Here is a 448,272-nt window from a genome sequence, read left to right on the forward strand (position 1 = left end):
CAGCGACGACGCCCAGCCGGTCCTCCGCCTCGTTGGCGAAGACCCAGGCGACCTCAACTAGTCCTTGGCCGGGCTGAGTTCGCTCCGGCTTTTCAGCACTTTGTCGCCATCGTCCTGCTCGATGAGATAGGCCGGCTCCTTGCGGCTGGCCTCACGCGTCACCTCCGTGCCCTTGATCGTCCGGCTCACTTTCTTGGTGAAGCGCTCGACGACCTTGCCTGACGCTGTGTCGGCTCCCCAGTTCCAGCGCACCCGCGACCCCTTGCGAAAAGCCATGTCCTGTCCTCGATCACAATCTATTCGGGGGCGAAACGCATCGGCCAGGCGGACGTTCATTTGTCATGCAAACTGCATTTCTGGAGACCGCAAATGGCTCAGCATCACGATAATTCAGACGCCCTCATGCCCTTCGACGGCACCTTCGACGCCACCGAACAGGTCAGCTTCGGCCTGCCGTTCAGCCAGGACGAGATCGAAGATCTGCTCTATGGCGGCGACCGGCCGGTCGACGAACGCATCGAGCGCTTGAAGGAAATGCGCGCCGAACTCGTCACCCGCGAACAGGGCGATTTTGGCGACGAAGACCCCAAGGCCATGATCGACGAGATCGATCGCGCCCTTGATGAACTGCAGGGCGATATGGCCAATGCCGACGAGAATGGTGACCTCGATGCCGCCGTCGACGTCGATCCGGCCGATCACCTCGACGCCCTTTCGCCCGACGATGTCGACGCCCGCGCCGCGCTGATCGGCGAGGAGGAATTCTACGAGGACGACGAAGAAGGCCCGGCCGACGACGACAATGCCTGGCACGGCAGCGAAGAATTCAAGAACGACCTGCATTAGGGCCGCAACTCACCCCACCCTCGTTCCCTCCCCCCGAGGGGGAGGGTAGCGACGCTAGGCCGCCAGGCCGTAGCAAAGCTGGGTGGGGTGATAGGGGACCCTTAAATCTCTGTCCGCGCCCTCAGGGCCTGGCTCAATGTGCCCTCGTCGAGATAGTCGAGTTCGCCGCCGACCGGCACGCCATGGGCGAGGCGGGTCACCCTTATGCCTGTCCCAGCCAGCCGGTCGGTAATGTAATGTGCCGTGGTCTGGCCCTCGACCGTGGCATTCATCGCCAGCACGATTTCCGCATAGTCCTGCGCCCGGCCGATCAGCCCGTCGAGGTTGAGATCGTCTGGGCCCACGCCATCGAGCGGCGACAGCACGCCGCCGAGCACATGGTAGCGCACCTGTCCGACCCCGGCGCGCTCCAGCGCCCAAAGGTCGGCGACATCTTCGACCACGATCAGGATACCCGTCTCGCCCCGCCGCGGATCGGCGCAGATCGAACACGGCGACATGGTATCGACATTACCGCAGACTTCACAGGTGCGCACCGCAGCGACGGCCCGATCCAGCGCCGCCGACAGGGGCAGCATGAGCTGCTCCTTCTTCTTGATGAGATGCAGCACCGCCCGCCGCGCCGAGCGTGGTCCAAGCCCTGGCAATCGCGCCAGGAGCTGGATCAACTGTTCGATTTCAGGTCCGCCTGAGGGCATTTTTTCCCACCACACGCTCGATGCCCCCTGGCCCCTTGCGGGAGAGGGACAGATTTTCTGCGTTCAGCAGAAAATCAGGATGAGGGGTTCTCTCCACGCGCTCGATACCAGTGGTGAACGACCCCTCATCCGCCCCTTCGGGGCACCTTCTCCCGCAAGGGGAGAAGGGGAATCCCGTTAGAACGGCAGCTTCATGCCCGGCGGGATCGGCAGGCCTGCGGTCACCTCGGCCATCTTGCGCTGCGCTTCGGCCTCGCTCTTGGCCTTGGCATCGCTATAGGCGGCGATGATCAGGTCCTCGACCACTTCGGCGTCCTCGGGCTTGAGCAGCGACGGATCTATCTTGATACCGCGCATGTCACCCTTGCCGGAAAGCGAGACGGAGACCATGCCGCCGCCGGAGCGGCCTTCGACGACCAGTTCGGCGAGCTCCGCCTGCATGGTTTCCATCTTGGCCTTCATCTCGCCGGCGGCCTTCATCATGCCCATGATGTCTTTCATTCGTCGTCCTCTTCAAACGGGGGCGGGGGCAGGTCGGGCACGGCGGCTTCTTCGCGCACCGTCACATTGACAAGTTTCGCGCCCGGAAATGTTTCCATTATGGCTTTGACAAGCGGGTCGTCATGCGCCGCCTCGGTGGCCGCCTGCTTCTTCTGCTCGGCCTCCTGGCGGATGGTGAAACCCTCGGGCGCCTTGGTCGAAACCATGACCAGCCAGCGCTGCCCGGTCCAGGTCTGCAGCCGCGCCGATAGCGTCGCGATGATGCCGGGATCGGCGCCATCGCTCAGCGCCACTTCGATGCGTCCTTGTTCGAACGAGACCGGCCGCATCGAACTTTCCAGTGCCAGCTTGACCAGCACATCGCGCTTGGCCTGCGCCAGGGCGATGAGGTCTTTGTAGCTGGTGACCGTCGCCAGCGCCGGCTGCACCACCGGTTGCGGCTGTGCGACTGCCTGCGGCTGCGCCATGGCCTGTGGCCGGGAGGCGGGTACCTCCACCGGCGCCGGCGCTGTCTGCACCGCTTCGAGCCGCATGGCTGACGCACCACCCGATCCGCCGCCCGAAGGCCCGCGCGGCGGCAGTTGCGGTGCGCCCGAACCCGAGGGCAGCGTGCCCTGCTGGGTAAGCTTGGTGATCACCTCGTCCGGGCTCGGCAGATCGGCCGCATAGGCGAGGCGAATAAGCGTCATCTCGGCGGCTTGCAGCGCGTTGCCGGCACGCGCCGCTTCCTCATTGCCCTTGAAGAGAATCTGCCAGGCCCGCGTCAGCGCCCGCATCGGCAGGCGATTGGCGAGATCCCGGCCGCGTGTTCGTTCGTCCGGCGTCAGCGAGGCATCGTCGGCCGCCGCCGGCACCACTTTTATGCGGGTGACGAGATGGGTGAATTCCGCCAGGTCCGCCAAGAGCGTCTGCGGGTCGGCGCCCAGATCATAGAGCTCCCGCAGGGCCGTCAGGGCCTCGGCGATGCGGCCGCCCATCAGGTCTTCGAAAAGGTCGATAATCCGCGCCCGGTCCCCTAGGCCCAGCATGGCCTTGACGGTCGCCGCCGTCACCGTGCCATTGCCATGCGCGATCGCCTGGTCGAGCAGTGAGAGCGAGTCACGGGCGGAGCCTTCGCCTGCGCGCACGATCATGGCCAGCGCATCGGGCTCGAAGCCGATGCCCTCCTGCCCGAGGATTTTCTCGAGATAATCCGACATCACCTCGGCCGGAATACGCCGCAGGTCAAACCGCTGGCAGCGCGACAGGATGGTGATCGGCACCTTGCGGATTTCGGTGGTCGCGAAGATGAACTTCACATAGGGCGGCGGTTCTTCCAGCGTCTTCAGGAGCCCATTGAAGGCCGCCGTCGAGAGCATATGCACCTCGTCGATCACATAGACCTTGTAGGGCGCCGAGACCGGACCGTATTTGACCGAGTCGATGATCTCGCGGATATCGCCGATGCCGGTATTGCTGGCGGCGTCCATCTCCACCACGTCGACATGCCGCCCCTCGATGATGGCGCGGCAATGCATGCCTTCGGTTTCGAGGTCGAGCGTCGGGTGGCGGCCGGTCTCGTCTTCATAGTTGAAGGCGCGGGCCAGGATGCGGGCCGTGGTCGTCTTGCCCACGCCGCGCACGCCGGTGAGGATAAAGGCGTGGTGGATGCGGTTCTGCGCAAAGGCATTGCCCAGCGTCTGCACCATGGCGTCCTGCCCGACCAGGGTCGAGAAGTCGCGCGGGCGATACTTGCGCGCCAGCACGAGGTAGGGAGAAGTCTGGTTTTCAGCCATCCTGCCGGTCCTTGCCTCGTGTGAAAGGGAATCTGCCTGTGGTCATGCCCTGACCATAGGGCAATGGCGCTCGTCCCGCAAAAGCCTGCGGCCCAAATCGCCAGATACAAACAGAGAATTGAGCAGGAGGCTGGCAGACGACCCGTGAGGATCTCGTTGGGGCTGCTTCCTTCCGGACCTGACCCGGTTGGCGAGGAACACGTCCGCGCCAACCTCCCAGGGCCTATATGCGGATTTTGGAAGGCAGATGCAAGAGGGGGATGCCTATCGCGATCCCTGGAGGGGCGCTGATGGCCGCAGCGCCTGCCTGGGCGTCTCGGTCGTGGTGAGCTGCTCGGATACCCAGCCCTCCAGGGTTGGGTTGAGATCGATCAAGAGCCATCCGTCCTGCCGGCCGATAACCCTCAGTTGGGTGCCGCGCGGCAGCGCCATGATCAGCGGCCCCGACGTGCTCGGCGTATGCCGGACATTGAGCGATGCCACATTGACGAAGCGTGGCGCATCGAGCGGCACGGCGGCAGGTCGAGATGGCGTCGTCGTGGCAGCGGAAGCCGCCGCGCGCGGCGCGCTGTTGCTCGGGCGATCCGGATTGCCCACGATGCCGAACTGATAGATGGCAAACCCGAGGGCACCGAGGATCACGAGGCCGACAAGGTTCGAGCTCTGCTGTTTTTTCCTGGCCATGGAATCGCACTCCTTGCCCACCATTGTGGGGCAGGGGGCGTTAACAGAAGGCGTAGGGCGGCGGTTTTCGACCGGTCCCGCGCCATGCAAAACTCCGCGAGCGGGCCCTGCGCCCATTGACCTCACGCCCGCCCGCGCTATGTCTCCACTCATGCCGCGTGCCGCCAAGAAACCTCCCGAAAACCTGACCCTCATCGCCGAATGGCCGCTGTCCCCGGCCGCCACGCTGGGCTCGTCCGTGCGCGCCAAGGGCATCCTGCTCGAAATCCGCGCACGCCTGCCGTTGAAACTGCGCAAGGCGCTCGATGTCCGTGGCTCGGCGCTGATACTGCGCATGGCTGAAGGCGCGGAAGCCGACTTCGCGGCAATATCGGCCACTGTCGAAAAGGCCCTTGTGGGCATCGAGAGCCTCGAAATCATCCCGCGCGAAATCGAGGATATCCTCACCATCAAGACCAGCGAACGGCATCGCTGGCTCAAGGACGGCCGCCTGCCCAGCGCCGGCACGCGGACGGTCAAGCTCCGCGGCCGCGCCCGCAAGATCACCTTCCACGTCTTCGATCCGCGCATGGTGGAAGATCTCCTCAATGGCGACCGGGTCGAGGCCTGGCGGGAAGAGGATGCGGAAACCGCCGCCGAAAACCGCCGGCGCGCCGCCTGGAAAGCCAAGCTCAAGCGCGAGGCGGCAAAGACGCAGCCTGTGTCCCCCGATAGCGGCCGCGACGCGAAAACCGGACAAAAACTGGCCGGCTGGGACGAGTTCGAACGCGAGTTTCTCCGCTAGCGGAACACGGCTCCCGCTCCGGCGTTGACGGCTCACCCCATATGGCCCGGAGAGCCGGCTTGCCCGACGAGACCTTGCAAACCACGCTTGGCAGTGACGCCTTTGCCAGAGGCTGGGCCCATCTCTGCGTCGACATGCAATCGGTTTTTGCCGAAGAGACCGAGTGGCACGCGTCCTGGCTTGCACGGATCTTGCCTGCGGTGGAGGAGCTTGCCGCCTTGTCGGCCCACCGTACCGTTTTCACACGCTTCATTCCGCCCGAGACAGTGAACGCCGCCCAGGGTGCCTGGCGTCGATATTACCGGCGCTGGCCCGGCATGGTGCGCGAAAAGTTGCCGCCTGGCCTCCTCGGCCTCGTGCCGTCGCTGGCCCGCTTCGTGCCCCCGGCGCGCACGTTCGACAAGCCGGTCTATTCGCCCTGGCATTCAGGGCAATTGCACCAGACCCTGCGTGCCGATGGGGTCGAGACCATTGTGGTCAGTGGCGGCGAAACCGACGTCTGCGTGCTGGCTACCGTGCTCGGCGCCATCGACCTCGGCTATCACGTCGTCCTCGTCACCGACGCGATCTTCGGCTCCGCCGACCCCACCCATGACGCCATGCTCGAAATCTACCACAGCCGGTTCCAGATGCAGCTTTCCACCACCACCGTCAGCGACCTCGCCCTCCTCTTGCGGGAGGCAGGCCTGTGACCCTTCTCGGCTACCACGCTTCCCACGAGCAGTTTTCGCCCAGCGCCTTGCTGCGCTATGTGCAAATGGCCGAGGCCGCGGGCTTTCAATGCGCCAAGTCGTCCGACCATTTCCATCCCTGGAGCGAGCGGCAGGGCGAGTCCGGTTTTGCCTGGTCCTGGCTGGGTGCTGCCATGCAGGTCACCGATTTTGGCTTCGGGATGATCTCCGCGCCCGGCGTCCGCTATCACCCGGCCATCCTCGCTCAGGCCGCCGCCACCATCGGCGAAATGTTTCCCGAGCGGCTCTGGCTGGCCCTCGGGAGCGGCCAGGCCATCAATGAGGCGATCACTGGCCAAGTCTGGCCCGAAAAGGCCGAGCGCAACGCCCGCCTCAGGGAATGTGTCGATGTCATCCGCGCCCTCTTCCGGGGCGAGACGGTCACCCATCGTGGTCGCGTCACGGTCATTGAGGCGCGGCTCTACACCCGCCCCAAAAACCCGGTGCCGCTTTTTGGCGCTGCCGTCACCGGAGAGACCGCCGCCTGGGTCGCTACCTGGGCCGATGGCCTCCTTACCACCGGCGGAACACTCGACACGGTGCGGCCCGTCGTCGAGGCCTTTCGTGCCAATGGCGGCGCGGGCAAACCCGTCCACATCCAGCACGCCCTCTCCTGGGCCGAGACCGAAGATGCCGCTCTCGCCCAGGCTCTCGAGCAATGGGGGCCGGTCTCGGCCGGCGGCAATATCAACTGGAACCTGCCGCAGCCTGCTGACTTCGACACCATAGCCAAGCTCGCGAATGAGGACAGCATCCGCGACTGTGTCTCGGTTTCCGCCGATCCCGGACAGCATCGCGGCTGGATCGAGGACCTCATGACCCTCGATCCCGCGGCCATTCACCTCCATTGCGTTGGCCGCAATCAGGAGAGTTTCATCGAGACCTTCGGCCGGAAGGTCCTCCCCGCCCGGCGTTGAGCCGGTGGGCTCAGGTCCAGGCCAGCGCACTCCAGGGGCCCAGGCGCAGCACCTCGCCGCTCTGCGAGAACGTGCCCGTGGAGACCGGTGTCCCGGTAACGGCACAGGCCACGTCGACCGGCCGGTCCGAGGCATTGAGAGCCATGTTGAGCGTACCCGCCTCGAATACCCAGCTCACCACCACGGCCGTATCCTGCCGGCTGGTGTGCGCGTCGATACACTTGCCTGCTGCCAGCGGCCAGACCAGCTCTCGCCGCCATCGCGCCAGCGTGCGGAACCGTTCGAGCGCGGCCTGCCGCTCAGGATGGGCGAACTCGCCCCAGTTGATCTTGGCACTCTCGAACGTAGCGGGGTCATTAGGATCGGGCAGGCCGCCTTCGCCCACTTCCTCATGGAAATTCTCCCGCATCTGCTTGTAGCGATCGGCCCGCACGATCTCCGCATCCGCTTCGCTCAGGTCGCAGAAGAACGGGAACAGCGTGCGCATATGGGCTTCCTCGCCCATGAAGAACAGCGGCACATGCGGCGCCAGCATGGTCACGAAATGCAGGAAATCCAGCTTGTCGGCGCTGATGCGGTCCGGCAGGCGCTGGGCATCGGCGCGGTTGCCGATCTGGTCGTGGTTCTGCACATAGGACACGAAGGCATCGGGCGGCAGGCGGCTGGCCGGCTCCCCGCGCGAGCGCCCATCACTGTCCTCACCCGCTTCGCCATCATGGACGAAGCCGTCGGCCAGGCCCTTTTCGAGGTCGGCAATGGCATCGGCACTGCCATCCTCGTAGCCGTTCTTGTGCTCCCCGGTGACGAGGTAGTGCAGCACATGGTGGATATCGTCGTTCCACTGCGCCGTGAAATGCACCGGCTCCTCGTCTTCGTCACGGTCGAGCCAGGAGGCGATATTGTCCATGTTCTCGACAATGAGCTTGGCGTGATATTTGGCCGTGCGACACGTCTTCGCCATCTCTTCCAGGAACAGGTCGCGCGCTTCGGTCTTCATTTCGTGGATCGAATCGAAGCGCAGGCCATCGACATCGCATTCGGTCAGCCACATGCGGGCGTTCTCGTAGTAGAACTGCCGCACCATATCCCTGGTGAAGTCGACACCCTTGCCCCATGGGGTCTCGACACTGTCGTCGAACCATTCGGGCGACACTTTCTCGATGAAATTGTCGAACTGCCCGAAGTGGTTGTAGACCACGTCAAGGATCACGCAGAGGCCCAGCTCATGGGCCCGGTCCACCAGCGCGCGGAACTCTTCGCGCGTGCCATAGGCCTCTTCGGGCGCAAAGAGCAGCGTGCCGTCATAGCCCCAGTTGCGGCGGCCCGGAAACGCGTTGATGGGCATGATTTCGAGCGCGGTATAACCGGCGTCGCGAATATGTTCGAGCCGCTGGGCGAGGCCGGCAAACGTTCCCTCGGGCGAAAACGTGCCGACATGCACCTCGCAGATGATGGTTTCGTGCCAGGGGCGCAGCGGCTCGTTCCGGCCGCTCGGTGGAATGGGTGCGGTCACCACGCTCCAGTCAGCCGTGTCGCCGTCCTGAAGGCGCGAGGCAGGATCGGGGCATTCGATGCCCCCCGCGCGGAATTTGTAGCGTTGCCCCGGGCCACAATTGGCGACCAGCGCCGACCAGAAGCCTTCTGCATTCCTGGTCAGCGGCGCCGGTTCTCGGTCGGGAAAGATGACGGAAACATCGGGGGCGCTCGGGGCCCACAGGCGAAACTCTGTAGATGTGTCGTGGAGGCGAGGACCGAAAAGCGTACTCATCTGGAAATCCGTATCGTCGGGCCCGGACAACGGCTACCCATCATGCCGGTTCCCAGCGATTTTTAGCGTGCAGTCTCAACACCTTCATAGGGCCGTGGCCGGTGCACCAGCGTCACCAGCACCACCGAAATCATCATCAACAGATACCACGAGCCCAGCTTGCTCCAGCTCACCAGGGCCCAGCCATCGGCCTGGTCGGGGTAGATCCAGGCGCGCGACCAGGTGGCAATGTTCTCGGCGATCCAGATGAACAGCGCCACCAGCAGGAAAGCCAGCAGCATGGGCATGCGGTGGCGGAAACGGAACACCCGATAATGCATCCAGCTCCGCCCATAGAGCAGCACGATCGCCGCGAACAGGAACCAGCGGAAATCATGGATGTAGTGGTGGGTGAAGAAGTTGACATAGATGGCGACGGCCACCGCCGCGGTCATCCAAACCGGCGGGTAGCGGGTGAAGGTGATGTCGAAGATGCGCTGGATACGGGCCATGTAGCTGCCTACGCAGGCATACATGAAGCCCGAGAACAACGGCACGCCGGCAATGCGGAACAGCGCTTCGTCGGGATAGACCCACGACCCGACCGCCGTCTTGAAGATTTCCATGCCGGTGCCGACGATGTGGAAGATCAGGATGACGCGGGCCTCATCCAACGTTTCGAGGCGGAAGAGGATCATCCCGAGCTGGATGGCCAGCGCTGCGAGAAACCAGAAATCGTAGCGGTGGATGCCGATATCGGGCCACCAGAGTCGCGTCAGCAGGATCATGCCCAGCATCAGCCCGCCAAACAGGCACGCCCAGGCCTGCTTGAGGCCGAAAACCAGGAATTCCACCAGCCCGTCGGCCAGCCGTCCGCGCGGCAGTCGCGCCAGCACGCCATGCGCTGCTTCGTCGATCGCCGCTTCCACACTCGTGAACCGATTGGCCATGCCCCGCCCTTGCCCCGCCCATCCATGCTGGTTATGCCGTTTAGACCGGCGCCGAATTGTGGCGCAACTGTCCCTTACGGAGTTCGACTTGGCCAAACGCCGTCACCCGACATCCTTGCGCACCTCTGGGGAGGACGTCGTTGTTTCGCGCAAGGCGCCCGACACGCCGCAGACGCGCAGCGCCGCCTATCGCCTGGCCTTTGCCGACGACGACTTCATGACCTCGGAAGACACGCGCGGCGTGCGCTTCCAGCTCGAATATCTCAAGCCCGAGTTCCGCCTGCGCGAGCATGGCATCAATTCCACCGTCGTTCTGTTCGGTGGCGCCCGCATCCCCGAACCGGGCAAGCCCGCCTGGGCCGCCAAGAATGAAACCCAGCGGCGCAACCTTGAGGCCGCGTCGCGCTACTACGACGAAGCGCGGACCTTTGCGCATCTGGTCTCGCAGACCTCGGCAACCTTCGATTTCAAGGAATTCGTGGTCACCACAGGCGGCGGGCCGGGCGTCATGGAGGCAGGCAATCGCGGCGCCGCCGACATGGGCGCACCATCCATCGGCCTCAACATCGTGCTCCCGCACGAGCAGGCGCCCAATCTTTATGTGACGCCGGACCTGAGCTTCAATTTTCATTACTTCGCCACGCGCAAGATCCACTTCCTCATGCGCGCCAAGGCAGTCGCGGTCTTTCCCGGCGGCTTCGGCACTCTGGACGAGTTCTTCGAGGCGCTGACGCTGATCCAGACCGGCCGCATGGAAAAGATCCCCATGCTGCTGTTCGGCAAGGAGTTCTGGACGAAGGTCATCAATTTCGAGGCCCTGGCGGAAGCCGGCACCATCTCCCCCACTGATCCCGACCTCTTCACCGTGGTCGACAGCGCCGCCGAGGGCTGGGACGTGGTACGCCGCTATTACGACCTGCCAGACCTGGGCGAGCCCGCGCTGCGCGCTGAGTAGGCATGCAACCGTCGGCCCTGCTGCCCTCTTAACCCCGATGTCACACTGGCTCGCTAGTTTGGCACCGGGTTCAGGGGAATAGTCGTGGAACGTTTTGATCTCGTCGTCATCGGTTCGGGGCCCGCCGGGCGCCGCGCCGCCATACAGGCTGCCAAGCTGGGCAAGTCGGTGCTGGTGGTGGAAGACCGCCTGCGCCTGGGCGGCGTCTCGGTCCATACCGGCACCATTCCCTCCAAGACCCTGCGCGAAACCGTGCTCAACCTGTCGGGCTGGCGCGAACGCGGCTTTTACGGGCTCTCCTACCGGGTCAAGAAGGAGATCGAGGGCAAGGATCTCGGCGCCCGGCTCCGGAAGACGCTCGACTACGAGATCGAGGTGCTCGAACATCAGTTCGCCCGCAATGGCGTGCGCACCTTCGGCGGCATGGCGCGCTTCGTCGACGATCGCCATGTCTGCGTCACCGACCCCACGGGCGACGAGCATGTCTTCGCCTTCGACCACGCCGTTATCGCCGTAGGCACCGCGCCCTATCGTCCGGCCAATATTCCCTTCGACGACCATACCGTGCTCGACAGCGACAGCCTCGTGGGTGACCAGTTGCGTGTCCCGCGCAGCCTCACGGTGGTGGGTGCCGGGGTTATCGGCATCGAATATGCCACCATCTTCTCGGCTCTCGACGTGCCCGTCACCATCATCGAGCCACGCGAGAGCTTTCTCGAATTCATCGATCGCGAGATCATCGAGGAGTTTACCCACGATCTTCGCCAGCGTGGCGTCACCATCCGCCTCGGCTCGAAGGTGGAGCGCGTCGAAAAGGACGCCCAGGGCTGGGCCATCGCCTACCTGACGGACGGGCGGCAGATCCGCTCCGACATGCTGCTCTACGCGGCCGGCCGCGTCGGCGCCACCGAGGGCCTGGGCCTCGAAAAATGCGGGGTCGTTCCCGACGAGCGGGGTCGCCTCAAGGTCGATCCGGCGACCTTCCAGACGCAGATCCCGCATATCTATGCCGCGGGCGACGTGATCGGCTTTCCCTCGCTCGCCTCGACGTCGATGGAGCAGGGCCGCATCGCCGCGCTCCACGCCTTCGATGCGCGCATGCCGCCGGCGCCGGAATTTTTCCCCTATGGCATCTATGCCGTGCCCGAGATTTCCACCGTCGGTCTCACCGAAAGCCAGGTGCGGGCGCAGAACATTCCCTATGAATGCGGCGTCGCCCGCTTCCGCGAGACCTCGCGCGGCCACATCATGGGCCTGCAGTCGGGTATGATGAAGATGATCGTCTCGCTCGAAACGCGCAAACTGCTCGGCGTCCACATCGTGGGCGAGGGCGCGACCGAGCTCATCCATATCGGCCAGGCCGTTCTGAACCTCGGCGCCACGCTCGATTATTTCGTCGAGAACACCTTCAACTATCCGACCCTGGCCGAGGCCTACAAGATCGCCGCGCTCGACGCCTGGAACCGCATGCCCCGCCTCACGCCAATCGCCCCGGTGGTCGACAAGGCATCGGCCACCCCCGATGCCAGCCCGCCAACCCCGGCCCCCGCGCAGATGAAGGGTTAGCCTCCGGCCCTCGGTCCGCGCCCGCTCTGGTTGGCGAGGCCGCTGATCGTGGCGCGCAGCGCCGCGGGCTTGACCGGCTTGGTCACCACGGCAATGCCGCGATCCTCCGCCAGCGCCCGCACGGCTGGGCTGCGATCGGCCGTCACCAGGGCCGCCGGCAGGTGTCCGCCCAGATTGTGCCGAAGCCATTCGATGGCATCGAGGCCCGATGTCTGGTCCAGGTGATAGTCCATCAGCACCAGGTCCGGATACCAGCCCTCGAGCAGGCGCTCGCGATCGATCTGCTTGAGCGAAAGCGCGGTGCGCACGTCGCATCCCCAGTGCCCGAGCAGTCCTTCCATGGCTTCCAGAATGGCGCGCTCGTTGTCGACGCACAGCACCTTGAGATTGAGCGTGCCGAACCCCGGCTCGCTGGCCGGCTTCTGGTCCTCGCTGGGCGGGCGGACATTGCGCACCGCCGGCAGGTAGATCGAAAAGCGCGAGCCGCGCCCTTCCTGGCTATCCAGTTCCAGCGTAAGCCCGAGTGCGGTGACCAGGCGTTGCACGATGGAAAGTCCGAGGCCCAGCCCCTGCGCCATGCGGGCCCCGCGCTCGAGTCGCGAAAATTCGGCGAAGACCAGCCGATGCTGGTCCCTGTTGAAGCCGATGCCACTATCGATCACGTCGAGCCGCCAGCGGTTGCCGCGGCGCCTCAGGCCTACCAGCACCTTGCCGCCCACCGGCGTATACTTGATGGCGTTGGACACCAGATTCTGCACGATGCGTCCCACCAGCGACCGGTCGGCCAGAACATTGGCCCGTGTCGGCACGATGCGCAGCGCGATCGAGCGTTCCCGGGCCATGGGTGCAAACTCAACCTCGGTCTTTTTCAGCAGGTCCTGCGCCTGGATGGGTTTGGGTGCCGGCCGGAGCGCGCCGCTGTCGATCCGGGAGATGTCGAGCAGCGCCGACATGATGTCTTCCACCGCCGTCAGCGAGGCCTCGATGGAATTGGCAAGGTCCGCAAAAGCCGTCGACTTGGCCCGCTCGATCAGTGTGGACGTGTAAAGCCTGGCGGCATTGAGCGGCTGCAGCAGGTCGTGGCTGGCCGCTGCGAGAAAGCGCGTCTTGTCGTGGTTGGACGCGTCCGCCTTGGCGCGCGCGGCTTCAAGCTCGGTATTGACCTGCTTGAGCGCCGACGTGCGCTCCTCGACGCGATGTTCCAGCGTCTGGTTGACCTGTTCGAGCTGCTGCTCCGCCCGCACCCGCGCCGTCACGTCCGAAAAGCTGATGACGAGACCACCATCGGGCAGGCGGCTCGACTGGAATTCCAGTGCCTGGCCGGCATTGCCGAGGCGCTGCGTCACCGTATTGGGCGCGCCCGTCAGCACCTTGATCCGGTCGATCGCCAGTTGTGCGGCATCGCCCGGGCCGAAATCGCCGCGCTCGGCCATGAACAGGGCAATATCGAACAGCGCCGATCCGGGCCGCACGAGGTCGTCGGGCAGGTCCAGCAGCCGGTTGTAGCGCTGGTTGGACACGACCAGCCGCAACCCGGCATCGAACACCGCGACGCCTTGCGGAATATGGTCCATGGCCAGCGTGAAGGCCCGGAAGGGATCGTGGTCGAGCAGGGGCATGTGCGCGGTGCCGGGGCTGCGGGGAAAGACCCTGTTCTTATCTTCTCCCCCATGCGCCCGCGCAAGCTCGCCATTGGGCCCATTGCATTTGGCGCCAAACCCCTGCAATCGTTAAAGCCGGTTAACGCATTCCGCCGCAGAGCGGATTTTGACCCAGGTACGGAAAGCAGGAGCAGGACATGAGCGTATTCAAGGAATTCCGGGACTTCGCGATCAAGGGCAACATGATCGATCTGGCCATCGGCGTGATCATCGGCGCGGCCTTCGGCGCCATCGTCTCGTCCATCGTCGACGACATCTTTATGCCGCTCATCGGCATCATCATCGGCGGCATCGATTTCTCCAGTCTCGTCCTCACCGTCGGCGAAGCGCAGGTGCGGATCGGCCTCTTCGTCAATGCCGTGGTCAAGTTCTCGATCATCGCCTTTGTCCTTTTCCTTGTGGTCAAGGCCATCAATTCCCTGAAGCGCGAAGCGGCCAAGGAGCCGGTCGAGACCACGCCCGCCCCCTCGCGCGAGGAAGTGCTGCTCACCGAGATTCGCGACGCCCTCCGCGCACGCAACGCCGTCTGACAAACACGGGGGCCGGCAGCAATGCCGGCCTTCTTAAACCGGAAACATAGGAATAAAGTCATTGACGCGAGGAAATGATGAAAATATACCTAGAAGTAGGTAGTTCATCCTACGCAATCATCGTGTCGGACAGAGCGACCACTTAGATCAAACTACACTTGCGGGACACCTGGGCAGAGGTGCAGCGGCGGCGGGCAGATTGATCCGCCATGCGATCCGTTGCGTGTCCGAGGCGTCCGGTTCTGGGGAAGAACTTGCCGGAAGGGTTTGGCATGAACACGCACACCTACTACCACGCATTTCTCAATCGCGACCGCATCGTCCATATCGTCGATCCCGATGCCGGGATCTGCGAGGCGCTGAGCGTCCTCTTCCGCCTGGAGGGCTTCCAGACGGTGTTCTCGCTCGAAACGGCGCATTTCTTTGCGGCGCTGGACCGGCGCCCGCCCGATGTGGTCGTCGCCAATCTCGATCAGGGCGAGGAAAGCGGTTTGACCATCCTCAGGCGGGTCAAGGCCCTGCGCACCGGCGCGCCGGTGGTCATGCTGGCCAATAGCCCGCAGGTCGAGGCCGCCGTGACCGCCATGAAGCTGGGCGCCACCGACGTGCTGGCCCGCCCCATAGACAGCGAGCGCCTGCTGACCGTCGTGCGCGATGCGCTGCGCAAGGATGTGCATCTGGGCGCCATGCAGGCTGGCAGCCGTCCCGTGGAGGTGCGCGGCTTCTCCCAGCTCACCCCGCGCGAGCGCGAAGTGCTGCAACTGATCACCAATGGCCAGTCCAACAAGGAGGCCGGGCGCGAACTGGGTATTTCTCCCCGCACCATCGAGGTGCATCGCGCCCGCGTCATGGAAAAGCTCGGTGCGCGCAACACCGCCGACCTGATGCGCATTGTACTGACGAGCTGAGCTGCGCTGAGCTCAGGCAATCGGCTGCCGGCGCCTGGGCGCAGGCTTCTCGGCATGCGGAAAGGCTTAAGGCATGAGCTTCAGCGACATCACCATCGTCCCGGTGCGCACCGACCGGAAGGCGGAATATCTGGCCTTTTCGGCCCGCATCGGGGAAATCTACCGCGAATACGGCGCCCTTCGCGTCATGGATTGCTGGCACACTCCCGAAGCCAGCGACGACGCCGATTTCCATGCGGCCGATGCGATGGAGGGCTATGCGCCCGGCGATCTGCCGGACATGCGCAAGCTGGCTGGCGCCGGTGAGGGGGAGACGGTGGTCATCTCGATCACCGAATGGCCGAGCCAGGAGATCCGTGATCGCGCCGTCAAGCAGGTCGTCACCGACCCGCGCATCCAGGCGACAATGGACGAAGAACCTGTCTTCGATGGGCGGCGGCTGATTGCCGGTGGCTTTGCGGTCGAACTCGATCTCAAATAGCGTCGCACCGCTTCAGTCGAACGCGTAGAGCGCCTGACCGGAAAGCAGCGGCGCCTCGCCCTTGTGCCACAGATGAGCCTTGCAAAGGCGATCGAGGCGGCCGGCAAAGTCGTCGGCGAGGGTCACGGTGTCCAGCGTCGGCGGTGCGTCCTGGAGCATTTCGATCACGAGGTCGCGCCGGCCGGCCGCAAGCAGCAATTCGGCGAGAATGGGCAGGTCGGCCTCTTCCGCCTCGGCTATTGCAGCCTCCGGGTCGGCGCGCAGGGCTTCTGCCAGCGCCAGCCAACGGTCCCATTGATCAAACGCCGATGAAAGATGCGCAGGCTCTTCTGGCAACGCACTTTCGCCGCCGGCATAGGGTGCAAGCGCATCGGTGGCGACGATCCAGTCGAGGATGTCGCCCACGGTTTCCCGATCCACCCGGTTGAGGCCAAAGGAGAGGCTGCCGAATTGGGCGCGCACCGCATCCGCGTCGTAGCCGGCGCTATCCAGCGCGCGCAGCGTCACCAGCCAGCCTGCATCGAGCGGCCCGGCCGCCGACAGCTCGCCGGCGCTGAACTGCTTGAGCAGCGCCTTCGCCACCTGCGCACTGGCGGCATAGTCGCCGGTCTGGTTGAGGAAAGCCATCAGCAGCGAGATTTCCGGTTGCTGCGCGGCGGCCCAGGTCGCGAGGCGAATGGGGTCCGCCGACGCCTCGGCTAGCTCCCCGGTGGGCGCGGTGCTGCGCCGCTGGACCGGATTGCCATGCAGGGCCGGCATCCACCCCCAGAGGCCGATGAGATCGTCCTTTTGGGCGACGCTGAGCCCCTTCATCTGCCCGTCCCAGTCTGCCGGGTCCTCCTGCGCCGCCGCAAAGCCCGCGGCGAGCCAGTCGAGTCCGGCGCTCTCGGCGGCAGCCGCCAGCTCGGCCTTCACCGCGTCAGATTGGTCGTACGTGACCGTCACCGCCTGCTGGCCGAGATCCATCCGGCTGCCGTCGGGCAATGCGGCGATCGCTGCCATCACCGCATCCTCCTGGCCGCCGAGCAGTAGTGCCCGCGCCGCCGAAGGAGTGGCGGTGTCCACCATGGAGGCCAGCACCTCCGGAGCAAGCTCCGCGCCGCCATACACGCGCCAGGCGGCGTCGAGGTCGGTCGCGCCGTGCATGCGGCTCTCCACCGCTTGCGCCAGAAGGTCATTGATCGCCCTGTCGTCGAGGTCGCCATAGCGCATCAGCAGGTAAATCGCGCGGGTTCCGAACCGCCTCGCCTGCAGCGGCGGCAGCGTCTCCCGGCCGGCTAGGACAATTTCGGAAAGCGACTGGATCGCGGGGCCGCAAAGCTCCTGCGCCTGTGCTGCCGGCAGGGCCGCGCTCAGTCCCAGAACTACCACGCCAAGTCGTGCAACCACAGACCGGACCATGCCAACCTCCGCTCGCCGAGGTCGTCACTATATCCCGGCGCGTCGGCGGCTCCAACGCCCCGATCGGTCGATGCTCAGGTCGGCGGAATCGTGCGGCCTAGCCGCCGAGGCTGGGCAGCGTCAGGTCGCCGGAGGTGAGCTTGCTCGCAGTGATCGCGGCGTCGGCACGCTCGCGCGACAGCCCGAGGCTGGTCCAGACGCTGACCAGCGCATGGCGCAACTCGAAGATCATCTCGTCCGTGTGGAGCGGGGTCGGGGTGATGCGCAGACGCTCGGTGCCCTTGGGCACGGTGGGGTAGTTGATCGGCTGGATATAGATGTTGTGCTTGTCGAGCAGCATGTCGCTGGCCGCTTTAACCGCCCGCGCATCGCCCACGATCAGCGGCACGATATGGGTGGAGGTTTCCATGACCGGCAGGCCCGCATCGGCGAGGATCGCCTTGGTCAGGCGCGCCTGGCGCTGGTGCATCAGCCGCTCTTCGCCATTGCCCTTCAGGTGCTCGATCGAGGCGCGAGCCGCGGCGCAGAGCGCCGGGGGCAGGGCGGTGGTGAATATGAACTCGGGCGCATAGGAGCGCACGGCATCGATGATGGCGCGGTTGGCGGTAATATAGCCGCCCATGACGCCAAAGCCCTTGGCCAGCGTACCCTCGATGACGTCGATACGCTCCATCAGCCCTTCGCGCTCGGCAATGCCGCCGCCGCGCGGGCCATACATGCCCACGGCATGGACTTCGTCGATATAGGTCAGCGCGCCGAATTCTTCGGCCAGGTCGCAGATTTCCTTGATGGGGGCGATGTCGCCATCCATCGAATAGACGCTTTCGAAAGCAATCAGCTTGGGCCGCTTGCGGTCCACCTGGCTCAGGAGCTCGCGCAGATGCGCCACGTCATTGTGCCGGAAGATTTTCTTTTCCATGCCGCTCTGGCGCACGCCCTGGATCATCGAGGCGTGGTTGAGCTGGTCCGAGAAGATGATGCAGTCCGGCATCAGCCGCGCGATAGTGGAAATCGCCGCCTCGTTGGAAACGAACCCGGAGGTGAAGACCAGGGCGGCTTCCTTGCGGTGCAGGTCGGCGAGCGAGCGCTCGAGCTCGACCAGTGGGCGGTTGGTGCCCGAAATATTGCGTGTGCCACCGGCGCCCACGCCCATCGTGCCGGCGGTATCCTGCATGGCGCGCACGACCTTTTCGTGCTGGCCCATGCCCAGGTAGTCGTTGGAACACCAGATGGTGATTTCGCGGGCATTGTCGGCATCGTCGCGGTAGACGGCGCGGGGGAAGCGCCCGGCAATGCGTTCGAGGTCCGCAAAGACGCGATAGCGCTTCTCCGACCGCAGCGTGTCCACTGCATCCTCGAAAATTCCGCGATAGTCCATGGAGCCGTTCCTTTGCGAGCGCTGATACGGCGGGGCAGCCGATCGGGGCTCTCTAGCTCTACCTAATCCCCGCGACGCCGCATTGACATAGGTCAATTCGACGCGCCGAACGGCTAACCCCTTATCGGTATTAGGGGTCGGCAGCCAACATCAGAACCATTCTAGACAATGCCGCCTTTCCTGCCAACCTCCCGCGCGGCGGGGCGGGCGCGCAACACACGGTCCGGCAAGCATAACCCGGGTTAACCGGACAGCATGGTCTTTGTTGATACTTTGTTCTAACTGCGCTTAGATCGAACGTCCCGGTGGGGCGTGTGGGGGAGTTTTTGGCGTGAAGAGTTTTTCGTCGTCGAGTTTTGCAGGCCAGCATGGCGATGCGCTGGCTTTGGCCAATGCCGCGGTCCAGCGGAACCCCCAGGCCCTGTTCACCGATTTCCAGTGGTTCCTGTTCAAGGGCCGGGATACCGTCTTCTTCACGGCCTTTTCGACCGAGACCTATGACAAGGATCGCCTTGGCAACATGGTCGCCGAGATGATCGCCCTGGCGCCGCAGCTCACCCATGGCTTTGTCGGCGCGCATCCGGGGCAGCCCTTTCCCAAGCATCTGCTCGATGCCATCACCTCGGTGGAAATGGTCGACGAGTTCGATGGCTATCCCGACAAGTGGCTGGGCAAGTCCGACGACATCTTCGAGCGCGAGGACCTGCCGCTGTTCCGCGTCATGGCAGCCGTCCGGCGCGGCGGTCCCGATGCCCAGGGTCGCACCGCCATCCTCCAGGTCCGCTCCAGCCATGCTTTGCTCGAAGGCTCCGATTCGGCCTTGCTCACCCGTTCGGCCGCCGCCGGCCATGGCGTGCAGTCCGATCAGTCCAACAAGCTGCCCTTCGGCGACCGCCTCAAGAGCGCGCTGCGCGGCGGGCTAACCACGTTCATCTACTTGGTTTTGGCCAATATCCTGGCGCCCAAGGAACAGCCCTGGGGCTTCAAGACCCTGGCCATCCAGCGCCATCGCTTGCGCCAGCTCGCCAACAAGCTCGGCGTCCGCCAGCGCTCACTGATGTTCGCGCTCGTCACTCATGCGCTCAATGGCGACGGCGCCGAAAAGCACATGAGCAAGAAGGTGATCGGCGCCAACTACACCATGCTCGACACCAAGCGGAACAACACCGACGACGACTTCTTCCGCGTCCGTGCGCTCGAAGCCAAGTTCACGGTCATGGATGATTTCGTCGATTATGTCCGCGCCGTCGACGATACCGTGGCCGGCATCGAGCAGAAGGACATTACCTCGTTCCAGGTGGTCATCATGGCCATGTTCAAGGCCATGCGCACCCTCAACCGCGTGATCCCCAGCCTGCCCAACAAGCGCTTCTGGCGTTTCAACGGCGGCAATCACATCGTGCTCACCCTCGTGCCGCCCCACCGCACCTATGGGCCCATGACCCACGGCATGGTGGAACCGCTTTATTGCGGCGCCTGGCACGCCGAGGTGAACATCTGCACCTTCTGCCCCGGCCGCGAATACGTGACCTTCAACTTCTCCATGGAGCAGCGTCACATCGCCAATGTCGACAAGGTCATGGCCTTGCTCGAAGAAGTCGAGCGGCGCGATGTCACCCCGCATACCATGGCCCCGGCCGTCGAACGCCTGCGCTGAAGCTCAGGCCAGCGGCCGCGCGCCTTCCCGGCGCAGCACGAAGAAATAGGGCACGTCGTAACCGCGCATATCCATGGCGCCGACCACCGTATCGGCATCCACTGTGCGGAACACGTCGTTGATCGGCAGCGCGTCATAGATCATGGTCGCCGAGACCACATCCCGAAACCGGGTCATGCGGAGCCGGGCACGGGGCCTTGTCGTCCTGGCGAAGGCCGATGCCAGCCGAACGAGGCCCGGCCGGGCCAGCCGCTGCGCCAGCGCTACCTGCGACGTCAGCAGCGACATCGGCAACCAGGCAGGGTCGATGGCAAAGAGGCTGCCATCGGGTCGTTCGAACACCAAGGGATGGACGGTTTCGCTGTCGTCGAACCGCTTCCCATGCCACCCGGCCTTGGCAAGCAGGCCATCCAGTCGGTGCCCGGTCGGCAACTCGGTGCCGCGCCAGTTCCCGATCAGATCCTCGATCTCGGTGGGCTTCAGGCCGTCGAAAAATTCCAGCGCGGTGTTGGCATCAGTGCCCGGTTCAAGCTCGGCAAGGCCGCTCTGCGCGGAGGTCATCGTATTTGCCATGGCGTTCCCGTTGATCGGGCAGCCCACCAGCCGCCATGAACCGTCTTGAAGCCTGGCGAGGTCGTTGACAAGTCCGACCTCTACAACTGGATGCGGCACTGACGTACGTACGTCATGACCCTTGCAGCGTGTCGACGGTCGGGATATCTGACGACGCAGTTTCCTCCGGATGATCACAATGACCGCCTTTGCCCTTTATCCCAGCCTCAAGGACCGCGCGGTCGTCATCTCAGGCGGCGCCTCCGGCATCGGTGAGGCCATGGTGCGCGCCTTTGCCGAGCAGGGGGCGCGGGTCGGCTTTGTCGATATAGCCGAGGCCGCTGGCATCGCGCTGGCGCAGGAACTGACCCAGAAGGGCCAGACCGCCCACTTCATCCGCTGCGATGTCACCGACATATCAGCCTATCAGGCGGCCATCGCCGAGTTCGCGCGCCTCCATGGCGATGCGCTGACGCTCGTCAACAATGCCGCCCATGACGACCGCCATGACTGGCGGGAGGTCACGTCCGAAAGCTGGGACCAGCGCATGGGCGTCAATCTCAAGCATGCCTTTTTCGCGGCTCAGGCCGTGGCCCCGGGCATGGTCAAGGCGGGTAAGGGCGCCATCATCAATTTCGGTTCGGTGAGCTGGATGATCCTGGTCCCCAGGATCCCGGTCTACGAAACGGCCAAGGCCGCCGCCCATGGCCTTACCCGGGCGCTGGCCCGCGACCTCGGCGCCTCCGGCATCCGCGTCAACACTCTCGTGCCCGGCGCGGTGATGACGCAGCGCCAGCGCGATCTCTGGGTCACCGATGCCGATCTCGAGGGCATCAAGCAGAGCCAGGCCATCCCCGAGGCCCTGGCGCCGGAAGATTGCGCGCGCATGGCGCTGTTCCTCGCCGCGGACGACAGCGCCATGATCACCGGCCAGCAGTTCCTGGTCGATGCCGGCTGGGCCAACGTCTGACAGCCGTTCATGTCAGGTTCATCCCCTTCCCCTCATCACGCTCCTGCCTTATTCAATGGCAACACAAGGCCACCAACCACGAATCCTTTTGGGGGAATCATGAAGTCGAAGGTACTCGTCGCCCTTGCCGCGACGCTGGCACTCAGCGCCTGCACCACCACCAATCCCTATACCGGCCAGAGCCAGCTCTCAAACACCGCGGGCGGCACGCTGCTCGGCGCCGGTGGCGGCGCCATTGCCGGTGCCATCGTCGGCACGGCCGTTGGCGGTGATCCGCGCATTGGCGCGCTGATTGGTGCGGGCGTCGGCGGCCTCACCGGCGCTGCCATCGGCAGCTACATGGATCAGCAGGAAGCCGAGCTCCGTGCCCAGCTTCAGGGCACCGGCGTCTCGGTCACCCGCGTCGGCGACCAGATCATCCTCAACATGCCGTCCAACATCACCTTCGCCACCGACCAGGCGACCGTGCAGCCGCAGTTCAACCAGACCCTGGTTTCGGTCGCGCTCGTGCTCAAGAAGTTCGACAAGACCATCGTCGATGTGTACGGCCACACCGACTCGACCGGCAGCGCCCAGCACAATCTCGAGCTCAGCCAGCGCCGCGCCGTTTCGGTGGCCACTGTCCTCTCCAGCCAGGGCATCGATCAGCGCCGCTTCTATATCGAAGGCAAGGGCGCCTCGAGCCCCATCGCGTCCAACGCCACCGAAGCCGGTCGCGCCCAGAACCGTCGCGTCGAAATCCAGCTCTCGCCCATCCGCGGCTGATCCCGGTCTCGACACAAGCAAAAGGCGCAGCCCGCGGGCTGCGCCTTTTTCATTTTCGGTGCCTTTGTTATTGCGGCGAGACCGGCGTCGGTTCCGCCGGTGTCTCGACCATCGGCGCCGCTGTCGGCGAGCCCGGTTCGGTGTCCGTGCCCGGCGCGCCGGAGAACATCTGCAGCAGGAACAGGATGGCGACGATGATCGCAAATGCGATCATGCCGTAGAACACCCAGTTCGTGGGCCCGGTCGAGGCGACTGACTCTTCGTGTTCGCCCGCCACCTTCAGCCCCGACCCATCGGGCACGTCGAGGCGCGACCCGTTCTCGTCGACCAGATAGTCGACCTTGGCCACTTGCGGTGAATGTAAATCGCGCGGTTCGGCCATCAGAAATCTCCTCGCAGCACGGTCTCTGTGCCCACGCCGCTCTCCACGCCCTCGCGCACTTCGGCAATGGCGCGGTCGATTTCCTCGGGTTCGAAGTCGACGGGTTTTCCCTCGGCCAGGGCGCCATTCGCCTCCGCCTTGAGCTGGTTGAGCAGGTCGATCTTTTCGCGCGCCGTGAACAGCGTGTGATGCGCGATCAGCATGGGGTTGAGGTTGTCGCCTCCGCCCATGGCTTGCTTGAGCGTATCGAAGACCATCGTCGTCTCCTTTGAAAAAACTCGGCCCAGTATGGCCTCTTAGCTCAATGCAGCACCGGGCCTGCGGTTCCTGATCCTGGCCTTCCAGCCGGCCAATCACATTTTTCTGTGCTCTCGAAACCGCATCGGCTTTCGCTGCGTTCACCCCCCACAACCCCAGCCAAGGAGGAAAGACATGGCTTACGATGACAACCGCGTCGCAACCGCCGACGTCAAGGAAACCCATGACCTCATCGCCTCGGACAAGGTCGAAGGTACCAAGGTATATGGAATCGACGGCGAGCATATCGGCTCGATCGAACGTATCCTGGTCGAAAAGCGCAGCGGCAAGGTTTCCTATGCCGTCCTGAGCTTCGGTGGCTTCCTCGGCATCGGCCACGACCACTATCCGCTGCCCTGGTCCAAGCTCGAATATGACGAAAGCCTCGGTGGCTACCGGATCGACATCTCCCGTGAGCAGATCGAAGGCGCCCCGCGCTACGACGACACGGATGACAGCTTCTGGACTGCCGAAAACGGCCGTCGCGTCCACGACTACTACGGCGTGACCCCGTACTGGATCTAACCAGTTCAAGCCATTTCATGACCAGATGATTGCAAGGCCGGTGCCCTCAGGCACCGGCTCTTTCTTGCCGGTTGCCTCAGGCACCGGCTCTTTCGTGTCTCACGGCGTCTGCGCGCCCCGTGCATTGACATAGAGCGCATAAAGCGAAGTGGTGGCGGTGATGAACAGCCGGTTGCGCCTTTTGCCGCCAAAGGTCAGGTTCGACACCCGCTGCGGCACGAGGATTTTGCCGGTAAGCGCGCCGGTATCGTCGAAAACATGCACGCCATCGCCCGCCGAGCACCAGACCCAGCCATCGCTGTCGACGCGGAAACCATCGGGAATGCCATTGTCGATCACCGCGAAGGGTCCGGCATCGCGAACCGCCTTGCCGCCGTCGACCACGTCGAATGCCCGTATGTGCCGCGGCGCCTCAGGGTCGTGGCTTGCCCCTGAATCGGCGACATAGAGCCGACTCTCGTCGGGCGAAAAAGCGAGCCCGTTGGGCTGGATGAAGTCGGAAATGACGAGGGTGACCGCGCCGGTCTCGCCATCGATCCGATAGACCCCGTGGACGCTCTGCTCCTGCGGCGAGAGGTAACCCTCATAATCGGAAATGATGCCGTAGCTAGGGTCGGTGAACCAGATCGATCCGTCCGAGGCGACCACCACGTCATTGGGCGAGTTGAGCTTTTTGCCGCCAAAACCGTCCGCCAACACCGTCACCGACCCGTCCGGCTCGGAGCGTGTGACGCGCCGTGTCCCATGTTCGCACGAGATGAGCCGCCCCTGCCGGTCGCGAGTATGGCCGTTGGCGAAGTTCGATGGCGAGAGATAGGTCGAGACCGAATTGTCCGACGCCAGATAGCGCAGCACGCGCTGGTTCGGGATGTCGGAAAAGTAGAGGCAGTCATGGTCCGAAAACCAAACCGGCCCCTCGGTCCAGCGGCAGCCTGTATGCAATTCCTCGAGCCGCGCACTCCCCAGCACTTTGCGGCTGAACCGCTTGTCCGTCACCTCATAGAGCGCTTCGGCCATCTCATCCTCCCGTCGACCCGCAAGGAATAGAGGCCATGCCCTCAAGGGGCAAGCGACGGAGCGGGCCTGCTGTCAGTGAACGGCAAGGATTGGCGCACACTACTGGCCGCGATGCGGGCGCCAGATCATGCAAGACAGTAAGGTCAGATTTTTCACCGAGGCGTCCCGCGACCTCTGCCGTGCCCTCGCCGTGCTGGCACTGTTCCTCGGCATGCTGGCCGCAACCCCCGTTTCGGCCGGAGTCTATCCGGGCGGCGCGCCTCTACTCGACATCTGTGGCGAACTCTCCGACGCCGACGACACGGAGGCGCATGGCGCCTGCCACGCTTGCCGGCCGACGCCACTGATCCTGCCCACCCCGCCGGTCGTGCCGTCCATGGCATTCGGCGCACCGGCCTTCTGCCTCGTCCTCCAACCGGCGCCCGTTGTCGTCAAGGGTGTCAGGCACTCGCATGCACCGAGGGCGCCACCACCACGTCTCGCTTGAGCCATCGGCGGCACACCGCCGCCATCTCGATCGAACCTCGTGGACCCCAACCAATGAAACACGTTCTCGCGGGCGCGCTCGCGCTCATCGCCGCTGCTTTTCTCCCTGTCGCAAGCTGGGCCGAGGCGCCCGCCACCCCCGTCTCCATATTCTTTGCCGGCGAGGTCAACGGATCGCCATTTGCCTGCGGACAGACCTACGATGATCTGGGCCAGCCGCCCAGTTCCATCACTCCCAGTGACTTCCGCTTCTACATAATGGACGTCGCCCTCATCGATGCAGGGGGAGAGGCCGTGCCGGTCACAATCGCCGAGCGCAGCCCCTGGCAGGCCGACGGCATTACCCTCATTGATTTCGAGGACGGCACCGGTCCCTGCGACGGTGGCAATCCGGGCCTTAATGATCGCATAGAGGGCCATGTGCCTGAGGGCCACTACCAAGGGCTCCGCTTCACCATGGGCCTGCCCTTTCTCGAGGCGCATGGCGACGTGACCATCGCTTCTGCGCCGCTCGATCTCAGCGCCATGTTCTGGAGCTGGCAGTCCGGCTATCGCTATCTCAAGGTCGACATGGTCGGCGACATGACCGGCGGCCACGGCGGCCGTCCCACCGGCTTTTCCGTCCATCTGGGAGATTCAGGCTGCGTCGGCCCCACCTTCAGCCAGCGTCCGGTCGGCTGCGCCCATATCAATGTCGTCAGCGGCGAATTCGCCGATTTCGACCCATCCAACAACCGCATCGTAGCCGATCTCGGGCGTTTGCTGGCTGAAACCGACGTGGCCGCCAATACGCCCGACACGGCGCCCGGCTGCATGTCCGAAATGCATGATCCCGATTGCATCGGCGTGTTCGCCCGGCTTGGTCTCGGCTTTGTCGGTACGGCGCCGGGCCTGCAGACCTTCTTTGAAAGCCGCTGACATGCGCTGGGCCATTGTCCTGATCCTGGGCCTTTTCGGCTTGCCCGCGCTTGTCCCCGCGGCACCCGCCGAAACGCCTTACCGCTATCCCACGCCCGATTGGGTGCCGCTCCCCGTCACGCCACCCGACAACCCCATGTCCGAGGCGAAAGTCGCGCTGGGGCGGCATCTCTTCTACGAGACCGCCCTCTCCGCCGATGGCTCCATGTCCTGCTCATCCTGCCACCACCAGGAACTGGCCTTCACCGATGGTCAGCCGACCCATGCCGGCGTTCATGGCGAGCCCGGCCTGCGCAACGCTCAGAGTCTCGCCAATGTCGCCTACTTCCCGACCCTGACCTGGAGCAATCCCAATCTCACCCGTCTCGAGCAACAGATCCTCGTGCCGCTGTTCGGCGACCGGCCGGTGGAACTGGGCATGGCGGGACGGGAGCGGGACCTGTTCGCGGCCCTTGCCGCCAATCCCGTCTATCCCCCGCTCTTCGACGCGGCCTTCCCGGATACCGGTGGCGCGATCGACCTGTCTTCGGTGACCAGGGGGCTGGCAGCCTTCATGCGCTCGATAATGAGCTTTTCGAGCCCCTATGACCGCTTCGTGCGCGAGGGTGATACGGCGGCCATGTCCGCGGCCGCACTACGAGGCGAGGCGCTGTTTTTCAGCGAAAAGCTCGAATGCGCCCACTGTCATGGCGGGCTGAACTTTACCGACAACACCCACCGGCAGGGCCAGTCCTATCCGGAAACGGGCTTTCACAATACCGGCCTCTACAACCTCGATGGGGCAGGGGCCTATCCGGCTCCAAATGTCGGTCTGCGCGAGTTCACCCTCGAAAAAACCGACGAGGGCCGCTTCCGCACCCCCAGCCTGCGCAATGTCGCGGTCACCGGTCCCTATATGCACGACGGCTCCATTCCGACGCTCGAGGCGGTCATCCGCGACCACTACGCCCTGGGCGGTCGCGCCGCTTCCGGCCCGCATGGACGCAGCCCGCTGCGAGATCCCTTCATCGAGGGCTTTTCCATCACCGATGGGGAAATTGCCGACCTCGTCGCCTTTCTCGAAAGCCTCACCGACGAGGCCTTCCTTGCCGATCCTCGCTTCTCCAATCCCTTTGCCGGACAATAGCCATGCCTTCCCAAATCTCTCTTGCGGCGCTGCTCCTGCTTCTCGCCGGCACCGGCGTGGCCCATGCCCATGCGACGGCCGGCGGCGCCAGCGCCGGGGCAGGGCAGCCATTCACCCTGCTGCTCACCGTGCCCCATGGGTGCCAGGGCCAACCCACGACTGAAGTGGTGGTCGGCATTCCCGAAGGCTTCCTCGTGGCCGAAGGCCTGGCTGTTTCCGGCTGGACGGTATCGAGCGTAACAGCCCCACTGTCCCGCCCCTACCGCCTGAATGATCAGACGATTTCGGAGGGCGTCATCGAGATCACCTGGATCGGCGGCAGTCTGCCGGACGACGAGACGGGTGTCTTTGCCGTCCAGGGCATCTTTGCCGACGACATGGCGCCGGGGCCTGCGCGGTTTCCGCTGCTGCAGCTCTGCCCGGATGGCGAAGAAGCCTGGATCGATGCCGGCGGCGACCGACCGGCTCCCTTTGTCGACGTGCTCCCATGATGGCCGAAAACCGCGAAGCGGCCGGCGGAAGGCGGCTACTGCAGGCCGGGCTCTGGTTGTTGATCGGCGCGGCCGCGATCATCGCAACCGCCGCCTGGTATTGGCCCGGTCAGCAAACGCTCGATATCGCCGACTATGGCGGCGGCAGCTATGCGCTGGTCGACCACAGGGGTAATCCCTTCACCCCGGAAAGCCTCATCGGACAGCCCGCGCTTCTGTTCTTCGGCTACACCAACTGTCCCGATGTGTGTCCCATCACCCTCGGTCAGATTGCCGCTTGGTTCGAAGAGCTGGGCGCGGATGCGAAGGATGTCGGCGCCTACCTCGTCACCGTCGACCCCGCGCGCGACACCGCTCCCGCGCTGGCCGACTATCTGAGCTGGGCCGGAAACAGGGTCACGGGCGTCACCGGTTCGCCCGACCAGGTCTCCAGCCTGATGAAAGCCTGGCATGTCACGGCGGAACAGGTGCCTGGCCTCGACGGGTCCTACACCGTCGATCATACCGCCTCGGTCTTCCTGGTCGATGCCGGGGGCCGCTTTCGCGGCACCATCGCCTATCTTGAAGCCTGGGACACGGCCGTCGCCAAGCTCAGGCGCCTGGCCACCACGCCATGATGGCGCGCCTGCTCCTCACGCTGCTTGCGCTCTGGCTCCACGCGTCTCCCGCAGTGGCGCATAGCGGCCTGGTCTCCTCCGCCCCGCCCGACAATGCCCTGCTCGACAGGCCACCTGCCGAGCTGGTGCTCGATTTTACCGAGGCCGTCACGCCCCTTGTCGTGATGTTGCACCAGACCGACGGCACCATTCTCGACCTGACCGATCGCCTGGAACCGGGGAGCAGTCTGGTGATCGATCCCGCCCCGCCCCTCGCTGAGGGAACACACGTCCTCAGTTGGCGGGTGGTTTCCGCCGACGGTCACCCGATTTCCGGTTCGCAGGTCTTTTCGGTCGGCAGGGCAAGCGCGGCGCTGCCCGAAATCGCATCCGCCGACCATGCTGTGCTGGCCGCCATCTGGCTCGCGCGCGTCCTCGTCCTGACCACCGCCTTTGCAGTGGTGGGCGCGGCGCTGTTCAGGGGTCTCATCGCCTCATTGCCTCCCGCCATGGTGCCGATCCTGGTCGTGGCCGCCCCCATAGGCCTGTCCTCTGTTGCCCTTTCAGTCGGTCTCCAGGGCCTTGATGCCGCCGGTCTGCCCTTGACGGCAATCCTCTCGCCACGTCCATGGACCATCGGCTTCGGCACCGCCTATGGAGCCGCCCTGGTGGTCACCTTCATGGCCATCCTGCTGGGTGCCGTGTCGCTGACGCATGCGGGGCTGTTGAGCCGCGTCCTCTCCGTTGTGGCCACTCTCGCGCTGGCGGTCTCCTTTGCGATCGCCGGTCACGCCGGCACGGCCGAGCCGCAATGGCTGACCAGGCCAGCCATCGTTCTGCACATCGTGGCCCTGGTGTTCTGGCTGGGCGCGCTGCTGCCGCTTCGGGGGCATCTTGCCGCGCGAAGCCGAGAAGCGACGCTGGCTTTGTCGCGGTTTTCTGCCTTTGCGCCCTTCGCCATGGCGCCGTTGCTGCTGTCGGCCATCCTCCTCGCCGTGGCCCAACTGGGCCCGCCCGGCCGCCATTATCTCTCGGCCTATGGGGCCATATTGGGCGGCAAGCTGGTGCTTATCGGCCTGCTCCTGGCGCTCGCGGTGGTCAACCGCTTCCGGCTGACCGGGCCGATTCTCGCGCAGGGGCCCGTCAGCGGCATGGTGCGCTCCATCCGCGCGGAAGTTGTGCTGGCGGTGCTGATCCTCGCTCTGGTGGCGGCGTGGCGATTCACCCCGCCGCCGCGGGTGCTGAGCGTGCTCTATCCGGAGCCGGCGCTTGCCCGCCTCACCGGCGGAGGCTGGCAGGCGGATGTGGCTATCGATCCGGGCGTTCCGGGCCTCGCGCTCGTCGATCTGCTCATCTCGGGCGGCAATGGTGGGCAGGAACCCCGCGACATTACCCTGTCGCTCAGCCAGCCCGAACTGGGCATCGAGCCTTTCTCGCGCCCGGCCCGCCAGGTGGCGCCGGGCCACTGGCGCGTCGAGGGGCTCAACCTGCCCACCCATGGCCAGTGGGACCTCGCGCTCGACATCCGCGCGACACGGCTGCATCGCGTCACGCTTGAGGGGCAGATAGAGCTGCGCAGCCGGTCCGGCGAAACCAGCCGCCAGCCCATCGTCGTGGCAAGCCTGGGCGACCTCCAGATCGCCGATGCCTTCAGCCGCGCCACCCTGCCCGGCGCATCGGTCGCCGGCGCCTATTTCACCATCCTCAACACCGGCACAAAGCCGGATCGGCTGCTTGGCGCCACCACGCCCAAGGCAGCACGGATCACCGCGCATGGCATGCAGGTGGACAACCAGATCATGCGCATGCGCCAGACCGCCGACGGCATCGACATCCCCGCCGGCGCGACCACCCGGCTCGAACCCGGAGGGCTCCACCTGATGATGGAAGATCTCGTCGAACCGGTCGTCGAGGGGGAGACGGTCCCGATCACCCTGACCTTCGAGACCTCCGGCACGGTCACTGTCAATCTCGAAGTGCTGGGCTTTGCCGCCGACGGCTTTGCCAGTCACGAACAACACCCATGAGCACGTCCATGACCCTTCTCCGCATCGCCCGGTTTGCACTCTGGTCCAGCGTCCTCGTCGTTGGCACAGCGACCGCCACGCTCTACCTCGTCCGCCCCGCACCCCAACTGCAAGCCGCGGCTGTGGTCAGCAATGGGCAATCCTCGCTGGGCAAGGCTCCCTACGAACTCGTCGACACGCGCGGCAATGCGTTCAATCCGCAGGTCATGACCGGCGCGCCGACGCTCCTGTTCTTCGGCTTCACCCAATGTCCCGATATCTGTCCCACCAGCGTGGCCGATATCATGCTCTGGTACGAGCAACTCGGCGAGGAGGCGGCGGACTTGCGCAGCTACTTCGTCACCATCGACCCGGAACGCGACACCTATCGTCGGATTGCCGAATACCTGTCCTGGACCAAGCGGATCGTCGGCGTCACCGGCACGCCCGAGGAAATTGCGGCCGTCGCGGCATCATGGGGCGTCCACTACGAAAAGATCTCCGAGCCCGATGGCGGCTACACCATGGATCACACCTCCGCCGTCTACCTGATCGACCGGCAGGGCGAGTTCGTCACCTTCATCAGCTATGGCGAAGAGACATCCGTGGCGGTCGAAAAGCTCCGTTCATTCCTGAGGTCGCAGCCATGATCCTCGATCGATCGGTCCAGCCCGCATCAACGACCTCCCTGCATCACCGCAACCGCCGCACCTTCCGCCTTCTCTTGTGTGGCGCGACTGGCATGCTCGGATTGGCGTTTCTCGCCGTGCCACTCTATGGGCTCTTCTGCTCGGTGACCGGCTATGGCGGCACGCCGGGCCAGTCTGAAGGCAACGTGAAGGGCGTGGTGGATCGCCCGATCACCGTCAGCTTCGACGCCAATATCGATCGGGGCCTACCTTGGGCAATACGGCGCGCCGATCCGGTGACCAGCAGGATCGGCAGCGTCGAAGTGGTCAATTATCGGGCCACCAACCTCTCCGATCAGCCGGTTACGGGCATGGCGGTGTTCAACGTCACGCCGGATCGCGCCGGCTATTACTTCAACAAGGTCGAGTGCTTCTGCTTTACCGAGCAGACCCTCCAGCCCGGGGAGACGCTCGATATGCCCATTCAGTTCTTCGTCGATCCCGATTTCGCCGGAAACCCCGAGCTCGACACTATCGGCGAGATCACGCTGTCCTACACCTTCTATCGCAAGTAATGAGATGCGAAGTGTCAGCTTCCAGTCAGCCGGATAAGGGACCCTGCCGCCTCAACTGAGGACGGTACACATGAAGCGCATGACGTTGATGGCGGTCTTGGCCGCATTGTGGGCCGGCCCCACCCAGGCCTGCGACCAGGCCTTGCAGGCAAAGGCCGACGAGATATTTCAGGCACGGTGCAGCTCCTGCCACAATGACCGGGCGCGGATTTCCGGGCTCTCCCTGGCTGAGGGTGGCGCTGCGCTCATCGGCCAGGCCAGCACGCAGGTATCTGGCATGGAGAGGATCGCGCCCGGCGACCCTGAAAACAGCTACGTGTTCAGGAAAATCATGGGCACGCATGCCGATGTCGGTGGCAGTGGGTCGCGCATGCCGATAGGTCCTGCTCTCGGCGACACGCAACTGGCCGACATCGAGCAATGGATCCGTTCCTGCCAATAACCGGGCCGTCAGGTATCGTCGATGAGATAACCAACGCCGCGCACCGGGTGGATCACCGCCCCGGCGTCGAGCAGGGACAGCCGCTTCCGCAATCGCGAGACATGGGCTTCGAGCGTATTGGAGCTCGGTTCCTCGCCAAAGCCGTAGACGGCTTCGATGAGCAGTTCACGCGTGACCACCCTGCGGCAACGGAGCAGCAGGCTTTCGATGATCAGCAATTCGCGCCGCCGCAGATGCAGCACGTCTTCGCCCACCCGCACTTCGCGGGTGTCCGGATGGTAGGTGATCCGGCCGCAGGTGATCGGTTGCACGCTGCGCCCGGCCAACCGGGTCCGCCGCAATGCCGCGCGGATGCGGGCGCGCAATTCATCCCAGTCGAATGGTTTTGGCAGGTAGTCGTCGGCACCGGCGTCCAGACCTTCGATCCTGGCATCGGCCGACCCCATTGCACTGAGCACAAGCACGCTTGCCTGCGGCTGCAGCGCATGGACCTCGCGCAACAGGCTGATGCCATCGCCATCGGGCAGGCGGCGGTCGAGCAGAATCAGGGCGTAGCGGACCAGCTTGAGGGCCGCCGAGGCTTCGTCCAGCCGCTCTGTCCGGTCCACCACCAGCCCCTGGTCCTGCAACTCCCGCTGCAGGCGGCCCGCCAGGTCGGACTGGTCTTCGACGAGCAGCACTCTCATGGGACGTCATCCTCCATTCCGTCAGGCACCGACATGTCTACCACAAGGCGATCGGGGATCATGACGAAGCTGGCAATGCCTGCCGAAAGAATGGGGCATGTCCGTGCCCTCCGGTAGTCGCCTGCCGACATAACCGCGCATGCAAGTTGCATCTTGCTGACAGCGGCAAGACCTGTTCCCATCGCGCTGCCCGTCGGGCGCGCATTGTTTGCCGAGCGAGGCTTCCCAGTGAGTTCTCCGAAAAGCCTGGCCCAGCGCCTGATCAAGGGCATCGTCATCGCGCAGGCGGTGACGCTGACAGTCTGGGTGCTGATCGTCATGGTGGTCTCGCCCTACATTTCATACGAGGAACTGGCTGCGTTCTCGGCCAAGCAGGTGGTCGCCTCGGCGGTCGAAATGCGCGACGGCGCCCTGGTCGTTGCCCAGACGGGCGACCTGGCCGAATATGTGCAGCGAAGACCGGGCTTTGCCTTTGCCGTGCTGGTCGCGGGATCGCCTATCGAGGGGTCGTCACCCGAGCTTGCCGGGCGCTGGGCAACCTCTGCGGCGCCCCTGCCGATTTCGGGACAGTTCCGCTTCGCCGATGGGCTGATCGGCTACGCGCAGCAACTCCCCTGGAGGCAGTCGACCGTGACCGTTGTCACCGTTGGCAACCAGTTTCGCATCGACGATCTGCCCGTGTTCTTCCAGATCTATCTTCCGCAATTCCTGCTGATGTTCGCCCCGGCATTCCTGGCAGGCGCAATCGCCACGCAGATGGTGGTGGTGCGCGCCCTGCGGCCGCTACGCGCGGCGTCTGCCCAGGCTGCCGCCGTGCAACTGTCCTCGCTCACCTCGCGGCTGGAGCGCGACAGCACGCTGCCCTCCGAGATCGTGCCGCTGATCGACGCCATCAATGAGCTGCTGGAGCGCCTCGACGGCGAGATCGGCAAGCAGCGCCTGTTTGCCGCCAATGCCGCCCACGAGTTGCGCACGCCCGTTGCCGTGCTCGGCGCCCGCGTGGAAAGCCTGCCCGATGGTCCCGAGCGCATTGCTTTGCGGCGCGACGTCATGCAGCTCTCGACCCTTGTCGATCAATTGCTGGCGGCGGCGCGGCTCGAAAACGATCCGGCCCAGGTCAACCTGCCCGTCGATCTCGTCCACACGACGCGCCAGGTGATTGCCGACATGGCGCCCCTCGCACTGCGCGACGGGCGCAATCTGTCCTTCCGCACTAGGCCGAGTGCAGCACTGGTCCTGGGCGATTGCGATGCCATCGCTTCCATGGTGCGGAACGTCCTGGACAATGCGCTGCGGGTCGAACCGGTCGGCGGCACGGTGGCGGTGCAGGTCACCCAGGGCGAGGATCACTTCGCCATCCTCGTTCACGATCATGGCCCCGGTATTTCCTCCGAGGATCAGGCCCATATGTTCGATGCCTTCTGGCGCAAGCGGCAGGATAGCGGAGCAGGGTTGGGCCTGCAGATTTCCCGTCAGATCGCCATGGCCCATGGCGGCACCATCACCTGCGACAGCCGGATGGGCGCCGGATCGACATTCAGGATCAGCTTGCCCTTTCCGCCGGCAGGCATGTCCTAGAGGCGGCCCATTTTGCAAAATTGTCCAGGTTGCCGCTGACGATTTTGCCCAGCAGCGGGCGCAGGAGCCGGGGCGCCGAAAATTCGATCCGCGTCTCCAGAATGGTGCCATGATCGGCCGGCACGATGACATACGACCAGTAGCCGGCCATGACGCCGCGTTCATATTCATAGTCGAGCTGGTACGGACGGTTGTATTGGCGCACCACGCCGTCGATCGGGAAATACCACGAGCCGATCACGGCATCCTGCGTGAACCGCGTCTCCTGACCCAGAGGGCCCGGCGACAGAAGCCGGGCGCTGCGGATCGTGGGGATCCAGTGTGGAATGGCGGCAATATCGGTGAGGGCGTTAAACACCCGCACCGGATCGGCGTCGATAGGGTTGGTCTTGTGAAACATCGCATCGGTCTCCAGACCGCATGCACCTAGCCGGAGCGGATTGCTTCAATCTGACAGGCGCAAACACTGGAAGCTGCCGTCAGCCCGATGCAAGCTTGCATCTATAGGCCGATGAAAGTGTCGAATGGGGAGGCCGTCATGCTCTTGGAGCAAAAAGAACTTGGCGCTGACGACTTCGTCGCTCAGTTGCGCTCACTCGGCGTTGTCGAGGGTGACCGGTTGATGGTCCATGCCTCCATGAAAGCGCTCGGGCCGATGACCGGCGGCGCGATGGGGGTGGCCGAGGGCCTGCTTGCCGCCGTCGGCCCTTCCGGAACTCTCATGGCCTATGTGTCCTGGGATCACTCGCCCTATGAAGAGACCCTGGGCGGCGCCAGCATGACCATTGCAGAACGGGACGCCTGGCCGGTCTTCGACCCGGCGGATGCGCCGCCCTATTCCGGCTGGGGTATCCTCAACACCTATCTGCTGCGCCTGCCGGGTGCCCGGCGCAGCGGCAATCCCGATGCCTCCATGGCCGCCGTGGGCAAGGATGCCGACTACCTTATCGCCGACCACCCCCTCGGCACCGGCTATGGCCCGGGCAGCCCGCTGGAGCGCTTCGTGAAGCTTGGCGGCAAAGTGCTAATGCTTGGCGCGCCGCTCGATTCCGTCACTCTGCTTCACTACACCGAAGCTGTGGCTGATATCCCCGGCAAGCGCTGGGTGACCTATGAAGTCCCGGTGCTCCGGGACGGGCGCAAATCCTGGGAAATGGTGCGCGAGCTGGATTCCAACGGCATCATCGATGTTTATGCGCGCGAGGGTGAACCCGACGCAGTCGAGACCATCGCGACAGCCTATGTTGCCGAGGGTCGCCACCGGGAGGGAAGGGTCGGCCAGGCACACTGCTACCTTTTCGACGCCACCGACCTGCACAAATTCGGCCTCGACTATCTCGAAACTCGGCACGGGAGCGGCCAATGAAATTGTCCATGCGCCTCATTGCGGCGGCCTTTGTGCTGACGGCCGCCACGGCCAGCGCAGCCGACATCGTCATCGTCGGAGACAGCACCGGCAAGGGCGACGGCGCGCAGACAAGCTGGGCCACCCGCCTCCTCGAAAAGCTCGACGGCGAGTATCAGGTAGAAAACCTCTCCCGCAGCCGCAATTCCATGGCAGCCATCCTCAAATCGCTCGAAACGCTGCCGGGCGGCGAGGAGCGCGTGGTGATCCTATATGACCGCCGGAATGCGGGCGAGAGCGTGGACGAATACATGGCGAGCCTCGCCGAGGCCAAGGCGAAGATCGGCGACGATCGCTTGCTGATCCTGCCCCAGGTGCCGGTCTCGGGCGGGCGTGAAGATGGCCTGACATTGCCTGTATTGCTGGGCATCAACGAGCGCCTGTTGACGGAATTCCCGGAGAACAGTTTCGACGCGGAGGTCCAGGCCGCGTTCCTCGAAGCGCTGGCAGGAGACGAGACCCGGTCTGACCGTATCCACCGCAACGATGTCGGCCAGGAAATCGAGGCCGGGTTCATTGCCGACTGGCTGCAACAGGCCGAAGATTGAGATGACGGGCAGGGGAGGCGACGTGGATACCATTGCCGACTATCAGGAATTCATTGCCATGGCGTCGGACGGTGACATTGCCCTCCCTGCCATCGAGGATGCTTTGGCTTCGGCCCGCCAGCGGCTGGAAGACGCCCAGGCCGCCAACCGGGATTTTGGCGACTGGCAGCACCTCGTGGTGCAGATCGAAGCCCTGATCGACGATCTGACCAAGGCCTGATGCACCGCCAATGACTGTCGACATCACCCAGGACCTCGTCGCCGCGCTGCTCCGCGAGCAGCATCCCGACCTGGCGCACCTGCCGCTGGCCCTCGGCGCCGTTGGCTGGGACAACCAGTTGTGGCGTCTGGGCGACGACCTCGCGGTTCGCCTGCCTTGGCAGACCGACGATGCCGATGAATTGCTGCTCAAGGAATATGGTCTAGTGCCGGCCTTGGCATCCAGACTGCCGCTGCCGATTCCGACGCCCATGCGGCTCGGCCGGCCCAGCGAACGGTTTGGGCGCACCTGGATCGTCACCACCTGGGTTGAGGGAGAGCCTGCAGATAGGGCGCCAGTGACTCCGGGTGCAGGCGGGGAGACCGCATTGGCCGCATTCCTGTCGGCGCTCCACCGGCCTGCTCCCCCCGACGCGCCAATTGGCCGTCACGGCCGGGGCGGGTCTCTCGCGGCCACCAGCCAGGGCGTCGCGCATTTTCTCCGCCTTGCCGTCGAGCGTGGGCTGATACACGACGCACGCACCCTTGAGACCATATGGGGAGATGCGGCGAGCGCCCCGGATTGGAGCGGACCACCCATCTGGATCCATGCCGATCTTCATCCCGCCAACGTCCTGACCCGCGACGGCGCCCTTTGTGGCGTCATCGATTTTGGCGACCTCTGCGCGGGCGATCCGGCCTGCGACCTCGCCGCCGCCTGGTTGCTGCTCCCTGATGGTGCCACGGACAGCTTCTATCGCGCCTGTGAGCCGGGTCCAGACGAAGCGACGAGGCGACGCGCTCGCGGCTGGGCCCTGAGCAAGGCGCTCGTTTGCCTCATCATCGGCGATGACGGGACACATGGCCGCCCCGGCGGCAAACCGAGTTGGGGGCAGCCCGCCGCAGCCGCCCTGAAGCGGCTGGCGGCTCTCTGAGGTCGGGGAGCAGCTACCGGCAGATCAGGCGACGCCGCCGGGCTTGAGCACCACCTTGGTCCACTCGTTCTGCTTGTCGTGGAAGTTCTTGTAGCCTTCGGGGGCCTCTTCCAAGGACAGCCGGTGGCTGATCAGGAAAGTCGTGTCGATCTCGCCATCCTGGATACGGCGCAGGAGGTCGGCCGTGTATTTTTGCACATGGGTTTGGCCGCCCTTGATCTGAATGCCCTTTTCCATCATCGCGCCCAGCGGCCATTTGTCGAGCATGCCGCCATAGACGCCGGGCACCGAAACGCGGCCGCCCTTGCGGACGGCCAGCAGCGCCTGGCGCAGCGCATGGCCGCGATCCGCGCCGGGAGCCATCTTCTGCTTGATGACGTCGAGCACATTGTCGGCCACCCAGCCATGGGCCTCCATGCCGACAGCATCGATCACCGCGTCTGGACCAATGCCGCCGGTCATTTCCATCAGTGCTTCGCGGACATGGGTCTCCTCGAAGTTGATGATCTTGGCGCCGAATTTCTGCGCCAGTTCGAGGCGGCGCGGGAAGTGATCGATGGCGATGACCTGGGCGGCGCCCATCAGTACGGCACTTTGCACCGCAAAGAGCCCGACGGGCCCCGCGCCCCAGACGGCGACCGTGTCGCCAGGCTGGATCTGCGCATTCTCCGCCGCCATCCATCCGGTGGGCAGGATGTCAGAAAGAAACAGCACGTCGTCATCCGCCATACCATCGGGAATGACGATGGGCCCGACATCGGAGAACGGCACGCGCACATACTCGGCCTGTCCCCCGGCATAGCCACCTGTCAGGTGCGAATAGCCGAAAGCCGCGCCCATGGGCTGGCCATAGAGCATTTCCGAGGCGTCCTGATTGACGACCGGATTGCCGTTGTCACAGGCCGAATACTGCTGCTGTTCGCAGAAGAAGCACTTGCCACAGGAAATGGTGAAAGGCACGACCACGCGTTGGCCCTTTTGCAGCGTGCTCTTGGGACCCACTTCCACGACTTCGCCCATGAATTCATGGCCCAGAATGTCGCCCGACTTCATGCCGGGGATCACCCCGTCATAAAGGTGCAGGTCCGAGCCGCAAATGGCGGTCGAGGTCACCTTGAGGATGGCGTCGCGGGGATTGATGATTTCTGGGTCGGGATGCGTATCGACGCGGACGTCGTTGGTTCCATGCCAGGTCAGCGCGCGCATCAAACTTCTCCGTCAGTCGAATTGGTGTAGGCTCCGGTGGCGACTTCTCCCGCTTCCATCAATTGCTTGAAGCGCTTGAGTTCGTGCCGGGCCTGAATGTTGGGTTCAGCCTGGAACAGTTTGGCGATCAGCCGGCCGACATCGCCGCCCGGCGGCTCATAGGCAATCTCTGCCGTCACGATGGTGCCGCGTCCGGCCGGCGCATCGGTGAAGGTGACATGGCCGGTGGTCTTGATCTGCGAGTGCTCGGTCGAACGCCAGCCGATAGCCTCGTTCTCGATCACGTCGACCAGTTCGGTCTCCAGCGTCACATGCTGGCCGGCCGGTGCCTTGATTGTCCAGGTCGATCGTTCGCCGTCACCTATCGCCACGCTCTCGACGGCATGCATGAAGGTCGGCAGTTTGGTGAAATCCCGCCAATAGGCGAAGAGTTCACTGCGCGGCCGGTTGATCAGGACGCTGCGGCCGACAATGGCATAGTCCCCGTCCTTGTCGTCGCGCTGCGCCCGCTTAGGAGCGTCGTCATGTGTCTGGTCGTGTGCCATCGACATGCACCTTTTTTGGATTTGTCATGGGTGGAGAGGGAAGGGGAGGCCAAGCCTCCCCCTCGCCATCAATTGCTGCGATAGCCCGAGCCGGACGATCCGGGGGTTCCATACGAGCCCGAGGCGCTGGACGAACCGTACGAGCCTGAACCCGACGACCCGGACGAGTCGGACTGGTCGGCGGCGCCCGTCGCCCCATCCTTGACCTGCTGGTAGAGCTCGCCGGCCTTGTCGGCAGCGCTGGAATAGAGATCGGCTGCCTTTTCCTTGCCCTGGTCGTAGAGTTCGGAGGCTGTCTCACCGACCTTGCCCTTCACCGCATCGGCGGCCTCGCCCATCAGCGCATCTTCCTGTGCTGTATGGGGCAAGGTGGAGCCCAGTGCCGCCCCGAGGGCGAAGGCCAGTGCCCCGCCCACCAGCGGCTGGTCGCGGAACTGGTTGATGATGGTCTGGTTGAGGTTTTCCATCTGTCCGTGCAGCATGTCGCCGGCCTGGCCGGCACGGGCCTTGCCCGAGCTGGCGCCCGTCTGCATGGCGTCCCGCGCATCATGCATTTTCTCGCGCGCCATCTGCCAGGTATGCGAGGCCCAGCCCGTCGCTTCGTCGAGCAGGTTGCCCGCCTCGTCGCGGAAGTGCTCGATGCGCTCGCCGGCACTGTTGGTGAAGCCGCGGAACATGTTGCCGGTTTCGTCCACGAAATGGCCGGCGCGCTTGCCTGCTGCGTCTGTGCGGGCCTTGAACGTCTTGCCGGCGTCGTCCGAGAATTCGCTATAGGTGTCACCGCGTTCATCGGTCGAGCTGCCCCGCCGCTGCAGGCTGGCGCCGCTGATAATGGTGACGGGATAGTCGTCATCCGCGTCGTAATCGTCGCTGGTACGATAGCCGCGGCGGCTGTTGATGCTGTCGTCCCAGTGGCGATCGCTGCGGATGGTGCTTGGCTGGCTCGTCGGTGCGGCGCCGGCAGGCTTGGCCATCAGCCAGGCTAGGCTCACGCCTAAGAGGGCCACCGGCAGCGGGTTGGCGGTGACATTGCGCTGCAGGCTCGCGACGAATTCGCCGCCGCCGCCCTTGGTATAGGCCAATAGTTCATCGACCAATTGGCCCGGCGATAGCTTGTCCTGGATCTGGTCGATGGTGCTTTCCACGCGGCTGCGCTGCATTTCGATTTCGCGCTGCAGTTCGGCCGAGCTCTTGTGTTCGCTGTCGTAAGCCATCACAGCCTCTCCTTGACGATATCAGCATCCCGCCCGAGCGAAGCTGCGGTGCGGTTCATGTTGAGATTGGTTGCCTTGAGGGCGTTGAGGCCCTTTGAGATGAAGCTCCAGCCAACAAGGCCCACGACCACCGTGACGATCACGGCAGCCAGTGCGTTGGCGAAGGTCGGGTCCATGCCCATGTTGATGAGGAATGCCGCGATCAGCGTGACGACCGCGGCGAGGAAGACGCCGAGCGCGCCGAGCGCCAGCACGCCGCCGATGGCAATCGAGCTGATTGCGCCGGTGGCTTCCGAAACCTTTTCCGAAGCTTCCACCTTGGCAAGTTGCACTTCCTTGCGGAAGAGCGTCGAAATATCGCTGACAAGGCCGCCGAGCAGATCGGCAATGGGCCTGTTTTCACCGGTGGCGGCCATCATTCGCCTCCCATGCTGCTGCTGGAGGGCGCGCCGGAGGCGTAGTTCTGGGAGCCCTCGGACTGGTAGGACGACCGGCTGGCCGAGGCGGCCGAGCCGGACTGCGACGCCTTCTGCTCACGACGCTGGTTGGAGGCCATTGCGAAGCGGCTGGCGACAAAACCGGCCAGCGCTGCAGCGCCGAGAAAGGCCACCGGCTGCCTGCGGCCGAAATCCTGCGCCAGGCCCATAAGGTCGTCGACATCACGATCCTGCACCGTCTTGCCCATGCTGGATATTCCCGAGGCGAGGTCGCGCGCATAGCGGGCAATCGTCTGCTGGTCCGAGCCGTCCAGTTCATCGGCGACCTTGCCGATCGCCGCGGCGACGCCGTTGATCTGGTTGGCGGCCAGATCCTTCTGATCGGTGGCGAAGGATTTCACGCTCTCGGTGGCTTCCGACACCTTGGCGCCGGCCTCTTCGCCCAGCGCGCGGGCATCTGCCTTGGCGCGCTGTGCAATGGCGTCCAGGTCGTGCTTGGCATGTTCGGTGGCGGTCTCCAGATCGTGGCCGACCTGGCTTTTCAACGCATCCGTGTTGCGGGTCGAGCCGCCGTTCGGATTGCTGGAATCATCGATGCTCATCTTTGAACTCCTGAAGGAGGGCCAGGGCTGGCCAGTTAGGCATGGTCAATGGCTCGGGTCCGAAACGGTTCCGAAATTATTCAATGACTTCAATTGGTTGTGTAGGCGCATAGAGAGCCCTCCGCGACCGCGTGACGGTGCGGGGAACGAAGTGGTCCGGGTTTACGGCGTTCCGCTTGGCCGCAACGGTCGCTGGCGCAGACCGTTCCCCGCATTCTCCAGTTTGTCGGCAACCTAGCGGGCGACGAACCGTTGGCCGCTCACACAAGGAGAGCCGACATGTCCATCACGCTTGCCCCATTGGATCAGCAGACCATCGTCGTCACCGGCGCGAGTTCGGGCATTGGCCTGGCCACGGCGCGCCTGGCTGCCCAGCGCGGCGCTCGGGTCGTCCTCGCCGCCCGCGACGTCGAGGCCCTGGCCCGGATCAGCGCCGAACTCAATGCCGAAGGCGGCTCGACCATCTATGTCGGCACCGATGTCAGCGACGAGGCGCAGGTGCAGCGTCTGGTCGAGGCGACCATTGAGCGCTTCGGCGGCTTCGACACCTGGGTCAACAATGCCGGGCTCGGTCTCATCAGCACGGCCGATGCCACCAGTACTGCCGACCATCACCGCCTCTTCGAGATCAACTATTTCGGGCTCGTTTACGGCTCGCTGGCAGCGGCGCGGCATTTCCGTGAAACCGGCAAGCCCGGCGCCATCATCAATCTCGGCTCCGCCGTTTCCGACATGCCGCAGATGCTGTCCGTCGCCTATTCGGCCAGCAAGCACGCCATCAAGGGCTTTACCGATGGCCTTCGCGTGGAGCTGGGCCAGGAAGGCCTGCCGGTTTCCGTGACGCTGATCAAGCCCAGCGCCATCGACACGCGCTTCTTCGATCATGCCAAGACCAATATGGGCGGCATGGGCAAGGCGCCCGGCGCCCAATATGCCCCCGAAGTCGTCGCCGAGGCGATCCTCGTCGCCGCCGAACATCCGCGCCGCGACATTGCCGTGGGACAGACCTCGGCCCTGGGTGGCCGCCTGGGGGCGCTCGCGCCGCGCGTCATCGAAGGCGTGCAGAAGACCTGGACCTATGACCAGCTCATCGACTACGAGCACATGCCCGACGCGGAAAGCCTCTACGAAGTGCCGCGCGAGGGCAACGAACGATCCCGCTACGGCCACGGCCGCAACTTCAGCGTGACCACCGGCCTCCAGATGCATCCAGCCCTCAGCATGGGGGCCATGGTCATAGCCGGCGCAGCGCTCATCCTCGCCATCTCCGGCAGCAGGCGGCGCTAATTCAACGGCTCAGCACGGCCGTACCAAACCCGCCCATCCGAGCCGCCAAACGTTAGCTATCGGGAGGAAAACTGGTGCTGCCGGACAGGATTGAACTGTCGGCCTCTCCCTTACCAAGGGAGTGCTCTACCACTGAGCTACGGCAGCATATCGCGGGGGTGCAGTGCGGGACTGCCGCGGCGACGGGGGCTCCTTTGCCATAGTGCCTCCCTCGACGCAAGACCAAAAAAAGCCTATCAACCGCCGCGATGGAATCGACGGGCCAAAGCATGGGCAAATCGGAGCAAAACCAGTTGCGCGAGCAAAGATTGGCCGCAAAGCTGCGTGAGAACCTGAAGCGCCGCAAGGATCAGGCTCGGGCGCGTTCGGCAAGCGACGCCGCCCAACCCGACCCTGTGGTCCCCGAAACGGACGCGGACAAGAAACCGTAAACCATTTTCGGGCGATTCTGTTTCGCATCACTTTCTGAGAACGGCTGGTCTGGCCTACGTGGCAACGAAGACCTCGCCTACCTCCCCCAGGTAGCAGGCCCCAAGGGCCAGTTTTGAGGACTTCTTATGGATCGTATTCGTTTGGTCGGTGGCAACGAGCTGCGGGGCGAAATCCCCATTTCGGGCGCCAAGAACGCTGCCCTGCCGCTGATGATCGCCTCGCTCTTGAGCGCTGAGCCGCTGGTTCTGAACAATGTGCCGCGCCTTGCCGACGTCAAGCAGCTCGAGCGCATTCTCGAGAATCACGGCGTCGATATTGCCGTGCATGGCCGCCGTCGCGGCGAGGACGAAGGCGTTGGCCAGCGCATGACCTTCCATGCCGCCGACATCGTCGACACCACCGCCCCCTATGACCTCGTGTCCAAGATGCGCGCCAGCTTCTGGGTCATCGGGCCCTTGCTGGCCCGTTGCCACGAGGCCCGCGTGTCGCTGCCCGGCGGCTGCGCCATCGGCACCCGTCCGGTCGATCTCTTCCTTTACGGTCTCAAGGCCTTGGGCGCCGAAATCGACATCGATGATGGCTATGTCGTCGCCAAGGCCCCCAAGGGCGGGCTGGTGGGCACCACGATCAGCTTCCCGAAGGTCTCGGTCGGCGCCACCCACACCATCCTGATGGCCGCTACCCTGGCCCGCGGCACCACCGTGCTGGAAAATGCCGCGCAGGAACCGGAAATCACCAATGTCGCCGAATGCCTCGTGGCCATGGGCGCCAAGATTTCCGGCATCGGCACCCGCACCTTGACCATCGAGGGCGTCGAAAAGCTCCATGGCGCCACCGTCGACGTGATCCCCGATCGCATCGAAACCGGCACTTTCGCCATGGCCGCTGCCATGACCGGGGGCGATGTGCTGCTCAAGGGCGCGCGCCCCGAACACCTGCAGTCGGCGCTCGATATTCTCGCCCAGACCGGCGTCGAGCTTACGCCTGAGGCCGGCGGCCTGCGCGTGCGCCGCAATGGCAATGGCATTCGCCCGGTCGATGTGGAAACTGAGCCCTTTCCCGGTTTCCCCACCGATCTCCAGGCCCAGTTCATGGCCCTGATGACCATGAGCAACGGCGTCAGCCAGATCCGCGAGACGATCTTCGAGAACCGTTACATGCACGTCGCCGAACTCGCCCGTTTCGGCGCCGACATCGCCGTCAATGGCCAGGTCGCCACCATCACCGGCAAGCCTCAGCTGCGGGGCGCCCAGGTCATGGCGACCGACCTGCGTGCCTCGGTGTCGCTGGTGATCGCCGGCCTTGCCGCACGGGGCGAAACCGTCGTCAACCGCATCTACCACCTCGATCGCGGTTTTGAGCGGCTGGAAGACAAGCTCTCGCGCTGCGGCGCCGAGATTGAAAGGGTGGCTGGCTAGGCCCCGTGCCGAAGGCAAAATCGCGCCAGTGGCGCGATTTTAGGGGACTAAGCCCGAAGAGCTATGCTCGCAGGGCCGGTAGCCGCCTCTTTCCTCCCCCGTTTACGGGGGAGGGGGACCATGCGTAGCATGGTGGGGGGGGGTGCAACAGGCGGGAACGAGCGGAGCTCGCGCAAGCGGCTTCCCTCTCCACCGCCTGACGGCAGTCCCCCTCTCCCGCAAGCGGAAGAAGACTACCGGAGGCTCCTATGACAACTCCCCACGGCACCTTCGTCTGGAATGACCTGCTGACCACCGACGTCGAGAAGGCAAAAGCCTTCTTCGCCCGCACATTGGGCTGGACCTACGAGGATTTCTCGCTCGAAGGCCAGCCCTATTTCGTCATCAAGTCTGGTGCGGAAATGGTCGGTGGCCTCGGCGCCATCGAGCATGGCGATGTCGAAACCACTTCTTCCTATTGGATCGGCTTCATTGAAGTGGAGGGGATCGACGAGCGTTTTGCGACCGCCCTCGAGGCTGGCGCCGTCGCCATCCGCCCGCCCCACGACGTCGAAGGCATCGGCCGGGTCTGCGTCCTTCGCGATCCCACCGGGGCCGCCGTGGGCTGGATGCAGTCGGCCTGACCGTTTCTCTCACCCAACGCATTGCCCCTCTGCGCGCAAACTTGTAGATCGGAGGCGTCGTGACCAGATAGGGTCATCGCCACCCCATAGGGCCTTTCTCATGACCGATCTCAAGCTGATTGCGCTTGATACCGAAGACCTCGAAATCATCTCCGCCCATGCTCAGGATGCCATCATCCGCACCGCCGACATGGGCTATGCCAAGGGCGACAAGCGCTTTGCGCTGCTCATGAACCGCTTTGACTGGGAAAGCGACAAGCCGCGGGGCAAGGGCCTGCGCAAGCGCTCGGCGCTTTATTTCAACGGCGTCACCCATGCCGCCTTTGCCGGCTTCGATCCAGCTGCTCCCGAAGGCGTGGTCGAGCTCCTCGCCATTGTCTTCGAGCCGACCGACGCGCCCTCGGGCATCATCGAGCTGCGGCTTGCCGGCGGCGGCACGGTGCGCCTCACCGTCGAGTATATCGAAGCTCGCCTCGCCGATCTCGGCGCCGCCTGGGCCGCCGCCGCCAAGCCGTCTCACCGCCTCGACTGAGCCAACCCTTTGCCCGCTGCCGCGTTGCCCTCCTCAGATCAAACAGGAGAGATGCGATGCGGATCGGAGTTTTGGGCAGCGGCGAGGTTGGCGGCCATATTGCCAAAAAGCTGGCGGCGCTCGGCCATGAGGTCATGCTGGGTTCGCCCCATGCGAAGGACAAGGCTGACGAGTTTCCGGGCATAGCCCTCGGCACGGCGCCGGAGGCGGCGCAACACGGGGAGTGGGTGGTCAACGCCATGGAAGGCGCAACCGCCCTTCGAGTGCTGAAGGATTGTGACCTCGACGGGAAGATTCTCGTCGATATCGGCAATATCGAAAGCTCGATCGATGGGCCGCTCGAAACGCCGCTTGGCCAGCAGATCCAGGAAAACCATCCCACGGCGCGTGTGGTCAAGACCCTCAACAGCACCAGTGCCCATCTGATGGTCGATCCCGGCCAGTTGCCAGCGCGGCACACGGTCTTCGTTGCCTCCAACGACGACAAGGCAAAAAGCGAGGTCGTTTCGCTGCTCGAGGATTTCGGCTGGCAGGACATTGTCGACCTTGGCGACCTGTCCGCCTGCCGCGGCATGGAATACCTGGCCGCAGCCTGGATCCCGATCAACAAGGCACTGGGCACGACCGATTTCGCGCTCTCGCTGGTGCGCAAGGAGAGTTGAACTCGGCTGCCTCCCCCTTGCCCCATCCGCCTCCATGGGGATAGATCGCGCCACATGTTTCCACCTGTGGACGATTGATGCCCCTTAGACTCGATAGCGCCCAGCCCGATTTCGAACAGCGTTTCGTCGACCTGCTTGGCGCCAAGCGCGAATCCAGCAAGGACGTCAACGATGTTGTTGCCGGCATCATTGCCGATGTGCGAGCGCGCGGCGATGAGGCGGTGGTCGAACTGACCAACAAATTCGATCGCACCAGTTTCACCACTGCCGACATCGCTTTCACCGCTGAGGAAATCGCCGCCGCCGCGGCCGAAGTTCCCGCCCACGTGCGTGCCGCCCTCCAGACCGCGCATGACCGCATCAAGTCCCATCACGAAAAGCAGAAGCCGCAGGATCACGTTTATACCGACGCGCTTGGGGTTACCCTCGGCTCGCGCTGGACTGCTGTCGATGCTGTAGGCATTTACGTGCCGGGGGGCCTCGCCTCCTATCCGTCCTCGGTGCTGATGAATGCGGTGCCTGCCCGCGTGGCAGGTGTGTCGCGCATTGCCATGGCCGTGCCCACGCCCGATGGCGAGATCAACCCGACTGTGCTGGCCGCCGCGCAGATTGCCGGCATCACCGAGATTTACCGGATCGGCGGCGCGCAGGCCGTTGCGGCTCTGGCCTATGGCACGGCGACCATTCCCCGCGTCGACAAGGTCACGGGCCCCGGCAATGCCTATGTCGCCACGGCCAAGCGTCAGGTTTTCGGTCAGGTCGGGATCGACATGATTGCCGGCCCGTCGGAAGTGCTGGTCATTGCCGACAGTTCGGCCAACCCAGCCTGGGTGGCCGCGGACCTCATTGCCCAGGCCGAGCATGGGGCAGGGGCTCAGTCCATTCTCGTCACCACCGACCCGCGCCTTGCCGATGCGGTCGAAGCCGAAATGGATCGCCAGCTCTCGCTTCTGCCCAAGCAGGCGATAGCCCGCCAGGGCTGGAACGAGCTGGGTGCCATCATCACCGTCACCTCGCTCGACCAGGCGGCCGACCTCGCCAACCGCATTGCCTCGGAACACGTGGAAATCGCCACCGACGACCCCCAGGCGCTGGTTCCCAAAATCCGCCATGCCGGCGCGATCTTTCTCGGCCACCACACGCCCGAGGCGATCGGCGACTATGTCGGCGGGTCCAACCACGTTCTGCCCACGGCCCGGTCGGCGCGCTTCGCTTCGGGCCTCGGCGTGCTCGATTTCATGAAGCGCACCTCGATCCTGGGTTGCACCCCGTTCTCCCTTGCCGCCTTGGCTGAACCCGCCGTGACCATTGCCGGCGTCGAGGACCTCGATGGCCATGGGCGGTCCATTTCCATCCGGCTCAACCGTTGAGCATCACCATGGGCACAGAGCCGACGGCGACCGACCAGGACAGGCTGGTCACCGTCACGCTCGATCCCAATACCATCACCTCGATCAATCCCGACGAGGTGCATGAATGGCGCATCGCCATCTACGACCTGCTCGAGGACAACAGCTTCAAGCCCGCCCGCGTCAGCGCCGAAGGTCCCTATGCCCTGCACATGTCGATCATCGGCAACTACATCCTGCTCGACGTGCGCAATCCCGAGACCTTTCAGCCCATCGCCGCCCACTATCTCTCGCTCACCCCGTTTCGCCGGCTGATCCGCGACTATTTCCGCATTCGCGACGCCTATTACGAAGCCATCCGCTCGGCCCAGCCCTTCCAGATCGAAACCGTCGACATGGCGCGGCGCGGCATGCACAACGAGGCGGCCGAACTCCTGCGCACGCGGCTCGACAACAAGATCATCCTCGATCTCAATACCGCCCGGCGCCTTTTCACCCTCATCTGCGCCGTCCAGCCTTATGCCAGCCGCATCGACGAGGCGACCAGCGAACTGCCCACAGTGCTGTTCGTCTGTTCCATGAATTCGGTGCGCTCGCCCATTGCCGCTGCGCTCGCCCGTCAGGCCTTTCCCGGCCGCGTCATTGCCCGCTCGGTGGGCGTCAATGGCGGCAAGGCCGATCAGTTTGTGCACGAAGTCATGGAAGAGGTCGGCATTGATATGAGCGTGCATACGCCCCATATTCTCGATGAGCTGGTTGCCAATCATTTCGATCTCGTCATTACCCTGTCCGACGACGCCCCCGAGGCGGTGCGCCGCAAGGGGCTCGAAATGGGCGCGCTCGAAGAGTGGCAGGTCGCCGATCCCTCGCTGGTCGAAGGCAACAGGGCCCTGGTGCTCGACGCCTATCGCGACCTGCGCGACAGCCTACGCAAGCGGGTCAAGACGCGGCTCGAAACACTGGTCATTTGACCGGATACATCTGTGCCTCCCGACCATCGTCACTGACCGGCTCGACCGGGCAATCCATCCAACGGCAGGGCAGCTGGCTTGCCCTTGAACGTCACTCGAACCCTCAGGAAGTCGGCGGCTTTTGTCCCGATATCCTTCTTTGTGACACCACTCCGGCCAGGTGGTTCACAAATCCATTGATTTGCAGTAGGTAGAGGCCACTTTCCGACCCGTGGCCGGCAAGCAATGCCCCTATGGGTCCATCAGGAGACAGTATGGCGAAGGAAGAAGTGCTCGAATTTCCGGGCGTCGTCACCGAATTGCTTCCCAACGCGACATTCCGCGTGAAGCTCGAAAACGATCATGAGATCATAGCTCACACCGCTGGGCGCATGCGCAAGAACCGCATCCGCGTTCTCGCCGGCGACAAGGTGCTGTGCGAAATGACCCCCTACGACCTCACCAAGGGTCGCATCACTTACCGCTTCAAGTAGGTTTGGCGCGACCACCGCAGCTGGTCAAAACGATCCGGTGGATCGTTTTGAGCGACGAACGCCCTGAGCCAAGCGAAGGGCCGTCCTTTTTCAACGGAGCTCGATTGCTGCCATGGCCGGACGTCCCGACCTGATTCTGGCTTCCGCCTCGCCGCGCCGGCTGGCGCTGCTCAACCAGATCGGCATCGAGCCCGAGCATCTGGTGCCGGCCCATGTCGATGAGACCCCCGAAAAGGGCGAGCTGCCGCGCAAGCTGGCGCAGCGCCTGGCCGACCTCAAGGCCCTGACCGCCCAGCACAAGGCGCGGGTGGCCGGTTTCGGCACCAATTCGCTGGTGCTGGCCGCCGATACGGTCGTCGCCGTGGGCCGTCGCGTCCTGCCCAAGGCCGAGACCATGGAAGAGGCATCCGATTGCCTCCGCCTGCTCTCGGGCCGTGCACACCGCGTTTATACCGGCATGACGCTGATCACGCCCTCCGGCGCCCGCCGTCATCGGCTGGTCGAAACCCGCATCCGCTTCAAGCGCCTCTCCGCCAAGGAGATGGAAGCCTATCTCGCCAGCGCCGAATGGCGCGACAAGGCGGGCGGCTATGCCATCCAGGGCATTGCCGGCTCCTTCGTGGTCAAGCTCGTCGGCTCCTATTCGGCCGTGGTCGGTCTGCCCCTGCACGAAACCGCCCAGCTCCTCGCGGGCGAAGGCTATCCGGTGCATTTCAACTGGCTCAATCAGTCGAGCCTTTCGGGCGTCTGATGCCTGCAACGACACAAAAGAAATGCCCCATCTGCGGCAAGCCGGCCGTGGAAGAGTTCAAGCCCTTTTGCTCGAAGCGCTGCGCCGACGTGGACCTCAACCGCTGGCTCACGGGCAACTACGTCATCCCCGCCAGGGACGACGAACCCCTCCCGGACATCGACGACGAGAACTAGGCGGTGTACCTCTCTTTTCACCTCTCCCTCCGGGGGAGAGGTCGGCGCATAGCGCCGGGTGAGGGGGCCTTCGGGCCGTTCCGCAGCCCCGTGGTGACGCGGTTTGGGAAGTGAAAGCCACCAGAATTAAGTTCGAATGGCAGGATGCGCCACACCGGGCCTTCGCCTCCTTCGTCGCCTCCCCCTGGACGGGGGAGGTAGCGCCGCTCGGCCCATCAGGGCCGTAGCAGAGCTAGGTGGGGGTGGTGTCGGGCATCGACTCCATCCCGTCGGACCGCCCCACCAAAACCCTTTATCCACACCAGCTTTTTCCCGCTTGCGCGGCAAAAACCGTTCCCCTATAAGGCCCGTGGCTCGCAGCTGATGTTGCAAAAGCCCGATGCCCAGATAGCTCAGTTGGTAGAGCAGCGGATTGAAAATCCGCGTGTCGCTGGTTCGATTCCGGCTCTGGGCACCACTCCTCTTCAGACATCAAGCGATATCCTCGATAAGCCTCATCGGCTTGCCGGGTGTCCTCGTCCGTTCGCGACCCCCGACAGCAAAAAGCGGCCGGGTTGCCCCAGCCGCCGTGCATGTCGTCACCCTGATCCGATGGCTCACCCCGCCGGGTGCCGCGCCTTGCCGGTCTTGTCGAAGATGATCCCGGCATTGGCGTCGAATGCCAGCGCAAAGCTCTGGCCGATCGCAAGGCGGTGGTCGCCGTCGAGCACGGCCAGCCAGGAGCTGCCCGAGGGCAGGGCGATGTTGACGATGGTTTCGTTGCCCAGCCGCTCCACCAGCATCACCTGGCCCACAATGGAGCCCGTGCTGGCATTGCTCAGTTCATGCGGCCGGATGCCCAGCGTCACCGTATCGCCCACGCTGATGCCGCTGGCATCGGCGGGAATGGCCACCGGCGAAATGTCCTTGCCCACGATGGTCACCGTGCCGGCGTCGATCGATTGCACCGTGACATCGATGAAGTTCATTTTCGGCGAACCGATGAAGCCGGCGACAAAGAGATTGGCCGGCTTCTTGTAGAGTTCGATCGGCGAGCCCACCTGCTGCACCACGCCGGCATTGAGCACGACGATCTTGTCGGCCAGGGTCATGGCCTCGACCTGGTCATGCGTCACATAGATCATGGTGGCGCCCAGATCGTTGTGGAGCTTTGAGAGTTCCATGCGCATGTCGACGCGCAGGGCCGCATCGAGATTGCTGAGAGGTTCGTCGAAGAGGAAGACTTCCGGCTGCCGCACGATGGCCCGGCCGATGGCGACACGCTGCCTTTGTCCGCCCGAAAGCTGGCTGGGCTTGCGATCGAGCAGGTGTTCCATCTGCAGGATCCGCGCCGCGTCGCGGATCTTCTTGTCCCGCACATCCTTCGGCGTCTTGGCCAGCTTCAGCCCGAACCCGACATTGTCATAGACCGTCATATGCGGGTAGAGCGCATAGCTCTGGAACACCATGGCAATGCCGCGATCGCGCGGCTCGACATGGTTCACCACCCGGTCGCCGATCCTGAGTTCGCCCCCGGTAATGTCCTCGAGGCCAGCGATCATGCGCAGCAGGGTGGACTTGCCGCAGCCCGAGGGCCCGACAAACACCACGAACTCGCCATGCTCGATTGAGAGGTCGACGCCCTTGATGACTTCCACGCCGCCATAGTTCTTGCGCAGAGATTTCAGTTCCAGTCCGGCCATAGTGGTTACCCCTTGACGGCGCCAGCGGTCATGCCTGCCACGATCTGTCGATTGAAGAACATGAAGACGATCAGCGGCGGAATGGTGATGAGCAGAATATTGGTGAACAGCAGGTTGTAGGCGGTGTTGAACTGGCTCTGGAAATTATAGAGCGTGAGCTGCACCGTCGCGTTCTGGTTGCCCGGCAGGTAGTAGAGCGGGTTGGTGAAGTCGTTGAAGATGCCCACCGACTGGACCACGATATTGGTCACGGTCACCGGCCAGAGCAGCGGCAGGATTACCCGGAAGAACACGTCCAGCGGCCGTGCCCCGTCGATAACAGCCGCCTCGTCCAGCTCGCGCGGAATGGTGGCGATGAAGGCGCGGTAGAGGATGATCGAGAAGGGCAGGTTATAGGCCACCTGGATCAGCACCATGCCGTGCAGCGTGCCGAAGAGTTTCAACCCCTGCAGTAGCCAGATGGTCGGCACCACGGCGGGCGGGATCATGAGGCCGGCAAGGATCAGGAATTCGATGAGCCCATTGTAGCGCGTCTTGCGCCGCGCCAGGACGAAGCCGACCATGGCCGCCAGCACGATCAGCAGCGTCACGCTGGCCACGGTGATCAGGGTGGAATTGATGAAGGCGGTGACCATCATCCAGTTCCGTGTCTGCACCACCTGCACCACATTGTCCCAGAGGTGGAAGCCATTGGGCCAGGAGAAATCGCGCAACGCCGATTGCTGGCGATCCTTGAACGCCATCAGGATGATGAACAGGAACGGGATGACGAAGACCACGAAGGTCGCGGCAATGGCAGCCACGCCGCCGATGACAGAGGCCCGGGACTTCATTCGTGACCCTGCTTGCGATTGAGGAACATGGTCAGCGGCACGACCAGCACGGCGATGAGGATGAAGAGCACCACATTGCCCGCCGTGGAGAGGCCATAAAAGCCCGCCTGATACTGCTTGTAGATCACCGAGGCGACCGTGTCGGAGGCAAAGCCCGGCCCGCCCTTGGTCATTGCCCAGATAAGATCAAAGGTCCTGAGCCCGCCGATGAAGCTCAGCGTGATAACGGTCGCCGTCGCCGGCCGGCAGAGCGGCAGCGTCACGTAGAAGAAGTTCTGCAGCGGAGTTGCCCCATCAATGCGGGCGGCTTCGTAATAGTCGCGCGGGATGGCGACGAGGCCGGCAATATAGATAACCGTGGCAAGGCCCACGCCCTTCCACACATCCACCAGCGCCACCGAATAAAGCGCCAGTTTCGGGTCCACCAGCCAGCCTGGCCCCTTGATGCCGATCAGCGCCAGGCCCTGGTTGATGGCGCCGGCAGTGGGATGCATCAGCACGGTAAAGGTAATGCCGACGCCGACGGTCGAGACCAGCACCGGAAAGAAGATGACCGAGCGCAGGTAGCCCCGCGCCATGATCTGGCTGGTCAGCATGACCGCCAGCAGCATGCCGATCACCACCTTGAGGCTCGATGTCACAACGGCATAGATCACCGTGTTGACGAGGCCCTGCACGAGGAACGGCTCGCGGAAGAACTGCACGAAGTTGTCGAGCCCGATAAAGGTCGAGTCAAACAGCGTCCAGCGCGTCAGGCTGAAATAGAGCGAGGCGAAGGTCGGCGCCAGAAACAGCACCGAATAGATGATGGCCGCAGGCAGGAAGAACCAGCCCGGATAAGGCGAGCGCGAGCGCATGGGCCGGTTGGCGGCGGCTACGTCGGATACGCCGGCAATGCTGGACACAGCCATCGCCTACTCCTCGGAAAAGAGATTGGCCCGGGGTGCCGCTTGAGCATCCCGGGCCGCATCATGACAGGTGGTTACCAGCCGGCAAGGCCGAGCTGCTGGGCCTGCTTCTTGACGTCCTCGTCATAGAGCGCGGCGCCATCGGCGGCCGGACGGATGCCCGAGCCGACTTCGACCGTGATCTGCTCGAGGGCAGGGCCCTTGACCGGCGACAGGAATTCGAGCGCCGGAGCGTTCTGGCCGCCTTCCTGGAAGTAGGGCAGCATGTCGGCGAGTGCCGGCGGCACGTCGTCGGGTAGGGTGCAGCCTTCGATCATGTAGGGACCGGTGGCGCCCACGGCTTCGTTGCGGATGTCGCAGCCTTCGGGCGAGCCGATGAAGCCGACAAATGCCTTGGCGAGGTCCGGATTGGCCGTGGTCTTGGCGATATAGATCGAGTCCGGCATCCAGGTAGTGAGGCCGTTGCTCTCGGCGCTGTCACCCGGCTGGGCGAAGAAGCCTACGTCCTGGAGGTTGTCCGGCAGGGTTTCGGCGATGGCGCCGATGCCGAAGGTCAGCATCGGATAGTGCGCGCCTTCGCCGGTGGCGACCATGCGCAGGCCATCGGGATAGGTGGCAGCGCCGAAGTCGGCATTGAGATAGCCGGCTTCATAGACTTCCTGCAGCTTTTCAAAGCCGCGCAGCGCCGCCGGGGAGGTGGCGAACTTGGCTTCGTTGGCAGTGAACTTCTCGGCAAAGTCCGGCTCGGCGGCCAGGACGTTGAAGAAATCGGCCAGCACGAAGAGCTGGCTGGTCCAGGTTTCGCCATAGGTCTGGATCACGGCCGTCTTGCCGGCAGCCTTGATCTTCTCGTTGTTGGCCATGAACTCGTCCCAGGTCTTGGGAATTTCGAGGCCGAGTTCTTCATAGATCGGGCGGTTGTAGAAGATGCCGCCGCCCATGGCCGGGGCAAATGGGGTGCCATAGACTTCGCCGCCGGCCGAAACGACCGACTTGAAGCTCTCCTGGATACCGGCCTGCCAGGGTTCGTTGGTCACCGGCAAGAGGTTCTGGGTCGGGTTGATGGCCTGGAACAGCGAGCCCGAATTATAGAAGAACACGTCGGCCATGGCGCCGGTGGCGAGGCGGGTCTTGACGATGTTATCGCCTTCACCGCCGCCGGGGCGCACTTCGATGTCGATGGTCACATCGGGGTTCTGCTCGGTATAGGCGGCGACCCAGGCTTCGGCCACGGCTACCGACTGCGGGCCGTTGTCGATCAGGAATGTCAGATTGCCCGACTGCTGCGCGCTGACGGCGCTGGCCGACAGCATAAGCCCCAGCGTGCTGGCGCCCATCAGGGCAATGAGTTTGGTCTTGGTCATGGTTGGTCTTCCTCCCTGTAGAACCCGCCTGTGCGGGCTGTTGGTAGTCTTGGATACGCGCCGTTACGGCGTGTTGGTGCTCGCCGGCGACTTCTGGCGCTCGCTGCGCTTTGGCGCGGTGTAGTTGAAGGTGACGACATGCTTGCCTTCCGCGAGGGCCGCCTCGCTGCCGCTGACCGCGGCGCCGTCGAGCGTGGCGTCGCGATAGGTCGGGGCGAGTTTCAGCACGCCCTTCGAGCCGGCTGGCACCTCGATCTCGTAGCGCACCGCCTCGCCGGTGATCGTCCACGCGGCGCGGATCGTGCCGGCCGGGCTCTCATGCTCGGCTTTGACCGGCGACAGGTCGGGCAGGATCAGTGGCTCGAAGATCACCGTCTTGAACGCCGGGTCCTTCTCGTCCGGACGGAAACCGGCAACCCCTTCCAGCAGCCACTGGCACACCGCGCCATAGGCATAGTGGTTGTAGGAATTCATCTGCGGATTGTAGATCGTGCCATCGGCCTGGATCGCGTCCCAGCGCTCCCAGATGGTCGTGGCGCCCATCTTCACCTGGTAAAGCCAGCCCGGCACTTCTTCCTGGAGGAAGACTTCGCTGGCCAGACCCCACTCGCCGATCTTGATCAGTGCCGGCAACAGGGCAGGGGTGCCGATGAAGCCAGTGCCGATGCGCCCGTCGGCGCGGGCAATGGTATTCTTGAAATAGCCCTTGGCCGCTTCATATTTGTCAGCGGGGATCAGGTCATGGACGATGGCCAAGGCATAAGAGGTCTGGTCGTCATAGGCCAGGCGCCCCGACGCGGTGATGAATTCGCGCTGGAAGGCCGCCTTCACCTCTTCGGCCATATGCGCGAGGCGCTGCGCCGTCTTGGCGTCGCCGGCGATGCCTGCAATGTCGCTGACCTGCTTGGCGGCGATATGGAGATAGATGGTCGCCGCAGCATCGTCGCCGATGGTCGGCAGCGGCTTGGCGCTCGGGCCCTTGGGCTGCAGCCAGTCGCCGAACGAGAAACCGCGGGCGCCCCACGCGCGTGGCGGCGAAACGATCGGGCCGTCACTGATCGACCACACGAAGTCGACCCACTTGACCATGTTGGGCAGCACTTCCTTGAGGAAGGCGGTGTCGCCATAGTGCAGGTAAACCTGCCATGGCACCTGCCAGATGGCGTCGCCCCAGCCGGTCGAGCCATAAAAGCCGGGATAATGCTCGGGCTGCATGCGGGTCGGGTCGGGACAGACATGGGGCACGGCGCCGTCTTCGCGCTGGTCCACCATCAGGTCGCGCACCCACTTGTGGAAGAAGCCGTGCACGTCGCCGAGATAGGCAGCCGTGCCGGCAAACACCTGCGCATCGCCGGTCCAGCCCAGGCGCTCGTCGCGCTGCGGGCAGTCGGTCGGCACTTCGATGAAATTGCCGCGCTGGCTCCAGAGCGTATTGAGGAACAGCCGGTTGACCAGCTTATTGCCCGAGGTGAACGTCGCCTTCTGCTCGGTCACCGAGCTGATCGGGATCGCCTTGATGTCGTCGAACTTGGCGTCGCCTTCAATGGTCACGCGGGCATAGCGGAAGCCCTGGAAGGTGAAGTGTGGACGATAATGCTCGGTGCCATTGCCCGAGAGCGTATAGGTAATGGTCGCTTCGGCGGTGCGGTAATTGACGTTGTAGAAATTGCCGTCCTTGTCGAGCACTTCGGCATGCTCGACCTTAACCGTGGCGCCGGCCTTGCCGGTTACCGCGATGGCGACATAGCCGCCGATATTCTGCGCAAAGTCGAAAACCGTGCGGCCATCGGCATCGGTCCAGGTCTTGGCGGCGACCAGCGCTTCGAGCTCGCGCACCGGCGTCGTTTCATGGGCGACGAGCCGATCGGTGTTGAAATCGACCGCTGCCGTGCCGGCCGAAACTGTCGGCTCGATCCGCGCGTCAAAGGTTTCGCCGAAATAGATGCCAGACTTGCGGATCGGCAATTCGCCGCTTTCCCACGAGGCATCGGTGACGAGCACAGGCTCGGCATCGCCCGCCTGACCGCGCAGTTCTGCCATGGCCGCGATCTCGCTGCCCCAGACATTGTAGATCGGAAACTTGCCCCACATCATCTGCGAGCGCATCCAGCCGTCGCCCAGCCAGATTTCAATGCGGTTCTCGCCTTCTCTCAGCAGCGAGCCGACCGCATAGGTCTGATAGCTGAGGCGCGCGTCATAGGCGGTCCAGCCCGGCGTCAGCACATCCTTGCCCACGCGCTGTCCGTTGATGAAGCAGACATAGAGCCCGAGCGCGGTGATATCGAGCACTTCGCTGCCCGAAACTGTGCTGAGCGTGAAAGTCTTGACGACAAAGCTGGCCGGCGTGCCGACGCCCTGATCGGCAAGTGGGCGGACCATCTTGGCCACCCAGTTGCGCGAAGCGGTTCGCGAGCTCGATGCCAGCTCGGGCGCAGTTTCATTCAGCAAGGCGTAGTCTCCTCGAACCGCTTGAGCGGGTATTGTAAACTGTTCTACGTGTAGCGTTCTACAAAACTGCGACCTTTGCAATAGTGAAAGTGAGCGGCTATGGCGTGCTGTGGAGGAAAACGCGCATGAATGAGCCGAAAAGCAGCAAGCGCCAAGGTCGGGTCACCATTCGGGAAGTGGCCGAGGACGCCGGCGTCTCCGTCGCTGCCGTGTCCAAGGTGCTGCGCGACGCCTATGGCGTCAGCGATACGCTGCGCGACAAGGTACGTGCCTCCATGGGCAAGCTCAACTACCGCCCCCTGGCCTCGGCCCGCGGCTTGCGCGGCCGCACTTATACGCTGGGGCTGATCTTCCCCGATCTGCGCAATCCGTTTTTCGGCGACGTCTTTGCCGGCGTGAACACGGCGCTCGAACGCACCCAGTACCAGGTCATGCAGGGCATCGGCACGACGATCGGCGCCCTGGCTGAAGCCATGATCGATCGCCAGATGGACGGCATTCTGCTCGTCGGCCCCAACGAGGCGCCGGCCTATCTGAGCGAACTCGCTCTGCGCAAGCCCATCGTCGCCATCGGCCATCACGACGACCTGACGCCCATGCCCTTCGACACCGTCAACAACGATGACCAGCTCGGCGCCCGCCTCGTCGTCCGTCACCTCATCGCCAATGGTCACCGCAAGATCGCCATGCTCAGCCTCCTGCAGGAGCCGTCCACGGTCGTGCGCCAGCGCGAGCTCGGGTATCGCCTCGAAATGATGGACCAGGGTCTTGGCGCCAACATCAATGTCGGCCGCGCCACGCAGGTGGCCCGCGACGTGCAACTCAGCGTCAAGCGCATGCTCGAAAGCGCCGACCGCCCCGACGCCATCTTCTGCTGGACAGACCTCATGGCCTTCGAGGCCATCAGTGTCGTCACCGAAATGGGCCTCTCCATCCCCGACGATGTCGCCATCGTCGGCTATGACAACACCATGTATTGCGACTTCGCGCAGAACCGCCTGACCAGCGTCGATCAATCCGGCGAACTCCTCGGCCTCCAGGCCGCCCGCCTCCTAATCGAACGCATCGAAGGCCGCACCGAAGCCGAACACTTCGTCGTCACCCCCCGCATCGTCGCCCGCGCCAGCTCACGGAAGCGGGGATAGGCCCCTTCTTTTCTTCTCGCCCTCGGGGAGAAGGTGGCGCACAGCGCCGGATGAGGGGGATATCTGTGCGAACTCATGCCCATGAAAAATCCCCAGCAGCAAACCCTCCGTTCACCGTCACCACCCGGCTTGACCGGTTGGTCCATGTCCTTGCGCATTGGATTGCCCGGTCAAGCCGGGTAATGACGAAGGGTTGACGATGAATACCAAAGCCTAAGCCTGCGCCTCCCTCCCCTTGAGGGGGAGGGAATGAGGGTGGGGTGATGCAACGCACGAAGAAGCTTTGGAAGCCCCCACTACTTCTTCCGCACCCTAATCGCCAGATACGGCTTTACTGGCAGCTTCACCGCAAAAGCCGCATCCGGTTCCGTCTTGAGCACCACCGCTCCATGTCGCACCGGGTGGTTTTCCGGTGCCGGCACGCGTTCGGCCGGCGTCACTGTCATCGCCCAAGTGTCGATCACGTCCACCTGGTAGCCGCCATCGTCCTTGGGCAATCCATAGGGCCAGATTTCCGGCTGATGCTCGCCGAGATAGATGATGGTCGTATCGCCATCCCGCGCCGCCGACACACGCCCGGCAAAGCGCATGCCCGTTTCGATGGGCTCGAAGCCGTTCCGCGCATCTTCTTCCAGCAGGTCGCGCATGAAGCCGATGCGTTTCCACGCTTCACCGCGCAATTCGCCACCCTTGGCCCACCAGATGAGATCATCGGGGTGCCGGAACGTCTCGCCATGGCCGGCATAGCCACCACGCAGCGTGGTGGTCCAGAAGCGGTTGACCAGTTCCTCGGCCGAGATATTGCCCCAGGCCTCGGTGATATTGCCCTCATATTCGGGCTCGTCATTGACCACCGGCTTGCCATAAGCCGCGCGCCATTCCAGCGTCCGCTTCACGTCCCAATGCTGGATGCAGACATGGCTCACCCAGGCCTTGCGGTGATCGTAATTGGCCTTGGGGTCGCCATTGTGGATCGAGCGCAGATGCCCATAGGGGTCGTTCTCCTCGATGATGTGGAAATATCGATCCCATTGCCGCATCGGCTTGGTGTCGAGCATGAAGTCATATTCATTGGCCAGCGCCCACCACACATTGTGGTACGCCGCCAGCCGCGCCGTTGCGTAAGCGAAATAGCGATAGTCCTGTTCTTCGCTCATCCCCGAATAGCCCCAGCGGTCATAGGGATGGAGCATGATGATATCGGCCTGGATGCCGAGTTCCCCCAGCGCCGCTACCTGGCTTTCGAAATGCCGGAACGCCTCCGGGTTGGGCCGATCGAAATCGAGTTCCCCATCCGCCCCGCGCTGGTAGATATCATGCAGCGGCTCGTTGACGTTGTACGGATAGTCCTTGGGAAAGATGCCCATGCGGATCTTGTTGAATCGCGCCTTCTTGAGCGTCCCCAGCGTCTTCTGCTGCTCGCTCAGTGGCTGATGCGTCCAGGCATAACAGGTGGTTCCGAAGCTCAAGAACGGCGTGCCGTCGGCATGGGCGAAGTGGAAGCGATTGGCCACCTGCACCGGGCCATGATTGCCCGCGCGCGGCGCGGTCACCTCAACCGTGCCGGTCTGCCCGTCCAGCCCGGCAATGTTCGACCGGGTCACGAAACTCCAGGCCCCGGGATTGTCGGGCATGAAGCGGACCTTGTAGACGCCCGCGCCATCATAGAACCCCGGCACGCGCACCACGCGCCCACCCTGCCGGAACTCCGCCGCCAGCGTCACATCGACAAAGGGATTGCCCTCGCTCGGCCCCGTGAGCTCGACTTCGAACATGTCCCACTGGGCGATGGTCTTGGTCATTGATTTCCCCTGTTAGTTTGCCCATCCACGAGGTCATTCCGGCGAAGGCCAGAATCCAGATCCGTGGGCGGCCACGTACATCCAGCTTCAGGACGTGTCACGCGCATGGATTCCGGCCTCCGCCGGAATGACATCGCAATCGTCTCCTCGACGTCCGCAATCTCTGGTTCCGTCGTCACCACCGGGCTTGTCCCGGTGGTCCATCTCGCACCGCACTGGATTGCCCGGTCAAGCCGGGCAATGACGCGAGAGCTGGGTGCTAGGGTGCCCCCATAAAGACAAAAAAGGCCGGGCTTTGTAGCCCGGCCCCTGTCCGTCGGGGAGGACGGTTAGTCAGCCAGGGCGAAGGTCTCGAGGCTGCCCGCATTGCTCGCATCGATGAGCACGCAGTCCATGGAGATCTTTTCGTCTTCGCCGGTCGAACCTTCCTTGAGGTACTTGTCGGCCAGTTCCACGGCCCACTGAGCCTGGCGGTAGGCCGGCTGCAGCACGGTGGCGTGGATCTTGCCGGCATTGATGGCGTCGCGCACGTCGTTCGAACCGTCAAAGCCCACCACGATCACGTCGGTGCGGCCGGCGGCTTCCAGCGCGGCGAGCGCACCCATGGCCATGGTGTCATTGCCGGCGATCACGCCCTTGATGTCCGGATTGGCCTGGAGGATCGATTCCATCTTGGTAAAGGCTTCGGTCTGGCTCCAGTTGGCCGACTGCTGGGCAACCATCACCATGTCGGGATACTGGTCGATCACGTCATGATAGCCCGAGGAGCGGATACCGGCATTGGTGTCGGATTCCTTGCCCGTCAACTCGACATAATTGCCGGCTTCGCCCATAGCTTCCACGAAGGCCTCGGCGCCCAGCGTCGCGCCCTGATAGTTGTTGGACACGATCTGCGCCACGGCCACGCCGGTGGCATTGATCTCGCGGTCGATCAGGAAGCTCGGAATGCCCGCATCCTTGGCCTTCTGCACGGCGGCTACCGAAGCGTCGGCGCCGGCATTGTCGAGGATGATGGCCTTGGCCCCGGCAGCGATGGCCGAGTCGATCAGCTCGTTCTGCTTGTTGGCGTCGTCGTCATGCGAATAGACCTGGGTGGTGTAGCCCAGCTCTTCCGCCTTGGCCTTGGCGCCGTCGGCTTCCGCCTTGAAGAACGGATTGTCGTGGCTGGGCGTGATAATCACGATCAGGTCCTGCGCTGCGGCGGGCATGGCCATGGCAACGCCGGCCATGGCGGCCAGGGCGAGCGACGCGAGTGTATTGGTCAGTTTCATTCTTGGTCCTCCGATGACCCTCTCCCGGGTCGGTTTCGCAAACGTTGCCTTTTCGGCTACTTCGTATTTTTTGCGTTTGTTGATGGTTACAAATCAAACGAGAGAGAGTCAATGTGATCCGCAACGCTCGCGCGCAAAATCGCAAGCACTGTCACCGTGTCAGTCAGACATGCGGTGTCATCCCGGCGAAAGCCGGGATTCATCCTGAGATCTCAAGATGGGCCCCGGCCTGCGCCGGGGCGACAATGGTGGTTGAAGGGAGCGTTTCGAACGCCGCCTACCTGGCGACGATGACCTCGATCCCGCGCCGCTCGAATTCGGCCCGGTCAGAGTCGGAAATGCCCTCGTCGGTGATGAATCCGCCGATGAGGTCGATCGGCCCCAGCGAGGAGAACGAGGTCCGCCCGATCTTGGAGCTGTCGGCCACGAGATAGACCTTCGAGGCCGCCTTGATCATCGCCCGCTTCACATAGAGGTCCGCCATGGCCGGAAAGGTCAGCCCGGCCTCGAACGACACGGCAGCAGTGGCCAGGAACAGTTTTTCGGCAAAGATCCCGGTGAAGAAATCACCCGATTTCTCGCCCGTCACCGACAGGGTCGGCGCCTTGAACAGCCCGCCGGAGAGATGCACCGACATCGAGGGCAGGGCGCCCAGGGTCAGCGCGATATTGATGGCATTGGTGATGACATTGAGGTTCTGGTGCCCGACGAGCGCATTGGCGATCTCGGTCGTGGTCGATCCGGAGTCGAGAATGATCGTGTCGCCATTGCCCACCATGGCAGCGGCGGCCCGGCCGATGCGCTTCTTGGCGTCCATATTGGTCAGGTGCTGCAGCGACATCGACTGCACCTGCTGCGGCACCGATTTCAGATACGCCCCGCCATGCTCACGCACCACATAGCCGTCATTGTCGAGCCGCTCGAGATCCTGCCTGATTGTGGCTTCCGACACTGCAAAGGCCACGCTGAGGTCGCGCACCCTTGCGCTGCCTTCCTCCTGCAGCCATTCGAGGATTTTCATCCGGCGCGGCTCGGCCAGGAGGTTCTGACGCGTCGTCTCCGCCGCTGCCTTGCGACCGCGTTTTGCAGGCATGTCGCTGCTCGCCCTGGAATCGGCCAATGATCGCTCCCCGAAAGCCCTGCCGCTTGGTCTAGCCTTGGCGCGAATTGGCGGCAAGCCTCCGCTGCAACTGGTCCAGCACCACGGCCGCGATGATCACGAGCCCCTTGATCACCATCTGCCAGAATTCCGACACGCCCATCATCACGAGGCCATCGCTGAGCACGCCGATGACGAAGGCGCCGATAATCGTCCCGCCGATGAGCCCGCGCCCGCCGGAAAGCGACGTCCCGCCCAAGACGGCCGCCGCAATGGCGTTGAGCTCAAAGGTCTCGCCGCTCGCCGGGTGGCTGGCCACGAGCTGCGAGGAAACGATCAGCCCCACCACGGCGGCGCAGAACCCCGAAATCATGTAGACGGCGATCTTGATGCGATCGACGCGCACGCCCGAAAGGGCGGCGGCCCGCTCATTGCCGCCCACGGCATAGACCTTGCGGCCAAACGGCGTGCGCTGCGCCACATAGGCGGCGACCAGCGCCAAGACGATCAGGATCAGCACCGAAACCGGAATGCCCAGCACATTGCCCGAGCCGATGATCGGATAGCCCTGGTTGCCCAGCTCCTCCTTGCCCACGAGGTTGGAAAAGGTCGAGCCGCCCGACAGCAGCAAGGCCGCGCCGCGCGCCACATAGAGCGTGCCCAGCGTGGCGATGAAGGGCGCCACCCCTAATTTGGTCACCAATAGTCCGTTTATCGCCCCGATCGCCGTGCCCACCAGAAGGGCAATGCAGATCACCTCGAGCACATTGGGATAAATGATGATCCCGAGCATCGGCAGTTGCAGCCCGTGGGCCAAGAGGCCACCCGCCACCATGCCGGTCAGCCCCACGATCGAGCCCACCGAAAGGTCGATGCCCCCGGTTAGGATCACATAGGTCATGCCGATGGCGAGGATCGCGTTGATCGCCACGTGCTTGGAAATGATGATGGCATTGGCCACCGAAACGAAGTTCGGTGCCATTAGCGCAAAGAACAGCGTCACCGCGATCAGCGCGATGAAGGTGCGGAGTTTGAGGACCAGCAGCAGGGCCGATTGATTGCCATTGGCGCCGGATTTCGCAGATACGGTTGCAGCGGACATGTGTGGCACCTCAGGCGGCTGATTGTTCGAGTTTGTAGGTGGAGGCGCGCACCAGCGCCTCGTCGGTCGCCTCGTCGGCGCGCAGGTCGGCAGTGATCCGGCCATAGGCCATCACCAGGATGCGGTCGGCCACGGCATGGGTCTCCTTGAGGTCCGAGGTCGTATAGACGACGCAGAGCCCCTGGTCGGCCAGGTCGCGCATGGTCGAGAACACCTCGGCCTTGGCGCCGATATCGATGCCGCGGCTGGGTTCGTCGAGCAGCAGCACCCGCGGCTCGGTGAGCAGCGATTTGCCGATCACGACCTTCTGCTGGTTGCCGCCCGAGAGCGAGGTGATCGGCGCATCCGGCCCGGCCGTCTTGATGCGCAACTGGTCGATCACCTGTTTCAGGAGCGGCGCTTCCTCGGCCTTGGAAATCGAGAAGAATTTGGTGAAGCGGCGGAGGCTGGCGATCCCCAGATTGCCGCCCACCGACAGGTTCTGCAGCAAGCCGTCACGCTGCCGGTCCTCGGGCACCAGCAACAGGCCCGCCTTCATGCGACTGGTGATCGAATGCCCGCCCAGCTCGGCCCCGTCGAGCCGCACCGAGCCCTTGGCATTGCGCCTGAGGCCATAAAGGCTCTCGAACAGTTCCGTGCGCCCGGCGCCGAGCAGTCCGTAGATGGCGGTGATTTCCCCGGTCCGGAACGACACCGAGACATCATCCAGTGCCAGCCCATGGCCGCGTCCGGGGAGCGACAGATTGTCGACCGTCAGAATGGCAGCGCCCGCCGCGATGGCCGGCGGCCGCTTGGCCACGACTTCGCCGGCGCCCAGCATCTTCTCGATGATCCAGGGGATGGTGACGTCCGCCCTGGGTGCGGTGGCGGCAAGCTTGCCGTCGCGCAGCACGGTAAAATAGTCGCCGATGCGGATCAGCTCTTCCAGCCGGTGCGAAATGTAGATGATCGCGACGCCCGAGCGCTTGAGCTCCCCGATCACCTTGAACAGCACTTCCACTTCCGAGGCCGAAAGGGCCGAAGTCGGCTCGTCCATGATCAGGATGCGCGCATCCTCGGCCAGCGCCTTGGCGATTTCGACGATCTGCTGTTCGCCGATCATCAGGTCGCCCACCAGCGCATCGGGGTCGATATCATGCTCCAGCCGCCCGATCAGTTCGGCCGCCCGCGCCCGTTGCGCCGCCCGGTCGATATGGAAGCCGGCTCTGGTAATGTCGCGCCCGAGGAAGATGTTCTCGGTGACGCTGAGATTGGGGCAGAGATTGAGCTCTTGGAAGACGATGCCGATGCCGTGTTTGCCGGCATCGCGGATCGAGCCGAAGCTGACTGTCTCGCCAGCCATGGTCATGGTGCCCAGGGTCGGCTGTTCCACCCCGGCCAGGATCTTCATCAGCGTCGATTTGCCCGCGCCATTCTCCCCGATCAGCACATTGACCGCACCGGCATGGACGTCGAAATCCACCTCGTTGAGCGCAAGCGTGCCCGGAAAAGCCTTGGTCATGCCGCGCGCCGAAAGGACCACCTCGCTCATGGCGCGGTCTTTTCCAGCACGACCGGGGTCACCTGCAGCCGGTCCGAGGCATTGGCCATGCTGATTGCGCCGGTGAATACAACGGTATCGCCCACCGCGATGGCTTCGGAGATGGGCGCGGTTGCGGCCAGCGCAATCGCCGTCAGTGCCTTGCCCGCATCGGCGAATTCGAGCTGGTTGGTAAAATCCTGGAACGACACGAAGGGCAGGGCGTCACGCACCGCATTGCCGCGAATGACCGGTCCGATCTGCAGCACCACCGGATCAGGGAGACCCTCGACCGTTACCTCCATCGTCCCCGCCCGCGACTCGGTATTCTTGGCCGCCACCACGCCCGTGCCAGTAACCACAAAGCTCCAGGGCGAGCCCTCGCCGGGGCGATAGCCGAATTCCGCCCCCGCCGACGGCAGGTCCCCGACGATGGCCGGCAACACCTCCGCCACCGGCCGCGCCGTTTCCGTAAAATGCGGAAGCGCTTGCTCGATCCACAGCCCTTCGGCATAGGCCGTGGCGTTGAACCCGGCGGGCGCGGCGGCTTCCTGGTCGGCGATCTGCACGATCTTGCAGCCCGCCAGGGCAGGCAGGAAAAGGGCCAGGGCCACCGGGGCCAGCCACCGTTTTCTCATTCCGGCACTCCTCGTTCGCAACGTGCGACATTGCGATTATTTTCGTTTTGTCCATGACCATCATGTCAAAACCGCCCTGTCAATGCGGGCGGGGGTCACAAAGGATCGCCGAAACTCCGCTAGAACGCTGATTTGAAACGGCAAAATCAGAAACGCAAAAAATCACAAATTTTCTCGTTGCCAGCATGCTTGGCCGGGCGGTACGTTTGCCGCACGTGTCAGACCGGCCATGGTGCCGCGACAGGAAAGTTTCTCGTGACCTCAACTGCCCCCGATCTTCGCAACGACCAGGTTGCCGCCATTGCCGACAAGGCGCTGTGGATTCGCCGCCGCAGCTTCCAGATGGTCTACGAGGCCCAGCAAGGCCATCCGGGCGGCGATTTCAGTGCCACCGACATCCTGGCCACGCTCTATTTCGGCGTCCTGCGCTACGATCCGAAAAAGCCGCGCGATCCCGATCGCGACCGCTTCGTCATGAGCAAGGGCCACTGCACCGGCGCCTTTTATTCGGTGCTCGCCGCAGCCGGCTATTTCCCGGAGGCGGACCTGTCGACCTATATGGAGCCGCTCTCCATGCTCAACGGTCACCCCAACCGCAATTACCTGCCCGGTGTCGAAACCAATACAGGTCCCCTCGGCCATGGCCTGCCGGTTGCCACAGGCATCGCCATTGCCGGCCAGATCGACAACGCCGATTTCCGCACCTTCGTGCTGACCGGCGATGGCGAATTGCAGGAAGGCAGCAATTGGGAGGCGGCGCTCACCTGCGCCCATCGCAAGCTCGAAAACCTGACCCTGATCATCGATCGCAACCGCCTGCAGCAGGGGGCCCGCACCGAGGACACCGCCTCGCTCGATCCGCTCGACGACAAGTGGCGCGCCTTCGGCTGGCATGTCGAAATGGTCGATGGTCACGATCATGCCCAGTTGCTGGACGTGCTCTCTGCCTCCCCCAAGGGTCGCGGCAAGCCGCTCTGCGTCATCGCCAATACCTTCAAGGGCAAGGGCGTCAGCTATATGCATGACAATGTCGCCTGGCATCACGGCGTGCCCAACAAGGAACAATACGAACAAGCCATGCGGGAACTTGTCTGATGAGCGCTGCTGCCCCCTCCAAAAGCGGTTTCTTCGATTGCCGCGACAGCTTTGCCGCCACCATCGAGGCCCTGGCCGAAGCCGATCCGCGCATCGTCACCGTGGTCAGCGACAGCGTCGGTTCGTCCAAGCTCGGTAACTTCCGCAAGAAATTCCCCGATCGCATGGTCAATGTCGGCATTGCCGAGCAGACGCTCGTCGCGGTCGGCGCCGGCCTTGCCAATGGCGGCAAGGTGCCCTTTGTCTCGGCCGCATCGTGCTTCATCACGGGCCGCGCCCTCGAACAGGTCAAGGCCGACATTGCCTATTCCAATGTCAACGTGAAGCTGATCGGCCAATCCTCCGGCGTCGCCTATGGCGAGCTGGGCCCGACCCATCACTCCATCGAAGACCTCGCCTGGCTGCGTCTCTTCAACAATATGAAGCTGATCGTCCCGGCCGACCCGTGGCAGACAGCAGAAGCCATCAAGGCCGCTGCGGCCCATGACGGCCCGGTCTTCGTCCGCGTCAGCCGCATGGCCGTCCCGGCACTCGAACGGCCTGAAGGGGCAAAGTTCGAAATCGGCAAGGCCGAGACGCTGGTCGAAGGCACCGACGCCACCATCATCGCCAATGGCACCATGGTCCACCGCGCCGTCGCCGCTGCGAAAACCCTTGCCGCCGAAGGCATCTCTGCCCGCGTCGTCAACATGGCGACGGTCAATCCGCTGGACGAGGCCGTCATTGCCTCTGCCGCCGAAACCGGGGCCATTGTCACCGTCGAAGAGCATTCCGTGCGCGGTGGCCTCGGCGGAGCCGTCGCCGAAGTCGTCGCCACCACCAATCCCGTGCCCATGCGCATTCTCGGCTTCCCCGGCTTTGTGCCCACCGGCTCGGCCGAGTGGCTGTTCGACCATTTCGGCCTCAATGAAGCTGGCATCGCCGACGCCGTTCGCCAGACCATCGCGCGGAAAAAATGACCTCCGGGCTGATCCTCGCCATCGATCAGGGCACCACCAACACCAAGGCGCTGCTGGTGGATGCCACCGGTAGCGTGCATCATCAGGCTTCGGTGCCCAACGTGGTCACCTATCCCCAGCCCGGCTGGGCCGAGCAATCGGCCTCCGCGCTGGTCGATGGCGTGAAACAGGTTATCTCGGAAGTCGTCGCCAAGGCCGGCACCGCCGAAATCCAGGGCATCGGCATCTCCAATCAGCGCGAATCCATCGTGGTCTGGGATGCCGCGACGGGTCAGCCCATCGGCCCCTGCATCATCTGGCAGTGCCGCCGCTCCGCGCCCAAATGCGACGCCCTCCGCGCCGCCGGCTATGCCGACGCCATCGAAGCCAAGACTGGCCTCGCGCTCGATCCGCTCTTCCCCGCCGCCAAGATCGCCTGGCTGCTCGACAATGTCCCCGGCGCCCGCCAGCGCGCCGAAGCTGGCGAACTCCGCGTCGGCACGGTCGATGCCTGGCTGCTCTGGACCCTTACCGGCGGCGCCGTTCACGCCACCGATCATTCCAACGCCTCCCGCACCCAGCTCTTCAATACCGAAACGCTGAGCTGGGATGCTGACCTCTGCGCTCTCTTCGATGTGCCGCCGAAAATGCTGCCCGAAGTGCGCTCCTCCGATTCCGAGTTTGGCCGTGTCGCCGCCGGGGTCTGTGCCCTGCCTCCTGGTACACCGGTACGTGCCATGATCGGGGATTCCCACGCAGCCCTCTTCGGTCATGGCGTTCGCGCGCCGGGCACGGTCAAAGCCACCTATGGCACCGGCACGTCGCTGATGGCGCTGACGCCGCAGCGCGTGCGTTCGCGCCATGGTATATCGAGCACTATCGCCTGGAGCCAGAACGGGGTCGTGCAGCACGCGCTCGAGGGCAATATCTCTGTGTCCGGACAGACGGCCGCCTTTGCCGCCGAACTCCTGGGCCTTGCCGATGCCGCCGCCCTCTCGGCCCTCGCCCAAACCGTCCCAGACAGCAATGGCGTCGCCTTCGTCCCGGCGCTGGTTGGCCTCGGAGCGCCCTATTGGCGGGCCGATGCGCGCGGCACCATCACCGGCATGACGCTGGGCACCAAGCCCGCGCACCTCGCCCGCGCCGCCCTGGAAGCCATCGCCTTCCAGGTCGCCGATGTCTATGCCGCCATGGAGGCCGACATGGGCTCTCCCTTGGGCGAACTTCGGGCCGATGGCGGCGCCTCGCGCAATCCGCTGGTCATGCAGTTCCAGTCCGACATCCTCGGCCGGCCCGTGGCCGCTGCCGCCGCGCCCGAAGTCAGCGCCCTCGGCGCCGCGGCCCTGGCCTTTGCCTCCCTCGGCATTTCCATGCCCGGCGTCCCCGCTGCCGGTCACTTCGCCCCGCAGATGGACGAGACTTCCCGATCCACACACCGCCAGCGCTGGCTCACTGCCGTGGCGCAGACGCTCGCTACCAATGATAAGCAGACTTCCGGAGGAAACCCATGACCACACCACGCTTCGGCGCCGGCATCTGGCATTTCGCCACCTATCTCGATCGCTACGCCACCGACGGCTACGGCACGCCCCGCACCATCATCGACGCCATCGACCTCGCCGGCCAGGTCAAGGACCTCTCGGTCGTCGATCTCAACTGGCCCTATTTTGGCGGCGAGTTTTCGAACGAGCAGATCAAGACCGCGCTTGATCGCAACAATCTTTCGGTCATTGGCATCACGCCCGAAATCTACACCCGCGATTTCGTCAAGGGCGCCTTCACCAACCCCGACGCCGGCATCCGCCGCAAGGCCCACGAACTCGTCACCGCCGCCTGCGACGTCGTCCGCTTCCATAAGGCGGATTACGTAAAGCTCTGGCCCGGCCAGGACGGCTGGGACTACCCCTTCCAGGTCGATTATTCGACCCAGTGGCAGCGCTCGCTCGACGGCGTCGGCCAGCTCGCTTCCGAAAACCCCGACCTCAAATTCGTCATCGAATACAAGCCGCGCGAACCGCGCGTGCGCATGAGTTTCGGTTCGGTCGCCCGCACCATTCTCGGTATCGAAAAGATCGGCCTCCCGAACGTCGGCATCCTCTTGGATTTCGGCCACGCCATCATGGGCGGTGAATCGGCCGCTGACTCGGCCCAGCTCGCCATCGATCACGGCCGCCTCTTCGGCATGGACGTCAACGACAACTACCGCTCCTGGGACGACGATCTCGTCGCCGGCAGCCTCCACCCAATCGAGCTCTTCGAGTTTTTCTACGTCCTCAAGAAGAACAAGTGGGAAGGCGTCTGGCAGCTCGATCAGTTCCCGTTCCGCGAGGACTCGGTCGCGACGGCCACTCACGCCATCGATTTCCTCAAGGCCGCAGCCAAGGGTCTCGATGCCCTTGACGTCGATGCGCTCGAGGAAGCCCAGAGCCGCCACGATGCCATCGGTGCATTGAAGATCGCCCAGAAGGCCCTGTTCGGCGCCATGTGATCGGAAAATGAAAAGGCCCGGATCTCGTTGGAGGGATCCGGGCCTTTGGCTCTGGCGCCAGCGCTGCGGGTCGCCGGGGGAGGGAGACCGCGCCCCGCATGCGGGTTTCGCCGAGCTTTGGGACGCGCGCCGGGGGGAGGCGCTGCGCCCTTGCAGCTTTAGATAAGTGCAGCGGCGACGGTTTCAAGGGACAGCCCAGCCGCCTACACAAGACATCCCCCAAACGCGGCTGTCACCCCGGCGAAGGCCGGGGCCCATCCTGAGATCTCAAGATGGATCCCGGCCTTCGCCGGGATGACACTGTGAATGTATTGGCCCACGTGCGTCAGCGCCAAAATCGACGCATCAACCGCCCTAGATCAGATTTGTAAGAAGCGTCGCCGCCACTGCCACCATGCCGAAGGCGCTGAGACCAGCCGCCAGCAGCATGACCCGCGCCTGCTGCGCATGGGCGCTGCGGCGCACGGCGCGCCGGACGCTGTCCATATCGGTGAGATGTTCGCTGTCGAGATTGGCCATGCTTCCGCCCCGCTTGCCGGCGTTTCGTCAACGCCGTTCCTCTGCTGGGCAGCCGCCTTGCTGAGCTGTTTCTCACCCTCGGTGCCGACGATACGCCCGCCCCGGGCGCCAGCGAACCGCAGCCTCGAAACGCGGTTAATTTGTTTCAAACACCATGTAATCGCATCTTGTATGGTAGATATTGAAACCGCCGGGCGAACATGGCAAAACCGCTGCCATGACCCAGCCAAGCCATCTCCATCCCGATCGTCTCTTCCCCGCGTCCGAGCCCGCGCAATCCATCGCGCGCGATCTTTATCCGGCGGTGAAGGACCTGCCCATCGTCAGCCCCCACGGCCACACCGATCCGTCCTGGTTCGCCCAGAACGGCCGCTTCGCCAGCCCGACGGCGCTGTTTTTGACGCCCGATCATTACGTGCTGCGCATGCTCAAGAGCCGCGGCATTTCCTATGACGCGCTGGGCATTCCCCGCAAGGATGGCAAGCCCGTCGAGGCCGACGGACGCAAGGCCTGGCGGCTCTTTGCCGACAACTATTATCTCTTTGCCGGCACGCCCTCTAAGACCTGGATCGATCATTCGCTCCACGCCGTCTTCGGCATCACCGAGGAACTGTCCGGCGCCACCGCCGACAGCATCTATGACGCCATCGACGCCAAGCTGTCCTCGCCCGATCTCCTGCCGCGCGCAATTCTCGACAACTTCAAGGTCGAGGTCATCGCCACCACCGAGTTCGCGCTCGATCCCCTGACCCATCACCAGTCCATGCTGGAGCAGGGCCTTATCGGCCAGGTGCGCACCACCTACCGTCCTGATGACGTCTGCGACCCCAGCCGCGCCGCCATCGTCGAAAACCTGCAGAAGTTCGGCGAACTGACCGGCGAGAATGTTTCCACCTGGTCTGGCCTCATCAATGCCCACCGAAATAGGCGCGAATATTTCCGCCGCTTCGGCGCCGTGGCCACCGACCATGGCGTGCCCACCGCCAACACCGCCGATCTTTCGGCGCCCGAAAAGCAGGCGCTGCTCGACAAGGTCCTGGCCGGCAAGCACGACGCCAATGACGCCGAGCTCTTCCGCGCCCAGATGATGACTGAAATGGCGTTGCTCTCCGTCGAGGACGGCATGGTCATGCAACTCCATGCCGGCTCTCGCCGCAATACCGATCCGCTGCTCTTCGGCGAACGTGGTGCCGATCTGGGCGCCGACATTCCCGGCCCCACCGACTATGTCGGCGGTCTCCGTGCGCTGCTCGGCCGCTGCGGCAACGAGCCGAACCTCAAGCTCATCATGTTCGTCCTCGACGAAACCACCTATGCCCGCGAACTGGCGCCCATGGCCGGCTACTGGCCCAGCCTGCTGATCGGGCCGCCCTGGTGGTTCCACGACAGCCCGCAGGGCATCCGTCGCTATCTCGACCAGGTCGTCGAAACCGCCGGCTTTTACAACCTGGCCGGCTTCAACGACGACACCCGCGCGCTGCTCTCGATTCCCGCCCGCCACGACGTCTGGCGCCGCGAAGTCTGCGGCTTCCTCGGGCGCTGGGTCGGCGAAAATCGCATCAGCAAGTCCACCGCCCAGGACATCGCCGTCCACCTGAGCTACCAGGCCGCCAAGGACGCCTACAAGATCGGGTAGTTCGAGGGCTGCGGGTGTTGATGCCAGTGTTCATCGTCACCCTCCCCCTCAAGGGGAGGGAGGCGCAGGCCTGATTGCCGGGGTTCATCGTCACCCTCCCCCTTGAGGGGAGGGTAGCAAAGCTAGGCCGGAAGGCCGTAGCGGCGCTGGGGAGGGGTGTCGGCGTCTCCCGAACTCCACCCCCGCCTCACTTTCATCACCTTCTCGCGCGACCTGCACAGTGCCGTCGAATCGCTCGCCCGCTTCTGCTCTAATGGCGCCATGATGAATCAGTCTCCCGTCGAAACGGCGCTCAGCCGCGCTTTGATCCGCTGGTCGCTGACCAAGTCCACGCCGGTGGCCGAAACGCCGCGTAGCTGGATTTTCCGCGTCGAGCAGAATGGCCGCAACCACGCCGCCCTCAAAATCCTCAAGCCCGTTGTGGCCGAGGAAGAGGGCAGGGGCTCCCGTCTCCTGCAATGGTATGCCGGCGATGGCGCCGCGACTGTCTTCGACATTCACGGCAATACCATCTTCATGGAATGGCTCGATGGCGGCACCCTGGGCGATGCCGCCCGCGCCGGCCGCGACGACGAGGCCACCATCGCCATTGCCACCCTCGTCGGCCAATTGCATCGCCCGCGCGATGGCGACCTGCCGGAACTGCAGCCATTGCGTGAGCGCTTCGAGCCTCTGTTCAAGTCCGACGTGCGGACCTGGCCACATACCGCGCGCGACCTTTATGCGCGGTCCAGCGGCATTGCCCTGCGGCTCTTTGATCGCCCGACCGCGCTGGTGCCGCTTCATGGCGACCTCCATCACGACAATATCCTGTCCTCAGGACGTGGCTGGCTCGCCATTGACCCCAAGGGTGTCCTGGGCGATCCGGCCTACGAACTCGCCAATGTCTTCATCAATCCCATCAATGCCGACAACATGGCGGCCGATCCGCAGCGCATCGCTGCCCGTGCCGACATCCTCTCCCAGCGCCTCGGCTATCCGCGCAAGCGCATCCTGGGTTGGGCCTGCGCCCACGCGGCTCTGTCCGCGTCCTGGGACCTGGCCGAGGGGCAGCCGATCACCGGCATTTTGGCATGCCTCCCAAATCTTCTCAGCGCATACGATCAGGCCTGACACCCATGCCCAACCTTTCCCGCCGCGCCGTCATTATCCTGGGCACGGCTTCGCTGGTCTCGGCCTGTGCCGCCACCATTCCACCGCTGCCGGCAAAGGTGTCCGACCGCCCCGAGGACCTGACGCGCGAGCAGATCGTCGCCACCATCAACCAGGTGCGTCGCGCCAATGGCGCCGGCCCCTGGACCTATAATCCGTCGCTGGAAACCGCCGCCCGCTCGCAGGCCCGGCTGATGGCCAGCCAGGACAAATTGAGCCACGATCTCGGCGTCACCCTGCGCCAGCGCGTTACCGAGGCGGGATATCTGCTCGCCGTGGGCGAAAATGTCGCCAAGGGCTACAAGACCCTCCCGGCCACCATCGAAGGATGGCTGGCGTCGTCAGGCCATCGCAACACACTGCTCTCCACCCGCTTCACCGAATTCGGCCTCGCCTTCGCTCGCACCAATTCCGGCAAGATGTACTGGGCCCTGATTGCTGGCGGACCATACGAAGCTTGGAAGGTCTGAGGATAGCATCCGTTAGCGCACGTCGCCGGTGTTCATCGTCTCCCTCCCCCCTGTGGGGAGGGATCAAGGGTGGGGGAGGGATCAAGGGTGGGGGTGCGATACGAGGGGGACCTTTCATCGAGTTCCAGCAAGATTTTGGTCATGACGCCTTCGAGGTTGCGCATGACATCAGAATTCAGCACGCGGACGACGCGAAAGCCGTCCGCTGCAATCCTGGCATCGCGCGCCGCATCCCTCATTTCAGCCCCGGCGACAAAATGGGTTTCACCATCGACCTCAATGACCAGCTTTGAACGGTGGCAGGCGAAATCGGCATAGTAGGGTCCAATCGGCACCTGCCGACGAACGTGGTGACCCAGCGCACGCAACTGCCTCAACGCAGCCCAAAGCCTCGCTTCCGGCGCGCTCATCGCCTTGCGCAACTGCCGTGCCCGCTGGACGCTCATACCCCCACCCTCGATCCCTCCCCACAAGGGGGAGGGAGGCGTGGTTGATATCCCTCAGCAAACTGACCTATCGAATGCCTGGATGCAATTGTTCATCCCTCCCTCCCCTTTGTGGGGAGGGTATCGTAGCTAGGCCGGAGGCCGTAGCAAAGATGGGTGGGGGTGTTGGCGCTAGGGCGAACGCTAGCGCCCAAACACCAGCACCGTCTCCACATTCCCGTCGCCCCCGGCAATCGGCGACGTCACACGGGTCCGCAGCGCAAAGCCCGCGCTTTCGACAAAAGCCAAGACCTCGCCCAGCGCCCGCTCGCTTGCCGCGGCATCCCGCACGATCCCGCCGCTCCCGACAAAATCGCGCCCCACTTCGAACTGCGGCTTGAACAGGATGACCGCTATCGCCGCCGGCCCGCACAGTCCCAGCGGCGCCGCCAGCACCTTGGTCACCGAGACAAAGCTGACATCGGATACCAGGAGGTCGATCACATCGGGGATGGTCTCGCGAGCCAGTTCCCGCGCGTTGAGACCCTCGAGGCTCACCACCCGCGCATCGCCCCTGAGGCTTTCATGCAGTTGGTCATGCCCCACATCTACGGCAAACACCTTTGCCGCCCCGCGCTCCAGCAGCACCTGAGTAAAGCCGCCGGTGGACGAACCCACATCAAGGCAGGTGCGGCCCGCGACATCGATCCCGCCCGCATCGAGCCCGGCAATCAGCTTCAGCGCCGCGCGCGAAACATAGCCGGCAGCGGGATCGTCCACGGTCAAAACATCGCCGTCATCGACCATCTGGTTGGGCTTTTTCGCCGCCGCGCCATTCACCGACACGGTGCCGCGCAGGATTGCATCGCGCGCCCTGGCCCGGCTGGGCATCAGCCCGCGCTCTTCGAGTGCCAGGTCGAGCCGGGTCCGGCTCACCTCTTGACGAGCCGTTCGATCTTGGCCAGCGCCGTATCGCTCGCCTCTTCATAGGCAATGGTGCCCTCGAACGTGCCGTCGTCGTCGATCAGGAAGGTCAGCGCGGTGTGGTCGACGAGATAAAACTCGCTTTCCACGTCGCCCGACTTTTCCGAGAATACGCCAAAGGCCGCCTTGGCCTTCTCGGTTTCCTCGGTATTGCCGACGAGCCCGATGACACTGGGGTCAAAGCCCTCGACATAGTCCCGAACCATCTCCGCCGTGTCGCGCTCCGGGTCGACGGTTACGAAGATGATCCTGAGGTCCTCCTCGGTCAGCCCCAGTTGCGCGCGCCAGGCGGTGGTTTCGGCCAGCGTCGTCGGGCACACATCCGGGCAGAACGTGTAGCCGAAGAAGATAAGGCTCGGCGTACCGCGCAGGTCATCCTGGGTGAATGTGCCACCCTTGGTCGAGGCCAGGGCGAACTGCTGGCCCGTCACGCCCAGCGGACGCTCGGGCGGCCGAAACATGTAAAGCGCCGTCGCGCCGATGGCCGCCACGGCCACCAGCACCCACAGCACGATGCGGAAGTTGCGCAGGGTATTGTTCGTGGTCATGGATCAGTTCGCGTCGAGCGGCTCGGTACCCACGGCCTTGCCGTCGCGGTTGAGCGTGATCTTTTCGATCCGCGCCTCGGCAGTCTTGAGCAGGGTTTCGCAATGCGCCTTGAGCGCTTCGCCGCGCTCATAGATGGCGATGGATTCGGCCAGCGGCGCGCGGCCGCTTTCGAGCTTCTGGACGATCTGCTCGAGCTGTTCCAGCGCCGCTTCGAAGCTTAGCGATTTCACATCGTCATATGCAGTGTCGACCATTCGTTCCGCCCGTTCAGAATACATTCACTTTAGCGACCCTGGAGGGTGGCCAGGTGTTGGCGCACGCCCCCGGCGAGGCCCTTGAGGTCATAGCCACCTTCGAGCAGCGACACAATCCGGTTGCCGCAGCGTCGTCCGGCGACCTCCATCAACTTTCCCGTGACCCAGCGGAAATCCTCGTCCACCCATTCGAGCTGCGCCAGCGGATCGCGGATATGGGCGTCGAATCCGGCGGAGATCAGGAGGAGGTCCGGCGCGAAATTATCAAGCGCCGGCAGGATGATACGGTCATAGGCCTCGCGCATGGCCTCCCCGCCCGAATGGCTCGGCAGCGCCGCGTTGACGATATTGCCGACCCCGGTGTCGTGCGGGTGACCCGTTCCGGGATAGAGCGGCATCTGGTGGCTCGAGGCATAAAAGACGCTCGGATCGTCCTTGAAGATGTCCTGCGTGCCATTGCCGTGATGCACGTCGAAATCGACGATCGCCACCCGCTCCGCCCCATATTTCCGCTGCGCTTCCCGCGCCGCGATGGCCACCGTATTGATGAGGCAAAACCCCATGGGCGTTGAGATTTCCGCGTGGTGACCCGGCGGCCTGATGGCGCAGAAGGCGTTCTCCACCTCGCCCAGCAGCACCGCATCGAGCCCCATCAGCGCACCACCCAGCCCGGTGGCGATGGCATCCATCGACCCGTCCGAAATATAGGTATCGGCATCGAGCTGGCCGATCCCCTCGGCCGGCCGCGCATCGCGCAGCCGCCCGAGATAGGCGCCGTCATGCACGAGTTCGGCCAGCATCAGATCGGCATAGGGTGCGTTGCGGCGTAGCAATCCGGCAAATTCCGGACCGGCCAGCGCCTCCTCGACCGCGCGGATGCGATCGGCCCGCTCCGGGTGACCCTGCGGGGTGGCGTGATCGGCAAAATTGGGCTGGCTGACCAGAAGCGTCGTCACGAGGGCTCTCCATACGGCACCGCGCCAGGCGTCCTCCCGTCTTGACGCGGGCAGGGCCTCTTGTCAAACACCGCCCCATGACCGAGCCCGACCCCAAAGCCATTGCCGAAGCCGCAGCGCTGCTGCGCGCGGGAAAGCTTTGCGCGTTTCCCACCGAGACCGTCTATGGTCTCGGTGCCGATGCCACCAATGCCGATGCGGTGCTTTCGATTTACGAAACCAAGGGCCGCCCGCGTTTCAATCCGCTGATCGTCCACTGCGCGGACCTGGCGATGGCCGAGCGCTATGCGCTGTTCTCGCCGCTGGCCCGGCAACTGGCCGAGGCATTCTGGCCCGGTCCCCTGAGCCTCGTCCTGCCGCTGCGGGCCGGGCATGGCCTCTCTGACATCGTCACCGCAGGCCTCGACACGGTAGCGCTGCGCGTGCCGGATCACCCCGTGGCTCTCGCGCTGCTGCGCGCCGCCGATCGGCCACTGGCCGCGCCATCGGCCAACCCGTCCGGAAAGCTTTCGCCCACCAGCGCCGAGCAGGTGCGCAAGGGCTTTGCCGGTCGCGTGACGGTCCTTGATGGCGGGCCCAGCCAGCGCGGCGTCGAATCCACAATTCTTGCGGTCGACGGCGAGCGGCTGATCCAGTTGCGCGCCGGTGCCCTGGCATTGGACGAAATCGAGCAGCGCCTCGGCCGCCCGGTCGAGCGCGCGAAAAAGGGCGCGGCAATTTCCGCGCCCGGCATGATGCTGAGCCATTATGCGCCCGACGCTGCCCTGCGCCTCGATGCGATGCCGCAGCCGGGCGAGGCTTTCCTCGCCTTCGGCCCGACCCCGCTTTTCTCTGGCACCATGCGCAATCTCTCGCCTACCGGCGATCTCCACGAAGCCGCGTGCAATCTCTTCGCCATGCTGCACGAACTCGATGCGTCAGGCGCTACCGCCATCGCCGTCGCGCCCATCCCGCAAACGGGTTTGGGCGAAGCCATCAACGACCGCCTGCAACGCGCCGCCGCGCCGCGAAGCTAAAAGGTCTGCGCCAGCATGAAGGCCAGCGCCCAGAGATAGACCCCAATCGCAACCCAGCCTGTCGCTTCCAGCCATCCTGCCTCGGGCCGCAGCCACTGCCGCAGCCATACGGCCAGCGGCAGAGCCGGCGGCACGACCATGGTCATCCAGATCGCCATAGGCCAGGCCCGGTCGCCCTCGATGAGGCTCCCCTGCGGCAGGCCGCGGAGCGCCTCGGCAACCGGCGCGGTGACCAGCGCGTAGATTGCGCCCGGCAGGCCCAGCAGGGCCATGCCGCCGACGATCAGGATCACCGCGACGATCACGGATACCCAGAAGGCGCGACCCATCAGCAGCGCTCCATCTGGCCGTCAGTCCCTGACCGTATAGGGCTTCTGGTCGCGCATGAAGCGGGCCAGCGCCTCGAGGTCGGCATCGCCGCCCGGCGGCAGCACGACGCGGATGTTCACGTAGAGATCGCCCTCGCCATAAAGGCCCTTGCCCTTGAGGCGCAGCGCCTTGGACGTGTCGACGCCCGGCGGCAGGGTCAGCTCCACCGATCCATCCAGCGTCGGCACGCGCACCTTGGCGCCCAGCACCGCTTCATAAAGCGTCACCGGCACGTCTGTGCGGACGTCATTGCCGTCCTTGCGGAAAGTCTTGGACTTCTCGAACTTCACCGTCACCAGCGCGTCGCCCGGCTCGCCATAGGGGCTGGGCGAACCCTGGCCCTTGAGGCGGATCTGCTGACCCTCCTCGACCTTCTCGGGAAGCTTGACCGACAGCACCTTGCCCGAGGGCATGCGCACCGGCACCGAGGCCGCCTTGTGCGCGTCCTCGAGCGAAATGGCGACATTGACGACAATGTCGTCGCCCTTCATGCGGGCTCCGGCGCCGCCACCGGCTGCCGCGCCGGCAAAGGGGTCCCACTGGGCGCCCCCGGTTGGTCCGCGTGCGCCCGCGCCGCCGCGCGGCTGGCCGCCGAAGCCGCTCATGAATTCCTTGAGAATATCCTCTGCCGAAAAGCCGCCCGCGCCGGCGCCAGGCCGTGCACCGGGGCGCGCGCTGCCAAAGCCGCCATTGCCGAAGCCGGCAAAGCGGGGATTGCCCTCGGCGTCGATTTCGCCGCGGTCGAACTGGCCGCGCTTTTCGGCGTCGTTGAGCAGGTCATAGGCATGGGTCGCCTCGGCGAATTTGCCGTGGGCGGAAGGGTCATCAGGGTTCTGGTCGGGATGATACTTCTTGGCCAGCTTGCGATAGGCGGACTTGATGTCCTTCTCGCTTGCGGACCGCGACACCCCAAGGACGGTGTAAGGATCGCGCATTCAGGTCCAATCTTTGACATGGGACATTGTTTGTCCCGCAATTGCAGTCCTATATGGCGACGCCCCCCGCCCTTGTCCAGTTGCGGCGCGGCTCCCGCGCAGGAAATATCACTATGCTGCAGACGCTCACCGAACGCCTCTTCGACGACAGCGACCGCTCCCAGCTCGATCCTTTTGCCCTCTTCGAAGAGTGGTTTGCCCTCGCCCAGGAGAGTGAACCGAACGATCCCCATGCCATGGCCCTGGCGACATCGGATGCGTCGGGTCTGCCCGATGTCCGCATGGTGCTGCTCAATCGGCGCGACGAGCGCGGCTTCTGCTTCTTTACCAATTTCGAAAGCGCCAAGGGCCAGCAGCTCCTTGCCAATCCGCAGGCGGCCATGGTCATGCACTGGAAGAGCCTGCGCCGCCAGGTGCGCATGCGCGGTCCCGTCGAGCAGGTGACGGCCCACGAGGCCGACGCCTATTTCGCCTCCCGCGCCAAGGGCAGCCGCATTGCCTCGGCCACGTCCAAGCAATCCCGGCCGCTCCAGAGCCGCCAGCAGATGATGGACGAGGTGGCCACGCTCACGGCCATGGTGGGCGATAGCGACATGGCCCGCCCCGATCACTGGTCCGGCTTCCGCCTCGTGCCCACGGCCATCGAATTCTGGAAGGATGGCGAGTTCCGCCTCCACGACCGCGTCCGCTTCTCCCGCGAGAGCGAAACCGCCCCGTGGTCGAGCGACCGGCTCTACCCGTGAGCGGCAATCCCTGTTCATCGTCACCACCCGGTTTATCCGGGTGGTCCACCTCCCCGCGCACTGGATTGCGCGGACAAGCCGGGCAATGACGAAGAACAGCCGTAGTCCCTTCGGAAGATTTTATTCAAACTAGCGCAACACCTTGCCGCTATTCTCTGCCCGGTTTGGGGAATTTGTCTTCGTGCGCATACTGATCAGAACCTCGAAATGGGCCACAGTGGCGCGTCGGCTGGGTTGGCTGGCCGTGCCGCTCACCCTGGTGCCCGTCATCATGCATCACGGCGGCTTTCTCGATTCGCGCACCTTCCTTTCGGTTGCCGCCTTTGCCTGCCTGGTGGCTGCGCTGGCCGTGCTGACGGCCCTCATCGCGCTGGCGCGGCTCTGGCAAACCGGTGACCAGGGCTGGGGCCGGGCGCTGGCGGGTCTGTTCCTCGGCCTTGTCTGCCTCGCGCCCTTCGCCTGGTATGGCTCGCTTGCCCTGCGCAATCCTGTCGTGACCGACATTTCCACCGTGCCGCGCGGTGAACTGCCGCTGATTTTCGAGCCCGACACGGCGCTCATGCCGCCCTCGCAAATGCTCACGCCCGAAGAGCAGCAGTTCTACTTCCCCAATGCCACGACGCGCACCTACCCGCTCGACGCCCTCCAGCTCTTCGCCATTGTCGAGCATCTGGCCGAAGAACAGGGCTGGGATATCCGTCAGCGCAACGAGCCGGGCGCCGATGGCGAGCCGGGCCGCATCAATGCCCGTATCGTCACGCTCCCCGGCTGGCGCGAGGAGGCCGTGCTGCGCGTCATGCCCACGCCCGGAGGCGGCGCTGTCGACATGCGCTCCGCCTCTATCGGCGCGCCACATGATCTGGGCTCCAACGGCGAACGCATCAGCAGTTTCCTTGTCGCTCTCGACGACGAGGTCACCGCCTTCCTACGCGACAATCCAAACATCAATCAGCCCGTGGCGCCCGAGCCCGAGGAACCGGCCCCCGAGGTCGAAACCGGCGGTTGAGGCCCTGAACTCCCCAGCGAGCTGCGATGTCATCCGCGGGTGCTTTACTGCATCTGCGAAGTCAGCGTCCGGCGCACTGCGTCGTCCCAACCGGCAATCTTAGCCTTGCGCGTCTCTGCATCCATCTGCGGTTCGAACCGTTCGTCGCGCGCCCAGCTTTCGGCGAATTCCGCCATGCCGGGCCACACGCCTGCCTTCATGCCGGCCAGCCACGCCGCGCCCAGCGCCGTGGTTTCGAGAATGGTCGGCCGATCCACCGGTGCATCGAGAATGTCGGCCAGGAACTGCATGGTCCAGTTCGAGGCGACCATGCCGCCATCGACGCGCAGCACCGTGTCACCATCGCCCTGCCAGTCCTTGCGCATCGCCTCGAGCAGGTCGCGCGTCTGGTAGCTCACCGCCTCTAGCGCCGCTTTGGCGATTTCGGCGGGCCCAGTATTGCGGGTGATGCCGAAAATAGCGCCACGCGCCTCGGCATCCCACCAGGGGGCGCCCAGCCCGACAAAGGCCGGAACCATATAAACGTTCTGGCTCGGGTCCGCCGTCCGCGCCAAGGGGCCGGTTTCGCTCGCATGCTTGACCAGTTTCAACCCGTCGCGAATCCATTGCACCGCCGCCCCGGCAATGAAGATCGAGCCTTCGAGGGCATAGGTGGTCTTGCCGTCCAGCCGATATGCGATCGTCGTCAGCAGCCGGTTCTTGGAAGGCACCCGGTCGGTCCCGGTATTGAGCAGCGCGAAACATCCCGTGCCATAGGTCGATTTCAGCATGCCCGGCTCGAAACAGGCCTGCCCGATCGTCGCCGCATGCTGGTCGCCGGCGACGCCCAGGATGGGAATCGCGGCGCCGAAAAGGCCAGCATCCGCCACGCCGAAATCGTCGGCGCAATCCTTGACCGCCGGCAGCAGCGCCACGGGGACGTCGAGCAGCGCACAGAGCGAGTCATCCCACTGGTTGGTGCCGATATTATAGAGCAGCGTCCGCGACGCATTGGTGGCGTCGGTGGCATGCACCTTGCCGCCGGTCAGCCGCCAGATCAGGAAAGTGTCCACTGTGCCAAAGGCCAGTTCCCCCTTTTCGGCCCGCGCCCTTGCGCCCTCGACATGGTCGAGCAGCCACTTGACCTTGGTGCCCGAAAAATACGGGTCGAGCAGCAGGCCCGTGCGCTCGGTCACATCGGGCTCATGCCCGTCTTTCTTGAGCTCGGCGCAATAGCCCGCGGTCCGTCGGTCCTGCCAGACAATGGCATTGTGGATCGGCTTGCCGGTCGCACGGTCCCAGATCACCACCGTTTCGCGCTGGTTGGTGATGCCGATTGCCGCGATGTCGCCCGCGCCGGCTCTGGCCTTGTCCAGCGCCGTCTTGATCGACCAGGTGACGCTTTCCCAGATCTCTTCCGGGTCATGCTCTACCCAACCATCCTGCGGAAAATGCTGGGTAAATTCCTTCTGGCCCACCCCGGCGATCTTCCGCTCGCCATCGAACACAATGGCCCGGCTCGAGGTGGTGCCCTGGTCAATGGCGAGAATGTACTTTTGCATGTTCCGCTCCCCGGGGAATTCGCTTCCCGCTCGATTTTCTGTTCTCGTCACCACTCGGCTTGACCGGGTGGTCCATGCATTCGCGCACTGGATTGCCCGGTCAAGCCGGGCAATGACGAGGATCGCGCCTACTTCCGCGCCCGCAAGAACGCCTCCAGTCGCGCCGCATCCTCCGCGCCGACCTTCAACCCCAACTTGGTCCGACGCCACAGCACGTCATCGGCCGTTCGCGCCCATTCGTGCTCAGCAAGATACACGACTTCTACGGCGTGGAGGTCGGCACCGAAATTCTGTCCAAGGTCATCCACGCTTTTCGCGTCGCCCAAAAGCATTCGCGCCCGCGTGCCGTAGAGCCGCATCAAGCGCTTGAGCAAGCTCGTTGGCATATCGGGGTAGTCGAGACCCAGCCGGCGCACTTCCGCGTCAAAGCTCTTGGGTCCGAAATCGCCGCCGGGCAGGGTGCTTTCCCGCGTCCAGGCCTGGCCCTTCTTGCCCAGCACGTCCTCGATCTTTTCGAGCACCGACTCCGCCAGCCGCCGCGAGGTGGTGAGCTTGCCGCCGAAGACGTTGACCACCGCACCATTGCTCGCGTCGCCGTCGACCTTGAGCACATAGTCGCGCGTTGCCTCCTGCGCGGCGCTGGCGCCGTCGTCATAGAGCGGGCGCACGCCTGAATAGCTCCAGACGATGTCGTCACGTGTCACCGTGCGGGCAAAATACTCGTTCGCCGCCCTTATGAGGTAATCCGTCTCCTCCGCGGTGATGACAACGTCCTTGGGGTCGCCCTGATAATCGCGGTCGGTGGTGCCGATCAGCGTGAACTCGTCCTCATAGGGGATGGCAAAGAAGATGCGCCCATCGCTGTTCTGGAAGAAATAGCAGCGGTCGTGATCATAGAGCTTCTTGACCACGATATGGCTGCCCTGGACCAGCCGCACATTGTGCGCGCCGGTCTTGCCCAGGGTATCGCTGATCACCTGGTCCACCCAGGGCCCCGAGGCATTGACCAGCATCCTGGCCCGAACCTCGCGCCTGCCGCCTTCGCCATCGAGCGATACCGTCCAGGCGCCATCCTCGCGCCGCGCCGAAACCACCTTGGTGCGCACATGCACCTCGGCGCCGCGGTCCGCCGCGTCGCGGGCATTGAGCACCACGAAACGCGCATCGTTCACCCAGCAGTCCGAATACTCGAAGGCAAGGCCATAGCCGGGCTTCAGCGGCTTGCCTGCTGCGTCGTGCTTGAGGTCCAGCGTCTTGGTCGGCGGCAACAGGCGCCGCCCGCCCATATAGTCATACATGGCGAGCCCGGCGCGCAGCACTACGGCCGGCCGCAATCCCTTGTGATGGGGCAGCACGAAGCGCAGCGGCCAGATGATATGCGGCGCTGCCGCCCACAGCACTTCGCGCTCTGCCAGCGCCTCGTGCACCAGCCGGAATTCGTAGTGTTCGAGATAGCGCAAACCGCCATGGATCAGCTTGGTCGCGGCTGAACTCGTGCCCGAGGCAAGGTCATTCATTTCCGCCAGCGCGACGGTATAGCCGCGGCCTACAGCATCGCGAGCCACGCTCGCTCCGTTGATGCCGCCACCGATCACGAAAATATCCAGCATTGCGCCGCCCTGTTGCCTCGATGGTTCGTTTGTACGACATTTTGTTTCGTTTGTAGAGGTGCAATATTTCGTTTAATCTACCATACAAGTTGGTCATTGACCCGCGGCCCGACGCGGTCTACGGCTGGCATATCGCTCTGACGGGCCCGGATCGCTGGCCGATGCTCTCCATTCTCGCTGTTATCGCGCCCATCTTCGCGCTTATCGCGCTGGGCTACCTGGCCGTGCGCTTTCGCCTTTATCCGGCTGAAGGCGTCAAGGCGCTGATCGCCTTCGTCAATAATTTCGCCACGCCCTGCCTGCTGTTCTATTCCATCGGCACCAGCGATTTCCGCTCCGCCTTCAATATCGGCATCATCGCGCCTTTTTATATCGGCGCGACCCTCTGCTTCGTCCTTGGCATCGCCGTGGCGCGACGTTTCTTCGCCAACCGGCCGGGTGAGAGCGTCGCCGTCGGCTTCGCCGGCACCTTCACCAATACCGTGCTGGTCGGCCTGCCCATCATGAGCCGCGCCTATGGCGACGGCGCCCTGCCGGTCACGCTCTCCATCATCGGCCTGCACGGGGCCATCCTGCTGACCCTCGGCATGGTCACCATGGAACTGACGCGCCGCGACGGCCAGCCTCTGGGGCGAACGCTGGTGGTTGCCACCAAGCGTGTCGGCTCCAATCCGCTCATCTGGGGCATTCTGGGCGGCATCGCCCTGTCCCTCTCTGGCATCACCCTCGCCGAGCCGGTCGCGGCCTTCTTTTCCATGCTGGGCCAGGCCGTGGTCCCCGCCGCGCTGTTCGGCATCGGCGGTGCGCTCAACGAGTTCAAGCTCTCGGACAACTGGAAGCAGGCCCTGGTCGCCTCGCTGATCAAGCTCGTGGTTCACCCGGCGCTTGCCTATGCGATGATGATCTGGGTGTTCCACGTGCCCATGGACATTGCCCGCTACGGCATCCTGCTCGCCTCCATGCCGGCGGGCATCAATATCTACGTCTATGCCACCTTCTATGATCGCGGCGTCAGCGTCGCCGCCAACACCATCCTGATCTCCACCGTCCTCTCGGCCGTGACGATATCGGGCTGGCTGTTCGTGCTGAGCTTATAGAACAATCCCCAACTCCGATGTCACCCCGACCCTGAGCCGGGGCCTATCCTGAGATCTCAAGATGGGTCCCGGCTTTCGCCGGGATGACAGTCAACGGGTGGGTGGGCCTGCAAGCTCAGAAGAAGTTGTAGCTCTCCGAGAGGGCGTCGGTCACCTGGTTGTTGCGGGCGATGAAGTCCTCGAGGAATTCATGCAGGCCGCGCGCGAAGATGGCGTCCATGCTCGTCTCGTTGACCATGGCCATCAGGCTTGCCGCCGCTTCGTGGCATTTTTCCTGCCGGCCATAGATCTTGGCCAGGCTGTCGAGGTTCTGCTGCACGAAGCTCGCGCAATAGACCAGGCTCCTCGGCATTTCCGGCCGAAGGATCAGGAAGTCGGCGATGTTCTGCGCCTTGTAGCGGTCGTGGTAGACGTGCCGGTAGGCCCGGTGCGCCGAGGCGGCGCGCAGGATCAGCGTCCATTGCTGGATGTCGAGATCGCCCCCCACCTGCGTCGCCTGTGGCAGCAGCACGTAGTATTTCATGTCGAGAATGCGCGCCGTGTTGTCGGCCCGCTCGACGAAATTGCCCGCCTGCAGGAAGTTGAACCCGTCATCGCGCAGAATGGTCCCGAGCAGCGCCCCCCGGAATTCGTGGCTGCGCTGCTTGACCCATTGCAGCAGTTCGAGGAGCTTGGCGCCGCGCACGTCCCGCGGCCTGATCTGCGCATATTCGAGCCAGGCGCCGTTCATGCTCTCCCACATGTCGGTGGTGATCGCGGTGCGCACCGAACGCGCATTGGTTCGAGCGGCCCTGAGACAGGAATAGACCGAGGAGGGGTTGTCCGGGTCGAACATCATGTAGTGGGCGACCGTATCGACATCGGCGATCGTATGCTTGGCATCGAAGCCTTCATCGACCTCGGCCGCCTGCATCATCGAGATCAGATGCTCGCTGGCCCCGCCTTCACGATGGCTGGTCAGCGACATGCGATAGCCGACCTCGAGCAGCCGCGCCATGTTCTCCGCCCGCTCCACATAGCGGGAAAGCCAGAACAGGTTCTGCGCTGTGCGTCCGAGCATCCTCATGCGTCTGAACCCCCACCCTCAATCCCTCCCCACAAGGGGGAGGGAGACGATGACCAGTGGCGCTTCGGTCCTTCGCCTCCCTCCCCTTGAGGGGGAGGGAATGAGGGTGGGGTGGGGCCCCGCGCTCGATTGAAATGTGTGTCTGGATCAAAAGGGAGAAAAATCACTCTTCCAGCACCCACGTATCTTTCGTCCCGCCGCCCTGCGACGAGTTCACCACCAGCGAACCTTGCTTCAGCGCCACGCGGGTCAGCCCGCCGGGCGTGATCCGCACTTCGTCTCCGACCAGCACATAGGGTCGCAGATCCACATGGCGCGGCGCGACATTGCCATCGATATGCGTGGGGCAGGTGGAAAGGTCGAGCGTCGGCTGCACAATGTAATTGTCCGGTCGCGCGATGATCTTCTGTCGGAATTCCTCGTGCTGCGCCTCGGTGGCCGTCGGGCCTACCATCATGCCGTAGCCGCCCGATCCGTGCACTTCCTTGACCACGAGGTCGGCGATGTTCTCCAGCACCCAGGCGCGCTGCTTCTCGTCGGTGCAGTTATAGGTCGGCACATTGGCCAGCAGAGCCTTTTCCCCGAGATAGAAGTCGATGATCTCAGGGACATAGGTATAGACCGCCTTGTCGTCGGCAATGCCGGTGCCCGGCGCGTTGACCAGCGTCACATTGCCGGCGCGATAGGCGTCGAAGACGCCGGGGACGCCGAGCATGGAGTCGGGCCGGAAGGTCAGGGGGTCGAGATAATCGTCGTCGATGCGGCGGTAGATCACGTCCACCTGCTCGGGGCCGGTGGTTGTCCGCATATAGACCTTGCCGTCCTCGACAAAGAGATCGGGGCCCTCGCAGAGCTGCGCGCCCATCTGGTCGGCGAGGAACGAATGCTCGAAATAGGCCGAGTTGTAGATGCCGGGCGTCAACACCGCGATATTTGGGTTTCTGCCCCTGAACCCTTCGGGCGCCACGCTTTCGAGTGTCCGCCGCAGGTTTTCCGGATAGGTCTCGACCGGCGCCACCTTGGAGCGGTGGAAGAGGTCCGGCGCCAGCAGCATCATCGCCTCGCGGTCTTCCAGCATGTAGCTGACGCCCGACGGAGTGCGCAGATTGTCTTCGAGCACGAAGAACTCGTCGGGGCCCACGCGAACGATGTCGACGCCGATAATGTGGGCATAGACGCCCTTGGCCGGGTTGATCCCCATCATCTGCGGGCAGAAGGCCGCGTTCTTGAGGATCAGCTTTTCGGGAACAAGCCCCGCCTTGAGAATCTCCTGGTCATGGTAGACGTCATAAAGAAAGGCGTTGAGCGCCTTCACCCGCTGCTCGATCCCCTGGGAGAGCTTGCGCCATTCATTGGCGGCAATGATGCGGGGGATGACGTCGAAGGGGATCACCTTCTCCGTGCCTTCTTCCGATCCATAGACCGCAAAGGTGATGCCCAGCTTGCGGAAGATGGCTTCCGCATCGGCCTGCATCAGCGCCAGAGCCTTGTCCGGTTGTTCGCTGAGCCATCCGGCCAGCGCCCGATAGGGTTCGCGGACGGACCCGTCCGGATTGTACATTTCGTCAAACGGCGTCTTGTCGCCCATACGTCTCCGCTCGGGTGATACGGCATTCCCATCGCCATGCCATTGCTACACATTTGTTTTCTGCCGTCCAGACACTCAAATCCGGCACGTGCCGCATTTTGATGCAGGTCTGGCTTGCCACGCGCGTCTGGTCCGCTAAGCTTCGCGCGCAATCAGCGAACCCGATCCCACCCATCATCGTCATTGCCCGGCTCGACCGGACAATCCATGCGATGCCCACCCAAGGGCGCAGTTCTCCATGACCATCGAAATCCTCCAGACCCATCCGCTCCTGAAATCCTGCGAGGAGGCGCTGGCCGCCCGCTACACCGTGCACAAGCTGCACGAGCAGGCCGACAAGGACGGTTGGCTCAGGGAAAACGGCGCCCGCATCCGCGCCCATGCCGGTTCGGGCATACAGGCCGACCTCATGGACAAGCTGCCGAGCCTCGAGATTATCGCCAGTTTCGGCGTCGGCTACGACAACATCGACACCGCAGCCGCCAAGCAGCGCAATATCCGCGTCACCAATACGCCAGATGTGCTCAACGATGCCGTCGCCGAACTGACCATTGGCCTCATGGTTTCACTGGCCCGCCGCATCCCCCAGTCCGACCAATACGTGCGCCAGGGTAAATGGCCCAATGGCAATTTCGGCCTCTTTTCCGAATTGACCGGCAAGACCGTCGGCATTCTTGGCCTCGGCCGCATCGGCAAGGAAATCGCTACCCGCGCCCAGGCCATGAAGATGCGCGTCGTCTATCATGGCCGCCACCAGCAGACCTCCGTGCCCTACATCTTTTACGACGATCTCGAAGACATGGCCCGCGACAGCGACTGGCTCGTCGTCATCGCCCCCGGCGGCAAGGGCACCGAGGGTATTGTCAGCCGCAAAGTGCTCGATGCCCTCGGCCCTAAGGGGCGTATCGTCAACGTCGCGCGCGGCACGCTGATCGACGAAAAAGCCATGGTGGAGCTGCTGGTCAATGGCGGTCTCGGCGGCGCCGCGCTCGACGTCTTCGAAAAGGAGCCCTCCGTTCCGGCCGAGCTTCTCACCCTCGACAATGTCGTGCTTTCCCCCCACCAGGGCAGCGCCACCCACCAGACCCGCGACGCCATGGGCGCCCTGCTGGTCGCCAATCTCGAAAAACACTTCGCCGGCGAACCGCTGATCTCGGCGGTGGTTTAGCCGCGAAGCGGCACCCTCCCCCTTGCGGGGAGGGAAGCGAGATAGGACTTAGCTCTTGCTAAGTCCGTCATCGAGCAGGGTGGGGGACCGGTTGGGCCTCCCACGCCCGATCATCTCTTCACTCCGCCAGGAACGCCCTGGCAAATTCCGTCACCACATCCGTCTCTTTGAGCATGACGTCGTAATGCGTCGTGCCGGGAATGATCGCCAAGCGGTTCGGCGTCGGCCGCAGTGCCCCGTCCACGCCGGCATCACGCGTACCGCCCCCAAACAGGCCGTAGATCTCCGCGATATGGGCCGGATACATCATCTCTGCATCGGCATAGACCAGCAGGGTCGGCGCCGTGACCGCGGCAACGTCGTCGGACCAGTCATAGGGTCCTTGGTTCATCAGGCCGGTCTTGCGCATCATCGCTTCCCAATTCACGTCCGGATACATCCCTGCCAGCGGCGACTTTTCCAGATATCCGGCAATGGTCGGTGCATGGGCCGGCATCTCGTCGAACTGCTGCTGCACTTCAGGGAAGTTGCCATCCGCCTTGACGTTCATGCCGATCACCACGAGCTTGCCGACGCGCTCGGGGTGCCGGATCGCCATTTGCAGCGCCACCCCGCCACCAAGCGACCAGCCCATCACGTCGATCTGGTCGATCCCGATCTCCCCCAATAGGGCATCGACGTCGTCGGCCATCTGTTCGTAGCTCCAGTTCGCCTCGGCGTCCGAGCTCAGTCCATGGCCGCGCAGATGAATGGCATAGACCTTGTGCGTTTTGGCCATCGCGGCGAGCGGCGCGCCGAACATGTCCGACGGATTGACGCCGCCATGCAGCATCACCAACGGTTCACCCTCGCCGCGAACCTCGTAGTAGAGCTCGACGCCGTTGACGGCGACGCGATCATTGGACGTGGCATTGCTCATCGAAGTGTCTCCTTGGGTCTGGGATGCGGCGGGCAGAGTGCCGGCCAACAGGGCCGCTATGGTCAGGCTTGCGAACAGGCGTCTCAACACCTCAACCTCCTTGCATAACTGAATGGCTATGTAGGTACATAACCAAACGGATATGGTCAAGAGGATATTGCGAGCCGTTACTCCAGATTGACCTGCACCATGGTGCCCGCATCATGGACGCAGAAGATGACCAGCCGGCCGTCACCGATATTGGTGAACTTGTGCGGCGTGTCTGGCGGCGCAGTGCCGATATCGCCCGGACCGGCCTCGTAGACCTCATCACCGATCTGCACCCGCGCGCGCCCTTCCTGCACGAACCAGGTTTCGGCATAGGGATGAGTATGGAGCGGGGGACCCTGGCCGGGATCGTTGTCGACCGCGAAAAACGAAATGCCCGTTCCATGGGTGTGACCCTCGAAGCGGACGGTGCGGCTCTTGCTCGGCGGGCGTTGTGTTGCAGGCAGGAATGGCATTTCGAGCTCCTCGTTTCTGCCTCGACGACGATCCGTCACGGCGGCCTTCGACAGCGTCTCCCGTCAGGTCTGTGCGTAGATGCGGTGCGGCTCTCCCTCGAGGTCGATCGCCTCGACCAGCGCCCAGCCTTCGTTTTGGAACAGGGCGTCCGCATGCGCGGTGAGCGCGTAGACGCGCGCAAACCCGAGGCGCCTGGCCTCGTCCAGGGATCGTGCCAGCAGAGCCGCAGCGACCCCGCGCCGCCGGAATGCCGGATCGACCAGCAGGCCGCCGATCCATGGCGATCGTTCGGTCACGAGCCCGCCCGAGGTCACTGTCAGCGCTGCTGTCCCGGCAGCCACCTCGCCGTCGAAGGCCACGATCCCGAGCGGCAGCCCGTCCCGGACCAGCCGTTCTTCGAGATCGGCCCGCGCCGACGCCCCCTGCGGATGGTACCAATCCGGCCATTCGCGTTCCATCACCGCAGCCAGTTCCGACACCGCATCGGAATGGTCGATCAGCAGTCCTGTGACTATCATTTGCGCAATCCTCGCCTGCATCGCCCCCGGTTAACAGCCGCGGCGGAAATCTGTAGCTTCATATGCGAATCCGGCCCGGAAGTATCGAGGCCGCAAGGAGCATAGCGAATGACCGAATGGTGGCGTGGCGGAGTAATCTATCAGGTTTATCCGCGCTCGTTTCAGGACAGCAATGGTGATGGCGTGGGCGATCTGCCCGGCATCATCGATCGGCTCGACCATATTGCCAGCCTTGGCGTCGACTGTATCTGGCTTTCTCCCCTGACCCGCTCGCCTCAGGCCGATATGGGTTATGACGTCTCGGACTATATGAGCGTCGATCCGCTTTTCGGCTCGCTGCAGGATTTCGATCAGTTGATCGAAAAGGCCCACGCGCTGGGCCTCAAGGTCATCATGGATCAGGTGGTCAGCCATACGTCCGACCAGCATCCCTGGTTCGGCGAATCTGCCTTCTCGCGCGATAATGCCAAGGCCGACTGGTATGTCTGGGCCGATGCCAAGCCCGATGGCTCGCCGCCCAACAACTGGCTCTCGGTCTTCGGCGGTTCGGCCTGGGAATGGCATACCGCCCGCAAGCAGTACTACCTCCATAATTTCCTCACCTCGCAGCCCGATCTCAACTTCCACAATCCGGCGGTGCAGGATGCGGTGCTCGAAGTCATGCGCTTCTGGCTCGATCGCGGGCTCGACGGCTTCCGTCTCGACACGGTCAATTACTATTTCCACGACGCGCAATTGCGCTCAAACCCGCCGCTCAAGTCGCTCAAGGGTGTGCCCGCCACCAACCCCTATGACATGCAGAGCCACAAATATTCCAAGAGCCAGCCGGAAAACGTCGACTGGCTCAAGAAGGTGCGCAAGATGCTCGACCAGTATCCCGGCGCCACCAGCGTCGGCGAGGTCGGCGACGACGAGCGCGGCCTGGAGCTGATGAAGGCCTACACATCGGGCAAGTCCTTGCTGCACATGTGCTATTCCTTCGATTTCCTGGGGCCGAAATTCACTGCCAAGCACTTCCGCTCCAAGGTGGAGGCCTTCTTTTCCGGCGGCGAGACCGGCTGGCCCTGCTGGAGCTTTTCCAACCACGACGTCATCCGCCCGATGACCCGCTGGGCGCCCTACAGCACCACCCCGTCCGATCTGGCGCGCCAGTCGGCCGCCCTGGGGCTTACGCTCAAGGGCTCGGTCGGCCTTTACCAGGGCGAGGAACTTGGCCTGCCCGAGGCCGATATTCTCTACGAGGAACTGACCGATCCGCGCGGCATCCGCTTCTGGCCCGGCGACAAGGGTCGCGACGGCTGCCGCACGCCCATGCCCTGGCAGCACGAACTGGCCTATGCCGGCTTCAGCACGGCAAAGCCCTGGCTGCCGGTCAAGCCGGCCCATGTCGCGCTCAGCGTCGACCAGCAGAATGCCGATCCCAACTCGATCCTCAATTTTTACCGGACCCTGCTCGCCTGGCGCAAAAGCCATCCGCAGCTGGTCACCGGCGACATCACCTTCTTCAATACATCGGAGCCGGTGCTCGCCTATCGCCGCTCCGCCGGCAACAAGGACTTGATCTGCGTCTTCAACCTCTCGGCCGAACCGTTGACGGTCAAGTTGTCCAAGGTCGAGCTGGAGCTCGAGCCGGTGAGCCACAACGCCACGCTCGAAGGGTCGAGCCTGGCCCTCGGCCCCAACGGCTTCGCCATCCTGCCGGCCCCCGCGGGCGAGGGGAAGGTATCTTACAAGCCGGTTTGACGGCCCCTTCTTCACCCTCCCCCTTGAGGGGAGGGTAGCGGCGCTCGGTCCGCAAGGACAGCAGCAGAGCTAGGGAGGGGGTGGCGGCGTTTCGACCGCCGCCCGCTTTTCTGCCCATCGTATCAGCACCACCGCCGCCGGTATGGCAAAGCTCAGCATCAGCAGCCGGATGACATGGTGCGCGGCGATAAAGGCGGTGTCATACCCCAGTGCGATGCCCAGTGCCCCCATGCCTTCGAGCGCCCCTGGGGACAGGCCCAGCCAGATCTGGCCAAACGGCATGTCGACGAGTTGTGCCACGCCCATCGCCATCACCGTGACGATGCTCACGGTCATGGCCGTCGCGATCAGCCCGCCCTTGGCCGCCGCCATGAATTCGGCGCGGGTAATGCCCACGAAGCGAGAGCCGATCAGCGCCCCGGTCAGGATAAAGGTGCCGACCACCAGGGGGACCGGCATGGCCTCGGCATAGAGCCCGCCAAGCTTTGCCGCCGTCGCCGCCGCCATGGCGCCCAGCACCATGCCCGCCGGCACCTTGAGCCAGATGAAGACGAGGCCAGCCACCACGCATCCGACGGCCAGCAGCACCAGTTGGATCGGGCCGAGGAAATCCTCCGTCACCGGCGGCGCGAAATGGTCGATGGGCAGGAATACCGCGCCAACAGGCACGGCAATGGTCAGCATCAGGATGCGGATCACCTGGATGATGACGATCTGTCGCGAATTGCCGACGCCCGTTGCGGCAATGCCCATGACAAAGCTCAGATGCCCCGGAAACGAGCTGAGATAGGCAGTGCCGGCATCGAGCTTGAACACCTTCGTCAGCATCCAGCCGGTGGCGGCGACGATGATCACCAGTTCGATGGCCAGCGCCGCCAGCGAAATGGGCCAACTGGTCAGAAGGCTCAAACTATCCGGTGCCACGCTGGCGCCCATGGACATGCCGATCAGCACGAAGGCCACATTGCGCAGCCCGTCCGGCATGCGCACCGGTGCGCCCATCATCGCCGCGACCGTCACCGCCAGCGCCCCACCCATCAGCCACCCGGCCGGCAGGCCGATCAACGTGGCAAGGCCTCCGCCGGCGGCAGCGATGGCAAGCGTCAGAAGCACGGGAAGAATATCGGAGCGGGAAATCAGGGCAGGCATTATGCCGTGACCCTTAGCCCAAGCTTCGCCCGGACGGAAGGTTGATCGGAAGGATCAATGCTTCGCGCGGCGCCCCAGGAGTGACGGGAAGAGAGGGGCGTCAGGGCCAGCCGAAAAGGTGGGATTCCGAGAACCGGCGCGCAGCGTACATGCGTACGTGAGCACCGGAAGCGCAGGAATCCCAGCTTTGCAGGCGGCCATCACGCGCCTATCGACCCGTCACCGGCAATGCCTTTTCCACCAGGCCCACCCAATAGCTCACTCCCACCGGAATGGCTTCGTCGTTGAAGTCGTAGGTGTCGGTGTGGAGTTCGGTCGAGTCGCCATTGCCGATGAAGATATAGGCGCCCGGCCGCTGGTTGAGCATGAAGGAGAAGTCTTCCCCACCCATGGATGGCGCCGTGTCGTCGTCGACATTGCCGGCGCCCACCACGTCGCGCGCCACCTCGGCGGCAAACCGCGTCTGTGCCTCGGCATTGACCGTCACCGGGTAGCCGCGGGCATAACGTATGCTGGCCTCGGCCCCGAAGCTCACGGCGAATTGCGGGACGAATTCGGCCAGCCGCTCCTCGATGAAATCCTGCACCGCGCCATCCAGCGTACGCACCGTGCCGGTGATCTTGGCCGTGCGCGAAATCACATTGTCCGCCTCGCCGGCCTCTACCATGGTGACGCTCAGCACCGCGCTGTCGAGCGGGTCGAGATTGCGCGAAACGATGGTCTGCAGCGCCGTCACCATCTGCGCTGCGACAATGATCGGGTCCACCGTCTGCTGCGGCCGCGCCGCGTGTCCGCCCTTGCCGGTAATGTCGATATAGAACCGGTCGGTCGCCGCCATGATGCCACCGGCGCGGATGCCGAAATGGCCCACCGGCATGCCCGGCCAGTTGTGCATGCCATAGATTTCGGTAATGTCGAATTTTTCGAACAGCCCGTCTTCCAGCATCACGCGGCCGCCGCCGCCACCCTCTTCGGCCGGCTGGAAGATCAGCGCCACCTGACCATCGAAATTGCGTGTCTCAGCGAGATACTTTGCCGCGCCCAGCAGCATGGCCGTGTGCCCGTCATGGCCGCAGGCATGCATCTTGCCCGGCGTGGTCGATGCATGCGGCAGGCCGGTCTTTTCGGTCATCGGCAGGGCGTCCATGTCGGCCCGGAGGCCAATAGTCCGGGTGCCAGCGCCGCGACCCTTGATAATGCCGACAACGCCGGTGCGTCCAAGCCCGGTCACCACTTCGTCACAGCCGAATTCGCGCAGCTTTTCCGCCACCACGCCGGCCGTCCGGTGCACGTCGAACAGCACCTCCGGATGGGCATGGAGATCGCGCCTCCAGGCGGCGATCTCGGGCTGGAATTCGGCAACGCGGTTAAGAACAGGCATGGGAAACCAAAGCAGGACAGAGAAAGCGGCAATGTCTCCGTGCCGGCCTGCGGCGTCAACTCCGAAGTCGGTCGGCGTAGCCGATGAAAGGCTCCGGCGTCTCTACTATTGCGGCGCCGGCGAGCACGGCGAATAGGCCAGGGGATCGTCGGCCGGTGGAACGGCCGGAGCGGCAACCGAGCAGGGCGACTCCGCCATCGGGTCCACCACCGCAGGCGCCGCAGGAGCCGCCGGTGCTACAGAGGCAGGGGCGGAATTGAGCTGCACCGCGGCCACTGCCGCAACGGCGCCTGCCGCCAGTGCTGCGCCAAAAAGAAGCGTTCTGCGGGTCGTCATGGTCTGGGCTCTCGCTAGTCGTGTCGTCTCTGCCCGGTGCTGCGCCGTGCCCGTCGAACGAAGGGCTTGGATACGCCCGCACCCAGGCGCGCACATCATAGCCCGCCCAACCGTCCGTTTCGAATCTATATAATTCTTATAGACTAGATATACTTTTTAATCCGTCCGCTAAATTGAGGATGCTGAACCTCGCAAGCCCTCGCCGCTTCTGCGAGCCTGAGGGCAGAAAATACTGTTTGAGGTCAACATGTTGAAGCGGCGCTCCGTCCTGGCTCTAGGTCTCTCCTTGGCTGCCGCGATTGGGGCGGCCCAGGCCCAGGAGGCTGCCGAGGCCGTTGCCGTCGCCTATGAATCCCTCGATCAATTGAAGGCCATTGCCGAAAACGGTCCGGCCATTCTCTATTTCCACGCGGAGTGGTGCCCCACCTGTCGGGCCACCATGGTGTCCTTTCGCGGCCGCTGGCCCGAAGTGCAACCGGGCATCACCTTGGTCATCGCCGATTACGACGCCGAGCCCGATCTCAAGGCCCGCTACGGCGTCACCTACCAGAACACCTATGTGCAGGTCGGCCGTGACGGCGAAAAGCTGCAGATCTGGAATGGCGGCGGCATCGACGCTCTGAACACCAGGCCGATTTTCCAATAATGGATATTTCCATCCTCATCGCCTTCGCGGCCGGTGTCGTCACCGTGGCCTCGCCCTGCGTACTGCCGCTGCTGCCGGTTATTCTCGCCTCGTCGGCGCAGTCGGGACGGTTGCGGCCCTGGGGCGTGCTGACGGGTTTCGTCCTCACCTTCTCGGCGGTCACCCTGGCCTTGGCCAGTGTGGTCAACGCGCTGGGCATCAGCCCCGATATCGTGCGCACCATCAGCGCCGTGCTGCTCATCGCCTGCGGCGTCGTCCTGCTCGTGCCAAAGGCGAGCAGCCTTTTCGAGCGCTCCACCGGGGGCCTCGCCAATGCCACGGCGCGCCTGCCTCAGGGCGATGGCTTCGGTGGCGGCTTCGTCATCGGCGCTGGTCTCGGCCTCGCCTGGACCCCATGCGTCGGCCCCGTCATGGCCTCGGTGCTGACCCTCGCGATGAACCAGCAGGTCACGGTGTCGGCCGTCTTCGTGACGCTGGCTTTTTCCCTCGGTACGGCGCTGCCCATGGTCGCCGTCATCTTCGGCGGCCGCGCCGTGCTCCAGCGCTTCTCGTTCCTGCAGGCCAATGGAGACCGCATAAAGAAGGTCTTCGGCGTCCTGCTCATCCTGGTCGGCGCCTTCCTCCTCACCGGCTTCGACCGCACCATCCAGCTCTGGCTCTACGACCTCTTCCCTACCTGGGAAGAGACCCTGACCGGCTGGGAATATTCCTTCGTCAACTGATCCATCTGCAAAGGAGATTTTCCATGACACTCAAGACTTTCGCCGTCCTGGCCGCCCTGGCCTCCGGCCTTGCTCTCTCGACCTCTGCCTATGCACTGCCTGCCGTGCTGCAGCAGGGCCAGGGCCTCGGCGCCTATATCGATCTCGACCAGCTCAAGGCTTTGGGCGACGATGTCGTGCTGGTCGATATCCGCACCGCCGATCGCTATGCTGCCGGCCACATTCCCGGCGCCATCAACATTCCGCGTGAATTCATCGAGACCCCCGATGTCGGCGGCGTCATCGGCGAAACCAAGACCTATGAGGAACTCGAGCCCATCCTCGCCTCCTACGGCCTCTCCTACGACCAAACCATCTTCGTCTATGGCGAATTCGAGGAGAATCCGCTGTCCCCGGATTCCGGCCGCTTCCCGGGCAAGATCTATGTCTCGCTCGATCAGGCCGGCTTCCCCAATGTCCACATCCTCAGCGGCGGCGTGAACATCTGGGATGGCGAACTCTCGACCGAAGCGAGCGTCCTGCCGCCTTCCGATCTCAAGCTCACCAACACCAAGCCCTACATCGTGCAGAAGGACTATGTGGTCGAAGCGCTGACAAAGGACGACACCTATGTACTCGACGCCCGCGGCACCACCGGCTTCGACAAGGCGCATATCCCCGGTTCGATCAATGTGCCGATCGGTCTCTTCTCCAACGCTAATCAGCTCCACGACGATATCGATGGCCTGATCGCCAGGCTCGACGAGCTCGGCATCGACAAGGACGACGAGATCATCACCACCTGCGGCTGGGGCTGGGCTGCTTCCGACCTGCTCGCCGTGCTGAAGGACCTGGGTTACACCAATCTCAAGCTCTACGACGGCTCGTGGACCGAATGGGTCCAGGACCCCGACCTCCCCAAGGCCGGCACCGACTTCGCGACGAGCTGAGGCCTGACCAACATCACCCCACCCTCAATCCCTCCCCATCAAGGGGAGGGAGGCGAAGGGGAAGGCGCCCGTGCTCATCGTCTCCCTCCCCCTTGTGGGGAGGGATCAAGGGTGGGGGTGTCGGCGCCCGCCGAAAGCTCGTTAGTCATGTTCATCCCACCCTCCCCCTTGCGGGCAGGGTAGCGCCGCTAGGCCGACAGGCCGTAGCAGAGCTAGGGAGGGAGACCGGCGACCCCGTCACCCTTGCCTCGCCCCTCACACCGCGCTAGGCCTGCCTCGTCCAACCGAGACCGCACCATGAGCGAAGCCACCGACCGCGCGGATGAGGAAATCCGCTTCTGCGAAGCCATCCTGGCCAAGAGCGGCACCAACGTGCTGCTCGAAACTCTGCGCGATGCGCCCGATGTCGCCGCCTGGTCGCATTATCCCGAGGGCGATGTCTTCGACCCGGCGAGCGGCGCGCAGTGGTACTATCATTGCCATTCGCCCTCCACCGACGAGGCCGAGCACGGCCATTTCCACTGTTTCGTCCGGCCCCAGGGCAAGGACGGCCCTGTCCACCACCTCGCCGCCATCGGCGTCACGCCCTATGGCCAGCTCCACCGCATTTTCACCGTCAATCACTGGGTGGTGGGCGATGACTGGCTGGATGCGGAGGCGACCGTGCCACTGCTCCAGCGCTTCGACATGCAGATGGCCCGCCCGTCCTATCTCGTGAACCGCTGGCTGACTGCGATCTTGGTGCGTTACGAGACCGAGATTGCCGACCTCATCAGCGAACGCGACCGGATCATCGCCGCTCACGCCGCGGGCGATCTGCCGGCCAATCGCGAGGATCGCACCCTGGAAGTCACCTCGGAGTTTCGCCCGGCCCGGGGCTAGGCGCATCGGTCGCAGTCCTTTTATCGGTCCGCACCTACACGTGGGCACCATCCATCCCTATATCGGCCACAGAGTTTTCTTGAGGGGGCCGATCCATGTTTGCCGCGCGCAGTTTTCGCTTCACCAGTCTCATCGCCTGTCTCGTTGTCGCCTTTTCCTTTATCTCGGTCGGCGACGCCGAGGCTCGCAAGGGTGGCAGCTTTGGCAGCCGTGGCATGAACACGTTCAACAGTCCGGCCCCCACGCAGACGGCGCCGGCACCGGTTGCTCCGGTCCAGCGCACCATGACCCCGAACCAGCAGCAGAACACGCCTTCGCCATCGGCGCAGTCGGCCCAGCCGCGCGGCGGCTTCATGAACGGTTTTGGCGGCTCGCTGGTGCGCGGCCTCTTTATCGGCGGCCTCTTCGGCTTGTTCCTCGGCGCCGGCTTTGGCGGCATCGGCGGTGTCTTCGCCATGCTGGTGCAGATCGCCATGATCGGCGGCCTGATCTGGCTGGCCCTGCGCTTCTTCCGTCCGCGCACGGCAACTGCTGGTGGTCCGGACGTGGCGGCCTATGAGCGCCGGCCGGCGGCCAAGCCCGATTTCAGCGGCATGTTTGGCAGCGGTGGCAGCGCTGCTCGTCCTGCGGCACACAAAGCCAATCCCAACCAGCTCAACATCGGCATGGAAGACCTCGAAAAGTTCGAGAGCATGCTGACCCGTGTGCAGGCCGCCTTTGCCGGCGAGAATTACGCGGCTCTCCGCACCCTGACCACGCCCGAAGTCATGGGTTACCTCTCCGAGGAACTGGCGACCAACGCCACTAATGGCGTCAAGAACCAGGTGTCCGACGTCAAGCTGCTGCAGGGCGACTTGTCCGAAAGCTGGCGCGAAGGGCAGGTGGAATATGCCACCGTCGCCATGCGGTATTCGGCCGTGGACTACATGGTCGATCGCCAGACCGGTGCCGTGGTCGAAGGCGATGCCGATACTCCCGGCGAGTCCACCGAAATCTGGACCTTCATCCGCAATCGCGGCGACGGCGACTGGCGCCTCTCCGCTATTCAGGAAGCTTCGAACTGAGCCGAAGGCAAGATCGCTCCTGTGGAGCAATCTTAAGTGAGAAGGCCGCGAGACCTATGGTCGAGTGGCGGCTCGAACGGCGGGGTCGTCCGTCCCCCTTGCGACCTCCGCTCCATCGTCACCACCCGGCTTGACCGGGTGGTCCACGCCTCAGCAAACTGGATTGCCCGGTCAAGCCGGGCAATGACGGAAGAACGTGGTCCGTACCAAACTTTCTACTTTCCCATTTCGAACTAGACCGAATTTCCCCCGTTCCGCCTTGCCCGCTCGATCCCTTTTTGCGATTGAAGCCCCAACTTGACGGAGCTGCTCATGAAAATCCTCGTCGCGGTCAAGCGCGTGGTTGATCACAACGTCCGCATCCGGGTCCGCCCTGATGGCTCGGGCGTCGAGACCAATGGCGTGCGCATGTCGATGAACCCCTTCTGCAAGCACGCCGTCGAAGCTGCCGTGCAATTGGCCGAGGCGGGACAGGCGAGCGAGATTGTCGTCGTCTCCATCGGCCCCAAGGCCAGCAACGACGTCATCCTCACCGCCCTCGCCATGGGCGCCCATCGCGGCATCCTGATCGAGACCGACGCCGCCCTCGAAACATTGGCCATTGCCAAGCTGCTGGCCAAGGTCGTCGATGAGGAAAAGCCCGAGCTGGTGTTGCTGGGCAAGCAGGCCGTCGATGATGACAGCAACCATGTCGGCCAGATGCTCGCCGCCCTCACCGATCGTCCGCAGGCGACCTTTGCCTCAGAGATCAAGCTCAGCGGCGACCAGTTGGAAGTCACCCGCGAAGTCGATTATGGCCGCGAGACCGTGGCTCTCCCGCTTCCGGCCATCGTCACGGCGGACCTGCGTCTCAACACGCCCCGCAACGCCGCCCTGCCCATGGTGATGAAGGCGCGCTCCAAGCCGCTCGCCGTTCGTCCGGCCGCCGAGTTCGGCGTCGACCTCACGCCCCGCCTCAAGGTCGAGAAGGTGTCCCCGCCACCCGAACGTGTCGCCGGCAGGACCGTCGGCTCCGTGCCCGAACTCGTCGCCATTATTGCCGCCGACGTCAACGCGATGGAGGCGATCTGATGAGCGTCCTGGTTCTTGCCGAAGTCGACAACGGAATTCTCTCGCCCGCCACTGCTCGCGTGGTCGCCGCGGCGTCCCAGCTCGGCCCGGTCGATGTGCTGGTCGTCGGCCCACAGTCCGCGGCCGATGCCGCCGCATCCATCGCCGGCGTCGCCAAGGTTCTGGTGAGCGATGGCAGCCTCCTCGCGGATTCTCTCACCAGGTTGCTGCTCGCGCTAACAGTCCGCTATCAAATTGTCGCCTCGGCCGCCTCCACTTTGGGCAAGGACGTCATGCCGCGCCTTGCCGCCAAGCTCGACATCCAGCCGGTCACCGACATCGTCGCCATCGCAGCGCCCAACCGTTTCGTCCGGCCCATCTATGCTGGCAATGCCCTTGAAACTGTTGAGGATTCTCAGGCCAAGCACGTCCTGACCTTCCGCGCCTCAGCCTTTAGCCCGGCTGCTCATGGAAATGCTGCCCCGGTGGAAGTGCTTGAAACGCCAGCACATTCTGCCGCAAAGTTCATCGCCGCTCACCGCACCGAAAGCGACATTCCCGACCTCGCCACGGCCCAGATCGTCGTCGGCGGCGGTGTCTCGGTCGGCTCCGCCGAAGGCTTTCAACTCATTGAGAAGCTTGGCAAAACCCTCGGCGCTGCCGTAGGGGCCACCCGTGCCGCTGTCGATGCCGGCTACGCGCCCAATGACTGGCAGGTCGGCCAGACCGGCAAGATCATCGCCCCCGACCTCTACATCGCCATCGGCATTTCAGGCGCCCTGCAGCACCTGGCCGGCATCCAGGGCGCCAAGAAGATCATCGCCATCAATTCCGATCCCGAAGCGCCCATCGTCAAGATTTCAGATGTCGCGCTGATAGGCGATCTCTTTGAAATTGTTCCACAATTGACGGCTGAACTCGAGAAGCTGGGCCTCAAACGCTGAGGCCGCTTACCTCTCCCTCTGGGGGAGAGGTCGGCGCGTAGCGCCGGGTGAGGGGGCCTTCTCCAATCATCAATCACCGCCTATAACACCACCGCCTTCCCACCGGACCTCCCGCAAATGTTCGAAACCCTGACCAAGGCCCCCGGCGACAAGATTCTTGCGCTCATGGGCGAGTATGCTGCCGACTCCCGTCCCACCAAGATCGACCTCGGTGTTGGTGTCTACAAGGATGAAAAGGGCGTGACCCCGGTCATGACTTCGGTCCGGAAGGCCGAAGAGCGAATTCTTTCGAACGAAAAAACAAAGACTTACCTCGGCATTGCCGGCAACAAGGGCTATGGCAATGCGGTGCTTGACCTGGTGCTGGCCAATTCGGTCGACCGCGCCCGCGTCCGCATCGCCCAGGCCCCCGGCGGCACCGGTTCGCTCTGGGTGCTGATGCAGCTCATCAACCGTGCCCGTCCCGGCGCGACGGTTTATGTGTCCGACCCGACCTGGGCGAACCACAATCCCATCGCCCTCAATTCCGGCCTCCAGGTCGCGACCTATCCCTATTTCGATGCCGAAACCCGCGGCGTGAAGTTCGAGCAAATGCTTGCGGCGCTTGATAAGTTGAGCGCCGGCGATGTCGTGCTGATGCATGGATGCTGCCACAACCCGACCGGCGCCAACCTCAGCAATGAGCAGTGGGATCAGGTCGCAGCCTCGCTCGCCCGATCAGGCGCATTGCCCTTCATCGACCTCGCATACCTCGGCTTCGGCGACGGCATCGAGCCGGACGCCTATGGTACGCGCAAGATCCTCTCTGCGGTCCCCGAAGCGCTGATCGCCTTCTCGGGTTCGAAGAATTTCGGTCTCTATCGCGAACGCGTCGGCGCCGCCATCCTTGTCGCCCGTAACGGCGACGAGGCGGAAGTCACCAATTCCCAGCTCCTCAACATCATCCGCGGTGCCTATTCGCAGCCGCCCGATCACGGTGCCGAGATCATCCGCACCATCCTCGAGGATGCCGCACTGCGTTCCGAATGGGAGACCGAGCTGGCCGCTATGCGCAACCGCATGATTTCGCTGCGCAAGAAGCTTGCCGACGCGATCCGCGAACGCTCCAATTCCACCGATTTCGACTTCGTCGCCGATCACCGTGGCATGTTCTCGCTGTTGGGGCTCAGCAACGACGCTGTGGAACATCTCAAGGCCGCAAACGGGGTCTATATGACTGGGGACAGTCGCATCAATGTCGCCGGCATTCCGGAAGATAAGGTGGGCGATCTGGCGGACGCGTTTTTGGGCGCCATTCGCTGATCCCATCGCTTGCGGCGGGGCGCCGCCATGGCTACATCTGGATCAACGGTCCGGACCAATAAGTTACTAGGAGGGAACGATGAAGTTCTTCGTCGACACTGCAGATACCGCCGCCATCAAGGAGCTCAACGACGCCGGGCTCATCAATGGCGTGACCACCAATCCGTCGCTGATTGCCAAGTCCGGCCGTGACTTCAAGGAAGTCATCAAGGAAATCTGCGGCATCACGCCCGATCCGGTCTCCGCCGAAGTCGCCAGCCTCGAATATGACGGCATGGTTGCCGAAGGCGAACATCTCGCCAAGATCGCGTCCAACGTCGTTATCAAGCTGCCGCTGACGCTAAATGGCCTCAAGGCCACCAAGTACTTCAAGGACAAGGGTATCGCGACCAACGTCACCCTGTGCTTCTCGGCCAATCAGGCTCTTCTGGCTGCCAAGGCCGGCGCGACCTATATCTCGCCTTTCATCGGCCGCCTCGACGACATCAATCTCGATGGCATGGAGCTGATCGAGAACATCCGCACCATCTATGACAACTACCAGTTCGAGACCCAGATCCTGGCCGCCTCGATCCGCTCGCCCAACCACGTCACCGAGGCTGCTCTTGCTGGCGCCGACGTTGCCACCATCCCGCCCGACGTGATCAAGAAGCTGGCCAGCCATCCGCTGACCGACAAGGGCATCGAAGGCTTTCTCAAGGATTGGGCCGGCACCGGCCAGAGCATTCTCTAGCACTCGATATTTCCACAAGCGCGATGTCACCCCGGTGCAGGCCGGGGTCCATCCTGAGATGCGTGCGTGGGAATGGATCTCAGAATGGATGCCGGCCTGCGCCGGCATGACACCGGATTTGTGGCGCTCTCGGCGCTCAACCAAGCCATCATGGCCGATACCGATCTCGCAGCCCAGATAAAGGCCGCCCTTGCCGATGTGGAAATTCCCGGCGGCGGCGATCTTGCGACGTATGGCGGCCTGTCGGAAATCATCGTCACGCCTGGCGCCATCGCCTTCGCGATAGCTGTAGCGCCTGGCATGGAAGCTGCCTTTGGGCCGGCCCGCGACGCGGCGCATAAGGCCGCCCAGGCTCTGGGCGGCAGCCGCAAGACCATGGTCTCGCTGACGGCGGAAAAATCGAATAGTCCAAAATTCGGCCATGGCGGCGTCCAGCCCCAGGGCAAGACGCGCGTCAATGGCGTCAGGAGAATCATTGCCGTGGGCTCGGGCAAGGGCGGCGTCGGCAAGTCCACCACCGCCGTCAATATCGCCCTGTCTCTGGCGGTAGAGGGCCTGAAAGTCGGGATTCTTGACGCCGATCTCTACGGCCCGTCGGTCCCCAAACTGCTCGGCATCGAGGGCAGGCCGGCCATCCGCGACGACGGCATTTTCACGCCCCACGAGGCCTTCGGTTTGAAGGCCATGTCGATCGGCTCCATGCTGGTGCCCGGGCAGGCCGTGGTCTGGCGCGGTCCCATGGCCACGTCGGGCCTCCGCCAACTGCTGCGTGAGACCGATTGGGGCGGGCTCGACGTCCTCATCATCGACCTGCCGCCGGGCACCGGTGACATCCATATCGCGCTCTTCCAGCAGACCGTGGTCGACGGCGTGGTCATCGTCTCGACTCCGCAGGACCTGGCGCTGATCGACGCGCAGAAGGCCATCGACATGCTGCGCCGCATGTCTGTGCCGGTGCTGGGCCTCGTCGAAAACATGAGTTACTTCATCGCCCCCGATACCGGCCACCGCTATGACATCTTTGGCACCGGCGGCGCCGAGAAGGCCGCCGAACGGCTCGACATTCCCTTCCTCGGTCCCATCCCGCTGGTCATGTCCATCCGCGAAGGGTCTGATGCTGGCACACCGCCGGTTTCCTCTCAACCCGATGGCCCGGAAGCTGCCGCCTATCGGATGATCGCCCGCCGGTTGATCTCGGCAATTCCCTGACTTCCCTGCACGCCAAAGCCACTTATCCCCGCCCCATCACCTTGCCCATACTCTCCCTCATCAGCCGGGTGGAGATGGGGTTGCAACGATCAACCGTCCGGCGACAGTCGGGAGCACCCTGAATCGTTACGGGGTGTGGGTCCGGGGTTGGGAAATTCCGGTGAGAGCCGTCCCTAGTGAACCCCCCTGCCAGAAATCCCGACGCCCCGAGACGTCTTGCGTCTCACTAAATTTAAACTCAGAGGTGAAAGGCGTCTCGGGGCTTCCATCACTTGGCTTAAGGGAGTCCGCCAATTTGACGCACGTACGCCATTTAAATCGATTGCTGAAATCGATTGCATAACATTTCCCGCCTTGTTATCCGGCTTGTCCGTTTCGGCGTCAGGCCGGGCTTGGAGGGGAAATGTTCTCGTTTGACCGCCGGGATTTCGGTCCCGACTTTACCTTTGGCGTCGCCACGGCCGCCTACCAGATCGAAGGCGGCCAGGGTGATGGCCGCGGCTCGTGCATCTGGGACACGTTCTCGGCCACGCCGGGCAATGTCCACAATGGCGATACGGGCATCAATGCCTGCAATCACTATGAGCTCTGGCCGCAGGACCTGGATCTCATTCGCGATGGCGGCTTCGACGCCTATCGCTTTTCCTTCGCCTGGCCGCGCCTCATTCCTGATGGTACCGGCCCCGTCAACCAGGCCGGCGTCGACTTCTACGATCGCCTGATCGACGGCATGCTCGAGCGCGGCATCAAGCCATATGCCACGCTTTATCATTGGGATCTGCCATCCACCCTGCAGGATCGCGGCGGCTGGATGAACCGCGACATCGCCAACTGGTTTGCCGACTATGCAGCCCTTGTCGCCAACAAGTTCGGCGACCGGCTGGAAGCCACGGCCACAATCAACGAACCCTGGTGCGTCGCCTTCCTGAGCCACTTCCTCGGCGTCCACGCGCCCGGTTATCGCGACCTTCGCGCCGCCGCCCGCGCCATGCACCATGTGCTGTTCGCCCATGGCACGGCCATCGATGCTCTGCGTGCCAACGGCGCAAAGAATCTCGGCATCGTGCTCAACCTCGAAAAGTCCGAACCGGCGACCGACAGCGAAGCCGACCGGCAAGCCTGCGATTTCGGCGACGCGCTGTTCAACCGCTGGTATCTGGGTGGCGTCTTCAAGGGCGAATACCCCGAAATCCTGACCAAGTGGCTCGAACCCTACCTGCCGGCCAACTACCAGGCCGATATGGAGGTGGTGTCCCGCCCACTCGATTGGCTCGGCATCAACTACTACACCCGCGGCCTCTACAAGGCGTCGAGCGAGCCCGGCCGGCCTGTCGAACAGGTCAAGGGCGACCTTGAGCGCACCGATATCGGTTGGGAAATCTACCCCAAGGGTCTCAGCGACCTCCTGGTGCGTGTGTCCAACGAATATACCAAGAAGCCGATCTACGTGACCGAGAACGGCATGGCCGAGGTCGAAGGCAACGACGATCCGCGCCGCGTGAAATATTACGAAGATCACCTCATGGCCGTGCTCGCCGCCAAGGCCGCGGGCGCCGATGTGCGGGGCTATTTCGCGTGGTCGCTGCTCGACAATTACGAATGGGCCGAAGGTTACAACAAGCGCTTTGGTCTCGTGCATGTCGACTACGAGACGCAGAAGCGCACGCCCAAGGCCAGCTTCCGCGCGTTCCAGGGCATGTTGCACAACAGCCGCTGATCGGGTGTAAGGTCGGGCTTTGCCACACGCGAGCCCGACCGCCATGTCCTCAGATTTCAGCGAACTCCCCGAATCCCTGCTGCGCCTCGACGACGTGTTGGCCGAGGCCGGCGACGAGGCCATGCTGCTGACCGAGCTCGATGGCTTTCTTTGCGCCATCGCCGTCAGCCCGACGCCGGTCGCCAAGGACGAATATTGGCCCTTCGACTGGGCCGCCGACGAGCGCGGCGTCCTCCGGCCAGGCTTCGACGAGCTCGAGGCGCTGGTCGATGCGCGGCTGGCCGATATTGAGCGCGAACTGGCCGCGGGCGAATATGGTCCCCTCTATGAAGTCGACGACGATACCGACGAAATCGTCTGGCAGGCCTGGATATCGGGCTTCCAGGAGGCCATGTTGCTTCGCTTCGATGCCTGGGACGAACTGCTGCGCGACACCGGCGACGATCCGCGGGGCGAGGCGGCAATGGGTCTTGCTACCGGCCTCATGCTGGCGGACCCCGCCAATCACCCCGATGACACTGCCAGCGATGAGGACTGGGCCCAGTATGATGAGGCCATGGAGGCCATGCCGGAGATCCTGGCCCAGGTCGCCGTGCTGCTCTACCGGTTGCACCGGCAAGAGTGACTGTCAGGGCGGTTGTCCCATCTCTCCACCACCTGTAGCGTCTTGCCGGGGCCGGCACGAACCGGCCCTGGCGCCCAAGCGCACCATTTGGAGGAGAACATTGTCATGAAGCTTGCTTTCGCATTGCCTGTCTTCGCCGCCCTGTTGTCTGTGTCGGCACCGGTTGTCGCGCAATCCGATTTTCCCACCAAGCCCATCAATCTCGTCGTGCCCTTCGCCGCTGGTGGGTCCACCGACCTCGTTGGCCGTATCGTGGCCGAGGCCATGTCCAAGGAGCTGGGGCAGAACGTTCTCGTGGTCAACCAGGCCGGCGCTGGTGGCGTCGTCGGCGCCACCGCAGTCGCCGATGCGGCGCCTGATGGCTACACCATCCTCATGGGTACCATCGCGACGCATGCGCTGAGTGCCTCGCTCTATGCCTCCCCTCCTTTTGATCCCTCCGCCGATTTCGAGCCGATCTCCCTCCTCGTCACCGTGCCCAACGTGCTGCTGGTCAATCCCGAATTCCCCGCCAACAGCGTCGAGGAACTGATTGCCAAGCTCAAGGCCGAGCCGGAGCAGCACGCCTATGCCTCTTCGGGCAATGGCACGCCGCTGCATCTGTCCGGTGAACTCTTCAAATCGATGACTGAGACCGACATGGTCCACGTGCCGTATCAGGGCTCCGGGCCGGCGCTGGTCGATGCTCTGTCCGGCGCCGTTCCGATCATCTTCGACAATCTGCCTTCGGCCAGCGAACACATGAAGGCCGGCACTTTGAAGCCCCTGGCGGTCACCACGCTCGAGCGCAGCGCCAGCTTCCCCGACGTGCCCACCATGGATGAGGCCGGCGTCCCCGGCTATGAGACCAATACCTGGAACGCGCTGTTCGCCCCGGCCGGCACGCCGCCGGAGGTCATCGCCAAGCTCAATGAGGCAGCCGTTGCTGCCGTCAGCGATCCGGCGGTGCAGCAGCGCCTGGCCGAAGCCGGTGCGGTTGTCGTCGGCTCAACCCCGGAAGAGCTGGCCGACCATGTGACCACCGAAGTCGAGCGTTGGGCTCCGGTGATCGAAGCCGCCGGCGTGGCGATCCAGTAAGCTCAAGCGACATCCGGCAGGCGCGCCAGCATTAGCGCCTGCGTCAATGAGTGCTGCGGTCGGGCGAACAATTCGTCCGGCCGTCCTTCTTCGACGATCCGTCCTGCCTCCATCACCAGCACCCGGTCGGCCATGGCGGCGACCATGTCGAGGTCGTGACTGATGATGAGGTAGCTGAGCCCATGCTCGGCCCTGAGCCGCGCCAAGAGGTTGAGCACGTCACCGCGCAGCGACACGTCAAGCGCTGAAACCGGCTCATCAAGCACCACGACGCGGGGCCGCGTCACCAGCGCCCGCGCGATGGCGAGCCGCTGCCGTTGTCCGCCGGAAAACTCGTGCGGGTAGCGGGTGAGCATGGAAGCGTCGAGCCCCACCGCCTCGACCGCCTCCCTGAGGCGCGCGTCACGCTCTTCCCTGCTCATCACGCCCAACAGATGAAGGGGTTCGGCGAGCGAGGTGCCAACGCTCATCCGCGGATCGAAGCTGCTGAACGGATCCTGGAACACCAGCGACATGGCAGCGCGCGAGCCGGGCGGCAAGTCGCGCCCCCGATAAGGCACACCATCGAGCAGCATCCGCCCCTCGCTGGCGCTGTCGAGGCCGACGATCATCCGCGCCAGCGTGGTCTTGCCACACCCCGATGGTCCGACCAGCGCCACGCATTCACCCGCGCCGATGGTCAAATCGACCCTGTCCACGGCGCGCAGCGGGGGATCGCGCCATGGCCACAGCCCGCCCTGGGCATAGACGCGGCTGACGCCCATCACGGCCAGCAGGTCCTGCTCCTCCACGCTCGCCACCGGGGCAGGGCGACGGTCCATGCGGCTCGCGGCCAGCAGCTTTTGTGTGTAGGCCGCCTGCGGGCTTTTCAACACGTCGGCAACCGCACCCTGTTCGACCATGCGCCCGGCCTGCATCACGCCCACGCGCGAACAGAGTGTCGCGACGGCCCGGATGTCGTGGCTGATGAACAACAGCGTCATCTGCCGGCGCTTGCAGATCTCGGCAATGAGGTCGAGCACCACGCGCTGGGTGATGACATCGAGTGCCGAAGTCGGTTCGTCGGCGATCATCAGCTCCGGCCGGCTGGCCAGCGCCATCGCGATCATGGCGCGCTGCCGTTGCCCGCCCGAGAGCTGATGCGGGTAGCGCCCGACATGGCTGGGCGACAGGCCGACCTCGTCGAGCAGGTCCGGCACCACCAGGTTCGCCACATCGGGGACCTCCGAAAGCACGATGGCCTCTTCGATCTGCTCGCCGATGGTCATCAGCGGATTGAGCGCCGTCATCGGCTCCTGGAAGACCATGCCGATGCGCTTGCCCCGCAGTCGGGCCAGAACCCGCTCGTCCTCGGGTAGCGGGGCGCCATCGAAACGAACTGCGCCCGCTACGGTGGAGCTGTCCGGCAATAGTCCGGCAATGGCCAACGCCGTCAGCGACTTGCCCGATCCGCTCTCTCCAATAATGCCGTAGCGGTCGCCACGGTCTATGCGCAGTGTCAGCCCGGCCACCGCCGGTCGGCCGGAAAAGGCAATCGTGAGGTCGTCGATCTCAACCAGCGCCATGGGCCAGTCCTTGATGTCTCAATCGCGGGTCCATGGCATCGCGGAGGCCGTCGCCGGCAAGGTTGAGCGCAATGACGATGAAGACGATGGTGAGCCCCGGCACGACGCTGAGCCAGGGATGGATCAGGAACAGGCTCTGCGCGTCGCGCAGCATCAGCCCGAGGCTGGTGGCGGGCGGCTGCGTACCGAGGCCGATGTAGCTGAGGCCGGCTTCCGCCAGGATGCCTAGCGAAAGCTGGATCGTCCCCTGAACGATGAGGAGGCTCATGATATTGGGCAACAGATGCCGCCAGGCGATTGAGACATTGCCGTGTCCGGCCAGGCGCGCGGCCGCGACATAGTCCTGCGTCGCCACCGCCAGCGCGCCCCCGCGCGCCACGCGGGCAAAGACCGGCACATTGAATACGCCTATGGCAATGATGGCATTGGTTTCGCCCGGTCCTGCCAGTGCCGTGATGAGGATCGCCACGATCACTGCGGGGAAGGCGAAGGTGAGATCCGAGATTCTGAGCACCAGCCATTCCACAGCGCCGCCCCAGGCGCCCGCGGCGAGCCCCATGGGCACGCCGACCGCCACGCCGATGAGGACGCCGAGCGCGGCGACGACGAAACTCGTCAGCGTGCCGCTCATGATCAGGGAGAGCATGTCGCGCCCCAGGTGATCGGTGCCCAGCCAGTGCGCGGGCGAGGGACCCTGGAAACGCTGGGCGATCGCCACCTGCTCGATCGGATAGGGCGTCCACCAGATCGATACGACGCCCAGAAGCGCAAAGGCCAGTGTCGCCACAAGGCCAATGAGCAGGCTCGGATTGTGCCGCAGCGCCTGCCAGTTCATGCGCCGCGTCCCCGGAGGCGGGGATCGACCAGGGCGTAGCAGAGGTCGACGATCAGCATGGTCACCGTGGTCGCCAGCACCAGCACAATGGTCGCGCCGCCGACAAGCACGAGGTCGCGCTCTGAAATCGCGGTGAAGATCAACCGCCCGAGCCCCGGCAGGTAGAAGACATTTTCGACGATGATGGTGCCGGCGATGAGATAGGCGAATTGCAGGCCCAGTATGGTGAGGATCGGCAGCATGGCGTTGCGCACGCCGTGGCGCCAAACGGCCTCCGCCTTGGTCAGTCCTTTGGCCCGCGCCGTGCGGATGAAATCCTGTTCGGTGACGTCGACAAGGGCGGTGCGCATCACCCGGGCGAGGATCGAGGCCTGCGGCAAAGCCAAGGCCAGCCCCGGCAGAATAAGGCTTCTCAGAGCCGCGACGGGGTCCTCGTGCCAGGGCACGAAACCACCCGTGGGCAGCCAGTGGAGCGTGACCGAAAACAGCAGCGTCAGCAGCATGCCGAACCAGAAATTGGGAATGGCGACGCCGATTTGTACCAATATCATCAAGGCTGTATCGGTCGCCTTGCCGCGCCGCATGGCGGCCAGAATGCCGACCGGCAGGCCGACGGCGACCGACACGATCATGGCGAAAATCGAGAGCGGCAGCGTCACCGCCATGCGCTCGGCGATGAGCTGCGCGACCGGCAATCCTTGCGTGTGGGAAAGACCGAAATCGCCCCGGACCATGTCCAGGACCCACTGGATGAATCGTTGATGAACGGGCGCGTCGAGACCCATCTGGGCGCGCAACGCCGCCACCGCCTCGGGGGTCGCATTGATGCCCAGGATGAACCGCGCCGGGTCTCCAGGCAGCAGGTCGAGCAGGAAGAAGATGACCAAAGCCGCCACGAACATCGTGACCACGAACCCGGCAAAGCGGCGGAGGAGGTAGAGGGTCATGGGGCAAGGGACCCCCACCCTTGATCCCTCCCCACAAGGGGGAGGGAGACGATGAACACTAGAGCCTCGGTCCTGCGCCTCCCTCCCCTCGATGGGGAGGGATTGAGGGTGGGGTGAGGCAAGAGGCGCTGCACTATTGGGCCGTGGTGAGCAGGAGCCTCACTCCACCCAGTGGATGTCGCGCAGCACCACGCCTTCGACTGGAGCGTTCTGCCACATGCCGTCGAGCTTGCCGTTCCAGACGCCGGTCTGGGCCAGCTCGAAGAGATAGCCGTTGACCGCGTCCTGGGTGATGATGGTCTGGATCTGCTGGGCCAGCGCCAGGCGCTCGGCCTCGTCGGTCGTGGCGTTGAGCTGATCATTGAGCGACTGCACTTCGGCATTGTCATAGCCAAAGTAGTAGTCGGGGTTGGCATAGATGCCAATATCGAACGGCTCGACATGGCTGATGATGGTGAGGTCGAAGTCCTTGTTGGCAAAGACGTCTTCCAGCCACTGCGCCCATTCCATGTTGATGAGTTCGAGCTCGATGCCTGCCTCGGCGAACTGGCTGGCGATGATCTGGCCGGAAAGGCGGGCATAGGCCACCGGCGGCAGCTTCAGCGTGGCCGAGAAGCCATCGGGATAGCCAGCTTCGGCGAGCAGTGCCTTGGCCTTCTCGACGTCGTGCGGGTAAGTCGAGGTGAGGTCGAGGTAATAGGGATGATGCGGCGCGAAATGCGTGCCGATCGGAACGCCATAGCCATAGGTCGCGCCATCGATGACCTCCTGCCGATCGAGCGCATGGGCCATGGCCTGGCGCACCAGAAGATTGTCGAATGGGGCCTTGGCATTGTTGGTCGAAAGAATGGTCTCGCCTTCGGTCGACCCCACCAGCACCTTGAACTGCGGATTGCCCTCGAACACCGCCAGCGCCTCGGGCGCGAAATTGTTGGTGCCGTCGACATCGCCGGCGAGGAGCGCATTGGTCATGGTGGCGGTATCGCCGATGAAGAGGTAAGTCGCCTTGGTGAGCGCCGGCTTGTCGCCCCAATAGGGGCCGAACTGTTCGAGCACGACACGGCTGCCGCGATCCCATTGCACAAAGGCGAAGGGGCCCGTGCCGATGGGTTCGGCGCCATTGTTGTCGGCGCTTTCCGGTGCCACGATCACCGCATCGCCGCGGCCGAGGTTGAAGAGGAACAGCCCATCGGGCCGTGACAGGGTGAATTCCACCGTCGTCGGATCGACAACCGTCACATCGGAGATAGGCTCGTAAAGCGCCTTCTGGGCATTGACGCTGCCTTCGGCGAGAAGTCGGTCGAAGGTGAATTTCACGTCCTCGGCATCAAAGCTGGTGCCGTCATGGAAAGTGACGCCCTCGTGGAGGGTGAACGTATAAGTGAGGCCATCCTGGGAAATGGTCCAGCTTTCGGCAAGGCCGGGCTGCACTGCGCCGGTCTGATCGATGCGCACGAGGCCCTCGAAAATATTCTGGTAGACCACCACGTCGATGGCTTCCGCCGCGCCTGCCGTCGGATCGAGCGCCGGCGGTTCGAGCGCCACGCCGATGCGGATTTCGGTCGGCTGCGCCAACGCCGAGGCCGTGGCCAGCATCAGGCCGGCGAGGGCAAGGGTGAGGGACTTGCGGGGATGCATCATGATTCCTCCAGCGGAGCACCGATATGTCACGATCTTATATAGAGAATTTCGCTGCAAGTGCAGCAGCGATCAGTCGGCTTCCTGCGCGCTCGAGCGCTCATCGACGAGGTCGGCAGGAATGCGCAGCGTGAACAGCAGGCCTTCCGCCCCGGCCGGATCGACTGCCAGCGACACCGCGTTGACGGCCAGCAGCGAGCGGGTCAACGCGAGGCCGACGCTGGATCGAACCGGCGCCAGCATACGCCCGTCGCTGCCGACGCCATCGCGGAACACCACGAAGCGCTCGGCCATATCAACGGCATGAGCCGAACTGTCGCGGACCTGGATGGCGATGGAGCCATCGTCATGGCGCTGTGCCGAAATCACCACAGCTCCGCCCACCGGGGTCTGGTCGATGGCGCTGGCCAAGAGGTTCAGCACCGCCTGTGCCAGCGAGGCCCGGTCGGCCGTGACCCGCGGCAGCCGTTCGGAAATGGCATTGCGGACGATGACCCGGGCGGCATTGGCCTGGAGACGGATGCGCAGCACGCATTGTTCGAGCAGGTCGGTCAGGTCAAGACTCGCGCGCTGCGGCAGGTAGCGGCCATCGCGCAGACGCGCATAATCGTCCAGTTCGTCGACCAGGGCGGCGATTTCTTGACCCGCCTGGGCGATATCGTCGGCATAGGCGGCGTAGCGCTCGTTGTCGAGCGCGCCGAAGGCCTTCGAGCGGATGATGTCGGAAAAGCCGATGACCGTGTTGAGTGGCCGGCGGACGCCACGACTGATCCGTCCGAGGAGAGCTGGGTCAACTTCCGGCCCGCTGATCCGGGCAGGCGCCGTCTGGCGTGCATTGACGAGGCCGAAATAGCCCGAGACCACGCCGGCCTGCCCGAGGGCGAAGAGTTGCAGGTCAGCCTTGCCGTCAGCGGCGCGCAGCGTGAGGCAGGGGCGGGCGGTTTCGGCGAAGCGCGCTGGCCGCTCGAGGAAAGCGCGCAGGGCGACGCCATCATCCTCGCCTACGAGCGAGGCCAGCGACCGTCCGACAATGGACTTGCCGCCGCCGATCAGCGTCAGGGCCGGGGCATTGGCCGCGCTGACCATGCCATTACGGCTGGCTTCGAGGAAACCATCGCCGCGAATGTCGGCAAAGGTCTGGGCAAAGGCCTTGACCGCGTCCTCGTGCCCGGTACGCACCTCGGTGGTGCTGGCCGAAAGCATGAGGGCCGGGCGGCCATGCCAGGAAATGGATTGGAGGCGCGCCGTCACCGGAACCAGGGTGCCATCGCGCTGCACCAGGTGATTGACCGGACCTGCGTCCTGTCCGTCTTCGCCCATGATCGGGAAAATCGCGGCAAGGCCCGCCTGCCGCAGGCTTTCCACCGATTCATAGCCGACCATTTCGGTAATGGCCCGATTGGCGAACAAAACCTGCTGGTCGCGGAACACCATGATGCCGAGCGGCAAGCGGTTGAGCACCAGCGTCTCACCGCCCAGATTGATCAGTGCGCCCGATGGCGCCCCTGATGGCACCGGCACCTGGTCGGTTCCGCCCGCAGTCTGGGCGGATGGTCGCCGGTCGCCGACGCGATCGTTGAGAATGCGCGACAGCTCGTCGAAATTGTAACGTGAGACGCGCTCGACCGCTTCGGCATCTGGAGAGCTGTCGGGTGGGGTCGGCTCGTCAATTGTCGCCGCCGGCTCACTTGGTTCCTCGCGATGCTCGCGGAAGCCGCGCCCGGTGACCTTGTAGAAGGCACCGACCATCGCTTCGGTCTGCTGATCGGGGTCGGTTGCGGGGACATCGGGGGCGGGAGGCGGCAGGTCGTCGGCCTCGTTGAGCGGCGCGAACAGGGCCTCGTCCGCAGCCAGCCGGTCCACCAGCGTGCTGAGGCGGCGCGACGCGGATTCGATTTCCTCGTCCGTGCTCTCGGCCGGTAGCAAGGCATCGGCGGCTTCCGTTGAGGTCGGGCCAGACTCTATGATTGGCTCGTCGGCGGGCGGTTCGGCCGTATCCGGGGCACCCACGGGCGCATCGCCGAGCGCTTCCACCCAGGCGGATGGATGATCGCTATCGGTGGTGGGGACATGCGGCTCGGCCGGCGCATAGGCCGTCTCGGCATCGACGTCGCGCCAAATATTGAGCTCGGCGGCATAGGCGCCATCGTCGGCGATCGCGTCCACCGCGACGCCGTCCAGCTCGCTGTCGCTTTCGTCTGCAGCCTCGGGTGGTGCATCAGCGAGGTGGGTGCCATCCGGCAGGAGGCTGGCGTTCAGAGCATCAGGGGATTGCTCTTCGGGCTGCTCCAAGGCGCGCTGTGCGTCGTCGGGCGGGGCATCGGTGAGCAGGGCATCGTCAGCGCCACGTGCGGCATCGAGCACATCCGGGGCGATTGCATCCACGCCGACGATCAGCAGCACGGCTTCCCCATCCGCACGCAGGAGCGGCGTCGTGGCGCAGGTGGCAGAGACCGGCTTTTCGCCGGCCAGGAACTGGATGCGCGCCAGGCTGGTGCGGCCGGTCGAGCCGAGGCGAATGGTGCGGGAAACCTGGCCCTTGATGGGAACGGCAGGCTCGGCCAGCTTCAGTCCATGCTTCTTGAGCTTGGCGCCAAACAGCGCGGCGGCCGCATTGGACCAGATCAGCGTCTGCCCGTCCTGCGACCACAGCCATGCCGGGCGTGAATCGTCCTCATGCTGCTGCACGCGGCGCGCATCCGGCAAAATGTTCCAGCGGTCATCCATGGACTGCCTTTGTCTCGTCGTGACTGCGTTTGCCTGTGCCATTTCGGCACAAGCGTCCGAAGTTCCTTAAGTGTTCTTCAATATAGTGCGGCGTCGGGCGAATCCAGCCCGGCCACCGCCCGGACCGGCAGCTTTGCGCCTGATGGTTAAACGCGCTTTCCTAAAGATTGGTCACGCGCCCGCCTGAAATTGTCCGGTGGCCGGGACCAAAACCGGCTCTGTCCACAGCCAAAAATCGGTGCTTGTCATATCGAGCATCTCGACCTATGTTCCGCCCGCTTTCGGAAGCCGGCCCAGCGCCGCGCCCGAATGCGGTTCCTGCCGCCTTAGCTCAGTTGGTTAGAGCGCTAGATTGTGGATCTAGAGGTCCTCCGTTCAATCCGGAGAGGCGGTACCACCCACCCATCCCCAGCTTACTGTGTCAGTCGCAGCGATGAGATGTTGCGTGCGATCTGATCGAATGCAGCCGACAGGCTGGCGGCGTTGGATGCGAGATAGGCGTGGCTGGGCGTGCTGGCACAATAGTTCAGCACATTCGCAGCCGCGCTGCCTGCTGTGATGCCGAAACCTACCGTGTAGACCACGATGTCCGCCGCCCTCATGCCGTCGCAATAGTCGCGCGCCTGTTTGTAGGGTTCGCCATTAGGCGCGTTGCAATTGATCCGGTCCCAGCCTCCCGCGGAGTCGGCGGAAACGGCGCCATTGCAGTGGACGGTGTTGAATTCGCCGTCGGTCATGATGATGGCGGCCTTGAGCAGGTTGGCCTTTCCGTAGGGCGCAGGCCGGCTGATCTCGGGCCAGACATAGCCGAAATTGGGGGATAGCATGTACCAGGCCCAGAGAATGCCGAGACTGCCGGCCGTATTGCCCGTGGCCGGCAGGTTGTCGATCGTATCGTGCAGCGTATCGCGGTCATCGGTCAGCGGCACGATCTGGGTATTGGGGCAAATGCCGCTCGGAACATAGTTGCGCCCGACGAATGTCGTGCTCGGCGCCCGGTCGTTGATGGGCGTGACACGGTCGGTTACGCAATCAGTGATCGGGTAGGTGTAAGTGCCCCACAGGCCCTGATAGCGGAAATAGGTGCAGCCCTCGCTGGCATTCTGCCAGGTGCAATGCAGCTTGCCGCTATTGGCCGTGTAGATGGCGGTATGGTTGGTGCTATAGCCGCTCAATTGCAGCGTATTGGTGGTAGCGTTCGTCACGCGGTAATCTGTGTTGTTGATGCCATTTCCCAGTTGCCAGGTGGCGACATCGGTCACGCGCACCCAGTCGTTATTGGAGTAGCCGTGATTGTTGGAAGTGAAGACGGTCGCGCAATTGGCGACGTGGCATTTCACGAACTTGCCCTTGGTGAAGTTGCCGTAATTGCGCCCATCGACGTTTCTGAGCGTGAATCGACTGGCATTGACCTTGTCGATCTGGAAGGCACGATTGTTGATTTGGGTCATGCCTTCGACCTCGAAGACATAAACCCAGTCGTTGGAAGCAAGGCCGTGATTGCTCGACGACCTGATTTCCACCGGGCTGGCCTTGGTGGCGGCTGTTATCGTCATGGTCGAGCCTGATGCCCAACTCATCGAACTGATGGTCTTGGCATCGCGCACCGGGCCCCGCAGGGCTGCAGCATAGCCGCCCGCATTGACAGCCTGAGAATAGGGGACCAGGGCGACCTTGGAGTAGGTCGGTTCCTGCTGGTCCTGGACGATGACGTCCACGAGGTCGCCGACAGCAGCCTTGAGCGCGGCAATGCGCGCGCCGCCCATCGAGCCGGTGACGTCGAGCGCCACGGCCACTTCGATATCCACCGAGCCGCGCACCGCTTCGGCCGAAAAGCTCGAGCCGAGCTGCGTCACGCCTACAAGGCTCACAAACATGGTGGGCATGGTGAAGTCACCGCCCAGGAACAAGCGTCCGGTCTCGAAATCCATGGTGATCCGGTCGACCTGTGCGTTGATGATGCCGGGCTTGCCGATCCGCTCCAGCACCAGATCCTGGGCGCTCCGGAGGATATACTCCCGGATCTCGGCTTCGGTCATGTCTTCAGCATACATGTCCGGCTGCAGCGCCAGAACGGCAGCGTCCAGCGCCACCTGCGCACGCTGACGCGCCTGTTCCAAGCTCACAAAGTCCACGGTGGCGCCGCCCAGCGCGACAAGCACGATGGCCATCAGCCCGAATATCACGGCAAAGACGCCGCTTTCGTCGCTGCCAAACCGCCTGAGGAGCGGCCTCAACTGGAACATGGAGGTCCTCCGTGCTGCGCCGGTCGCGGCCGAACCGCCGGGACTGTCGCGCAAACTCCTTAGGAAAGCACAACCACCTTTGCGTTCATTTGTACGCGTTCGTAGAGGTCGATTACGTCCTCGTTGACCATGCGGATGCAGCCCGAGGAGACGTTCTGGCCGATGGTCCAGGGTTCCACAGTGCCGTGGATGCGATAGAGCGTGGACCCGAGATAAAGCGCGCGGGCGCCCATGGGATTGCCCGGTCCGCCCGGCATGAAAGTGGGCAGGCCCGGCTGGCGGCGGCGCATCTCGGCCGGCGGCGTCCAGCTCGGCCATTCGGCCTTGCGGGTGATCCGGTGCGTGCCGCTCCACTCGAAGCCGTCGCGGGCGACGCCGATGCCGTAGCGCAGCGCCCGGCCATTGCCGAGCACGAGATAAAGGAAATGCTGCCGCGTATCGACCACGATGGTGCCGGTGCGCTCGGAGGTCGTGTAGTCCACCTCCCGGCGCAGGTAGATGGACGACACCTGGGCCGGGGCGGGAACGGCCAGCGCATGACGCGGCGCCGCCTGCTGCACGCTCACGGCGCGCGGCCGGGTTTCGAGCACGTTGACGCCTTCGGGCGGGCCGAAGCGCCAGGCCGGACGGTCGGAGCTCCAGAACGGCGCCGCCTGGGCGGGCAGGGCGGTGGGCAGGAGCGCTGCGATGGTCGTGGCAGCCACCAGCGCGCGGACGGTTCGGATCGTCATGGCCTAAAAGTCCCCAAATTCGGTTCTGCGTATTGTCCCGCAGAAGCGCAAAAGAGAGGTCAAGCCACGTGGTTAAGCTCCGGTGGCGGCGAAGGCTTAACAAAGGTTTTACGCGCAGCGCTCAGAGCAGCACCAGTTCGTCCCGCTTGCCTCCCGCCAGCACCCGCCCCAGGGCCACGCCGAGGTCGGCGCTGGTGAAGGGCTTGGGCAGCACCGCGCTGACCCCCAGCTCCCGCGCCCGGTCGCAGTTCTCGACGGAGGGATAGGCGGTCATGAGGATGACCGGGGTGGCGGATGCCGGACCGAACCGGCGGTCGCGCAGCACCTGCATCACTCCGGCACCGCTGATATCGGGCATGTACCAGTCCAGGATCACGAGGCCGAATGGCGCCGACATCAGCCTCAGGATGGCCTCGGCCCCCGTCGCCGCCTCTTCGGCTTCACCAATGCCCAGCTTGCGCAGGTGCATGAGGCAGATGGCGCGCGCATGAGCGTTGTCGTCGATCACCAGCGCCCGCAACCGCTCCGCACCGACCATGCCGCCCTCCTTACCGTCACGATACTGCAGAGGGCGTGCCGTGCTGGCAATCTGGGGCGACTACGTGCTGCGGCATTTCCAGTGTGGTGACAGTGACATGGATGCAACAGGTCGGGCGAAGTGCGACACGCTGCCACATCTTGGGGTTGCGGCTCACGACTCCGTGAGTTATCCAGCCACCGTTCGCAACTGCCATCCGAGGGAGGCGTCTAATGATAGCAATCACCGTTCGCCACTCGGGGCCAAAACTCCATCATCTCGTCCGAATCTGATTTCGGACCGCTGATGCCTCCGGCCGTCTCTGGCCGCGAACATTAACCCCCAACCTGAAAATCTGAACCGGCCCGTATTGCGTCCGGATTCCGTTTTTCTCCCTTCCTATCGTCATAGAGGCCGGCGGAGCTGTCCGCCGGATATTGCAATGTCTTCGAACGTGCTCGATGAGCGCAGCGTCGTGCTGCGCCTTGAATTCTCGATCGCCGATGCCGTGCATCAGCGGGGCCTGCGCTCCGTTCTGGTGAGCGCCATCAGCGCCTGGTGGGCGCAGCGGCCGGTCCGCTATTCCCCCGTGCCTGACTACCTGCGCAAGGACGTCGGACTGCCCGAAGCAGACGACCCCTTTCGATGGGCTGGTGTTGATCTCCACGCCTATCGGCTGCACGCCCCCGAGCGGAGCGGCCCGTGATTGAGAAAGGCAGCCGGGGACCTCCCCGGCTGCCTGCCATCCGCCATTGTTTCCGCGGCCTTGATCGTCTAACAACGGGCCGACTTTCTTGGGGCCTCAAATGACCGAAAAGACCAAGCTCATCACGCCCCGCCTGCCGCGCGGTTTCGAGGATCGCACGCCCGGCGAGATCGCCGCCGTCGGCGCCATGATCAGCAAGATCAAGGCAGTCTATGAGAAGTACGGCTTCGATCCCGTCGAAACGCCGCTGTTCGAATATACCGAGACGCTCGGAAAATTCCTGCCCGATACCGACCGGCCCAATGCCGGCGTGTTCTCGTTGCAGGACGACGACGAGCAGTGGATGAGCCTGCGCTACGATCTGACCGCGCCGCTCGCCCGCTTCTTCGCCGAGAAATTCGAGACCCTGCCAAAACCCTACCGGTCGTACCGGCAGGGCTACGTGTTCCGCAATGAAAAGCCGGGGCCCGGCCGCTTCCGCCAGTTCATGCAGTTCGACGCCGATACGGTCGGCGCGCCCGGTCCGGAAGCGGACGCCGAAATGTGCATGATGATGGCCGACGTCATGGATGCCTTGGGATTGCAGGGCAAATACGTCGTCCGCGTCAACAACCGCAAGGTGCTGGACGGCGTGCTGGAAGCCGCCGGCGTCACCAGCGACGAACAGAAGCTCACCGTGCTCCGCGCCGTCGACAAACTCGACAAGTTCGGCCCCGAAGGCGTGAAGCTTCTGCTCGGCGCCGGCCGCAAGGACGAGAGCGGCGACTTCACCAAGGGTGCCGGCCTGTCGGACGCCCAGGCGGCCGTGGTGCTGGACTATGTCTCGGGCAAGCCGCCTGCCGACAATGAGGGTGTTGCCGAACTCAACGCCATGCAAGCGCTTTTCGACGCTGCCGGCTATGGCGCGGAAAAGATCAAGATCGACCCATCAGTCGTTCGCGGCCTCGAATATTATACCGGCCCGGTCTTCGAAATCGAACTGACCTTCAAGGTGCAGAACGAAAAGGGCCAGGATGTGGTCTTCGGCTCGGTCGGTGGCGGTGGCCGCTATGACGGTCTCGTTTCCCGCTTCCGCCGCGAACCCGTTCCGGCCACCGGGTTTTCCATCGGCGTCTCGCGCCTCGCCAATGCGCTCAAACTCACCGGTAATCTCGGCGCCACGGAACCGGCCGGCCCCGTCGTGGTCCTCGTCATGGACAAGGACCAGACTGCCCGCTACCAGGCCATGGTTTCGGAGCTTCGCCAGGCCGGCATCCGCGCCGAAATGTTTCTGGGCTCCACCAAGAATTTCGGCAAGCAGGTCGCCTATGCCGACAAGCGCAATTCGCCCGTGGTCATCATCGAGGGATCGCAGGAGCGCGAGCAGGGCATCTTGCAGATCAAGGACCTGATCGCGGGCAAAGAGGCCGCCCAGGCGATTAGCGACAATGCCGAATGGAAAGCCGCCCGCCCCGGCCAGTTCGAAATTAGGCGCGAAGAGCTGGTGAGTGCGGTGAAGAAGCTGCTGAGTGAGCAGGGCTGATGGTGCTGCTCTGCCCCCTCAACAACTACGATGTCACCCCGGCGAAGGCCGGGGCCCATCTTGAGATCTCAGGATGGATCCCGGCCTTCGCCGGGATGACAGTCGGTGTGTTTGAGGTTGAAAGGGGCGGAACACCATGACCAATGCCGCCATGCGCCGCGCCCAGCTCGAGGCGCTTGTGGAAGCCCAGGGTGGGTGCCGCGCCACCCCGCCACTGCTGCTCGATGCCGATCCGTATTTTGATCTCGCGGGCGAGGAATTCGGTCGGCGCCTGTTGCTGACCACTGATCTGACCGGCGCCGAATACTGTCTCCGGCCCGATTTCACCCTGCCCATCGTTGCCGACTATATTGCCCAGGGCGCGGGGGAACCGGCCGCCTTTTCCTATCTCGGGCCGATCTTCCGCCAGCGCAGCAATGGCCCGGCCGAATTCGACCAGGCCGGTATTGAATTGCTGGCCCAGCCCGATGGCGATATCGCCCTCGACCAGGTGCTGACCTTCGCTCGCGCCGCGCTCTCGCTTTATGGCGTCACGCCGCAGGTGAAGCTTGGCGGCGTCGGCATGTTCGAAACCCTGCTGCAGCAGGCCGACATGCCCGATGCCTGGCGCTCGCGCATCCGTCACCGCTTCGGCCATACCGAGGCCATGGACCGGCTCCTGTCGCGCCTCGAACAGGCGCCGGACCTGAAGCGCAGCGAACAGCCCTCGCGCGACGACCTGATCGAGGATGTCACCGCCCGCATGGTCTCGGCCGGTCTCAGCCTCTCGGACAGCCGCACCCCGGACGAGATTGCCGATCGTTACCTCGAACAGCAGGCCCTCGACGACGCCCATGTCCCGGCAGCCACGCTGAAGCTGCTGCGCGACTATCTCTCGATCAAGGGCGATGCGCTCTCGGCTCTGCGGCAGGCGGAGGCCCTGGCCGAAAAGCACCGTCTCTTCCTCGGTCCGCCGATGAAGGCCATTCGCCGTCATCTCGATGGCCTGGGCGAAGCGCGCGTCAGCTTCGACGCCAGCTTCTCGCCGCGCCTCGACTATTATACCGGCATCGTCTTCGAGATGCGCGGTCAGGGCGGCACCGTGCTCGTGTCCGGCGGCCAGTACGATCGCCTCCTCGAACGCCTTGGCGCCAAGGCGCCGATCGCCGCCTCCGGCTGCGCCCTCTGGGTCGATCGCCTCGAAGCGGAGTGGCCGAAATGACCATCACCCTCGCCGTACCCTCCAAGGGCCGCCTGGAAGAGCTGACGCGCGACTGGTTCGCCCAGCGAGGCCTGACCATTACCCGTCCGGGCGGTGCGCGCTCCTATCTCGGGGCCATCGAAGGCCTGCCCGAGATCACGGTGCGGTTCTTCCCGGCTTCGGAAATCGCCCGCGAGCTCATTCGCGGCAGCATCGATCTCGGCGTCACCGGCCGCGACCTGATCCACGAGACCAGCGAATCCGGGCCCGCTTCGGTGAGCTTTGCCCGCGATCTGCAGTTCGGCCATGCCGATGTGGTCATTGCCGTGCCCGAGGCGTGGATCGATGTCACGCATATGCACGACCTGGCCGATGTGGCGTCGGATTTCCGCTCGCGCCACGGCCGCTGGCTGCGCGTTGCCACCAAATACATCACCATTACCCGCCAGCACTTCGCCAATGCCGGGATCGCCGAATACCGCATCGTCGAAAGCCTGGGCGCCACCGAGGCAGCCCCGGCCTCTGGCGTGGCCGATATCGTCGTCGACATCACCTCGACCGGCTCGACCCTGGCCGCCAATGGCCTGCGCGTGCTCGAGGACGGTGTGATGCTGAAAAGCGAGGCCAACCTCATCGTCTCGAAAACCGCTGACTGGTCGCCGGCGCGCCAGGCGCAGCTCGATGATCTCCTGGGCCGGCTAGGGAGCTAGCCATGGAACTGGCTTTTGTCCTGCTGTTCGTCCTCCTCGGTACCGGCGCCATCGTTTATGCCGGCATGGCGAAACGCAGGCGCAAGTCCGACAAGGGTTCGGGCGGCGACGGCGCGGTGATGGCCGGGGACAGCGACCGCCATACCGATACCGACGGCAGCGGTGATGCCGGCGGCAGTGACGGTGGCGGCGGCGGTGGCGACTGACGGGCCGGGCCTATTGCTTCCAGGGGGCAAGCCATTGCCTCCCGAGGCCAAATCACGGCACATGAACCCTGTTATGCGGCGAGGGGCGTCGTGGCCGAAGACCTTGAACTGACCATTCTCATGCCCTGCCTCAACGAGGCGGAGACGCTGGCCCTATGCGTCGAGAAGGCTCGCGGTTTCCTCGCCCGGACGGGCATTGCCGGCGAAGTGCTGATTGCCGACAACGGCTCCACGGATGGGTCCCAGGCCATTGCCGAGGCGCACGGCGCCCGCGTCGTCAACGCCACGCAGCGCGGCTATGGTGCGGCGCTGGCCACCGGCATTGCCGACGCCCGCGGCCATTTTGTCATCATGGGCGATGCTGACGACAGCTATGATTTCGCCAATCTCGACGCCTTTGTCGCGGCCCTGCGCGACGGTGCCGACCTGGTCATGGGCAATCGCTTTGCCGGCGGCATCGCGCCGGGCGCCATGCCCTGGCATCACCGCTATATCGGCAATCCGGTGCTGAGCTTTCTCGGGCGGCTGTTCTTCAAGACGCCAATCCGCGACTTCCATTGTGGGCTGCGCGGCTTCCGGCGCGACGCCATCCGCAATCTCAACCTGCGCACCACCGGCATGGAATTCGCCTCGGAAATGGTGGTCAAGGCAACGCTTGGCCAGCTCGACGTGCGCGAAGTGCCCACCACGCTCAAGCCCGACGGCCGCTCCCGCGCACCGCATCTGCGCTCCTTCCGCGACGGGTGGCGACACCTGCGTTTCCTCTTGCTGTTTTCGCCGCGCTGGCTTTTCCTCTATCCCGGCGTGGCCCTGCTCTGGATCGGCCTTGCCGTGGGCAGCCAGTTGCTGCGCGGTCCGGTGCAGGTCGGAGGCATAACCTTCGGGGTCCATACGCTGCTCGTGGCCGCGCTTTGCGTGATCACCGGCACCCAGGCCATCGCCTTTGCGATTATCGGCCGGCGCTTTGCCTCCCGCTACGGCTTCATTCCCCGCTCCGGCACCTATGACCGGTTGCTGGAGAGCCTGACCCTGGAACGGGTGCTGCTGGTCGCCCTGCTGCTGATGCTGGGCGGTTTCGTGGCCATGTTCTGGGGGCTATGGGAATGGGCGCGGCGCGATTTCGGCCCGCTCGATTCCACCGCGACGCTGCGTGCGGTGATCCTCGCCATGACGGCACTGGTCACCGGCTTCCAGTTGATGATGAGCGCCTTCATGTCCTCCATGATCAACATTCCCATCTACGAGCGGCGGCTGGCCGATCAGCCGGTGCCTGACGACCAGTTCCGCCGCCGGAACACCGATGCCTAGGTCCCCGATATGCTCGACCCCCTGATCCTGCTCGCCCTCATGGCCGTCGGCATGTTTGCCGGCTTCGTCGACGCCATTGCCGGGGGCGGGGGCATGATCACAGTGCCTGCTCTGCTCTCGGCCGGCCTGCCGCCGGTCGCGGCGTTGGGCACCAACAAGATGCAATCCATCGTCGGCACCGGCATGGCGGTGCTCACCTATTGGCGACGTGGCTATGTCGATCTGCCGCGGCTGGTTCCGGCGATTGCGCTGACTTTTGCCGGCAGCTTCCTTGGCGCCCTGACGGTCAGCAAGCTCGACACCAGCCTCCTCACCGTGGCGGTGCCGGTGGCGCTGATCGCCATCGCACTCTACTTCCTGTTCGCGCCGAAACTTTCCGATGCCGACCGCGCGGCGCGGCTGCCTTTTGCGCCTTTCGTGCCGGTCATGGGCTTCGTCATCGGCTTTTACGACGGCATTTTCGGGCCCGGCACCGGCTCCTTCTTCACCATCGGCTTCGTGCTGCTGTTCGGCCTGGGGCTGACGCGGGCCACGGGGTCGACCAAGGCGCTCAACTTCGTGTCCAACCTGGCGGCGCTCGCCATTTTCATCCCCCAGGGTGCCGTCGTCTGGCCCGTGGCCATCGTCATGGCGCTGGGCCAGGTGATCGGCGGCTATGTCGGCGCCCGCACCGGCATCCGCTATGGCGCCAAGGTCATCCGCCCGCTGGTCGTGATGGTCTCGATCGCGCTGGCGATCAAACTGCTGTTCTTCCCCTAGGCCGGGTCCAGCCCGGCCGCGGCTCGCAGGGCGGCGTTGATCCGGTCCTGCCAGCCGGGGCCGTCGTCCTGGAAATGCTCGAGCACAGCGCGGTCGAGCCGCAGGGACACCATCTCCTTGCCCTCGGGCGGCGTCGCCGCCTTCGCCGCCGGGGCGGGAACGGGCTTGCTGGTGGCGGCCTTGAAGGCGGCCTCGGCCTGGTCGATTGCGCTGCCGCGCCGGGGAGTTCGCATCGTGTCCTCGTAAATTGCTGGCGTCATTCTACGCGCCGGCAACGAAAAAGCCCCGGTGTTTCCACCGGGGCTTCCACAAAGATCGTGACTGGGAAGAAACGACCCTTGAAGCTTTTTGCTCTTTCAGGCGGCAAGGCCGCCCGGCAGGCGTCTGCCGCGCCCGCGCAGGGCCAGCAATTGGTCCAGCGCGGATTTAGCGCGTCGGGCCAATTGCGATGCGGCCCGTGAGCGAGAAGGACCTAAGGCGTCAGCCTTAGAAGTCCATGCCACCCATGCCGCCCATGCCGCCGCCGCCCGGCATTGCCGGTGCGTCAGCCTTCGGGGCTTCCACGATGGTGGCCTCGGTGGTGATCAGCAGCGAAGCAACCGAAGCGGCGTCTTCGAGCGCGGTGCGGACGACCTTGACCGGGTCGATGACGCCGGTGGCAACCAGGTCGCCATATTCACCGGTGGCGGCATTGTAGCCGAACGACGAGGCCGAGTTCTCGAGGATCTTGCCCACGACGACGGAGCCTTCGGCTCCGGCATTGTTGGCAATGGTGCGCACCGGCTCCTGGAGGGCGCGGCGCACGATGGCGATGCCGGCTTCCTGGTCGGCATTGGCGCCCTTGGCCTTGATGTTGGCGGAAGCGCGGAGCAGGGCAACGCCACCACCCGGCACGATGCCTTCTTCAACGGCAGCGCGGGTCGCGTTGAGCGCGTCGTCGACGCGGTCCTTGCGTTCCTTGACTTCCACTTCGGTCGAACCGCCGACCTTGATCACGGCAACGCCACCGGCGAGCTTGGCAAGGCGTTCCTGCAGCTTCTCGCGGTCGTAGTCCGAAGAGGTTTCTTCGATCTGGGCCTTGATCTGGCCGACGCGGGCCTGGATCTCGTCCTGGGTGCCGGCGCCATCGACGATGGTGGTGTTTTCCTTGGTGATTTCGACGCGCTTGGCAGTGCCGAGCATGTCGAGGGTCACGTTCTCGAGCTTGATGCCGAGGTCTTCCGAGATCACCTGGCCGCCAGTGAGGACGGCGATGTCTTCCAGCATGGCCTTGCGGCGGTCACCGAAGCCCGGAGCCTTGACGGCAGCGACCTTGAGGCCGGCGCGCAGGCGGTTGACCACCAGGGTCGGCAGTGCTTCGCCATCGACGTCTTCGGCGATGATCAGCAGCGGGCGCTGCGACTGCACGACGGCTTCGAGGATCGGCAGGATGGCCTGCAGGTTCGACAGCTTCTTTTCGTGCAGCAGGATGTACGGATCCTCGAGGGTCGCCGTCATCTTTTCAGCATTGGTGACGAAGTAGGGCGAGAGGTAGCCGCGGTCGAACTGCATGCCTTCGACGACGTCGAGTTCGGTCTCGGCGGTCTTGGCTTCCTCGACGGTGATAACACCCTCGTTGCCTACCTTCTGCATCGCTTCGGCGATCATGTCGCCGATCGAGGTTTCGCCATTGGCCGAAATGGTGCCGACCTGGGCAACTTCGGAGGACGAGGTGATCTTCTTGGACGAGGCCTTGAGGCTCTCGATCACGTCGGCGACGGCCAGGTCGATACCGCGCTTGAGATCCATCGGGTTGAAGCCGGCGGCGACGGCCTTGACGCCTTCGACGACGATTGCCTGACCCAGAACGGTCGCGGTGGTGGTGCCGTCACCGGCAACGTCGTTGGTCTTGGAAGCGACCGAACGGAGGAGCTGCGCGCCCAGGTTTTCGAACTTGTCTTCGAGTTCGATTTCCTTGGCGACCGAAACACCGTCCTTGGTGATGCGCGGGGCGCCGAAGGACTTTTCGATGACGACGTTACGACCCTTGGGGCCGAGGGTGACCTTCACCGCATTGGCGAGGATGTTGACGCCGCGCAGCATCTTTTCGCGGGCGTCGGTCGAGAATTTTACTTCTTTGGCAGCCATGTGAGGCGCTCCTTAAGAGGGGTTGGACGACAGGCAGGGGTTACGAAGCTCAGGCTTCGATCACGCCCATGATGTCGCTTTCCTTCATGATGATCAGGTCTTCGCCGTTGAGCTTGACCTCGGTGCCGCTCCACTTGCCGAAGAGCACGCGATCGCCGGCCTTGACGTCGAGCGCGGCAACCTTGCCGTTCTCGTCGCGGGCGCCGGGGCCAACCGAAACGATCACGCCCTCGGAGGGCTTTTCCTTGGCGGTGTCGGGGATGATGATCCCGCCTTTGGTCTTTTCTTCACTGTCGACGCGACGGACGACCACGCGGTCATGCAGGGGACGGAAGCCCATGATAAGTTCCTCTTGGCATCATCTCTGAATGCAATTTCGGACTTGTTAGCACTCGATGATCGTGAGTGCCAACAAGCTGACGGGGATATAGGGAGCCCCGACGAGGGGAGTCAAGGCGCGTGAACCTAAGTTTTTTCTCATGCGTTAAAGACAGAACGATGATCGCGCCCAAGGAGCCGCTCAATGGCCGAAACCGCCACCGTCATGCCCGTCAACGGCCGGGTCCACATCTATTTCGACGATGCCGAAATCGCCAGCTCGGTCAAGGCATTGTGCCTGGAACGGCCGGGTTCGGAACCCCGGATCTTCCTGCCGCTCGATGATGTGCATCCGCAGATCCTCGAAGCGTCGGATACCAAGCGCAAGGATGATGGCCTGGGCGAGGCGCATTTCTATACGATCAAGACTCTCACCGCCGATGGCGCCGACGAGGCATGGTACTATCCCTATGCCGACGGCCTCTACGAACCTGTCCGCGACCTTCTGACCTTTGGCGGAGATCGGGTGAAGATCAGCGTGACCGAGGTTTAGCCCGCTCCGCGGAATACCTCTTTTCCTTCCAGCCACTCTGAGCCATAAGCACCACCATGAGCGAAAAATCGAACTACGAAATCAAGCTGACCCGCAAGGGTGGCGTTGGAGCCAACACCAACTGGCACTGGGTGATCCAGGATGCCGAAGGCAAGGCGGTCAAGACGGGTAGCGCCGTGGGCGAAGAGCACAAGGCCTTCGCCACGGCGCGTATCGCCCGCGAAAAGCTGGAAGCGTCCGGCAAGTAGAGCTTGAACGACGGGGCCGCCAGCCGGCCCCGGGACAGGACAAGACGTGACCGCGCCTGCCGCTGCGCCTGAAACGAACCCCGCCGCCAGGCTGCCTGGCGGCCCGCTTCGTGGCATCGCCCTCAAGGTCTCCTCGGTCGTCTGCTTCGTCATCATGGCCACGATGCTCAAGGCCACCCAGACCATCCCCTCTGGGGAGATGGTGTTTTTCCGCTCCTTCTTCGCCATGCTGCCGGTGCTGGCTTTCCTTGCCTGGCGCGGCAACCTGCGTTTTGCCTTCGCCACCAAGCGCCCTTTCGGCCATGTCGTGCGCGGCCTTGTCGGCGTCACCTCGATGAGCCTGAGCTTTTTTGCGCTCACGCGGCTACCCCTCCCCGATGCCACGGCCATCGGGTATGCATCGCCGCTGATCATCGTCATCCTTTCGGCAGTGCTGCTGCAGGAGCGGGTCTACATTTTCCGCTGGACCACGGTCCTTGTCGGCCTTGTGGGCGTCATGATCGTGCTCTGGCCGCGTCTCACCGTGTTCTCCGGCGCGGGTGGTCCTGATAATACCGAATTCGTGGGCGCGATCGCCGCGCTGCTCGCCGCCATTCTCTCCGCCTTCGCCATGCTGCAGGTGCGTAAGCTGGTGCAGACCGAGCGCAGCGAGGCCATCGTCACCTATTTCTTCATCAGCGCCTGTGTCCTCAGCCTTCTCACCCTGCCGCTGGGCTGGGTCTGGCCCACGCCCGAACAGGCGGCGTTGCTAGTGGGGGCAGGGTTCTTCGGCGGCATCGGCCAGTTGCTGCTCACCAATTGCTATCGCTACGCCGACATGTCGGTGATCGCGCCGTTCGAATATGTGTCGCTGCTACTCACCATCGGCATCGGCATGGCCATTTTCGGCGACGTGCCGACGCTCTCGATGATCGTAGGCGCCATCATCATCGTTGGCTCGGGCATTGCCGTCATCCTGCGGGAGCGCTGGCTCGGACTCGACCGTGCCAAGGCCCGCGAGGCGAATACGCCCTGAGGGCATTCACGGGTTTGAAAGGGACAGTTTGCTCTTCCCGTTCTGCGTCCCCCACCAGCCGTCACCCTCGGGCTTGACCCGAGGGCTTTGCACTTGTCGAGGACTGTAGGGAAACGTCGCCCTCGGTAATGGCACGGTTAAAGTTAAACGCCCTCGGCTCAAGGCCGAGAGTGACGGTCGGTGGGTGTGGGCGCTTCCGATCTGAAGCATCAGCCCAGGACAGGATTCGATCAACGCTAGCGCTTGACGCGGTAGAGCGATTGCACGAGGCCGGATGGGAAGGCCTTGGTGTCCACGTGCTCCAGCATCAGGTCAGCATCGAGCGGCCCGAACAACGAAATGCCTTCGCCGATCAGCACCGGGATGCGGCTGATGACCAGATCCTCGATCAGGCCGGCCCGCAGGAACGACTGGATGACCGAGCCGCCATCGACATAGGCGGCCTTCCAGCCCCGTTCGCCGAGGGTGCGCATGGCCTCTTCAGGCGTGGCCTTCATCACCTCGACCTTGTCGGCGATTTCCTCGGGTATGTCGGCCTGGGTGAGCGACGTGCTCAGCACCACGACTGGCTTGGAATAATACCAGGGCCGCATGTGCTTGATGACCTCATAGGTCCCCCGGCCCATGACGACCCCGTCGACCCGCGCCATATGCGCATTGAACCCATGGTCCTCGCCCAGCGTCGGATAATCGGCCAGCCAGGCGATATCGTCGTTCTTGCGCGCGATGAAGCCATCGAGGCTGGTGCCGATGAAGACGTGGCCGGTGGTCATGGAAAATACTCCTTGCATGGGAGCGATCTGATCGCCGCGCGGCGCGTCAGCTTCTGGCAGCAGCTTGACGCTCCGCACATTGCACCCGATCTGTGGATGAGCAGGGGGCCCCAATGGCAGCAATAGCCGCAATCGTCTTCACCATTCTCATGGCCGGATTGGCGGTCTTCCAATTGGCTCTGGCGCTGGGCGCGCCGCTGGGCCATTTCGCCTGGGGCGGGCAGCATCGTGTCCTGCCGCGCGGCCTGCGCATGGGCAGCCTCGTGGCCATCCCGCTCTATGGGCTGTTCTCGGCCATCATGCTGATGCGCGCGGGGGTGATGGCGGCCTGGCCGGATGCGGGCTGGATAGGCCCGGCGGCCTGGGCAGTGGTCGCTTATATGGGCCTTGGCGTGCTGGTCAACGGCATCTCGCGCAGCCTGCCCGAGCGGTTCACCATGACGCCGCTGGCCGGCATCCTCTTTGCCCTGGCGCTGACAGTCGTGCTCGGTTAACCGGCCGCGACCATTTCCGACCAGCTCTGGCGCTTGCGGTAGATGGTGGACGGACTGATTTCGAGCGCCGCCGCGGCCATCGAAATATTGCCGCCAAAGGTGGCGATCGCGTCCTCGATGATACGCTGCTCCTGCTGCCACATGGGCAGGATGTTGCGGCGGTCGGCGCGCGGGGCCTCCACCGGCACCGAGACCGGGGCAGGGGTCGCGACCCGCGATTCGATATCGGCCGCGTCGATCATGGCGGAGGTGATTTCGCCGCCGTCGAACATGACGACCAGCCGGCGCATCAGGTTCTGCAACTGCCGCACATTGCCCGGCCAGTCCGAGGCGGTCAGATGCTGTGCTGCTTCCTGGGAAATGCCCGAAAAGCTCTTGTGCTCCTCACGCGCATAGCGGGCGAGGAAATGCCGGGTCAGCACCATGATGTCGCTGGGGCGCTGGCGCAGCGGAGGCAGGTGAATAGGCAGGACATGCAGGCGATAGAACAGGTCTTCGCGGAACTGCCGGTCGGCGATCATCTGCATCGGGTTGCGGTTGGTGGCGCAAATGACGCGGACGTCGATCTTGCGCGGCGCCGTCTCGCCCACCCGCGAAATCGTGCCGGTCTGCAGGAAGCGCAGCAGTTTCGATTGCAGCGAGAGATCCATCTCGCCTACTTCATCGAGAAACAGCGTGCCGCCATCGGCCAGCTCTGCGGCGCCCTTGCGGTCCTCGTGAGCGCCGGTAAAGGCGCCGCGCACCACGCCGAACAGTTCGCTTTCCATCAGGTCGCGCGGAATGGCCGCGCAGTTGATGGCCACGAACCGGTTCGCGGCGCGCGGGCCCTTGGCATGCAGCGCCTCGGCGCAGACATCCTTGCCGGTGCCGCTTTCGCCGGTGATGAAGACCGGAGCCGACGAGGTCGCGACGCGCCCGATCTGTTCATAGAGAAACTGCATCGCGCTCGAGGCGCCGACAAAGCCGGCAAAATCGGCGACGACCTGTTCGGGTTCGGCTTCGGCGCCGAGCGAGCGCGGGCGGCCATGGCGCTGCGCCAGTTCACCCAGGCGACCGGCAAGGGTCGCGCCGTTCACCGGCTTGGCGATGTAATCATGGGCTCCGGCGCGCATGGCGCCCAGCGCCGAGCTGACCGAGCCGCTATCGGCCACGGCGAGGATCAGCGCGCCTTCTGCCAATCGCACCAGCCGGTTCATCGCGTCTTCGATGCCAGCAGCGAGGTCGGCAAGGCTGTCGAGATCGGCGATGATGACGTCGAAACGGGTCTTGCGCAGCAGCTCGACGGCGGCACGGCCGTTCTGCGCATGGGTGATTTCGGGCGCGACAAGCAGGGTTTCGCCCAGAATCTTGCCGGTTTGGCGGGCGCAGGCAACATCGGCATCGATCAGCAAGAGCCGACCGCACAGCGCATTGTCGCTACCGCTCGTCATCGTCATTGCGCAGTTTACCCTGGTTTCGTCCGCAGCCGGACCGTTCTTGTCGTTGAGCTGACTGTTGCGGATTAGGGTAAATATTCCGTTCTTGCGCCCGCCGCCGAAACCACGTTTATCTCTCTCGCCATGCGGAATGACCCAGACGAGGATGTGTTCGAGCCGATTGTGCGCGGCATCACCCAGACGGGTGTGCGGCTGGCGAACGAGCGCGCCGTCCTCAGCCTGATCGCCGGTGTGCCCGGCGTGTCCAACGCCGATATCGCGCGGCGTTCGGGCCTGGGGCCGCAGACGACGGCGCGAATCCTGAGCGATCTCGAAACGCGCGATCTCGTCATCCGCGGCGAAGTGCTGCGCGGGCGCCGCGGCCAGCCGGCAACCCCCTATCGGCTCAATCCCGATGGCGCCTGTTCGATCGGCGTAGAGATCGGCTGGCAACATTTCGAAGTGCTGCTGCAGAACATTGCCGGCGAGCCCATTGCCATCACCCGGCGCAGCTATGCCTATCCCGACCCGCGGACGATCTTTGGCGCCATCGCCGCCGATGTCGAGACGCTGCTGGCCGGTCTCTCCCCGGACCGGCGGCGGCGCCTCGCGGGGATCGGAGTGACCTCGCCGGGCCGTTTCGGCCCGCTGCTGGACCAGCTCGGCGCCCCTGACGGCACAGCGGCCGCCTGGGCGACCATCGACATCGCGGCCCGGGTGTCGCGCGAGACCGGCCTTGACGCCATGTGGGTCAATGATGGCAGCGCGACGGCCTGGCGCGAGATCACCGTGCAGCCCATTCCGCGCCCGAAAGGGGTGGCCGTGTTTTTCGTCGGCACCTTCGTGAGCGGCGGCGTCGTGTCGGTTGGCGACCTGCTCGAGGGTCCATACGGCAATGCCGCCGATGTCGGCTCGATCATGGTGCATCAGCGGCCGGACCGGCTCTCCTATCTGCACCTGGTCGGCTCGCTGCATGCTCTGGCGCGGCGCGTGGCCGCGGCCGGCGGTCCGTTGCTGCAGGGGGCGCCCCGCCGCTGGGACTGGGCCGCGATCGAGGCCGAGGTGGCGCCCTGGCTCGACGATGCCGGGCATGCGCTGGCCCAGGCCGTGCTCACCACGACAGCCATGGTCGAGATCGACATCGCCACCATCAATGGCGACCTGCCCGAATCGATCCTCGGACGCCTGCTCGAGAGCACACGCCGCCACCTCGACGCCACGCCGGTGCTGCTGGCGCAGCGGCCGCGTGTGTCCCAGGGCCTGGCCGGCCCCTCGGCGGCCGTATTCGGCGCGGCACAACTGCTGCTGTTCCGGCGTTACTTCTCGCGCGACTGGGACTTATTTGAAGCGGAGCCCGCCAAATAGGGCGGGAGAGAGCGCCCGCGGCGCTTTTGCCGCTGGTGTGAGGGTGCTAAGTAAAATTTGTCGAATCCCGGCGCCGACGACAGAGGATTCAGGTCCCCCGTGCAGGCCATTGTCTATTCACTGATCGCCCTATCCGCAGCCGGCCTCGGCGCGCTGGCCTATTTCGGCCTGACCTTCACCCCCGCCAACGCGATTCTCGTAGCCGTGGTTTTCGCCTGCGCCTGCGTGGTGCTGATGGAACGCGTGCTGCGCCAGCGCGCCGAAAATAGACTCGAACGCGCCATCGAGGATCTGTCGCGCCTGCTCGCCACCGACGCCCAGGCCGGCGCCGTGCTGGGACAGCGCATCAATGCCCTGGCCGACATCAATGCCGGGCAGCGGCTCGAAACCGTCGAGGCCGATATTTCCGTGCTCGGCACGGTGATCCGCCAGGTCGCCGAGGCGGTGGCCGAAGTCGAGGACAAGGTGGCGCGCAACGCGCCCTCGCGCTCCTCGGCCGAACGCGCCGATTCCCGCATGATCGCCGCGCCGCCGCCCCCGCCGGCGCCGGTCATCATCCCGGAAACCGAACCGGTCATTCCGCTTGAAATGTTGCGTCAGGCGCTCGACGAGCACCGCCTCGTCCACCATGTGCAGCCGGTGGTACGCCTGCCGCAGCGCAGGGCCGTGGGCTACGATCTGGTGCCGCGGCTGACGCTGGAAGATGGCGAGCTGGCGGATGGCCCCGACTTCCTGCCGCGCCGGGGCGGCAAGGATGCATTGCGCCTCATCGAAGGCACGGGCGTGGTGGAAGCCATCGCCATCGCCCGCCGCTCGCGCACCGGCGGCCAGCCGGCCATGCTCCACATTCCGCTGACCCGCGCCTCGCTGGGCGACGAAGTGGCGGCCGAGCAGCTCCTCGTGACGCTAGACGCCAACCGCGCCATCGCCGGGGCGCTGACCTTCCTCGTGCCCGAGGCCGACTGGCTGTCGCTGACCACCCAGGAACGGGCGGTGGTCGAGCAGATGGTGCGCAAGGGCGCCGGCTTCTCGATTGCCGCCATTACCTCGCTGCGCGTCGATGTCGCCGACATGGCGGCCATGGGCGTGCGTTCGCTGCGCGTCGATGCCGGCCGCTTCATCGAGCGGCCCGAAGCCTTCACCGATTTCCACGTCACCGACATCGCCAACTACCTGGCGCGGTTCGAGGTGACGCTGCTGGCGACCGGCATCGCCAATGAACGCCAGATCGTCGAGCTGCTCGACAGCGACATCGTCCATGTGCAGGGCGACTACATCGCCGCCGCCGGCCCGGTGCGGTCCGACCTGACCCTGGATTCGAGCCGCACGGTCACCGCGCAGCTCCGTCGCGCCGAATAGCTCTTACCGTCGACCCAGACCGCCCACGGCCCGCTTGAGGCCGTTGAGCAGGCCGCGGGCGCCGGTCTCCGCCGGCTCCTCGACAACAGTGGCCGGCCCGCCCAGGGTAAAGGTGCCGATCACCCGGTCGAGCTCGGCGGCCTGGGCCTCGGTCTGTTCGATGGCGGCATTGGTTTCTTCCACCAGCGCCGCATTGTGCTGGGTCATTTCGTCCAGCGTGCGCACGGCGACATTGACCTCCTCGATCGAGGCGGCCTGTTCGCGGCTGGCCTTGGCCATGCCGGCCAGGAGGGTGGCGTTGGCGCTGATCCCGGCCTGCACCGCCAGTAGCCGCTCGGCCGCTTCCGCCACGAGCTTGCTGCCGCCGGTCACCTCGGTGGCACTCTGCTCGACCAGTGCCTTGACGTCGGCCGAGGCCTGCGCCGCCGATTGCGCCAGGCGCCGCACTTCCACGGCGACCACGGCAAAACCCTTGCCCGCTTCACCGGCCCGCGCGGCTTCCACCGATGCGTTGAGGGCAAGAAGGTTGGTCTGGAAGGCGATATCGTCGATGAGCCCGATGATGTTGGAAATCTTGGCCGAGGACTGGGTGATCCGCTCCATGGCCTCGGTGGCCCTCGACATCACCGCGCCACTGGCTTCCGCTTCGGCCGAAACAGTACGGGCCTTGCCGCTGGCGGTTTCGGCCTGGCCGGCATTCTCGGTGACGGTATTGCGCAGCATTTCCATGGCCGCCGAGGTTTCCTCGATGGTCGCGGCCTGTCGGGTGGTGCGTTCGCTGAGATCGTTGGCACCGGCCAGGATTTCGCCCGTGGCGGTCCGGAGCGAACCCGAGGTGTGCCGCAACTGCACGATCACCTGGCCGAGCTGTTCGGCCACGCCATTGGTGTCGGCCTTGAGGCGCGCGAAGGCGCCCTTGTAGCTGCCATTGACGCGCTGCGAGAGATCGGACCGGGCGAGGGCCGAAAGGACGTCCCCGGTTTCGCCAATGCCGCGTTCCACCGTCGCCAGCAGTTCGTTGACGTTCTCGGCCAGGCGCTTGAGCTCGGGATTGTCGAGCGTGGTGTCGGCCCGCAGCGAGAAGTCGCCATCGATGGCGGCGCCGACGACGCGGTCGATATCCTGCTGCAGCGCCTCGACCTGCTGCACCTGGGCGGCGCGCTCGGCATTCATGCTGTCTTCGGTGGCGCGCAGCTCGGCGATGCGCAGCCCGTTCTGGCGGAACACTTCCACCGCCTCGGCCATGGCGCCCAGTTCGTCCTTGCGCGCAAGGCCCGGCACTTCGGCGTCGAGCTGGTTGCCGGCAATGCCGGTCATGGCCGTGGTCAGGCGGCCGACGGGCCGGGTGATGGTCCGCGCGATCAGCACGCTGCCCAGCGCCGACAGCGCCATCAGCACCGCGCCGATCAGCAACATGGTGTTCCGCAGCATATGCGAGGGCGCGAGGATTTCCTCGACGCTTTCCAGCGCCACCACGGCCCAGTCCGAACCGCCGAATGAAAGGGGATTGGCCACGGCCACTTCCCGGCGGCCGGCATGCTCGATCAGGCCCATGCTGGCAGTGCCGGCCAAGGCACTGGCAATGGCGTCGCCGGCAAAACTGGCGCTGAGCGCGTCATCGCCTTCGGTCTTTGCCGAGTCATTGCGAGCCAGACCATCCTGGCCGACGAGGAAGACGTCGCCGCTCTCGCCCAGGCCCTTGGTGCGCCCCAGCACTTCGCTGATCCGGCCCAGCGGCATCTGGTAGGCGAGCACGCCCGCCTGCAGGCCCTGGTCATAGACCGGCGCGGCGATGAAGCTGGCCGGCGCGTTGCCGCTCGGCCCATAGGGCGCAAAGTCGGTGAGGAACACCTCGCCCGGCTGGCCCGCCATGGCGGATCGCACCACCTTGCCGAGGTCGCTATCGGCCCACTGGCCGCCGCCTTCGGCAAAGCTGGTGCCGAAATCGGCTTCCTTCTGCACCGAATAGACATTGTTGCCCTGGAGGTCGAACAGGAAGACGTCATAGTAGCCGCGCGTCTGGAGGAGACTGCGGAATTCGTCATGCTGCTGGCGGTGGATCTGGTCGTAGACCGAAAGCTTTTCCGACGTGTCGAGCAATAGGCGCTCGCCGGCCGGATGCGGGTTCTGCGCAACGAATGCATCCTGCAGCAGCGCACCGGGATCGCCCTGTCCCTTGAGCGAGTGGAAGGCGCCCGAGAACGAATAGAGCGCCGCCGCCACGTCGCTGCGATTGGCAAAGAGCGTCAGGTCCTGCCGGACCTCGGTGAGATAGGCGTCGAGTGCCGCCGTCGCATTGTCGGCTGCCGCATTGAGGCGCTGCTCGGCCTGCTCGGTGACAACGCGATCGCTGGTGAAATAGGCGGCCAAGCCAAGGCTGGCGCCTGTGGCAAGCGCGATCCCCACCACCATGATCGGCAGGCGGAGCGACAGTTTCATCTGGCTGAACATGGAAGGAGAGTACCCCGTCAGTGGCATTGCGTCCGATATCTGTCGGGCTGCGGCTCCTCCTTCCGCGTCCCGGCTTTGGCCGAACCATAGGAAGCGAGTGGTTAACGAAGCGAGTCTGCCGCCGTCATGGCGGTGTCACAGCAGCTTTTCTCTTGATCCGCGACGGCAAACTGCCACATAGGGTCCAGGCCCCACTTCACGCCAAGGCATGTCATGACGTCGCCCCTGCCCACCATTTCCGGCCTCTCCGATCTGTCCGGCCGCTACGATGCGGTGCTGAGCGATGTCTGGGGCGTCATCCACAATGGCGTCGCCGCCTTTCCCGAGGCCGTCGAGGCGCTGCGCGAATTCCGCAAGGCCGGGGGCAGGGCGGTGCTGATCACCAATGCTCCGCGTCCCTCCGCGCCGATCGTCGCCATGCTCGACCGGCTCGGCGTACCGCGCGACGCCTATGACGCCATCGTCTCCTCGGGCGATGCGACCCGCGCCATGATCGAGAAATATCGCGGCAAGGCCATCCACCATGTCGGCCCGCCGACCGAGGACGACGCGCTTTACGAGGGTCTGGACCTCCGCCGCACCGGCGCCGAAGAGGCCGAAGTGGTGGTCGTGACCGATCTCGACACCGATGACGACACGCCCGAAATGTACCGCGAGCGCGCAAAACTCTGGCTCAGCCGCAAGCTGCCGATGATCTGCGCCAACCCCGATCGCGTGGTCGAGCATGGCGACAAGATCATCTATTGCGGCGGCGCGCTCGGCGATCTCTATTCCGCCATGGGCGGCATGGTGCACATGGCGGGCAAGCCCTATCCGCCGATCTACGAGATGGCCTACGCCATGGCCGAACAGGCGGCCGGCAAGCCGATCGAAAAGTCGCGGGTGCTGGCCATCGGCGACAGCGTGCGCACCGACGCCACCGGCGCTGCCCAGTTCGGCATCGACATCCTTTTCATCACCGGCTCGATCCATGCGGCCGAGCTCGACGCCTTCGGAAAGCCCGACCCGCAGGCCATTGCCGACCTCATCGCCCCCAGCCGCGCCCATGTCGCCGGCTACCTGCCGCGTCTGAGCTGGTAACACCATGACCGACTTCGTCCGCTTGTCCGGCCTGGCTGACCTGCCTTTCAACCTGCGCGGTGCCTTTGTTGCGATCGGCAATTTCGATGGCCTTCATCGTGGCCACCAGACGGTGGTGGCCGCTTTGCTCGAGCGGGCCCGCGCGGCCGGCGTACCGGCGCTGATGCTGACCTTCGAGCCGCACCCGCGCGACGTCTTTGCGCCCGCCCCCTTCATGTTCCGGCTGACGCATGGCGATGCCAAGGCGCGCTTGGCCGAGGCCATGGGGCTCGACGGCATCATCATCCTGCCCTTCGACAAGGCCTTTTCGCAGAACGAGGCCGAGGTTTTCGTCGAGACCATGCTGGTCGAGCAACTGGGCGTGCGCGGCGTCATCGTCGGCTCCGATTTCCACTTCGGGCGCCAGCGCCGGGGGACCCCCGCCTTTCTCCGCGCCGCCGGCGAGCGCCTCGGCTTCGAGGTGGAAACGCTCGACCTGATGGATGAGGGCGAGGAAGTCATTTCCTCTTCCCGCATCCGGGCGGCGCTGTCGGAAGGCGCCGTCACTGCCGCCAACCGGCTCCTGGGCTATCACTGGTTTTTCGACGGTTGCGTGGTGAAGGGCGACCAGCGCGGCCGCGAGCTGGGCTTTCCCACCGCCAATACGCATACGCCCACCGGCTTCCAGCTCGCCCAGGGCGTCTATGCCGTGCGGGCGCGGCTGGGCAACCGGCTGTTCGATGGTGTGGCTGCCCATGGCAAGCCGATGTTCGACAATCAGTTGCCGCCTTTCGAGACGCATCTCTTCGACTTCGACGAAGACATTTACGGCCAGACGCTGGGCGTTGCGCTGATCGGGCATATCAGGGGGCAAGAAGTGTTTTCCGGCCTCGACGAGCTCATCGCCGCCATGGATCGCGATCGCAACAAGGCCCGCGAGATGATCGCCGCCGCCCGGCCGATCAGCGACCTCGACGCGCGCCTGGGCTTTTTCGCCTAGCTCAGCTCTCGACCATCAAGAGGCGGACCAGCTCGGTCTGCCGGCGCACGCCAGTCTTGTCGAAAATGCTGGTCAGTTGCGAGCGGGCCGTGGTGTCCGACACGCCGCGCGCCAGCGCCGCGGCCTTGCGGCTGCCCTTCTCCACCACGGCGATGGCCAGTTCCGCCTCGGCGCGGGTGAGGCCGTAAAGCCGGGTCAGGGTCGCCAGTCTCTGGCGCAGCCTGTGTCCTGGGTCGGCGATCATGACCATGGCGACCGGCCGCTGCGGCACCGGATAGGTCATGTCGGGAGGGAAGGGGACGCATTGCACTGAAAGCGGGCCATCAGGCCCCGTGATCTGCGTGCGGCCGATGCCGTGATCGAGCTGGGAGAGACACCGCGCGATGATCCGGGCGAGGTTCTGCGTGCTCTGCGTGTCGGCGCTGCCGAGCTGCCCGTCGCGGATCTGGAGGCGCCCGTCGCCCAACATGGCCTGGGCCGTCTGATTGCCGTCGATCACCCTTCCGGCGCGGTCCAGCATCAGCGCCGCCTGCCCGGAGAGGTCGAGCGCATCCAGCGTCATCCGATTGGCGAGGCGCAGTTGCGCCAGCCAGCTCCAGCGCTCCACGGCATTGCTGAGATCGGGCGCCAGGGTCCGCACCAGCTCGATCTGATCGGTCGTCACTTCCTCGGCGGTATTGATGACCAGCGTCCCGGCCCAGCCGGTGCTGGTGGCGAGATTGAGCGCCACGGCGTGGTTGAACCGCTGCGGCACGCACCAGAGATTGTAGAAGTCGCTGCGCCGGAAGCCCTCGTTTTCCGGCAGCGTGTCGGTCACCGTGATCGCACCAGGGCCCTGCCGGGCAACCGCCCGCATGATCACGTTCTGCTGGTGGAAGATGTCGTGATAGACCTGCACCTGCCCGAGGTCGGTCCGCGGCGCGAACATTTCGAGCTGACCGCTGCGCTGCCCGCCGCCGAGTGTGGCTTCGGTCGCGCCGATGAGATCGGCCAGCCGCAGCAGAAGTTCGGGCCATGCAGCGTCCGAAACGGCCGTTGCCTGCAACTCACCCCTCAGCCGCTCGTGCAGATCCATGCGAGATTCATGCCGTTAAGCATGACCCCAGTCCTCGAACATTCGTCCGATGTAGCAGGTTTTCGCGCCCCCTAGGTTGAAATGGTCAACAAAAGGTTAAGACCGAACCGCGTGTAACCACGGCCCTGGCCGCGGAGCGGATCGGGGAGAGCCCTCGCAACCACGCCTGCGTTGACCGGCGCCCGCCGCCGAACCCAGTTGTTCAGAAGGTGTTGTACTATGCTCTTTGACAAGAAGCCGGCGTCGCGGCTGCGCCTCTACGGTGCCGTTGCGGCGGTCACCATGGCGGGCCAGATCAGCCCCGTCATGGCCCTCACGCCCAAACTCGAATCCGAGATCCGGTTCCAGATGGAGTGCTTCGCGCTCATCTTCACCGATCCCGATGCGCATGTCGAAATCTGCAATCCGCAGCCCTATTCCAGCTCGACGGGGGTCCCGGTGACCTCGAGGGGCGGCGTGGTCGCGCCGCCGCCACCGCCGCCACCACCGCCCCCTGCGCCCGCACCGCCGACGCCACCGCCACCTCCGCCTCCGCCACCACCACCTCCACCACCGCCACCTCCGCCGGAACCGGAACCTGAGCCGGAGGAATGCCAGCCGCCACAGACACCCAATCCGTGCGGCGGCTGCTACAACCCGGCCTGACATGGGCAAGCGCATCCTGCTCGCCTGGGAAGGTGGGGCAGGCCGCGGCCACGTCATGACCCTCAAGGTCATGGCGGAGGCACTTGGCCCGTCCCACCTCTACGAAGCCGCTCTCTGCCGCATGGACCATGCGGCGGAGATCGCGCCCCTCTGCGAACTGGTCTATCCCTGCGCGGGCCTCTATCTCCATCCCGGCCCGCGAAAGGCCCTGGGTTGGCCGCGCGCCGCCACTTGGTCGGACTTTCTGGGCGACCTGTGCTTCGCCTTTCCCGAGCGGCTGAAGCTCCAGTTCGACTGGTGGCTTGACGTGCTGCGAACGCGCCGGATCGATCTGGTCATCGGCGATTTCGCCCCCGTCAGCCTGCTGGCCGCCCGGGTGCTCGGCATTCCCTCGGTCTGCGTCGGGACCGGCTATTCCGCGCCGCCACCGGGCATGAAGCAGTTTCCCATCCTGCTGACGCAATACACGACCCTCGTGCATGACGAGGCGGCGCTCCTGGCCAATGTCAACGCCCTGCTGTCCGCTGCCGGTACGGCGCCACTCGAATGCTTTGCCGACATCTACGATGCATCGGTGTCGATGCCGCGCACCATAAGGCAGCTCGATCCCTATCACGGGCGGCGCACCGAAGCGCTGCTGCCGCCGCTCAACGAAGCCCTGCCGCGCGCCAGCACCGCCGGCGATGAAGTGTTCCTCTATTTCTCCACCGCCGAGACCGCCTATGCGCCGCTGGTCGACGCGCTTTGCGCCCTCGACCTGCCGGTGCGGGCCTATCTGCCCGGTGTCGACGCCGCCATTGCAGCCCGGCTCGCCGGTTCGGGCGTGATGATCGAACGGGCAGCGGTGCCGGTCGAGCAGATCGCCGCGCGCAGCCGGATGACCCTCAATGCCGGCCAGCATGGCTCGATCTGCATGGCGCTGGGCCTGGGCCTGCCGCAACTGGCCTTCCCGCAACACCTGGAGCAGGAATACCACGCCCGGCGGGCCGCCGATCTCGGGGCGCTCGACATCGTGCCCTACCAGGCCTGGACCGCAGCGCAGATCGTGGATGCCGTCCATGCGCTCTACCACGACACGGCGCGCGGCGCGCTGGCCCGCGACCTTTCGCAGGCGCTTTACCCCGATCTCTTCGGCGATATTCATCGGCTGGTGCGGGCGCGAGTCGCGCCGCTGCTGGGCTGAGCGCGGCAAATCAGCCTTTGCCCCCGCCGCCCTGCCTTGCTAAAAGGCGCGCGAATTCTTCCAAACCGATTGCCGATCCATGAACGACACCGCCAACAGCGCGACCGAAACCGACTATTCGGCCACGCTTTTCCTGCCGGAAACCGAATTCCCCATGCGCGCCGGTCTCCCCGACCGCGAGCCAGGCTGGCTCAAGCGCTGGGAAGACATGGACATTTACGCCCTGCAGCGCGAGCAGGCCAAGGATCGGCCGCTCTTCACCCTGCATGACGGCCCGCCCTATGCCAATGGCAACATCCATATCGGCCACGCGCTCAACAAGACGCTGAAGGACCTGGTCTCCCGGTCCATGCAGATGCTGGGGCACAACTCGGCCTATATCCCCGGCTGGGACTGCCACGGCCTGCCCATCGAATGGAAGATCGAGGAGCAGTACCGCGCCAAGGGCAAGGACAAGAACGAGGTTCCGGTGGTGGAATTCCGCCAGGAATGCCGCAGCTTTGCCGAGCAGTGGGTGGATGTTCAGCGCCAGGAATTCAAGCGCCTCGGCATCCTGGGTGAATGGGACAATCCCTATCTCACCATGAGCTTCGACGCCGAAGCGCAGATCGCGCGCGAGCTGATGAAGGTCTCCATGTCCGGCCAGCTCTATCGCGGGTCCAAGCCCGTAATGTGGTCGGTGGTCGAGCGCACCGCGCTGGCCGAAGCCGAGATCGAATACCAGGACTACGAGAGCGACGCGATCTGGGTGAAGTTCCCGGTGGCATCAGGCCCGGTCGAGACCATGAATGGACTTGTGAACGCCTCAGTCGTCATCTGGACGACTACGCCCTGGACCATCCCAGCTAACCGCGCCATCTCCTTCTCGTCCAAGATCGAGTACGGTCTTTACGAAGTGACCGAGGCGCCAGCCGAGAACTGGGCCAAGGTAGGCGAAAAGTACATCCTGGCCGACAAGCTGGCAGCCGAGGTGTTCGCCAAGGCCAAGGTGACCGGCTTTGAGAAGCGTGCTCCGGTCTCGGCCGAAGAACTGCGCGCGATCACCACTGCCCATCCGCTGCGCGGCTTCGCGGGTGCCTACACGTTCGACGTGCCGCTGCTCGATGGCGAGCACGTGACCGACGACGCCGGTACGGGTTTCGTCCACACCGCGCCTGGCCATGGCCTCGACGACTTCGGCATCTGGATGGAATCGACGCGCCTGCTGAAGGATCGCGGCATCGATCCCGCCATCCCCTATGTGGTGGGCGACGACGGTTTCTACACGCCCGAGGCCCCTGGCCTCGAAGGCGCCCGCGTCATCGACGACAATGGCAAGAAGGGTGACGCCAACCAGCGCGTCATCACGGCTCTGGCCGAGCATGGCAACATCATCGCCCGCGGCCGCGTCAAGCACCAGTACCCGCATTCCTGGCGCTCCAAGAAGCCGGTGATCTTCCGCAATACGCCGCAATGGTTCGTCTATATGGACCGCGATATCGAGGGCGAGGCCGGCGATACGCTGCGCGCCCGCGCGCTCCGCGCCATCGATGCGACGAAGTTCTACCCGGCCGCCGGGCAGAATCGCCTGCGCGCCATGATCGCCGACCGCCCCGACTGGGTGCTGAGCCGCCAGCGCGCCTGGGGCGTGCCGATCACCGTTTTCGTGCACAAGGAAACGGCCGAAATCCTCCGCGACGAGGCGGTCAATCACCGCATCGCCCAGAGTTTCGAGGAAGAAGGCGCCGACGCCTGGTACAAGGACGGGGCAGCCCAGCGCTATCTCGGATCGGACTACGCAGCCTCCGACTACGAGATGGTCAAGGACGTGCTCGACGTGTGGTTCGACAGTGGCTCGACCCATGCCTTCGTGCTGCGCAACAAGCAGAAGTGGCCGCATCTGAAGTTCCCGGCCTCGATGTATCTCGAAGGCTCGGACCAGCATCGCGGCTGGTTCCATTCGTCCTTGCTCGAATCGTGCGCCACCAATGGCCACGCACCCTATGACAGCGTGCTCACCCATGGTTTCACCATGGATGGTGAAGGCAAGAAGATGAGCAAGTCGCTGGGCAATACCGTTGCCCCGCAGGACATCATCAAGCAGTTCGGCGCCGATATCCTTCGCCTCTGGGTGGCCTCGTCCGACTATTCGGAAGACCTGCGCCTCGGCAAGGAAATCATCCAGACCACGGTCGACGCCTATCGCAAGCTCCGCAACACGCTGCGCTGGCTCCTCGGCAACCTTGCCCACTTCAAGGCCGAGGACGTGGTCGATCCCAAGGACATGCCCGAACTCGAACGGTTGATGCTGCATCGACTGGCCCAGCTCGACCAGGGCGTGCGCGCTGCCTACAAGGAATACGACTACCGCAAGGTCGTGACCCTCTTGTCGAACTTCATGAATATCGAGCTCTCGGCATTCTATTTCGACATCCGCAAGGACACGCTCTATTGCGATCCGATCAGCTCGATCAAGCGCCGCTCGGCCCTGACCGTGCTCGATCACCTGTTCAACGCGATCACCGCCTGGCTCGCGCCCATCCTGGTCTTCACCATGGAGGAATGCTGGCTGGAACGTCATCCCGAAGAAGGGTCGTCGGTCCACCTCCGGCTCTTCCCGGAAATCCCGGCCGACTGGATCAACGATGACCTGGCCGCCAAGTGGCAGTTGATCCGCGCGGTGCGCCGCGTGGTCACCGGCGCACTGGAAATCGAGCGTCGCGAAAAGCGCATCGGTTCGTCGCTGGAAGCGGCGCCGCAGGTTTATGTGGCCGATACCCGCTATGTGGTGGCGCTCGAAGGTCAGGACCTGGCCGAAATCGCCATCACCTCGGCCATCTTGGTCAAGCAGAACGAAGGACCGCTCGAGGCCTTCCGGCTCGACGACGTGCCGGGTGTCTCCGTGGTCCCGGCTCTGGCCGAAGGCAAGCGCTGCGCCCGTTCGTGGAAGGTGCTGCCCGAAGTCGGCTCCGATCCGGACTATCCCGACGTCACCCCCCGTGATGCCCAGGCATTGCGCGAGCGCGCTGCCCTTGGCATCTAGATAGCAGTGGCTCCTTCCCGCCCTCCCCCTTGAGGGGAGGGTAGCGCCGCTAGGCCGTAAGGCCGTAGCAGAGCTGGGGAGGGGGTCGGGTGATTGACCGAGGGACCCCCTCCCCAGCCCTCCCCTCAAGGGGGAGGGGGCGCCAACGGAGTTTCCTGTGACAAGCACATCCCATTCCCTGCGCAATCCCTCCATCCTCGCTTCGCTGATGGCGGCGATCATCGCTTTCGGCCTCGATCGGGCGCAGAAGGGCTTTCACATCGCATCCGAATGCGTCGAGATCGGCAAGGCGCTCTGTGTCAGCGTGCCCTATTTCTTCGAGCCCATTGCCATGACCGGCTGGCGTGGCGGCGAGATGATCACCGTGACGCCGTTCTTCGACTATGTGCTGGTCTGGAATACCGGCATTTCCTACGGCCTCTTCGACAGCCTGCCGGTATGGGCGCTGGGCCTGGTCATGCTGGTCGCCATGGTGGCGCTGTCGATCTGGTGGTGGCGCTCCGACGACTTCCTTGTGCGGCTCGGCCTGGCGCTGTGCCTGGGCGGCGCCCTCTCCAATGCCATCGACCGTCTGATCTATGGGGCAGTGGCCGACTTTTTCCACTTCCACTGGGGAACGTGGTCCTTCTACATCTTCAATCTCGCCGACGTCGCCATTACCTTCGGCGTTATCCTGCTCTTCGTCGACCTGCTCGGCTTCAGCCGCCGCAAGCCGAAGAAGTCGGCCTGAGGGCAAAACAATCACCTTGCTGCCAGAATCTGGCCTTAGCCATGGGAATGCGCTATAAGCGCCGCCGATATCGTAAGGGAACTTGGATGCGCATTGCATTGACCGGGCAGATCGCTGCCTTTCAGACCGTCGCCAGGACCGGCCTCGCCGCCCTCGGCCTGATGGCTACCCTGGCGCTGGCTGCCTGCACCACGGTCGAGGGCACCAATGCCATGACCGACCTCGGCACGTTCGAGCGCGAAGTCATGAGCTCGACCGCCCGCGGCATGGGCCTGATCCCGGGCGAGGCGCCCAAGGAAGACCTGACCGTGGCCCGCGCCCCGCTGGTTCTGCCCAAGAGCGATGCCAGCCTGCCGGCACCGACCACCCAGGTGGCCTCGGCACAGTTGCCCGCCAACAGCGACACCGTGCAGATCGATACCACCAATCTCAGCGAGAACGACATCCGCCTGCTGCGCGACGCGCGCGTGGTGGACATGCGCACCCTCGGCGGCCGTCCACTGACGCCCGAGGAAGCGCGCCAGCTCACCGCCCGCATGCAGCAGGCGAACATGTCCGTTACCGCGAACAATGATCGCCCGCTCTACCTGCCGCCGGCCGAGTACTTCACCCGCGTCGGTGACGCGCAGCTCGTCTGCCGCGCCGCCTCGGGCGAGCTGGTGCCGCTGCAGGATGCGCGCTGCCCCGAGGATGTCCGCAAGGCGCTGCGCAGCCAGGCTGCCAGCAGCTCGAGCAGCACCACGCAGAATGCGCGCCTCACCTCCAGCGAGACGAAGCTGAACAACTAATCGGGGTCCATCCCGTTTACCAGAATAGGGCGGCCGGATCGATCCGGCCGCTTTGCTTGTTTTACCGCGCCGCCCGCCGCTGCACTCCCGCAGAAGGCATAAGGGTCCCGCATGTCAGAAAGTGCTCCAATGAGCGACACCCCAAAACAGCCTGAAGCCGACCGCCTCGCCAAGGTCATTGCCCGCGCCGGCCTCTGCTCCCGCCGCGATGCGGAAGGTTGGATTGCCGATGGCCGCGTATCGGTCAACGGCAAGAAGGTTATCACTCCCGCCTTCAACGTCACCAGCAAGGACAAGATCGAGGTCGACGGCCTGCCGCTGGCAGCCCGCCAGGGCACCCGCGTCTGGCTCTACCACAAGCCCGCAGGCCTCGTGGTCACCGAGAAGGACCCCGAAGGCCGCCCGACCATTTTCGAAGAACTGGGCCGCAAGGGTCTGCCGCGCGTCCTGACCGTAGGTCGCCTCGATATCAACACCGAAGGTCTGCTGTTGCTGACCAATGACGGTGGCCTGAAGCGCGTGCTCGAATTGCCCGCCACCGGCTGGCTGCGCCGCTATCGCGTGCGCGCCTTCGGTTCGGTCACCCAGGCCCAGCTCGACAGCCTCAAGCATGGTATCACCGTCGATGGCGTGCAGTATGGCCCGATCACCGCCACGCTCGAACGCGAGCAGGGCAGCAATGTCTGGATGGTGCTCGGCCTGCGCGAAGGCAAGAACCGCGAGGTCAAGAATGTCCTGGGGTCCCTCGGTCTCGAGGTGAACCGCCTGATCCGCATTTCCTATGGTCCCTTCCAACTCGGCGACCTCGCCGAGGGAGCGGTGGAAATGGTCAAGTCGCGCATGCTGCGCGACCAGCTCGGCAAGAAGCTCGCTGAATCCGCCGGCGTCGATTTCGAAAGCGAAGCCCCCGATATGGCGCAGTCGGCGCCGCGTGACAACCGGCCCGTGCGCTCGCCGCGCGACCGCGCGCCACTGCGACCGCGTCCGGCCGGGCGCGATGCCGGCCCGCGCGGCTTTGGCGAAGATCGGCCCATCCGCGCCCGCCGCGTGCATTTCGATGACGATGGAAGGGCGCCCGAGGCCTATGAGCCCAAGGGTCCCGGCCGCCAGCGCCCCGATCGCGACGACCAGCCCGCCCGCAGCTTCGGCAAGCCCGCGGCGCGCCCCGAGCGCGGTGATCGCCCCGAGGGCCGCAGGGATTTCGGCGACCGCCCCAAGCGCGATTTTTCCGATCGTCCGGAGCGCGAATTCGGCGACAAGCCGGCGCGTCCCTTCAGCGATCGCACCGCCCGTGGTCCGCGCCCCCCTGAGCGCGGCGCGCGCCCTGAAGGCCGCTTCGAGGATCGGCCCAAGCGCAGCTTTGGCGACAAGCCGGCACGCGGTGGCTTCTCGGACCGTCCCAAGCGTGACTTCGGCGACCGTCCGAAGCGAGACTTTGCCGATCGTCCCAAGCGCGATTTTGGTGATCGTCCGGCGCGCGGTCAGCGTCCCGAAGGCGGTTTCGAGGGCCGTCCGCAGCGTCGTGACGGCGGCCCGGCCGGCAAATCCTTTGGCGATCGCAAGCCCTATGCCGGCAAGCGCGACGACCGTCCGCAAAGCGGACGCCCCCAGGGCGACCGCGCCGGTCGTCCCCAGGGCGACCGTTCTGGTCGTCCCGCCGGCCGGCCCTTTGGTGATCGTCCCCAGGGTGACCGTTCTGGCCGTCCCCAGGGCAAACCGTTCGCGGGCAAGCCTGGTGGCCGTCCATCCGGTCCCCGTCCCACCGGTGGCCGTCCCGATGGCGGCCGCCCGACCGGCCCGCGCAAGCCGCGCGGCTAGCCCATGCGCATCGTTGCCGGCAAATTCCGGGGCAAGCAGCTCACCTCGCCGTCGGACGACAGCATTCGCCCGACATCGGATCGCGCCCGCGAGTCCATGTTCAACATCCTGGGCTCGCGGCTGGGCCCGGTGCTGACAGGCAAGCGCGTGCTCGATCTCTTTGCCGGTACCGGCGCGCTGGGCCTTGAAGCGCTTTCACGCGGCGCCGACCACGTCACCTTCGTCGATACCGGCGCGGAGGCGCGGGGCATTATCCGCGACCATATCGAGGCCTTCGGCGCCGGCGGCGTTACCAAGCTTCTTCGCCGCGACGCTACGGCGCTGGGCACCCCCGGCACGTTCGGCCAGTTCGATCTGATCTTCCTCGATCCGCCCTACAACAAGGTGCTGGGTGAGAAGGCGCTGGCCGAACTTGCCGCCAATGGCTGGATCGCGCCGGGCGCCACCATTGTCTGGGAGGAGGCCGTCGAAGCGGAGGTGACCATTCCCTCAGGCTTTGAACTCGAAGATACGAGGGAATACGGCGCCGCCGCGGTGCGCTTCCTCGTCTGGCTCGGCGCGTAGACAAATCAGCGCGCCAACCGATCCGTCACCACCCGGCTTGTCCGGGTGGTCCATGTCGCTGCTGATGAATTGCCCGGACAAGCCGGGCAATGACGTTGGCGTGGGCACTGAACCTTCCCGACGCATCCGTGTTCTCCCCTCAAGGAGAACATCATGGCCGAGACGATCCGAACCGGCGGCTGCCTCTGCGGCAATCTGCGTTATGAAGTGCGCGGCGAACCCTTCAAGGGCGGGCTGTGTCATTGCACCGACTGCCGGAAGGTCACCGGCACGTCCTTCCTGCACTACGCCGACTGGCGCCCGCACCAGTTCACCCAGACCGGTCCGTTCGAGACCTATGATGGGCGCTCGTTCTGCCCGCGCTGCGGCTCGCACTGTTTCAACATTTCAGACGACCAGATCGAGATCCATCTCGGCACGCTCGACGACGCGCCCAATGACATCAAGCCCCTGGTGGAAGGATGGGCCAAGCGCCGCGAGCCCTGGCTGCCCACCATCCCTGGCATTCCGATGTTCCCGGAGGATCCCTAGGCGGCCGCCTTGAGGCACTCGGCGCAACGGCCGCGGATTTCCATGGTGGTGCGCTCGGTCTTGAAGCCGGTGGCCTTGGCCCAGCCGCCGAGGCGTTCCTCGATCACGGCATCGGCGAATTCGTCCACCTTGCCGCAACCCTCGCAGATGGCGAAGGCGATCAACCCCTTACGGTGGCAATGCTCGTCGGCACAGGCGACGAAGGCATTGAGCGATTCCAGCCGGTGCGCGAGGCCGCGCTCCACCAGCTTGTCCAGCGCCCGATAGACCTGCAGCGGTGCCCGCAGGCCTTCGCTGCGCAGCTTGTCGAGAATGTCATAGGCCGAAAGCGGGGCAGGGGCGTGGTTGAGCGTGCCCAACACCAGTTCCTGGTTGCGGGTCAGATCCGCCGGCATCGCATGATCATGCGCCATTGTGTTCTCTCCTGCCAAACAGCCGCGACGTCGGCACCGCCAGCGATACGAGGAAGATGGCCAGTGCCATCACCACGATGCTCGGTCCCGAAGCGGTATCCCAGGTGCGCGACCCGAACAAGCCGCCCACCACGGAAAGCACACCGAGTCCGGCGGCGACCACAGCCATCATTTCCGGCGTGGCGCTGAGCCGTCGCGCCGTCGCGGCCGGAATGATCAACAAGGATGTGATCAGCAGCACGCCCACCAGCTTCATGGCGATGGCGATGACCGACGCCATCAGCAGCATAAGGATGATGCGGCTGACTTCCGGCCGCAGCCCCTCGGCCTCGGCCAGTTCCGGGCTGACCGTCGCCGCCAACAGCGGCCTCCAGTTGAGCACCAGGATGGCGAGGATCGCGACGCCGCCGCCATAGATGATGGCGATGTCCTCCACCGAGACGGCAAGGATGTCGCCGAAGAGGAAACCCATGAGGTCGATGCGCACCTGCGTCAGGAAGCCGACAATGACGAGGCCCACGGCAAGGCTCGAATGGCTGAGGATGCCCAGCAGCGCATCGGTGGAGAGCGTATTCTGCCGTTGCAGCAGCAGCAGGGCGCCGGCCACCAGCGCCGCGACGGCAAACACGCCCAGCGTCACATTGACCGAGAGCAGGATGGAGAGCGCTACGCCCAGAAGCGCCGAATGCGCCATCGTATCCCCGAAATAGGCCATGCGCCGCCACACCACGAAACAGCCCAGCGGCCCGGTGACGGCGGCAAGGCCGACCCCTGCAACCAGAGCGCGTGAGAAGAAATCACCGAACATGGTCGTCACCCGGAGTGTTCGACATCCCCACCCTAGCCCTCCCCTCAAGGGGGAGGGGATCTGCCGGCGTGCCTGGCAAGATCGAGTTGAGTGCACCGGCCCAAAGCCCCTCCCCCTTGAGGGGAGGGGTTGGGGTGGGGGTGTCGGAAGTTGGTTCCCACTCAATGCGCATGCTTGTGCCCCTCATGCCCGTGATGGTGGTCATGTTCATGCTCGCCATGTGTCCCGACAACACAGCCATCGTCATGGTGCTCGTGGTCATGGTGGTGTTCGTAGAGCGCCAGGGCCGAACCGGCCCGGTCACCAAAGAGGCGGAGATATTCCGGGCTGGTCTTGACGGCATTGGGCGTGCCCCGGCAGCAGACATGGCCGTTAAGGCAGATCACCGTGTCGGTCTCGGCCATCACCACGTGGAGGTCATGCGAGATCATCAATATGCCCGCCTCGGTGGTGTCGCGGATTTGCCGGATCAACTGGTAGAGCGCCACTTCGCCCGAAAAGTCGACGCCCTGCACCGGTTCGTCCAGCACCAGCAGGTCCGGCTTGCGGATCATCGCGCGGGCAAACAGCACGCGCTGGAATTCGCCGCCCGAAAGCTCCTGCACTGCGGCCTTGAGCAGGCGCGCGGCGCCCACCGCATCGAGGGCGGCCATGATCGCCTCGGGCGCGTGCCGGCCCGTCAGGGTCATCAACCGCTCGACCGTCAGCGGCAGGGTCCAGTCGATGGACAGCTTCTGCGGCACATAGCCGATGGTGAGCCCCGCCTTGCGGTTGACCGTGCCCATGCTGGGCTTGAGCACGCCCGTCACCATCTTGGCCGTGGTCGACTTGCCCGAGCCATTGGGCCCGATCAGGGTGACGATCTCGCCGCGGCGGATGGCCAGATCGACGCCCTCCACCAGCACGCGTCCACCGCTGCGCACACCGGCGCCGGCAAGCGTGATCAGGGTTTCCTTGGGGGTCAGTGCATTCATGATTCTTCCTGCGGGCCGTCGGCGAGAATTTTCCACAACCCGTCTTGACGCTCTTCAATACGTTATAGCATAACACCGCCGCAAGCGTAATAACATAACATATCACGAGGTCGTGCCATGCCCAGAACCGCTCTCCCGCTCGCCCTGTTGGCGTCACTGCTGGCAACAAGTACGGCCTTTGCCGCGCCATCGGTCGTGGCTTCCACCAAGCCGGTGCACGCGCTGGTTTCCGCCGTCATGGGCGACGTCGGCACGCCCGCCCTGATCGTCAAGGGCGCCGCTTCGCCCCATACCTATTCGCTCCGCCCCTCTGATGCCGCAGCGCTTGAAAGCGCCGACGTGGTGTTCTGGACTGGCCACAGCATGGAGCTGTTCCTGGGCGAGGCGCTCGAAAGCCTCTCCACCGGTGCCGAAGTGGTCGAACTGGCCGAGGCCCCGGGCATTGAACTCCTGCCCCTCCGTGAAGGCGGGGCGTTCGAAGCCCATTCGCATGGGGACGAAGGGCACGATCACGATCACGACCATGGCGAGGACGGTCACGACCACGCCCATGAGCATGGCGAGGGCGACATGCACTTCTGGCTCGATCCGCAAAATGCCAGGCTGATGGTCACCCAGATATCAGCCACGCTCGCGGCCGCCGACCCCGACAATGCCGCGACCTATGCCGCCAATGCCGAGGCGGAGCTGGCTCGCCTCGATGCCTTGACCACCGAGCTGACCGCCACCCTGTCGCCGGTGGCCGACAAGCCGTTCATCGTCTTCCACGACGCCTATCAGTATTTCGAGACCCGCTTCGGCCTCACGGTCGCTGGCACCGTCACCGTGTCGCCCGACGTCATGCCCGGCGCTGCCCGGATCGACGAGCTGCGCGCCAAGGTCGGCGAGCTGGGGGCCACCTGCGTCTTCGCCGAACCCAATTTCGAGCCGGCCATCATCAACACCATTGTCGAGGGCACAGAGGCGCAGGCCGGCACACTCGACCCGGAAGGCTCGGCGCTGACCGAGGGTCCCGACCTCTACCACCAGCTTCTCCGCGACCTGGCTGCCGGGCTGGTAGACTGCCTGGGCTAGTCTGCCCGTCGCTTTCTCTATGCCCGCGTCATCACCCCACCCTCAGTCCCTCCCCATCAAGGGGAGGGAGGCGCTGGGTGCAGCGCCTGTGTTCATCGTCTCCCTCCCGCTTGTGGGGAGGGACCAAGGGTGGGGGTGCGGAGCATCCCTGGCCCCTACAGCCAGCATCCAGCTTCTGCCACCCAACAACGTAATGTGCTAACATACCGGAGGTAATATGCACAAAACTCTCGCTCTTGCCCTGCTCGCCGCTACGGCGCTCAGCGTTCCCGCCTTTGCCGATGAGGCCAGTGCCTGGCGCCTCTTCGTCGGCGATCACACCGCCCCTGAGGTCACCGCCCTCGATCTCGAAACCGGCAATGCCATCACCACCTTCCCGCTGGCCGCCCCTGCCAGCCTCTACACCGTCGATGGCGCAGTCTTCGCGGTGCAGGGTGCCGGCAACCAGGTCTCGGCGATCGATTCCGGTATCGCCATCGACGACCATGGCGATCACGGCGACATCGACATCACCGATCCCACCCTGGTGGACGCCGTGCTGAGCGGTGAAAAGCCCGCGCATTTCGTCGAGCACGATGGCAAGGTTGCCCTGTTCTTCGACGGCTCGGGTCTCGTCAGCCTCTTCAGCGCTGATGCCTGGGCCCATGATGGTGTGCTGGAAATCGAAGAGCTCGACAGCGGCACGCCGCATCACGGTCTTGCCGTGCCGTGGGGCGACTACACCTTGGTCTCCGTGGCCGATGCCGATGACGAAAAGAAGCCACGCCTCGGCCTCAACGTGCTGGACGCGGACGGCAATGTGGTGGGTGAGACCCATGCCTGCCCGGACCTGCATGGTGAAGCCGCATCCGGCAACATGCTGGCCGTCGGCTGCGGCGATGGCCTGCTCATCGTCTCCGGCTCTGGCGAACCCAGTGTCGAGAAGATCGACTATGCCGGATTGCCCGAAGGCAAGGTGACGACGCTGATCGGCGGGCAGGGGCTACAGTATTTCCTAGGCAATTATGGAGCCGACAAGGTGGTCATCGTCGATCCGGCCGAGGCCGAGCCCTATCGCCTCATCGACCTGCCGACCCGCCGCGTGCATTTCGTGACCGATCCGGTCCGGCCGAAATTCGCCTATGTCTTCACCGAGGACGGCCAGTTGCGCCAGCTCGATGTGGTGGCGGGTGAGTTCACCCAGGCGGTGACCGTCACCGAGCCCTATTCCATGGATGGCGAGTGGAGCCTGCCGCGGCCGCGCATCGCGGTGGCTGGCGATGTCATCGCGGTGACCGATCCCAATGAAGGCAAGGTGCATCTGATCGACGCTGAGAGCTTCACGATCACCGGCGACATCGCCGTGGAAGGCCTGCCCTACACCATCGTCGCTGTCGGCGGTTCGGGCACGGTCCACTGATCCTGCACGCTCTACCCATCCTTCGTCACCACCGGGCTTGTCCCGGTGGTCCACGCCTCCGCCGCATGGATGGCCGGGACAAGCCCGGCCATGACGACAGACGATAGATCTACTTCAGCGGCCCTTTGAAGATGAAAAACGCGCCCAGTCCGATGAAGCCGAAGCCAATAGCGTGGTTCCAAGTCAGCTTCTCGCCCAGATAGAGCACCGCGAACAGCGCGAAGACGCTGAGCGAAATGACCTCCTGGATGGTCTTCAGTTCCGCCGCCGAATAGACCTCGTGCCCGATCCGGTTGGCGGGAATGGCCAGCCAGTATTCGAAAAAGGCGATGCCCCAACTGATTAGTACCACGGCCCACAGCGCAAAACTGTGGAATTTGAGGTGCCAGTACCAGGCAAAGGTCATGAAGATATTCGACGCGACCAGAAGCCCGATCGGGGCCAGCGTGGGAAAGTTGAAGCCCAATTTGTCACCAGAAGAGGAGCGAATCGGCCCGCCTTGCGGCCGCCTTCACTTCTCTTCCGTCGCCGCCCCGCGCTTGGCAAGCGCCCTCAGCGCAAGTGCTTGGTCGGTTGCTCGAGGCCGAAGATTTCGTCGCTGACCTCGTCCATCGTCTTGCGCACCAGCGTCTGCGCGTCATAGAGGCCGCGATTATAGAAATAGGCGCCCATTTTCTCAGCGAAGAACTGCATCAGCATTTCCGCCGGAATGGCGCCGATGGTCTGGTCCAGCTCCAGCCGGAAATAGTCCTGGATTTCCCCCACGATGGCCTTGGTCTCTTCGCGGCTGAACGTAATGGGCTTCATCTCGGTCTCCTGTCTTCAGGCCCCGTTCATATCGCGAGTCGCTTCTTGTCGGGCGTCACAAGCTGCGCCAATCTGGCGCGTCCCGAGGAGACCCGATCGATGCCCGCCCGCCTGCTGCTTGCCGCACTCGTCCTGCCTCTCGCCCTTTCCCCTGTTGCCGCCAAGGAAAAGCCGCCGCGCGAGGAGGTCGCCTGCGAGGGTGCCTTCGCCATCGACAGTTCCGAGGCGCGCCTCATCGAGATCTATGGCGCGGAAAATGTCTGGACCGGCACCGTGCCTGGCCCCGAGGGCACCGAAATGCTGGGCACCCGCGTCTTCCCCGACGATCCCGAGCGCATGCTCGAATTCTCCTGGTGGGACGAGGAGAAGCGCGAGGGCCTGGGCAATGTCGACCTGCCGCCCAACCTTGCCGCTCCGGGTGGGGTGCGCCAGGGCATGACCGTCGCCGAAGTAGCCGAAATCAACGGCGAACCCTTTGCGCTCAATGGCTTCGGCTGGGACTACGGCGGTTATGCCGGCTTCAAGAGTGGCGCTCTGTCCGACCTGCCCGGCGGCTGCTACCTGTCGCTGCGTTTCAGCCCGGGCGACGAACCGGTCAAGGTCAATACCGACGCCATCTATGGCGACCGCGAGCTGCAATCCACCGAGCCGCTACTCGAAACGGTCGGCGCCTATGTCTATGGCGTGTCGCTGGGCTATCCGCATCCCGATTTCCGCGATTGACCCGATCCCTCCCGCAGGCGTAATCCTGATCCTCGCAAAGGTTCCCCGCGCGCCAGAGGCGCATGGGGATTAATAGGGAACACGGTGCGGCGTACCCATCAGGGACCAAATCCGTGGCTGCCCCCGCAACTGTTAGCGGTGGGCGCTCTCAATTATGCCACTCGGCACCAGGGGTGTCGGGGAAGGCGAGGGCGCTGTATTCACCGTGAGCCAGGAGACCTGCCCTTGCCCTGAGCGATCAGGAAGAGCCGGGCTATGAGGCCCGTTCCTATTCCGTGCACGGAGGGTGCCATATGAATACGTCTGCCGTTTCCACCGGTGTTTCTTCCATATCCCTGTCCCAGCGTCTCGTCGCTGGTGCTCTGGCGCTGTTGTTGGGCCTGACCCTGCTCGTGGGCACTGGCTTTGCCGGCGATTTCCGCCTGCACAATGGTGCGCATGACACCCGCCACGCCATGGGCTTCCCCTGCCACTGAGGCGGGGCCCGGCGCCGCATGGGCGCCTTTTGGGGAATGAGGAAAAATGTTCCGTAATCTGTTTCTTGCTGCGCTGGTCGCAGCCCTTTGTGCTGGCCTTGTTACGTCCGCCTTCCAGGCCTGGCGCGTCACGCCGCTGATCTTTGCCGCCGAAAGTTTCGAGGGCTCGGGCGAGACCCATGTCCACGCCGAAGGCGAAGCGCCTGCGCATGACGAGGCCACCGCTGCCACCGCGCACGACCATGGCGAAGACGAGTGGATGCCGCAGGATGGCTTCGAGCGCACGGCCTATACCGTGCTGGCCAATGTGCTGATGGCCGCCGGCTATGCGCTGATCATCGGCGCCGTGTCCGTCGTCTTCAATCTGCCGGTCACCTTCGCCAATGGGCTCTACTGGGGCTTTGCCGGCTTTGCCGCTTTCACCCTGGCGCCCGCGCTCGGCCTGCCGCCGGGCATGCCCGGCATGCCGGTGGCCGATACGCTGGCCCGGCAGATCTGGTGGTTCACCGCGGCCATTTCGACCGGCGCTGCCTTCATCATCGTCGCAAAGTTCCGCGCGCCCTGGGCGCTGGCCCTGGCCGTTGCGCTGATCCTCCTGCCGCACCTCATCGCCGCACCGCAGGCGCCCGATGATCCGACGGGCGTGCCGCCGCGCATGACTGCCGAATTCGTGTCGGCCGTGCTCTACAATGGCGCCATCTTCTGGGTGGTGCTCGGCCTCGCCTTTGGCCGAATGGCCGATTATCTGGCCGCTCGCCCGGCCGCTATCCCCTCCGGAGCCCGCGCATGACGGCAAAAATCCCCACCACGGTCATCACCGGCTTCCTCGGCGCCGGCAAGACCACTCTCGTGCGCCACATGCTGGCGCACGCTCCCAAGGGCAAGCGCATTGCCCTCATCATCAACGAGTTCGGCGATCTGGGCGTCGACAAGGATATCCTTGCCGGCTGCGGCGACGAGACCTGCCGCGAAGAGGACATGGTCGAGCTCTCCAATGGCTGCATCTGCTGCACCGTGGCCGACGAGTTCATCCCGACCATGCAGGCGCTGCTGGCCCGCGAGGACAAGTTCGATCACATCGTCATCGAAACCTCGGGCCTGGCCTTGCCGCAGCCACTGATCCGCGCCTTCAACTGGCCCGAGATCAAGGCGCAGGTGACCATCGACGGCGTCGTCACCGTCGCCGACGCGGCTGCGCTCTCCGAGGGCCGCTTTGCCAGCGACGAGGCCGCCGTCGATGCCCAGCGCCGGCAGGACGAAATGCTCGACCACGAGACGCCCCTGGGCGAGCTCTTCGAGGACCAGCTCTCGGCCGCCGACATGGTCATCATCAACAAGACCGATCTCGTCGACGCAGCGACGCTCGAAAAGGTCGAGCAGAACATCCGCGCCGAGCTCCGTCCCGGCGTCGGCATCGTCCGCGCCGCCAATGGCCATGTCGATATCGCGGCGCTGCTCGGTCTCGGCATGTCCTCGGAAGACGACATCGCCAACCGCCCCAGCCATCATGAGCTGGAGCATGGCGGCGAAACCCACGAGCATGACGACTTCGACAGCTTTTCGCTCACCCTCGATAGCATCCGGGGCAAGGATCACCTGCTCGCCACCATCGAAGAGGCAATCCGCTCGCATGACGTGCTGCGGCTGAAGGGCTTTGCCGCCGTGCCCGGCGCTGCCGCCCGCCTCGCCATTCAGGCCGTGGGGCCCAGGGTGACGGCCTATTTCGACCGGCCCTGGAAGCCTGGCGAAGCCAAGGTCACCTCGCTGGTGGTGATCGGCGAAAGCCCGCTCGATCGCGCCGCCATTACCCAGAGCCTCCGGCAGGCCGCCGCATGACCGACACCCCCGCCAGCGTTCCCCGTCCCGGAAAAGGCCGCCTCGCGGCCATCGTCCTGCTCGGCCCGCTGGTGGGGGCCTTTGCGCTCGTCGCCCCGCAATTCATCCTCGATACGCCCTCGGTCTATCCGGAAGAATATGCCGGTGTGGCTGCGTTCCTGGTGACCTTCAGCTACCTGCTCGGTTTCGTTCCGGCCGTGCTTGCCGCCATCGTCTACTGGCTTGCGTACCCCCGTATCCACAGCATGCCCTGGCCGCTCTTCCTCCTCGCCTGCCTCCTGATCGGAGCCCTCTGTGGCGCTCTTGGCGTCACCCTCACCACCTCGGCATTCGAGCGGCAGGTCATCTTCGCCTTCCCCATTGTGGCCATGGGTGCCCTCGTGGGCGCTGTGGCCCTGGCAGTCACCGCCATGCCGTTCCGGCCGAGGCCGGCCTGATGCATCTGCTCTCGGCCCAGGCCGGCGCCATCCAGCAGGAGGGCGAGGCCATCGATCTTGCCCAGAAACCGGGCGACATCGTCTTTGCCTCTTCCGCCGACAGCGAACTGGCGCTGCTCGCCGGTGCTGCCGACCGGGCAGGGGAGGAGGGCCTCCGCCTCGCCAACACGCTGCGGCTGTCCAATAATCTCTCGGTCGACATGTGGCTGGAGAAAACCGTCGTCCATGCGAAACTCGTCGTCCTGCGCCTCATCGGCGGCGCGGCCTATTTCCAGTATGGCGTCGACGAACTGACCGCCCTCTGCGCCAACAAGGGCCTCCCGCTGGTGCTCCTTCCCGGCGACGCCAATCCCGACCCGATCCTGCAGTCGCGCTCGACCATCCACCCCGATGACTGGACCGCGCTCCACCGTCTCTTCGTCGCCGGAGGCCCCGATAATGCCGACGCGATCCTGAGGGCATTCGCAAAACTAACCGCTCCATTCCCTTCTCCCCTTGAGGGAGAAGGTGCCCGAAGGGCGGATGAGGGGTCTCTTTCTTCTTGGGAAATAAAACCCTTCCCCCGCTTCGGCCTCTGGCACCCGAAGTCAGGCATGACCGACGAGACGGGTCTGCGGGGGCTTCATTCAACACTGTCGTTTCTTTCGTCATTGCCCGGCTTGACCGGGCAATCCATGGACCACCCGGTCGTGCCGGGTGATGACGACGAACAGAAACCGTTCGGACGCCCCTACATCCCCATCCTCTTCTACCGCGCCGCCCTCGAAGGCGCCGGCACCGCCACCCTCGAGGCACTGATCGCCGAACTCGAATCCCGAGGCCTCGCCCCGGTGCCGCTTTTGGTCTCCTCGCTCAAGGAGGCGCCCTGCATCCGCTTCGTGCAGAACGCCCTCGCCGCCTTCCCGCCCGCGGCCATATTCAATCTGACCGCCTTCGCGCTCGGCATCGCCGATCTCGACGAAAAATCGAACCCCTTCGCCGCCACCGATGCGCCGGTGATCCAGCTCATCCAGTCCGGTCGCTCCCTGGCACAATGGCAGGCCGATCCGCAGGGGCTTTCGTCGAAAGACATGGCCATGTACCTGGTCATGCCCGAAGTGGATGGCCGCATCGGCGGACTCCTGGTGGGTCACAAGGCCGATGCCGTCTGGCATGACCGCTGCCAGGTGCCGCTTGCCGCCTATGCTCCCGACCGCGATGGCATTCGCCGCGCTGTAGACCTGGCGCAAAACTGGGCCCGCCTGCGCATGACGCCGCGCGCCGACCGCCGCGTCGCCATGGTCCTCGCCAACTATCCCATCCGCGACGGCCGCCTCGCCAACGGCGTCGGCTACGACGCTCCGGAATCGACGGTGCGAATGCTGATGGCGCTGGAGCAAGCAGGGTATGACCTGTCGACTCCATCGCTCCCCTCCTCCTTGAGGGGAGGGGACGGGGGTGTCGAAAGCTCCACATATCCAAGGTCAAGCCCCGACCTTATCGCCCTCCTCCAATCTGGCCCGACCAATGCCGCTCCCGGGCGCGGACGGTCCGATGCCGTGCTCCCGCTCTCCCGCTACGCCGCCCTTTTCGCCGCCCTGCCGGAGGAAATCCGCAGCGCCGTCACTGCCCGCTGGGGTGATCCAGTGACAGATCCTTTCGTCCGCGAAGATGCCTTCCATCTGCCGGCGCATCGTTTCGGCAATGTGGTCATCCTGCTCCAGCCGGCGCGCGGCTGGCAGCTCGACGAGACCGCGAGTTACCACGATCCGTATCTCGTGCCGCCCCATGCCTACCTGGCCGCCTATCTCTGGCTGCGGCACGAATTCGGTGCCCATGCCCTCATCCACAATGGCAAGCATGGCACGCTCGAATGGCTGCCCGGCAAGTCCGCGGCGCTCGATGCCGATTGCTACCCCGACGCCCTTTGGGGGCAACTGCCGCACCTTTATCCCTTCATCGTCAACGATCCGGGCGAAGGCACGCAGGCGAAGCGCCGGACCGGCGCGGTCATCATCGACCACCTCGTGCCGCCGCTCACCCGCGCCGAGACCTATGGGCCGTTGAAAGATCTCGAGGCGCTGCTCGACGAATACTATGCCGCGTCAGGCATGGATCGCCGCCGCCTCGCCGATCTTCGCCGCCGCATCCTCGATTTCACCCGCGACAGCCGCCTCGATCAGGACATCGGCCTGCCCGAAAGCGAGACCGAGGCCCTGATCAAGATCGACAACTTCCTCTGTGACTTGAAGGAAGCGCAGATACGCGACGGGTTGCATGTCTTCGGTTCGTCGCCAGAGGGCGGGATGGCGCGAGACCTTGCCGTCGCATTGGCCAGAGTGCCACGCGGGGAAGGCGCCGGTGATAACTCGCTGATCCGCGCCCTTGCCGATGATCTGAAGCTTGGCTTCGATCCGCTGACGGCCAGGCTCGGCGAGCCGTGGATGGGGCCACAACCCCGATCAAGCTCCTTCCCCCTTGTGGCGGAGGCTGGGTGGGGGAGCGGGCGCCCTGATGCCAGAACAGTGGGCGACATGGTCGAACACCTCGAACACCTCGCCGCCGACTTGGTCTCCGGCACGTTTGCTTGCCCCGAAAGTTGGTCCGCGACCTCTGCCGTTCTCGCCACGGTGGACACGCTGATAAAACCCCGCCTTGCCGCCTCCGGCCCGGCGGAAATGGCCGCTTTCCTCGCTGCGCTCGACGGCAAGTTCATTGCCCCCGGCCCGTCCGGTGCGCCCTCGCGCGGGCGGCTCGACGTCCTGCCGACGGGGCGCAATTTCTATTCCGTCGATGCCCGCGCCGTGCCCACGCCCAGCGCCTGGGAACTGGGTCGGAAATCGGCGGAAAACCTCGTCCTCAGGCACCTCCAGGATCATGGCCACCACCTGCGCAGCGCCGCACTTTCCGTCTGGGGCACGGCCAATATGCGCACCGGCGGCGATGATATCGCCCAGGCGCTGGCGCTGATCGGCGCCAGGCCCACCTGGGACCCCGGTTCGCTCCGCGTCTCCGGCTACGAGATCGTGCCGCTTGCCAAACTCGGCCGCCCGCGCGTCGACGTCACGCTCAGGATTTCCGGCTTTTTCCGCGACGCTTTCCCGGCCCAGATCGCCCTTTTCGATCGCGCCGTGCGTGCCATTGGCGCACTGGACGAACCCGAGGACGACAATCCCATCGCCGCCCGCATGCGGTCCGAAGCCCTGGGTCTGATGGCCCGGGGAAAATCCGAGACGGAGGCGGCGCTCGAAGCCGGCGCCCGCATTTTCGGCTCCAAACCCGGCACCTATGGCGCTGGCCTCGGCCAGTTGATCGATAGCGGCAACTGGTCGGGCAAGTCCGACCTCGCGCAACAGGTCCTCGCCTGGGGCCAATATGGCTATGGCGCAAACACTCATGGCGCGCCGCTGCAGGACCGCTTCCGCGCCCGCCTCGGCGCCATCGAAGCCGTGATCCACAATCAGGACAATCGCGAGCACGACCTGCTCGACAGTGACAATTACTACCAGTTCGAGGGCGGGCTATCGGTCGCCGCCGAAACCCTCTCGGGTCAGAAGCCCGCCGCCTATCACAACGATCATTCCCGCCCCGACAATCCGCGCATTCGCACGCTCGACGAGGAGATCAGCCACGTCATGCGCTCGCGCGTGGTCAATCCAAAATGGATTGAGGGCATGATGCGCCACGGCTATCGCGGCGCCTTCGAGATCGTGGCCACGGTCGATTTCATGTTCGCCTTCGCGGCGACCACGGGGGCGGTGAAGACCCACCACTTCGACCTCGCCTTCGAGACTTTCGTCGAGGACGATGCCGTGCGCCAGTGGCTGCAATCGGTCAATGCCCATGGCTATGACGAACTGATCGCCAAATTCCTTGAGGCGCGACAACGAGGCCTGTGGTCTCCGCGCTCCAATTCCGTCTTTGCCTTTCTGGAGGACACGCCGTGACCGACACGCCCGAAAAAGCGCTCAAGAAAACCGACCTCATGACTGAGGCCGAGCGCGATGCCTACCATGCCGAAAAGATGAAAAAGAAGAAGGCGGCGCGCGACAAGATCCTCTCCACCAAGACCGCGGAAAAGGGCCTGCTCGTCGTACATACCGGCAAGGGCAAGGGCAAGTCGACGGCGGCCTTCGGCATGGTCTTCCGCGCCCTGGGCAATGGCATGCGCGTCGGTGTCGTGCAGTTCGTCAAGGGCGTCTGGAACACCGGGGAGCGCACCGTGCTCGATAAGTTCCCCGAGCAGGTGACCATCAACGCCATGGGCGAGGGCTTTACCTGGGACGTCGCAGACCGCCAGCGCGATCTCGCCGCCGCCGCCAAGGCCTGGGAGCAGGCCAAGGCGCTGATATCAGATCCCAGCTATGACATGGTCTTGCTCGACGAGTTAAATATCTGCCTGCGTTACGACTACCTGCCGATCGCCGAGGTGGTCGAGGTGCTCCGCAACAAACCGGCGGACAAGCATGTCATCGTCACCGGACGCAATGCCAAGGACGAACTCATCGAGATCGCCGATCTCGTGACCGAAATGACCGAGATCAAGCACCATTTCCGCGCCGGCGTGAAGGCGCAGAAAGGCATCGAGTTCTAGGCAGCGCCTGGGACGCACGGCTATTGTTTCCGGCCCGGATTTGCGCGACGCTTCCTCATTGCTGAGGGAGGCTCACATGACCATGTTCATCACGCTTCTTGGCGGCCTGTCGCTGGTCTGCGGCGCCATGGTGCTGCTCTATGGTCTCGGCGCCTTTGGCCTCGTGCCATCGGGCATGGTGCTGGCGCTGACCCTGGTGGGCCTTGCGCTGATGATCGTCGGCTTTGCCGGCGTCTGGCTGTCGCGCCGGGCCAGCAGCTAGCAGTCGCTGGCCGCGAGCGACCGGTTGAGGCCATCGATGACCGCGTCGGTGGCGGCCAGGTCGCGGACATTATATTCCAGCGCATAGCCCGCATAACTCGCCCCGTCGCACAATGCGATCATGCGCTGGTAGAGAACGCGATGGTCCCGCTGACCCGAAAACACGGCCCATTGCGGTGTCGACGCCTGATAGCTGATGCCCCAGTTGTCCTGGCTGGCCCGGTCCTGGCGCTGCGCCGCTTCGGCTTCAAAACCCTCGAGCAGGTGCCCGCCCCACACTGTCAGTTGCTGCTCGGCCTCGAGCCGGTAGAACACCTGCCCATCGCCATTGTCGCTCTCGCCACTCCCCTCGAAGCCGGGCGGCACATCGATCTCATAGCCGAAACGCTCATTGGCATAGTGGCCCCAATACTGCGCAAGGGCAGGGGAGGCGAAGAAGACGGCGATCACGAGGGCGAAAATGCGCATGGCTCGAATCTGCCGTGATCCGCGCTGCGCCGCAAGCGGCCTACAGCACCACGATCCCGGCGTGCTTGGCCTTGTCCTCGGGCTCGACATGGATGTTGATCTGCACATCCTCGACCGCCTCGCGCAGCTTGGCCTCGATCCCGTCGCAGATGGCATGGGCCACCTCGACCGTCATCGTGCCGGGCACGACGAGGTGAAAATCGATGAAGGTCATCTTGCCCGCCTGCCGCGTTCGGATGTCATGGGCCTCCAGCGCCCCGTCGGCATTGGCGGAGATCACTTCGCGAATGGTCCGCTGCGTTTCGGGCGGCACGGCCACGTCCATCAGCCCGCCGACGCTGTCGCGGATCACGCCCCAGCCCGACCAGAGAATGTTGAGTGCCACCAACGCCGCCAGCACGGCATCGAGCTGGGCGATGCCGGTGGCAAAGACCAGCACCAACCCGACCAGCACGCCGCCGGTGGAAACGACGTCGGTCATCAGATGCTTGCCATCGGCTGATATGGCCGGCGAGCGTGCCTTGCGCCCTTCGCGGATCAGCACGGCGGCCCAGACGAGGTTGATGACGGTCGCAATCCCGCTCACCGCCAGACCCTGCACCGGGGCATCGGGCAGTTCAGGCGCGAGGAAGCCGAAAAACGCCTCGCGCAGGATCAGAATGGCCGCAACGATGATCATGACGCCGACCAGCACGGCCGAGAAATATTCGGCCTTGTGATAGCCATAGGGCAGGGTGGCGTCGGCCGGCCGCTGCGCCAGTCGCACCGCAATCAGTGCGCCGATGGCGGTCACCACATTGACGATGGATTCGAGGGCATCCGAATAAAGCGCTATCGAGCCGGTCAGCCACCATGCCAGCCCCTTGAGGCCGAGCACGATCAGCCCGATGAGGATGCTGGTCATGGCGATGGCAAGGGTCTTGTTGGCGGCCATGCTGCCTCCGGGCGTTGCGTCAGGAGGCCATAGCGGAGCCGGGTCGACACGACAAGTGCTTGTATTTGCAAACGATTTTCAGAAGCATTTCCATCTGTCGCAACCGCGGCGCAAGCCCTTGATTGACCACGGGCTTTGCCACGCCTAAAGCTTCTGCAGCGCAGCGTTCCCCCGATGGAACTGAAGAGAGTCCGGTGCGGTCGACCCAATTGCGGGACCAAGTCCGGGGCTGTTCCGGTTTTTGAGCGAACCTGCCTCGCATGACGAGGCGATGATGATTGAACCTTTCGGCGGCCCCGCCGCCCACCGAGCTTTGCACCGTCCCGGGCTAGTCGCCGGCATCGGGCTTCGTGCCGCCGCAACCACTGCTGAACTCCTCGACCTGCTCGATGCCTGCCTCGCCGTCGCGAGCCATCGCCGCCACGATCTCGTCGCGCTCGCAACGCTCAGTGCCCGCGCCGGGCACCCGGCGCTGCTGGCCCTGGCCGAGCAGCTTGCCGTGCCCGTCCTGTCGCTGGCGCGCGACGATCTGGCCTCCGGCGTGCCCAATCCGTCTCCGCGCGTCGCCGCGCTGATCGATGTGCCCGCCGTGGCGGAAGCGGCGGCCCTGGCCTTTGGTCCGCTCATCGTCGAAAAGCGGCGCAGCGCCAATGGCACCTGCGCGCTGTCGGCTTACATGCCGGGCAGGTCCAGTGCCTCGATCGCGGCATCGACGCTGCCCACTTCCAGCGCCGGTCCATAATGGGGCCGCGCCAGCATGATCACCACCACGCCCAGTTGCCGCGCCGCCTCCAGCTTGGCCTCCGTCTGCCCTCCGCCCGAATTCTTCGTGACCAGATGGGTGATGCCATGACGGCGCATCAGCGCCTTTTCGTCCTCCAATCCGTAGGGCGGACGGCTGATGACGAGATCAACGTGGTCGGGCAGGTCCATGTGCGGCGCCTCGATCACCCGCACATGCAGGTGACAGTCGCTGCGCTCGAGAAAGGTTTCGAGCCCGCCATGGCCCGTGGTCAGCAATACGTCAGCGCCGGGCGGCAAGGCGTCCGCCGCCTCCTGCGCCGAGCCCACATGCACCCAATCGGCCTGCGGCTCCCATGCCGGGCGCATGTAGCGCACGAGCCGCACCCCGGTCGCCTCGGCCGCCGCCACGGCGTTGATCGAAATCAGCCCGGCATAGGGATGGGTGGCATCTACCAGCCGCTCGATGCCTGCCGCCCGCATATAGGCGCAGAGGCCGGGAATGCCCCCGAACGGCCCCATGCGCAGCCCGCCTTCGGGCAGGATCGGTTCCTGCGTGCGCCCGGCCAGCGAGGTGATGACATCGTGGCCCATCCCGACCAGTCGGTTAGCCAACTGCCGCGCTTCGGCCGTGCCGCCCAGGATCAGGATTTTCATGAAACCGTAGTCTCCGCGCCCCCGGAGCCGCCCTCGGGTTTGACCCGAGGCCACTCGCAACCGCACTGGAAGCTGGTATTGGCCCTCGGGTCAAGCCCGAGCGCGGCCCGGTGATGGAGGGAAGCCCAGGTGTCTGACGCTCACCTCACCCAGCTCGCCACCGCCGATTTTCCGCCGTTCCGTCCCGGCTCCGTCTGGCTGGTCGGGGCCGGGCCCGGCGGACCGGGCCTGCTGACGCTGCTCGCCTTTCATGCCCTGGGGCAGGCTGACGTCATTGTCCATGATGCGCTGGTGTCATCCGAAATCCTGGCGCTGGCTCCGGCGCATATCGAGCGCATTCCCGCCGGCAAAAGAGGCGGCAAGCCGTCGCCCAAGCAGGCTGATATCAGCATCCGCCTCATCGAGCTCGCACGCCAGGGCAAGCGCGTGCTTCGGCTCAAGGGCGGCGACCCCTTCATGTTCGGCCGTGGCGGCGAGGAAGCGGGGGAACTGGTGCGCGCCGGCATCCCCTTCCGCATTGTCCCCGGCATTTCCTCCGGCCTCGGCGGTCTCGCTTATGCCGGCCTGCCGATCACCCACCGCGATACCAACCAGACCGTGCTGTTTCTCACCGGTCACGACGAGACCGGCGCCGTCCCCAGCGCCATCGACTGGCATTCGGTCGCGCGAGCGGCGCCGGTGATCGTCATGTTCATGGCCGTCAAGCATCTGCCCACCATCGCCGCGCAATTGCTGGCTGCGGGGCGCGAGCAGGCCGAGGAACTCACCGTGGTGTCCAACACGGCCCAGCCCATCCAATCCGTCCACGAAACCACCCTCGGCGCCGCCATCGAGCCCCTGGAGCTGCCGACCCCCGCCATCGTCGTGCTCGGCCCCGTCGCCCGCTATCGCGGCCGGCTCGACTGGTATGTCGAAGAGGCGAGACGACATGTCTTCGGATAGTACATCCACCACGTCTACACCCACGGATGTCACCCCGGCGAAGGCCGGGGCCCATCCTGAGATATCAAGATGGATCCCGGCTCAAGGCCGGGATGACAGTCGAGCGGGGTTTGAGAAATGAGCGATCCTTGCGGCCTCATCATCGCCGCCCCGCGTTCCGGCTCGGGCAAGACCACGATCACCCTTGGCCTCCTTGCGGCCCTGCGCCGCCGTGGCCTCGTGCTGGCGCCCGCCAAGACCGGCCCTGATTATATCGATCCGGCCTTTCTGGGCCGGGCGACCGGGCGCGAGGCCATCAATCTCGACCCCTGGGCCATGCCGCCGGAGCAGATCCGCGCCCTTGCCACTCAGCACGCCACCGGCGCCGATGCCCTCGTCGTCGAAGGCGTCATGGGCCTTTTCGATGCCGCCGCCGACGGGCAGGGCTCCACCGCCGACCTCGCCGAAATGCTCGGCCTGCCGGTGATCTTCGTCGTCGATGCCGATCGGCAGAGCCAGTCGGTGGCGGCGCTGGTTCATGGCTTTGCGCATTGGCGCCCCGGCGTACGCATCGCCGGGCTGGTCCTCAATCGCGTGGCCAGCGCCCGCCATGAGCGTATGCTGGTTGCCGCGCTCAGGCCCACCGGCATTCCGCTTCTCGGTGCCATCCCGCGCCGCGACGAGTTCGTCCTGCCCGAGCGTCATCTCGGCCTCGTCCTGCCCGGCGAGGTCGGCGGCTTCGAGACCTTTCTCGACACGGCCGCCGAAGCGGTGGCCGACTTCATCGACCTCGAAGCGCTGCTGTCCCTCGCTGCTCCGGTCGTCGCCGAACAGGCCCTGCCAAAGACCCTGTCGCCACTGGGCCAGCGCATGTCCATCGCACGCGACGCCGCCTTCGCCTTTCTTTATCCGCATCTCCTGGATGGCTGGCGTGCCCAAGGCGCTGAACTGAGCTTTTTCTCGCCCCTCGCCGACGAGGCGCCAGCGGCCGACGCCGATGCGGTTTTCCTGCCCGGCGGCTATCCCGAACTTCACGGCGCAGCCCTGGCCGCCGCCACCGTCTTCCACGCCGGCCTCCGTGCGGCCCGTGACCGCGACGCGCTGATCTATGGCGAATGCGGGGGCTTCATGGTGCTCGGCGAGGCGCTGGTCGACAAATCAGGCATCAGCCACGCCATGGCGGGCCTGCTGCCGGTGACCACCCGCATCGACCGCCCCAAGCGCGTCCTCGGCTATCGCCGACTGCTGCACGACAGCGCGCTGCCCTGGCCCGCCGCCCTTCACGGCCACGAATTCCACTACTCCTCGGCAAAGCAAACGGGCCTGCCCCCGCTCTTCGAAGCCCTCGACGCCGAAGGCATCCGCCAACAGCCCATGGGCGGACAACTCGGCCGCGTCATGGGCTCTTATGCCCATGTCATTGCTGCGCCATAGCACATCTGCTTGACTGGAAACGGAAAGTCGCCCCCTTCGTAACCACCGGGCTTGTCGCGGTGGTCCATGCGATGGTGCGGGGGCCTGGATTGCCCGGACAAGCCGGGCAATGACGATGAACTGAAGCGCTGGCGTGCCAAGGACCGAATGACCAAAGCCATCATGTTCATGGGCTTCGTGCCGTCCCGCAGGGCCAATCGCGCCAGTGGCGCGATTGGAGGCAAGAAGGCCATGAGCGCTATGCGCGAATGGCGGGGTCTTCCATGAAAGCCATCATGTTCATGGGCATCGGCTCCGATGTCGGCAAGTCGCTGATCGTCGCCGGTCTCTGCCGCGCCCTCAGCAATCGCGGTCTTCGCGTCGCCCCGTTCAAGCCGCAGAATATGAGCAACAATGCTGCCGTGACCGTGGATGGCGGCGAAATCGGCCGCGCCCAGGCGCTGCAGGCGCGCGCGGCGCGGCGTGACCCCGTTACGGCAATGAACCCGGTGCTCCTGAAGCCCGAAGGCGAAACCGGCTCGCAGGTGGTCGTCCGCGGTCAGCGCCGCGCCAGCCTCTCCGCTCGCCAGTATTGGGCCGATCGGGCCCAGCTCCTACCCGAAGTGCTCGGCGCCTTCCATGAACTCGCGGCCACCGCCGATGTCGTCCTCGTCGAAGGTGCCGGCAGCGCTTCCGAGGTCAATTTGCGGCCCGGCGACATCGCCAATTTCGGCTTTGCCCGCGCCGCCAATGTGCCCGTCGTGCTGATCGGCGACATCCATCGTGGCGGCGTCATCGCTTCTCTCGTCGGCACGCTCGATGTCATCGACCCCGCCGATGCGGCCCTGGTCCGCGCGACGCTCGTCAACCGCTTCTTCGGCGATCCGGCTTTGTTCGAAAGCGGCAAGGCCTTCCTCGAGACCCGCATGGGCTTGCCCAGTTTCGGCCCTGTCCCCCATTTTGCCGATGCGGCGAAACTCCCCGCCGAAGACGCACTGGCGCTCGAGCATCTGACTACGGGGCAGGGCGCCTTCCACATCGCGGTCCTGCGCCTCCCGCGCATTGCCAATTTCGATGATCTCGACCCGCTCCGCGCCGAGCCGGGCGTACGCCTGACGCTGGTACAGCCGGGCGAGGCTGTTCCGCGCGACGCCGATCTCGTCCTGCTGCCGGGCTCGAAGGCCACCCGCGCCGACCTCGCGGCTCTCCGCGCCAATGGCTGGGATATCGATCTCCTCGCCCATCACCGCGCCGGTGGCCGCATCCTCGGCATCTGTGGCGGCTATCAAATGCTGGGCCAGACCATTGCCGACCCTGACGGCATCGAAGGCCCGCCCGGCACCAGCGAAGGCCTTGGCCTCCTCGATGTCGAGACCGTGCTCGCGCCCAGCAAGCAGCTTCGCCTCGAAACCGCGACCCATCTCGCGTCCGGCGAACCGCTCTCGGGCTATCACATGCATATGGGCGTCACTTCGGGTCCCGACACGGCCCGCCCCTTTGCCCGGGTCGGCGCCGCGCCCGAGGGCGCCATCAGCGCCGATGGCCGGGTTATGGGCACATATCTCCACGGCCTCTTTTCCGCCGACCCGTTCCGCCGCGCCTTTCTCGGCAATGCCGCCAGCCCCGACCTTGCTTTCGAGGCGGAAATCGAACTTGCGCTCGATGGCTTGGCGAACCATCTCGAAACCCATATCGATATCGACCGCTTGCTCGGCCTCGCTCAAACGCTGGAGACCTGATCCTTGGATCCGCTGATTTCCCCCCTGGCGCTCGCCCTCGAACGCCAGGTCGGTTACCCGCCAAGGCTGGTCGATACGATCGGCCACCCGGTCATGTGGTTCGGCAGGCTGATCAGCTTTTGCGAAACCCGTCTCAACACGCCCGATCGCAGCGCCGACCAGCGCCGGCTCGCCGGCATCGTGGCGCTCGGCCTGCTGCTGCTCTCGGTGCTGATCGTCACCGTGGGCATCCGCACCGTTTTGTCGTGGATTCCGCTCGGCTGGCTGGTGGAAATGCTGGTGGCCACCGCATTTCTCGCGCAGAAGGAACTTGGCCGCGCCGTTGGCGCCGTGGCCGAGGGTCTGCGGGCCTCGCTCGCTGCCGGCCGCGAGGCGGTGAGCCATGTCGTCGGCCGCGATCCCGAAACCCTCGACGAAGCCGGCGTCGCCCGCGCGGCCATCGAGACATTGGCCGAATCGACCTCTGACGGCGTCGTCGCGCCGTGGTTCTTCCTGCTGCTTTTCGGCCTGCCGGGCATCGCCCTCTACAAGGCCGTCAACACCGCCGACAGCATGATCGGCCACCGCAATGACCGCTACCGCGACTATGGCTGGGCGGCGGCCAAGCTGGACGACGTGCTCAACTGGATCCCGGCCCGCCTCAGTGCCGTGCTCATCACCGCTGCGTGCTTTTTCGTACCCGGCGCCAGCCCCGGCAAGGCCTGGGCCATCGCCCGCAGCGATGCCCCCCGGCACGATTCGCCCAATGCCGGCTGGCCCGAAGCCGCCTTTGCCGGCGCGCTCGGCTTCCAGCTCGGCGGCCCACGCGCCTATGCCGGCGAGATGGTCGACCTGCCCGCCTTCGGCGACGGGAAAGCCAGCCTTACGCCAAGCGACATCATGCTGGCGCTGCTGCTTTATCGGCGCACGCTCGACGTGTTGCTCGGTGTGAGTGCCTTCGTCGCGCTGATCATGCTGGTCAGCTAGGCATCTGCGGCGCGTCGCCCTTCATGGTCAGCGGCAGGCCGGCGGCGACGAAGTAAACGTCGTCGCAGATTTCGCCCAGCCGCTGATGCGCCGAGCCGGCCAGGTCGCGGAAGGTGCGGGCCATGGCATTGTCGGGCACGATGCCGAGACCAACCTCGTTGCTCACCAGAATCACCTTGGCCGCCTTGAATTCGGTCAGCGTGGCGCAGAGTTCGCTCACCGCCGTCGCCACATCCTCGCTGGCAATCAGCAGGTTGGTGATCCACAGCGTCAGACAATCGACCAGGATCACGTCATGAGTGGCTCCGGCCTTGATGATCATGTGCGAGAGCTCCACCGGCTCCTCGATGGTGGTGAACCGCTCTCCGCGCCCGGCCTGGTGGCTGCGCACACGGTCGCGCATTTCGTCGTCCAGCATGTTGGCGGTGGCGAGATAGGCCGGCCGCGATCCGGCGCGCAGTGCCAGGCGTTCGGCAAAGCTCGTTTTGCCCGAGCGCGCGCCGCCCAGAACCAGGCAATGTCGTGTCATCATCCGTTCCTTTTTCGGGTGCCGCCGGAGCGGCCGGGTGCGCCGCCAGTGTGGTTTCAACGGGGGCGATCGGCAAGCCGTTCCAGCGTGCCGGCTCCCAGCGGCTGCAATCGATGCAGATGCGATGGGCGAAGCCTGCATTTTCTTGGCTCTACTACTTTCGTCTTAGCGCCTTTCGCATTATGGTCCGCGCCGAAATGACCCCCTAGTGTGATGCGCGCAGCAAGGTCCCTTGCCTGTCCCCATCCATTCCATTGACGGAGTTGCCCTTCGTGCCGCGATATTACCTTGGCGTTGATGGCGGTGGCACCAATTGCCGCGTGCGACTGGCCAACGAACATCTCGAGACGCTGGCGGAGGTCAAGAACGGCCGCTCCAACCTGCAGATCGATGGCGGTGACCCCGCCTACAAGGCGATCACCGATGGCGCCCGCGATGTGTTCGAGGCTGCCGGCATCGACTTTGCCGAGGCCGCCAACACCTATGCCTGTTTCGGCATGGCCGGCGGGCGCATGGATTCGGCCCGCGCCGAGTTCGCCGCGCGGCCCTGGCCCTTTGCCGGGGTGAAAGTCTATGACGACATCGACATCGCCCATGCCGGCGCCCTGGGTGGCGGCGAAGGCGGCGTGGTCATCATCGGCACCGGCTCTGCCGCCATGTCCATCGTCAACGGCACGCGCTACCAGGCCGGCGGCTGGGGCTTTCATATCGGCGACCAGATGAGCGGCGCCATTCTCGGCCGCGCGCTGGTGCGCTACGCGGTCGAGGCAAATGACGGCATGGTCGAGGCCTCGCCGCTGACGAGCGCGGTAACCGCGGCCCTCGGCGGCGACAATCAGGCGATCATGACCTGGTCCTTTGCCACCGAGATGGATCTCAAGCTTTTCAGCGATGACGGCTCGGAAGGGTGCGACGACGCCCTGATCGGCCGCGCGCCCGGCGAATTCGGCAAGCTCATGCCGCTCTGGTTCGACTATCTCGAACAGAACGATCCGGTGGCGCTGAAACTGCTCGATACCCAGCTCGGCTATATCGACGCCTATGTGCGCTGGTTCAAATCCCACGGCGCCGAGGTCATGGCCATTGTCGGCGGCCTCGGGCAGCGGCTCTATCCGCGCCTCCAGCAGCACTATGGCACCTTCGTCGCCCTGCCCAAATTCGAACCCCTGCACGGCGCGGTCATCCTCGCCCGGCAGAACTTCGCGTCCAACTAGGGACTTATCCTCGTGTCCAGCCGTATTATCCCCGTCCAGCCTTTTGACTATGTGGTGTTCGGCGCCACCGGCGACCTGACCAAGCGCAAGCTGATCCCGGCGCTCTATCATCGCTTCAAGGACGGCCAGTTCGACGAGCAGAGCCGCATTATCGGTGCCTCGCGTTCCAAGCTCAGCGAAGCCGATTTCCAGAAGGCGGTGCGCGAGGCGATACAGCAGTTCGTGGAGAAGCCGTACCAGGACGATAGCGTCATCGAGCGTTTCGTCGCCATCTGCACCTATGTGCCGGTCGATGCCAGCAAGCCCGACGAATCGGGCGATCTGGGCAAGGCCCTGCGCGACGATCCCAAGGTGGTGCGCGCCTTCTATCTGGCGGTGGCACCAGACCTCTTCGAGCCCATCGCTGAATATCTCGAAGCCAAGAAGCTCTATCGCCGCGACGCCCGCGTCGTCATCGAAAAGCCGCTGGGCCACGACCTCGGCTCGTCCATCGAGATCAATGACGGCGTCGCCAAGATCTTCAAGGAAGATCAGGTCTACCGCATCGATCACTATCTGGGCAAAGAGACGGTGCAGAACCTCTTGGCCCTGCGCTTCGCCAATACCCTGTTCGAGCCGATCTGGAACTCTGCCCATATCGACCACGTGCAGCTCACCGTGGCCGAAAGCGTCGGCGCCGGCACGCGCGGCTATTACGACGAGAGCGGCGCCCTGCGGGACATGATCCAGAACCACATGCTGCAGTTGCTCTGCCTTGTGGCCATGGAGCCGCCCGCCAGCGACGACGCCAATGCCCTGCGCGACGAAAAGCTCAAGGTGCTCCGCGCCCTGCGCCCCATCGTCAATGGCGAAGTCGCCAAGGAAACCGTCCGCGGCCAGTATCGCGGCGTCAAGTCGGAAACCGCTGCGGTCGCCTCCTACCAGGACGAATTGCCCGACGACAAGAAGGGCAGCCGCACCGAGACCTTCGTGGCCCTCAAGGCCCATATCGACAACTGGCGCTGGGCCGGCGTGCCCTTCTATCTGCGCACCGGCAAGCGCATGGCCGAGCGCGTCTCGGAAATCTGCATCCAGTTCAAGCCCATTCCGCATTCCATTTTCGACCATGCCGAAGGCGCACCCAAGGCCAATAAGCTCATCATCCGCCTGCAGCCCGACGAGGGCGTCAAGCTCATGATGATGATCAAGGATCCGGGTCCCGGTGGCATGCGCCTGCGCGAAGTGCCGCTTAACCTCAGCTTTGCGGAAACCTTCACCGAGCGCACGCCGGAAGCCTATGAACGCCTGCTGATGGACGTGATCCGCGGCAGCCAGACCCTCTTCATGCGCCGCGACGAACTCGAGGCCGCCTGGATGTGGGTCGATCCCATCCGCGAAGCCTGGGACCGCTCCAGCGAACCGCCGCAGGTCTACACTGCCGGCACCTGGGGCCCCAGCGGCGCCGTGGCCCTGATCGAGCGCGACGGCCGCACCTGGTACGAGGGCAACAACGCGTGATGCTTGCTTTAGCCTCGGATGGTTGGGTTTCGCCCACCCTCCCCCTTGAGGGGAGGGCAGCGCAGCTTGGCCGGGGCCTAGCGAAGCTGGGGAGGGGGTGGTCTTGTGGCTTACGGACGGACCCCCACCCTCAGTCCCTCCCCTCAGGGGGAGGGAGGCGAAGGGCCAGCCCGCCTTCGCGTGCCAAAGGAATAAAAATATGACCCTCACCCGCCGCAGCTTTGCCGATAAGTCCACGCTGGCCAAGGAACTGGCCGAAGCCGTGGCGGAGCGCATCAACGCCGCCATCGCCGAGCGCGGCACGGCGTCGATTGCCGTCAGCGGCGGCTCGACACCCGGAAAATTCTTTGCCGCCCTGGGCAAGACCCGGAGCATCGACTGGGACAAGGTGGTCGTGACCCTGGTCGACGAGCGCTGGGTCGACGAGACCAACGATCGATCCAACGCGCTGCTGGTCAACGAGAAGATGCTGCAGGGCCCGGCCGCCGTGGCTCGGTTTTTCCCGCTCTATTCGGGCGGCGACGAGCCGACCGATGCCGCCGTCGCCCAGACCAACGCCCTCATGGCCGAACTGCCCAAGCCCTTTGCCGCGGTGATCCTGGGCATGGGCAATGACGGTCACACGGCCTCGTTCTTCCCCGGTGGCGACACGCTCGACGCCGCGCTTACTGGCGCCGGCCCGACCCTTGCCATCCGCGCCCCCGGCGCCGGTGAGCCGCGCATCACCTTCACCCTGCCGCGCCTGCTCGAAACCGATGGGCTTTATCTGCACATCGAAGGCGAGGAAAAGGCTGCAGTGCTGGAAAAGGCCCTGGCCGATGGTCCGGTCGAGGACATGCCTATCCGTGCCGTGCTGCGCTCGGGCGCGCCGGTCACAGTTTACTGGTCCCCCTGAAGCTCCTGGGGCGGTCCCCAATCGACCGCCCTGGCCGCCACGGGTGCCAGTCATCATAGCGAGGCCTATCCGCGCCAGCGGCCCCCCTTTGGCGCGTCCTCGCGCTACTATTGGAGACTGCCAATGACCGTCCGCCAGGCCATCCAGGACGTGACCGACCGCATTGCCGCGCGCAGCCGCGACAGTCGCCGCGACTATCTCAACCGCCTCGATGCTGCCAAGGAACAGGGCGTCTATCGGGCCGCGCTCTCCTGCGGCAACCTGGCCCACGGCTTCGCCGCCTGTTCCCCGGCCGAAAAGGCCGCCATTGCCGGCAACAAGGCGCTGAACCTCGGGATCGTCACCAGCTACAACGACATGCTGAGCGCCCATCAGCCCTATCAGTTCTACCCTGACATCATCAAGGAAGCGGCCCGCGAGATCGGCGCCACGGCGCAGGTGGCGGGCGGCGTCCCGGCCATGTGCGACGGCGTCACCCAGGGTCAGCCGGGCATGGATCTCTCGCTGTTCAGCCGCGACGTCATCGCCATGTCGACGGCCATCGCCCTGTCGCACAATATGTTCGATGCCGCCGTCTATCTCGGCATCTGCGACAAGATCGTGCCCGGCCTTGTCATCGGCGCGCTGGCCTTTGGCCACCTGCCGGCGGTGTTCATCCCGGCCGGCCCCATGCCCTCGGGCATCCCGAATGACGAAAAGAGCAAGGTCCGCCAGCTCTATGCCGAGGGCAAGGTGGGCCGGGCGGAACTGCTCGAAGCCGAGAGCAAGTCCTACCATTCGCCCGGCACCTGCACCTTCTACGGCACCGCCAACTCCAACCAGATGCTCATGGAAATCATGGGCCTGCACCTGCCCGGCGCCAGCTTCGTCAATCCCGGCACGCCGCTGCGCGATGCGCTGACCCGCGAGGCGACCAAGCGCGCTTTGTCGCTCACGAGCCTTGGAAACAACTATACGCCCATCGGCCACATCCTGGATGAAAAGGCCTTCGTCAACGGCCTCGTCGGCCTCCATGCCACGGGCGGTTCGACCAACCACACCATGCACCTGATCGCCATGGCGGCGGCCGCCGGCATCCAGATCACCTGGGACGACATGAGCGATCTCTCGGACGCGACGCCGCTTCTGGCCCGCGTCTATCCCAACGGCGTGGCCGACGTGAACCACTTCCACGCCGCCGGCGGCATGGGTTTCCTCATCAAGGAACTCCTCGCGGGCGGTTACCTCCATGAGGACGTCAAGACCGTCTGGGGCACGGGCCTCTCCGGCTACACGGTGGAAGCCAAGCTCGGCGAAGCGGGCGGCCTCGCCTTCGAGCCGTCGCCCGAAGAAAGCGCGCTGCCCAAGGTGCTCACCGGCGTCAGGGAACCCTTCCAGCAGACCGGCGGCCTCAAGCTTCTCTCGGGCAATCTCGGCCGATCCGTCATAAAAGTCTCGGCCGTCAAGGACGAGCATCGCGTCATCGAGGCCCGTGCCCGCGTCTTCCACGGCCAGGAAGGGCTGCAGCGCGCCTTCAAGGCCGGCGAGCTCGATGGCGACATGATCGCCGTGGTGCGCTTCTCCGGCCCCAAGGCGCTCGGCATGCCCGAGCTGCACAACCTCACTCCGCCGCTGAGCGTCCTGCAGGGTCGCGGCTTCAAGGTGGCCTTGGTGACCGACGGGCGCATGTCCGGCGCCTCGGGCAAGGTGCCCGCCGCCATCCACATGACCCCGGAAGCGGTCGATGGCGGCCCGATCAGCAAGATCCGCGATGGCGACCTGATCCGCCTTGACGCCAACGAGGGCACGCTGACCTTCCTTGGCGACGAGAAGGAATTCTTCTCCCGCACCCCGGCCACCGAAGACCTCCGCTCCCAGCATTTTGGCATGGGCCGCGAACTCTTTGCCGGCTTCCGCGCCATGGTCGGCCTGGCCGACAAGGGCGCAAGCGTGTTCGGTTAGAAGGCAGTTCGACGCTCTGCTCCGGGCCGGACGCACACCTTAACCGGCCATGCAACCGGTCGGTGCGGGCCGCGGATTGTGCGGATGCGGTTCCGGCACCCAGATATCGATCCTGGGCTCCTTGGATTCGATCCCCGGATGCGGCGGTCGTCCGGTCCCGGCTGTGCGGATATCGAGACAGTCCGGCACCAGGGCCAGGGGGTGGTAGAGGGCGATATCCCCGCTACTGCTCTCCTGATCGGCCGGTCCGATGGCCGTCCGATGCTCGGCCAAGACAGGGGCGGAAGAACAGAAAATGCAGGCAAGCCCGACGAGCCATTGACGCATGGCAAAGTCCCCCTCTGATGAAAATTCTGATCTGGTCATGGGGCCGCGGTCATCGATCCGCAGCCCAGTCCAGTAGTCTAGCTGCCCAGGCAGGTTGCGGGCGCCGGCTGCGGGTCGCGCGGATCGATTTCGACCTGCCATTTGTCGAGATTGTAGGCGAGGGTCTCGACCTCGTCCGTCGAGAGGCGGGCAGCCGCCACATCGGCGGCCGCGACGGCATCCACGCATCCCGCATCGGCAGCCATCTGGTAGTGAAAAGCCGAGAGAACCAGGTGATGCGGGGCCTCCACGAAATCCGCATAGAGCTGGCCCAGCACGGCATGCGCCTCGCGCTGGCCCAATTGCGCCGCGCGTCTCAAGTCAGCCAGGGCAAGGTCGAAGGCAGCGCCGTCCCCGGCCCGTGACAGGCGATCCAGTCCTACGGTGAACAAGGCATCCGGATTGTCCAGCTCGGCGGCCCAGGTGAGCAGCCGCCACCCTTCCTCGGCATCGGCGGGCACGCCGCGTCCGGCCAGCGTCAGCACGGCAAGGTTGTGGATGGCCGGCGCATAACCCTGCTGCGCCGCCAGCGTGAACCAATGCACGGCCTTCTGCGAATCCATCGCAACCCCGCGCCCCTCGAGGTAGTGGTGCGCCATGGCGGCCTGCGCCGTCGGCGCGCCTTGCGCGACGCTCTTTTCGAGCCAGCGGACCGCTGCCGCGTCGTCCACTGCCACGCCATAGCCATTTCTATAGGCGGCATAAAGGATTTCCTGCGCCCCGAGGTCGCCTGCATCGGCCAGCGGCGTCAGCAAGGCAATCGGCTCCTCGTAGCGCCCTGCATCGAACAGCAGCAGCGCCTTGAGCCAGTCATCGGCCAGCGTAGGAAGACAAGAAAACACAAGAAAGGCAAACCCCAACAGCCATTGACGCATGGCAAGTTCCTACTTTGTTCATGAGGAACATTGCATGAACAAATCGAAGAGTCGATAGGGGTTTGTTAACCTTTTTGACTTGCCTCTATTTGGACCAGCGACCGATCCCCCTATCGGGTCGGCTCTGTGCCTACATACCTTGCCCGCGGCCGGATCAGCGTGCCCGTCTCGATCTGCTCCAGCGCATGGGCCAGCCAGCCGACCGATCGCGCCAGCGCAAAAATCTGCAATGGCGCATCGGCTGGTAGGTCGTAAGCCCCCACCAAGGCGGCGAGCGCAAAGTCGATATTGGGTTTTTCGCCGCTGAGACGCTCTCCCGCCTCGGCCAATTCCGCAAATACCGGCGGCAGGGTGAACGCAGCCATCAGCGCCCCGGCGCGCACGTCGCCATCGGGATAGAGCTTGTGCCCGAAGCAGGGCAGGGCGTTGCCCTGTCGCAGATGCGCGCCGATCGCCAGCGTCGCCCCCTGCCGCCGGGCTGCCTCGACCAGGCCCGCCATGCTCTGGCTTGCCGTCCCATGCAGTGGTCCGCTGAGCGCAGCGAGGCCGGCCAGCACCGCCGCCGAGAGAGGCGCGCCGGTCGACGCCGTGACCCGGGCGGCAAAGGTCGAGGCGTTGAGCTCGTGTTCCGCCAGCAGCACCAGCGCGCGGCGGAGCGGATCGGCGGCCTCGGGTCGCCCCCATTGCTGCGCCAGGCGATGATGCGCCGGCATGGTGCCGGGTGCGGCGAGGGCGCCTGCCAGAAACGAAACCGTCCGAGCCGCGTCGGCCAGCAATACCGCGCGATTGCGGCCGGCGGCCGGCATGTCGGTGGCCGCCAGTTCCGCCACGGCCTGGTAAGCGGCCGTCATGCCCGGCGAGCGAGCCCGCGCGCGCCCGGCAAAGTCCACCTCCGTCGCCGAGCCCCAGAGCAGGCGCGCCACCGCGCCCAGGGTCGCCGTTTCCGCCAGCGTCACCGCGTCCTGGCCGCGATAAAGCAGGCGCCCGTCGGCCACCGTGGCAATGCTGGTTTCCAGCACCGGCTCGCCCCAGGCAATGCTTTCTGCCGCCACCGTTCGCGCCGGCCGCCGCCCCTGCGGCCGGTTGGCCAGCCGCTCCACATCGTCCTGCCGATAAAGGCTCTTGCGCGGATCGTCGGGATCGGGACGCGCCGTGATCCGCCCGCGGCTGACATTGGCATAAAGCGTCTGCGGCTTGGTACCCAGTCGCGCCAGCGCCTCTTCTGCCGTCAGCCAGTTCATCGCCGCCTCGCATTGATCTTTGGCGTCAAGATTGACGTCAATCTTGATTGGCTGGAACCTTAGAGCGTTTCCAGCAGAAGTGGCAACGGTTTTGCGGTCTGCGCCGCGACGAAAGCAGTCAAAATACCAAGGAGAAGCAACATGTCCGGCCTCGATGACGTCATAGCCGCCGAAACCCGCCTCAGCGAAGTCGATGGCGCCAATGGGCTTCTGGTGATCTGCGGCCATAGCCTCGACAGCCTTGCGGGGCAGGTGGGCTATGAGGACGTGCTGGCTTTGCTGCTGCCCGAACTGCTTTTCCCCAGCGCCGAGGCCATTCGTGCCGAGCTGGGTCAGGCCCGCATGCTGGCCTTCCAGCAGACGGCCCATATCGACGGCGGCCTCCTGCGCCTTTCGGTCACCGAGGCCCTGCGCGCGCTGATGGCGCGCCTGCCCGATGGCGAGGATCGCTCTGCCGCCCTGCTGCAGATCGCGGCGCCCGCCGTCTTTGTCCCGGCGCTGGTCCGCGCCCGCGCTGGCAAGGCCCCCGTGCCACCCCATGCCGGTCGCGGCCATGCCGAGGACATGCTGGCCATGTTGACCGGCGCCCAGCCCGCGCCCGAGGCGGTCAGGGCGCTCGATACCTATCTCGTCACCGTGTCCGACCATGGCCTCAATGCCTCGACCTTCACCGCCCGCGTCGTCGCGTCCACCCGCGCCGGCTATGCGTCTGCCGTGCTCGCGGCCCTCGGCGCGCTCAAGGGACCGCTGCATGGCGGGGCGCCCGGGCCAGTGCTCGACATGCTCGATGCCATCGGCACGCCCGCCAATGCCGCGCGTTGGATCGAGGCGGCGCTGGGCCGCGGCGAGCGGCTGATGGGCTTCGGTCACCGCATCTATCGCGTGCGCGATCCGCGCGCCGATGCGCTCAAGAGCGCCCTCGGCCGCCTCGGCGCCGCCGGCGGCATGGATGCCGCTCGGCTGGCGCTGGCCGAGGCCATCGAGCGCGATGCGCTCACGGCCCTGCGCGCGGCCAAGCCCGACCGGGTTCTCGAAACCAATGTCGAATACTTCACGGCTCTCTTGCTCGAGGCCCTAGGTTTTCCGCGCGACGCCTTTACCGGCGTCTTTGCTGCCGGCCGCGTCGGCGGCTGGGTCGCCCATGCCCACGAGCAGATCGAAACCGGCCGCCTGATCCGTCCGCAGTCGCGCTATGTCGGGCCGAAGGCGGCTTAGGCGGTCGACAACCCTAGTGGTTGATCCAGCCCCCTATCATTGCCGCATCCGAGTCAGTCAATTCGTGCCCGCCCGTCACCCGCTCGACAGTGACCTCGGCCCCGGCTTCCCGCAAGACGTCCGCCAGCCTTTCGCCCGCTAGGCGGAAGGCGTCCGTCTCTCCCAGTAGGATCAGCACGGCAGTGCCTGAAAGGTCCAGGCCCGGCGCTTCGTCGAGCACCATGGCCGGCCGCAGCAACACTGCCCGCCGCACGATGCCGGGCTGCAGCAGCATGGCGGCACCTAGGAGATTGGCGCCGTTGGAATAACCCAGCCCCGCCAGGTGCGTCGCGTCGATCCCATAGGCGCCGCGCGCCTCCTCGAAAAAGGCGGCCAGCGCCCCGGCCTCGAAGCGGATGTCCTTCTGGTCGAAAATGGCCGGTCCGAAGCTGCGGAACCAGCGGCGCGTGCCGCTTTCCGTGCTGCGGCCCCTGATGCCCAGCAGGGTCGCCCGCGGCGCCGCCTTGTGCGCCAGCGGCATCAGGTCCATTTCGTCGCCGCCCGTGCCGTGCAGCAGCGCCAGCGTGGTCCCGTCAGGCCTGTCCGGCGTGAAGAAGCGGTGGTCGTAGATCAGGTCGCGATAAACGACGCGCTCTTCGCCCGGCAGGCTGAACTGCGGCAGCATCACCTTGAGCGCCTCCGCGTCCGGCGTGTTGGGCGGCATGAACAGGGTCGTGCCCAGTGTGTCCACAGTCTCGTCCAGCGTGAAGCCCGGCCCGTCGCTGGCCATTTCGATCAGCGTGCCGCCCGGCTCGCGCACATAGAGCGACGTGAAATAGTTGCGGTCGTGAAGGTTGGTGAGGCTCGAATTGCGCTGTCGCAGCGCCGCCTCGACGCGCTTCACCTCATCGGCATCCACCGCCCGCAGCGCCACATGATCCGCCGTGCCGGTGCCCGGCGCGCCGGGCCAAAAGCCGCCGGCATCCCTTATGTCCAGCACATCGCCGCTGTCGGACCGGAGCCGCCTTATCGGGCCCTCGCTCCGGGCCTCCACATAGCCGAAATAGCGGGTGACGAAATCCACCGTCTCCTCCGGCACTTCCGAGAGCAGCGTCACGCCGCGAATGCGCCGGATCCGATGCTCGGCCGGGATATCGCTCCCGGGCATGGCAAGGGCGGGCACATCGGCGCTGACCAACTTGACCACAACCCCATCCGGGTCGCGCAGCCGCAAGACCGTCTCGCCGAATTCCTGCCCGGTCCCCTCGACCCTGGCCTGATGCGTCAGCGCCCGTTCCAGCCAATAGCCCACCGAGCCCGGCGCCACGGCCAGCGCCACTTCGCTGACCTGTCCGGCCCCGGCCTGGCCCGACGAGCCGCCTTGCCAGACGAGAAAGGTGATCAGCGAACCCGGTGTCGCGTCATGGTCGCCATAAAACAGATGTAACTGCCGCGCATCTTCATAGCCGCCGGTGCGCTTGACCAGCCGCAGCCCCAGAAAGCCGACATAGAAATCGACATTGGCCTGCACGTCCTTGGTGATCAGGGTGACGTGGTGAATGCCTGAGGTCATAATGTCTTCTCCACAGTGGCGGCGGTCGCTGTGCCTTCCATTCCTTCGTCATTGCCCGGCTTGACCGGGCAATCCACGCTTCCGCGCCCGCGACGGCATGGATCACCCGGTCAAGCCGGGTGATGACGAAGGTGCGACAGGTCGTTCCTGGTCAGCTTCGAATTCACCGGCTCCGTCCGAACAGGCGCTCGATATCGCCCTTCTTGAGCTCCACATAGGTCGGCCGCCCATGGATGCACTGGCCCGAATGGGGCGTTGCCTCCATGTCGCGGAGCAGCGCGTTCATTTCGTCCACCCGGAGCCGCCGCCCCGAGCGCACCGAACCGTGGCAGGCCATGCGGCCGATGATCGCTTCCATCCGGTCGGTCAGCGCCGCAGCGCTGTCCCATTCCGCAAGGCCATCGGCCAGGTCGCGCACCAGGCCCGAAATATCGCTATTGCCCAGAAGGGCAGGGGTTTCGCGCACGGCGATGGCGCGCGGCCCGAAGCGATCGAGATAAAGCCCGAAGCGCTCCAGTTCCGGCGCCGCCTCTTCGAGTCGGGAGCAGTCCTCCTCCGGCAACTCGATGATGACGGGAATGAGCTGCGCCTGGCTGGGGACCGGCCCCGAGGCCAGTTGCGCCTTGAACCGCTCATAGACCAGCCGTTCATGCGCCGCATGCTGGTCCACCAGCAGCAATCCGTCGCCATTCTGGGCGATGATGTAATTGTCGAACATCTGCGCCCGCGCCGTGCCCAGCGGATAGTCGGCGACTTCTGCAGTTGGTTCGAACCGCTCCACTCGGGCGCTGGGTTCGGTAAAGCCGGCGAGGCGTCCTGGAGACCGGTCGAAACTCAGCGGCGCGCGCTCGTTGGCAAAGCTCAGGCGCTGCGGCTGGTATCCGCCCCCCGCCGGCGCCAGGGGGGCAGGGGCTGCCGGTTCGGCCAGTTCCGGCGCGGTGAAGGCGCCCAGAATATCCTCGGCCACGCTGGTCGATGCCTTGAACCCGGCGGCCGCCAGCGCCATGCCGATGGCGCGGATGACGGCTCCGCGCACCGCCCCCTGGTCGCGGAAACGCAGCTCCGCCTTGGCCGGGTGCACGTTGACGTCCACCTCGGCCGGGTCGATGGCGATGTAGAGCGAGACGACCGGAAAGCGGTCGCGGAAAGTATAGTCGGCATAGGCCGCGCGCACCGCCCCCACCAGCACCTTGTCGCGCACCGAGCGGCCGTTGACGAAGTAGAACTGGCTGAGTGAATTGGCCCGCGTATAGGTCGGCAGCCCGGCCATGCCGGCGACCACGATGCCGTGCCGCGCGGTGGCGAGGGTCACGGCATTATCGATGAAATCGCCGCCCATCACCTGGCCCAGCCGCGCCGCCAGTGCGCCTTCGCCGCTCACCGCGGGCCAGTTCGACGCGGTGCGGTCGGTGCCTTCGAGCACAAAGTGGATTTCCGGATTGGCCATGGCCAGGCGCTTCATCACATCGGTGATGGCGGCGGTTTCCGCCCGCGCGCTCTTCAGGAATTTCCGCCGCGCCGGCACCTGCGCAAAGAGGTCCTTCACCTCGATGACGGTGCCGCGGTTCATCGCCTGCGGCACCGGGCCGGTGCGCCTTCCATTGTCGACCACGATGACGAGCCCGCTTTCGGCATCGGCCGGGCGCGATGCCACGGAAAGCCGCGCCACCGAGCCGATCGATGCCAGTGCCTCGCCGCGAAAACCGAGCGTCCGGATATCGTCGAGATCGTCGGCACTGAGCTTGCTGGTCGCGTGCCGCTCCACGCTCAGCAGCAGGTCCTCCCGGTCCATGCCGTGCCCGTCATCGGCGATACGGATCAGGTCCATGCCGCCATTGGCCGTGCTCACGGTAATGCGCCGTGCCCCGGCATCGATGGAATTTTCCACCAGTTCCTTGACCACGCTGGCAGGCCGCTCCACCACCTCGCCGGCGGCAATGCGGTTGATCAGGTCTTCGGGCAGTTGGCGGATGGGCAAGGGCGATTCTCCTGCCTGCAATATAGGGCAGGGGAGACGCGTTGCCGACCCGCCGGGACAATTGTGCCCAGCCAGCTTTCTGCGACACCGGCGAAATGGATTGCCCGGTCAAGCCGGGCAATGACGCTTGGGGGGAGCCTTTGTGCCTCCCCCTTCGTCACCAACCGGCTTGACCGGGTGGTCCATCTTCCTGGGCAATCGACATAGCATCCTCCATCAATCGCATCGCCCAACCCATTGACCATCCACCCTCGCAGCGGCACCCTCTCTGCATGACCAACATCCCCTCGCCAGATCAGCTTCGTTGGAGCCGTTGGGGCAATGCCGTCTGGGATAGCGTGGCCTATCACCTCTCCCCGCCGGGTCTGCTGGTCGGGTCGATCTTCTTTGCCCTGTCGCTGACCCCCTCGCTGCTGCCGCGCACCGAACTGGTGCAGGGCGTGCTCTCGGGCTGCTGCTTTGCGGTCGGTTACGGCCTGGGCAACCTGGTCCACTGGCTATGGACCTATCTCGGCCTCAAGGTGCCGCCGGGACGCGTCACCCGTCTGCTCGGCGTGCTGGCGGCCCTGGTCTGCCTCGGGCTCGTGGTGGTGGCGCTCTGGTATTCCAATTCCTGGCAGAATTCGGTCCGGTCGGTCATGGGCATGGCGCCGGTGGACCAGAGCCAGCCGCTGCTGATAGCCGCCATGGCCTTTCCCGTGGCTGCGGGCCTCATTTTCCTCGGTTATCTGCTGGTGGTGCTGGTCCGGTTGGTCTGGGCCTGGTTGACGCCGCACATGCCGCGCCGCGCCGCCTTCGTGCTGGCCACGACGCTGGTGGTCCTCGTGGTCAGCATTCTCGTCAACAATCTCTTCCTACGCGCCGCCCTGCGCTCGGCCGACAATTTCTACCAGCGGCTCGATGCGCTCGTCTCCACCGAGGCAGCCCCGCCCGCCCGCCCGGACCAGACCGGCAGTGCGCAATCGTTGATCGACTGGGATACGATCGGCCGGGATTCGCGCATCTATGTACAGTCCGGTCCTGACGCTGCCGCCATCACCGCCATGACCGGCCAGCCGGCCATGGATCCGCTGCGGACCTATGTCGGCCTCCGCTCGGCCGCCAGCCCGAAGGAGCGGGCGGAACTGGCTCTGGCCGAAATGGTGCGCATCGGCGCCTTTGATCGGTCGGCCCTGGTTCTCATCTCTCCGGTCGGGACCGGCTGGGTCGACCGGGCTGCCGTCGACACACTCGAATATCTGCACCACGGCGATGTCGCGAGCGTCGCCGTGCAATATTCCTATCTCACCAGCGTGCTTTCGCTCTGGATCGAACCCGAACTCGGCACCGAAACGGCGCGCGCGCTGTTCAACACCGTCTATGCCTATTGGACACAATTGCCCCATGATGCCAGGCCGCGGCTCTACCTCTATGGCCTCAGCCTCGGCGCGCTGGCCTCGCAGAATTCCACCACCGTCTACGATGTCTTGGCCGATCCGTTTCACGGCGCGCTCTGGGCCGGTCCGCCCTTTTCCAGCCAGGTCTGGGCCCGCATGACCGAAGCCCGCCAGCCGGGCACGCCCTATTGGCTGCCGCGCTTTGGCAACTCCTCATCGGTGCGCTTCATGAACCAGTCCGGCGCGGAAGGCTGGGAAGGACTTGCCTGGGGCCCCATGCGCATCGTCTTCCTGCAATATGCCAGCGACCCCATCGTGTTCTTCTCCTTCGAGGCCGATCTCACCCGGCCCGAATGGCTGCGCTCCCCGCGCGGGCCGGACGTATCCCCGGCGCTCTACTGGTATCCCGTCATCACCTTCCTGCAACTGGCGCTCGACGCGGCGCTGGCGCAGACCCCGCCGGTGGGCTACGGACATGTCTATGCCCCGGAAGACTATATCGATGCCTGGGTGGAGGTGACCCAGCCCCCCGGCTGGACCCCGGAGACGCTCGCAGCCCTCAAGGGCGCCATTGATGCCGATGACTATGCCCCATGATCTGAACGCGACGACCGACAAGCCCATGGACCTGGCGCTGGCGCTTGCCGAAGCGGCTGCCGCCATGGGCGAGGCGCCCGTCGGGGCTGTGATCATGGAGGGCAATCGCGTGCTGGCCGCTGAGGGCAATCGCATGCAGTCGCTGCGCGATCCCACCGCCCATGCCGAGCTTCTGGCCATGCGCAAGGCGCTCGACGTGCGCGGCACCGGCCGGCTCGATGGTTGCGATCTCTATGTCACGCTCGAACCGTGCGCCATGTGCGCCGGGGCTATCGCCCATACCCGTCTCCGGCGCGTCTATTTCGCTGCCGAGGATACCAAGGCTGGCGCCGTCGAAAACGGCATCCGCCTCTTCGAGCAGCCCACCTGCCACCACCGCCCCGAAGTCATTTCCGGCCTCTCCGCCGCCCGGGCCGAGGCCATGCTCGTCGACTTCTTCCGCAAGCTCAGGGACTGAGCGTCTCCAGCCACCCACCCACCTACCCACAATGCCGTCCTCGGGCTTGACCCGAGAACCAGTCTCCACGTCCCGCGAGCAGGGCGGACCTCAGCCTGCCCCACGCTCCATTGTCCTCCCAACCAACACTGGCTCCTCGGACCTGACCCCAGCCAGCCCCCCAATGCATACATACCCGCACCCGACAGCTTCCGTCCGCGCCTCCTGCCTGCCCGCCGTTCGATCTATCGAACATCATGTAAAACATTATTGACATAACGTTAGAAATGATCGATATGAAGTCGATCAGATTTTCTACCGAGTGCGCCCATGACCATGCGTGAAAAAGTGGCCTGGATTTCCACCCTGACCTCCCTGGTCATTTTCGGCTGGTATTTCCTCAGCGTCTGGGCCGACTTCGCTGCCAATAGGCTCGATGGCGACGTGCTGTTCTGGCGCTTCATCTGGTGCACCGGCATCGCCTTGGCCATTATGCTGCCGGCATCCCTCCTGGCGGCCCGGCTCGGCCGGCAGGAATTCGATCCGGTCCCCGACGAACTGGAACGCGGCGTCGAGCGCGGCGCCTATCGCATCGGCCTCGTCTGCCTCGAACTGTCGCTGGTCGGCATTGTGCTGGTCAGCCGCTGGGTGACCGATATGGCCCGTGCCGATTATCCCGCCGATCCAGCCGGCGCCACGGCAGTCATGCTGGTCAATCTCGTGCTGTTCGTAATGGCGGCATCGGCCCTTGCCCGGGAAATCGCCGTCATCGTCCAGTTCCGGCGGTATGCCTGATGCCCCCGCCGCCACCCATCACCAACACCATCCGCCGCCTGCGCTTCGACCATGGCGAGATGACCCAGCAGCAATTGGCCGACCGCATCGGCATGACGCGGCAGACAGTTGCTGCCATCGAGCAGAACAAATATTCGCCCTCCCTCGAAGCCGCCTTCCGCATTGCCGAAGTGTTCGGCGTCGAGATCGGCGAAGTCTTCCAGTGGAAGGCCGAGCAAACGCCCGGTTCCTGACCGGCAAGGAGCAAGCGCCATGAAAGCCTGGTTTGCCCGCCACTATGGCGGACCTGAAGTCCTGCGCCTCGAAGAGATCCCGATGCCCGCGCCAAAACCCGGCGAGGTCCTGGTGCGAATCCATGCCACCACGGTCAATTCCGGCGATGTCAGGATTCGCGGCTGCAATTTACCGCCCGGCATGAAGCTGCTCGGTCGCCTGGCCCTGGGTTGGAACGGCCCGCGCCAGCCTGTACTCGGCACCGAGTTTTCGGGTGTGGTCGAGGCGGTGGGGCAGGGGGTCACCCGCTTCGGCAAGGGCGACGCCGTCTATGCCTTTGCCGGCATGCGCCAGGGCGCCCATGCCCAATTTGCCACAAGCCCGGAAAGCGGCGCCATCGCCCACCTGCCCGAGGGGCTCGATTTCCACACAGCCGCCGCACTGTCCTTCGGGGGCACCACGGCGCTCCACTATCTGCGCAAGGCCGCCCTCCAGCGCGGCGAGACCATGCTCGTCCTCGGCGGCTCCGGCGCCGTCGGCGTTGCCATGGTGCAGCTCGCCACCCATCGCGGCGCCACCGTGACCGCGACCACCAGCACCGGCAATGTCCCTCTCGTTGCCGCCCTCGGCGCCGCCGTCATCGATTACACGCAGATCGATGTCGCCACGCTGCCCGATCGCTATGACATCGTTGCCGATACCGTTGGCGCCCTCGACTTCGCCCGCGCCCAGCCACTCCTCAAGTCCAATGGCCGCTACCTCGCCATTTCAGGCGCCATGAAGGAAATGCTGCAGAGCCTGCGGCCCGGCCCAGACGGCAAGCGGATGATTGCCGGTCCGGCCTCGGAGCGGGCCGATGATGTCATGGAACTGGGCCGCCTCGCCGCGGCGGGGCATTTTCGCCCCTATATCGACCGCGTCTTCGCCTTTGTCGATCTGCCTGCCGCCCACGCCCATGTCGACACCGGCCGCAAGCGCGGCAGCGTCGTCATCGCGGTGGCGGAGTGATGAAGTGGTCTGGTGGCTCGGCCGACCCCCACCCTTGATCCCTCCCCACAAGGGGGAGGGAGACGATGAACACCGTCGACTGCAACCTTCGCCTCCCTCCCCCTTGTGGGGAGGGAATGAGGGTGGGGGACTACGGTGGAACTTGATATTCACCCCGGATTGCTCTCGACCACCGGGATGCGGTTCTGGATATAGGCCTCGATCTTGCTCTCCAGCATCCACTTGAAGCGGTCCTTCTCGCTTTCCACATGCGAAAGGATTTCGCGCACCCGCCAATATTCGTGCGCCCCGAAGCGCGCCACATGCGGCCGCACATAGACGTCGGGCGGGTAGGCGGCCAGTTGGTGGGCGATCAGCGAATGCATCATGATCTGGGCCGAGCCGAACCAGATGTCGAGCGGCCGGTGATCGGTCTTGTGCAGGCTTTCGGAGGGATCGCCATTGACGTCGATGCCGATCAGGAAGTCGGTGCCGATATCGGCCTGGTCGAGCGGCAGCGGATTGACCACGCTTCCATCCACCAGCACGTGATTGGCATAGGCCACCGGCCGGAACAGCGTGGGGATGGCGATGGAAGCGGCGATGGCCGGGCGTAGCGGGCCGGAATTGAACACCGTCTGGTGCCAGGACTGGAAATCGGTCGCCACTACATAGAGCGGGATTCTCAGGTCCTTGAACTCATGTGGAAAGCTGTGCGGCGTAAAGGCATCGACGACACTGGCGGGATCGAGCTGCATGTTGATGCCGCCGCGCAGCAGGCCACCCAGCCCGCGCACCTGGTGGGCCCAGAGCTTGCCGGCAATGGTCCTCAGCGTGCCTAGCACCTCGAACGAGTGCTCGCGCAATTCCTTGCCGGTCATGCCGGCGGCCCAGCCGGAGCCGATCAGCGCGCCGATCGAGGTGCCTGAAATCACCGAGGGTTTGAGGCCAAGTTCGTCCATGGCCTCGATATAGGGAATATGCGTCAGCCCCCTCGCCGAGCCGCCGCCCAGTGCCACGCCGATCCGCGGTCCGCTGGTCGTGTTCATCATGCCACGCTCCGCACCCTTCATGCGCAGCTTGTCCGCCAGCGCCAGGCCGCGCTTCTGGAGAGGCGTCGGCTCGCGTTGCGGCGGGGCCGCATCAAAGACGGTTCGAAGGGAGCTTAGCGTAGCAAGATTGAAGAATGGTTCAGGTTTCGCGGGCGACTTCCCGCCACCCGATATCCCGTCGGGCAAAGCCTTCTGGCCAAACAATTGCGTCCACGCCTGCGTAAGCACGCTTCTGTGCCTCTTTTACTGATGCCCCGAGCGCGGTCACGTTGAGCACGCGTCCGCCATTGGCCAGTAAACGGTTGCCATCGCGCTTCGTTCCGGCGTGGAACACGGTCAGGTGATCATCGTCGAGCGCGTCCGCGCCCTCGACTTCGCTGCCCTTGCCATAGTCTCCGGGATAGCCCTTGGTGGCCATGATGACGGTCAGCGCAAAGTCGTCCGTCCAGGTCACCGCGTGCCCCGCCAGTGTGCCCGTCGCAACCGCGTGCAGCAGCGGGACCAGGTCGCTCTCCATTCGCAGCATCATCACCTGGCATTCCGGATCGCCGAAGCGGGCATTGTATTCCACCAGCTTCGGGCCATCCTCGGTCAGCATCAGCCCGGCAAACAGCACGCCCGCATAGGGCGTCCCGCGCGCCGCCATGCCGCGAATGGTTGGCTCGACGATGCGCGCCATGGTCTCGTCGAACAGCGCGCGGGTCAGCACTGGCGCCGGCGAATAGGCGCCCATGCCGCCCGTATTGGGCCCCTGGTCGCCGTCGAAGACGCGCTTGTGGTCCTGCGCCGTGGTCAGCGGCAAAATGGCCTGGCCATCGCTCAAGACGAAGAGGCTGACCTCCTCACCCTCCATGAATTCCTCGATCACCACGGCGGCGCCCGACGCGCCGAAGGCACCCGAGAAACAGTCGATGATCGCCTCCTCTGCTTCCTCGACGCTCATGGCCACCGTCACGCCCTTGCCGGCGGCGAGGCCATCGGCCTTGACCACGATCGGCGCGCCCTGCGTGTAGAGATAAGCGAGTGCCGAGGCTTCGTCCTCGAACCGTCCATAGGCGGCAGTGGGAATGTCGAATTCGTCGCACAGCGCCTTGGTAAAGCTCTTCGATCCCTCGAGCTGTCCAGCCGCCTTACTCGGGCAGAAGCAGGTGATTCCCGCCGCCCGCACATCGTCGCCCAGCCCGGCCACGACCTGCGCGTCGGGGCCGACCACTACGAAGTCGATCTGATGTTCCCTGGCGGCCGCGATCACCGCGTCATGGTCGGTAATATCAACGGCCAGATTGGTCGCGACCTTTTCGCTTCCGCCATTGCCCGGCGCCACGAACAGCGCGCTCACCAGCGGCGACTGCGCGATCTTCCAGGCCAGCGCATGCTCGCGTCCACCCGACCCGATGACCAAAACGCGCATGTCCCGCCTCCGTGCTCCGATGCGCGGGTGATGCAGGAAAGTGATGGGAGAGGCAAGGGATTCTGTGGAACTGCGAAGCCATCCCCTCATCCGGCGCTACCCGCCACCTTCTCCCCAATGGGGAGAAGAACGGCACCGCGTGGGCCTCCTATTGCTCTCCCCATCGGGGAGAGGTGGCTCGGCGCAGCCGAGTCGGTGAGGGGGAGGGCAGTCGTGTGCCAAGACTTCCCCCCAACCACGAAGTCATCCCGGCGAAGGCCGGGATCCATGCTCGGGACGACAGACGGGCCGTTGGCTGGGGAGAGTGACAGACATGGACCCCGGCCTTCGCCGGGGTGACATTTGTCTTTGGGAATGGGCTAACGTTGGAAAAGTAGCCCGCTAAATCTCCGCCTCGGCGAAAATCGGCAGCACGCTCTGGCCCCATTCGCCGTGGAATTTTGCCAGCCAGCGCTGGGCCGGGGTCTTGCCGGATCGGATCGTCTCCTCGAGCGGTGCGAGGTAGATGGTTTCGTCCTGGCCCTTGGCATTGCGGCGATTGCGGCGCACAAGGCCCGCTTCGGCAATGCCCACGGCCTGGGCCGCCACGTCGAAGATGGACGAACGGTCGAAGGGCGTGTCGAGCCCCAGCCGCGGCACTTCCCGGCGCAGGTGCTCGCGCTCCTCGTGGGTCCAGTTCTTCACCAGCTCCCAGGCGGATTCGAGCGAGATCTCGTCATAGAGCAGACCGGTCCAGAAGGCCGAAAGCGCCACGACATGCGCGGCATCGCCCATGTCGGCGCCCCGCATTTCGAGGAACTGCTTCAGGCGCACTTCCGGGAACAGGGTAGACAGGTGGTCTTCCCAATCCTTGATCGTCGGCTTTTCGCCGGGCAGTTGCGGCAGGCGCCCCTCGAGGAAATCGCGGAAGCTGGCGCCGGCGACATTGATGTATTTCTTGTCGCGAATGACGAAATACATCGGCACGTCGAGCGCATGGTCGGCATAGCGCTCGAAGCCGAAACCATCGTCGAAGACGAAGGGCAGCATGCCGGTGCGCGCATCGTCGGTATTGCGCCAGATTTCGCTGCGGAAGCTGAGATAACCGGTGTCGCGGCCATTGGCGAAGGGCGAATTGGCGAACAAAGCCGTGGCCACGGGCTGCAGCGCCAGCGACACGCGCAGCTTCTTGACCATGTCGGCTTCGCTGGAAAAATCGAGATTGGTTTGCACTGTCGCCGAGCGATACATCATCGACGTGCCCAGCGTGCCGACCCGGCCCATATACTCGGTCATGATGCCATAGCGCGACTTGGGCATGGCCTCGATCTCTTCCACCGCCCAGAGCGGGGTGACGCCGAGGCCGAGGAAATGGATGTCGAGCGGTGCCGCGACCTTTTTGGCCACGCGCAGATGCTCGGCCAGTTCGTCGGCCGTGCCATGCAGGTCCGCCATCGGCGCGCCCGACAGCTCGAACTGCCCCCCGGGCTCCAGCGAAATGCCGCCGATCGTGTCATTGCGCAGGCCGATCGGGTTTTCCCCGTCATAGAACGGGTGCCAGCCGGTTTCCTTCTCGATGCCGGCCAGCAGCGCGCGGATACCCTGTTCGCCCTCATAGGCGACCGGGCGCAGCGGATCGGTGTGGAAGACGTGCTTTTCGTGCTCGGTGCCGATGCGCCATTGCTCGGCCGGCTTGCATCCGCGGGCCATGGCCTCGATCAGGTCTGCCCGCGATTCGATCAGGGGCGAAGGGGTGTCGGGGCCGGCCATGAAGTCCTCTTGGCTGAGGTATACAGATTGGGCGGGCAACATAGCGAGCGCAAGACGGAAAGCAATCGCCTTTTATCGCCAATCACCGATGATCGCCTGAATGACCGCCAATCCCGCCACCGCCGCGGTATCGGCGCGCAGGATTCTCGGCCCCAGGCTGATGGGCACAACGAAGGGGAGGGCATGGAGTTTCCTCCGCTCCTCATCGGAAAAGCCGCCTTCGGGGCCGATAAGCAGGCCAAGGCGCTGGCCGCGCAATTGCTCCAGCGCCACAACCGGCGAGGACGACGCGGCGCCCTCGTCGGCAAAAATCAGTTTTCGGTCGCCATGAGCGTCCTGCCACCCATCCAGCAAATGTCCAAGCGCGATCTCCGGGGCGATCAGGGGCACGCTGAGCACTTCGCACTGTTCCGCCGCCTCCACGGCATTGGCGCTGAGCCGCTCGGTCTTGAGCCGATGCACCTGGGTGAACTGGGTCATGACCGGCTGGATCGTCCCCACGCCCATCTCCACCGCCTTCTGGATCACATAATCCAGCCGCTCGCTCTTCAAGGGCGCAAAACCATACCAGAGGTCGCTCGGCTTGGTCTGCTCGGCCACGAGCTCGACCACGGCCAGCGTCACCGACTTCTTCGAATCGCCGGTCAGCCGGCAGAGCCAGGCCCCGTCCCGCCCGTTGAACAGCACCACCTCATCGCCCACCCCCTTGCGCAGCACCGCCGCCAGATAAAGCGACTGGTCCTTCCCCAGCGTCAGAATGCCACCGGCGCCAAGGTCGGCTTCGACAAAGAGACGCGGGAGGTGGGAATGACTGCGGGGCATGGACGACCTTTGTTGATGTCGCCGCCAACATAGTGGCTGGCCAATCGCTCGCAACCCCCACCCTTGGTCCCTCCCCACAGGGGGGAGGGAGACGATGAACTCTGCCGCCGCGCCCCTGCGCCTCCCTCCCCTTGATGGGGAGGGACCGAGGGTGGGGTGGTGCAGCGAGAAGGAGGCCGGTATGACTGGCGCGAAGTCAGTGAAGGCCGATCGAACTTATGAACACCCCCATTCCCACCGGTACCGTCGCCGACGCCACCAGAGGCAACTGGCTCGATCGCTATGCACCGGAAAAAGTAAAACCCTATGGCCGTCTCGCGCGCTGGGATCGGCCTATCGGTTTTTACCTGCTGTTCTGGCCCTGCGCCTGGGGCATTGGCCTCGCCGCCGTGGCGCAGCCCGATTTCGGTTTCGGCTGGTGGGCGGCGATCCTGATGTTTTTCGGCGCCATCCTGATGCGCGGCGCCGGCTGCACCTTCAACGACATTGTCGATCGCGACATCGACATGCAGGTCGCCCGCACCCGCTCGCGCCCCATTCCCTCGGGCCAGGTCACGGCCAAGGAGGCGACGGTCTTCATGGTGGCCCAGGCGCTGCTCGCCTCGGCCATCCTTTTCCAGTTCAACCGCTTCACCGTCTGGGCCTGCGTGGCCTCGCTGGTGCTGGTGGCCATCTACCCGTTCATGAAGCGCATTACCTGGTGGCCGCAGCTTTTCCTCGGCCTCGCCTTTTCCTATGGCGCGCTGGTGGGCTGGTCGAGCCAGACCGGCGGTCTCTCCTGGGCGCCGGTCGTGCTCTATGCCGGCACCATCCTTTGGGTCATCGGCTACGACACCATCTACGCCCTCCAGGATATCGAGGACGATGCCCTGGTCGGCGTCAAATCCACCGCCCGACTGTTTGGCGACAATGTCCGTCCCGCCGTAGCCGTGCTCTATGCCGGCGCCTTCGTCCTCTGGAACATTGCCAACCTGATGGCAGGTGGCGGCGCCATCTTTGCCGCGCTGTCGCTGGTCGCCGCCGGCCTCATGGCCTGGCAGCTCTGGACCCTCGATGCCGAGGTGCCGCGCAACCCCTTCGTGCGCTTTTACAACAATCACTATGTCGGCGTTACCCTCACCCTCGCGCTATTGGCCGAGTGGGTCTGGTAATGCTGACAGTCTGCTAGCAAATTACCCAAAAGCGAAAGGGCCAACCGCACCACCGGTTGACCCTTTTCGCTTGCTTTGGAGGCAGCAGGAATTAGTTGGCCATGTCCTGGCCGGGCTTGCGCCGGTTGAGGAAACGCGGGCGGCGCGAGGCATCGGCGGCCAGTTTCCGGCGCGGGGCAGGGCTGCCGAGCATGACGCCGTCGACCTGCTGGCTATAGGGGAGATAGGCGCCGTCGCCGGCCTTGATGAACAGCGGCAGGCGGAGCTTCTTCCCCCAGTTCTGCCATTCGGCCACCACGTTGTGGTTGCCCTCTTCCTCGAACACCTTGTAGTTCAGCTCGGCGTCGGAATGGACCAGCTCGATCGAGCTCGTCAGGATGCCGTCCTCGGAGATCGACGTCGCCACCGCGACACCGATGAATTCGGTCACCGGGACCTTGATCTTGACCGCCACGCCGCTCTGCTCGAGCTGCTTGCGGACCGTCACGGTCTTCACCGGATCCTTGGGGCCATTGTCGTTGGCCGCCGTGAAGCGGCGCTCGGCTACGGCCGGGCGGCCAAAGGCCAAGACGACCGAAGAGCCTTCCATCGCAACGCCATGAACCATTTTTGATGCCTTCCTGTAACTTCGAGAGCTGTTTTTTGCGCTCCGTTTGTGAGGCCAATCTAGCGCACCCCCTTACCCGCCCCCTTAATCGGTTCGGTTAAGTTTATGTTGTTTTCCCGGAGGGTTAGCAGGGTATTGCACCCAGTCAGACCCGGTTAACTGCGCTGCTTGCCCTCCCGTTTACCCTGCCATATTTGCCAGCCTCCGGCCCGCACTTGTCCAAATCCCGTGCGGAGCCTAAAAGGCCCGCACAATGCCGGCTTTCGCCCCACCCTATAGTGATGATCTCGAACTGCTCCGCTCCACTGCGGTCGCGGCCGGCATCATCGCGTCGAGCTATTTCCGGCGCGACATCAAGAGCTGGACCAAGGAAAATGCCTCTCCGGTCAGCGAGGCCGATATCGTCGTCGACCGCTTTCTCGCCGCCAACCTGCTGCAGGCGCGGCCCGACTATGGCTGGCTCAGCGAGGAAACCGTCGACAATCCCAGCCGCCTAGATTGCGACCGCGTTTTTGTCGTCGATCCCATCGATGGCACGCGCGCTTTCCTGCGCGGCGAGGACTACTGGACCGTGTCGCTGGCGGTGGTCGAAAACGGCGTGCCGGTGGCCGGCGTCGTTTATGCCCCGGTGCGCGACGAGATGTACGACGCCCATAAGGGGGGCGGCGCGCGCTTCAACGGGCAGCCGCTGACTCGCACGAGGCGGGCCGGGGCGCCGCCGCTGATCCCGGCGCCCGGCGCCGTGCACCAGGAGTTGCAGGCCGCCGGCCTCGATTATACGCGCGGCCCTGCCTATCCCTCGCTCGCCTATCGCCTGGTGCAGGTCGCCACCGGCAGGCTCGACGCTGCGGTGGCAAGGCGCGGCGCGCAGGATTGGGACATTGCCGGCGCGGCGGTGATCCTCGCAGAGAGCGGCTTAGACTTCGCCGATGTCTGCACCGGCTTCCCCGTTTTGAACAAACGAGATGTGCGCCACGGGGCGCTTGCGGCGCTGGGCGACATGAGCCTAAAACCCCTCGTGCACGCGGCCCTGCTCAAGGTCTACGGCTGCCCGCCGACCGAAGACGCCGCCGTGCCGGATACGACATTGAATCAAACGCGGGACTGACCGATGGCTGACAAGACCGAAAAACAACTGCTGCACCTGGTGATCGGCGGCGAACTCTCGAGCCTCGACGGGGTCACCTTCGCCGATCTCGACCAGGTCGATATCGTCGGCGTCTATCCCAACTACGCCGCGGCCGAAAAGGTCTGGCGCGCCAAGGCCCAGCAGACCGTCGACAGCGCCCAGACGCGCTATTTCATCGTCCACCTGCATCGCCTGCTCGATCCGGAAGCGGCCGGCCAGTAAATCAGGTCCCTGCCTCGAAAGAGGTCAGGCCCGCGCTTCCAGCCCCAGCGCCGACAGAATGGCGCTGAGGGCCCCCGGGCCACCAATCCGCTCGCGACCGATTGCGCCCAGCCGCGCTCGTTCGGCGCCGTCCTTGAGCAGGTCGTCGAGCGCCACCGCGACATTGCCGATCTCGGCATCCACCACGACCCGCGCCGCCCCGAACAGCTTCTGCTCGTCCTCGAAGCGCGACCGCCGGTCCCGCGGATTGACAAAGGTTATGACGGGTTTGCCCAGGCCGAGCGCCTGGATGCTGGCCGTCCCCGCCTGGCTCAGCACCACGTCCGACTGATCGAGCAAATTGCCCATGGCCCGGCCCCGCGCCAGGTGCACGGCGATGCCCTCGCCGCTCAGCGTACCAAGATCATCCGGTTCGCTGCTGAGCAGCGGCACCCGCGCAAGTCCGCCGGCCCGCGCCAGATCCTCGACATTGACGCTGCCCGCGACCGCCAGAAAGACATCGGGCCGGCGTTCGGCCGGAATGCGCCGCAGTGCCCCAATCTGGAGGGCAAAGCTTTCCCCGGTCAGAGCCCGGCTGCCGGGCAGCAGGGTAACCGCCAGCGGCTGCGTGCGCCGTGATGCGGCGTCGTAGTCGCCGCGCGGGATCGTATCCATCATCAGGTTGCCGGCGGCGCGCGCATCGATGCCCGACTGGCGCAGCAGCGCCGCGAGGTTCTCGGCGCGGCAGAACACCAGCGCGCAGGCATGGCGGATCGCCCGCCGTTCCATGTTAGAATAAAGCCGCGCCGCGCCGGTCTTGTAGACATCGATATAGACGAGATCGCGATTGCCGGTGGCAAGGCAAGCGAGAACGCCGACCATGTCCCCCACCACGATGATGCGGTTATACCGGCCGCGTACTGCGCGCAGGAATTTCAGCGCCGGCGGAATGGTCATGAGGCCGCCATTGACGATATCGCGGCGCAGCGAGCCCTTGACGTTGCGCCAGCCCTCCGAGGCCAAAGTGGCGCGCGGTCCGACGATGCGGCAGATGCCGTCATACGCCTTGCCGCTGCCGATCACGGGATAGGCCTCGGCGGTGATGCTGTCCGGAAGCCGGGCGATGAACTGGGCTGCGATGGCGTCTTCGCCGTGCCCGTTGGAGATGACCAGGAAGCGCTGACGCGGCGCCGCCTCGGCCATTCTCAGGCGCCCCGGCCGAAACGTTCGAAGGCCGTATGGGCGGTTACCGCATCGGCATAGGGTTCCTGCCGGTCGACGCTCCAGTAGAAGAGTTCATCGAGCGGGATCGGCTTGCCCGAAATGGCGCAGCGCACGAATGTCCCGGGCTTGAGCACGACATAGTCGCCGTCGAGATAGCGCAGGGTGGCTTCCGCCGGGGAAAATCCCTTGTCAAAGATGTTCATGCCGTCGTTCCTTGCTGACCCAGCCCATATAGGGGCGGCCGCCGCCCATCAAAAGAGACTTTCCTGTGAACCGTCATCCGGTCCCGATCGTGCCGGCTTGCGCCGTGCAACGGGGGCACCGGCCACAGTGACGCCGACATCGCCATCCGCGAAGGTCAGCTTCAGCGCATCGCCCGGCCGCGCATCGGCCTGGCTCGTGACCACTGCCCCGGCCTCGTCCTGCACCAATGCATAGCCGCGCGCCAAGATACTGCGATAGCTCAAGGTTTCCAGAAGCTTTCGCAACTGCTCCAATTGCTGTCGGCGCCCCGTGGTCATCTGACCCCCGGCCTGGTCGAAACGCCGGGCGAGGGGCAGGAGCCGGCTCTGCGCATGCCGCAGCTCGGCGCGCAGCGGCTTGTCGGAGAGCCGCGGCAGCACCCGTCCCAGAGCGGATTGTTTGCGCTCGAGCGCGGTCGCTACTGCCGAGGGCAATTGTTTGGAGCATGGGTCGAGCCGCAGGCGGGCCCGCTCCACCGTCTTGACGAGCCCGCTCCGGCCGTGGCGCTCGAGATTGGCGAGGCGCTCGGCCAGTTCGGCATGGCGCTGGCGCACCAATCGTGGTTGCAGCGGTGCCGCAAGACGCGAAAAGGCCAGGCGCCGCTGGCTGACCGAGTCGCGCAAGGCGCCGGTCAGCTGGCTGGCCGCCATGTCGAGCCGCTGCCGCTGCGTCGCCACGAGGTTGCCCGGGCGCGGCAGTCCGGCGCTGGCCGCCCGCAACCTGTCCCTGAGGCTGGCGAGGCTTCGCCGCGCCGATTGCCTCTGGCGCGCGCCCTGGTCTTCCACATAGGCGATGAGCTCGGCCCGCACCGGCACGGCCGCCTCGGCCGCGGCTGTCGGGGTCGGCGCCCGCATGTCGGAGGCGTAGTCGACCAGTGTCGTGTCCGTCTCGTGCCCCACGGCCGAGATCAACGGGATGCCGGAAGCCGCGACGGCCCGCACCACGGCTTCTTCATTGAACCCCCAGAGATCCTCGATCGAGCCGCCGCCGCGCGCCACGATCAGCAGGTCCGGCCGCGGAATCGGCCCATCGGGCAGGAAGGCGTTGAACCCCTCGATGGCATTGACCACTTCGGGCGCGCAGGTCTCGCCCTGAACGCGCACCGGCCAGACCAGCACATGGCTGGGGAAACGATCGTCGAGGCGATGGAGGATATCGCGGATCACCGCACCGGTGGGCGAGGTGATGACGCCAATGACCCGTGGCAGATAGGGCAGGGCCCGCTTGCGCTCGCGCGCGAACAGCCCCTCGGCCAGCAGCTTCTTGCGCCGCTCCTCCAGCAGCGCCATCAGCGCCCCGGCGCCGGCCGGCTCGATATTCTCGATGACGATCTGGTATTTTGATGAGCGCGGGAAGGTGGTCAGTCGCCCGGTGGCGATGACTTCGAGCCCTTCCTCGGGCTTGAAGGTCAGCCGCCCATAACTGCCCTTCCAGACCACGGCATCGATCGAGGCCGCGTCGTCCTTGAGGGTAAAATAGGCGTGGCCGGACGAGTGCTGCCCGCGAAAGCCCGAGATTTCGCCACGCACCCGGACATGGCCGAACTCGTCCTCGACCGTCCGTTTGACCGCCTGGGCGATCTCGGACACGGTGAATTCGGCGGCATTGGTCAGAACCTGGGACATGTGTCTCTGGTGCGACAAACCCAGCCGAGGGTCAAGCCGCTACTCGGCGGCCTCGGTCTGGGGAGGCAGAGTCGGAATTTGGCTTACATCGACATTTCGCTCGGCGTGCCAAGTGTCGAATGCCACCTGCATGCCGATCCACAACCGGGGTCCGTTGCCGAAAAGCTTTCCCAGACGCACCGCCATCTCTGGCGATACAGGCTTCCTCTCCGACAAAATGTCGTGCAGGTGCTGGCGAGAAATGCCCAGCAGCCGAGCAATCTCTGCCTTGCTCTTGCCAGTTGCGGGAATGACATCCTCGGCCAACAATTCGCCGGGGTGAGGAGGGCACCAATCACCGCGTTCGGCGCGAATGGACTCAGTGATACTGTTCGAAGTCGACATCGGTCGCGTCCTTATCTTCAAACGAAAAGGTAATGCACCATGGCCCGTTGACGTGAACGGTGTACCGCACCGGCACCGGTCCGCGCAGGGCGTGAAGGTTGAAGCCCGGGACGTTGAGATCGTCAGGAGCAGCTGCGACGTCCAGCGCTTGTAGCCGCCGTTTGATCCGGGTCAGCAGCTTCTGGTCAAGCTTGGCCGAGCGGCCGCTTGTCCAGAGTTCGGCCAGGCCCTTGTGGCGAAAACTGCGGATCATGCAGATGTGTAAGCTAATGACTTACACATGTCAACAACCTGCTGACGCTACTCGGCGGCCTCGGCGCGTGGCTGTTCGAGATTGCCCATCGACTGCACGATATGATTGGCCAGGGCATCATAGATGCCGCCATAGGCATGGCTCGAGCGCATCAGGGCGATCTGGGCATCGGCGAGGCGGGGCAGGCCATACTCTTCGCCGATGACGCGCATGCCGGGCTGCAGTGCGCTCTCGGGCAGGAAGCCGATGGCGAGGTCCGATAGCACCGCCGAGGAAATGGCCGTGGCGTTCGATGACGTATAGGCCACGCGGTAGTCGAGGCCGGTGCGCTCGAGCTGGTCCATGGCATCCTTGCGCCAGATGCAGAGATTGGGGCCGCAGGCGATGGCCAGCGGCTGCGCCGCCAGGGCCCGGCCGCCATGGCTCGACACCCAGAACATCTTCTCGGTGCGGAACAACTCCCCGAAATTGTGGTCGGTCCCCTGGGTGAAGACGATGAGATCGTATCGCCCGGCCTTCATGCCTTCGAGCAATTGCTCGGATGCCATGCAGGACACGTCCACGGCGATCTTGGGATGGGTCCGCTGGAAGCTCGAAAGGATCACCGGCAGCAGGCGCACCGCATAGTCGTCGGGCACCCCGAAGCGGATCGAGCCGGCCAGATCGCCGTCGTTGAAGTGGTCGAGGATCTCGGCATTGGTGCGCAGCATCTTGCGCGCCCGTTCATAAAGAACTTCGCCATGATGGGTGAGAGTGACGCTGCGCCCGTCCCTTGAGAACAGCGCATGGCCCAGGCGCTCTTCCAGCCGTTTGATCTGCATCGAAACGGCGGACTGCGTCTTGTTCACCCGGCGCGCCGCCTCGGTGAAGCTGCCGCAGTCGGCGATGGCGCAAAAACTCTGCAACTGGTCGAGGTCGAGCGGGGCGGTCATTCGCATCACCCAAATTGATCGTCGGGATGAAATCTATTTGTTGGACGAATGGAAGTCCAGCGGCGTATTGCTTGCACCATCGATACAGTGCTGTGTCGACCCCACGCCGCCGGGCTCCCTTCCGGCGGTTTCCTTGTGACCTCGGAGACTTGAAATGGCTCTCTCGCTTCCCGGCGAGCGGTCAGTCGCGGCTGGCTCGCACGTCAATCCTGCTCGTGCCCTCTTTGCCTGGTTCACCCGGGCCAAAGCCAATCGCACCCGTCGCGCCGCGCTCACGAGCCTGCTCGACCTTGACGCCGCGCACCTGCGCGATCTGGGCATTACGCGCCAGGATGTGGCCGAAGCCCTGCTCGCCCGCGATGGCCGCACGCCCGGCATGGTCCTCAACGCCGCCCGTTCGCGGAATGCGCGCTGATTGAATTCGCGGCCGGCTGGTCCGGCTGCACCCTTGTTGGGACGAACACTTTTGCCGGTGCGCGTCCCATCTCCAGGACCGGCCCTTGGCCGGTCTCCCCCGAGCCGGTTTTGCCGCCGGTTCCGTTTCCTGACGACTTACCGGACCGTGCCCTGCACGCGTCCGGTTTTTTTATGCGGGAATGAACTGCACGCCCAGTTCGGTCTCGGTGCGCCAGGTGACTTCACAGGCAAAGTGCCGTCCGTCGTCCATGGCAAGCTCGAATCGGTTCGGGATCGCCAGCGAACTGGTGACGATGAGCTTGGTGCCGGCATCCGACAGGTTGCGGATGGTGCAGTCGAAGGTCGAATGCCCGTTATTGATGACGATCCGGCCGCCCTTGAGGGTGCGACGGCGGGGAACCTTGCGGCGCTCCTCGGTCATGGACGTCTCCCGAGGCGATCAGGGCAGGGCGGCAAAGCCTTCGGCAAAGCCGTCGAGTGACACGGGAATGCCCACGCCTTCCTCGGGTGTCTTGAACACCACGAAAATGGCGCTGGTGCCTTCGGAGAGCACCTTGATGATCTCGTCATCCAGCTCGACCTCGGCAATGCAGCCATTGGGCAGGCAACGCACGAAGGCGACGCGCCCGAGATCGGTGCCGTCGACATTGAGTCCGAGGCCATTGGGCAGCAGCACGCCCAGCGGCGCCAGCACGCGCAAAAGGCGGGCCTCGCGGTCGGCGGTGCGCAGCACGATCACCGACAGGCCGACATTGGGCTGGTCTTCGGCAAGCACGTTCTGGATGATGGCGCATTGCTCGAAGCTGGCGCCGGGCGGCGTGTCGCAGCTCATCTGCCAATCGCCGTGCTCGGAGCGTACCGTGCCCTGCGCCATGGCTGATCCCATGAGAAGGGTCACGCCCATTGCGCCAAGCACACCAATCCGCTTTGCCCAGACCATCACTTCTATCACTGCTCCTGCCGAATCGGCGCCATGCGCGTGGGTTCGGTCTGTTTCCGATACGGACCCGGACCTGTCAACCAAAGCCCGGATTTCCGGCAGGTTTTCGGGGCAAACTGCGGCGCGGATGAGGCAACGTTGCCCCTTATGGGCACCAATTTGCCGCACTCAGCCCCGCCAAGCCTACAATAGACTCGGCCCATGCAATGTGATTTAGGTCAAAGACGAGTTTTGCGCTCCGAAGTTGAGTCGGGGCGGCGTTAGCTATGCCGCTATTTCACCCCGCCCGTCTTCGGTGCAAGCCGCCAGAACATGTCGATAGGGGGTATATGGTGACCGGGCAGTTCTTTAGGAAGATGGGCGCCGTTTCGGCGGCCGCACTGGCGCTGATGCCGGCATTGGCGTCGGCCCAGGAGATCGGCGCGGTCGGTCGTGGCCATCCTGAGCCGGGTCAGTTCCATTTGCAGGAATCGGTGACCCCGATCATGGACTCCATCGTGGCCTTCCACGACGGCATCCTGATGTGGACCATTACCGGCATCGTGCTGCTGGTGCTGGTGCTCCTCGTCATCATCATGGTGCGCTTCAATGCCAAGGCCAACCCGGTCCCGGCGCGCTTCACCCACAATACGCTGATCGAGGTGATCTGGACGGTTGTGCCGATCCTGATCCTGGTGGTAATCGCCATTCCGTCCTTCGGCGTGCTGTCCGACCAGATGACCGTCCCCGATGGTGAGCGCAAATATCTCGGCGCCAACATCTTCTCGCTGGGCGAAGTCGAGGTTCCCGCTGCGACCGTCACCGTCAAGGCCTCGGGTGAGCAGTGGTATTGGAACTACGAATATGTGGATCAGGGCCTGGCCTTCGATTCCAACATTCTCTCCGAAGCCGAAATCGCCGAACTCAAGCCCGGCCAGCCGCGTCTCCTGGCGGTCAACAACGAGCTGGTCGTTCCGGTCAACACCACCGTGCGCATGCAGGTCACGGCTAGCCCGACCGGCGTCATCCACGCCTTTGCCGTGCCCTCCTTCGGCATCAAGGTCGACGCTGTTCCGGGCCGTCTCAACGAGACCTGGTTCAACGCACGCGAGACCGGCATCTACTACGGCCAGTGTTCCGAGCTCTGCGGCAAGGATCATGCCTACATGCCGATCGGTGTTCGCGTCGTGACGGTCGAGGAATACGAGGCCTTCATCGCGGCCTTCGAAGAAAGCCGTGACTACGCGACGGCCGCCGCCACGCTGCCGGCGCTATAAGACAAGGGTCAGAGGAAACCAAAAATGGCAAATACTGCAAACCTCGAAGCCCACGCCACCGGGCACGATCACGCCAGCCACGATCACCACACCCCGACCGGCTGGCGCCGCTGGGTCTATTCGACCAACCACAAGGACATCGGGATCATGTATCTCGTGTTCTCCATCGTGGCCGGCGTCATCGGCGGCCTGCTTTCGGGCGCCATGCGCCTCGAGCTGCAGGAACCCGGCATCCAGATTTTCCACGGCCTCGCTGCCATGGCTTACGGTCTCGAGGGCGATAGCGCCATCGACGCCGGCAAGCACATGTTCAACGTGTTCGTCTCCGCCCACGCCCTGATCATGGTGTTCTTCACCGTGATGCCGGCGACCATGGGTGGCTTTGCCAACTACTTTGCCCCGCTGATGGTGGGTGCGCCCGATACCGCCTTCCCGCGCATCAACAACGTCGCCTTCTGGCTCCTGCCGCCGGCGCTGCTGCTGACCGTGCTCTCGATGTTCTTTGAAGGCCCCGCAGGCGCCCTCGGCTTCGGCGGCGGCTGGACGGCTTATCCGCCGCTCTCGACCACCGGTCATCCGGGTCCGGCCACCGATTTCGTGATCTTCTCGCTCCACGTCGCCGGCGTCAGCTCGATCCTCGGCGCGATCAACCTGATCACCACCATCCTCAACATGCGTGCCCCGGGCATGACGCTGCACAAGATGCCGCTGTTTGCCTGGTCGGTGCTGGTCACAGCCTTCCTGCTGCTGCTGGCTCTCCCGGTCCTCGCCGGCGCCATCACCATGATGCTGACCGATCGCAACTTCGGCACAACCTTCTTCTCTCCTGAAGGCGGCGGCGACCCGGTGCTCTACCAGCACCTGTTCTGGTTCTTCGGCCATCCCGAAGTGTACATCATGATCCTGCCGGGCTTCGGCATCGTCAGCCACATTGTGGCGACCTTCAGCCGCAAGCCGGTGTTCGGCTACATGGCCATGGCTTATGCCATGGTGGCCATTGGCTTCGTCGGCTTCGTCGTGTGGGCTCACCACATGTACACCACCGGCCTCAGCCTCGACGTGCAGCGCTACTTCGTGGCCGCCACCATGGTCATCGCGGTGCCCACGGGCGTGAAGATCTTCTCTTGGATCGCCACCATGTGGGGCGGCTCCATCACCTTCCGCATTCCCATGCTCTGGGCCATCGGCTTCATCTTCCTGTTCACCGTCGGCGGTGTAACCGGTGTGGTGCTGGCCAATGCGGGTGCCGACCGTGCCCTCCATGACACCTATTACGTGGTGGCGCACTTCCACTACGTGCTCTCGCTGGGCGCCGTGTTCTCGATCTTCGCGGGCTGGTACTACTGGTACCCCAAGATGTTCGGCTACATGTACTCCGAGTTCCTCGGCAAGCTGCACTTCTGGGTCATGTTCGTCGGCGTGAACCTGATCTTCTTCCCGCAGCACTTCCTCGGTCTAGCCGGCATGCCGCGTCGCTACATCGACTACCCCGATGCCTTCGCGCTGTGGAACCGTGTCTCGTCTATCGGCTACTACGTGACCTTCGTCGCCATGCTGATCTTCTTCTACGCGACCTGGGAAGCCAGCCGTAAGAAGCGCCCGGCCGGTGACAATCCGTGGGGCGAGGGTGCGACGACGCTGGAATGGACCCTGAGCTCGCCTCCGCCGTTCCACCAGTTCTCGACCCTGCCCAAGATCGACTCCAAGGATGCGCACTAAGCGCACCTGACAAGACCAGCGGATCGCGCAGCGTCAGCGCGGTCCGCACCCTGAAAGGAAAGACCATTGGCCCTTGTTGACGACAGCAGCGAAGTTTCCGCCTTCACCGGCGGTGCGCGGGTAGAAGACTACCTGGCGCTGCTCAAGCCGCGCGTCATGTCGCTGGTCGTTTTCGTGGCGCTGGTGGGCATGCTGGTGGCCCCGGGCGGCATCAACCCTTTCATCGGGCTCATCGCCATTGCCTGCATCGCCATCGGGGCAGGGGCGTCGGGCGCGCTCAACATGTGGTACGATAGCGATATCGACGCCATCATGAGCCGCACCCAGAACCGTCCGATCCCGGCGGGCCGCATGACCCGCGGCGAAGCTCTCGCCTTCGGCCTCATCCTTTCGGTCTTCTCGGTGACGCTGCTGGGCCTCGCCACCAACTGGCTGGCTGGCGGTTTCCTCGCCTTCACCATCTTCTTTTATGTCGTCGTCTATACGATGTGGCTCAAGCGCTCGACGCCGCAGAACATCGTCATCGGTGGCGCGGCCGGCGCCTTTCCGCCCATGGTGGGCTGGGCCGCCGTCACCGGCTCGCTGAGCTGGGAAAGCTTCGCGCTCTTCCTCATCATCTTCCTCTGGACCCCGCCGCATTTCTGGGCGCTGGCGCTTTACAAGCAGGGCGATTATGGCGCTGCCGGCGTGCCGATGATGCCCAATGTGGCTGGCGAACAGTCCACCAAGTGGCAGATTTTCGGCTACTCCATCCTCCTGGCCGTCGCGAGCCTCCTGCCGAACTGGCTGGGCTTCTCCGACTGGATTTACGGCGCCGTCGCCGCCGTGACCGGCATCAGCTTTGTCTGGCTGTGCCTGCGCCTCCTGCGCGCCCCGGACTCCGTGTCCATGCGCCGCACCGCGCGGACGGTGTTCACCTATTCCCTGAGCTATCTGTTCGTGCTGTTCCTGGCGCTGCTTACCGACTTCATCGCCCTGCGCCTGGGAGTAATCTGACCATGGCTGAAATCACTGGTGCCAAGCTGGCCCCCAATGGCATGACCGCCGAACAGGAAGCTGCCTTCCGCAAGCAGCGCCGCCGCCGCTCGATCGCCCTCGCCGCCGCCCTGGCGCTCTTTGCCATCACCTTCTACGTGCTGACCCTCGTCAAGATGGGTCCGGCTCTGTTCGACCGGGCAATGTGATGGCCGACGCGACCGCCCCCTTCCAGCCGGCCGATCCGGGCCACCGCAACAAGCGGGTCGGGGTCATCCTGGCCGGCGTTGCGGCAGGCATGGTGGGCCTCGCTTTTGCCTCCGTGCCGCTCTACCAGCTCTTCTGCCAGGTGACCGGCTATGGCGGCACCACCCAGGTCGCCAGCGACAATCCCAAGGGCGTCATCGCCCGCGAGATGAAGGTGCGCTTCGACGTCAACATCGATCCGGCGCTGGATTGGACCGTTGTTCCGGCCGCGCCGATCACCGACCGCATCGGCAATGTCGATACCGTCAACTACATCGCCACCAATCATTCCGACAAACCGGTAACCGGCCAGGCGATCTTCAACGTCGTGCCCGACAAGGCCGGCGTCTATTTCAACAAGATCGAGTGCTTCTGCTTTACTGAGCAGACGCTGCAGCCCGGCGAGACGGTGGAAATGCCCATCGTTTTCTTCGTCGATCCCGATCTCGACGAGAACCGCGAACTCGACACCATCAAAGAGATCACGCTCTCTTATACCTTCTACGCTTCAGACAATGAGGGAAGCTGAACATGTCCGCCGCCATTGAAAAGAACCACGACTACCACATGGTGGAACCGAGCCCCTGGCCGTTCTGGATGTCGGTTGCCGTGCTGGTCATGATGATCGGCGCTGTGGCCTGGATGCGGGACTGGACTCCGTTCCCGTTCTTCATCGGTCTGGCCGGCGTGCTCTACGTCTTCTACGCCTGGTGGGCGGATGTGGTGAAGGAAGCCGAGGACGGCGTCAGCCACACCCCGGTGGTGCAGATGCACCATCGCTACGGCATGATGCTGTTCATCGCCTCAGAAGTGATGTTCTTTGTGGCCTGGTTCTGGGCCTATTTCGATGGCTTCTTCCGCTATGACGACGTCGAGCAGGTGGCCCGCGTCGCCTTCACCGGAGGTCACTGGCCTCCGGCCGGCATCGAGCTGTTCGATCCCTTCCACCTGCCGCTGTTCAACACCCTGATCCTCTTGACCTCGGGCACGACGGTCACTTGGGCCCACCACGCGCTGCTCGAAGGGGACCGCGAAGGCCTCAAGTATGGCCTTTGGCTGACCATCGCGCTGGGCGTGCTGTTCTCCATCGTTCAGGTCATCGAATACACCCATGCCGGTTTCTCGTTCTCGGGCAACCTCTATGGCGCGACCTTCTTCATGGCGACCGGCTTCCACGGCTTCCACGTGTTCATCGGCACGGTCTTCCTCATTGTCTGCCTGGCGCGTGCCTATGCCGGTCACTTCACCCCCGAGCGTCACCTGGGCTTCGAATTCGCCGCCTGGTACTGGCACTTCGTCGACGTGGTGTGGCTGTTCCTCTTCGCCTCGGTCTATGTCTGGGGTAGCTGGGGCGTGGCGCTGAACCACTAGGTTCGGCAGCATCGTGAATGGGGGGCGCGGCCAGGCTGCGCCCCTTTTCTTTGGAGACCCGCATGACCAAGGACGAAACTGCACCCCGACGCGGTTTGCGCTGGACCGACTGGCTGTTCATCGCCCTGATGCTGGCGCTGGTCGTCACCTGCGTGTTCCTCGGAAACTGGCAGATGGCGCGCCTTGGGGAAAAGGAAGCCCTGATGGCGGCGGTCGATGACCGCCTCAATGCGGAACCGGTTCCGGCCCCCTCTGCCGACCAGTGGCAGGGTCTCGACATTAACCTCTGGAATTTCCAGCCCGTAACCCTGACGGGCACCTATCGCTACACCCAGACGGTGACGGTCTTCACCAGCCTCTCTGACGCGCGCGGCCGCTTCTCGGGCCCCGGCTACTGGGTAGTGACGCCCTTCGAGCTCGACGCCGGCGGCACCGTCTTCGTCAATCGCGGTTTCGTGCCGCAGGAGATGCAGGAGCAGGCGGCCCTGGGCGACCTTCATGGCGACGATCCCGGCAGCGTCACGGTGATCGGCCTGTTCCGGCCGGGCGAAAAGGCCGGCATGATGGTGCCCGAGGCCAATATGTCGGACCGCATCGAATGGGTGCGCGATCCCGCGCGCCTCGCCGCCATGGTCGATCCGGAACTCGCCCCGATTGCCCCCTTCTATGTCGACCTCTTGGCCGGTGGCGAAGGCGACCTGCCCCAGGGCGGGGAAACGGCGCTGACCTTCACCAACAACCACCTGGGCTATGCCATCACCTGGTATGGCTTTGCCATTATCGCCCTAGCCATGCTCGGCGTCTGGGTGGCGCGCCAGTATCGCAAGCCGAACCGGACGGATGGGTGAGCGCAAACCTTGCGGCCAAAGCCCGCTTTGACTAGGTTGCAACAATTCTAAAAGGGCTTCTCCCCTCGATGCAGTTTGTCTCTACGCGCGGCCAGGCGCCGGCGCTTGGCTTCTCCGATGCAGTTCTGGCAGGTCTGGCCACCGATGGCGGCCTCTATGTCCCCGCCTCCTGGCCCGAGGTCGGCGCTTCCGAGATTGCCGGCTTTGCCGGCAAGCCCTATGCCGATGTCGCCTATGCCATCATCTCGCGCTTCACCGATGGCGAAATTCCCGCCGACAAGCTCAAGGCCATCATCGACGAGGCCTATGCCACCTTCCGTCACCCCTCGGTAACGCCGCTGGTGGAGCTGGAGCCGGGCCATTTCGTGCTCGAACTGTTCCACGGGCCCACCCTGGCCTTCAAGGACGTGGCCATGCAGTTCCTGAGCCGCGTCATGGACCATATCCTGGCCGGGCGGGGCCTCAGGGCGACCATAGTCGGCGCCACCTCGGGCGATACCGGCTCGGCTGCTATCGAGGCCTTCCGTGGTCGCGACACCACCGACATCTTCATCCTGCATCCGCGCGGGCGCACCTCTGAAGTGCAGCGCCGGCAGATGACCACCGTGCTCGACGACAATGTGCACAACATCGCGCTCGAAGGCACGTTCGACGATTGCCAGGACGCGGTGAAGGCCATGTTCAACAATCATGCCTTCCGCGATCGGGTGCGCCTCTCGGGCGTCAACTCGATCAACTGGGGCCGCATCGTCGCGCAGATCGTCTACTACTTCACCGCCGCGGTGTCGCTGGGCGCGCCGCATCGCAAGGTGAGCTTCACCGTGCCAACCGGCAATTTCGGCGATATCTTCGCCGGCTACTGCGCCAAGATGATGGGTCTGCCCATCGACAAGCTGGTCATTGCCACCAATGCCAACGACATCCTCAAGCGCACGCTCGATACCGGTCGCTACGAGATGACCGGCGTGGCGCCGACCATCAGCCCCTCCATGGACATCCAGATTTCGTCCAATTTCGAGCGCCTGCTGTTCGAGAGCGCCGGCCGCGATGCCGGTGCGGTCAACCGCATGATGGCCGGCCTCAAGCAGTCGCGCGGCTTCGAGCTGCCCGAAAATTCCATCGCTGCCATCCGCCGCGATTTTGCCGCCGGCACCACCGACGAGGCCGCGACCAGCCGCGTGATCGCCGAGACGCAGAAGGCCTCGTCCTACCTGCTCGATCCACACACCGCCGTGGGCGTCGGGGTAGCCCGCACTATCGAACATGACGGCATTCCCATGGTGACGCTGGCAACGGCCCACCCGGCCAAGTTCCCGGCCGCCGTGGCTGCCGCTTCGGGCATCGAGCCGGCGCTGCCGGCCTGGTTGGCCGACCTTTATCAACGACCCGAACGGGTCACGGTGCTGGACAATGACCAGCGCCAGATTGAAGACTTCATCGCGGCCCGCAGCCGCGCCTGAACGACACGTGAGAACCGCGGTCGATCAGGCCGCAGGTTCAGGAGGACTGTGTGAGCGTAAGATCGACAACCCTGGAAAACGGCATGGTCGTCCTCACCGACGACATGCCGCATCTCGAAAGCGCCTCGCTGGGCGTCTGGGTGAAGGCAGGGGCACGCTCCGAACGCAAGGCCGAGCACGGCATTTCGCACCTGCTCGAGCACATGGCCTTCAAGGGCACAAAGTCGCGCACGGCGCTGCAGATCGCCGAGGCCATCGAGAATGTCGGCGGCGATCTTAATGCCGCGACCTCCATCGAACATACCGGCTATTTCGCCCGCGTGCTCAAGGATGACGTGGTGCTGGCGGCCGATATCCTCGCCGATATCCTCCAGAACTCGACCTTCGACGAGGACGAGCTGGCGCGCGAAAAGCAGGTGATCGTGCAGGAGATCGGCGCAGCCCGCGACAATCCCGACGACCACGTTTTCGACTTGTTCCAGGAAGCCGCTTTCCCCACCCAGCCCATCGGCCGCACCATTTTGGGTACGGTGGATTCGGTGCGCGAATTCACGCCCGAAACGGTGCGCAAATACATGCGCCGCAACTATGTGGGCGACCACATGGTCGTCGCCGCGGCCGGCAATGTCGATCATGACGGCCTCGTCGACGTAGCGCGCGAGCGCTATGCCGATCTGGTGCCCAATGGTGCGCCGGCGCCGCAGCGCGCCGAATACCGGGGCGGCCAGGAGCGATTGATTTCCGACCACGAACAGGCTCACATCGTGCTCGGGTTTGAGGGCCGTGCCTACAATTCCGACGGCTTTTACGCCGCCCAGGTCCTGGCCTCGATCCTTGGTGGCGGCATGAGTTCGCGCCTGTTCCAGGAAGTGCGCGAAAAGCGCGGCCTCTGCTACTCGGTTTATTCCTTCCACTGGGCCTTTGCCGATAGCGGCGTGTTCGGTGTTGCCGCCGCGACGGGCGAAGACGAGGTTGCCGAACTGGTGCCGGTGGTGCTCGACGAGCTGCGCCGCGCCACCGAGACCATTTCCGACGAGGAAGTTGTCCGCGTCCGCAACCAGATCCGGGCCGGCCTCCTGATGTCGCTCGAAAGCCCCTCGGCCCGCGCCGGTCAGTTGGCGCGCCAGCAGATCCTTTGGGGCCGTCCCATCCAGATGGCCGAAACGGTGGAGCGCATCAATCGCATCACTGCCCAGCGGGTGCGCGACGTGGCCGAGCAGATCTTCACCGCCGGCAATCCCACCCTGGCCGGCATCGGCCCCATCAGCCGCCTCGCCGATGTCGAAAGCATCGGTGAAACGCTCAAGCGCTGATCATCATGTTCTGGCCCTGGTCCTCTCCGGCGCCACTGGTCACCCTGCGCGGGTCCCGCGTCACGCTGCGCCTGCCGCAGATGCGCGACTACGAGTCCTGGTATCGCCTGCGCCGCGACAGCCAGGACTTTCTGCGGCCCTTTGAGCCGCGCTGGACCGAGCTCGATCTCAGCCGCCGGGTCTTCTCCATGCGGGTGCGCCGCGCCCGGCAAGAGGCGGAGGAGGGGTCCGACTACACCTTCTTCATCTTCATCGAAAACGGCCGCCAGCAGCAACTGGTGGGCGGCGTCACCCTTTCCAACATTCGCCGGCGCGCCGCTCAGTTCGTCAATCTCGGCTACTGGATGGGCCAGCCCTATGCCGGCAAGGGCCTGATGACCGAGGCCGTGGGCGTGGTGCTGCCCTTCATCTTCGAGGCCCTGGACCTGCACCGCGTCCATGCCGCATTCCTGCCCACCAACATGGCCTCGCGCCGCGTGCTCGAGAAGAACGGCTTTGTCGAGGAGGGCTATGCCGAGCGCTACCTCCAGATCAACGGTCGCTGGGAGGACCATGTGCTCATGGGCCTGACCGAGGAAACCTGGGCGCTGCAGAAACTGGCCCGTCGCTCCCGCGTCGCCTGAGGCCGAAATCCTTGTGTGTTGCGCTGCTGCAACAGCCATGGACGCTTGTCGCAAGCGTCAATCTCCCTTACCAAGTTAGCGCTCCGCTGGAGGATCAAGAAGACAAAGGCTTGTCGGGGCTTCGCGCTTTTTCCCGGACTGCCGCCATAATGAAGCCTAGCGCAGGATTTAACTGCTCCCGATGCGTCATCTCATAGCATTCGCGATCTGCCTCGCGCTCGCGCTGTCCGGCCTTGTGTCGGCCAATGCCTTCGAAGTCATTTCCGTCCCCGAAGACGTCAATGCCGTGAACCTCTCCGAAGTCGTGGAGGTTGTCCCTGGCCAGGGTGGGCGCGTGCAATTGTCCACCGCGCCCGATGCCGATGGCATCATTCGCCGCATCGAGGTGCTGGCGACCGATCCCGAAACCAATCCGGCCTTCGCGCTGATTGCGCTGCGCAATGACAGCGACCAACAGATTCAGCGCCTGCTCGTTGCGCCGTTCTTCCGCCTGCCCGGTTCCGGCGTGTTCCAGCCCGATCTCGGGGAAAACCGCATCAATGCGGTCACCCCCAGCGCCGGCATCCGGCCGGAAAGGCTGAGCGATCCCGAGGCCGACGTGTTCGAGGTCACCCTCGACCCCGGCGCCACCATGACGGTCATCGCCGAACTCTCGAGCAGCGGCCTCCCCGAACTCTACCTTTGGGAGCCGAGCGCCTACCGCGACTACGTCAACTCCTTCACCCTGTTCCGCGGGGTGGTGCTGGGCGTCGCCTCGCTGGCGGCGGTGTTTCTCACCATCATGTTCGTGGTCAAGGGGCGCGGCGTCTTTCCCGCGACCGCCGCCTTCGCCTGGGCGGTGCTGGCCTATCTGCTCATCGATTTCGGCCTCCTGGGGCGCATTCTCGGGCTTCCGGCCAGCGGCATGCAGCCGTGGCGTGCCGCGGCCGAGGCTGGCATCGCCACGACCCTTGCCGGCTTTCTCTTCATCTATCTCAACCTCCATCGCTGGCACCTGCGCTTCATCCACCTGGCGCTTGGCCTCGCCGCGCTGTTTCTGGCGTTGTTCCTCTTTGCCTTCTTCCAGCCCGCGATCGCCGCCACCATTGCCCGCCTCGTGCTGGCGCTGCTCGGCGTTTCCGGCTTCTTCCTGATCCTGCTGCTGGCCCTGCGCGGGTACGACCGCGCCGTGCTGCTGGTGCCGACCTGGATCATCTTCATCGCCTGGCTGTTCTATTCCTGGCTGGTGATTTCGGGGCAGGTAACCAATGACGTGGCCCAGCCGGCCGTCGGCGGTGGCCTCGTGCTCATCGTCATGCTGCTCGGCTTCACCGCGGTGCAGCATGCCTTCTCCGAGGGCCAGGTTTCCATCGGCACTCTCAGCGAAGTCGAGCGCCGTGCTTTGGCGCTGACCGGCTCGGGCGATTTCGTCTTCGACTGGAATATCGAGCGCGACCGCGTCACCGTGAGCGACGAGCTGGCGACACGCTTGGGTGAAAAGCGCGGTGCCCTGCGCGGCGCCATCAAGCGCTGGCTCGATCGCGTCCATCCCGACGATCGCGATCGCTTCCGCACCGCCTTCGATACCTTGGTCGAGCTGCGGCGCGGCAAGGTTTCCGCCGATATCCGCGTGGCCGGGCACGACGGCAATTTCCGCACCTTCCGCATGCGCGTAAAGCCGGTTCTGGGTGGCGATGGCCAGGTCAACCGTATCGTCGGCACCCTGCAGGACGTCACCGATGATCGGGCCTCGCGCGAACGCCTCTTGCACGATGCCGTCCACGACAGCCTCACCGGCCTGCCCAATCGTCAGCTCTTCCTCGACCGTCTCGAACGCGCCCTGGTGCGCGCCCGCACGCCCGGCGGCACCAAGCCGGCCGTGTTCCTGATCGACATCGACCGCTTCATGGAGCTCGAGGAACGCATCGGCCACTCCGCCGCCGACTCCGTGCTGCTGGCGATTTCCCGCCGCATCTCGCGCATCATGCGCCCGCTCGATACCGTTGCCCGCATTGCCGGCGACCAGTTCGCGGTGATCCTCTCGTCCGAACAGGCGGCCGCCAAGATCGCCGAGACCGCCGAGCAGATTCGCAAGGCGCTCAAGGCCCCGTTCAATTTCGGCGACCGCGACCTCATTCTCACCGCCTCGATCGGCGTCACCATCTATGACAGCAATCCCTCGACGGCCGGCGATGTGCTGCGCGATGCCGAGCTGGCCATGTATTACGCCAAGCGCCTGGGCGGCGACCGCATCGAGGCCTATCGCGCCTCGGCCCGCTCGATCGCCTCCTACAACAAGGCCAGCGAGGAAGATCTGGAGCGTGGACTGAAGCAAGGTGAACTGCAGGTGCAGTTCCAACCAATCATGGATATCCAGACCGGGCAGATCGCCGGGGCCGAGGCGCTGATGCGCTGGAACCACCCGACGCGCGGCATGGTCACCCCCGACGAATTCGTGCCACTGGCCGAGCGCTCGGGGCAGATCGAAAAGCTCGGTCGCCTCGCCTTCGAACAGTCCGCCGCCCAGGCGCGCGACTGGATGGCGACCATCGGCCTGCCGGAAGCCTTCTTCATCTCGGTCAATCTATCGCCCAGCCAGCTGGCGTCCGAAACGCTTCTGGCCGACATGCGCAGCCTCGTGGCGCAGGACAACGAGCTGACCTCCCACCTCAAGCTCGAGATCACCGAGAGCCAGGTGATGACCAATCCCGAACACTCCGCCTATATGCTCGAAGCGCTGCGCAATATGGGCCTGGGGCTGGCCCTCGACGATTTCGGCACCGGCCACTCATCGCTGAGCTACCTGCACCGCTTCCCCTTCGACACCATCAAGATCCCGGCGCCCTTCGTGCGCCTCGGCACCGAAACCGGCATCGCCCATACCCAGGCGCCGATCATCCGGGCCATCGTGGCGCTGGCCAACGATCTCGATCTGATGGTGGTCGCCGAAGGGGTGGAGAGCCTCGACGAGATCGAGCGCCTGCGCCAGCTCAACTGCCGCTATGCCCAGGGCTTTGCCTTCGGTGCCGCCATGGTCGGGGCGGAACTGGGCAAGAAACTCGCCGCACAACTGGGGAAGTAGCGGCGTCGTAGTCGGCCATTGCTCAATCACACCGGCTGTCATCCCGGCGAAGGCCGGGATCCATCTCGAGATCCCAGGATGGGCCCCGGCTTTCGCCGGGGTGACACTCGTGTTTAAGGGTACATCCTACCCGTGCCCGGCCTCGCTGCTGAGGCTTGCTCGGGTGATGTGCAGGCTCTCCAGCGCCCGGTCGTATCGCTCTTCCACCGGGACATCGAACAGCAGTTCGCGGCTGAACGGGATGGTGAGCCAGCCATTGGCGCCGATTTCGTTTTCGAGCTGGCCGGGCGACCAGCCGCAGCAGCCCAGGGCAAACAGGGCCGATCGCGGTGCCGGACCGAAGGCCATGGCCTTGAGGATGTCGAGCGTCGCGGTCAGCCCAATGTCCTCGGTAACCGTGTAGGTGTTGCCGCTGTGATAGTCTCCCGAATGCAGCACGAAGCCGCGCCCCTTTTCCACAGGGCCGCCGCGCATCACTGCGCGTTCCCTGATGCTGTCGGGCAGGCGGATAATGGCGTCGGGGTCGCCGAGGTCAAGCTCGTCCAGGATGTCGGCAAAGCGCAGATTGGCCAGTTCGTGGTTGACCACGAGGCCCATGGCGCCTTCCGCCCCATGACCGACCACGAGGATGACGCTCTCGACGAAGCGCTCGTCCGCCATGTCGGGCATGGCGACGAGAAATTGGCCTTCAAGACTGTTCATGGGCCCCGATTGTAGGCCCCACCTGCTGCCCTGCCAAGCGCGCGAGCCGATCCAATCTTCACGAAGGCCTGAAGCGGCGCTATCTGGCTGTTCATCTCTTGCTGCGCTAATGCCTTTCCATGCGTCTCTTTCCTGCTCTCGCCCTTGCCGTTGTCCTGCCAGTCCTGTCCGCCGCGGCGGGTGAAACCCCGTGGCAGGAAGTGGCTCCCGGCGTCTCCGTCCGGCTCATCAGCGCTGGCGCGCCCGACGCCGATGGGCGCGCCTGGGTAGCGCTCGAAATCGACATGCCTGACAACACCAAGACCTATTGGAAAGTGCCCGGCGAGAGCGGCCTGCCGGCGCAGCTCGATTTCTCCGGCATTGCCGGTCATGAAGTGCACTGGCCCTATCCCATCCGCGACGAGCTCGACGGCCTGGTCGACTATGTCTATTTCGGCCACACCGTCCTCCCCATTGCGCTCGATGTCGGCAGCGAGGCTGTCACCATTTCGCTCGAGGCGACGCTCGGCATCTGCTCGGACATCTGCGTGCCCGCCCAGGCAGCGCTGACCCTGCCGGCACGCGGCGAGGCCAGCGACGAGGCCAATGCCCTGCGCATCCGTCAGGCCCTCGCCAATGTGCCCATCGAATGGGAGGAGGGGCCCGAACCGGCCGGCGCCATCCACCTGGCCGATGACGGCTCGGGCATTCTGGTCGAAATCGACAGCGCCGTGATCGATCCTGCCTCTGTTATCGTGGCCGGAGACCTCGACGATCCGGTCTTCGGCGCGCCGCAAAAAAGCCCTCAACCAAACCTAGTGCTGCTTCCCATCGTGGGCAAAACCGACAATAGTGCGCTCGATGGCCTGGAGGTCGAGCTGTCTTTCATGACACCGACGGGCGCCTATGAGGTAAGCCGGACGATTGAATCCGGCACCGATGCGAATGTGGATGCTCTGGCTCAATAAGCCAACTGGCCTTGTGCCTTTGTAAAAAGCCGCATATCGCAGGAGTATAGTTTTGGAGTAGGGCGGCCTGGCCGCCGAGCATGGGGCTGTTCCACCAATGATCGAGCGCGGCAATCCGGTCCCGTCTGTCGGGATCAAGCTGGTGACTGCGGCCGGTGTCGAGGACACGACGAGCGACGCGGCACTGGGCCAGGGTACGGTTGTGTTGTTTTCCGTTCCGGGCGCCTTTACTCCCACCTGTCACGTCAATCACCTTCCGGGCTTCGTCGCCAATGCGGCAAAGCTGCGCGAAGCGGGCGTCGACCGCATCGTCTGCGCCGCCGCCAACGACCACCATGTGATGAAGGCCTGGGCCGAGGCGTCCAACGCGCTGTCGGACGTGGATTTCCTGGCCGACGGCAATGCCGCTCTGGCCAAGGCGCTCGGCCTCGACAAGGATTTCTCCGCCAATGGCATGGGTACGCGCTATGCCCGGGCCGCCGCCATCATCCGCAATGGCGTGTTCGAAGCCGTTTTCGTCGAAGATGCCCCCGGCGTCACCGCCAGTGGCGCTCCCGCCATCCTCATGGCCCTCCAAGCCACCGCCTGATCGCCAGGAGCAAAGCACACCATGACCCTGACCCTGACGTCTTCCCTCCGCCCTGCCGCCACCGGCGCCCTTGCCGTGCTGCTGGCCGGCTGTTCCATGGGCTCTATGTTCGGCGGTGGCGGTTCGGCTGCCAATGCCAACCTGCAGAACGCCACAGCCACGCCGCAGGCGGTTGCCCAGGCCCAGACCAGCGCGCTGCCGGTCATCGCCACCGAATGTCCGCCCATCAAGGTGCGCGCTGGCGGCGAGGCCATGTACTTCTATGGCAATGGCCGCGTCGGCGACGCCAAGGCCCTGCAGTATCAGGGCGTGATCGACGAAACCTCGCGCAATTGCGTCGTGTCCAACGGTCAGATCACCGTCAATATGGGCGTCACCGGCCGCGTGCTTCTGGGCCCTGCCGGCAGCCAGGCCAGCGTCAATGCCCCGATCCGCTTCGCCGTCGAGCGCGATGGCCAGGCCATCTTCTCGGAAAAATACACGCTTCCCGTCGCCCTGACGCCCCCGAGCCAGACCGCCGAATTCGTCAAGGTCGTCGAAAACGTCACCATCCCTTATCTGGGCGGCGAAAACATCACCATCTGGGTCGGCTTCGACACCAGGGGCTGACACATGATTCCGGGAGCCGTCATGGCGATCTTCTACATCCGCATCCGCAACGCCTGAGGCGGTGTCGGTCCATGATTGACCGCCGGTGGCCGTGCGCCGCCGGGCGATGACGCATGCGGGGTTCCTGCCGAAGGGCTGTGGGCCTGATCTCCGAAACGGCGCCGTCTCATCTCGAACAGCTATCGAGATTTTGAGACACATCATGAAAACCAGAAAGAACCTTCTTCGTGCCCGCTCGCAGAGCTGGGACTCCGTTGCCCATTGGTATGCCGGCTGGGCCGGGCACAATGGCAGCCACTATCACCGCAGCCTTGCCGTGCCGCTCGTGCTGGAACTGCTTGGTCTGAGGAGTGGCGAGCGGTTGGCCGATCTCGGCTGCGGCCACGGCATTCTGGCGCCGCCCATTGCTGCGCTAGGCGCCCGCTATGTCGGCATAGACCTGTCGCCGCGGCTCATCGCCCAGGCACGACGGGTTCATTCGCGTCATGGCCGCTTCGTCGTTGGTGATGTCACGGCTTTGCCGGAGGGCAAGCTCATCGCCAATTCTGGCTTCGATGCGACCAGCTTCCTGCTCTCGATCCAGGACATCAACCCGCTCGACGACGCGATTGCGACGGCGGCGCGGCTGTTGCGGCCGGGTGGGCGTCTGGCCATGGTCATGTTGCATCCCTGCTTTCGGGTGCCCCGTCAGAGCGGCTGGGGCTGGGATGAGCAGCGTGGGCTCAAGTACCGGCGGCTCGATTCCTACTCTCGCCCCTGGCCGTTCCCATGCAGGAGCACGGGGAGGGCGTCACCCGCAGCTATCACCGGCCGCTGGAAGACTATGTGACCGCGCTCGCTGAAACCGGGCTCGGGGTGACCGCCATCCGGGAGGTGGCGGACCTGCCCGGCGCCGAAGAGCGGCGCGCGGACCGGCGAGCCGCCCGCGAATTCCCGCTCTTTCTGGGGCTCAGGGCAGTCAAGTTGAGCTAAAACAAGAAGGCCCGGATCGCTCCGGGCCTTTTTTACTCCGCAGCCTTGGGCAGGTCCGCCGGACGCTCCCACCGCAGGATGGGCTGGCGGGCGGCGCGGGTCTCATCGAGGCGACGGCGCGGCGCCTTCATCGGCGCGGCGGTGAACCGTTCCGAATTGCCGGCCTTGGCCTCGGTCGCCAGTTCCGCCATCACGTCGCAGAACCGGTCCAGCGTCTGCTTGCTCTCGCTTTCGGTGGGCTCGATCAGCATGGCGCCATGCACGACCAGCGGGAAATACATGGTCATGGGGTGGAAACCCTCGTCGATCAGCGCCTTGGCGAAATCGAGCGTGGTGACGCCGGTCTCCTTGAGGAAGCTGTCGTCGAACAGTGCCTCATGCATGGTCGGATAATCGGGGAACGGCACCGAGAACAGGTGCTCGAGCCGCGCCTTGATATAGTTGGCGTTGAGCACCGCATCCTGCGCCGCCTGCGCCAGGCCGTCGGCGCCATGGCTCAGCATATAGGTCAGGGCGCGCACATACATGCCCATCTGGCCGTGGAAGGCGGTGACGCGCCCGAGGGCCTCGCCTTCGATATGCTCGACCATCTCCAGCCCAGCGGAACCCTGCCGCACGAAGGGCACGGGCGCGAAGGGCGACAGCGCTTCTGACAGCACGACCGGCCCCGCACCCGGCCCGCCGCCGCCATGTGGCGTCGAAAAAGTCTTGTGCAGGTTGATATGCATGGCGTCGATGCCGAGATCACCCGGCCGCACCACGCCCATGATGGCGTTGAAATTGGCGCCGTCGCAGTAGAAGAAGGCGCCCGCATCGTGAACCGCCTGGGCGATCTCGATGACCTGCGGCTCGAAGAGGCCGCAGGTATTGGGGTTGGTCAGCATGATCGCCGCGACTTCGGGCGACAGGGCCGCCTTGACCGCCTCGACATCCACCGTGCCATCGTCACGGGCTGGCACCGGCTTGACCGTATAGCCGAGGAAGGCGGCCGTGGCCGGATTGGTGCCATGGGCGCTCTCGGGCACCAGCACGATCGTGCGATGCGCCTCGCCCTTGGCCTCCTGCGCGGCCTTGATGGCCATCATGCCCAGGAGCTCGCCATGCGCGCCGGCCTTGGGCGACAGCGCCACGGCGGCGGTGTTGGTCAGCGTCATCAGCCAGTGGCTGAGCTGGTTCATCATTTCCAGCGCGCCTTGCACGGTGGAGACCGGCTGCAGCGGATGGATGTCGGAAAAGCCCGGCAGGCGCGCCATTTTTTCGTTGAGACGCGGATTGTGCTTCATCGTGCACGAGCCGAGCGGATACATGCCACTGTCGATCGAGTGGTTGAGGCGGCTGAGGCGCACATAGTGGCGCATCGCCTCGGGCTCGGTGAGGCCGGCCAGGTCCAGCTTGCTCTTGCGGGCAAAGCCGCCGAGGCGGTTATTGCCCAGGTCCACCTCGGGTAGGTCGACGCCGGAATGCTCGGTATCGCCGATTTCGAACAGCAGCGGTTCATCCGGGATCAGCGCCGAGCCCGATGCCGAGGTACCGACAGTGCCCACGCCGGTGGGGCGGCCTTGCGTATTCATGCTCATGCCAGTTCCTCCGTCAGGGCCGCGCAGAGCGCAGCGATGTCGGCCGTGGTGGTCAATTCGGTTGCGGCGAGGATGATCAGGTTCTCCACTTCGGGATCCTCGGGCAGCAGGCGGCTGGCGGGGACGCCGGCCAGAATACCGCGCTGGGCAAGCCGTTCGATCAGCTCGGCTGCCGGCTGGCCGGTGCGGATGGTCATCTCGTTGAAGAACGTGCTGTTGAGCACGGTCACGCCCGGCACGGCTGCCAGTGCATCGGCCAGATGCACGGCATTGGCGTGGTTGAGCCGCGCCAGCCGCACGAAGCCGGCCTCGCCCAGGAGGGCCATGTGGATCGAGAAGGCGAGGGCGCAGAGGCCCGAATTGGTGCAGATATTCGATGTCGCCTTTTCGCGGCGGATATGCTGCTCGCGCGTGGACAGCGTCAGCACGAAGCCCCGGTTGCCATCGGCATCGACGGTTTCGCCGCAGAGCCGACCCGGCATCTGGCGGATGAATTCCTTCCGCGTGGCCATGAGGCCCAGATACGGCCCGCCGAAATTGAGGGCATTGCCGATTCCCTGGCCCTCGGCCACGACGATGTCCGCGCCCAGCGCACCCGGCGCTTCGAGCAGGCCCAGCGACACCACTTCGGTGATGACGACGATCAGCAGCGCACCCTGGGCATGGGCCGCGTCGGCGGCACCCTTGAGGTCGCGCAAATGGCCGTAGAAGTCCGGGGTCTGGATGACGATAGCGGCGGTGTCGCCGTCAATATGGTCAAGAATGTCGCCCTGCCCCTCGGGTGAGGGCGACAGGCAGACAAGGTTCGGATCGTCCTTGAGATAGGCTTTTACCACGTCGCGATAGTGCGGGTGGAGCCCGCCCGAGAGCACGATCTTGTTGCGGCGCGTCAGGCGGCGGGCCATCAGCACCGCTTCGGCCGTGCCGGTTGAGCCGTCATAGAGCGAGGCATTGGCCACATCCATGCCGGTGATCTTGGCCACCTGGGTCTGGAACTCGAACAGCATCTGCAGCGTGCCCTGCGAGATTTCCGGCTGGTACGGCGTGTAGGCCGTGAGCCATTCAGAGCGCTGGATCAGGTGGTCCACCGTCGCGGGGATGTGGTGGCGATAAGCGCCGGCGCCGACGAAGAACGGGCCGTCGCCGGCCGCATGGTTCTTGCCGGCCAGCGCCCGCATATGGGCTTCGACCAGGAATTCCGGGCTGTGGGCCGGCAGGTCCAGGGTGAAGTTCTTGAGCGCGGCCTTAGGGACGGCGGAGAACAGCGCGTCGATATCGGTCGCGCCGATCACGCCGAGCATATCGGCGCGCTCGTGGTCGGAATGGGGAAGATAACGCATGGATATCAGGGCCTTAGAGGGTCAGCTCGGCATAGCCGTCGGCATCGAGCAGGGTGTCGATTTCGCCCGCATCCTTGATGGCGATCTTGAACATCCAGCCGCCGTTTTCCGGGTCGGAGTTCACGAGCCCCGGTTCATTTGTTAGCAGACTGTTAACCTCAACCACCTCACCTGAGACAGGCGCATAGATCTCCGAGGCGGCCTTGACCGACTCGACCACGGCGGCCTCGTCGCCCTTCTTCAAAACCTTGCCGACGCTGGGCAGTTCGACGAAGACGATGTCCCCGAGCTGCTCCTGCGCATAGTTGGTGATGCCGACAATGCCGGTGGAGCCGTCGACGCGGATATATTCGTGATCGGGGGTGAACTTGGTGGTCATGGCGGGGCCTCAGGCTGATTTGCGGAAATAGCGGTGGGGGACGAAAGGCGTGGGCACGACTTCGGCCGGCTGGGCGCGACCGCGCACAGAGACCTGCAGCTTCGTGCCAATGGCGGTGTGGTCGGGCGGGACGAAGCCCAGTGCAATCGCCTTGCCCAGGGAGGGCGCAAAGCCGCCACTGGTGACCACACCAATGGCTGTGCCGGAGGCGTCGAGGATTTCGGCGCCCTCACGGGCCGGCGCGCCCTCGACCAGGAGGCCGACGCGCTTGCGGCTGAGCTTGCCCTCGCGCTCGGCAAGGATTCTGGCTGCGCCGGGGAAATCACCAGCCTCGCGGCGGCGCTTGGAGACGGCAAAGCCCAGATCCGCCTCGATGGGGGAGACAGTGCTGTCGAGGTCGTGGCCGTAAAGCGGCAGGCCGGCTTCGAGCCGCAGGCTGTCGCGGGCCCCAAGGCCGATCGGCTTGACGCGGGTATCGGCGAGAAGCGCATCCCACAAGGCGACGGCCTCATGGCGGTTGACGAGGATTTCGAAGCCGTCCTCGCCGGTATAGCCGGAGCGGGCCACGAACACCTTGTCCTTGCCCCAGGAAAAGGCGCCATAGTTCATGAAGCCGAGATCGGTGGCCTCGGGGATTTCCGAAGCCATGACATTGACCGCCTCGGGACCCTGGAGGGCGAGAAGGGCATAGTCGCCATCGGCGCGGATAAGCGTCGCCTTGTCGCCCGCTGCGGCCTCGATCAGGGCAAAGTCATTGTCCTTGGTGCCTGCATTGACGACGATATAGAGCCCGCCCGGCGTGATTGGCGAGCGCGCCACCATCAGATCGTCAATGGCGCCGCCATCCTGGTTCAGCAGCAGGCTGTAGCGGATCTGCCCCGGCTTGAGGTTGGCAATGTCACCGCAGATCAGCGGCTCGATAATGGCGGCAATCGCCTTGTGATCGGCCTCGGCTTCGCCGCTGGGATTGTTGAGCATGAGGAAGCTCGGACCCATATGGCTGACATCGAAGAGTCCGGCCTGTTCGCGCGTCCATTTATGCTCGGCCATGATGCCGGTGGGATATTGCACGGGCAGGGCATAGCCGCCGAACGGCACGATGCGGCCGCCGGCCACGACATGGCGTTCATAAAGCGGGGTCTGCTTGAGGTCTTCGGCTGAGGCTTCGGCCATGGGCTCTCTCTGGCTGGACGGCGACACGACAAGGCTCCGCCGCGTGGCGGAAAATGCGTGCCCCCTCTGTCCTTGCCCTGAGAGATTTCCCGGCTGAGCGCCGGTTGCTCCTTCGGAGAGGCCTTGCGGCCTGCTTTCCAGAGTTTCTGACCTGACTGCGGTCCGTTTGCCTGAGAGTTTCCGGGGCGGTTGCTCCTTCGGCGCTGGCTCGGGGCCAGTCTCTCCCGCAGTCCGGGGCACCATGGTGGAGAATCCGCAGGAGGTCAACGAGACTCTCTGCTTGTCCTCACAAACGGGCTCACCGCTGTAACGTCATTGCCCGGCTCGTCCGGGCAATCCATTGCGCGACTGCATGGACCACCGGGACAAGCCCGGTGGTGACGATGATCACGAGATTGCGCTCGGTGATTGGCCCTGGGGTCGAGCTTGGCGCGGCGCAGTGGGTGTGATGAGGAAGTCTAGCCACTGGGCACCCTCAGCTTGACCCGCATGGGGTCTAGCGAAGCTAGGGAGGGGGCGGTCGGCCGTCACGGCACCTAAGCTCAGCTTGCCCCCGCCCCCTCAAGGGGGAGGGTGTGCAGGCGCCGATTGCTTCGCGAGCGACAAAAACAAAAAGGCGGGCATCGCTGCCCGCCTTGATCTTGGTGTGACGCGTTTCGCTTAGTTCAGGCGGCCGGCCACGTCGGCGATGGCGGCGTCGATGACCTTGCCGCCATTCCGGTTCATTTCGTCGGCGAGAACAACGCGGGCGGCCTCGATGGCGATGTCCGCGGAACGGGCACGCACTTCGGCAACGGCCTGGGCTTCGGCCTGGGCGATCTTGTCTTCCACCGCAGCGGTGCGGCGGGTGACGAGGTCGGTCAGCGAGGCCTGGGCCTCGGCGGTCAGGCGCTCTGCCTCTTCCTTGGCGGCGGCGACGATGCCTTCGGCTTCGCGTTCCGCGGCGACGCGCTTCTGCTCATATTCCACGAGCAGGGCGGCAGCCTCGTTGCGCAGACGCTTGGCCTCGGCAATGTCGGTCTCGATCTGCTTGATCTTGGCGTCGAGCATCTTGGCGATGATCTTGGGGACGCCGAAATACAGCATCAGACCCAGGAAGATGACCAGGGCCAGCGTTGCAAAGAAGCTGTTATCCAACCATTCGGGCATCGGACTTACCCCTTAACCTTGGCCACGGCAGCGCGAACGCTGTCGGGCGAGACGTCACCGACGATCTGGCCGACTACGGCCTGGGCCGTTTCAGCAGCGATTTCGTCGACATGGGTGAGGGCCTGCGCCTTGGTCTCGGCGATGCGGGCTTCCGCGGCGCTGACTTTGGCACTGAGATCGGCTTCGGCGGCGGAACGCTTGGCCGAAAGATCGGCCTGGATGGCCTCACGGGTCTGGTTGGCGATGCCCTGAGCCTTGGACCGGGCTTCCGCCAGGGCCTTTTCATAGGCTGCGATGGCAGCGTCGGTCTTCTGGCGGTCCGCGTCGGCAGCCGCCAGATCGGTGTCGATCAGCGTCTTGCGGTTTTCCAGAATGCCGCCGATGCGGGGCAGGGCCAGCTTGCTCATCAGCAGATAGAGCGCTGCAAAGGTGATGGCGAGCCACAGCAACTGGCTGGGGAACGTCGCGGGGTCGAAGGGCGGGAAGACGTCCGAATGGCCGTCGGCATGCGCTTCGGTGGTTGCGTGCGTGTCGTGGGTCGGATTGTCGTGACCCGTCGCGCCGGGAACCGGCTCACCGTGGGTGGCGTCAACGGCCTGATCGAGGTTTTCCTCGGTCGGCGTTTCCGCTTCTTGTGCGTAAACTTGCGTTACCATCTGGTCGAGGTCCCGTTAGATCCGGTCATCCAGCCAGGATTGGCCGGAGAAGGGCGCGCAGCCGAACCTCGGGTCCGGCTGCGGCAATTCTGTGCAGTCGTGCCTTAGGCGACGAACAGCAGGATCAGGGCAACCAGGAACGAGAAGATGCCCAGAGCTTCGGTCACGGCGAAACCGAAAATCAGGTTACCGAACTGGCTCGGGGCAGCCGACGGGTTGCGCAGGGCACCCGAGAGGAAGTTGCCGAAGATGTTGGCCACGCCCAGGGCGGCACCAGCCATACCGAAGGTGGCAATACCGGCACCGATGAACTTTGCGGCTTCAGCTTCCATTTTAATGTCCTTTCAAGCGACAATTTGGTTCCGGCGGGTCATCCACCGGGAAGGGGTGGTTAGTGGGACGGGTGGATCGCGTCGTTGAGATACATGCAGGTCAGGACCGCGAAGACATAGGCCTGAACCGCACCGACGAGAAACTCGAGGCCCGTAAGGGCGATTGCCATCAGCATGGGCAGGATTGCGGCCGCCCAGCCGACAGCGCCAAGGCCCGCAATCATCATGACCGCAAAGCCGGTGAAGACCTTGAGGGTGATGTGACCGGCAAGGATGTTGCCGAACAGACGGACCGAGAGGCTTATGGGACGCGAGAGGAAGGAAATGACCTCGATCGGCGTCACGATGGGAAGGATGTAGCCCGGCACGCCGGCGGGAACGAAGAGCTTGAGGAACTTCGGACCGTTCTTGACGAAGCCGTAGATGATGACGGTGAGGAACACCATCATCGAAAGGGCGAAGGTGACGATGATGTGGCTGGTGACGGTGAAGAAGTACGGCACCATGCCAAACATGTTGGCGAACAGGATAAAAGTGAAGAGGCTGAACACCAGCGGGAAGAACTTCATGCCGGCGGTGCCGGCGGAGCTTCGGACCATTCCCGCCACGAACTCGTAGAGCAATTCCGCCGTCAATTGGGCGCGGGTGGGCACGAGCTTGCGGCCCGAGGTCGAGAGCAGCAGGTAAAGCGTGATGGCCGCCACGGTCAGCACCATGAACAGGGCCGAGTTGGTGAAGGCGAAGGTGGTGCCCGACCCTTCGGTGCCGTCACCGCCAACGGTGAACAGCTCGAAGATGTCATAGATGACAAACTGGTGGATCGGGTCAGTACCGGCCATGGAGCCCTCTAAGCGTCATCAATATTCAGGTTCGCTCTTCGTCTTCCACGTCGGGCCCGAGATCGGACCCCGGCGGGGCAGGCGAGGCGGCATTCATTTCCGCCACCACTCGGATGACGTTCAGGATTCCAGCGGCAAAGCCCATCATCAGCAGGATGAGCAAGCCCCAGGGGCTGGTTCCCAGGCCAAGGTCGATGAGATAGCCGATACCGGCACCCACCAGAACCGCGGCGATGAACTCGGTACCGATGCGCATGCCGCGCGCCAGACCACTCATCTCCGGGGAAGCATCCCGGGCGGATCTGTTGTCCTCCCGCTCGCGCTCCCGCTTGGCGGAGGCGATGCGCGATGCAAGATCGTGCGTCACCCCCCTGGCGCTTTCTGACGGGCCCTGGTCGTCCGGCGAATTGATCATCCGCTGCTCCCCTTGGCCAGCCATTTCCCTCAAGCGAGGGGCGCCTTTTTAAGTCGCGCGCAACATAGTGGTGGCCCCAAAACGTGTCAAGGCGCGCTGCTGTCACGTAAGTGGTTGTTTGGTAACGGATATTTCGGTCCGCTCAGGGGTGCGGCATGCTGTCCACATGTCGATAGTGGCGGATAGGGGGCAGGGCGCGGGGATTCTGCCTGTCCGAGCGTGCGCGGGCCGGGCGCGTCAACAGCGCCAGTTGTGCTGCCGGGCAGTTTCGGGCAAGCCATGGGTAAAGCAGTTTGCGAAGGAGTGTGCAGTCATGACCCTGGCCGAAATCGAGCGTCTTGCCGGAGAATTGCTGGCTACGGGCGAGATGAATGCCGACACTGCGGCCGACCTCGATCGCATCGTCGCCGAAGCCCGGGCAGGAACATCCTACCCCGATGATCTCGATTACCTCGCCGCGCTGCATGCCCGCCTGCTTTCGCCCAACCGGGTGGTCGAGGATGTGACCGCGTCCTCCCCCGATGTCGAGGCGGACCTGCGCGGACAGATCAGCCAGCTCCAGGCCGAGCTCGCCGATGCCCGCCAGACGATTGCCGAGTTGCAGGAGCGCCTGGCCTCGGGGGCGTAAGGGCTTCCCATCTGAGTGTCACCCCGGGCTTGCCCCGGGGCCTGAGATCTCAAGATAGGCCCCGGCTTTCGCCGGGGTGACAATCGAGTACTCAGTCGAGGAGCTGGAGCGACGGTTAAACCGCCTCGCGGAAACTCTCGGCTGTCGTCAGGTCCACAGACACGAGTTGCGAAACCCCGCGTTCGGCCATGGTAACGCCGAACAGGCGATCGACGCGGCTCATGGTGATCGGGTTGTGGGTGATCACCATGAAGCGCGTATTGGTGCGCTGGCGCATCGAGTCGAGCAGGTTGCAGAAGCGCTCGACATTGGCATCGTCGAGCGGCGCATCCACTTCGTCGAGCACGCAGATCGGCGCCGGGTTGGTCAGGAACACCGCAAAGATCAGCGACATGGCGGTCAGCGCCTGTTCGCCGCCCGAGAGCAGCGTCATGGTCTGCGGCTTCTTGCCGGGCGGACGGGCGATGATCTCGAGCCCGGCTTCCAGCGGATCGTCGCTTTCGACAAAGGTGAGCTCGGCCGTGCCGCCCCCGAACAGGGTCGTGAACAGCTCCTGGAAATGCGCATTGACCTTGCCGAAGGCCTCGTTGAGACGGGCGCGGCCCTCGCGGTTGAGCGCGGCAATACCGCCCCGGAGCTTGGCAATGGCTTCGATGATGTCGTCGCGGTCGCGCACCATCGTGTCGAGCTTTTCCTGAACCTCCGCGGCTTCCTTTTCGGCCGAAAGATTGACCCCGCCCAGCCGCTCGCGCTCGGACTTGAGCCGGTCCACCTTCTGTTCGATGGACTGCTCGGAGGGGAGCGCCTCCTCGGGGCGGATGCCGGAGGCTTCGAGCGTCTTCTGCGCCGGAATGCCGAGGGATTCTTCGGTCTGCCGCTCCACCTGCTGGCGCTGGGCAATGGCGCCCTTGAGACGCTCCTCGATGCGGCCGAGATCGATGCGGACGGCGTTGAGCGCGTCACCGGCGGATTTGAGGGCCCGGTCCGCCTCGCGCCAGGCGGTCTGCGCCGCATTGAGCCGGTCGCCCGACGTCTGGTGGTCGGCGCGGGCGACCTCGATCTGGTCGTCGAGCTGCGCCTTGCGACTGGCAAAACCGTCAGGCGCCTCGGCAAGGCTGGTGAGCTGGGCCTCAACTTCCGCCATGCGCTGGTCCAGCGTCGCCAACTGGCTTTCGGCGCCATCCCGGCGGCGCTGCCAGCTGGCGCTGTCGCGGGCAAGCTGGTCGAGCCTTGCGGCACGCATGCGGCCGGCCGATTCCACGGTGCTAAGTTTGAGCCGCGCCTGGTCGGCCCGGTCGCGCAATCCGGTCAGGCGCTGCTGCGCCGCGGCGGCGGCATTGGCGAGAAGGGATTCGTCGCCGGTCTGGGTGAGGCGGGCTGCGGCATCGGCCTGCGCGCTGTCGGCTTCGACAAGGCTGGCGCCGAGGCGGGTCTGCGCATCGTCGAGGGTGGAGCGGCGGGTTGCCAGGTCGCCCATGGCGCGCTGCGCCGTGTCGAGCGCGGCCTGCGCCGCGCCGATGGCATGCTGGGCCCGGCGCCAGTCCTCGCGGCGGGCGCGTTCATCCTGCCGGGCGGCATCGAGCGTTGTCGCGAGCGCATCGACCTCGCGCTTGCGCGCATTGCGCTCGCCCTTGGCGCGCAGGATTTCCTCGTCGAGTTCGCTGAGGCGATTGCGCTGGGCGAGCCGCTGCGCAGCGGCGCTGGGCGCATCGGCGGCGGCGACAAAGCCGTCCCAGCGCCAGAGCGCGCCCTCCAGCGTCACCAGCCGCTGGCCGGGCTTGAGGGCCTTCATCAGTGCGGGGCCATCGACCGCATCGACGAGACCGATCTGGTCGAGCCGGCGCTTCAAGAGCGGCGTGCCCTTGACGTGGCGGCTCAGCGGCTCGGCGGCCTGCGGCAAAGCGGGGTCGTCGCGGCCATCGAGCGCCACCGACCAGTGGATCGGCGCGCCGGCGTCGGAGGAGGCGTCGAGATCGTCGCCGAGAGCAGCGCCCAGCGCCGTTTCGTAGCCCGGTTCCACAGTGAGTTCGTCCACCACGGAGGGCCAGAGGCCGGCACCGGTATTGAGCATCTTCGCCAGCGTCGAGGCTTCCGCCTCCAGCCGGGTGACCAGCGCATCGAGTTCGGCGAGCCGCGGACGGGCGGCATCGAGTTCCGCCTGCGCCTGGCGCGCGGCCTCTTCACTGGCAAGTGCCGCGGTTTCGGCTGCTGTCGTGCTGGCCTGCGCCCTTTCCAGTGCCGCACGCCGGGCCGTCACTGTTTCATCGGCGTCGAGTTTCGCGATCACCCCGGCGCGCTCGCGCTCGATGTCGTCCGCCTGCTGGATGAGGCGGGCCCGCCGGGCTTCCGCCTCGGCGAGATTGCGCTGCGCCTGCACCCGCTGGGCGCGGATGTCGGCCAATGCTTCGGCTGCCTTGCGGGCCGCCTCGTCCGCTGCGGCCACGGCGGCGCGGGCGGCTTCGGCCTCAAGTCGGGCGGCGTCGAAATCGGCCTGCGCGGCCTGCTGCTCGGCCGCCAGATGGGCCTGTTCCTCGCCATAGGCGGCCAGCGTCGCCTCGGCCTCGCTGACCAGCTCGCGCTCGCGCGTGCCATCCGCGGCGATCTGGCGGAGCCGATCCTCGAGTTCGGTGCGGCGCTGGCTGATGCGGCGAGCTTCCTCGGCCAGTTGTTCGGCAAGGATCGTGTAGCGCTGCAGCACGGCGCCGGTGACGGCTTCGCGTTCGCGCAGCGGCGTCAATGCCGCCTCGGCCGCTTCGGATGCCTTCTGCGCGGTCAGCTCGGCATGGGTGGCGTCGGCAAGCTGCCGGATCAAGACGGCCTGCGCCGCCTCGGTTTCCTTTTCGGCCACGCGCGCAGCAACCCAGCGGATATGGTAGAGCGTCGCCTCGGCGCGGCGGATATCGCCGGAAAGGCCGCGATAGCGGATGGCCAGGCGCGCTTGGCGCTTGAGCGTTTCGAGCTGCGTCTCGACCTGGGCGATGACATCGTCGACGCGTTCGAGATTGGCCTCGGCGGCGCGCAGCCGCAGTTCCGCCTCGTGGCGGCGCGAGTGGAGGCCCGAAATGCCGGCGGCCTCCTCGAGCAGGGCACGCCGGGCCGTGGGCTTGGCCGCGATCAGTTCGCCGATCTGCCCCTGCCGCACCATGGCCGGCGAATGGGCGCCGGTCGAGGCATCGGCAAACAGCAATTGCACGTCGCGGGCGCGCACTTCCTTGCCGTTGACCCGATAGACCGACCCGGCCTCGCGCTCTATGCGGCGGGTGACCTCAAGCACATCGGCGGTATTGAGCGCGGCCGGCGCGGTGCGGTCGCTATTGTCAAGAACCAGGGTGACTTCGGCGGTATTGCGCGCGGGCCGGTTGCCGGAACCGGAAAAGATGACGTCGTCCATGCCCGAGGCGCGCATGGCCCTGTACGAGCTTTCGCCCATGACCCAGCGCATGGCCTCGACGAGGTTGGACTTGCCGCAGCCATTGGGGCCGACAATGCCGGTGAGGCCGGGCTCCATGACGAGCACAGTCTCATCGGAGAACGATTTGAAGCCATGCAGCTTGAGGCGGGAGAATTTCATGGTCGCCCTCCACCCCTCTCCCCTATTGGGGAAAGGTGCGCGGAGGGTCGCCGAATTCGCGGATGCGAATTTCGGTTGGGATAGGGGGTGTTTCGCAACAGTGCGCACCCCTCATCCGGCGCTGCGCGCCACCTTCTCCCACATGGGGAGAAGGTAAGGTCGATCTGCTTACTGCGCAGGGGCGACTTCGTTTGCCGGTGCCATGGTATTGGCAGGCGCCATCGTGTCGACCGGGGTCGTGGCATTGTTGGCCGGAGCGGTGGTGGCGTCAGCGGCCGGCGCTGCCGGAGTGGTAGCGGCCGGGGCCTCGGCAGGAGCTTCAGTGGGGACGAAATCGGCAGGCACGAGCGGATCGATGACAGCGCCAAGCTGTTCGATATCGTAACCGGTCGTGACCTTGTTGCCGTTGACAAAGAAGCTCGGCGTCCCGGTGACATCAAATTCGTCCATGGCCTGGGTGCGCAAGGCTTCCATACCCGCGAGCAGCTCCTGATTCGTCAAGGCGGCGTCGAAGGTTTCCTGGGTAAAGCCGAGCTGCTGGGCAATCCGGAAGATTTCCGTAGCCGGCGCGGCCATCCAGGTATTCTGGGTCGCGAAATAGGTGGAAAGGACTTCCTCGTAGCGCTCGGCGCCAGCGGCCTCGGCCAGCATGAACACGGCAGCGTCCACCTCGTTGCGCAGGAACGGGCGCACGATGAACTTGATCTTGCCGGTGTCGATATATTCGCTCTTGAGCTGCGGATAGGTCGTGTTGTGGAACGACGCGCAATGCGGACAGGTGGGCGACGCATATTCGATGACGGTGACCGGAGCATCGACATTGCCTTCGACCTTGTCGACAATGCCGCCGGCGGGCGACATGATCGGCTGGTCTGCCTGCGCCGTGGCTGCCGAAACCTCTCCCGAATTGAGCAGGGTATAGGCGCCACCGCCGGCTGCGACAACGGCAACAGCGGCTCCGGCGATGATGAAATTGCGGCGGTTCGTGGTCAATTTGGTCTCCTGGACGCTTTCGGGGCGACACTACACATGAAGTTGTGGCGGGCAAGTGCCCACTGAGTTCACTTGGGGGTGAACAGTCTATTTCCCGTTGCGGGACGATCTGCGCGAGAGCGCCAGCCCAAGGGCCTGCAACGCTTCCCGCAGATCATCGTCCTCGACCTGTTCGGTCGCTTTGCCGACCTTCGCGATCTCGCTCTGGCTCGGTTGCCGGGGTTCTTGCACCCGCCGGCCTGAACCCGAGCTGAACGGCTCTGCCGACAAACGGACATCATTGACCAGAAGATAGCCGAAATACCGGTTGACCGCAGCCGCAATCGCCGGCGCCTCGTGCTGCGCGAACAGCGCCTGGCCGGGAGCGCAGCGCAGGTACAGCGTTGCCCCCTCGGCGCTGCGTTCGCCGCGCGGCCAGGCCAGCTTGTCGGGCAGGGTGGTCTCGTCGAACGGCTTGGGCGCGATCTGGCGCCAGTGGGTGATGATGTCCCGCCCGGCAAAGCCGCGCTTTTTCAGCACCGGATCGAGCGCGCCACTGAGCGCATCAGCCACGCTGAGCGTCTTGTTGCGGCGTTTCGGTTCGGGCAGTTCATCCTTGGCCATCGCTCAGATATCGCCTGCCGGGCCGCGAGCACAAGGGCCGGATCGACATGTCGAATTGCGGCTTGCTCCTTCGTCGTCCCGATAATCAGCAAGGAGGATCCCATGGCCACGCTCACTTCCAAGGACGGCAGCACCATCGGCTACGACACGACCGGCAGCGGTCCCGTCATCATTCTGGTGGCTGGCGCTACGCAATATCGCGCTGTCGACAACACCACGCCAAGGCTCATCGAGATGCTGTCCGCACGCTTCACGGTCGTCAACTACGACCGCCGCGGGCGTGGCGAATCCACGGAAGTCGCGCCCTATGCAGTGGCGCGCGAAATCGAGGATATCGAAGCGCTGATCGATGCGCATGGTGGCCGGGCCGGGCTCTATGGCATGTCCTCGGGCGCCGTGCTGGCGCTCGAGGCCGGCGTCGCGCTGCCGGGCAAGGTCACGGGCGTGCTGCTTTATGAGCCGCCGGTCAGCGTCGAGCAGTCGTCCGCGGACTATTGGAAACAACATGCCGAAGTGGCGGCCATGGCCGAACGCGGCGATGCCGATGGCATGATGAGCCATTTCATGGGTGCCTTCATGTCGCCCGAGGAACTGGCGGGTTTCAAGCAGTCCCCGGCCTGGCCGCCGTTTGCCGCGGTGGGCCTCACCATCGAGCACGATTATCGCGTCATGGCCGAAGCCAAGGACGGCGACCGCCATCCCGCGCGCTGGCAGGCCATCGCCGTGCCGGTGCTGGTGGTCAATGGCGACAGCAGCTTCCCCTTTATCGACGCCGGTGCGGCTTGGGTGGCTGCCGGAGTGCCCAGGGCCCAGCGGCGCGTGCTGGCCGGCCAGGGGCATGACGTCAGTCCCGAGGCGCTGGCGCCAGTGATGACGGAATTTTTTGGCGCATTCTGACCACGCGACAGGATATGAGGGGCCATGCCCCTCAGCCATCCGCATCCGATAGATTCTCCCGCCGTGCTCGCCTGGTATGATCGCCATGCACGCGACCTGCCATGGCGGGTGTCGCCAGGGGACAGGCGCGCCGGGATTAACCCTGATCCCTATCGGGTGTGGCTGAGCGAAGTCATGCTGCAGCAGACCACCGTTGCGGCCGTGAAAAGCTATTTCCTGCGCTTCACCAGTCTTTGGCCGACTGTGCGGGACCTGGCGGCCGCGCCGCTCGACGCCGTACTGCGCGAATGGGCCGGGCTCGGCTACTACGCAAGGGCTCGCAATCTCCACGCTTGCGCCGAGGCTGTGGTGCGCGATCACGGTGGAGTCTTTCCCGATACGGCGGCAGGGTTGCAGAGCCTGCCGGGCATTGGCGCCTATACCAGCGCGGCCATAGCGGCGATCTGCTTCGATGAGCGCGTGGCCGTGCTCGATGGCAATCTCGATCGGGTGCTGGCGCGCTATTATGCGCTCGAGGTGCCGGTGCGCGAGGCCAAGGATGAATTGCGCGGTGCGCTGCAACTGGCCGTGCCCGAAAGATCAGGCGACTTCGCCCAGGCCATGATGGATCTGGGCGCGACCATCTGCGCGCCGCGCGCAGCCATGTGCCTGGTCTGCCCTCTGCACGACGGCTGCGAGGCGCGCGCCGAGGGCGACCCGCTCCGCTATCCAGTCAAGCCGGTCAAGGCCGAGCGGCCGGTGCGCCGCGGGCACGCCTATGTCATGCGCGACGCGGCCGGCGACGTCTATCTCCAGACCCGCCCAGCAAAAGGCCTACTGGCTAGCATGACCGAAGTTCCGACGTCGGATTGGGCGGCGGACCTCCCCGAGCCGCACTATCCCGCCGAAGGCAACTGGCGGTGGCACGGACAGGTGGTTCACATCTTCACCCATTTCCGGCTGGAACTCGATGTGTGGTCTGCCGTGGTGGCACCGGAAGGCCTCGACGCGGGGTGGTGGGCTGCGCCCGGGACGCTCGCAGGCGAAGCCCTGCCGACACTGTTCCGGAAAGTCCTGGCGGAGGCCGGTCTCAGTTGAACAGCAGGCCCATGGTGAGAATGTCCTGATACTCGCCGCCCCGCAGTATGGCCCGCCGGCGCCGGCCTTCATGGACAAAGCCGACCTTCTCATAAAGCCGGATGGCGGGAAGATTGCTGCTGTACACGTCGAGCTCCACCCGCTCGAAACCCGAAGCCGCGGCAACAAGGGTCTCGGTAATGAGCTGGTGGCCGATGCCACGACCGCGGTGACTGGCCACCAGGCCCATGCCCAGCGAGCCGCAGTGCTCGGAACCGCTTTCGTCGCTGCGGCAGATATCGCACCAGCCCACGATCCGACCCTCATCGACCGCCACCCATTGCGGATTGCCCTTCTCGATATTGGCGGCGATGAACTCGCGCGACGCCTCGACCGGCGGTGCCTCGGTCAACCGCAGGTAGCGGTTTTCGCGCGCGACACTGTCGAGCGCGGCGTGGAAGCCCTCTGCGTCGGCCTCGGTGATGGGGCGAATAGTGATCGTCATGGACCATGCAGGTTGTGAACTGCATCAGCCTACAACGGCGGGGCAACAAACAAAAAGGCCGCCGGGGGACCGGCGGCCAGTGAGTTGGGCCTGAGAGTGATTGGAGGTCAGATCAGGCGGAAAGCAATTCCAGTTTCTGACGGATATCGTTCCGAAGCACGTCGATCGGCTCGATACGTCCAGATTGTTCGTGGTGCCAGAACGTCCACCCGTTGCATGACTCGGCTCCTTGAACCAGCGCACCGACCTTGTGGATCGATCCCTGGTGTGGACCCGAGACGAGCGAGCCGTCTGCACGAACCATGGCAGAGTAACGTTTCGTTAAGTCGAAAAGTTGCGTCCCGACATCGAGCAATCCCTGCTCGACCAGCGAGCCGAAGGGAATGCGCGTCTCCTTGCGCTTCGGGGTCACCGACTGCAGCGCCTCGAACACGCCCGGACGGATGGTGGCGATGCGCTGGCGGGCGCCGGCAATATAGCTTGCCTCGCGTTCGATGCCGATGAAATGCCGCCCCAGCTTGCGGGCCACCGCGCCCGTCGTGCCGGTGCCGAAGAACGGGTCGAGCACGATGTCGCCCGGCTTGGTCGTCGCATTGAGGATGCGGAACAGCAGTGCTTCGGGCTTCTGCGTCGGATGCAGCTTGCCGTCGTCTTCGCCTTTCAGCCGCTCGGCGCCGGTGCAGATCGGGAACAGCCAGTCCGAGCGCATCTGCGTATCGTCATTGGCCAGCTTCATGGCCTCGTAATTGAAGGTGACGCGGCTCTTCTGGCTCTTGGCGGCCCAGATCAGCGTCTCGTGCGCATTGGTGAACCGTGTGCCGCGGAAGTTGGGCATCGGGTTGGCCTTGCGCCAGACCACGTCGTTGAGCATCCAGAAACCCAGGTCCTGGAGCGCCGTGCCGACGCGGAAGATGTTGTGGTAGGAGCCGATGACCCACATGGCGCCATCGGGCTTGAGCAGGCGCCGGGCGGCCGTCATCCACGCCTTGGTGAACGCGTCGTAATGGGCAAAGCTGTCGAACTTGTCCCAGTCGTCGTCCACCGCATCGACCTTGGATTGGTCGGGGCGGGTGAGCCCCTGTTCCAGTTGCAGGTTATAGGGGGGATCAGCGAAAATGAGATCGATAGAGCCGGCCGGCAGACTATTCATGTGCTCGATGCAATCGCCCACAAGGATAGTATCGATCGGAAGGCGTGTGCCCTCCCTTTCCGCATCGGCCATACGGGCCGTACGCGCGGTACGCAACATGCACTTAACCCTAACGCAGTACTAACAAGACCGTTATAGGGCCACGAGGTTAATGGAGCGTTCGCAAGGGGTTAGCGAGGGGTTAACCGGTGATTTCCACCACGGTGGCGCGCACCAGAAGGGCCGCTACCGGCGCAAATTCCGCGCGGTGATGGCGGCAGGGGCCGTGCGTGTCGAGCGCCGCCAGATGCGCCGCGGTGGAATAGCCCTTGTGGCCCGAGAAGCCGAAATGCGGGGCGTCGCAATCCATGATCGCACACATGCGGTCGCGCGTGACCTTGGCGACGATCGAAGCCGCCGCGATGGAGACGCTGCGCCCGTCGCCGCCGATCAGGGCCAGGCCCGGACAGGGGAGACCCGGCGGCACGTCGCGGCCATCCACCAGCACGCGGTCGACGGCACGGGGCAGGGCCCGCACGGCCCGCGCCATGGCCGCCAGCGTCGCGCCGCGGATGTTGAGCGTTAGGATGTCGCTGGGCGGCGCCGAGACGATCGCGACCTCCGCCGTCGCCATGATGATGTCGAAGAGTTCCTCACGCCGCTCGGCGGTCAGTTTCTTGGAATCGTTGAGGCCCTCGGGAATGCGATCCGGATCGAGCCGCACGGCGGCGACCACGACCGGCCCGGCCAGCGGCCCGCGTCCCGCTTCATCGACACCGGCCACCAGCCTGGCGCCACGCGAGAGCAGCATCTGCTCGTGGCTGAAATCGGGATATCCCGTTTCGCCGGCGAAAAGCTCGCTGCTGGTCTCGATGGTGACGGTCCGCTTCGCCATCGTTAGCCCTTCCGTCCCAGCGCCGCGGCCAACGCCACCTCGTCGCCCACGAACAGATGGTGGCCGATACGATTGGTCTCGCCCACGAAGTCGCGCAGCGCCTTACTCGCCTCGGTGTGGCGGGAAATGTCGCCCACAATGGCCAGGCGCATCTGGTAGTTCTGCAGCTTCTGGAAAAAGTGGCCGGCTTCCTTGCTGGAAAGGTCGAAGAAGCTGGGCGCGAAGCGGCTGGCGGGGACGGCGATCATGTCCGTCTCTGTGCCATAGGTTTCACCCAGCAGGTCAAGCGCGTCCTGTTCACTTTTGAGCGCAGGTCCCTCGGCGGCAACAAAAAACACGACCGTGTCATTGAAGGATTTCGTGTTCATGCCAATCTCGGTCTGCCGAAGGTCCGCCCATTGGTGGCCACTTTTCGCGTCCACGCTCCTGCTGATACAAGAGTCTGGCCGGGGGGCAAAGGCGAGAGAGACTTTGATGCGTAAAGCAAGCGGCCTTGTGGCATTCCTGCTGCTATCCGTCCCGGCGGCAGCGGAACCCTTCCACCACCCCTTCGGCGAGTGGCGCGAATATCACCGGGACTGGCTTGCCGCCTGCCCCGATAACATCGTCGAAGGTTCCCCCGACTTCTACGGCTATTCGTGCTTCGCCTCGACCGGCAGCCAGGAGGTCAACGGCGCCAACCTGCCGGCCTATAAGCTGACGCTGATCCGCAACCGCCTTGATGGCACGCTCGACCTCGCCATTACCGTGGCTCCCGACAAGGGCGAATACGATGCGTCCCGCCCCATCACCCTGCAGTTTTCCGGCCAGCAGCCGGTGGCTTTGGCGATGGGGACTGATATCGAAACCCGCTTCAACACGGTCAACCAGTTCTTCATTGTCGATCCCGATCGGCTCGCTGGCCTGATCGACACGATGACCGAGCGCAATGCGGTGACCCTCTCCGTGCCGCTGGTCGGGCAAGAGCAGCCGGTCAGCACCTGGCTCTCGCTGCGCGGCGTTCTGGCCTCGCTCGATTTCATGGATACCTATTCTCGCCGGGTCGCGCAGTACTAGCGGCGGGCCATGGCCCAGGGCACGACCTCTTCGAGCATGGCGGCAACGCTGGCGCCGTCCTCATGCTCGACGGCGATCTCCCAGAGCCGATGGATGTCGGCCAGCAAGAGCACCCGCTCGCGATCGATGCTGCGGCCGCTGTGGCGTTCATAGGATGCGATGATGCGGCCGGTCAGGTCCACATCGATCAGCATCGAATAGACGAATTCCCGGTGCACCGGTCCGAAGCCGGAATCGCCGAAGTCGAACACGCCGGCCAGCCGCCCGCTGCGCATGTCGAAGGCCATGTTCCAGCCATGCGCATCGAAATGGCCATAGGTCTCGCCATGCGGGTCGGGCGGCAGCTCCGCCCAGGCCATGAGAGCGCGATCAGCCCATGACCTGATGGGGTCGGGCAGGTGACGCCAGGCGTTCCGGCGAATGGTGTCGGCATCGAGCCAGGGGTCGCAGTCGCCTATGCCCAAAGCCCGGACATGGCCCAGGTCGATGGCATGCAACTGGGCGAAGAACCGCCCCAATGCCTCGCCCGCGGCGGTGCGTCAGGGTGGCGTAGAGCGCCGGCAGCAGCGACACGCCGGGGATCTTGGCATGCATGGAATGCAGTACCGGCGCCTCGAACAGCGCTATGGCCGCCACCGGCATTTCCACCGCTCCGCGCACCACATCGAGCACCGCGGCTTCGCGGCGCAGGCCTTCCACGCCCAGTTGGTGGCGTGGAAACTTGAGGATCCAGCGGTCATCCACGTCGAGGGCGACGCTGTCCCAGCCATCGGCGAGAATGCTGAAACGGGCGCCCTCCAGTTCGGGATGGGCCTCGATCGCCCACTGCGTCAGCCGGGCCAGGGTCATGTCGGGCGGCAGGTCTGGCATGCTCGTCGGATGGTTGACGCTCGCGCGTGTTTGGTGTGGTTTGCCGCTCCCTTATGGACGGAAACTCCTATGCCCCTCAAGCCTGGCGCCGCACTGCTGTTCGATATCGACGGCACGCTGGTGGAAAGCGATCCCCTGCACCTCGAGGCGTTCAACATTGTCTTCGAGCCCTATGGCCATGTCTTCGACAAGGAGCGCTTCGGGCGCGAATTGCAGGGACTGGCCAATGTGGCCATCGGCGCGCGCTTCCTGCCCGATCTGACGCCGGAGCGGCAATGGGATGTCATGATGGGCAAGGAAGCCAAGTTCCGCGAGCTGGCCGCAGCGGGCATCGAGCCGGTGCCGGGCCTTTTCGATCTGCTCGACTGGGCCGATGCGCATGAGGTGCCCATGGTCGCCGTCACCAACGCGCCGCGGCCCAATGCCGAACTGCTGCTCGACGCGATCGGCGTTCGTGCCCGGTTCCGCCACCTCGTCATCGGCGATGAGCTGGCCCATGGCAAGCCGCATCCGCTGCCCTATCTGGAGGGCCTGCGGTTGCTCGGGGCAGAGCCTGTGCATAGCGTCGCCTTCGAGGATTCGCGTACCGGCATCGCCTCGGCCACGGCCGCCGGTATTGCCACGGTCGGCATGGCGACGGGGCTGGCGCCCGACCAGTTGGTCGAAGCCGGCGCGACCATCGCCGCCCACGACTATCGGGACGCAGCGCTGCTGGACCTCGTCAAGACACGCCTCCTGGCCGATCTCGCACCCGCTTGACTCACCGCGCCGGCGGCGCGGTAATGCGCTGGCTGCGCGGAGGCTGCCATGGCTGTTGCCACACGGATCGTGCGTTTCCTTGTCCTGCTTCTGGGGCTGGCGTCACCAGCCCTGGCCCAGGACGAGCAGGACCTGCTGCACTACCAATATGATCCGCCGCTCGACACGGACATCGTCCATGCCTTCGAGATCGTCAGCACGGTGATCGTGGGGGAGATCGAGCATGTCGAGCGCTGGACGCATGACGTGGTCATTCGTCTCGACGAGAAGGACGGCGAGGAATTCACTGGCACCTTTGAACTGCGCAATGTCGTCAATCTCGAAAATGCCGAGGAAGATTTTCAGTACCTGGTGGCCCGGTCGCTGGAAGGCGAGCCTTTCGCGCTGCGCATGCTCGATCTTGGCCTCGCCTCGGAAGTCGATTGGCCTGCCATCGAGGCGCGGTTGGAGGAGCGCATTCCCGAACTGATCGAGCCCGCCAAGGCCGATATTGTGCTCGCGTCGCTGGATTTGATTCCCGACAAGACCAAGGTGGTCCTCCGGCCCATCGATGCGATCGGCCAGGCCTATGTTTTCCCTTTCAGGAAGGACGGCGAACTGCACCGGCTGGAGAATGCGGGGAAGCTCACCTACCTGGCGCTCGATCCTGCCGTCATCGAAATCGGCGGCGGCTTTGACCAGGAGCCACAGGCCTATATTCTCGATTGGCTGGTCACGCCCCAATCCGACCTGGCGCTGGAGGCGCTGGAAGCGGAACTACAAAGGCTCGCCAATACGCTGGGCAGCCAGCTCGACGGCGACAGCACGTCAATCATCGATCAGGCCGTTGCCGAAGGCATCAACGCGGCCGAGGACGGCTATGCCATATACGACCTCGACCGTGGCCTCGTGCAGGAAGCCACCATCACGGCTTTGATCGGCTCCGACGCCGTCGCCTATGGCACGCGGATCAAGATGACGCTTACGTCGCCCTAGAACAGGCTCATCTGCGGGCTGTCCACCTTGGGGGGCTGGAACAGGTCGATGCGCAGGGGCGGCAGCTTGGCTTCGAGGCCATAACGCTCGCGGGCCTTGTCGAAGCGCTGGCGCAACAGCGTGGCATAGGGGCCTTCGCCGGTCATGCGCGTGCCCCAACGGGCGTCGTAATCCTTGCCCCCGCGCGTGTCGCGGACCAGTGACAGCACATGGCGCACCCGATCCGGGAAATGCCGCAGCAGCCACTCCCGGAAGACGTCGCGCACCTCGCCCGGTAGCCGCAGGAGGATCATCGACGCACTGACCGCGCCCTGCGCCTTGCCGGCATCGAGAATGCGCTCGAGTTCCATGTCGTTGATGGCAGGGATCATCGGTGAGGCGAAGATGGCAGTGGGAATGCCCGCTTCGCTCAGCAGCCTTATGGCCTCCAGCCGCCGTGCCGGAGAGGACGCGCGAGGCTCCATCTTGCGGCTGAGCTTGTGGTCCATCGAGGTCACCGACAGCGCAACCTTGACGAGACCGAGCTTGGCGAGCTCGGTGAGAATGTCGAGGTCCCGGGTGATCAGCGCCGACTTGGTGGTGATCATCACCGGGTGCCTGGTTTCCAGCATGACTTCGAGAATGCCGCGCGTCAGCTTGTGACGGCGCTCGGCGGGCTGGTAGGGATCGGTATTGGTGCCCATGGCGATGGGCTTGGGCCGATAGTTCTTCGCGGAGAGCTCAGCCCGCAGGGCCTCGACGGCATTGGTCTTCACATAGATGTCGCGCTCGAACTCGATCCCGGCAGAATGCCCGAGATAGGCGTGGGTCGGCCGCGCGAAGCAGTACGAGCAGCCATGCTCGCAGCCGCGATAGGCATTGATAGAGCGCTCAAAGCCGATATCCGGACTGTCATTGGTGGTGATGATGGTCTTGGCGCGCTCGGCATGCTCCACCGTCTCGAACAGCGGCAGCGGTTCGACCGTGCCCCAGCCGTCGTCGAAACCATCGCGCTGATGCGTCTCGAACCGGCCCGAGCGATTGCTCTGCGCCCCACGCCCGCGAATGCGGTCGGGCTGCATCAGTTCGCGCCGCGCCAAGTCGGCGTCGCGGCTGCGGCTCAGGCGCTCGAGGGCTTCGAAAGAGGGGGCCTGATAGGGGGCCATGGTCCTGTCTCCTGACTAGGCGAGAAAGGAATCGCCTCCCTTTCAACGCATGAACAGGCTATCAGGTTAATGAGAACGAAACAAGAACACAAGTATGGGCGGAGAGCACCGTTGCGCCACATATCGGCATGGTCGCCATGCATTACAAGACTTTACGCCAAGGGCCTGCGGGCGTAGAGAACCGCTCCCGCCGGCTCTGTCAGCCGTCTGGAGGCGAAGGGCTTCCAGTTCACTATAACGACCTCCGAGGTAGTTGAGGCCTTCGGTGGTTTGCTGTTGCTGACAGGCGCTGTCGCAAATTTTTGCTTGCTTTGTCGAAAGCCATCCGACCGCGCCGTCGTAGGGCTGGAACACGATCTCGAAAGGGTCCCGAGATGACACTCGACGCCACCATGGATGCCGTGCCGCAAAGTGCGCCGCACCACCCTGACAACGCCGCGCGCAATCGGTTGGTCATTGCCATCCTGCTTGTGTCCACCTTCGTGGTGTTTCTCAACGAAACCATCATGAGCGTGGCCATTCCGCACCTGATGGCGGATCTGGGCATTGCCGCCAGCACGGCGCAGTGGTTAACCACGGCCTTTCTGCTGACCATGGCCGTCGTGATCCCGATCACCGGCTTTCTGCTGCAGCGCATCAACACGAGGCCGATCTTTCTCCTCGCCATCTCCATCTTCTCGGTGGGCACGCTGGTCTGCGCGCTCTCGCCCGGCATCGAGCTGCTGATTGCCGGCCGCGTCGTCCAGGCCGTGGGCACGGCCATCATGATGCCTCTCCTCATGACCACGGTCATGACGCTGGTGGCGCCCGAAGCGCGCGGCAAGACCATGGGTAACATCTCCATCGTCATGTCGGTGGCCCCGGCCATCGGCCCGACCATTGGCGGCTTCATCCTGGCGCACTACGACTGGCGCTTCATGTTCTATTTCACCCTGCCCATCGCCCTCGGCGCGCTGGTCCTCGGTGCCTTGCGGATCCGCAATGTGTCGACCCCGCGCTATGCGCCGCTCGACTACCTCTCGGTGGTCTTGTCGGCACTGGCCTTTGGCGGCCTGGTCTATGGCCTCTCGAGCCTGGGCGAAGGCGCCGGCCACCCATCCGCCATCCCGGCCTGGGTGCCCGTCGCCGTCGGCCTTGCGGCCATGGCCGTCTTCGTCTGGCGGCAGACCCGGCTGCAGGACAAGGCCCTGCTCGACCTGCGCACCCTTCAGCACAAGAACTATTCCTTTGCGCTGATCGTCATGGCCATCGCCATGGTGGCGCTGCTGGGCAGCTCCATCCTCCTGCCGATCTATACCCAGAACGTGCTCGGCCTCGACACGCTGCAGACCGGCATGATCCTGCTGCCGGGCGGCCTGCTGATGGGCTTCATGGGCCCGATCGTCGGCCGTCTTTACGACCGCGTCGGTCCGCGTCCGCTGCTGGTGCCGGGTGTGATCCTGGTGTCGCTGGTCATGTGGGCATTGACCATGGTTAGCCAGTACACGCCGATCTGGGCCGTGGTCGCGGGCCACATGACGCTGAGCTTCGGCCTGGCGCTGGCCTTCACGCCGCTGTTCACCGCCTCGATGGGTTCGGTGCCCATGCCGCTCTACTCGCATGCCAGCGCCATCCTGGGTTCGGTGCAGCAGGTGGCAGGCGCTGCCGGCATCGCGCTCTTCGTGGCTGTGATGAGCCTGCGGACCGCATCGGCCGCAGCCGAGGGGCTGACCGGGGTGGACGCTCTGGCCGCCGGCATCCGCTCGGGCTTCCTCTGCGGCGCCATCGTGTCAGTGCTGATGGTGATTGCGGCCTTCTTCGTGAAGAAGCCGGAAGGCGGCGGACCGGGCATGCCTGCGGGTCACTGAAACCCGTTCATCCAAAAGGTCCAGGAGGGGTGCCGGGTAAACCGGCGCCCCTCTTTTTTTACCGTTCGTCGAGCCGCGGCATCAGCTCGACGAAGTTGCAGGGCTTGTGCCGATAGTCGAGCTGGTGGGTCAGAATGCCCTCCCAGCCATCGCGACAGGCGCCGCGCGAGCCCGGCAGGCAGAACACGAATGTAGTGCCGATCAGCCCCGCCGTGGCCCGCGACTGCAGCGATGAAGTGCCGACAGTTGTTGCAGAATATTGGTGAAAGAGCACCGAGAACCCCTCCATCCGCTTGTCGAACAGCGGCTCGATGGCCTCCGGCGTCACGTCGCGACCGGAAAAGCCGGTACCGCCGGTGGTGAGGATCACGTCGACCTCGGGCTCCGCCACATAGGCCTGCACCGCGGCGCGGATGAGCTGGATGTCGTCCCGCACGATCCTACGCTCGAAACACCTGTGACCATCGGCCTCGAGCAGAGATTTCAGCAGCGCCCCACCAGTATCGGTCTCGAGCGTCCGCGTATCGGAAACGGCGATGACGGCAATGGAGAGCGGCTTGAACGCCCGATCCTCAAACCGGCTTGTCTTGAACATTCTGGTCGCGCTCCGCTGTCTCTATCAGTTCATCGGGCACGCTCTGCTCGCGATGCACCGGGAATTCGTCGTCGTCACTATCAGCGCGCGGATCGAGCACAAAGCTCTCCGGCGTCGCCTGCTTGTCGCTCACCGGCTGGAACGGCGTACGGCCCGCGACATCGACGCTCTTGCGCACACGCATGCGCAGATAGGCCGTGCCAGCCAGCGCGCCATGGAAGGTTGCGGTGACGACGAACAGACCCACCGGGTGCCAGGCGCCCATGATCATGGAAGCGACGGCCGGACCGATGGCGAGGCCCAGGCCCATGATGAGCAGCATGCCTCCGGCGATCTTGGCAAAATCGCCATCGCGGGCAAAGTCATTGGCGTGAGCCACGGCCACCGCATAGATCGGGTTGGCGGCAAAGCCATAGGCTGCGAACAACACATACATGCCCCAGCCAGCCTCGGGATTGATGATGGCGGTGAGCGCCCCCACCACGGCTGCAAAGCCGGAAAGGCCGATCATCACCAGCCGGCGATCGATGCGGTCGGAGAGGCGGCCGAAGGGGACCTGAGCGATGGCGCCCAGAATGGCGGCGATCGCAAAAAGCAGCGCGATGCCGCTGGCATCCAAGCCCTGCTCATAGCCATAGACCGGCGCCAGCGTGCCGAAGGCACCATTGGCCATGCCGCAGGAAAAGGCGGCGATCACCGCGACCGGCGAGGTCTTGTAGAGCAGCTTGAGGTCGAGCTTTGCCGATTGTAGCGGCCGCGGCTGCGGGCTCGATGTGAGGGCGGTGGGGAGCACGGCGCAGATGAAGCTGATGGCGCCGATGACGAAGGGGACATAGCCGGCCGTACCGGTGATCGACATGGCGATCTGCCCCAGCGTCGAGGCGGCCATATTGATGGTCACATAGATCGAAAAGATGGTGCCGCGACTCTTGTTGTCGGCAACCTCGTTGAGCCAGCTCTCGACGATCATGGCGGCGCCGGCAAAGCAGAAGCCGCTGAGGGCACGCAGCACGATCCAGCTCACGTCGTTGATCCAGAGGAGGTTGAGCAGGATGGTGATCGTGCCGATGGCCGCCATGACCGAGAACGCCCTTATATGGCCGGCCTTGCGCACGATCAGCGGCACGAACAGCGAGCCGGCGACGAAGCCGACCGACCACCCGGTGCCGATGAGACCGAGGGCGAGCAGGGAGAAGTTCTCCTCGGCGCCGCGCACCGAGAGGAGCAGGCCCTGCAGGCCGCCGCCGAACATCAGCAGCGCAGAACCAAGGAAAAGGGCATAGATTTTGATGACGGAAGCCATGACGCTATCGGCCTTCGTTGCGGGTCGGATGGGTGCAAATCACTCAACACGACCATAGCGCGTGCGGTTGCGCTGGCCAGCCGGAAATTACCCTCAGCCGATGCCCATTTCGTCCATCCTGCGCCGGAAGCTCAGGAGGTCGCGCCAGGCCTGCTGCTTGGCGGGCGGATTGCGCAGGAGATAGGCCGGATGGAGCGTGGGCAGGGCGGCGACCTGGTGCGCGCCGATGGCAATGTCCTGCCACTGGCCGCGCATCTTGATGATGCCGGCAGTGGTCTTGAACACCGTCTGCATGGCCGGGCCACCCAGCGTCAGCACGAGCCTGGGCGCCACCAATTCCACCTGTCGGAGCAGGAAGGGAAGGCAGAGCTCCATTTCCTCGGGCGTCGGCGTGCGATTGCCGGGCGGGCGCCAGGGCACGGTGTTGACGATATAGACGGAGGTGCGGTCCAGCCCGATGGCGCCCAGCATGCGGTCGAGCAACTGGCCCGAGCGTCCGACAAAGGGCTTGCCCTGTCGATCTTCCTCGGCGCCGGGCGCCTCGCCGATCAGCATCACTTTCGCGTCCGGATTGCCATCGGCAAACACCAGTTGGGTGGCGCGGAACTTGAGGCCGCAACCGTCATAGGCGTCCAGAATGCCGCGCAGTTCGTCGAGCGATTGCGCCTTGGCAGCCAGTTGCCGCGCCTCGGCCGGGTCGCCGCCGATGGGGCCTTGCGACGGGATGGCGGCCGCCGGCGCTGAGGCAGGCTGCGCGGCGGCGCGCGGGGGCATGGTCACTGCGGCGGGCGGCTTCTGCGCGAAGCGGTCGACCGGTTCGTCGACCACGGCCAGATCCACTCCGGCCGCCCGATACCAGTCGAGCACCGAGAGCAGTTCGGCATTGTTGAGCGGTCGATCTTGAGACATCGGCCCCGTTATGTCACACCCCGTCCGAGGCGACCAGTCGCCAATCCCTGCGCCTTCGCCCCAAAGGTGATTTGTCCATGGCTGAAGCCGGCAATCGTGAAACGCTGACGACCGATGTGCTGATCGTAGGAGCCGGCCCTTCGGGCCTGGCTGCTGCCATCCGGCTCAAGCAGCGTCATCCCGACATTGCCGTGACTGTGGTGGAAAAGGCTGCCGAAATCGGTGGCCACATCCTCTCCGGCGCCGTCATGGATCCGGTGGGGCTCGATGCCCTCATCCCAGACTGGCGGCTCAAGGGCGCACCGGTCGGCCCCAATGTCACCGAGGACACCTACCATTTCCTGACCCGGACCGGCGATTTCGCCTTTCCCCATGCGCTCGTGCCGCCGCAGATGCGCACCGCCGATGGCATCATCGTCAGCCTCGGCGACCTCGTGCGCTGGCTCGGCGAGCAAGCGGCCGAACTCGGCGTTGATATCTTTCCGATGACCGCGGCCGTCGATGTGCTGCGCAGTGGCGATGGCCCGGTGCGCGGCATCATCACCGGCGATCTTGGTCGCGATGCCCAGGGCAATCCCAAGCCCGGCTTTGCCGAGGGTATTGCGCTCGAGGCCAAATATACGCTGATCGCCGAAGGCGCGCGTGGATCGCTGGCCAAGGGGCTCATCGCCGATTTCGACCTGACCCGGAATGCCAGCCCGCAGAAATATGGTCTCGGCATCAAGGAAGTCTGGGAACTGCCGGCAGATCGCCACGAGGAAGGCCGCGTCGACCATTATCTCGGCTTCCCGCTCGACAACGCGACCGGCGGCGGCGGCTTTGCCTACCATGCGCAGGACCGGAAGCTTTATCTCGGCCTCGTCGTGCACCTCGACTACGCCGATCCGACCCTTTCGCCCTTTGACGAGTTCCAGCGCTTCAAGACCCATAAGTCGATTGCTCGCCTGCTCGAAGGCGCAACCCGTATCAGTTACGGCGCGCGCGCCATCACGGCGGGCGGCTGGCAGGCCATTCCTGACCTGGCCTTTGCAGGGGGCGCACTGATCGGCTGCGCGGCCGGCTTCATGAATGCCCCGCGATTGAAGGCCATCCACAATGCCATCCTCTCGGGCATCGGCGCTGCTGACGCTGTGGGCGAGGCGGTTGCCGCGGGACGCCAGCATGATCGCATCGACGATCTCGCACACCATGTTCTCTCCACCGGCATCGAAAAGGAACTGCGCGGGGTGCGCAACCTGAAGCCGCTCTGGAGCCGCTTCGGCACGCTGGCCGGCGCCTTCCTTGGCGGGTTCGACATGTGGTGTCAGACCGTGCTGCGTTTCTCGCCTTTCGGGACGCAAACCTGGTCGACGCCGGATGCAGGAAAACTCAAGCTGAGGAAAGACGTGGCACCGCGCCAGTACGACCGGCCAGACGGCAAGACCACGTTCGACCGGACATCCTCGGTGTTCCTCGCCAATCTGGCGCATGACGAGGACCAACCGGTGCATTTGCGGCTTGCCGACCCGGCCGTGCCGGTGCGGGACAACCTGCCGCTCTATGGCGAGCCGGCGCCGCTTTATTGCCCGGCCGGGGTCTATGAAATGGCCGAGGAGGGTGGCGCGCCGGTGTTCCGCATTCATGCCGCCAATTGCGTGCACTGCAAGACCTGCGACATCAAGGATCCGGCCGGCAACATCACCTGGGTGCCGCCGGAAGGTGGCAGCGGCCCGAACTACAACGGAATGTGACTGCGCAAGGGGCAGCGGCCTTGCGTGCAGTCGCAAAACGGACAATCTTTGCGCCCATCGCAGCCGTTATCGGCAACGGGAGTATCTGAGCACGTGACCCTGCTTTCCAATCGACCTGTGCAGCGCCTGGCCATCGTGGCGCTGCTGGCCCTGTTTGCCACCCCGCTGGCGGCGCAGACAGGCGCGAGCCTATCGGTACAGCAGGCCGCGCAGGACATCCTCAATCTGTTCCGGCCCAGCGCGACCGGCGCCTATATGGCAGGCCAGCAGGCGCTCAAGGACCTGCGCACCGACGAAGCCGCGCGGTATTTCTCCGATGCGGCGCAGGCGGATTGGGACAATCCCGTTCTGGTGGAGCGCGCCTTCGTAGCGCTGGCGACCGACGGACAGATCGGTCGTTCCGCCTCGACCGCCCGCCACATGCTCGAACTCGATGCCGAAAACGAACTGGCTGAACTCGTGGTGGCGACCGAAGCGCTCAAGGAGCGTCGCTATGCCTCCGCAGCCCGTCAGTTGTCGGAGATTTCACAGGACAGTTTCAGTGGCATCACCGCGGGTATCCTGCGCGCCTGGGCGCTGGTCGGCGACAACAGGGGTGCCGAGGCACAGGCCCTGATGGAAGAACTCGGCGCGACGGCTCTCGAGGACTTCCTGGTCTTCCACCGCGCGCTCATGGCCGAGGCCGCCGGTGACACGGAACTGGCGCTCGAATTGGCCGAGAGGGCCTTCAATGCCGAGCCGTTCGTGGCGCGCATGGCCGAGGTCTATGCCCGCATGCTGGCCAATTCAGGTGATTTCCAAGCTGCCAAGGACGTCATCGACGCGTTCGAAGCCGATGGCCTCACCCATCCCATCATCGACCTCGTGAGCGATGCCGTCGACGAGGGTCGTCGTCCGGGCGTCTTCGCAGCCAATGTCCAGGTGGGGGCGGCCGAGATGTTCCACGGCATCGGCGTGGCCCTGGCACGCGACGGCAGCGCGGACCTGGCACTGGTCTTCCTCCGCCTCGGCGTCTACCTCGATCCCGGCGCCGACGTGATTTCGCTGGCGCTGGGCCAGTTGCTGGACGAATCCGGCCAGCACGACGCGGCCAATGCCATCTACGATGCCATTTCCGCCAATTCCCCGCTCAAGCCCATGGCCGTGGTGCGCGTGGCGCAGAACCTCGATGCCGTCGGCGATCGCGACGAGGCCATTCGCCGCCTCAAGAATATCGTGGCGACCCGTCCGAACGATCTCGATGCGGTATCCGTGCTGGGCGACCTGCTGCGCTATGACGAGGATTATCTTGCGGCGGCCGACGCTTACGGCAAGGCCCTGGAGATTTCGGGTGGCGAAGCGCCCAGCGACTGGCGCTTCTATTATGTGCGCGGCATCGCCTATGAACGGGCCAAGGAGTGGGAAAAGGCCGAGGCCGATTTCCTCCAGGCGCTGGAGCTCAATCCCGACCAGCCGCAGGTGCTGAACTACCTCGGTTATAGCTGGATCGACCAGGACATGCATTTCGAACGGGCGCTCGAGATGATCGAGAAGGCCGTCGAGGCGCAGCCCCAGGACGGGTACATCATCGATTCGCTCGGCTGGGCCTTCTACAAGCTCGACCGCATGGAGGAAGCCGTCGAGACGCTGGAACGCGCCGTCATGCTGTTGCCCAACGACCCCGAGATCAACGACCATCTCGGCGACGCCTATTGGAAGGCCGGGCGAAAGCTGGAAGCCCGCTTCCAGTGGAATATCGCCCGCTCGGTCGACAGCGTCGGCAATGTGGCCGAGCGCGTCGCGCCCAAGCTCGCCGATGGCCTGACGCCCGCGACCGAGACCGAATAAGTCGTTGATGGGCGAAGCCGCGTTCGAGGCAGCGCCAGCCAAGATCAACCTGGCGCTGCACGTGACGCGCCGGCGCGAGGACGGCTATCACGATCTCGAAAGCCTGATCGTCTTTGCCGATATCGGCGATGACCTGACAGCCGAGGCGGCTGATGCGGACAGCCTGGCCATTTCCGGTCCCTTTGCGGAGGGACTGGGGGCAGGGCCGACAAATTTGGTATTGCGCGCCGTGGCCGCCTTTCGCGCCCGCTGGCCCGAACTGTCCCCGCCGGGTCTCAAACTGCATCTGGTCAAGAACCTGCCGGTGGCCTCCGGTATCGGCGGCGGCTCCGCCGATGCGGCCGCCGCCTTGCGCATCATGGTGGCGTTGTCGTCGGGGCCTGTGCCTGTCCCTGAACTGCTCGACCTTGCGGCCGGGCTCGGCGCCGATGTGCCGGCTTGCCTGCTGTCGCGGCCGCTGGTGGCGCGCGGCGTAGGCGAAATCCTCTCGCCGCTGGCGCAGTTTCCGCAGCTCTACATCACCCTCGTCAATCCCAAGGTCCCGGTCTCGACACCCGATGTGTTCCGCCGGCTGCGGGCGCATGACAACTATCCGCTGCCGGCGCTGCCCGAGCCGCTGACCAGGCCGGCACAATTGGGGCTCTGGCTCAACGAAACGCGCAACGACCTCCAGCCGCCCGCTATCAAGCTGGTGCCCGAAATCGGCGTCATCGTCGATGAGCTGGCCGAGGCGCCCGGTGTCATGCTCTCGCGCATGTCCGGCTCCGGCGCGACCGTGTTCGGCCTCTTCGGTTCGGAAGGTCAGGCGCACGACGCCGCCAGCCAGATGCGCAAACTGCATCCGGATTACTGGGTAGGCACAGCACCGGTATTGGGCGTGAGCTAGCGCAGCGTGTGTCGGAAAATCGTGAGTCGCACGGCCGATCAGCTCGCGCGGCTGACCGAATGGAGCACGACGTCGGCCAGGATCGACTTCATCTCGCTCTCCGGCAGGGGCGAAAGAGCGGCGATGGCGGCGCGGGCGTGGGCCTGCGCTTTTTCAAGCGTCTGGCCCAGCGTGTCATAGCGGTTGAAGATCGCCACCACCTGGTGCACTTCGAGGTCAGTCGCCTCCGCCTTGCCCAGCGCCGAGGCGATGATGGCGCGTTCGCTTTCGGTCCCGGCCTTGAGGGCGAGGATGACAGGCAAGGTCATCTTGCCCTCGCGCAGATCGTCGCCGACATTCTTCCCCAGCGTGCCGGACTGGCCGCCATAGTCGAGCGCATCGTCGACGAGCTGGAAGGCATTGCCCAGTTCGAGACCATAGAGTGCCAGGGCCTTGCGGCCGGCCTCGTCGGCGCCGCCCGACATCGCGCCCACTTCGCAGGCCGCCTCGAACAACACCGCCGTCTTGGCGCGGATCACTTCGGCATAATCCTCGGGCGTAGTATCGAGATCGCCGGTCTTGGCGAGCTGGAATACTTCGCCCTCGGCCATCACGGCGGAGGCCGCAGAGAGCACGCCCAGCGCGTCGACATTGCGGGTCTCGACCATCATCATGAAGGCCTGGCCCAGCAGGAAATCGCCCACCAGGATCGACGCCTTGTTGCCCCAGACCATGCGGGCCGCCGGCTTGCCGCGGCGCATGTCGCTCTCATCCACGACATCGTCGTGGAGCAGGGTGGCATTGTGCATGAATTCGACGGCGGCGGCGAAATTGATGGCGCTGCCATTGCCCTTGGCAAACAGGAGGGCGGCGGCGACGGTGAGCATCGGACGCAGGCGCTTGCCGCCACTGTCGATGAGGTAGCGCGCCAGTTCGGGCACCATGTCGACATGGCTTCTGGCGCGATCGAGGATCAGCGCATTGACGCGCGCCATGTCGTCCGCCGTGGCGGCCATCAGCCGCTCGACCGGGTTCATCGCTGGCGCTTCCTTGATCTGGGGCAGAACTGACACCGCCATAAAGTCCTTGTTGCCTTGCCTGGCAAATCGGGTTGAGACCGTCACGCGAGGCCATGTAAGGTCGCACGAAACCAGCCATCCGGGTGCGATGTCCCTAGACCAGCCAACCGAGTTTGTAAAACACCAAACCGTCACGCGCGATGCCTTTTTGGGTGGTCGCCTCACTCTGTCACAGCCCCGCAACGGTTTTCGCGCCGGCATGGACAGCGTGCTGCTTGGCGCGGCGGTGGCGGAAGGCTGTGAAAGCCTGCTCGATCTCGGCGCGGGCGTCGGTACGGCCGCCATGGTGGCGCTGGCTATGGGCCGGGCGGGGCACGCGGACCTCGTGGAGCGCGACCTGGCCACGGCGGAGCTGGCCCGAACCAACCTCGCCGACAATGGATTTGCCGATCGTGGAAATGTCCTCGCTGTGGATATCCAAGCCAGGGCCGCCGCACGCCGGGAGGCCGGGTTGCGGGACAATGCCTATGACGTGGTGATCGCCAACCCGCCGTTTTTCGACGCGGGGAAGGGGACACCAGCGCCGCAGGCAACGCGCGCCGAGGCCCGTCATATGGGCAGCGCGGCGCTGGACACCTGGATTCGGTGCGCCGCCGGCAGCGCCAGGGCGGACGGCTCGGCAATCGTCATCTATCCGGCCCAGGGGCTGACCGCGCTGCTGGCGACCTTCGAACAGCGCTTTGGGTCCATCACTGTGCTGCCGCTGGCACCCCGGCCGGGCGAATCCGCGACCCGCATCCTGGTGCGGGGCATAAAAGGGTCGCGCGCGCCGTTGCGGCTGCTCTCGACCCGCCCCCTGCATGGGCCGGAAGGCCATGGCTTTGCCCCGGAATTCGACGCCATATTTCGCGGACGCGCGGCGCTCGACTGGTAATCGCCGGCGACGGTTCCTAAATGCTGAGCAATCCGAATGGAGGGGACATGTCCGAGACGCCAGCCAAGCGCAACTGGATGAGCCGTATGCTGCACCGCCCGACGACTGTGCCGGTGGTGCGGCTCCATGGCGTCATCGCGGCCGAGCAGCGCCAGGGCCGGCTCAACATTGCCTCGGTCGGGCCGCTGCTCGACAAGGCTTTCGGCATGAAATCGGCGCCGGCCGTGGCCATCGTCATCAATTCCCCGGGCGGATCGCCGGTTCAGAGCCGGCTGATTTCCAAACGCATCCGCGACCTTGCCGACGAGCATGGCAAGCCGGTGCTGGTCTTTGTCGAGGATGCGGCGGCTTCGGGCGGCTATTTCATCGCCGTGGCCGGCGACGAGATCTTCGTCGATCCCTCGTCCATCGTCGGCTCCATCGGCGTCATCATGGCGACTTTCGGCTTTGTCGGCGCGCTCGACAAGCTCGGCATCGAGCGGCGCGTGCATACGGCGGGCCGCAACAAGTCGACACTCGACCCGTTCCTGCCCGAAAAGGCCGAGGACGTTGAACGCATCGAGCGCTTCGAACTCGAAATCCACGAGGTCTTCATCGACCACGTCAAGGCTGGCCGGCGCGGCCGCCTCAAGGCCGACGACGACACCCTGTTCACCGGCGAGTGGTGGACTGGCCTTCGCAGCGTGGACCTTGGCCTCGTCGATGCGGTGGGCGATCTCCATGCCGTCATGCGCGAGCGCTATGGGCCCGACGTGGTGCTCAAGCCCATTGCGCCAAAGCGCCCATTCTTCGGTCTGCCGCGGCTGGGATTTTCCGCACAAGGCGTGGTAGAGGACGTCACCAGTTCACTTGAGGAGCGCGTCTGGTGGGCGCGCCTGGGTCTCTAGGTCTTCGATGCTGCTGCGCATTCTGCTTTTCGTCGGCCTCGCCATCTTTGTCTATTTCGGCGTCCGCCGCATCTGGAAGGATTGGTCGAACAAGTTCAACCATGATGCCGAGGAGGCCAAGCGCCTTGCCCGCGAGCGCGACAAGCTCGAGCGCCAGCGCACCGACGTGATCGATCTCAAGCGCGGCGACGACGGCACCTACCGGCCCAAGGATGGGAGCGATGCCGACAAGCGGCATTGACCGCTTGGGCCTGCCAAACTAGAGGTTTGTCCCGCATATTGCAGGACAAAACCGATGACCGACCGCCCCGCGCACATGGACCCCAAGAATTCCTTCCAGGGTCTGATCCTGACGCTCCAGCAGTTCTGGGCCGAGCAGGGTTGCGTGGTTCTGCAGCCCTATGACATGCAGATGGGTGCCGGCACTTTCCACACCGCGACGACCTTGCGCGCGCTGGGCCCGAAACCCTGGAAGGCCGCCTATGTGCAGCCCTCGCGCCGGCCCAAGGACGGGCGCTATGGCGAGAACCCCAACCGGCTCCAGCACTATTACCAGTTCCAGGTGATCCTGAAGCCGTCGCCGGACAATATCCAGCAGCTCTATCTCGACTCGCTGGCCGCGATCGGCCTCGACCAGTCGGTGCACGACATCCGTTTCGTCGAGGACGATTGGGAAAGCCCGACCCTAGGCGCCTGGGGCCTTGGCTGGGAATGCTGGTGCGATGGCATGGAAGTCAGCCAGTTCACCTATTTCCAGCAGGTCGCGGGTTTTGAGTGCTCCCCCGTGCCGGGCGAAATCACCTACGGTCTCGAGCGCCTCGCCATGTATGTGCAGGGCGTGGAGAACGTCTACGACCTCAATTTCAACGGCCGCGAAGGCGCCGAAAAGGTGACCTATGGCGACGTCTTCCTGCAGAACGAGCAGGAATCCTCGAAGTACAATTTCGAAGCTGCCGATACCGACATGCTGTTCCGCCACTTCGAGGACGCGGAAAAGGAATGCCGCGCCATCCTCGCCAAGGGCGCCGAAGCCAATCGCCAGACCATGGCCATCCCGGCCTATGAGCAGGTCGTGAAAGCCTCGCACAATTTCAACATGCTCGACGCGCGCGGTGTGATCTCGGTCACCGAGCGGCAGAGTTATATCCTGCGTATCCGCGAACTGGCCAAGGCCTGCGGCGAGGCGTGGCTGCAGACGGCGGGCGGCGGCGCGGAGTAACGCGATTATCTGCCGCGGACGCCGCACCCCCACCGAGTCGCCCTCAGGCTTGACCCGAGAGCCGCCATTGACGTTCAAGCCCGAGGGCGGCGTAGTGGTTTTGACACGATCACAGATGGTACCGCCATCATCCTCAAGCGTTACGCCAGAACCGGCGCCTCGACGCTGAGAATAGTCAGCTTGTGCCGCTTGTCGGCCCGGTCGCGCCAGGTGATCGACTGGCCGGCCTTGAGGCCGACCAGCGCCACGCCGATGGGTGTCATCACAGAGATCCGGCCCTGCTCGATATCGGCGTCGACCGGATAGACCAGCGTCACCGTCTGTTCAGTGCCGGAATTGGTTTGATATGCGACGCGCGAGCCCATGCGGACGACGCCCTCGGGGAGCTTGTCGTCGGCGACCACCTTGGCGCGGTCGAGCTCGGTAAGCAGGGTTTCCGCCAGGTCAGGAGTACGGTCGAGGCCGGCTTCGCCCAGCGCGTAAAGCTTGGCATGGTCCGACTTGCCCAGGGTGAGGGCAGGGGTGAGGTCGCGCCTGATTTCAGTCATTTCTTGTTGTCCTTGTAGATAAGCGCAGCGGCGCGACGGATCGCGCTCGCAGAAAAGAATTGTGGGAGTGAACTGCGCCGGAGATCGGGTTGCGACCTGCCTTGAGCCCTAAACAGGCTCCGGCGTGAGCGTGCCTAGGGCATCTATCCTTCGAGGATGATGGTGCAGCGATGGGCAATGCGCGTGTTCATGCTGTAAAAGCTAGGCATTGGCGCCCTGAAGGTCAAGCCCGGCACGTCAGTGCCGTTGCAAAGCCCCGGCCAAACTGCCAGTGTCCGGCCACATTGCTTGACGGAGCGCACAATGTTCGGATGGGTCATTCTTGCCCTGGTCGTCGGCGTCGTCGGCTATGCCATCGTCATCTATAACGGCCTTGTTTCCAACCGGCAGATGGTGCGCGAAGGCTGGTCAGGCATCGACGTGCAATTGAAGCGCCGCACCGACCTCATCCCCAACCTGATGGAAACGGTAAAGGGCTACATGGCCCATGAGCGCGAGACGCTCGACGCCGTAGTCAATGCCCGCGCCAAGGCCACCAGCGCGGCCGCATCAGGCCCGGCCGCTCGCGCCCAGGCCGAAGGGGAACTCTCAGCCGCCCTCGGCCGGCTGATTGCGGTGGCCGAGGCCTATCCGGACCTCAAGGCCAACACCACATTCCTCGAATTCCAGACCGCCCTGCAGGGCGTGGAAGACGAAATCCAGATGGCCCGCCGCTACTACAACGGCGCCGTGCGCAACCTCAACATCCAGGTGGAAAGCTTCCCCTCGAACCTCGTCGCCAATGCTTTCAAGTTCGAGCAGGCCGAGTATTTCGAGCTCGAGAACGAGGCCGAACGCGCCGTGCCCCAGGTGAAGTTCTAGGCCTGCTCCCCACACTCGGGGTCATTCCCGCGAAAGCGGGAACCCCTGTTCGCGGTGTTGCAAAGAAACGGAGGTTCCCGCTTTCGCGGGAATGACGCGGATGAAGGTGCTCGTATCCGTCCTTGCTCGGATTGGGGTGATGTTGATCACTCTTGCCACCCTCGCCGTGCCCACCGTGGCGCGCGAGCAAATCCGGGCATTCGGCAGCGACGTTCAACTGCGCACCGACGGCTCGGTGGATGTGGTCGAAACCGTCGACATCAATGCCGAAGGCGTGGAGATCCGCCGCGGCATCTATCGCGATATCCCGGTGACCATGCTGGGCGCGAGCGGCAACAAGATCCGCATCGATCTCGATGTCACCGCCGTGACCCGCAAGGGCAAGCCGGAAATGTTCCGGGTCGAGCGCATGGGCGATTTCCAGCGCATCTGGATCGGCGATCCCGATGTCATGCTGCCCTATGGCGAGCACCGCTATACCATCTCCTACACGATGGAGCGCATGGTCCGCCCCACCGCCGACAACGCGGGCGACGAGCTCTACTGGAATGCCACGGGCAATTACTGGGCCTTCCCAATCCTTTCCGCCGTGGCGCGGGTGCGGCTGCCCGATGGCGCCGTGATCGAAGACCTCGCTGGCTATACCGGCCGCGCCGGATCCACCGAACAGGCTGTCACCATCACGCGCGAAAGCGATACTAGTGCCATTTTCCGCAGTCAGCGCCCCCTGGGCGCGGGCGAAGGCATGACGGTTGCCGTGTCGTTCCAGAAGGGGATCGTCGCCTATCCCGAAGGCGCCGATGCGTTGCTGCAGAGCATCTCGGACCTGCGCGACGTGTGGCTGCCGATCTTGGCGGTCATCCTGCTGCTGGTCTACTATCTCACCACCTGGTCGCGGGTCGGTCGCGATCCGCCCAAGGGCACGATCATCCCGCTGTTTCACCCGCCCAAGGGCTTCTCCCCGGCGCTGACGCATTTCGTGCACAAATGGGGTTTTGCCAATTCCGGCTGGACGGCGATGACGGCGGCGATCTTCGATCTCGGGGTCAAGGGTCTCATTACCATCAAGAACCCGACCCAGACGCTGACGGTGGAGGTAACCGGCAAGCAGCCGGAAACGAAACTGCCTGTGGGCGAGCAGGTGCTGTTCTCCTATTTCGAGGGTCACCGCTCCGTGACCTTCAACAAGGCCAACGGCAAGGACCTCGGTACCAAGCGCGGCGAATTCACCGCTGCCATCGAAAGCGAGAATCGCAAGCGCTGGTTCAACAACAACTGGGGCTATGCCATAGGCGGCTTCGTCATCGCCGCGGTGATGATCGGGCTGATGGCTGTGTTCGGTGTTATCGACCCGGTCTGGCTGGTGGTTGCGGTCTTCGGTGGCATCATCCTCGGCATTCTCGGTGGTGCCGCCTATTCGATGCTGAGTTCTGGAGGCTGGTTGCAGAAGGCGTTCCTGGCGCTGTGGGCCGGCATATTCGTCTTCAATTTCGGCGGCGGCCTGCTGGATACCTTTACCGGCTTTTCGATCAACACCGCGGTCATCGCCGCCGGCTCGATGGTGATGATCTGCGTGATCTTCACTGTGCTGATGCGCGCGCCGACCATCCAGGGCCGCAAGGTCATGGACGAGATCGAGGGCTTCAAGCTCTATCTCGAAACCGCCGAGCGCAACCGGCTCAATATCGTCAACGAACCGCCGATGACTGTGGAGCGCTTCGAACGCATCCTGCCCTATGCCATCGCCCTCGAGGTGGAAAAGCCCTGGTCCGAGCACTTCGAGGCCGAGCTGGCGCGCAATGCCGTGTCCGACGGCCGCGATCGCTATTCACCCGCCTGGTATTCGGGCAGCCGGAATTTCGACTCCGGCAACCTGTCGCGCGCCATCAGCACTGCCTCGGCCGGGATGGCGGCCGCCATGGTCGCGGCCCAGCCGGTGCAGGCCAGCTCGTCCGGATCGGGCGGCGGCGGCTTTTCGGGCGGTGGTGGCGGCGGTGGCGGCGGCGGCGGGTGGTAACCAGCCGGTCGAATGGGCGATAGCCCATCGACAACCCTGGCCCCCCGCGCTAATCACGCACACGCCTGAAAAGAACCGGTTATCCGCCATGCCCGAACTCCTGCTCGAACTCTTCTCTGAGGAAATTCCCGCCCGCTTCCAGCGCCGCGCGGCCGAGGATCTCAAGAAAGCCGTCACCAATGCATTGGTGGATGCGGGCCTGGTCTATGAAGGCGCCAAGGCCTTCGTGACGCCGCGCCGCCTGGCGCTGTCGGTCTCTGGCCTGCCGGCTCGCTCGCCCGATACTCGCGAGGAAAAGAAGGGCCCCAAGGTCGGGGCGCCGCAGCCGGCCATCGACGGCTTCCTGCGTTCGGCGGGGCTCAATTCTCTCGACCAAGCCAAGGTCGAAAGCGACCCCAAGAAGGGCGATTTCTACGTGGCGCTGATCGAAAAGCCGGGCGCCGACGCCGTCCATCTGCTGTCGACAATCCTCCCCAGGGTAATGACCGATTTCGGTTGGGCCAAGTCCATGCGCTGGGGCTCGGGCAGCTTCAACTGGGTGCGCCCGCTGCGTGCCATCACCGCGACCTTCGGCACCGAAAACGACGAGCCCGTGGTCGTGCCCTTCGCCGCCGCGGGCCTCAGCTCCGGCCAGACCACGTTCGGGCACCGGTTCCTGTCGCCGGACGCCATCCGCGTCAAGCGCTTCGAGGATTACCAGGCGGCGCTTGAACGCGCCAAGGTCGTGCTCGACATCGACCGTCGCAAGGACATCATCCGCACCGACGCCGATAATCTCGCTTTCGCGCAAGGCCTCTCCGTCATCCATGATGAAGGCCTCCTTGAGGAAGTCGCCGGCCTCGTCGAATGGCCCAATGTGATGATGGGATCGTTCGATGCCGAATTCCTCAAGCTCCCCGAGGAAGTCATCATCGCCACCATCCGCGCCAACCAGAAATGCTTCTGCCTGCGCGACGCTCAGGGCAAGCTCGCGCCCAATTTCATCATCACCGCCAATACCATTCCGGCCGATGGCGGCGCGGTGGTTATTGCCGGCAATGAGCGCGTCATCCGCGCCCGTCTCTCGGATGCGGCCTTCTTCTACCAGGGCGACCTGGCCATTCCGCTCGAGCATGGACTGCCCAAGCTCGAGGACATGGTGTTCCACGCCAAGCTGGGCTCGCAATTCGCCATGGTCGAGCGCCTCGTTCACCTCGCAGCTGAGATCGCCCCCAAGGTCGGCGCCGATGTCGAGCAGACCAAGCGCGCCGCCATGCTCGCCAAGGCCGATCTCGTCACCGGCATGGTTGGCGAATTCCCCGAACTGCAGGGCCTGATGGGCCGCTATTACGCGACCGCCCAGAATGAGCCGGCCGCCATCGCGACCGCTCTCGAAATGCACTACAAGCCGCTCGGCCCCTCCGACCGCGTGCCGACCGAGCCGATCTCCATCGCCGTGGCCCTGGCCGACAAGCTCAACGTGCTCTCCGGCTTCTGGTCGATCGACGAGAAGCCGACCGGCTCGCGCGACCCCTTCGCGCTGCGCCGCGCCGCCCTAGGCGTCATCCGCATCGTCACCGAGAACAACCTGAAATTCCCGCTCGATGTGGAGCCGGATCTCCTGGCCTTCTTCCACGATCGCCTGAAAGTCACGCTGCGCGATGCCGGTGCTCGTCACGACCTCGTGGACGCGGTCATTGCCGCCGACAGCAACGATATCCTCCAGATCACCCAGCGCGCTGAGGCCCTTTCCTCGCTGCTCTCGACCGACGATGGCGCCAACCTCCTCGCCGGCTACAAGCGCGCCGCCAATATCCTCGCCGCCGAGGAAAAGAAGGACGGCAAGTCCTATGCCGGCACGGTCGACCAGGCGGCGCTGAAGCTGCCTGAGGAGGAAGCGCTGGCCTTCGCGGTCGACGGCGTCCATGCCGCCGTGTCCGACCATGTGGCCCGGGACGACTACAAGGGCGCCATGACCGAACTCGCGACGCTGCGTGCGCCAGTCGACGCCTTCTTCACCGCCGTGCTGGTCAACGATGCCGATCCGGCCGTCCGCGCCAATCGTCTGAACCTCCTGGCGCGCCTCCGCGACACCATGCATCTGGTGGCCGATTTCGGGAAAGTCGCTGGATAAACAGGGAACCGCGCAGCCCCTGCGCGGTTTCCGATTGCACCACTCCCGGAGCTTGCCATGTCTGTCGGTCTGATCGCGCTGCTCGATGACGTGGTGAGCCTCGCCAAGGTGGCGGCGGCCTCGCTGGACGACGTTGCTGGGCAGGCCGCCAAAGCCAGCGTCAAGGCGGCGGGCGCCGTCATCGACGATGCGGCGGTGACCCCAAGCTACGTGTCTGGCTTCGATGCCAATCGCGAATTGCCCATCATCGGGCGCATCGCCTGGGGTTCGGTCAAGAACAAGATCCTCTTCCTCTTGCCGGCGGCGCTGATCCTGTCGCTATTCGCGCCCTGGCTGATCACCCCGCTCTTGATGATCGGCGGCGCCTATCTCTGCTACGAGGGCGCCGAAAAGGTTTTCCACCTTTTTGCCCCGCATCAAGCCGAGCACCATGAGGCAGCGATCGAGCACACGGCGGTCGATCCCGTTTCGCTGGAGGAGCAGAAAGTCGCGGGCGCCATCAAGACCGATTTCATTCTCTCCGCCGAGATCATGACGATCATCCTCGCGGCCATCGATGTCGATGATTTCTGGACCCGCGCCGCCATCCTGGCGCTGGCCGGCATCGGCATCACGGCCGCAGTCTACGGCGCCGTGGCTGTCATCGTGAAGGCGGACGATATCGGCCTGTGGTTCGCCAAGACCGGCCGCACCGGCGCCGGTCGCGCCTTCGGCCGCGGCGTCGTGCGCTTCATGCCCTGGTTCATGCAGGGGTTGAGCCTCGTCGGCACCGCTGCCATGACCTGGGTGGGCGGCAGCATCATCGCGCACGGCCTCTACGAATTCGGCTTCACCGGCCCTGAACACGTCATCGAAGCCGCTGCCCATTGGGCCGAGCACACCTTCCCCGCCATTGCTGGTGTCGCCGGCTGGATCGCCACGGCGCTGGTGGATTTCGTCATAGGCCTCGTGCTCGGCGCGCTGCTGATCCCCGTGGCAAGCCACGTCATCAGCCCGGCCTGGGCGGCGATCAAGGGAATGTTGCCGAGGCGGGCTTAGGGCCTTCTACACCTCTCCCTCTGGGGGAGAGGTAAAGATCAAACCGGCGGCGTCAGCGCCGCGGCGCGCTTGGGCTTATATGGCGCCATGCCTTCGCGGGCGAGTTCGTCGGCGCGTTCGTTGAGTTCGTCCCCGGCGTGACCCTTGACCCAGTGCCACTTGATCTCGTGGCGCTTGGTGGCTTCGTCTAGCGCCTGCCAGAGTTCGACATTCTTGACCGGCTTCTTGTCCGCGGTGCGCCAGCCATTGCGCTTCCAGCCGTGGATCCAGCTCTGCACGCCATTCTTCACATATTGGCTGTCAGTGTGGAGGTCGACGGTGCAGGAGCGGGTGAGGGCATTCAGCGCCTCGATGGCCGCCGTAAGCTCCATCTTGTTATTGGTGGTCAGCGCTTCGCCGCCCTTCAATTCCTTGCGGTGCGGCCCGAATTGCAGGATTGCCCCCCAGCCGCCCGGGCCGGGATTGCCCGAACAAGCGCCGTCGGTGTGGATGATGACGCTGTCAGCCACGCCCGCCTGCCACTTCCAGGTTGCGCAGCACGCGCGGGATATTGAAGGCGATATTCTCTTCGGCGGTGGTCTTGGTCTCGACCTTGACGTCATAGCGCGCCGCAAAGGCGTCGATCACCTCTTCGACGAGGCTCTCCGGCGCCGAAGCACCAGCGCTGACGCCGAGTGAAGTGAGATCGCCATAGAGCGACCAGTCGATCTCGCTGGCGCGGTCGACCAGCGTCGCGATCTTGCAGCCCGAGCGCAGGGCGACTTCGACGAGCCGCTGCGAATTGGACGAATGGGGCGAGCCCACCACGATCATGGCATCGACCAGCGGCGCCACGGCCTTGATCGATTCCTGCCGGTTGGTCGTGGCGTAGCAGATATCTTCCTTGTGCGGCCCGTTGATCGCCGGGAAGCGCGCCTTGAGCGCGGCCACGATCTCGCGCGTGTCGTCGACGCTGAGCGTAGTCTGCGTCACGAAGGCAAGCGTCTCGGGGTTCTTCGGCGTGAAGGCATTGGCATCAGCGACGGTCTCGATGAGCGTCACGGCGCCATCGGGAAGCTGGCCCATGGTGCCGATCACTTCGGGGTGACCGGCATGGCCGATCAGCACGATTTCGTGCCCTTCCTCGAAATGCCGCGAGGCTTCCACATGCACCTTGCTCACCAGCGGGCAGGTCGCATCGAGAAAGAACATGTTGCGGCTCTTGGCATCCGCCGGCACGCTCTTGGGCACGCCATGGGCCGAAAACACCACGGGGGCCTCGGTCTCGGGGATTTCGTCGAGCTCCTCGACAAACACGGCACCCTTGGCCTTGAGGCCTTCCACCACATATTTGTTATGCACGATGGCATGCCGCACATAGACCGGCGCACCGTATTTCTGGAGCGCCAGCTCCACGATCTGGATCGCGCGGTCCACGCCGGCGCAGAATCCGCGCGGGGCGCAGAGCAGAATATCGAGATGCGGCCTTTTTTCCATGCCAGATCAGATGCTTTCAGTGCCTTCGCAAGTCAAGTGCTGTTGCAGCCGGGGCGGGGCATGGGCAATATGCAACTGGTAGTATGACCCAAGGCGGTTTCAGGTGAGTTTGGCGCAGGAAATGTTTGCGATTGCCCCGGCAACGGGGAAGGCGAACCTGAGCGCTGGCCAGTTGAAGCTCCTTTCGGGCAAGGCGCGCTGGATTTTCCGCGTCGGTGAAGCCGGCTTTCCCACCGTCCCCACCATCGCCATCACCCGCGCCGCCTGGGAAGAACTGCAGGCCGAGCGGGGTCGGCGCGACACGCGCCTGCGCACGCACTGGGTGGCATGTCTCTTCAAGCTGGTGTCGAAGGACGGCACGCCGCCGCTCCTCGTGGTGCGCACGTCTGCGGCCACACACAATAGCGGCCTTGCGCCGGCCAAGCTCGGCATCGCCGCGCCCGCGGCCCCTGAGGACGCAGTCGATCCCGCCCGGCCACTGGCCAAAGCCATCAAGCAGGCCTTTGAGAGCTACGGATTTTTCGGTCGCGGCTGGACAGGCTTGCGCCACGAAGACGATCGGGCCCGCCAGATCGTCCTGGTACAGGCGGTCGGCCACGGCTCCGTCGAGCAGTTCCTGACGCGCAATGCCATGACCGGCCAGTTGGGGCCCGCGCCGCTCGATGGCACGCCGCTGCCGCGCCTGCCGGCGGACGTTCACAAGCTGATCGACCTGCTCGACGCCAAGGCCGGGCGGCACATGGCCTGCCTGGTCTCCATCGACGGCGGCCGCGTGACCTTTCTCTCCGCACGACCGGTTCAGGCCAGCGCCGGCGCCGAGCTCGAGGCGGCGGTGGATCGCGTCGAGCGCAAGGTCTGGACGCCGCAGGGCGCCGTGACCCGGGTCGATCCCAGTCGCCTGGCGCTGATGCTGCATCCCCGCCTCAAATCGCCTGAAGAAGCCACGCCGATCGCCCGTGGGCTCGGCGTATCTCCTGGTGCCGCCAGCGGCATTATCACATTTAATCCCGACGACGCGGCGCGCCTCCGCGCCCGCGGCAAGCACTGCATTCTCGTCGTCAACGAAACCGGCCCGGCCGATATCGAAGGCATGAAGGCGGCAACGGGCATTCTCACCGCGCGCGGTGGCATGTCGAGCCATGCGGGCGTCATTGCCCGCATCACCGGCAAGCCCTGCGTTGCCGGCGTGCGCAGCCTCAGCGTCGATGCCGGGGAAATGGTTTGCCGCATCGGCGACCGCGAATTCCGCCCCGGCGATCGTCTCACCATCGATGGCACCGATGGCTCGGTCTATCTCGGCACACTCCCGCTGGCACAGCCGCAGATTGGCGGCGCCATCGGCAAGCTGCTGGGCTGGTCCGATGCCAGCCGCACGGTGGCCGTGCGCACCAATGTGGAAACGGTCGAGTCTGCGCAGACGGCGCTGACCTTCGGCGCCGAAGGCATCGGCCTCGCGCGCTCGGAACACATGTTCTTCTCGCCCGAACGCATGGTGGCACTGCGCCGCATGATCCTCAGCGAAGACGAGGATCAGCGCGCCAGGGCCCTGGCCGGTCTCGTCGACTATCAGACCGGCGACTATTCCGCGCTGTTCTCGGCGATGAAGGGGCTTCCTGTCACGGTGCGTCTCTTCGACCCGCCGCTGCACGAATTCCTGCCGCGAACCGACGAGGAAATCGAGGAGACGGCGGCCTCGCTCGGCGTTGCAGTGCGCGCCCTGCGCCTGCGGCTCGAGCGCATCTCCGAGATCACGCCGATGCTGGGCCATCGCGGCGTGCGCCTCGCCATCACCTATCCCGAAATCCTGCAGATGCAGATGCAGGCGGTGCTGGCCGGTGCCCGCGCCGCCAGCGAGCGGCAGGCCGAACCCGTCATCGTCGAGGTGATGGTGCCGTTTGTCTCCACCGCAACCGAAGTGGCGTGGATCCGCGAGCGGGCCTTGGGGATGGTGGAAAATTCGGGACTTGCCCGATCGGACCGCGTCAGGTTTTCCTTCGGCACCATGATCGAATTGCCGCGCGCCTGCCTTAGGGCGGGGGACATTGCCGGCATGGTCGATTTCATTTCCTTCGGCACCAATGACCTGACCCAGACCACGTTCGGCATTTCGCGCGACGATGCGCCGGTCTTCCTTGCGGCCTATCAGCGCAAAGGCGTTTATGAACGTGACCCATTCGTCACCATCGACGAGAAGGGTGTGGGCGAGATGATCGCCATCGCCATTGCCCGCGGCAAGGCGGCCAATCCGGACCTCAAGATCGGCATCTGCGGCGAACATGCGGGCGACCCGGCCTCGCTCCAGTTCTTTGCCGGCCTGGGTGTGGATTACGTCAGTTGCTCACCCTATCGTGTACCGGTTGCCCGGCTGACCTTGGCGCAGGCTTCGGCTTAAATAGCGGCCATTGCATTCCTATATGGAGTGGGTGACACGGTCGTCCGGCTCGGACGGCATATTGAAAGGGCAGGGTGTTCTTGAAGAGTCTGGTTCTGGGTCTGATCGTTCCCCTGTTCATCGCTGTTCCCCTGCCGGCTATGGCGCAAACCGGGGCGCAGTGCGCGGCCATTGGCGATGATGGCGAGCGGCTCGCCTGCTACGATGGCGTATTTCGTAGCGGTGCGACCTCGCCGGATGCAGTCAGCGTCACCCTCGAATCCGAGCAGCTCATTCCGGCCCGCCCGACTGGCCGCGCGCCGGCAACCATCACCGTGTCCTGCGAGGCCGATGTGTTGCAAATTGCATTCGGCTTTGCCGGCAACACCATGTCCTCGCTGGGGCGGGACGCGGGTATCACCCTGCAATATGACCTGGCGCGCGCTCGCTCCTCGACCCTGCCGGTCAATGCGGACAATACCGCCATCCTCATCGACAACTCTGCCGATGCGCGGGCTTTCCTTGACGGCCTCAATGGCGCGACCAACCTCACGGTCCGCGTGACGCCGACCAGCACGCGTTCACTGTCGGTGCGTTTCCGCGTCGATGCATTTGCGCAGGAAGTCGCAGCAGTCGAAGCGGCTTGTGGCCAATAGGCCACAAAGCCAATTTGCCGCACCGAAATGATGGAACCGCCCTACGTGTGCCACATCTGCGCCCCGTGAGCGCCCCAACGGACATTTACTCAGCGCTAACCTTAATAACCGATCATCACGATCAGCGGCATTTGAGCGTCACAATTGCCGAGCGTAGTTCGTGTTGCGTAACGTTGAGTAAAATTAATGGCACTTTCCCACCGGCCAGTGGCGCTCGCGCGCCCGGTCAGAGCGGTTAGCGGAGGCGCACGCCTCACCAAGACGTTGGCAATGGCGTTCGTCGCTCCTGTCGCCTACATCTGCCTGGCCGGCTCTGCCGTCGGCCCCGCCTCGTTCGATCTCGGCGATGCCGGCCTGCCCAACCAGGATCAGGCCGTCGCCATAGCCGTCGCCAAGGCAAGCCTTACCTATTCCGGCGTCGATCCGGTCATCACCGGCTCCGTCAATCATCTCTTCGAAAGCAGCAGCTTCACCGGTCCAAACCGCGCCGAGAAGACCGATCGTGTTCGCCCGGCGGCCGATGCCGTGGCGATTGCCCAGAGCTTCCAGCAGGCGCGCATGCAGATTGCTGCCCTGCGCGGCCCGGCCGATCCGGCCGCCCTTTCGCAAACCAGTATCGCCGATGCCGGCGCCGATGAAACGGCTGACGCGGGTCCGCGCATGTCGGTGGCCTCGCTCGCTCCCGCCGGGGCACCCACGGCCCCCGGTCAGTCGGCCGAGACTGACGGCGTGACCGGTCCCCGCATGTCCACTGCCTCGATGTATGCGCCAGCGTCCGCCGCACCGGCCGAGGCCGAAGAAGCCCAAACCCGCGTGGACGTGGCCGCGGTGCATCCCAATGCCGCTTCCGCGCTCGATGCCATTGCCCGCATCGCGCCCAAGGCCGACGGCGAGACCCTGACCGATGTGACCATGCCGGTCAGCGTCCCAGAACAGCTCGCCTATGCCCGCGCCAATACGCCCGCCACCGAGGATCTGATGACGGGCGGCATGGCCACTGGCGAGACCATGAACGTTTCAGACAAGGAACTCTGGTGCCTTGCTACCGCAATCTATTTCGAAGCGCGCGGCGAGACTTATCGCGGCCAGGTGGCCGTTGCCCAGGTCGTGCTCAACCGCGTCAAGGACCACCGCTATCCCGATACGATCTGCGGCGTGGTCTTCCAGAACCAGAACAAGCGCAATGCCTGCCAGTTCTCCTTCGCCTGTGACGGCATTCCGGAAACCGTGACCGAGCGCCGCCCGTGGGAACAGGCCGAGGACATTGCCGCCAAGATCACCAAGGGCGAGATCTATCTCACCGAAGTGGGCGATGCGACGCACTACCACGCCACTTATGTGCGCCCCGCCTGGGCCCCGCGCATGACCAAGGTGACGCAGGTCGGCCTGCACGTTTTCTACAAGTTCAAGCGCGGCTGGCTGTTCGGCTGATCGCCCTGCCATCCGTCATGCAATCAGGCCTCCATGAGATAATCATGGGGGCCTTTTTGCTGCGCTTAATAGGGCGACGCGCCGCTGAGACGGATGATGGAATGGCCGGCCCGGCTGGCAAATGTGTACCAGTTGCCATTGGTCCAGTAGCGGACCCAGTTCGCGCGGTTCGGCGTCACTTCGGTGACGTCGATACCGGGATACTGGACGTGCCTTGAGGTCAGGCCATCGGTGGAATAGGTGCCGGTGGCAGTCGTGGTGATGCTGACGTAAGTGACCTTGCCTGCTTCGATTTTCTTGACCGTCGCGCTGGAAACCGGATCGGTCAAGACCCAGGGGGCATACTCGACCTCGTAGTCGCGGCCATCGAACTTCACCAGCTTGTCAGTGTCGAAGCCGGCGGGCATTTCGTCGGCCATGACATCAAGAACGTAGCCCGGGCCAAGGGCCGCGAGGGCCGTGGCGCAGATGGCGCCCAGGGTCATTCCAAGGAGCATATGACGGGTCGGCAGGTTCATGGCGGGCATCCCGTTCTGTTCCAAATCGGCACACATGCCTTAACGGATCAGTAACCATGAAGTGCCATGCGGGGAACGTTAATCTTCACTTAAGGTTAACGCGAGCGTGGCCGGGTCAGGAACCAGTTCTGGTTGCGCTAATGCCTTCAAATGCTTCGATAAATCGCTCATGCGCCTGCTGCGTAGGCCAGGGTCGGATGAGCCGCTCGAAGTCGTCGACGTCGAAGGCCGACTGGCCGGGCACGCCGAAGAGCTTGCGGGCCTCCGGCGGATCGAACCCGGCCAGGTGCGTGGCCTCGAAGAAGGCGGCTTCCTGGTCGGCTTTCTTGACCAGCTTGCTCACCGCGGAAGGCATGGTCGCGGGTAGTGAGAATCGGAGGTAAATGGCCGCCAGCAAACCTTTTTCCACCTCCTTGTAGCTGCCGCCGATCACCGCCTTGAAAGGCGAGATGATGTCGCCGACCACATATTCGGGCGCATCGTGGAGCAGGCACTGCAACTGCGCCTTGGGCTCCATGTCGGGATTGGCGGAGCGGAAGAGTTCCAGCACCAGCACGGAGTGCTGAGCGACGGAAAAGGGATAGTCGCCAATGGTTTGGCCGTTCCAGCGGGCCACGCGCGCAAGGCCGTGGGCGATGTCGGACAGCTCCACATCGACCGGGGATGGATCGAGAATATCGAGGCGGCGACCCGACAGCATGCGCTGCCAGGCACGGGAACTTGGGCGGGACATGACGCTCGAATTTGCTAACGGACTGTTAGCACCAACACTAGCAGATCGACCCGATTCGAGAATGTCGCGTCATTCTGCGTCTTCGGTGACCGCTTCTCCGAACCGATAGGTCGCCCAGGCGGGCAGATCGAGCTGCACAGGTTTGCCGTCCACGGTTACGGCAGCCGGATCGGAGATACGGTCGAGCCGCAAAATGGCGACGGCATTGCCCTCGGCCACCTGGCCGATGGTGCCGGCCTCGCGACCATTGGCGACCACGGCGCTGCCAGCGGGTGCCTCGATGCCGGAGACGATGACCGGACGGCGGCGGGCGGTGCCGCGATGCTTCATGCGGCTGACCACTTCCTGGCCGACATAACAGCCCTTGGCGAAGTCGATGCCCTCCAACTGATCCATGCCGATATCGTGGGCAAAGGTGTCGTTGGCGGGGAAATCGTTGCCCAGGTGCAGCACGCCTTGGGCGATGCGGGCCAGGTGATAGGGAGTTTCATCGCTCGACCAGTCGGCCGTGGCCTCGACCGGCGCAATGATGCGGTAGCCGAGGTCGACCGGGCCGAGGCGATCCTTGTGCGCAATGCCGGACGCTTCGGTCGAGAAGCCGACGCGGTGCGTGTCGCGCAGGTCGTCGATCTCCACCTTGGCGCGTAGCCGGTACATGCGCATGCGCTTGAAGAAGTCATCCGCGACGCTTTGGTGCACGTCGAGCCAGAGTGCATCATCGGCAAATCCGGAAAGGCCTTCGGCGAGGATCTTTCCTTGCGGAGAAAGCAGGGCCCAAAGGCTTGCCGTCTCGTTCGGACCGCTGGGGATGATGCCGGTAATGACATCATTGAGCAGCCGGTGGGCATCCGGACCGGAGAAACGGAAGACGACGCGGTCGGCACGTAGGACAGTGGCCATCAGGCACTCCAGAAAACTGAGCTTCCCGCTTTCGCGGGATGACCCGGAGGTGGGATGGACAGGCGGACCCGCTCGCTTTTAGAACCGGGTGCGACAAACCCCACCGGAGACCGCAGACATGGCGCAGTACGACACGATTTTCAAGAACGCGACCGTGGTCAACCAGGACGGCGAGGGCCTCTTCGACATTGCGGTCAAGAATGGCCGGATCGTTGCGCTCGGTACCATCGAGGGCAGCGCGGCCGAAGTGGTGGATTGCAAGGGTCTCCATATCCTGCCGGGCGTCATCGACACGCAGGTGCATTTCCGCGAGCCGGGGCTGACGCATAAGGAAGATCTGGAATCGGGTTCGCTCGGCGCGGTCATGGGCGGGGTGACGGGCGTCTTCGAGATGCCCAATACCAATCCGCTGACCACGACCCGCGAGACTTTTGAAGCCAAGATCGCCGCCGGCACCAACCGCATGCACTGCGACTTCGCCTTCTATATCGGCGGCACGCATGAAAATGTCGGCGAGCTGGCCGTGCTGGAAAGGCTGCCCGGTTGCGCCGGCGTAAAAGTGTTCATGGGCTCGTCCACCGGCTCGCTGCTGGTGCAGGACGATGCCGGCGTGGAGGCGATCCTGCGCGCCATCTCCCGCCGCGCCGCCTTCCATTCGGAAGACGAATACATGCTGGAGGAACGCAAGCACCTGCGCGTGCCGGGCGATCCTTCGAGCCACCCGGTCTGGCGCTCGCCCGAAGTGGCGATGAGCTGCACGACCCGGCTCGTCAACCTTGCCCGCAAGACCGGCAAGCGCATCCATGTGCTGCATATCTCGACCAAGGAGGAAATCGTCTACCTGGCCGACCACAAGGATGTGGCCTCGGTGGAAGTAACGCCGCATCACCTGACGCTGGACGAGACGGCCTATACCCGCCTCGGCACCTACGCACAGATGAACCCGCCGGTGCGCGACAAGGCGCATCGCGAGGGCATCTGGAAGGGTGTCGAGAACGGCGTCGCCGATATCCTGGGCTCGGACCACGCGCCGCATACGCGCGAGGAAAAGGACCATGCCTATCCCGCCAGCCATTCGGGCATGACCGGCGTGCAGACGCTGGTTCCGACCATGCTGGACCATGTGAACAATGGAAAGCTCAGCCTGCCGCGCTTCGTCGACATGACCAGCCATGGCCCCAACCGGCTGTTCGGCATTGCCAACAAGGGCCGCATCGCCGTGGGCTACGACGCTGACCTGACCATTGTCGATCTCAAGCGCCGCGAAACTATCACCAATGACTGGATCAAGTCGCGCGTCGGCTGGACGCCTTATGACGGAGTAACCGTCACCGGTTGGCCGGTCGGCACCATCGTGCGTGGCAATACCGTAATGTGGCAGGGCGAACTGGTGACGCCGAGCAAGGGCCAGCCAATGCGGTTCCTGGAGGCGCTATAGGGTTCGGCAGGTTTAACCCTGTCGATCACAAGTTTTAACGAAACCTTACCTGTCATTGCGTGCGGCCCTGCTTTGCCCTAGCAAAGTAAACGTGGGTGGGGGCTTATCGTGTTTGCGTACAAGCTTTTTCTGTCGAGTACTGCGCTTTGCGGATGCCTTCTGGGACTGATGAACAGCGCCTCTGCGCAAAGTCCCATCATCGGCGTCGACACCGCCACCTTCACGGGGCCGGGCCAGACAGTCAGTGATGACTTCGGCTTTGCCGAAATATTCACCGCCGGGTTCGACGGAACCTATTCGGGTACCTTGACGCAGGGGATCTACAAATACGATGCCGGCAGGCTGCTTCTGACCGGTTCACTGGACTTCCCACACAATCGGTTTGATCGTGAGGTCGTCGTCATCGGGGGGACATTGGCGGCGTCGGGCGACGTCTGGGGCAATCACGGCATTCAGCTGGCTAATGACGGGATTCTGGAAATCACCGACGGCCTGTTTACTTCTGAAGTGAACGGCTACGACTTCGGTTTTGGTGACAAGGACCGCGGCGTGCTGGTGACCGGGGTCGTCACGATCGACTCTGTCAGGGGTGCCACGCCGTTTTATGGCGCCATCCGGCTTCGGAACGGCGCCGATCTCATGGTGCTCAGCCCCCGATTTACGTTCGACTCCGAACGCTTCGACATCGATGGCACCTCGACCCTGCGGTTGGCTAGCCAAGGCAGCCTGATCCCCGTCCTGGTGGCGGATGGCGCGACACTGCACGCTGACGTCGATACGGGCGCCAACGAGGTCACCGGTGGCGTATAGAACAAGAATGGCACCGCACGACTGACACTTTGGGGGCCGGGTGACGTGGTGTCCAACGGCGTGAATGTCAACGCGGGTACCCTCGTAGCGTCCTACAGAACCCTGCCCTTATCCGCATACGTTGCGGCCGGCACGACCGTCGACATGGGCAACCCGAATTCAGGCTATGGTCATGCAGACGACGGCAGTTACGCCGGCACCATCAGCGGCGCGGGTGCGCTCATCAAATCAGGGTCGGGCGTTCTGACCTTGACGGGCGATCATGCCTTTACCGGCGGCACCACGATTACCGGTGGCACGTTGCGCCTTGGCGAGGGCGGTTCGAGCGGAATGATCGCCGGCAATGTCGTCAACAACGGCACTTTAATATTCGAGCGCAGCGACGACGTCCGCTTTGCCGGCGCAATCTCCGGCAGTGGCGCGGTCGTCAAGGCCGGGGATGGCGTGTTGACGCTCACCGGCGAGCATACTTTTACCGGTGGCACCAGCATTACCGGCGGTTCGCTGCGTATTGGCGGTGGTGGCACCAGCGGCATGATCCACGGCGACATCAACAACGACGTCTATCTGACTTTCGACCGCTCCGATAACGCCCGCTATTCCGGATCGATTTCGGGCAGCGGCTCCGTGTGGAAAGCGGGCGCAGGACAACTGGAGCTGACCGGCATCAGCACCCATACCGGCCAAACCATCGTCCAGGCGGGGAGCGTGATCATCAATGGTCGGCTCACCGACTCCTACATGTTCGTCGAGGCCGGAGCGCGCCTCGGCGGAGGCGGTTCGGTGAATGGCTTCACCATCGAATCGGGCGGTCGAGTAGCGCCCGGCAATTCGGTCGGTACGCTGACGGTCCTGGGCGATGTCCAGTTCGATCCGGGGTCCTTCTTCGATGTCGAAATCGAGGGCGATCGCAGTGATCTCCTGCGCGTCGCCGGGGCGGCCGGGATTGACGGCGGCACGATCAATGTCCTGGGTGCGGCCGGCGGCGCCAGCAGCGGACGCTACACCGTCCTGACGGCCGGCAGCGGCGTTACCGGCCGGTTCACAGCGGTTGCCGACGACCTTCCCGATATCGATTTTGTCGATGTCTACGATGGCAGCAGCGTGCAACTGGTGGCGCGGGCGACGGCGAACACGTCGACCCTCTCCGCTAAATCCAACGGGGTGGCCGCGACAGCTGGCGTCATCGAGACGGTGTCGATGTTCACCAGCATGTTGGGCGGCAGGATGTCGGGTGGGCCACAGCCATCGGCGACCACAGCGCCGCTCGCCTATGTCAGCGCCGGGCGTGGCGAGGCCGCAGCGGCCATCGATCAGGCTGTGGCGCCCCTTCATGCCGAGCCGTCCGGCCTATCCGTCTTCGTGCAGGGCATGGGCGGGACGGAGTCCGTTGCCGGGCAGGGCGCCGCCAGTGGCCTCGACGCATCGATGGGCGGCGTGCTCGGAGGGATCGAATACGCCAATCTGGTCAGCAACACCGTCTTCGGCGTGGCCGGCGGGTATAGCGCGTCCGGCGTTCGGGTCACCGACGGCAGCGCCAGGCTGGGCACCGCCCATCTCGGTCTTTATGGCAGCCAGGGCCTGGGCGACCTCACGCTCAGCGGGGCGCTTGGCTATCATTGGGGCACGATCGACCTGTCGCGCAATATTGGTTTTGGCGGCGGTGGCGGAACCACGGCGACCGGGTCGGCCTCCATGCATGCCGTGACGGGTTCGCTCGAAGCCTTCTACGATGTGGGCAGCCAGGTCGGCGCGGGCTGGAGCATCGGCCCGGTCGCGAGCCTCCATGCCGTCAATGCCTATCGAGGCGCCTATGGCGAAACCGGCGCCGGCATCCTCAACCTGCAGGTGGGCGCCGATGCGGTGACGCGCATCGACGGCAATATCGGCCTGCGCATCGGCGGCGAGTTCGATTTTGGCGGCTTCATTCTCACGCCACAGACGGAGCTGCGCTACGAACGGCAGTTGATCAACACCGCCGGTAGCGGGCAGGCGACAATCGCCCAGGCCGGCGCGTCGTTTGCGCCGCAGGTGTCGACCGGCGCGCAGGACCAGCTCGGCATCGGGCTGGCGCTCGGCGTCGAGTTTGCGGACAATTTCAGTGTAGCGGCCAGCTATGACGGCTCGTTTGGCCAGGGCACGCAGTCCCATCGCGGGCTGGCGACGATGTCGCTCAAGTTCTAGACGGGACAGATGGCGGCATGAGCGATTGGCATGCCTACCACCAGACTTCGGCACAATTGCCCCCCAGGGAGCTTTTGCTCAAGGCGCTTGAGGTCGCCAACGGACCGGCCCGGGCCACGGACATCGGCTGCGGGTCGGGCCGGGATACGCTGCATCTCGTGGCCGAAGGCTGGGAGGTCGAAGCGCTGGACTCAAGCGCCGAGGCGCTGGCCCTCTTGGCCGCAAAAACGCCCCCAGCCGCGCGCGGAAGACTGACGCTCACCCAAGCCACGATGGAGGACGCCACGTTGCGTCCGGCCCGGCTGGTCTATGCGGCGATGTCGCTGCCTTTCTGCGCACCCTCGGAGGCGCCAGCCCTGTGGAGCCGGATCGCGGCCGCGGTCGAACCGGGCGGTGTGTTTGCCGGTCATTTCTTCGGCCCGCGCGATGCCTGGGCGGCCAACGGGCTGTGGACGCTGTCGCGCCTCGATCTCGACACCATGCTGTCGGGCTGGTCCGTTCTCCACCTGACCGAGTTCGAAGGCATGCGGACCACAGCTACCGGGCACGAGAAGTGGTCGCATATCTTCGAGGTGGTGGCGCGGCGCTAGCCCTCCACCCGCCGCAGCACCAGCGCCAGGTTCGGCTTGGGCTGGATGAACAAGAGGTCGCCGCGGGTGACACGCTCCGCAACCGGCGTTTCGGTCATGTCCCAGGTGTCGAGCACGGCGGCGCTGTAGAACTGGTCGGGCGGGGTGGGCACGACCACTTCGCGCGGCTGCCGCTGGCCGAAATAGGCGAGGTAATATTCGCCCGGGACATGGGCGATGGGATAGGGGAAGCGGATTTTCGGCCAATCCTCCTCGCCCTTGGCGGGCTTGGACATTTCGGGCCCGGTGACGTTGTCGGCACCATATTTCATGATGCGGTGATTGCGATTGTCCAGCATGGGTTCGAGCGCGGCATCCGGCGCTGCCTCGAGGATCTCGCGTAGAAAGGCAATGCGCGCGACGCTGTCGCCAATCAACTTGCCGCCCTTGGCCCACCAGAGGATTTCGGCGTCGTTGTAGTAGGTCTCGCCATGGGTGACATGGCCGCCATTGACCACGCCCAGCCAGAACTTATGCACCAGGTCGCGGCCGCTGATATTGCCCCACTGCTCGGCAATGTCGCCCTCGTAGCAGCATTCGTCGACCGAGACCGGCTTGCCGAAGCGCTCGCGCCAAAGCAGCGAATGCTCGGTCTCAGGGCGCTGGATGCTGACATGGGTGAGCCGCTTGTCGGTCCAGTCATAGAGCGGGAAGGCATTGTGGATGGAGAGCAGGTGGCCGAACGGATCAGCGTCGGCGACGACGCCGATCATCCGGTCCCAGTCGGCCAGCGACTTGTTTTCCATGAAGTCATATTCATTGGCCATCGACCACCAGACATTGGGGAAGGCGGCGAGGCGCGCCACGATGTAGCGCAGGTAGCGGTCGTCCTGCTCCGCCGACATGCGCGAAAAGCCCCAGCGGTCATAGGGGTGCAGGAGGATCAGGTCGGCTTCGACGCCGATGTCGCCGAGCTGGCGGATGCGCTTTTCGAGGTGCTGGAAATAGGCCGGATTGGGCCGGTCGAGATCGAACTCCCAACCGGCGTCCTCGACCTTGCCCGGCCAGGTGCTGGAGCCCTGCTTGATTAGCGCAAAGGGGTAATGCGGCGGCTCGTTCTGGTTGTAGCGATAGTGCTTGGGAAAGACGCACATGCGGATCTTGGTGAAGGGCGCCTCGGCGAGAGTTGCAAGGGTCTCCTCCTCCAGCGCGTCGCCCTGGTGGTTCCAGGCATAGGCCGTGGTGCCGATATTGAGATAGCGGGTGCCGTCAGCGTAGCGGAAGTCGAACGTGTCGGCGACGCGGACCGGGCCATGATCGCCTGGTTTCGCGGGCCCCACGTCAAGCGTGGCGGCAAGGCCATCGAGGCCGGGCGCATTGCTCGTCGTGCGGCACTGCCAGGGGCCCTGCTGGTCGGGCAGGAAGCGGATGCGGTAGATGCCCTCGCCATCGTAGAAGCCGGGAACTTCGATCGAGCGGGTACCCCGGGTGAAGGTCGCGGACAGGGTGACGTCGAGAAAGGGATTGCCACTGGCGGGACCGCGCAGGGTCAGTTCATGAGGGGCCCAGAGTGTGGGCCCGGCTTCGGGGAAGGCGATGTCCTGCATGGTGCGGCCGTTCGGTCAATTGGTCGGAAATGGAGCCGGCACGGGGAGTGTGCCGGCTCCGTCGACGTGGCGGGGAGGTCGCCGCCAGCCGGTGTCAGGCCCGTGCCAGAATGGCGTTGGAATCCTCGACATAGATGCGGCCGGCTTCCGTGGTGTCGATCTGTCCGAACGAGACCTGCTGGCTGAGTTCGCGGAACTTGGTTTCCACCTCCGAGGCGCCACGCGGAGGCGGTGGCGGGATGGGGGTGGCGACCGGGGTCACGGCGGCCACGAAATCAAGCGACTGGCGGGTGATGTCGTCGAGCTCGGGCGCCAGGATCGCCTGCATCGAGGGGGATGAGGGCACGCCGCGCTCCACGCCCAGGATCTTCACCCCGGTGGGGTTCATGACCAGGAAATTGGCGAGGCTGACTGCGTCGGACTTGTGCTGCGAACCAGACCAGATCGACAGGTGCTGCGAGGGGCGGATGAACTGGCCCATCGTATCGCCGGCGCCCTGCGGATACATGGCCATGCCGAGCGGCTTGGGGGTCGCGCTCTGCAGCGCCACGACCTGGTTGGAATGGCCGAAATTGGTGCCGGCACGACCCTGGATGAGCAGGTTCTCGGCAATGGATTCGATGTCGAGGGCGGCCACGTCGGCCGGTGGAATGGCGCCGCGCTCGCGCGCCGCGGCCCACATGTCGAACCATTCGGTGACGACTTCCTGACCAACCCCGACGGCCTGGCCGTCATAGAGCTGGAAGCCCTTCTGGCGGACATAGTTTTCGAAGACCAGCGCATTGCCGCTGCCATCGCTCATGCCGAAGAAGCTGCCGTCGCCGGCCTTGGTCACGGCCTCGGCCATGTCGAACCACTGGTCCCAGGTCGAGTCGATCGCGATGTCTGCGAAGCCGGCGGCCGCGTAGGCATCCTTGTCATAGTACATGGTGGTCGTGTTGTTGCCGAGGTTGATGCCGTAGAGCTTGCCATCGACGCGCAGGGAATCGACCGACGAGGCCGGCCAGTCGCTGATGTCGAGCTCGTTGCCGACATAGTCGTCGAGCGGCTCGAGTACGCCGCGCTGGGCATATTCGGCAATCTGGCTGTAACCCAGCTGCATGATGTCGGGCGCGCCGCCACCGGCGATCTTGGTGGTGAGGCTGACGAAATAGTCGGCCGTCGAGCCCAGCGACTCCGCCTGGACATCGAGGCCCGGCTGCGTGGCCACGAATTCGTCGATGGCCTTGAGCGTGCGCTCCATGCGGTTCTGACCGCCCCACCACATCATGCTGATCTGGCGCTGTTCCTGCGCCCAGGCGGGCAGGGCGGTCATGGCCGCGGCGGCCCCACCCAGTTGCAGCAGTGTTCTGCGATTGATTGACCGACCCATCATTTCCTCCTCAGGGCGATGTCCAAAGGCACGGCGCCCCGCCTCATTCTCCGGAGGCTCTGGTCACCCTGTCTTGTATGGAAGATTGCGCATTATTTTTAGCTTGTCACCAGAAAATGCAGATATAGCGCGAAAAACCGCAGTTAAACGCATAATGCGCGAGCAAATGACATGCGTTTTATGTGATTTGGCCGCTACTTGGCGGTCCGGTCGTCCAGGCGCAGATGGGTTTGCGCAACATGGTCGCGAAACGCCTTATGGCGCTCGTCGCCCATGTTCTCGTACGTGGTGAGCAGCCTGCGGACGTGTTCCGACCCGTCATGGCGACCGCGACGATACTCGGCGTGAAAGGGGCTCACGGAATTGCTCGCCTCGACGAGGCGCATGCGGGCGGCAGAACCGGCCCCCGGCCATGCCCGATCCAGGGCCTCGGCCATGATGTCCACGACGGTGTCCTGGTCCGGCATGCCAGACATGTAGACGACGGCAACCGCGTGAGTGGTTAGCACTTCCAGGAAACCCACGACATAGGGGTCGGTGAAGACCTGCCGGGGCAGGGGACCACCCAGTTTTTCCTCAAAGCCGAAGAACATGGATCCGATATAGAGGCCGGCTTGCTCGACTGCAGCGGGTCGCTTGTCCTCGAAGCCGAACATCGTTTCCTCCGTGGTCCGGGCCGATATCCGTGTAACGCGCCGCCGGGGCGCAGGCCCCGCTCCATCGAAGATCGTCTGCCAGTCTACGGGCCCGCGTTTCAGTCCCCGGCGACGAACGCCGTCCATTCGCCGTCCTCGGCGATGTAGACGCGCCACCAGAACCAGCCGCCAAAGGCGCCCATGTCGTCGAACTCCGCCTCGGTGACGAGACGGTAGGCATCGACGGTCTGTTCCGGCGTCAACGCCGCAAGGTCCACCACGGCCAGATAGGGCCATACATAGCTGTCATTGCCATCTTCAGAGGGCAGGATCGCATAGGGCATTTCGAGGAGGTTGCGCAGCAGGGCCAAGGTCGGCCGACCCGCGGGGTCGTCATTCTGCTCGCGCAGATAGGCCACAGGATCGTCCGGGCCGCCATAGCTGACCGTTGGCGGGAACTCCTGGGCCTCCATGATCGGCCGCAGGCTTTCGATGTCGCCGGTCCGGGTTGCCGCGATCAGCTTGTCGCGCATGGCTTTGACCGGCTTGGGCAGGGCGGAGAAATCATCGCTGATGGCGACATTGGCGTAGGGATCGAATGCTTCGTCCTGCGCTTGGACGGGCGCTGCGAGAACAGTCAGCATCAACAGGAGGGCGGGACGGCGCATGATGGGTCTCCTCGCGGGGATCATCGGATCATGAGGGCAAGAGAGCAAGTCCCGAGGTCGTCCGACCAGAGGAATCGTGATGGAGCATTCTGCCGATGCTGACGTTGGCCGGTCTCTAAAACAGGAGACAGCCATGACGACCGCAAGGGACATTTACATCACTGGCCTCAAGAATGCCCATGCCATGGAGAACCAGGCGCTGGCGATCATGAAGCCGCAATTGCAGCGCATCGAAAGCTACCCTGACGTGGCCGAGCGGCTCAGCCAGCACATTGCCGAGACCGAGGGCCAGATCGAGCGTCTGGACCAGTTGCTGGACCGCGCCGGCACGGACCGCTCGGGGCTCAAGGATACGGCGATGAGCATTGCCGGAACCATGGCCGCGCTGGGCCACACCATCGCGCCGGACGAAATCGTCAAGAACAGCTTTGCCAACTATGCCTTCGAGAACTTCGAAATCGCCGCCTACAAGTCGCTGCTGGCTCTTGCCGACGAAGCCGGCGACGAGGAGGCCATCGCGCTGCTCGAAACCAATCTAGAGGAGGAAATCGCCATGGCAGAGTGGCTCGACGAGAATATCGAGCCGCTGACCCTGCGGTTTGCGTCGCTGGCCAGCATGGGCGCCGACGCCAAGCGGTGACGGCAGCGACAATCACTGGGCCCGCAAGGGCCTGGTGACTTATTGCAGGATGCGCTCGAGATTGTATTCGCCGTTGCGGATGCGCTCGGGCAATTGCTCGATGAGGTCGGCGGCGGCCTCGTCGCCATGCATCTTCACAAAGGTGGCAAGGGCGGCGAACAGCGAGGCATGGGCGAGCGAAGCCGGCTCCAGCCCATCTTCTTCCGCGCTGTTCCAGGCTTCCGCCAGATATTCGAGCGCGAGCTGACGCTCCGATTGGGCAGGGTCGAACGGACCTGTGCCGGAAGCGGGCGAAAAGATAGTTTTGGGCGTGCTCATGGGTCCGGGCATATCACGACCCGATGGGCCTCGCGTGCAGGAAGTAAGCCGAAGGTTAACGGCGGGTAGGCAATTGCACCAAGTGACCGGCCCCGTCTATTCGGCAAATCGCGTATGGATATCGCGGGCCAGCCGCTGTGCTTCGGTAAGGAGGCGCTTCAGCGCTTCCTCGGAAGCTGGTGTGCATTGGCGATGAAAACGCGAAAAGGCCGTGTAGCCCGTGTTGAACGCGCCGGCGAGACGCTGCCGGCGATCCTCGTCCGGCTCGTCCAGTTCGATGAGTTCAGCCGCCTGGGCGCGCCAGTCCTCGTCACCGGCATTGCAGAGCGGCTGCAGGAAATAAAGGCTGCCCATGATTTCCGACAAGCGCTCCATCTGACGTTGGTACGGCGGGTCGATGGCGAAGGCGGGGGTGGCGAGGAGGAGGGTGAGAAATGCAAGAAGGCCCCCACCCTTGATCCCTCCCCACAAGGGGGAGGTAGACGATGAACTCTGGCGCCGCGCCCTTGCGCCTCCCTCCCCTCGATGGGGAGGGACTGAGGGTGGGGTGAGGCCACACACCGGAAGGGATGAGTTCAACGCGTTCATTGCCGCCTTCTACCAGCTTTGTCCCAGGACGCGGAAACATTCTCTGATGACATCGTCGAGACGGGAGGTGGTGCGCAGGGCCAGCAGCATGCCCGGGTCGGCCCATTTGTAGTCGACCACCTCGTCGGATGGCCGGACCTGGCCGACATAGTCGGTGGTGGTAAAGACGGCGAGCCGATAGGTGCCGTCGCGGCCGAGCGACTGCGTCATGGCGTGCCTGGGATTGCGGATGGTGAGGCCCAGTTCCTCCTGCACTTCGCGGATGGCGCATTGCTCGATGGTTTCATTCGCCTCCAGCCGGCCGCCCGGAAAGGTCCAGAGGTTCTGGTAAGGCGCCAGGGCGCGCTTGATCAGCAGGATCTTGCCATGCTTGACGATGCCGACGCTGGCGGCATTGGGGAGGTCGGTCATATCGGGGGCAATCGGGCGGTTTGCGATTCGTATCCCGAGAGACTACCTCTCTTGGGTAAAGGAGACACGCCATGTGTGGTCGCTACGCCTCGACCCTGCCGCCGGAAATGATGGTGGAGCTGTTCAAGCTGCTCAAGAGCATCGACATGGTGCCGCGCTTCAATATTGCGCCCACCCAGCCCATCGTCGCCATCTGGGAAGCGGAAGGCCGTCGCGAGCCGCATTTCGCGCGTTGGGGTTTCGTGCCCGGCTGGGTCAAGGATCCGCGCGAGTTTCCGTTGCTGGTCAATGCCCGGGCCGAGAGCATGGCCGAAAAGCCCGCCTTCCGCGACCGGGTGAAGCACGGCCGCTGCATCGTGCCGGCCAGCGGCTATTACGAATGGCATACCGGCCCGGACAAGAAGAAGCAGCCCTATTACATCACGCGCGCCGATGGCCAGCCCATGGCGCTGGCGGGGCTGTATTCCACCTGGATCGGGCCCAATGGAGAGGAAGTCGACTCCGTCGCCACCATCACCGTTGCCGCCAATCCGCAGCTCTCGGTGATCCACGACCGCATGCCGGCAATCATGCTCGACGCGGACCAGCAGGATACCTGGCTGAATGTCCGTGAGGTGCGCGCGCAGGAAGCGGTGCAGATGGCGCTACCGCTCGAGGACGGTGTGCTGAAATTCCATCCGGTCTCGACGCGGGTCAATTCGGCGCGCGACGACGATCCGGGCCTGATCGAGCCGGTATCGCTGGAAATGGTGGAGGCTGAACGGCCCAGGCCCAGGGCAAAAAAAGCCGCCGGTGGCGGCGGGCAAATGGACCTGTTCTGAGATGGACCTGTTCTGAGAAAGAGGCTGCATCCGCCCCAAAGGAGCGGATGCAAGCGGCAAGTTACTTGGTGGTCGTGGGGGCGTTGACGGTCGCGCCGGCATCGTCACCCTGGGGCGAAGTCTCGGCCGGGCTCGTCGCATCGGTCGCACCGCCTTCAGCGCTGACGACGAAACCACCGGCACGGCAGGCTTCGATGTCGACCGTGGTCAGGTCGAGCGTGGCGAAATCAACCGGCGTTTCGCTCTCGGCACTGTCTTCATCCGAGAAGCCCGGATCAGAATCGTCGGAAGTCGAGTCGTCGCTGGCCGAGTCGTCAACGGGTTCTGCGGCGAACAGCGCGTCGCAATGGGCCTGGATATTGGCGACCTGGTCTTCTGGCACGTCGGTACCGTTGAGCGTGTAGCTCTGGGCGAAGGCCGGAGCGGCGAGGCTGAGGCTCAGGGCCGCCACGGAAGCGGCAAGCTGGAACTTGGTCATCTGTGTCTCCTATGGGTTGATACCCTGGACCACAAACGACCTGCGCCGACACAGGTTCCGACAAGATGACGCTTTCCGACGCGCGGCGCCTACATGATCTCGAAGTAACCCAGTGCGTCGCCGATGGCATCTTCCTCATAATTGAGGTGGCTGAGCAGCACCTTTTCGAGGGCGCGATAGACGGTCACGGCATCGTCGAAATGGCCTGCGCCGGGCTCGTCAGCGAGCTTGATCAAGGCGTCGATGAGCCGTTCGAGCAGGGTGTGCACCACCACATGCTCGGCCTGCAGCCGATCGGCAATGGCCTTGAAGGCCGGCCCCTGCGCGGCGATCGAGGGGAACAGCGCCCGGTCCTCAATGGAATGGTGACCGTGGACGAACTGGCAATATTGCCCGCACAGCGTGCCGAAGCGGCGATAGTTGGTGACCATGACGAGGTCCGCCGTCTCCGCCTTGACCTCCTCGGCACTGGCTTCGCCCTTGGAGGCGCGCTCGATCAGCCGTCCGAGCACCTGCATGTTTTCGCGCAGGTGATCGTGGATCTGCTTGAGGTGTTCACCCGGATGCTTCTGTGCCTCGGTAAGGCCGGGCAGCGCGGGAATGGGCGGACGCGTGGCGTCGTCGAGAAACTGGATGTCTTTGAGCAGCATGGCGCAGAGATGGGACGATGCCAGACGCCGTGCAAGAAGGCACAGGGGAGTGACTGGGGAACATGGGGCGAGTACGCCGGGGTGAGCGCTAACCACCGCCTGTCATCCCGGTCATGAGCCGGGATCCATCTTGAGGTCTCAGGATGGGCCCCTGCCTGCGCCGGGGTGACAGTCAATGTTTGTTGGGGCCCTTGGCCTAGCCGAGCATCTTCCCCGGATTGAGGATTCCGTTCGGATCGAGCGCCAGCTTGATGGCTCGCATCATTTCCAGCGCCACCGGGTCCTTCACCCGCTGCAGGAGCTCGGTTTTGAGCTGGCCGATACCATGTTCGGCCGAGACCGAACCGCCTAGATCAAGCACCACCTCGTAGATGGCCTCATGCAGGACTTCGTCAAATTGGGCCATGAAGGCTTTGGCATCGGCCCCGACCGGCATCGAGAAATTGAAATGGATATTCCCGTCGCCAATATGCCCGAACGGCACGGGGCGAATGCCGGGGACCAGTTTTTCGGCGGCCGCGGTGCCCCTGGTGATCAAAGCCGGCACGGCGGCAATGGGCACCGAGACGTCATGCTTGATCGAGGGGCCCTCGCGCGACTGGCATTCGCTCATCTGCTCGCGAAAGGCCCACATGCGGGTGCGATCGGCGAGGCTCTCGGCGACCACCGCATCGGAAATCAGCGCAGCCTCGAAGGCCGCTTCCAGCGCCGCCTGCAACGCGCCGGCCGCGGTGCCCGCCATGCGGGTCAATTCGATCAGCGCATACCAGGGCGAGGCGCTGGCGGTCGGGTCGGCATCGAGCATACCGTGGCGCATCTGGATGTCGAGGCCGATCCAGGGAATGAGTTCGAAGGCATTGAGCCGGGAGCCGGCACGCTGGCGCATCAACTGGAAAAGATCGAGCGCCGCCTCGGGCGAGGCGATGTTGACGATGGCCGTCTCATAGTCCTCGGGCAGGGGATAGAGCTTGAGGCTGGCCGCCGTGATGATGCCGAGCGTGCCTTCCGCGCCCACCAGCAGGTCCTTGAGATCGTAGCCGGTATTGTCCTTTTTGAGGGCATTGAGGCCCTGGTAGAGCCGTCCATCGGCCAGCACTGCCTCGACGCCCATGGTCAGTTCGCGGGCATTGCCATAGGCCAGCACATTGACGCCCCCGGCATTGGACGAGAGCACGCCGCCGATGCGCGCCGATCCCTGCGAAGCCAGCCAGAGCGGGAACATCATGCCGCCGGCTTCGGCGGCACGATGGGCATTTTCAAGGATGACGCCGGCCTCGGCAGTCATCACCCCGGCGGCCGTGTCCACCGAGCGAATGCGGTCGAGCCTGGCGAGGCTGAGGATGACTTCGGTGCCATGGAGCGGCACCTGCGCCCCGACAAGGCCAGTATTGCCGCCCTGCGGGATGATGCCGACCCCGGCGTCATTGGCCCAGCGCAGCACCGCCTGCACCGCCGCGACATCGGGCGGCGTGACCACGGCGACCGCAGTCTTGTGAAAGCGCTTGCGCGGCTCGTTGAGGAAGGCGCCCATCTTGGCGGTATCGCTCACCACATTGTCACCACCCGCGATTGCAGCAAGCGCGGCGGAAATGTCGGCGGCGGAAAGGGTCATGGCGGGCATCCGAAACAGATGAGCTTTGAAGGCGTTGCGCTTGCTCGGCGCTCCCACCATGTGCCACAAGCAGAGACACGACTCCAGACTTACAAAGGCCGTGCCCTGCCGGCGCGGAAAACACCATGACTGCCCCTGACTGGCCGGATTTCTACTTCGCACGCCACGGCGAGACCGACTGGAACCGCGAACAGCGCTACCAGGGCAGCAAGGATATCCCGCTCAATCGCACCGGGCAGTTGCAGGCCAATTCCAATGGCGTGCTGCTCCGGCAATTGCTTGAGCGCGACGGCGTCGACCCCGCTTCGCTCAACTGGTTCGCCTCGCCCCTGAGCCGGGCCAGCGAGACCATGGACCGTATGCGGGCTGCCTTCGATATCGAACTGCCGCCCGTCATCCACGATCCGCGCCTCATCGAAATCTCCTTCGGCCAGTTCGAAGGGCGGCTCCATGCCGAGATCGCCCGCGAACATGCGGCGCTGGCGCCGGGCGAGCGCGACGAAAGCTACTGGAATTTCCGTCCGCAGGACGGCGAGAATTATGACGACGTGGCCGGGCGCCTGCTCGATTTTGCCCGCGAGCTGACCCACCATGCCGTCGTCGTCGCCCATGGCGGCGTGCTGCGCGTGCTCTGGCACCTGGTAGAAGGCGCCCCGCGCAAGGCCGTCATGAACTGGCATCCGCCACAGGGCGTCATCGCCCACTTCACCGGCGGGCGCATGGTGCTGCATTCGGCCGAGAATATCTGGGGCGATGTCGTCGACTGAGGGCGGCGCAAAGCGGTTGCCAGCCTTGCGCCAAACGCTCTAGAAAGCCCGCATAACCGGGACCGCGCCATGTCATTCAATACGTTCGGGCATCTTTTCCGCTTTACCACCTGGGGCGAAAGCCATGGGCCGGCGCTTGGCGTCGTGGTGGATGGCTGCCCCCCGGGCCTGACCCTGACCCCGGAAATGATCCAGGGCGATCTCGACCGCCGCAAGCCGGGTCAATCGAAGTTCACCACCCAGCGGCGCGAGCCCGACGAGGTGAAAATCCTCTCCGGCGTCTTCGAGGACGAGCGGACCGACGGCCCGCGCACCACCGGCACGCCGATTTCGCTGCTGATCGAGAATACCGACCAGCGCTCCAAGGACTATGGCGACATCCGCGACAAGTATCGTCCGGGCCATGCCGATTTCACCTATGACCAGAAATACGGCATCCGCGACTATCGTGGCGGAGGCCGCACCTCGGCCCGCGAAACGGCGGCGCGCGTTGCGGCCGGTGCGGTGGCGCGGCAGGTGCTTGCGGGCGTCACCATCCGCGCCAGCCTCGTCCAGATGGGCCCGCACAAGATTGACTACGCCAATTTCGACTGGGACCAGGTCGACCAGAACCCGTTCTTCTGCGCCGATCCCAAGGCCGCCGAACTCTGGGCTGATTATCTCGACGGGCTGCGCAAGGATGGCAATTCCGCTGGCGCCGTCATCGAGGTGGTGGCCGAAGGCGTGCCGGCCGGCTGGGGCGCGCCGGTTTATGGCAAGCTGAGCGCCGACCTCGCTTCGGCCATGATGAGCATCAATGCGGTCAAGGCCGTGGAAATCGGCGACGGCTTCGATGCGGCCGCGCTGACCGGCGTCGAGAATGCCGACCAGATGCGGGCGGGCGAAGGCAAACCCTATTTCCTCTCCAACCATGCGGGTGGCATCCTGGGCGGCATTTCCAATGGCGATCCGATCGTTTGCCGCTTCGCCGTCAAGCCGACCTCTTCGATCCTGACGGCGCGCCAGACCGTGACCACAGCCAACGAAGATACCGACATCATCACCAAGGGCCGTCACGACCCCTGCGTCGGCATTCGCGCCGTGCCGGTGGGCGAAGCCATGATGGCGCTGGTGCTGGCCGATCATATGCTGCGCCATCGTGGCCAGACCGGCCGCGAGGGTGCGGTGGGCTTCGAGGCGCGATAAATTGCTCCAGTAGAGCAATTTTAGCTGAGAAGGCCACGAGAGCGACGCTCGAATGGCGGGCGGAACTAGCCGCTGGCTTCCTCGATGCTGGTATCCGCCGCATTGTGGCTGCGGGCCGTTTGCGCGCCGATGAAATAGCCTGCGAACAGCCCGATGAAGGCGACGACCGCGAGGATGGCGGCGATGGCGAGGGAGCGATTGTTCATGTCAGGTCCTTTCGTCTCATCAGCCTAACGTGGCCGGCGGCGCCGGCGATCAGCCGGGCAGGGCCAGCCGCGTGCCGAAAATCCCGTGTTTCACGCGCAACTGCCCCAGCTCCTCCAGATATTCCACATGCGCCATCATGGTCATCCGCGCCGCCATCCGGACCTTGATCGGCTGGCGCGGATAGATGCCGTCGACGACAGCCGTCACCGTCCGGGCGCCGCCGCGCACCGCCTCGAGCACTTGCGCATTGCGCATCTTGCGGTGGTTCTTGAGCGCCCTGGCATGGGCGCGCCCATCGGCGATCTCGCCCCCGTGAGCCGGCAGGTAGCGCCGGTAGGGCAGGGCGATGACCTTGTCGAGCGACCTCAGGTAGTCGGCCATGGACCCGTCCGGCACCGAGACCAGGGTGGAATTCCAGCCCATGACATGGTCGCCCGACAGCAGGTCATCCGTACCCAATACGCCAAAGGCCAGGTGATTGGCGCAATGGCCGGGCGTGGCAAGCACCGAAAGGCGCATGTCACCGGCCTCGATCTCTTCGCCATCCGCGAGGATCCGATCCGGCACGAGGTCCCAGTCGCAGGATTTGCGGATCGGATTGATTTCGAATCGCCGCAGCGGTCGGGACAGCCGGTGCGGTCCGCCGAACCATAGCGGCGCTCCCAGCGTCTCCGAGAACCGCTTTGCCGCTGCGCTGTGGTCGCGATGGGTATGCGTGAGCAGGATGGCGGTTACCGGCCGTCCGGCAATGGCCGACATCAGGGCGGCCTCGTGCGCGGCATCGACGGGACCCGGATCGACCAGCGCAAGCCGATGATGGCCAAGGAGAAATGTATTGGTGCCGGTGAAGGTATAGGCCGATGCATTGGGGGCAGTGACGCGCACAATGCCCTCGTCGACGGGCACGGCCAGCCCGGTTTCGGGATCAAACTCAGTGCTGTAGCGGGGTGCGGAAGAAGAGCTGGCCATTGCGCGCGCGGTAACGAAACCGTAATAGACTGATGTCCGGACCAGACCGCCCCGGGAGGGGGTTGGTCCAAATCACTTACGGAAGGTATGAAATGGCTGTGACTTTGACCACGCCCAACACGCTGCTCGGTGCATTCCAGCCCAAGGGCAGTGTCGCCAAGCTGGCAACCAACGCCGCGATCGTGCTGCTCGGCACCATGCTCATCACCGCTGCCGCCAAGGTCAATGTCCCGGTCTGGCCGGTTCCGGTGACCCTGCAGAGCTTCGCCATTGCCGCCCTTGCGGCCGCCTTCGGCCTGCGCATCGGCGTGGCCACCGTTGCCGCCTACCTCCTCGAAGGCGCCCTTGGCCTGCCGGTCTTCGCCGCCGGCGGTGGCATGGCCTATCTCGTCGGCCCGACCGGCGGTTTCCTCGTGGGCTTCCTGGCCCAGGCCGCGATCATCGGCTACGCCGCCGACCGCGGCGCTTCGAGCCGCCCCTTCACCCTGTTCGGCGCCATGCTGGTGGCAACCGTCGTGCTCTATGCCTTCGGCTTTGCCTGGCTCGTAGCCATGGCCGGCCAGGCTGCCTGGGTCGACCAGACCAATGTCGTCGCCTCGGCCTTTGACAAGGCCGTGCAGCCCTTCCTCGTCTGGGACACGCTCAAGATGGCCTTCGCCGCCCTGACCGTCACCGGCCTCTGGGGCCTTTTCGGCCGCAAGCGCTGATCGCACCCGACGCAATCAAGAAGGGCCGGTGGAAACACCGGCCCTTTGCTTTTGTGCTTCGCGCGCCATTCGCGTTGCTCATGGATTCTCGTCCTCCGCGTGCCTTCGTTCCGCCGTGTGGCGACATGGGGCACGCCTCCCAGCCTCAAATGACGCGATGGACGCCGTTGATGGTCAGTCTGGTGACCTTGTCGAGGTAATCGAGAAGCAGCTCCGCATTTTTCGCCGCAGCGTCAGCGTCGCCGTCGGCAATACCTCTCAGCACCGCGCAATGAAACGTCGCGGCATCGGCGAAATCTTCGGACGCGGTGATGAATGAGTACCAGAAGCGTCGCGACAGCGAGTGGACCTGTCCGACCGACCGCGCCAGCATGGCATTCTTGGTTGCCGCCGCCTCGATCTCATGGGTGGAGCGGTTGATCCCGAAATATCGGTCGCGATCATTCTGCCGCACGGCCGTTTCAAGTTCGTCGGCCAGCTCGCGCATGCGCTGACGCTGCGTCGGATCCGCACGCTGTGCCGCCAGCCGCACCATGGTGATTTCAAGCGGCCGCCGGACTTCGAGCAGTTCGAGTTGCTGGCGAACGTCTATAGTGGTTACCAAGACGCCGCGCCGGGGATGGATTTCCACGAAGCCTTCGAGTTTGAGCCGCTGCAATGCTTCCCGGATGGGGGTTCGCCCACAGGCAAGTTCCTCGCGCAGTTCATTTTCCGAGATCATGGCGCCGCCCCGGAGCTGGCCGGTGACGATCATGTTCTGGATCGCAACGTAAGCCGTTTCGGAAATCAAATCCCCTTGTTGCACGTCCGGCATTGGCGCTCCTCGTCTGCGGATCAGGCGTACATGATAGCGTTTGACAATCTGCGATTCAATTGGTAGGCAACTGATCAATTACTGATATGTCAGTTGCATATGAGTGAGCGGGGAGATGATGGGACAGGGACTGCTGCATGATGTGCGGCCGGTAATCCGCCTCGATGCGGATGTGCTGGTGGTGGGTGGCGGCGCCGCTGGCCTCGCGACCGCCGTTACTGCGGCGCGCAATGGGCTGCAGGTCATCGTGCTGGAGCGCTACGGCTTTTGCGGCGGTGGTGCGGTGGCCGGACTCTCCGGCACCGTCTGCGGTCTCTACTCTGCCACCGAAAACAACAATGGCCCCGAACAGGTGGTGTTTGGCTTCGCCGACGAATTCGTGCGTCGCCTTGAGGGCGCGGGCGGGCTTGCCGGACCCGTGCGTTACGGCAAGACACTCACCCGCGTGCATGATCCCATCATGTGGCGCGAAACGGCCGATGCCATGCTCGTCGAAGCCGGGGTCGAGGTGCTTTATCACACCGTGGCGACGCGCGTTCTCATGGATGGCGATCGCGTCGAAGGCGTGCAGGCCTGGAGCAAGCAGGGGCCGCTCGATATCCGCGCCAGGATAGTCGTGGACGCATCGGGCGATGCCGATGTGGTTGCAATGGCAGGCCTCCCCAGCTTCGTGGGCGATAATGGGAGGGTGCAGAACCCCACCATGATCTTTCGTCTCGGTGGGGTGGATGTTGAAGCGTTCACCGCCGTTTATGGCGAGGACACCATCATGCCGGCACAGGTGAGCGCCATGATTGCCGATGCGAACGCATCGGGCCGATTTACCCTGCCGCGGTCCAAGATCTGGCTTTTCGCCACCACCCATGCCGGCGAGCTGTTGTGCAATTGCACCCGGATTACCGGCGCCGATGGGCGCGAGCTGAATACTCTTTTTTACAAGGACTTCGCGGAAGCGGAGGTCCGAGGCCGCCAGCAAATGCGCGAGTATGCCCGCTTCTTCCGGGAAAACCTCGCCGGCTGCGGACGGGCCTTTGTCATTGATACCGGGGTACAGGTCGGCGTGCGCCAGACGCGACAGGTCGAGGGCGTGAAAAAGCTGGGCAACAACGACGTTGTGCAGGGCACCAAATTCACCGACGGGATTGCCCGCTCGCCCTGGCCGATCGAGCTTCACTCCGGCAGCAAGCCGCGCGTCGAATGGCTGCTCGATGATGTCTATGAAATTCCCTATGGCTGCTTCGTTCCCCGGCAAGGGGAGAACCTGCTGGTGGCAGGCCGCTGCCTGTCGGCCGAGCACGAAGCGGTCGCCTCGGCCCGTGTCACGGCTCAATGCTTTTCCTATGGACATGCCGTGGGGCATGCAGCCTCGATCGCCGTGCGTGACAATATTGCGCCGCGCGACATCAGCGGCCGGGAACTCCGGGATGTCCTTAATCGCGACGGCGCGAGGCTGGACGCATGAGCACCACCGCACATGTCGGCATAGAAGCTTTGGGGCGGGTCCGTCTTTTGACGATCATGCGACCGGAGCGCCGCAACGCGCTCGGTACGCAAACCATGGTCGAACTCGACCGGGCGATACAGTCCGCGGCTGACGATGGCTTCGGCGCTGTCGTCCTGACGGGCGCTGAGCCCGCTTTCTGCGCGGGCAGTGATCTCAAGGAGCTGGCCGGTATGTCGCCCGCAGAAATGCGGGATCATGAGCGTCGGACCGGCGATATCGCCGCCGGTTTCAGTGCGGTGAATGTGCCGGTCATTGCGGCCGTCGAAGGCTATGCGCTGGGCGGCGGCATGATCCTGGCGGCGAGCTGCGATCTCGTCGTCACGGCCGATGATGTGCGCTGGAACATGCCGGAGGTTCGCAATGGCTGGCTGCCTCCCTGGGGGCTGGGGGCCTTGGTAGGGCGGGTCGGCCCGCAGCGGGCCCTGGGGCTGACGCTCGGGGCTTCGCCCTGCGACGGCACGCAGGCACACCATATTGGCCTCGCGGATCATGTCTGCGCACCTGGCGCTGCATTGCGCGAAGCTTTGGCGCTTGCCGAAACCATCGCCGCCCTTCCGGCCCATGCCGTCCAGTCCACCAAGAGGTTCTACCAGCGCTTCCGCCAGCATGTGGCGATGGATGCGGACAGTGCCGCCCAGTTCGAAACCGATGCCTCCCATCCTGCAGCGCAGGCTCTGTTATCCCGATTTGCGAAGAAGCCATGACCAAGATTGTGAGTGCCCGCGAGGCGGTCGAATTCATTCCTGACAACGCGACCGTCGCCAGCGCCGGCGTGATTGGTTGGGTCACGCCCGACGCTGTCCTGCGCGCTCTTGGAGAACGTTTCGCCGAAACGCAGGGGCCGAGCGACCTCACCTTCTACTTCCCATGTGGAACGGGCGACGCCATGGGCATCAAGGGCATGGACCATGTGGCCCGGGAAGGTCTGATGAAGCGGATCGTCTCCGGTTCCTTCATCAACCCCGTCGATCCGGCGACCGGCAAGCGCCCCGAACTCATGCGCCTGGTGCGGGAAAATCGGATCGAAGCTTATTCCTGGCCCATTGGCGCCAGCATGCACTGGCTGCGCGAAGTGGCGCGAAAAAGTCCGGGCTACATTACCAAAGTCGGGTTGGGCACCTATGCCGACCCTCTGAATGGCGGCGGACGGTTTACCGAAAAGGCGGAGCAAGACCTGATTCGCAGGATTTCGCTCGATGGGGAGGACTATCTCTTTTACCCCACCTGGCCGATCGATGTAGCGATCATCCGGGCCTCCAGTGCCGACGAGCAGGGAAATCTGTCCTGGGAAGACGAGCCGCTGACGACGGCAAACCTGGCCCTGGCCATTGCAGCAAAGGCGAGCGGTGGTCGCGTTATCGCTCAGGTTCGCCGCATTGTCGGCAAGCGGGCAGCAAGCCAGGTGCGGCTTCCCGGGATTTTCGTCGACAGGATCGTTGTCGATCCCGAGATGATGATGACGACCGATACGCCTTACGAGTCGGCCTATTTCTCCGGTACACGGCTGGCTCTGCACAATCTGCCCGCGCCGCCCATGTCGCTGGACAAGATCATTGCCCGGCGGGTTGCCGCCGAAGTCCGGCGCGGGGAATTGGCGATCTATGGTTTCGGCGCGGCGACCGATGTGCCGCTGGTCATGGCCGAGCAGGGGCTTTTCGACGGCGAGGAGATGCTCGACTACCCCGCGACGACCGAGCATGGCGCCTATGGCGGCATCGTCATGCCGGGGTGGCAGTTTTCGGCCAATATCAACCCCGATGCGATTGTCGACGGGTTGACCCAATTCGATGTGATCGATGGCGGGCTTTGCCGCTTCGCTGCGCTGTCCTTCGCGCAATTCGACTCCCGGGGCATCGTCAACGTCTCCAAGTTCGGCGCGGCAAATCCGGGCGCTGGCGGTTTCATCGACATCGCGCATAACACACAGCGACTGGTTTTTGCTGGCACCTTCACCACGGCGGGCCTGGATGCGGCCTATGGGCCGGAAGGGCTGACCGTCCGCCGCGAGGGCAAGGTGCGCAAATTCGTGCCAGAGGCGGATTCGATCACCTACAACGTGCTTGAAGGCGTGAGGGACAGAGGGCAAAGCGCCCGGATCATCACCGAGCGCGCGGTTTTCGACGTCGAGGCTGATGGGCTGGCGCTGGTGGAAGTTGCCCCTGGCATCGATGTCCGGCGCGACGTGCTCGAGCAGATGGATTTTGCACCCGCCCGGATCGCGGAGCCGTTGCAGAAAATGAGTATCGAGCTGTTTCAATCGGCGTCCGCGCCCGCCAAAGTTGCCGTCTAGGAGGGCACAGAATGTTCAGACGGATTTCAGATCTTCCCCATCCAACACTGTCAGCCTTGCGGATGGGTTGTGTACTGCCAGCGCACCCGCTGGTGCTGGACCAGAACCGCGCGCTTGATCCCCGGCGCCAGCGCGCCATCACACGCTACTATGCCGATGCAGGCGCTGGAGGCGTTGCCGTCGGCGTGCACACCACGCAGTTCGCGATCCGCGAAAAGGGCCTTTACGAGCCGGTGCTGCGTCTCGCCGCGGAAACTATGCGGGAATGGGGCGGCCCGGAACGGGTCCTTGTGGCCGGTGTCACGGGAAAGACCGAACAGGCATTGCGCGAGGTCGATACGGCCCGAGGTCTCGGCTATCACGCGGCCCTGCTCAATCTGGCGCGCCTCAAAGGCCTGAGCGAGGACGAAATCCTGGAGCATTGCCAGCGTGTGGCTGAGGAGATGCCGGTCATCGGCTTTGCCCTCTTGCCGGAAGTGGGCGGCTTTCACCTGTCCTATGACTTCTGGCTGCGCTTCGCCCGGATCGATAATGTCCTGGCCATCAAGATGGCGCCCTTCGACCGCTATCGGACGCTCGACATCATCAGGGCCGTCTATGATGCGGGTGCGGACGATCGCATCACGCTTTACACCGGCAATGATGATCACATCGGCCTCGACCTGATGGTGCCTTTCGTCGTGCGCTCGGCGGACGGAAAAACGGAAAAGCGCGCCCGCATCCGTGGCGGTCTGCTCGGACACTGGAGCGTCTGGGTCAAGCCGGCGGTGGACATGCTGGCAAGAATCCACGCCATCGCCGACGATCAGCCCATGCCGGTCGATGTGCTGGCCCTCGATTCCATCGTCACCGATTGCAATGGCGCCATTTACGACGCCCATCACGATCTCAAGGGCTGCATTCCCGGTTGCCTCGAAGTGCTGCGCCGGCAGGGGCTGGTCGAGGGCACATGGTGCCTCGATCCGAACGAGGTGCTGAGCCCAGGCCAATCCGAGCAGATCGATCGCGTCTACCGCCAATACCCCGAAATGAACGACGACGCTTTCGTCGCCAACAATCTCGAGCGCTGGCTGTCCGATGATGGACAGCGCCTGCCGCTCGTCGCCTGACAAGAAGAATTTGAGGAGATTCTCATGAGCCGCCCAGCCGTCCCCGAAGTCCTGACCGCTGCTGACCTTCCCGATCATTTCGTCGATGTGGATCACCTCGAAGACTTCATGTCGGTGCCCACCCAGGGCGTGATCGACGATCTCAACGCGCTGGATGGCGACCTCATGATCCTGGGTGTCGGGGGCAAGATCGGCGTCACCATGGCCCGCATGGCCAAGAAGGCCGTTCCGCATAAGCGCGTCATCGGGGTTTCGCGCTTTTCGGAAGAGGGCCTCGAGGCGCGGCTCAATTCCTGGGGCATCGAGACGATCCGCTGCGACCTGTTGGACCGGGACGCCGTCAACGCCCTGCCCAAGGTGGCCAACATCATCTACATGGCCGGGCTGAAGTTCGACTATCGCGGACGCGAGGACTTCCTCTGGGCGATGAACACCATCGCCCCCCAGATCACCGCCGAAGCCTTCCGCGACTCCCGCATCGTTTCGTTCTCGACCATCCATGTCTATCCCTGGTCCAATCCGCTGCATGGCGGCGTGACCGAGCGCGAACTGCCGATGGCGCGCCCAGGCGAATATGCCAATTCGGTGGTCGGCCGCGAACGCACGTTCGAGCACTTCTCCAAGAAGCACGGCACGCCTGGCCGCATCATGCGCTTCGTCTATGCCATCGATCCCCGTTATGGCGTGATGCAGGAGGTCGCTTCCTGGGTGTTTGCCGGCAAGCCTGTGCCGCTGGCGACCAGCCACGCCAATGTCATGTGGCAGGGCGATGCCAATGCGCAATTCCTGCGCATGCTGGGTCAGTGCGAGGCGCCCGCGACGCCAATCAATGTCGGCGGGCCGGAAGCCCTCAGCATCCGCTACCTCGCCAATCGCTTCGGTGAGGCCTTCGGCAAGGAGCCCACATTCGCCAATGAGGAGGCCGAGACCTGCCTTCTGGTCAATTGCGACAAGGCGAACGGCATTTTCGGCAATCCCGTCGTCTCCATCGATCCGATGATCCGCTGGGTCGCCGAATGGGTGAAATCCGGCAAGCCTACCCTTGGCAAGCCCTCGAAATTCGAAGTCCGCTCGGGCGAATTCTAGGAGTTCACAGGCAATGCCCAGATTCCTGCATGGCTATCTCTACGCCATCCTGGCGCATATCGGCTTCGTCGTTCTCTGGCAGGTCGCGGTCAGCGTTGGACGCATTCCGTCCTATATTTTGCCCGGCCCCATCGAGACAATCGCCGCCCTGGCCGAGCCGTCCTACAACTGGTTCCGGCATATCTGGGTGACGACGGCCGAGATCTTCGGGGGCTATGCCATAGCCACCGTCGTGGGCGTCGCGCTGGCCGTCCTGTTCGTCTGGGTGCCGCCGCTCAACGCGGCCCTGATGCCGCTGCTGATCACGCTCAACATGGTGCCAAAGGTCGCCATGGCGCCTCTGTTCATCATCTGGTTCAGCTACGGCATCGTGCCCAATATGCTGATCGCCTTCACGATCTGCTTCTTCCCCATCGTCCTGACCACCTATCGCGGCCTCATCGAGGTCGAGCCCGACCTGCTGAACCTCGTCAAATCCCTCAAGGGCAATCGCTGGCAGATTTTCACCAAGATCCAATTGCCCGGCTCGCTGCCTTTCCTGTTTTCGGGAATGAAGGTCGCGGCTGTATTAGCGGTCGCGGGGGCGGTTGTGGGTGAGTTCATCGCCTCCGATAGCGGGCTCGGTTACTTCCTGCTGGTTCAGCAGAACGCGCTCAATACCTCCGCCATGATGATGGCCCTGATCCTGATCACCGGCATCGGCGTGGTGCTCTATGGGCTGGTGGCGCTGCTGGAATATGTCTTCGTCACGCGGAAGGGGATTTCGGCATGATCGGATCTGCCACAAACCAGCCCTTCATCCGCCTGGAAGGCGTCCGTAAGGTCTACCGTTTTGGCGGCAAGGAATTCCTTGCCGTGTCGGACGTGACCATGGACATCAACGAGGGTGAGCTCGTTTCCCTCGTCGGCCCGTCCGGCTGCGGCAAGTCCACCTTGCTCAAGATCCTTGCCGGGCTGCATGGCCATGACGGCGGCACGGTCGAGATCGGCAATCCGGAAACGCCGTTCACACCCGGGCGGGATATCGGCATGGTGTTCCAGCAGGCTCTGTTGCTCAAGTGGCGGACCATTCTCGACAACGTGCTCTTGCCGGCAGAAATCCTCGGCCTGCCACGCGCCGCCAGCCGGGAGCGCGCCAGGGACTTGCTGGCGATGGTGGGGCTCGAGAATTTCGCCGATGCCTATCCTTCGCAGTTGTCCGGCGGCATGCAGCAACGCGCCTCGATTGCTCGATCGTTGGTGCATGATCCAAAGCTGATCCTGATGGACGAACCCTTTGGCGCTCTCGATGCGCTGACACGGGAGCGTATGAATCTCGAGCTGATGCGCATCTGGAAAGAGAGTGGAAAGACGATCCTCTTCGTCACCCACGGTATCCAGGAGGCCGTTTTCCTGGGCTCGCAGGTCGCGGTGCTGACCGCAGGCCCGGCGCGCATGGCAGCGCATCTCGACATCGATCTTCCCGAACCGCGCAGCCTGTCAGTCAAGACCAGCGAGCAGTTCGGCAATTACACCAAGCAGATCTACGCCTTGCTCGGCATGGAGTGACCCGGCCAAGGCAAACATTCATGGGAGGAGAAATCATGAAGAAACTGACGATAGCCGCGCTGGCCATGAGCATGATGACCGGCACCGCCTTTGCCGAGCCGTTGAGCCTGATGCTCAACTGGAAGGCCGGCGGCGATCACGCCCCGCTTTACTACGCCCAGCAGGAGGGCTGGTTTACCGAGGCAGGGGTCGACCTCGAAATCATCCAGGGCAATGGTTCGGGCGCCGCGGCCACGGCGCTGAGTGTCGGCCAGGTGGACATGGCCATTGTCGATATGCCCACGGCGCTGCAGTTCAAGGGCGAAGGAAGCGACATCGTCGGCGTTTTCGTCGCCTATAACGACTCGGCCAACGGCATTTACTGGAAGAAGAGCTCGGGCATCGAAACCGTTGCCGATCTGGCCGGCCGCAAGCTCGGAGCGCCGGCGTCCGATGCGGCCCGCCAGTTCTGGGGTCCGATTGCCAAGGCAATCAACGTAGATCCCGATTCCGTCGAATGGGTGAATATCCAGCCCACGGCGAAGGTTGCGGCGCTCCAGTCCGGCGCCATCGAAGCGACAACGCACATGTACAGTGTTCATTTCGTCTACGAAGACGTCTTCGGGGACGATCTCGGCTTCGCGCTGCTGCGCGACAATGGCCTGAACCCCTATGGCCTCACCTATTTTGCCAATGCTGGCGCCATCGCGAACAAGCACGACACGATCAAATCCATGGTTCAGGTGACCCAGCGTGCCTTTGCCTTCTGTCTTGAGACGCCCGAGCCTTGCAGCCAGGCGCTCTCGAGCGCCGTCAGCATGAAGGCTGAAGATGCGGCGCGCGAACTGGAATATGCCTCACTGGTCATTCCGGGGCAGGGCAATACTCTGCCGGTAGGGGCCTTCAGCGCCGAACGCGTTGCCGCGGACTATGCTCTGGTCTCCGAGGCCTTCGAAATCACGGCCTTCGATCCGAACTCCGCCTTCACCAACGAGTTCATCGATGAGGGCATCAGCTACCCGACCCCCTGACGAGGCGGCCTGCCCAATATTGCTAGATTAGAACTGCCGCCCGCCACAACACGCGGGCGGCAGCGTTTATGCGCCGGGGACTAGCTCGCCGCCGCCTCGATGGCGGTGACCACCACGCCAGGTCCGCTCCCGGTCACGAAGCCATCCAGGATGAACCCCTTGCGCGCCGCCGGGGTTCGGTCGGTATTGTTGGAGAATTCGATCGATCCTGCGCCGCCGGCGCTGTCGATGAAGGTGGTATTGCCGTTCATGGCGATGAACCGCACCCGCTGGCCATTCTGGATGCCCGGCAGATTGGTCACGTCGGTCGCCGTATCATGCGTCACCCGTACCGAACGGTATCCGGCCACATTGATGCTCGGCGCCGCCGACGTTTCCAGCACGTCATAGCCCGGTGCCCGCATGACGAGGTTCCTGCGGGTTCCGGAGGAGCCGTCCGTCACCAGCCCCGATGTTGGCAGCGCCAGGGTCGTCACGGCATCCACCCGACAGAAGTTAGAGGCTGCCGAGAAGCGGGCGGCAACCGCATAGGTGCCGTCGCACACCACCGAATCTACCGCACCGCCTTCCGTGTTGTTGAAATTGACCGCCTGCTGATAGGTCCCGTCGCAATAGACGAGGGGTACAATAGTGCCGGAGCTGGAAATCATGTCGACTGCCCGCTCGAAGACACCGTTCATCCTGACCGGGCCGCCGCTCGACTTGGGACTGTTGTGCACCACGAGCCCGCGCAATGTCGGGTCATTGAGCTCTTCGGCGCCGAAACCCTCGATGGCGACCAGCTCTGGCAATTGCGCGCGCGGGCTGTCGATATTGTAGATCAGGTAATGGTTGGCGTCCGGCCAGATGCCAGTATGCCCGACCACCTCCATGCGGCCATATTGAGGGGCGGCATATTTGCGGATCTGCACCATCCGGCCCGAGCAACCAATGAATGTCGTGTCGCCGATCAGGCTGGATCGCGTTGAGTCGAGGAATGCGTCGTCCACCGTTCCGAAATTGACGACTGCGCTGTTCCAGCCGCCATCCGCATTGCAGCCGACCAGGATGGCCCGGCCGTAGCCGTTCCGCGTGCCGCCGCCGGCCCGGGCCCGGTTCTGGATGGCAGCGAGCGACCAACCCTCCGCATAGACATATTCGACGAAGTTATTGTTGGCCGGCCCGGTATAGTAGAGCGCGTGACGTCCAACCGTCAGCGTGTTCTTGGCGATCAGTCGCTCAAGGCGCAGTCCGCTGCCCGATGTCGTGATGCCATAGGAGCCCGGCTCCGCCCGGGCGTCCCCGGCCTCGTATACCTCCAATGTTCCGCCCATGACGTTTTCAGCCCAGGAGATCTGCAGGCCAACACAAAGGCCTTGGGTCATGACATCGTCGATCCATGTCCCCTCGGCATTCCAGAGCGTATTGGCGATCGAGGTCAGATCGGGCTCGAGGCCGATAATGAAACATCTGTTGCCGTCGTCACCGTCGAAGATGTGAGGGCCGATGACCTGGAAGCCGACGAAGTGTGTTCCTGTCGTGCCCGTGAGCACGCCGATATGGAATTCCATTGAAGTATCGCACATGAGGAAGGAGCTTCGCGAACCCGCGCCGACGATCCCGCCGCCCTCCAGACTCGTATGCAGCAAGCCGGTATAGCGGAAGGCGCCTGCCGGAACCACGGCCTTGCCGAGCGCCAGCGCGGTGTTGATCGCCAGAGTACTGTCCGTGCCGGTCACCACATGGGTTGTGGGATTGTATGTGGCGTCGGCAACGGCACCGAATGACCGTATGTCGTATCCGCTGGGCCCCGGCAAAACTTCGAACCAGCTACCGTCCGCAGACTGGAACTTGCCGATATGAGAAGGTTCCGCACTCACCTTTTTATAGAGCGTGGCGCAGACATCTCCGCCGGTGTCGAACCGATCGATGACGACAATATCGACAGTCGACAGATCCAGAAGAGCGGCGGCTGCCCGGCTCTCTGCTCTTACGCGAAAGGGGCAATCGAGACTGCATGCCGGGTCTTCGGCGCCAGTGTTTTCCTGTGCGCCGGCCTGGTGGGTCGTGGCAAGTACAGCTGCGGTCGCTGTCCCCACGAGCATGTTTCTGCGTGATATCATCTCCAAAGCATCCTCCTCCTGCTATGTTGATTGAGTGGACCAGACTGTATCAACTAGAGTCAATACTTGATCATTAATCAACATATCCGTGAAGTGGTGTTCAGGCAGGGAGAATGGCTGACAGGGTTGCCAGATCGTCGAGGACTGCTTCTGTGAGGTCGCTGGGAGAAAATTCGATCATCGCATATCGCGGCCAGCCGCGATCCGGGGCCTGTCCCGCCATGGCCAGCAGTGCGGCCCAATAGTCCCGATGCTCGTGGAGCGGCAGGCGGACGCGCTCCTTGGTCCAGCAAAAGACGTGGAGGTGGCTCAAAACTGGCAGCATCGCCTGCAAAGAGGCCTTGGCCTCGTCGAGGGGTTGCCCGTAATCCGGTTGCCAGTGCGACAACAAGGTGTTGCGTCCTACGCGATCCACCAGTTGCAGCGCCGCAGTTGCCGAATGGGCAAAGGTGCCCGGATGAAATTCCAGCGACACGGTGCGGCCGGCGGATTCCGCCTGGTCGCAGAAGACGGCAAGGTCTGAGACTACGCGATCCAGCATTTCGTCAAATCCTGCTTGGTTCTCCAGCCCAATCGTTCGGTGCGTCCAGACGCGCAGGAAGGGTGCGTCGAGAAGCTCTGCGGCCGCGAGGCAGCCGGCGAACTCCTGGCGCGCACCAGCGGCCCCGGCGGTGACGTAGGTGCCGTAACTCGGAATACACAATCCGGCTGCCCGGGACAGCCGCGCTGCTGTTCGGGCGCTGGCAAGATTGCCCGATGGAACGTGCCGCCGTGCCTCCCATTCTATGCCGCTGGCACCGCCGGCGACGGCACAGTCCACCACCGCCTGCAGATCGAGATGTCTCAGGGCTGCGGAACAAAGGCCGAGTGCGAGGGTCATCCGGATTTCCATGCGTTGGGGAGGGGTGTGCCGTCAGGCCAAGCGATCGAGCTGATCGAACGAGACTTGGCCGGGGACTGGTCGGCCTTCGAGGAAGGCTTCGATACTGTCGATGACCGCCACGCCGAAACGGCGTATTTCCAAGGAGGTCGCGCCGGCGATGTGTGGCGTCAGCAACAGGTTCGGTAATGTCCAGAGCGGACTATTTGCCTCGGGGACTTCCGGCCAAGTTGTATCGATAATGGCGTATATTTGCTCGCGTTGCAGCGCGGCGATCAAAGCCTCTTCGTCGACCAATGCGCCTCTGGCTGTGTTTATGAGGGTCGCGCCCGGCTTCATCGCGTCGATCAATGACGCATTGATCATATGGCGCGTATCCGGCAGCAGCGGGGCATGCAGCGAGACCGTGTCGGCGTTCTCGAACAGGTGGGCGAGGGTAACTTTCGTCACGCCCATCTCTGCGGCATCCGCTTCGGACAGATAGGGGTCGGCCACGATCACTTCGAGGTCGAAGGGCCGCAACATGTCTGCCACCAGCCGGCCGATGGTCGAAGCCCCCACAAGCCCCACTGTGCGCCGGTAATTGCCGAGTGCCTGCGAATTGGCGAGCACCGCTTTTCGGCCCTGCCGCATCTCACGGTAGGTCAGGCCCAAAGCGAGGATACGCTTGTTGGCAAGCAGGATCGCGGCCAGTGCATACTCGGCCACCGGGATCGCATTCTGGGCCACGCAATTGGTAACGATCAGCCCGGCCGGAAATCCTTCGGCGGGCATGATCGGCTTGATCGAGCCCGCGGCGTGGGTAACAAGGCCGAGCTGCGGCATGGCGGCCAATATTTCAGGTATCAGCCGGGGCGTAGGCCAGCCCGTCAGCATGATCCGTGCCGCGCCGGGCAGCGGGGCTGCCGAAACGCGGAGATCGATGGAGACGGGTGTCACCAGGCGCGCGAGCCGTGCCTCTTCCTCGGGCCCGAATATCTGGCGGCGGTAGTCATCGCCAAAGGCCAGCAGGGCCACGGGGCGTTTGCTCGGGTCGGGATCAGGCTTCATCGAAGGCCACCGTCGTGCATTTGGTGCGCAGATAAGCATCGAGGCCGCGCAGGCCCTTTTCCCGCCCGAAGCCGCTGTTCTTTACCCCGCCCACCGGCGTTTCCACTCCGCCTGAGAGGTAGCGGTTGACGAAAACCTGCCCCACCTCGGCAGCGCGCGCAAAAGCCAGCGCCCGATCGATGTTTCGGCTGTATATGCCCGCGACAAGGCCATAGCGGGAATCGTTGGCAACGCGCAGGGCATGGGCGGGGTCGTCCACTTCGAGAACCGCCAGGACGGGACCGAAGACCTCCTCCTGAGCAAGCGGGCTGCTGGGTGTCGTGGAAAGGACTGCCGGGTTCACGAAATAGCCGGCCCGGTCGGGCCTCTCGCCTCCCCAGAGGATGTGGTCGCCGTGGGCCACAGCATGTCCGACTGCTCCAAGCACGCGGCGGTGCTGGATCTCCGACGCCAGCGGTCCGATATCGGGGTCCTCAAGGCCATGACCAAGCGACAGGGTTCCGATCCGGGCAACCACGCGGTCGATCAATGCGCTGGCTACCCGACGATCAACGATAAGGCGGGACCCTGCGGCGCAGACCTGTCCCGCATTGGTGGTGATGCCGCGCACCACGCCTTCGGCCGCGGCGTCGAGATCGGCATCGTCCAGTACCACCACAGGCGACTTGCCGCCCAGTTCCAGTGTTACCGACGCGAGGTGCGTGGCGGCTGCCGCCATCACCGCCTTGCCGGTTGCCACTGATCCGGTAAAGGTGATGTGGTTGATCCCGGGATGTGCCGCGAGGGCCGCGCCGGTCGTGCCCGGCCCCAGCACGACGTTCACAACCCCAGGCGGCAGCCCCACTTCGGTGAGAAGATCGGCCAGCATCACTGCCGTCAGCGGCGTCGTTTCGGCAGGCTTGACGACAGCGGTGCACCCGGCGGCGAGCGCAGGCGCCAACCCTCGCGCCAACATGCCGAGCGGGCCATTCCACGGCACGATCTGTGCGGTCACGCCCACCGGCTCGCGCTCGGTCCATGCCATCATGCCCGGGCCGAGCGGGATGGTCTCGCCCTGTAGTTTGTCGGCCATGCCCGCGTAATATTCGAAGAACCGGACCGCGCCGCTGACGTCGCCGCGTGCCTGGCGCAGCGGCTTGCCCATGTTGAGCGTCTCCACCATGGCGAACCGGTCCTGCTCCTCAAGCAGTCGCTTGGCGACGGCCGACAGAAGCCGGCCACGATCAACGGGTTTCATCCGTCTCCATGGGCCGGCAAGGGCCGAACGAGCCGCCGCGACGGCCGCTTCGACGTCCGCCACAGCAGCATCGGGCGCTTCTGCAAAAGGCTCGGCCCGGCGGGGATCGATCAGGACACGTGTGGCCGGAGCGGGTAGGGCCTCGCCACCGATGCGGTGCGTCAGCGCGACAGCACGGGCTGCCACGAGCGCCTGTTCGAGTATCATGTGAACCTCTTGAAAAGGCCGTGCCATGCGGGCAGGACAGCGCAGGTGGGGTAACGTCCTAGCTTCGGAGACGCCCCCCGTTCGGAGCTAGGTAATTTTGCCTCTCGTGATTGATCTAAAATCACGTTGCTTGCAATTCAGTCAATACTTGATTAGAAATCAATGAAGGTCCCGGCCCATGCCTTGGGCGCAATGGAGAGACGATGTCTGGTTCAATGCAAGGTGGTCGTGCTGCTGGCGCTCTGCTCACGGCCACGGAAGTGGCGGCACGACTGGGAGTGAAGAAGGACACCGTTTATGCCTATGTGTCCCGTGGGCTGTTGTCGAAGCATGGCAGTACCGACAGTGCCGAAAGCCTTTACGATCCGTCTGAAGTAGAGGCTCTCGCGCGGCGCGGCCGAAAAGCCCCGGCTGCGCAGGCCGTATCCCCCACGTTCAAATCCTCCATTACCGCCATTGTCGGCGGTGAGCCCTATTATCGGGGCCTGCCAGCTTGCGAATTGGCAGTGCAGCGAAGCTTTGAAGAAGTGGTCTTCTTGCTGTGGCACGGCGATTTTGACGGCGCGGGCAAAGCTGCTTTCCCCGTGGCGGTGGCAGAGCCTGCACTTGGCGCCGTGGCCGCGATGATGAGCCGCAGCGCCTTGCCGCTCGAACGTTTCGGGTGCCTGGTGCCCTTTGCTGCCGCAGAAGATGCCCTCCGTCACGATACCAGTTCCGAGCAGGTGACGCGCAAGGCTGCACGGCTCATGGTGCGACTGCTGTCGGCGATGGACCAGTTGTCTCCGCCGGCCGATGCGAGTCTCGCTGCGTTGCTCTGGAGCCGGACCTCACCGCGACCTGCCACGCCTGGTCTGCTGGCTGCGCTCAATGCGATTCTGGTGCTCGTCGCCGACCATGATCTGGGTGCGCCGTCCACTGCGGCAGTGCGTCTGGCTGCGGCGGGTCGGGCCGATATCTATTCGATCATCACTGTCGGTCTCGCCAGCTTTGGCGGCGCGGTACAAGGCGCCTCGACGCTTTCCATCGAACGCGATCTCTTCGGCCTGAACGCTCGTCCGGATGTCGGGCAACTGGTTGGTGACAAGCTGCGCGACGGACGTGAAATGCAGGGCTTCGGACATCGCGCCTATCCAGATGGCGATCCGCGCGCGCGCCTTATCCTGCAACTGTTGCGCGACAGCCGGGAAGCAGTTGCCGAGGTCCGCCTGCTGGACGAGATCATCGACATACAGAACCAGCGGGGCAGGGAGCCGCCCAATATCGGCTTCTCCATCGCGGCGCTGGCGCATTGCGCGGGAATGCAGCACGGCTCGGGCGAGCTGATTTTCAACTATGCGCGCATGGCGGGCTGGGTGGGCCATGCCATGGAAGAATATGATGCGCCCAAGACCATGCCGCGCCTCAAATCGATCTATGTCGGCCCGCCGCCAATGTCGGAAGGAGCCTAGCTTGAGCACGGCCCATTCCCCAATCCCGGACCGATCGTCACATGTCTGATACCAGTTCCGCTGCTGCGCTGCCGAGCTTCAAGCCTGTTGCCATGCCGCGCCTCTACGTCGCGGTCGCGCGCGAGATAGCCAACTACATCCAGAACACGCCTCTCGAGCCCGGGGCTCGTCTGCCGGCCGAGCGCGACCTGACAAAGCAGTTTCAGGTGAGCCGCACCACTGTGCGTGAGGCGATGATTGCGCTCGAGACCATGGGCATCATCGAGGTGCTGGTTGGCGATGGCACCTATGTCCGCGCACGGATTGCCCCGGGCTCGCTGCCCTGGGAACGGGACGGCGATCCCGGTCCTGGCCCGCATGAGCAGTTCCGAATGCGGATGCTGGTGGAATGCGCCGCCGCCGAGGATGCCGCCCGCTATATCGAGGAGGAGGAACTGGCCAGGTTGCGCGACCTGATCGCCGCGATGGACGCTGATGTTGATGGAAAGGGCGCGGAACTGCACCGACAGGCCTTTCACGACGTCATCGCCGTCGCGTCTCGCAACAGCATTTTCGTCGATACCATCCGCGATCTTTGGCGGCTCCGAAGCGGCGCCATGTGGCGGACAGTCGCCACGCGCGTCGTTCAGCCCCAGCATCACATCCTGGCGCTGGCTGATCGCAAGGAAATTCTCGCCGCTTTGGAAAAACGCGATTCAGCAGCAGCGGCGGCAGCCATGGGTCGGCTGCTGGACCGAATCCGGCAGCGCTACTTCGACAATATCTCGGAATAAGTGACACTTTCGTCGTATGGCGCGTCCATTGACGTCATTCTGCATAGGTGCAATGGTCCAACCATTGTACGTATGGAGGAGGATGGCAAATGGCCCAACGTCTCAATCAGGTGGACTACGATGTCGTCGTCCTTGGCGGCGGCGCCGCCGGCACCGCCGCGGCTGTGGCCGCTGCACGCAATGGCGCTCGAACCCTTCTGGTAGAAGCCGGTCCGATGATCGGGGGCGAGATGCTGAGCGGGCTGCCGATTGATGGCTGCATTTCCACCCGCGGCGAGTGGGTGATCGGCGGCGTTCCGCAGGAGATTTTCGAGGAAGCCCAGCGCCTCGGAGGATATGTGGGTCATTTCTACGACTGGCGGACCATCTGGGTGGTCTGCGTCGATCCGGAAATCATGAAGATCGCCGTGATGAACGTGGTTCGTCGCAACAAGGTGGACCTGCTGCTCTATACATTCGCCGAGGATGTCATCGTTCAGAACGGCACTGTGACCGGCATCGTCGTGCTCAACAAGAACCAGCGCACCCTGGTGCGCGCCAAGGTGTTCATCGATGCTTCCGGCGATGGCGATCTCGCCGTCATGGCGGGCGCCAGCTACGAGAAAGGCGCGAAGGACGGTACCGAATTCCAGCCCGTGAGCCTCGTGTTCCGCATGGCCGGCGTCGACGTCGATCGGCTGCTCAACTTCGTCGCCGAACATCCCGAAAACGTCGCCGCTGCTGAAAACCCCTACTATGCCGATATCCCGCGCGACGAGCAGATCCGTCGCTTGGTGGCGCAGGGCTTTCCCAAGGTGTTCTTCGTCGCCAATGGGCCGCTGATCCAGGGCGGCATCGCCAAGGGATTGCTGCATGAGACAGCCCTGATTGGCATCGGGCCGGTGTCGATGGCGCGGCGGGAAATCTACTGCAACACAACGCGCATCGCCAATGTCGATGCTACCCGCACCGACCAATTGTCCAAGGCGCTGCCTGACCTGATGGACCAGGTGTGGGTGAGTGCGGGGTTCCTGCGTTCCGAAGTGCCCGGCTTCGAGAGTGCCGTCTATTCGGGCATCGCGCCGCGGGTCGGCATCCGCGAAACCCGCCGTATCATTGGCGACGAGGTGCTGACCGCCGAGGATGTCCTGTCGGCCCGTAAGCGGGACGATGGCGTGGCCAAAGGGTGCCATCATATTGATGTGCATGGCGCTGGCCGCGACCAGTTGCGCAAACCGATCCCCAATGGTGGCTCTTACGACATTCCGTTCGGAGCGCTCGTGGCCAGGGATCTGGACAATGTGATGATGGCCGGCCGCTGCTTTTCCGCGACCCGCGAGGCGCATGGGTCGGCACGCGTCATGGGGACCTGCATGGCCATGGGGCAGGCGACCGGCACGGCCGCCGCGCTGGCGAGTTCGGCGCAGGCCGGCAAGGTGCGCGATCTGCCCATCGCCGACCTGCGCGACCGTCTCCGGTCTCAGGGAGCCGTCCTTGACGGCACGTACTAGCCCATCAAAGGGTCAAGTTGATTAGCAATCAAGTATTGACTGACTAGATTACGATATGGTCTGTTCAATCAACCAATAGGGAGGAAACTATGGTATCGATCACTCGCAGGCAGTTGCTTATCGGCACCGCCGCCTCGGCCATCCTGGCCGCTGCCGCCCTTCCGGCGGTCGCACAGGAAACGGTGAAGCGCGGTGGCACCATCGTGCGCGCGGACGTGCTCGCGCTTGATAGCCTCGACCCGCATCTGGCCGGCGCGCGCGCAGGCGGTACCTCGCTGATCTTTGACTCGCTTTTCAGCTATCGCGTGAAAGAGGGCAGTACCAGTGAGTTTGAACTCGGCTATGCCCTGGCCACGGGCTACGAGGAGACCGGGGAAACAACTGCTCGTCTCACCCTGCGTGAGGGCGTCACCTTTCATGACGGCTCCGCGCTGACCGCCGACGTGGTGAAATGGAACCTGGAGCGCGCTCGCGACCACGAAAAGTCCGCGGTAAAGACGGCCGTCTCGCAGCTCACCAATGTCACAGTGGTCGACGAGCACACGCTCGATCTCGAATTCGAGGCGCCCCAGGCGCTCTTTACCCTCACCATGACGCCGGGCAATGCCACCAACGTCTTCATCGTTTCCCAACAGGCCGTCGAGGCGATGGGTGATGATGCCTTCGCGCGCAAGCCCGTCGGCAGCGGCCCCTACATGGTCGAGAACTGGCTTGTCGACGATCGGGTTGAGTTGGTTGCCTTCGCCGATCACTGGGAGCTTGGCGACGACGGGGCGCCATTGCCCTATGCCGACCGCTTCGTTGTGCGCCAACTGCCGGACTCGTCAGTCGCCGGGCTAGAGCTTCGCGCCGGGAACGTGCACATCATCAACCCGCTCGAGCAGGATCTCGACAGTCTGGACGCCGCCGGCATTCAGACGTGGTCCGTGCCGGCCACATTTACCGGCCAGCCCAGCTTCTACATCAGCTCACGCCCGGACTCGACGACGCCATTCGCGACCGATGTCCGACTGCGCCAGGCCTTGCAGCACGCCATCGATCGCGAGGCTATGGCTGCTGCTCTGGGGTTCGGTCGCGGCGAAGCCCAATACTATTGGGGCTGGTATCCCGGCGTTCCCGGCTACGACGAAAGCCTGCCGCGCTATCGCTACGATCCCGAAAAGTCCCGACAGCTCCTCGCCGAAGCAGGCTATGCCGATGGCGTGTCGCTCACCGTCAAGGTCATCAACCGGCCCAAGGATCTGCAGCCGCTCGAGATCATGCAGGCCATGCTCGGCGAGGTCGGCATCAATCTGATCATCGAAACCATGGACCGCACGCCGTGGGTGGACGCGGGCCGCAACGGGAACTTCGAGGCGCTGTCGCATGGCAATACCGCCTTGCCCGACCCGCTGTTCCGGCGAGAGACGATGACCGGCTCGGAATCCAACTGGGCGGGTTATTCCAACCCCAAGGTGGATGCTCTTTGGGAGGAAGCCTCCCGGACCAGCGACGTCAGCGCGCGGGCCGACATCTACAAAACCATCCAGACCACGCTCTACGAAGACGCCTATCACTTTATCGGCTTCCGTGCGCCTCTGATGCTGGCCATGGCGCCCAATGTTCGGGGCGTCGATACCGGGTACAACCTGCGTTACGCTTGGCTTGCTTAGACTTGACGTAGAACTGCCCCTGCCAGCGTGCAGGGGCGGCCCACCTGTTTTCGCTGCAGTGAACTGCAGTTCAGTTTAGGTCTTTCTATGGTCGGTTATTTTACACGCCGCCTGGCCGCCGCCGCTGTCGTTGTCGTGCTGGTCAGTATCATAGCCTTTGCGATCGTCTCCGTTCTTCCCGGTGATACCGCCGCTGCCCTGCTGGGCGAAGAAGGGGCGCGGGACAGCCAGCGCTACGAGGCCCTGCGCGTTGAACTGGGCCTCGATCAGCCATTGGTGGTCCGCTACGCCAATTGGGTCGCCAATGCTGCGACCGGGGATTTTGGCCGCTCCCTGAGGACCGGCGAGGACATTGGCGCGGCCATTCTCTCGCGCGCGGTGCCCACCGTGCAACTCGCCCTCATGGCCCTCGCGATCGCGATCATCATCGCCATCCCGGTCGGGGTCATGTCCGCCGTCTACTACCGGCGCTGGCCCGACAATCTGGGCACGCTGTTCGCGCTAACCGCTTTGGCGACGCCAGGCTTCTGGTTCGGCATCATGCTCATTCTCCTCTTCAGCGTCACGCTGCGCTGGTTGCCACCATCGGGCTACATACCCTTCTTCGTCGACCCCTTGGGCTCGCTGAAGCTGATGATCATGCCGTCTCTTGCATTGGCGACAGGCTTTACCGGCGTGCTGATCCGGCAGGTTCGCTCATCGGTGCTGGAAGTGCTGAACGAGGACTACATCACCACCGCCCGCAGCAAGGGGCTGTCGCGTTCCACCGTTCTGTTCGGCCATGCCCTGCGCAATGCCCTCTTGCCCGTGGTGACGCTGGTCGGCCTGCAACTCGGCGGCCTCTTCGGGGGCGCCGCCACGGTTGAAACGGTGTTCTCCATTCCCGGTCTCGGGCGGCTCGCGGTCGATTCAATCTTCTATCGGGACTTCACCATGATCCAGGCGCTGATGCTGGTCCTGGCGCTCAGCGTGCTGGTCGCGAGCCTGCTTACTGATCTCATCTACTCGCGCATCGACCCGAGGATTCGTCGTGGCTAGTGCAATCACCCAATCGCCTGCGCGTTCCAAAATCTACGTCAACGGCCTGGCCGTGCTGGGGTTCGGACTTCTGGCGCTGCTCGGCATCTGTGCCCTGTTTGCGCCGTGGATCGCGCCTTTCGATCCCAATGCGCAGGATTATCGCGCCATCCTCCAGGGCCCGTCCGCGGCTCACTGGCTGGGCACGGACCATACGGGCCGGGACATGCTGTCCCGCCTCATCTATGGCAGCCGCGTTGCGCTCAGCATCGGGTTCACGGCGGTAGGCGCAGCGGTGTTGATCGGCGGCATCTTTGGTCTCGTCGCCGGCTATGCGCGCGGCATTGTCGACGAAGCCATCATGCGCGTGATGGATGCTCTGCTTGCCTTTCCCTCGGTGCTTCTCGCATTGGGCATCATGGCTGCTCTCGGGCCGGGCATTACCACGATCATCATCGCCATCGCCGTGGCCGAAGTGCCTATGTTCGCCCGCATTACCCGCTCACAGGTGCTCAGCGTGCGTGAGCGGGACTTCGTCGTGGCGACCCAGGCGATTGGCGCGGGACCCCTGCGCATCATCTTCCGCCACATCGTGCCGCATATCACCAGCCCGGTGGTGGTCATGGCCACTATCGCGGTGGGCCACGCGATCCTCACCGAAGCGGCGCTCTCCTTTCTCGGCCTGGGCATACAGCCGCCCACGGCGAGCTGGGGCGCCATGATGCGGAATGGTTTCGCCTACATGGACCGCGCGCCCTGGCTCTCCGCATTCACCGGTCTGTTCATTCTGCTGACCGTGCTGGCGCTCAACCTGGCAGGCGACACCCTGCGTGACCGGCTCGATCCGCGCGGCATCTCCAGCCGCTAAGTTTAGGAATCCATTGCATGAAAATTACCGATATCCGCACGCAGACGTTTGAATATCCGATCAAGCGGCGTCGCGGTGACGCACACGATCCGGCCGGGCGAACCCATCAGAACGGCGCCCTGGTTGAAATACTGACTGACACGGACCATCGCGGCATCGCCATCGGCTCGGTCAACTCGGTCTATGCGATCGGCCGCCTCAAGCGCGTCCTCATCGGCGCCGACCCGCGCCAGAATACCGGTCTCTGGCAGGCCATGGTCGGCGTCATTTTCAAGGGCGGCAATAATGGCCTCATGTCGGAAGGACTGTCGGCTCTCGACATGGCGCTGTGGGACCTCAAGGCCAAGAGTTATGGCGAGCCGTTGTGGCGATTGCTCGGCGCACGGACAAACCGTGTGCTCGGCTATGCCAGTGGCGGCGACATGCCGCTCGACGACGCCCAGCTCGCCGCCTTTTACGGTCATATGGCGAGCCTCGGCTTCCGTGCCGCCAAGCTCAAGGTCGGCCTCGATATCGAGGAGGATGCCCATCGCCTGGCGCTGGTTCGAGACGTCATGACGGTCAACGGCAAGCCGCCCGCGCTGATGATCGATGCCAGCGAATATTGGAGCGCCAAGCAGGCTGTCCGCCGCATTGCCAGGCTCGAGCAGGACTTCGATCTTACCTGGGTCGAAGAGCCGGTGCAGCGCGCCGACTATCGCGGCCTCGCCAAGGTTTCGAGCCATATCAAGGCCCCGGTCTGCGCCGGCGAGAACCTCAAGAATGTCCTCGAATTCCAGTCCTACATCGAGCACGGCTCGGCCGACATCGTCCAGGTCGGCAGGATGATGGGCGGCTTTACCGGTGCCATGCAGGTCGGCAACCTCGCTTACGCAAATGGCTTGCCCTGTGCTGGCTCGGACTCCGAGGGCAAGGTGTTTGCCCACGTCGCGGCGGCACTGCCCAATCACATGATCCTTGAAGTGCATGACGATGAGGTCGAGGAACCAATGCTCAAGGCCGACAACTGGATTGAAGACGGACATGTCGTGCTGGGTGACAGCCCGGGACTCGGCCTCAGCGTGGATTACGACCTGCTCAAGCAATATGCCGTCGAAGCCGTGCGACCAGTCCGGTCCGGCTACGGATGGGCGGGGCGGCGCCCCGGAGCGGGTCTGATGGAAGTCCCGGCCACCGATGAAGAGCGCCGGATTGCCGCTCTCCCAGCGGGCGGGGACGCATGATGACCCATAATTCAAGAGTGTCCGACGAAGTTCTTGCCGAGATCGGCAAGCTTGGGGCTGCGACGGTATTCTATCTCCTGCATATGCGCGGTGTCGGCCGCAAATATGGGTCGGGCCCGATCGTCATGCAGAACGTCGCGCCGCTTGCACCCGGCCGCAAGCTGGTGGGGCGGGCCGTCACCCTGCGCTATCTGCCCACGCGTGAGGATCTGCAGGCAGAAATCGCGACCAGTTCGGGAGCCGACGGCATGAACGCCACGCCGAGATGGCGGGTGATCGAGGCCTGCGGTCCAGGGGACGTCCTCGTTTCTGACGCAATGGGCCAGAGTGGCACTTCAACCGGTGGCGAGATCGTCTATGGCCGTCTGTTTCAGCGCGGTGCCGCCGGCATCGTCACCGACGGCGCCATCCGCGATGCGCAGCCTACTGTCGATCTCGGCTGGCCCGTCTATGCAGGCGGGCGCGCCACGATGATCGGCGAAACCAAGATGCTGCCCTACGAATTCAACGTCCCGATCCAGTGTGGCGGCGTCCTGGTCCGTCCCGGCGACATCATCCTGGGCGACGATGATGGGGTGGTTGTGCTGGCCGCAGGTTTTGCTGAGGAGGTAGCGCGGGCCGGCAAGGAGCATGAGGCCATCGAGCGGTCGATCCTCGCAAATATGGGCGAGGAGAACGTCTCTCCTGCCCATTACTACCCCTTCAACGAGGGCACGCTGGCCATGCATCGCGCGCGGCAGGCATCAGGCAAGGGGGCTCAAGAGTGAGCGCCGCCCTGCTCGAAGTCTCCGAGCTGGAGGTTGCCTTCGATACGCGCCGGGGTCGGGTCAAGGCGGTCGATGGCTTGTCTTTCCGCCTGGGCAAAGGCGAGATCATCGCGCTGGTCGGGGAATCCGGCTGTGGCAAGTCTGTCGCCGTGAAATCGGTCCTGAAGCTGCTGCCGGAACAGACCGCACGCTATGAGGCCGGCTCAATAACGCTGGACGGCCGCGATCTGCTCGGTCTTGACGAGAAAGCCATGGAGGCCGTTCGCGGGCGGGAGATTGCGCTGATCTTTCAGGATCCGATGTCCAGCCTCAATCCTGTGCTGACCATTGGAAAGCAGATCGGCGAGGCCATCAAGCGCCATCAGGGCGGCAGCCGTCAGGAGATTGCGCACCGCACCGTCGACCTGCTGCGACGCGTCGGCATTCCGGCGCCGGAAACGCGCCTCAATGCCTATCCGCACGAATTTTCGGGCGGCATGCGGCAGCGCGTGATGATCGCGATGGCGCTCTCATGCGGCCCGCGCGTGATCCTGGCTGACGAGATCACCACGGCGCTCGACGTGACCATCCAGGCGCAGATCATCGATCTGCTCAAGTCGCTGGTAGCCGATGCCGGCGCCGCAGTGGTGATGATCACGCACGACATGGGTGTCGTCGCCGGTGCGGCCGAACGCGTCTACGTCATGTATGCTGGCGCCGTTGTCGAGACGGCGACCACCGAAGACCTCTTCTCGCGTCCGGCCATGCCCTACACATGGGGCCTGCTGCGCTCCATTCCCTCACTGGACCGACCCGTCCATGAACCTCTGGTTCCCATCGAGGGGCTTCCGCCCAATGTGGCACTGCTCGATGGCGGCTGCCGTTTCCGGCCCCGTTGCCCTTACCGGCGAGACATCTGCGCCGAGGCGGAGCCGCCACTTGCCCCGGCGCCAGACGGCGCCGAGGGGCATCTGGCGCGGTGCTGGGGCCTCGATCCTGTGCGTGGGTGGCTACGCGACACAGACTGGAAGACGGATCTGGGCGATCCCGCTGCCAGGGCGCAGATCAGCGCCGACGCTGCCAAAATCAAGGGTGGCAAGCCATGACCGACGCAATTCTCGATATCCGAAATCTCACGGTCCGGTTCGGCTCGATCGCGGCGGTGAATGATGTCAGCCTGACGCTGCGCCGGGGTGAAACGCTGGGCCTCGTGGGCGAAAGCGGCTCCGGCAAATCCACCGCCAGCCGGGCCATCCTCCAGATAAACCGCGCCAGCTCGGGCGAAGTACATTTCGATGGCGAAGAACTGGTGGGGGCCAAGGGCGCGCGGCTGAAGGCGCTCCGTCGTCGGATGCAGATGGTGTTCCAGGACCCACGATCCTCGCTGGACCCCCGCATGACGGTTGGTGCTCTTTTGGAAGAGCCCCAGGTGATTTTCGGCATCGGCACTCGCGTTTCACGCAAGGCCAGGGTCGCCGAAATGCTGCATCTTGTTGGCCTCGATCCAGCAGTCGCCAATCGCTTTCCGCACGAGTTCTCGGGCGGTCAGGCGCAGCGCATCGCCATTGCGCGGGCTCTGATCCTCGAGCCCGAACTGATCATTGCCGACGAACCGGTATCGGCCCTCGATGTCTCGATCCAGGCTCAGATCATCAATCTCCTGGTCAAGCTGCGCAGCCAACTCAATCTCTCCTTGCTGTTCATCGCGCACGATCTCGCCGTGGTTCGCCACATCTCCGATCGCGTAGCGGTGATGTATCTGGGCCGCGTGGTGGAGCTTGCGGATCGGGACCTGCTCTATGGCGCACCCGCGCATCCTTATACGCGCGCCCTCTTGTCGGCCGTTCCCGTGCCCGATCCTCACATCGAGCGCCAGCGCCAGCGCGAAATCCTGAAAGGCGAATTGCCTAGTCCCGCAAATCTTCCGTCCGGCTGCGCCTTTCGGAGCCGCTGCCCGCTCTATGCGGCACTGGGGAAGCCCGAGATTTGTTCAGAAAAACTGCCTCCCCTGGCGAAGGTGGTGCCGGGTCAATCGGCAGCATGTCACTTTGCCGGCGAGACCGACAAAGTGGCAGGCCCGAGCGCCTAGATGTCCTTTAGCTTTGGTGTTTAGAGTTTAGACACAACCGAATAGGGCTTGGACCAACACCGTGCCCCTTGGTCTATGGCGCCAGGACCCGGACGTCCTGAAAGGGGCGCTGAAACGACACCATTCACAGAGAGATCAAACTTGATCCTTGGACTGCCATCGTTTCATCTTCGCCGCATTGGCGGCGATGATCCAGACGAAGCCGGAAAGGCCGAGCAGGGCTGCATTGACGAGCAGACCGAAGTCTTCCGACTGCAAGAGAACGTCGCTCAACAGTCCGACCACGATCGGGCCTGCCACGAAGCCGAAATCTGCGGCAGTGCGCTGGATGCCCATCGCGGCAGGCAGCAGCCTGGGCTCGGTGAGTTCGATCAGGGCCGTCGAGGTGGCCGGCCCGATAAGGCCGCCAAAAATGCCAGCCAGAGCGATGCCAAACCAGAACAGCCACTCGGCCTGACCAAAGGCGACGAGTGCCAGGGAGGCGGCATAGCCAAAGCTGGCCAAAGCCGGCAATAGACGCCAGCCGAAACGGTCGACCAGCCAGCCCGAGATCGGGAGGATGACCACATTGGCCAAGGATGTCACGGTGACGGCAATACCGATCTTGTCAAAACCCATGGCAAACCGCGTGGTCGCCAGGAGCGGAATCAACTGCCAGAGCGCCGCCGTGCGGACAAAGCCGGAGACGAAGGACACCAGCAGGTTTGCCCGCAGCACGCCATTGGCCAGCGCCGGGGGCAAGCCATCGGCCTCGGGGGGGAGCGCTTGGGTAGGAGGGTCCTTCTGGACCGTAAGGGACACGACCATCGCCAGGGCCGACACGAGGGCATAAGCCCAGAAGGGTGCCGAAAGACCAAAGCCCTGGGCTATGAAGCCGCCGACGGCCGGACCGATACCGGCGCCGATGAAGATGGCAGCCTGGTAGAGCGCCATGAAGCGGCCACGGGAACCGCTTCGCGACTGACGCGCAACCACAACGCCCATCGCCGTCAGGAAAATGCCCGATCCGAATCCCTGAACCAGCCGGCAGAATAGGAGAAAGTAGAGATCCCAGGCCAAGGCAGCGCCCACCGCGCCAAGGAACAGAAGTCCGTTTCCAAAGCCCATCAGCACGCCCGCCCCAACCCGGCCATAAACGAGGCCGGTTGGGTAGTTGGCCAAGAGGCGCGCCACACCAAAAATGGTGATCAGCATGCCCACGAGCGTGGCAGAAGACGAGAAGCTCTCGCCGTAGATCGGCAGGATGGGAACAATCAGGCCATTGCCGGCCATGACGAACGCCACCAGCACGAGCAGGATCCAGATGCGGATAGACATGAGCAAGCCCGGAAGAGCCCCAAGCCCTACGAGACAGCTTGGGGCGGCCGAAGAAATCAGGCGGCGGATGCGGTAGCCAGATCGGCCGTGCTGATCCATTTCACGCCAGCAGCAGCGAGCTTGGCATTGTTGGCTTCAACATCGCGGTCGCCAGCGCTTGCCTCGGTGACGATGAAAGTCTCGAACCCATCCTTGGCGGCCCCTAGCGCCGACTGCATCACGCAGCCATAACGGGCCAAACCGGCGCAGAAGACGCGCTCGAAGCCGCGGGCCTTGAGATAGGCGCCCAGCCCCGTCTCGGTACCGTCATTTTCATAGAACGCCCCAAAGGAATCGACGCCACTTCGATAGCCCTTACGGAAGGTCAATTCGGCCTTTGTGAGCTCGAGGCCGGGGTCAAGCTCAGCGCCTGGCGTGCCCTGTTGGCAATGGGAATTGAACACACCCTGCTCCCCATAGGAGACCGCCACGCGGTCCATGTGCTTGGTGCCGGGATGGTTGGCGGTGAAGGATACGTGGTCTGCCGGGTGCCAATCCGTCACCACCACCACATGCTCGAATTTCTCGGCTGTCTCATTAATAGGCATGATGATTTTTTGAGCATCGGGAATGGCCATGGTGCCACTTACGAAGTCAACCTGGACATCAATGACAATGAAAACGTCCTTGGAATTCACTTGCATGATTTAGCTCCCTTTCCCTGAAAAGCCTTCGAAAATCCGCCCAACTGGCTGCGGTTTTGGATAACGTCCCTTCAATGGCATGGAAGTTGCTTCCATTCAATCAGTTTTGAATGACATTCAAAAAGGAGCTTGGGATGCATCTGATCTTTAATGCGGTTGCGGCGGGCGTGGCGGCCCTCCTGCTATCGGCGCCAGCACAGGCGCAGGGGACACTGCGAGTGGCCATCACGGCCAGCGACGTACCGACCACGACCGGCGTGCCGACCCAGGGTCTCGAGGCCTGGAGCTATGCAGGCTACCCGATCTTCGAACCGCTGGTTATGTGGGATTTGCGCGTAACAGATACGCCTCCACCGGTGATCCCGTGGCTCGCGACCGAATGGGCCGTCGACGCGGAAGACCACACCAAGTGGGTCTTCAAGCTGCGCGACGGTGTCACTTTCCACGATGGCAGCGCATTTGATGCCGATGCTGTGGTCTGGAACCTCGACCGCTTCTACAAGGAAGACGCGCCTCAATTCGAAGCCTCGACCTCGGCTTCGACCAAGGGTCGTGTTCCGGTGCTGAAGTCCTACGAAAAGATCGATGACTCGACCGTCGCGATCTATACGACCGTGCCCGTCACCTACTTCCCCGAGGTCATGACCTCGATCCTCTTTGTCAGCCCGGCAAAGTGGGAAGAAGTGGGCAGCTGGGAAGCCTTCGCCGGCCAGCCGTCGGGCACGGGCGCCTTCACCCTGGCAGCCGTCGACCGCACTTCGCTGACCCTGGCCAAGAACCCCAGTTACTGGAACACGGAACGCGCCGCCAAACTCGACAGTGTCGTCGTCTATCCCATGGCGGAAGCCACCACGCGCCTCGCCGCGCTGCGCTCCGGCCAGGTCGACTGGATCAACGTGCCGCCGCCCGATGGCATTCCCAGCCTGCGTGACGCCGGCTTCACCGTGGCCACCTCGCCCATGCCGCATGTCTGGCCGTACTGGCTGCAGACCGCCGAAGGCAGCGTGTTCCACGATGTTAAGGTACGCCAGGCCTTCAACTACGCCCTCGACCGCGAAGGGCTGGTGACGCTGCTCAACGGCGCCGCCGAGCCGGCAAAGGGCTTCTGGAAACCCGGCGACCCGCGCTTCGGCACGCCGGAAAACGACTATACCTATGATCCGGAGAAGGCCCGGGCGCTTTTGACCGAAGCCGGGTTCGGGCCGGGCGAGATGGTGCCGGTCAAAATCCTCATCTCGACGTCGGGTTCCGGCCAGATGGTGCCGCTGCCGATGAACGAACTGCTCCAGCAAAGCGCCCGCGCTGCTGGCTTCGAACTCGAATTCTCAGTGGTGGACTGGGGCCAGATGGCGGCCATTCGATCCAACCCGGATTCCCCGGAAATGCAGAATGTTGTGGCGGTCAATTCGAGCTTCACCACGGCTGACCTCACCTGGTTCTTCTTCTCGTTCTATCCGACCAATTGGCCCAACTTCGACCATCCCGAAACCACAGCGATGATGGACCAGTATCGTACCGACTTCGATATGTCGGACGAGGACCGCGTGGCGCTTATGGCCAATATCCACGCCAACCTGGTGGACCAGGCGCCGTGGGCCTGGATCGTGCATGACGTGAACCCCAAGGCGTTTGCACCGGCGGTGCAGGGCTATACTCCAGCTCAGGCTTGGTACACCGACCTCACCACCGTCTACATGCAACCCTGACCTTGCGCGCCGCCCGTGCAGGGCGGCGCTTCTCCTTGCCCCACTGGAGAGCAATCGTGCTGCAATTCGTCTTTCGACGCATCACCCAGGTCATACCCATTCTCTTGGGCGTCACCCTCGTCACCTTCGCGCTGGTCCAGATCATGCCCGGCTCCATAGCCGACATGCTGGTGCCGCCAAGCGCCCCGCAAAGCCTCAAGGATGAGATAAACCGCATCTATGGCCTCGATCGGTCCCTGTTCGAGCAATACTTTCTCTGGCTCGGGCAATTGCTGACCGGCAATCTCGGCGTGTCGCTGGTCTCGAGTCGCCCCGTCGCTGGTGAACTCTTCGCAGCCATGCTCAACACGCTGCAGATCACCCTGATTTCCGCCGTGATCGGCTTTGGCCTCGGCATCCTCTTCGGCGCCATCTCGGCGCTCAATGCTGGCAAGTGGCCCGACCGGCTGTTCACCTTCGTGTCGATCGCCGGCGTTTCGGTGCCGCATTACTGGCTGGCCATCCTGATGGTGACCATCTTTTCGGTGCAGTTCAACCTGCTGCCGGCGCAGGGCATGGGCCCGGCGGGTTTCCCCACCACCTGGGAACAATGGCGGCCAATGATCATGCCGATCTTTACCCTGTCGCTCATTCCGATGGGCGTCGTCGGTCGCCTGGTGCGTGCTTCAGTGCTCGAAGTGCTGAGCCAGGAATTCGTCCAGGCCTTGGGCGCAAAGGGCCTGCGTGACCGCCAAGTGCGCATGCATGTGGCCAAGAACGCGGCACCGGCCGTGCTGGCCGTCATGGGCCTGCAATTCGGTTACCTGCTGGGCGGCTCTATCCTTGTCGAAACGGTTTTCAACTGGCCCGGCACCGGCAAACTGCTGAACCAGGCCATTTTTACCAATGACATGCCGATCATCCAGGCCACGGTGCTCGTGCTGTCCATCATGTTTGTGCTCGTCAACCTAGCGGTCGACGTCGCCCAGGCCGCCATTGACCCGAGGATGCGCCGATGAACGAACTCAGCCCCATCCAGGTCGAGGAGGTCGTTCGAACCCCGCGGCCCAGCCAGCGCATGTGGCGTCGCCTCAAGCGCGACAAAGTCAGCCTCGGCGCCATGGTTGTGCTAGGCCTCATCGTGTTCATGGCCATGTTCGCCCCCTGGATCGCGCCCGATCCCTATACGGGCAGCGCGCTGGCCCGCCTCAAGCCGATCGGCACGCCCGACCATTGGCTCGGCACCGACGAAATCGGTCGCGACATGTGGGCGCGCCTGGCCCACGGCGCCCGCCTATCCCTGATTTCGGGCACCTTGCCGGTGGCAGTGGCCCTGCTGATCGGGGGCGGGCTTGGGGTTCTGGCCGGCTATCGCGGCGGCCTGGTCAACACACTGATCATGCGCACCATGGACGTGTTTTACGCTTTCCCGGCGGTGTTGCTGGCGATCGCCGTCTGCGCCGTGATCGGCACCGGGATCACCTCGACCCTGATTGCTCTCACCATCGTCTTCATTCCCTCGCTGGTGCGCGTCACCGAAACGGTCACCACGCGCGTTCGCAACATGGACTATATCGAGGCGGCTCGTGCGAGCGGCGTTTCCGACTTCGAGATCATCATCCATCAAGTCCTGCCCAATATCGTTGGCACCGTGCTCGTCTACGCAGCGGGCCTGGCGTCGCTTTCCATCATCCTGGCGGCAGGCCTGAGCTTTTTGGGTCTGGGCATGCCGCCGCCGAATGCCGAATGGGGCCAGATGCTCAACTCGCTGCGCCAATCCATCTATATCCAGCCCTGGCTGGCCGCCTTGCCCGGCCTGATGATCTTCATCACCTCGGTCTGTTTCAACCTCATCAGCGACGGACTCAGGAGCGCGATCGATGTCAAAGACAATGGCTAATCCCGCTGCCTTGCCCAGGGACCGTGGCGGGCCCTTGCAGCCTCTCCTGATCGTCGATGGCCTGACCAAGCATTTCACCATCCGCTCGGGCATTGCCGGCCGGGCCACGGGCAAGGTGCATGCAGTCGATGGCGTTTCCTTTTCCGTGGGCAAGGGCGAAGTATTGGGTGTCGTGGGTGAATCGGGATGTGGCAAGTCCACGACGGCGCGCCTGTTGATGCATCTCATCGAGCCCGACAGCGGTGAGCTGGTCTTCGACGGCGACGTTGTCGGCGGGCCAGGCATGAGTGTCGGGCAGTTGCGGCGTCACATGCAGATGGTTTTCCAGGACAGCCATGCTTCGCTCAACCCGCGCATGACCATTGCCGACTGCATCGGTTTTGCTCCCCGCATGCATGGCATGAAGGCGAGCGAGGTTACGGCCAAGGTCAACGAGTTGCTCGACCTTGTGGGGCTCGATGCGCGGCTCTTTGCCAATCGCTATCCGCATGAACTCTCGGGCGGCCAGCGCCAGCGCGTCAACATCGCCAGGGCACTGGCGCTGGAGCCGCGCCTGCTGATCCTCGATGAATCCGTTTCGGCGCTGGACAAATCGGTGGAGGCTCAGATCCTCAACCTGCTGCAGTCTCTCAAGCAGAAGCTGAACCTCACCTACATCTTCATCAGTCACGATCTCAACGTCATCGAATATGTCTCGGACCGGATCATGGTGATGTATCTGGGCGAGGTGGTCGAAAGCGGCCCCGTCGAGCAGGTCTATGGCGCGCCGCGTCACCCCTATACGCGGGCCTTGCTCTCCTCCAAGCCGAGCCTTGACCCGCGCAAGCGCACGTTGGAGCCGCCGATTACAGGTGATCCACCCAATCCGATCAACCCGCCATCGGGCTGTCGGTTTCGCACGCGTTGCGCTTTTGCAGAAGGCGTCTGCGCCGAACAGCACCCCGTGCTGGCCGCGGACGACACATCGCCGGATCACCTCGCCGCCTGCCTGATGCATCAACCCTCATCTGGTCATTCGAAAGCGACGCCATGACTGACTTTTCAAACACGCCCGTAGTCGACGTCGAAGACCTCAGCGTCACCTTTCAGCGCGAGGGCAATTCCATTCGCGCCGTCAACGGCATCAGCTTCTCCCTCAGGCGCGGGGAGGTGCTGACCGTCATCGGCGAGAGCGGCTCGGGCAAGTCGGTCATGTTGCGCACCGTGCTGGGGCTGATCCCGAGTTACGCGCGGATCGGTGGCAAGGTCCAGGTCAAGGGTGTCGATATAGCGGGCCTCAATGCCGAGCAGCGATCAGCCATGCGTGGGCGGGACGTGTCGATGATTTTTCAGGAGCCGGCGACGGCCTTCGACCCGGTCTATACGGTGGGCGAGCAGATCGCCGAGACCATCGTGCGGCACGAGGGAACGTCGCAGATCACCGCCATGGCACGGGCCAAGGACCTGCTCGACCTGGTGGCTATCCCCTCGGCAGAGCGTCGTCTCAAGAATTTCCCGCATGAGATGAGCGGCGGCATGCGCCAGCGCGCTATGATCGCCTTGGCCCTGGCCTGCAATCCCAGTGTGCTGCTGGCCGACGAACCGACCACGGCTCTCGATGCGACCGTGCAGATCCAGCTGCTGGTGCTGCTGCGCAAGCTGCAGCGGGAGCTGGATATGGCCCTGATCTTCGTCACCCACGACATGGGCGTTGCCGCCGAAATCTCCGACCGCGTCGCGGTCATGTATGCCGGTCGCTTCGTCGAAACCGGCACCGTCGAAGATGTTTTGCTGGCGCCGACGCACCCCTATACACGTGGACTCTTGAGTTCGACTGTCCATGCCGGTATGCGAGGACAGACTTTGCAGACCATCACCGGAAGCCCACCGGATCTACGCCGACTGCCAAAAGGGTGTTCTTTCGCACCGCGATGCACCCAGGCAATGGACGCCTGCCGACTGGACAGTCCGATGGCGCGACAGGTTGGCGGCAACCATATGGCGGCTTGCCTCCGCGTGGGGGAACTGGCGACGGCCTGACGAACGGGAGGAAGACCATGGATGGGGAATCGCTGTCGATCCCGGAAAGCGCCAAGGCCGCCGTTCAGGAAGAAACGGAAAAGACCTTTGCCCTGATTGGGCAACAGATCCGCAAGACGCGCCAGCGGCGGCGCATAACCATCCAGCAACTGGCGGATGCATCGGGGATCAGCGCCTCGATGCTGAGCCTGGTCGAGCGAGGGATGACATCGCCGTCGCTGCTTTCGCTGACGGCCATCGGCAGAAACCTCGGCTTGACCCTGGCCGAGATGATGTCGGGAGAGCTGCAGGAGCCTCCCGAGGAGGCTGTCACTCGCGTCCAGAACATGCCGCTCATCAAAACACCCGACGGCATTTTGCGCCGCATCCTGCGCCAGGATCGCAAGCGTGGCGTGACCATCACTTATAACGAATATGGCTCAGGTATCGGCAATTCACCTGTCGGCATTACCCATACCGGCTTTGAATATGGTTTGGTTATCGAGGGCGAATTGACCATCGAGATCGATGGCATCCAGACCGTGCTGCACAGTGGCGACGTTGTCAGCCTCCGCTCGACAAGGGTGCATAAGATCTGGAATTACAGTGCGTCCAAGGCAACCACGGTCTGGTTCAACTTGGACGAGGCGGAGAGCTAAGCCATGCCAGGGCGAGCTCCCGAGTGACCGGAGCCCGCCTCCTTGGGGTAACAAGAACTCGCGTCGGAACGACCGAATAGGTCGCAGGATCCGTTGACCGACCCGCCAAACCCTGCGGTATGAAAAACCCCGACGTCCTGAGACGCCGGGGTTGATTGGTCGGAGTAGAGTGATTCGAACACTCGACCCCCTGCTCCCGAAGCAGGTGCGCTACCAGGCTGCGCTATACTCCGTCAGGGCACGCGACATTTCGGGAAATGCGGGGCAGACCGGTGTCGACCCCGTCGCGATGTGGCGGCTTTATAGCTGCGCTCCCGGCAGTGTTCAAGCGGTTCCCACAACCTTTTATCGCCCCCGAGATCAAGTTGCACGGCGCCGTCGAACCGTGTAGGAACCGCCCCAAGTTGGGGTGTCGCCAAGTGGTAAGGCAGCGGTTTTTGGTACCGCCATTCCTAGGTTCGAATCCTAGCACCCCAGCCAAATCCAACATCCCTGCAGTCACGTGCCCCGGATCAGTTCCGGGCGGCGAGCACGGCTAGTTTTGCGGGCACCGAGAGCACGTCGCGGATGGTCTGGATGCGCTCGGGAGTATAGTGCCCGGCGACGTCGAGCAGGTTCATGCAACCCACCAGCTCGTCCTTGATGATGATCGGCACGTTCACCACCGACTGGCAGCCCAGCGAGTTGATCAGTTCGTGGTCGAACAGCACCTTGGCGATGTCCTCGATGGTGTTGGCGATGAAATATTCGCGCTTGCCATGAACGATGTCGAACCAGGGGCCGTAGTTGAGCGGCTTGGTGGCCGAGGTCGGGTAGCTGACCGGATCGCTGGTATAGGCGCGGCGCGACAGCTCGGCCTCCATGTCCACCAACATGATGGTGAAAAGCTTGGCGCCGACCGTGGCGCGGGCAAGGTCCTGCAGCGCGGTGAAGGCCGCCTCGGCCGTCTTGGCCTTGGCAATGTCGGCGTCGAAGGCGAGCAGGGCAGGGGTGTGATCGGTCATGGGTGATCCTTGGGTCTATTTGAGGTGGCGGCCGCAGACGATCAGCCCGCGGTGGCCGCCAGCAATTCCTGGGAATAGGGCTCGCTGAGCCTGCCGGCCTTGAGCTGGGCGACGTCGGCTACCTCCACGATGCGGCCCTGGCGCATGACGGCAAGCCGGTCGCAGAGGAAGCTCACTACCGGCAGGTTGTGGGTCACGAGCAGGAAGGTGAGGTTCTGCTCGCGCCGGAGGCGCTTGAGCAGGTTGAGGATTTCCGCCTGCACCGAGACGTCGAGGGCCGAGGTCGGCTCGTCGAGCAGCAGCACCTTGGGTTCGAGCATCAGGGCGCGGGCAATGGCGACGCGCTGGCGCTGCCCGCCGGAAAGCTGGTGCGGAAAACGGAAGCGGAAGCGCTGGTCGAGGCCGACCTGGCGCAGCACGGCCTCGACTCGCTCGCCGCGATTGCCGATGCCGTGGATGGCCAGCGGTTCGCTCAGCGTCGCGTCGATGGTCTTGCGCGGATGGAGGGACCCATAGGGGTCCTGGAACACCATCTGCACCTGGCGCGACACGGCGCGGTCGACATGATGGCTGCGCTTCTGGCCGAGCACTGAAATCGAGCCGGTCCAGTCGGGTGCCAGCCCCGCAATGGCGCGGAGGATGGTGGATTTGCCCGAGCCGGATTCGCCCACGAGGGCAAAGCTTTCGCCCTCGGCAATGGCGAGGTCGACACCGTGGACGACCTTGGTGTCGCCATAGGAAATATCGAGGTTTTTGAGGTCGATCGCGGTCATGTGCCGGCCCATTGCGTGCGGTCGAGCACGGGAAGTTCGTCACGGGTCTCGTCGATGACGGGCATGGCGGCCAGAAGGCCCCGCGTATAGGGATGCTGCGCCTGCTCGAGTTGGCCGGCGGCACATTCCTCGACCACGCGGCCCGCATTCATGACGAGGATGCGGTCGCAATAGCGGCTGACCAGCGCCAGATCATGGCTGATGAGAATGAGGCCCATGCCCTTGCGGGTGACGAGATCGTCGATGATGTCGAGCACCTGCGCCTGCACCGACACATCGAGCGCCGAGGTCGGTTCGTCGGCGATCAATAGCTCCGGCTCCGGTATAAGCATCATGGCGATCATGATGCGCTGCCCCATGCCGCCCGAAACCTCGTGCGGATAAAGCTTGGCCACGCGCTCCGGATCGTTGATGCGGACGGCATGCAGCATGTCCAGAATGCGCTGCTGCACCTCGCGGCGTCCCAGCTTCTGATGCGTCACCAGCGCCTCGGCGATCTGCTCGCCCACGGTCATCACCGGGTTGAGCGAGAATTTAGGGTCCTGCATGACCATGGAAATGCGGGCGCCGCGGACGGCGCGCATCTGCTTTTCGCTCTGGTCGAGAATGTCGATACCATCGAAGCGCAGCGTATCGGCAGTGACCTCGCCCGGCTTGCGAATGAGCTTGAGGATCGAGCGCCCGGTCATCGACTTGCCCGAGCCCGATTCCCCGACAATGCCGAGGCGTTCGCGGCCGAGGGTAAAGGAAAGGCCTTTCACCACCTCGACCCGGCCGGAATGGGTGGGGAAGGAGACGCGGAGATTTTCGACTTCGAGCAGGGGAGAGGTCATTCCTGGATACCCCCCACAACCGCTGCGCCGCCCTCGGACTTGATCCGAGGGCCACTCGCAATCCAGCACACGCTTGGGGAGGTCCACGGGTCAAGCCCGAGGACGGCATTGCGGGCTAGGAGAGGCTGGTGACTGGTCATGAACATCAGCTCTTGCCCTCGTTCTTGGGGTCGAGCACGTCGCGCAGCCCGTCGCCGAGGAAGCAGAAGCCCAGCGAGACGACGATGATGGCAATGCCCGGCATAGTGGCGACCCACCACTGGTCGAGGATGAAGGTGCGGCCGCGCGAGATCATGGCGCCCCATTCGGGCAGCGGCGGCTGGGCGCCGAGACCGATGAAGCCGAGGCCCGCGGCGGTGAGGATGACGCCGGCCATGTCGAGGGTGACGCGCACGATCATCGACGAAGTGCAGAGCGGTAGGATGTGCTGGACAATGATGCGGATCGGCCCGCCGCCGGCCAGTTGCACGGCGGAGATATATTCGGCATTGCGGATGGTCAGCGTCTCGGCGCGGGCGATGCGCGCATAGGCCGGCCAGGACGTGATGGCGATGGCGATGATGGCATTGTTGATGCCGGGGCCGAGGGCGGCGACGAAGGCCAGGGCCAGGATCAGCTTTGGCAGCGACAGGAAAATGTCGGTAAAGCCCATCAGCACCCGGTCCACCCAGCCACCGAAATAGCCCGAAATGGCGCCGATGAGCAGCCCCAGCGGCGCCGAGATCAGCGCCACCAGCAGGACGATGGTGAGGGTGATCTGCGACCCCCAGATGACGCGCGAGAAGATATCGCGGCCAAGCTCGTCCGTGCCCATCCAGTGCTCGCCCGAGGGCGGCAGGAGACGGGCGCCCAGATTCTGCCCGGTGGGCGAATAGGGCGCGATCCAGGGCGCGAAGGCGGCGGTCAGCAGCAGCGTGAGAATGATGATCCCGCCCACCACCGACAGCGGGTTGCGGAGCAGGGCGGTGAACACCCGATAGGCGCGGCCCGCATTGGCCTGCCAGCGGGAGGTGGGACTATCGGCGAGGAGCCAGTCGCGGGCGGTCATGCGGTGGCTCCTTGCTTGTACACGCCTGAAACGTTGAGGTTCCTACCCTCCCTCCCCCTTGAGGGGAGGGTAGCGCCGCTTGGCCGAAGGCCTAGCAAAGCTGGGGTGGGGGTGGGGTGGTGGTCCAATGACGGACCCCCACCCTCAATCCCTCCCACGGGGGAGGGAAGCGCAGGAGGTGCGATATAGGAGGCGTACAAAAACATGGCCATCACCGCGCCCTCGGGTCCAGCACGCGGTAGAGCACGTCCGAGACCTTGTTGATGACGATGAAGACAGCGCCGATGACGAGGGTGGCGCCGAGCACGGCGTTCATGTCGGCATTGAGCAGGGCGGTGGTGAGATAACTGCCGAGGCCAGGCCAGGAGAATACCGTCTCGATCATCACCGACCCCTCGAGCAGGCCCGCATAGGAGAGGCCGATGACCGTGATCAGCGGCACGCGGATCGGGTTGAAGGCGTGGCGCCAGATGACGATTCGCTCCGGGACGCCCTTGACCCGCGCCGTGGTCACGAATTCCTGGCTGAGCTGGTCGAGCATGAAGCTTCGGGTCATGCGGGCAATGTAGGCGAGGCTGAAAAAGCCCAGCACCGATGCCGGCAGAATGATGTGGCTGACCGCGTTCCAGAAGATGTCGGTTTCGCCGCGGATCAGCGCATCGATGAGGATCATGCCGGTGACGGGTTCGACGAGCCCATCGTAGAAGATGTCGAGCCGCCCCGGCCCGCCCACCCATTGTAACCGCGCGTAGAAGATGGCGAGGCCAACGAGCCCCAGCCAGAAGGCGGGCACGGAATAGCCGAGGAGGCCCACGACGCGGATGGCCTGGTCGAGCCAGCTTCCTTGCCGAGCCGCCGCAGTCACGCCGAGCGGTACGCCCAGGGCGACGCCGATGATGATGCCCAAGGTCGCCATTTCGAACGTGGCCGGAAAGAAGCGGGCGAGGTCCTCGGCCACCGGCCGGCCGGTCGATATCGAGCGCCCGAGATCACCCGTAAGTACATTTCCCACATAGGAGATGAACTGCTGCCACAGGGGCTGGTCGAGCCCCATGGCGATCTTGGCAGCGTCATATTGCGCCTGCGTGGCGCGGTCGCCGACCACCGAGAGGACGGGGTCGATGGGAATGACGCGGCCGATAAAGAAGGTGATGGCCATGAGGCCCAGAAAAGTGAGGCAGAGGGTGACGATGAAGCTGCCGAGATCGACGGCCACGCGCTGCATGCGCCGGCTGGGAAAGCCGGGCGCCAGGGGCGGCGGGGCAGATTGCTGGTCGATCGCCACTCGGAAAACCTCTTTGGAAAACAATATTCTAGCGCCGCCGGCATAGTCCACTGGCGGGTCGCAGAAGCTTCATATTTCGCTTCCACCATACAAGAAACTTTGCTTATATCAAAAAAATTTTGGTAGGAGCAGTCCATGGCGGGAGCGCTGGCGAGCAAGGAGGAGGGGCATCCCAAGGTGGGTGCGCTGATCCGTGCACGCCGCCGCCAGCAGCATATGACGCTGATGGAGCTAGGGGAGGCCGCCGAGGTCTCGGTGGGGTATCTGAGCCAGGTCGAACGCGATCACGCGACCCCCTCGCTGGGCACGCTGGCGCAGATCGCCAGGGCGCTTGGCGTGTCCATCGACTACTTCGTTGCCGCCCCGGCTACCCACAATGCGCTGACCCGCAACGGCGAACGCAACCGCTTTTCCATCGACGGCTCCTCGATCGTCTATGAGCGGCTGGGCGCCGATTTTCCCGGCAACCAGCTCTCGAGCTTCCTGATGACCGTGCCGCCCGGCTACCGCTCGGAGACGGTGGCGCATGAGGGCGAGGAAATTCTCTTCGTGCTCGAAGGGGCCATCACCCAGCGGCTCGATGGCGAGGAAATGCTGATGGAGGCAGGCGACAGCCTGCATTTCCGCGGCAATCGTCCCCATTCCTGGTCCAACCATACCGACAAGCCGGCCCGGCTGCTCTGGACCGGCACGCTCGCCCTCTTTCGCTCGACGGCCCAACCACGGTCGGCCCTGGGCACACCGAAAACCGGCGCCAACAAGCCGGTCCGCAAGAAAGTCACCTCAAAGGAGAAACGCAAATGAAGCTCTTCCGCGCTGCCCTTCTGGCATCCGCGCTCGCCCTGCCGCTGGCAGGCACCGCCGCCTATGCCGCGACCCCCGCAGATGCGCTGGTCATTGCCCAGAACATCGACGACATCGTCGCGCTCGATCCGGCCCAAGCCTATGAATTCTCGGCTGGCGAGATCAACGCCAACCTCTATGACAAGCTGGTCCAGTATGCCGCCGAGGACACCACCGTCCTGGCGCCGGGCCTTGCTTCCGAATGGGTCGCCGACGAAGAAGCCAAGACCCTGACCTTTACCATGCGCGACGGCGCCACCTTCGCCTCGGGCAATCCGGTGCGCGCCGAGGACGTGCTGTTCTCGTTCAAGCGCGTCGTGACGCTGAACCTGACCCCGGCCTTCATCCTGACCCAGCTCGGCTGGACCCCGGAAAACATCGACGAAATGGTGACCGTTGATGGCAACACCGTCACCGTCAAGTGGACCGGCGACTTCGCCTCGGCCTTCGTGCTCAACGTGCTGGCCGCCCGTCCCGGCGCCATTGTCGACGAAGTTCTGGTCATGCAGAACGAAGTCGATGGCGACTGGGGCAATGCCTGGCTCAACACCAATTCGGCCGGCTCCGGCCCGTTCGTCCTGACCGACTACCGCCCGGCCGAGCTCGTGCGCCTCACCGCCAACGAGACCTACTGGAACGGCGCTCCGGCTATGAAGCAGGTGCTGATCCGCCACGTCGCCGAAGCCGCCACCCAGCAGTTGCTGCTGACCTCGGGCGACGTCGACATGGCCAAGAACCTGACCCCGGACCAGATCGCCGGCCTCGGCGACACCATCAAGGTCGAAGCCTTCCCGCAGGCTGCCGTGCACTTCCTCTCGTTCAACCAGAAGACCGAGGAACTGACCCCGCCGGCCGTCTGGGAAGCCGCGCGTTACCTCGTCGATTATGACGGCATGACCGAGACCATCCTCAAGGGGCAGATGGAAAAGCACCAGGCCTTCTGGCCCAAGGGTTTCCCCGGCTCCTATGACGAGACCCCGTTCACCTATGACGTCGAAAAGGCCAAGCAGATCCTGGCCGATGCCGGCGTGACTACTCCGATCAACGTCACCCTCGACGTGATCAATTCCGCGCCGTTCACCGATATCGCCCAGTCGCTGCAGGCCGGCTTTGCCGAGGCCGGCATCAACTTCGAGATCCTGCCCGGCACCGGTGCCCAGGTGATCACCAAGTATCGTGAGCGCACCCACGAAGCCATGCTGCTCTATTGGGGCCCGGACTTCATGGATCCGCACTCCAACGCCAAGGCGTTCGCCTACAATTCCAACAATGCCGACGACAACTACACGGCCACGACCACTTGGCGGAATGCCTGGGCCGTGCCGCAGGAAATGAATGACGCGGTCAATGCCGCCCTGGCGGAGGCCGACCAGAACGTCCGCAACGAGATGTATATCGAGCTGCAGAAGCAGGTTCAGGCCGAAAGCCCGATCGTCATCATGTTCCAGGCCCAACTCCAGATCGCCATGGGCGCCAATGTCGAAGGCTATGTGAACGGGTCCAACTCGGACTTCGTCTACTACAACCTCGTGACCAAGAACTAAGTCGCGGGCAAGTTTGCGGTGGCCCTGTCCCTCGGGCCGCCGCATCGCATGGTCCGGGCCATCAGCACCGATGGTCCGACACCGATCATGCCTTGGCGAGCCGGGTACTTCCTCCCGCCCGGCTCGCCTTTCCTTTACGAGAGCGCCGAGCCGGGTACTTCCTCCCGCCCGGCTCGCCTTCCCATCTTTGAGGATCGAGCCCCCGATGAATTCCCTTCTTGCCGCCCGCATGGAAAACCTGCGCGCCCGCATGGCGCAGACCGCGACCGACCTCCTGGTCATCGGGCCATCAAGCCACATGCGCTATCTCGCCGATCTCTCGCCGCATGGCGACGAGCGGCCGGTCATGCTCGTCGTGAGCCAGAGCTTCGCCGGCTTCCTGATGCCGGCGCTCAACGTGAATTCATCCCGCCAGCATACCGACCTGCCGTTTTTCCCCTGGACCGACGCGGAAGGGCCGGGCGCGGCTCTCGAACAACTGCTCGCCGCCACGGGCATCGACCGCAGCGCACCCTCCATTGTGCTCGACGAAACCATGCGCGCCGATTTCGCGCTGCTGGTGCTCGATGCCCTGCCGGGCGCCAAGCGCCGCTTCACCGGCGATACGGTCGGCTACCTCCGCTCGCGCAAGGACGAGGACGAGTACCGGCGCCTCAAGGCCGCGCACCTGCTCAACGACCGCGCCGTGGAAGCCGCCTTTGCCGCGCTGCAAGTCGGCATCACTGAAACGGAAGTGGCTGAACTGATCGGCGAATTCTACAAGGCCAATGGCGCGACGACTGTGTTCTGCTCGGTCTGTTTCGGGCCCAACGGCGCCTTCCCGCATCATCATACCGGATCGACCCAGCTCAAATCCGGCGATGCCGTGTTGATCGATACCGGCTGCCGGCTCGATGGCTATCCGTCGGACATGACGCGCATGGGCTATTTCGGCTCTAAGCCCGAAGGCTATGACGAGATTCACGCCGTGGTCGATGCTGCTGTCGAGGCGGGCCTTGCCGCTGCCGTTACCGGCGCGAAGGCTTCCGATGTCGACAAGGCAGCCCGGGACGTCATCACCGCCGCCGGTTATGGCCCGAATTTTCTCCATCGCACGGGGCATGGGCTCGGCATCGACATCCACGAGCCGCCCTATATCACCGCCACCAGCGAGACCGTTCTCGATGAAGGCATGGTGTTTTCCATCGAGCCCGGCATTTACCTGCAAGGCCGCTTCGGCCTGCGGCTCGAGGAAATCGTCATCATCCGCAATGGCAAGCCGGAAATTCTCTCCGGCATGCCGCGAGAAGCTGTCGAAGGCGGGGTCTGAGGTTCACCCCCACCCGGTGTCACCCCGGCGAAAGCCGGGGCCCATCCTGATATCTCGAGATGGATCCCGGCTTTCGCCGGGATGACAGTCGGTGGGTGTGGGGGTGTGCGTACGCGCCGCCGCGCCTAGACCTTCAGCACCTGCTTTTGCCGGAAATAGTTCGGCCAGGGCTTGCTCCGGGCCCGCTCGGCCGCTTCGGCCAATGAAAAGCCGTTGGCCTTCTTGAGACTGGGGACCTCGTCCCATTCCACCGGCACGGCCACAGGCGCGCCCTCGCGCGAACGCACTGACCAGGGGCTGATGGCGGTGGAGCCACGCTCATTGCGCAGGTAGTCGATGAACAGCCGCCCCTTGCGCCTGGCCTTGGAAAGGTTGGCGGTGAAGCGATCCGGCTCCTCGTCGGCCATGGCTTGCGCAAAGTCCTTGCAGAAGGCCTTCACTTCCGGCCATTCCGCCTTGGGCTTGAGCGGCACGATGACGTGGATGCCCTTGCCGCCCGAGACCATGGGGAAACTCGTATAGCCCAGGTCCTTGAGCCGATCGCGAATGTCCTGCGCGGCGCTGATGATATGTGAGAAGTCGAGACCCTCGTCGGGGTCGATGTCGAACACCAGCCGGTCTGGCTTTTCGACATCGTCGAAGCGCGATCCCCAGATATGCCATTCGAGCACGTTCATCTGCACGCCGGCCACCAACCCAGGCAGGTCGTCGACGAAGAAATAGTCTTCCTTCTCGCCGTCCTTCTCGATGATGGTGCCGGAGTGGATCTGGTCGGGGAAGCCGCCCGTGTCATGCTTCTGGAAGAAGCAATGGCCCTTGGGTCCCTGTGGACAGCGCACGAGGCTCAATGGCCGGTTCTCGATATGCGGCAGCATGGCCTTGGCGACGTCTTCGTAATAGGCGACGAGCTGCGACTTGGTGATGCCCTGTCCGGCATAGACGACGCGGTCCGGTGAGGTCAGCCTGACGCCGAGCTTTTCGGCAACGGCTTCGCCATCGTCCTCGATGGGCTGGAGCTTCTCCATTTTCACCTCCCTGGCCGGCTTGTCGCCGCGCAACCCGATGAAGCTCGGATGCCGCAGAATGTCGTCGCTGGTCATTTCGGTGTAAGCGATCTCGGCCACGAGGGTCGGTTCCACCCATTTTACCCCGCGGACGCGATCGCGCGGCACGGCCTCGAACGGTGAGGCCTTGGTCGCGAGCTTCGCCAGTTTCGCGTCGAGCTCCAGCAGGGTGTCGTGGTTGAAGCCGGTGCCGACGCGACCGCGATAAAGCAGCTTGCCGTTTTCCCAAGTGCCCAGCAGCAGCGAGGCAAAGCCGCGGCGCTTGGTCGAAGGGGACCAGCCGCCGATGACGAATTCCTGCCGCTTTAGGCACTTGATCTTGAGCCAGGATTTGGTGCGGTCGCCGCGATAGGGTGCGTTGGCGCTCTTGGCGATCACCCCTTCATGGCCCTCGCGGCAAAGCGCGTCGAGCACCTTCTGGCCATGGCCGGCGACATGCGAAGAATACTGGATCGGGCTGTTCTTGATCGACCTCCCAAGAATGGTCTGCAGCCGCTCCTTGCGCTCGATCAGCGGCAGCTTGGTCAGGTCCTTGCCATCGGCTTCCAGGAGATCGAAGGCGAAGAATTCGAGCCGCCCTCCGTTCGAGAGCACGTCCTGCAGGGTCGAAAAATCGGTCCTGCCCTTGCCGTCAAAGGCGCAGACTTCGCCGTCGATCAGCGCCGAGCCGATCTTCAGCTTCTGCAGGGGCTCCACCAGCGCGCCGAACTTGTCGGTCCAGTCGAGGCCCGAGCGAGTGTAGAGCCGCACGCTGTCGCCCTCCACGGCTGCGAGACACCGGTAGCCGTCATATTTCATCTCGAACAGCCAGTCGTCCCCGGCAGGGACGCTGTCCACGAGGGTCGCCAGTTGCACCGGGCGGAAGGCCGGCGCCTTGCCCTTGCTCGCCTTGGCGAGAATGCGGGTGGTCTGGTCGGCCTTTTCAGCCTCGTCCCCGTCCGAGTGCCAGACGGCATCGGGCTTGACCTTGCTCGCCTTGACCGGCTTGGCGCCGCTGGCGATCTGCTTGAGGTCACGGCCGGTATCGACCGAGCGGGTGAACCGCGTGGTCAGCGTATCCTTGTCGCGGGCATAGCTGTCGCGGTGCTTGATGAGGAGCCAGTTCTCGCGCGGCGGGCCGGAGCGGCGCTTGGTGTCGCGGCCCTTCATATGCACCAGCACCCACTCGCCCTTGAGGCGCTCGCCATAAAGCCGGAATTTTAGGTCGCCGCTGTCGAGGCCCTCATGCAGGTCGCCCACCGGCTCCCAGGTGCCGCGATCCCACAGCATGACGGTGCCGCCGCCATATTCGCCCTCAGGAATGGTGCCTTCAAAGCCCCCATATTCGAGCGGGTGATCCTCGACATGCACGGCAAGACGCTTGTCGGCGGGGTTGTTGGATGGCCCCTTGGTCACGGCCCAGCTCTTGAGCACGCCGTCGAGTTCGAGGCGGAAGTCGTAATGGAGACGCGTGGCATCGTGCTTCTGGACCACGAAGGTTCCGCGTCCTTCCTTCGCCTTGGGCGCGGCGCCTGATGGCTCCTGCGTCTTGGCGAAGTTGCGCTTGGCCTTGTATTCCTTCAGCAGATCCTGCGCCTTGCTGGCCATGGCTTAGCTGGCCTTTTTGCGTGTCGAGGTCGAGGAAGATTTCGAGCGCGACGCGGTGGTCTTGGCCGTGCCGGTCTTGGCGGCGGGCTTGCGGGCCGTGCTGGCCTTGGCCGCCGGCTTCTTGGCGCTGCCGCCCTCAAGGCTCTGCTTCAGGGCCGCCATCAGGTCGACCACATTGGAGCCGCTCGGGCGCGCCGGTTCGTCGTCGTCATCGGCGGTGATCTTGCGGCCCTTGTTCTTCATCTTGCGCTTGATGAGATCGTGCAGCGCGTCCTGGTAGTGGTCTGTGAAGGCGCTGGCGTTGAATTCCTTGGTCTTCTTCTCGATCAGCGCCGTCGCCACTTCGAGCAGGTCCGGCTCGGCCTCCTTGTTGGAGATTTCCGAGAAATAGGGGTCGGCCTTGCGCAGCTCGTCCTGGTAGTGGAGCGTCTCGAGCATCAGGCCCTTGCCGCTGGGCTTGACCACGGCAAGATATTCCTTGCCGCGCATTGCGAGCTGGCCGAGCCCGACCTTCTTGGTCTGGCGGAGCGCGTCGCGGATCACCCGGAACGCATCCTCTGCAAGCTCGTCGGTCGGTACCACGAAATAGGATTTGTCGTAGTAGATCGGGTCGATCTCGTCGGCGTCGACGAACTGCGTCAGCTCCATCGTCTTACGCGTTTCGAGCTTCACCGCGTCGATCTCGTCATCGGTGAGCAGGACGAAGTCACCCTTCTCGTATTCGAACCCTTTGACGATCTCGTCCTTGTCCACGGGCCCCACACCCGCCACCACCTTTTCGTAATGGATGGGCTTGCCGGTGGGCTCATGGATCTGCCGGAAGCTCGGCTTGGCATCGGAGCGTGCGGCGGTGAACAATTCCACCGGGATGGACACCAGCGACAGGCGGAGCTGGCCTTTCCAGATCGGGCGGGTTGCGGGCATTTGAGGACTCCTGACTCAACTCGCCGACTCAACGCCGCTTCCCCATCCGCGTTCCGTTCACCTTTGCGGGCGTCGGGAACGCCTCGGCTGGCCCGATCATTAAGGGCCCATCACGAGGCGATACCGATGAAACTGGCAAGGATAGTGCTCGACCGGATGCGCGCCGATGAAATCGGCCCCGCGCCCACGCTCGCCTTTTCCTCCGACGAGGAACCCGGCTGGCGCCGGCGGCGCAGCGGCACCGGCTTTTCCTATCGCGCTGACGACGGTGGCCGGCCTGATGCCAGCGAACTCGCGCGCATCCGGGCCCTCGCCATTCCCCCGGCCTGGACCGATGTGTGGATCTGCCGCGATGCCTGCGGCCATATCCAGGCGACCGGCCGCGACGAGAAGGGTCGCAAGCAATACCGCTACCATGCTGGCTGGACCGAGCATCGCAGCACCACTAAGTTCGAAACGCTGGGGGCCTTCGCCAGGGTCCTTCCCGGCCTGCGCGAGCAGGTGGAGCGCGACCTGCGGCGCCGCAGCCTCTGCTACGAACGCGTCATCGCTTCGGTGGTCTGGCTGCTCGACAACAGCCTTATCCGCATCGGCAATCCGGCCTATGCGCGCGAGAACAAGAGCTTTGGCCTCACCACGCTGCGCCGCAAGCATGTCGAGGTCACCGGCCATCGGCTGCAGTTCCAGTTCAAGGGCAAGTCCGGCAAGGAATGGCGCCTGCAGATGGCGGACCGGCGGATCGCCAATATCCTCAAATCGCTGCAGGACATGCCTGGCCAGCATCTGTTCAAATACGAAAACGAAGGCCAGTATTGCTCGATCTCGTCCCGCGACGTGAACGACTATCTCGCCGCTTTCGCAGGGCCCGAATTCACCGCAAAGCATTTCCGCACCTGGGCGGGCACCGTGCGCTCCTTCGGCCTCTTTGCCGATACCGAAGTGCCGGAAACCAAGACCGCCCAGGCCCGCACCATGAATGCGGTCATCGACCAGGTCGCGGCGCAACTGGGCAATACACGCACCGTTTGCCGCCAGTCCTATGTGCATCCCGCCATCCCCGAACACTGGCAGGAGGGTCGGCTCCGCCGCAGCGGCCGCCTCAAGCCGGTTGCTGGTCTCGACCCGGATGAGGTTGAAACCGCTGCATTTCTGAGGCGCCTGGCATGACAGGTTAAAGTCCGGGCGGCGGCGGAACTGTGTCAGCATTGAGGCGTTCCCTCCAGATCAACTGACTGGAGGCATGGATGACTGGAGAGCTCTCACCGCACGCACGGCGCAGAGGAATTGGCTATTGGTGGACGATGTTCGTCGCGCTGGTTCTGCTGGTCTTCGGCCTCCCGATTGCCGCTGGTGGGCTCTGGCTCATCACCCTGGGCGGCTCGTGGTATTACCTCCCGGCCGGCATCGGTCTCATCCTCACCGCCTGGTTCCTGTTCCGAACCGACATCACGGCGCTCTGGATCTATCTGATCACCTATGCCGCCACAGTGGTCTGGGCGCTCTGGGAAGCCGGTTTCAACGGCTGGGCCCAGGTGCCGCGCCTCGTGGCGCCTACGGTCGTCCTGCTGCTGATCCTCACAACGCTGCCGGTCCTGCGCGGCTCCATCCGCCGCTTCGGCACCGCGGCTGCTGCTGCCATGGTCACCATGGCCGGGGCGGTCGGCACGATCGGCGTGGTCCAGCATGGCGTTGGTCCCTCGATCGCCCAGGAAGCCGGTGACCCGGCGGCCCAGCCCGAAGCACCGGTCGCCCCACCTGCGACTGAAACGCCGGGAGAACCGATAAGCGAACCGGCCGGGCAGACCCCTGCCGCCCCTGCCGCAACTCCCGCTCCGGCTGGAGCCGAAGTCGCCGAGGCGCCGGCCGAAACCGGCCCCACCTATGTCGCGCTGGAAGTCGGCGCCGACTGGCCGGCCTATGGCGGCACCCACGCGGCTTTGCGCTATTCTCCGCTCGACGCGATCAACAAGGACAATGTCGGCGGGCTCGAAAAGCTCTGGGAATTCCGCACCGGCGATCTGCCGGAAAATGACGAGCCTTTCGGCAACCAGAACACGCCGGTCAAGGTGGGCGACCGCCTGTTCATCTGCTCGGCGCTGAACAAGATCTTTGCGCTCGACGCGGCGACCGGGACCCAGTTCTGGACCTTCGACCCCGAGGTCTCGCCCGATGCGGTGGGCTACAACGCCTCCTGCCGCGGTCTCGTCTACTTCGAAAACCCGGCCGCCGTTGAAGGCGAGCTCTGCGCCACCCGCGTCGTCAACCTTACCCATGACGCCCGCATGATCGCGCTCGATACCGAGACCGGCCAGCTCTGCCCGGACTTCGGCAATGGCGGCATGGTCAATCTTATGGAAGGCATTGGCGACGCGGCGCCCGGCTTCTACGCCCCAACTTCGCCGCCCACCCTGGTGCGCGACGTGCTCGTCGTCGGCAGCCAGGTTTCGGACAACCAGGAGCGCAGCGCGCCCTCCGGCGTCATCCGTGGCTTCAATGCCGTCACCGGCGAACTCGACTGGGCCTGGGACATGGGCCGTCCGGGCGAAAATGGCCTGCCCCCCGATGGCGAGATCTACACCGAAGGCACGCCCAACATGTGGACCATCGCCTCGGGCGATGACGAGCTGGGCATGGTCTACCTGCCCATGGGCAATTCGGCCGTCGACTATTGGGGCGGTGACCGCTCCGAGGCCGAGAACACCTATTCAACCGCCATCGTCGCGCTCGACGTGGAAACCGGCGAAGTCGCCTGGCACTACCAGACCGTCCACTACGACATCTGGGACTATGATCTGGGCGGGCAGGGGACCTTGGTGGATTTCCCGACCGATGCCGGTCCCGTCCCGGCCATCATCATGCCGTCCAAGCAGGCACAGTTCTATATCCTCAACCGCGAAACCGGCGAGCCACTGGTGACCATCGAGGAACGTCCCGCCCCCCAGGGCGGCGTCGAGCCCGATCGCCTCTCGCCCACCCAGCCCTATGTGACCGACTTCCCGAACCTGCTGAAGCCCGTGCTGACGGAGCAGCAGATGTGGGGCGCGACGCCGCTCGACCAGCTCTGGTGCCGCATCCAGTTCCGCCAGGCGTCCTATGAAGGCGTTTATACGCCGCCGACCGTGGATACGCCCTGGATCCAGTTCCCCGGCTATAATGGCGGATCGGACTGGGGTGGCATTGCCGTCGATCCGGTCAACGGCCTCCTGATCGCCAACTACAACAACATGCCAAACTTCAACCAGCTCATCCCGCGCGAGGAAGTGGATGAGATGGGTGTCGTGTCGCTCAACAACCCCTCCTACAATCCCGACGCCGGCTCGGGCTCGCATGGCTCGATCAGCCCGCAGGCGGAATCGCCCTATGGCATCCGCGTCAATGCCGGCTGGCGAGTTCCCTTCACCGGGCTGCTCTGCAAGGAACCGCCCTATGGCGGGATCGCGGCAATCGATCTCGAAACGCGCCAGACCCTGTGGGACAAGCCCTTCGGCTCGGCCCGCAAGAACGGCCCCTTCGGCATCCCGTCCATGCTTCCGGTCGATATCGGCACGCCGAACAATGGCGGTGGCGTGATCACCGCGTCCGGCCTGTTCTTCATCGGCGCCGCCACCGACGATCTCTTCCGCGCCATCGATGTCGATACGGGCGAGACCATCTGGCAGGTCGATCTGCCGGCTGGTGGCCAGGCGACACCGATGACCTATCAGGCGGGCGGCAGGCAGATCGTGGTGATCAATGCGGGCGGCCACGATTTCATGGGAACGCCCATCGGCGACTATTTCATCGCCTATGCCCTGCCTGAATAAGGGCAGGGCCGCTCGAGGTCAGGGCAGCTTTGCCCTGACCATGCGCTTGATGACCCGCTTGTTGAGCACCAGCTCCTCGAACAGCGCGCCACCCAGATGCAGCAAGATCGCGGGGATCAGTACCAACCGGCCGAGTTCGTGCATGACGCCCGCCAGCTCGATACCGGTGAACCAGGCCAGTGCGCCGGTTATTGGCATGAAGAACAGAAAACCATAAAGCAGCAGATGCGTGGCATGGCTCAGCATGTTGATGAGCGGGTGATTGTCATGCGGCGCCGGCACGCCGCGCGTCGTGCGGATCGATAGCCGGATCAGCGCCAGCACCAGGATAAGGATGCCGATGGCAGCGTGAAATATGGCGCCGGTATTTTCAGGCAGGGTTCCGCTGCTCAGGCGCTGTGCAAAGGCCCGCTGCATATCGGTATTTATAGTGAGCTGCACCAGCAGCAGCGCCGCGATGATCCAGTGCAAGGCAATCTGGACGCCGGAATAGGCGCGGGGCTGGGGCATGGTTTTCTCCTGAATTTTCTTTTTGTGGAACTCACTTAGCGCCATTGCGTTCCACATCGAGCGAATTTGCGGGGGTGCATGGGCAAGGGGCGATGGTGGCTGGGTATTTTGCGGTGCGGGGCCTTGTTGGCGACCGTGCCGCTTCTGTCTGCCTGCGTTTCCGAACAGAGCATGCTCCATCCTGCCGGCGAGGACGCCGCCGCCGTCGCCAACCTGTTCTGGGTCATGGCCGCGGGCACGGTTGTCATCTGGCTCATCGTGATGGGCATCACGGTCTATGCCGTCCTGGGCAAGGAGCGGCCCAAGACCGAGCGCTTCGCTGACCGCTTCATTCTCATCGGCGGCGTCGCCTTCCCGTCCATCACTTTGGCTGCCCTGCTGATCTTCGGACTGGCGCTCCTGCCCGATTGGGTGCGCACGGAAGGCGCCGATCTGCGCGTGCATGTCACGGCCGAACAATACTGGTGGCGCATCGCCTATGAGCTGCCCGACGGCTCCGTCGTCCAATCGGCAAACGAACTGCATCTGCCGGTCGGGCAGACGGCAGAATTCGTGCTCAATTCCACCGACGTCATCCATTCCTTCTGGATCCCCAATCTGGGCGGCAAGATCGACGTCATTCCCGGCCGCACCAATCTGTGGCGCTTGAAGCCTACTGAGCCGGGCGTCTTCCGCGGCGTCTGCGCCGAATTCTGTGGCCCCTCGCACGCACTGATGGCTTTTCCGGTCGTCGTGCACGAACCGGCGGATTTCGCGGCCTTTCTCGAGGGCGAAGCGACCCCGGTCGATGCACCGCCGAACCACGATCTCTTCATCGCGTCCGGCTGTGGCGCCTGCCATGCCGTGCGCGGCACCAGCGCCGGCGGCGCGGTCGGGCCCGATCTCACCCATTTTGCCAGCCGCCGCACCATGGCAGCCGGCACCTTGCCGATCACGGCCGAAAATCTCGCGAGCTGGCTGCTCGACCCCAAGCATATCAAGCCCGACGTGCGCATGCCCGGCTATGACAGCCTTCCCGACGCCGAACGCGCGGCCCTCGTTTCCTACCTGCTGGATCTGCAATGACCGACAAGAGCGCCGAGACCGAACAACTGGCGAAGGTCTGGGAAAACCCCGGCGGCTGGCGCACCCTGTCCGACGTCAACAATTCGGTGGTCGGGCTCTGGTACTTCGCCGCTGCCTTCGCCTTCATGTTGTTCGGCGGGGCGCTGGCTCTGATCATCCGCATGCAGCTCTTCGTGCCCGAAAGCACGCTGGTCACTTCCGAATTCTACAGCCAGGTCTTCACCTTGCACGGCACGGTGATGATGTTCCTGTTCGCCGTGCCGATCTTCGAGGCGGTGGCCATCCTCATCCTGCCCGGCATGCTGGGCGCGCGAGACCTGCCATTTCCCCGCCTCTCGGCCTTCGGCTTCTGGTGCTATCTCATCGGCGGCGTCTTCGTCTGCGGCTCGATCTTCTTCAATTCCGCCCCCGATGCCGGCTGGTTCATGTATCCGCCGCTGTCGACCGAGCAATCAGGCATCGGCGCCGATATCTGGCTGCTGGGCCTGAGCTTCATCGAAGTCGCCTCCATCGCCGCGGCCGTCGAACTGATCGTCGGCGTGCTCAAGTGCCGCGCGCCGGGCATGCATATCAACCTCACCCCGCTCTATGGCTGGTATGTGCTGGTCGTGGGCGGCATGATCCTCTTTGCCTTCCCACCCTTGATTGCCGGCGACATCCTCTTCGAGCTCGAACGCCTGCTCGACTGGCCGTTCTTCGACGTGACGCGTGGTGGCGACCCGATCCTCTGGCAGCACCTGTTCTGGATTTTCGGCCATCCCGAAGTCTACATCATCTTCCTGCCGGCCATTGCGCTGCTCGCCATGATCGTCCCGACCTTCGCGCAGCGCGAGATCACGGGCTATTCCTGGATCGTGCTCTCGGCGCTGGGAACTGGTTTCCTCAGCTTCGGCCTCTGGGTGCACCACATGTTCACCACCGGCCTGCCGTCGGTGTCGCTGGGCTTTTTCTCGGCCGCCTCGGAAGCCGTGGCCATCCCCACCGGCATCCAGATCTTTGCCTTCATCGCCACGGTGATGCTGGGCACGGTGGTGCGCTCGGTGCCTATGCTGTTCTGCCTCGGCGCGCTGGCCATCTTCATCATCGGCGGGCTGACCGGCGTCATGGTCGCCGTCGCGCCCTTCGATTTCCAGGTTCACGACAGCTATTTCATCGTCGCCCACCTGCATTACACGCTGATCGGCGGCATGCTGTTCCCGGTCATGGCCGGCGTCTACTATTACTACCCGCTGGTCATGGGTAAGCAGCTCTCGCGCAAGCTCGGCATCTGGGCGTTCTGGCTGATGATGATCGGCTTCAACACCGCCTTCCTGCCCATGCACCTCACCGGCATGCTGGGCATGCCGCGCCGTGTCTACACCTATGGCGCCGAGCGCGGCTGGACCGAACTCAACATGATCTCCTCGGTCGGCGCCTTCATCTTCGCCGCCGGTTTCCTGCTGCTCGTGTGGGATTGTGTCCGCCCCAAGAAGGACCAGCCCCAGGTCAAGCGTAACGTCTGGAATGCCGGCACGCTCGAATGGGCCGCCCGCTTCGGCGATAGCTGGGGCATGCGCTCCATTCCGCGCATCAATTCCCGCTACCCCCTGTGGGACGACAAGGACCTCCTGCGCAAGATCGACGAGGGCGAAGGTCTCCTCGCGGACGCAAAGGAAGGCCGCCGCGAGACCCTGGTGACATCAGTGCTCGACGCCCAGCCCATCCAGGTCCTGCGCGTCGGCGGGCCGGGCTGGCTGCCGATGATCGCCGCCATCGGTCTTGGCATGGTCTTTATCTTCATGACCTTCAAGTGGTGGCTGCTCACGGCGCTTGGCGGCGTCGTTTTCCTGGTCGCGGTGCTGCGCTGGCTCTGGACCGGCACGGCCGAAATTCCCGAAAAGCAGACGAAGGATATTGGCGGCGGCGAGCGCCTGCCGCTCTATGTGTCGGGCTACAAGTCCACCGGCTGGTGGGCCATGTTCATCACCATGACGGGCGACCTCACCGCCTTCCTCGCGCTGCTCTTCGGCTACTTCTTCTTCTGGACCATCCATCCCAATTTCCCGCCCGAAGGCGTGGACGGGCCCGGCTGGTTCTGGCCCATGGTAGCCGGCCTCCTGGTGCTGCTCACCTGGGGCTTGACCCTGGGCGCCCGCATCATCAACGGCAAGGGCCAGTCGGGCATGGCTCAGCTCCTGCTAGGCGCCAGCCTCGTCGCCACCATTGCATCAGGCTTCGCGCTGGCCGCAGGCCCCTGGACGACCGGGCTCGACCCGACGACCAATTCTTATCCGGCCATTGTCTGGTGCCTGGTCCTTTGGGTTTTGGGACACCTCATCGCTGGCTTCATCATGCAAGCCTATGGCCTCGCGCGCCTCGTCTACCGCAAGGCGACGCCGACACATGATGCCGATCTGTGGAACATCGCGCTCTACTGGCACTTTACAGCCTTCAGCGGCGTGCTGACCGCGCTGGTCATCGGAGGCTTTCCATACCTGACATGAGCGAGCAGGACCACGTCACCAAGGAAGTGAGGCGCGAGACCGGATCCGGCACGGATCTGTGGAGCGTCATCATCTCGCCCACCATCTGGGCGCTGCATTTCCTTGCCTGCTACGTTGCTGCCGCCATCTATTGCGAAAAGCTGGGCCGCGACGCGCCGCTCGGCGACATCCGCACGCTGGTTATTGTGGTCACAGTGCTCGCGCTGGGCGGCATCTTCTGGTCCAGCATCCGGCTCTGGCGCGTGCACGATCGCAGCCTCACCGACGACGATTTCGAATATGAGCACAACACCCCCGAGGAGCGGCACCGCTTCCTGAGCCACGTGGCGCTAATGCTCTGCGTTCTCTCGGCAGTAGCGGTGATCTACGTTACCATTCCCATGCTCTATCTCGAGACCTGCCGATGAGCCCGCGCGTTCTTATCGGGCTCGGCGTCGTCCTATTGATCGCCGCCTGGGCCGGTCCCTTGCCCCGCCTCGTTCCGGAGAGTTTCGCCGCCCATATGGCGCTGCATATGGGCGTTGTCGGCATTGCCGTGCCCATCCTGGCTGCGGGCCTCGCCCCTCTTGTCGCCGATCATCCTCTCTTCCGCTCGCAACTGGCCCTGCCCATCGCCGTCAGCCTCTTCGATCTCGTCATTGTCTGGGGCTGGCACACGCCGGCCTTGCACCACGCCTCGCGCACCTCCGGCTGGATGCTCACCTACGAGCAGGCCTCATTCGCCATAGCCTCCCTGCTGGTCTGGGTGCTGGCCCTCGCCGCACCCGCCGGCCGCCGGGAAAGCGCCGCCCTTGCCGGGGCGCTGACGCTGTTCTTCACCTCCATGCATATGACCCTGCTCGGCGCGCTGATCGGCCTCGCGCCGCGCCCGATCTATCCCGGCCATGCGCATCATAGTCCCTTCGGGCTGTCCCAAATGGCCGACCAGCAGGTGGGCGGCGTCATCATGCTGGCCATCGGCGGCATCATCTATCTGCTCGGCGGCCTGACGCTGGTGGCACGGGCCCTGAGGCGGCCGGCACTCTCATGAAGCGCATCCCCCTCGTTCTCGCCAGTGCCGCCGCCGGCGCCTTCTTCATCCTGGCCCTGCCGCTCAGCGGGCTCATCGACCACAGCGCTCGGCCGGGCAGCAACGCCATTGTCGACTGGTACAGCCAGACCGCCGCGCGCCAGTCCATCGCCCTGCGCTCGGCCATGACCGGCGTGCCCGATCTCGACGATCCCGCCAGCATCCGGCGCGGGGCAGGGCATTTCCAGCTCGTCTGCGCCGCCTGTCATGGCAGTCCGGAAGCGCCGGCTGCACGCTTTGCCGAGGACATGTCGCCACGCCCGCCGGCACTGACCGCCTGGCGGCCCGAGGCCCGGCTGTTCCAGACCATCAAATACGGCATCCGCCATTCCGCCATGCCCGCCTGGCCAAGCCTCATGCGCGACGACGAGGTCTGGGACATGGTCGCCTTCGTGCGGCGCCTTCCGACCATGAATGCCATCGAATACGCTGCCCTGGCCCATGGCGATGCCGATCCCGGCACCTGCGCCTCCTGCCATGGAGAAACCGGGGAGGGGCGCGACAATGCCTTCCCGCGCCTTGATATCCAGAGCCCGCAATATCTCGCCGACGCCCTCGCCGCCTTCCGCGACGGCAGCCGCCAGAGCGGCACGATGATGGCGGCCGCCCGGCAATTGACCGACGCCCAGATCGCTGAATTGTCCCAGACCTTCGGCCAGCGCCTGCCCGTCGGGCCGGCGGCCGATAACGAACTGGGCGCCCGCATCGCCCGCGAGGGCATCGTCTCGCGCGACGTGCCAGCCTGCGACACCTGCCATGGTCCCACCGGCCGCGTCGACTTCCCACGCCTCGCCGGCCAGCCTGTCGATTACCTGCGCCTGCAGCTCGAACTGTTCCAGAAGCACGGCGCCGAGCGCGGCGGCCGCCATGCCGAGGTGATGGCCAAGGTGGTCGAGGACGCGCTGGAGGAAGGGCCGCACCGGCTCGAGCCGGAGGAAATCGAGGCCGTGGCCGAGCATTACGGCCAGTAGCACGCGCCCGTCAGGTCTCGCCCCACCCATTCTGTGGTGGACACAGGCCCACGATAGCCGTAACCTTCCGGGTACAAGTCTTCTACAACATAAGGCGTGGCTTAACGCGCCGGTCTCCAGGGTTTGAACAGTCGTTCGAGGAGATTACAAGTTGATTAGATTACTGCTGTCTCTTGTCGCCTACCTGATCGCCAATGCCGTGGGCCTGCTTGCTGCAGTTCTGCTGCTGCCGGGCTTCCAGATCGACTTCCAGGGCTTCATCCTGGCGGTGCTGATATTCTCCGCCTTCCAGACGCTCGCCGGTCCCCTTGTCACCAAGATCTCGCTCCGGCAGATACCGCAACTCGTCGGTGGCATCGCCCTGGTCACGATTTTCTTCGGCCTCATCGTCACCGATGCGCTGCTGGTCCGCATGGATGTGGGCGGCGTTGCCAACCTCCTGGCAGCGACGCTGCTGGTCTGGCTCGGTAGCCTGATCGCCGCCATCCTGCTCCCGCTTTACGTGTTCAAGCAGTTGCGCGACCCCAAGGACAGGGAGCGCGACGACGCAGCCACCAGTGCCAGCAAGGCAGCAGCGGCCGCCGAACGGGCCGCCAGAGCGGCCGAGGCGGCGCAAGCGGCCCACGCCAGCCCGGCACCGGCTCCGCAGCCCGCGCCACAACCGGCGCCGCATTCCGCCGCGACGATCGGAAATCCGCCGCCGAACTTCACCCCTCCGGGCTGACGGCCGGGTCGCAGGTCTCGCCGATCCGCCACCGCGCTTCGCGGCGGACGAGCCGACGCGGCCGCGCACTCCGCTGGCCTTCCGCGGCAACTGCCGCCGATCCCGGCACTATCTATCGTGCAAAGGCAGGAGGCCGAACTGATCGACAAGGCGTCATCCGCGGAGCCGGCCGGTATCGACCTGCATCAGACGTCCTGGCTGACCAGGGTCATCAAGGAGATTTCCAAACCCGGCATCGTTGTCGGCCTCCTCTTGTTTTCCATGTCGCTGACCCCGTCGCTCCTGCCGCGTGCCTATCTCGTGCAGGGCGTCGTGTCCGGCGTCAGCTTCGCCGCCGGCTATGCCATCGGCGCTGTCATCCAGTGGATATGGGAATATCTGGGCCTGCGCTGGCCTGCCGGGAAAACGGGACGCTGGCTGGGTTGGGGTATCGGCATCGTCACCGCTGCCATAACCCTGTTCTCGCTCTACCAGACGACGGGCTGGCAGAATGCCGTGCGCGCCGCGATGAACCAGCCGCCGGCCGACAATACCGATCCGTTTCTCGTCGTGCTGGTCGCGCTGGTACCGGCTCTTATGCTCGTTGCGGTGGGCACTGTGCTCGTGCTCAGCGTTCGGTTCGTTTCGCGAAAGCTGTTTGGCCGCCTGCCGCGACGGGTGTCGTTTCTGCTCAGCCTTGTCGCCGTTGGCGTCACGGCGGCCGTCCTCTTCAACGGCGTGCTGCTGCAGGGTGGCCTGCGCGCGGCGGACGCCTTCTTCCAGCAGCTCGACGCCATCGCCACCGACGGTACCGCACCGCCGGCCAATCCCAACAGCTCGGGCAGCGCGCAGTCACTGGTCGCCTGGGAGACGATCGGCCGCGATGGCCGTACCTATGTGGAAACCGGGCCAACCCAAGCCGATATCGAAGCGATGACGGGGCGCCCCGCCATGGAGCCATTGCGCACCTATGTCAGCATGCGCTCGGCCCCCACCGTTGAGGGGCGCGCCCAGATGGCATTGGAGGAAATGCTGCGCATCGGCTCGTTCGATCGTTCCATCCTGGTCATCGCCACGCCCGTCGGCACCGGCTGGGTCGACCCGGCCAGCATGGATTCGGTGGAATATCTGTGGGATGGCGACATTGCGAGCGTGGCCCTGCAATATTCCTACCTCATCAGTCCGCTCTCGCTGGTGGTCGAGCCCGACTACGGCCGCGAAGCCGCGCAGGCGCTGTTCAACGCGGTTTACGGATACTGGCGGACGCTGCCGCCCGACGACCGCCCGGAACTCTGGCTCAGCGGCTTGAGCCTTGGTGCGCACAATTCGCAGGCGTCCACCAACCTTTATTCCATCGTCGGCGACCCGATCAACGGCGCCCTCTGGGCCGGCCCGCCCTTTACCAGCCGTGTCTGGCGTGATGCCACGTCGGCCCGCGAGCCCGGTTCGCCGGAATGGCGCCCCGTGCTGGGCGACAGCACCACGGTGCGGTTCGGCAATAATGGCCAGGAATTGCTGGATGAAGGCGGCGAATGGGGTCCGATCCGCGTCGCCTTCATCCAGTATCCGAGCGATCCCATCGTGTTCTTCAGCTTTGCCTCGCTCGTCCAGACTCCGGCCTGGATGATCGGCGAGCGCGGTCCGGGCGTCACCCCGGAACTGCACTGGTACCCGGTTGCGACCCTGCTGCAGCTCGGCATGGACATGGCCTTGGGCCTCTCTGCCCCGGTGGGCTATGGCCACAAATATTCGGCGTCCCACTACACCGACACCTGGCTGGCGCTGACCGAGCCGCCCGGCTGGGACGAAGCGCGTCTGGCTGCGCTCAAGCAGCGCCTCTCGGACGAGGAAAATGCCCGCTGGGGTGACTAGCTGTTGGCCCAGCCGGCATCGACCAGGAACTGCTGCGCCGTGATCATGGCGCTATCTTGGGCAGCGAGGAACAGCGCCATGCGGGCAATGTCGTCGGGATAGAGCCGGCCGGGCAAGGCCTGGCTCTGGGCGATGAGGGCTGCGGCGCGGTCGTCCACCCATTCGCTGAGCTGGCGTTCCGTCATCACCCAGCCGGGCACCAGCGTGTTGACGCGGATGCCGTGCTGGCCCAGGTCGCTCGCCATGGACCGGGTGAGGCCATGCATGGCCGCCTTGGCCGTCTCGTAGATCGGGAGGCGCGGCACCATTATCATCCAACTGATCGAGCCCATGTTGATGATCGAGCCGCGCCCGGCCCGGATCATGCCCGGCGCCACTGCCTGCATGGCGAAAAAGCCGTGCTTGAGATTGGTGGCCATGCGCTCGTCCCAATAATCGGGCGTGACATCGGCCCAGTCGTGCCGGTCGTCATGGGCGGCATTGTTGACCAGCACCAGCGCATCGCCATGCCGTTCGGCGAGGCCCGCTATGGCCGCCTGGTAGGCAGCGATATCCCTGATGTCGCAGGCGGAAAAGGCGACGGTCTGGCCGCTGGCGGTCAATTCCGCGGCAAGGCGCGCGCCGGCCTCTGCCTGGATGTCGACAAAGCCGACCCGGGCGCCCTGGGCGGCGAAGTTGCGCACCAGCGCTTCACCAATACCGGAGGCGCCGCCGGAAATGACCACCGGCACGTCGGCAAGGCTGGGATATCGGGCGTAATCGGTCATGGGGCTAGACGAACAGGCTGGAATGCTTGGTTTCGAGGGCGGGCAGGTGGTCGAGGATGCTGCCCAGATGGGTCGCCATGGCAGCCTTGGCGGCCTCCACGTCGCGCGCATCGATGGCGGCCATGATGGCGCGGTGCTCGCGCACGCGACGGGCCATGTCGGCCTCGCTTTGCAGCGTCAGGTTGCAGACCCGGTCCATATGCGACTTCATGTCGGCAATGGCTATCCAAGCTATTCCCACGCCGGCGCCCTTGGCGATGGCGATGTGAAACGCCTCGTCATGCTCGCGGAAGCCGGCATGATCGAGCTTTGATGCATCGATCTCCTGCTCGTCCATAAGCGTCTCGATCCGCTTGCGCTGCCAGGGGTCAAAATTCTGCGCGGCGCGCTCCACCACCGAGATTTCCACCGATTGCCGCACGAACAAGGCCTCGGTCATTTCGCGCGCCGAAATCCGCGCCACCACCGTGCCCCGATGCGGGCGGATTTCGATCAGCCGCGAATTGGCGAGCCGGATCATTGCTTCGCGTACGGGCTGCCGCGACACACCGAGTCGGGTCGCGATGTCCTGCTCGGAAAGGCGCGTACCGGGAAGCATGTCGAGTTCGACAATGGCCCGCCGCAGGTCTTTTTCGATCGACGCAGCAGCGCTTTCAGCCGTTTCCGAGACCGCGATATCGAGGGTCATATGACAACACACTCCGCCCATTGACATCCTGCGTCGAGGAGCCATACGGTACCATACAATTCCATACCGGTTACGCAAGGGCGGGCCGGATCGACGAGGAGGGGTGGGTCCGAACCCACCGAAGCAATGACCATAATGCCGCGCTTCCAGGACAATTTCGTTGTGCCGAACCTTAGTGATCCGCGGCTTGCTGATCAACGCACCTATCGCATGCTGATCGACGGAAAGTCCCGCGATGCCCTTTCGGGCGAAACCATTGAGCGCCGCAGCCCCGGCCATCGCCAGAGCGTCATCGCCAATTGGCCCGCCGGCTCCACCGCCGATGCCGACCTCGCCATCGCTGCGGCGCGCAAGGCCTTCGACAATGGTCCCTGGCCGCGCATGAGTGGCGGCGAACGCTCCAATATCATGCACGCCGTGGCGGCGGGCATCCTCGCCAACCTCGAAGAGCTGGCGCTGGCCGAGTGCCTCGAAACCGGCAAGCCGATCGGGCAGGCCCGCGGTGAGATCGATTATTGCGCCGACATGTGGCGCTATGCGGCGGGCCAGGCCCGTGGCCTCGAAGGCGACACTCACAATGCCATCGGCGACAACCGCCTTGGCCTCGTCCTGCGCGAACCGGCGGGTGTCGTCGGCATCATCACGCCGTGGAATTTCCCGTTCATCATCGTCTCCGAGCGCGTGCCATGGGCGCTGGGCGCCGGTTGCACCGTTGTCGTCAAGCCCAGCGAATTCACCTCCGGGACCACTGTGCGCCTGGCTGAAATCGCGCTGGAGGCCGGCGTGCCGCCGGGCGTCTTCAACGTCATCACCGGCACTGGCCCGGCGGTGGGCCAAATCCTTGCAGAAGACCCGCGCGTCGATGTCCTGGCCTTTACCGGTTCGGTCCGCGTCGGCACGCAGCTCGCGGGCATTGCCGCCGCCAATATCAAGCGCGTCGGCCTCGAGCTGGGCGGCAAGGGGCCGCAGATCGTCTTTGCCGATGCCGATATCGAGGCCGCCGCCGACGGCATCGCCTATGGCGTCTATCACAATGCTGGCCAGTGCTGCATTTCGGGCAGCCGCCTCATTGTTCACAATAGCATCCGTCCGGCGCTGCTTGACCGGCTGGTGAGCCTGTCTCAGCGTCTGCCCTTCGGCGACCCACTCGGAGCCACCACGCGCTACGGCGCCATGGTCTCGGACCAGCATATCGACAAGGTCGCATCCTATGTCGACAAGGGCGTCGCCGAAGGCGCCGAGCTGCTGCTCGGCGGCGGCAAGGTCGGTGCGGACGCGGGCAATTTCTTCGCCCCCACCGTTTTCGACAAGGTGCGCCCGGACATGACCATCGCCCAGGAGGAAATCTTCGGGCCGGTACTCGCCACCATCGGTTTCGATACGCCGGAAGAGGCTGTCGCGCTCGCCAACGGCACACTGTTCGGGCTTTCGGCCAGCGTCTGGTCGCGCGATCTCGAAACCGCCATCCAGACCACGCGCCGCATTCGTGCCGGCCGCTGCTGGATCAACTCCGTCATCGACGGAACGCCGGAAATGCCGATCGGCGGCTACAAGAAAAGCGGCGTTGGCCGCGAACTCGGCCGCTACGGTTTCGACGAATACAGCCAGTTCAAGGGTCTGCACATGACCCTCGGGCGGCCACAGCCGTGGTTCCAGAGCTAGAGGAACTCGGGAACCACGCAGAGGGATTGGGCGGTGCGCTTCTTTGGTCGGAAGCACCGTCCGACGCGGGGTCTGAGGAGACCCGCATTCGATCCAAGGGAGGATTAAGCGATGCATTTGACCAAGTCAAAGACGGCACTTCTGGCCGGCTGCGCCCTGTTCCTGAGCGCCGGGGCCGTCATGGCCCAGGATCAGGAGCCGGTTTCGGCCACCATGATCATCTATCTCGACCCGTCCGTGCAGTTCTTCAACCCGGTGGTGAAGGGCGCGCAGGACGCCGCGGCCGCCTTCAACGTTGATCTCGACGTGCAGTACGCCAATAATGATCCGGTCCGCCAGAACGACCTGATCGACAGCGCCGTGGCGACTGGCGTCGATGGCATTGCCGTGGCCATTTCCAGCTCCGACGCCTTCGACGACAGCATCTGCGCTGCGGTCGATGCCGGTATCATCGTCATCGGCTTCAACAATGACGACCTCGAAGGCGCGGACGGCAATTGCCGCCAGGCCTATGTGGGCATGGACGAGGAAGCCTCGGGCTATGAGCTGGGCAAGCGCATGATCGAGGAATTCGGCCTCAAGGAAGGCGACGTGGTGTTCAACCCGCGCGAAATCCCGGAAGCCAGCTTCGCCGTTGCCCGTGGCGGCGGCATCGAGCGCGCCATGAGCGAAGCCGGGATCACGGTGGAAACCGTGCGCGCCGGTCTCGATCCGGCTGAAGCCCAGAACATCATGGCCCAGGCCCTGATCGCCAACCCCGACATCAAGGCCGTGTTCGGCACCGGCTCTGTCACCTCGACCGTGGGCGCCGGCGCCATTCGCGACGCGGGCGTCGATGTGCCGTTCGGCGGTTTCGACCTGGCGGTGGAAATTGCCGACGCCGTGGAATCGGGCGCCATGTTCGCCACCATGGACCAGCAGCCCTACCTCCAGGGTTACTACCCCATCGCCATGATCGCCCTGGCAGCCCGCTACGGCCTCACCCCGACCGACGTCGATACCGGCCAGGGTGCCTTCCTCGACCAGGGCCGCATCGGTGCGGTCAAACCGCTCATCGGAACCTACCGCTGATCTCCCAAAAGGTCCCGCGGTCTGGGGGCTGCCGGCAGCAACATTCCCGTTGCCGGCAGCCACTTCCAACCCGGTCGACACTTTGCATTTCTGGACTTGGATATGACCGTGACCGAACTTCACTCCGTTCGTGCCGGAACACCCCGGCGATCCGCGGCCGCATGGCTGCACCAGATCCTGAGCATGCCGGCCGGCGCCATTCTCCTGGTGTTCCTGGTCGTTCAACTGGCCTGCATCATTGCCGGCCTCGCATTCCCCGATGACTTCCGCTACCTCTCGCCGCAGAACATGGGCATCCTGATGCGCTCCGTGCCCGTGTTGGGCTGCCTCGCTCTGGGTGCCGGCATCCTGATGATCGCGGGCGAGTTCGACCTCTCCATCGGTTCGGTCTACACCCTCACCGCCGTCATCATGGCCATGCTGGTCGGCAATGGCATCGACGCCTTCATCGCGGCTCCCATCGGCCTCATGGTCGGCGCCGTCATCGGCCTCGGCAACGGCTTTCTCACCCTAAGGTTCAACCTGCCCAGCTTCATCGTCACCTTGGGTGGTCTCCTGTTCTGGCGCGGCGCCGTGCTGCTCATCAATGGCGCGGTGCAGGTACGCTTCGATCCCAATCCGGTGTTCAACGCCATGTTCGGCGGCACCGTTCTCGGCATCAACGCCGCCTTCATCTGGTTCATCCTGCTTTGCCTCGCCTTCTGGGCGCTGCTGCACCGCCACAAGTTGGGCAACCACATCTTCGCCACCGGCGGCAATCGCGCGGCGGCCACCGCCATCGGCGTCAATACCAGCCGCATCAAGATGATCGCCTTCGCCATTGCCGGCTTCATGGCGGCCTTTGCCGGCATTCTCGCCACCACCCGCGTTGGCTCGGTGCAGCCGGGGCAGGGTGCCGGCCTCGAGCTTCAGGCGATCGCTGCCTGCGTCATTGGCGGGCTGTCGCTGCGCGGCGGACGCGGCTCGATCCTCGGCGTCTTCCTCGGCGTCATGCTGATCTTCACCATTACCGACGTGCTGCTGCTGATGCGCGCGCCCGGGTTCTATCTCGACATGTTCATCGCCACGCTGATCGTGGTGGCCTCGATCTTCAATCACGGCCTCGACCGAAGGGGAGGGGCGCTATGAGCCTGCTCGCGCTACACAACGTCAACAAGCACTTCGGACCCCTCAAGGCGCTCAGCGATCTCAGTTTCGAGATCAACGAGAACGAAGTGGTGGGCCTCCTCGGTGACAATGGCGCCGGCAAGTCGACCACGGTCAACATGATCTCGGGCATCCACCAGCCGACCTCCGGCCATATCTCGGTAGATGGCAAGAAGCAGGTCTTCACCTGCCGCCGCGACAGCGCCGAGGCCGGCGTGGAAACCATCTACCAGAACACGGCGCTGGTGGATTCGCTCTCCATCTCGCGCAACATCTTCCTCGGGCGGGAGCTGACCAACCGCTTCGGCTTCATGGACCTGAAACGCATGCGCGAAATTTCCATGCAGGTGCTGGAAAGCGCGGTGCACATTTCGGGCATCGACAGTCCCGACAAGCTGGTGGGCGACCTTTCGGGCGGGCAGAAACAGGCCGTGGCCATCGCCAGGGCGGTGTTCTTCAAGCGGCGCGTGCTGCTGCTCGACGAGCCGACCTCGGCGCTCTCCGTCCGCGAAACCGAGGCCCTGCTCAACCAGGTCCTGAAACTCAAGGCCGAGGGCGTTTCGAGCGTGCTGGTGACGCACAATCTCTACCATGCCTACCAGGTCTGCGACCGCTTCGTGATCATGAGCCACGGCACCAAGGTGCTCGACGTCGACAAGGCCAATACGACCATCGAGGAACTGACTCAGCACGTCGTGCTGACCTGAGAGAAGGAATGGCGGCGCCGCGGGGCGCCGCCATCCGCCTTACGGCATCGGCACGAAGTCGCGGCCGGAAATGTGCGAGATGATCATGTAGGTCAGCGCACCCAGCGCATAGAACGAGGCCGAGGAGGCTTCCTCACGCGGGATGACCAGGAGCTGGTTTTCCCGGCAGGCATGGAGATACTCGCAATAGCCGGGCAGGGCCTCTTCGAGCGCGGCCACCGCGTCGGCCGGGGTCTGCAGCGTATCGGTGCGGTAGGTGGCGAAGACGAAATCGGCATCGAATTCGGGCAGTCTCTCGGCGCTGAATTCGGCGCTCTGGCTCTCGGGGATTTCCTCGACCAGAGCCGGGAAGGTGAACCCGGCATCCCGCAGGACTTTACCCAGCGTGCCATAGGTGTGCTCGATATAGAGCTTGCCCTCATTGGCCTGGATGACGCTGACGCTGATCGAATCCGTGTCGATCAGGCGCTTGATCTGGGCGATCTGGCCCTCGTAGCGGGTCTTGAGGACGGCAAGCCGATCTTCCGTGCCGGTGAGTTCGGCCAGAACATCGAACGTGCCGAACGCCCCGCGGACGCTGTCGTCAAGCACCACCGTCGGAGCAATGGCCTGCAACTGTTCGACCGGCGCCGTCTGCCACGGCGTGGTGAGGATCAGGTCCGGCTCCAGCGCCGCCACCGCTTCCACGTCGGCGGGCAGGTTGCCCACGAACTGGATGTCGGAATTGTCGAAATCGACACCGGTGAGCACCTTGCTCGAGCGGATGAAGGGCGTGTTCTCCGCAGTGGTACGGCCATGGCTGCCAATCGGCATGACCCCGAGCTCGATCATCGGCACGGTAATCGAGAGATCGTGCAGCGCCACGATGCGCAGCGGCTCGACCGGGATGTCGACCGTGCGGCCGAGATCGTCGGTAAAGGAACGGGTCTCCTGCGCGAAGGCAGGTGCAGTCAGCAGCACAGCCGCCGCGACGGCAACGGAAAGTAGGCGGATCATGTCAGTCTCCAGGGTAACGAATTCAGGTGGGGCCTGAAGATCGCGTTCATCTCGGCTGTTCCGCGGTGACGTCGTCGAGCAGCCAGCGCAGCATGTCCTGCCCGCCGCCCTCGGCGACGGTCGAGCAATTGCCCTGCACGAAGAAATTCTGCGCATGGAGGCGAATGGAGAGGCGGTTGCCGGCGACATCGGCGCCCAGCGTCAGGCTCATGCCCTCGGTCGCATCCTCCGGAATGTCGCCATGAAGCGGAATGTCGGCGAGCTTGATGCCGCGCTCGTCCGCCCAGCGCAGGGCCGCCAGTTCCGCGACCTGCGCCGGCTCGGGACGGTCAGCCCGGCCTTTGTAGGCCGGCAGGTAGACTTCGCCGCGTTCGAGTGCGGCGAGGAAGGCAGGGGCGAGGCCTGCGGTCATGCGGCCATAGCGCTGGCGCTGCGGCATGACGACCAATGAAGCGGCGAAGCGGCAGCCGCCGATATGGGTGGCCTGCACGATATTGAAGCGGCTGGCATCGGCAATGGCCACCAGCGCCTTGTAGGTCGAAAAGCCGTGGCGCGCGCAACAGGCATCACGGCGGCTGTCGGTGCAACAGATGATCGTGGTGCGCGTGTCCGGCGAGCCCTCGAACATCCGTCCATCCAGATAGTTGCGAATGGCCTCGGTCAGCAGGGCCTCGTCGGAAAAGTCGGCAAAGACATTTTCCGGCAGGGCATGGAGCGTCGGCAGCGTGCCTTCCGCCTCGACCTTGTCGACCAGCGCCACATGCAGGCCCGCATGCGCCGCGTCATGCAGCGTTTGGCTGAGCTCGGGCGACATGTCGACCGATTCCCAGCGCGGCGTGCGCCACTTGCCGCGCGGCCAGGCCAGCATGAGGAAGCGCTCGGGCGCGTCCCCAGTGCCGTCCAGCGGCTCGCCCCGTTCGTGGCAGAGATCGGTGCAGAAGACGTGCTTGCCCATTATTCCGCTTCGTCGAACGGCGTGAACGGGCGCGCAGCGATATGGCTCTCGATCAGCTCGAGGGCGAGATCGAGACCGGCCATGGTCGGCCCGAAAGTCGGCCCGGGCAGCAGCAGGAACTGGCCGTTCTGGCAGGCGGTGAGGGCCTGGCACCAGCCGGGTGCGAAGGTTTCATAGGCGGCGCGGACCGTGGCCGGCGTGGCGTCGGGCTGCTGGCGGTAGAAGCCGAAGACGAAATCGGCGTCTAGATCCTGGATCAGCTCGCGGCTGTAATTGGTCTCGTTGTCCGGCAGGGCGGCCACCGCGGCCGGTTCCTTGAAGCCGAGATCGCGGACGACCTGGGCGATGGCGCCCAGATTGCCGGTATGCTTGTAGACCCACATTTCCTCGCCGGCCGGAAACACGAAGGTCATGGCCACCGAAATGTCTTCCGGGGTTTCGAGCCATTCGCTCGTGCGTTCGACATTGGCCTGGTAGCGAGCAAGGCGCGCTTCGAAATTGCCCGTCTTGCCGGTGATGTCGGCAAAGGCGCGCATCGTCTCGATAATGCCCAGCTCGTTATTGTTGATGATCAACGTCGGGGCCACGCTCTGGAGCTGTTCGGCCACTGCCGCATCGGTATAGGGCCCGCCGATGATGAGGTCGGGGTCGAGCGCGGCAATGGCTTCGACGTCCAGCGCATTGAAGCCGCCGATGAACTTGATGTCGGTATTGGCGTAGTCGATGCCCAGGGTGTCCATGCCACCGCGCATGAAATGGTTGCCATCGGCATCGGTGCGGCCTGCGGCGCCGACCACCGGTGCGCCCAGTTCATAGAGCGGCAGGGCGACGATCTGGTCGTTGAGGGCGACGATGCGCTGCGGCGCGACCGGAATGTCGAACGTGCCGTTGGCGGCAGTGTAGGAGCGGGTTTCCTGCGCCAGGGCCGGAGCCGCGAGGGACAGAGCCAGCGCCAGTGCGCCGATCTTGAAGAGGTTCATGGGAGCGTTCCTGTGTTAAAAGGTCATTCGCCGGCCGGAAAGCGCCCCTGCGTCAGCAGCAGCAGGCCATCGGCAGCGGTTTCGAGTGATTTGAAGGTGTAGCCGACCCAGACGTCGCGCTCGTACCAGTAGTGGTTGCCGGCCTCGACGCCTTCGAGATTGCGCCAGAACGGGGCGAGCTGGTCCCATTGTTCGACAAAGAACGGGATGGTCTGCCCGAAGCGCGGCGCATAGCTCGAGATCAGGATGTCGCCATCGAATTCAGGGAGCATTTCGAAGCTGATGTCACTGCGCGACTCTGCCTCGCTTTGCACCGCTGGCCGGGAGAACCCTATATCCGTGATGACCTGATCGACGGCACCCCAATTGGGATAGTACCAGAGGCCGCCCTCGGCCATATCGAACCGCGACACGGTAATCGCGGATGGGTCGCCCAGCTGCGCCTGGATGCGTTCGATCTTCGCCCGGTAGCCTGCAAGGCGCTGGTCATAGACGCCGCTCAGACCCGTCGCGTCGGCCAGCATGGCCAGGTGATCGAGGAAAGGCAGGTTGTCGTTGAGAACGATGGTCGGGGCGATCATCGCCGTCTTCTCGCTGAGGTCGAGCTGCCAGGCGGGCAGGATGATCAGATCCGGCTCTAGCGCCGCAATGGCTTCCATGTCCGGTCCGTTCTGGTCGCCGATCGGCTGGACACCAGATGCCGCGACGAAATCGGCGCCAAAAATGTCCGATGCGCCGCGGAGGAAGCTTTCACCCTGCTCGGAACTGAAGCCGGCGCCGACCAGCGGCGCGCCGATATCGAGCAGCGGTGTGGCGATGGAGTCGCCGCGCGCTGCGACGATGCGCTGCGGCTGTTCGGGAATGCAGGTTTCCCCGCCCAGATGGGTGAAGGCGCGGAAACCGGCTTCACAGTCGAGCGCCAGGGCAGGGGTGGCGGAAAGGGCGGCAACGGCCGCGACGGCGAGGACAAGGGTTCTGGTCATGTTTGCGGCTCCGGTTATTGCTGCAGATCGCCGTCGACGGCGGTCGCGGCGTCGGCATCGGCAGCGGCTTCGAGCAGCGGCACGAGGTAGTCGACGGTGACGGGAATGGAGAGCAGCTCCTGCCGCGCAAAAGCGGCAATGTGCTCGTCGGTGAGGAAGATTTCCCCGCCATTTTCGGTTGTCGGCAGGAAGGGTCGCGCAGGGTAGTCGAGCGACATCTGCAGCTCTTGCGAGCCGCCATACCAGACGAGGACATCGGCCGTGATAGGCTCGATGATCTCGGCCGAGAGGCGGTTGTAGAAGGAGTCTCCGGTGATGGCGTCGAGCGCCCGTGGCGTCACGAAGCCCAGTTCGGCCATGAATTTGGCGCGGATGTCCTGGTGGTTATAGGCGCTGAATTCGCCTTCCACGACGCGACCGACGACTGCGGTCTTGCCCTGCCATTCCGGATGGCTGTCCCGGATCTCGGCGAAGCGGGCATGGATGGCGTCGATCTGCCGCTGTGCTTCGGCTTCCTCGCCGAGGGCCCGGGCGGCGATCAGGGCGCGCTGGTCCCAGGACAGTTCATAGTCGCCAATGCCATCGGGAATGGCGACGACCGGCGCGATCAGGCTGAGCTTGGCATACATGTCTTCGTCGATGCCGGAGGCGAGCGCGATGATCACATCGGGGTGGGTGGATGCCACCAGTTCCGGATCGATATCGCCGTCAAAGACCACCGGTTCGGTGGTCAGCAGGGACCGGCCATAAGGCGGCGTGGTGAAGGGGAAATTGTCCCGCCACTCGCGGACCAGGTACGGGCTCACGCCGATCGCAAGAAGGTTGCCGATGCCGCCATGGTCGACACTGGCGACTCGCTCGGGCTTGGCCTCGATGACGGTGGTGCCGAATTTGTGCTCGATGGTGACGGGAAATTCCTGCGCCAGGGTCGGCACGGCGAGCAGCAGGCACGCCGCGCTGGCAAACAGCAGGGCACGTGTCGGAATATTGGACATTTGACGCTCCAATCAGTGAGAAACGGTGGCGCGGCTGCGCATCAGAAGCAGCACGAAAACGGGCACGCCGATCAGCGAGGTCAGGATGCCGGCGGGGATCTGGATGGGCGCAAAGGCGGCGCGACCGAGGAGGTCGGCGGCGCCCACGAGGAGGGCCCCGAGGAGCGCGGTCAGCACGAGATGCAGGCCCATGCCCGCCGGGGCGAGGCGCCTGGCGGCATGTGGCGCGATCAGTCCGACAAAGCCGAGCGGCCCGACCACCGAGGTGGCAATGGCGGCGAGGCCGACTGCTATGGCCAATTGCAGGTTTCGCACCGTGGCGACGGGTGCGCCCAGCCCGGTGGCTGCCGCTTCGCCAAAACGCATGGCGCTCATCGAGCGGCTGAGCAGCAGCAGCGCCGGGAACAGAACGGCGCTCCAGCCGAGCAGGGTCCAGACGTCACCCCAGCTCGCGGCATTGATCGAGCCCGCCAGCCAGGCCAAAGCCGCCATGGCGCGATCGATCTCGCCATAGGTGAGCAGGATCGAGGTCAGTGACGAGATGAAGGCGGAAAGGCCGATGCCCATGAGGATGAAGCGGATGGTGCTGGCGCCCTGGCGCGTGTGAGACAGCGCCCGAATGGCCATGGCGACGAGCACCGAGCCGAAAAAGGCGATCCACGGACGGAAGCCGGAATTGAGCTCGGGGAACATCACGGTAAGGGTGACGACGGCCAGCGCGGCACCCTGGCTGATGCCGACCAGCGAGGGATCGGCCAGACTGTTGCGGGTGGCATTCTGCAGCACGCCGCCCGACAGCGCCATCATCGCACCCACCAGGGCAGCGCAGATGGTGCGCGGGAAGCGAAACTCCCAGACGACATTGTCGATGGCGCGGCTGATGGTAACGCCGCGCAGTGTTTCCCAAACTTCGTTGAGCGCCACGCCATAACTGCCGGTGGCGAGGCTGATGCAGCTCACCACGACAATTCCCAGGAGCAGGATGGCGGCGACGGCGACACCGCGCACAGGCAGGCGCAGGGCGATGGCTTCGCGCGGGCTGCGGATGACGAACTGGCGCGGCGGGCTGGCTGTGGTCATCAGCGGGTCCTCCGGCGCACCAGGTGGACAAAGAGCGGCGCGCCGACCAAGGCGGTGATGATGCCGGTGGAGATCTCGCGCGGCGGAATGGCGACACGGGCAACGATGTCGACCGAGACCAGATAGATCGCGCCCACCAGTGCGGCATAGGGCACGATCCAGCGATAGTCCGAGCCGACATAGAGCCGGACGACATGCGGGATGACGAGGCCGATAAAGCCGAGCGGACCGGCCAGCGCCACGGCGCCTGCGGTGAGCACCACGACTACAGCCAGCAACTGGGCCTTCAGCACGCCCGTCTTGACGCCAAGGCCCTGCGCCACCTCGTCGCCCATGGCGAGGACGGTGACGCGTGGCGCGAGGAGAATGCCGCCGATCAGCGCCAGCAGCATGGGCGGCCCGATATACCAGAGCAAGGTGATGTCGCGCCCGGCCAGCGCCCCGGTCAGCCACACGCGCAGGTTCTCGAACGTGTCCTGATTGAGCAGGTGAATGAGCGATATGACGGTGCCGAGAAAGGCGCTGACCGCGGCACCGGCCAGGGTCATGCTGAGCGGCGTCGCGCCGCCCGGCACCATGCGGGAAATGAAGAAGACCAGCACGGCCGCGCCCAGGGCTCCGGCCATGGCGATCCACGGCGTTGCGGCCATCGCCGTGAAGCCAAAGGTCGAATGGGCAAGCACCACGGCAAAGGCCGCGCCGGTGGTGAGGCCGAGCAGGCCCGGATCGGCCAGTGGATTGCGGGTGACGCCCTGCATCAGCGCTCCGGCCAGCGACAGGCTCGCGCCCACCACCACGGCCAGCACCGCGCGCGGCAGGCGCAGGTTCTGCACGATAACATGGTCGAAAACGTCAGGGTTGAAGCTGGTCAGCGCCTCGATCACCGTACCGATGGGCAGCGGCTTGGCACCGACGGCGATATGGAGCAGGAAGACCCCCACCAGCGCGGCGAGCAGCGCCGGCAATCCGCTCCAGGCCCGGATCGGATGCTGGACGGCAACGGGTTCGGTCGCGACGCTCACTGGGCAGCCTCGGTGAGGCGCCGCCGCGCGCCGAAGGGCACGCAGACGAGGCGGCCGCTGGCCGGGTCGCGCAGCACATTGGCGTCGAGGCCGAACACCTGCTTCAGGCGATCGGCGGTGAAGATGTCGTCGGGTGTCCCAGAGGCGACGATCCGCCCTTCCTTCATCATCACCAGGTGATCAGCATAGGCGGCCGCAAGGCTCAGTTCATGCAGAACGATGACCAGGGTGCGTCCGCGCTCATGCGCGAGGCCGGTCAGCAGGTCCATGAGGTCGACCTGCACCTTGAGGTCGAGAAAGGTCGTCGGCTCGTCGAGAAGGATCAGGTCGGTTTCCTGCGCCAGCACCATGGCGACCCAGCAGCGCTGCCGCTGGCCACCCGAAAGCGTATCGACCGCCCGGTCGGCAAACTCGGTGATGCCGGCCGTGGACATGGCGCTGTTGACCGCGTCCTCGTCCTTCTGCGTCCACTGTCGCAACAGCGACTGGTGCGGAAAACGGCCTTGGGCCACGAGTTCGCGCACCGTCAGCCCCTCGGGCGCAATCGGCCCCTGCGGCAGGAGCCCCAGGCTCGCGGCCACGGCCTTGGTGTTGAGCGTGTGGATATCCTTGCCATCGAGCAGCACATTGCCGCGCGTCGGCGCGAGAATGCGGGCCATGGTCTTGAGCAGGGTCGACTTGCCGCAACCATTGGGGCCGATGAGAATGGTCACCTGCCCATCGGGCGGACTGAGATCGACGGCGTTGAGCACCCGGGTACCGGCATAACCGGCCTCGATGGCGACGGCTTCTAGCCGGTGCGACCGATCGTCCGATCCGCGTGCCATTGCGCCCCCAATTCTGACTGGCTCGTTCAGGATTGGGGTCTATTCGGTCAAATTAAGCTGACTGTCAACATCATATTAACACAGGCTAAGCGCCGCGGGCGTCCAGCAGCGCCCGCGCCATCTCCACGAAACCCAGTCCCGCCGGGCTCGCGGTGATCCAGCGCGGCTTCCGTGGCAGGTCATCGAGAATTGGCGCGATATTGGCGACGCCGAAGGATTTGTCGACGAAGCTGAACATCGGCCCGTCATTGCGGGAATCCCCCACAAAGCCGACCGTGCCGGCCACATCGCCGACGCCCAGCGCGTGCAGCACACGCGCGCTCATCGCCTGTTTGTCATAGTCGCCGCGCCAGGTGTTGATATGCACCGAGCTGATGGCGACGGCCGCGCCCAGCGCCCGGATCCGATCCGCCAGCGCATCCACCTCGGTTCGGTCATGCCCGACGATGTCGATCGCGACATCGGCCACCCGCAGCCGCTGGTCATGCGCGAGGTGAAACCGGTCGCCCAGCAGCGGCAGGATGGCGGCCAAATGCTGCTGCTGCCGCTCGCGTTGCCGCGCCTCGTCGTCCCAGAATTGGAAACTGGCGCGATTGCCGCTCGCTTTCATGACGAAAGCACCGCTTTCTCCGATCGCTGCCGCCACCGGCCAGGCCCGCACGATGTGTTCGCACCAACCGGCCGAACCGCCGGTCACCGGCACAATGCGGATCCCCGCTTCGGCCAAGTCCCACAGCGCCTGGTAGGTCTGGGGCAGCAGCCGTCCCTCGGTGGTCAGCGTGTCGTCGATATCGGTGAACAGGTAGTCCACCCCGGCGAGCTCGCCCGGCGCTGGTGCGGTCCCCTGGAACATCAGGCGGTTTCCAGGTCGCACAGCACGATTTCGGTGCCGGCCTCGGCCAGTGCCGCCGCCGCGACGCCATCGCCGGGCAGGCGGTCCGTAAACAGCGTGGAAATGCGCTCGAACGGCACGACGCGCACCGAAGCGTCGCGCGTCCACTTGCTGACATCGGCGGCCAGGAACTGGACGCGCGAATTGGCGATCAGCGTCGAGGTGGTCTGGGCCTCCGAATAGCTGAAGTCGAGCACGCCCTTTTGCGGATCCAGCGCCCCAGCGCCCACCACCGCATAGGAGGCATAGAACTTCTCGAAGAACTGCAGCGAGTCCGAGCCGACGACGTCGCGGTCATTGTGGCGGAGGAGACCGCCTGTCATGTGCACCTCGACATGCGGCGCCTCGCACAGCATCAGCGCCACGTCGATATTGTTGGTGACGACGCGCAGCCCCTGGTGCCCGCGCAAAGCTTCGGCCACGAACTGCACCGTGCTGCCGATGCCCATGAACACGGTCGAGCCCGGCTCGATGGCGGCCGCGATCCTGGTGGCGATGCGGCGCTTGGCGGCGCTGTTGAGGGCGGCGCGGGCATTGATGGAAATGTTGCGGCTTTCCACCGGCGCGTCGACGCCGCCATGGAAGCGCCGTGCATAGCCTTGGTCGCACAGCGCGTTGATGTCGCGCCGAATGGTCTGCGTGGTCACCTGATAGCGGCCGGCGAGCTGCTCGATATATTGAGCGCCCTCGGCCTCGATCAGGGCCAGGATATCGCGTTGCCGGCTCGACAGCATGTCTTGCCCCATGATGCCCCCACTATCCGAGGAAGACCTTCGGATCGTCGGTGATGACGCCGGTCAGGCCCGCGCCCCAGAAGGAGACGAGCTGGACCGGGTCGTTGCAGGTCCAGGCCCGCACCTTGATGCCGCGCCTGGTGGTCTCCTCCAGCATGCCGATGCTGAGGGCCTTGAAATGCATGTGGATCGTGGTCGCCGGAATGGCGGCGAGCTGTTCGGCCCAGTCTTCCGGCGGCCGGCCCCAGAGCATGGCCATCTCCAGCCCCGGCTCGAGCTGGTGCATGGCCTTGAGCGCTTCGGGGTCGAAGCTTGAGATCATGATGTCGGTCTTGGCCGACCGTCTGCCGATATCGGCCTGCACGGTATGGACGAGCTGGTCGAGCGACTTGTGGTGCTTGTGCTGCTTGATTTCGACATTGGCGCTGAGGCCGAGTTCGCCCAGGGCGGCGATGGTCTCGGCCAGTGTGGGAATGCGTTCGCCGGTAAAGCGCGCGTCGAACCAGGCGCCGCCATCGAAACCGCTGATTTGCGCAGCGGTGAGATCGCCCAGCGAGCCGGTGCCCGAGCTCGTGCGGTCGACGCTATCATCGTGGATCACCACCAGCGTACCATCGGCGCTGAGCGCTACGTCGAGCTCCACCCATTTGGCACCGGCTTCGGCCGCGGCGCGGAAGGCGGCAATGGTGTTTTCCGGAGCAATGGCCGAGGCCCCGCGATGGGCCTGGACTTCGTGGCGGGCTGGACCGATGGAGGATTGAACTGTCATGACGCGTCTTTGTGTGAGGGTGGCAGGCCCTTAGGCCGATTGTGCTACAGATTTGCGACAGTTTCGTCCGTGCGGCGGCCAGTCTGCGCATTGTAGGGATGGATGTCCGCGAGACGGGCGTGAAGTGTCACCGCTGACCCCTCCGCAATATCGGGGCGCCCCGGAACACTCAGCACCACGGACTGGCCGGAACTGTCGAGCCGCACGTGCAGATGGCTCTCGCCGCCGATCGGTTCGAGCAGTTCGACCTTGCCAGCCAGAGCTATGGCGTCGCCGCCCTGCGGGTCCAGAAACAGCGCGTCGGGCCGGATGCCGATGATGTCGGTATTCCTGGGCAAGGCAGCGGGCGCGCCGGAAAGGCTCGAAACCGGGATGAGGTTCATCGGTGGCGAGCCGATGAACCCGGCCACGAAGACGGTCGCCGGACGGTCATAAACTTCAGTCGGTGTGCCGATCTGCTCGACAAGGCCGCCATTCATCACCACCAGCCGGTCGGCCAGGGTCATGGCTTCGAGCTGATCATGCGTCACGTAGAGGCTGGTGGTCTTGAGCCGGCGCTGCAGCTTGCGGATTTCCACCCGCATCTGCACGCGCAACTTGGCATCCAGATTGCTCAGCGGTTCGTCGAACAGGAAAGCCGCCGGTTCACGCACGATGGCGCGACCCATGGCAACGCGTTGGCGCTGACCGCCCGAAAGTTGTCGCGGCTTGCGATCGAGAAGGGCGCCGATCTCGAGGATGTCCGCCGCCTCTTGCACGCGCCGGTCGATCTCGGCGCGCGGCGTGCCCCGGTTCTTGAGGCCATATTCGAGGTTTCCGCGCACGGTCATGTGTGGATAGAGCGCGTAGTTCTGGAACACCATGGCGATATCGCGCTCGGCAGGCTCGGCCTTGACCACGTCACGCCCGCCGATCTCGATACGGCCTTCCGACACGGTTTCGAGGCCCGCCACCATGCGCAGCAGCGTGGACTTGCCGCAGCCCGAGGGGCCGACCAGCACGATGAGTTCGCCATCGGCCACCCGGAGGTTGACGCCTTTGACGGCCGGCACATTGCCGTAGTTCTTCTTGAGGTCGATGAGGTCGATCGTGGCCATGGTTTATTTCTCCGTATCCACGAGGCCTTTGACGAACAGGCGCTGCATGAAGATGACAACAAGGACAGGGGGCAGCATGGCCAGGATCACCGAGGCCATGACGAGGTTCCAGAGCGGTTCGGCGTCGGCCGTGGCGGCCAGCCGTTTGATACCCATGACCACGGTGTAATAGCGGCTGTCGGTGGTGACGAGCAGCGGCCAGAGATACTGCACCCAGCCATAGATGAAGAGGATCACGAACAGCGCCGCGATATTGGTGCGGCTCAGCGGCAAGAGGATGTCGCGGAAGAACTTCATCGGTCCGGCCCCGTCGACGCGGGCGGCTTCCATCAGCTCATCCGGCACGGTGAGGAAGAACTGGCGAAAGAGGAAGGTGGCCGTCGCCGAGGCGATCAGCGGCAGGGTTAGGCCGACATAGGAGTTGAGCAGCCCCAGATTGGCCACCACGGCAAAGGTGGGGATGATGCGCACTTCGACGGGCAACATCAGGGTGATGAAGATGATCCAGAAAGCGAGCATCCGGAACGGGAACTTGAAGAACACGATCGCATAGGCCGAGAGCAGCGAGATGGCGATCTTGCCCACGGCGATGATGATGGCGATGGCCAGCGAGTTCATCAGCATTATCCACAGCGGCGGCGCGCCAGCCGTGGAAATGCCCTCGGTGAGCATTCGCCCGTAATTCTCCACCAGGTGCGGACCGGGCAGCAGTGGCACGAGCCCGCGCATGAAGTCGCCGCTGCCATGCGTCGAGGCGACAAAGGCCAGATAGACCGGAAACACCACGACGACGACGCCGGCAATCAGGACCAGGTGGGTGAGAAAGCTGAGCCAAGGGCGATTTTCGACCATTTGTCCGGGCTCCTAGTACTGCACGCGCCGCTCGATATAGCGGAACTGGATGGCGGTGAGGGCGATGACGATCAGCATCAGCACGACCGACTGGGCAGCCGAGGAACCGATGTTCAATCCGAGGAAGCCGTCGGCATAAACCTTGTAGACGAGGATGTTGGTCGCCTGGTTCGGGCCGCCATTGGTGGTGGCGTCGATAAGGCCGAAGGTGTCGAACATCGAGTAGTTGATGTTGACGATCAGCAGGAAGAACGTCGTCGGCGAGAGGAGCGGGAAGACGATGGTCCAGAACCGCTTGAAGGGCCCGGCGCCGTCGATGGCGGCGGCCTCGGTCAGCGATTGCGGCACCGATTGCAGTCCGGCCACGAAGAACAGGAAATTGTACGAAATCTGCTTCCAGCTTGCGGCAATCACCACGAGGATCATGGCCTGGTTGCCGTCAATCCGATGGTTCCAACTGATGCCCAGGCCGCGCAGTATATAGGGAGCGATGCCGATGGTGGGGTTGAACATGAACCACCAGAGGATGCCGACCACGACCGGCGCCACCGCATAGGGCCAGACCAACAGCGTCGTATAGGCGCGGTTGGAGCGGATGACCCGGGTGACTGCCACGGCCAGCAGCAGCGATAGGCTCATGGAGAGCAGGGTGACCGACACGGAAAAGATCGCCGTCTTCTGCAGCGAGTTCACATAGCCCGGATCGGCAAACAGCCGCGCATAGTTCTCGAACCAGATGAACGTGGTGCGGAAGCCGAACGGATCCTCGCGCTCGAACGACGATTTGACGGCCTGGAAGGCCGGCCAGATGAAGAAGACCAGTGTCACCGCGAGCTGTGGCGCCAGTAGCGCATAGGGCAGCAGCTTGTTGGGAAAAATGGTGCGTTTGGTTTGCATGGGCCGGCTACTCCCCCAGCGTCAGGTCCAGTGAGCCGGGGGCCCTAAGGCCACCCGGCAGGATCACCCCGAAAAGGGGTGATCCGGGGAGGTTCAGCTATTGGCGGCTTCGAAGTCGCGCAGTATCTGGTTGCCGCGTTCGACAGCGGCATCCAGCGCTTCCTGGGCGGATTTGCTGCCCGAAAGCATGGCTTCGAACTCCTCATCCACCACCGTGCGGACCTGGGTCAGGTTGCCGAAGCGGACACCCTTGGAATTGGCGGTCGGTTCGCCGCGGGTGATCTGGTTGATGGCGATGTCCGAACCCGGATTGGCTTCGTAATAGCCCTGTTCCTGGCCCAGCTCGTAGGCGGCATTGGTGATCGGCAGATAACCGGTATCCTGGTGCCACTGAGCCTGGACTTCCGGGCTCGAGAGGTAGGTGAAGAACTTGGCGACGCCCGTATAGACTTCCGGAGCCTTGCCGTTCAGCGCCCAGAGCGTGGCGCCGCCGATGATCGAGTTTTTCGGCTCGGTGGTCACGTCGTCATAATAGGGCAGGGGCGCGAAGCCGACTTCGAACTCCTTGGCATTGTTGATGACACCGGCGCGGGACGCCGAGGAGTTCATGTAGATGGCGCATTCCTGGGCATAGAATTTCGGCGGAGCATCGGCGCCGCCGACCGGCCCGCCATATTGGAACAGGCCTTCGTCGGACCACTTCTTGAGATTGTCCCAGTGCTTGACCTGTACCGGGCCGTTGAACTGGAATTCCGTCCCGAGACCGCCGAAGCCGTTCTCGAGCGTGCCATAGGGCTGGTCGTGGATGGCCGACAGATTCTCGGTCTGGATCCAGCTCACCCAGCCGGTGGTGAAGCCGCAGGGCGCCGCGCCAGACTCCACGATCTGCCGGGTCATGGTCTCGAGCTCGGCCCAGGTCTTGGGCGGGGTTTCGGGGTCGAGCCCGGCTTTCTCGAACACGTCCTTGTTGTAGTACATGATCGGCGTGGACGAGTTGAACGGCATGCTGAGGATGTTGCCGTTGGTGTCCGAGTAATAGCCGGTCACCGGGGCGAGGAACCCGCTCGGGTCCCATGGCTCGCCGGCATCGGCCATCAACTGGTAGACGGGGTTCACGGCGCCGGTGGCGGCCATCATCGTGCCGGTACCGACTTCGAACACCTGCACGATGGCCGGCTGTTCATTGGCGCGGAAGGCGGCAATCGCGGCTGTCAGCGTTTCCGGGTAGGTGCCCTTGTAGCTCGGCACGACGACATATTCGTCCTGGCTGTCGTTGAAGCCCTGGGCGATCGCCTCCAGCTTCTGGCCCAGTTCGGCGTCCATGGCGTGCCACCAGGCGATCTCCGTCTGGGCCATGGCCGGGCTTGCCGACAACATGGCGGCCAACCCAACGGACAGACACAAAGTGTTCTTGGACATGCTCACTCCCTTGTTTTTATGCCGGAGCCTCCCCGCCCCGGCCTGGGGCAAACGGTAGCATCGGGCCGCATCAATGCAACAGGAAAATGTTCATATGAACATTGAGGGGAGGCGCTGAGGCTGGGTTGGCTGAGCGTAGACCGCTGGAATTGTGCGAAAGTACGGGTTTATGCGAGGTGTCGTCGGTATTAACCCGTGTGCATTGCACCTTCAGTGCTCATGTGAACATCATAGCGATCTGTTCGACTCTGAAGGCCGGGAGGCCCATGTATTTCATCATCGTCCAGTTGGTGGCCGCCATCGTCCTGCTGCTCTGGGCGGTGCGCATGGTGCGGACTGCCGTGGAGCGCGCCTATGCTGCCGAGCTCAAGCGCACTCTGGCCCGCGCCGAGCGCAGCCGCTTCAGCGCGGCCCTTATCGGCATGGCGCTGGCCGTGGCGCTGCAGAGTTCGACCGCGGTCGCGGCGCTGGCCTCCAGCTTTGCCGGCGGCGGCCTCCTCGCCGTCGCCACCGGCCTGGCCCTGATGCTGGGCGCCTATCTGGGCTCGGCCCTCGTGGCGAGCATCCTTTCCTTCGATCTGTCGCTGCTGACTGCCCCGCTGATCATCATCGGCGGCCTGCTGTTCCTGCGCGGCGCCGAGCGGCGCACCAAGCAGGTGGGCCGCATGGTGTTGGGCATTGCCTTCGTGCTGCTGTCGCTCGAAATGGTTTCGGAAGCCACCGCGCCCTGGCGCGACAGCGACGTCCTTGGCGCCGTCGTCACCTATCTCAGCGGCGATCCGTGGACGAGTTTCGTGGTTGCCGCCCTCGTCACCTGGGCATCCTACTCCTCGGTGGCCAGCGTCCTGGTCATCATCACCTTCGGCTCGGCCGGGCTTATCCCCATCGAGGTCGCCGCCGCCTTCCTGCTCGGCGCCAATCTCGGCGGCACCCTGATTGCCCTCGGCATGACCCGCGGCGCCGACGTGCGGGCGCGGCGGATCGCAGTCGGCGCCGTGCTGCTGCGCGGTGGGGCGGCCATCCTCTGCCTGGTGGCGCTCCAGGTCGTTCATCAAGGGACTCCAGGACCCCTGCCGGGTAACGTCGGCCAGCAGGCGAGCCTCCTGCACATCCTCTTCAACCTCGGCGTCCTCATCCTCGGCCTGCCCCTCGTGGGCCTTGTCGAGCGCCTCGCCAACCGCCTCATCAAGGACGCGCCACCCGTCGGGCCAGCCGATATTTCGCGCCTCCGACGCACCGCTCTGGTCGAGGATCCCAACGGGAATATCGACGCTTCGCTCGCCAGCGCCACCAGAGAATTGTTGCGCATGAGTGAGTTAGTCGAGGTCATGTTGCAGCCGATCATGGACATCGTCCAGGGCGGCGACAAGGCGGCGATCCGGCGCGTCAAGGAACTGGAGCCCGAAGTCGATGCCGCCAACCGGGCGATAAAGCTGTTCCTCACACGGCTCGACTGGGCCTCCATGGACACCGCCCAGGCCCGCCGCGCCTCCGATCTCAGCGTCTTCGCCGTCAGCCTCGAGCAAGCCGGCGACATCGTCGCCCGCGAACTTCTCCGCGTCGCCGACCAGCGGTTGGACCGACGCATTGCCTTTTCGCACCAGGGCTGGCAGGAGCTTTCCGACCTGCATGCGCGCGTCCTGGCCAACATGCAGCTCGCCCTCAATGTCCTCGTCTCCGAAGATGCCGAGTCCGCTCGCCAGTTGGTGACGGAAAAGGACGAAGTCGGCCTCATGGAGCGCCGGAGCATGGAGCGGCATTTCCTGCGCCTGCGCTCCGGCGATCCCAATAGTTTCGAGACCAGCGAACTGCATCTCGAGACCATGCATGCCCTCCGGCGCATCAATTCGTTGTTCACTGGCATCGCCTATTCGATCCTCAGCGAGCAGGGCGAATTGCTGCCCACGCGGCTGGTTGGAGATCGGACCTGAGCCTGCGGCTGCGCCTAAAAACTGCAAAAAATCACAAAATGCACAGCGTAAAACATTGCTGTTGCAAGCTTTCGTTATTTTGCGTCACGCCCGCTTGACACCGCCGTGCAATCGATTTCATGATTTGTGGGATCGGTCCCATAAGAGACCGGCAGGGAGGACGGGAACGGTATGGCTACCATTACCGACGTGTCAAAACGCGCGGGCGTATCACGCTCCACCGTTTCACGGGTGGTGGCCGGCAATGGCTATGTTTCTGAAGCCAACCGCAAGGCGATCGAGGCGGCCATCGCCGAACTGGGCTACCGCCCCAACACCATCGCGCGGGCCCTGCGGTCCAACCGGTCCAACGTCATCGGCGCCGTGGTCGTCGACATCGGCACGCCGTACTTCGCCAATATCGTCTACGGCGTGCAGCGCGCCATTCGCCCGGCCGGAAAATCTCTGATGGTGAGCTCCGGCTATGCCGACCAGGACCAGGAAGCTCGCGCCGTCATGGAAATGGTCGACCGGTCCTGCGACGGGATCGTGCTCTATCTCGAGCGCCCGATGCGATCCGATGTCGTCGAGATCATCCGGAAATCCGGTATTCCGGTCGTCTCCATCGGTCATGATCATTGCCCGCTATCGGGGGGCAGGGTGGCGCTGGACAATTTCGACGGCGCCCGTCACGCGATGCGCTACCTGCTGGAGCAGGGCCACCGCAACATCGTCTATCTCTCCGGCGATCCGAAAATCGGCGACGCAATCGACCGCCTGGCCGGAGTCGAGGCGGCGCTGGCCGAATTCGGCATGGGCCTCGGCGACATCGAAGTCCTGGCCGGGCTTTTCCATGAGAATTTCGGACACGATGCCGGGCGTGCTTTGCTGCACCGTCGTCGCGACTTCACGGCCGTCTTTGCCGGTGCCGACGTGATTGCGGCCGGCTTCTACCTGGCGCTTGGCGAGGCCGGGTTGCGCGTGCCGGAGGACGTTTCCGTCATCGGCTTCGATGACGGCTACCACGCCAAATTCATGTCGCCGCCTCTGACGACGATCCGGCAGGAACCGGACGTTCTGGGCGAGCGCGCGGCAGGACATCTTCTGAGTTTGCTGGCGGATCCCTCTGCGGCACCGCTGCAATCGCTGGTCGGCACCACCATCGTGGTGCGCTCCAGCGTGGCTCTGCATCACTCCGTATCGGAGGTTGCGTAGCCCAGTGGCTGTCGGCCTGTTGGGGGCCGAAACATTTCAACGACTGTTCTCGAGGAGGAGAACCAAGTGGGAGGAAAGACAATGAAATCAGTCAGACATCTGGCCATGATGACGGCCGGACTGGCGACGCTGGCGCTGAGCATGCCGGCCATGGCCCAGGACGAACGCGTGGTGCTGACGCTGCACCCGATCGACAGCGACGCCCTGGTCGAGAACTTCAACCCGAACAATCCGACCGGTCCGCAGCAATATGTGCGCGACTTCGCCTATGAGCCTCTGTGGATCGACAATATCTGGCATCCGGAAAACGACTTTCCAGCCCTCGCTACGGCCTATGAGATCGCTGATGACCTGATGTCGATCACCTATACGCTGCGCGAAGGCGTGAAGTGGACCGATGGCGAGGATTTCAACGCCGACGACGTGGTCTTCACCTTCGAATATGCCAAGGCCCACCAGGACTATCCGATGGGTATCGACGTCTACATGGAAGAGACCGATACGGGCACCGTGGTCAGCGCCGAAAAGATCGACGACTACACGGTCAAGTTCAACCTCAAGGAGCCCGACGCCCTGGCCCGTTTCGCGCTCGGTGGCATCTATCCGCTGCCCGAGCACATCTGGTCCTCGGTCGAAGACCCCAAGAACTTCGCCAATACCGACATCGTTGCCACGGGCCCGTGGACGGAGGTCGAGAATTTCTCGCGCTCCTCATTCGAGCTCTGCCGCAACGAAACCAGCCGCTACAATGCGGATAACGCCATCGACTGCCTGCGTTTCCCGCAGCTCAACGGCAACGAGCAGATCATCGCCGCCATGTCGGCCGGCGAAGTGGACTGGCTCGGAACGGGTCTTACCGACCCGGAAATCACCTTCACCCCGCAGAGCGAGTTCAACAACTACTGGCTGCCGCCTGGCGGCGACGTGAACCTGCAGATCAACACCACCAAGGCCCCGTTCAACGACCTCGAGTTCCGCAAGGCGCTCTCGGTGGCCATTGATCGCGACACCATCGTCGATATCTCGACCTTTGGTCTGACTACCCACACCCGCTTCCCGGTGGGCACGGGCGAGGCCTATGCAACCTGGCTCGATGAAGCGGCGCTCGAACCCTATACCTGGCTGATGCAGTATGATCCCGACCGGGCCATCGAACTGCTCGAGGCCGCCGGCTTCGTCGATGCCAACAATGACGGCTGGCGCGACAATCCCGATGGGTCTCCGATCGAGTTCGAGATCAACATCCCGAACGGCTGGACCGACTGGATCAACACCGGACAGACGATCTCGGAAAACCTGCAGGACGTGGGCATCAACGCCGTCGTGCGGACCATGGATCAGGGTGCCTGGAACGACAAGGCCCGTACCGGCGACTTCGACAGCTACATCATGTGGACCAATGGCGGCGCGACGCCGTACAACACCTACAACCCCATGTTCAATCCGCGGAACATGGAAGAAGGTCGCGTCGACTACCAGGCCATGCACCAGATGCGCCTGCCTGAAGTCGAGGAAGCGCTGCAGGCTTTCCGCAGCACCGCCGATCGCGATGCGCAGCAGGCAGAGATGACCAAGGTCCACATCGCCGTGGCCGAAAACCTGCCGGTCATCGGGCTCTTCGCCAACCCGACCTGGTACGAATACTCGACGCGTAACTTCGAAGGCTGGGTCACTGAGGAAAATCCCTTCGTGCGTCCCGTGCTGTTCGAGGGCACTCGTGAGCGCGTGATCCACGCCCTTGCACTCAAGCCGATCAGTCGGTGAGCCTTGCCGGTCGTCGCCCCAGCGGGGCGGCGGCCGGGCTGCTGAATTGTCCGGTGGCTACGGCCTCCGGACAATGTCGAGCTGTGGCGTGGCCCGTACTCCCAGGGCCCGCCCAGCCAGCCAAGGATTGGATAGATGATTTACATCCTGCGACGCATGGCCTTCTATGTGGCCGCCTTTTTCGTGGCGGTGACGCTCAATTTCTTCATCCCGCGCATCATGCCCGGCGACCCGTCCGCACGCATCATCGCGTCGTTCCAGGGGCGCCTGAGCGACGCCCAGGTCGAAGCCATCCGTGCCTCCTATGGCACGACGGGCTCTCTCTGGGAGCAGTATCTCGGCTATGTCGGCCAGGTGCTGCGGATGGATTTCGGCATATCAACGGTCCAGTTTCCCGAGCCGACCTCGTCGCTGCTGTTCTACGGCGCGACCTGGACGCTGGTGCTGGTTGGCATTTCCATCACCCTCGCCTTTCTGATCGGCACGATGATGGGCATCCACGCCGCCTGGAACCGGGGCGGGTTCTTCGACAGCGTCTTCACGCCGCTCAACGTCATGCTCAATGCCTTCACCCCGGCTGTCGTGGCGCTGCTCCTGTTTTACGCCTTTTCGCTTCAGTTACAGTGGTTTCCGCTGGGGCGGGCCCACGCGATGGGACTGGCGCCGTCGTTCGATCTGCACTTCATCGGCAACGTGCTTTATCACGCCACACTCCCGGTGCTCTCCATCCTGATCGTCAGTTTCGGCGGCTGGCACTTGGGCATGCGCAACGTCATGATCAACCTCCTCAACGAAGATTTCGTGATCCTGGCGCGCGCTAAGGGCCTGAGTGACCGGCGCGTGCGCTACCGATATGTCGCGCGTAACGCCATCATGCCCCAGATCACCTCGCTGGCACTGTCCGTCGGCTTTCTCCTCGGCGGTGCGCTCGTGACCGAGCAGGTCTTCAACTATCCGGGCCTGGGCAAGTTCACCGTCACCGCCATCGAGAGCCGCGACTATTCCTTCATCCAGGCGCAGTTGCTGCTGCTGACCATGTCTGTGCTGGTCGCAAACCTCTTGTCCGACATCGCCAATGTCATCCTTGATCCGCGATTGAGAAAGGGCTGACCATGACTGACGTCACCCAAATCCGCTCCGCTTCCCTGCTCGATCGCCTCGATGAGGCCGCGATTGCCAGCGCTGCCCCGAGCCAGGCCGAGCTCATGACCGAGTTGCGCATCAAGGGTCGCCCCGGCTGGACCAGCCGCCTGCCGCCCTCGCTTGCTGCCTTCGTAACCAATCCCAAAGGCATGGCGGGTGTGACCATCCTGCTTGCGATGATCCTGTTCTCGATCTTCGCGCCCATGTTCAGCGAGTACAATCCGCACCGGCGGGCCGGCAAGCCGCATGTCATGCCGGGCTACGAACATGTTCTGGGCACGACACGCATGGGCAAGGACGTTTTCACCCAGGTGGCCTATGGGGGCCGCATCAGCCTTGCCGTCGGCTTCGGCGCCGGTATCGCGGCTGCGGTGATCGGCCTCGGCATCGGCATCGCCGCCGGCTATTTCGGCGGCAAGATCGATGACATTCTGACCTTCTTCGTCAATGTGGTGCTGGTGCTGCCAGGACTGCCCTTGATCATCGTCATCGCCAGTCTCGTGGATAGTGCAGGGCCGCTGGTCATCGGCATCGTGCTGGCCCTCACCGGCTGGGGGTGGCCGGCCAGGACGATCCGAACGCAGACGCTGTCTCTCCGCACCCGCGAATTCGTTCTCTCTGCCGAGCTCATGGGCGAAAAGAAGTGGCGGATCATCTTCAAAGAAATTTTCCCCAATATGCTGAGCTTCTTCATGGGCGGGCTCGTGCTCGGCACGATTTCGGCGATCCTGGCGGAGGCGGCCCTCAGCTTCATCGGCCTGGGCGACCCCAACGCCGTCACCTGGGGCACCATGCTCTACTGGGCCCAGAACAACATGGCCCTGCAGGTCGGCGCCTGGTGGGAGATCTGGCCGCCGGCCATCGCCATCATGCTGACCGGCGCCGCGCTGGTGCTGGTCAACTTTGCCGTGGACGAAATCACCAATCCGCAGCTCAAGGCCTCTCGCAAGATCGGCCGCATCAAGAGATTCCTCAAACGCCGGGGGAGAAGCGCCGATGTCTTCTGATCGTGCCCTCATCGAGGTCAGAAACCTCACCGTGGACTATGTGGGCGATCATTCCATCGCCCGCGCCGTCAACGGCATCGACTTCGATATCCGCGAGGGCGAAGCCTTCGGCCTTGCAGGAGAAAGTGGCTGCGGCAAATCTACCGTCGCGTTTGCCCTAGCGCGCCTCACGCGGCTCCCGGGGCTGGTTTCCGGTGGCCAGGTTCGGCTCAATGGCGAGGACGTGCTCAAGTTCGACAAGGCCCGTCTCAAGGCCTATCGCTGGAACGAGGTGAGCTTCGTCTTCCAGTCGGCCATGAATGCGCTCAACCCGGTGATCTCGGTTTCCGAGCAGATCATGGATGTGATCGAGACGCATGAGCCGGAGCTGGGTCAGGAAGGCGCCCGCGCCCGCGCGGTCGAACTGTTCGAGCTGGTGGGCATTCCGCCAAAGCGTCTCGACGATTTCCCGCACCAGTTTTCGGGCGGCATGCGGCAGCGCATCTGCATCGCCATTGCGCTGGCGCTGAAACCCAAGCTGATCATCATGGATGAGCCGACAACCGCGCTTGACGTTGTGGTGCAGCGCGACATCATCGAGCAGATCGTCGACCTCAAGAAGCGCCTCGGCTTCTCGGTGCTGTTCATCACCCATGACTTGGGGCTGATGATCGAATTCTGCGACCGCATCGGCGTGATGTATTCGGGCGAACTGGTGGAAGTGGCGCCGGCCGAGGCCATCCTCACCGCGCCGCAGCATCCCTATACCCGCGCCCTGGGCAACAGCTTTCCGCCGCTCACGGGCCCGCGCGTCCGCATGGAGGGCATTGCCGGCACGCCACCGGATCTACGCGCGCTGCCACAGGGCTGCCGCTTCGCGCCACGCTGTCCGCTGGCGATGGACATCTGTCGCGTCGATGCCCCCGAACTACGCTTCTACCCTGAACATCGGAGCCAGGCCGCATGTCACTTGTTGAACTAGATCGCGTCGGCTCCACGACCGTCGCCGAGGCGCCGATCCTCGAAATGGACAATATCGACAAGGAATTCGTCCTTGGCGGCGCCTTTCTCAATCAGACTTTCCTCAAGGCACTGTCCGGCGTCTCCCTGCAACTGACGCGGGGCAGGGCGCTGGCGCTGGTCGGGGAATCCGGATCGGGCAAATCCACCTGCGCCCGCATGCTGGCCGGCGCCTATCAGCCGACCGCGGGAGCCATCCGCTACCGTGGCGAGAACATCACGGGTTTCCATGGCGCGCGGATGCAGCGATATCGCGCCCAGGTGCAGATGGTGTTCCAGGATCCGTTCGGATCGCTCAATCCGACGCAGTCCATCGGCTATCACCTTGAACGGCCCATTCGCCTCCACCGCCCCGACCTCAACGGCAAGGCGGTCGAGGCAGAGATGCTGGCGCTGCTGGAGCGCGTGGGTCTCCGGCCTGCGGCAGACTATCTGAAGCGCCGCCCGCATGAACTTTCGGGCGGACAGCGCCAGCGCGTCGCCATTGCAAGGGCCCTGTCGGTGCAGCCTGACGTCCTGCTGGCCGATGAGCCCACGTCCATGCTCGACGTCTCGGTCCGTCTCGGCATCCTCAACCTGCTGGAAGACCTCAAGCGCGATCGTCACCTGGCCGCGCTCTACATCACGCATGACATCGCCACCGCGCGCTATTTCGCAGAGGAAACGGCCGTGATGTATGCCGGGCATCTGGTGGAGCAGGGGCCGAGCCAGGAAATCACCGACAACCCGCGGCACCCCTATACCCAGTTGCTGATCGAATCCGTGCCCAATCCGGCCCGCAAGATCGAGACCGGTCGGGCACGCCGGGCTGCCGATATACCGCTATGGACCCGCGACAGTCGCGGCTGCCCTTTCGTATCGCGCTGCCCGCGCGCAACTGCGATCTGCAAGGAAACCATGCCGGGTCCGACGGTAGTGGGCCCGGGGCATATGGTGCGGTGTCATAACCTTTACGGATGATCGGAGAGCGAGCAGGCCGACAGATTGTCCTCGATGAGCACGTTATCCGGTGTCGTCAGTAGCCCCACCATGACGCAGATCGCGGCAAAAGTCGTGGTCAGCGTCAGAATGCCGAACATCGCATTGGTCAACCCCATGACGAAGAAGCCGGCGACAAGGGTGACGGTAAGGACAATGGTGAAGGACCTGTGGGCCGATGGTGGCGCACGCAGCGCTTCGACGATCGGCGCCAGCAGCAGAAGTCCATAGGCAACGAGGCCAAAAATCCCGGCGCTTGCGGCCATGTCGACGATATCGTTGTGCAGGTGTGGCGTGCCGGAAAATGCTCCATTAGCGAGCGCACTCGCGACATTCGTGAAATCAATGGGGCCATGGCCGAAGATCGGGGCTGCCAAGAACGCCTGGAAGCCCGCGGCGTACATCTGCATGCGAAGATCGGTGGAAGCACCAGTGGGCAGGCCGTTGAGCATCGCTGCCGCGAAATCCGACGTGATCCGCGAGATGGCTGACAACTGACCGGCGCCCAAGACCACCGCCACTACCCCAACCAAGCCAAGAGCTATGACACTCAGTGCCAGAACACGGCGGGGAACCAGACGGACACATGCCGCTGTCACGAGTGCCACGATGATCATGGCGGCATAGGCGACGACCGCCCCCCTCGTGCCGGACAGGACTACCGCAATGGCCGCCATAAGGGGCGCCACGACGAAGATGAACCGTTGGTGTGAACTGATTGTAGCCGCGCCCACGAGAGCAACCATGCCCACAAGCAGGGCAACGTCGGCGAAATGAATTGGATTGGCGACCATTTCCCCCGCCCTTGTCGTGCCGGTGGCCTGCACCTCGATGATGGCCATGATGGCAGCGCCCGTAGCGCCTCCGAGCGCCGATACGCCGATGAGGGATACATGGGTCGAGGCGCTTCCCGCCCCTAGCCAGCCGAGCAGAGGCAGCACGGCAAGCATGGGTGCGAAATAGAGAACGCCTACCAGGCCATCGAAACCGGCAGCCGCAAGGTATGCAACAGCGAGCAGGCCGAGGGCGAAAAGAGGCATCCAGACGATGGGGCGCCGAACATGCTGCGTGGAGCCTGGCCAGGCCAGCAGAAGGCCAAGCGCTCCGACTATGAGAAAGATCGTGTTGCCCGCCTCCGGTGCGACAGGGGACATGGCAAACACGGCGATCAAGGCGAGCGCCGGAAGGATGGACTTGTAGCTGGTCATGACCCTCTAGTAGTGACCGGTCCGGGTCGCGGCAAGAGCGCGGCATCGAGCGTGCTGAAATCAGCACAGTGTGGTTCATAAGCCGGGAGGGACAGGAAGGTTTGTACATTCTTCATTGCCCACCTCTAGATTGAACGGTAATTTACCGTTGCGGGCGTTCGGCTTCGGACGGCGTTTTGGTTTTCTGAAGTCAACGTGTGTGGTCATGCCGAGCCGATGTTCCGGAGCAAAGAGCGCGAGAGGGACCTGGCGATGAAGGCCAGTATACGCTCGCACCTGCTGCGAGGCGCAGTTCTTGCCGTTATCACCGCCGCCACACTCGCGCCTGTCAGCGCGCAGGGCCTGCTTCCTCAGGATTTCTTCAACGCCCCCATCGATCCGTCTGCACCGACCGCCATCGAGGCGGACGAACTGGTTTTCGATTCTATTCAGAATGTCATCCGCGCGCGCGGGGACGTGGTCCTTCGGGTCAGTGGCTACACCCTTACCGGCCGGGAGCTGATCTACCGCCGGAACGAAGGCGCGATGGAGCTGATCGGCGACGCCACCGTCACCGATCCTTCCGGCAATGTGTCGCGCAGCGAGACGCTGAATCTGACGGGTGGGCTGAAACGGGCCGTGCTGGACAGCATGACGCTGACCGCGCATGACGGCTCCCGCATCACGGCTGACAGCGCCGAGTACGACCAGGTTCTCAACTCGATCCTCACCGATGCGCAGTATGCGCCCTGCGGCGACTGCGTGGGTCCCCAAGGCCAGCGCATTGGTTGGTCGATCAGCGCGGCGCGCATCGTCCAGAATGCCGAGGACAATTCGATCACGCTGGAGCAACCCTCGATTGCCCTGCTCGGTATTCCAGTGGCCTGGCTGCCCTATCTCTGGCTGCCCGATCTGAGCAACGAGGCGCTCGAAAGCATTCCGCGGCCCAGCCTGGGGTATACGGACAAGATCGGTGTCAAGGTCGAGGTGCCGTTTACCGTCTATTCGACCCGCCACACCAGCATCATCCTCAGCCCGACATTGCTGACCGGGCAAGGCTTTCTCATGGGGGCCGAGTGGCTTCAGCGCTTCGATCGCGGCTCCTTCAGCATCAAGGCGTCGGGCCTCTACCAGTACAACAAGATGGCCTTCACCTTCGCCGATGCACAGCGCGACTGGCGCGGCGCCATCCAGGCATCGGGCGAGTTCAAACCAGTCGAGGATTGGACTGTCGGCGCAGCATATTCGGTGTTCACTGACAGCGCCTATTTCGGAGATTACCTCCTCGACCCGAGACGATCCGCCATAAACGAAGTCTATGCAACTCACCTGACGGACGACACTTACATCGACGCCCGTATCCAGGAGTTCAACCTTCTCGGCGACAACACTCGGCAGACGCGCGACCAGCAGGGCATAGCGCTGCCCAATGTCCAAGTGGCGCGCACCTTCACATTGCCGGACAACGGCGGCCGGATCGAGGTTGAGGGGCGTCTCCTGGCCATGTCGCGCAAAGCGGACTCGACCGCGACGATCAATGGCATTCCCTATGACTATGGCTATGCTGGCAATCGCGTGCACGGCATGGCGCTGGCCAGTTGGCAGAACCAGTGGATTGCCGGCGGCGCCGTTTTCACGCCCTTCGTCGGCCTACGCCTCGATGCCGCCGCCTATGACGGCAACAGCGCCTTGGCTTCCGCGCCGCCCGAACAGACCTTGCTTAGTGCCACCCCGATCGTCGCGCTCGACATGCGCTATCCGTTGGTGGCCTACGGCTCCGGCGTCACCCACCTGATCGAGCCGATCGCTCAGATTGTCTTTCGCGGTGCCTCAACCACGGAGCCGGGCATTACCAACGAGGACTCCCAGAGCCTCGTCTTCGACGACACCAATGTGTTCAGTTACAACCGCTTCAGCGGGATCGACAGGCAGGAAACGGGTCTGCGCGCCAATATCGGCGGACGCTACTTGGCCACGCTCGGTGAAGGCAGTTACGTCGAGCTCGTTGCCGGGCAATCGTTCCAACTTGCCGATGTGAACGCCTTTGCCATACCCAACCGGCAACAAGTCGGTGTCGGATCGGGCCTGGAAAATGCTGCATCCTATACCGTCCTCGGCGCCTATGGGATGATCGCGGATACGCTCAAGGCGGGCGCCAAGATCCAGGTGGACACAGGCGCGCTGGCAGTAAGCCGGGCTAGCCTGGGCGTCAGCTATAGCCAGGACGGCTGGTCAGGCGCGCTGAACTACGGATATGCGCGCGCCACCCCCCAGGCCGGCAATGTCCGCGACATGCATGAAATCGGCGCCGAAGTGTCGGTTCCGATCACGGAATACTGGACGATTTCGGGCAATGCCTATTGGGACATCAATGCCGGCAGTTACCTGCAGGTCGGCGGAGGCCTGGGCTATAACGATGGTTACCTGGCCTTCGGCGCTGGGGTGTCGCGCACGGGTCCGACGCATTCCTCCCCCAACGACCTGCGGGCGACTGCCTCGTTCCGGCTGATGGCTCCTGCGGGTTTCGAGGCCGGCTACACGGGCTCGGTGCCGGTTGGCGCCCTGAGATAGGAGAGAAGCCATGATCTCGCGACTTCTCATGACAGGCCTCGCCGCTGGTCTTGTGACGACTGTGCTGACCGGATGCGCCAGTTTCGCGCCGGTCTATGGCGGCCATGCCGGTGGCGGAGCGCATAGTGTCCGTTTCAATTTCGCGTCGCCGGATAGCCGGCTTGAGCAGATTATCTTCGATCGGCTTAAAGTGGCTTTCCCCGGTCCGGCGTTGCCGGGCGATCCGGTGCTTGACCTTGTGGTGACCCGGTCCACACCTGCGGGGTCCAATTCAGACGCTTATGCAGTCGCGCGGCCAGTCAATGTGCGCATTGAAGCAACGGTGACTATCGCCCGGGACGGAGAACCCGTCTTTGAAGCCAAGCGTTTCGCCGATACGGCCTATCAGGGCGGGAAACTGGCGTCTACAAACGCGATTTCAAACCTTGAAGCCGAAAGGACCGCCGCCGAGGGCGTCGCGGAATCCCTGCGCCTGGCACTGCTCGCATTCTCCGCCAACGGAAATCCAATCTGAGTTCGTCATATTGCCAAAGTCCGAAACGTGTCGTTCTGGTGGCGGCCCGTAAGCGTTCGGCCAATCTGGCAACTTTGACAATCGGCCGCGCAAATCCAGCCGTCTTCAGCGATACTGCTCCCGTGGTCAGCTATCTAAACCGTCGTGGACATATGTGGAGAATGTGGATATCGGCGTGTAGGGATGCGCTTATCGTGCTAATGGCCGATAACGCACTTTGCTTGCAGTCGGCCAGTTTTGGACTTCACGTGCGCAATGTAAGGCAGATAGGCCACGTCATCAGCGCTGGTCCCATGGGCGCCAAACAAGAATAATCATCTTATGCTCTCTCAGTTGCTGCGAACTATTAGCGGTCTTCCGCGATCAACCAAGAGGTTGGTGACCGTCCTTTTCGACGTCGTGATCCTGTGTCTGTCGTTATGGGCCAGCTTTTCGCTGCGATACGACACCTGGAACCCTCCTGGAACGGTCGATGATTTGGTGCTGATCGCACTGGCTCCAGCAGTGTCGATCCCAATCTTTGCCAGGCTGGGCCTTTATCGCGCTGTTATTCGCTATCTCCCCGAACGCGCCATGTGGACGATTGTCCAGGCGACCACGTTGGCCGTCCTGTTCTGGGTGGCCGCGGTGTTCTTGCTGGAATTCATCGGTCGCGGTGCCTTGCCCCGCTCTGTGCCTCTTCTCTACTGGGCGATCTCGACGGTTCTGATTGCGGGCAGCAGGTATCTGGCAAAAAGGGTGTTGGTGGCAGGGGCTGGACAAAGTCAGCTTCTTCGACCGGCGCTGGTCTACGGAGCCGGAGAAGCCGGGATACACCTGGTCAACGCCTTTCGCCTCGCGGGTGGGCGCCAGATAGTTGGGTTCATTGACGACAATTCCGCGATCCAGGGTCGGGATGTTGCTGGCGTCAGGGTCTATTCTCCGACGCGGCTCGAGGGATTGATAGAGCGGTTCGGCGTCACCGAGCTTATTATCTCCATTCCATCGCTCAGTGCGCGCCGTCGACAGGAAATACTGGAGCGTGTCGCCGGGCGCGGGGTTGCAATCCGATCTATTCCAGCAATTTCCGATCTCATCGACGGAAAGCTTATTGTCGGGCAGATTCGCGAGGTAGATATCGACGAACTGCTTGGCCGTTCCGCCGTTGCTGCCAACACTGAATTGCTGCAGGACATGATCGAGGGGAAGATCGTCCTGGTGACCGGCGCCGGCGGTTCGATCGGGTCCGAACTATGCCGGCTTGTGTCGCGATGGCGCCCCCAACGATTGGTGCTCCTGGAAGCAAACGAATTCGCGCTGTACAGGATCGACAAAGAACTCGCGCAACTGCCCGATGTTTCCGTTGTTCCCATTCTTGCATCGGTCGCCGACCAAGATGCCGTGGCGCGTGCGCTCAAGCTTCACAGGGTGCAGGTCGTCTTCCATGCCGCAGCGCACAAGCATGTGCCTTTAGTGGAAGCGAACGCCATCGAGGGCATGCGTAACAATATTCTGGGGACCAAGGTCATCTCTGACCTTGCCTTTGAGGCTGGAGTCGAAAGCTTCGTCCTAATCTCGTCTGACAAAGCGGTCCGACCGACCAACGTCATGGGTGCTACCAAACGCTGGGCAGAACTGATCGTACGGGACAAGGCCGAGCTTGCGCGGGAACGCGGCACAGGCCAGCGGTTCTGTGCCGTTCGTTTTGGCAATGTCCTGGGTTCGAACGGGTCTGTTGTGCCGCTCTTCAAGGAGCAGATCGCTCGGGGAGGCCCGGTGACATTAACGGACGTCGGGATGACCCGGTACTTCATGTCCATTCATGAAGCCGCGGAATTGATCGTCCAAGCAAGCGCGCTATCCCAAGGGGGAGACATTTTTCTGCTCGATATGGGAGAGCCCATCCTGATCAGAGACTTGGCGGAAAACATGATCAGGCTGGCCGGTTTTACAGTTCGTGACGAGCACCACGTCAATGGCGACATCGAAATCGTAGTGACGGGGAAGAGGCCCGGCGAGAAGATGTACGAGGAACTCTTCTACGATGATGACAGTGCCCTCCAAACCAGCCACGCCAAGATCATGCGTGCTGAGTCCATGGGTACGGAACCGAACCTCGACGATGCCTTGTCCAAGTTGATCGCTGCCATGGACCAGGGGGACGAACCACTCGCTCGCTCCATCCTCTTCGACTTCATCACGGAACGATAGCGCCTTGGCTATTCCAGGACGTTGCGGCCCAGGCGACACGCCATTTCCGGACGATTAATGCTAGAGACCATATTCGCACGCGTCCGCAAGGACGCTGCTCTACCTTTCAGCGGCCGTTCACATGAAGTAGTCGGATGCATCCTCAGCGAGTTGTGACAGTTGATTTTGCTCGAGGGCTCCTGGCCATCGGCGTTCTTTTTTATCACGTGTTGGCTTATCAAGGACACACGCCGCTCGTCCAAATCGGCCGCTTTGGGGTCTATGCCTTCTTCGTAATCAGCGGCTTTGCGCTGTATCTGAACTACCGCAATCTCGTCTTTTCCGGAGTGGCGCTTCAGACCTATTTCATCGCACGCTTCAGTCGCATCGCGCCGCTTTACTATCTCGCCACTGGACTGTCGCTGGTCGCCTATGGTCTATCGGACTTCTCGTTCCGAAAGCTGTTTCTCAACCTGACATTCATCTTCGGTGTTGCCAACCCAGGCGAGGCGTCGATGGTCACCGGAGGCTGGTCAATTGGGATCGAGATGGCATTCTATGCGATCTTCCCGGTCATCATTGTCCTGTGCGGTGGAAATTTGCGCCGACTGATTGCGCTATGTCTCGTCTCTGTGTTCACGCAGCTTGTGTTCGTGAATGACATACTGACGGGAGTGAGCTTTGGCGATGCCTGGGTCGAGTACACGCAACCGGTCGCTTTCTTCGGGTATTTTGCCAGCGGGTGCCTGCTGGGCGAAATCCTGCTCCGGCGGGCTAGCAGGAAGGGGCGCCCCGGTGCCTACATAATTGTCGCCATTTGTATTCTTCCGTTCTTGTTCGTTCCTCTTCAAGATTCAACGATTCTTACGGGCTGGATCGGCCTATTGCTTTGCATGGCGACGATCTTTGGCATCACGGCCGTCGCCTTTCTGCCGGAGCCGCGCGGTCCTTTCCGGCTTGTTGCCGAGTGGGTCGGAAGGATGAGTTACCCAGTGTATCTTCTCCATCCTGTGGTCTATTTCTATGTCGCGAAGCTTCCGGAAGCGGGATTTCATCTCCCCCTGACCATAGCCGCCACATTCGTCCTATCGGAAGTGGTTCATCGGTTCATCGAACGTCCGTCGATCCGCTTTTTGCGTTCGCGCTTGGGCAGTTCGGCGCGCGGGCAACATGCAGCGGCATAGTGGTCAGCCTGGCTTGCTTTGTTCGCCCTGAGCGCGCCGCAACAGCGATGGATTGCTTATCGCTGCTTGGCCCATTGACGTGGGTCGAGGACACTTTCTTCCGACCTGTTTGATCGCGCAATAGCGGCCAGTTCGTCCACCAGATCCAACGATACGGCACCTGTGTAAGATGCAAGGAGCTCGTCGAGTTCCTCCCTCTTGGAAAGGCCACAGACGAGGCCCCGTGCTCCGGGCATAGACATGACCCAGGCCATACATAATTGCTGGCGTGTGGCGCTATGGCGGGAAGCCAAGTCGTCTAAAGCGGAAAGCAGAGGAGCAAGGCTTTCGAAGGTCGTAGGAAGCTGTCGCCGGTCCGCTAGTAGAAGACCCTGCAGGAACACAGACCGATAGTGGATATCGATCCCTGCGCGGTGGAGCGCGCGTGCAGTACCATCGTTGAGCAGACGCGTATCGGCTATACTTGCGGGAAGCTGTACCACGTCGGGTGTAAAGACGGCCAACGTCCGTTCCACATCACTTGTGTCATATAGCGATGCCCCAATTCGGCTCACGCGGCCAAGCTCCACTTGCTCATGCAGAGCCCCCACGGCCTCCAACGCCCGCTGCCGATCTTCGAAGATCGAGGGAGTATGAAAAAGCACCACGTCAAGCCGATCACGACGCAAGAGCCGAAGACTTTGGGTGATCTCGTCAGCAATGGCTTTTGCGTCGATTCCGTCGATCTTTGTTACGACTGAAAACGGCTGAGCCGAGTCACGGCCGAGGCGGGCCAGAGCATCACCGTACTTGATGGAGCTGTCCAGCCACCGTAGCTGGCCCTGCGCACTTCCTAGGATCGCGTCGAGCACCTCGTCACTGACCCGACCCTCGCGGTTAGTGATACCGTAGTCGAGCCCGAACTGGGCGGTTCCCAAAATCAGATCAACATTGTGTGGCATAGTCGGGCTGAATTTCCTATTGGAACAATGGCCGCAAGCACAATTCAAGTCCCGGGCCAAAGGTCATTGCGGTCGGCATGTCGCTGGGCTACGACCGAAGCGAGCGCGCATCGGCCGGGCCGATCACGCATTGTTTGGGACAAGGCGCATGAGCAATAACCGCATACCCTACGGGCGTCAGGACATCAACGAGGACGATATCGCGGCCGTAGTAGCGGCCCTGAAATCGGACTTCCTTACTCAAGGGCCCGAAGTGCCGCGGTTCGAGCAAGCCGTGTCGCAATATTGCGGCGCCGCACATGCTGTTGCCGTTAACAGCGCAACTTCCGCACTGCACATTGCTTGTCTGGCTTTGGGCCTCAAGGCGGGCGACTTGCTTTGGACGACGCCTATCACCTTCGTGGCGTCGGCAAATTGTGCGCGCTACTGCGGCGCTGATGTCGACTTCGTGGACATCGATCCGGTCACCAGCAATCTCTCTCCGGCGGCATTGTCCAAAAAGCTGGAAACCGCCAAAAAGGCCGGCAGGCTGCCCAAGATTCTGGTTGCCGTACATCTGTCCGGCGAGCCCTGCGACATGCAGAAACTTGCCGCTCTCTGCGCAGAGTATGACGTCAAGATCATCGAGGACGCCTCACACGCCATCGGTGGACGCTACGGAGCGGGCAGCATCGGCAACTGCGCGCACTCCGCGATAACCATTTTCAGCTTCCATCCCGTCAAGATCGTGACCAGTGCCGAGGGAGGCATGGCGGTGACGAATGATCTTGAACTGGCTGAGGCGATGCGACTACTGCGCAGCCATGGGATTACGCGCGATCCTGCCAAGATGCTCAATGTGCCGCATGGCCCGTGGTATTACGAACAGCTCATCCTCGGCTTCAACTACAGGATGACCGACATTCAGGCGGCACTTGGCACCAGCCAGATGACCCGTCTCGATCAGTTCATGCGCCGTCGTCACGAACTCGCCGACCGTTATGATGAACTGCTCGCAGATTTCCCGGTGGTGACACCGCACCGGAACAAGGAAAACTACTCTGGCCTGCACCTTTATGTCATTCGCGTACCGGACCGCGCCGGCAAGCCTGGACGTGACGATGTGTTCGCTCGTCTGCAGGCAGCCGGGATCGGAGTGAACCTGCACTACATGCCGGTGCACCTGCAGCCTTATTACCGCGATCATGGCCAAGGAAATAAAAGCTTCCCCGAGGCCGAAGCATACTATCGCGAGGCTATCACGCTGCCACTGTATCCAGGCTTGAGCGATGCCGACCAAGATCGGGTGGTTGCTGCTTTGGATGCGGCACTCGCATAGGCGAAGTAAATGCAGATTGTATTTCGGGCCGATGCCGGCATTGAAATGGGCACGGGGCACGTCATGCGTTGCCTGACCGTGGCAGATCGCCTCGCACAGAACGGTCATCACTGCCATTTCATCACCCGCGATCGCCCGGGGCACATGGGGGCTCAGATCACCGCGCGCGGCCATGGCGTAAGCCTGCTGCCGACTGCCGACATGAAAATGGGTTGGCTCGGTGTCAGCGAGGAGGCCGATGCCGCTGCGACCCTCGCCACCTTGGGCGACCCACCCGTCGATTGGATCGTCACCGACAATTATGGGATTGGCGCAACATGGGAACGAAGGGCCCGGCAAGGGGCGCGTCGTATTCTTGCCATTGATGACCTGGTCGATCGCAAGCATGATTGCGACCTCTTGCTCGACCAGACCTTGGGAAGGGTGGCCGCAGACTATGCCGGACTCGTGCCCGACGGCGCTACATGCCTGGTAGGTGCTGGCATGGCGCTCTTGCGGCCAAGGTTTGCGCAATTGCGCGAGACATTGCCGCGCCGCCGACCAGGGTTGGTCCGGCGACTGCTGGTCAGCCTGGGTGGCTCTGATGCGACCAACCTTACTTCCGATGTCATTGAGGCTATTGACCGCAGCTCATGGCCCGGGGGCATATCCGCTCAAATCGTACTGGGCGGCTCAAATCCCTGGATAGACGTCGTCAGTGAGCGGGTCGCACAGTCGCCTTGGCCTATGGAGGTGATAGTCGACACGCCTGACATGGCCGACCTGATGGCGGGAGCCGATCTCGCCATAGGAACCGCCGGAACGACGTCATGGGAGAGATGCTGCCTTGGATTGCCGACAATCGTTCTTGTAGCGGCCGAGAACCAACGGCAGATTGCCGCCGCGCTCGTGGCGGCGGGGGCTGCCATTTCCCTTGAAATTTCGGACAATCTGCCCGAAGACCTTGCAACGGGGCTGTCAGCGCTGACTGGCGATGTAGCTGCGCTGTCAGCCATGTCGCAACGTGCCTCCGCACTTGTGGACGGATTGGGATGTGAGCAGGTGGTCCTCGCCATGGAGAACATGTCTTGAAGATCACAGTGCTTTGCTCTTCGTCACAGCACCCGATATTTCCTCGCCTTGCTGCGTGGCAAAATGCGATGGCGGACCAGCATGAGGTAGAGCTTGTCAACAGGCGTGCGGACTTGTCAGGTGGCGACCTGCTTCTCCTGATTTCAGCCAGTGAAATCATTGCTAGCGACGACCGGGCGAAATACCGGAAGAGTCTCGTGATACACGCCAGTGATCTCCCACAGGGCAGGGGGTGGAGTCCTCACATATGGCAAATCCTGGAGGGTCGAACCCGAATCGTGGTGACCCTGCTGGAAGCCCAAGACCGCGTTGACAGCGGCGACATATGGCATCAGGTTCACTGCGATATTCCAGACTATGCGCTTTTCGACGAGATCAACGACTCGATATTCGATGCCGAGCTCGAATTGATGGATTTTGCGGTCGACAATTTTGAGACAGTTGTGCCGCGTGCTCAGGACACCTCGATCGAGCCGAGCTACTATCCTCGCCGCACGCCATCTGACAGCCAGATCGATCCTCATCGCACCATAGCCGAACAGTTCGATCTGTTGCGCGTGACCGACCCGATCAGGTTTCCCGCCTTTTTCGAATACCGAAACCACACCTACAAGATACAGATCGTACGAGACGATGATGAGCACAATTGAAATCGACGGCCGCGCTATTGGCGCTGGCAATTCGCCCTATGTCATCGCCGAGTTGTCGGCCAATCATAACGGCAACATCGACACTGCATTCCGCATCATTGAAACGTCCAAAGCGGCCGGTGCCGACGCCGTCAAGATGCAGACCTATCGTCCAGACACCATCACTTTGAAGTCGGACAAGGAAGACTTCCAGATTCGTGATGGCTTGTGGAAGGGCCGTACGCTCTATGAGCTCTACGAATGGGCGCATACACCGTGGGACTGGCACAAGCCCCTATTCGAAAAAGCCAGGCAAACTGGCATTACGCTGTTCAGTTCGCCTTTTGATACGACTGCCATCGACATGCTCGAGGACCTCGGCGCGCCTGCCTACAAGATCGCTTCGTTCGAGGCAGTCGACCTGAGTCTGATCAAATACGCCGCCAGTACCGGCAAGCCGATGATCATCTCCACCGGGATGGCCGATCGCGATGAAATTGACGAAGCAGTCCAGGCCGCCCGCGACGGAGGCTGCTCCCAGTTTTGCCTCTTGCTCTGCGTGAGCGGATATCCTGCTCCCGCTAGCGACTACAATCTGGCAACGATTTCCGACATGGCTAAGCGATATGGCGTCCCGATCGGACTGTCAGATCATACGTTGGACAATACCACGGCTATTGCCAGCGTCGCTTTAGGCGCCGCCGTCATTGAGAAGCATGTGACACTGGATCGCTCCGGTGGGGGCCCCGACGACAGCTTTTCCCTCGAACCCTCTGAACTCGAACATCTCTGCCGGTCGTCCAAGACGGCTTGGGAAGCCCTCGGGGGCGTCGACTACGGGCGGAAGTCAAGCGAGCAGGGCAACGTCATGTTTCGTCGTTCGCTCTATTTCGTACGCGACCTCAAGGCGGGCGACGTCATAGGGGAAGGGGATGTGCGCAGTGTCAGGCCGGGATTCGGCCTCGCGCCCAAGCACATCGATGCCGTGTTGGGGCGCAAGATCGCGGCCGATGTAAGTGCACCGGCGGCAGTGCGCTGGGAAGATCTGGTCTGATCCTCAATGCCGTAGGTTCGGCCCTGAGAGGGCCGAACCTTGGATGAACTGCCTAGTTGAGCCGTTTGAAGCCCGCATGGGCAACAGGTCCGTCCAGCAATTCCGATACCGGTTTGCCCGCCTCGCAACTAGCGATCAGGTCGAACACGGGCGCCAGGTTCTCGAAGAACCCGTCCAGAATGGCCGGCGTGTGCGCCAGCGAGGCATAGAGGCTGTTACCGGCCAAGTAGCCTTTCTTCAACATCTCCTGGGTGATCAGGGTCTTGTAAGCCAATGCGTTATCGCTGTTGACCGTGAAGCCACACAATGCCGGGAGTCCCCAATGAGTGATGGAAATCCCTGATGTGTCGGCTAGCCCTTGCCACCGCTTTCGGACGCTGTTCCCGATCTCGGTGATTTTCTCCCAACTGCGCTCGCGCTCCATGACTTCCAGGGTCTTGACGCCAGCGGCCGAGCCGATGCGTTCAGTCCAGAAGGTGGACGAGATGAATGTCGTCTGCGCCGCTTCCATGATCTCGCGTCTGCCGATGATGGCCGCGACTGCATAGCCATTGCCGAGCGTCTTTCCGAACGTGGCCATATCCGGTTCCACGCCGTAGAGCTTGTGCAATCCGCCATAGGTCTGGCGGAAGCCGGAAGTGCATTCGTCGAAAACCAGCACGATGTTGCGCTCGCTGGCACGGCGTCGGACTTCCTCCAGGAAGCCGGGATTTGGCCCCGCATTCCGTGAGACTTCCATGAAGATAACGCCCACTTCCGGGTCGCTGATCGCCGTCTCAAATTCCACCAAATCATTGTACTGGAACGGGCGGATCGAGCCATAGAGCTCCTGCGGAACCCCTTTGGGTTCGAGGCCCGGCAGCAGGTGCCCGGCGAGCGTGTTGCCATTGCCAAGATTGGCGGCGAGATACCAGTCGTGCCAGCCGTGATAGCCACAGAACGCTACCTTGTCCCGTCCACTGGCCGCGCGTGCGATGCGGATAGCTACGGCATTTGCCTCCCCACCCGAGCGTGTGAAGCGGGCCATGTCCGCCCAGGGATGAAGCGCGATGAGCCGCTCGGCCAGATAGACCTCTTCAGGCGCGTTGAACGTCGACAGGTTGCCGCTGGCAACCACCTGCATGACTGCCTCGTCGACCTCGGGATGGCTGTAACCCAGAGTGTTTGTTCCTACGCCCATGAGGAACGTGTCGATATAGGCATTGCCGTCCAGATCCCAGACCGTCGCTCCGCTCGTCTTACTGAAATAGGCGGGCCAGTGCTCTGGCAGCATCATCTCCGCACGTTTGGAAAGCAGCATATTGCCGCCGGGGATGACGTTCTTGGCACGCTTCCAGAGTTTTTGACCCGACCCCATAGTTGCCCCCTCGTTTCTCTTTATGTGCAGGTTGCTCGCGAAGACGCTTTCCTGCGTATTGTTGAGCGCCAGAACATCCCGCCAGCTGAAATGAATATCCGGCGCCTTTGCAGCGAATACGGCGCGCACGACTTCGAGGTCAACCGGCTCGTCCACTGTCCAACGCAGGTGGGACAGATCAACGTCGTTGGTAATGCACACGCGCCGATACCCAGGTGCAGTGCGCAAGTAAGGCGTCACATGCTCATGATCATAAGGTTTGTCCGTCTCGCGCGCTGCCCTTTCCAGTGCCTCGAGCGTGAAGACTTCCACGTCCAAGCCGTCCGGAAAGGTGGCAGGTTCGATATTGCTGGCATAATCGTGCGGGCTGGCTTCAAAGGCCTCTACCACCTGATCGACCAACTCCGGATCAACCAGCGGACAGTCGCCAGTAATTCTGACTACGACATCCGCATCGTAGTTACGCGCAGCGCCCAGGAACCGCTCCAGCACGTCGGTTTCACTGCCGCGCCAAGTCGATATTCCCAGCGTAGCGGCATACTCGACCAGCGGGTCGTTCGCCGCGTCCTCCGATGTGGCAATGACGATTTGGTCGATCCGCCGCGCCGGGCTGAGGCGTTCGACAAGGCGACCGATCAGCGGCATACCATGCAGATCGCGCATTACCTTGCCAGGCAGTCGGGTTGAACCCATCCTTGCCTGGATGATTGCTACCGTCTTGCCCATTCCTGCTTACTTCCCCGTTGCATCCGTGTTCGGTGAGCGCACCTGCTCGGATTGCACGTGGTCTCCTTGTCCCTTGCCCAAAACGGTCGAGATCATGATCCGGATATCCCCGATGAAGGACGCATTGTCGACGTATCTCTGATCGACAGTGGCGAGCCGGACCGGATCGGACATGTCTATATCTTGGATCTGGGCCAATCCGGTGATGCCAGGTCTAACAGCGAATACGCCTCGCGCCCTCCGCTGCTCGACGAGCTCAGTTTGCTGTGGCAAGCAGGGGCGGGGGCCAACGAAACTCATTTCGCCACGCAGCACATTGATGAGCTGGGGTAGTTCATCAAGCTTGCTGCGACGAAGGAAAGCGCCGATCGGTGTCACACTGGCCGACGATACTTGATGCGTCGGCAGATTTGCGGTGGAGGATTGCATGGTGCGGAGCTTGTAGCACGTGAATGGCACCTCACCCCGGCCTACACGGGTCTGCCGGAATATTGCAGGCCCGGGCGAGCCTTTGCGGACCAGGAACATGCAGAAGACGATGACAGGCGATAGGATTACCAGCAGGGCTGCGGCGAGCAGGGTGTCGAACGCAAACTTGATCATGAGAAGTTCCGGTTGCTTCCGTAAGTAGGACGGGCCGCCCAGTGGAAGCTGATAGACCAAAGACTTTAGTGATCCAAGCCATTTTGTCAGGCGGTGCGGCCAGAATTGGGTGGTCTGGAAATTGTGAATGTGCGATCAGTGCCGCCACGTCCGGAGCGGGCAAGCCGACTAGCGAGCCATCGATATAATGCGAATTCTGATTATCTTTGGCACGCGCCCTGAAGCCATCAAAATGGCGCCGGTTGTACGGGCGCTCAAGGCTGATCCCGATTTTGAGTGCTTCGTCTGTGTTACCGGCCAGCACCGTGAAATGTTGGATCAGGTTCTGAAGCTCTTTGAGCTAGATGCCGACTACGATCTGGACATTATGCGACCCGGTCAGGACCTTTTTTCAATTACCACCAGAATTCTGGAGGGCGTCGGCGATGTCGTTCGCAAGGTACGACCTGATAGAATACTCGTGCATGGTGATACCACTACGACCTTGGCTGCGAGCCTGGCGGCGTATTACGAGAGAGTGCCCATTGGTCATGTCGAGGCGGGACTACGCACCGGCGACATTTATTCCCCGTGGCCTGAGGAAGTGAATCGAAAGGTCACGACTGCCATTGCAGACCTGCACCTTGCGCCGACTGCCGCCGCTCGCCAAAACTTGCTGGCTGAATCCGTGCCCGAAAACCGGATTGTGGTAACCGGCAATACAGTCATAGATGCGCTGCAGTGGGTGGTGAAAAGGCTAGACGTTGACAAGGACCTGCAGGACCAGGTGAATTCCGAACTGCCGGCGCTCGATCCGACGCGACGGCTCATTCTTGTCACGGGGCATCGTCGCGAAAGCTTCGGCAGCAAGTTTGAGGCAATCTGCTTGGCGCTTGCTGAACTGGCAAAGCGCGATGACGTGGAAATTGTTTATCCCGTCCATCTCAATCCCAATGTTCAGGAGCCGGTGCGTCGTCTGCTCGGGGAAGTGACCAAAATCCACCTTGTTGCCCCGTTGGACTACCTTCCATTCGTCGCATTGATGAAGCGGTCCTATATGATCTTGACCGACTCCGGCGGTATCCAGGAAGAAGGCCCTTCGCTCGGCAAACCCGTGCTAGTGATGCGCGATACCACTGAGCGGCCTGAGGCGGTTGCCGCGGGCACAGTGCGGCTTACCGGCACGGACACAGCGGCGATTGTCGCCAATGTCACCGAACTGCTCGACAGCACGGTGGCCTATGAAAAGATGAGCCTTTCCCAAGGTCCATACGGTGATGGGACGGCGGCATCGCGAATTGTCGAGGCATTGAGGACCCTATGAGTTTTGAGAAGATTAGCGTCATCGGCCTGGGATACATCGGCCTGCCGACGGCCGCGGTGTTGGCCGCACACGGGCACACGGTTATCGGCGTCGACGTCAATGCTCATGCCGTCGCCACCATCAACTCCGGCAAGGCCCACATTACGGAGCCAGATCTCGATGTGACAGTGCAATCAGCTGTCGCTAGCGGCCGTCTGCGTGCTGTCACCGCGGCGGAACCGGCGGATGCTTTCATCATAGCGGTCCCGACGCCGTTCAAGGATGGCTACGAACCGGATGTCTCCTTCGTCCGCGCGGCGGCGCTGTCAATTGCTCCCGCCCTGCGCCCGGGTAACCTTGTTATCCTGGAATCGACCTCTCCTGTCGGTACAACCTCGGCCTTGTCGGAGTGGCTTGCTGAGGCGCGTCCGGATCTGACGATGCCGTCACGAGCCGGCGAACAGAGCGACATCCATATCGCTTATTGTCCCGAACGTGTGCTTCCAGGAAAGGTTATTCGGGAGCTGGTCGAGAACGATCGCATTATCGGTGGCCTCAGTGATCGATCGACTGACAAGGCGGCGGAATTGTATGCGCTTTTCGTGAAGGGCCTGGCCCTGAAGACCAATGCTCGTACCGCCGAGATGTGCAAGCTCGTGGAAAACTCCTTCCGCGACGTCAATATCGCCTTCGCCAATGAACTATCGATCGTCTGTGCGGGCCTGGGTATCAATGTGTGGGAGCTGATCAAGCTCGCCAACCACCATCCTCGCGTCAATATTCTGCAACCAGGCCCAGGCGTAGGGGGGCATTGCATTGCTGTTGACCCGTGGTTCATCGTTCATTCTTCGCCCGAGCACGCTCGCCTGATCCGCACAGCCCGCGAGGTCAATGACAGCAAGCCCGACTTCGTCATGGCGGAGATCAAGTCTCTGGCCAATCGTTTCAAGGCTCCGCGCATCGCCTGCCTGGGCCTGTCCTTCAAGCCCGATATCGACGATCTCAGGGAGAGCCCGGCCGTCGAGATCGTCAAACAACTCGCACTCGATGCTGTTGGCGAACTGCTAGTCGTTGAGCCGCATGTCAACGCGCTGCCTAAAGAGTTGGCGACGTTGCCGGGCATTCGGCTCACCAGCCTTGCCGAGGCCGTCGAACATGCTGACATCGTGGTCATGCTGGTCAATCATCGAGACTTCAAGGCACTCGACATCCGTCTTCTCACAAACAAGCTGCTAGTTGACACGCGAGGGGAGTGGGCCTCTCGCTGAGCGGAATGTCGACCCGTTGCGACACGATGTGTGAACTCGGCGTCGCTGGCTGTATATATGTAGGCAGGCACCGACGACTAATCGGCAGTCTCAAACAAGCGGATACTAAGCGATGACGGCCGTTCTCTTGCGCGTGGCGCTTTTTGCCGCCTTCCTCATTCCTGTGGCGGTCGGCGATTTCAGCGTCAACTATTCCTTTGTGCTGTACGCTTTGTTCCTCGCCCTGCAAGCAAAGCACCTCGAAAGACCAACCAACCTCATACTCTGGGCAATCGCGGCCTACGGCGCAATTTATCTGGTTGGGCTGGGATTTGATGTTTTCGCACCCGACGGCCTGCTGCTCCGTAGAGGGGTGAGTTTCGCAATCTTCATGACGATGTTTGCATTTGCGCTCGTGCGGTTCGGCGAACTCGAGGTGCGCGCTTTCAAAATCGCCATCGTCGCGGTGTCATTCGGTTTTTCACTTTACGCTATCGCGCGCTTCTACAGCGTGGGGGGCAACGAATATGGTTTCGCCCTTAAGGATGTAACCGGTTCGCAGCGGTACGGGTTCGTCTATCTGCTTGCCATATTCTGCCTGATGTCCGCTTCGGAAGCCGGTCGCTCTTTTCAAGTCTTGCGTTCAGTCTCCCTCTTTGTGGTGCTGGCCGGCCTATTGCTCACTTTCTCGCGCTCGTCAGTGGTGGCCTTTGGCTGCGTTTTGCCGCTCTTTCTGTTGTCCCCACTGGCAATGAGAGGCCGCCAGATGAGCGCCAAACTCGCGATCGTGGGCAGGAGGACGGGCATCGCCGCGCTGTACACGGCTGTATTGCTGGTTGTGTTCCCCGTGGTCTTCCAGTTTTACGGCGACCTCATCCTGTCGCGCTACACGCCGCTGATCGGTGAAAGCCTGGTTGAGGTTGAATCCATGATCAGGCCGGAGCAAATGACCGGCGAGCGCCCTGCGTCGGAAGCTGCAGATGGCGCGTTGCTCGCCGAGGGCTCGGAGGGCACCCGCATCCTGATTTGGAAGTCAATTGTCAACAACACGCTCAACCAACCCCTGACCGGCACAAGTTATCTGGGCGCCTGGGTTCTCGAAAGCGTTCATACCGGTTCGTCCCATAGCCAGTATTTCGACGTCCTGTTGCGAACGGGATTTGTCGGTTGGCTGCTCTATCTTGCCATCATTGTCCAGGTTCTGTTTTTTCTCTGGCGGAAGGAGCCGGGGCTATTCTGGGGCACATTGGCAATGTTGGTTTTTGGTATATTTCACGAGACCTTCAAGGAATCCCAGGGCGCATTCATTCTCGCCTGCCTCATCGGCATGTATGTGTCGCACTGGCGTAAAAGTGCGGGACATGTGCGCACAACACCTGCGGTTTTGCGTGCCTGAGGCCCCAAAGACCTGTCGCGTGTTTCATGGCCAAATCGCAGTGGCTCAGTTGAGAAAGGAACTCGTGTGACAGCAAGGGTAGGTGGCGGCAGCCTCGCCGTGCCGGCATTGGTGTTTCTTTTTGCCAACATCACGATCAAGGCAGGCTATGCGTGCAGTCTCCTGCTATTGGCCTCGATATTGTCGGTCGATGAATATGCTGGATACGGCTTGCTCTACGCCTTGCAGACAGCGGCCACCACGTTGTCGATGACGGGATTGATCGAGATTACCGCAGGTCGACTCCGCCACTACACGCACGAAAGCCGACCTGACCTCTTTCAGCGGGTCACGGGCCTGTTTGTGTTCACCGCGTCGGCAACATTCGTAGTCTTCCTGCCGATCATCCTGTTTATATTCTGGCCCAGGGACCTCGGCGTTGCGGCCCTTTCAGCGACCGCGCTCGGTCTGATTATGGGTCTGGGTTCGCTGCAGGCAAGTTTCCATCGCATTGACGAGCGGCACATGGTGTCCCTGGTCTCGAGCGCAGGTTTGCCGCTGGCCAGTCTTCTCGGGGTCCTGATTGCCGCGTTTTGGCTGCCGCAACTGTGGGTCATCTTCTCATTGGCAGCAGTGTTGGGTTTGCTCGTTGTGAGTGGCCTGTTTGTGACTGGCAAGGTGCCGTCACCAAACCTGCCCACGCGCAGCGAGCTGCCGCATTCGCTGCGTGAAATTTCCCCCTTCGGTGTCGTCAGCGTATTCAGCTGGCTTGGGGGATATGGAATGAGCTTCGTAATCGAATGGCGCTTCGCTCCGATCGCAGTGGCCAGTTACACTTTCCTGTATACGGTGGCCGCCTTAGGGCAGGTTGTCGCCAATTCAATGAACATGGTTTGGTCGCCGCGGTTCTACCGCCTGTTCAACGCTGGTGAACGCGTTCAGGCCGAAACCCAAAGTCGCCGGTTCTTTGCTGTCGAGGCCGCTCTTCTGGGGCTTGCAGGCTCTGTGGCTGTCGCAGCTTTGCCAGTAGTTTGTGATCTCATCGGCGGCAATTTGCAGGCATATGGTCAGAACCGTTGGGAGTTGGCGATGCTGCTGGCGTCCTACGTGATCTCGATACCGGCCTGGCACGCTCAAAACTACTATATGGTTTCGGGCGCAGGACGTGAGTTGATGGTAGTGTCCGTCTGGGCCGCTATCATCGGCTTTGCTTTATGGATAGTCAGTATTCTGCTGTTCGGCGAATCCGCTATTTACTTCGGCTTTGCGCTTCAAGCCGCCGTACGCTCAGGGGTTTTGTGGTCCACGGCGCGTTTGCGGTGGACTTTAACTGCGCCGTGGGTGGCCATCGTGCTCGCTAGTGCTGTGCCATTCATCGCGCTGGCACTGCCCGGTTAGTGGCTTGAGCGTTTGTTGGTCGGGCGATGGCATGGGCCAGTTTGATGGCGCAATGGTATGAAGCCTATGGCATTTTAGAGCTTTGAGATGCTCTGGAGGGACGCTTCGTCTCACAGGGGTGAGTTGGCAGGTGGAAGAATTAGATGGAACGGATCGGTATCCTCAGAATGCCCTTGGGCAATCTTCAATCCGTGTGGAATGCTCTCTATACCTCTGGATTCGATCCCGAGTTCGTGGACGAGCACTCCAATTTCGACGACTTTAGCCACCTCATCATACCCGGCGTAGGTCACTTCAAGGCCGTGATGGATCATTTGCACGACAAGGATTTGCCCAAACGAATCCTGGATTTCGCAGCAAGCGGCAGGCCGACCTTAGGCATCTGTGTAGGAATGCAACTACTGGGCTTATCGAGTACCGAAGGCGATGTGGAGACTCAAGGATTGGGGCTCGTCAACGGCATGGTCACGCGCCTTCCGACCGAGGGGCAAGTCTTGCCGCATGTGGGATGGAGCACCGTGGAGTTCAAAAGGAGCCATCCGGTAACGGAGCAGCTGAAGCAGGGGCGAGACTATTATTTCGTGCACTCCTACGCCATGACGGCAGAAATTGAGGATCCGGTGATCGGTGTCAGCTCCTATGGACGCGACTTCGTTTCCATCGTTGGCCAGGACAATGTCGTGGGCTTTCAGTTTCACCCGGAAAAGAGCCAGGCCAATGGACTGCAATTGCTGACAAACTTCGCATACTGGGACGGAAAATGCTGAAAAAGCGGATCATTCCGATCCAACTGCTTAATGGGGGCAGGCTGGTCAAGTCGATAGAGTTCGGTGGCTTCAGGGATGTTGGTGACCCCGTAAAGAGCTCCTCCGTCTACAATTCTCAGTTTGCCGACGAATTGATCCTCTTGAATGTCGCGCGCGAGCCAAGATCGATTGCCAGTCTGCTGGACGTCGTCGTCGAGGTGTCAAAGGTGAGCTTCATGCCACTGGCCATCGGGGGAGGGATTGCATCGAGTCATGACGCTGCAGCCTTGATCCGCAATGGCGCTGACAAAGTAGTCATGAACACGGTGGCTTATCGCAATCTCAATGTGATCACGGAGACCGCTAACCGTTTTGGTTCGCAGGCCGTCATTGTCAGTATCGACGTCCGGTGGGACCCTTCCATGAATGACTACGTGCTCTATAGCAATTGCGGAATGACTACCGAGCACGTCACACTTGAACAGCATATCGGTCGCGTTATCGGTGCCGGCGCTGGCGAGATCATGGTGCAGTCCATTGATCGTGACGGCAGCATGAGTGGCTTTGATACGAAGCTGATAAATCGCGCAATGGCGGTGTCGCCGGCCCCCGTAATCGGCGCCGGGGGATCGGGCAACTACGACCAGTTGAGAGAGGCTTTTCTTGAGACCGGGGTGAGCGCCCTTGCCTGCGGCAGCCTGTTCAATTTCTCCGATTCAAACCCGCTTCGCGCCAAAGCCTTCCTTGCCAATTACGGACTTCCCTTCAAGAAGGTGTAAAAGTGATCATTAGAACAGAGCGCTTGGAACTGCGCCGCTTGCAGGTGGAAGACATCACGCCAGCCTATGTGGGTTGGCTGTCTGATCCCGAGGTTACTCGGTATCTTGAGACGCGGCATTCGGCGCAGACGGAAGAGAGTGTCCGGCAGTTTGTCGCAAGGATGGCACAAGCTGATGACGAGTTTCTTTTTGGCATCTTCCTGCCGGAAGGCCGTCATATCGGGAACATCAAAGTCGGGCCGATACGGCGCTATCACCGGCTAGCAGATGTGAGTTTGCTGATAGGCGAGGCGGACTGCCGCGGACGCGGCTACGCCGCCGAAGCTATCGCCGGTGTCAGCCGGTTCGCTTTCGCGGAACTGCCGGTGGAAAAACTGAGTGCAAGCATGTATGCCCCCAACCAGGCCTCAGCCAAAGCGTTCATCCGCGCAGGCTTCAGGCAGGAGGGGTTACGGATTGGACACTACGATCTAGATGGGAAAAGGTGCGACCTCATCGAACTTGGAGCGCTGCCCGAAGACTTGTCCCGCGCTGAAAAGGGCGCCGCTTAGTGGCAGCGCCCTGGACATCCCTTCTCCGGACGAGTCGACGTTGGTGACATGACCGACGTTTAGAGATTCGGCCTGATTCCGCGACTGTCTTCGTCCTCGCGGAACCAGTTGTCAAAGTCCCAGGTCTTCGGCGCCCACTCGTTTTTATTGAAGTCGGGTTGGTGGGGTGCCACCACCGTTTGGGTCACGACATCATTGAATTCAGCTTCGGTGAGCCCGACGTATTCGAGGAAAAGCTCGAGAGAAGGCGGCTTGCGGCCTTCATACTGATCGACGAGTTCCTGCCCACGCTCTTTCGAAATGCGGCCGTTGCGAAGGTCGAGCGCGACCATCTGGCTGACGCGGCTGTAGCCTCGCTTGAGGTACTTGATATAGTCGCGCGTGCCCTGCATGAAGCACTCGATCTTCTCGTAAGGATACTCTTCCCAGGGCATGCCTTCCACTTGCTCGCCCTTCCAGCCAAGCTCCCGCTGGATCAGCTCGACGTTTTTCTTGACGTCCCACGGAATGTAAGATCCCAGGCAGACAGACTGGTAGCGGATACGGTTGAGATCACGGGCGGCCGGATAGGTATAGGGCTTGAGATCGCGAGGATCTAACGCGAAATCTCCGCTTATCATCCCCTCCATGTCTTCTGCGGTGATCCCAAGATTGACGAATTTGTTGAAGCGCGTCTCATCCACGCGCTCGATCTCGTCGTCCGCATAGTCGTAGTACTGGGTGTATTCCGATGAAGGTTCACCCCAGAAGACCAGCGGGACCTCAAACTTGATGGCTATGTGCATCGGGTAGGAGAAAATGCCGGTATGGCAGTGCCAGCAGAAATCGCCCTTGCGCTTAAGAGATTCCAGCATCAGCCGCTTCACCACGCGCCAGTTGGGGGTGAAGTTGAGCACGTCGACGCCAAGCTTCTTGAATGTGCGCGTGTTATTTTCAATCAGGGTGTCGCGCATGAAACCGTGGTCAAAGCGCACAACCAAGGGCTTAATCTTGTACTCGCGCATGAGGTAAAGCAGCGTGTACGTGGAGTCTTTGCCGCCCGAAAACGGGATAATGCAGTCGTAGTCGTGCTTGCCGCGATGACGCTCGATCAATTCGTCGAGTTGCTTTTTCCGGCTCGTCCAGTCGATCTTCTCGTCGCGGACCTCTTTGTTCCGACAGACATTGCAGACGCCAGCCTTGTCGAACTCAATGGTCTCGTAGGTTTCCGGAAGCAGGCAACTTCCGCACTTCTTAAGCTCCAGCATGGCAGCTCCAATCAAGATTGTCTGGTAGTGTCGAGCGCAACCCGATCAGGGTCGCGCTCCGGGGTGTTCAGGCGTCTGTCGAACTTCCTGCTATGCAGGAGAAGTATCCCACCAATGGCCAGCATGAAAGCCCACGCAATCGACATGGAAGTGGCTTCTCCTGGGCCGCCGACAGGAATCGCCGATACAGTTTCAGTTTGAAGCTTGCGTACCCATTCCTCCGCCTCCGGGGACGCCGTCGTCCCCTGGGCCCCCACACTTGCCTTGGCAATGTCTTCGAGCGTGGTGCGGGCGGCAGTCAATCGGTCGCGAGTCTCTTCGAGGGTTGGCCCAGTCAGCATCAGGAACTGGTTGGCATGAGCGTCGGAAACTCTTTCGATGTCGGCCGGCAATGCATCAACGGCCTCTCTGAATCCCGCAACCTCTTCAGTCGGCATGTAGATGTAGGTCCACCCACGCGCCAGCGGGGGATTGAAGTGTGACGCGATAGGATATGCCACGACACCAGCCAGAGCGGCGGCGACAAGCGGGACAAACCACCAGCGCATGATCGCACCGGACCATTCTCGCTTGAGCGTTTCAGTGTCGATATGCACTACCGTATATTCCCTTGATGAGGGCCGCCATCGTCCGCCGGTTCGTGCGATGGATACCGTCCGTATACAAGGTTGATGAAATCCGTCACAGGGTCTTTCAGTTCGCTGATGTCAGGTTTGCCGGTGCGTCCTGTCTGAACCCGGAGGTCCGCCAAAGCCTTTTCGTCTCGGTCGAGGTCAGCATTGAACTGCACTGCAGGATAGCTGAGCAATGGCTCATAGTAGGGCAGGTCGACAGGGATACGATGGCTGTCCAAGATGAGAATCTTTTTCTGAAGAATGACCGCGATATAGAGCAGCGATGACGACGTGCCGCAGATAAGTTCTGACGTTATGAGCCCGCCTACGCCCCCAGCAGTATCAATCTCGATATTGAGGTCCGCACACATGAATTGCGTGAACTCGTCGGGTTCTCCGGGATGTGGACGATAGATCAGGCTATCATAGCCCGCGGCAAGGACGAGATCGCGCAGCTTCTGGACCATATCCTTGTAGATGCTCGCCAGTGGCTCCTCAAAGTACTCGGTATAGGGGCTGGAGACAAAATAGGCGATCCGCTGCGAAGAAGGAGCTAGGTCAGGATTGCTTTGCAGGTGAGACGTAAGTTTCGCGACATCGAGCGTGCCTGAGGTGACAAAGCGCGAGCCGTCAACAATACGCCCATAGTTCTTGTGATAGTGGTCAGTCAGGCTCGCATCGTAGATGATCAGCGTATCAATCGCCCGGGCGTAGTAATCCTGAGTGGCGGCCGCAGGCTTCCATTGCCAATAGAAGTAGTTGCCGATCAGTGCGCGATATGTGGCAATCGCGGTCCGAAGGTCGGCGGACACCACGCCCTCGCGGCGGAACGCAAAATGAAAGCGCCAGAAAAAATTCGTGTAGTAAGCGACGCGCGGCAGCTTGAAAAATAATCTCCGCAGCTTTGCGACAAAGCCTGTCGGTGTGTCGGTGACCGGGGGCGCGTCGCGAAGGAAGAAGATGCCGTGCGGAATGAAGTAGCTGGGCACCTTTCGATGCTTTGCGTAGATCAGTGCGGTCCGATCTTCGATGTGATGCAGCGAAGTGACTAGCAGGGCGTCGGGCTTGATGCGGTCAAAAAGGGTCTTGAAATCATAGTCGAAATCCGAAAAGTCGCGAACCCAGTCCAGTGCTGGATATTTGACCTTGAAGTCCTGGTATTCTCGCGCCGGTGCGCCTGTTTGCATCGATGACGTATGAACAAAGATCAAATTTATCGAGGGGTCTCGACTCACGATATCTTTGACATAGGTGAAACCCGGCAGCCAACAGTCGAACGCCAAGATCGTCTTCATTTCAGATACATATTCCAAAGTTACGCAGCCACCTGTCTGTCGCCGAGGCGGTGTAGCGATAAATCCAATGCCGAGGTTGGGAACTGGCTTATCCGATGGCCTGATTGCATGCTAGTCAAGCGGTTCGGGCGGCCACTGCCCTTCGATCACGAGGCCAGAATGAGCGTAGTCGCATCCGACACCTATCGAGTAGCTTCTTCCGGGGTGGCTCATCGCAACAACTTCAATCTGATCCGTCTGCTTGCCGCCATCCAGGTCATGGTCGTACATACGCTCAATCATTTTGAGGTCACCGGTTACGCGGTCGACGCCCTCAAGATTGTCCCTGGTGTTCCCGTATTCTTCTTCATCAGCGGCTATCTCATCGGCGGTAGTTACATCCGTACCCATGGACGGGGGCTGAGTGCATACGCCGCCAATCGCGCGCTGCGGATATTCCCCGCACTTTGGGTCTGCGTCGTGTTGTCCACGCTCAGCGTATTCGCGATGGGATACATGGCTTGCATAAGCGTCAATCCCTTTCAACTGCTCGTCTGGGTGGCCGGGCAAGCCTCGTTCCTGCAGTTTTACAATCCTGAATTCATGCGAGGCTATGGTGCCGGCGTGTTGAATGGGGCGCTCTGGACCATCTCCGTCGAATTGCAGTTCTATATCCTGGCGCCCCTGATCTTTCTGGCGTTCATGCGAGTGAAGATATTGGCTGCGGCAGTGTTTGTTGTTTCGATCGTCGCGAATATCTATTTCCGCGAGTTCGCCAACTGGGACAGCTTTGTCAACAAGATCGTCTACGTGACGTTTCTGCCCTGGGTTTACATGTTCATGGTCGGGTTTGCCGTCGCCTATTGGCGACCGATCCAGGCTTGGCTGTTGAAAGTGCCCTATGTCGTTCTGATTCTAGCCTATGTTGCCTCGATGTTCTTGATCGGCAACTACACGATCAATGCCCAGAACTCAATCAATCCCCTGTCATTCCTGCTGATCGCCGCCCTGATCTTCAAGCTAGGCTATGCCCGCATCCCGCTGGCTGACGATGTGAATGATTTTGTGCGTAGGAACGACTTTTCCTACGGTATCTATCTCTTTCATATGCCGGTCATAAATGCGTTTCTGTATGCCGGAGCCGGGCTATGGTCGATTTGGGCTATCATGGCAGTGACCATCCTCCTGGGTGTCGCATCCTGGTATCTGGTCGAGCGGCCTGCTTTGTCATTCAAGCGCTAAGGCCCCCGCCTCGAAATATCCAGTCCCGGCGCATGGAAAATCGGCAGCCAATCCGCTCGTCGGTAGAGGTTGTGCAGACCAAGCGGCCTAATGTATGAACCGGTCTAGAGTGCGGCGCATGCTCCGTGCGGCACGAAGACCCTTTTACTGCTCAAGCGGAATCCATGAACACCAGGCCCTACCAGATCTGCACCAATTGCGTCATGGACACGACGGACTCGGCGATTTCATTCGACGAGCATGGGGTTTGCGATCACTGCCGAACCTTCCGTTCCGAGACATTGCCGAACTGGAAGACTGGCGAGGCCGGGCTCGCCGAAATTCAAGCGGTGGTCGAAAAGATCAAACTGGCCGGCAAGGGTAAGGACTTCGACTGCATCATTGGTATGAGCGGCGGTATCGACAGTTCCTACCTCACTTACATCGCCAAGGAACAATTTGGCTTGCGGCCTCTCGTGTTTCATGTCGATGCCGGCTGGAATTCCCAGATCGCGGTCAACAACATCGAGCGACTGGTCGATGGCCTTGGCCTCGATCTGTACACCGAGGTAATCGACTGGCCGGAGATGCGCGACCTGCAATTGGCATTCTTCAAGTCGGGCGTCCCCCACATCGATACTCCGCAGGATAACGCCTTCTTCGCCACGATGTACAAGTTCGCCGAGCAATACGGGGTCAAGTACATCCTGACGGGAGCAAACCTGTCGACCGAGTGTGTGCGCAATCCTGTCGAGTGGATGTATTACCAGTCCGACGCCATCCAACTACGCGACATTCACGGCCAATTCGGCACGCGGCCGCTGAAGAAGTATCCGGTAACATCCATTCTCTGGCACAAGCTGGTGCTGCCGTATCTCAAAGGCATCAAGGTTGTTCGTCCGCTCAACTTCGTGCCCTATCACAAGCAGGATGCCATCGACCTGCTGACCAGCCGTTTTGGCTGGCAGCCCTATCCGCAAAAGCACTTCGAGTCGCGCTTTACCCGCTTTTATGAGAGCTACTGGCTGCCTGAACGCTTTGGCTACGATGTGCGTCGCGTGCAGTATTCGAGCCTCATTCTCACCGGTCAGATGACGCGAGAGGAGGCAATCGAGAAGCTCAAGTCGTCTCCCTACGACCCTCAGACCATCGGCAATGATAAAGAATTCGTCGCGAGCAAGCTCGGCATCAGCGTGGCTGAACTTGATGGATTCATGGCACTGCCGAAGAAGACGTACAAAGATTACAAGTCTCAGAGCCAAATCTACAATATCGGCGCCAGCGTCATGAAGGCAGTCGGACTGGAGGTCGGCGGCAAGCGATGATCCGAATTGTAAAGTACGGTTTGGGGAATGTCGCGGCCTTCGCCAATATCTATCGGCAGCTCAACATAGAATGTTCTACAGCTGAAACGGCAGAAGAACTGGAGAGCGCCAGCAAGATAATTCTCCCCGGGGTTGGCGCTTTCGATTGGGCCATGCATTTGCTGGACCAATCGGGTATGCGCAATTGCCTGGACGACATGGTGCTCAATCGTAAGGTTCCGGTTCTTGGCGTCTGCGTCGGTATGCAGATGATGGCCAATTCCAGCGAAGAAGGCTCACTGCCGGGACTGCGCTGGATCGATGCCGATGTCCGGCGATTTGACGAAAGCCAGTTCACTGACCGGACGCACCTGCCGCATATGGGGTGGAGTACGGCCCACCCGAGCGATGAAAAGACCCTGTTTCGCGATATGCCTGATCCGCGCTTCTATTTCTTACATTCCTACCTGTTTGCGCCGCATCGTCCGCAGGACACCTTGGCACATACCGACTACGGCACGCGTTTTGCGTCAGCTGTGCAGGTGGACAATATCTTCGGAGTGCAATTCCACCCCGAGAAGAGCCATCAATGGGGCATCAAGCTCCTGCAAAATTTCGCGGAGCTATAAGTGGTCCAGCCTCGCATCATTCCCTGCCTGCTCGTCCATGAAGGCGGGCTGGTGAAGACGACACGTTTCGCCGATCCCAAATACGTGGGTGACCCGATCAATGCGGTGCGCATCTTCAATGAAAAGGAAGTCGACGAACTGATCGTCGTCGATATCGATGCAACTCGCGAGGGCCGCGAACCCAACTACCAGATGATCGCTGATCTGGCTAACGAATGCCGTATGCCACTCTGCTACGGTGGTGGTGTGAAGACTGCGGAGCAGGTGCAGCGCATCATTGGCTTTGGTGTTGAAAAGGTTGCCCTGAGCGCGGCCGCTGTTGCTCGGCCAGAACTGGTCACCGAGGCGGCGCGCCAAGTGGGCAGTCAAAGTCTCGTCGTCGTCCTGGACGTGGCCCGCACCGGCCTTTTGCGCCGCTACGAGGTCATGACTCACAATGGCACGGTCAAGACTGGGCTTGATCCCGTCAATTGGGCCAAGCGTCTCGAGCAGCTGGGCGCTGGCGAAGTCGTCGTCAATTCCATAGATCGCGACGGCCTTATGCAGGGGTATGACCTTGAACTGGCCAGCCGCATCCGGGAGGCAATCACATTGCCTATGACGCTTCTTGGCGGCGCGGGCTCGCTGGCCGATATCGAAGATTTGGTTTGTACGCACCGCGTCATAGGTGCTGCCGCAGGTAGCCTGTTCGTCTTCAAGGGAAAGTACCGCGCCGTGCTGATCAACTATCCCAATCGTTCCGAAAAGAATGCCCTTTTCGAGCGTGCTCTTGGATTGGCCGAGGTGAAGGCATGAAACAGGTCCTCCAATCGCTGCGTACGGGGACCACCGAAGTGGCCGACGTGCCCGCCCCGGGCCCTCGCGCCGGTCACCTTCTCGTCGAGACCTCTTGCACGCTGGTGTCCGCCGGTACTGAGCGCATGCTTGTGGACTTCGGCAAGGCAGGCCTGCTCGCCAAGGCGCGCCAGCAGCCGGAGCGTGTTCGTGACGTGCTCAACAAAATGCGTACCGATGGCGTCATGCCCACGCTGGAAGCAGTATTCAACAAACTCGACGAACCTCTGCCGCTTGGCTACTGCAATGTCGGTCGCGTGCTGGCCGGTGATGTTGCGGGCGATCTCAAGGTCGAAACTGGCGCGCGCGTGATATCCAATGGCAAGCATGCCGGTGTCGTCAGCGTGCCGTCGAACCTTTGTGCGCTGGTCCCCGACACGGTCACGGACGAGGAAGCCTCGTTCACCGTTCTCGCGGCCATTGCCCTGCAGGGAATAAGGTTGATTGCCCCGACCCTGGGTGAAACGGTTGTCGTGTCAGGCCTGGGGCTGATCGGACTGGTGGCGGTGCAACTTCTGCGCGCACACGGATGCCGCGTACTTGGCATCGATTTTGATCCGCAACGACTAGCCATGGCCCGGCAGTTCGGCGCCGAAACCGTCAATCTGGCTGCTGGCGAGGACGCGGTGGCGGCGGCTCAAGCTTTCTCTCGCGGCCGTGGCGTGGATGCCGTCTTGATCACCGCTTCGACCAAGAGCAGCGAGCCGGTTCATCAGGCGGCCCTCATGAGCCGCCAACGCGGGCGTATCGTTCTTGTCGGCGTGACCGGCCTCGAACTGTCGCGTGCAGATTTCTACGAAAAGGAGCTGACGTTCCAAGTCTCGTGCTCCTATGGGCCTGGGAGGTACGATCCCACCTACGAGGAGAAGGGTAACGACTATCCAGTCGGCTTTGTCCGGTGGACCGAGCAGCGGAACTTCGAGGCCGTACTCGACATGATGGCGACGGGCCAGATCGACGTAAAGCAGTTGATCTCGCATCGGTTTGCCATTGCCGAGGCCGAGGCGGCATATGACGTTGTGTCCGGCAGCGAGCCTTCCTTAGGTATTCTCCTCTCTTATCCGGCTCATGCGGTGAGTGCGGAGAGAACCGTCCAGCTGACGCCGACACAGGCCGAAGCCGGACCGGCAACAGTCAGCTTCATTGGCGCCGGCAAATATTCGACGGCAGTTCTGATCCCCGCCTTCAAGGCTGCCGGTGCCGAACTACGTTCTATTGCATCCAATGCCGGTGTCACGGGACTGCACGCCGGCAGGAAGTTCGGCTTCTCCGAGACGACGACTGACACGGACGCGTTGCTGGCCGACAAGCAGACCGAGGCTGTGGTCGTGACCACCAGGCACGACAGCCATGCCCGCTTCGTCAACCAGGCGCTGCGCGCCGGTAAGCACGTTTTTGTCGAAAAGCCACTCTGCCTGACCGGACCGGAGCTCGACGATATCGTAGCCTCGCGTTCCGCTGGCAAGTCTATTGTCATGGTTGGGTTCAATCGGCGCTTTGCGCCGCATGTCAGGAAGATCAAGGACCTGCTGGCGTCAGTCGGCACTCCGAAGTCGTTCGTCATGACGGTCAATGCCGGCTCTATCCCCAGCGAACACTGGACCCAGGATGCCACCATTGGTGGAGGCCGGATCCTGGGTGAGGCTTGCCACTTCATCGATCTTTTGCGTTTTCTGGCGGGTCACCCCATCGTCGATGCACAGCGTGTCGATATGGATAGCACGAATGGCGATACGGTCACCTTGACCATGCGGTTCGCCGATGGATCGCTCGGTACAGTTCATTATTTTGCCAATGGGAACAAAGCCTTTCCCAAGGAACGGTTGGAGGTATTTGCCGCCGGTCGCATCCTGCAGCTTGACAACTTTCGGAAGTTGACCGGCTTCGGTTGGCCGGGTTTCAAGAGTTGGCGGCTATGGCGTCAGGACAAGGGGCAGCGGGCCTGCGCCGAGGCGTTTGTAGGCGCGATCCGAAATGGCGGAGAATCACCGATCCCCTTCGACGAAATCGTGGAAGTAAGTCGCGTCACGATCGACCTCGCCCAAGCTGGGAAATAACAGCGCCGCTCACGGCGGGCTGCTGATCGTGTCGGCTAGGGCGGCATCGACACCCAGTGGCGGCGTCCAGTCGAGCAGGGCCCGCGTGCCTGCGCTGTCCACTTGAAACGAGCTCAGTAGCCGATCGGCGATCCCCTTGCGCCCCATCAGTGCCAAAGCCGATATCAGTATGCTCGCCGGCACACTCAGTAGGCGCACGGGCGCCCCCTGCAGGCGGGCCAGCCGGGCAATCAGTTCCGAGGTTGAAATATCCTCGCCATCCGAAGCCATCAGGATACGCCCTGCGGCTTTATCGTGATCCATCGCGAGAGCGATGAGATCAGCAAGGTTGTCCACCGCGATCATGCTCCGGCGATTGTGGACACCGCCCAACGGCAGCGGCAGACCTTTCGCTGACAGCTTGATCAGTTGCCGAAAGTTGCCAGCGACTCCCGGCCCGTAGACTAGCGGCGGTCGGATAATGACGGTTTCAAGTGAGGTGCCGACAGCGGTCGAGACAAGACTCTGTTCGGCCTGCAGTTTGCTCAGTCCATAGTCATCGAGAGGGGCGGCTGGGTCGTCCGCACGAAAAGCAGTGCCGGGCGCGGTTGTCTCACCATTCACTTTGGCCGAGCTGAGAAGCACGAAGCGTTTTACGCCAGCGACCACGGCTTCTCGAGCCAGTGCAGCGGTGCCGCCCACATTGACCGCGAACAAATGCTGCCTTTCCGCCTCGGTCATGTTGGTTTTGCTCTGCGTAATCGCAGCGCAGTGGATAAGAATGTCCACGCCGCTCAGGTCGACGCCGGCTTCTCCGGCCGCCAGGCTTGCAAGGTTAGGCAGGTCGCGATGCGACGCAGTGTTTCCCGGTATGGGTGACCTGACCAGAGGCACGACCTCATGCTGGCCCTGTGCCAGGCGTTTCACTAAAGCGCGGCCAACAAAGCCCCCAGCCCCTGTAATTGCCACTACGCTCACGATGGGACTCCTAGGGTTGGTTGGCGATGGCGAGGATGTCGGCAGCTAGCCCGTCCATGATCGTGGTACGAGCATAAGCTTGCTTGAATGCAGATCGGTCGCCGTCCCAGGGATTGGCAGCCAGAGTCTCGAATGCCGCCACCATGCCGTTTACGTCGCATGGCTCGAAGACGGCACTACCTTCGATCTGGGCATTGATGAACTGGGCGGCATAACCGCCCACACCAGCCAGGATTGGTTTGCCCGTCGCGCCATACTCAAAGATCTTGGACGGCAGTACTTTGAGAAAGGCGGGATGGTCATTGAGGTGCAGGAAAAGGATATCTGCGGCGCGATAGCGCGCAAATAATTGGTTTCGTGGCACAGGCGCTTCCAGCGTGACGTTGCTCACTCCAGCGTCCGCAAGCGCCTGCTCGAGTGCCACCCGCCGACCGCCATCGCCGATGATCGTGAAGTGAGCTTTGCCGGCAAGCGCCTTGGCTGCGGCCGGTAGCACCAAATGCAGGCCTTGGCCTTCACCGATATTACCGGCATAGAGCACCTGCAACGGCTCCGTAGAGGCGCGAGTAGGCTTGTCGAAATCCGTTTCCAGAAATTCCGGGTCGATGCCGTTGGTAAAGGTGCGATAGCTCTGGCTTGGCGCTATGGCACGCGCGTGATCGAGGAATCCCTCAGAGACCAGATTTATCCTTTGGGCTGCGCGGAATGTATGCCGCTCGATCAGGCGGAAGGGCCAAAGGAGATGGCGCGTGAGCGACCCGCCCATCACATCGTTCATCGTGTCGGTGAACAAGTCTCGAATATCGAGGTAGAGCTTTGCTTTGGACCTTTTGGCAACCACCGATCCCAGTGCCGCGGTCATCAATCTTGAAGAGGTTGCATAGACCAATGGCCACCGCCGGCCCCGGGTATGCGTCAGCACCTGGCGGGCAAAGTCGATGAACACGCGCGACTGGTCGAGCATGCCACTCTTGTGCATTTTCAGTGGGAGGCGTGTGACGGTGACACCGGGAATGTCCTCGAAATCGCCCGCGCCTTGGGAATGGCTGTGATAGCGGTTCGGGACCGTGGTGATAACGTCGATCTCGATATCCGGGCGTGCCCTACGGAGGGCATCGACTAGGGCTCGTGTCCGGAATGAACCGGCGCTGAGATCGGGCGGAAAATAGAACGAGAGGATCAGCAGTCTCACGACGGCTCCCAAGCAAGTGTCATCGTATGTTCGAACGGCAGCGTATGGCGTCCATGGATGCGAAGGGACTGGCTTTCCAGGCTGACGCCGAACCGCGGATGCCAGCTCGACGCCATGATGTCGAGCTGATCAGGAAGGCTCGACACCGCCCGTGCGACGACAGAATTATCCAAGCGCTTGTACAACATGACCGTGCCATCATCACTTCGCAGCGCCTGTATGTCGGGAGAAAGGTGAAAGAAGATGTCGATGCAATGTTCGCCCTCCCACATCACCCTGTCGAACACCGCAAGGCCATTGTCGGTTAGTGTCCAGCGACGCGAATGCATTGGTTTGCCGCCTAAACGGGCATATCCGTCATGCTCCGCCTCGACACGAATGCGGTCGCTCTCCGCCGTTGCCTCACACCGGACAATTCGGCTGCGTCGCGCCACGCGAAAACCGCTCCAGACCTCGGACGAGTTGTTTCCGTCCAGCATGAGCGTGGAGTGACTTGCCGTACCACGCTGACGTAGTCGCTCTGGACCGGTGCCATACTCGGACGTGCCACCATTGACCACGACCCGGCATGTATCCAGTGACAGTTCGAACGAGAGCGTGTCGGCATGAGCATGAGCGGGCAGATAATCAGGGCCGACATTGGCGACATCGGCAATAACGCAGGCGCCGTTTCGCTGCATGCGCATATAACCGCTTTCCGTGAGACGCGTGAGCTCCGCCTGGTCTGTACGGTCCAATCGAATGCCGAGTTCCGCAGCATAGCCCCGCAATTGAGTAAGGGTGGCGGACACACCGAATGCCGCATCGTTAAAAAGGCTGATCTGTCCGTCCGGATGCGTCATCGCTTCTGCCCAACCGAACATTTTGCGCACTACATCCAGCCAATCTGAGGGGCAGGAGCGGCCGAACGCCGCGTGAATGGCGATAAGATCGAGCATATCGGCGAGGATGATGTGATGGTACATCGGGCTCAGCTCGAAGTGGCCCCCATCGGCCAGGATTTGTTCGGCGAGTTCACGCTTCAGCAAGGCGATGCCCAGCCGGTACCATTCGTCGGCCTCCTTGCCATCAAAGAACAGCCCCCCAAAGACTAAAGCCTTGGCATTGGCGAAGAGGTGGTTGCCTAAGATATGATGCTCGAGCCGGCGAGACAGATAGCGTGTCTGCACCGCAAGCGACTGAATTATGGTCTCCGTTGCGATGCCGTCTGTCCGGCAAAGCCAGATGATCCAGTTCACTATGCGCAGCGAACTTGGATAAGGCGCCCAGCCAATACCGCTTCCCGGCGGATTTTCTGCGATCCACCTGCCAACAAGCTCGATATGCCACGACCGCCGGTCGACAGCGTCTCGGGCCAGGAGGTCGTCAAAGTAGTGTGCGTTGTAGAGCCAGAGCGCACTGCGTTGAGGATCGCGCCAGTCAGATGGCGTAGCTAGCGCGGCCGTGGTGCCCAGGAAACGCGCGATCTGCGGCTCGATGAGACTGGGCTCGCGCCATTCGTGATAGTGAATTGGCCGAACGACCGTTGCACGGCGCGGATGTGGGCTGACATCGGGCTTCGGGCGCGATAGTCGAAACGCAATACGGCCAAAGATCTGAACCGGACGCAGGTAGCGTAGCGTGTTCCAGTAGAGTCTGATCCGCTTCATCGCTTCCTGAACAAATGTCTATAGCTGGGTTGACGCCCTTTTAGTGGCTGTGCAAACCGAGGGCAATCATCCCAGCGGCCAAGCTTTGCGCAAGTCTGATCTTGCCGCGCTCCTGCTAGGCCACTATGAGAGTCGCAATTATTTCCGCTCGGGCGGCACAATTCGGTAGGTCTATGTTTTCTGGAAGTTCTATCCTCGTTACCGGCGCCACGGGCTCGTTTGGGCGCGCGTTCGTTCGTACAATTCTGGAACGCTATCCTGACATCCGTCGTCTGGTGATCTTCTCCCGCGATGAACTCAAGCAGTTCGAAATGCAGCAGGAATTTTCCGACGAGAAGTATCCTTGCCTGCGCTACTTCTTGGGCGACGTGCGCGACCGGGGCCGCATAGAGCGAGCACTGGAAGGCGTTGACATCGTCGTGCACGCTGCCGCTCTGAAACAGGTCGTGGCAGCCGAATACAATCCGTTTGAATACATCAACACCAATGTCATTGGTGCTCAGAACGTCATTGACGCTGCCCTGGCCAATGGCGTTAAGCGCATTGTCGCTCTTTCGACAGACAAAGCTGCAGCTCCGGTCAACCTCTACGGCGCGACCAAGCTTTGCTCGGACAAGCTTTTTGTCGCCGCCAACAATATCCGTGGCTCGCGCGACGCGCGCTTCAGCGTCGTCCGGTATGGCAATGTCATGGGTAGCCGCGGGTCGGTTATTCCCTTTTTCCAGAAGCTGCGATCTTCGGGGACTTTGCCGATCACCGATCCACGCATGACACGGTTCAATATTACTTTGGACGAAGGTGTGGCGATGGTGCTCTGGGCGATCGAGAACGCCTGGGGCGGCGAGATATTGGTTCCCAAGATACCCTCGTATCGGATCCTCGACGTGGCCGAGGCCATCGGTCCGGAATGCGAGAAGCCGGTTGTCGGAGTTCGTCCCGGCGAGAAGATCCATGAGGAGATGATCACCTCAAGCGATGCGCCAAACACTTTGGACATTGGCACATACTACGCGATCCTCCCCCCCAGCGATCCGGCACTGTTCGAACGATATATCCAGGAACGTGGCGCAAAGACTGTGGACGCGGATTTCAGCTACAGCAGCGGAAGCAATGAAGATTTCCTCACTGTGGATCAGTTGCGTCAGCTGATTTCGGTAGAGGCCTGATAGACTTAGCCCTCGCGGGACAGAGGGTGTAATCCTCTCCCGCGACTTTTGGGCAGGCCTTGGTCCAAGAGGATCAATAGCTAGTCGGAACAGCCTTCCCGGCCTCTAAACCGCCGCTGATATCCCGCGTCGTAAAGCGCGCTTTCGCGGAAATTTTCAGCGTTGAGGGCCTTGCCGACGAAGATGATCGCGGTGCGCTCGATGGCGGGATCGAACTTGCCTTCAATGTCGTTCAGCGTGCTGCGGATGATGGTTTCCTGAGGCCAGCTGGCATGGGCAACGATGGCCACCGGGCAGTCCTCGCCGTAGATGGGGCGCAGTTCGGCGACCACGCGGTCGAGGGAATGGATGGCCAGGTGAATGGCCAAGGTCGCTCCCGTCGCGCCGAATGCGGCGAGTGTTTCGCCCTCGGGCATGGGTGAAGCGCGACCGTCCACGCGGGTCAGAACCAGAGACTGGTTGACCGAGGGGATGGTCAGTTCGCGGCCGAGCGCCGCTGCGGCAGCAGCGAAGGCGGGGACACCCGGCGTCAGCGTGTAGGCGATGCCGAGCCGATCAAGCCGGCGCATCTGCTCGGCGACGGCGCTCCAGATCGAGAGGTCACCCGAGTGGAGACGGGCGACATCCTCGCCTGCCGCTTCGGCCCGCACATATTCGGCTTCGATCTCGTCCAGCGAGAGCGGTGCGGTGTCGACGAGCCGCGCATCGGTCCGGCACCAGGAGAGCATTTCGCGTGGCACGATCGAGCCGGCATAAAGGCAAACGGGGCACGCAGCCAACAGGTCGCGGCCGCGCACGGTGATGAGGTCGGCAGCGCCAGGCCCGGCACCGATGAAGTGAACTGTCATGGCTTGGTCCACCGCCATTGGGTGATCGGCAGGGCAGGGCGCCAGCCAGTCATGCCGCCGAGCGGCGCCGCCTGTGCCACGGCGAGGCGGATGAGGTCGCCGCCATTCTGGTCATGCAGCGCCAGCAGCACCTGCTCCATTTCGAGGCTCACCGCATTGGCCACCAGCCTGCCGCCCGGGCGAAGCGCCGTCATGGCAGCGTCCATGACGCCCAGGTCGGTGCCGCCACCGCCGACGAAAATGGCATTGGGCGGCTCGAGACCGGCCAACGCCTCGGGCGCCGTGCCTGTCACGACCCGCAGGTCCGGTACCCCAAAATTGCGGGCATTGCGTAGAATGCGCTCGGCGCGGTCGGCATCCGCCTCTATGGCAACAGCCTTCAGGCTGGGGTCGGCCAGCATCCATTCGATGCCGATGGAGCCCGATCCCGCGCCGATGTCCCACAGCAGCTCACGCGGGCTCGGCGACAGCGCCGAAAGGGTCACCGCCCGGATATCGCGCTTGGTGATCTGCCCGTCATGCTCGTAGAGCGCGTCGTCCAGGCCCGGCGTCAGCGGCAGTAGCCGGGCACCGGGCAGTGGGACAACGGTGATCGCGCAGATATTGAGCGGATCGAGGTCGGTGAACGTGAACCCGTCGGCAATCTGCGAGCGGATGCTTTCGCGCGGACCGCCCAGAGCTTCGAGCACCGTGATGATCGAGCGGCCGAAACCTGCTTCCACGAGCAGCGCTGCGAGGGCACCGGGGCCCCGCTCATCGGAGGTCAGCGTCAGGATGCGCGAGCCGACGTGCAGATGAGGGCGGATAAGATCGATCGGGCGTCCGTGAAGGGAAAGGGTCATCACATCCTGCAATGCCCAGCCCAGCCTAGCAGCGGCAAGGCTGAAAGCCGAAGGGTGGGGTATGACCAGCATTTGCGCCGCATCCACATGGCGCGATAGGGTTGCCCCGACGCCGTAGTGAAACGGGTCGCCGGAAGCGAGGACGCAGACCCGGCGCCCACGCAGGGCCAGGACATCGGCAACCGAGTCGGAAAACGGTGACAGCCAGGGCCGCTGCTCGCCCTTGATCGCCGGCGCGGCCAGCTCCAGGTGGCGTGCACCGCCGAAGACGAATTCGGCGCCGGTCATGGCGGCGCGCGCAGCCGGGGATAGGCCGTAGAGACCGTCCTCGCCAATACCGACAATGGTCAGCCATGGTGTGCTCATCAGCCGGACCCGCGTGGGGAGTAGACCAGTGGATCCATGCCGGGCCGCTCGATGACGCGTGTATCGGCCGAGCCGATGATGACGCAGGTGGCCATGTCGGCGCTGTGATGCTCGGCTTCGCCCAAGGGGACGACGATGAAGTGCTCATCGGGGCGCCCGACTGCGCGGCCCAGGACCACAGGCGTGGTGACCGGGAGCACCTCGCGCAGGATTTTGTAGGCCGTTGGCAGTTGCCAGGGGCGGGCCCGGGAAATCGGATTGTAGAGGGCGATGACGAGGCCCGCCTCGGCGACAGCGCGCAGGCGGCGCTCGATCAGCTCCCAGGGTTTCAGATTGTCCGAAAGCGAGATGGCGCAGAAGTCATGGCCAAGCGGGGCGCCAGCACGGGCGGCGACGGCGAGCATGGCGGTGACCCCGGGCAGGATTTCGATGTCGAGACGCCGCCAGGTTTCCGGGCCATGCTCGACCGCCTCGCAGATGGCGGCCGCCATGGCAAAGACACCCGGATCGCCACCTGACACGACGCAGACTGCCGCGCCCTTGGATGCCGCATCGAGGGCGGCCCGAGCCCGGTCGATTTCCTCACGATTGTCCGAGGCCATGCGTACCTGGTCTGGCCGCAGGGTGAGCCGGTCGAGATAGGGTCCATAGCCGAAGAACACGTCGCTCGCCGCGATGGCGCCGAGCGCCTGCTGCGTGACCTGGCCAGGGTTGCCCGGCCCCGTGCCGACAATGGTCAACTTGCCGGTCATGGTCGCGCGCTCCACCCCGGCACCAGGACCAGCGAGAAATATGGGGCCGCGTCATCGACCTTGCGGCTGAGTGCCATGGTGCTGGCATTGTTCATGGTGCCACGCTCGACATAGAGCGCACCGTCGAGGCGCCCGGCATTCGCGAGTGCGGCACGAACCTTGGGCAGATTGCGTCCGAGCTTCATGATGACCGCGCCCTGCGTGTCGGCAAGGCGGCGCGTCAGTTCGGGCTCGTCGAGTGTCCCGGGCAGGATGGTGAGCACGTCATCGCCCTGCACCAGCGGCAGTCCCGCCGCCGACCAGCACCCGGACATGGCCGATATGCCCGGGATCACCTCGGTCTCGAACCGGGGTGCCAGGCGCACGTGCAGATGCATATAGCTGCCATAGAGTAGCGGATCGCCCTCGCTCAAGACGGCGACAGTTCGCCCGGCCCCCAGATGCGCGGCCAGCCGTTCGGCGGCCTCGTCATAAAAGGCCTGTATCTGCGTCTTGTAATCCCCGGCGTGGCGATGAATCTCGGTGGTCACCGGGTAATCCAGCGCCTCCTCGATCTGGCCCGGGCGAAGATGCTGTGCGACGATGGCCCGGGCATTGCTCGGGTTGCCGCGCTTTGCAAAGCAGGCAACCACATCGGCCCCGGTGATGGCGCGCACGGCCTTGAGGGTGAGCAGCTCCGGGTCACCCGGTCCGGTGCCGACACCGATCAGTTTGCCGCTCACAGGCCCGGCCTCGCCAGGGCATTGAGACAGGCCGAGGTGATGGCGCTGCCGCCCAGGCGCCCACGCACCACTGCATAGGGCACGCCATAGGAGTTTTCGGCCAGCGCATCCTTGGATTCCGCGGCGCCTACAAAGCCCACCGGCATGCCAAGAATGGCGGCGGGCTTGGGTGCGCCATCGCGCAACATCTCGAGCAGATGGAAGAGGGCTGTGGGCGCGTTGCCGATCGCCACCACGGCGCCCTCGAGATGCTTGTCCCAAAGGTGCAGCGCGGCGGCGGAGCGCGTATTGCCGATGGCGGCGGCGAGATCGGGGGTGCGCGGGTCGCGCAGCGTGCAGATGACTTCGTTGTTGGCAGGCAGTCGCGACGCAGTGACACCGCGCGCCACCATTTCGGCGTCGCAGAGGATAGGCGCACCGGCCATCAGGGCGCGGCGGGCGGCCGTTACAAAGCCCGGTCCGAAGTCGAAATGCTCGGCCGCCTCGACCAGCCCAGCCGCGTGGATCATGCGAACTGCGAGCTCTGCTTCCTCATCGGAGAAGTGCGACAGGTCGGCCTCGCTGCGGATGATGGCGAAGGACTGGCGATAGATGCTGTCGCCATCCTTGATATAGTCATATTGCGTCATCGGGCACCTGAAGGTGGACCAGCACGTCGGTCAGACCGGCTTCGTCCAGTATCTTGTGTGGCGTATCGCCTGCCCGTCCGCCGATGACAAGGCCAATCCCGTCTGGGCGGCCGACCACGGTCACTGCCGCCGGTCGTGGATGGGCGCATCCCTTGCTGCAGCCGGACACATGCAAGTGTCGCGGCCCGACGTGACCTGCCAGTTTCTCCGCCACGGCGCGGGCCGCGATGAAGCCCGATGAACATCCTTCCATGCCGATGCAGGCGCTGACACGCCGGCGTGGATCGTCTGCAGATATGATGAAGCCGAGCGTAGCGGCGCGGGCAATCAGTTCCGCCGGCGCATTGTCCATGAGGAGCACATGGTCGGGCGCGAGCCGGAACGTGGTGACGCCGAAGATCTCGGCTGCCTCCGCCAAGGCCAAGAGGTCCTTGCTCCGGGCCGATCCGAAAGGGAGGGCGAGTGCGGTAGTGTGCCCGCCAGCCACATCGTAGTGGTCACCATCCCGATGTTTTGTGGCGGCGTGCGGCTCGTGACTATTCTGCGGGAAAAGGTCGGTCGCGCGGCACTCCGGACCGATTGCAGCGAGCGCGCCGAGTACGGCGAGGGTCGCCGCCACGGCCGCGTCAGCATCCATCAATTGCGGCTTGCCACCCCCAAACTGAACGGCCCAGTGCCGCATTCGGGTGGCAGCCAGACGGATGTCGGCCTTGAGTGCGGCCAGCGAAATTTGTCCGCATCCATCGACCACCACACTGACCTTTGGCCCCAGCTTATCCTCGAAAGCTCTGGCCCCCGCCGCAATGGCGCTGGCGATCGGACGCGGGTCGCACAGTTCCTTGGGGTCGATGCCGGTAATTGGCGAAATGTCGATGACGAGGCCGGTCTCTATGGAGATGAGCTTTTCTACGGCCGCAGCAAAGGTTGAATTCGTGTCCGGACGGAGCCCGCGCACCTGGACATTGCCGCGCGCGGTGATTTCAACGAGCCCATTGCCGTATTGGGCAGCCAGCCTTGCCAGTTCCAAAACCTGCCTGGGCGTCAGCGCACGTCCAGCGACCCTTATGCGTGCAAGCAGGCCATCACCGGTCGGCATTGGCTCGGCCAGCGTTGGGCAGGCGCCACGCCGGGCAGAGCGGGTGGCGATGGCGGCAATGGTGCTGGCCGGGGCGCTGGTCAGGGCGGACGTCATGCCCGAACAGTAGCAGTCGTCTCGTGCCAGCACTACTGCGGCTTGCGGAGCAGGTAGGTATCCATGATCCAGCCATGCTCCTCCCTGGCCACCTGCCGCGTCGTGGCGATGCGGTCGGCAACGTCGCCCAGGCGCCCGGCGATAAGAAGCTCATCGGGCGTGCCGAGATAGGCGCCCCAATAGATGTCGAGGTCCGGATCTGCGTCCAGGAAAGCCATCCGACCGTCCAGCATGACCACGGTATCGACTTCCACAGTCCCGAGCTGTCTGCCGGTGGTGATCACCACAGGCTGGCCGATGCGGTTGAGGGCGATGCCATGCGCGGCGGTCAGCGCCTGGACGGCTGTGATGCCGGGGATGACCTCGACCGTTATCGATTGGGGAACCAGCTCGAGGATGCGCAGGGTGGAATCGTAAAGGCCCGGATCGCCCCAGACCAGAAAGGCACCTGTGCCTCCTTCGGGAACATCGGCGACAAGCAGGGCAAAGATGTCGGAGAGGGCCTGGTGCCATTCCGCAACGCCCTGTTCGTATTCGGGGTTTTTGGCGTCCCGGCGCGGCACCGCATAGCCGATGATGCGTGGGTCTTCGCGACGAACGAAGCGCTCGATAATGGCACGCCGCACATTTGCAAGCCCCGCTTTGCTCACCCCCTTCTCGGGCACGAACAGCACGTCTGCCCGGTTGAGGGCGTCGATGGCGGCGACGGTCAGGTGTTCCGGGCTGCCGGTGCCTATGCCGACGACGAGGATGGTTCTCATGGCTGTTTCATGCACCGGAAGCTATTCGACATCATCCTTGACGGCCTCCATCGAGACATGTGTCGAGGTATGCGCCACATGCGGCAGGGCGGAGAGCTTTTCGCCCAAAACCTCGCGATAGGCGGCGATGTCCTTGGTGCGCACCTTCAGCAGGTAGTCGAAGCTCGAGGCGATCATATGCGCTTGTTCGACTTCCGGTAGCGCGCGCACCGCCTTGTTGAAGGCCTCCAGCGCCGCCTTGCGGGTATCGCTGAGCCGGACCTCGACAAAGGCCACATGCGGAAGACCAAGACGCGTGGGATCGATCACCGCCCGATAGCCCAGAATGTATCCCGCCTTTTCGAGCCGCTTGATCCGCGCCTGGCATGGTGTCTTGCTCAGGTTCACCCGACGGCTGAGTTCCGCAACGCTTAACCTTCCGTCGCGAGCCAGTTCGTCGAGGATGCGCCGATCGATCTGGTCCAAAGGGCTGTCAGCGGATGACATGATAGGCGATTGTCCTGATTTGTCAGGCCAAATTGTATATCCGAAGGCTTGCACGCCGCAAGATAGGACGAAACGCCTGTCACGCCTCTGGCAAGATGCGCCAAAGTCACCTGAGGCCCCGATGTCCGACGCACAAACCGCCGCCCGTGCTGCCCTGCGCAACCAGAACTATGCTGATGAGGCAGAGTCGGTCACCAGACTCATTGCCCGCACGGGGCTCGATGAACAGGGGCGAGGCCGAATTTCGGCTGAGGCGGTCGGCCTCGTCAACGCGGTACGGTCCGGCACCAAGCTGGGCCTGATGGAAAGTTTCCTCGCTGAATATGGCCTCGACAGCGATGAGGGTCTGGCCCTGATGTCGTTGGCGGAGGCGCTGCTGCGGGTGCCTGATAGCGAGACCATCGATGCACTGATCCATGACAAGGTCGGTGGAGCAGACTGGGCCAGCCATTTCGGCGGTTCGCCCAGCCCCCTGGTGAACTTTTCGTCCTGGGCGCTGAGTCTCACGGCCGATGTGCTAGGGGAGCCGGAAGTCGGGCCGAAATCGGCGCTACATAGGGCGGTGGCGCGGCTCGGTGAGCCAGTGATCCGGACAGCGGTCGGCCAAGCCATGCGGCTCATGGGAAGCCAGTTCGTCTTCGGCAGGACCATCGACGAGGCAATTGCCCATGCCAGAAAGCCCGAGGCCCAGGGCCTGCGCTATTCCTACGATATGCTGGGCGAAGCGGCGCGGACGCAGGCGGATGCCGAGCGCTATTTCCAAGCCTATCTCAATGCCATTAATGCCTTGGCGCCGCATTGCGTCCATGGTGCCGTACGCGACAATCCCGGCATATCGGTCAAGCTCAGCGCTCTGCATCCGCGCTACGAAGTGGCGCAGCGTGACCGGGTCATGGCGGAACTCGTTGAATCCACGCGCAAACTGGCGCTGGTCGCAGCCAAGGCCAATATGGGTTTCAACATCGATGCCGAGGAAGCAGACCGGCTCGACCTGTCGCTCGATGTCATCGAAGCGGTGCTGGCGACGCCGGAACTGGCCGGGTGGCACGGGTTTGGCGTGGTGGTGCAGGCCTATGGCAAACGGGTGTTGCCGCTGATCGACTGGCTCGACGCCACCGCCGAAAAGCTCGATCGCACCATCATGGTCCGCCTGGTCAAGGGCGCCTATTGGGATGCGGAAATCAAGCGGGCGCAGACACTTGGGCTTCCCGGCTATCCCGTTTACACCCGTAAGGCGGCAACCGATGTGAGCTATATCGCAGCGGTTAGGCGGCTGTTCGAGACCAGCCGCATCTATCCGCAGTTTGCCAGCCACAATGCCCATACGGCTGCGGCCGTGCTGCATCTGGCCGAGGCGGCCGGACGCGACAAGGGCAGCTTCGAATTCCAGCGTCTCCATGGCATGGGCGAACAGCTTCATGTCGCCTTGCGCAAGAATCATGGAACAACGACAAGGATTTATGCTCCGGTCGGCGCCCACAAGGACCTCCTGGCCTACCTCGTTCGCCGCCTGCTGGAAAACGGCGCCAATGGCTCTTTCGTCTATCAGATTGCCGACGAGGACATTCCCGCCGCGCAGGTCGCCGAGGACCCCATCGGCAAGCTGCTTGCCCTGGGTCAGAACCTGCCCAATCCGGCCATTCCCGCGCCAGCAGAAATTTTCGGAAAGCGAATAAATTCCCGAGGGTTGGACCTTTCTGACAGCGTCGCCCTCGGCGTGGTTGCCGAGGGCCGGGAAGACTTTCGAGACCACCGATGGGAGTTTGGCCCCGGCACTGCCGTGATCAATCCGGCTAATCACGACGACGCGGTAGGTACTGTGGCCGAGGCGACAAAAGCCGAGGTGGACCAGGCCTTTGCGTCAGCCTCGGCATCCGGTTGGGGACGTTATCCAGTAGGCGAACGGGCCGATATTCTGCGCCGGGCTGCCGATCTCTACGAAGCCAACCAGGCCGAGTTCTTTGCCCTCCTGGCCCGCGAGGCCGGAAAGACCTGGGGCGATGCGGTCGCTGAACTGCGCGAAGCCGTTGATTTTCTTCGCTATTACGCCGAACAGGCGGAAGGGCTGATCGACGCACCGCGCGGTCCGTTTGTCTGCATTTCGCCTTGGAATTTTCCCCTGGCGATCTTCACCGGACAGGTGGCGGCCGCGTTGGTGGCGGGTAATCCTGTGCTGGCCAAGCCGGCGCCGCAAACGCCTTTGACTGCCGCGCGGGCGGTGGCGTTGCTGCATGAGGCGGGCGTGCCGACCGATGCGCTGCAATTGCTGATCGGCGGGCAATTTGTTGGCGGACTGTTAACGTCAAGCACCGCACTTGCGGGTGTCGCGTTCACCGGCTCGCTGAAAACCGCCAGAGCCATCGAAAAAGCGATGGCGGCCAACGCATCGCCGCACGCGCCTCTCATTGCCGAAACCGGTGGCCTCAATGCCATGGTGGTGGATTCGACGGCGCTGACAGAGCAGGTGGTGCGCGATGTCCTCGCCTCGGCGTTTCAGTCGGCCGGGCAGCGCTGTTCGGCGCTCCGTATCCTCTATGTGCAGGAGGACGTGGCTGAGCACACGCTCCACATGCTCAAGGGGGCCATGGACGAACTGCGCTTGGGCGATCCGTGGGACCTCTCCACCGATATCGGACCGATTATCGACGGCGCGGCGCGCGACAAGATCGCTGCCTATGTTGCCGAGCGGCAGGACAGGGTGGTGCATCAGTTGCAAGCTCCGGAGCAGGGGACGTTCTTCCCGCCCACCGTTCTGCGGGTTTCGGGTATCGAGGACATGCCGGAGGAAATCTTCGGGCCGGTCCTGCATGTCGCGACTTTCCACGGCGAGGAGATCGACAAGGTCATCGCCGCCATTAATTCCTCGAACTATGGACTGACCTTCGGCATGCATACCCGCATCGCCTCGCGGGTGCGGCGGCTGGCCCGGCAGGTCCATGCGGGCAATATCTATGTCAACCGCAACCAGATCGGTGCCGTGGTGGGCAGCCAGCCCTTTGGCGGCGAAGGTCTTTCCGGCACCGGCCCAAAGGCCGGCGGTCCACACTATCTGTCGCGCTTCACCCAGGCTGGATCGGCCCTGCAGACCGGAGCACTCGACCTGCCCGGCCCAACCGGCGAGAGCAACCAGCTCCATGTCGCGCCGCGCGGTACGCTGCTTTGCCTGGGACCAACGCCGGACGACGTGGCGGCGCAGCAGGAGATGGCGATGGCGGCGGGCTGCGGGGCGCTGGCCAGCGAGTTGGATTTCGACCGGCTACGGACAGGGCAGGGCTTTGCAGCGATCGCCTGGTTCGGGGATGACGGAGAGCTGCGCGGCATTCGCATGGCGCTCGCGGAACGGGACGGCGCACTGTTGCCGATCCTGACCTCGACGGACGATATCGGCAGGCTGCAACTGGAGCGACATGTCTGCATCGACACGACGGCAGCCGGCGGCAATGCCTCGCTGATGGCAGCCGCGCTCTGAGGCGACGAAAGGTGGGCCTATGCACCTGCTCCGCCCAGCACTGTTCCGCCCTCGGGCTTGACCCGAGGGCCAATCGCAACTTTCGCGAGCGTTAGCAGTGGTCCTCGGGTCGAGCCCGAGGACGGCTCGGTGGGTGGGGTTAAACCGTGCCAATCAATGCTTGACTCGTATTCAACCAGGTAGTATTCAACAAAACAGTTGAATATAGATTGGCTGAACGATGACCGACGCTCTGAGCACCACACTCGCCGCCCTGGCCGACCCGACGCGCCGCGCCATCCTTGCACGGTTGGCGACGGGCGAGGCGAGCGTTAATGAACTGGCCGAACCTTTCGACATGACCCTGGCGGCCGTCTCCAAGCACATCAAGGTGCTGGAATCGGCAGGCCTCGTGACGCGCGGCAGGCAGGCGCAATACCGCCCCTGCAAGCTGGAGGCCGCGCCCATGCGCGAGGTGGCCTCCCTAGTCGAATTCTACCGCAAGTTCTGGGAACAGAATCTCGATCAGCTCGATACCTACCTCAAGCATTTGCAGACCCCCAAATCCGACACGACGAACTGAGGAGACGTGCCATGAACGACCAGAGTTTTCCCAACCCGTTCAAAACCGAACTGCCCGACGATCAGCCGCTGATCATCATGTCCCGCACCTTTGACGCGCCGCTGGCGCTGGTATGGAAAGTGTGGACCGAAATGGAGCACGTCGGCCAATGGTGGGGCTTCGGCAATAATACAGTGATCGAATATGACGTGCGCCCCCGCGGCAAGTGGCGGATCGACAGTCTGTCACCGGATGGCACCAAATGGACCATGTTCGGCACTTATCTCGCCGTCGAGCCTAAAAGCCTGATCCGGAACACCTTCGTGGTGGACGGCATGGCCCCGGAAGACGAGCGCTATTACGAGGAGCACCAGTTCGAGGAGCGAGACGGCAAGACCTTTTACCGCTCGATTTCGAACTTCCCCGATATCGCAATGCGCAATGGTGTCGTGGATACCGGCATGGAATGGGGCGCCAATGTCTCCATGGTCCAGTTCGACGCCATCCTGGAACGGCTGAAGGCGGAATAAGGAAAAAGCGCCCTCCCGGAGAGGGGAGGGCGCTTCGAACATTCTCTAGTTGATGGGCGCTTCGGGTCCCGGGCGCTCATACTGGCCGACGATCTCGCCGGCGGCGAGAACATGGCCTTCCATAGCGGCCAGCACATCTTCGCGCTTCGCGCCCGGCTGCACCGGAAGCTCTGCGATATCGAGGGCGAAGACCTGGAAGTGATAGTTGTGGGCCGGATCGCCCAGCGGCGGGCGCGGGCCCACATAGCCGATCTGGCCCCGGCTGTTGACGCCCTGCTTGGCACCCTCGGGCTCCTGCAGCACGGGATCGCTCGGCAGGCCTTCGCGGATGCCGGTGGCATCGCCCGGCACGTCGAACAGCACCCAATGGACGAAGGGTTTTGGCTCGGCGGCATCAGGATCATCGACGATGACGACGAAGGACTGCGCACCTTCGGGTGCATCACCCCATTCGAGGGCCGGCGAGGCATTGTCGCCTTGTGCCGCATGAGCGAGGGGGATCAGGTCGCCATCGGCAAAGGTGCGCGCCGTCACGGAGAGGTCAGCTTCGGCGTCCACGAGGTTGATGGCGATGTCCGAAGGCGCCGGCTTTTCGGTGACATCAGGTGGGGTCGCCATCTCGGCCGCTTCCGTCGCGGCTTGGCCATCGGCCGTGATGCGGAACAGGATGCCGTTAAAAGTCGTCGGCCACCAGCAGGTCGCCATCGCTTGTCTGGGTGATGCCGGCCAAGCGGCTGAGGAAGCCATAGCCCCCATCCTCGCCTTCGATCAAAAAGCCTTCGGCAAAGTGGTCCCAGGTGACCGGCTCGCCTTCTGCGTTGAAGTCGATGCGAGAGATTTCGTAGCCGCTGGGCGGTCGCCGGTTCCACGAGCCGCGCATGGCAACGAAGGCGTCGCCCCGATACTCTTCGGGGAAGGCGTCGCCGGTATAGAAGGTCATCTGCATCGGCGCGGCATGGGCGGTATAGCCGAGCGCCGGCTCCTCGCTCATTTCGGCCCACTGTTCGAGGGTGATGCCCTCGGGCGGATTGTCCTGCGGGTTGAGGCGCGAGAAGTCGTAGACATAGGGCCAGCCATATTGCTTGCCTTGCTCGACGAGATTGAACTCTTCCTGCTGTTCATTATCACCCAGCCAGTCGATGCCGTGATCGGCGCCATAGAGGCGGCCGGTGTTCGGCTCCCAGCCGAAGCCGATGGTGTTGCGCAGGCCGGTGGCGAAGATCGTGCGGCTCGAGCCATCCGGCTTGGCACGCAGCATGGTGGCGCTTTCCGGATTGGTCTCGGCGCAGGCATTGCAGGTGGAGCCGGCGGAAATATAGAGCATGCCATCGGGGCCGATGGCGAGGGTGCGGTTCGGGTGCTGGCCGCCATCGGGCAGGTCGTCGATAATGCGGGTCAGCTCGCCAAACGTGCCGTCGGCGGCGATGGGCGCGGTATAGACCTCGTTGACGGTGGCCAGATAGACCGTGTCCTCATGGATGGCGATACCGTGCATGCCGGGGCGGGCGGCCACGACGGTGAAACCTTCGTAAGTCCCGTCGCCGTCCTCGTCATCGAAACGGATGACATCGGCTTCGGTGCGGCGGGTGGCGTAGACATGGTCGCCATGGGTGGCGAGCATGCGGATATTGCCCATTTCACGGCCGGCCACGGCGACCGAAAACCCTTCGGGCACACGGATCAGCCCGGCGAGTTCGGCATCGTCCGACACGGCGATCGGTTCGGGTTCGAGAATGGCACCTTCAATGGTCACGTCGGAGTAAAGACCGACATTACCCTGCGGCTGGGCAAAGGCGGCGGCCGGCAGCAGGCAGATCGCCGTGGCGGCAAGGCGGGAGGGCAGGCGGGTCATGGATCGTCCTTTCTGGGCGCTCGATGACCATGCATCAGCGCTTTCGCGGACACTCTTGTGTCTGGGCGCGCAACGGTGCGGGGTGGCCAGGGTTGCAGGCGGCTGATGCAGATTGATCCGATTGCGGGGCGGACCGGCGAAGGGGCGAAAATCGCTTGACCTTGCCATTTGGGAGGGCCGCAGAAGGGGATGTCGCTTCAAGGAGGTCCCGATGCGCGTCACTCTTCTGGCTCTGGCCATTGCTGCTTTTTCCCTTCCGGCTTTCGCCCAGGATCACACTGGCCACGGCGCCGCGTCCGCGGGGGAAAGCGTGGCGACGATCGGGTATCGCGAAGCCAATGCGAAAATGCATACCGACATGGACATCGCCTATTCAGGCAATGCCGATGCCGATTTCATTCGCGGCATGATCCCGCACCATCAGGGCGCGATCGACATGGCGAGGGTCGTGCTGGAGCATGGTTCCGACCCGGAGGTGCGCAAGCTGGCCGAGGAGGTGATTGCGGCGCAGGAGGCCGAGATTGCGTGGATGCGGGAGTGGCTGGCGCGGAACGGGCTTTAGCCATTGAGTTGTGCGCGCGCGGTGGTTCGGTGACCTATCTGCCGTCGTCACCACCCGGCTTGTCCGGGTGGTCCATACGTCCGCAAGATGGATTGCCCGGACAAGCCGGGCAATGACGGTGTTTGGAGATCGTGCGTTCCCAGGCATCACGCCGCCCTCGGGCATGACCCTTCGCCATTCGGCACGCGCTGTAAGTGGTCGTCGGGTCAGGCCCGAGGACGGTATCGTGGGTGGGGGAGCTCTGAAACCGGGGGTTCCCGCTTTCGCGGGAATGACGCGGTGGAGGAGACGATTCTCGAAGCGCATTGCGCCGGCGCTTAACCCCGTTCCGGCCGGGACACTGAATTGCGCACGATCAGCTCAGAACGCAGCAGCACTTCGCGGGATTTTGGCTGTTCCCCGGCCAGCAGTGTGAGCAGCAGTTCCATGGCGGCCTCGCCCATGCGATGGCGGGGCTGCTTCATCGTAGTCAGCGAGGGCGTGAGGAAGCTGGCGAAGGAAATGTCGTCAAATCCCATGATCGAAAACTGCCGCGGCAGGTCGTAGCGGCGGGCATTGAGGGCGATCATCACGCCCATGGCGCTGGCATCGTTGACGCAGAAGAAGGCGGTGGGCAGGGAATCGCGCACGAACATCAGCTCGGCAGCAGCGCGCCCGCTCTCCGTCGTGCCCTCGCCATCGATGACAAGGCGGGGATCGACGGCAATGCCGGCGCCGGCCAGGGCAGCGCGATAGCCGCCTTCGCGCAGCCGGGCAATCTCGCGATTGGGCGCGCGCCCGACAAAGGCGATGCGCCGATGGCCTTGGGAGACAAGGTGCTCGGTGGCGATACGGGCGCCCTCGAAATTGTCGACGCCGACAAAGGGCACGTCGCTTCCGATCACCGGCTCGTTGACCGCAACCATGGGCGGCAGGCGGGCCTCGTCGGGGCTTTGCCCCAGGCCATAGGGCAGGTGGCCGGTAAAGAGGATGAGCCCGTCAGCCTGGTTGGAACTGATGAAGCGCAGATAATCGGTCTCGCGACTGGGATCGTTCTGCGTATTGCCGATCAGCACGCCATAGCCGCGCTTGCTGGCCTCGGTTTCGAGCCCGACGAGAATATTGGAGAAGTTGGGATCGCCCACATCGGGGGCGAGGATGAGGATCATGTTCGACCGCCGCATGCGCAGCGAGCGGGCCATGGCATTGGTGGTGTAGCCGGTGCGGGCAACGGCATCGGCAACGCGGCGGCGGGTGGCGTCGGCCACCTTGGTCGGTTCGTTGATGGCCCGGCTCACCGTGGCAATGGAGACCCCGGCCATGGCCGCGACGTCTTCAATGGTGGCCAGCTTTTGCTGCTGCACTTGGCGCTCCGCCCTCCACGCCGGATTCCCGAAAGTCCAGCGCGCCCTTGCCCTTAGCAGATGCTGCTGGCGCCGCCAGCGTGATCCACAGGGTTCTCCTCATTGCCAACACTGTAAACCTTTACATCATTCATGAAAACCTTTACATCATGGCTTGAGCAAAAGAGTTTCGCATCAAGCGGGCCAGGCTCGGGGGAGGGGTGAGGATGGTCGAAGCACAGGCAAGGACTGCGCAGCCGATTCTGTCGGCCAACCGCATCTCCAAGTCGTTCGGCGAAATCCCGGTGCTGTTCAGCATCGACTTCGACGTCGCCCCAGGCGAGGTCCACGCCATCATCGGCGAGAACGGCGCGGGGAAGTCGACCCTCATCAAAATCCTGTCCGGCATCGAACAGCCCACTTCGGGCTCCATTGCCTATGACGGCCAAACGGTCGTGCTGCCGCCGGACGGCAAGGCCGAGGCCATGGGCATCGTGCTGATCCACCAGGAACTGAACCTGGCCGAGCACCTGACGGTCGCCGATTCCATCTTCCTCGGGCGCGAACTCAAGCGCGGCCCCTTCCTTGATGTCGGCGAGATGCGCCGCCAGGCCGCCGCGACCATGGAAACGCTCCATGTGCATGTCGACCCCGACGCGCGGATTTCGAGCCTGTCGGTGGCCGACAAGCAGATGGTGGAGATCGCCAAGGCCATCAGCCGCGACGCGCGGGTACTGATCATGGACGAGCCGACGGCGGTCCTGTCCGTCGGCGAAACGCAGACGCTGTTCGAGCAGATCCGGCGCCTGACTGCGCGCGGCGTGGCTGTGGTGTTCATTTCGCACAAGCTCGACGAGATCATGGAGCTGGCGAACCGGGTGACCGTGTTGCGTGACGGGCAGTTGATCGCCACTGTTGGCACCGAGGCGCTGACGCCGGACTCGATTGCCCAGATGATGGTGGGCCGCGAGCTATCCAATCTTTACCCGCCCAAGCACGAGCCTGATGTCGACGCGCCGGTGCTGCTGAGCGTGCGCAACCTGTCGACCAAGTCGGTGTCCAATATTTCCTTCGACTTGCGCAAGGGCGAAATCCTTGGGTTTGCCGGCCTCATCGGCTCGGGCCGCACGGCTGTGGCCGAAGCGGTGGTCGGCCTCACCCACAAGACCGGCGGCGACATCACGCTCAATGGCGCATCGGTGGATTTTTCCCGCGTTGCCCAATCGGTCCATGCGGGGGTCGCCTATATGACCAAAGACCGCAAGGGCAAGGGTCTGCTGCTCAACATGGGCCTGCGAGACAACCTGACGCTGCTGACGCTCGAAAAGCACATGCGCATGGGCTTTATCGACACGGCAAGTGAGGATCGCGCCCTGGACCGGGCGGTACGGCGCTTCGATATCCGCGCCCGCGACGCCGCCGTGGCAGTGGGACGCCTGTCGGGCGGCAACCAGCAGAAACTGATGCTGGGCAAGACCATGGAGAGCGAACCGGACATCATCATCATGGATGAGCCGACACGCGGCATCGATGTCGGCACCAAGCAGCAGATCTACCACATCATTGCGGCGCTGGCCGCCGAGGGGAAGGCGGTCATCGTCATCTCCTCCGAATTGCAGGAAGTGATCGGGCTCAGCCATCGGGTCGTGGTGATGCGCACCGGGCGCATCGCCGGCGTGCTCGAAGGCGCCGAGATCACCGAAGAAGAAATCATGCGGTACGCCGCGGGCATCAAGCAGAGTGGGAACGATGAGCGTATCAGCGCCTGAAGTGGCACCCAAGGCCCGGAGCGGCTTCAGGTGGGATCTCAAGACCGTGGGGCCCTTGTTGGCACTGGCGCTGCTGGTGCTGCTGGGCATCACGCTCAACGAGAATTTCCTCTCCTACAACAACATCACCAACGTGCTGGCGCGCTCGAGCTTCATCGGCATCATTGCCATTGGCGCGACCTTCGTGATCACCGCCGGCGGCCTCGACCTCTCGGTCGGCTCCATGGCAGCCGTCATTGCCGGTGTGATGATCATGGTGATGAACTGGCTGATCCCCGTCATGGGCGTGGGCTGGGGCGTGATCCTGGCTGGCATGGCAGCGGGCATCCTGCTTGGTGGCGTGGCCGGTGTCGGCAATGGCCTGATGATCACCCGCGGCCGCATCGAAGCTTTTATTGTGACGCTGGGCACGATGGGTATCTTCCGCTCCCTCGTCACCTTCCTGGCCGACGGCGGCACGCTGTCGCTCAATTTCCAGGTCGCCGACGTCTATCGCCCGGTCTATTACGACGGTCTCCTCGGCATTCCCTATCCGATCCTGGTCTTTGCCCTCGTGGCCATCGGCGGCGAGATCGTCATGCGCCGCACCTCGTTCGGCCGCCACTGCGCCGCTATCGGCAGCAATGAGCAGGTGGCCCGCTATTCCTCGATCAGTGTCGATAATGTCCGGCTGATCACCTACATCCTGCAGGGCCTCCTCGTGGCCGTCGCCGTGCTGCTCTACGTACCCCGCCTCGGCTCGGCTTCGAGCACGACGGGCGTGTTGTGGGAGCTTGAGGCGATTGCGGCGGTGATCATCGGCGGCACGACGCTCAAGGGTGGCTATGGCCGCGTCTGGGGCACGGTGGTGGGCGTGGTTATCCTCGGACTCATCGGAAATATCCTGAACCTGCAAAGCTTTATCAGCCCGTATCTGAACGGGGCTTTCCAGGGCGTCATCATCATTCTGGCCGTGCTGCTGCAACGTCCGCGGCGGGCCAGCTAACCGGACCGGGTCCTGGACCCGCCGGATGAACGAGTTTCACATCGCCCGCAAAAGGGCATTTTGGGAGGACTGCAAATGAAACTGGCAACAACCCTGATGGCATCGGTGGTGATCGCCGCCGGCCTGGGCGGCACCGCCCTGGCGCAGGACGACACCATCACCATCGGCGTCTCGGTTCCGGCCGCGACCCATGGCTGGACCGGCGGCGTCAACTACTTCGCCCAGCAGGCCATCGAACGCCTCAGCGCCACCTATCCGAACGTGGAATATGTCTTCGCCTCATCGCCCGACTCGCCCAAGCAGATCGCCGACATCGAAGACATGGTCTCCACCCGCGACATCGACGCGCTGGTGATCCTGCCCGGTGACCCGGACGCCATGACCTCGGCCATCAAGCAGGTCAAGGATGCCGGCAAGTTCGTGACCGTGGTCGATCGCCAGCTCTCGATCGACGGCGTGGAAAACCTCTACGTCGCCGGTGACAATCCGGGCCTCGGCGCCAATGCCGCCGAGTACATCAAGAGCGCGCTGCCCGACGGCGGCAATGTGGTGATCCTGCGCGGCATGCCGATCCCGATCGACCAGCAGCGTTTCGACGGCTTCATGGCCGGCGTCGAAGGCTCCAACATCATGGTGCTCGAGAACGAATTCGCCAACTGGAACCGTGACGACGGCTTCCGCGTGATGCAGGACTTCCTTACCCGCTTCCCGGAAATCGACGCCGTCTGGACCCAGGACGACGACATCTCGCTGGGCGCCATCGAGGCGATCAAGCAGGCCGGCCGCGAAGACGAGATGTTCGTCGTCGGCGGTGCCGGCATGCAGCAGATCCTGCAGGCCGTGAAGGCCGGCGATCCGCTGACCCCGATCGACGTCAGCTACAGCCCGGCCATGATCGCCACGGCCATCGAACTGACGACCTCGCACTTCACCGGCGGCATCCAGGTTGCCGGTCGCTACATCCTCGACTCGACCGTCATCACCCAGGACAATGTCGATCAGTTCATCGACGAAGAAAGCCCGTTCTGATCCTTCCAGGAACGGACACGAGAGGGGCGCCCCAGCGGGCGCCCCTTTTTGCTTGCGGCTGAAGGGCTTGGTGCGTCGTCACGCTGACATGAGAATCCGGGTATTTCTGCGCCCGAGTTCCGGGCGATGCCCGCCTGCCTTGGCGTCGCGGGGGCTCACCAGATTTGTGCGTTCTCGCCGTGCGTGTTGCGCGATCCATACTGCGGGCAGGTGCACGGGCTTCCTGGCCGCCGCACCCCCACCCTTGGTCCTTCTCACCTCTGGTCTCTCCGCCGGAGAGACCAGACCTGCGGGACGGGTCGAAGCCCACAAGGGGGAGGGTGGCAGTCGCGGCTGGGCGGTGTGGTGCTTAGACGCCGCCTCGTCCCCGGACGGATTTTTTTCAGTGCTGACAACATGTCGCAGGAACGTCAGGCGGGCTGACGCATTGTCTGTGCGAGCTCCGGGCGACGCCCGCCTAGTCTTTGGTGCCGCTGGAGCTCACCAATCCCACAATTTTGGTTCGTCCCGCGCGTCCGGTTTGCGGGGAAACTGAGGTTCCCGCTTTCGCGGGAATGACTCGGTGGAGGGATGCGTGCTTGTTTGCTGGCAACGTTCGCAGAGTCATGCACGACCCAGGCGTGTCACCCCGGCGAATGCCGGGCCCAACTTGGGATCTCAGGATGGATCCCGGCTTTCGCCGGGATGACAGCCGGTGGGTGACCAGATTCCCCGTCCATCGTCACCACCCGGCTTGACCGGGTGGTCCAGGCTCGTAGAAGGCTGGATCGCCCGGTCAAGCCGGGCAATGACGATGAATATGGGGTCTTGGAGCGGAACCTACACTGTTTCGGGCGTGTAGCCGGCGTCGCGGATGGCTTGGGCGCCCTTGGCGCGGTCACCGGTGAAGCTGACCTTGCGCGCGGCCAAATCGACGGTGACGCTGGTGCCGGGCAGCGCCTTTTCGAGGGCGCCGCGCACCGTGCCGGCGCAATGGCTGCAATCCATGTCGCGTACGGCGAATGTCGAAGTCTGAGGCATAGAAAACTCCTTTGTTATCTGGTCGCGTTCCCGAACCGCAAAACGGTATCCACTCTTGCCGGGAACGCTTAGTGGGCCGGCTTGCCGGCCAGGTCGTCGAGAATGGGGCAATCCGGGCGGTTGTCGCCGGCGCAGCAATGGACAAGATGCTTGAGCGTTTTCACCATGCCCTGCAACTCGTCAATCTTGGTCTCCAACGCCGCGATGTGGCTGCTGGCAATGTCGCGGACCTCGCCGCTGGCGCGCGAACGATCCTGCCAGAGGCCGAGCAGGGTCGCGGTCTCCTCGACCGAGAAGCCCAGGGTGCGCGCCCGCTTGATGAAGCGCAGGACATGCACTTCGTCGGGACCATAGACCCGGTAATTGCTGTCGGTGCGCAGGGGCGGCGTGATGAGGCCGATCTGCTCGTAGTAGCGGATCATCTTGGCCGAAACGCCCGACTTTTCCGAAGCCTGTCCGATATTCATGACCGTACTCCCCGGATGGCGCGCAGGCGCTGGGCATTGCCCACGACAAAGACCGAGCTCAAAGCCATGGCGCCGGCCCCGAGCATGGGCGAGAGCAGAATGCCGAAGGCGGGATAGAGCACGCCCATGGCGACAGGGATCAGCAAGGCATTGTAGCCGAAGGCCCAGAACAGGTTTTCGTGGATATTGCGCATGGTGGCGCGGCTGACCGTGATGGCATCGAGCACGCCTTGCAGATTGCCGCCGAGGAGGACCACATCGGCGCTTTCGATGGCCGCATCGGTGCCCGAGCCGACGGCGATGCCGATATCGGCTTCGGCAAGAGCCGGGGCATCGTTGATGCCGTCGCCGACATAGGCGACCACACCATGGGCAGTGCGCAGCGACTTTATGGCCTCGACCTTGTCGGCCGGCAGGACCTCGGCGCGCACTTCGTCGATGCCGAGTTGCGCGGCGATGGAGTTCGCGGTGCGCGCATTGTCGCCCGAGATCATAGCGGTCTTAAGGCCCTTTCTGTGAAGCGCATCGATGACCGCTTTGCTGGTCGGCTTGATCGTGTCGGCGACGACGATGGCCGCGGCGAGCTTGTCATCGATGGCGGCAAAGACGGGGGTCTTGCCCTCGGCCGCGAGCCGATCGATCGTCTCCGAGAAATTGGAAAAATCGAGATGGCCCATGTGGCGCTGCGAGCCGACGGCGACCAGGCGCCCGTCGACGCGGGCGGTGACGCCGGTGCCGGCATTCGAGGCAAATTCGCTGACCGCCCCGAGCGGCAGATCGGCCTTTTTCGCAGCCGCGACAATGGCTGACGCGATGGGATGCTCGGAGCGGCTTTCGACCGCTGCGACCAGGGCCAACACTTCGTCATGGGCGAAATCATCGTCGAGGATGAGATCGGTGAGGGCCGGCTTGCCCTCGGTCAGGGTGCCGGTCTTGTCGAAGGCAACAATGGCTGATTTCTGCAATTGCTGCAGCGCCTCGCCCTTGCGGAACAGCACGCCGAGCTGTGCGGCACGGCCCGTGCCGACCATGATGGACATGGGTGTGGCGAGGCCCATGGCACAGGGGCAGGCAATGATGAGGACACCCACGGCATTGACCAGCGCGTAGGTGAGGGACGGCTCGGGTCCCCAGAGATACCAGGCGAAGGCAGTCAGGAGCGCAAGGCCGATGACCACGGGGACAAAGACCGCGGTGATGCGATCGACCACGGCCTGGATCGGCAACTTGCCGGCCTGTGCGTCTTCGACCATGCGGATGATGTGGGCCAGCAAGGTATCGGCCCCAACCTTGGTGGCGCGGAAGCTGAAACTGCCCGAGGTGTTGAGCGTGCCGCCGACGACCGTGGCGCCCGAGGTCTTGGAGACGGGCAAGGGCTCGCCGGAAATCATGGATTCATCGACATGGCTCTCGCCATCGACCACCACGCCATCGACGGCGATCTTTTCGCCGGGGCGGACGAGGACCACGTCGCCGACGCGCACCTCGTCCACCGCGACCTCGACGGGCGTGCCATCGCGCAACACGCGGGCGGTCCTGGCCTGTTGCTGCACGAGACGGCTGATGGCCTCGCCGGTGCGGCCCTTGGCCAGGGCTTCCAGCCAACGGCCGACCAGGATCAGCGTGACGATGACGGCGGCGGCCTCGAAATAGACGTAGCCGGTGCCAGGCGGGACGAAGCCCGGCCAGAAGGTGACCAGCGTCGAATAGGCCCAGGCGGCACCGGCGCCGAGCGCCACCAACGAATTCATCTCGGGCGCGCCGCGCAGCAGGGCGGGGATGCCGACCTTGAAGAAACGCAGGCCGGGCACGAACAGCACGAAACTGGCGAGCAGGAAATAGGCGACATAGAGCACGTCCATCGAGACGACCGACATCACCCACATGTGGAAGGGCATGTAGAGGTGGCCGAGCATCTCGACGGCGAAGAGCGGAATGGTGGGAATGGCGGCGATGATGACGTCGCGCCGGAGCACGGTCGCATCCTCGTCGTGATGGTGCATATGGTCATGCGCCGGGGCATCGGCTTGGCGGACGCTGCCCTTGTAGCCGACCTTTTCGACCGCCTGCAGCAGGGCAGCGATATCGCCCCCCGAAACGGTGGCGCGCTCGGTGGCGAGATTGACCGACGCCGTCTCGACGCCAGGGACTTTCAGCAGTGCCTTCTCCACGCGATTGACGCAGGAGGCGCAGCTCATGCCCTCGATATCGAGGGCGATGGAAGGGGTATGGCGGTGTGCGTGTTCATTCATGGGACTTACCTCGTCCGCATATAGGTAGACCTTCCCATAATGGTAAGGTCAAGGGCTGCGAGACAGGATTCTTAGACCCGCCATCCGGGCGGTCCTCGGGGCAGATCGATAGGTGCGCGAGCGTGGCCACCCCCACCCTCATTCCCTCCCCACAAGGGGGAGGGAAACGATGCACAATGGCTCCTCGATCTGCACATCCCTCTTTGCGAGGCGGCGTGTCGGTTCTCTCTGCACGGGAGTTCGGCCGGTGCGTGACAGTCCAATGCGACCTCTTGGCACAGCGACAGTCTGGCGACTTATTTCGGCGCGGTGGCGGACCTATTTCTTGCGGTGTCAGGAGCTTGACCATGCAAACGGTACGCAGTGACACGAGACACCACGATCTGCCGGCGCCATGCCAGAATTGCGCGGCGCGGCATCTTGGAATTTGCGGGGTGCTGACCGCCGATCAACTGTCCGAACTGACCAAGACCACGCGGCATGTCCGCCGCCCGGCCGGCGAAGAATTGCTGGCGGACGCCATGCCCATCGCGTCATACGCCAATGTTCTGGCCGGTGTGGTCAAACTCAGCAAGGTGCTGGAAGACGGACGCCAGCAACTGGTCGGGTTGCAATTCGCGCCGGACCTGCTGGGCAGGCCGTTCGCGACGCAGAGCCGGGTCAGCGCCGAAGCCGCCTCGGATGTCGATCTCTGCATCATTCCCAAGCCGGCGCTGGAAAACCTGCTGCGCGAAAGCGCCGCGCTGGAGCACCGGCTGATGATGCAGGCGCTGCGCGAACTGGACGAGGCGCGCGACTGGATGGTGACACTGGGCCGCAAGAGCGCCGCCGAGAAGGTGGCGAGCTTCCTCTACCTGATCGCCACCCATCTCGGGCCCAGCGAGGGCGAGCCGGAAACCACTTTCGACCTGCCGCTCAGCCGCGCCGATATTGGCGACTTCCTGGGGCTGACGGTGGAAACAGTCAGCCGGCAGATGAGCCGGCTGCGGGTGGAAGGCGTGATCGAGATCGAGAACTTCCGCCATGTCACCGTGCCGGACCTGGCCCGGCTGCGGCTGCGGTGTGGGTGAGGGGTTCGCGTCCAGTTTATTGTCACTGCCTGATGGTCATCGCCACCACAGGGCTTGTCCCGGTAGTCCATGCCTGTGGAGAGATGGATTGCCCGGACAAGCCGGGCAATGACGAAGGCGGATAGAGTCGCGCATAGGCGACGCTAGCCCAGCACGCCATTCTCCAGCACCAGCATCCGATCCACCGTGCCCGGGGGCAGGGCGGCGTGGGTGACGAGGATGACGGTACGGCCGGCGGTGCCTGATGCGATGACGCGGAAGAAGGCTTCCTCGGTATCGCGGTCGAGCGCGTTGGTGGGCTCGTCGAGCAAGAGGACCGGGGCGTTGGAGAGCAGCGCGCGGGCCAGGCACAGGCGCCGGGCCTGGCCGGCGGACAGGGTGCGGCCGGCTTCGCCCACGATGGTGTCGAGACCTTTTGGCAGCGCGCGGACGTGATCATCGAGCTGGGCGCGCCCGAGCGCATCCCAGAGTTCGGCCTCGCCGGCATCGGCGCGACCGATAAGAAGGTTGTTGCAGATCGTGTCGATGAAGACCGGGCTGTCCTGGCTCAGCAAGGCCATGTGGGCATGGATATCGTGGCTCGCCAGGGTGGTGAGGTCGATGCCGCCAATGCTGACCTGGCCCGATTGCGGATCGGCAAGGCGCAGCAGGAGCCGCAGCAGCGTCGACTTGCCATTGCCGCTGGCGCCGGTAATGGCGACCCGCTCGCCCGGCGCCACACGGAGCGACAAGCCATCGAGAATGGCGGGCAGGCCGGGATAGGCGAAGCGGATGGTGTCGAGGGCGATGGCGCCGCCGGCGGGGAGGGGCGCCGGATGGACGGGCTCGATCACCGGCGGTGGCATGTCGTCGAGGGCGACGAGGCGCTCGGCGGCAGCCATGGCCTGGGTGGCCTTTGCCGTGCTGCGCACGATGAGGCTGGTGACCTCGAAACTGCCGAGCACGCCCAAGAGCAGGGCGGCCATGACCGGCCCGTCAATGCTCCCCGCATCGAGGGCCACGAGGCCGGCCCAGAGCGTGCCGGCGAGGGCAAGGGCGGCTAGCACCTGCACGGCGAGGCCACCCATGGTGGTGACGAGGCCGAGGCGACGGCGCAGCGCGGCACTGTGGTCATTGGCTTGAGCGAAGTCGTGCGCGGTCCGGCCCAGGGCGCCGAGCAGCACGAGATCGGCATGGCCGGTGACCCCGTCGAGCACATGCATGCGTAGGTCGGCCTGGGCGGCGACGCTGTCGCGCCCGGCGCGGCGGCCGATCAGCACCATGGCGACAGGCACGCCTAGGCCCGCCAGAGCCAGCGCGAGCCCATAGGGCAGCGCGGCGGCGGGCAGGAAAACGCCGAGGATCGTGGTCATGGCGCCGCCGACCAGGATCGCGGCGGCCAGCGGGCCGATGGCGACGAGAAAGGCGGTGTCCAGCGCATCCACATCGGCGGTGAGGCGCGAGACGAGGTCGCCATGCCGCAGCGAGCGATCCGGTAGCGGCAGGCGCGGAAAGAGGCGGGCGAAGAGCCAGCCGCGCAGGTCGGACAAGAGCTTCAGCGTCGCATTGTGCCCGACGAGGCGCTCGCCATAGCGCGCGAGGATGCGCACGAAGGAGAGGCCGCGCACCATGGCCGAGGGCACGAAGATGTTGAAGCCGAGGCCCAGCGTGGTGAGCGCGGTGGCGGTGATGAACCAGCCGGAAGTGCCGAGCAGCGCCACGCCCGAAGCGAGAGTGATGAGCGAGAGCAGCAGGGCCAGGGCAAGCGCGCCACTGCGCTGGCGGAACAGCGGCAGAAAGGTGAGGAGAGCCTTCATGCGACGCCTCGCTTGCCGGAGGGAATGGGGGTCTGGACGAGGCTCGTGCCGGCAATGCGCCAGGCCTTGTCCAGGCGACCGGCCACGGCAAGCGAATGGGTGGCGACGATCAGCGTGCGGCCGCGGGCATAGTCGCGGATGACGGAGATGATCTCGTCTTCCAGCGCCGCATCGAGATGGGCGGTGGGTTCGTCGAGGAGGATCAGCCCCGCATCGCGGAGGAACAGACGGGCCAGGGCGACCCGCTGGGCCTGGCCGCCGGAAAGGCCGATGCCATCCTCGCCGATGACGGTATCGAGCCCGTCGGGGAGAGCGGCGGCGAAGCCGGCGACGCGGGCGCGCTCGGCGGCCTTCTCAATGTCGCGGCGGGTCGCGCCGGGACGGGCGAGGCCTATATTGGCGGCGATGCTGGCATGGATGAGCCGCGGCTTCTGGGCGAGGAGGAAGCTGCGGGCGCGCAGTTCGTCCTCTGGCCAATCGGCGAGCGGACGGCCATCGAGGGTGATCTGACCCTCGGCGGTGCGGAGACCGGCCAGCGCTTCGAGCAGGGTCGACTTGCCCGAGCCGCTGGGGCCAACCAGGGCCACATGCTGGCCGGCGGGAATGGCGAGCGCGGCATCGAGCAGCACGGCGCGCTGCTGGTCGGGGGTGCGGAGGGTGAGGCCGGCGAGATTGACTGATACGGCCGGGCCGGGGCGCGGGGCGATGTCGGCATGGGCAACCGGCTCCGCGGGCAGGGCGCCGAGCTGGCGCTCGATCTCCTCGAGGCCCGCCTTGGCGGTGGCGCGGTCATGATAATGCGCGGCGAGCAGGCGCAGGGGATTGTAGATTTCCGGCGCCATCAGCAGCAGGAAGAGGCCGAGCTGCAGGGTGAGCGGGCTCGCGCGCAGGTGGAGGTAGTCGATGAAGGTGAGGCCGACATAAAGCGCAATGCCGGCGACGCCGAGCGCGGCGAAGAATTCGAGCACAGCCGAAGACAGGAAGGCGATGCGCAGGACCTTGAGGGTGCGCAGCCGCAGGGCCTCGCTGGCCTCGACGATGCCGGCGGTCTCGGCAGCCTCGCGGCCAAAGAGTTTGAGCGTCAGCAGGCCGCGCAGGCGGTCGGCAAAGCGCCCCGAAAGGTGGGTGAGGGCGCGGGCCTGGCGGTCGGTGGCCACCTGGGCGCCCCAGCCGACCAGCGCCATGAAGAGCGGGATCAGCGGCGCGGTGACGAGGAACAGCACGCCAGCCACCCAGTCGAGCGGCAGGATGATGGCGCCAAAGATCAACGGCAGCAGGGCGGCCTGCAAGGCGGCGGGCAGGTAGCGCGCAAAATAGCCGTCCAGCGCCTCGACCTGGTCGACAATGGCGGAGGCGGCAGCGCCCGATGGCGGCGCATCTGCGGCACGGGGGGAGCGGGCCAGAAGCTGGGTGAAAAGCGCCTGGCGCAGGTGGCGCTTGATGGCTTCGGCCGCCACGATGCCGGACTGCTCGCCCAGCGCGCCGAGCGCGGCGCGGATGACCAGCAGCGCGAGAATGAGGCCGACGGCTGGAAGGAGCGCACCGGCTGCCTCGCCACCCTCGATGGCGCGGCCGAGGACATCGGACAGCGTCCAGGCCTGCCATACCAGGAGCGCGCCGCCAAGGAAGGGAGCGGCCATGGCAAGCACCAGGGAGGGACCGCCCTTGCGGTGGAGGCGCGTGAGCGCCTGGGCGCTACTGTTCGGCTGGGTGGTCACGACTGCTCGAATGGTTGGGGCCGGGGGTCTGGCTGTTCTTCTAGACTATGCGGCGCGCGATTCAGACACCTTGATCTGAATCAAGGCGACGATCACTGTCCTGGCGCAAAGAAGGGTAACAGGCGGCCCCGACTCTGGCCGTCGCAACCAGAGAGCAAGAACGTCCATGATCGACATGCTCGTCGTCGACCTCTCGCGATGGCAATTCGCCGCTACCGCGATGTACCACTTCATCTTCGTGCCGCTGACCCTCGGCCTCTCCTTCATGATGGCGATCATGGAGAGCGTCTATGTGATGACCGGGCGCGACATCTGGCGCAAGGCCACCCTGTTCTGGGGCACGCTGTTCGGCGTCAACTTCGCCATGGGTGTCGCCACCGGCATCGTCATGGAATTCCAGTTCGGCATGAACTGGAGCTATTACAGCCACTATGTGGGCGACGTGTTCGGTGCGCCGCTGGCCATCGAGGGCCTGATGGCCTTCTTCCTCGAAGCCACCTTCGTGGGTCTGTTCTTCTTTGGCTGGGATCGCATGAGCAAGGTGGGGCACCTGGTGGTGACCTGGCTCGTGGCCTTCGGCGCCAACTTCTCGGCGCTCTGGATCCTCATCGCCAATGGCTGGATGCAGAACCCCGTCGGCGCAAAGTTCAACCCCGACACCATGCGCATGGAAATCACCGACTTCATGGCGGTGATCTTCAACTCGGTGGCGCAGGCCAAGTTCGTCCACACGGTCAGCGCCGGCTATGTCTGCGGCGCCATTTTCGTGCTGTCGATTTCGGCCCTGTTCCTGGTCAAGGGCAAGCATGTCGAAATGGCCAAGCGCTCCGCCGTCGTGGCGGCCAGCTTCGGCCTTGCGGCGGCTCTGTCTGTGGTCGTGCTGGGTGACGAAAGCGGCTATGTGGCGACCGAGCACCAGAAGATGAAGGTCGCGGCTATCGAGGCCTCGTTCCACACCGAACCGGCGCCCGCGCCCTGGACAATCATCGCCTTCCCCGGCGCCGATGGTGAAACGGCCTGGTCGATATCGGTGCCGTGGCTGGGCGGGCTCATCACCACCCGCTCGCTCGACGAGGAGCTGGAAGGCATCAACGAGCTGGTCGATCGGGCGCAGGACCGCATCCGCTCGGGCATGATCGCCTATGAGGCGCTGCAGGAAATCCGTGCCGATGGTACCAATACCGAGGCCCGCCTGGTGTTCGAAGAGCACTGGCAGGACCTGGGTTATGGCCTCTTGCTCAAGCGCTACCGCGTCGACGTGGAGAATGCCACGCCCGAGGAAATCGCCATGGCGGCGGAGGACACCGTGCCCGATGTGTGGCCGCTGTTCTGGACCTTCCGCATCATGATGGGTCTGGGCTTCTTCTTCATTGCCTTCTTCGGCCTCTGGTTCTATCGCGCCTCGCGCGGCTGGATCGACACCAACAAGCCGCTGCTCTGGGTCACGGTGTTCCTGCTGCCGACGCCCTGGATCGCCATCGAAAGCGGCTGGTTCATCGCCGAATTCGGCCGACAACCCTGGGTCGTGGAAGGGGTGTTGCCAACCTTCTATGCGGCATCGAGCCTGACGGCGCTCGACCTCATCCTGTCGCTGAGCTTCTTCGTGCTGCTCTACACGGTTCTGCTGATCATCATGGTCATCCTGATGGTGCGCATCGTGAAGGCTGGCCCCAAGGAGAAGCTCTTCACCCACACCGATGACGAGGACGACTTCGTCATCACCACCCTGCCGGTAACGCCCGCAACCAAGGAGCTCGGATCGTGAGCAGCATTCCACTCGACTACGAAACGCTGCGGCTGATCTGGTGGCTGCTGCTGGGTGTGCTGCTGATCGGCTTCGCCATCATGGGCGGGCGCGATCTTGGCGTGGGAACCCTCTTGCCCTTCGTGGCGCGAACCGACGACGAGCGGCGCGTGCTGCTCAACCTCGTGGGGCCCACCTGGGAAGGCAACCAGGTGTGGCTGGTGCTGGGCGGCGGGGCAATCTTCGCTGCCTTTCCGCCGCTCTATGCAGTGAGCTTTTCGGGCTTCTACCTCGCCATGATCGTGATCCTCCTGGCGCTGATCCTGCGGCCTGTCGGCTTCAAATTCCGCGGCAAGGTCAGCGACACGCGCTGGCGGGCGACCTGGGACTGGGCCCTGTTCATTGGTGGGTTCGTGCCATCGCTGATCATGGGCGTGGCCGTGGGCAATGTGCTGCTGGGTGCGCCGTTCCACATCGATGACACGATGCGCATCTTCTACACGGGCAACTTCTTCCAGTTGCTCATGCCGTTCGCGCTGCTGGCCGGCCTTGTGAGCCTGGGCATGATCGTGACGCAGGGCGCCACCGTCATTGCCGGGCGCACCGAAGGGCCGATTGCCGCGCGGGCGCGGACCTACGGGATCTGGGCGGGGCTCGTGACCATCGTGCTCTTCGCGCTGGCCGGCGTCTGGGTCGCGGCGCTCAATGGCCATGTCGTGACCAGCGTGATCGACCCCAATGCGCCGATCAACCCGCTGGCCAAGACGGTTGACCTGGTGCCGGGCGGTTGGCTCAGCAACTATGCGACCTATCCCTGGATGATGGCGGCGCCGATCATCGCCTTTGCCGGGCTCCTGGTGGCGGTCATTTCGCTGCGCGGCGGGCTGAAGCTCGTGGCCCTCCTCGGGTCGAGCGCCGGCATATTCGGGATCGTCTCGACGGCGGGCCTGTCTATCTACCCGTTCTTCCTGCCGTCCTCGACCATGCCCAATGCAGGGCTGACGCTTTGGGACGCCTCATCAAGCCATCTGACGCTGTTTATCATGCTGCTGGCGACGGCGTTCTTCCTGCCCATCATCGTTCTTTATACGGGCTTCGTCTTCCGGGTCATGCGTGGGCCGGTGACATCGGACAGCCTCGGCAAGAACCCCAACGCCTATTAGGAGGGCACCATGTGGTATTTTTCCTGGATCCTGGGACTGAGCCTGGCCTGCACCTTCGGCATTCTCAACGCCATGTGGTTCGAGATGCGCGAAGACCGGCGCGTGGCGCGCGAAGGCAGGGACAAGCCCTTGCCCTGACGCATGGCTCCTGACCAATCGGTCAAAAATCAGAAAAGCCGGATTCGAGCGCACTCGGGTCCGGCTTTTTAGTGGATGATTAAGGGTTTAAGTCGTGTGGCCGAAAGCAGGCCGCGAACTCCACCCAGTCTGCGTCTGCGTCTGAATGATGACGGCGCTGCCTCTTTCGTTTGCACAGAATGCATAACGGATGTGCAGCAAGGCCATCTACTAATCACTACTGAAGCGATCTAGATATTGGTCATCAAACGAAGGGGAACCGAAATGAACATCGCCAAGAAGATCGCCGACTACGCCAAGTACCAGCGCACCCTGCGTGAGCTGAACGCTCTGGACAACCGCCAGCTCCACGACCTGGGCATCACCAAGGGTGATATCAAGGCCATCGCACGCGGCACCTACGTCGCCTAAGTTTTAGGCGCGACAAGCTGCTCCGGCAGCATTGACCGCAAGGTCATCCGATGAAGGCGTCCATCAGGGCGCCTTTTGTCGTTTTGGGGGTGATGACCGGCCGCGTTTGCGGGCGATCGCTCCGGTGGAGCGATCGAAGGGAAGAACGCCCGAAGCGCTATGCGCGCAGGGCCGGATTTGCAACAGGCATCCCATCACCCCCACCGAGCTCTGCTACGGCCCTTTGGGCCGAGCGCCGCTACCTCCCCCTTCAGAGGGGGAGGTGTGCTGAACACTGCCGGCGGCGGTTGGCTACAACGCCCGTCTACTACACGGTGCCGCCCTCAGGCCTGTCGATACCGCGCTGATGTTCGATGCGGTCCTCGGGTCGAGCCCGAGGACGGGCTGGTGGGTGTGGATAGTTCCACTCACCCCACCCTCATTCCTTCTAACCTCAGATCGCTCCACTGGAGATCTGCCCTTCGGGACAGGTCGAAGCCCATCGAGGGGAGGGGAGGCGCAGGGCCGAACCGCCAGTGTTTATCGTCTCCCTCCCCCTTGTGGGGAGGGGTCAAGGGTGGGGGTGTGTTGTGGGCAATGTGCATCCCCATCACCCCCACCGAGCTCTGCTACGGCCCTTTAGGCCGAGCGTCGCTACCTCCCCCTTCGGAAGGGGAGGTGTGCTGAACAATGCTATTCCGTGATGGTGAGCGTCATCGAGCCATAGGCCGGGACCTGGACACGCTTGTAGCCTTCGACGCCGGCCCATTCGCCACCGCCGACATCCCAGCAACCGGCCGAGACGGTGAAGCTGCGGGCGCCGCCCTGCGGGATGTAGTCGCCGGTTTCGAGGCGGTTGAAGCCATAGCTCATTGCGCTGCATTCCGACATGACGATCGCATCGAGATTGCCATAGGTGGCATTGACGATGGTCAGCGTGCCCGTGGTCGTGCCCGGCCGGACCAAGTCGCCGCCCGTGAGCGTGTCGCAGCCCGCAAGCGTCATCGTGGCGAGCGCCATGGCCGCCGATCCAATATATTTCATGTAATCCCCCAAGCCCCTGCGGGCGAGAGGATAATACAGGCTGCCGCAGGACTGGCAATGACCCGTTCAGGCTATGGCGGTAACTTGTGGTTCGGTATATCCGCGAAGTAATCCGACCGACTTCAACGCACCAGGTCGGCGACGACGCAATCGAGCGCCGTGACGAGGTCGGCGGGCCGGATGCGGATCTGGAGGCCGCGCTGGCCACCATTGAGGAAGATTTCGTCGTAGAGCGTGGCCAGTTCGTCGAGCGCCATCGGCACCGGCTTGCGCTGGCCCAATGGGCTGATGCCACCGACCTTGTAGCCGGTGAGCCGCTCGGCATCGGCGGGTTTCATCATGTGGGCAGACTTGCCGCCAAGGGCGGCGGCGAGCTTTTTCATGTTCACTTCCTCGTCCGACGGGACGATGGCGCAGATGGGCTTGCCGTCGAGCTCGGCCATCAGCGTCTTGAACACTTGTGCCGGTGAAACTCCCATGGCCTCGGCCGCCTGCAACCCCACACGCTCGGCGCTGGGGTCGTAGTCGTAGTGGGCGAGGGTGTAGGGGAGGCCGGCCTTGGCGAGGGCCTGGGTGGCGGGAGTGGTCTTGGACATGAGGGGCGTGCGTGGATTCAGGGATCATGGGCACCCTGACATGAATCCCCACACGCCCCAAGCCCCCCGCCATGCAGGCGTCAGCGCTCGAGATCGAACCGGCGGACCCAGCGCGGGTCGTCGGACGGATTGTGGAAGTCGGCAAGGCCCGCATCCTCGAGCAGATGCGGCGAGAGGTGGAGGGCGCTCACCTGGCGCCGCCGGCGGGTGGCAGTGGCTTCGTTCCGCAAGGCGGGC

General features: G+C 63.9%; 437 protein-coding genes, 5 tRNA genes, 1 other RNA gene, 1 pseudogene and 2 riboswitches (2 of these 446 cut by a window edge). Of the genes and pseudogenes, 246 read left to right on the forward strand and 198 right to left on the reverse strand.

Annotated elements, in window-relative coordinates:
* Positions 1-61, forward strand: the 3' portion of a protein-coding gene (locus JEQ47_RS08070; protein ID WP_198875910.1) for a DNA recombination protein RmuC. The gene continues 1,367 nt to the left of window position 1, outside the view; only the last 61 of its 1,428 coding nucleotides appear in the window; the start codon falls outside the window, past its left edge; it ends in the stop codon at positions 59-61.
* Here the strand turns inward: JEQ47_RS08070 and JEQ47_RS08075 are convergent.
* Positions 58-276: a hypervirulence associated TUDOR domain-containing protein gene (locus JEQ47_RS08075; protein WP_198875911.1), complete on the reverse strand. Its 219-nt coding sequence runs from the start codon at positions 274-276 to the stop codon at positions 58-60. The genes JEQ47_RS08070 and JEQ47_RS08075 overlap by 4 nt on opposite strands.
* Positions 277-369: 93 nt before the next feature.
* Here JEQ47_RS08075 and JEQ47_RS08080 point away from each other — a divergent pair, with 93 nt between their 5' ends.
* Complete coding sequence (locus JEQ47_RS08080; RefSeq protein ID WP_198875912.1) at positions 370-846, forward strand: hypothetical protein; 477 nt, start codon at positions 370-372, stop codon at positions 844-846.
* Between the two features lie 101 nt (positions 847-947).
* Here the strand turns inward: JEQ47_RS08080 and recR are convergent, their stop codons facing one another.
* The 5 genes and pseudogenes from recR to JEQ47_RS08105 form a co-directional block, all read right to left on the reverse strand.
* Positions 948-1,544, reverse strand: coding sequence for a recombination mediator RecR (gene recR, locus JEQ47_RS08085; RefSeq protein WP_198875913.1), 597 nt, complete (start codon positions 1,542-1,544; stop codon positions 948-950).
* A gap of 177 nt (positions 1,545-1,721) precedes the next feature.
* Entirely contained in the window at positions 1,722-2,045 is a 324-nt protein-coding gene (locus tag JEQ47_RS08090) for a YbaB/EbfC family nucleoid-associated protein (protein ID WP_198875914.1), read from the reverse strand.
* A pseudogene (locus tag JEQ47_RS08095) lies at positions 2,042-3,829 on the reverse strand (DNA polymerase III subunit gamma/tau); the annotation flags it as partial. The gene JEQ47_RS08090 and the pseudogene JEQ47_RS08095, both read right to left, overlap by 4 nt.
* 112 nt (positions 3,830-3,941) lie before the next feature.
* Positions 3,942-4,038, reverse strand: an RNA gene (gene ffs, locus JEQ47_RS08100) — signal recognition particle sRNA small type.
* Between the two features lie 46 nt (positions 4,039-4,084).
* A complete protein-coding gene (locus JEQ47_RS08105) occupies positions 4,085-4,504 on the reverse strand; it encodes an SH3 domain-containing protein (RefSeq protein WP_198875916.1) in 420 nt (139 codons plus the stop codon).
* A gap of 151 nt (positions 4,505-4,655) precedes the next feature.
* On the opposite strand from JEQ47_RS08105, the gene JEQ47_RS08110 reads away from it, so the two are divergent.
* Genes JEQ47_RS08110 through JEQ47_RS08120 form a run of 3 tightly spaced genes read left to right on the forward strand, consistent with a single transcriptional unit; the run spans position 4,656 to position 6,936 of the window.
* Complete coding sequence (locus JEQ47_RS08110; protein WP_198875917.1) at positions 4,656-5,288, forward strand: hypothetical protein; 633 nt, start codon at positions 4,656-4,658, stop codon at positions 5,286-5,288.
* Positions 5,289-5,347: 59 nt separating this feature from the next.
* Positions 5,348-5,980 carry a cysteine hydrolase family protein gene (locus tag JEQ47_RS08115; protein WP_268905725.1) on the forward strand — a complete coding sequence of 211 codons (633 nt, stop codon included), beginning with the start codon at positions 5,348-5,350 and terminating at the stop codon, positions 5,978-5,980.
* Positions 5,977-6,936 (forward strand): TIGR03885 family FMN-dependent LLM class oxidoreductase, encoded by a 960-nt coding sequence (locus JEQ47_RS08120; protein ID WP_198875919.1) that lies wholly within the window; start codon positions 5,977-5,979, stop codon positions 6,934-6,936. The genes JEQ47_RS08115 and JEQ47_RS08120 overlap by 4 nt, the downstream gene beginning before the upstream one ends.
* Positions 6,937-6,946: 10 nt before the next feature.
* Here the strand turns inward: JEQ47_RS08120 and JEQ47_RS08125 are convergent, their stop codons facing one another.
* Positions 6,947-8,704, reverse strand: coding sequence for an alpha-amylase family glycosyl hydrolase (locus JEQ47_RS08125; RefSeq protein WP_198875920.1), 1,758 nt, complete (start codon positions 8,702-8,704; stop codon positions 6,947-6,949).
* A 62-nt stretch (positions 8,705-8,766) separates the two neighbouring features.
* Positions 8,767-9,633, reverse strand: coding sequence for a DUF817 domain-containing protein (locus tag JEQ47_RS08130; protein ID WP_198875921.1), 867 nt, complete (start codon positions 9,631-9,633; stop codon positions 8,767-8,769).
* On the opposite strand from JEQ47_RS08130, the gene JEQ47_RS08135 reads away from it, so the two are divergent.
* Positions 9,632-10,588 carry an LOG family protein gene (locus JEQ47_RS08135; RefSeq protein WP_198875922.1) on the forward strand — a complete coding sequence of 319 codons (957 nt, stop codon included), beginning with the start codon at positions 9,632-9,634 and terminating at the stop codon, positions 10,586-10,588. The genes JEQ47_RS08130 and JEQ47_RS08135 overlap by 2 nt on opposite strands.
* Before the next feature lie 84 nt (positions 10,589-10,672).
* The gene (sthA, locus tag JEQ47_RS08140) at positions 10,673-12,154 is read left to right on the forward strand and encodes a Si-specific NAD(P)(+) transhydrogenase (protein ID WP_198875923.1); all 1,482 of its coding nucleotides are present in this window, start codon (positions 10,673-10,675) and stop codon (positions 12,152-12,154) included.
* On the opposite strand, the gene JEQ47_RS08145 is transcribed toward sthA, so the two are convergent.
* Positions 12,151-13,773 (reverse strand): ATP-binding response regulator, encoded by a 1,623-nt coding sequence (locus tag JEQ47_RS08145; protein WP_198875924.1) that lies wholly within the window; start codon positions 13,771-13,773, stop codon positions 12,151-12,153. The two genes, sthA and JEQ47_RS08145, sit on opposite strands and share 4 nt — an antisense overlap.
* 179 nt (positions 13,774-13,952) lie before the next feature.
* Between JEQ47_RS08145 and mscL the strand changes: the two genes are divergently transcribed.
* The 3 genes from mscL to JEQ47_RS08160 all read left to right on the forward strand — a co-directional run bounded on the left by mscL (position 13,953) and on the right by JEQ47_RS08160 (position 15,734).
* Positions 13,953-14,345, forward strand: a complete 393-nt coding sequence (mscL, locus tag JEQ47_RS08150) for a large-conductance mechanosensitive channel protein MscL (RefSeq protein WP_198875925.1) — start codon at positions 13,953-13,955, stop codon at positions 14,343-14,345.
* A 272-nt stretch (positions 14,346-14,617) separates the two neighbouring features.
* The gene (locus tag JEQ47_RS08155; protein WP_198875926.1) at positions 14,618-15,253 is read left to right on the forward strand and encodes a response regulator transcription factor; all 636 of its coding nucleotides are present in this window, start codon (positions 14,618-14,620) and stop codon (positions 15,251-15,253) included.
* A gap of 73 nt (positions 15,254-15,326) precedes the next feature.
* On the forward strand, positions 15,327-15,734 hold the full coding sequence (locus JEQ47_RS08160; RefSeq protein WP_198875927.1) for a DUF1428 domain-containing protein: 408 nt from the start codon (positions 15,327-15,329) through the stop codon (positions 15,732-15,734).
* Positions 15,735-15,746: 12 nt separating this feature from the next.
* Here JEQ47_RS08160 and JEQ47_RS08165 read toward each other — a convergent pair whose 3' ends face one another.
* Complete coding sequence (locus JEQ47_RS08165) at positions 15,747-17,135, reverse strand: hypothetical protein (protein ID WP_198875928.1); 1,389 nt, start codon at positions 17,133-17,135, stop codon at positions 15,747-15,749.
* A gap of 97 nt (positions 17,136-17,232) precedes the next feature.
* Positions 17,233-18,513: a 5-aminolevulinate synthase gene (gene hemA / locus JEQ47_RS08170; protein ID WP_198875929.1), complete on the reverse strand. Its 1,281-nt coding sequence runs from the start codon at positions 18,511-18,513 to the stop codon at positions 17,233-17,235.
* Positions 18,514-18,844: 331 nt separating this feature from the next.
* Here hemA and JEQ47_RS08175 point away from each other — a divergent pair, with 331 nt between their 5' ends.
* On the forward strand, positions 18,845-20,170 hold the full coding sequence (locus tag JEQ47_RS08175; RefSeq protein ID WP_198875930.1) for a hypothetical protein: 1,326 nt from the start codon (positions 18,845-18,847) through the stop codon (positions 20,168-20,170).
* A 3-nt stretch (positions 20,171-20,173) separates the two neighbouring features.
* Here JEQ47_RS08175 and JEQ47_RS08180 read toward each other — a convergent pair whose 3' ends face one another.
* Positions 20,174-20,743, reverse strand: coding sequence for a DUF4334 domain-containing protein (locus JEQ47_RS08180; protein ID WP_198875931.1), 570 nt, complete (start codon positions 20,741-20,743; stop codon positions 20,174-20,176).
* Between the two features lie 178 nt (positions 20,744-20,921).
* Between JEQ47_RS08180 and JEQ47_RS08185 the strand changes: the two genes are divergently transcribed.
* Entirely contained in the window at positions 20,922-21,692 is a 771-nt protein-coding gene (locus JEQ47_RS08185; protein WP_198875932.1) for an SDR family NAD(P)-dependent oxidoreductase, read from the forward strand.
* 99 nt (positions 21,693-21,791) lie between these two features.
* Positions 21,792-22,457, forward strand: coding sequence for a YiaD family glycine zipper/OmpA-like lipoprotein (locus tag JEQ47_RS08190; RefSeq protein ID WP_210337977.1), 666 nt, complete (start codon positions 21,792-21,794; stop codon positions 22,455-22,457).
* Positions 22,458-22,524: 67 nt separating this feature from the next.
* Here JEQ47_RS08190 and JEQ47_RS08195 read toward each other — a convergent pair whose 3' ends face one another.
* The gene (locus tag JEQ47_RS08195) at positions 22,525-22,839 is read right to left on the reverse strand and encodes a hypothetical protein (RefSeq protein ID WP_198875933.1); all 315 of its coding nucleotides are present in this window, start codon (positions 22,837-22,839) and stop codon (positions 22,525-22,527) included.
* Positions 22,839-23,096 (reverse strand): hypothetical protein, encoded by a 258-nt coding sequence (locus JEQ47_RS08200; protein ID WP_198875934.1) that lies wholly within the window; start codon positions 23,094-23,096, stop codon positions 22,839-22,841. The genes JEQ47_RS08195 and JEQ47_RS08200 overlap by 1 nt, the downstream gene beginning before the upstream one ends.
* A gap of 175 nt (positions 23,097-23,271) precedes the next feature.
* On the opposite strand from JEQ47_RS08200, the gene JEQ47_RS08205 reads away from it, so the two are divergent.
* Complete coding sequence (locus JEQ47_RS08205; RefSeq protein WP_198875935.1) at positions 23,272-23,661, forward strand: PRC-barrel domain-containing protein; 390 nt, start codon at positions 23,272-23,274, stop codon at positions 23,659-23,661.
* Between the two features lie 99 nt (positions 23,662-23,760).
* On the opposite strand, the gene JEQ47_RS08210 is transcribed toward JEQ47_RS08205, so the two are convergent.
* Positions 23,761-24,678 (reverse strand): SMP-30/gluconolactonase/LRE family protein, encoded by a 918-nt coding sequence (locus tag JEQ47_RS08210; protein WP_198875936.1) that lies wholly within the window; start codon positions 24,676-24,678, stop codon positions 23,761-23,763.
* Positions 24,679-24,805: 127 nt separating this feature from the next.
* Here JEQ47_RS08210 and JEQ47_RS08215 point away from each other — a divergent pair, with 127 nt between their 5' ends.
* The 9 genes from JEQ47_RS08215 (at position 24,806) to JEQ47_RS08255 (ending at position 31,947) form a co-directional block, all read left to right on the forward strand.
* Entirely contained in the window at positions 24,806-25,165 is a 360-nt protein-coding gene (locus tag JEQ47_RS08215; protein WP_198875937.1) for a hypothetical protein, read from the forward strand.
* A gap of 53 nt (positions 25,166-25,218) precedes the next feature.
* Positions 25,219-26,082 (forward strand): MbnP family copper-binding protein, encoded by an 864-nt coding sequence (locus JEQ47_RS08220; RefSeq protein WP_198875938.1) that lies wholly within the window; start codon positions 25,219-25,221, stop codon positions 26,080-26,082.
* Entirely contained in the window at positions 26,069-27,208 is a 1,140-nt protein-coding gene (locus JEQ47_RS08225; RefSeq protein ID WP_198875939.1) for a methanobactin export MATE transporter MbnM, read from the forward strand. Before JEQ47_RS08220 ends, JEQ47_RS08225 begins: the two co-directional genes overlap by 14 nt.
* A 2-nt stretch (positions 27,209-27,210) precedes the next feature.
* A complete protein-coding gene (locus JEQ47_RS08230; RefSeq protein ID WP_198875940.1) occupies positions 27,211-27,699 on the forward strand; it encodes a DUF1775 domain-containing protein in 489 nt (162 codons plus the stop codon).
* Entirely contained in the window at positions 27,696-28,316 is a 621-nt protein-coding gene (locus JEQ47_RS08235) for an SCO family protein (protein ID WP_236020755.1), read from the forward strand. Before JEQ47_RS08230 ends, JEQ47_RS08235 begins: the two co-directional genes overlap by 4 nt.
* Positions 28,313-30,322: a copper chaperone PCu(A)C domain-containing protein gene (locus JEQ47_RS08240; RefSeq protein ID WP_198875941.1), complete on the forward strand. Its 2,010-nt coding sequence runs from the start codon at positions 28,313-28,315 to the stop codon at positions 30,320-30,322. Before JEQ47_RS08235 ends, JEQ47_RS08240 begins: the two co-directional genes overlap by 4 nt.
* Before the next feature lie 8 nt (positions 30,323-30,330).
* Complete coding sequence (locus JEQ47_RS08245) at positions 30,331-30,951, forward strand: SCO family protein (RefSeq protein WP_198875942.1); 621 nt, start codon at positions 30,331-30,333, stop codon at positions 30,949-30,951.
* Complete coding sequence (locus tag JEQ47_RS08250) at positions 30,948-31,505, forward strand: cytochrome c oxidase assembly protein (RefSeq protein WP_198875943.1); 558 nt, start codon at positions 30,948-30,950, stop codon at positions 31,503-31,505. Before JEQ47_RS08245 ends, JEQ47_RS08250 begins: the two co-directional genes overlap by 4 nt.
* A 70-nt stretch (positions 31,506-31,575) precedes the next feature.
* Positions 31,576-31,947 carry a c-type cytochrome gene (locus JEQ47_RS08255; RefSeq protein ID WP_198875944.1) on the forward strand — a complete coding sequence of 124 codons (372 nt, stop codon included), beginning with the start codon at positions 31,576-31,578 and terminating at the stop codon, positions 31,945-31,947.
* Positions 31,948-31,955: 8 nt separating this feature from the next.
* Here JEQ47_RS08255 and JEQ47_RS08260 read toward each other — a convergent pair whose 3' ends face one another.
* Complete coding sequence (locus JEQ47_RS08260; RefSeq protein WP_198875945.1) at positions 31,956-32,633, reverse strand: response regulator transcription factor; 678 nt, start codon at positions 32,631-32,633, stop codon at positions 31,956-31,958.
* Positions 32,634-32,861: 228 nt separating this feature from the next.
* Here JEQ47_RS08260 and JEQ47_RS21040 point away from each other — a divergent pair, with 228 nt between their 5' ends.
* Positions 32,862-34,211, forward strand: a complete 1,350-nt coding sequence (locus JEQ47_RS21040; RefSeq protein ID WP_198875946.1) for a sensor histidine kinase — start codon at positions 32,862-32,864, stop codon at positions 34,209-34,211.
* On the opposite strand, the gene JEQ47_RS08270 is transcribed toward JEQ47_RS21040, so the two are convergent.
* Positions 34,177-34,611 carry an SRPBCC family protein gene (locus JEQ47_RS08270; RefSeq protein ID WP_198875947.1) on the reverse strand — a complete coding sequence of 145 codons (435 nt, stop codon included), beginning with the start codon at positions 34,609-34,611 and terminating at the stop codon, positions 34,177-34,179. The two genes, JEQ47_RS21040 and JEQ47_RS08270, sit on opposite strands and share 35 nt — an antisense overlap.
* Positions 34,612-34,749: 138 nt before the next feature.
* Between JEQ47_RS08270 and aac(3) the strand changes: the two genes are divergently transcribed.
* From aac(3) to JEQ47_RS08290, 4 genes are read left to right on the forward strand one after another with little or no spacing between them, the layout of a single operon-like run.
* The gene (gene aac(3) / locus JEQ47_RS08275) at positions 34,750-35,577 is read left to right on the forward strand and encodes an aminoglycoside 3-N-acetyltransferase (protein ID WP_198875948.1); all 828 of its coding nucleotides are present in this window, start codon (positions 34,750-34,752) and stop codon (positions 35,575-35,577) included.
* Positions 35,574-36,164, forward strand: a complete 591-nt coding sequence (locus JEQ47_RS08280) for an SGNH/GDSL hydrolase family protein (protein WP_198875949.1) — start codon at positions 35,574-35,576, stop codon at positions 36,162-36,164. Before aac(3) ends, JEQ47_RS08280 begins: the two co-directional genes overlap by 4 nt.
* A 1-nt stretch (position 36,165) precedes the next feature.
* Complete coding sequence (locus JEQ47_RS08285) at positions 36,166-36,384, forward strand: hypothetical protein (protein ID WP_198875950.1); 219 nt, start codon at positions 36,166-36,168, stop codon at positions 36,382-36,384.
* Between the two features lie 10 nt (positions 36,385-36,394).
* Entirely contained in the window at positions 36,395-37,297 is a 903-nt protein-coding gene (locus tag JEQ47_RS08290) for an aminoglycoside phosphotransferase family protein (protein ID WP_198875951.1), read from the forward strand.
* 24 nt (positions 37,298-37,321) lie between these two features.
* Here the strand turns inward: JEQ47_RS08290 and JEQ47_RS08295 are convergent, their stop codons facing one another.
* From JEQ47_RS08295 to JEQ47_RS08315, 5 genes are all read right to left on the reverse strand, one after another.
* Positions 37,322-38,503, reverse strand: a complete 1,182-nt coding sequence (locus JEQ47_RS08295; protein ID WP_198875952.1) for a zinc-dependent alcohol dehydrogenase — start codon at positions 38,501-38,503, stop codon at positions 37,322-37,324.
* A complete protein-coding gene (locus JEQ47_RS08300) occupies positions 38,503-39,054 on the reverse strand; it encodes an SRPBCC family protein (protein ID WP_198875953.1) in 552 nt (183 codons plus the stop codon). Before JEQ47_RS08300 ends, JEQ47_RS08295 begins: the two co-directional genes overlap by 1 nt.
* Before the next feature lie 62 nt (positions 39,055-39,116).
* Positions 39,117-40,262, reverse strand: coding sequence for a DUF3618 domain-containing protein (locus JEQ47_RS08305; protein WP_198875954.1), 1,146 nt, complete (start codon positions 40,260-40,262; stop codon positions 39,117-39,119).
* A complete protein-coding gene (locus JEQ47_RS08310) occupies positions 40,262-40,678 on the reverse strand; it encodes a phage holin family protein (protein ID WP_198875955.1) in 417 nt (138 codons plus the stop codon). The genes JEQ47_RS08305 and JEQ47_RS08310 overlap by 1 nt, the downstream gene beginning before the upstream one ends.
* Positions 40,678-41,301, reverse strand: a complete 624-nt coding sequence (locus JEQ47_RS08315) for a hypothetical protein (RefSeq protein ID WP_198875956.1) — start codon at positions 41,299-41,301, stop codon at positions 40,678-40,680. Before JEQ47_RS08315 ends, JEQ47_RS08310 begins: the two co-directional genes overlap by 1 nt.
* A gap of 279 nt (positions 41,302-41,580) precedes the next feature.
* Here JEQ47_RS08315 and JEQ47_RS08320 point away from each other — a divergent pair, with 279 nt between their 5' ends.
* Positions 41,581-42,588 carry an SDR family oxidoreductase gene (locus JEQ47_RS08320; RefSeq protein ID WP_198875957.1) on the forward strand — a complete coding sequence of 336 codons (1,008 nt, stop codon included), beginning with the start codon at positions 41,581-41,583 and terminating at the stop codon, positions 42,586-42,588.
* Positions 42,589-42,660: 72 nt separating this feature from the next.
* On the opposite strand, the gene JEQ47_RS08325 is transcribed toward JEQ47_RS08320, so the two are convergent.
* Positions 42,661-42,735, reverse strand: a tRNA-Thr gene (locus JEQ47_RS08325).
* A 410-nt stretch (positions 42,736-43,145) separates the two neighbouring features.
* Between JEQ47_RS08325 and murA the strand changes: the two genes are divergently transcribed.
* The 10 genes from murA to JEQ47_RS08375 all read left to right on the forward strand — a co-directional run bounded on the left by murA (position 43,146) and on the right by JEQ47_RS08375 (position 50,432).
* Positions 43,146-44,438 carry a UDP-N-acetylglucosamine 1-carboxyvinyltransferase gene (gene murA, locus JEQ47_RS08330; protein WP_198875958.1) on the forward strand — a complete coding sequence of 431 codons (1,293 nt, stop codon included), beginning with the start codon at positions 43,146-43,148 and terminating at the stop codon, positions 44,436-44,438.
* A gap of 248 nt (positions 44,439-44,686) precedes the next feature.
* Positions 44,687-45,061: a VOC family protein gene (locus JEQ47_RS08335; protein WP_198875959.1), complete on the forward strand. Its 375-nt coding sequence runs from the start codon at positions 44,687-44,689 to the stop codon at positions 45,059-45,061.
* A 100-nt stretch (positions 45,062-45,161) separates the two neighbouring features.
* Positions 45,162-45,593 carry a DUF2948 family protein gene (locus tag JEQ47_RS08340; RefSeq protein WP_198875960.1) on the forward strand — a complete coding sequence of 144 codons (432 nt, stop codon included), beginning with the start codon at positions 45,162-45,164 and terminating at the stop codon, positions 45,591-45,593.
* 56 nt (positions 45,594-45,649) lie between these two features.
* Positions 45,650-46,255, forward strand: coding sequence for an NADPH-dependent F420 reductase (locus JEQ47_RS08345; protein WP_198875961.1), 606 nt, complete (start codon positions 45,650-45,652; stop codon positions 46,253-46,255).
* A gap of 77 nt (positions 46,256-46,332) precedes the next feature.
* Positions 46,333-47,625: a histidinol dehydrogenase gene (gene hisD / locus JEQ47_RS08350; RefSeq protein WP_198875962.1), complete on the forward strand. Its 1,293-nt coding sequence runs from the start codon at positions 46,333-46,335 to the stop codon at positions 47,623-47,625.
* Between the two features lie 8 nt (positions 47,626-47,633).
* Complete coding sequence (locus JEQ47_RS21045; protein ID WP_198875963.1) at positions 47,634-48,575, forward strand: UPF0262 family protein; 942 nt, start codon at positions 47,634-47,636, stop codon at positions 48,573-48,575.
* A gap of 254 nt (positions 48,576-48,829) precedes the next feature.
* Positions 48,830-49,048, forward strand: a complete 219-nt coding sequence (infA, locus tag JEQ47_RS08360) for a translation initiation factor IF-1 (protein ID WP_046103343.1) — start codon at positions 48,830-48,832, stop codon at positions 49,046-49,048.
* A gap of 112 nt (positions 49,049-49,160) precedes the next feature.
* A complete protein-coding gene (locus JEQ47_RS08365) occupies positions 49,161-49,799 on the forward strand; it encodes a Maf-like protein (protein ID WP_198875964.1) in 639 nt (212 codons plus the stop codon).
* Entirely contained in the window at positions 49,799-49,975 is a 177-nt protein-coding gene (gene yacG, locus JEQ47_RS08370) for a DNA gyrase inhibitor YacG (protein ID WP_198875965.1), read from the forward strand. Before JEQ47_RS08365 ends, yacG begins: the two co-directional genes overlap by 1 nt.
* A gap of 381 nt (positions 49,976-50,356) precedes the next feature.
* Positions 50,357-50,432, forward strand: a tRNA-Phe gene (locus JEQ47_RS08375).
* Between the two features lie 139 nt (positions 50,433-50,571).
* Here JEQ47_RS08375 and JEQ47_RS08380 read toward each other — a convergent pair.
* The 5 genes from JEQ47_RS08380 to JEQ47_RS08400 all read right to left on the reverse strand — a co-directional run bounded on the left by JEQ47_RS08380 (position 50,572) and on the right by JEQ47_RS08400 (position 57,141).
* Positions 50,572-51,657 carry an ABC transporter ATP-binding protein gene (locus JEQ47_RS08380; protein WP_198875966.1) on the reverse strand — a complete coding sequence of 362 codons (1,086 nt, stop codon included), beginning with the start codon at positions 51,655-51,657 and terminating at the stop codon, positions 50,572-50,574.
* 5 nt (positions 51,658-51,662) lie between these two features.
* Complete coding sequence (locus JEQ47_RS08385) at positions 51,663-52,490, reverse strand: carbohydrate ABC transporter permease (RefSeq protein WP_198875967.1); 828 nt, start codon at positions 52,488-52,490, stop codon at positions 51,663-51,665.
* Positions 52,487-53,401, reverse strand: coding sequence for a carbohydrate ABC transporter permease (locus JEQ47_RS08390; protein WP_198875968.1), 915 nt, complete (start codon positions 53,399-53,401; stop codon positions 52,487-52,489). Before JEQ47_RS08390 ends, JEQ47_RS08385 begins: the two co-directional genes overlap by 4 nt.
* 71 nt (positions 53,402-53,472) lie before the next feature.
* On the reverse strand, positions 53,473-54,762 hold the full coding sequence (locus JEQ47_RS08395; RefSeq protein ID WP_198875969.1) for an ABC transporter substrate-binding protein: 1,290 nt from the start codon (positions 54,760-54,762) through the stop codon (positions 53,473-53,475).
* 63 nt (positions 54,763-54,825) lie between these two features.
* Positions 54,826-57,141, reverse strand: a complete 2,316-nt coding sequence (locus JEQ47_RS08400; RefSeq protein WP_198876819.1) for an alpha-L-rhamnosidase — start codon at positions 57,139-57,141, stop codon at positions 54,826-54,828.
* 194 nt (positions 57,142-57,335) lie between these two features.
* Between JEQ47_RS08400 and JEQ47_RS08405 the strand changes: the two genes are divergently transcribed.
* On the forward strand, positions 57,336-58,355 hold the full coding sequence (locus JEQ47_RS08405) for a LacI family DNA-binding transcriptional regulator (RefSeq protein ID WP_198875970.1): 1,020 nt from the start codon (positions 57,336-57,338) through the stop codon (positions 58,353-58,355).
* Between the two features lie 296 nt (positions 58,356-58,651).
* Here JEQ47_RS08405 and JEQ47_RS08410 read toward each other — a convergent pair whose 3' ends face one another.
* The 6 genes from JEQ47_RS08410 to JEQ47_RS08435 all read right to left on the reverse strand — a co-directional run bounded on the left by JEQ47_RS08410 (position 58,652) and on the right by JEQ47_RS08435 (position 65,786).
* Positions 58,652-60,157, reverse strand: a complete 1,506-nt coding sequence (locus tag JEQ47_RS08410) for a DUF5060 domain-containing protein (protein ID WP_198875971.1) — start codon at positions 60,155-60,157, stop codon at positions 58,652-58,654.
* Positions 60,158-60,486: 329 nt separating this feature from the next.
* Positions 60,487-61,428, reverse strand: coding sequence for a D-ribose ABC transporter substrate-binding protein (locus JEQ47_RS08415; RefSeq protein WP_198875972.1), 942 nt, complete (start codon positions 61,426-61,428; stop codon positions 60,487-60,489).
* A 277-nt stretch (positions 61,429-61,705) separates the two neighbouring features.
* Positions 61,706-62,521, reverse strand: a complete 816-nt coding sequence (locus JEQ47_RS08420; RefSeq protein ID WP_198875973.1) for a DeoR/GlpR family DNA-binding transcription regulator — start codon at positions 62,519-62,521, stop codon at positions 61,706-61,708.
* A 58-nt stretch (positions 62,522-62,579) separates the two neighbouring features.
* Positions 62,580-63,629, reverse strand: a complete 1,050-nt coding sequence (locus JEQ47_RS08425; RefSeq protein WP_198875974.1) for an ABC transporter permease — start codon at positions 63,627-63,629, stop codon at positions 62,580-62,582.
* Between the two features lie 10 nt (positions 63,630-63,639).
* A complete protein-coding gene (locus tag JEQ47_RS08430) occupies positions 63,640-65,160 on the reverse strand; it encodes a sugar ABC transporter ATP-binding protein (RefSeq protein ID WP_198875975.1) in 1,521 nt (506 codons plus the stop codon).
* Positions 65,157-65,786, reverse strand: coding sequence for a DUF2291 family protein (locus tag JEQ47_RS08435; RefSeq protein WP_198875976.1), 630 nt, complete (start codon positions 65,784-65,786; stop codon positions 65,157-65,159). Before JEQ47_RS08435 ends, JEQ47_RS08430 begins: the two co-directional genes overlap by 4 nt.
* 342 nt (positions 65,787-66,128) lie before the next feature.
* Here JEQ47_RS08435 and JEQ47_RS08440 point away from each other — a divergent pair, with 342 nt between their 5' ends.
* From JEQ47_RS08440 to JEQ47_RS08455, 4 genes are read left to right on the forward strand one after another with little or no spacing between them, the layout of a single operon-like run.
* Positions 66,129-66,881, forward strand: coding sequence for a transketolase (locus JEQ47_RS08440; RefSeq protein WP_198876820.1), 753 nt, complete (start codon positions 66,129-66,131; stop codon positions 66,879-66,881).
* Positions 66,881-67,840 carry a transketolase family protein gene (locus tag JEQ47_RS08445; protein ID WP_198875977.1) on the forward strand — a complete coding sequence of 320 codons (960 nt, stop codon included), beginning with the start codon at positions 66,881-66,883 and terminating at the stop codon, positions 67,838-67,840. Before JEQ47_RS08440 ends, JEQ47_RS08445 begins: the two co-directional genes overlap by 1 nt.
* Positions 67,837-69,330 carry an FGGY family carbohydrate kinase gene (locus JEQ47_RS08450; RefSeq protein WP_198875978.1) on the forward strand — a complete coding sequence of 498 codons (1,494 nt, stop codon included), beginning with the start codon at positions 67,837-67,839 and terminating at the stop codon, positions 69,328-69,330. The genes JEQ47_RS08445 and JEQ47_RS08450 overlap by 4 nt, the downstream gene beginning before the upstream one ends.
* Positions 69,327-70,307, forward strand: a complete 981-nt coding sequence (locus tag JEQ47_RS08455) for a sugar phosphate isomerase/epimerase family protein (RefSeq protein ID WP_198875979.1) — start codon at positions 69,327-69,329, stop codon at positions 70,305-70,307. The genes JEQ47_RS08450 and JEQ47_RS08455 overlap by 4 nt, the downstream gene beginning before the upstream one ends.
* 354 nt (positions 70,308-70,661) lie before the next feature.
* Here the strand turns inward: JEQ47_RS08455 and JEQ47_RS08460 are convergent, their stop codons facing one another.
* Positions 70,662-70,826: a hypothetical protein gene (locus JEQ47_RS08460; RefSeq protein WP_198875980.1), complete on the reverse strand. Its 165-nt coding sequence runs from the start codon at positions 70,824-70,826 to the stop codon at positions 70,662-70,664.
* Positions 70,827-71,043: 217 nt separating this feature from the next.
* Here JEQ47_RS08460 and uxaC point away from each other — a divergent pair, with 217 nt between their 5' ends.
* From uxaC to JEQ47_RS08475, 3 genes are all read left to right on the forward strand, one after another.
* Positions 71,044-72,462 (forward strand): glucuronate isomerase, encoded by a 1,419-nt coding sequence (gene uxaC / locus JEQ47_RS08465; RefSeq protein ID WP_198875981.1) that lies wholly within the window; start codon positions 71,044-71,046, stop codon positions 72,460-72,462.
* A gap of 264 nt (positions 72,463-72,726) precedes the next feature.
* Positions 72,727-73,575: an aminoglycoside phosphotransferase family protein gene (locus JEQ47_RS08470; RefSeq protein ID WP_198875982.1), complete on the forward strand. Its 849-nt coding sequence runs from the start codon at positions 72,727-72,729 to the stop codon at positions 73,573-73,575.
* A 5-nt stretch (positions 73,576-73,580) separates the two neighbouring features.
* Positions 73,581-74,084, forward strand: coding sequence for a CAP domain-containing protein (locus JEQ47_RS08475; RefSeq protein ID WP_198875983.1), 504 nt, complete (start codon positions 73,581-73,583; stop codon positions 74,082-74,084).
* 32 nt (positions 74,085-74,116) lie between these two features.
* On the opposite strand, the gene JEQ47_RS08480 is transcribed toward JEQ47_RS08475, so the two are convergent.
* The 5 genes from JEQ47_RS08480 to JEQ47_RS08500 form a co-directional block, all read right to left on the reverse strand.
* Positions 74,117-74,530: an endonuclease domain-containing protein gene (locus tag JEQ47_RS08480; RefSeq protein WP_198875984.1), complete on the reverse strand. Its 414-nt coding sequence runs from the start codon at positions 74,528-74,530 to the stop codon at positions 74,117-74,119.
* Between the two features lie 183 nt (positions 74,531-74,713).
* Positions 74,714-75,445 (reverse strand): TlyA family RNA methyltransferase, encoded by a 732-nt coding sequence (locus JEQ47_RS08485; protein ID WP_328768584.1) that lies wholly within the window; start codon positions 75,443-75,445, stop codon positions 74,714-74,716.
* The gene (locus tag JEQ47_RS08490) at positions 75,442-76,041 is read right to left on the reverse strand and encodes an SCO family protein (RefSeq protein ID WP_198875985.1); all 600 of its coding nucleotides are present in this window, start codon (positions 76,039-76,041) and stop codon (positions 75,442-75,444) included. Before JEQ47_RS08490 ends, JEQ47_RS08485 begins: the two co-directional genes overlap by 4 nt.
* 3 nt (positions 76,042-76,044) lie before the next feature.
* Positions 76,045-76,296: an exodeoxyribonuclease VII small subunit gene (locus tag JEQ47_RS08495; protein WP_198875986.1), complete on the reverse strand. Its 252-nt coding sequence runs from the start codon at positions 76,294-76,296 to the stop codon at positions 76,045-76,047.
* Positions 76,297-76,325: 29 nt separating this feature from the next.
* Positions 76,326-77,252 carry a histone deacetylase family protein gene (locus tag JEQ47_RS08500; protein ID WP_198875987.1) on the reverse strand — a complete coding sequence of 309 codons (927 nt, stop codon included), beginning with the start codon at positions 77,250-77,252 and terminating at the stop codon, positions 76,326-76,328.
* Positions 77,253-77,329: 77 nt separating this feature from the next.
* Between JEQ47_RS08500 and JEQ47_RS08505 the strand changes: the two genes are divergently transcribed.
* Entirely contained in the window at positions 77,330-78,268 is a 939-nt protein-coding gene (locus tag JEQ47_RS08505; RefSeq protein WP_198875988.1) for an L-threonylcarbamoyladenylate synthase, read from the forward strand.
* On the opposite strand, the gene JEQ47_RS08510 is transcribed toward JEQ47_RS08505, so the two are convergent.
* Both JEQ47_RS08510 and JEQ47_RS08515 read right to left on the reverse strand, forming a co-directional pair.
* Positions 78,265-78,597: a hypothetical protein gene (locus JEQ47_RS08510; RefSeq protein WP_198875989.1), complete on the reverse strand. Its 333-nt coding sequence runs from the start codon at positions 78,595-78,597 to the stop codon at positions 78,265-78,267. The genes JEQ47_RS08505 and JEQ47_RS08510 overlap by 4 nt on opposite strands.
* A 21-nt stretch (positions 78,598-78,618) precedes the next feature.
* Positions 78,619-79,572, reverse strand: a complete 954-nt coding sequence (locus tag JEQ47_RS08515; protein ID WP_198875990.1) for a DnaJ C-terminal domain-containing protein — start codon at positions 79,570-79,572, stop codon at positions 78,619-78,621.
* 113 nt (positions 79,573-79,685) lie between these two features.
* Between JEQ47_RS08515 and pdxH the strand changes: the two genes are divergently transcribed.
* Complete coding sequence (gene pdxH / locus JEQ47_RS08520) at positions 79,686-80,315, forward strand: pyridoxamine 5'-phosphate oxidase (RefSeq protein WP_198875991.1); 630 nt, start codon at positions 79,686-79,688, stop codon at positions 80,313-80,315.
* A 181-nt stretch (positions 80,316-80,496) separates the two neighbouring features.
* Positions 80,497-81,321: a DUF1499 domain-containing protein gene (locus tag JEQ47_RS08525; RefSeq protein ID WP_198875992.1), complete on the forward strand. Its 825-nt coding sequence runs from the start codon at positions 80,497-80,499 to the stop codon at positions 81,319-81,321.
* A 44-nt stretch (positions 81,322-81,365) separates the two neighbouring features.
* Here the strand turns inward: JEQ47_RS08525 and glpK are convergent, their stop codons facing one another.
* On the reverse strand, positions 81,366-82,862 hold the full coding sequence (gene glpK, locus JEQ47_RS08530) for a glycerol kinase GlpK (RefSeq protein WP_198875993.1): 1,497 nt from the start codon (positions 82,860-82,862) through the stop codon (positions 81,366-81,368).
* Between the two features lie 128 nt (positions 82,863-82,990).
* The gene (glpD, locus tag JEQ47_RS08535; protein ID WP_198875994.1) at positions 82,991-84,472 is read right to left on the reverse strand and encodes a glycerol-3-phosphate dehydrogenase; all 1,482 of its coding nucleotides are present in this window, start codon (positions 84,470-84,472) and stop codon (positions 82,991-82,993) included.
* Between the two features lie 161 nt (positions 84,473-84,633).
* On the opposite strand from glpD, the gene JEQ47_RS08540 reads away from it, so the two are divergent.
* Positions 84,634-85,569 carry an AEC family transporter gene (locus tag JEQ47_RS08540; protein WP_198875995.1) on the forward strand — a complete coding sequence of 312 codons (936 nt, stop codon included), beginning with the start codon at positions 84,634-84,636 and terminating at the stop codon, positions 85,567-85,569.
* A 115-nt stretch (positions 85,570-85,684) separates the two neighbouring features.
* On the opposite strand, the gene JEQ47_RS08545 is transcribed toward JEQ47_RS08540, so the two are convergent.
* Positions 85,685-86,635: an alpha-E domain-containing protein gene (locus JEQ47_RS08545; protein WP_236020756.1), complete on the reverse strand. Its 951-nt coding sequence runs from the start codon at positions 86,633-86,635 to the stop codon at positions 85,685-85,687.
* Positions 86,636-86,798: 163 nt separating this feature from the next.
* Entirely contained in the window at positions 86,799-88,223 is a 1,425-nt protein-coding gene (locus JEQ47_RS08550; RefSeq protein WP_198875996.1) for a circularly permuted type 2 ATP-grasp protein, read from the reverse strand.
* 238 nt (positions 88,224-88,461) lie between these two features.
* Between JEQ47_RS08550 and JEQ47_RS08555 the strand changes: the two genes are divergently transcribed.
* Positions 88,462-89,391, forward strand: a complete 930-nt coding sequence (locus JEQ47_RS08555; RefSeq protein ID WP_198875997.1) for a 2-hydroxyacid dehydrogenase — start codon at positions 88,462-88,464, stop codon at positions 89,389-89,391.
* A 118-nt stretch (positions 89,392-89,509) separates the two neighbouring features.
* Here JEQ47_RS08555 and JEQ47_RS08560 read toward each other — a convergent pair whose 3' ends face one another.
* The 3 genes from JEQ47_RS08560 to JEQ47_RS08570 all read right to left on the reverse strand — a co-directional run bounded on the left by JEQ47_RS08560 (position 89,510) and on the right by JEQ47_RS08570 (position 91,332).
* Complete coding sequence (locus tag JEQ47_RS08560) at positions 89,510-90,310, reverse strand: alpha/beta fold hydrolase (RefSeq protein WP_198875998.1); 801 nt, start codon at positions 90,308-90,310, stop codon at positions 89,510-89,512.
* A gap of 167 nt (positions 90,311-90,477) precedes the next feature.
* A complete protein-coding gene (locus JEQ47_RS08565) occupies positions 90,478-90,813 on the reverse strand; it encodes a cupin domain-containing protein (RefSeq protein WP_198875999.1) in 336 nt (111 codons plus the stop codon).
* A 63-nt stretch (positions 90,814-90,876) separates the two neighbouring features.
* Positions 90,877-91,332, reverse strand: coding sequence for a GNAT family N-acetyltransferase (locus JEQ47_RS08570; protein WP_198876000.1), 456 nt, complete (start codon positions 91,330-91,332; stop codon positions 90,877-90,879).
* 108 nt (positions 91,333-91,440) lie between these two features.
* Here JEQ47_RS08570 and JEQ47_RS08575 point away from each other — a divergent pair, with 108 nt between their 5' ends.
* Positions 91,441-93,075: an alpha-glucosidase family protein gene (locus tag JEQ47_RS08575; RefSeq protein ID WP_198876001.1), complete on the forward strand. Its 1,635-nt coding sequence runs from the start codon at positions 91,441-91,443 to the stop codon at positions 93,073-93,075.
* Between the two features lie 69 nt (positions 93,076-93,144).
* On the opposite strand, the gene JEQ47_RS08580 is transcribed toward JEQ47_RS08575, so the two are convergent.
* From JEQ47_RS08580 to JEQ47_RS08590, 3 genes are all read right to left on the reverse strand, one after another.
* Positions 93,145-94,224 (reverse strand): AbrB family transcriptional regulator, encoded by a 1,080-nt coding sequence (locus JEQ47_RS08580; protein WP_198876002.1) that lies wholly within the window; start codon positions 94,222-94,224, stop codon positions 93,145-93,147.
* A 208-nt stretch (positions 94,225-94,432) separates the two neighbouring features.
* A complete protein-coding gene (locus JEQ47_RS08585; RefSeq protein ID WP_198876003.1) occupies positions 94,433-95,605 on the reverse strand; it encodes a M20 aminoacylase family protein in 1,173 nt (390 codons plus the stop codon).
* A gap of 105 nt (positions 95,606-95,710) precedes the next feature.
* A complete protein-coding gene (locus JEQ47_RS08590) occupies positions 95,711-95,941 on the reverse strand; it encodes a hypothetical protein (RefSeq protein WP_198876004.1) in 231 nt (76 codons plus the stop codon).
* A gap of 286 nt (positions 95,942-96,227) precedes the next feature.
* Between JEQ47_RS08590 and JEQ47_RS08595 the strand changes: the two genes are divergently transcribed.
* From JEQ47_RS08595 to JEQ47_RS08655, 13 genes are all read left to right on the forward strand, one after another.
* Complete coding sequence (locus JEQ47_RS08595; RefSeq protein ID WP_198876005.1) at positions 96,228-96,587, forward strand: thioredoxin family protein; 360 nt, start codon at positions 96,228-96,230, stop codon at positions 96,585-96,587.
* Complete coding sequence (locus tag JEQ47_RS08600) at positions 96,587-97,309, forward strand: cytochrome c biogenesis CcdA family protein (protein WP_198876006.1); 723 nt, start codon at positions 96,587-96,589, stop codon at positions 97,307-97,309. The genes JEQ47_RS08595 and JEQ47_RS08600 overlap by 1 nt, the downstream gene beginning before the upstream one ends.
* Before the next feature lie 23 nt (positions 97,310-97,332).
* A complete protein-coding gene (locus JEQ47_RS08605; RefSeq protein WP_198876007.1) occupies positions 97,333-98,238 on the forward strand; it encodes a sulfurtransferase in 906 nt (301 codons plus the stop codon).
* A 297-nt stretch (positions 98,239-98,535) separates the two neighbouring features.
* On the forward strand, positions 98,536-99,120 hold the full coding sequence (locus JEQ47_RS08610) for a DUF6969 family protein (protein ID WP_198876008.1): 585 nt from the start codon (positions 98,536-98,538) through the stop codon (positions 99,118-99,120).
* 95 nt (positions 99,121-99,215) lie between these two features.
* On the forward strand, positions 99,216-100,184 hold the full coding sequence (locus JEQ47_RS08615) for a Tim44 domain-containing protein (RefSeq protein WP_198876009.1): 969 nt from the start codon (positions 99,216-99,218) through the stop codon (positions 100,182-100,184).
* Between the two features lie 312 nt (positions 100,185-100,496).
* Positions 100,497-101,255 (forward strand): electron transfer flavoprotein subunit beta/FixA family protein, encoded by a 759-nt coding sequence (locus tag JEQ47_RS08620; RefSeq protein WP_198876010.1) that lies wholly within the window; start codon positions 100,497-100,499, stop codon positions 101,253-101,255.
* Positions 101,255-102,178, forward strand: coding sequence for an electron transfer flavoprotein subunit alpha/FixB family protein (locus JEQ47_RS08625; RefSeq protein WP_198876011.1), 924 nt, complete (start codon positions 101,255-101,257; stop codon positions 102,176-102,178). Before JEQ47_RS08620 ends, JEQ47_RS08625 begins: the two co-directional genes overlap by 1 nt.
* 117 nt (positions 102,179-102,295) lie before the next feature.
* Complete coding sequence (locus JEQ47_RS08630) at positions 102,296-103,480, forward strand: amino acid aminotransferase (protein ID WP_198876012.1); 1,185 nt, start codon at positions 102,296-102,298, stop codon at positions 103,478-103,480.
* Between the two features lie 79 nt (positions 103,481-103,559).
* Complete coding sequence (gene fsa / locus JEQ47_RS08635; RefSeq protein ID WP_198876013.1) at positions 103,560-104,213, forward strand: fructose-6-phosphate aldolase; 654 nt, start codon at positions 103,560-103,562, stop codon at positions 104,211-104,213.
* 84 nt (positions 104,214-104,297) lie between these two features.
* Positions 104,298-105,422 (forward strand): Mrp/NBP35 family ATP-binding protein, encoded by a 1,125-nt coding sequence (locus JEQ47_RS08640; RefSeq protein ID WP_328768596.1) that lies wholly within the window; start codon positions 104,298-104,300, stop codon positions 105,420-105,422.
* Positions 105,423-105,825: 403 nt separating this feature from the next.
* Positions 105,826-107,139, forward strand: coding sequence for a GH1 family beta-glucosidase (locus JEQ47_RS08645; protein ID WP_198876014.1), 1,314 nt, complete (start codon positions 105,826-105,828; stop codon positions 107,137-107,139).
* A gap of 43 nt (positions 107,140-107,182) precedes the next feature.
* The gene (locus JEQ47_RS08650) at positions 107,183-107,764 is read left to right on the forward strand and encodes a UPF0149 family protein (RefSeq protein ID WP_198876015.1); all 582 of its coding nucleotides are present in this window, start codon (positions 107,183-107,185) and stop codon (positions 107,762-107,764) included.
* A 105-nt stretch (positions 107,765-107,869) separates the two neighbouring features.
* Positions 107,870-108,841: a Bug family tripartite tricarboxylate transporter substrate binding protein gene (locus JEQ47_RS08655; protein WP_198876016.1), complete on the forward strand. Its 972-nt coding sequence runs from the start codon at positions 107,870-107,872 to the stop codon at positions 108,839-108,841.
* A 2-nt stretch (positions 108,842-108,843) separates the two neighbouring features.
* Here JEQ47_RS08655 and JEQ47_RS08660 read toward each other — a convergent pair whose 3' ends face one another.
* The 5 genes from JEQ47_RS08660 to JEQ47_RS08680 form a co-directional block, all read right to left on the reverse strand.
* Positions 108,844-110,406 carry a dipeptide ABC transporter ATP-binding protein gene (locus tag JEQ47_RS08660; protein ID WP_198876017.1) on the reverse strand — a complete coding sequence of 521 codons (1,563 nt, stop codon included), beginning with the start codon at positions 110,404-110,406 and terminating at the stop codon, positions 108,844-108,846.
* Positions 110,393-111,241 (reverse strand): ABC transporter permease, encoded by an 849-nt coding sequence (locus JEQ47_RS08665; protein WP_198876018.1) that lies wholly within the window; start codon positions 111,239-111,241, stop codon positions 110,393-110,395. Before JEQ47_RS08665 ends, JEQ47_RS08660 begins: the two co-directional genes overlap by 14 nt.
* Positions 111,238-112,188, reverse strand: a complete 951-nt coding sequence (locus tag JEQ47_RS08670) for an ABC transporter permease (protein ID WP_198876019.1) — start codon at positions 112,186-112,188, stop codon at positions 111,238-111,240. The genes JEQ47_RS08665 and JEQ47_RS08670 overlap by 4 nt, the downstream gene beginning before the upstream one ends.
* A gap of 159 nt (positions 112,189-112,347) precedes the next feature.
* Positions 112,348-113,826, reverse strand: a complete 1,479-nt coding sequence (locus JEQ47_RS08675) for an ABC transporter substrate-binding protein (protein ID WP_198876824.1) — start codon at positions 113,824-113,826, stop codon at positions 112,348-112,350.
* Positions 113,827-113,898: 72 nt separating this feature from the next.
* Complete coding sequence (locus JEQ47_RS08680; protein ID WP_198876020.1) at positions 113,899-116,553, reverse strand: sensor histidine kinase; 2,655 nt, start codon at positions 116,551-116,553, stop codon at positions 113,899-113,901.
* A 320-nt stretch (positions 116,554-116,873) separates the two neighbouring features.
* On the opposite strand from JEQ47_RS08680, the gene JEQ47_RS08685 reads away from it, so the two are divergent.
* Positions 116,874-116,950, forward strand: a tRNA-His gene (locus JEQ47_RS08685).
* Between the two features lie 16 nt (positions 116,951-116,966).
* Here the strand turns inward: JEQ47_RS08685 and JEQ47_RS08690 are convergent.
* From JEQ47_RS08690 to JEQ47_RS08700, 3 genes are all read right to left on the reverse strand, one after another.
* On the reverse strand, positions 116,967-118,799 hold the full coding sequence (locus JEQ47_RS08690) for a TadE/TadG family type IV pilus assembly protein (RefSeq protein ID WP_198876021.1): 1,833 nt from the start codon (positions 118,797-118,799) through the stop codon (positions 116,967-116,969).
* A gap of 59 nt (positions 118,800-118,858) precedes the next feature.
* Positions 118,859-119,530 (reverse strand): L,D-transpeptidase, encoded by a 672-nt coding sequence (locus tag JEQ47_RS08695; protein ID WP_198876022.1) that lies wholly within the window; start codon positions 119,528-119,530, stop codon positions 118,859-118,861.
* A 121-nt stretch (positions 119,531-119,651) separates the two neighbouring features.
* A complete protein-coding gene (locus tag JEQ47_RS08700) occupies positions 119,652-120,068 on the reverse strand; it encodes a response regulator (protein WP_198876023.1) in 417 nt (138 codons plus the stop codon).
* A 421-nt stretch (positions 120,069-120,489) separates the two neighbouring features.
* On the opposite strand from JEQ47_RS08700, the gene JEQ47_RS08705 reads away from it, so the two are divergent.
* The 7 genes from JEQ47_RS08705 (at position 120,490) to JEQ47_RS08735 (ending at position 126,438) form a co-directional block, all read left to right on the forward strand.
* On the forward strand, positions 120,490-120,753 hold the full coding sequence (locus JEQ47_RS08705) for a hypothetical protein (protein WP_198876024.1): 264 nt from the start codon (positions 120,490-120,492) through the stop codon (positions 120,751-120,753).
* A 100-nt stretch (positions 120,754-120,853) separates the two neighbouring features.
* A complete protein-coding gene (gene hisS / locus JEQ47_RS08710) occupies positions 120,854-122,275 on the forward strand; it encodes a histidine--tRNA ligase (RefSeq protein WP_198876025.1) in 1,422 nt (473 codons plus the stop codon).
* A 136-nt stretch (positions 122,276-122,411) separates the two neighbouring features.
* Positions 122,412-123,476 (forward strand): ATP phosphoribosyltransferase regulatory subunit, encoded by a 1,065-nt coding sequence (locus JEQ47_RS08715; protein ID WP_198876026.1) that lies wholly within the window; start codon positions 122,412-122,414, stop codon positions 123,474-123,476.
* On the forward strand, positions 123,473-124,165 hold the full coding sequence (hisG, locus tag JEQ47_RS08720; protein WP_198876027.1) for an ATP phosphoribosyltransferase: 693 nt from the start codon (positions 123,473-123,475) through the stop codon (positions 124,163-124,165). Before JEQ47_RS08715 ends, hisG begins: the two co-directional genes overlap by 4 nt.
* 2 nt (positions 124,166-124,167) lie before the next feature.
* Entirely contained in the window at positions 124,168-124,371 is a 204-nt protein-coding gene (locus tag JEQ47_RS08725) for a hypothetical protein (RefSeq protein WP_198876028.1), read from the forward strand.
* Positions 124,372-124,461: 90 nt separating this feature from the next.
* Positions 124,462-125,679 carry a glycosyltransferase family 2 protein gene (locus tag JEQ47_RS08730; RefSeq protein WP_328768604.1) on the forward strand — a complete coding sequence of 406 codons (1,218 nt, stop codon included), beginning with the start codon at positions 124,462-124,464 and terminating at the stop codon, positions 125,677-125,679.
* Positions 125,680-125,688: 9 nt separating this feature from the next.
* The gene (locus JEQ47_RS08735; protein ID WP_198876029.1) at positions 125,689-126,438 is read left to right on the forward strand and encodes a TSUP family transporter; all 750 of its coding nucleotides are present in this window, start codon (positions 125,689-125,691) and stop codon (positions 126,436-126,438) included.
* Here the strand turns inward: JEQ47_RS08735 and JEQ47_RS08740 are convergent.
* From JEQ47_RS08740 to JEQ47_RS08750, 3 genes are all read right to left on the reverse strand, one after another.
* Positions 126,435-126,698 carry a BrnA antitoxin family protein gene (locus JEQ47_RS08740; RefSeq protein WP_407931776.1) on the reverse strand — a complete coding sequence of 88 codons (264 nt, stop codon included), beginning with the start codon at positions 126,696-126,698 and terminating at the stop codon, positions 126,435-126,437. The two genes, JEQ47_RS08735 and JEQ47_RS08740, sit on opposite strands and share 4 nt — an antisense overlap.
* Positions 126,699-126,924: 226 nt before the next feature.
* Complete coding sequence (groL, locus tag JEQ47_RS08745) at positions 126,925-128,565, reverse strand: chaperonin GroEL (protein ID WP_198876030.1); 1,641 nt, start codon at positions 128,563-128,565, stop codon at positions 126,925-126,927.
* Between the two features lie 49 nt (positions 128,566-128,614).
* Positions 128,615-128,905: a co-chaperone GroES gene (locus JEQ47_RS08750; protein ID WP_198876031.1), complete on the reverse strand. Its 291-nt coding sequence runs from the start codon at positions 128,903-128,905 to the stop codon at positions 128,615-128,617.
* Positions 128,906-129,088: 183 nt separating this feature from the next.
* Between JEQ47_RS08750 and JEQ47_RS08755 the strand changes: the two genes are divergently transcribed.
* Genes JEQ47_RS08755 through JEQ47_RS08765 form a run of 3 tightly spaced genes read left to right on the forward strand, consistent with a single transcriptional unit; the run spans position 129,089 to position 130,699 of the window.
* On the forward strand, positions 129,089-129,436 hold the full coding sequence (locus JEQ47_RS08755) for a DUF427 domain-containing protein (RefSeq protein ID WP_198876032.1): 348 nt from the start codon (positions 129,089-129,091) through the stop codon (positions 129,434-129,436).
* A 56-nt stretch (positions 129,437-129,492) separates the two neighbouring features.
* Positions 129,493-129,684, forward strand: a complete 192-nt coding sequence (locus tag JEQ47_RS08760; protein ID WP_198876033.1) for a hypothetical protein — start codon at positions 129,493-129,495, stop codon at positions 129,682-129,684.
* 46 nt (positions 129,685-129,730) lie between these two features.
* The gene (locus tag JEQ47_RS08765; RefSeq protein ID WP_328768608.1) at positions 129,731-130,699 is read left to right on the forward strand and encodes a DMT family transporter; all 969 of its coding nucleotides are present in this window, start codon (positions 129,731-129,733) and stop codon (positions 130,697-130,699) included.
* Between the two features lie 236 nt (positions 130,700-130,935).
* On the opposite strand, the gene JEQ47_RS08770 is transcribed toward JEQ47_RS08765, so the two are convergent.
* Positions 130,936-131,472, reverse strand: a complete 537-nt coding sequence (locus JEQ47_RS08770) for a dihydrofolate reductase family protein (protein WP_198876034.1) — start codon at positions 131,470-131,472, stop codon at positions 130,936-130,938.
* A gap of 113 nt (positions 131,473-131,585) precedes the next feature.
* On the opposite strand from JEQ47_RS08770, the gene JEQ47_RS08775 reads away from it, so the two are divergent.
* A complete protein-coding gene (locus JEQ47_RS08775; protein WP_198876035.1) occupies positions 131,586-131,966 on the forward strand; it encodes a hypothetical protein in 381 nt (126 codons plus the stop codon).
* Here JEQ47_RS08775 and JEQ47_RS08780 read toward each other — a convergent pair.
* The gene (locus tag JEQ47_RS08780; protein ID WP_236020757.1) at positions 131,963-133,402 is read right to left on the reverse strand and encodes a sigma-54-dependent transcriptional regulator; all 1,440 of its coding nucleotides are present in this window, start codon (positions 133,400-133,402) and stop codon (positions 131,963-131,965) included. The two genes, JEQ47_RS08775 and JEQ47_RS08780, sit on opposite strands and share 4 nt — an antisense overlap.
* Positions 133,403-133,549: 147 nt before the next feature.
* Here JEQ47_RS08780 and JEQ47_RS08785 point away from each other — a divergent pair, with 147 nt between their 5' ends.
* Both JEQ47_RS08785 and JEQ47_RS21050 read left to right on the forward strand, forming a co-directional pair.
* Positions 133,550-134,746, forward strand: a complete 1,197-nt coding sequence (locus JEQ47_RS08785; RefSeq protein WP_198876036.1) for an ROK family transcriptional regulator — start codon at positions 133,550-133,552, stop codon at positions 134,744-134,746.
* Positions 134,747-134,845: 99 nt separating this feature from the next.
* Positions 134,846-136,105: an EAL domain-containing protein gene (locus JEQ47_RS21050; protein WP_198876037.1), complete on the forward strand. Its 1,260-nt coding sequence runs from the start codon at positions 134,846-134,848 to the stop codon at positions 136,103-136,105.
* A gap of 3 nt (positions 136,106-136,108) precedes the next feature.
* Here JEQ47_RS21050 and JEQ47_RS20650 read toward each other — a convergent pair whose 3' ends face one another.
* The gene (locus JEQ47_RS20650; protein WP_236020759.1) at positions 136,109-138,544 is read right to left on the reverse strand and encodes a methyl-accepting chemotaxis protein; all 2,436 of its coding nucleotides are present in this window, start codon (positions 138,542-138,544) and stop codon (positions 136,109-136,111) included.
* A 225-nt stretch (positions 138,545-138,769) separates the two neighbouring features.
* On the opposite strand from JEQ47_RS20650, the gene JEQ47_RS08800 reads away from it, so the two are divergent.
* The gene (locus tag JEQ47_RS08800) at positions 138,770-139,636 is read left to right on the forward strand and encodes a TIGR01459 family HAD-type hydrolase (RefSeq protein WP_198876038.1); all 867 of its coding nucleotides are present in this window, start codon (positions 138,770-138,772) and stop codon (positions 139,634-139,636) included.
* Between the two features lie 4 nt (positions 139,637-139,640).
* Entirely contained in the window at positions 139,641-140,615 is a 975-nt protein-coding gene (locus tag JEQ47_RS08805; protein WP_198876039.1) for a bifunctional riboflavin kinase/FAD synthetase, read from the forward strand.
* A gap of 1 nt (position 140,616) precedes the next feature.
* On the opposite strand, the gene JEQ47_RS08810 is transcribed toward JEQ47_RS08805, so the two are convergent.
* On the reverse strand, positions 140,617-141,690 hold the full coding sequence (locus tag JEQ47_RS08810) for a helix-turn-helix transcriptional regulator (RefSeq protein ID WP_198876040.1): 1,074 nt from the start codon (positions 141,688-141,690) through the stop codon (positions 140,617-140,619).
* A gap of 219 nt (positions 141,691-141,909) precedes the next feature.
* Here JEQ47_RS08810 and JEQ47_RS08815 point away from each other — a divergent pair, with 219 nt between their 5' ends.
* The 8 genes from JEQ47_RS08815 to JEQ47_RS08850 all read left to right on the forward strand — a co-directional run bounded on the left by JEQ47_RS08815 (position 141,910) and on the right by JEQ47_RS08850 (position 150,971).
* Complete coding sequence (locus tag JEQ47_RS08815) at positions 141,910-142,335, forward strand: hypothetical protein (protein WP_198876041.1); 426 nt, start codon at positions 141,910-141,912, stop codon at positions 142,333-142,335.
* Position 142,336: 1 nt separating this feature from the next.
* On the forward strand, positions 142,337-143,518 hold the full coding sequence (locus JEQ47_RS08820) for a glycosyltransferase (protein WP_198876042.1): 1,182 nt from the start codon (positions 142,337-142,339) through the stop codon (positions 143,516-143,518).
* Positions 143,519-143,597: 79 nt separating this feature from the next.
* The gene (ileS, locus tag JEQ47_RS08825) at positions 143,598-146,540 is read left to right on the forward strand and encodes an isoleucine--tRNA ligase (protein ID WP_198876043.1); all 2,943 of its coding nucleotides are present in this window, start codon (positions 143,598-143,600) and stop codon (positions 146,538-146,540) included.
* Between the two features lie 157 nt (positions 146,541-146,697).
* The gene (gene lspA, locus JEQ47_RS08830) at positions 146,698-147,270 is read left to right on the forward strand and encodes a signal peptidase II (protein WP_198876044.1); all 573 of its coding nucleotides are present in this window, start codon (positions 146,698-146,700) and stop codon (positions 147,268-147,270) included.
* 86 nt (positions 147,271-147,356) lie between these two features.
* Complete coding sequence (locus JEQ47_RS08835; RefSeq protein WP_198876045.1) at positions 147,357-148,058, forward strand: hypothetical protein; 702 nt, start codon at positions 147,357-147,359, stop codon at positions 148,056-148,058.
* A 129-nt stretch (positions 148,059-148,187) separates the two neighbouring features.
* On the forward strand, positions 148,188-149,876 hold the full coding sequence (locus JEQ47_RS08840; RefSeq protein WP_236020760.1) for a pseudouridine synthase: 1,689 nt from the start codon (positions 148,188-148,190) through the stop codon (positions 149,874-149,876).
* A 3-nt stretch (positions 149,877-149,879) separates the two neighbouring features.
* Positions 149,880-150,440 carry a 16S rRNA (guanine(966)-N(2))-methyltransferase RsmD gene (rsmD, locus tag JEQ47_RS08845; RefSeq protein WP_198876047.1) on the forward strand — a complete coding sequence of 187 codons (561 nt, stop codon included), beginning with the start codon at positions 149,880-149,882 and terminating at the stop codon, positions 150,438-150,440.
* A gap of 153 nt (positions 150,441-150,593) precedes the next feature.
* The gene (locus JEQ47_RS08850; protein ID WP_198876048.1) at positions 150,594-150,971 is read left to right on the forward strand and encodes a GFA family protein; all 378 of its coding nucleotides are present in this window, start codon (positions 150,594-150,596) and stop codon (positions 150,969-150,971) included.
* On the opposite strand, the gene JEQ47_RS08855 is transcribed toward JEQ47_RS08850, so the two are convergent.
* The 3 genes from JEQ47_RS08855 to JEQ47_RS08865 all read right to left on the reverse strand — a co-directional run bounded on the left by JEQ47_RS08855 (position 150,968) and on the right by JEQ47_RS08865 (position 153,166).
* The gene (locus tag JEQ47_RS08855; RefSeq protein WP_236020761.1) at positions 150,968-151,384 is read right to left on the reverse strand and encodes a Fur family transcriptional regulator; all 417 of its coding nucleotides are present in this window, start codon (positions 151,382-151,384) and stop codon (positions 150,968-150,970) included. The two genes, JEQ47_RS08850 and JEQ47_RS08855, sit on opposite strands and share 4 nt — an antisense overlap.
* Positions 151,374-152,192 carry a metal ABC transporter permease gene (locus JEQ47_RS08860; protein WP_198876049.1) on the reverse strand — a complete coding sequence of 273 codons (819 nt, stop codon included), beginning with the start codon at positions 152,190-152,192 and terminating at the stop codon, positions 151,374-151,376. The genes JEQ47_RS08855 and JEQ47_RS08860 overlap by 11 nt, the downstream gene beginning before the upstream one ends.
* 161 nt (positions 152,193-152,353) lie before the next feature.
* A complete protein-coding gene (locus JEQ47_RS08865; protein WP_198876050.1) occupies positions 152,354-153,166 on the reverse strand; it encodes an ATP-binding cassette domain-containing protein in 813 nt (270 codons plus the stop codon).
* 117 nt (positions 153,167-153,283) lie between these two features.
* Between JEQ47_RS08865 and JEQ47_RS08870 the strand changes: the two genes are divergently transcribed.
* Complete coding sequence (locus tag JEQ47_RS08870) at positions 153,284-154,240, forward strand: zinc ABC transporter substrate-binding protein (RefSeq protein ID WP_198876051.1); 957 nt, start codon at positions 153,284-153,286, stop codon at positions 154,238-154,240.
* Positions 154,241-154,457: 217 nt separating this feature from the next.
* The gene (gene aztD / locus JEQ47_RS08875; protein WP_198876052.1) at positions 154,458-155,639 is read left to right on the forward strand and encodes a zinc metallochaperone AztD; all 1,182 of its coding nucleotides are present in this window, start codon (positions 154,458-154,460) and stop codon (positions 155,637-155,639) included.
* A gap of 109 nt (positions 155,640-155,748) precedes the next feature.
* Here aztD and JEQ47_RS08880 read toward each other — a convergent pair whose 3' ends face one another.
* Together JEQ47_RS08880 and JEQ47_RS08885 are read right to left on the reverse strand one after the other, a co-directional pair.
* Positions 155,749-156,105 (reverse strand): DMT family protein, encoded by a 357-nt coding sequence (locus JEQ47_RS08880; protein WP_198876053.1) that lies wholly within the window; start codon positions 156,103-156,105, stop codon positions 155,749-155,751.
* A gap of 86 nt (positions 156,106-156,191) precedes the next feature.
* The gene (locus JEQ47_RS08885) at positions 156,192-156,446 is read right to left on the reverse strand and encodes a DUF2164 domain-containing protein (protein WP_198876054.1); all 255 of its coding nucleotides are present in this window, start codon (positions 156,444-156,446) and stop codon (positions 156,192-156,194) included.
* 99 nt (positions 156,447-156,545) lie between these two features.
* On the opposite strand from JEQ47_RS08885, the gene JEQ47_RS08890 reads away from it, so the two are divergent.
* The 8 genes from JEQ47_RS08890 (at position 156,546) to JEQ47_RS08925 (ending at position 164,753) form a co-directional block, all read left to right on the forward strand.
* Positions 156,546-157,169, forward strand: a complete 624-nt coding sequence (locus JEQ47_RS08890) for a hypothetical protein (RefSeq protein ID WP_198876055.1) — start codon at positions 156,546-156,548, stop codon at positions 157,167-157,169.
* Positions 157,170-157,190: 21 nt separating this feature from the next.
* A riboswitch (cobalamin riboswitch) is annotated at positions 157,191-157,410 on the forward strand.
* Between the two features lie 52 nt (positions 157,411-157,462).
* Positions 157,463-157,645, forward strand: coding sequence for a CbtB domain-containing protein (locus tag JEQ47_RS08895; protein ID WP_198876056.1), 183 nt, complete (start codon positions 157,463-157,465; stop codon positions 157,643-157,645).
* Positions 157,646-157,691: 46 nt separating this feature from the next.
* Complete coding sequence (locus tag JEQ47_RS08900) at positions 157,692-158,435, forward strand: CbtA family protein (protein ID WP_198876057.1); 744 nt, start codon at positions 157,692-157,694, stop codon at positions 158,433-158,435.
* Complete coding sequence (gene cobW, locus JEQ47_RS08905; protein ID WP_198876058.1) at positions 158,432-159,481, forward strand: cobalamin biosynthesis protein CobW; 1,050 nt, start codon at positions 158,432-158,434, stop codon at positions 159,479-159,481. The genes JEQ47_RS08900 and cobW overlap by 4 nt, the downstream gene beginning before the upstream one ends.
* Complete coding sequence (locus tag JEQ47_RS08910) at positions 159,478-159,918, forward strand: hypothetical protein (protein ID WP_198876059.1); 441 nt, start codon at positions 159,478-159,480, stop codon at positions 159,916-159,918. Before cobW ends, JEQ47_RS08910 begins: the two co-directional genes overlap by 4 nt.
* Positions 159,918-163,844 (forward strand): cobaltochelatase subunit CobN, encoded by a 3,927-nt coding sequence (cobN, locus tag JEQ47_RS08915; protein ID WP_198876060.1) that lies wholly within the window; start codon positions 159,918-159,920, stop codon positions 163,842-163,844. Before JEQ47_RS08910 ends, cobN begins: the two co-directional genes overlap by 1 nt.
* Before the next feature lie 38 nt (positions 163,845-163,882).
* Positions 163,883-164,491 carry a cob(I)yrinic acid a,c-diamide adenosyltransferase gene (cobO, locus tag JEQ47_RS08920; protein ID WP_198876831.1) on the forward strand — a complete coding sequence of 203 codons (609 nt, stop codon included), beginning with the start codon at positions 163,883-163,885 and terminating at the stop codon, positions 164,489-164,491.
* Positions 164,492-164,567: 76 nt separating this feature from the next.
* Positions 164,568-164,753, forward strand: a complete 186-nt coding sequence (locus tag JEQ47_RS08925; RefSeq protein WP_198876061.1) for a hypothetical protein — start codon at positions 164,568-164,570, stop codon at positions 164,751-164,753.
* Here JEQ47_RS08925 and JEQ47_RS08930 read toward each other — a convergent pair.
* The gene (locus JEQ47_RS08930; protein WP_198876062.1) at positions 164,750-165,220 is read right to left on the reverse strand and encodes a hypothetical protein; all 471 of its coding nucleotides are present in this window, start codon (positions 165,218-165,220) and stop codon (positions 164,750-164,752) included. The genes JEQ47_RS08925 and JEQ47_RS08930 overlap by 4 nt on opposite strands.
* 40 nt (positions 165,221-165,260) lie before the next feature.
* Positions 165,261-166,154, reverse strand: a complete 894-nt coding sequence (locus JEQ47_RS08935) for a cation diffusion facilitator family transporter (protein ID WP_236020762.1) — start codon at positions 166,152-166,154, stop codon at positions 165,261-165,263.
* 274 nt (positions 166,155-166,428) lie between these two features.
* Here JEQ47_RS08935 and JEQ47_RS08940 point away from each other — a divergent pair, with 274 nt between their 5' ends.
* The gene (locus JEQ47_RS08940; protein ID WP_198876063.1) at positions 166,429-166,896 is read left to right on the forward strand and encodes a cobalamin biosynthesis protein; all 468 of its coding nucleotides are present in this window, start codon (positions 166,429-166,431) and stop codon (positions 166,894-166,896) included.
* Here the strand turns inward: JEQ47_RS08940 and JEQ47_RS08945 are convergent.
* Positions 166,827-167,552, reverse strand: a complete 726-nt coding sequence (locus tag JEQ47_RS08945; protein WP_198876064.1) for a cobalt-precorrin-6A reductase — start codon at positions 167,550-167,552, stop codon at positions 166,827-166,829. The two genes, JEQ47_RS08940 and JEQ47_RS08945, sit on opposite strands and share 70 nt — an antisense overlap.
* A gap of 129 nt (positions 167,553-167,681) precedes the next feature.
* Here JEQ47_RS08945 and cobA point away from each other — a divergent pair, with 129 nt between their 5' ends.
* The 4 genes from cobA to cbiB all read left to right on the forward strand — a co-directional run bounded on the left by cobA (position 167,682) and on the right by cbiB (position 172,591).
* Positions 167,682-168,494, forward strand: coding sequence for a uroporphyrinogen-III C-methyltransferase (cobA, locus tag JEQ47_RS08950; protein WP_198876065.1), 813 nt, complete (start codon positions 167,682-167,684; stop codon positions 168,492-168,494).
* 117 nt (positions 168,495-168,611) lie between these two features.
* On the forward strand, positions 168,612-169,907 hold the full coding sequence (locus tag JEQ47_RS08955) for a cobyrinic acid a,c-diamide synthase CobB (protein ID WP_198876066.1): 1,296 nt from the start codon (positions 168,612-168,614) through the stop codon (positions 169,905-169,907).
* Between the two features lie 275 nt (positions 169,908-170,182).
* The gene (locus tag JEQ47_RS08960) at positions 170,183-171,625 is read left to right on the forward strand and encodes a cobyric acid synthase (RefSeq protein ID WP_198876833.1); all 1,443 of its coding nucleotides are present in this window, start codon (positions 170,183-170,185) and stop codon (positions 171,623-171,625) included.
* A 3-nt stretch (positions 171,626-171,628) separates the two neighbouring features.
* On the forward strand, positions 171,629-172,591 hold the full coding sequence (cbiB, locus tag JEQ47_RS08965) for an adenosylcobinamide-phosphate synthase CbiB (protein ID WP_198876067.1): 963 nt from the start codon (positions 171,629-171,631) through the stop codon (positions 172,589-172,591).
* Here cbiB and cobU read toward each other — a convergent pair.
* The gene (cobU, locus tag JEQ47_RS08970) at positions 172,584-173,120 is read right to left on the reverse strand and encodes a bifunctional adenosylcobinamide kinase/adenosylcobinamide-phosphate guanylyltransferase (protein ID WP_407931777.1); all 537 of its coding nucleotides are present in this window, start codon (positions 173,118-173,120) and stop codon (positions 172,584-172,586) included. The genes cbiB and cobU overlap by 8 nt on opposite strands.
* A gap of 272 nt (positions 173,121-173,392) precedes the next feature.
* Here cobU and JEQ47_RS08975 point away from each other — a divergent pair, with 272 nt between their 5' ends.
* The 4 genes from JEQ47_RS08975 to edd all read left to right on the forward strand — a co-directional run bounded on the left by JEQ47_RS08975 (position 173,393) and on the right by edd (position 178,667).
* Complete coding sequence (locus JEQ47_RS08975; RefSeq protein ID WP_198876069.1) at positions 173,393-174,334, forward strand: glucosamine kinase nucleotide-binding domain-containing protein; 942 nt, start codon at positions 173,393-173,395, stop codon at positions 174,332-174,334.
* 12 nt (positions 174,335-174,346) lie between these two features.
* Positions 174,347-175,831, forward strand: coding sequence for a glucose-6-phosphate dehydrogenase (zwf, locus tag JEQ47_RS08980; RefSeq protein WP_198876070.1), 1,485 nt, complete (start codon positions 174,347-174,349; stop codon positions 175,829-175,831).
* Between the two features lie 199 nt (positions 175,832-176,030).
* Positions 176,031-176,726 (forward strand): 6-phosphogluconolactonase, encoded by a 696-nt coding sequence (gene pgl / locus JEQ47_RS08985; RefSeq protein WP_198876071.1) that lies wholly within the window; start codon positions 176,031-176,033, stop codon positions 176,724-176,726.
* A 123-nt stretch (positions 176,727-176,849) separates the two neighbouring features.
* Positions 176,850-178,667, forward strand: a complete 1,818-nt coding sequence (gene edd, locus JEQ47_RS08990; protein WP_198876072.1) for a phosphogluconate dehydratase — start codon at positions 176,850-176,852, stop codon at positions 178,665-178,667.
* 39 nt (positions 178,668-178,706) lie between these two features.
* Here edd and JEQ47_RS08995 read toward each other — a convergent pair whose 3' ends face one another.
* The 3 genes from JEQ47_RS08995 to JEQ47_RS09005 form a co-directional block, all read right to left on the reverse strand.
* On the reverse strand, positions 178,707-178,994 hold the full coding sequence (locus JEQ47_RS08995) for a hypothetical protein (protein ID WP_198876073.1): 288 nt from the start codon (positions 178,992-178,994) through the stop codon (positions 178,707-178,709).
* A gap of 77 nt (positions 178,995-179,071) precedes the next feature.
* A complete protein-coding gene (locus tag JEQ47_RS09000) occupies positions 179,072-179,908 on the reverse strand; it encodes a tetratricopeptide repeat protein (protein WP_198876074.1) in 837 nt (278 codons plus the stop codon).
* 110 nt (positions 179,909-180,018) lie between these two features.
* Positions 180,019-181,149: a citrate/2-methylcitrate synthase gene (locus JEQ47_RS09005; protein ID WP_198876075.1), complete on the reverse strand. Its 1,131-nt coding sequence runs from the start codon at positions 181,147-181,149 to the stop codon at positions 180,019-180,021.
* Positions 181,150-181,290: 141 nt separating this feature from the next.
* Here JEQ47_RS09005 and JEQ47_RS09010 point away from each other — a divergent pair, with 141 nt between their 5' ends.
* Complete coding sequence (locus tag JEQ47_RS09010; protein WP_198876076.1) at positions 181,291-182,364, forward strand: citrate synthase; 1,074 nt, start codon at positions 181,291-181,293, stop codon at positions 182,362-182,364.
* Positions 182,365-182,377: 13 nt separating this feature from the next.
* Here the strand turns inward: JEQ47_RS09010 and JEQ47_RS09015 are convergent, their stop codons facing one another.
* Together JEQ47_RS09015 and mutL are read right to left on the reverse strand one after the other, a co-directional pair.
* Positions 182,378-183,916, reverse strand: coding sequence for a VOC family protein (locus tag JEQ47_RS09015; RefSeq protein WP_198876077.1), 1,539 nt, complete (start codon positions 183,914-183,916; stop codon positions 182,378-182,380).
* Between the two features lie 163 nt (positions 183,917-184,079).
* A complete protein-coding gene (mutL, locus tag JEQ47_RS09020) occupies positions 184,080-185,894 on the reverse strand; it encodes a DNA mismatch repair endonuclease MutL (RefSeq protein WP_198876078.1) in 1,815 nt (604 codons plus the stop codon).
* A 272-nt stretch (positions 185,895-186,166) separates the two neighbouring features.
* Between mutL and JEQ47_RS09025 the strand changes: the two genes are divergently transcribed.
* From JEQ47_RS09025 to JEQ47_RS09045, 5 genes are all read left to right on the forward strand, one after another.
* Positions 186,167-187,867, forward strand: a complete 1,701-nt coding sequence (locus tag JEQ47_RS09025; RefSeq protein ID WP_198876079.1) for an alpha/beta hydrolase — start codon at positions 186,167-186,169, stop codon at positions 187,865-187,867.
* Complete coding sequence (locus JEQ47_RS09030; RefSeq protein ID WP_236020763.1) at positions 187,857-188,324, forward strand: nucleoside deaminase; 468 nt, start codon at positions 187,857-187,859, stop codon at positions 188,322-188,324. The genes JEQ47_RS09025 and JEQ47_RS09030 overlap by 11 nt, the downstream gene beginning before the upstream one ends.
* A 309-nt stretch (positions 188,325-188,633) precedes the next feature.
* Positions 188,634-189,098 (forward strand): hypothetical protein, encoded by a 465-nt coding sequence (locus JEQ47_RS09035; protein WP_198876080.1) that lies wholly within the window; start codon positions 188,634-188,636, stop codon positions 189,096-189,098.
* Complete coding sequence (locus JEQ47_RS09040; protein WP_198876081.1) at positions 189,098-189,331, forward strand: helix-turn-helix transcriptional regulator; 234 nt, start codon at positions 189,098-189,100, stop codon at positions 189,329-189,331. The genes JEQ47_RS09035 and JEQ47_RS09040 overlap by 1 nt, the downstream gene beginning before the upstream one ends.
* A gap of 19 nt (positions 189,332-189,350) precedes the next feature.
* Positions 189,351-190,319, forward strand: a complete 969-nt coding sequence (locus JEQ47_RS09045) for an NAD(P)-dependent alcohol dehydrogenase (protein WP_198876082.1) — start codon at positions 189,351-189,353, stop codon at positions 190,317-190,319.
* A gap of 149 nt (positions 190,320-190,468) precedes the next feature.
* Here the strand turns inward: JEQ47_RS09045 and JEQ47_RS09050 are convergent, their stop codons facing one another.
* The 4 genes from JEQ47_RS09050 to JEQ47_RS09065 all read right to left on the reverse strand — a co-directional run bounded on the left by JEQ47_RS09050 (position 190,469) and on the right by JEQ47_RS09065 (position 195,332).
* Positions 190,469-191,350: a patatin-like phospholipase family protein gene (locus tag JEQ47_RS09050; RefSeq protein ID WP_198876083.1), complete on the reverse strand. Its 882-nt coding sequence runs from the start codon at positions 191,348-191,350 to the stop codon at positions 190,469-190,471.
* Between the two features lie 139 nt (positions 191,351-191,489).
* Positions 191,490-192,761 carry a phosphoribosylamine--glycine ligase gene (gene purD, locus JEQ47_RS09055; protein ID WP_198876084.1) on the reverse strand — a complete coding sequence of 424 codons (1,272 nt, stop codon included), beginning with the start codon at positions 192,759-192,761 and terminating at the stop codon, positions 191,490-191,492.
* 381 nt (positions 192,762-193,142) lie between these two features.
* Positions 193,143-194,510, reverse strand: a complete 1,368-nt coding sequence (locus JEQ47_RS09060; RefSeq protein WP_198876085.1) for a glutamate--cysteine ligase — start codon at positions 194,508-194,510, stop codon at positions 193,143-193,145.
* 72 nt (positions 194,511-194,582) lie between these two features.
* Positions 194,583-195,332: a 16S rRNA (uracil(1498)-N(3))-methyltransferase gene (locus JEQ47_RS09065; protein ID WP_198876086.1), complete on the reverse strand. Its 750-nt coding sequence runs from the start codon at positions 195,330-195,332 to the stop codon at positions 194,583-194,585.
* Positions 195,333-195,550: 218 nt separating this feature from the next.
* On the opposite strand from JEQ47_RS09065, the gene ubiA reads away from it, so the two are divergent.
* Positions 195,551-196,483: a 4-hydroxybenzoate octaprenyltransferase gene (gene ubiA, locus JEQ47_RS09070; protein WP_198876087.1), complete on the forward strand. Its 933-nt coding sequence runs from the start codon at positions 195,551-195,553 to the stop codon at positions 196,481-196,483.
* A 91-nt stretch (positions 196,484-196,574) separates the two neighbouring features.
* On the opposite strand, the gene JEQ47_RS09075 is transcribed toward ubiA, so the two are convergent.
* Entirely contained in the window at positions 196,575-197,090 is a 516-nt protein-coding gene (locus JEQ47_RS09075; RefSeq protein ID WP_198876088.1) for a DUF6101 family protein, read from the reverse strand.
* Positions 197,091-197,343: 253 nt separating this feature from the next.
* On the opposite strand from JEQ47_RS09075, the gene JEQ47_RS09080 reads away from it, so the two are divergent.
* Positions 197,344-198,198 carry a 3'(2'),5'-bisphosphate nucleotidase CysQ gene (locus JEQ47_RS09080; protein WP_198876089.1) on the forward strand — a complete coding sequence of 285 codons (855 nt, stop codon included), beginning with the start codon at positions 197,344-197,346 and terminating at the stop codon, positions 198,196-198,198.
* Positions 198,199-198,201: 3 nt separating this feature from the next.
* Positions 198,202-198,441 (forward strand): DUF4170 domain-containing protein, encoded by a 240-nt coding sequence (locus JEQ47_RS09085; RefSeq protein WP_198876090.1) that lies wholly within the window; start codon positions 198,202-198,204, stop codon positions 198,439-198,441.
* Between the two features lie 24 nt (positions 198,442-198,465).
* On the opposite strand, the gene JEQ47_RS09090 is transcribed toward JEQ47_RS09085, so the two are convergent.
* The 6 genes from JEQ47_RS09090 to JEQ47_RS09115 are packed head-to-tail and all read right to left on the reverse strand — an operon-like array spanning position 198,466 to position 203,081.
* The gene (locus tag JEQ47_RS09090; RefSeq protein WP_198876091.1) at positions 198,466-199,623 is read right to left on the reverse strand and encodes a glycosyltransferase family protein; all 1,158 of its coding nucleotides are present in this window, start codon (positions 199,621-199,623) and stop codon (positions 198,466-198,468) included.
* Positions 199,624-199,625: 2 nt separating this feature from the next.
* Entirely contained in the window at positions 199,626-199,847 is a 222-nt protein-coding gene (locus JEQ47_RS09095; protein ID WP_198876092.1) for a DUF2093 domain-containing protein, read from the reverse strand.
* A gap of 48 nt (positions 199,848-199,895) precedes the next feature.
* Entirely contained in the window at positions 199,896-201,512 is a 1,617-nt protein-coding gene (gene xseA, locus JEQ47_RS09100) for an exodeoxyribonuclease VII large subunit (protein WP_198876093.1), read from the reverse strand.
* A gap of 39 nt (positions 201,513-201,551) precedes the next feature.
* Positions 201,552-201,896, reverse strand: coding sequence for a HigA family addiction module antitoxin (locus JEQ47_RS09105; protein WP_198876094.1), 345 nt, complete (start codon positions 201,894-201,896; stop codon positions 201,552-201,554).
* Positions 201,871-202,149, reverse strand: coding sequence for a type II toxin-antitoxin system RelE/ParE family toxin (locus tag JEQ47_RS09110; protein ID WP_198876095.1), 279 nt, complete (start codon positions 202,147-202,149; stop codon positions 201,871-201,873). Before JEQ47_RS09110 ends, JEQ47_RS09105 begins: the two co-directional genes overlap by 26 nt.
* A gap of 47 nt (positions 202,150-202,196) precedes the next feature.
* Complete coding sequence (locus JEQ47_RS09115; RefSeq protein ID WP_198876096.1) at positions 202,197-203,081, reverse strand: LysR family transcriptional regulator; 885 nt, start codon at positions 203,079-203,081, stop codon at positions 202,197-202,199.
* Positions 203,082-203,235: 154 nt separating this feature from the next.
* Between JEQ47_RS09115 and JEQ47_RS09120 the strand changes: the two genes are divergently transcribed.
* Entirely contained in the window at positions 203,236-203,496 is a 261-nt protein-coding gene (locus JEQ47_RS09120; protein ID WP_198876097.1) for a hypothetical protein, read from the forward strand.
* A 171-nt stretch (positions 203,497-203,667) separates the two neighbouring features.
* Here JEQ47_RS09120 and JEQ47_RS09125 read toward each other — a convergent pair whose 3' ends face one another.
* Positions 203,668-203,919 (reverse strand): PilZ domain-containing protein, encoded by a 252-nt coding sequence (locus JEQ47_RS09125; RefSeq protein WP_198876098.1) that lies wholly within the window; start codon positions 203,917-203,919, stop codon positions 203,668-203,670.
* Between the two features lie 18 nt (positions 203,920-203,937).
* On the reverse strand, positions 203,938-204,438 hold the full coding sequence (locus tag JEQ47_RS09130) for an invasion associated locus B family protein (RefSeq protein ID WP_198876835.1): 501 nt from the start codon (positions 204,436-204,438) through the stop codon (positions 203,938-203,940).
* Between the two features lie 329 nt (positions 204,439-204,767).
* Between JEQ47_RS09130 and coxB (JEQ47_RS09135) the strand changes: the two genes are divergently transcribed.
* The 11 genes from coxB (JEQ47_RS09135) to JEQ47_RS09185 all read left to right on the forward strand — a co-directional run bounded on the left by coxB (JEQ47_RS09135) (position 204,768) and on the right by JEQ47_RS09185 (position 217,310).
* On the forward strand, positions 204,768-205,694 hold the full coding sequence (gene coxB / locus JEQ47_RS09135) for a cytochrome c oxidase subunit II (protein WP_198876099.1): 927 nt from the start codon (positions 204,768-204,770) through the stop codon (positions 205,692-205,694).
* Between the two features lie 24 nt (positions 205,695-205,718).
* Positions 205,719-207,413: a cytochrome c oxidase subunit I gene (gene ctaD, locus JEQ47_RS09140; protein ID WP_198876100.1), complete on the forward strand. Its 1,695-nt coding sequence runs from the start codon at positions 205,719-205,721 to the stop codon at positions 207,411-207,413.
* A gap of 66 nt (positions 207,414-207,479) precedes the next feature.
* A complete protein-coding gene (locus JEQ47_RS09145) occupies positions 207,480-208,409 on the forward strand; it encodes a heme o synthase (RefSeq protein WP_198876101.1) in 930 nt (309 codons plus the stop codon).
* Between the two features lie 2 nt (positions 208,410-208,411).
* On the forward strand, positions 208,412-208,597 hold the full coding sequence (locus JEQ47_RS09150) for a cytochrome c oxidase system small membrane protein (protein ID WP_198876887.1): 186 nt from the start codon (positions 208,412-208,414) through the stop codon (positions 208,595-208,597).
* Positions 208,597-209,163 carry a cytochrome c oxidase assembly protein gene (locus JEQ47_RS09155; protein ID WP_198876102.1) on the forward strand — a complete coding sequence of 189 codons (567 nt, stop codon included), beginning with the start codon at positions 208,597-208,599 and terminating at the stop codon, positions 209,161-209,163. Before JEQ47_RS09150 ends, JEQ47_RS09155 begins: the two co-directional genes overlap by 1 nt.
* Positions 209,164-209,165: 2 nt before the next feature.
* Positions 209,166-210,005 carry a cytochrome c oxidase subunit 3 gene (locus JEQ47_RS09160; RefSeq protein WP_198876103.1) on the forward strand — a complete coding sequence of 280 codons (840 nt, stop codon included), beginning with the start codon at positions 209,166-209,168 and terminating at the stop codon, positions 210,003-210,005.
* Positions 210,006-210,067: 62 nt separating this feature from the next.
* Positions 210,068-210,853 carry an SURF1 family protein gene (locus JEQ47_RS09165; RefSeq protein WP_198876104.1) on the forward strand — a complete coding sequence of 262 codons (786 nt, stop codon included), beginning with the start codon at positions 210,068-210,070 and terminating at the stop codon, positions 210,851-210,853.
* A 68-nt stretch (positions 210,854-210,921) separates the two neighbouring features.
* Entirely contained in the window at positions 210,922-212,313 is a 1,392-nt protein-coding gene (gene thrC / locus JEQ47_RS09170) for a threonine synthase (protein ID WP_198876105.1), read from the forward strand.
* Positions 212,314-212,363: 50 nt separating this feature from the next.
* Positions 212,364-213,626: a M16 family metallopeptidase gene (locus JEQ47_RS09175; protein ID WP_198876106.1), complete on the forward strand. Its 1,263-nt coding sequence runs from the start codon at positions 212,364-212,366 to the stop codon at positions 213,624-213,626.
* Positions 213,627-213,631: 5 nt separating this feature from the next.
* Entirely contained in the window at positions 213,632-214,249 is a 618-nt protein-coding gene (locus JEQ47_RS09180; RefSeq protein WP_198876107.1) for a GNAT family N-acetyltransferase, read from the forward strand.
* A gap of 181 nt (positions 214,250-214,430) precedes the next feature.
* A complete protein-coding gene (locus JEQ47_RS09185) occupies positions 214,431-217,310 on the forward strand; it encodes an EAL domain-containing protein (protein WP_198876108.1) in 2,880 nt (959 codons plus the stop codon).
* A 126-nt stretch (positions 217,311-217,436) separates the two neighbouring features.
* On the opposite strand, the gene JEQ47_RS09190 is transcribed toward JEQ47_RS09185, so the two are convergent.
* A complete protein-coding gene (locus JEQ47_RS09190) occupies positions 217,437-218,012 on the reverse strand; it encodes a YqgE/AlgH family protein (protein WP_198876109.1) in 576 nt (191 codons plus the stop codon).
* A gap of 119 nt (positions 218,013-218,131) precedes the next feature.
* Here JEQ47_RS09190 and JEQ47_RS09195 point away from each other — a divergent pair, with 119 nt between their 5' ends.
* The 5 genes from JEQ47_RS09195 to JEQ47_RS09215 all read left to right on the forward strand — a co-directional run bounded on the left by JEQ47_RS09195 (position 218,132) and on the right by JEQ47_RS09215 (position 221,129).
* The gene (locus JEQ47_RS09195; protein ID WP_198876110.1) at positions 218,132-218,959 is read left to right on the forward strand and encodes a protein-disulfide reductase DsbD domain-containing protein; all 828 of its coding nucleotides are present in this window, start codon (positions 218,132-218,134) and stop codon (positions 218,957-218,959) included.
* Between the two features lie 97 nt (positions 218,960-219,056).
* Positions 219,057-219,548, forward strand: coding sequence for a peroxiredoxin (locus JEQ47_RS09200; protein ID WP_198876111.1), 492 nt, complete (start codon positions 219,057-219,059; stop codon positions 219,546-219,548).
* A gap of 21 nt (positions 219,549-219,569) precedes the next feature.
* On the forward strand, positions 219,570-220,157 hold the full coding sequence (locus tag JEQ47_RS09205; protein WP_198876112.1) for a hypothetical protein: 588 nt from the start codon (positions 219,570-219,572) through the stop codon (positions 220,155-220,157).
* A 202-nt stretch (positions 220,158-220,359) separates the two neighbouring features.
* Complete coding sequence (locus tag JEQ47_RS09210; protein WP_198876113.1) at positions 220,360-220,986, forward strand: class I SAM-dependent methyltransferase; 627 nt, start codon at positions 220,360-220,362, stop codon at positions 220,984-220,986.
* The gene (locus JEQ47_RS09215) at positions 220,983-221,129 is read left to right on the forward strand and encodes a hypothetical protein (RefSeq protein WP_198876114.1); all 147 of its coding nucleotides are present in this window, start codon (positions 220,983-220,985) and stop codon (positions 221,127-221,129) included. The genes JEQ47_RS09210 and JEQ47_RS09215 overlap by 4 nt, the downstream gene beginning before the upstream one ends.
* 32 nt (positions 221,130-221,161) lie before the next feature.
* Here JEQ47_RS09215 and gcvPB read toward each other — a convergent pair whose 3' ends face one another.
* From gcvPB to JEQ47_RS09260, 9 genes are all read right to left on the reverse strand, one after another.
* Positions 221,162-222,706: an aminomethyl-transferring glycine dehydrogenase subunit GcvPB gene (gcvPB, locus tag JEQ47_RS09220; RefSeq protein ID WP_198876115.1), complete on the reverse strand. Its 1,545-nt coding sequence runs from the start codon at positions 222,704-222,706 to the stop codon at positions 221,162-221,164.
* Positions 222,703-224,046, reverse strand: a complete 1,344-nt coding sequence (gene gcvPA, locus JEQ47_RS09225) for an aminomethyl-transferring glycine dehydrogenase subunit GcvPA (protein WP_198876116.1) — start codon at positions 224,044-224,046, stop codon at positions 222,703-222,705. The genes gcvPB and gcvPA overlap by 4 nt, the downstream gene beginning before the upstream one ends.
* Positions 224,047-224,059: 13 nt before the next feature.
* Entirely contained in the window at positions 224,060-224,425 is a 366-nt protein-coding gene (gene gcvH, locus JEQ47_RS09230; RefSeq protein ID WP_198876117.1) for a glycine cleavage system protein GcvH, read from the reverse strand.
* Positions 224,426-224,434: 9 nt separating this feature from the next.
* Complete coding sequence (gene gcvT, locus JEQ47_RS09235) at positions 224,435-225,598, reverse strand: glycine cleavage system aminomethyltransferase GcvT (RefSeq protein ID WP_198876118.1); 1,164 nt, start codon at positions 225,596-225,598, stop codon at positions 224,435-224,437.
* 148 nt (positions 225,599-225,746) lie between these two features.
* Positions 225,747-225,835, reverse strand: a riboswitch (glycine riboswitch).
* 423 nt (positions 225,836-226,258) lie between these two features.
* Positions 226,259-226,747, reverse strand: a complete 489-nt coding sequence (locus JEQ47_RS09240; protein ID WP_198876119.1) for a F0F1 ATP synthase subunit B family protein — start codon at positions 226,745-226,747, stop codon at positions 226,259-226,261.
* A gap of 5 nt (positions 226,748-226,752) precedes the next feature.
* A complete protein-coding gene (locus JEQ47_RS09245) occupies positions 226,753-227,403 on the reverse strand; it encodes a F0F1 ATP synthase subunit B (RefSeq protein WP_198876120.1) in 651 nt (216 codons plus the stop codon).
* A 104-nt stretch (positions 227,404-227,507) separates the two neighbouring features.
* Positions 227,508-227,735 carry a F0F1 ATP synthase subunit C gene (locus JEQ47_RS09250; protein ID WP_067459640.1) on the reverse strand — a complete coding sequence of 76 codons (228 nt, stop codon included), beginning with the start codon at positions 227,733-227,735 and terminating at the stop codon, positions 227,508-227,510.
* A gap of 59 nt (positions 227,736-227,794) precedes the next feature.
* Complete coding sequence (locus tag JEQ47_RS09255; RefSeq protein WP_198876121.1) at positions 227,795-228,574, reverse strand: F0F1 ATP synthase subunit A; 780 nt, start codon at positions 228,572-228,574, stop codon at positions 227,795-227,797.
* Between the two features lie 25 nt (positions 228,575-228,599).
* Positions 228,600-228,989 (reverse strand): AtpZ/AtpI family protein, encoded by a 390-nt coding sequence (locus JEQ47_RS09260; protein WP_236020764.1) that lies wholly within the window; start codon positions 228,987-228,989, stop codon positions 228,600-228,602.
* 313 nt (positions 228,990-229,302) lie between these two features.
* Between JEQ47_RS09260 and JEQ47_RS09265 the strand changes: the two genes are divergently transcribed.
* Positions 229,303-229,617 carry a hypothetical protein gene (locus tag JEQ47_RS09265; protein ID WP_198876123.1) on the forward strand — a complete coding sequence of 105 codons (315 nt, stop codon included), beginning with the start codon at positions 229,303-229,305 and terminating at the stop codon, positions 229,615-229,617.
* Positions 229,618-229,732: 115 nt separating this feature from the next.
* Here JEQ47_RS09265 and smc read toward each other — a convergent pair whose 3' ends face one another.
* From smc to JEQ47_RS09280, 3 genes are all read right to left on the reverse strand, one after another.
* Positions 229,733-233,188: a chromosome segregation protein SMC gene (gene smc / locus JEQ47_RS09270; protein WP_198876124.1), complete on the reverse strand. Its 3,456-nt coding sequence runs from the start codon at positions 233,186-233,188 to the stop codon at positions 229,733-229,735.
* 168 nt (positions 233,189-233,356) lie between these two features.
* On the reverse strand, positions 233,357-234,181 hold the full coding sequence (locus JEQ47_RS09275; RefSeq protein WP_198876125.1) for a thioredoxin domain-containing protein: 825 nt from the start codon (positions 234,179-234,181) through the stop codon (positions 233,357-233,359).
* Positions 234,182-234,268: 87 nt separating this feature from the next.
* On the reverse strand, positions 234,269-234,784 hold the full coding sequence (locus JEQ47_RS09280) for a DUF721 domain-containing protein (RefSeq protein ID WP_198876126.1): 516 nt from the start codon (positions 234,782-234,784) through the stop codon (positions 234,269-234,271).
* Between the two features lie 102 nt (positions 234,785-234,886).
* On the opposite strand from JEQ47_RS09280, the gene JEQ47_RS09285 reads away from it, so the two are divergent.
* Both JEQ47_RS09285 and JEQ47_RS09290 read left to right on the forward strand, forming a co-directional pair.
* Positions 234,887-235,681 carry an alpha/beta fold hydrolase gene (locus tag JEQ47_RS09285; protein WP_198876127.1) on the forward strand — a complete coding sequence of 265 codons (795 nt, stop codon included), beginning with the start codon at positions 234,887-234,889 and terminating at the stop codon, positions 235,679-235,681.
* Positions 235,682-235,705: 24 nt separating this feature from the next.
* Positions 235,706-236,758 carry an A/G-specific adenine glycosylase gene (locus JEQ47_RS09290; protein WP_210337978.1) on the forward strand — a complete coding sequence of 351 codons (1,053 nt, stop codon included), beginning with the start codon at positions 235,706-235,708 and terminating at the stop codon, positions 236,756-236,758.
* On the opposite strand, the gene JEQ47_RS09295 is transcribed toward JEQ47_RS09290, so the two are convergent.
* From JEQ47_RS09295 to JEQ47_RS09310, 4 genes are all read right to left on the reverse strand, one after another.
* The gene (locus tag JEQ47_RS09295; RefSeq protein ID WP_198876128.1) at positions 236,751-237,242 is read right to left on the reverse strand and encodes a GNAT family N-acetyltransferase; all 492 of its coding nucleotides are present in this window, start codon (positions 237,240-237,242) and stop codon (positions 236,751-236,753) included. The genes JEQ47_RS09290 and JEQ47_RS09295 overlap by 8 nt on opposite strands.
* Positions 237,243-237,354: 112 nt before the next feature.
* Positions 237,355-238,464 carry a site-specific DNA-methyltransferase gene (locus tag JEQ47_RS09300; RefSeq protein ID WP_198876837.1) on the reverse strand — a complete coding sequence of 370 codons (1,110 nt, stop codon included), beginning with the start codon at positions 238,462-238,464 and terminating at the stop codon, positions 237,355-237,357.
* Between the two features lie 109 nt (positions 238,465-238,573).
* The gene (gene rnhB, locus JEQ47_RS09305; RefSeq protein WP_407931778.1) at positions 238,574-239,266 is read right to left on the reverse strand and encodes a ribonuclease HII; all 693 of its coding nucleotides are present in this window, start codon (positions 239,264-239,266) and stop codon (positions 238,574-238,576) included.
* 2 nt (positions 239,267-239,268) lie between these two features.
* Positions 239,269-239,634, reverse strand: a complete 366-nt coding sequence (locus tag JEQ47_RS09310; RefSeq protein WP_198876129.1) for a DUF4180 domain-containing protein — start codon at positions 239,632-239,634, stop codon at positions 239,269-239,271.
* A 106-nt stretch (positions 239,635-239,740) separates the two neighbouring features.
* Here JEQ47_RS09310 and JEQ47_RS09315 point away from each other — a divergent pair, with 106 nt between their 5' ends.
* Entirely contained in the window at positions 239,741-240,322 is a 582-nt protein-coding gene (locus JEQ47_RS09315) for a DUF1176 domain-containing protein (RefSeq protein WP_198876130.1), read from the forward strand.
* Here the strand turns inward: JEQ47_RS09315 and JEQ47_RS09320 are convergent.
* Positions 240,319-240,810 carry a phosphotransferase gene (locus JEQ47_RS09320; protein WP_328768973.1) on the reverse strand — a complete coding sequence of 164 codons (492 nt, stop codon included), beginning with the start codon at positions 240,808-240,810 and terminating at the stop codon, positions 240,319-240,321. The two genes, JEQ47_RS09315 and JEQ47_RS09320, sit on opposite strands and share 4 nt — an antisense overlap.
* Positions 240,692-241,192, reverse strand: coding sequence for a phosphotransferase family protein (locus JEQ47_RS20655; RefSeq protein ID WP_236020765.1), 501 nt, complete (start codon positions 241,190-241,192; stop codon positions 240,692-240,694). Before JEQ47_RS20655 ends, JEQ47_RS09320 begins: the two co-directional genes overlap by 119 nt.
* Positions 241,193-241,261: 69 nt before the next feature.
* On the opposite strand from JEQ47_RS20655, the gene JEQ47_RS09325 reads away from it, so the two are divergent.
* Positions 241,262-241,951 (forward strand): HAD family hydrolase, encoded by a 690-nt coding sequence (locus JEQ47_RS09325; RefSeq protein WP_198876132.1) that lies wholly within the window; start codon positions 241,262-241,264, stop codon positions 241,949-241,951.
* 48 nt (positions 241,952-241,999) lie between these two features.
* Positions 242,000-242,926, forward strand: a complete 927-nt coding sequence (locus tag JEQ47_RS09330) for a hypothetical protein (RefSeq protein ID WP_198876133.1) — start codon at positions 242,000-242,002, stop codon at positions 242,924-242,926.
* Here JEQ47_RS09330 and JEQ47_RS09335 read toward each other — a convergent pair.
* Positions 242,923-244,071 carry a PA0069 family radical SAM protein gene (locus JEQ47_RS09335; RefSeq protein WP_198876134.1) on the reverse strand — a complete coding sequence of 383 codons (1,149 nt, stop codon included), beginning with the start codon at positions 244,069-244,071 and terminating at the stop codon, positions 242,923-242,925. The genes JEQ47_RS09330 and JEQ47_RS09335 overlap by 4 nt on opposite strands.
* Positions 244,072-244,445: 374 nt before the next feature.
* Between JEQ47_RS09335 and JEQ47_RS09340 the strand changes: the two genes are divergently transcribed.
* Positions 244,446-245,918: an MDR family MFS transporter gene (locus tag JEQ47_RS09340; protein ID WP_198876135.1), complete on the forward strand. Its 1,473-nt coding sequence runs from the start codon at positions 244,446-244,448 to the stop codon at positions 245,916-245,918.
* 58 nt (positions 245,919-245,976) lie between these two features.
* Here the strand turns inward: JEQ47_RS09340 and moaB are convergent, their stop codons facing one another.
* From moaB to JEQ47_RS09355, 3 genes are all read right to left on the reverse strand, one after another.
* On the reverse strand, positions 245,977-246,513 hold the full coding sequence (gene moaB / locus JEQ47_RS09345) for a molybdenum cofactor biosynthesis protein B (protein ID WP_198876136.1): 537 nt from the start codon (positions 246,511-246,513) through the stop codon (positions 245,977-245,979).
* Positions 246,491-247,816, reverse strand: coding sequence for an MFS transporter (locus tag JEQ47_RS09350; protein WP_198876137.1), 1,326 nt, complete (start codon positions 247,814-247,816; stop codon positions 246,491-246,493). The genes moaB and JEQ47_RS09350 overlap by 23 nt, the downstream gene beginning before the upstream one ends.
* Positions 247,817-247,909: 93 nt before the next feature.
* On the reverse strand, positions 247,910-248,725 hold the full coding sequence (locus JEQ47_RS09355; RefSeq protein ID WP_198876138.1) for a uracil-DNA glycosylase: 816 nt from the start codon (positions 248,723-248,725) through the stop codon (positions 247,910-247,912).
* Between the two features lie 77 nt (positions 248,726-248,802).
* Here JEQ47_RS09355 and JEQ47_RS09360 point away from each other — a divergent pair, with 77 nt between their 5' ends.
* The 3 genes from JEQ47_RS09360 (at position 248,803) to JEQ47_RS09370 (ending at position 253,168) form a co-directional block, all read left to right on the forward strand.
* Complete coding sequence (locus tag JEQ47_RS09360; RefSeq protein ID WP_198876139.1) at positions 248,803-250,455, forward strand: electron transfer flavoprotein-ubiquinone oxidoreductase; 1,653 nt, start codon at positions 248,803-248,805, stop codon at positions 250,453-250,455.
* Between the two features lie 93 nt (positions 250,456-250,548).
* Positions 250,549-252,282 carry a tetratricopeptide repeat protein gene (locus JEQ47_RS09365; protein ID WP_198876140.1) on the forward strand — a complete coding sequence of 578 codons (1,734 nt, stop codon included), beginning with the start codon at positions 250,549-250,551 and terminating at the stop codon, positions 252,280-252,282.
* Between the two features lie 7 nt (positions 252,283-252,289).
* Positions 252,290-253,168: a 4-(cytidine 5'-diphospho)-2-C-methyl-D-erythritol kinase gene (locus JEQ47_RS09370; RefSeq protein ID WP_198876141.1), complete on the forward strand. Its 879-nt coding sequence runs from the start codon at positions 252,290-252,292 to the stop codon at positions 253,166-253,168.
* A gap of 38 nt (positions 253,169-253,206) precedes the next feature.
* On the opposite strand, the gene JEQ47_RS09375 is transcribed toward JEQ47_RS09370, so the two are convergent.
* Positions 253,207-254,226 (reverse strand): polyprenyl synthetase family protein, encoded by a 1,020-nt coding sequence (locus tag JEQ47_RS09375; RefSeq protein ID WP_198876142.1) that lies wholly within the window; start codon positions 254,224-254,226, stop codon positions 253,207-253,209.
* A 199-nt stretch (positions 254,227-254,425) separates the two neighbouring features.
* On the opposite strand from JEQ47_RS09375, the gene JEQ47_RS09380 reads away from it, so the two are divergent.
* The 4 genes from JEQ47_RS09380 to JEQ47_RS09395 all read left to right on the forward strand — a co-directional run bounded on the left by JEQ47_RS09380 (position 254,426) and on the right by JEQ47_RS09395 (position 257,206).
* Positions 254,426-255,100, forward strand: coding sequence for a tRNA1(Val) (adenine(37)-N6)-methyltransferase (locus JEQ47_RS09380; protein ID WP_198876143.1), 675 nt, complete (start codon positions 254,426-254,428; stop codon positions 255,098-255,100).
* Between the two features lie 47 nt (positions 255,101-255,147).
* Positions 255,148-255,987, forward strand: coding sequence for a S49 family peptidase (locus JEQ47_RS09385; RefSeq protein WP_198876144.1), 840 nt, complete (start codon positions 255,148-255,150; stop codon positions 255,985-255,987).
* Positions 255,988-255,994: 7 nt separating this feature from the next.
* Entirely contained in the window at positions 255,995-256,228 is a 234-nt protein-coding gene (locus tag JEQ47_RS09390; protein ID WP_198876145.1) for a hypothetical protein, read from the forward strand.
* A 75-nt stretch (positions 256,229-256,303) separates the two neighbouring features.
* The gene (locus JEQ47_RS09395) at positions 256,304-257,206 is read left to right on the forward strand and encodes a glycine--tRNA ligase subunit alpha (protein ID WP_198876839.1); all 903 of its coding nucleotides are present in this window, start codon (positions 256,304-256,306) and stop codon (positions 257,204-257,206) included.
* 140 nt (positions 257,207-257,346) lie between these two features.
* On the opposite strand, the gene rnk is transcribed toward JEQ47_RS09395, so the two are convergent.
* On the reverse strand, positions 257,347-257,754 hold the full coding sequence (rnk, locus tag JEQ47_RS09400; protein ID WP_198876146.1) for a nucleoside diphosphate kinase regulator: 408 nt from the start codon (positions 257,752-257,754) through the stop codon (positions 257,347-257,349).
* Between the two features lie 303 nt (positions 257,755-258,057).
* On the opposite strand from rnk, the gene JEQ47_RS09405 reads away from it, so the two are divergent.
* The 4 genes from JEQ47_RS09405 to JEQ47_RS09420 all read left to right on the forward strand — a co-directional run bounded on the left by JEQ47_RS09405 (position 258,058) and on the right by JEQ47_RS09420 (position 263,783).
* Complete coding sequence (locus tag JEQ47_RS09405; RefSeq protein WP_198876147.1) at positions 258,058-258,615, forward strand: LemA family protein; 558 nt, start codon at positions 258,058-258,060, stop codon at positions 258,613-258,615.
* Between the two features lie 139 nt (positions 258,616-258,754).
* Positions 258,755-260,632, forward strand: a complete 1,878-nt coding sequence (locus tag JEQ47_RS09410) for a DUF2207 domain-containing protein (protein WP_198876148.1) — start codon at positions 258,755-258,757, stop codon at positions 260,630-260,632.
* Between the two features lie 88 nt (positions 260,633-260,720).
* Positions 260,721-262,745, forward strand: coding sequence for a glycine--tRNA ligase subunit beta (glyS, locus tag JEQ47_RS09415; protein ID WP_198876149.1), 2,025 nt, complete (start codon positions 260,721-260,723; stop codon positions 262,743-262,745).
* A gap of 57 nt (positions 262,746-262,802) precedes the next feature.
* A complete protein-coding gene (locus tag JEQ47_RS09420) occupies positions 262,803-263,783 on the forward strand; it encodes a DUF808 domain-containing protein (protein ID WP_198876150.1) in 981 nt (326 codons plus the stop codon).
* A gap of 38 nt (positions 263,784-263,821) precedes the next feature.
* On the opposite strand, the gene rnhA is transcribed toward JEQ47_RS09420, so the two are convergent.
* Together rnhA and ispH are read right to left on the reverse strand one after the other, a co-directional pair.
* Positions 263,822-264,292 (reverse strand): ribonuclease HI, encoded by a 471-nt coding sequence (gene rnhA / locus JEQ47_RS09425; RefSeq protein WP_328768672.1) that lies wholly within the window; start codon positions 264,290-264,292, stop codon positions 263,822-263,824.
* Positions 264,285-265,259 carry a 4-hydroxy-3-methylbut-2-enyl diphosphate reductase gene (gene ispH / locus JEQ47_RS09430; RefSeq protein ID WP_198876152.1) on the reverse strand — a complete coding sequence of 325 codons (975 nt, stop codon included), beginning with the start codon at positions 265,257-265,259 and terminating at the stop codon, positions 264,285-264,287. Before ispH ends, rnhA begins: the two co-directional genes overlap by 8 nt.
* Before the next feature lie 121 nt (positions 265,260-265,380).
* On the opposite strand from ispH, the gene JEQ47_RS09435 reads away from it, so the two are divergent.
* The 3 genes from JEQ47_RS09435 (at position 265,381) to JEQ47_RS09445 (ending at position 269,717) form a co-directional block, all read left to right on the forward strand.
* A complete protein-coding gene (locus JEQ47_RS09435; RefSeq protein ID WP_198876153.1) occupies positions 265,381-267,651 on the forward strand; it encodes a putative PEP-binding protein in 2,271 nt (756 codons plus the stop codon).
* An 80-nt stretch (positions 267,652-267,731) separates the two neighbouring features.
* Positions 267,732-268,286, forward strand: coding sequence for a hypothetical protein (locus tag JEQ47_RS09440; protein ID WP_198876154.1), 555 nt, complete (start codon positions 267,732-267,734; stop codon positions 268,284-268,286).
* Between the two features lie 270 nt (positions 268,287-268,556).
* Positions 268,557-269,717, forward strand: coding sequence for a cell wall hydrolase (locus JEQ47_RS09445; protein WP_198876155.1), 1,161 nt, complete (start codon positions 268,557-268,559; stop codon positions 269,715-269,717).
* 65 nt (positions 269,718-269,782) lie between these two features.
* On the opposite strand, the gene JEQ47_RS09450 is transcribed toward JEQ47_RS09445, so the two are convergent.
* The 3 genes from JEQ47_RS09450 to ygfZ all read right to left on the reverse strand — a co-directional run bounded on the left by JEQ47_RS09450 (position 269,783) and on the right by ygfZ (position 271,868).
* Positions 269,783-270,235, reverse strand: coding sequence for a hypothetical protein (locus tag JEQ47_RS09450; protein ID WP_198876156.1), 453 nt, complete (start codon positions 270,233-270,235; stop codon positions 269,783-269,785).
* 115 nt (positions 270,236-270,350) lie between these two features.
* On the reverse strand, positions 270,351-270,968 hold the full coding sequence (locus JEQ47_RS09455; protein WP_198876157.1) for an HD domain-containing protein: 618 nt from the start codon (positions 270,966-270,968) through the stop codon (positions 270,351-270,353).
* 69 nt (positions 270,969-271,037) lie between these two features.
* On the reverse strand, positions 271,038-271,868 hold the full coding sequence (gene ygfZ / locus JEQ47_RS09460; protein ID WP_198876158.1) for a CAF17-like 4Fe-4S cluster assembly/insertion protein YgfZ: 831 nt from the start codon (positions 271,866-271,868) through the stop codon (positions 271,038-271,040).
* Between the two features lie 118 nt (positions 271,869-271,986).
* Between ygfZ and JEQ47_RS09465 the strand changes: the two genes are divergently transcribed.
* The 4 genes from JEQ47_RS09465 (at position 271,987) to JEQ47_RS09480 (ending at position 276,890) form a co-directional block, all read left to right on the forward strand.
* Complete coding sequence (locus tag JEQ47_RS09465; RefSeq protein WP_198876159.1) at positions 271,987-273,306, forward strand: dihydroorotase; 1,320 nt, start codon at positions 271,987-271,989, stop codon at positions 273,304-273,306.
* A gap of 108 nt (positions 273,307-273,414) precedes the next feature.
* Positions 273,415-274,116, forward strand: coding sequence for a hypothetical protein (locus tag JEQ47_RS09470; protein ID WP_198876160.1), 702 nt, complete (start codon positions 273,415-273,417; stop codon positions 274,114-274,116).
* Between the two features lie 144 nt (positions 274,117-274,260).
* Positions 274,261-276,300, forward strand: coding sequence for an autotransporter family protein (locus JEQ47_RS09475; protein ID WP_198876161.1), 2,040 nt, complete (start codon positions 274,261-274,263; stop codon positions 276,298-276,300).
* A gap of 17 nt (positions 276,301-276,317) precedes the next feature.
* Positions 276,318-276,890 carry a class I SAM-dependent methyltransferase gene (locus JEQ47_RS09480; RefSeq protein WP_198876162.1) on the forward strand — a complete coding sequence of 191 codons (573 nt, stop codon included), beginning with the start codon at positions 276,318-276,320 and terminating at the stop codon, positions 276,888-276,890.
* Here the strand turns inward: JEQ47_RS09480 and JEQ47_RS09485 are convergent.
* The 4 genes from JEQ47_RS09485 to JEQ47_RS09500 form a co-directional block, all read right to left on the reverse strand.
* A complete protein-coding gene (locus JEQ47_RS09485; RefSeq protein WP_198876163.1) occupies positions 276,887-278,476 on the reverse strand; it encodes a DUF5060 domain-containing protein in 1,590 nt (529 codons plus the stop codon). The two genes, JEQ47_RS09480 and JEQ47_RS09485, sit on opposite strands and share 4 nt — an antisense overlap.
* Positions 278,477-278,570: 94 nt before the next feature.
* Complete coding sequence (locus tag JEQ47_RS09490) at positions 278,571-279,848, reverse strand: ABC transporter substrate-binding protein (protein WP_198876164.1); 1,278 nt, start codon at positions 279,846-279,848, stop codon at positions 278,571-278,573.
* A 194-nt stretch (positions 279,849-280,042) separates the two neighbouring features.
* Positions 280,043-280,504, reverse strand: coding sequence for a hypothetical protein (locus JEQ47_RS09495; RefSeq protein ID WP_198876165.1), 462 nt, complete (start codon positions 280,502-280,504; stop codon positions 280,043-280,045).
* Positions 280,505-280,602: 98 nt separating this feature from the next.
* A complete protein-coding gene (locus JEQ47_RS09500) occupies positions 280,603-281,151 on the reverse strand; it encodes a hypothetical protein (protein WP_198876166.1) in 549 nt (182 codons plus the stop codon).
* 133 nt (positions 281,152-281,284) lie between these two features.
* Here JEQ47_RS09500 and JEQ47_RS09505 point away from each other — a divergent pair, with 133 nt between their 5' ends.
* The gene (locus tag JEQ47_RS09505; protein WP_198876167.1) at positions 281,285-281,791 is read left to right on the forward strand and encodes a ferritin-like domain-containing protein; all 507 of its coding nucleotides are present in this window, start codon (positions 281,285-281,287) and stop codon (positions 281,789-281,791) included.
* A 39-nt stretch (positions 281,792-281,830) separates the two neighbouring features.
* On the opposite strand, the gene JEQ47_RS09510 is transcribed toward JEQ47_RS09505, so the two are convergent.
* The 3 genes from JEQ47_RS09510 to JEQ47_RS09520 all read right to left on the reverse strand — a co-directional run bounded on the left by JEQ47_RS09510 (position 281,831) and on the right by JEQ47_RS09520 (position 283,108).
* Positions 281,831-282,109 carry a hypothetical protein gene (locus JEQ47_RS09510; RefSeq protein WP_198876168.1) on the reverse strand — a complete coding sequence of 93 codons (279 nt, stop codon included), beginning with the start codon at positions 282,107-282,109 and terminating at the stop codon, positions 281,831-281,833.
* A 96-nt stretch (positions 282,110-282,205) separates the two neighbouring features.
* Positions 282,206-282,697 carry a TIGR02301 family protein gene (locus JEQ47_RS20940; RefSeq protein ID WP_268905728.1) on the reverse strand — a complete coding sequence of 164 codons (492 nt, stop codon included), beginning with the start codon at positions 282,695-282,697 and terminating at the stop codon, positions 282,206-282,208.
* Positions 282,698-282,706: 9 nt separating this feature from the next.
* Positions 282,707-283,108 (reverse strand): NUDIX hydrolase, encoded by a 402-nt coding sequence (locus JEQ47_RS09520; RefSeq protein WP_198876170.1) that lies wholly within the window; start codon positions 283,106-283,108, stop codon positions 282,707-282,709.
* Positions 283,109-283,179: 71 nt separating this feature from the next.
* Here JEQ47_RS09520 and JEQ47_RS09525 point away from each other — a divergent pair, with 71 nt between their 5' ends.
* A complete protein-coding gene (locus JEQ47_RS09525) occupies positions 283,180-283,929 on the forward strand; it encodes an SOS response-associated peptidase (RefSeq protein WP_198876171.1) in 750 nt (249 codons plus the stop codon).
* A gap of 61 nt (positions 283,930-283,990) precedes the next feature.
* On the opposite strand, the gene JEQ47_RS09530 is transcribed toward JEQ47_RS09525, so the two are convergent.
* The 3 genes from JEQ47_RS09530 to JEQ47_RS09540 all read right to left on the reverse strand — a co-directional run bounded on the left by JEQ47_RS09530 (position 283,991) and on the right by JEQ47_RS09540 (position 286,669).
* On the reverse strand, positions 283,991-284,407 hold the full coding sequence (locus JEQ47_RS09530) for a hypothetical protein (protein ID WP_198876172.1): 417 nt from the start codon (positions 284,405-284,407) through the stop codon (positions 283,991-283,993).
* An 89-nt stretch (positions 284,408-284,496) separates the two neighbouring features.
* Positions 284,497-285,057 carry a hemerythrin domain-containing protein gene (locus JEQ47_RS09535; protein ID WP_198876173.1) on the reverse strand — a complete coding sequence of 187 codons (561 nt, stop codon included), beginning with the start codon at positions 285,055-285,057 and terminating at the stop codon, positions 284,497-284,499.
* 196 nt (positions 285,058-285,253) lie between these two features.
* Positions 285,254-286,669, reverse strand: coding sequence for an FAD-binding oxidoreductase (locus JEQ47_RS09540; protein ID WP_236020767.1), 1,416 nt, complete (start codon positions 286,667-286,669; stop codon positions 285,254-285,256).
* A gap of 125 nt (positions 286,670-286,794) precedes the next feature.
* Between JEQ47_RS09540 and JEQ47_RS09545 the strand changes: the two genes are divergently transcribed.
* Both JEQ47_RS09545 and aroC read left to right on the forward strand, forming a co-directional pair.
* On the forward strand, positions 286,795-287,436 hold the full coding sequence (locus tag JEQ47_RS09545) for a histidine phosphatase family protein (protein ID WP_198876175.1): 642 nt from the start codon (positions 286,795-286,797) through the stop codon (positions 287,434-287,436).
* A 69-nt stretch (positions 287,437-287,505) separates the two neighbouring features.
* Positions 287,506-288,621 carry a chorismate synthase gene (gene aroC, locus JEQ47_RS09550; RefSeq protein WP_198876176.1) on the forward strand — a complete coding sequence of 372 codons (1,116 nt, stop codon included), beginning with the start codon at positions 287,506-287,508 and terminating at the stop codon, positions 288,619-288,621.
* Positions 288,622-288,686: 65 nt separating this feature from the next.
* Here aroC and JEQ47_RS09555 read toward each other — a convergent pair whose 3' ends face one another.
* Both JEQ47_RS09555 and JEQ47_RS09560 read right to left on the reverse strand, forming a co-directional pair.
* The gene (locus tag JEQ47_RS09555; RefSeq protein ID WP_198876177.1) at positions 288,687-288,827 is read right to left on the reverse strand and encodes a hypothetical protein; all 141 of its coding nucleotides are present in this window, start codon (positions 288,825-288,827) and stop codon (positions 288,687-288,689) included.
* 49 nt (positions 288,828-288,876) lie between these two features.
* On the reverse strand, positions 288,877-289,797 hold the full coding sequence (locus JEQ47_RS09560; RefSeq protein WP_198876178.1) for an MBL fold metallo-hydrolase: 921 nt from the start codon (positions 289,795-289,797) through the stop codon (positions 288,877-288,879).
* 92 nt (positions 289,798-289,889) lie between these two features.
* Between JEQ47_RS09560 and JEQ47_RS09565 the strand changes: the two genes are divergently transcribed.
* Entirely contained in the window at positions 289,890-290,504 is a 615-nt protein-coding gene (locus tag JEQ47_RS09565) for a biotin transporter BioY (protein WP_198876179.1), read from the forward strand.
* A 145-nt stretch (positions 290,505-290,649) separates the two neighbouring features.
* Here the strand turns inward: JEQ47_RS09565 and JEQ47_RS09570 are convergent, their stop codons facing one another.
* Positions 290,650-291,318, reverse strand: coding sequence for a GntR family transcriptional regulator (locus JEQ47_RS09570; RefSeq protein WP_198876180.1), 669 nt, complete (start codon positions 291,316-291,318; stop codon positions 290,650-290,652).
* A gap of 115 nt (positions 291,319-291,433) precedes the next feature.
* Here JEQ47_RS09570 and JEQ47_RS09575 point away from each other — a divergent pair, with 115 nt between their 5' ends.
* From JEQ47_RS09575 to JEQ47_RS09610, 8 genes are all read left to right on the forward strand, one after another.
* Entirely contained in the window at positions 291,434-292,780 is a 1,347-nt protein-coding gene (locus JEQ47_RS09575) for an FAD-dependent oxidoreductase (protein ID WP_236020768.1), read from the forward strand.
* On the forward strand, positions 292,777-293,526 hold the full coding sequence (locus JEQ47_RS09580; RefSeq protein ID WP_198876181.1) for an enoyl-CoA hydratase/isomerase family protein: 750 nt from the start codon (positions 292,777-292,779) through the stop codon (positions 293,524-293,526). Before JEQ47_RS09575 ends, JEQ47_RS09580 begins: the two co-directional genes overlap by 4 nt.
* Before the next feature lie 8 nt (positions 293,527-293,534).
* The gene (locus JEQ47_RS09585) at positions 293,535-295,112 is read left to right on the forward strand and encodes an acyl CoA:acetate/3-ketoacid CoA transferase (protein WP_328768688.1); all 1,578 of its coding nucleotides are present in this window, start codon (positions 293,535-293,537) and stop codon (positions 295,110-295,112) included.
* A 92-nt stretch (positions 295,113-295,204) separates the two neighbouring features.
* Positions 295,205-296,221, forward strand: coding sequence for a dihydrodipicolinate synthase family protein (locus tag JEQ47_RS09590; RefSeq protein WP_328768690.1), 1,017 nt, complete (start codon positions 295,205-295,207; stop codon positions 296,219-296,221).
* A 24-nt stretch (positions 296,222-296,245) separates the two neighbouring features.
* Entirely contained in the window at positions 296,246-297,307 is a 1,062-nt protein-coding gene (locus tag JEQ47_RS09595) for an NAD-dependent epimerase/dehydratase family protein (RefSeq protein WP_198876184.1), read from the forward strand.
* Between the two features lie 13 nt (positions 297,308-297,320).
* A complete protein-coding gene (locus JEQ47_RS09600; RefSeq protein WP_198876185.1) occupies positions 297,321-298,079 on the forward strand; it encodes an ABC transporter permease in 759 nt (252 codons plus the stop codon).
* Positions 298,076-298,855: an ABC transporter ATP-binding protein gene (locus JEQ47_RS09605; protein WP_198876186.1), complete on the forward strand. Its 780-nt coding sequence runs from the start codon at positions 298,076-298,078 to the stop codon at positions 298,853-298,855. Before JEQ47_RS09600 ends, JEQ47_RS09605 begins: the two co-directional genes overlap by 4 nt.
* A gap of 35 nt (positions 298,856-298,890) precedes the next feature.
* The gene (locus JEQ47_RS09610; RefSeq protein ID WP_198876187.1) at positions 298,891-299,865 is read left to right on the forward strand and encodes an ABC transporter substrate-binding protein; all 975 of its coding nucleotides are present in this window, start codon (positions 298,891-298,893) and stop codon (positions 299,863-299,865) included.
* An 80-nt stretch (positions 299,866-299,945) separates the two neighbouring features.
* Here JEQ47_RS09610 and JEQ47_RS09615 read toward each other — a convergent pair whose 3' ends face one another.
* The 4 genes from JEQ47_RS09615 to JEQ47_RS09630 form a co-directional block, all read right to left on the reverse strand.
* Positions 299,946-301,967 (reverse strand): hypothetical protein, encoded by a 2,022-nt coding sequence (locus JEQ47_RS09615; protein ID WP_198876188.1) that lies wholly within the window; start codon positions 301,965-301,967, stop codon positions 299,946-299,948.
* A 100-nt stretch (positions 301,968-302,067) separates the two neighbouring features.
* Complete coding sequence (locus JEQ47_RS09620) at positions 302,068-302,847, reverse strand: sugar phosphate isomerase/epimerase family protein (protein WP_198876189.1); 780 nt, start codon at positions 302,845-302,847, stop codon at positions 302,068-302,070.
* A gap of 33 nt (positions 302,848-302,880) precedes the next feature.
* Entirely contained in the window at positions 302,881-303,897 is a 1,017-nt protein-coding gene (locus JEQ47_RS09625) for a hydroxyacid dehydrogenase (protein ID WP_198876190.1), read from the reverse strand.
* Entirely contained in the window at positions 303,887-305,341 is a 1,455-nt protein-coding gene (locus tag JEQ47_RS09630) for an aldehyde dehydrogenase family protein (RefSeq protein WP_198876191.1), read from the reverse strand. The genes JEQ47_RS09625 and JEQ47_RS09630 overlap by 11 nt, the downstream gene beginning before the upstream one ends.
* A 203-nt stretch (positions 305,342-305,544) precedes the next feature.
* On the opposite strand from JEQ47_RS09630, the gene JEQ47_RS09635 reads away from it, so the two are divergent.
* The 10 genes from JEQ47_RS09635 (at position 305,545) to JEQ47_RS09680 (ending at position 316,647) form a co-directional block, all read left to right on the forward strand.
* Positions 305,545-306,789 (forward strand): citrate synthase, encoded by a 1,245-nt coding sequence (locus JEQ47_RS09635; RefSeq protein ID WP_198876192.1) that lies wholly within the window; start codon positions 305,545-305,547, stop codon positions 306,787-306,789.
* A gap of 92 nt (positions 306,790-306,881) precedes the next feature.
* Entirely contained in the window at positions 306,882-307,562 is a 681-nt protein-coding gene (locus JEQ47_RS09640; protein ID WP_198876193.1) for a FadR/GntR family transcriptional regulator, read from the forward strand.
* A gap of 89 nt (positions 307,563-307,651) precedes the next feature.
* Positions 307,652-309,052, forward strand: a complete 1,401-nt coding sequence (locus JEQ47_RS09645; protein ID WP_198876194.1) for an FAD-dependent oxidoreductase — start codon at positions 307,652-307,654, stop codon at positions 309,050-309,052.
* 89 nt (positions 309,053-309,141) lie between these two features.
* Complete coding sequence (locus JEQ47_RS09650) at positions 309,142-310,704, forward strand: ABC transporter substrate-binding protein (protein ID WP_198876195.1); 1,563 nt, start codon at positions 309,142-309,144, stop codon at positions 310,702-310,704.
* Positions 310,705-310,791: 87 nt separating this feature from the next.
* On the forward strand, positions 310,792-311,742 hold the full coding sequence (locus JEQ47_RS09655; protein ID WP_198876196.1) for an ABC transporter permease: 951 nt from the start codon (positions 310,792-310,794) through the stop codon (positions 311,740-311,742).
* Complete coding sequence (locus JEQ47_RS09660; RefSeq protein WP_198876197.1) at positions 311,735-312,589, forward strand: ABC transporter permease; 855 nt, start codon at positions 311,735-311,737, stop codon at positions 312,587-312,589. The genes JEQ47_RS09655 and JEQ47_RS09660 overlap by 8 nt, the downstream gene beginning before the upstream one ends.
* 17 nt (positions 312,590-312,606) lie before the next feature.
* Positions 312,607-313,812, forward strand: coding sequence for a mandelate racemase/muconate lactonizing enzyme family protein (locus JEQ47_RS09665; protein WP_198876198.1), 1,206 nt, complete (start codon positions 312,607-312,609; stop codon positions 313,810-313,812).
* A gap of 17 nt (positions 313,813-313,829) precedes the next feature.
* Positions 313,830-314,579, forward strand: a complete 750-nt coding sequence (locus JEQ47_RS09670) for an RraA family protein (RefSeq protein WP_198876199.1) — start codon at positions 313,830-313,832, stop codon at positions 314,577-314,579.
* On the forward strand, positions 314,576-315,664 hold the full coding sequence (locus tag JEQ47_RS09675; RefSeq protein ID WP_198876200.1) for an ABC transporter ATP-binding protein: 1,089 nt from the start codon (positions 314,576-314,578) through the stop codon (positions 315,662-315,664). The genes JEQ47_RS09670 and JEQ47_RS09675 overlap by 4 nt, the downstream gene beginning before the upstream one ends.
* Positions 315,661-316,647 carry an ABC transporter ATP-binding protein gene (locus JEQ47_RS09680; protein WP_198876201.1) on the forward strand — a complete coding sequence of 329 codons (987 nt, stop codon included), beginning with the start codon at positions 315,661-315,663 and terminating at the stop codon, positions 316,645-316,647. The genes JEQ47_RS09675 and JEQ47_RS09680 overlap by 4 nt, the downstream gene beginning before the upstream one ends.
* A gap of 135 nt (positions 316,648-316,782) precedes the next feature.
* Here the strand turns inward: JEQ47_RS09680 and JEQ47_RS09685 are convergent, their stop codons facing one another.
* Together JEQ47_RS09685 and JEQ47_RS09690 are read right to left on the reverse strand one after the other, a co-directional pair.
* The gene (locus tag JEQ47_RS09685; RefSeq protein WP_198876202.1) at positions 316,783-317,964 is read right to left on the reverse strand and encodes an MFS transporter; all 1,182 of its coding nucleotides are present in this window, start codon (positions 317,962-317,964) and stop codon (positions 316,783-316,785) included.
* Positions 317,965-318,020: 56 nt separating this feature from the next.
* Positions 318,021-318,647, reverse strand: a complete 627-nt coding sequence (locus tag JEQ47_RS09690; RefSeq protein ID WP_198876203.1) for an isochorismatase family protein — start codon at positions 318,645-318,647, stop codon at positions 318,021-318,023.
* Positions 318,648-318,781: 134 nt separating this feature from the next.
* Here JEQ47_RS09690 and JEQ47_RS09695 point away from each other — a divergent pair, with 134 nt between their 5' ends.
* The 6 genes from JEQ47_RS09695 to JEQ47_RS09720 are packed head-to-tail and all read left to right on the forward strand — an operon-like array spanning position 318,782 to position 324,889.
* A complete protein-coding gene (locus JEQ47_RS09695; protein WP_198876204.1) occupies positions 318,782-320,353 on the forward strand; it encodes an ABC transporter substrate-binding protein in 1,572 nt (523 codons plus the stop codon).
* 56 nt (positions 320,354-320,409) lie between these two features.
* Positions 320,410-321,351, forward strand: a complete 942-nt coding sequence (locus JEQ47_RS09700) for an ABC transporter permease (RefSeq protein WP_198876205.1) — start codon at positions 320,410-320,412, stop codon at positions 321,349-321,351.
* Positions 321,348-322,232, forward strand: a complete 885-nt coding sequence (locus JEQ47_RS09705) for an ABC transporter permease (RefSeq protein ID WP_198876206.1) — start codon at positions 321,348-321,350, stop codon at positions 322,230-322,232. Before JEQ47_RS09700 ends, JEQ47_RS09705 begins: the two co-directional genes overlap by 4 nt.
* Positions 322,213-323,265 (forward strand): ABC transporter ATP-binding protein, encoded by a 1,053-nt coding sequence (locus JEQ47_RS09710; protein ID WP_198876207.1) that lies wholly within the window; start codon positions 322,213-322,215, stop codon positions 323,263-323,265. The genes JEQ47_RS09705 and JEQ47_RS09710 overlap by 20 nt, the downstream gene beginning before the upstream one ends.
* Positions 323,262-324,251 carry an ABC transporter ATP-binding protein gene (locus JEQ47_RS09715; protein ID WP_198876208.1) on the forward strand — a complete coding sequence of 330 codons (990 nt, stop codon included), beginning with the start codon at positions 323,262-323,264 and terminating at the stop codon, positions 324,249-324,251. The genes JEQ47_RS09710 and JEQ47_RS09715 overlap by 4 nt, the downstream gene beginning before the upstream one ends.
* Before the next feature lie 17 nt (positions 324,252-324,268).
* A complete protein-coding gene (locus JEQ47_RS09720) occupies positions 324,269-324,889 on the forward strand; it encodes a helix-turn-helix domain-containing protein (protein ID WP_198876209.1) in 621 nt (206 codons plus the stop codon).
* Positions 324,890-325,045: 156 nt separating this feature from the next.
* Here the strand turns inward: JEQ47_RS09720 and JEQ47_RS09725 are convergent.
* Positions 325,046-325,122 (reverse strand) — tRNA-Pro (locus JEQ47_RS09725).
* Positions 325,123-325,294: 172 nt separating this feature from the next.
* Between JEQ47_RS09725 and JEQ47_RS09730 the strand changes: the two genes are divergently transcribed.
* Positions 325,295-325,369: transfer RNA gene (locus JEQ47_RS09730), tRNA-Gln, on the forward strand.
* A 32-nt stretch (positions 325,370-325,401) separates the two neighbouring features.
* Here JEQ47_RS09730 and JEQ47_RS09735 read toward each other — a convergent pair.
* The 5 genes from JEQ47_RS09735 to JEQ47_RS09755 all read right to left on the reverse strand — a co-directional run bounded on the left by JEQ47_RS09735 (position 325,402) and on the right by JEQ47_RS09755 (position 329,772).
* Entirely contained in the window at positions 325,402-325,893 is a 492-nt protein-coding gene (locus JEQ47_RS09735) for a GAF domain-containing protein (RefSeq protein ID WP_198876210.1), read from the reverse strand.
* 41 nt (positions 325,894-325,934) lie between these two features.
* Positions 325,935-326,666, reverse strand: a complete 732-nt coding sequence (locus JEQ47_RS09740) for an ABC transporter ATP-binding protein (protein WP_198876211.1) — start codon at positions 326,664-326,666, stop codon at positions 325,935-325,937.
* Positions 326,663-327,499, reverse strand: coding sequence for an ABC transporter ATP-binding protein (locus JEQ47_RS09745; protein ID WP_198876212.1), 837 nt, complete (start codon positions 327,497-327,499; stop codon positions 326,663-326,665). The genes JEQ47_RS09740 and JEQ47_RS09745 overlap by 4 nt, the downstream gene beginning before the upstream one ends.
* 145 nt (positions 327,500-327,644) lie before the next feature.
* Positions 327,645-328,547, reverse strand: coding sequence for an ABC transporter permease (locus JEQ47_RS09750; RefSeq protein WP_198876213.1), 903 nt, complete (start codon positions 328,545-328,547; stop codon positions 327,645-327,647).
* A gap of 211 nt (positions 328,548-328,758) precedes the next feature.
* Entirely contained in the window at positions 328,759-329,772 is a 1,014-nt protein-coding gene (locus tag JEQ47_RS09755) for an ABC transporter permease (RefSeq protein ID WP_198876841.1), read from the reverse strand.
* Positions 329,773-329,967: 195 nt separating this feature from the next.
* Here JEQ47_RS09755 and JEQ47_RS09760 point away from each other — a divergent pair, with 195 nt between their 5' ends.
* The 3 genes from JEQ47_RS09760 to JEQ47_RS09770 all read left to right on the forward strand — a co-directional run bounded on the left by JEQ47_RS09760 (position 329,968) and on the right by JEQ47_RS09770 (position 333,528).
* The gene (locus JEQ47_RS09760) at positions 329,968-330,636 is read left to right on the forward strand and encodes a helix-turn-helix domain-containing protein (protein WP_198876214.1); all 669 of its coding nucleotides are present in this window, start codon (positions 329,968-329,970) and stop codon (positions 330,634-330,636) included.
* The gene (locus tag JEQ47_RS09765) at positions 330,633-332,219 is read left to right on the forward strand and encodes an ABC transporter substrate-binding protein (protein WP_198876215.1); all 1,587 of its coding nucleotides are present in this window, start codon (positions 330,633-330,635) and stop codon (positions 332,217-332,219) included. The genes JEQ47_RS09760 and JEQ47_RS09765 overlap by 4 nt, the downstream gene beginning before the upstream one ends.
* 205 nt (positions 332,220-332,424) lie before the next feature.
* A complete protein-coding gene (locus tag JEQ47_RS09770) occupies positions 332,425-333,528 on the forward strand; it encodes a M24 family metallopeptidase (RefSeq protein WP_198876216.1) in 1,104 nt (367 codons plus the stop codon).
* A 125-nt stretch (positions 333,529-333,653) separates the two neighbouring features.
* Here JEQ47_RS09770 and ligD read toward each other — a convergent pair whose 3' ends face one another.
* Both ligD and ku read right to left on the reverse strand, forming a co-directional pair.
* Positions 333,654-336,179, reverse strand: coding sequence for a DNA ligase D (gene ligD, locus JEQ47_RS09775; RefSeq protein ID WP_198876217.1), 2,526 nt, complete (start codon positions 336,177-336,179; stop codon positions 333,654-333,656).
* A 3-nt stretch (positions 336,180-336,182) separates the two neighbouring features.
* Positions 336,183-337,103 carry a non-homologous end joining protein Ku gene (ku, locus tag JEQ47_RS09780; protein ID WP_198876218.1) on the reverse strand — a complete coding sequence of 307 codons (921 nt, stop codon included), beginning with the start codon at positions 337,101-337,103 and terminating at the stop codon, positions 336,183-336,185.
* 126 nt (positions 337,104-337,229) lie between these two features.
* Here ku and JEQ47_RS09785 point away from each other — a divergent pair, with 126 nt between their 5' ends.
* Entirely contained in the window at positions 337,230-338,270 is a 1,041-nt protein-coding gene (locus tag JEQ47_RS09785) for a DNA topoisomerase IB (protein WP_236020769.1), read from the forward strand.
* A 77-nt stretch (positions 338,271-338,347) separates the two neighbouring features.
* Complete coding sequence (locus JEQ47_RS09790) at positions 338,348-340,906, forward strand: membrane-bound PQQ-dependent dehydrogenase, glucose/quinate/shikimate family (RefSeq protein ID WP_198876219.1); 2,559 nt, start codon at positions 338,348-338,350, stop codon at positions 340,904-340,906.
* Between the two features lie 18 nt (positions 340,907-340,924).
* Here the strand turns inward: JEQ47_RS09790 and JEQ47_RS09795 are convergent, their stop codons facing one another.
* Positions 340,925-341,416 carry a cytochrome b gene (locus tag JEQ47_RS09795; protein WP_198876220.1) on the reverse strand — a complete coding sequence of 164 codons (492 nt, stop codon included), beginning with the start codon at positions 341,414-341,416 and terminating at the stop codon, positions 340,925-340,927.
* Between the two features lie 171 nt (positions 341,417-341,587).
* Between JEQ47_RS09795 and coxB (JEQ47_RS09800) the strand changes: the two genes are divergently transcribed.
* From coxB (JEQ47_RS09800) to JEQ47_RS09830, 7 genes are all read left to right on the forward strand, one after another.
* Complete coding sequence (gene coxB, locus JEQ47_RS09800; protein ID WP_236020770.1) at positions 341,588-342,481, forward strand: cytochrome c oxidase subunit II; 894 nt, start codon at positions 341,588-341,590, stop codon at positions 342,479-342,481.
* Positions 342,478-344,964, forward strand: coding sequence for a cbb3-type cytochrome c oxidase subunit I (locus tag JEQ47_RS09805; RefSeq protein ID WP_198876222.1), 2,487 nt, complete (start codon positions 342,478-342,480; stop codon positions 344,962-344,964). Before coxB (JEQ47_RS09800) ends, JEQ47_RS09805 begins: the two co-directional genes overlap by 4 nt.
* Entirely contained in the window at positions 344,961-345,371 is a 411-nt protein-coding gene (locus JEQ47_RS09810; protein WP_198876223.1) for a hypothetical protein, read from the forward strand. Before JEQ47_RS09805 ends, JEQ47_RS09810 begins: the two co-directional genes overlap by 4 nt.
* A complete protein-coding gene (locus JEQ47_RS09815; RefSeq protein WP_198876224.1) occupies positions 345,368-345,994 on the forward strand; it encodes a cytochrome c oxidase assembly protein in 627 nt (208 codons plus the stop codon). The genes JEQ47_RS09810 and JEQ47_RS09815 overlap by 4 nt, the downstream gene beginning before the upstream one ends.
* A complete protein-coding gene (locus JEQ47_RS09820) occupies positions 345,991-347,004 on the forward strand; it encodes a c-type cytochrome (protein WP_198876225.1) in 1,014 nt (337 codons plus the stop codon). Before JEQ47_RS09815 ends, JEQ47_RS09820 begins: the two co-directional genes overlap by 4 nt.
* 151 nt (positions 347,005-347,155) lie before the next feature.
* Positions 347,156-347,728 (forward strand): hypothetical protein, encoded by a 573-nt coding sequence (locus JEQ47_RS09825; RefSeq protein WP_198876226.1) that lies wholly within the window; start codon positions 347,156-347,158, stop codon positions 347,726-347,728.
* Positions 347,729-347,845: 117 nt separating this feature from the next.
* Positions 347,846-349,579, forward strand: coding sequence for an alpha/beta hydrolase (locus tag JEQ47_RS09830; RefSeq protein ID WP_328768705.1), 1,734 nt, complete (start codon positions 347,846-347,848; stop codon positions 349,577-349,579).
* Here the strand turns inward: JEQ47_RS09830 and JEQ47_RS09835 are convergent.
* Both JEQ47_RS09835 and JEQ47_RS09840 read right to left on the reverse strand, forming a co-directional pair.
* Entirely contained in the window at positions 349,576-350,346 is a 771-nt protein-coding gene (locus JEQ47_RS09835) for an SDR family NAD(P)-dependent oxidoreductase (protein WP_198876227.1), read from the reverse strand. The two genes, JEQ47_RS09830 and JEQ47_RS09835, sit on opposite strands and share 4 nt — an antisense overlap.
* A gap of 4 nt (positions 350,347-350,350) precedes the next feature.
* A complete protein-coding gene (locus JEQ47_RS09840; RefSeq protein ID WP_198876228.1) occupies positions 350,351-351,034 on the reverse strand; it encodes a GntR family transcriptional regulator in 684 nt (227 codons plus the stop codon).
* Between the two features lie 126 nt (positions 351,035-351,160).
* Here JEQ47_RS09840 and JEQ47_RS09845 point away from each other — a divergent pair, with 126 nt between their 5' ends.
* The 4 genes from JEQ47_RS09845 to JEQ47_RS09860 all read left to right on the forward strand — a co-directional run bounded on the left by JEQ47_RS09845 (position 351,161) and on the right by JEQ47_RS09860 (position 355,620).
* Positions 351,161-352,696: an aldehyde dehydrogenase family protein gene (locus JEQ47_RS09845; protein WP_236020771.1), complete on the forward strand. Its 1,536-nt coding sequence runs from the start codon at positions 351,161-351,163 to the stop codon at positions 352,694-352,696.
* A 111-nt stretch (positions 352,697-352,807) separates the two neighbouring features.
* Complete coding sequence (locus JEQ47_RS09850; protein ID WP_198876229.1) at positions 352,808-353,767, forward strand: sugar ABC transporter substrate-binding protein; 960 nt, start codon at positions 352,808-352,810, stop codon at positions 353,765-353,767.
* 183 nt (positions 353,768-353,950) lie between these two features.
* Positions 353,951-354,895 carry an ABC transporter permease gene (locus JEQ47_RS09855; RefSeq protein WP_236020824.1) on the forward strand — a complete coding sequence of 315 codons (945 nt, stop codon included), beginning with the start codon at positions 353,951-353,953 and terminating at the stop codon, positions 354,893-354,895.
* Positions 354,892-355,620, forward strand: a complete 729-nt coding sequence (locus JEQ47_RS09860; RefSeq protein ID WP_198876231.1) for an ATP-binding cassette domain-containing protein — start codon at positions 354,892-354,894, stop codon at positions 355,618-355,620. Before JEQ47_RS09855 ends, JEQ47_RS09860 begins: the two co-directional genes overlap by 4 nt.
* Positions 355,621-355,659: 39 nt before the next feature.
* Here the strand turns inward: JEQ47_RS09860 and JEQ47_RS09865 are convergent, their stop codons facing one another.
* From JEQ47_RS09865 to ugpB, 15 genes are all read right to left on the reverse strand, one after another.
* The gene (locus tag JEQ47_RS09865) at positions 355,660-356,616 is read right to left on the reverse strand and encodes an ABC transporter substrate-binding protein (RefSeq protein WP_198876232.1); all 957 of its coding nucleotides are present in this window, start codon (positions 356,614-356,616) and stop codon (positions 355,660-355,662) included.
* A gap of 46 nt (positions 356,617-356,662) precedes the next feature.
* Positions 356,663-357,571, reverse strand: coding sequence for a sucrase ferredoxin (locus JEQ47_RS09870; protein WP_198876233.1), 909 nt, complete (start codon positions 357,569-357,571; stop codon positions 356,663-356,665).
* Entirely contained in the window at positions 357,571-358,551 is a 981-nt protein-coding gene (locus tag JEQ47_RS09875; RefSeq protein WP_198876234.1) for an ABC transporter substrate-binding protein, read from the reverse strand. The genes JEQ47_RS09870 and JEQ47_RS09875 overlap by 1 nt, the downstream gene beginning before the upstream one ends.
* Before the next feature lie 23 nt (positions 358,552-358,574).
* Entirely contained in the window at positions 358,575-359,534 is a 960-nt protein-coding gene (locus JEQ47_RS09880; protein WP_198876235.1) for an ABC transporter substrate-binding protein, read from the reverse strand.
* 14 nt (positions 359,535-359,548) lie between these two features.
* Positions 359,549-360,529 (reverse strand): ABC transporter substrate-binding protein, encoded by a 981-nt coding sequence (locus tag JEQ47_RS09885; protein WP_198876236.1) that lies wholly within the window; start codon positions 360,527-360,529, stop codon positions 359,549-359,551.
* 12 nt (positions 360,530-360,541) lie between these two features.
* The gene (locus JEQ47_RS09890) at positions 360,542-361,609 is read right to left on the reverse strand and encodes a FecCD family ABC transporter permease (RefSeq protein ID WP_198876237.1); all 1,068 of its coding nucleotides are present in this window, start codon (positions 361,607-361,609) and stop codon (positions 360,542-360,544) included.
* A complete protein-coding gene (locus tag JEQ47_RS09895) occupies positions 361,609-362,631 on the reverse strand; it encodes a FecCD family ABC transporter permease (RefSeq protein WP_198876238.1) in 1,023 nt (340 codons plus the stop codon). Before JEQ47_RS09895 ends, JEQ47_RS09890 begins: the two co-directional genes overlap by 1 nt.
* Positions 362,628-363,458: an ABC transporter ATP-binding protein gene (locus JEQ47_RS09900; protein WP_198876239.1), complete on the reverse strand. Its 831-nt coding sequence runs from the start codon at positions 363,456-363,458 to the stop codon at positions 362,628-362,630. Before JEQ47_RS09900 ends, JEQ47_RS09895 begins: the two co-directional genes overlap by 4 nt.
* Positions 363,459-363,543: 85 nt before the next feature.
* The gene (locus tag JEQ47_RS09905) at positions 363,544-364,311 is read right to left on the reverse strand and encodes an HAD-IIB family hydrolase (RefSeq protein WP_198876240.1); all 768 of its coding nucleotides are present in this window, start codon (positions 364,309-364,311) and stop codon (positions 363,544-363,546) included.
* Positions 364,311-365,096 (reverse strand): DeoR/GlpR family DNA-binding transcription regulator, encoded by a 786-nt coding sequence (locus tag JEQ47_RS09910; protein ID WP_198876241.1) that lies wholly within the window; start codon positions 365,094-365,096, stop codon positions 364,311-364,313. The genes JEQ47_RS09905 and JEQ47_RS09910 overlap by 1 nt, the downstream gene beginning before the upstream one ends.
* A gap of 10 nt (positions 365,097-365,106) precedes the next feature.
* Complete coding sequence (locus JEQ47_RS09915; RefSeq protein ID WP_198876242.1) at positions 365,107-365,853, reverse strand: glycerophosphodiester phosphodiesterase family protein; 747 nt, start codon at positions 365,851-365,853, stop codon at positions 365,107-365,109.
* Between the two features lie 44 nt (positions 365,854-365,897).
* The gene (locus JEQ47_RS09920; RefSeq protein WP_198876243.1) at positions 365,898-366,950 is read right to left on the reverse strand and encodes a sn-glycerol-3-phosphate import ATP-binding protein UgpC; all 1,053 of its coding nucleotides are present in this window, start codon (positions 366,948-366,950) and stop codon (positions 365,898-365,900) included.
* 3 nt (positions 366,951-366,953) lie between these two features.
* Positions 366,954-367,802, reverse strand: coding sequence for a sn-glycerol-3-phosphate ABC transporter permease UgpE (gene ugpE, locus JEQ47_RS09925; RefSeq protein ID WP_198876244.1), 849 nt, complete (start codon positions 367,800-367,802; stop codon positions 366,954-366,956).
* Positions 367,803-367,814: 12 nt separating this feature from the next.
* Complete coding sequence (ugpA, locus tag JEQ47_RS09930) at positions 367,815-368,699, reverse strand: sn-glycerol-3-phosphate ABC transporter permease UgpA (RefSeq protein ID WP_198876245.1); 885 nt, start codon at positions 368,697-368,699, stop codon at positions 367,815-367,817.
* Between the two features lie 93 nt (positions 368,700-368,792).
* Positions 368,793-370,118 (reverse strand): sn-glycerol-3-phosphate ABC transporter substrate-binding protein UgpB, encoded by a 1,326-nt coding sequence (gene ugpB, locus JEQ47_RS09935; protein WP_198876246.1) that lies wholly within the window; start codon positions 370,116-370,118, stop codon positions 368,793-368,795.
* Positions 370,119-370,384: 266 nt separating this feature from the next.
* On the opposite strand from ugpB, the gene JEQ47_RS09940 reads away from it, so the two are divergent.
* The 7 genes from JEQ47_RS09940 to JEQ47_RS09970 all read left to right on the forward strand — a co-directional run bounded on the left by JEQ47_RS09940 (position 370,385) and on the right by JEQ47_RS09970 (position 379,116).
* Complete coding sequence (locus JEQ47_RS09940) at positions 370,385-372,049, forward strand: Na/Pi cotransporter family protein (RefSeq protein ID WP_198876247.1); 1,665 nt, start codon at positions 370,385-370,387, stop codon at positions 372,047-372,049.
* Positions 372,050-372,220: 171 nt separating this feature from the next.
* The gene (locus JEQ47_RS09945; protein WP_198876248.1) at positions 372,221-373,243 is read left to right on the forward strand and encodes a LacI family DNA-binding transcriptional regulator; all 1,023 of its coding nucleotides are present in this window, start codon (positions 372,221-372,223) and stop codon (positions 373,241-373,243) included.
* Between the two features lie 81 nt (positions 373,244-373,324).
* Positions 373,325-375,007, forward strand: a complete 1,683-nt coding sequence (locus JEQ47_RS09950) for an ABC transporter substrate-binding protein (protein WP_198876249.1) — start codon at positions 373,325-373,327, stop codon at positions 375,005-375,007.
* A 135-nt stretch (positions 375,008-375,142) separates the two neighbouring features.
* Positions 375,143-376,117 (forward strand): ABC transporter permease, encoded by a 975-nt coding sequence (locus tag JEQ47_RS09955; protein ID WP_198876250.1) that lies wholly within the window; start codon positions 375,143-375,145, stop codon positions 376,115-376,117.
* A gap of 2 nt (positions 376,118-376,119) precedes the next feature.
* Positions 376,120-377,157: an ABC transporter permease gene (locus tag JEQ47_RS09960; protein WP_236020772.1), complete on the forward strand. Its 1,038-nt coding sequence runs from the start codon at positions 376,120-376,122 to the stop codon at positions 377,155-377,157.
* Positions 377,147-378,118: an ABC transporter ATP-binding protein gene (locus JEQ47_RS09965; RefSeq protein ID WP_198876251.1), complete on the forward strand. Its 972-nt coding sequence runs from the start codon at positions 377,147-377,149 to the stop codon at positions 378,116-378,118. The genes JEQ47_RS09960 and JEQ47_RS09965 overlap by 11 nt, the downstream gene beginning before the upstream one ends.
* The gene (locus tag JEQ47_RS09970) at positions 378,100-379,116 is read left to right on the forward strand and encodes an ABC transporter ATP-binding protein (protein WP_236020773.1); all 1,017 of its coding nucleotides are present in this window, start codon (positions 378,100-378,102) and stop codon (positions 379,114-379,116) included. The genes JEQ47_RS09965 and JEQ47_RS09970 overlap by 19 nt, the downstream gene beginning before the upstream one ends.
* On the opposite strand, the gene JEQ47_RS09975 is transcribed toward JEQ47_RS09970, so the two are convergent.
* Positions 379,107-380,342 carry an O-antigen ligase family protein gene (locus tag JEQ47_RS09975; protein WP_198876252.1) on the reverse strand — a complete coding sequence of 412 codons (1,236 nt, stop codon included), beginning with the start codon at positions 380,340-380,342 and terminating at the stop codon, positions 379,107-379,109. The two genes, JEQ47_RS09970 and JEQ47_RS09975, sit on opposite strands and share 10 nt — an antisense overlap.
* Positions 380,343-380,594: 252 nt before the next feature.
* Between JEQ47_RS09975 and JEQ47_RS09980 the strand changes: the two genes are divergently transcribed.
* The 4 genes from JEQ47_RS09980 (at position 380,595) to JEQ47_RS09995 (ending at position 386,759) form a co-directional block, all read left to right on the forward strand.
* Positions 380,595-382,892 carry an LPS-assembly protein LptD gene (locus JEQ47_RS09980; RefSeq protein WP_198876253.1) on the forward strand — a complete coding sequence of 766 codons (2,298 nt, stop codon included), beginning with the start codon at positions 380,595-380,597 and terminating at the stop codon, positions 382,890-382,892.
* A 10-nt stretch (positions 382,893-382,902) separates the two neighbouring features.
* Positions 382,903-383,406, forward strand: coding sequence for a hypothetical protein (locus JEQ47_RS09985; RefSeq protein ID WP_198876254.1), 504 nt, complete (start codon positions 382,903-382,905; stop codon positions 383,404-383,406).
* A 321-nt stretch (positions 383,407-383,727) separates the two neighbouring features.
* On the forward strand, positions 383,728-385,596 hold the full coding sequence (locus tag JEQ47_RS09990; protein WP_198876255.1) for a polysaccharide biosynthesis protein: 1,869 nt from the start codon (positions 383,728-383,730) through the stop codon (positions 385,594-385,596).
* A gap of 152 nt (positions 385,597-385,748) precedes the next feature.
* A complete protein-coding gene (locus JEQ47_RS09995; RefSeq protein WP_198876256.1) occupies positions 385,749-386,759 on the forward strand; it encodes an acyltransferase family protein in 1,011 nt (336 codons plus the stop codon).
* Between the two features lie 56 nt (positions 386,760-386,815).
* Here the strand turns inward: JEQ47_RS09995 and JEQ47_RS10000 are convergent, their stop codons facing one another.
* Positions 386,816-387,700 (reverse strand): aldo/keto reductase, encoded by an 885-nt coding sequence (locus JEQ47_RS10000; RefSeq protein WP_198876257.1) that lies wholly within the window; start codon positions 387,698-387,700, stop codon positions 386,816-386,818.
* A 148-nt stretch (positions 387,701-387,848) separates the two neighbouring features.
* Between JEQ47_RS10000 and pseC the strand changes: the two genes are divergently transcribed.
* Genes pseC through pseI form a run of 4 tightly spaced genes read left to right on the forward strand, consistent with a single transcriptional unit; the run spans position 387,849 to position 391,772 of the window.
* A complete protein-coding gene (gene pseC / locus JEQ47_RS10005) occupies positions 387,849-389,018 on the forward strand; it encodes a UDP-4-amino-4,6-dideoxy-N-acetyl-beta-L-altrosamine transaminase (RefSeq protein WP_198876258.1) in 1,170 nt (389 codons plus the stop codon).
* A 9-nt stretch (positions 389,019-389,027) separates the two neighbouring features.
* The gene (gene pseG / locus JEQ47_RS10010) at positions 389,028-390,089 is read left to right on the forward strand and encodes a UDP-2,4-diacetamido-2,4,6-trideoxy-beta-L-altropyranose hydrolase (protein ID WP_198876259.1); all 1,062 of its coding nucleotides are present in this window, start codon (positions 389,028-389,030) and stop codon (positions 390,087-390,089) included.
* Entirely contained in the window at positions 390,086-390,739 is a 654-nt protein-coding gene (locus tag JEQ47_RS10015) for a formyltransferase family protein (RefSeq protein ID WP_198876260.1), read from the forward strand. The genes pseG and JEQ47_RS10015 overlap by 4 nt, the downstream gene beginning before the upstream one ends.
* Positions 390,723-391,772 (forward strand): pseudaminic acid synthase, encoded by a 1,050-nt coding sequence (gene pseI, locus JEQ47_RS10020; RefSeq protein WP_198876261.1) that lies wholly within the window; start codon positions 390,723-390,725, stop codon positions 391,770-391,772. Before JEQ47_RS10015 ends, pseI begins: the two co-directional genes overlap by 17 nt.
* Before the next feature lie 52 nt (positions 391,773-391,824).
* Here the strand turns inward: pseI and JEQ47_RS10025 are convergent, their stop codons facing one another.
* Together JEQ47_RS10025 and JEQ47_RS10030 are read right to left on the reverse strand one after the other, a co-directional pair.
* A complete protein-coding gene (locus tag JEQ47_RS10025) occupies positions 391,825-393,855 on the reverse strand; it encodes an aminotransferase class III-fold pyridoxal phosphate-dependent enzyme (RefSeq protein WP_198876262.1) in 2,031 nt (676 codons plus the stop codon).
* 6 nt (positions 393,856-393,861) lie between these two features.
* Positions 393,862-394,458 (reverse strand): sugar transferase, encoded by a 597-nt coding sequence (locus tag JEQ47_RS10030; protein ID WP_198876263.1) that lies wholly within the window; start codon positions 394,456-394,458, stop codon positions 393,862-393,864.
* Between the two features lie 187 nt (positions 394,459-394,645).
* Between JEQ47_RS10030 and wecB the strand changes: the two genes are divergently transcribed.
* The 7 genes from wecB (at position 394,646) to JEQ47_RS10065 (ending at position 401,836) form a co-directional block, all read left to right on the forward strand.
* Positions 394,646-395,761, forward strand: coding sequence for a non-hydrolyzing UDP-N-acetylglucosamine 2-epimerase (gene wecB / locus JEQ47_RS10035; RefSeq protein ID WP_198876264.1), 1,116 nt, complete (start codon positions 394,646-394,648; stop codon positions 395,759-395,761).
* Complete coding sequence (wecC, locus tag JEQ47_RS10040) at positions 395,758-397,008, forward strand: UDP-N-acetyl-D-mannosamine dehydrogenase (protein ID WP_198876265.1); 1,251 nt, start codon at positions 395,758-395,760, stop codon at positions 397,006-397,008. The genes wecB and wecC overlap by 4 nt, the downstream gene beginning before the upstream one ends.
* A gap of 112 nt (positions 397,009-397,120) precedes the next feature.
* Positions 397,121-398,383 (forward strand): O-antigen ligase family protein, encoded by a 1,263-nt coding sequence (locus tag JEQ47_RS10045; RefSeq protein ID WP_198876266.1) that lies wholly within the window; start codon positions 397,121-397,123, stop codon positions 398,381-398,383.
* 66 nt (positions 398,384-398,449) lie between these two features.
* Positions 398,450-399,760, forward strand: coding sequence for a lipopolysaccharide biosynthesis protein (locus JEQ47_RS10050; protein ID WP_198876267.1), 1,311 nt, complete (start codon positions 398,450-398,452; stop codon positions 399,758-399,760).
* A gap of 143 nt (positions 399,761-399,903) precedes the next feature.
* A complete protein-coding gene (gene hisH / locus JEQ47_RS10055) occupies positions 399,904-400,527 on the forward strand; it encodes an imidazole glycerol phosphate synthase subunit HisH (protein WP_198876268.1) in 624 nt (207 codons plus the stop codon).
* Positions 400,521-401,285: an imidazole glycerol phosphate synthase cyclase subunit gene (locus JEQ47_RS10060; RefSeq protein WP_198876269.1), complete on the forward strand. Its 765-nt coding sequence runs from the start codon at positions 400,521-400,523 to the stop codon at positions 401,283-401,285. The genes hisH (JEQ47_RS10055) and JEQ47_RS10060 overlap by 7 nt, the downstream gene beginning before the upstream one ends.
* Before the next feature lie 23 nt (positions 401,286-401,308).
* A complete protein-coding gene (locus tag JEQ47_RS10065) occupies positions 401,309-401,836 on the forward strand; it encodes a GNAT family N-acetyltransferase (protein ID WP_198876270.1) in 528 nt (175 codons plus the stop codon).
* A gap of 59 nt (positions 401,837-401,895) precedes the next feature.
* On the opposite strand, the gene JEQ47_RS10070 is transcribed toward JEQ47_RS10065, so the two are convergent.
* The 3 genes from JEQ47_RS10070 to JEQ47_RS10080 are packed head-to-tail and all read right to left on the reverse strand — an operon-like array spanning position 401,896 to position 404,992.
* Positions 401,896-403,083, reverse strand: coding sequence for an N-acetyl sugar amidotransferase (locus JEQ47_RS10070; protein WP_198876271.1), 1,188 nt, complete (start codon positions 403,081-403,083; stop codon positions 401,896-401,898).
* Between the two features lie 11 nt (positions 403,084-403,094).
* Complete coding sequence (locus tag JEQ47_RS10075; protein WP_198876272.1) at positions 403,095-403,679, reverse strand: hypothetical protein; 585 nt, start codon at positions 403,677-403,679, stop codon at positions 403,095-403,097.
* Positions 403,679-404,992: a hypothetical protein gene (locus JEQ47_RS10080; protein ID WP_198876273.1), complete on the reverse strand. Its 1,314-nt coding sequence runs from the start codon at positions 404,990-404,992 to the stop codon at positions 403,679-403,681. The genes JEQ47_RS10075 and JEQ47_RS10080 overlap by 1 nt, the downstream gene beginning before the upstream one ends.
* A 159-nt stretch (positions 404,993-405,151) precedes the next feature.
* Between JEQ47_RS10080 and JEQ47_RS10085 the strand changes: the two genes are divergently transcribed.
* The 5 genes from JEQ47_RS10085 to JEQ47_RS10105 all read left to right on the forward strand — a co-directional run bounded on the left by JEQ47_RS10085 (position 405,152) and on the right by JEQ47_RS10105 (position 411,016).
* Entirely contained in the window at positions 405,152-406,213 is a 1,062-nt protein-coding gene (locus JEQ47_RS10085; RefSeq protein ID WP_198876274.1) for an acyltransferase family protein, read from the forward strand.
* Positions 406,214-406,377: 164 nt separating this feature from the next.
* Entirely contained in the window at positions 406,378-407,517 is a 1,140-nt protein-coding gene (locus JEQ47_RS10090) for an N-acetyl sugar amidotransferase (protein ID WP_198876275.1), read from the forward strand.
* Complete coding sequence (gene hisH / locus JEQ47_RS10095) at positions 407,514-408,125, forward strand: imidazole glycerol phosphate synthase subunit HisH (RefSeq protein WP_198876276.1); 612 nt, start codon at positions 407,514-407,516, stop codon at positions 408,123-408,125. Before JEQ47_RS10090 ends, hisH (JEQ47_RS10095) begins: the two co-directional genes overlap by 4 nt.
* A complete protein-coding gene (locus JEQ47_RS10100; protein ID WP_198876277.1) occupies positions 408,126-408,920 on the forward strand; it encodes an AglZ/HisF2 family acetamidino modification protein in 795 nt (264 codons plus the stop codon). It abuts the gene before it with no gap.
* Complete coding sequence (locus JEQ47_RS10105) at positions 408,917-411,016, forward strand: bi-domain-containing oxidoreductase (protein ID WP_236020775.1); 2,100 nt, start codon at positions 408,917-408,919, stop codon at positions 411,014-411,016. Before JEQ47_RS10100 ends, JEQ47_RS10105 begins: the two co-directional genes overlap by 4 nt.
* Before the next feature lie 9 nt (positions 411,017-411,025).
* Here JEQ47_RS10105 and JEQ47_RS10110 read toward each other — a convergent pair whose 3' ends face one another.
* From JEQ47_RS10110 to JEQ47_RS10120, 3 genes are read right to left on the reverse strand one after another with little or no spacing between them, the layout of a single operon-like run.
* A complete protein-coding gene (locus JEQ47_RS10110) occupies positions 411,026-411,973 on the reverse strand; it encodes an NAD-dependent epimerase/dehydratase family protein (protein ID WP_198876278.1) in 948 nt (315 codons plus the stop codon).
* Between the two features lie 10 nt (positions 411,974-411,983).
* Complete coding sequence (locus JEQ47_RS10115) at positions 411,984-413,165, reverse strand: glycosyltransferase family 4 protein (protein WP_198876279.1); 1,182 nt, start codon at positions 413,163-413,165, stop codon at positions 411,984-411,986.
* Positions 413,162-414,814: a heparinase II/III family protein gene (locus JEQ47_RS10120; RefSeq protein ID WP_198876280.1), complete on the reverse strand. Its 1,653-nt coding sequence runs from the start codon at positions 414,812-414,814 to the stop codon at positions 413,162-413,164. Before JEQ47_RS10120 ends, JEQ47_RS10115 begins: the two co-directional genes overlap by 4 nt.
* Positions 414,815-414,987: 173 nt before the next feature.
* On the opposite strand from JEQ47_RS10120, the gene pseB reads away from it, so the two are divergent.
* Complete coding sequence (pseB, locus tag JEQ47_RS10125) at positions 414,988-415,980, forward strand: UDP-N-acetylglucosamine 4,6-dehydratase (inverting) (protein ID WP_198876281.1); 993 nt, start codon at positions 414,988-414,990, stop codon at positions 415,978-415,980.
* An 80-nt stretch (positions 415,981-416,060) separates the two neighbouring features.
* On the opposite strand, the gene cobM is transcribed toward pseB, so the two are convergent.
* Genes cobM through JEQ47_RS10165 form a run of 8 tightly spaced genes read right to left on the reverse strand, consistent with a single transcriptional unit; the run spans position 416,061 to position 422,578 of the window.
* Positions 416,061-416,828 carry a precorrin-4 C(11)-methyltransferase gene (gene cobM, locus JEQ47_RS10130; protein WP_198876282.1) on the reverse strand — a complete coding sequence of 256 codons (768 nt, stop codon included), beginning with the start codon at positions 416,826-416,828 and terminating at the stop codon, positions 416,061-416,063.
* Positions 416,825-418,036: a precorrin-6y C5,15-methyltransferase (decarboxylating) subunit CbiE gene (cbiE, locus tag JEQ47_RS10135; protein ID WP_198876283.1), complete on the reverse strand. Its 1,212-nt coding sequence runs from the start codon at positions 418,034-418,036 to the stop codon at positions 416,825-416,827. Before cbiE ends, cobM begins: the two co-directional genes overlap by 4 nt.
* The gene (locus JEQ47_RS10140) at positions 418,036-418,788 is read right to left on the reverse strand and encodes a precorrin-3B C(17)-methyltransferase (RefSeq protein WP_198876284.1); all 753 of its coding nucleotides are present in this window, start codon (positions 418,786-418,788) and stop codon (positions 418,036-418,038) included. Before JEQ47_RS10140 ends, cbiE begins: the two co-directional genes overlap by 1 nt.
* Positions 418,785-419,510 (reverse strand): precorrin-2 C(20)-methyltransferase, encoded by a 726-nt coding sequence (locus JEQ47_RS10145; RefSeq protein WP_328768735.1) that lies wholly within the window; start codon positions 419,508-419,510, stop codon positions 418,785-418,787. The genes JEQ47_RS10140 and JEQ47_RS10145 overlap by 4 nt, the downstream gene beginning before the upstream one ends.
* Complete coding sequence (locus JEQ47_RS10150) at positions 419,507-420,139, reverse strand: precorrin-8X methylmutase (protein ID WP_198876285.1); 633 nt, start codon at positions 420,137-420,139, stop codon at positions 419,507-419,509. The genes JEQ47_RS10145 and JEQ47_RS10150 overlap by 4 nt, the downstream gene beginning before the upstream one ends.
* A complete protein-coding gene (gene cobG / locus JEQ47_RS10155) occupies positions 420,126-421,364 on the reverse strand; it encodes a precorrin-3B synthase (protein ID WP_198876286.1) in 1,239 nt (412 codons plus the stop codon). Before cobG ends, JEQ47_RS10150 begins: the two co-directional genes overlap by 14 nt.
* Positions 421,364-422,092 carry a precorrin-6A synthase (deacetylating) gene (gene cobF, locus JEQ47_RS10160; protein ID WP_198876287.1) on the reverse strand — a complete coding sequence of 243 codons (729 nt, stop codon included), beginning with the start codon at positions 422,090-422,092 and terminating at the stop codon, positions 421,364-421,366. The genes cobG and cobF overlap by 1 nt, the downstream gene beginning before the upstream one ends.
* Positions 422,093-422,113: 21 nt before the next feature.
* Positions 422,114-422,578: an Lrp/AsnC family transcriptional regulator gene (locus JEQ47_RS10165; protein WP_198876288.1), complete on the reverse strand. Its 465-nt coding sequence runs from the start codon at positions 422,576-422,578 to the stop codon at positions 422,114-422,116.
* A gap of 121 nt (positions 422,579-422,699) precedes the next feature.
* Here JEQ47_RS10165 and putA point away from each other — a divergent pair, with 121 nt between their 5' ends.
* The 3 genes from putA (at position 422,700) to JEQ47_RS10180 (ending at position 427,118) form a co-directional block, all read left to right on the forward strand.
* Positions 422,700-426,047 carry a bifunctional proline dehydrogenase/L-glutamate gamma-semialdehyde dehydrogenase PutA gene (putA, locus tag JEQ47_RS10170; RefSeq protein ID WP_198876289.1) on the forward strand — a complete coding sequence of 1,116 codons (3,348 nt, stop codon included), beginning with the start codon at positions 422,700-422,702 and terminating at the stop codon, positions 426,045-426,047.
* 220 nt (positions 426,048-426,267) lie between these two features.
* Complete coding sequence (locus tag JEQ47_RS10175) at positions 426,268-426,609, forward strand: ArsR/SmtB family transcription factor (RefSeq protein WP_198876290.1); 342 nt, start codon at positions 426,268-426,270, stop codon at positions 426,607-426,609.
* Between the two features lie 11 nt (positions 426,610-426,620).
* Positions 426,621-427,118: an SRPBCC domain-containing protein gene (locus tag JEQ47_RS10180; protein WP_198876291.1), complete on the forward strand. Its 498-nt coding sequence runs from the start codon at positions 426,621-426,623 to the stop codon at positions 427,116-427,118.
* Positions 427,119-427,163: 45 nt separating this feature from the next.
* Here JEQ47_RS10180 and JEQ47_RS10185 read toward each other — a convergent pair whose 3' ends face one another.
* Positions 427,164-427,823: a YbhB/YbcL family Raf kinase inhibitor-like protein gene (locus JEQ47_RS10185; protein ID WP_198876292.1), complete on the reverse strand. Its 660-nt coding sequence runs from the start codon at positions 427,821-427,823 to the stop codon at positions 427,164-427,166.
* Positions 427,792-428,970: a PQQ-dependent sugar dehydrogenase gene (locus JEQ47_RS10190; RefSeq protein ID WP_198876293.1), complete on the reverse strand. Its 1,179-nt coding sequence runs from the start codon at positions 428,968-428,970 to the stop codon at positions 427,792-427,794. Before JEQ47_RS10190 ends, JEQ47_RS10185 begins: the two co-directional genes overlap by 32 nt.
* Positions 428,971-429,181: 211 nt before the next feature.
* Between JEQ47_RS10190 and copM the strand changes: the two genes are divergently transcribed.
* Positions 429,182-429,532 (forward strand): CopM family metallochaperone, encoded by a 351-nt coding sequence (gene copM / locus JEQ47_RS10195; RefSeq protein WP_198876294.1) that lies wholly within the window; start codon positions 429,182-429,184, stop codon positions 429,530-429,532.
* Positions 429,533-429,849: 317 nt separating this feature from the next.
* Here the strand turns inward: copM and JEQ47_RS10200 are convergent, their stop codons facing one another.
* The gene (locus JEQ47_RS10200; RefSeq protein ID WP_328768741.1) at positions 429,850-430,875 is read right to left on the reverse strand and encodes a LacI family DNA-binding transcriptional regulator; all 1,026 of its coding nucleotides are present in this window, start codon (positions 430,873-430,875) and stop codon (positions 429,850-429,852) included.
* 206 nt (positions 430,876-431,081) lie between these two features.
* Between JEQ47_RS10200 and JEQ47_RS10205 the strand changes: the two genes are divergently transcribed.
* The 3 genes from JEQ47_RS10205 (at position 431,082) to JEQ47_RS10215 (ending at position 434,637) form a co-directional block, all read left to right on the forward strand.
* Complete coding sequence (locus tag JEQ47_RS10205; protein ID WP_198876295.1) at positions 431,082-432,623, forward strand: sugar ABC transporter ATP-binding protein; 1,542 nt, start codon at positions 431,082-431,084, stop codon at positions 432,621-432,623.
* Positions 432,604-433,608, forward strand: coding sequence for an ABC transporter permease (locus JEQ47_RS10210; RefSeq protein ID WP_198876296.1), 1,005 nt, complete (start codon positions 432,604-432,606; stop codon positions 433,606-433,608). The genes JEQ47_RS10205 and JEQ47_RS10210 overlap by 20 nt, the downstream gene beginning before the upstream one ends.
* Before the next feature lie 75 nt (positions 433,609-433,683).
* Positions 433,684-434,637: a substrate-binding domain-containing protein gene (locus tag JEQ47_RS10215; RefSeq protein ID WP_198876297.1), complete on the forward strand. Its 954-nt coding sequence runs from the start codon at positions 433,684-433,686 to the stop codon at positions 434,635-434,637.
* 819 nt (positions 434,638-435,456) lie between these two features.
* On the opposite strand, the gene JEQ47_RS10220 is transcribed toward JEQ47_RS10215, so the two are convergent.
* From JEQ47_RS10220 to JEQ47_RS10230, 3 genes are all read right to left on the reverse strand, one after another.
* The gene (locus tag JEQ47_RS10220) at positions 435,457-435,657 is read right to left on the reverse strand and encodes a heavy-metal-associated domain-containing protein (protein WP_198876298.1); all 201 of its coding nucleotides are present in this window, start codon (positions 435,655-435,657) and stop codon (positions 435,457-435,459) included.
* Between the two features lie 68 nt (positions 435,658-435,725).
* Positions 435,726-436,124, reverse strand: coding sequence for a Cu(I)-responsive transcriptional regulator (gene cueR, locus JEQ47_RS10225; protein ID WP_198876299.1), 399 nt, complete (start codon positions 436,122-436,124; stop codon positions 435,726-435,728).
* The gene (locus JEQ47_RS10230; RefSeq protein ID WP_198876300.1) at positions 436,121-438,376 is read right to left on the reverse strand and encodes a heavy metal translocating P-type ATPase; all 2,256 of its coding nucleotides are present in this window, start codon (positions 438,374-438,376) and stop codon (positions 436,121-436,123) included. Before JEQ47_RS10230 ends, cueR begins: the two co-directional genes overlap by 4 nt.
* Before the next feature lie 347 nt (positions 438,377-438,723).
* On the opposite strand from JEQ47_RS10230, the gene JEQ47_RS10235 reads away from it, so the two are divergent.
* Positions 438,724-439,446 carry a Crp/Fnr family transcriptional regulator gene (locus JEQ47_RS10235; protein ID WP_198876301.1) on the forward strand — a complete coding sequence of 241 codons (723 nt, stop codon included), beginning with the start codon at positions 438,724-438,726 and terminating at the stop codon, positions 439,444-439,446.
* A 143-nt stretch (positions 439,447-439,589) separates the two neighbouring features.
* Here JEQ47_RS10235 and cydC read toward each other — a convergent pair whose 3' ends face one another.
* Both cydC and cydD read right to left on the reverse strand, forming a co-directional pair.
* Positions 439,590-441,242 (reverse strand): thiol reductant ABC exporter subunit CydC, encoded by a 1,653-nt coding sequence (gene cydC / locus JEQ47_RS10240; protein ID WP_198876302.1) that lies wholly within the window; start codon positions 441,240-441,242, stop codon positions 439,590-439,592.
* Positions 441,239-442,960: a thiol reductant ABC exporter subunit CydD gene (gene cydD / locus JEQ47_RS10245; protein WP_328768747.1), complete on the reverse strand. Its 1,722-nt coding sequence runs from the start codon at positions 442,958-442,960 to the stop codon at positions 441,239-441,241. Before cydD ends, cydC begins: the two co-directional genes overlap by 4 nt.
* A 169-nt stretch (positions 442,961-443,129) precedes the next feature.
* Between cydD and JEQ47_RS10250 the strand changes: the two genes are divergently transcribed.
* The 4 genes from JEQ47_RS10250 (at position 443,130) to JEQ47_RS10265 (ending at position 446,416) form a co-directional block, all read left to right on the forward strand.
* The gene (locus JEQ47_RS10250) at positions 443,130-444,725 is read left to right on the forward strand and encodes a cytochrome ubiquinol oxidase subunit I (protein ID WP_198876851.1); all 1,596 of its coding nucleotides are present in this window, start codon (positions 443,130-443,132) and stop codon (positions 444,723-444,725) included.
* Positions 444,722-445,867, forward strand: coding sequence for a cytochrome d ubiquinol oxidase subunit II (cydB, locus tag JEQ47_RS10255; RefSeq protein WP_198876303.1), 1,146 nt, complete (start codon positions 444,722-444,724; stop codon positions 445,865-445,867). The genes JEQ47_RS10250 and cydB overlap by 4 nt, the downstream gene beginning before the upstream one ends.
* Before the next feature lie 9 nt (positions 445,868-445,876).
* Complete coding sequence (cydX, locus tag JEQ47_RS10260; RefSeq protein WP_198876304.1) at positions 445,877-446,005, forward strand: cytochrome bd-I oxidase subunit CydX; 129 nt, start codon at positions 445,877-445,879, stop codon at positions 446,003-446,005.
* Between the two features lie 264 nt (positions 446,006-446,269).
* Positions 446,270-446,416: a DUF1127 domain-containing protein gene (locus JEQ47_RS10265; RefSeq protein ID WP_198876305.1), complete on the forward strand. Its 147-nt coding sequence runs from the start codon at positions 446,270-446,272 to the stop codon at positions 446,414-446,416.
* A gap of 672 nt (positions 446,417-447,088) precedes the next feature.
* On the opposite strand, the gene JEQ47_RS10270 is transcribed toward JEQ47_RS10265, so the two are convergent.
* The 3 genes from JEQ47_RS10270 to JEQ47_RS10280 form a co-directional block, all read right to left on the reverse strand.
* A complete protein-coding gene (locus JEQ47_RS10270; protein ID WP_198876306.1) occupies positions 447,089-447,439 on the reverse strand; it encodes a hypothetical protein in 351 nt (116 codons plus the stop codon).
* A gap of 122 nt (positions 447,440-447,561) precedes the next feature.
* Positions 447,562-448,035: a Cys-tRNA(Pro) deacylase gene (ybaK, locus tag JEQ47_RS10275; protein ID WP_198876307.1), complete on the reverse strand. Its 474-nt coding sequence runs from the start codon at positions 448,033-448,035 to the stop codon at positions 447,562-447,564.
* Positions 448,036-448,115: 80 nt separating this feature from the next.
* A protein-coding gene (locus JEQ47_RS10280) for a hypothetical protein (RefSeq protein ID WP_198876308.1) crosses the window boundary here: on the reverse strand, positions 448,116-448,272 show its 3' portion. It continues 41 nt past the right edge of the window; 157 of the gene's 198 nt are visible here — the last part of the coding sequence; the start codon falls outside the window, past its right edge; it ends in the stop codon at positions 448,116-448,118.

The organism is Devosia sediminis, assembly GCF_016411825.1.
Lineage (GTDB): Bacteria > Pseudomonadota > Alphaproteobacteria > Rhizobiales > Devosiaceae > Devosia > Devosia sediminis.

Coding starts and splice junctions, on each gene's coding strand:
- edd (WP_198876072.1), top strand. CDS start 176,850: ATGACCGTCCGCCAGGCCATCCAGGACGTGACCGACCGCATTGCCGCG.
- gcvT (WP_198876118.1), bottom strand. CDS start 225,598: ATGGCCGAAGCCTCAGCCGAAGACCTCAAGCAGACCCCGCTTTATGAA.
- JEQ47_RS08490 (WP_198875985.1), bottom strand. CDS start 76,041: ATGACCACGAACAATACCCTGCGCAACTTCCGCATCGTGCTGTGGGTG.
- hemA (WP_198875929.1), bottom strand. CDS start 18,513: ATGGACTATCGCGGAATTTTCGAGGATGCAGTGGACACGCTGCGGTCG.
- hisH (WP_198876276.1), top strand. CDS start 407,514: ATGATCCGAATTGTAAAGTACGGTTTGGGGAATGTCGCGGCCTTCGCC.
- JEQ47_RS08775 (WP_198876035.1), top strand. CDS start 131,586: ATGGCAGCAATAGCCGCAATCGTCTTCACCATTCTCATGGCCGGATTG.
- JEQ47_RS09025 (WP_198876079.1), top strand. CDS start 186,167: ATGACCAACATCCCCTCGCCAGATCAGCTTCGTTGGAGCCGTTGGGGC.
- JEQ47_RS09865 (WP_198876232.1), bottom strand. CDS start 356,616: ATGATCCGCCTACTTTCCGTTGCCGTCGCGGCGGCTGTGCTGCTGACT.
- JEQ47_RS08285 (WP_198875950.1), top strand. CDS start 36,166: ATGACGGGCAGGGGAGGCGACGTGGATACCATTGCCGACTATCAGGAA.
- pseC (WP_198876258.1), top strand. CDS start 387,849: ATGAGCAATAACCGCATACCCTACGGGCGTCAGGACATCAACGAGGAC.
- JEQ47_RS09180 (WP_198876107.1), top strand. CDS start 213,632: ATGTTCTGGCCCTGGTCCTCTCCGGCGCCACTGGTCACCCTGCGCGGG.
- JEQ47_RS09820 (WP_198876225.1), top strand. CDS start 345,991: ATGAAGCGCATCCCCCTCGTTCTCGCCAGTGCCGCCGCCGGCGCCTTC.
- JEQ47_RS08580 (WP_198876002.1), bottom strand. CDS start 94,224: ATGCCTGCCCTGATTTCCCGCTCCGATATTCTTCCCGTGCTTCTGACG.
- JEQ47_RS08130 (WP_198875921.1), bottom strand. CDS start 9,633: ATGGCCAATCGGTTCACGAGTGTGGAAGCGGCGATCGACGAAGCAGCG.
- JEQ47_RS09810 (WP_198876223.1), top strand. CDS start 344,961: ATGAGCGAGCAGGACCACGTCACCAAGGAAGTGAGGCGCGAGACCGGA.
- JEQ47_RS08295 (WP_198875952.1), bottom strand. CDS start 38,503: ATGCGCGCGCTGACCTGGCATGGAACCAACGACGTCCGCGTCGATACG.
- JEQ47_RS09960 (WP_236020772.1), top strand. CDS start 376,120: ATGACTGACGTCACCCAAATCCGCTCCGCTTCCCTGCTCGATCGCCTC.
- JEQ47_RS09985 (WP_198876254.1), top strand. CDS start 382,903: ATGATCTCGCGACTTCTCATGACAGGCCTCGCCGCTGGTCTTGTGACG.
- JEQ47_RS09295 (WP_198876128.1), bottom strand. CDS start 237,242: ATGACGATCACTATTCGCCCCATCACCGAGGCCGACGCAGAGGGCTTC.
- JEQ47_RS08855 (WP_236020761.1), bottom strand. CDS start 151,384: ATGGCGCATGATCATGCGATGCCGGCGGATCTGACCCGCAACCAGGAA.
- JEQ47_RS09355 (WP_198876138.1), bottom strand. CDS start 248,725: ATGTCTCAAGATCGACCGCTCAACAATGCCGAACTGCTCTCGGTGCTC.
- JEQ47_RS08840 (WP_236020760.1), top strand. CDS start 148,188: ATGAGCGACACCCCAAAACAGCCTGAAGCCGACCGCCTCGCCAAGGTC.
- JEQ47_RS09655 (WP_198876196.1), top strand. CDS start 310,792: ATGGTCGGTTATTTTACACGCCGCCTGGCCGCCGCCGCTGTCGTTGTC.
- JEQ47_RS08800 (WP_198876038.1), top strand. CDS start 138,770: ATGACGTCGCCCCTGCCCACCATTTCCGGCCTCTCCGATCTGTCCGGC.
- JEQ47_RS09955 (WP_198876250.1), top strand. CDS start 375,143: ATGATTTACATCCTGCGACGCATGGCCTTCTATGTGGCCGCCTTTTTC.
- JEQ47_RS09030 (WP_236020763.1), top strand. CDS start 187,857: ATGCCCCATGATCTGAACGCGACGACCGACAAGCCCATGGACCTGGCG.
- JEQ47_RS09395 (WP_198876839.1), top strand. CDS start 256,304: ATGGACCCCAAGAATTCCTTCCAGGGTCTGATCCTGACGCTCCAGCAG.
- JEQ47_RS08405 (WP_198875970.1), top strand. CDS start 57,336: ATGAATGAGCCGAAAAGCAGCAAGCGCCAAGGTCGGGTCACCATTCGG.
- JEQ47_RS08220 (WP_198875938.1), top strand. CDS start 25,219: ATGAAACACGTTCTCGCGGGCGCGCTCGCGCTCATCGCCGCTGCTTTT.
- JEQ47_RS09720 (WP_198876209.1), top strand. CDS start 324,269: ATGGATGGGGAATCGCTGTCGATCCCGGAAAGCGCCAAGGCCGCCGTT.
- JEQ47_RS09455 (WP_198876157.1), bottom strand. CDS start 270,968: ATGTCCCGCCCAAGTTCCCGTGCCTGGCAGCGCATGCTGTCGGGTCGC.
- JEQ47_RS08910 (WP_198876059.1), top strand. CDS start 159,478: ATGACCGACACCCCCGCCAGCGTTCCCCGTCCCGGAAAAGGCCGCCTC.
- JEQ47_RS09075 (WP_198876088.1), bottom strand. CDS start 197,090: ATGGTTCATGGCGTTGCGATGGAAGGCTCTTCGGTCGTCTTGGCCTTT.
- moaB (WP_198876136.1), bottom strand. CDS start 246,513: ATGTTCAAGACAAGCCGGTTTGAGGATCGGGCGTTCAAGCCGCTCTCC.
- JEQ47_RS09875 (WP_198876234.1), bottom strand. CDS start 358,551: ATGAACCTCTTCAAGATCGGCGCACTGGCGCTGGCTCTGTCCCTCGCG.
- JEQ47_RS09035 (WP_198876080.1), top strand. CDS start 188,634: ATGACCATGCGTGAAAAAGTGGCCTGGATTTCCACCCTGACCTCCCTG.
- JEQ47_RS10080 (WP_198876273.1), bottom strand. CDS start 404,992: ATGAAGACGATCTTGGCGTTCGACTGTTGGCTGCCGGGTTTCACCTAT.
- JEQ47_RS08260 (WP_198875945.1), bottom strand. CDS start 32,633: ATGAGAGTGCTGCTCGTCGAAGACCAGTCCGACCTGGCGGGCCGCCTG.
- JEQ47_RS09520 (WP_198876170.1), bottom strand. CDS start 283,108: ATGACCGACCTCCCCAATGCCGCCAGCGTCGGCATCGTCAAGCATGGC.
- JEQ47_RS08385 (WP_198875967.1), bottom strand. CDS start 52,490: ATGAAGTCCCGGGCCTCTGTCATCGGCGGCGTGGCTGCCATTGCCGCG.
- ctaD (WP_198876100.1), top strand. CDS start 205,719: ATGGCAAATACTGCAAACCTCGAAGCCCACGCCACCGGGCACGATCAC.
- JEQ47_RS09185 (WP_198876108.1), top strand. CDS start 214,431: ATGCGTCATCTCATAGCATTCGCGATCTGCCTCGCGCTCGCGCTGTCC.
- JEQ47_RS08605 (WP_198876007.1), top strand. CDS start 97,333: ATGACACTCAAGACTTTCGCCGTCCTGGCCGCCCTGGCCTCCGGCCTT.
- JEQ47_RS09880 (WP_198876235.1), bottom strand. CDS start 359,534: ATGACCAGAACCCTTGTCCTCGCCGTCGCGGCCGTTGCCGCCCTTTCC.
- hisG (WP_198876027.1), top strand. CDS start 123,473: ATGACCATCACCCTCGCCGTACCCTCCAAGGGCCGCCTGGAAGAGCTG.
- pseG (WP_198876259.1), top strand. CDS start 389,028: ATGCAGATTGTATTTCGGGCCGATGCCGGCATTGAAATGGGCACGGGG.
- JEQ47_RS08690 (WP_198876021.1), bottom strand. CDS start 118,799: ATGTTCCAGTTGAGGCCGCTCCTCAGGCGGTTTGGCAGCGACGAAAGC.
- JEQ47_RS08440 (WP_198876820.1), top strand. CDS start 66,129: ATGGTCTACGAGGCCCAGCAAGGCCATCCGGGCGGCGATTTCAGTGCC.
- JEQ47_RS10190 (WP_198876293.1), bottom strand. CDS start 428,970: ATGACCCGCCTGCCCTCCCGCCTTGCCGCCACGGCGATCTGCCTGCTG.
- JEQ47_RS08815 (WP_198876041.1), top strand. CDS start 141,910: ATGCTCTTTGACAAGAAGCCGGCGTCGCGGCTGCGCCTCTACGGTGCC.
- JEQ47_RS09750 (WP_198876213.1), bottom strand. CDS start 328,547: ATGACCGCCCGCGACTGGCTCCTCGCCGATAGTCCCACCTCCCGCTGG.
- JEQ47_RS09545 (WP_198876175.1), top strand. CDS start 286,795: ATGACTGCCCCTGACTGGCCGGATTTCTACTTCGCACGCCACGGCGAG.
- JEQ47_RS08575 (WP_198876001.1), top strand. CDS start 91,441: ATGACCGAATGGTGGCGTGGCGGAGTAATCTATCAGGTTTATCCGCGC.
- JEQ47_RS09975 (WP_198876252.1), bottom strand. CDS start 380,342: ATGACCAGCTACAAGTCCATCCTTCCGGCGCTCGCCTTGATCGCCGTG.
- JEQ47_RS09965 (WP_198876251.1), top strand. CDS start 377,147: ATGTCTTCTGATCGTGCCCTCATCGAGGTCAGAAACCTCACCGTGGAC.
- JEQ47_RS09210 (WP_198876113.1), top strand. CDS start 220,360: ATGAAAACCAGAAAGAACCTTCTTCGTGCCCGCTCGCAGAGCTGGGAC.
- JEQ47_RS08450 (WP_198875978.1), top strand. CDS start 67,837: ATGACCTCCGGGCTGATCCTCGCCATCGATCAGGGCACCACCAACACC.
- JEQ47_RS09090 (WP_198876091.1), bottom strand. CDS start 199,623: ATGGCCGAGGCGGCGCCGCGTCAGCGCTTCCTGGTCATCTCCAACGGG.
- gcvPA (WP_198876116.1), bottom strand. CDS start 224,046: ATGCGTTATCTTCCCCATTCCGACCACGAGCGCGCCGATATGCTCGGC.
- JEQ47_RS09615 (WP_198876188.1), bottom strand. CDS start 301,967: ATGATATCACGCAGAAACATGCTCGTGGGGACAGCGACCGCAGCTGTA.
- JEQ47_RS10175 (WP_198876290.1), top strand. CDS start 426,268: ATGACCGACGCTCTGAGCACCACACTCGCCGCCCTGGCCGACCCGACG.
- hisH (WP_198876268.1), top strand. CDS start 399,904: ATGGAACGGATCGGTATCCTCAGAATGCCCTTGGGCAATCTTCAATCC.
- JEQ47_RS08430 (WP_198875975.1), bottom strand. CDS start 65,160: ATGAGCGAGGTGGTCCTTTCGGCGCGCGGCATGACCAAGGCTTTTCCG.
- JEQ47_RS08760 (WP_198876033.1), top strand. CDS start 129,493: ATGAGCGAAAAATCGAACTACGAAATCAAGCTGACCCGCAAGGGTGGC.
- JEQ47_RS09620 (WP_198876189.1), bottom strand. CDS start 302,847: ATGACCCTCGCACTCGGCCTTTGTTCCGCAGCCCTGAGACATCTCGAT.
- JEQ47_RS09335 (WP_198876134.1), bottom strand. CDS start 244,071: ATGGCCCCCTATCAGGCCCCCTCTTTCGAAGCCCTCGAGCGCCTGAGC.
- JEQ47_RS08290 (WP_198875951.1), top strand. CDS start 36,395: ATGACTGTCGACATCACCCAGGACCTCGTCGCCGCGCTGCTCCGCGAG.
- JEQ47_RS08570 (WP_198876000.1), bottom strand. CDS start 91,332: ATGATAGTCACAGGACTGCTGATCGACCATTCCGATGCGGTGTCGGAA.
- JEQ47_RS09625 (WP_198876190.1), bottom strand. CDS start 303,897: ATGAAGCCTGATCCCGACCCGAGCAAACGCCCCGTGGCCCTGCTGGCC.
- JEQ47_RS09945 (WP_198876248.1), top strand. CDS start 372,221: ATGGCTACCATTACCGACGTGTCAAAACGCGCGGGCGTATCACGCTCC.
- JEQ47_RS09530 (WP_198876172.1), bottom strand. CDS start 284,407: ATGACCAAGTTCCAGCTTGCCGCTTCCGTGGCGGCCCTGAGCCTCAGC.
- JEQ47_RS08740 (WP_407931776.1), bottom strand. CDS start 126,698: ATGACGCCAGCAATTTACGAGGACACGATGCGAACTCCCCGGCGCGGC.
- JEQ47_RS08945 (WP_198876064.1), bottom strand. CDS start 167,552: ATGAAAATCCTGATCCTGGGCGGCACGGCCGAAGCGCGGCAGTTGGCT.
- JEQ47_RS09360 (WP_198876139.1), top strand. CDS start 248,803: ATGGCTGAAGCCGGCAATCGTGAAACGCTGACGACCGATGTGCTGATC.
- JEQ47_RS08780 (WP_236020757.1), bottom strand. CDS start 133,402: ATGACGATGACGAGCGGTAGCGACAATGCGCTGTGCGGTCGGCTCTTG.
- JEQ47_RS09855 (WP_236020824.1), top strand. CDS start 353,951: ATGCCGGCCGGCGCCATTCTCCTGGTGTTCCTGGTCGTTCAACTGGCC.
- pseI (WP_198876261.1), top strand. CDS start 390,723: ATGATGAGCACAATTGAAATCGACGGCCGCGCTATTGGCGCTGGCAAT.
- JEQ47_RS08445 (WP_198875977.1), top strand. CDS start 66,881: ATGAGCGCTGCTGCCCCCTCCAAAAGCGGTTTCTTCGATTGCCGCGAC.
- JEQ47_RS08540 (WP_198875995.1), top strand. CDS start 84,634: ATGCTCTCCATTCTCGCTGTTATCGCGCCCATCTTCGCGCTTATCGCG.
- JEQ47_RS08805 (WP_198876039.1), top strand. CDS start 139,641: ATGACCGACTTCGTCCGCTTGTCCGGCCTGGCTGACCTGCCTTTCAAC.
- JEQ47_RS10120 (WP_198876280.1), bottom strand. CDS start 414,814: ATGAAGCGGATCAGACTCTACTGGAACACGCTACGCTACCTGCGTCCG.
- JEQ47_RS09950 (WP_198876249.1), top strand. CDS start 373,325: ATGAAATCAGTCAGACATCTGGCCATGATGACGGCCGGACTGGCGACG.
- JEQ47_RS08475 (WP_198875983.1), top strand. CDS start 73,581: ATGCCCAACCTTTCCCGCCGCGCCGTCATTATCCTGGGCACGGCTTCG.
- JEQ47_RS10270 (WP_198876306.1), bottom strand. CDS start 447,439: ATGAAATATATTGGATCGGCGGCCATGGCGCTCGCCACGATGACGCTT.
- JEQ47_RS09330 (WP_198876133.1), top strand. CDS start 242,000: ATGGCTGTTGCCACACGGATCGTGCGTTTCCTTGTCCTGCTTCTGGGG.
- JEQ47_RS08365 (WP_198875964.1), top strand. CDS start 49,161: ATGGCCGGACGTCCCGACCTGATTCTGGCTTCCGCCTCGCCGCGCCGG.
- JEQ47_RS08550 (WP_198875996.1), bottom strand. CDS start 88,223: ATGGGCGACAAGACGCCGTTTGACGAAATGTACAATCCGGACGGGTCC.
- JEQ47_RS08230 (WP_198875940.1), top strand. CDS start 27,211: ATGCCTTCCCAAATCTCTCTTGCGGCGCTGCTCCTGCTTCTCGCCGGC.
- gcvPB (WP_198876115.1), bottom strand. CDS start 222,706: ATGAGCATGAATACGCAAGGCCGCCCCACCGGCGTGGGCACTGTCGGT.
- aroC (WP_198876176.1), top strand. CDS start 287,506: ATGTCATTCAATACGTTCGGGCATCTTTTCCGCTTTACCACCTGGGGC.
- infA (WP_046103343.1), top strand. CDS start 48,830: ATGGCGAAGGAAGAAGTGCTCGAATTTCCGGGCGTCGTCACCGAATTG.
- JEQ47_RS08425 (WP_198875974.1), bottom strand. CDS start 63,629: ATGTCCGCTGCAACCGTATCTGCGAAATCCGGCGCCAATGGCAATCAA.
- ispH (WP_198876152.1), bottom strand. CDS start 265,259: ATGGAAAAAAGGCCGCATCTCGATATTCTGCTCTGCGCCCCGCGCGGA.
- JEQ47_RS10165 (WP_198876288.1), bottom strand. CDS start 422,578: ATGTCATCCGCTGACAGCCCTTTGGACCAGATCGATCGGCGCATCCTC.
- JEQ47_RS09490 (WP_198876164.1), bottom strand. CDS start 279,848: ATGGGTCGGTCAATCAATCGCAGAACACTGCTGCAACTGGGTGGGGCC.
- JEQ47_RS08560 (WP_198875998.1), bottom strand. CDS start 90,310: ATGAGCAATGCCACGTCCAATGATCGCGTCGCCGTCAACGGCGTCGAG.
- JEQ47_RS08240 (WP_198875941.1), top strand. CDS start 28,313: ATGATGGCGCGCCTGCTCCTCACGCTGCTTGCGCTCTGGCTCCACGCG.
- JEQ47_RS09300 (WP_198876837.1), bottom strand. CDS start 238,464: ATGGCCGATGCGGAAAGGGAGGGCACACGCCTTCCGATCGATACTATC.
- JEQ47_RS09435 (WP_198876153.1), top strand. CDS start 265,381: ATGTTTGCGATTGCCCCGGCAACGGGGAAGGCGAACCTGAGCGCTGGC.
- JEQ47_RS08075 (WP_198875911.1), bottom strand. CDS start 276: ATGGCTTTTCGCAAGGGGTCGCGGGTGCGCTGGAACTGGGGAGCCGAC.
- cueR (WP_198876299.1), bottom strand. CDS start 436,124: ATGAATATCGGACAGGCTTCGGAAAAGTCGGGCGTTTCGGCCAAGATG.
- JEQ47_RS20940 (WP_268905728.1), bottom strand. CDS start 282,697: ATGAACGCGTTGAACTCATCCCTTCCGGTGTGTGGCCTCACCCCACCC.
- JEQ47_RS10070 (WP_198876271.1), bottom strand. CDS start 403,083: ATGCTGGAGCTTAAGAAGTGCGGAAGTTGCCTGCTTCCGGAAACCTAC.
- JEQ47_RS09610 (WP_198876187.1), top strand. CDS start 298,891: ATGAAGAAACTGACGATAGCCGCGCTGGCCATGAGCATGATGACCGGC.
- JEQ47_RS08735 (WP_198876029.1), top strand. CDS start 125,689: ATGCTCGACCCCCTGATCCTGCTCGCCCTCATGGCCGTCGGCATGTTT.
- JEQ47_RS09695 (WP_198876204.1), top strand. CDS start 318,782: ATGCATCTGATCTTTAATGCGGTTGCGGCGGGCGTGGCGGCCCTCCTG.
- JEQ47_RS08835 (WP_198876045.1), top strand. CDS start 147,357: ATGCGCATTGCATTGACCGGGCAGATCGCTGCCTTTCAGACCGTCGCC.
- aztD (WP_198876052.1), top strand. CDS start 154,458: ATGCACAAAACTCTCGCTCTTGCCCTGCTCGCCGCTACGGCGCTCAGC.
- putA (WP_198876289.1), top strand. CDS start 422,700: ATGTCCGACGCACAAACCGCCGCCCGTGCTGCCCTGCGCAACCAGAAC.
- JEQ47_RS08555 (WP_198875997.1), top strand. CDS start 88,462: ATGACCATCGAAATCCTCCAGACCCATCCGCTCCTGAAATCCTGCGAG.
- JEQ47_RS08455 (WP_198875979.1), top strand. CDS start 69,327: ATGACCACACCACGCTTCGGCGCCGGCATCTGGCATTTCGCCACCTAT.
- JEQ47_RS09240 (WP_198876119.1), bottom strand. CDS start 226,747: ATGCCCGAATGGTTGGATAACAGCTTCTTTGCAACGCTGGCCCTGGTC.
- JEQ47_RS09250 (WP_067459640.1), bottom strand. CDS start 227,735: ATGGAAGCTGAAGCCGCAAAGTTCATCGGTGCCGGTATTGCCACCTTC.
- JEQ47_RS09565 (WP_198876179.1), top strand. CDS start 289,890: ATGGCTGTGACTTTGACCACGCCCAACACGCTGCTCGGTGCATTCCAG.
- JEQ47_RS09920 (WP_198876243.1), bottom strand. CDS start 366,950: ATGGCCACGATCGACCTCATCGACCTCAAGAAGAACTACGGCAATGTG.
- JEQ47_RS09065 (WP_198876086.1), bottom strand. CDS start 195,332: ATGCCCCGCAGTCATTCCCACCTCCCGCGTCTCTTTGTCGAAGCCGAC.
- JEQ47_RS08755 (WP_198876032.1), top strand. CDS start 129,089: ATGGCCGAAACCGCCACCGTCATGCCCGTCAACGGCCGGGTCCACATC.
- JEQ47_RS09475 (WP_198876161.1), top strand. CDS start 274,261: ATGGGCAACCCGAATTCAGGCTATGGTCATGCAGACGACGGCAGTTAC.
- JEQ47_RS08435 (WP_198875976.1), bottom strand. CDS start 65,786: ATGAGAAAACGGTGGCTGGCCCCGGTGGCCCTGGCCCTTTTCCTGCCT.
- JEQ47_RS09040 (WP_198876081.1), top strand. CDS start 189,098: ATGCCCCCGCCGCCACCCATCACCAACACCATCCGCCGCCTGCGCTTC.
- JEQ47_RS08630 (WP_198876012.1), top strand. CDS start 102,296: ATGTTCGAAACCCTGACCAAGGCCCCCGGCGACAAGATTCTTGCGCTC.
- ugpE (WP_198876244.1), bottom strand. CDS start 367,802: ATGGTCGAAAATCGCCCTTGGCTCAGCTTTCTCACCCACCTGGTCCTG.
- JEQ47_RS08960 (WP_198876833.1), top strand. CDS start 170,183: ATGTTCATGGGCATCGGCTCCGATGTCGGCAAGTCGCTGATCGTCGCC.
- JEQ47_RS08090 (WP_198875914.1), bottom strand. CDS start 2,045: ATGAAAGACATCATGGGCATGATGAAGGCCGCCGGCGAGATGAAGGCC.
- JEQ47_RS08935 (WP_236020762.1), bottom strand. CDS start 166,154: ATGGCCGCCAACAAGACCCTTGCCATCGCCATGACCAGCATCCTCATC.
- JEQ47_RS08660 (WP_198876017.1), bottom strand. CDS start 110,406: ATGGCGCTGGTTGAGATCGACGACCTCACGATTGCCTTTTCCGGCCGA.
- JEQ47_RS09575 (WP_236020768.1), top strand. CDS start 291,434: ATGATGGGACAGGGACTGCTGCATGATGTGCGGCCGGTAATCCGCCTC.
- JEQ47_RS10060 (WP_198876269.1), top strand. CDS start 400,521: ATGCTGAAAAAGCGGATCATTCCGATCCAACTGCTTAATGGGGGCAGG.
- JEQ47_RS09450 (WP_198876156.1), bottom strand. CDS start 270,235: ATGAACCTGCCGACCCGTCATATGCTCCTTGGAATGACCCTGGGCGCC.
- JEQ47_RS09850 (WP_198876229.1), top strand. CDS start 352,808: ATGCATTTGACCAAGTCAAAGACGGCACTTCTGGCCGGCTGCGCCCTG.
- JEQ47_RS09110 (WP_198876095.1), bottom strand. CDS start 202,149: ATGATCCGCAGTTTTCGCCACAAGGGCCTGGCCGAACTCTGGACAAGC.
- JEQ47_RS10030 (WP_198876263.1), bottom strand. CDS start 394,458: ATGATCAAGTTTGCGTTCGACACCCTGCTCGCCGCAGCCCTGCTGGTA.
- JEQ47_RS08270 (WP_198875947.1), bottom strand. CDS start 34,611: ATGTTTCACAAGACCAACCCTATCGACGCCGATCCGGTGCGGGTGTTT.
- JEQ47_RS09380 (WP_198876143.1), top strand. CDS start 254,426: ATGGACAGCGTGCTGCTTGGCGCGGCGGTGGCGGAAGGCTGTGAAAGC.
- JEQ47_RS09600 (WP_198876185.1), top strand. CDS start 297,321: ATGCCCAGATTCCTGCATGGCTATCTCTACGCCATCCTGGCGCATATC.
- rnhB (WP_407931778.1), bottom strand. CDS start 239,266: ATGGCGAAGCGGACCGTCACCATCGAGACCAGCAGCGAGCTTTTCGCC.
- cobU (WP_407931777.1), bottom strand. CDS start 173,120: ATGACACGACATTGCCTGGTTCTGGGCGGCGCGCGCTCGGGCAAAACG.
- JEQ47_RS08345 (WP_198875961.1), top strand. CDS start 45,650: ATGCGGATCGGAGTTTTGGGCAGCGGCGAGGTTGGCGGCCATATTGCC.
- JEQ47_RS08470 (WP_198875982.1), top strand. CDS start 72,727: ATGAATCAGTCTCCCGTCGAAACGGCGCTCAGCCGCGCTTTGATCCGC.
- JEQ47_RS09580 (WP_198876181.1), top strand. CDS start 292,777: ATGAGCACCACCGCACATGTCGGCATAGAAGCTTTGGGGCGGGTCCGT.
- JEQ47_RS08505 (WP_198875988.1), top strand. CDS start 77,330: ATGACCGAGCCCGACCCCAAAGCCATTGCCGAAGCCGCAGCGCTGCTG.
- JEQ47_RS09095 (WP_198876092.1), bottom strand. CDS start 199,847: ATGAACATCTTTGACAAGGGATTTTCCCCGGCGGAAGCCACCCTGCGC.
- JEQ47_RS08160 (WP_198875927.1), top strand. CDS start 15,327: ATGAGCTTCAGCGACATCACCATCGTCCCGGTGCGCACCGACCGGAAG.
- JEQ47_RS08510 (WP_198875989.1), bottom strand. CDS start 78,597: ATGGGTCGCGCCTTCTGGGTATCCGTGATCGTCGCGGTGATCCTGATC.
- cydX (WP_198876304.1), top strand. CDS start 445,877: ATGTGGTATTTTTCCTGGATCCTGGGACTGAGCCTGGCCTGCACCTTC.
- JEQ47_RS09465 (WP_198876159.1), top strand. CDS start 271,987: ATGGCGCAGTACGACACGATTTTCAAGAACGCGACCGTGGTCAACCAG.
- JEQ47_RS08135 (WP_198875922.1), top strand. CDS start 9,632: ATGCCCCGCCCTTGCCCCGCCCATCCATGCTGGTTATGCCGTTTAGAC.
- JEQ47_RS09645 (WP_198876194.1), top strand. CDS start 307,652: ATGGCCCAACGTCTCAATCAGGTGGACTACGATGTCGTCGTCCTTGGC.
- JEQ47_RS08480 (WP_198875984.1), bottom strand. CDS start 74,530: ATGAGCGTCCAGCGGGCACGGCAGTTGCGCAAGGCGATGAGCGCGCCG.
- JEQ47_RS09815 (WP_198876224.1), top strand. CDS start 345,368: ATGAGCCCGCGCGTTCTTATCGGGCTCGGCGTCGTCCTATTGATCGCC.
- JEQ47_RS08400 (WP_198876819.1), bottom strand. CDS start 57,141: ATGGTCCGCCCACTTGCCGATCAGGGCGTCGGCACGCCGGCCAGCTTT.
- JEQ47_RS08665 (WP_198876018.1), bottom strand. CDS start 111,241: ATGAACTGGCAGGCGCTGCGGCACAATCCGAGCCTGCTCATTGGCCTT.
- JEQ47_RS08180 (WP_198875931.1), bottom strand. CDS start 20,743: ATGGCAAATACGATGACCTCCGCGCAGAGCGGCCTTGCCGAGCTTGAA.
- JEQ47_RS09905 (WP_198876240.1), bottom strand. CDS start 364,311: ATGTTCCAGGGGACCGCACCAGCGCCGGGCGAGCTCGCCGGGGTGGAC.
- JEQ47_RS09130 (WP_198876835.1), bottom strand. CDS start 204,438: ATGGTCTGGGCAAAGCGGATTGGTGTGCTTGGCGCAATGGGCGTGACC.
- JEQ47_RS09500 (WP_198876166.1), bottom strand. CDS start 281,151: ATGCGCCGTCCCGCCCTCCTGTTGATGCTGACTGTTCTCGCAGCGCCC.
- JEQ47_RS09245 (WP_198876120.1), bottom strand. CDS start 227,403: ATGGTAACGCAAGTTTACGCACAAGAAGCGGAAACGCCGACCGAGGAA.
- JEQ47_RS08185 (WP_198875932.1), top strand. CDS start 20,922: ATGACCGCCTTTGCCCTTTATCCCAGCCTCAAGGACCGCGCGGTCGTC.
- glyS (WP_198876149.1), top strand. CDS start 260,721: ATGCCCGAACTCCTGCTCGAACTCTTCTCTGAGGAAATTCCCGCCCGC.
- JEQ47_RS09445 (WP_198876155.1), top strand. CDS start 268,557: ATGGCGTTCGTCGCTCCTGTCGCCTACATCTGCCTGGCCGGCTCTGCC.
- thrC (WP_198876105.1), top strand. CDS start 210,922: ATGCAGTTTGTCTCTACGCGCGGCCAGGCGCCGGCGCTTGGCTTCTCC.
- JEQ47_RS08340 (WP_198875960.1), top strand. CDS start 45,162: ATGACCGATCTCAAGCTGATTGCGCTTGATACCGAAGACCTCGAAATC.
- JEQ47_RS09870 (WP_198876233.1), bottom strand. CDS start 357,571: ATGGGCAAGCACGTCTTCTGCACCGATCTCTGCCACGAACGGGGCGAG.
- hisD (WP_198875962.1), top strand. CDS start 46,333: ATGCCCCTTAGACTCGATAGCGCCCAGCCCGATTTCGAACAGCGTTTC.
- JEQ47_RS09595 (WP_198876184.1), top strand. CDS start 296,246: ATGAGCCGCCCAGCCGTCCCCGAAGTCCTGACCGCTGCTGACCTTCCC.
- JEQ47_RS09405 (WP_198876147.1), top strand. CDS start 258,058: ATGTTCGGATGGGTCATTCTTGCCCTGGTCGTCGGCGTCGTCGGCTAT.
- JEQ47_RS08885 (WP_198876054.1), bottom strand. CDS start 156,446: ATGAAGCCCATTACGTTCAGCCGCGAAGAGACCAAGGCCATCGTGGGG.
- JEQ47_RS09635 (WP_198876192.1), top strand. CDS start 305,545: ATGTCTGGTTCAATGCAAGGTGGTCGTGCTGCTGGCGCTCTGCTCACG.
- JEQ47_RS09195 (WP_198876110.1), top strand. CDS start 218,132: ATGCGTCTCTTTCCTGCTCTCGCCCTTGCCGTTGTCCTGCCAGTCCTG.
- JEQ47_RS09010 (WP_198876076.1), top strand. CDS start 181,291: ATGTCCGGCCTCGATGACGTCATAGCCGCCGAAACCCGCCTCAGCGAA.
- JEQ47_RS09200 (WP_198876111.1), top strand. CDS start 219,057: ATGATCGAGCGCGGCAATCCGGTCCCGTCTGTCGGGATCAAGCTGGTG.
- JEQ47_RS08395 (WP_198875969.1), bottom strand. CDS start 54,762: ATGACCAAGACCAAACTCATTGCCCTGATGGGCGCCAGCACGCTGGGG.
- JEQ47_RS08515 (WP_198875990.1), bottom strand. CDS start 79,572: ATGCGCGATCCTTACACCGTCCTTGGGGTGTCGCGGTCCGCAAGCGAG.
- JEQ47_RS08955 (WP_198876066.1), top strand. CDS start 168,612: ATGAGCGATCCTTGCGGCCTCATCATCGCCGCCCCGCGTTCCGGCTCG.
- JEQ47_RS08620 (WP_198876010.1), top strand. CDS start 100,497: ATGAAAATCCTCGTCGCGGTCAAGCGCGTGGTTGATCACAACGTCCGC.
- JEQ47_RS09715 (WP_198876208.1), top strand. CDS start 323,262: ATGACTGACTTTTCAAACACGCCCGTAGTCGACGTCGAAGACCTCAGC.
- JEQ47_RS09350 (WP_198876137.1), bottom strand. CDS start 247,816: ATGGCTTCCGTCATCAAAATCTATGCCCTTTTCCTTGGTTCTGCGCTG.
- JEQ47_RS08700 (WP_198876023.1), bottom strand. CDS start 120,068: ATGGTCGGTGCGGAGCGGTTGCGGGCGCTGGTGATCGACGACAACGCT.
- JEQ47_RS10090 (WP_198876275.1), top strand. CDS start 406,378: ATGAACACCAGGCCCTACCAGATCTGCACCAATTGCGTCATGGACACG.
- JEQ47_RS08495 (WP_198875986.1), bottom strand. CDS start 76,296: ATGGTCGACACTGCATATGACGATGTGAAATCGCTAAGCTTCGAAGCG.
- JEQ47_RS09290 (WP_210337978.1), top strand. CDS start 235,706: ATGCCCCTCAGCCATCCGCATCCGATAGATTCTCCCGCCGTGCTCGCC.
- JEQ47_RS09260 (WP_236020764.1), bottom strand. CDS start 228,989: ATGATCAATTCGCCGGACGACCAGGGCCCGTCAGAAAGCGCCAGGGGG.
- coxB (WP_236020770.1), top strand. CDS start 341,588: ATGCTCCATCCTGCCGGCGAGGACGCCGCCGCCGTCGCCAACCTGTTC.
- JEQ47_RS08750 (WP_198876031.1), bottom strand. CDS start 128,905: ATGGGCTTCCGTCCCCTGCATGACCGCGTGGTCGTCCGTCGCGTCGAC.
- fsa (WP_198876013.1), top strand. CDS start 103,560: ATGAAGTTCTTCGTCGACACTGCAGATACCGCCGCCATCAAGGAGCTC.
- mscL (WP_198875925.1), top strand. CDS start 13,953: ATGAGCGTATTCAAGGAATTCCGGGACTTCGCGATCAAGGGCAACATG.
- JEQ47_RS08250 (WP_198875943.1), top strand. CDS start 30,948: ATGATCCTCGATCGATCGGTCCAGCCCGCATCAACGACCTCCCTGCAT.
- JEQ47_RS09790 (WP_198876219.1), top strand. CDS start 338,348: ATGACTGGAGAGCTCTCACCGCACGCACGGCGCAGAGGAATTGGCTAT.
- cobF (WP_198876287.1), bottom strand. CDS start 422,092: ATGAGAACCATCCTCGTCGTCGGCATAGGCACCGGCAGCCCGGAACAC.
- JEQ47_RS08590 (WP_198876004.1), bottom strand. CDS start 95,941: ATGACGACCCGCAGAACGCTTCTTTTTGGCGCAGCACTGGCGGCAGGC.
- JEQ47_RS08315 (WP_198875956.1), bottom strand. CDS start 41,301: ATGAGCATCGATGATTCCAGCAATCCGAACGGCGGCTCGACCCGCAAC.
- JEQ47_RS09535 (WP_198876173.1), bottom strand. CDS start 285,057: ATGCTGCTCAAAGACATCCAGTTTCTCGACGACGCCACGCGTCCGCCC.
- JEQ47_RS09710 (WP_198876207.1), top strand. CDS start 322,213: ATGTCAAAGACAATGGCTAATCCCGCTGCCTTGCCCAGGGACCGTGGC.
- cobM (WP_198876282.1), bottom strand. CDS start 416,828: ATGACAGTTCACTTCATCGGTGCCGGGCCTGGCGCTGCCGACCTCATC.
- JEQ47_RS08670 (WP_198876019.1), bottom strand. CDS start 112,188: ATGACCCTCTACCTCCTCCGCCGCTTTGCCGGGTTCGTGGTCACGATG.
- JEQ47_RS09310 (WP_198876129.1), bottom strand. CDS start 239,634: ATGAACACGAAATCCTTCAATGACACGGTCGTGTTTTTTGTTGCCGCC.
- glpD (WP_198875994.1), bottom strand. CDS start 84,472: ATGCTGGATATTTTCGTGATCGGTGGCGGCATCAACGGAGCGAGCGTG.
- JEQ47_RS09105 (WP_198876094.1), bottom strand. CDS start 201,896: ATGTCGACTTCGAACAGTATCACTGAGTCCATTCGCGCCGAACGCGGT.
- JEQ47_RS08235 (WP_236020755.1), top strand. CDS start 27,696: ATGATGGCCGAAAACCGCGAAGCGGCCGGCGGAAGGCGGCTACTGCAG.
- JEQ47_RS09665 (WP_198876198.1), top strand. CDS start 312,607: ATGAAAATTACCGATATCCGCACGCAGACGTTTGAATATCCGATCAAG.
- JEQ47_RS10220 (WP_198876298.1), bottom strand. CDS start 435,657: ATGCCTCAGACTTCGACATTCGCCGTACGCGACATGGATTGCAGCCAT.
- JEQ47_RS09910 (WP_198876241.1), bottom strand. CDS start 365,096: ATGGGGCAAGACATGCTGTCGAGCCGGCAACGCGATATCCTGGCCCTG.
- JEQ47_RS09540 (WP_236020767.1), bottom strand. CDS start 286,669: ATGACCCTTTCCGCCGCCGACATTTCCGCCGCGCTTGCTGCAATCGCG.
- purD (WP_198876084.1), bottom strand. CDS start 192,761: ATGCGCGTTTTGGTCATCGGGTCGGGTGGACGCGAGCATGCGCTGGCC.
- JEQ47_RS09480 (WP_198876162.1), top strand. CDS start 276,318: ATGAGCGATTGGCATGCCTACCACCAGACTTCGGCACAATTGCCCCCC.
- JEQ47_RS09940 (WP_198876247.1), top strand. CDS start 370,385: ATGTATTTCATCATCGTCCAGTTGGTGGCCGCCATCGTCCTGCTGCTC.
- JEQ47_RS09495 (WP_198876165.1), bottom strand. CDS start 280,504: ATGTTCGGCTTCGAGGACAAGCGACCCGCTGCAGTCGAGCAAGCCGGC.
- JEQ47_RS09525 (WP_198876171.1), top strand. CDS start 283,180: ATGTGTGGTCGCTACGCCTCGACCCTGCCGCCGGAAATGATGGTGGAG.
- JEQ47_RS10140 (WP_198876284.1), bottom strand. CDS start 418,788: ATGACCGGCAAGTTGACCATTGTCGGCACGGGGCCGGGCAACCCTGGC.
- xseA (WP_198876093.1), bottom strand. CDS start 201,512: ATGTCCCAGGTTCTGACCAATGCCGCCGAATTCACCGTGTCCGAGATC.
- JEQ47_RS10235 (WP_198876301.1), top strand. CDS start 438,724: ATGCAAACGGTACGCAGTGACACGAGACACCACGATCTGCCGGCGCCA.
- JEQ47_RS09390 (WP_198876145.1), top strand. CDS start 255,995: ATGCTGCTGCGCATTCTGCTTTTCGTCGGCCTCGCCATCTTTGTCTAT.
- JEQ47_RS09000 (WP_198876074.1), bottom strand. CDS start 179,908: ATGCGTCAATGGCTGTTGGGGTTTGCCTTTCTTGTGTTTTCTTGTCTT.
- ileS (WP_198876043.1), top strand. CDS start 143,598: ATGAACGACACCGCCAACAGCGCGACCGAAACCGACTATTCGGCCACG.
- JEQ47_RS09765 (WP_198876215.1), top strand. CDS start 330,633: ATGAAGCTCTTCCGCGCTGCCCTTCTGGCATCCGCGCTCGCCCTGCCG.
- JEQ47_RS08210 (WP_198875936.1), bottom strand. CDS start 24,678: ATGGCCGAAGCGCTCTATGAGGTGACGGACAAGCGGTTCAGCCGCAAA.
- JEQ47_RS08940 (WP_198876063.1), top strand. CDS start 166,429: ATGATTGAACCTTTCGGCGGCCCCGCCGCCCACCGAGCTTTGCACCGT.
- JEQ47_RS08680 (WP_198876020.1), bottom strand. CDS start 116,553: ATGGATGACCGCTGGAACATTTTGCCGGATGCGCGCCGCGTGCAGCAG.
- JEQ47_RS08110 (WP_198875917.1), top strand. CDS start 4,656: ATGCCGCGTGCCGCCAAGAAACCTCCCGAAAACCTGACCCTCATCGCC.
- rsmD (WP_198876047.1), top strand. CDS start 149,880: ATGCGCATCGTTGCCGGCAAATTCCGGGGCAAGCAGCTCACCTCGCCG.
- JEQ47_RS08650 (WP_198876015.1), top strand. CDS start 107,183: ATGTCCTCAGATTTCAGCGAACTCCCCGAATCCCTGCTGCGCCTCGAC.
- JEQ47_RS09085 (WP_198876090.1), top strand. CDS start 198,202: ATGGCTGACAAGACCGAAAAACAACTGCTGCACCTGGTGATCGGCGGC.
- JEQ47_RS08610 (WP_198876008.1), top strand. CDS start 98,536: ATGAGCGAAGCCACCGACCGCGCGGATGAGGAAATCCGCTTCTGCGAA.
- JEQ47_RS10085 (WP_198876274.1), top strand. CDS start 405,152: ATGAGCGTAGTCGCATCCGACACCTATCGAGTAGCTTCTTCCGGGGTG.
- JEQ47_RS08310 (WP_198875955.1), bottom strand. CDS start 40,678: ATGGCCGCCACCGGTGAAAACAGGCCCATTGCCGATCTGCTCGGCGGC.
- JEQ47_RS09255 (WP_198876121.1), bottom strand. CDS start 228,574: ATGGCCGGTACTGACCCGATCCACCAGTTTGTCATCTATGACATCTTC.
- JEQ47_RS09980 (WP_198876253.1), top strand. CDS start 380,595: ATGAAGGCCAGTATACGCTCGCACCTGCTGCGAGGCGCAGTTCTTGCC.
- JEQ47_RS09685 (WP_198876202.1), bottom strand. CDS start 317,964: ATGTCTATCCGCATCTGGATCCTGCTCGTGCTGGTGGCGTTCGTCATG.
- JEQ47_RS08810 (WP_198876040.1), bottom strand. CDS start 141,690: ATGGATCTGCACGAGCGGCTGAGGGGTGAGTTGCAGGCAACGGCCGTT.
- JEQ47_RS09285 (WP_198876127.1), top strand. CDS start 234,887: ATGGCCACGCTCACTTCCAAGGACGGCAGCACCATCGGCTACGACACG.
- JEQ47_RS10210 (WP_198876296.1), top strand. CDS start 432,604: ATGAGCGTATCAGCGCCTGAAGTGGCACCCAAGGCCCGGAGCGGCTTC.
- JEQ47_RS09115 (WP_198876096.1), bottom strand. CDS start 203,081: ATGACCGCCCCGCTCGACCTCGACCAGTTGCAGAGTTTTTGCGCCATC.
- copM (WP_198876294.1), top strand. CDS start 429,182: ATGCGCGTCACTCTTCTGGCTCTGGCCATTGCTGCTTTTTCCCTTCCG.
- JEQ47_RS09795 (WP_198876220.1), bottom strand. CDS start 341,416: ATGCCCCAGCCCCGCGCCTATTCCGGCGTCCAGATTGCCTTGCACTGG.
- cydC (WP_198876302.1), bottom strand. CDS start 441,242: ATGAAGGCTCTCCTCACCTTTCTGCCGCTGTTCCGCCAGCGCAGTGGC.
- JEQ47_RS09915 (WP_198876242.1), bottom strand. CDS start 365,853: ATGACAGTTCAATCCTCCATCGGTCCAGCCCGCCACGAAGTCCAGGCC.
- JEQ47_RS09650 (WP_198876195.1), top strand. CDS start 309,142: ATGGTATCGATCACTCGCAGGCAGTTGCTTATCGGCACCGCCGCCTCG.
- JEQ47_RS08335 (WP_198875959.1), top strand. CDS start 44,687: ATGACAACTCCCCACGGCACCTTCGTCTGGAATGACCTGCTGACCACC.
- JEQ47_RS09080 (WP_198876089.1), top strand. CDS start 197,344: ATGCCGGCTTTCGCCCCACCCTATAGTGATGATCTCGAACTGCTCCGC.
- JEQ47_RS08820 (WP_198876042.1), top strand. CDS start 142,337: ATGGGCAAGCGCATCCTGCTCGCCTGGGAAGGTGGGGCAGGCCGCGGC.
- JEQ47_RS09485 (WP_198876163.1), bottom strand. CDS start 278,476: ATGCAGGACATCGCCTTCCCCGAAGCCGGGCCCACACTCTGGGCCCCT.
- JEQ47_RS08255 (WP_198875944.1), top strand. CDS start 31,576: ATGAAGCGCATGACGTTGATGGCGGTCTTGGCCGCATTGTGGGCCGGC.
- ku (WP_198876218.1), bottom strand. CDS start 337,103: ATGCCCGCAACCCGCCCGATCTGGAAAGGCCAGCTCCGCCTGTCGCTG.
- JEQ47_RS09205 (WP_198876112.1), top strand. CDS start 219,570: ATGACCCTGACCCTGACGTCTTCCCTCCGCCCTGCCGCCACCGGCGCC.
- JEQ47_RS09165 (WP_198876104.1), top strand. CDS start 210,068: ATGACCAAGGACGAAACTGCACCCCGACGCGGTTTGCGCTGGACCGAC.
- JEQ47_RS10025 (WP_198876262.1), bottom strand. CDS start 393,855: ATGGGCAAGACGGTAGCAATCATCCAGGCAAGGATGGGTTCAACCCGA.
- JEQ47_RS09860 (WP_198876231.1), top strand. CDS start 354,892: ATGAGCCTGCTCGCGCTACACAACGTCAACAAGCACTTCGGACCCCTC.
- wecC (WP_198876265.1), top strand. CDS start 395,758: ATGAGTTTTGAGAAGATTAGCGTCATCGGCCTGGGATACATCGGCCTG.
- JEQ47_RS08145 (WP_198875924.1), bottom strand. CDS start 13,773: ATGCCCCTGCTCGACCACGATCCCTTCCGGGCCTTCACGCTGGCCATG.
- JEQ47_RS09745 (WP_198876212.1), bottom strand. CDS start 327,499: ATGACCTCTCCCCTGCTCGAAGTCGAAAATCTCCGCGTCTCCTTCCCC.
- JEQ47_RS08205 (WP_198875935.1), top strand. CDS start 23,272: ATGGCTTACGATGACAACCGCGTCGCAACCGCCGACGTCAAGGAAACC.
- JEQ47_RS09280 (WP_198876126.1), bottom strand. CDS start 234,784: ATGGCCAAGGATGAACTGCCCGAACCGAAACGCCGCAACAAGACGCTC.
- JEQ47_RS08615 (WP_198876009.1), top strand. CDS start 99,216: ATGTTTGCCGCGCGCAGTTTTCGCTTCACCAGTCTCATCGCCTGTCTC.
- JEQ47_RS09840 (WP_198876228.1), bottom strand. CDS start 351,034: ATGACCCTCGATATCGCGGTCTCGGAAACGGCTGAAAGCGCTGCTGCG.
- JEQ47_RS09015 (WP_198876077.1), bottom strand. CDS start 183,916: ATGACCTCAGGCATTCACCACGTCACCCTGATCACCAAGGACGTGCAG.
- JEQ47_RS09340 (WP_198876135.1), top strand. CDS start 244,446: ATGACACTCGACGCCACCATGGATGCCGTGCCGCAAAGTGCGCCGCAC.
- JEQ47_RS09005 (WP_198876075.1), bottom strand. CDS start 181,149: ATGAACTGGCTGACGGCAGAAGAGGCGCTGGCGCGACTGGGTACCAAG.
- JEQ47_RS08995 (WP_198876073.1), bottom strand. CDS start 178,994: ATGCGTCAATGGCTCGTCGGGCTTGCCTGCATTTTCTGTTCTTCCGCC.
- cobN (WP_198876060.1), top strand. CDS start 159,918: ATGCATCTGCTCTCGGCCCAGGCCGGCGCCATCCAGCAGGAGGGCGAG.
- JEQ47_RS09315 (WP_198876130.1), top strand. CDS start 239,741: ATGCGTAAAGCAAGCGGCCTTGTGGCATTCCTGCTGCTATCCGTCCCG.
- JEQ47_RS08280 (WP_198875949.1), top strand. CDS start 35,574: ATGAAATTGTCCATGCGCCTCATTGCGGCGGCCTTTGTGCTGACGGCC.
- murA (WP_198875958.1), top strand. CDS start 43,146: ATGGATCGTATTCGTTTGGTCGGTGGCAACGAGCTGCGGGGCGAAATC.
- uxaC (WP_198875981.1), top strand. CDS start 71,044: ATGACCCAGCCAAGCCATCTCCATCCCGATCGTCTCTTCCCCGCGTCC.
- JEQ47_RS08300 (WP_198875953.1), bottom strand. CDS start 39,054: ATGTCGATGGCACACGACCAGACACATGACGACGCTCCTAAGCGGGCG.
- JEQ47_RS08460 (WP_198875980.1), bottom strand. CDS start 70,826: ATGGCCAATCTCGACAGCGAACATCTCACCGATATGGACAGCGTCCGG.
- JEQ47_RS08645 (WP_198876014.1), top strand. CDS start 105,826: ATGTTCTCGTTTGACCGCCGGGATTTCGGTCCCGACTTTACCTTTGGC.
- JEQ47_RS09900 (WP_198876239.1), bottom strand. CDS start 363,458: ATGGCACGCGGATCGGACGATCGGTCGCACCGGCTAGAAGCCGTCGCC.
- JEQ47_RS08930 (WP_198876062.1), bottom strand. CDS start 165,220: ATGCGCATTTTCGCCCTCGTGATCGCCGTCTTCTTCGCCTCCCCTGCC.
- JEQ47_RS09770 (WP_198876216.1), top strand. CDS start 332,425: ATGAATTCCCTTCTTGCCGCCCGCATGGAAAACCTGCGCGCCCGCATG.
- JEQ47_RS08215 (WP_198875937.1), top strand. CDS start 24,806: ATGCAAGACAGTAAGGTCAGATTTTTCACCGAGGCGTCCCGCGACCTC.
- JEQ47_RS08390 (WP_198875968.1), bottom strand. CDS start 53,401: ATGGCTGTGTCCAGCATTGCCGGCGTATCCGACGTAGCCGCCGCCAAC.
- JEQ47_RS09160 (WP_198876103.1), top strand. CDS start 209,166: ATGTCCGCCGCCATTGAAAAGAACCACGACTACCACATGGTGGAACCG.
- JEQ47_RS09375 (WP_198876142.1), bottom strand. CDS start 254,226: ATGGCGGTGTCAGTTCTGCCCCAGATCAAGGAAGCGCCAGCGATGAAC.
- JEQ47_RS08695 (WP_198876022.1), bottom strand. CDS start 119,530: ATGACGATCCGAACCGTCCGCGCGCTGGTGGCTGCCACGACCATCGCA.
- JEQ47_RS08195 (WP_198875933.1), bottom strand. CDS start 22,839: ATGGCCGAACCGCGCGATTTACATTCACCGCAAGTGGCCAAGGTCGAC.
- JEQ47_RS10180 (WP_198876291.1), top strand. CDS start 426,621: ATGAACGACCAGAGTTTTCCCAACCCGTTCAAAACCGAACTGCCCGAC.
- JEQ47_RS10215 (WP_198876297.1), top strand. CDS start 433,684: ATGAAACTGGCAACAACCCTGATGGCATCGGTGGTGATCGCCGCCGGC.
- JEQ47_RS08675 (WP_198876824.1), bottom strand. CDS start 113,826: ATGCATCCCCGCAAGTCCCTCACCCTTGCCCTCGCCGGCCTGATGCTG.
- hisS (WP_198876025.1), top strand. CDS start 120,854: ATGACCGAAAAGACCAAGCTCATCACGCCCCGCCTGCCGCGCGGTTTC.
- JEQ47_RS09630 (WP_198876191.1), bottom strand. CDS start 305,341: ATGATACTCGAACAGGCGCTCGTGGCAGCCCGTGCTGTCGCGCTGACG.
- JEQ47_RS09680 (WP_198876201.1), top strand. CDS start 315,661: ATGACCGACGCAATTCTCGATATCCGAAATCTCACGGTCCGGTTCGGC.
- JEQ47_RS10205 (WP_198876295.1), top strand. CDS start 431,082: ATGGTCGAAGCACAGGCAAGGACTGCGCAGCCGATTCTGTCGGCCAAC.
- ligD (WP_198876217.1), bottom strand. CDS start 336,179: ATGGCCAGCAAGGCGCAGGATCTGCTGAAGGAATACAAGGCCAAGCGC.
- JEQ47_RS09970 (WP_236020773.1), top strand. CDS start 378,100: ATGTCACTTGTTGAACTAGATCGCGTCGGCTCCACGACCGTCGCCGAG.
- JEQ47_RS10150 (WP_198876285.1), bottom strand. CDS start 420,139: ATGACGCAATATGACTATATCAAGGATGGCGACAGCATCTATCGCCAG.
- JEQ47_RS09805 (WP_198876222.1), top strand. CDS start 342,478: ATGACCGACAAGAGCGCCGAGACCGAACAACTGGCGAAGGTCTGGGAA.
- cobO (WP_198876831.1), top strand. CDS start 163,883: ATGACTGAGGCCGAGCGCGATGCCTACCATGCCGAAAAGATGAAAAAG.
- JEQ47_RS08850 (WP_198876048.1), top strand. CDS start 150,594: ATGGCCGAGACGATCCGAACCGGCGGCTGCCTCTGCGGCAATCTGCGT.
- JEQ47_RS08600 (WP_198876006.1), top strand. CDS start 96,587: ATGGATATTTCCATCCTCATCGCCTTCGCGGCCGGTGTCGTCACCGTG.
- JEQ47_RS08925 (WP_198876061.1), top strand. CDS start 164,568: ATGACCATGTTCATCACGCTTCTTGGCGGCCTGTCGCTGGTCTGCGGC.
- JEQ47_RS08705 (WP_198876024.1), top strand. CDS start 120,490: ATGTCTTCGAACGTGCTCGATGAGCGCAGCGTCGTGCTGCGCCTTGAA.
- JEQ47_RS09605 (WP_198876186.1), top strand. CDS start 298,076: ATGATCGGATCTGCCACAAACCAGCCCTTCATCCGCCTGGAAGGCGTC.
- JEQ47_RS09420 (WP_198876150.1), top strand. CDS start 262,803: ATGTCTGTCGGTCTGATCGCGCTGCTCGATGACGTGGTGAGCCTCGCC.
- JEQ47_RS09505 (WP_198876167.1), top strand. CDS start 281,285: ATGACGACCGCAAGGGACATTTACATCACTGGCCTCAAGAATGCCCAT.
- JEQ47_RS08865 (WP_198876050.1), bottom strand. CDS start 153,166: ATGAATGCACTGACCCCCAAGGAAACCCTGATCACGCTTGCCGGCGCC.
- JEQ47_RS08715 (WP_198876026.1), top strand. CDS start 122,412: ATGACCAATGCCGCCATGCGCCGCGCCCAGCTCGAGGCGCTTGTGGAA.
- JEQ47_RS21045 (WP_198875963.1), top strand. CDS start 47,634: ATGGGCACAGAGCCGACGGCGACCGACCAGGACAGGCTGGTCACCGTC.
- JEQ47_RS08870 (WP_198876051.1), top strand. CDS start 153,284: ATGCCCAGAACCGCTCTCCCGCTCGCCCTGTTGGCGTCACTGCTGGCA.
- JEQ47_RS09735 (WP_198876210.1), bottom strand. CDS start 325,893: ATGACCGATCACACCCCTGCCCTGCTCGCCTTCGACGCCGACATTGCC.
- JEQ47_RS08245 (WP_198875942.1), top strand. CDS start 30,331: ATGACCCTTCTCCGCATCGCCCGGTTTGCACTCTGGTCCAGCGTCCTC.
- JEQ47_RS08165 (WP_198875928.1), bottom strand. CDS start 17,135: ATGGTCCGGTCTGTGGTTGCACGACTTGGCGTGGTAGTTCTGGGACTG.
- JEQ47_RS08080 (WP_198875912.1), top strand. CDS start 370: ATGGCTCAGCATCACGATAATTCAGACGCCCTCATGCCCTTCGACGGC.
- JEQ47_RS09370 (WP_198876141.1), top strand. CDS start 252,290: ATGGGCGAAGCCGCGTTCGAGGCAGCGCCAGCCAAGATCAACCTGGCG.
- JEQ47_RS08380 (WP_198875966.1), bottom strand. CDS start 51,657: ATGGCCGGACTGGAACTGAAATCTCTGCGCAAGAACTATGGCGGCGTG.
- JEQ47_RS08105 (WP_198875916.1), bottom strand. CDS start 4,504: ATGGCCAGGAAAAAACAGCAGAGCTCGAACCTTGTCGGCCTCGTGATC.
- JEQ47_RS10265 (WP_198876305.1), top strand. CDS start 446,270: ATGAACATCGCCAAGAAGATCGCCGACTACGCCAAGTACCAGCGCACC.
- JEQ47_RS09385 (WP_198876144.1), top strand. CDS start 255,148: ATGTCCGAGACGCCAGCCAAGCGCAACTGGATGAGCCGTATGCTGCAC.
- JEQ47_RS10105 (WP_236020775.1), top strand. CDS start 408,917: ATGAAACAGGTCCTCCAATCGCTGCGTACGGGGACCACCGAAGTGGCC.
- JEQ47_RS09125 (WP_198876098.1), bottom strand. CDS start 203,919: ATGACCGAGGAGCGCCGCAAGGTTCCCCGCCGTCGCACCCTCAAGGGC.
- JEQ47_RS09150 (WP_198876887.1), top strand. CDS start 208,412: ATGGCTGAAATCACTGGTGCCAAGCTGGCCCCCAATGGCATGACCGCC.
- ygfZ (WP_198876158.1), bottom strand. CDS start 271,868: ATGGCCACTGTCCTACGTGCCGACCGCGTCGTCTTCCGTTTCTCCGGT.
- JEQ47_RS09410 (WP_198876148.1), top strand. CDS start 258,755: ATGTTGATCACTCTTGCCACCCTCGCCGTGCCCACCGTGGCGCGCGAG.
- pdxH (WP_198875991.1), top strand. CDS start 79,686: ATGCTGCAGACGCTCACCGAACGCCTCTTCGACGACAGCGACCGCTCC.
- ugpA (WP_198876245.1), bottom strand. CDS start 368,699: ATGCAAACCAAACGCACCATTTTTCCCAACAAGCTGCTGCCCTATGCG.
- JEQ47_RS08655 (WP_198876016.1), top strand. CDS start 107,870: ATGAAGCTTGCTTTCGCATTGCCTGTCTTCGCCGCCCTGTTGTCTGTG.
- JEQ47_RS08320 (WP_198875957.1), top strand. CDS start 41,581: ATGTCCATCACGCTTGCCCCATTGGATCAGCAGACCATCGTCGTCACC.
- JEQ47_RS08900 (WP_198876057.1), top strand. CDS start 157,692: ATGTTCCGTAATCTGTTTCTTGCTGCGCTGGTCGCAGCCCTTTGTGCT.
- JEQ47_RS09740 (WP_198876211.1), bottom strand. CDS start 326,666: ATGACCGCGATCGACCTCAAAAACCTCGATATTTCCTATGGCGACACC.
- recR (WP_198875913.1), bottom strand. CDS start 1,544: ATGCCCTCAGGCGGACCTGAAATCGAACAGTTGATCCAGCTCCTGGCG.
- JEQ47_RS10045 (WP_198876266.1), top strand. CDS start 397,121: ATGACGGCCGTTCTCTTGCGCGTGGCGCTTTTTGCCGCCTTCCTCATT.
- JEQ47_RS09560 (WP_198876178.1), bottom strand. CDS start 289,797: ATGGCCAGCTCTTCTTCCGCACCCCGCTACAGCACTGAGTTTGATCCC.
- JEQ47_RS09050 (WP_198876083.1), bottom strand. CDS start 191,350: ATGATGAACACGACCAGCGGACCGCGGATCGGCGTGGCACTGGGCGGC.
- JEQ47_RS08200 (WP_198875934.1), bottom strand. CDS start 23,096: ATGGTCTTCGATACGCTCAAGCAAGCCATGGGCGGAGGCGACAACCTC.
- JEQ47_RS09045 (WP_198876082.1), top strand. CDS start 189,351: ATGAAAGCCTGGTTTGCCCGCCACTATGGCGGACCTGAAGTCCTGCGC.
- JEQ47_RS09835 (WP_198876227.1), bottom strand. CDS start 350,346: ATGACCGATTACGCCCGATATCCCAGCCTTGCCGACGTGCCGGTGGTC.
- JEQ47_RS10000 (WP_198876257.1), bottom strand. CDS start 387,700: ATGCCACACAATGTTGATCTGATTTTGGGAACCGCCCAGTTCGGGCTC.
- JEQ47_RS09640 (WP_198876193.1), top strand. CDS start 306,882: ATGCCGCGCCTCTACGTCGCGGTCGCGCGCGAGATAGCCAACTACATC.
- JEQ47_RS09510 (WP_198876168.1), bottom strand. CDS start 282,109: ATGAGCACGCCCAAAACTATCTTTTCGCCCGCTTCCGGCACAGGTCCG.
- rnk (WP_198876146.1), bottom strand. CDS start 257,754: ATGACTGAAATCAGGCGCGACCTCACCCCTGCCCTCACCCTGGGCAAG.
- JEQ47_RS09755 (WP_198876841.1), bottom strand. CDS start 329,772: ATGCAGCGCGTGGCCGTCGATCTCGGCAGCTTCATCGTCACCCTCTGC.
- JEQ47_RS08725 (WP_198876028.1), top strand. CDS start 124,168: ATGGAACTGGCTTTTGTCCTGCTGTTCGTCCTCCTCGGTACCGGCGCC.
- JEQ47_RS09265 (WP_198876123.1), top strand. CDS start 229,303: ATGACCCTGGCCGAAATCGAGCGTCTTGCCGGAGAATTGCTGGCTACG.
- JEQ47_RS08420 (WP_198875973.1), bottom strand. CDS start 62,521: ATGCCTGCAAAACGCGGTCGCAAGGCAGCGGCGGAGACGACGCGTCAG.
- JEQ47_RS09990 (WP_198876255.1), top strand. CDS start 383,728: ATGCTCTCTCAGTTGCTGCGAACTATTAGCGGTCTTCCGCGATCAACC.
- JEQ47_RS08585 (WP_198876003.1), bottom strand. CDS start 95,605: ATGCCTGTTCTTAACCGCGTTGCCGAATTCCAGCCCGAGATCGCCGCC.
- JEQ47_RS09785 (WP_236020769.1), top strand. CDS start 337,230: ATGAAACTGGCAAGGATAGTGCTCGACCGGATGCGCGCCGATGAAATC.
- ugpB (WP_198876246.1), bottom strand. CDS start 370,118: ATGTCCAAGAACACTTTGTGTCTGTCCGTTGGGTTGGCCGCCATGTTG.
- JEQ47_RS08890 (WP_198876055.1), top strand. CDS start 156,546: ATGCCCGCCCGCCTGCTGCTTGCCGCACTCGTCCTGCCTCTCGCCCTT.
- pseB (WP_198876281.1), top strand. CDS start 414,988: ATGTTTTCTGGAAGTTCTATCCTCGTTACCGGCGCCACGGGCTCGTTT.
- JEQ47_RS08155 (WP_198875926.1), top strand. CDS start 14,618: ATGAACACGCACACCTACTACCACGCATTTCTCAATCGCGACCGCATC.
- JEQ47_RS20650 (WP_236020759.1), bottom strand. CDS start 138,544: ATGAAACTGTCGCTCCGCCTGCCGATCATGGTGGTGGGGATCGCGCTT.
- smc (WP_198876124.1), bottom strand. CDS start 233,188: ATGAAATTCTCCCGCCTCAAGCTGCATGGCTTCAAATCGTTCTCCGAT.
- wecB (WP_198876264.1), top strand. CDS start 394,646: ATGCGAATTCTGATTATCTTTGGCACGCGCCCTGAAGCCATCAAAATG.
- JEQ47_RS09570 (WP_198876180.1), bottom strand. CDS start 291,318: ATGCCGGACGTGCAACAAGGGGATTTGATTTCCGAAACGGCTTACGTT.
- JEQ47_RS08565 (WP_198875999.1), bottom strand. CDS start 90,813: ATGCCATTCCTGCCTGCAACACAACGCCCGCCGAGCAAGAGCCGCACC.
- JEQ47_RS09705 (WP_198876206.1), top strand. CDS start 321,348: ATGAACGAACTCAGCCCCATCCAGGTCGAGGAGGTCGTTCGAACCCCG.
- JEQ47_RS09120 (WP_198876097.1), top strand. CDS start 203,236: ATGGCTCTCTCGCTTCCCGGCGAGCGGTCAGTCGCGGCTGGCTCGCAC.
- JEQ47_RS08410 (WP_198875971.1), bottom strand. CDS start 60,157: ATGACCAAGACCATCGCCCAGTGGGACATGTTCGAAGTCGAGCTCACG.
- gcvH (WP_198876117.1), bottom strand. CDS start 224,425: ATGACCACCAAGTTCACCCCCGATCACGAATATATCCGCGTCGACGGC.
- JEQ47_RS09690 (WP_198876203.1), bottom strand. CDS start 318,647: ATGCAAGTGAATTCCAAGGACGTTTTCATTGTCATTGATGTCCAGGTT.
- JEQ47_RS08895 (WP_198876056.1), top strand. CDS start 157,463: ATGAATACGTCTGCCGTTTCCACCGGTGTTTCTTCCATATCCCTGTCC.
- JEQ47_RS08125 (WP_198875920.1), bottom strand. CDS start 8,704: ATGAGTACGCTTTTCGGTCCTCGCCTCCACGACACATCTACAGAGTTT.
- groL (WP_198876030.1), bottom strand. CDS start 128,565: ATGGCTGCCAAAGAAGTAAAATTCTCGACCGACGCCCGCGAAAAGATG.
- JEQ47_RS09060 (WP_198876085.1), bottom strand. CDS start 194,510: ATGGCCGGCCCCGACACCCCTTCGCCCCTGATCGAATCGCGGGCAGAC.
- JEQ47_RS09190 (WP_198876109.1), bottom strand. CDS start 218,012: ATGAACAGTCTTGAAGGCCAATTTCTCGTCGCCATGCCCGACATGGCG.
- JEQ47_RS08305 (WP_198875954.1), bottom strand. CDS start 40,262: ATGGCTTACGACAGCGAACACAAGAGCTCGGCCGAACTGCAGCGCGAA.
- JEQ47_RS09760 (WP_198876214.1), top strand. CDS start 329,968: ATGGCGGGAGCGCTGGCGAGCAAGGAGGAGGGGCATCCCAAGGTGGGT.
- cobW (WP_198876058.1), top strand. CDS start 158,432: ATGACGGCAAAAATCCCCACCACGGTCATCACCGGCTTCCTCGGCGCC.
- JEQ47_RS09890 (WP_198876237.1), bottom strand. CDS start 361,609: ATGACCACAGCCAGCCCGCCGCGCCAGTTCGTCATCCGCAGCCCGCGC.
- JEQ47_RS08640 (WP_328768596.1), top strand. CDS start 104,298: ATGGATGCCGGCCTGCGCCGGCATGACACCGGATTTGTGGCGCTCTCG.
- JEQ47_RS08415 (WP_198875972.1), bottom strand. CDS start 61,428: ATGAAACTGACCAATACACTCGCGTCGCTCGCCCTGGCCGCCATGGCC.
- glpK (WP_198875993.1), bottom strand. CDS start 82,862: ATGCAAAAGTACATTCTCGCCATTGACCAGGGCACCACCTCGAGCCGG.
- JEQ47_RS09325 (WP_198876132.1), top strand. CDS start 241,262: ATGCCCCTCAAGCCTGGCGCCGCACTGCTGTTCGATATCGACGGCACG.
- cbiE (WP_198876283.1), bottom strand. CDS start 418,036: ATGAGCACACCATGGCTGACCATTGTCGGTATTGGCGAGGACGGTCTC.
- JEQ47_RS08625 (WP_198876011.1), top strand. CDS start 101,255: ATGAGCGTCCTGGTTCTTGCCGAAGTCGACAACGGAATTCTCTCGCCC.
- coxB (WP_198876099.1), top strand. CDS start 204,768: ATGGTGACCGGGCAGTTCTTTAGGAAGATGGGCGCCGTTTCGGCGGCC.
- JEQ47_RS20655 (WP_236020765.1), bottom strand. CDS start 241,192: ATGCCAGACCTGCCGCCCGACATGACCCTGGCCCGGCTGACGCAGTGG.
- JEQ47_RS08545 (WP_236020756.1), bottom strand. CDS start 86,635: ATGAGGATGCTCGGACGCACAGCGCAGAACCTGTTCTGGCTTTCCCGC.
- JEQ47_RS09555 (WP_198876177.1), bottom strand. CDS start 288,827: ATGAACAATCGCTCCCTCGCCATCGCCGCCATCCTCGCGGTCGTCGCC.
- JEQ47_RS08190 (WP_210337977.1), top strand. CDS start 21,792: ATGAAGTCGAAGGTACTCGTCGCCCTTGCCGCGACGCTGGCACTCAGC.
- JEQ47_RS10185 (WP_198876292.1), bottom strand. CDS start 427,823: ATGGCGACCTGCTGGTGGCCGACGACTTTTAACGGCATCCTGTTCCGC.
- JEQ47_RS08770 (WP_198876034.1), bottom strand. CDS start 131,472: ATGACCACCGGCCACGTCTTCATCGGCACCAGCCTCGATGGCTTCATC.
- JEQ47_RS09885 (WP_198876236.1), bottom strand. CDS start 360,529: ATGTCCAATATTCCGACACGTGCCCTGCTGTTTGCCAGCGCGGCGTGC.
- JEQ47_RS09845 (WP_236020771.1), top strand. CDS start 351,161: ATGACCATAATGCCGCGCTTCCAGGACAATTTCGTTGTGCCGAACCTT.
- ubiA (WP_198876087.1), top strand. CDS start 195,551: ATGAACACCCCCATTCCCACCGGTACCGTCGCCGACGCCACCAGAGGC.
- pgl (WP_198876071.1), top strand. CDS start 176,031: ATGACCCTCACCCGCCGCAGCTTTGCCGATAAGTCCACGCTGGCCAAG.
- JEQ47_RS09155 (WP_198876102.1), top strand. CDS start 208,597: ATGGCCGACGCGACCGCCCCCTTCCAGCCGGCCGATCCGGGCCACCGC.
- JEQ47_RS10230 (WP_198876300.1), bottom strand. CDS start 438,376: ATGAATGAACACGCACACCGCCATACCCCTTCCATCGCCCTCGATATC.
- ybaK (WP_198876307.1), bottom strand. CDS start 448,035: ATGTCCAAGACCACTCCCGCCACCCAGGCCCTCGCCAAGGCCGGCCTC.
- yacG (WP_198875965.1), top strand. CDS start 49,799: ATGCCTGCAACGACACAAAAGAAATGCCCCATCTGCGGCAAGCCGGCC.
- JEQ47_RS08860 (WP_198876049.1), bottom strand. CDS start 152,192: ATGTTCGGTGATTTCTTCTCACGCGCTCTGGTTGCAGGGGTCGGCCTT.